Below are 375346 nucleotides of genomic sequence, written 5' to 3' on the forward strand. Positions count from 1 at the left end.
AGCAGATCGCGCGCGCCGTCGGTGACGGGTTGATCGAGCGTGGCTCGGCGATACGCCAGATAGCGGTCGACGACAGCGGCCTCGCTGTGCCCGGCGCTCGACTGGACCGATTCGATGATGCACAGGGCGAGGCTGTGTTGATAGGCAGTTGACGTGATCCAACCGGACGGGTCGCCCAGGCGCTCGCGGCAGGCGGTGACGACGGTCTTGAGGGTATCGGCAGAGACGGTCACACGATCCTCCAAAAATAGGCTCTTGAAGTGCTCTGCCCGATGTATCGACACAAGCTTCCGAATCGTTGCACCGAAAATGAAGTTCGTCCGAAAAGTGATTCGTCAGCCGATGGCCAACAAATCCGTGACCTCGCCGTCAGTGAGTTGGTGGAAGTCGTCGTAGGCGTTACCCACGCCGCCGAGATCCGCCGGCGTGTACGGGCAGATCACCTCGTCGGCGGTCACCCGCGTGCGCCAGACTGCCTCCGGCGCAGCCACCGGAACGGCGACCACGACCTTTGCGGCGCCGAGGGCGCGCACCGACTGACAGGCCACGGCCACCGTCGCACCTGTGGCCATACCGTCGTCGACGATTACGGCCGTGCGGCCCTTCAGCGGTATCCGCTTCCTGTTGCCGCGGAGAAGTAGTGTGCGGCGCTCGAGTTCGCGGCGTTCCTCGGCCTCGACTTGCGCGAGCGCGTCCTTGCTGATTCGGATGAGACGGACGACGTCGTCGTTGATGACCCGGGCGTCTCCCTCGCCGATGGCGCCCATGGCGAGTTCCGGTTGCCAGGGCACTCCGAGCTTGCGGACGAGCACGACGTCGAGTGGGGCAGACAGAGCGGCGGCTATCTCGAATGCGACGGGGACACCTCCACGCGGCAAACCCAGCACGACCGGGTCGGTACCGCGCAGATGTTTCAGCTCACCGGCCAGTCTGCGGCCGGCATCGGCACGACTGGTGTAGTGCATCGAACGCTCCGTAATAGGGGAGGACGCTTCATCTTCGACGCTACCCCTCGAAACTGTCGCGTCTGGAATGTATCGAGCTCGGTCAGCTACCTCTCCGTGACGGTGAACCGGCGCAGTTCGAGCGCGGGGTTCATCTCACGGACCTCGGCGATCCGCTCCGCATCGACGGCCGCGACCGCGGTGCCTACCCGTTCGCCGAGCGACGCGAGGATCACCCCCATCGGATCGACGATCATGCTCGCGCCGGCCCCGGTTCGGGCGCTCTGGTCGGCGGCGGCCACGTAGATCGTGTTCTCGATGGCACGCGACCGGACGAGAGTCGACCAGTGGTCCTCCTTCAGTGGACCGGGAACCCATTGTGCGGGCAGGAGCAGAACGTCGGCGCCTGCATCGACGATGCGGCGGGTAACTTCGGGGAATCGAAGGTCGTAGCAGGTCTGCAGCCCGAATATCAGGCCGTCGACGTCAAAGGTCTCGGGCGCGCAGATGTCGCCTGCACGGATGACGTCGGACTCCTTGTACCCGAAGGCGTCGTACAGGTGGAGTTTTCGGTACGTGGCAACGAGATCGCCGTCCGGTCCGAACGCGACGATGGTGTTGGAAATTCGATCGTCCCCCGGCAGGTGCTCGTTGATTCCCGCTGCCAGGTACACGCCGACCTCGGAGGCGATCGCCCGCAGACCGGAGACGAACTTCCCGTCCAATCCCTCGGCCGATTCGACGAGCCTCTCGTCTGTTCTCGGTGCCGTGAACATCGCGTACTCGGGCGCTACCGCCACCCTTGCTCCGCCAGAGGCGGCCTGGGTGACGAGAGCGCGCAGAGTGCTCAGGTTCTCTCCCTTGTCTTGCCCGGGAGCGAATTGAATGACGGCGACATTGACCATGTCGTCTACGCTAGGCGACGTCGTCGCGATCGGCCCCCGTCCCAGTAGCAGCCCAATTGCGCCGCGCAGAACGGCCGTATGGACTCGTGGACTAAAATCCTGGTCAATGAGTAATACCGAGCGTGACCCCGAACCCCCCAATTTTGCCGACCTCGACATCGATGATCGGGTCTTGAAGGCACTGTCTGATGTGGGCTACGAGTCGCCCTCGCCGATCCAGGCCGCCACGATTCCACCGCTGCTCGAAGGAAACGACGTCGTCGGGCTGGCACAGACCGGTACCGGAAAGACGGCCGCATTCGCGGTGCCGATCCTCTCCAGGATCGACCTCACTCAGAAGTCGCCGCAGGCCCTGGTCCTCGCGCCGACGCGCGAGCTCGCCCTGCAGGTCGCGGAGGCGTTCGGCAAGTACTCGGCGCACATTCCGGGCGTCCACATCCTGCCCATCTACGGCGGCCAGAGCTACGGCGTCCAGCTGTCGGGACTGCGGCGCGGCGCCCACGTCGTGGTCGGCACGCCGGGTCGCGTGATCGATCACCTGGAGAAGGGCACGCTCGATCTGTCAGAGCTGTCGTACCTCGTCCTCGACGAGGCCGACGAGATGCTGAAGATGGGCTTCCAGGAGGACGTCGAGCGCATCCTCTCCGACACTCCCGAGGACAAACAGGTCGCCCTCTTCTCGGCGACAATGCCGGGAGCGATTCACAAGATTTCCAGGCAGTACCTGCACGACCCGGTCGAGATCACGGTGAAGTCCAAGACGTCGACCGCGTCCAACATCTCGCAGCGATACGTTCAGGTGGCGCATCAGCGTAAGCTCGACGCCCTCACTCGGATTCTCGAGGTCGAGGGCTTCGAAGCCATGATCATCTTCGTGCGAACCAAGCAGGCCACGGAGGATCTCGCCGAACGCCTGCGCTCGCGTGGGTTCTCGGCGGCGGCCATCAACGGCGACATCGTGCAGGCCCAACGTGAGCGGACCATCGGCCAGCTCAAGAGCGGCGCGGTCGACATTCTCGTGGCCACCGACGTCGCCGCACGCGGCCTCGACGTCGACCGCATCTCCCACGTCGTCAATTTCGACATCCCGCACGACACCGAGTCGTACGTGCACCGGATCGGTCGCACCGGTCGAGCCGGACGCGCGGGTGAGGCGCTGTTGTTCGTTGCGCCTCGAGAACGCCACCTACTCAAGGCGATCGAGCGGGCCACCCGTCAGCCCCTCGCCGAGATGCAGCTGCCGAGTGTCGACGACGTCAACGCGCAGCGCGTTGCCAAGTTCGGCGATTCGATCACCGAGAGCCTCGCGTCCGACAACCTGGCGCTGTTCCGCAAGATGATCGAGGACTACGAGCAGGAACACGACGTGCCACTCGCCGATATCGCTGCTGCGCTGGCAGTGCAGTCCCGGGACGGTGAGGCGTTCCTCATGGCACCCGAGCCCCCACCAGCGCCGCGGCGAGAGCGTGAACCACGCGAGCGGCCCCCGCGACGCTTCGATGACGGTCCGCCTGGGAGGGGCCGTGGATCGGCGGGACGGTCCCACGGATCAGAAGGGCAGGAACTCGCCACTTACCGAATCGCGGTTGGGAAGCGGCACCGGGTGGTGCCCGGTGCAATCGTCGGCGCCATCGCGAACGAGGGTGGCCTGCGGCGCAGCGACTTCGGTCACATCAGCATCCGACCCGATCACAGTCTTGTGGAGCTACCCGCCGACATGTCTCGCGAGACTCTGGAGGCGCTCCGTCGCACCCGGATCTCCGGTGTTTTGATTCAACTGCAGCCTGATACGGGTCCGCCTCCAGGTCGGCCTGGCCGCGGACGCAAGGCAGGCCGAGACGATCGCGCGGGCGGAAAGTTTCGCGGCGACCGGGATCAGAGACGTCACTCACGCGGATAGCCTCGGCGTACGCCGGGCGAGGCGGAAGGTGCTAACGCGCGACGTCGACGACTACGCGGGTCGGCTCGGACAAGGTCGAGACCGCGAAGGGCAGACCGGGCTCCGTCACCCCGATGAACGACTGGGTGACACCTTCGAACACGAGCGCTCCCCGCACCTCGGTCACCGTGCCGCCGGGCACTCCGGGAACGGGGTCCGGGCCTGAATATGCTTCGACACCGCTGTCGAACGGGTACGCGGAGCCATCGATCAGGACTTGAAGGATACCGTTGCCCGACATCGAGATCGGCGCGCCGCTGCCGCCCTCGGCGGCATCATCGACATATTCGACGCGCCATCCTGGGGTGCCTGTTCCCCCGAGTTCGTAGACCACGCGGTCGAATCCCTCATGCTGTCCCACACTCACGTCGGTGACCGTCAGCCGGGCCGAGTCGGAGGCCGGCGACGACTTGGCCGAGGAGTCCACCGGGATCGTGGTTCTTCCAGGTGCAGGGGCGCTGTCCGCGAGTTTCGTGGCCATCGGTGACGTGGCGGCGACGCCGCTCGTGGAGTTCGAATCCGCGCATCCGGTGAGCACCAGGGCCAGTGCGGAGGCGGCGAACACGGTAAAGGAGCCGATCCGGTGGTTGCTCATGTGTTCGATGCTAAACCGCGGACGCTCAGAGACGGGGGAGCCGAGTACCTGGCGTCGCAAGTGCGTCGACATATAGCCAATCGCCATCGACGCGAACGAATCTGCTGTTCTCTAGATGTGACCCGGGCCGTCCGTTCTCTACGTAGTGCGCGCGGAATTCGACGGTTCCGGTGGTATCGAACAGCCCGCCGCCACTGGCAGCCAGAATTTCGAGGCTGGTCCAGCGGCGTCCGGGATCGAGATGAAGCTCTGCGGGCCGTGTGCTCGGATGCCACGTTCGCGAGAGATAGTCGATGTCGGAGAGGGCGAAGGCGCTGAACCGCGAACGCATCAGACGCTCGGCGGTGGGCGCCTTCGCCTCTCCACGGTGATACCTCCCGCAACAGTCGTCGTATGACTCACCGAGCAGGCATGGGCACCGAACAATCATCGTCCCAGTATGAATGGAGTTCACACCAGGTTGCGGCTGCGGTCCTCCCAGTAAGGTGCGCGCAGCTGGCGCTTGAGGATCTTGCCCGTAGGGTTGCGCGGCAGTAGATCGACGATGTCAATGGTCTTCGGGCACTTGAACTTCGCGAGGTATTGCCGTGTGTATGCGATCAGTTCGTCCGGGTCGACCGTTGCCCCGGATACCGGCACGACGATGGCCTTCACGGCCTCGCCCCATTGGTCGTCGGGTACCCCGATCACGGCCACCTCAGCCACCGCCGGATGCTCGACGAGTACGCGCTCGACCTCAGGGGAGTAGACGTTCTCGCCGCCCGTGATGATCATGTCCTTGAGACGGTCCTCGATGAACACGAAACCTTCGTCGTCGACGCGACCGATGTCACCGCTGCGCAACCACCCGTCGGCAGTGATGGCTTCGGCGGTCGCCTCGGGCTTGCCGAGGTAGCCGGGGGTGCGTTGTTGTGTCCGCCACCACAGTTCCCCTGTCTTGCCTGGTGGAACATCCTGACTGGTTGCAGGGTCGACGATGCGCATCTCGATACCGGGCATCGGGCGTCCTGCCGACCCCATCCTCATCTCCTGCGTTTCGTCGCGGTGCACTTCCGGCAGCAGGGCGGTGACTACGCCCGACAACTCGGTCATTCCATAGACCTGGACGAATTCAGTCTTCGGCCAGGCGGCGAGTGCGCTGCGAAGTAGCGGCAGTGGCATGGGAGCGGCGCCGTAGATGATGCGATCGAGTGCACCGAACGCAGCGATCGCCTGCTCTCCCGCCGCAAGGACGCCTGCGATTACCGGTGGTACGAGGAAGGCCATGTTCGCTCCGGCCGCCAGAGCTGCGAACAGGGACGGCGCGTCCGCTTCCCGAGTGAAGTGGCCTCGGGTTCCGGCGTGGATTCCCATGATTGCGTAGCAGGTCCCACCGACGTGGAACAGTGGCATTGCGACGAGGAGGCAGTCGTCGCGACTCGCGTTCAAGACCTCGAGGTTGGCCTCGCTGTGGGCAATCAGGTTGCGGTGGGTCAGCTGCACCCCCTTGGGTCTTCCCGTGGTTCCGGAGCTGTACAGGATCAGCGCGGTCGCCTCTGCTGTCGCCGCAGGCCCATCCTCCAAGATCGCTGCCGGCCCATCTTGCATCCACGGTTCGAACTCGTCGTGGTCTCCACCGACGACGATGATCCGCTCGACGTAGGTGAGTTGATCGCGTAGCGGCGTGACATCCTGCAGGAATTCATGACCCACGAACAAAATTCGCGCGCGGGAATCGTTGATCACGTATACGAGTTCCTCACCGGCCAGGCGCCAGTTGGGAATCGCGTTGGCGGCACCCAACAGCGAGGCGGCGTAGGTGACCTCGAGGCAGGACAGATGGTTCTTGTCGATGAACGCAACGGTGTCTCCCGAACCGATCCCGAGCTTCGTCAAGGCCCCCGCTATTCGCAGAATCCGGTTGTGCCACTGCGACCAGGTGTACTCGGCGCCTTGGAATTGAACGGCGATGTCGTCCGGCCGGGACTGCGCCCAATGCGCGAGGCGGTCGAAAATGATTTCCGTGCTGGCCTCTGGCATGCGTTCACCTCTCGTCTGTGATTTTGGTCATGCCAGGCTAGCGGCCACCGAAGAGATCAGTGACGTTTTCGTCCACACGTCTCGTCGAATCGGTGCGGCAGCAGCAATGTCGGTGTGGTTTTCGAATCCGATGGCGCGATCCATGGCCGGGATCAGGGTCCGAGAGTCGAAATGTCAGGGTGATCCCCGATGGCGGCCCGGCACCCGTACCGACATCATGGAAGAGTGCGCCACGCGTGCACCAGCCCGGACCGTCACTGCGGAACCGGACCACTCAACAGGAAGGACGTACGGCGATCATGAGCAAGCATTCCCCCGCTGTCGCTGCCCGTGCTGTCGAATTATCGAAGTCCTACGGCACCGGCGACACCCAAGTCCACGCGCTCAGCGGCGTCTCCGTGGACTTCGCGCGGGGTGAATTCACCGCGATCATGGGTCCTTCCGGCTCAGGTAAGTCGACTCTGATGCATTGCCTGGCGGGTCTCGACTCGGCCGGTTCGGGTTCGGTGCTAATAGGTGGTACCGAGCTGACCGCGCTGACGGACAAGCAGATGACGCAACTTCGACGAGACCGTATCGGTTTCGTGTTCCAGGCGTTCAACCTCGTGCCGACACTTACTGCGTTGGAGAACATCACGCTTCCCCTCGATATCGCCGGCCGCAAACCGGACGCGGATTGGCTCGACGGCGTGCTGACCAAACTGGGGCTGAAGGACCGACTCGATCATCGTCCCGGGGAGTTGTCCGGCGGTCAGCAGCAACGTGTAGCTTGTGCCCGCGCCCTCGCTGGGCAGCCGGAGATCATCTTCGGCGACGAGCCCACCGGAAATCTCGATTCGAAGTCCTCAGGTGAGGTGCTCTCCATCCTGCGTGATGCGGTGGACGAGTTCGACCAGACCGTCGTCATCGTCACGCACGATCCTCGCGCGGCGGCCTATGCCGACCGCGTGGTCTTCCTGGCCGACGGCAAGATCGTGGACGAACTGCTAGCGCCAACGGCAGATTCGGTTCTCGACACCATGAAACGACTCGACGAGCATGCCCAGAAACCAGGGTACAACGAGCTCGGGCCGGAACCGGTTGGGGCGCATGCCCTCCCATCGGATTCGGCGGTCTGACCGCATGGCCACAACATCAAGTGCCCCGATGCGTAAAGTGTCGCTGCGGAATCTGGCGGCACACAAAGTCCGGCTGGCGCTGACGGTGCTGTCCGTCGTCCTCGGTACCGCGTTCGTCGCCGGGTCCTTCGTCTTCACCGACACGCTCCAGAAGACGTTCAACTCGATCTTCGAGAACACCGCGCAGGGCGTCGACGTACGGGTGTCGACGGAGGATCACCACTCCAGCGGGGTTCCTCTGACCGACGTCGACACGATCACCGCGCTTCCGGGCGTCCGCACCGTTGCGCCGTCCGTCAGCGGGCAGATCGTCTTGATCGACTCCGACGGCGCTGCGATTCAGACGGCAGGCGCGCCGAGCATCGGCGAGTCCTATCTGCCGCCGGACAAGGCGCTCGGCGAAACCGACGACTACGTCCAGGGGTCCCCACCTGACCAGGTCGGACAGATGGCCGTCAATGTCAATGCCGCCGAACGGGCCAACCTCTCGGTCGGCGACACCACCGAGGTCCTCGTGCCTGCGCGAGGTGTTCTCGACTTCACCGTGTCCGGTATCTACGACACAGGGACCGACACCGGTGGATTCATCGGGGCCACGTTCGTCGATTCGCAGGCGCGCGAACTGTTCACCGACGGCGAGCACGTCGACTACATCGATGTCGCCGGTGCCGGAATGTCGCCGTCGGAACTGCGTGACGAAATTGCCGCCGCGCTTCCCGGCATGAAGGTGCAGACCGGGGACGAGGTGCGTGAGGAAACGCAGGCGCAGGTGACCCAGGCGCTGAGTTTCATCAATTACTTCCTGCTCGCGTTCGGTGCCATCGCCCTGCTCGTCGGCACGTTCATCATCTACAACACCTTCTCGATGATCGTCGCGCAGCGGCTGCGCGAGCTGGCGCTGCTCCGCGCGATCGGTGCCGGCCGCAAACAGGTGGGGCGCTCGGTGATCTTCGAGGCACTCGTCGTCGGTCTGATCGGCAGTGCGATCGGCATCGCCGCGGGAATCGGACTGGCTTACGGCCTGCGGTCACTGCTGAACTCGTTCGACGTCGGCTTACCCGACGGTCCGCTGCAGGTGGGGCCACGCACTGTCCTCATCGCTCTCGTCGTCGGCATGGTGGTGACGACGATAAGCGCATACGTACCCGCCCAGCGCGCATCCAGAGTGCCACCGGTCGCGGCGATGCGACAGGAGTTCGCATCCACGGGAGATTCCCTGCACGTCCGCACGATTGTCGGTGCCGTACTGGGTGCACTGGGTGTAGTCGGGCTCGTCGTAGGTTCCCGTGGTGACGGCGCCGGTGCCGCGGTCGTTGTCGGCGTCGGGGCACTGGGCCTGATCTTGGCTGTTGTGTTGGCCGCCCCTGCGCTGTCCCGGCCAGTGGTCGGGGCGCTCGGTGCCCTGCTGGCCAAGCCGTTCGGTCCGGTGGGGCGCCTCGCTCGGACCAATGCGGTCCGGAACCCCCGTCGGACAGCGGCCACCGCCTTCGCGCTGACGCTGGGACTGATGCTCGTGTCGGTGATCGGCGTCTTCGGTGCTTCCGCGAAAGCGAGCATCAACCAACTCGTGGACTCGGGCGTGACCGCGGACTACATCCTCACCGGGCCCAACCAGATCGGCGTGCCGAGCGGGGCGGCGAGGGCGGTACGCGATCTTCCCGACGTCCAGAGCGCGACCGCCCTGCACCTGGTATCCGTCACTGTCGATGGCCAGGCAGAGGACGGCGCTTCGGTGGACGGCCCCCTCGCCGGCGTCATCGACTACAGGCTCGTTCAAGGCAGTGCTGATCTGAGCGGTAACGATCTCCTCGTGTCCCAGACGATGGCCGCCCAGAACGGATGGACTCTGGGGAAGACGATTCCGATGGAAAGCAGCGACGGCAATGTCGTCGATACCCAGGTCACGGGTATCTTCGAGGACAACCAGCTGATCGGCGACTGGCTGGTGTCGGACGAGGTCTATCGCCAGGTGATGCCGGCCGCCACCCTTCCCGATCTCGCGGTCCTCGTCGACGCGAAGCCGGGCACGAATCTGGCGCAGCTGCGCACCGATCTCGAGTCCGCGACCAAGCAGTTCGTCGTCGTCCAAGTACAGGACAAGGAGGAGTTCAAGGGCACTCAGGGGCAGCAGATCGACACCCTGCTCGGAATCCTCTACGGATTGCTCGCGCTCGCGGTCGTGATCGCCATTCTCGGCATCGTCAACACCCTCGCTTTGTCGGTGGTGGAACGACGGCGCGAGATCGGCATGCTTCGCGCGGTCGGTATGCAGCGATCGCAGATGCGGCGCACGATCTATCTGGAGTCGATGCTCATCGCGGTATTCGGTGCGGCCGTCGGCGTGATCCTCGGAATCGCATTCGGATGGGGCTTCGTCAGCACCCTGAAGGAACAGGGACTCCATCAGGTGTCGGTGCCGTGGGAGCAGGTGATCGCCATGCTTCTCGGATCGGGTGTTGTGGGCGTATTCGCCGCCCTCTGGCCCGCAAACCGCGCGGCGCGCACCAGGCCGCTCGAGGCCATCGCCGATCTGTGAAACCTTCGGATCCGCGACCCTCGGCAATGACCCCGCAGAGCCGGGCTCGGTAGTGTCGCGTTCGGTTTGGTATGACTGTTGGACGAGATGTGATTACCAGGGCGGGTGCGAACAGTGCAGAGAATTGTGATCGTGGGCGCGGGCCTGGCGGGAATGCGCACTGCCGAGGAACTACGCCGGGACGGGTACGAAGGTGAACTGGTTCTCATCGGTGGTGAGCCACATCTGCCGTATGACCGGCCACCTCTGTCGAAGGAGGTGATGCGCGGCGAGAGGAATGAGACCACACTCAAGCCACGTGATTTCTTCGACGAGAGGAACATCGAGCTGCGCCTCGGTGTCGAGGCCGTATCCGTCGATGCAGAACTGCGCATCGTAGTTCTCGCCGACGGCACCGAACTCGGCTACGGCGACTTGGTCGTCGCGACCGGTCTCGCGCCCCGCCGGATCCCGGGCCTACCGGATCTGGCGGGCGTCCATGTCCTGCGTTCCATAGACGAAAGCTTGGCGCTGCGAGCCGATCTCGCTGAGGGCAAGCGTGCGTTGATCGTCGGCGCAGGCTTCATCGGCTGCGAACTGGCGGCGAGCATGCGCGCGGGTGGGCTCGACGTCGTGATGGTCGAACCCCAACTGACGCCACTGGCGTCCGCGCTCGGCGAGAAGGTCGGAGACCTCGTCGCCCGATTGCACATCGCGGAGGGCGTCGACCTTCGCGCCGGTGTGGGACTGGACTCACTGCTGGGCACCGACCGAGTCACCGGGGCCGTGCTCGGCGACGGTAGTGAGGTGGAGGTCGACGTCGTGGCGATCGGTGTCGGTTCGGTGCCCGTTACCGGTTGGCTCGACACCTCGGGCGTCGAACTGGACAACGGCGTGGTGTGCGACGGGGTCGGTCGGACGACGGTTCCGCACATCTGGGCGGTCGGCGACGTGGCGGCGTGGCAGTTACAGGTGGGCGGTCACCGGCGCGTCGAACACTGGAACAATGCCGGTGAACAGGCAAAGGTCCTGGCCGGGGCGCTGACCGGCAACAGTGACGAAAATCGTCCAGCACAGGTGCCGTACTTCTGGAGCGATCAGTACGACATCAAGATTCAGGCACTGGGCACTGTCGCGGCCACTGACGACGTGCACGTGATCAAAGACGATGGCCGCAAATTCCTCGCGTACTACGAGCGCGACGGGATCCTGGTAGGTGTCGTCGGAGGTGGCATGGCGGGCGGGGTGATGAAGATGCGCGGAAAGATCGCCGACCGAACTCCGATCAGCGAAGTTCTCGAAGCCGCGTCGGCATAGAGGAGCTGTCGGCGGCGCGATACATTCGTCGGGTGATTGTGTCGCTCATCGACTCGGGTCTCGGCATGCTGCCGACATCGGCGTGGCTGCGCACGCTGCGGCCCGACCTTGATCTGATTCTCGCCCTGGATCCGGATGGGGCTCCTTGGGGCCCGAAATCGGAACAGTGGGTGATCGAACGCGTACTCGCGACCGTTCAGCTGACACTCGACCGTGGCGCGGAGGTTATCGTGCTGCCGTGCAACACGGCGAGTGTCACCGCGCTAGAACACGTCCGGGAGTTCGTGGGACCGGAGATTCCGGTCATCGGCACGGTTCCCGCGATCAAGCCTGCTGCCGAGGCGTGTGAGTCGGTGGCCATCTGGGCGACTGCGGCGACGACGGCGAGTCGGTATCAGGCAGATCTGATCGAGCGGTTCGGCAACGGTAGTTCCGTGGTAGCTGTCGCGTGCCACGGACTCGCCGATGCGATCGATCTCGGCCGGAGGGACACAGCCACCGCAGCCATCGCTTCGGCCGTGGCGCGCACACCGGAAGACGTGGAGGGGGTAGTGCTGGGGTGCACTCACTACCCGTTGATGGCCGACGAGATCGCGGCCAAGCTCCCAACCGGGGTGCGGTTGTTCGACAGCGCCGAGGCGGTGGCGGCGCAGACGCTGCGCCGCATCGATGCGCTGAACCGGCCCAGTACGGGCAAGGGGACCGTCGAGGTCTTCCTCAGTGGCAGGCCCGGCCGCCTGCCGCCGAGCGCCGAGATCTTCCCGGCAGGCCGCTTGCTGTCGGCGGGACGCATTCAGCCGAGTTGAACCATTCCGGCCGCTACGACGCGCGCCACACTGTCGAGTTCCTCGTCGTGCCTACGCGGCAGGTCGTCGAGGTCGTGCAAGCGATCGATGCCGGCCACGGAGAACATCGCGGCCACCCAAGCGGACGCACACGCTCGGATCGTTCCGGGTCGGACGGGGTACGGCGAGCTGGCCTGGAGGAGGCGCTCGGTGATGTCGCTGAGGTAGTCGCGGAACCGCCTCAGGTGTTCGCGGACATCCGGGTGAGTCTCGGCTTCACGCCAGAGAATCACGCGCATCACCGACGAGTGGTGATCGCGCAGGTTCAGTGCGGTGTCGAGGTTTACCAGGCTGGCGGCTGGGTCACCAGGTGTCACCAGTGGACCCACGTCACCGAGCGGCTCGGTCGGGAGCCTCTCGGACAGCAACGCCAGAAGGATGTCGGTCTTGGTGGGAAAGTAGTAGAACACCAGTCCTTTCGGGACGTGCGCAGCAGAAGCTATCGAGGCCGTTGACGTTGCGTCGAATCCGTGCACGGCAATCAGGGATTCGGCGGCGTCGAGTATCAGGGCCCGGGCATCGCCGTCGATCTTCGCGTTGCGCCGTCGTGGACTCTTCTGTGGGTGGTTGCTTGCGGGCTTTCCGAGGTGGGGTGCGGGCATGGGCTTTTCCGAACCTGAATGGCGGGACGCAGGCTGTAAGCCTGCGCCCCGCCTGGATCGACGTTCTCGGTGCTGAGGGATTCACGGATCAGTGACTGGCAGCCACTCCTCCCTGTCCGTGCGTCCGAGAACTTGCCATCGGCAGCCCTGTGACGGCCACTACGACCGCCAGCGCGCCGGTGACCCATGCAGTCCATGCCGCGCCGCCGAACTCATTGAAGCTCATCACCCACGGGGAGATGAACAGCAGCACGCCGAAGACGCCCATTGCATACTCGGCCATATTCATCGTCGGCCGGACCAAGTGGACGAGGCCGGAGAGCGCGACAAGCACACCGAGTACGACGAGTGACCACACCGCGGCGGTATTGGTGTCGACCCATAGCGGCGAGAGTGCCGCGTAGGCTCCGATCACGATCGCCGCAACATCTTGCATACGACTCCACGATCTCATGTCCAGCCTCCTTGAAACGGATTGCCTCCACTTCAAGTTAACGCCTGATTGACCGCCCGATCAATGCGTGGGCCGTTGCATTCGCATAACGTGAACCCCAGGTCAGGTCATGTTTCGTGACCTTGCGCGGGTTCGATTCAGAGGCCGGTTGTTACGCTAGAACTCAATCTTGAGATGGTCTGTGACCGGCCGGGCCTGGCATCCCAGAATGTAGCCGTTCTCGATGTCCTCAGGATCGAGGATCTCGCTGTTCTCCATCTCGACCTTCCCTTCGAGTATGGTGCACGCGCAGGATCCGCACTCACCCTCCTGGCACGAGTAGGGCACGTCGATTCCCTTGGCCAGCATGATCTCGACGAGCGTCTGTTTGCGTGGCCAGTCCAGGTTGTGAATCTCCCCGTCGAGTTCTACTTCCACGGTGGCGGCGTCGGCGGCCTCGTCTGCTGTGATCTCCACGACCTCGGCGTCTCGGAACGGGTCACCGGCGAGTGAATTGAACACCTCGGCATGTACCTGGGTGCGTGGCATTCCGGCATCGGCGAGGGCCTTGTGGACGGTGTCCATGAACGGCGTCGGCCCACACATGAAGGCCTCGTAGGTGAGGTACGGCGCCACAGCAGTTGCGATCTGGTCGACGCCCGGCAGGCCTTGCACGGTCTCGAGCCAATGGATCACGACGAGTCGGGACGGATGGGCGGCGGCGAGAGTACGCAACTCTTCGCCGAAGATGACCGACTCCTCGTCGCGGTTGGCGTACAAGAGCACGATCTTGCCGGACCCCTCTGTCAGGGCGGCCTTGAGGATCGAGATCACAGGAGTGATTCCACTTCCCGCGGCGAACAGCAGGAAGTCGTGGTCCAGAGACTTGGGGGTGAACACACCCGATGGGGGCAGAACTTCGAGGGTGTCACCGACGGTGATGTTGTCGCACAGCCAGTTGGACCCATAGCCCTCAGCGGTTCGCTTGATCGTGACCTTGGGTGCGGGATCGGTGAACGGCGAGCTGGCCAGCGAGTAGCACCGGGCGACAGAACCGGTGCGGTCACTGGGGATGCGAAGGGTGAGGAACTGTCCGGGCTTGTATGCGAACTTGTCGGCGAGATCTGCCGGGATGTCGAAGATCAGCGACTGGGAGTCGGGGGTCTCCTCGACCACCCCCGACACGGTGAGCACCACCGATCGTGAGCTGTGCGGCACCTCGACAGTCGTCATCGTGGGGTTCGTCCTCTCCTGCTTCGCGGCGTCGGAACGCTCGAACATCTAACTCAAATATAGAACACGTTCTAGTTTTTGCCCAGAGGTGGTCGCCGCGGGGGCGTTCAGCCTATTCGAGTGCCGTGCGATTTCCGGCCGACGGGCCGAGGGTCGCTTCGCGCTTCTCCTTGGTCCCGGCTGGTACTGACGCCGGTGTTGTTCAGCATCTCGATCGATCCACTGCATGAAAGAGATTCGGTGGTAGCGTTGCGCCCGAAATCAGGCCCACAGCTCGATACACCGCTGGAGTGGGATCCCATGAGCTTGCAATTCGATCCGCAAGTACTGCAAGAGCTTGCACCGCAGTTGGCCGCTACGGCCGACCTGGAGCCGCCCGCGGTCGGGGATGTCGCAACGCGCCGTCTCGACACTCGCCGCGTGCTCGACCAATTGCTGGCATTGCGGGGCTCTTCTGTGGAATACGACGACGGGATCGATATCGAGCGGTACTCGCTGACTACCGATGACGGCGCTGAACTTGGGCTCAGCTGGTATCACCGAGTTGGGTCTGCCGCGTCTGGCAGTGCGGCGCTGTACATCCATGGCGGGGGGATGATTCTAGGTCTCGATGAAGTCGGCAAACTCTACGATCTGGCTGTGCGCGGATATGTCGAGGCCTCCGGTGTGCCGATGCTGGTTGTCGACTACCGGATCGCTCCCGAATATCCCCATCCGGTTCCCGTGGAAGACTGTTACGCCGCCCTCGAATGGCTGGCCTCGCGAGCGGGCGAGTTGGGGGCGGACCCTGGCCGACTGGCGGTGATGGGTGACAGTGCCGGCGGCGGTCTTGCTGCGGGGGTGTGCCTGCTGGCCCGGGACCGGAACGGTCCGGCGATTGCTCAGCAGCTCTTGATCTATCCGATGCTCGACGATCGGACCTCGGAACCCGATCCGCAGCTGCTTCCATTCTTGAAGTGGCCCTTGACATGGACCTACGACGACAACGTCACCGGTTGGTCTGCGCTGCTGGGCGACGGGGACGGGAGGCGCGAGATCTCGCAGTACGCCGCACCGTCGAGGGCCGTAGATCTGTCCGGTCTTCCTCCCACCTACATCGAAGTCGGCGAACTCGATATCTTCCGAGGCGAGGACATCACTTATGGGCGCCGTCTGGCGGACGCCGGGATACCGACGGAGCTACACCTGCATCCGGGGTGTCCGCACGCGTTCGAAGGACTGGCACCCGATGCTGACGTGTCCAGGCGGGCCATCGCCGACCGCGTTCGCCGCCTTCGTTCGTTGTAGTCTCCGTGCTGAAGTCGCTATGTGAGTTGTCGAATACCGATGGGGGACAAGCTGACACCGCGACAGAATCGGCTCTTCACATCTGGGTGAGGCAAGTGCTGCAGCGACCGGCTTCGGCGGTACGGCGGCTGTGTCCGGGGCAGGTTGGTCGGGACTGATCTGAAACCGGCGAGACCTGGTGATGATCGGGGTACCGTCCCATCCATGACTGCTGCGATCTCGGTGGAGAAGCTGGTCAAGACTTTCGGGGCCACAAGGGCTCTTGACGGGCTGGACCTCGAAGTGAGCACGGGTGAGGTGCACGGATTTCTCGGGCCCAACGGTTCCGGTAAATCGACGACTATCAGGGTGCTGCTTGGACTGTTGCGAGCTGATTCCGGCTATACCCGGTTGCTCGATGGCGATCCTTGGAAGGACGCGGTATCGCTTCACCGCCGAATCGCTTACGTGCCGGGAGACGTCAATCTCTGGCCCAACCTCACCGGGGGTGAGGCGATCGACCTTCTGGCCGGTTTGCGTGGCGGCCTCGACGAGTCGAGAAGAAGCGACCTGCTCGAGCGATTCGAACTCGATCCGACGAAGAAGGCTCGCACCTACTCGAAAGGCAATCGGCAAAAAGTGGCGCTCGTGGCCGCATTCGCATCGAACGCCGATCTCTATGTCCTCGACGAACCGACGTCTGGGTTGGATCCATTGATGGATTCCGTTTTTCGGGACTGCATCGACGAGGTGTCGGGTGCGGGAAAAACCGTTCTGCTCTCGAGCCACATCCTCGCCGAGGTCGAGGCATTGTGTGATCGTGTGAGCATCATCAGGGAAGGGCGGACCGTCGAGTCGGGCACGTTGGCTGAGCTTCGCCATCTCACCCGGACGTCGGTTACCGCAGAAACCGAGAAGCCGGTGACCGGACTTGATTCGGTTTCCGGCGTATTCGATGCGCGGGTGGACGGACTACGCGCGCGCTGCGAGGTGGAGACCAGCGAACTTGGCGCTGTGATGAGCCACCTGCTGACTTTCGGGATCACTTCACTCACCTCGAAGCCGCCGACCCTGGAGGAACTGTTTCTCCGGCATTACGGCGACGAGCTCGAACGCGAAGACGAGAACCACCGGCGCGCGGAGTCGAGGGAACTGTGATGGCAACGCAATTCACCGGAACTACTCGGCTGGTGCGGTTGGCGCTACGGCGAGACCGGATCCAACTTCCGGTTTGGCTGCTCGCTCTCGTCGTGCTGCAGGCAATCTCGGCCTCGAGCGTGCTGGGTCTCTACCCGACGGAGGCTGACCTCCTCAGCATCGCCATTGCAACAGCGCAGTCGCCAGTTGCGCTGGCCACCAACGGACTCATCTCCGGATACACCGCCGGTGCAGTGGTCGCGAGCCAGATCGTCATGCCGCTCTCGCTGGGGGCCGCGCTGATGAGTAGTTTGCTCGTGGTCCGCCACACAAGGCAGAACGAGGAGACGGGCAGGGCTGAACTGGTCGAGGCTGCGGTCGTGGGCCGGAAGGCAATGCTTACCGCTGCCCTGATCGTTGCGGCTGCGGCGAACGCGGTTCTCGCCGTGTCGAGCGTGGTGGTTCTCATGGCACAGGGGCTTCCTCTGGGCGGGTCGCTGGCTATTGGACTCGGGATCGCGAGCGTGGGTATTTCTTTCGCGGGCATCGCGGCAGTCACTTCGCAGGTCACGGACGGAGCGCGGACTGCCAACGGACTCGCGGGCGCAGCCCTTGCCGCAGCTTTCGTGCTGCGCGCCGTGGGCGACATGTCCGGAACCGTGGTCGAGGGGGGCACGCGTGTAATCAGCGGCTTTGCCACATGGCTGTCGCCTATAGGATGGGCGGAGCAGATTCGCGCCTACGACGACAACGCATGGTGGGTACTCGGCCTACCGGCCGTGTTCACGCTCGCGACAGTGGCGCTCGCATTCTTCTTCACCGAACGACGAGATCTCGGTGCCGGATTGGTCGCCACCAGGCGAGGACCCGCCCGCGCACCGCGATCCCTACCGACACCGCTCGGCTCGGCCTGGCGGATCCAGCGAGGCGTGTTGTTCTGGTGGGCGGTGGGCATCGGATTCATCGCACTCGTCTACGGCGCGGTCGGCGAGCAAATCGACGACTTCCTCGGTGAGGGCGATCAGGTGTCGGAGGTGATGGGAAGACTCGGCGGCACCTCCGACATGGTGGACGCCTACTTCGCGACGATTTTCGGCACGATGGCGATTGCGGTGGGCGCGTACTCGGTTCAGGCACTGCTGCGGATGCGCGCTGAGGAAGCGGCGGGGCGGCTGGAGCCAGTCCTGGCCACAGCTGTGGGGCGCCCCCGCTGGCTGTCAGCACACGTAGCCGTTGTGGTGGTCGGTGTGGTTGCGTTGCAGCTACTCACCGGTGTCGCCACGGGAGTCGCATACGGTCTGGTCACAGCGGATGTCGCGGGCAATGTAGTCGATCTGAGCGCGGCGGCGTTGGTCTTCGTGCCTGCAATTCTGGTTGTGGCCGCCATTGCCGTTCTGCTCTTCGGCGGACTCCCATTGTGGGCTTCCGGGCTTTCCTGGACCGCACTTGCGTTGTTCTTGCTGTTCGGGCTGCTCGGCCCATTGCTCGGATTGCCTGATTTCATTCGCAACTTGTCGCCGTTCAGCCATGTCCCACCCGTTCCCGCCGCTGATGTGACGGGAACGCCGCTGATGTGGATGGTGGCGATCGCCGTCGTGCTGGCGGCGACGGGAGTCGCGTTGTTCCGGTGGCGTGATCTGGCGATCTAGGTGTGTGCGTGTGTCCTATTCACCGAGGGAGCTCAATCCACCGTTGAGCCACCTCATCCCGGTGGCAAGTAACTGCGAGAGCTCGACCGAATCGTCATCGAGCCACTGCTCGTAGGCCGACATCGCAACGCCGAGTAGGAGATAGCCGACCGTCCGCGGAACGTGCCCGGTCGGAGAGATTCCGAGCCTGCCTGCGACATACTCTGCAATGACGGTGCGCCATCCCTCATACATCACTGCCGAGTATGCCTGCAGGGCAGGAACCCGAAGAATGAGGTTCATGCGCTTGCGATGATTGGCTTTCTCGCTGGCGGGAAAGGCGTTGAACCGAAGCAGCGCCGCGGTCAGGGCATCGGCTATCGAGATGTCGGTCGGTTGCGCCGCGAGATGGGTGCGCATCTCGGCGAGATGGGCATCGAAGTCACCCCAGGGGATCGCGTTCTTGGACGGAAAGTAGCGGAACAGCGTGCGTCGTGCGATTCCGCACGCCTCCGCGACCTGGTCGACACTCGTTGCGTCGAATCCCTGTTTCGTGAACAACTCGATTCCGACGGTGCTGATCCGATCCTGCGTCGTCGCCGGGCGCCGCCCTATTCGGTTGGGCGGATTTACACAACCCTTCAACTTTTGGCCCTTTCGGTCTGTCATTCTGCACTCGATGCCATTACATTGGTGAGGCGAATCACAGGCTATGGGTTCGGTGGCTGGGACCACAGGATCGACTCGCTGCCCTGTGTAACTCGAACAGTAGGAGGAATCATGTCGGATCGCGACAACGAAGTGCTGGAAACCGAGTTGGTCGAGGAATCTCTGGTGGAAGAGGTATCGATCGACGGCATGTGCGGCGTGTACTGAACATGGGTGCTTCGGCGACCGCCTCGACGACCTGCAATGTGATCGATCTCGACGTGGGCTGGAAGCTTCATCCGCGAGTGGCGCTGCGTCCCGAACCTTTCGGGGCGTTGCTGTACCACTTCGGAACCCGCAAGCTTTCCTTCCTGAAGAACCGGACGATTGTCGCGGTGGTCGAATCCCTCTCGTTGCACCCCGACGCCCGTTCCGCACTACGTGCCCAGGGCATCGGGGAGGATGCGGCGCCGAAGTATGCCCGAGCGCTCGGCGTCTTGGCCGCGTCGCACATGATCGTCCGCAGTTGACCAGTCCGTTTCCATCCAATGAGAGAGGACGAACCCAATGACGTCGATACTCGGCGAGCCTTCTGTGCCGGCGCCGGTGGGCCGCCTCGTCGACCAGTTCGAACTCGGTCTCGATGCTCCGATCTGCCTCACTTGGGAGCTGACCTATGCATGCAATCTGTCGTGTGTGCACTGCCTGTCGTCATCGGGACGGCGCGACCCGAACGAGTTGAGCACCGAGCAGTGCAAATCGATCATCGACGAACTTCAGCGTATGCAGGTGTTCTATGTGAACATCGGTGGCGGTGAGCCGACAGTCCGCCCGGACTTCTGGGAACTGGTCGATTACGCCACCGCGCATCAGGTCGGCGTCAAGTTCTCCACCAACGGTGTGAAGATCGACAAGAAGGTGGCAGAGCGTCTCGCTGCCAGCGACTACGTCGACGTTCAGATTTCCCTCGACGGTGCGACGGCCGAAGTCAACGATGCGATTCGTGGACCCGGATCCTTCGCGATGGCAGTGCGGGCGCTCGAGAATCTGTCCGAGGCCGGGTTCGAGGACGCGAAGATCTCGGTTGTCGTCACCCGCCACAACCTGTGCCAACTGGACGAATTCAAGGCGCTCGCAGACAGGTACGGGGCCACCCTCCGGATCACCCGGTTGCGCCCCTCAGGGCGTGGGGCGGACGTATGGGACGAACTGCACCCCACCCAGTCTCAGCAGCGAGAGTTGTACGACTGGCTGGTTGCCAACGGCGAAGGTGTGCTCACCGGCGATTCGTTCTTCCACCTGTCCCCGTACGGCGAGGCGCTGCCCGGGTTGAACTTGTGTGGGGCGGGGCGCGTGGTGTGCCTGATCGATCCGGTCGGCGACGTCTATGCCTGCCCATTCGCGATCCATGAGCAGTTCCTTGCCGGAAACATCCTGATGGACGGCGGCTTCCAGCATGTCTGGCAGCACTCGGACCTGTTCCGGGACCTGCGCTCCCCGCAGACAGGAGGTGCGTGCAGCAAGTGCGACCACTACGACTCTTGCCGTGGTGGCTGCATGGCCGCAAAGTTCTTCACCGGGTTGCCGATGGACGGTCCGGATCCCGAATGCGTGATCGGCAGGGGTGAACTGGCGTTGACTGAGGCGGGAGAAATCCCGAAATCAAGCGTCGACCACTCCCGCAAAGGTCAGCGAAGGGCGCCACGGGCGCCCGTTCCCTTGACGCTGATGATGCGTCCGCCGGCGAAGATATGTGACGAGAACCCGCTTGCGGGAATGGAACAGACGTAACGTCGTCCGACAGATCGGGGTGGTGTTCGATGGGTAGAAATCCGTATTTCGAGACGGTGGCCGAGGCTCAACGACGAGCGAAGAAGCGGCTCCCGAAGTCAGTCTATTCAGCGCTGATCGCCGGTTCCGAAAAGGGGCTGACCGTCGATGACAATGTGGCAGCGTTCGGCGAGTTGGGGTTCGCGCCGCATACCGCGGGGCTTTCGGACAAGCGCGAAATGACCACCACGGTTTTGGGACAGCCGATTTCGATGCCAGTCGTGATATCTCCGACGGGCGTGCAGGCGGTGCATCCGGACGGTGAAGTAGCGGTCGCCCGAGCGGCGGCCGCTCGTGGGACCGCCATGGGATTGAGCTCCTTCGCGAGCAAGTCCGTCGAAGAGGTCATAGCGGCGAACCCACAGACGTTCTTCCAGATGTACTGGGTCGGCTCGCGTGACGTACTGCTTCAGTGGATGGAACGAGCTCGTGCGGCCGGTGCAACTGGGCTCATCGTCACCACCGACTGGTCCTTTTCGCACGGGCGGGACTGGGGAAGTCCGGCCATCCCGGAGAAGATGAATCTCGGGGCGATCATCAAGTTCGCTCCAGAGGGAATCACCCGTCCGGAGTGGCTGTACGAGTTCGTGAAGGCGCGCAAGATCCCCGACCTGACCACACCTAACCTGGCCAAACCGGGCCAGAAACCGCCGACGTTCTTCGGCGCGTACGGGGAGTGGATGCAGACGCCGTTGCCAACCTGGGATGACATCGCCTGGCTGCGGGAGCAGTGGGGTGGACCCTTCATGCTCAAGGGTTTGATGAGGGTCGACGACGCCAAACGTGCTGTTGATGCGGGTGTTTCGGCGATCTCGGTGTCCAACCACGGAGGCAACAATCTCGACGGCACTCCGGCGTCGATCCGCGCACTGCCTGCCATCGCGGAAGCAGTCGGGGACCAGATCGAGGTTCTGCTCGACGGTGGAGTACGCCGCGGCAGTGACGTCGTGAAAGCACTGGCGCTGGGCGCGCGGGCCGTCATGATCGGGCGGGCCTACCTGTGGGGACTGTCCGCGAACGGGCAGGCCGGAGTCGAGAACGTCCTCGACATTCTGCGAGGCGGTATCGACTCGGCGCTGCTGGGTCTGGGGCACTCGTCCATCAACGACCTCAGCCCTGCCGACCTGGTGATCCCACCTGGGTTCGCGCGCGCCCTCGGCACCGATTCCTGATCAGCCCACCGCGCAATGTCCGTGGAGTTGACGGACCCGATCACGTTGGTCGGTCGCCGCGCCCAGTCCAGAGTACTTCTGGGGCCGCACCCCACCAATCTATGTGTGGGACGAAGGCTTTCGCAGCGTCACGTCGCGTACTACGAGAGGCGGGCACGCGGCGGTACCGGGATAGTGGTGACCGAGGTCGCGTCGGTGCACGGCTCGGACTGGCCCTATGAACGGGCCCCGCTAGCGTCCGAATGCATTGGAGGCTGGCGAGACGTGGTCGCGGCATGTCGCCCGCACGGCACGCTGGTCCTTGCGGGATTGGGTCACACCGGATTGCAGGGGTCGAGCGCTTTTTCTCAGTCGGTCATGTGGGGTCCGTCGCAAGTGGCTGATGTGATTTCACGGGAATTGCCGATGCAGATGGAGCGATCCGAGATCGCCACCCTCATGGAGGCCTTCCGGTCCGGAGCGGCTGCTGCGGTCTCCGCCGATGTGGATGGCGTCGAACTCGACGCCGGGCCGAGGGGTTTGCTGCGACAATTCCTGTCGGGTCTGACCAACCTACGCGACGACGAGTACGGGACCGACCCGCTGCGACTGATTCGTGAGGTGATCGTCGCCGTCAGACAAGAGTTGGGATCGGATCGGGTGCTGTCGTTGCGGCTCAGTTGCGACGAGATGGCACCATGGGCGGGAATCACTCCCGACGATGCTGCGGCATTCGTCAAGGAACTGGTGGACTTCCTGGATCTGCTGGTCGTTGTGGGGGGTGGGCCGATGTCGACAAACGCGTACCGCCCCGACTTCCACCGCCCGACATCGTTCAACACCGCTCTCTGCCGAGACATCCGGACAGTCGTCGCAGGTGCGGCGTCCGTCGTGCTCCAGGGCAGCGTGGTCGAGGCGTCCGCCGCTCAGTGGGCGCTCGATGACGGGGTGGCCGACCTCGTCGAAATGACCCGCGCTCAGATCGCGGACCCCGATCTCGTCGTAAAGATCCGAAGCGGTCAGAACCCACGCCCATGCGTCCTGTGCAACCAGACGTGCCAGGTGCTCGATCCGCGCAATCCCATCGTCACGTGCATTTCGCATCCGACAGCAGGGTTCGAGACCATCGATCCCGACGAAGAGGAGAGTTCGAACATCGACCCGGGCGCGGTACTCGTCGTGGGCGCGGGTCCGTCGGGACTGGAGGCGGCCCGAGTGCTAGCAGTTCGTGGCCATCGGGTCATCGTCGCCGAGTCGGCTGATCGAACGGGCGGGATGGTGCGGATCGCCGCACCGCACCTCGAGTCGCTGACGGACTGGCTTCATTCCGAATGCCGAAGGCTCGGGGTCGAATTCCGGCTCGGATCCACGATATCTGAGGCGGATCTCGATGCTGCGGAACGCTCAGGTGCAACGGTGATCCTTGCCACTGGCAGTAGACCCCGGCCGCTCCCGTTCCCCATCGAGGGGCGTACTCAGTGCGTGGACGCCGCTGAAGTGTGGGGCGGCGTCTTGCTCCGTGAAGGTCCCGTGGTCGTCTTCGACCCGGTCGGGGGACCCGTCGGTGTGGCAGTCGCCGAAAGGCTCGCGGCATGCGGTCGCGAGGTCAGCATCGTGACGCAGGACTCCGTCGCAGGTTCGAGGCTCGGAATGACCGGTGATCTCGTCGACGCCAACAGTCGGCTGCAGCGGGCCGGGGTCGTGCGGCGCCTCGACAGCCGGATCATGTCGATCGACGAGACCGGAATTCGGATCAGGAACCGATACACCGGTGCGGAAACCGTGGCGTCGTGTGGCGTCCTGGTCGATTGCTCACATCGCCTCCCCGAAGACACGCTCGCGGCGTTGCGTCCGGGTGCGGTACGGGTGGGCGATTGCGTCGCTCCGCGAACGGTGCTCGAAGCGATCAGGGAGGGCCGCTCAGCTGCGCTGAACGTGACCACGGGCAGACCGTCCGATTTCGACAAGAATCCACTCACCCTCGTCAACGAGAGATAGGAAATTGCATGGGACAGTTCGACGGCAAGGTCGCTTTCATCACCGGTGCTGCCCGAGGGCAGGGGCGAGCACACGCGGTGCGGTTGGCGCGCGAGGGCGCGACGATCATCGCAATTGACATCTGCGGGCCGGTCTCGGAGTACAACACCTACGATTCGGCGACCCCGGACGACTTGGCGGAGACGGTGCGCCGCGTCGAATCAGAGGGCGGCAAGATCATGGCCGAGCAAGCAGACATTCGCGACAGCGCGCAACTGAAGGCCATCGTCAATCGAGGCGTCGAGCAGTTCGGCGGGCTCGACATCGTGATTGCGAACGCCGGGATCTGCAACTGGAACAGATTCTGGGAGATGCCCGACGAGCAGTGGGAGACGCTGATCGACGTGAACCTCACGGGCACGTGGAAGACACTCAAGGCAGCGGTTCCATCGATGATCGAGAGCGGCCGGGGCGGTTCGATCATAGTGATCAGCTCCGTGGCAGGTATCAAGCCTATTCCCGGACAAGCGAATTACGCAGCATCCAAGTTCGGTCTCGTCGGTCTGACCCAGGCTGCGGCGAAGGAGTTGGGTGAATACGGGATTCGCGTCAACTCCATTCACCCGTACGGCGTGAAGACGCCGATGGGCAACGACCAGGGCGGCTTGGCACTGCTGGAGAAGCACCCCCACTACATGTCGAGCCTGTCGTCGATTCTCACCGAACACCCGTTGGCCGACACAGACGACATCACCGAAGCGGTGGTGTGGCTGGCCGGCGATGGTTCTCGGATGGTCACCGGTAGCCAGGTTGCAGTGGATATGGGCGCCACCAAGGTGTGAGCGACTCCGGATACCGCCACCTGTTCACCCCGTTGCGCGTGGGGCCACTGACCCTACGCAACCGGGTGGTCTTCTCCGCGCACCTGACGGGCTACGCCGTGGATGGCCTGCCCACCGAACAGCATGCCGCGTACTACGCGGCACGGGCGAAGGGGGGTGTGGGACTGATCATCTCCGAGGAACACACCATCCACCCCGGGGACTGGCCGTACGAGAAGGTGATTGCCGGGTATCGGCCCGAGGTAGTCGCGGGATACCGGCGCATCACCGACGCTGTTCACGAGTACGAGGTTCCGATCCTGGCGCAGATCAACCACAACGGTGGGCAGGGTTCGAGCATGTACTCCCGGCGTCCGTTGTGGGCGCCGAGTGCCGTCCCGGACCCGTTGTTCCGCGAAGTCCCCAAGGCGCTCGACCAGCGGGAGATCCGGACGCTCGTCGAGGGCTACGCGCGGGTGGCCGAACATTGCGTGCAGGGCGGGTTCGACGGAGTCGAACTGCAGTGCTCCCACTCCTCGTTGGTGCGAAGCTTCCTCGCCCCCTCGACGAATCTGCGCACCGACAGGTACGGGGGGTCGCTCGGTAACCGCGCCCGGTTCCTTCTCGAAGTTGTCGCCGCGATGCGTGAAGCGATTGGTCCGGAACACGCACTCGGGGTAAGGCTTGCGGGTGAGGACCTGTTCGACGGCGGAGTATGCCTGGATGAGGCTATGGAGGTAGCCGCGATCATCGAGGAGGCCGGTGGGGTCGACTACATCAACACGTCCATCGGCATGGCCACCGAGACGCTCCACATGATCGAGGCGTCCATGTCGGTGCCCTCCGGATACGCCCTGTTCATTCCGAACGCCATCCGGCAGCGAGTTTCCCTTCCGGTGGTTGGCGTCGGCAGGTTCAAGGAACCGTGGCAGGCCGAGCAGGCTCTTGTGGAGGGGCACTGCGACCTGATCGGGGTCGTGCGCGGCCAGATCGCTGATCCGGACTTTGCCGCGAAAGCACTGGCCGGCGATAAGGCGCAGATCCGAAGATGCCTGGCGTGCAATCAGGAATGCGTCGGGCGCATGGGGCTCGGGCGATGGCTCGGTTGCGTTGCCAACCCTCGCGCGGGCAAGGAGGTCACAGCCGTGCCCGAACCGAAGATTCGCGGCAGACGCGTGGTCGTCGTCGGCGGCGGACCAGCTGGACTGAAGGCCGCCGCAACCGCGGCGCTGCGTGGTCACCGCGTGACCTTGTTCGAACGCGCAGATGCTGTCGGTGGGCAGGTGAGCACCGCGGCGGTCGTACCCGGCAGGCGCGAGATGCTCGACCTTGTGCTGGATCTTGAAGCGGAGTGCATTCGCTCCGGGGTGGATCTGCGGACGGGGTCCGAGGCGACTGCCGCAATCGTTGAGCACCTCAGACCCGACGTCGTCGTGATCGCGACGGGGGCACGCTCGCAGCGTCCACGTTGGGCGGGCGCGCTGGATCGGGTCGTGGACGTGCGAGATGTTCTGGAGGGCCGTGCTCAACCGTCCGGGATCGTGCTGGTGGTAGACGAACTCGGCTTCCACCAAGGCACGTCCGTTGCGGAGTTCGCCGCCGACTCCGGATGTGTGGTCACCATCTGCACACCGGGGATGATCGTCGGGCAAGATCTAGGCATCACCTTGGATTTCGAGGGCTGGAACCAGCGGGCACACCACAAGGGAATAACCCAGTTGACCGATGTGGTGCCGATGGGTTGCGAAGCGGTCGAAGTCGGAAAGCTCGCGGTCACTCTTCTGCATCACCCGACCGGACAGTCGTCGCGGTTCGTCGCAGACTGGGTGGTGTCCTCGGCGCACCAACGGCCGGAGGATGAACTCTGGAAGGAGTTGGCCGACAGCGGTATCGAGGTGCACCGAGTCGGAGACGTCTTGGCGCCACGCCGTGCACACTCCGCCGTCATCGAGGGCGAGCGGGTTGGGCTGTCGTTGTAGGAGCCGGTGGGCGCATGCTTTTGCAGCTCTCCGCGCGTTACCTCCAGGTCTGCGTGCTTCAGCAGGGCTACCGCAGCGCGCTTCTCTTCCACCATCCTGGGGGGCTCACCCTTTCCGACTGCTGTCTCGCGCCCAAGGTAAGTGCCTCACGTGCGAAGTCGGTATGTGGGTTTCGGACCACCAAGTCGGTGCCGTTCTCGGGAACGGTGGCTCGGGAAAGATCCAGACGGGAGCCCAGGCTCTTGGCTGCTGGCACGATCAGGAAAAATCCGAAGAGGTGGAGTGACGAACGGAGGTCTGCTGGCATCCACTCGGTCAGCGGCGAGATCGGACCGGTGATGAGGTAGGCGGTGAGGGAAACCAGAACGAGGCTCAGGGCTCGTCGCTCCCGGCGATATTGCCGGCACGCCGAACAGCCGGGCCACCGTGTCTTCACCCAGATCTTACGAGAGCGTCGGTATTCGGAACGTTTCCGCCTCGCAGACGGTCGGAGGAAATCGTGGAGGATTTTGCGGGGAAGCGAGAGATCGTCATAGGGGACGTACGGGTGTGAGGACAAGTACAGCTTGAAGGTCCAGGTTCCGGGTGCGCCGTGTACAACGCATACCGACGGTAGTTCGGCATCGAGTTCTCGCCAGTGCTTGTGTTGGAGCTCGGTGGGATTGGGAGTGGTGACGTGGCGCAGCGGGAATGAAACGGACGGTTCGGGCACGCGGTTGATGATGCGATGTCGGCTGTCACCTCGGCAAATCCAGTGGTGAGTGAGGCACCAGGCTTGTCGCAGGCCCGGGCTGGTACCTTCATCCGCGCAGATGCTGTCGGTGGGCAGGTGAGCACCGCGGCGGTCGTACCCGGCAGGCGCGAGTTGCTCGACCTTGTGCTGTATCTGGAAGCGGAGTGCATTCGCTACGGGGTGGATCTGCGGACGGGGGCCGAGGCGACTGCCGCAATCGTTGAGCACCTCAGACCCGACGTCGTCGTGATCGCGACGGGGCCCGCCCGCAGCGTCCGCGTTGGGCGGATGCCCTGGATCGGATCGTGGACGTGCGAGATGTTCTCGAGGGCCGTGCTCAACCGTCCGGGATCGTGCTGGTGGTAGACGAACTCGGCTTCCACCAAGGCACGTCCGTTGCGGAGTTCGCCGCCGACTCCGGATGTGTGGTCACCATCTGCACACCGGGGATGATCGTCGGGCAAGATCTAGGCATCACCTTGGATTTCGAGGGCTGGAACCAGCGGGCACACCACAAGGGAATAACCCAGTTGACCGATGTGGTGCCGATGGGTTGCGAAGCGGTCGAAGTCGGAAAGCTCGCGGTCACTCTTCTGCATCACCCGACCGGACAGTCGTCGCGGTTCGTCGCAGACTGGGTGGTGTCCTCGGCGCACCAACGGCCGGAGGATGAACTCTGGAAGGAGTTGGCCGACAGCGGTATCGAGGTACATCGAGTCGGGGACGTCTTGGCGCCACGCCGTGCACACTCTGCCGTCATCGAGGGCGAGCGGGTTGGGCTGTCGTTGTAGAGGTCGGTGAGTGCCCACTTCTGCAGTACGTCATTCGTGCGTTCTGGTGCCGGCTATGCCGGGCCTGAGCTGTCATGAGCATTCATGATCAGTTGTCGGATCGTGGCACTCTGGCTCAGTCCTAACGCCTTGCTGCGTTCAACTAGCGCCTCCTTCTCCTCATCTGTGAGAAAGGCGTGGACGGTGTGCCGCTTTCCTTTGCGCAGATTTCTTCCACCGCTCATTCTCCATCTTCCTTCCCTTTGTTGTGAAACTCTCCGCCCACCGCAGAAAGGTGTGGCCAGGCCGCCTCACGTAGGTCAAGCCTTGCTTGATCGGAATCGAGAAACGTGAGCGCGTGCCGATCAGCGCCCCTGGCGTACGGCCCACCGCAGCCGAAGCCGGTAGCTGATGCGATATCGCCTGTCACCACGGCAAACCCGGTGACTAGGGCCGCGTCATTCTCGCAGCGGTGCCGGACTGGTACCTTCATCTGGACTGTCGAGGTGGGGGAGTAAGACGCTGAGCGCAGATTCTGAAGAACTGGATGGGTTTGCGCGCAGGGCGGAGGACTTGTACGACCAATGCGTTTGAGCCTCCGATCATGTGGAGGAATGGCTGACGCTCGGTGCATCCGATGTGGGAGCGGGAAATGCAACTTCTGATGTTCAAATTTCATCCAGGTTTCGATGATCGTTTAGCCCGTCGAACCAGCGAATGAACTCGACGGTACTTCCCCATCCGATGCGAATCCGGTCATGGATCCCCCGCTGGTCATGGCCAGGTACGAATTCTCGTCCGCCGGTCACCTCGGTGCCGCAGCCGCACTCGCATAGAACCGGCGCACCAGGGTTGTCGTCGATGTAGGTCACTGGATTCCGCCACGCATCGACGGGTCGACCAATCAGCAGCTCGTAACCTGCGTCTCCCGGCTTGAGGACGCGCCCAACAACAGCTTGTTTCGTTCCACCATCTACCATCGCTACCTGTTCTATAGGTTGGCGGTGATCCAATTCAATGACTGTGCGGACGATGCCGTCGAACGAAAACGTCGCGTACTTCTGTTTTGCTGCTCGGAGTCCGAGCTTCCACACCCCACGATTCACGTCGTAGGTCAGCTCGTCGGATTGACCAGGTTCCCAGCCGACCCACGTTCGACCCCATACGCATGAGTCTTCGACACTGCACCGTGATCTGAGCTTGAAGTTGAGCGCCATCTTTCTCCTTCGAAAGGTAAACCCAAGCCTATGGGTTATAGGGATACGGAAGAGAGTCTAGTCTGGCTGGAAACAATAAAACAAGGGCTAACTTTATCGTTACAAACGATCCAATCATTGATCGGGTGAGCGGTGCTCAGACGCACGTCGGAACCCTAGTGTGCGGGTTATGACCAGAACGGAGGCTAGACATCGCTCAGCGGTCATGGCTCGCATGTCCCGCTCGTGATTGGCTTGATCCTTGATCCGGTGGAATGCTCGGTCGCACAACCCAATCTTGCTTGAGCCGAGCACTATTCGGACGATTCGTTCGCGAGCTGGAATCTGCAACAGGCTCGGCGCGGGGACGGGCTCACACCACGGAATGAGGTTGTCCGGGCCTCGGCGGCAATGGACATACGGAATCACCCGGCGCATACCATCGACGAGTGCGCGACTACGAAGAACTCGCTGACACCGTATGGCCCGATATCAACCGGGGCGCTTCGACCGTCGTCGTCCCAGTCGGTTCGGTCGAACAGCACGGTCCGCACCTCCCGCTCGACACCGACACCGTAATCGCGTCGGGGGTAGGGCGCGCCCTCCCAGACGTTCTTGTTGCGCCCGCGATCGCGTACGGAGCGAGCGGCGAGCACGAGGCTTTCCCAGGAACAGTGTCGCTCGGCTCGCATGCCCTGGAGTCGCTTCTCGTCGAGTACGGCAGGTCGGCGTGCAGGTGGGCAGGGCGGATCCTTTTCGTCAACGGCCACGGGGGTAACGGCTCCGCTCTCGTCAAGGCTGTCACCTTGTTGCGGTACGAGGGCCGCGATGTCGCCTGGGTGCCGTGCGCGGTCCCGGACGCCGACGCGCACGCAGGCCGGACGGAAACGTCGATGTTGCTGCACCTTTCACCCGGCCGGGTGAAGATGTCGAGTGCCGAGACCGGGAACGAAGAACCTATCGAAAGCTTGCTCCCCAGACTGCGCGAAGGCGGTATTGTCACCGTGTCCGCCAACGGTGTGCTCGGCGATCCTACTGGAGCCACGGCCGCGGACGGGGAACGGATCTTCAGCGCACTTGTCGAACGCGTCACCAAGGCACTAGCCCGGTGGGAACCGGGTCCAGATGGAAGGCTCCGGTAGCAACCGGGCCCAGACGGGAGGCTCACATTGATTTGTACGGGCGTCTACGAGCTGCCGAGGATGAATTTTCTTCACGCCCTGACCACTAGTTTTCGACACGCGCCGCCAACCAATTTCCAGCATGGGCTGCCAATAATCTTCCATCCGCATACCATCAGCTGATGCGCCAGGCTCGACTCCCCGATGGATTCGGGATTCGTATCGACCCCAAGGTTCGCGCATACTCCGGAGGTCGAGTGCTCATCGGAGGTTCGCCGACTCGGATGCTGAAGCTCGCACCCACCGCAGCGGCCATGATCGGTGACGGCTACCTCGAGGTCATCGACTCTGAGTCCGCAGTGGTCGCGCGTCGGCTCCTCGACTCGGGCGTCGCGAACCCCCGTCCCATGAGCACACCTTCGCCCCGAGACGTCACAGTCGTCATTCCGGTGAAGAACAACGCGCTCGGACTGCGCCGGGTCCTGGGCGCGCTCCGCGGTCTCGACGTGATCGTCGTCGACGACGGGTCCGAGGTTCCGATCGTGGCTCCCGCGGTGGGGAACGGGTGCGGCGGTCGTGTCACCGTCCTACGACACGAGACCGCGAAAGGCCCAGCTGCAGCGCGAAATACTGGTTTGCGTCACGCCGAGACACCGTTCGTGGCCTTCTTGGATTCCGACGTTCTGCCGCGCACGGGCTGGATCGAGGTCATGCTCGGTCACTTCAGTGACCCTGCGGTCGCGCTCGTGGCACCGAGGATAGTGGCTCTGGAACCCGAGGCGAGCACCCTCGCGCGTTATGAGCACGCCCGTTCCTCACTGGACTTGGGACGGCGGGAGTCGGCGGTCCAGTCCGGCGGTGCCGTGTCCTTCGTCCCGAGCGCCGCGATGATCGCTCGGCGTGAGGTTCTCGACGAGTTCGGCGGCTTCGACGAGTCCATGCACGTCGCCGAGGATGTCGACCTGTGCTGGCGGCTGCAGGAATCCGGTTGGCGGTTGCGATATGAACCGGTTGCCAACGTTGCACACGACCACCGGGTTTCGTTCGGAAAATGGTTCGACCGCAAGATGTTCTATGGAACCGGAGCGGCGCCGCTCGCGGCACGGCACGTCGGCAAGGTCCCTCCGCTGGCGATGTCATCGTGGACCTTCTTTGCGTGTGTCGCAGCTGCCACCTGCACGCGGCTGGGACTTCTCGGAGCCGTCGCCACTCTAGCGACGACGTTGTTGCGTCTCCGCCGGATGTTCACGGCGATCGACCAGCCCACTCGTGTCGCCGCCATTCTCACGGCGCAGGGCTTTGTGGGAGGCGCATGGCAGTTGGCGTCCGCAATGTGTCGCCACTACTGGCCGATCACGCTTCTGGCGGTGTTGGCGTCGAGACGGATACGTCGTATCGCTCTGGCCGTGGCTTTCGCGGAAGGCGTTGCCGACTGGGCTACGCATCGTGAGCCCGGGGGACTGGGTCCGCTGCGGCACACGCTGTTCAAGCGGATGGATGACATCGCCTACGGTGCCGGGCTATGGAAAGGTGCGCTGGTCGCCCGTGACCTCGGCGCACTCAAGCCGCGGTTGAAGCAGTAGTGGTCGATCCGATTCGTGCCGCCGACGTAGTGGTCGTCGGCGGAGGTTCGAGCGGATGCGTCGTGGCCGCGCGACTCAGCGAGGACCCAGAGCGGTCGGTTCTCCTGGTCGAGTCCGGACCGGGCTATCGGTCTATGCTCGATCCTGCTGTGCGCGATTATCGTTCTCTGCCAGTGGGTCCGGGCGGCGACTATTCGCAGGTCTACGACGTCGAGCTGACGCCGGGCGTGCATTCGACGATGGTTCGCGGTCGCGTGCTGGGCGGTTCCGGCGCTGTCAACGGTGTCTACTTCATTCGAGGCACGAAATCAGACTTCGAAGCTTGGCCGAAGTCCTGGTCGTACGAGAAAGTGCTGCCGACGTTCCGAGCACTCGAACGCGATATCGATTATGCCGGGCCGTGGCATGGCAGGACAGGGCCGATGCCGGTGCGCAGGCAGTCCGCGGAGCGGATGAGCGAGATCAGCGCAGCATTCCGCGACGCCGCTCTGGAGAGGGGATATCGGGAGGAACTCGACAAGAATGGCACCGGTGACGGTGGTGTCGGTCCGGTGCCGACCAACGTCGACGGTGGTGTTCGGTTCAGTACCGCGGTGGCATATCTGCTGCCTGCCTGGGATAGGCCCAACCTGACGGTCGAGTCGAACACCGATGTCGTTCGGATCCTGTTCTCCGGCAACAGGGTATCGGGCGTCGAGGTCGAGGCCGAAGGAGAGAGGCGAACGATTCACGCCCGGCGAGTCGTGCTCGCGGCCGGGCCTGTCGAAACACCCGTTCTGCTGATGCTCTCAGGGGTAGGTTCGGCTGATCATCTGCGGGACAACGGTATTCCCGTCCTCGTCGATGCGCCCGGGGTGGGTAGCGATTTCAGTGATCATCCCGAGGTGGCTCTGCCGTATCGGTCGAGGGGGTCCTTGCACCGTGACGGGTCGAGCCCGCCGCTCGAGACCGTCCTGAACACTGCCGACATCGAGATCCGTCCGTACACGGCTCCGACAAACCTTCTCGTGCCAGGTTCTGGGCAAAGTGATCAGCTACTGGGGATCGGGTTGATGGTCCCTGAGAGTCGGGGTGACATTCGGCTGACGTCGGCGGACCGCAGCAGCCGTCCTCACATCGAATACCGTTATGCGCAGTCGGAATCCGATCGCCGGGCGCTGCGCCATGGACAGGCGATCGGATTGGATCTTCTCCACTCTCCGGCGCTGAAGCGGCTCATCGTTCCGCTGTACGAGGAGGTGTCCGACCGTTCTGCGGTCGCCAATCTGGGGACGTCTTATCACCTGTGCGGAAGTTGCAGAATGGGCGGAAGTGACGATGCAGCCGCAGTGGTGGACGAGCGCTGTGACGTGCGGGGCGTGGACGGGCTGACGATTGCCGACACCTCGGTGTTCCCGATGGTTCCCAGCCGTGGTCCGCACGCCACATCGGTCATGGTCGCCGAGCGCGTCAGTACCTTCTTGACGGAATGAAGAGGGTGGAGACCGATACCAGCATGATCCGCACTACCGTGTTCGACAGACGCCGTGGAGGAAGTCGATGGAGAGTAAACGGCCCAAGCGTGCCAATCCGTGGGTCGCGTTGCGCCCGGACGACGACATCGCCCAGTGCGCACGCAGGGTGTCCACCGCGCATCAGTTCTTCGTCGACCACCGCAGTCCCGTCGATGTCAACCGGGATGGAAGGTCCGTCCGGTCCGTCGTCCTCGACTCGTGGATCCGCAGCACCCGCAAGGGAGTGAATCCGGATGGATTTGCGAGGCCTGTCGATCTGTCGGGTGTCGATCTCGCCTCGTACCGAGCGGAGCATCCGATGTCGATAGTTCGGCCGGTGGTGCGCAAACTCCTCGTCGAAGACGCCGCGGACACCGGTCTGCTCGTGGCGATCGCGGACGAAAAGGGACACTTGCTCTGGGTCGAGGGCGATTCCTCGGCGAAGGACCGCGCTCAGAAGATGAACTTCGCCGAGGGTTCCGACTGGAGTGAGGACACCGTCGGAACGAATGCGCCGGGTACGGCGCTGGCGGTCGATCAGTGTGTACAGATATTCGGAGCGGAGCATTTCATCCGGTCGGCACATGACTGGAGTTGCTCGGCGGCCCCCGTTCACGACCCGACCACGGGAGGGATCGTCGGTGCCATCGACATCACCGGTGGGCCGAGGGTGGCCGTGCCCGAGGTTCTGTCTCTGATCAGAGCAACTGTTGCGGCCGCCGAGGCGGAGTTGCGGTTGCACTTGCTGCATTCGCCGCGTCCGAGGGCCGACACCGCGCTGCGGTTGGAGGTGCTCGGCTCGGGGCGCCCGAGCCTGATGCGCGGCGGCGAACGCATTCGGCTTTCGCAACGCCACGCAGAGATTCTCCTGCTCTTGGCCGAGTATCCGGAGGGGCTCAGTTCGGACCGCCTCGCAGTCCTCCTCGACGAAAACGAACTCGACACGGTCACCATTCGTGCCGAGATATCCCGCCTGCGTAAGGTTTTCGGGTCCTCGAATCTCGGTTCTCGGCCTTATCGACTGCTCGTCGAGCTGGGGTCGGATGTGCAGCAGGTGCGTCGCGCTTTGGACCGAGGCGACCTGGCTTCGGCGCTCGACGCTTACTCCGGTCCGGTGCTCCCCGGATCTCAGGCGCCGGGGGTGGTGGACCTTCGCGACGAGTTGTGGGCACGGGTGCAGGCGGCTCTGCTTCGTGAGGGTGATCCACGGTTGCTGGCCCGGTGGACCACATCCGCACACGGCAGGCACGACGTTGCAGCGTGGCAGGCGTATCTGGCAGGCCTCGACCCGCGTTTACCGCTTCATGACCAGGTCAAGGCACAAATCGATATGTTCGATCGGCAGTTCGCAACGTAGTTGCAACGGTACGGCCCGTAGTGTTGTGAGTCACACCCATAAAGTTCATGACACCAGGGAGTTATCGATGACCGTGTATGCCCGCCCGGGTTCCTCGGACGCCATCATGTCCTTCCAATCGCGCTACGACAACTGGATCGGCGGCCAGTGGGTCGCCCCCGTCAAGGGCCAGTACTTCGAGAATCCGACCCCGGTCACGGGGCAGACCTTCTGTGAGGTTGCTCGTTCGACCTCGGAGGACATCGAACTGGCGCTCGACGCAGCGCACGCAGCCTCTTCGGCGTGGGGCAAGACGTCGGTTGCCGAGCGCGCCATCATTCTCAACAAGATCGCCGACCGCATCGAGGAGAACCTAGAGACCATTGCGCTTGCCGAGTCCTGGGACAATGGCAAGCCGATTCGTGAGACCTTGAACGCCGACATTCCGTTGGCCATAGACCACTTCCGATACTTCGCGGGCGCGATCCGCGCACAAGAGGGCGCTCTCTCGGAGATCGACTCCGACACCGTCGCGTACCACTTCCACGAGCCGTTGGGCGTCGTCGGCCAGATCATTCCGTGGAATTTCCCAATTCTCATGGCGGTATGGAAGCTCGCTCCGGCTCTCGCGGCGGGTAACGCCGTCGTCCTCAAGCCGGCCGAGCAGACACCGGCGTCGATTTTGTACCTGATCTCGATCATCGGCGACCTGCTGCCCGCCGGCGTGGTGAACATCGTGAACGGATTCGGCGTCGAGGCGGGCAAGCCGCTGGCGTCGAGCCCGCGGATCAAGAAGATCGCATTCACCGGCGAGACCACCACCGGACGCCTGATCATGCAGTATGCGTCGCAGAATCTGATCCCGGTCACCCTCGAGCTCGGTGGCAAGAGCCCGAACATCTTCTTCTCCGACGTGTTGTCCTCCAATGACGACTTTCAGGACAAGGCGCTCGAGGGCTTCACGATGTTCGCGCTCAACCAGGGTGAGGTGTGCACCTGCCCGTCGCGTTCGCTGATCCAGGAAGACATCTTCGACGAGTTCCTGGCGATGGCGGCCATCCGCACCAAGGCTGTGCGCCAGGGTGATCCTCTCGATACCGACACCATGATCGGCGCCCAGGCATCCAACGACCAGCTCGAGAAGATTCTCTCCTACATCGAGATCGGCAAGGGTGAGGGCGCCAAGATCATCACCGGCGGTGAGCGTGCCGAGCTCGGTGGCGACCTGTCCGGTGGTTACTACGTGCAGCCGACGATCTTCACCGGACAGAACAAGATGCGCATTTTCCAGGAAGAGATCTTCGGTCCCGTCGTCTCTGTCACCTCGTTCAAGGACTACGACCAGGCCATCGAGATGGCCAATGACACGCTGTACGGCCTAGGTGCCGGCGTCTGGTCGCGCGATGGCGGCGTCGCCTATCGGGCGGGTCGCGACATCCAGGCGGGTCGGGTGTGGACCAACACGTACCACCAGTACCCCGCCCATGCAGCGTTCGGTGGCTACAAGCAGTCAGGAATCGGTCGCGAGAACCACCTGATGATGCTCGAGCACTACCAGCAGACGAAGAACCTGTTGGTCAGCTACGCGCAGAAGGCCCAGGGATTCTTCTGATGGACGCCACCCGGGCGCCGCAGCGCCTGAAGGCAACTGCCGAGGCGGTGGAACTTCTCCGCCGCCTCGCCGGCATCCACGGGGCATTGATGATGCATCAGTCGGGTGGCTGCTGCGACGGTTCCGCACCGATGTGCTACCCCGACGGCGAGTTCATCGTCGGCGACCGGGACGTGCTGCTCGGTGTTCTGGATCTGCGTCTCGGCGTCGGGGAAACACTGCCTACTCGGCCCGAGGGCACCGATGCGGTGCCGGTGTGGATTTCCGGCTCGCAGTTCGAGGCATGGAAGCACACGCAGTTGGTGCTCGATGTCGTGCCGGGTCGCGGTTCCGGGTTCAGTCTCGAGAGTCCCGAAGGGATGAGGTTCCTCAGCCGCGCACGCGCTTTCACCACTCGGGAGAATGCCGACCTCGCCGCGCAGGAGGTGATCGTCGGGCAACAGTGGGATCAGGGCTGCAGGCCTGTGCCGTCCCCCGAACCGCAGGTGGTCGCCGAAGCTGCCGACGCCTGCCCGGTACCGGGGTCGTGAACAAATCCGTAATACCTTGCAGGGATCCATATCTGGAGGTTTACACCGTCGTCATCATTCCTTGACGCACCGTGTACACAACGCACTTAACGTTCGCTGCGGCGTAACCACGCCGCAGCGAACGGCCGAGATAGGGGAATGAATGTCACGAGTAGAACTATCCACGGACCCCGGGGCGATTCGGCACCACGATGCCGCGGACTTCCATTCGGAAGACAGTAGCTACCTGGAAAAGCGCTCACTGAGAAAGGGCTCGGCGGGGTGGGTGCTGCTCGCCGGTCTCGGTGTCAGCTATGTGATCTCCGGTGACTTCGCCGGATGGAACAACGGCCTGGCTCATGGGGGATTCGGTGGCCTGCTGATTGCCGCTGTCATCGTCGCGGGTATGTACCTGGCGATGGTTCTGGGTATGGCCGAGATGTCTTCGGCCCTACCCGCCGCGGGCGGTGGCTATACCTTCGCCAGGCGAGCCTTGGGGCCATGGGGTGGATTCGCCACCGGTACAGCCATTCTCATCGAATATGCGATCGCACCTGCAGCGATCGCAACCTTCATCGGCAGCTACGTCGAATCGCTGAACTTGTTCGGTATCACCGACGGCTGGTGGGTGTATCTGGCGGTCTACGCCATCTTCATCGGAATCCATCTGACTGGCGCGGGCGAGGCGCTCAAGGCCATGTTCGTCATCACGGCAATCGCTCTGATCGGCCTCGTGATCTTCTCGGTTGCGGCAATCGGGTTGTTCGATCTGGGTAACTTGACGGACATAGCCCCCACCGATGCGGTGGGTGCGTCCACCTTCCTGCCCTACGGGGTGCTCGGGATCTGGGCTGCCGCGCCATTCGCCATCTGGTTCTTCCTCGCGGTCGAAGGCGTCCCGCTCGCCGCAGAAGAGGCTCGAGAGCCCGAGAAGAACGTTCCGCGCGGAATCATCATCAGCATGCTGATCCTGATCGTGACCGGTGCCGCTGTCCTGTTCCTGGCGACAGGAGCGATGGGTGCCGCGGGTCTGGCGGATTCCGGCAACCCTCTGGTCGAGGCGCTCGGCGGCGGAACCGCGGCGAAGGTGGTCAACTACATCGGTCTGGCCGGCCTCGTCGCGAGCTTCTTCTCGATCATGTACGCCTACTCGCGACAGACGTTTGCGCTCTCGCGTGCCGGCTACCTGCCGCGGAACCTGTCGATCACCAACTCCCGCAAGGCGCCTACACTCGCGCTCATAGTTCCCGGCATCATCGGATTCGTGCTCTCGCTCACCGGTGAAGGCGCGATGTTGCTGAACATGGCGGTGTTCGGGGCGGCCGTCAGCTATGTCCTGATGATGGTAAGCCACATCGTTCTTCGTAAGCGCGAGCCGCAGATGAAGCGCCCGTACCGCACGCCGGGCGGCATTGCCACCACTTCATTCGCACTTGTGATCGCGGCTGCCGCTGTGGTCGCGACGTTCCTCGTCGATCCGGTCGCTGCACTGTGGACGCTGATCGCCTTCGCCGCCTTCATGGCGTACTTCGGCTTCTACAGCCGGCACCACCTCGTTGCCAATTCTCCCGACGAGGAGTTTGCTGTACTAGCAAAGGCGGAGGAAGACTTGGAATGACCATCTACAGCCACGGGGTAGCGGGGGTCGGGTACGCATTCGACGGCCTCGTCGATCTGATGGCGAAGGCGACACCGCAACGAAGCGGTGACGAACTCGCGGGGTGCGCAGCGTCCTCGGATGCCGAACGCGCTGCGGCGCAGTGGGCGCTCGCTGACGTCCCACTTGACACCTTCCTGAACGAGCTAGTCGTCCCTTATGAGGATGACGAGGTCACCAGGCTCATCATCGACTCTCACGACCGAGCGTCATTCGGCGAGATCTCGCATCTGACGGTCGGCGGACTCCGCGACTGGTTGCTCGATGTTGCAGCGGGAGAGGACGCGGCTGACAGGCTCAGCCGCGTCGCCGCAGGCCTTACACCGGAGATGGTGGCGGCGGTGAGCAAGATCATGCGCAACCAGGATCTCGTCTCCGTGGCGCGGGCTGTGACGGTGACTTCCGGGTTCCGGACCACGCTCGGAGTACCCGGTTGCCTCGCAACGCGTTTGCAGCCCAATCATCCGACCGACGACCCGCGCGGAATCGCGGCCGCCACGCTTGATGGTCTGCTGCTCGGCTGCGGCGACGCCGTAATCGGAATCAACCCGGCTACGGATTCACCTCACACGACCGCTGAGTTGCTACGCCTGCTCGACGACATTCGTCAACGCTTCGACATTCCCACGCAGTCGTGCGTTCTGTCGCACGTGACCACCACGATGGGCCTGATCGACGAGGGCGTTCCTGTCGACCTCGTCTTCCAGTCGATCGCCGGTACCCAGGGCGCCAATTCCAGTTTCGGCGTGAATATCTCGTTGCTGCGAGAGGCGAACGCGGCCGGGCGTTCGCTGAATCGGGGAACGGTCGGAGACAACGTCATGTATCTGGAAACAGGTCAGGGTTCTGCGCTCAGTGCCGGTGCACACCTCGGTACGGGCGGACGTGCCGTCGACCAGCAGACCTTGGAGGCAAGGGCGTACGCGGTGGCTCGCGACCTCGAGCCGCTGCTGATCAACACGGTGGTGGGCTTCATCGGACCGGAGTACCTCTACGACGGCAAGCAGATCATCCGGGCCGGACTCGAGGATCATTTCTGTGGGAAGCTGCTGGGCCTCCCCATGGGCGTCGACGTCTGCTATACCAATCATGCGGAAGCGGACCAGGACGACATGGACACGCTGCTCACCCTGCTCGGGGTGGCCGGTACTGCCTTCGTCATCACAGTCCCCGGCGCCGACGACGTGATGCTCGGATACCAGAGCCTGTCATACCACGATGCTCTCTACGCGCGCCAGGTCCTCGGACTCCGACCGGCTCCGGAGTTCGAGGCCTGGATGCGTCGTCTCGGAATGGTCGACGACTCGGGCCGAGTGCTGCCGGTCGATGCCGCGACTTCACCGCTACGGGCGCTCGGGATGGCGCCATGAGCGATCCTGCCTTGCAAGACTTCTGGGATGGCCTTCGCAGTACGACGCAGGCGCGCATCGGACTCGGCCGGACGGGAGACGCGCTCCCGACTCAGCGTGTGCTCGAGTTGCGCTCGGCGCACGCGGCGGCTCGTGATGCCGTACACCAACCGCTGGACCCGGAGGCGTTGGTGGACCACGTCGAGGCGGTCGGTCTGGGTCGGCCGGTGGTGGTCACCAGCAGAGCGTCGGATCGGAGCGAGTACCTGCGGCGGCCTGATCTGGGTCGTACACCTGCCGATCTTTCTTCGGTTCCAAGAGCGAACGCCGAGGTGGGTTTCGTTCTCGCAGACGGTCTGTCGCCGAGGGCACTCGATGATCACGGAGTCTCACTCCTCTCCGCCTTGGTCGCTGAATTCGACGGTGCTTACAGGCTGGCCCCGCCGGTGATCGCAACCCAAGCCAGGGTCGCGCTCGGTGACCACATCGGCCAGGCGATGGGGGTGCAGACCCTCGTCCTGCTGGTCGGGGAGCGCCCGGGGCTGTCGGTAGCAGACAGCGTCGGCGTCTATCTCACGCATCTTCCCCGGCCTGGACGCACCGACGCAGACAGGAACTGTGTCTCCAACATTCATCCCCCCGAGGGACTCGGCTACCAGCACGCAGCCTGTGTGGTGGCGGGCCTTGTCGCCGGAGCGCGGAGACTGGGCCGGTCGGGTGTCGACCTGAAGGACACTTCCCGCTCGGATCAGGTGCTCTCCGGTGAGGTGGTGAGCCTCGAATAAGCCGCCCGGCTCTCGCACCCTCGTTCGGTTCAATGCAAGTCAATGCGTTGTGAAGTGGGCAGCGCGTAGAGAGATGAGGTTAGTCATGAAGTCGCTCCGTGCCCGATCCATGTGGATGGGTTCCTTCTCGCTCTCGCTCGCTCTGGTGATCGCCGCATGCACGTCAGGCAGCGAGGAAGCGGGTGAGACGCAGGCCGGAGAGGTCAGTTCCTGCCGATCGCTGGATTCGACCCTCGAATGGTACGGAGACAACCGGCAGGAACTTGACCAATTCATTGCCCGCGCCGGCGAATGTGGGGGTGGTGGCGATGTGGCGGAGGGTGCCCCGCTGGCGTTGTTCGACTGGGACAACACCGTGGTCAAGAATGACATCAGCTACGCGACTGTGTATTGGATGATCAAGAACGACAAGGTCCTCCAACCCCCGGATCGGGACTGGACGGCCACGAGCCGATACATGACGGCCGAGGCGGCTTCCGCGCTCGCCACCGCATGTGGTGGGGAGGTGGAACCGGGGCAACCACTCCCGACCGGCACCGACCTCGATTGTGCGGACGAGATCCTGGCCGTCCTCGAGGGGGAGACAGCCGCCGGTGAGCCCGCATTCGCCAGCTACGACCACCGGCGCAACAACCCCTCATATGCGTGGTTCGTGCAAATCATGGGCGGTCATTCGGTGCAGGACCTCACCGATTTCACTCGAGCGGCGCGGGCCGAGAACCTCGCGGCAACGGAGGGCGCCGAGCAGACGGTCGGCACTCACCAGGTGGACGCTTCCGTGCGCTACTACCCGCAAATGGTGGATCTCATAGACACCCTCCGCGCCAATGGTTTCGATGTCCGGATCATCTCCGCGTCGGCCGAGCCGGTTGTGCGGGTGTGGGCTGAGGAACTCGGATTCGAGCCGGACCGGGTGATGGGGGTGCGCCCTGTGATCGACAACGGGATCATCACCCGGCACCTGGTGGGGTGTGGCGATGTACCCGACGGCGAGGACGCCATGGTTCCCACCGTCGACGGCAAGCGGTGCCAGGTCAACCAGGTGGTGTTCGGTGTGACCGGTGCGGACGCGTTTGCACCGCTTCCCGCTGAGGAGCGCCAGGTGTTCGCCGCCGGCGATACGGGTACCGACGTGACGTTCCTCGGTGACGCGACCGGGCTCCGGCTGGTCATCAACCGGAACAACCCCGAGCTGATGTGCAAGGCATACGACAACAGCGACGGAAAATGGTTGATCAACCCGATGTTTTTGCAGCCGAAGGCACAGATGCCGCAACCGTACCCGTGCTCGTCCACGGCCTTCGTCGAGGCGGACGGAACCAGTGGGCCGGTTCACCGGGCCGACGGTTCGGTGATCGAGGACCAGGTGGACTCCATCTACTGAGCTCTGATCCAGTTTGGAAAGGACTGGCGATGACAACGCCGCTTCGCAGCTACACCTCGGGGGTGTGGGATACCCCTCTGCTCGGTGACACCATCGGAGACAACTTCGACCGGACGGTGGCAGCCCATGCCGATCGCGACGCTCTCGTCGACCGACCCTCGGGTCGCCGCTGGACGTACGGCGAACTAGCTCGTGACGTCGACGCTGTCGCAGTGGGGTTGCTCAGGTGGGGTATCGGAAAGGGTGACCGAGTGGGAATCTGGGCACCGAATTGCCCGGAGTGGACGCTGATCCAGTATGCCACCTCGAAGATCGGTGCAATCCTGGTCAACATCAATCCCGCCTATCGGGCGCACGAGTTGCAATACGTCCTCGAGCAGGCGGGGGTTCGGTTGCTCGTGGCGGCAAGGGAATTCAAGTCTTCCGACCATGTCTCGATGATCGAGGAGGTCCGGCCCAACTGCCCGGATCTCGAGATGGTGTTGCTGCTGGGCAGCAGCGACTGGAACCGATTGTGCGCGGAGGGGGCGTCGGCGCATGCCTCGGATCAGACGGTGCTGATGACCGCGCAACGAGCGTTGTCGTCGGACGATCCGATCAACATCCAGTACACCTCGGGAACAACGGGTTTCCCGAAGGGAGCAACGCTCAGTCATCACAACATTCTCAACAACGGCTACTTCGTCGGGGAACTGTGCCGCTACACGGAGAACGACAGGGTGTGTATTCCGTCGCCGTTCTATCACTGCCTCGCCATGGTGTGCGGCAACCTGGCATGCACTAGTCACGGGTCCACCATGGTCATCCCAAATGTGACGTTCGATCCGAAGGCGACGCTGCAGACAGTCGAAGCCGAGAAATGTACCTCGCTGTACGGCGTACCGACGATGTTCATCGACGAGCTCGCCGATCCGGACTTCGAGCACTTCGACCTCTCGAGTCTGCGTACCGGCATCATGGCGGGGTCACCGTGCCCCGTAGAGGTGATGAAGCAGGTCATCGAGCAGATGGGAATGGCCGAGGTCACCATCGCCTACGGCATGACCGAGACTTCGCCTGTGTCACTGCAAACACGGATCGATGACACGCTCGACCAGCGGGTATCCACGGTCGGACGAGTGGCACCGCACGTAGAAGTGAAGATCATCGAACCGGACACCGGTCTGACGGTGCCCCGCGGCGAACCGGGGGAGCTGTGCACACGCGGCTACTCGGTGATGCTCGGTTATTGGAACGACCCGGAGAAGACCTCCGATGCGATCGATGCGGGACGTTGGATGCACACCGGTGACATCGGCGTGATGGATTCGGATGGCTATGTCGCGATCACCGGTCGGATCAAGGACATGGTCATCCGGGGTGGTGAGAACGTGTATCCCCGAGAGATCGAAGAATTTCTCTACACCCACCCCGACATCCTGGACGCGCAGGTCATCGGGGTCCCCGATGCCAGATACGGCGAAGAACTCATGGTGTGGATCCGGATGAAGGAAGGGACTACGCCGCTGAATGCGGCCACCGTGAAGGAATTCTGCAACGGAGAGCTTGCCGACTACAAGATTCCGCGTTACGTACACGTGGTCGACGAGTTCCCGATGACCGTAACCGGGAAGGTCCGCAAGGTCGAGATGCGTGAGCAGTCGCTCGATTTGATCGGGAGTCCTGCTCGGTCGCGGTAACGAAAGAAACATTCGGCAACGATCTGCCGAAGTCACCGCAAGTGGCCTTTGGGGTGGCTATTTTCGAATGGGGCGGTGACCTCCGCTCGCACCGTGAACTGCGTGTTGAGAGGACTGGTACATGGTCGGCCAAATCATCACCACCATCATTTTCGGTGCCGTCATCGGGGTACTTGCGCGTCTTGTAGTCCCGGGAAGGCAGGCGATGGGCTGGGTCATCACGGTCGCCCTGGGCGTCGCGGGAGCGCTCATCGGGTACTGGGTCTGGGGCGGGCTTCTCGGCCAAGGCGACACACGTGGCGTCGACTGGATTCGGTGGATCATCAGCGTCGCCGCGGCGGCTGTCCTCATCCTCGTGTACACCTCGATGACCCGCAAGAGCCGCACCTAGCCGCTGCCGCTCCAGGACCCGTGGGTGCCATCCTGCCGACCAGGGCAGAGGGCGCTCACGGGAACAGGCATGAAATAACCATGTCGCGCAACACTTTTCGTGTTCGCAGCGGGGTCTTGGGATCGGCGCTGTGAGGCGTCGAGTTGATGAGGCCGAATGCCGCGTGTGCCTTGGTCCGGGCGTCCGTCTCGTCGAGGCTCGGATCTACCTCTAGCAGCACCTTTACCCACACCTCCACGTACCGGCGCTGAGTCTGCCTGACCTCCCGCCGGGCGTCGGCCGGAAGATTCTCGAGGTCGCGGTCCTGGATGCGAATCAGGTCGGGCTCGGTAAGGGCGAAGTCGAGATGGAAGTCCACCAGGCTCTCGAGGGCCTCGGAGGGCGAGAGTGCCTGTGCGGCGACGTGCCAACCACCCTCGAATAGTCGCGTGCTGATCCCGACGAGCAGTTCGACCAGTACGGCGTCTTTGTTGGGGAAGTGCCGGTACACCGCGGGACCGCTGATCCCGACCGCGGATCCGAGATCCTCGAGGCGGACACCGAGAAAGCCGCGTTCGGCCATCAGGCGGGCCGCAGCATCCAGAAGCTGCCGCCGACGATCTGCCTTCATCTGCTCCCGGCGCGTAACCGGAATCGGTGCCACGGCGCCATCTGCTGCCGGGGTCAGGGGTGCGGCGTCGTCAACGTCTGTGGTCATGCCATTTCTCTCTCGGACACAGTCTGGACATCTCAGTTAATCACAGTTATCTTAGTTTCAGTTATTGAGTATTAACTCATTAGGTATGGGCGTCAAGACGAGAAGGCGGCAGGATGGCACCGGGCGGAACGACCGTGCAAGAGGGACGCCGGGCAGAGCACACCAGGCTGGTGGATGAGCTTCGGTCGAAGCTGGCGGTCGCGGCTCTGGGCGGCAGTGAGAAGTCGCGTGAGCGACATGTCAGCCGAGGCAAGCTCCTGCCCCGCGATCGAGTGGACACCCTGCTCGATCCGGGAAGCCCATTTCTAGAGATCGCCCCTCTCGCGGCGGACGGGCTCTACGACGACGAATGCCCCGGCGCCGGCATCATCGCCGGTATCGGCAGGGTGTCGGGTCGCGAATGCGTCATCGTCGCCAATGACGCCACCGTCAAGGGGGGCACCTATTACCCGATGACGGTCAAGAAGCACTTGCGGGCACAGGAAATCGCACTACAGAATCGATTGCCTTGCATCTACCTGGTCGACTCGGGTGGGGCATTCCTGCCGAGACAGGACGAGGTGTTCCCGGACCGCGAGCATTTCGGCCGCATCTTCTACAACCAGGCCACCATGAGCGCGCAGGGCATCGCGCAGATCGCCGCTGTACTCGGTTCCTGCACGGCTGGCGGCGCCTATGTTCCCGCGATGAGCGACGAGGCCGTCATCGTCCGCAACCAGGGCACAATCTTCCTCGGCGGTCCACCGCTCGTGAAGGCAGCCACCGGCGAGGTCGTCACCGCAGAAGAACTCGGCGGAGGAGACCTCCACTCCAAGGTCTCCGGTGTCACCGACCACCTTGCCGAAGACGACCAGGACGCGTTGCGGATCGTGCGTGACATCGTCGCGACGCTCGGGCCGCGTGCGGAAAGGCCGTGGGACATGACCGCGCCCATGCCTGCGCCGTCGCCGCAGACCGATCTCTACGACGTAGTGCCCACCGACCCCCGGACTCCGTACGACGTGCACGAGGTGGTCACCCGGATAATCGATGGCGGACAGTTCCAGGAGTTCAAGGCGGAATACGGAAAGACTCTGGTTACCGGGTTCGCGCACATCGAGGGCCATCCGGTGGGAATCATCGCCAACAACGGTGTGCTCTTCGCCGAGTCGGCGATGAAGGGCGCCCACTTCATCGAGTTGTGCGACAAGCGAAGTGTCCCTCTCGTATTCCTGCAGAACATAGCCGGATTCATGGTCGGCCGCGACTACGAGGCAGGTGGCATCGCCAAGCACGGCGCCAAGATGGTGACGGCCGTGGCATGTGCCCGAGTCCCCAAACTGACTGTCGTGATAGGTGGTTCGTACGGTGCGGGCAACTACTCGATGTGTGGGCGCGCCTACTCGCCGCGATTTTTGTGGATGTGGCCGAACGCCCGCATATCCGTGATGGGTGGCGAGCAGGCGGCGTCGGTGCTGTCGACGGTGCGCAGCGATCAACTCGACAGTGCGGGCAACCCGTGGTCGGCGCAGGACGAAGAGGCGTTCAAGGCTCCGATTCGTGAGCAGTACGAGAAACAGGGCAATCCGTACTACTCGACCGCGCGCCTGTGGGACGACGGCATCATCGACCCGGCTGACACCAGAACTGTTCTCGGGCTGGCTCTTTCGGTGTGCGCGAACGCGCCGATCGAACCTGTCTCCTACGGCGTCTTCCGGATGTGAATGGACATGACTGAAATGACTCGGATAGACACCGTCCTGGTTGCCAACCGCGGCGAGATCGCGGTTCGTGTGATCCGCACTCTCCGGACAATGGGAATTCGCTCCGTCGCAGTGTTCAGCGAGGCGGATCGCGACGCTCGGCACGTGCGAGAGGCCGATACCGCGGTACTGCTCGGTCCGGCCGCAGCGCGGGAGAGTTACCTGGCCATCGAAAAGGTGATCGCGGCGGCGCAGGCCACTGGTGCACAGGCGATTCACCCCGGCTACGGCTTCCTGTCGGAAAACGCCAAGTTCGCCGGGGCCTGCGCTGACGCGGGAATCGCCTTCCTCGGCCCGTCGGCGCATGCCATCGAGGTGATGGGCGACAAGATCACCGCGAAGAACGCCGTGGCAAAGTTCGACGTTCCTGTTGTTCCCGGCATAGCCCGCCCTGGTCTCTCCGACGAAGAATTGATCGCGGCCGCCGAGAACATCGGCTATCCGGTGCTTGTCAAGCCGTCGGCTGGTGGCGGCGGTAAAGGTATGCGACTGGTCGAGGAGCCGTCCGCGCTGGGTGAGGCGGTGGTCAGCGCCCGGCGCGAGGCTGCGTCCGCGTTCGGCGACGACAGCCTCTTCCTCGAGCGATTCGTGCTCAGACCCCGGCACATCGAGGTCCAGGTCCTAGCCGACCGCGACGGAAACGTGGTGCATCTCGGCGAGCGCGAGTGCAGTCTGCAGCGTCGTCACCAGAAGGTCATCGAGGAGGCTCCCTCGCCACTCCTCGACGAGGCGACGAGGGCACGGATCGGGGAGGCAGCCTGCAATACCGCCCGCAGCGTCGATTACTCCGGGGCTGGAACGGTCGAATTCATCGTCTCCGCGGATGCGCCGGACGAGTTCTTCTTCATGGAGATGAACACTCGCCTGCAGGTGGAGCATCCGGTCACCGAGCTCGTGACGGGACTGGACCTCGTCGAGTGGCAGGTGCGGATCGCGACAGGTGAGCGACTCGGCTTCACTCAGGACGACATCACCCTCACCGGCCACGCCATCGAAGCCCGCATCTACGCCGAGGATCCCGGTCGCGGATTCCTCCCCACCGGCGGCCTGGTCGCGGACGTGGTCGAACCGGCCGGACCCGGTGTCCGCATCGACTCCGGGTTGCAGCCCGGAACGGTCGTAGGCAGCGACTACGACCCGATGCTCGCCAAAGTTATCGCTCATTCCGATGATCGCGGTGGAGCGCTGAGAAAACTGGACCGGGCACTTGCCGGCACCGGTGTGCTCGGAGTGGTCACCAATATCGAGTTCGTACGATTCCTCCTGGCTGATCCCGACGTCGTCGCGGGCGACCTCGACACCGGACTTCTGGGTCGACGACTGGAGGACTTCGTCGCCGCAGACACCACCGACGCCGCGCTGATCGCCGCTGCCGCTTTCCGATGGCTGCAACGTTGGCCCGATGGCCCCTCGGCCGACCCCTGGGATGTTCCGAGTGGATGGCGTGTCGGGGTTCCCGCGCCCACCAGCATCAGGTTGGCATCGCCTTCTCGCACGGACCATGTCCGCATCACGGGCACGCCGTCCGAGGCCACCGTGCAGGTCGAGGATGGGGACACCGTGTCGCTGACCGCTGAGCTCGAGGGCGCCACGTTGTCGGTGGTGATCGGCGGACGTCGGGAAACCTATCGGGTAGCCCAGACCGACGGGCATATCTGGCTCGCAGGCGCCGAGGGCACGACGATGCTCCGTGAGGTCATGGAGGTCAGCGTCCGCACCGGCGACGCCCATGCCGGCGAGGCCGAAATCACCAGTCCCATGCCCGGATCCGTAATCGCCGTGGGTGTACAAGGGGGCGCGCACGTAACCGCGGGCCAGCCACTGATCGTCGTCGAAGCGATGAAGATGGAACATTCGCTCACCGCTCCCGTCGATGGTGTCGCCGACATCCTCGTGGCACCCGGAGACCAGGTGATGGTCGATCAACTTCTCGCGAGAGTCACCCCACATTCCGACACGAAAGTAGACGAGTCATGACCGGATACCTTGCAACTGGCCAACTTCCCGACGAGTATCAGCAGTTGGCAAAGACCGTCGCGGACTTCGCCAAGAACGTGGTGGCACCGGTCGCGGCGGAACACGATGCAAACCACACCTTTCCGTACGAGGTCGTGGCAGGCATGGCGGAGATGGGCCTGTTCGGCCTTCCGTTTCCCGAAGAGTACGGCGGAATGGGTGGTGACTACTTCGCCCTCTGCCTGGCGCTCGAAGAACTCGGCAAGGTGGACCAGAGTGTGGCCATCACCCTCGAGGCAGGCGTGTCTCTCGGTGCGATGCCGGTGTACCGCTTCGGCAACGAGGCACAGAAGCAGGAGTGGCTGCCGCAGTTGACCAGCGGCAAGGCGCTCGCGGCCTTCGGCCTCACCGAACCCGGCGCGGGAAGCGACGCAGGCGGGACGAGGACCACCGCGAAGTTGGTCGGGGCGAGCGAAGCGACGGGCGGATCGGACGGGGCGAGCGAAGCGACGGGCGGATCGGACGGGGCGAGCGAAGCGACGGGCGGATCGGGCGGTGAGTGGGTCATCAACGGTAGCAAGCAATTCATCACCAACTCCGGTACCGATATCACCAAGCTCGTCACTGTCACAGCGGTGACGGGAGTGCAGGAGGGCGGTAAGAAGGAGATCTCCACCATCCTGGTTCCGACATCGACTCCCGGCTTCACCGCCGAACCCGCGTACAACAAGGTCGGCTGGAATGCCTCGGACACGCATCCGCTCACGTTTGCCGACGTGCGGGTTCCCGAAGAGAATCTGCTGGGTGAGCGTGGCCGCGGATATGCCAACTTCCTGCGTATCCTCGACGAGGGCCGCATCGCGATCGCAGCCCTCAGTGTCGGTGCCGCGCAGGGATGCGTCGACGAGTCCGTCAAGTATGCGAAGGAACGCGAGGCGTTCGGCCGTCCGATCGGGGACAACCAGGCAATCGCGTTCAAGATCGCTCGGATGGAGGCGCGGGCGCACGCAGCGCGCACCGCTTACTACGATGCCGCCGCACTGATGTTGTCGGGCAAGCCATTCAAGAAACAGGCGGCGATCGCCAAGCTCGTTGCCTCCGAGGCCGCGATGGACAATGCTCGTGATGCCACTCAGATCCACGGCGGCTACGGGTTCATGAACGAGTACACGGTGGCGCGGCACTACCGGGACAGCAAGATCCTCGAGATCGGTGAGGGCACCACCGAGGTGCAGCTGATGTTGATCGCGCGGGAGGCGGGGCTGTGATGTCCACGACGAACCCTGATGCCAAACGGATCGTGCAGCGCGGACTGTGGTTCGAGGAATTCGAGCTGGGCGCGATATACGAGCACCGACCTGGACGCACGATCACCGAGGCAGACAACGTCTTGTTCACGACGCAGACGATGAACACCCAGGCGCTGCACCTCGACGCGGCCTACAGCGCGAACACTCAGTTCGGTGAACGCCTGGTCAATTCGATGTTCACATTGTCGACGCTCGTGGGGTTGTCGGTTGCGCAATTGACGCAGGGGACGATCGTCGCGAACCTCGGATTCTCCGAGATCAGTTTCCCGAAACCGTTGTTCCACGGCGACACGCTCTACGCCGAGACGCTGATCGTGGACAAGCGGGAGTCGAAGAGTCGGCAGGGGGAGGGCATCGTCACGCTCGAACACACCGGCCGTAACCAGAACGGTGAGGTCGTCGCGATCGCGGTGCGTAAGACTCTTGTCCAGATGAGGTCATCATGAGTTGGGTGGTGCCGGGGCCTGCGTGGTTGTTCTGTCCTGCCGACCGCCCGGAGCGCTACGCGAAAGCCGCCGCGACGGCCGACGTCGTGATCCTCGATCTCGAGGACGGGGTCGCGCCCGCAGACAAAGAAGCCGCGCGTATCGCTCTCATCGACACCCCGCTGGACCCTGATCGCACGGTTGTTCGGGTCAACCCGGTCGGCACCGATGACCACGAACTCGACCTCCTGGCCCTCGACGGCACCCGATACACACGGTTGATGTTGGCCAAGTGTGAGTCTGCAGATCAAGTACTTTCGCTCGCGCCGTGGGAGGTGATTGCCCTCGTGGAGTCCCCCCTCGGGGTGCTCGCGGTCGGGGAGATTGCTCTGGCGGCCAACACCATCGGAGTGATGTGGGGTGCGGAAGACTTGGTGGCGGCGATGGGCGGCACCTCGAGCCGCCGCGAAGACGGCAGCTACAGGGACGTCGCGACGGGGACACGGTCGTCGGTATTGCTCGCAGCGAAGGCGTACCAGCGCCTCGCCTTGGACTCCGTCTACCTTGACATCAAGGATCTGGGCGGGCTCCGCGCCGAGGCCGACGATGCCGTCGCGGTCGGTTTCGACGTCAAGGTGGGCATCCATCCCACCCAGGTCGAAGTGATCCGCGACGCGTACATGCCCTCCGAGGAGGACATCGACTGGGCGAACCGGGTCCTCGCCGCGGCCGCAGATCAGCGGGGGGTCTTCGCATTCGAGGGAAAGATGGTGGATGCGCCGGTGCTCCGTCACGCAGAGTCGATCTTGCGACACTCGTCCGGCCCGCATGCCCATCGGGCGGGTCGACGCCGATGATGTGGTCGAGCGGTCGCGCGCCGAACGGGCCTCGAAGTGCGGTTCGGGCCGTCCTCTCCTCGTGTGACCGTTCCGGCGACGACGCCGCGCACCGTGAGGCTCAGGACTCGAGCTTCCCGTAGTCGACGGTGTACCACCGCTCGGGTCGCATCCGGATCAGGACGGCCTCGTCGTTGAACGACTCGCTGATGAACGCCCGCGCCTCGGTTTCGGGCAGATATCTGCGCACGAGTGGCAGGACGTCATCGGGGTTGACGGCGTCCTGGAACGTGGCAGCTCCGATGACGCTGACGTACCGGTACGGCGGAGCCTCCTGCTGTGCACAGAGGCTGAACCTGCCGCTTGCCCGAATGAGTCGCTCCTTGACGGTGCCGCGGTTGGTCCATACGACAACGTCGCCACCAGGGGAGTAGTCGTACCAGATCGGCACCGCGAGGGGTGCCCGGCCATCTTGCTCCGCGGCGATCACCCCCACGTGTACGTCGGCGAGGAACTGCTCGCGTTCGTGCTCGGTCATGGATATCGTCGACATTTGTGGCTCCTCACGCGAGAGTCCGGTCGACTCCCACGGTACGTCTCGTCGCAGGACGGTCGCCCGTTCGAGTCGAGGTCCGATTGCGGTTGGGTGTGCCCTTGCCCGCGATGAACGCCATGCCGCTGCTCGAGGGCAACCCGCCGAAGCTGGGCAGCAAGGCCACGATTCGAACGCAGGCCTGCCGAAAACCGATGCGTAACTTCCACGGGTTCACCCTGCGGGTTGTCGTCGACAGTCTGCATTGGAGAATCGAGCCAAGTGTAGATTCGATCGGGAGAAAACATGTCTGACAAGACGACGTCCGTAATAGTTGCCGGAGCCCGCACCCCGATGGGGCGTTTGCTGGGTTCGTTGAAGGATATGTCCGGGTCGGACCTGGGTGGGGTCGCGATCCGGGGCGCGCTGGAAAAGTCAGGGGTGTCTCCGGATCAGGTCGATTACGTGATCATGGGGCAGGTCCTCACCGCGGGGGCAGGCCAGATTCCGGCGCGGCAGGCGGCCGTGGCGGCGGGGATTCCGATGGGCGTCCCGGCCCTGACGATCAACAAGGTGTGCCTGTCGGGGAGCTCGGCGATCGCGATGGCCGATCAACTGATCCGAGCAGGGGAGTTCGAGGTCGTCGTCGCCGGTGGTCAGGAGTCGATGTCGCAGGCACCGCACATGTTGGAGAGGTCGCGGGAAGGCTTCAAGTACGGGGATGTGACGTTGCGGGACCACATGGCCTACGACGGGTTGCACGACGTCTTCACCGATCAGGCGATGGGGGCTCTGACGGATTCGAAGAATCAGGAACCGGGGCACGGGATCTCGCGGGAGGAACAGGACGAGTTCGCGGCGGCGTCGCATCGGAATGCGGCGCGGGCGTGGAAGGACGGCTTGTTCGATAGCGAGGTCGTGCCGGTGGCGGTGCCGCAGCGTCGAGGAGAGCCGGTGATCGTCTCTTCCGATGAGGGAGTGCGTGCGGATACGTCGGTGGAGTCGTTGGCGAAGTTGCGTCCTGCGTTCTCGAAGGATGGGTCCGTGACGGCAGGAAGTGCCTCACAGATTTCCGATGGCGCCGCGGCGGTGGTGGTGATGAGCCGCGCGAAGGCCGAGGAGCTGGGATTGGAGTGGCTGGCGGAGATCGGTCCACACGGTGTTGTGGCGGGTCCGGATTCGTCGTTGCAATTGCAGCCGGCACGGGCGATCGAGAAGGCATGTGCGCGGGAGGGGATTGATCCGCGGGATTTGGACTTGATCGAGATCAACGAGGCGTTCGCGGCAGTGGGGATCGCGTCGACGCGGGAGTTGGGTGTGGATCCGGCGCGTGTGAATGTCAATGGTGGAGCGATCGCGGTGGGGCATCCGTTGGGGATGTCGGGGGCTCGGATCACCTTGCATGTGGCGATGGAGCTGAAGCGTCGGGGTGGCGGCGTCGGAGTGGCCGCGCTGTGTGGCGGCGGCGGCCAGGGCGACGCCCTGATTGTGCGTGTCCCTAAGAAATAGCGGACACATGAGCGCGGAGTAGTAGGTACTCCCGGGAAGGATGCTTTTCATGGCGACCGATCCGCAATGGATGCCGACCGAGGCCGACGTCCGTGACGCGGTGATCACCGATTTCTCCGCGTTCGTCGCGCAGCGCCACGGCGATACCGGGCCCAAGCCCCCCGGGCCCCGGGATTCCGAGGACCGGCACGCCATGGCCGCTGATTATTGGGCGTTGTGGCGCTGGTCGGTGTCCCATCCGTCCGCCTTTTGGCAGGACGTTTGGGACTACTTCGGGCTCCAGTCGGCGACGGAGCCGGGACCCGCCCTTGCGGACGACTCCATGCCGGGTGCCGTCTGGTTTCCCGGAGCAACCGTCAACTACGTCGACCAGGTTTTCCGCAATGCCCGTGATGACAGGCCCGCAATCGTCTATGCGGGTGAGGGTGTACCCGACAGAATGATCGGGTGGGACGAGCTGCGAAGGCAGGTCTCCGGCCTTGCAGCAACACTGAGCGAGCACGGCGTCGGGGTGGGTGATCGCGTCGTCGGTTACCTTCCCAACATTCCGGAAGCAGTAATCGCATTCCTTGCGACGGCATCGTTGGGGGCGGTGTGGGCAGCGTGTGGACAGGATTACTCCGCGCCCGCCGCACACGCCCGGCTCGGTCAACTCGAACCGAAGGCGTTGATCACAGCGGACGGCTATCGGTTCGGCGGCAAAGTACACGATCGGCTCGACGCGGTGTCCCAATTGCGCGGCGAGCTGCCCAGTCTGGCTCTCACGGTGGTCGTGTCCAATCTCGGGAAGTCGACAGGCGTCGGTGACGCTGTCGACGGCACGGTCACAGCCGAGGGTGTCGTTTCCTGGGAACAGGCGACCGACCGCGACGTAGCCCTCGAGATCACCGCCGTCCCGTTCGACCATCCCTTGTGGGCGGTGTTCTCGTCGGGAACAACAGGCCCGCCCAAGGGCATCGTGCACGGCCACGGCGGCGTGCTTCTCGAACACGTCAAGCAAATGGCGCTGCAGTTCGACATCGGCCGTGAGGACACCTTCTTCTGGTACACCAGTCCCAGTTGGATGATGTGGAACTTCCAAACGGCGGGTCTGCTGGTTGGATCCACCATCGTTTGCTACGACGGAAGCCCCTCGTATCCGCACCCGGATACGTTGTGGTCGTTGGTGTCACGTCTTCGCGTCACGGTTGTCGGGACCAGCCCGGCATACGTGCTCGCATGCGCCAAGGCGGGGGCCGTACCCGTGCAAGAGCACGATCTCAGTTCGCTTCGCGCCGTCGGCATCACCGGGTCGACGCTCCCTGAGGCATCGTCATTGTGGTTGTCCGAGAACGTCGGTCGCACGGTCCAAGTCATGAGCATCACGGGTGGAACCGACGTCGTGTCGGCGTTTATCGGTGGGGCCCGGAACGTTCCGGTCTGGCCGGGCGAGTTGTCCGCACCATGTCTGGGAGCTGCGGTGGACGCGTTCGACGAGTCGGGCAATCCCGTTCGAAATCAGGTCGGCGAGCTCGTCATCACCGCGCCGATGCCATCCATGCCGGTCTCGTTCTGGAACGATTCGGACGGAAAGCGATACCGCGAAGCCTATTTCGACTTCATTCCCGGTGTGTGGCGCCATGGCGACTGGATCACGATCACCGATCGGGGCACCGTTCTGATGCACGGGAGGTCTGATTCCACCCTGAACCGCCACGGAATCCGTATGGGAAGTGCGGACATCTACCACGTTGTGGAGAAAATTCCGGAGATCGCGGAGGCCTTGGTGGTGGGAGTCGACGGACCGGACGGTGGCTACTGGATGCCGCTGTTCGTCACTCTCACGGAGGGGTCCGAACTCGACGAAGATCTGAAAAACAAGATCCGCGAAGCGATTCGCGAGCAGGTATCTCCCCGACACGTGCCCGACGAAATCATTGTTGCGCCCGGCATACCGCATACTCGCACCGGCAAGAAGCTGGAAGTGCCCCTCAAGAGGATCCTTCAGGGTGCCGATGCACATCGCACGGTGGATGCCGGAGCCGTCGACAACCCCGATCTGCTCGATTGGTTCGTCCAGTGTAGGCGCTGAGAGCGTCAGCCAAGCCCATCGGCCTGTTCAGCAAATCAGTAGCTTCCAACGAACTCGACGTGGAAGCTAGCGCTCTCTTTGCTCCCGTCCGCCGCCACGAATGGTTGCAACCTGGCTCACTCGACCAGGCAAGCGCTTCCAGCGAGGTGGGGTGCGAACCAGCTCCGCTGGTAGCAAGACGCGACAGCGCGTCGCGCGTAAACTTCGAGTAAACGGTCGCAAGCTGTGCTGTATGGGTGCCCGATGCGGCCGCATGGGAATCATGGGGGGCAAGCATGGTCATCGACTACAACAAAGGCCTCATCGCTGAGAAGTATGAGGAGACCAAGAACTTTCCTGTCCGATCGCGAGTCGAGGCGTATTCGTTCCTGAAGCACGTCGGCGACGTGAAGGGCAGAAAGGTTCTCGATGTCGCGTGCGGTTGCGGGGATTTCACCCGAATCTTGCGCCGGGCCGGTGCCGCCCCGATGGTGGGGCTGGACATTTCCGAAAAGATGATCGACCTGGCCCGAAAGGAGGAGGAGCGGGAACCGCTGGGCATCGAATATTTCGTTGCCGACGCCCGCTCGGTTGTGCCGCAACAGGATTTCGACATCGCGGTGGCCGCCTACCTGCTGATGTACGCGCGAGACCGCGACGAACTCGGGCGCATGTGTCGTGGCTTGGCGTGCCGCGTCAAGTCGGGAGGCCGGTTCGTCACCATCACTACCAATCCGGACTTGTACTCGTTCGAGAAGGTGCCCAACTACCGCAAGTATGGATTCGAGATAGAGCTGGCCGAGTCCGTGTTCGAGGGGGCACCGATCCAGTTGACGGCACTCCTGGATGATTCCCCGCTCGTCATCATGAACTATTACCTGCCGATCGACGCGTACGAATCAGCCTTCCGTGATGCCGGGTTCCGTGATTTCACGGTGCACATGCCCGAACTGTCACCCGAGCCGGCGGCCGGTGACGAGGGCGACTACTGGGACGACTACCTGAACTATCCACCCGCGGTCGTCATGGAGTGTGTGCGGGAGTGACGCGGTACTCACCCTCCCATACCCTGTCCAACGCGAATCTGATGAACGCAAATCGGCACCTCGATATTGCTCTATTCGTGGAGAACTGGTCTGACGAGTGCCGCACTTGGAGCGATCCGCGAGCAATGCGGGTGTCGTCGACAACTTCGATCTGCTTGATTGGTTCATCCGTTGTAGGCGTTGAGGACTCAGGCTAGATTGAAGCCCTGCGTCGTAGGGTCGCAAGCTTCTGCGGGGCTAATCCCTTTCGTCCCCAACGATTCTCTTTCGTGCCCCGAGAAAGCTGCCGTATCTGCGGCAGCAGTTCCCCTTGTTGTCCAGTCAGGTCGAGATCGAGTGTCGAGATCACGCCTGACACGCCCGGGCGTGTCGTGGTTATTGCTCGGGCTGCGTTGGTTGCGCGATAGTGAGGATATGGGGGACATCGACTTGTGCTATGCCTCGATCTCCGATCTGTCTCGGGACTTCGGCAGCGGAAAGTTGTCGCCTGTGGAGGTGACTCGAGCCCATCTGGAGCGTATCGATCGGCTCAACCCCGGTCTCCAGGCCTACACGACAGTCCTGGAGGAGGACGCTCTCGCGGACGCGAGGCGAGCCGAGGAGGAGTTCTCCCGTGGCGAATGCCGGGGACCCCTTCACGGCGTCCCGATTGCCGTGAAGGACCTGGTCTACACAGAGGGCATCCCGACCACCGCCGGTATGCCGATCCACCGAAACTTCGTACCCACCTATGACGCAACAGTGGTTTCTCGACTGCGTCGTGCCGGAGCGGTGCTGCTGGGGAAGCTGAACCTGACCGAGGCTGCCGGAGGCGACTATCATCCCGACTTCCCGGCGGTTGTGAACCCGTGGAACTCGAGTTACTGGGCCGGAGCGTCGTCGAGCGGCTCAGCCGTCGCGACCGCAACCGGAATGTGTACGGCCAGCCTCGGTAGTGACACAGGCGGTTCGATTCGCACCCCGTGCACTATGAACGCGGTCACCGGCCTGAAGCCGACCTGGGGGCGCGTCAGTGTCCATGGCGTGTTCGGAATGGCGCCGTCGCTGGACGTCGTCGGACCGATGGCGCGAAGCGCCGAGGATGCCTACCACGTGCTGAGAGCCATCGCGGGCCCCGACGAGAACGATCCCACTGCTGTCATGGCCGAGGTGCCCGACAACTCCCTGGGCACGCCTGAGATGGAAGGAACGCGGATCGGGTTCGATCCCAAGGCCGCACTCGATGGGGTCGAGCCCGACGTGGCGCGGGTTGTGTGCGACGCGCTGGCAACGTTCGAGAGCCTGGGCGCGGACATTTGCGAGGTGTCGCTGCCGTCCACGATGGGGCTGGCGTCCGACTGGGGCACCTATACGGGGGCTGAGGCGGCAGTTGTGCACGAAGAGACGTTTCCGTCCCGGTCTGCCGAGTACGGCCGTTTCATGCGGGAGCTCCTCGGTTCCGCGTACGCGGTGTCGGGTATGGACATCGCCCGCATCGAAAACGACAGGCGGGTCTTCTTCGGAATGCTCGCGGGACAATTCGAGTATCTTGACCTGATTCTTCTTCCTGTCTTGCCCGTTGGTGATTTGACGCTCGATCGCTTCACACAGCTGCTGTACGACACGGACGAACTGCCGAACGTTTTCCGGTTCACCGCTCCGTTCAACTTCTCTGGCAACCCGACGATCACCATGCCGGGCGGCTTCGACGGATCCGGCGTGCCGATCGGCTTTCAGCTCGTGGCGCGCCATCTCGACGAGCTACTCCTGGCCAAGGCCGGACGGGCCTTCCAGAGTGCGACCAACTGGCATCTTCGTCGGCCCCCCGTCTGAGCTGGCAGATGCGTTGCGCTGTGAGGGGCTCGCTCGTGAGGCTGAGTTAGGTCCACTCGAACGACATCTTCTCTGCCACTCCGAGTTTCGTGCAGAGCCTGTGGATTCCGCTGAAGTCCTGGACCAGCTTGGAGCGGCGGGTGTCGTGCTCGGCATCGTCGATCATCGCTCGGCCGCCCTCGAGTTCCATGAGGTCGACGATCGTGTGCCATGTGGAGTAGTCGTTGCTGCTGAATGCGTTCATTGCGTCGACAAGTCCGTCCAGGAAGTGGCGACGTTCGTCAGGGCCGAGGGTGTCGTATACGGCCCCGGCGATCTCGTCGGCGATCGAGGAGTGACAGTACTCGTCTCGGTTGTGTAGACGTACCGTTGCGCGGTTGACCGATTGTATGGCGTCGTTCTCCGAGATCAGGTCGAGGTACGAGCTGATGGACACCTCGGCAACGGTCATGAAGGCGAAGATGGAGATCGCGCGCCGCCTGGGATCGGGGGCGTCTGCCGTCACGGTGCGTTGAACTCGCAATGTCTGAACATCGGGTAGGGCTTGGTTCGGCATGGCCCACCCTCGCTGTCTGCGGGTGACCGCACTCGCATTCAAATGCATGAGCGTGTGGTACTGCTCGTCCACCATCGCCTGGTGCACGGCCGTGGCGAACGTGCTGCCTAGCCCGGTGTCCAGTCCGTCGTGGGCAACGAGATCGAATCCTGGATTCACCACGTATTGCTCGACGTCCATGACGTTCTTGTTGAAGGCGATCCACGCCCATGCCCGTAGCTGGTTCTGCTGGTCGTCGGTCAGTGAAAGGAATCGGTCGTGATCGGCAAAGGGCAACAGTTCGTTCGGGTAGTCCAGCTTTTCTCGATCGAACAGCTCGTCTAGGTCGGGTTCCGGCTTCTTGACGGCGGCCCGATGCCCCCAATTCAGGGCGAGCCGGGTGATGATGGCGCTCTCGACTCGATCGGCCGGGTCGTGATCCGGAAGTGAGGGCCAGGCGGTCATTGGCGAGTCTCCTTTCCTGTTCCTACGATCGGGGCGCTCCGCGGCGCAGAAGTTGAGCGTCGAAGAGGTCGGCGCACAGCCGGGCAAGGGGTGCGCCCTGTGCGCCGAGGGTCGACGTCGATTGCGACATGAGCGAGGCGAAGTCGTCCTCCGAGCCGTACTCCACGGTGTCGATGACGGCGGTCAGGGCGGAGACGAGCGCACGGCGGGCTTCGCCGGCGAAGGGGTTGCCTACCTGGATGTCTCTGTACACCTCCGGTACACCCCCACCGACTCGCGCGAGTAGGGCGAGCGAAAGGAGGTGGGGCGGAGTGCCAACCTCGGTGAGTTCGGTTCCGTCGACGCCGAGTTCGGCCAGGGCCAGTCCGAACGCGAGAACACCGGCATGGGTCAACGCCTGCGTGGCAGCCGTGAGCCGGTCGTGGCGTTCGGCGTCCAGACGCACGACCGACGACCCCCAGTCGGACAGCAGGGTCAGGAACCAGTCGACGTCGCCTCGATCCCGGTAGGTCACGGCAGCGACCGGGCGACCCGCAGGGTCGAGTGAGGGAGCGAACATCGGGTTGATTCCCACTGCACTGTTGCGCAGTGCGCTCGCCCGCAATGCCGCATCGAAACGCGACTTCACCGACAACGTGTCGACGAGCAGAGCACCTTCCGCCAGCAGGTCGACGACAGTCGGGATCGCTTCCAAGGCCGCGCCCTCGGGAATCGCCAGGATCACGGCGTCCGCCTCTGCCACGACCGACCGAACCTCCGACGAAGGGTCTGTTACATCACCGTTCACCTGGTCGGCGTCCGACAGCTCGGTGGACCGGATATCGATGGTGCGGACCGTGTGACCGGTGTCGCGCAGACGGGTCGCCAGCATCCGACCGACATCGCCGCCGCCGCCGATCAAGGCGACGGTTTTGGCGGATCCGGCGGGGACGTTCACTGTCCGATCTCGTTCGGTCTGTCCGCCGTCACCGTCAAAGCCCGCAGCATCGTGGCGGCCTTGACCATCGCCTCGTCGAACTCCGCTTCGGGATCGGACAGTGCCGTGATGGCACCACCGATTCCGAACGTCACTTCCGAGTCGGTAGCAACAATCGTGCGAATCACGATCGACAGATCGGCAGTACCCGTCAGCGAGAAGTAGCCGATCGAACCCGAATACACCCCTCGTGATCCCGACTCGAGCCGGTCGATGATCTCCATGGTCCGGATCTTCGGGGCGCCGGTCATCGAACCCCCGGGAAAGGCGGCACGGACACACTCGACGACCGACGCATTGGCACTGAGAGTCCCACGCACGGTCGACACGAGTTGATGAACAGCCGCATACGTTTCGACATCGAAGAGTTTGGGCACATGTACGGACCCGGGAATGCAGACCCGGGCCAGATCGTTGCGCGTCAAGTCGACGATCATCAGGTTCTCGGCGCGATCCTTCTCGCTGTCGAGTAGATCTTGTCGTAGCGCTGCGTCTTTCGCGGGGGTGACGCCTCGTGGCCGCGTCCCTTTGATGGGTTTGGACTCCACCGATCGGTCGGCACCGACCCTGAGGAACCGCTCAGGTGAGGCACTGAGCACCGAGAACCCGGCGAACTGAAGATAGGCGCTGTATGGGGTGGGGCTGATGGTCCGGAGCAATTCGAACGTGTGCAGCGGATCGATCGATTGCTTCACTGTCGCCATATTGGTCAGGCACACCTCGTAGGACTCGCCAGTGGTGATCTCCTCGAGCGAGGTGGCGATGTGTTCGAGGTACCTGTCGTGTTCGTGGCGGAGAGAAATCTCGGCGGATTCGGGCTTCCTGATCGGTGACACCGTGCGCGTCGAATGGTTCGGCTCGGCCAGCCTGCGCAGTGCCGCCTCCATCTCGTCCAGCCACCGGCGCAGTTCGGGGTCGTCCTGCTGATCGCTCAGGCACAGTGCATAGGTGCGCTGTGCGCAATGGTCGATGACGATGGCTCGGTCGGCAAATACCAGGGCCGCGTCTGGGGTGGGGGACTTGTGTGTGGCTTCGCCACCGGTCTCGGCCTTGAGTTCGTACCCGAGATATCCCACATAGCCGAGACCGAACGGCACTCCCGGAATACCGGGTACGGACCGAGCCTGTAACTGCCGCTCCAGATAGTCGAAGAACGGTGCGTGCACTTGTTCTACCGGCAACCCCTCGCGCGCAATCCGGACGATCGATTCGCTGACGTCATAGGTGATGTACTCGGCGCGTGGACCGGAACAGTTGCCGAGGATCGTGAATCGGGACTCCGGTTCGGAGGCCGATGTCCCATCGAGCCAGAAGGCGTTGGGTCCGTCCGCGAAGAGTTCCTCGAAGGTGGTGCGGGGGTCGACCTCATGGTCGACCCTGACTTCATGGATCACGTACGGTGCGCGCGGAATCGGGATCTTGCGCATCGTGCCGCGCATAGGTGTGCCGGAATGCGTCGGTGTCAGGTCGCGGAAGTTCGCAAGCAATTCATGACCGAAAGCGGTACTGATCGATTCTGGGTGGAACTGCACGCCGTACAAGGGCCGGGTGCGATGGCGGACACTCATCAACAACCCGTCGGCGGTCCAGGCCGTGGCCTCGAGATCGTCAGGCAGATCCCTGACGATCAGCGAGTGATAGCGAACCGCTGGAAACGGCGAGGGTATTCCGGCGAAGAGATCGGAGCCGTCATGGTCGACGAGTGACACGCGGCCGTGCATGGGTTCGGGCGCGAGAAGCACGTCGGCCCCGAAGAGCTGGCAGAGACCCTGGTGGCCGAGACACACCCCGAGCACGGGGAGTTCGGTCTCGACGATGATGCGCGCGCTGATGCCGAAATCGCGCTGGCGATCCGGACGTCCCGGTCCGGGCGAAATGACGATGTTGTCGAACTCGGACCATGCGATCGAATCCCACTCCACGTCGTTGTGCACGACTGTGGGTGGTTCACCGTTCACCTCTGCCAGCAGGGTGAACAGGTTGTACGTGAAGGAGTCGTAGTTGTCGACCAGCAGAGTCCGGGTACTCATCACGCCTCGGCATTCGCAGCGGACCCCGCATTGTGACGAGTGGGGCCGCCGCCTCGATGGTCTCGCCTGCCGTTCTTGGCCGATTTCGGTGATTCGGCATTGATTACCAGGTCTTCGAGTCGGCACGTCTCGGCGATGAGGACGTCATACAAAGAATCGAAGAACTCGGGAGACAGGGAGTGTCGGTCGGCGAATTCGCGCGCACGGTCGTGGACGACCTGCATGCGGTCGGGTTGAATCATCGGGATGTGTTCACGGCGCTTCAGCTCACCGATGCGTAGGCACACCTCCAGGCGTTGGCGAACCGCTTCGAGTAGAGCCTCGTCGACGATGTCGAGTTCTTCCCTCAGAGTGTCGAGTGAACGCTGTGCTGAGGATTCCGGACCTTCTCCCGAATCATCGCCGTTCCGCTGTTCCAAGGAGAAGTACATGATCGCCTCGCTCACTCGATTGGCAGTAGCTTTCTCATACCGACCAACGTGTGTTGTTCATTGTTCGTTCCTCGAGTATCCCGGATGGCCGGGTGGGCTGTCTCGGATCGGCGGGATACCAATCGGATAGCGATTACTCGGTGGTTCCGGGTTCGGGACCGATCTGCGAAAGCTATCTGCTGGTAGTGCGGTGTTTTCAGGTTCTTCGGTAGTGCTTTCGGTCAGGTATGAGCCGCAGCTGTCGTTGCGCGGGATCAGTTGCCCAGCATTACCGACATCATCAGCGCGTGGAGTCGCGCACGTGACTCCGCCCTTGTGTCGAAGCGCATCAGACGACCGATGTCCAGGACCAGACCCAGAGCCGCGTGAACGAGGAACCGCGCTTCCGGCGCCGAAAGTTGGGGCCGTACCGCGGTCAGGAGATTGACCCACTCCTCGATATGCCGACGCTGGACGTGACGCAGGTTGGCGCGCTCGTTCTTCGGAAGGTTTCCGATCTCGGCAAAATAGACCGACAGCACCTCCGGGTTACGGAACGACAGTTCGAGATAGGACCCTGCCAGGGTATAGAGAGCATCCGCAGGCTCGGTTGCTGTAAGTGCTGCCGAGGTCGCAACTGCCATTCGGTCGCCGGCGCGATAGAACACTGCCGCCAAAAGGTCTGCCTTGCTGGGAAAATGCCGATACACACTGGAGGCATTGATACCGGCCGCAGCACCGATCTCTTCGATGCTCGAGTCGTGGTATCCGTGCTGGTCGAAGATCTTTTCGGCCGCGTTGATCAGCAACTCTCGTTTGGATGACAGTGCGAACCTGTGCGCGCTGGACGCTCCCACCACACCGTTCTCGGTGACGTTCGAATTCGGGACGGAGAGAGGAAGGGTCGTGCGGAGGACCGATTCGCACGCCGCCTTCAACAGAGTCTCGAGTCGCCGCATCGCGAGGGTCGTGCGATGGGCACTGATGCTGCCCAGCACGCTCAGTGCCGAGGCACTCAATGTCGTCGCATCGACGGTAGGAAGACCCGGTCGGAGCTCACGCAGCGGAGCGGCCAAGGACTGTGTCACGTGGGCGAAAACGCCGCGGATTCGAATGCGATCCTCGGCCTCGAGGTACCGGCTCTCCCACCGGTAGAGCCCGGCCACCTTGCGGTTCTCGATGGAGTTCGTGACGAGTGCGGCGATCAGATGATCGAGCCGATCCTGAGGGTCGCTGTCGGTCACGCCCTCCATCGCGCCGTCGGCGGCAGCCTGCAGCGAATCCGCCGCCGTGTTGGCCGCATGTACCAGTAGCGCGTACTTGCTGGGGTAATGCCTGTACAGCGCAGGACCAGAAATGCCTATGGCCGCTGCGATCTCGTCGACTCCGACGGCGTGATAGCCGCGTTCATTGAAAGCTTCGGCCGCGACCCTCGCAATTTGTGCCTTGCGATTCTTCGGCCTACGGCGGATTGGTCTCTCGGCCGTCGTGCCGGTCCGGGCCATGGTCACCTCCGGTAGTCGGCTGTCGGCTCTCGCCTGCCGATTCTGTTGCCGCCCATCCTAACCGAGCCACCGGATACGAATCGTCCTGAACATGTTATAGGCACGTTTCCAGCCTAGGTGGACTGGTTGCTATGCGGGGGTGCCTGCAGCCCGTCGGTATCCACGAATGGCCGGATAGGCGAAGATCAAGAATCCGGCGACCGACCATGCGATGGCCTTGATCAGGGGGTCGGCGACGGGGCCACCCATCGACAGACCCTTCATCGCGTCGATGGCACACGACATCGGCTGATTTTCCACGATCGACTGCAGCCATGTGGGGTACGCCCCGGTCGGGACGAACCCCGAGTTGAAGAACAACATCAGGGTCGACAGCAGCGAGAGGAGTTCTACCAATGGCGCCTTGGCCGCGTTGACCGCGAGTGCGGTGACCATCGTCGCGAAACTCATCCCATACATCAGCGGCACGAGCATCAGGGCGATGCCGGCAAGGATGCCCTGGTCGAACCGGAATCCGAGCGCGAAGCCGACGGCGATGATCAGCACTGTGGTGATCGTGATCCGCACTGCTTCGGCCATCAGACGACTGAGTAGACCTGAAGCCCGGTGGACGGGCAGAACCCAGAATCGGCTGAGTAGCCCGTCCTTCCATTCCTGCTTCAACGACAACCCGCCCGCGATGGACCCGAACATCGCACCGACGAGGGTGATCATGGGAACGGTACCGAATATGCTGTTGACCCCGGTCGCATTCGTGATGGAGATTCCGAGAACGGCCCAGAACATCACCAACATCAACGCTGGGTACACGATCGCCTGAATTATCGTGAATGGATCCCGGGTCCACCGCAGCAGCAGTCGTTTGGTCTGCAGCAGGCTGTGTGAGTAGAGCGCGGCACGCGAGGTTTCCGGGTGCGGTTCGGCCACCTCGGGAAATGTCACCCGCGTCGATGTGGCGGATCGGAATTCGGTGGTCATCCGCGCCTCACATTCGCCCAGATCGACAACGGAATGAAGATCAGTGCCAGTCCACCGCACCACAACAGGGTGGGTGTCAGTAGGTGGATCGTGATCGTGTCGTCCGTCATTGCGCGCATCGAGGTGGCGAACTGCGATATCGGCTGGTTTCGTACAAAGCCCTGTGCCCAGTCGGGGAATTGCGATGCCGGAACGAATCCGGTGGAGAACATACCGAGAATCAACTGGGGTAGCGTCAGCGCCTGGCTGGTGATCTCTGGACTCCTGGTAAGGGTGCCGAGGGCGTCGGCGCCCGTCGTGAGGGTAAATCCGATCAGCAACGCCAGCCCGCAGAACGCCGCGGTCAGCCCGAATCCTCCGTTGAAGCGGAAGCCGATTACGTATCCGTAGACGATCGCCGCGACGAGTGAGATCGACGAGTGAACCAGGCATGCGGTCATTCGTGCGGTCAGCGGAACCGCGGACCCGACTGGCATCGTCTGGAATCGGGAGTTCATCCCGTTCGATGCCTCGGTGGCCGCGCGGTGGGCCGCCGAGAGCGCGGTAAATGCCATGGCTTGCAGGACGATGATCGGCATGACGAACTGGGCGTAGTCGATGCCCTGAAACTGCATGACCAGGCGTAGTGGCAGATAGAAGCCGATGGTGAAGATCAACGGTGCGAACACCGCGATGAAGAACTGGCCCGTTATCCACATCGTGTGCAGGTTTCGCTTGGACAGAGCGATCCACTGCTGGCTGGGCGTGGGTCTAGGTCGCCGGTGTCTTCCTGCCGGCGCGCCACTGACGACGACCTTGGTGGGTGCCGTCACGAGGGCAGGCCCTCGTCGACGCGTACTTGACCGGTCAGTGACAGGAAGACGTCGTCGAGCGAAGGCCGCCGCAGGGCGATGTCTGCGAGCGTGATCTCGGCGTTGTCGAGGCGGCGCAGTACCTCGGTGAGGGTCTGAGCCCCGAATTCTGCGGGAATCGACATTCTGTCGGCGCCTTCCTCGATGACGTATCCCACCGGGCACAACTCCGTGAGAATCTCCCGGATGCGCGGTAGGTCGTCGAGGCTGACCGGGACGACCTCGCAGTAGCTGCCACCGGTACGGGCCTTCAGTTCGTCGGCTGTGCCATCGGCGATCACGGTGCCCTTGTCGATCACGACGATGTTGTCGCTCAGGAGGTCGGCCTCCTCGAGGTACTGAGTGGTGAGCAGGATCGTGATGCCCTGCTTCTTCAATGCGGACACGAGCGTCCACACACCCTGGCGGCTGCGCGGGTCGAGACCCGTTGTCGGCTCGTCGAGGAATACGACTTGGGGGCGGGTGACGAGGCCGCAAGCGATATCGGCGCGCCGACGCATGCCGCCGGAATACCCGGACACCCTGCGGTCGCCGGCGTCCAGCAGGTCGAACTGCGTCAGCAGTTCCTGGGCTCGCGCTTTCGCGGACCCCTTCGACAGGCCCATCAGCCTGCCGAACAGCACCAGGTTCTCTCGCCCGGTCAACGTCTCGTCCAGCGCTGCGTACTGTCCGGTCATCATGATGTTGCGACGGACGTCCGCCGGATTCTCGACGACGTCGTGGCCTGCAACACGGGCGCGACCTGCATCGGGTCGGAGCAGAGTCGACAGAACATTGACGGTGGTGGTCTTGCCCGCGCCGTTGGGGCCCAGGATGCCCAGGACAGTGCCCCGCGGCGCCTCGAAGCTCACGCCCCTCAGCGCTGCGACGTCACCGAAGGACTTCTCGATTCCCTCGACAAGCACGGCGGCGTCAGACACGGACATGTCCTCGAGTATGTCACGCGAGGACGGTGGTCAAGGTGGACCGAAAGAACTCCTTCGCGCCTGGATGGAGCGGGACGAGCTGCGGTTCCCGCGTCTTGGTCAGAGCCAACTCGCCACGTCGGCGTGACTGTTGTGGCAATTTCGCGGCAAACGGGACCTGGTTTGTAGTCTCCGGATCGGTACGGCATACTGATCGGGTTGCCTTGTCTGGGACGCGGTCATTTGCGCCCCGAAGCAGATGGGGTGAGAAGCCGTGACGTGGATCGAAACGACCTGCTCACGGTCGATGCAAGACGGAAGCAGTACCTAACTGGCACTCGAATTCGAGAGCACCCGGTGCGTATTCCCGGCCAGATGACCTGAATAGTTCTGGGCCGGAAACTAGGCGAGAAGGCGACACGCCCGACCGCGTGTACCGGAGAACCGTGACAGATGAACAGAGGCAGCGGATCGGGTGCGTCCCGGTCGCCTAGCGTTCGGACAGTTGCGGCCAGACAACGGACTGTGCAGACGAGGTAGTTCGGCCCGGCTCGGGTGGGACTACGAAACGCGGCAAGAAAAGGACACTAAGCGTGGCGGGACAGAAGATCCGCATCAGGCTCAAGGCCTACGACCATGAGGCGATCGATGCATCAGCGCGCAAGATCGTCGAGACGGTGACCCGTACCGGGGCCCGTGTCGTTGGACCCGTGCCGTTGCCGACCGAAAAGAACGTGTACTGCGTCATCCGCTCGCCGCACAAGTACAAGGACTCGCGCGAGCACTTCGAGATGCGTACTCACAAGCGGCTTATCGACATCCTCGACCCGACGCCCAAGACGGTCGACGCGCTCATGCGTATCGATCTTCCGGCCAGCGTCGACGTCAACATTCAGTGAGCGCGGCGGAGACAAAAACAATGACTGATAACAAGATCAAGGGAATCCTGGGCACCAAGCTCGGCATGACCCAGGTCTTCGACGAGAACAACCGGGTCGTTCCGGTCACAGTCGTCAAGGCCGGACCGAACGTCGTGACTCAGATCCGTACCGAAGAGCGTGACGGCTACAGCGCCGTGCAGCTCGCGTACGGCGCCATCGACCCGCGCAAGGTGAACAAGCCGACATCAGGCCAGTTCGCCAAGGCCGGTGTCACCCCGCGCCGCCACGTTATGGAGCTCCGCGTTGCCGACACCTCGGAGTACGAGGTCGGCCAGGAACTGACTGCCGAGGTGTTCGAAGACGGCGCATTCGTCGACGTCACCGGAACCAGCAAGGGTAAGGGCTTCGCCGGAACCATGAAGCGCCACGGCTTCGCCGGCCAGGGTGCCTCGCACGGTGCGCAGGCCGTTCACCGTCGTCCCGGTTCCATCGGTGGTTGCGCCACTCCGGGCCGTGTATTCAAGGGCATGCGCATGTCCGGCCGTATGGGTAACGACCGCATCACGACGCAGAACCTGTCCGTCCACAAGGTGGACGCCGAGAACGGACTGCTGCTGATCAAGGGTGCGATTCCCGGCCGCAAGGGTGGAATCGTGATCGTCAAGAGCGCAGTGAAGGGTGGTGCACGAGCATGACCAGCACCGAGACATCGACGACCAAGTTGACATTGGACGTCAAGGAGGCCGGCGGCAAGACCAACGGCACCGTCGATCTTCCCGCGGAGATCTTCGACGCGCCTGCCAACATCGCGCTTCTTCACCAGGTTGTCGTCGCGCAGCTCGCTGCTGCACGTCAGGGAACCCATTCCACCAAGACTCGCGGCGAGGTTCGCGGCGGTGGCAAGAAGCCGTACCGCCAGAAGGGCACCGGACGCGCTCGTCAGGGGTCTACCCGTGCACCGCAGTTCGCAGGCGGTGGCACCGTCCACGGCCCGAAGCCGCGTGACTACAGCCAGCGGACCCCCAAGAAGATGAAGGCAGCCGCGCTGCGCGGGGCCCTTTCCGATCGGGCTCGCAACGAGCGCATCCACGTGATCACCGAACTGGTTGCCGGTCAGACTCCGTCCACAAAGGCTGCACGCACCTTCCTCAATGAGATCTCGGATCGTAAGAAGGTCCTTCTCGTCGTGGGACGCGAGGACATCGCAGCCTGGAAGAGCGTGCAGAACCTGGACGGTGTGCACCCCATCGCACCCGACCAGCTCAACACCTACGACGTGCTCAACAGCGATGACGTCGTGTTCAGCGTCGAGGCGCTGGGCGCGTTCATTCAAGGGCCCGCGGCTCAGGAAGACAAGAAGGAGGAGGGCAAGTGAGCACCATCGCCGACCCCCGCGACATCCTGCTCGCTCCGGTGATCTCCGAGAAGTCCTATGGACTGATCGAGGAAGGCACCTACACCTTCCTGGTGCACCCGGACTCGAACAAGACGCAGATCAAGATTGCCGTCGAGAAGATTTTCGGCGTCAAAGTGACCAGCGTCAACACCGCCAACCGTCAGGGCAAGCGTAAGCGGACCCGATTCGGCTACGGCAAGCGCAAGGACACCAAGCGCGCGCTCGTGACCCTTTCGGCCGACAGCAAGCCCATCGAGATCTTCGGAGGACCGGTCGCGTAAGCGCCGGGACTTGACGAGACGTAGAGGACGAGAAGACTCATGGCAATCCGCAAGTACAAGCCGACTACCCCGGGACGTCGTGGCTCGAGTGTCTCGGACTTCGCCGAGATCACTCGGTCGACCCCCGAGAAGTCGCTGGTTCGCCCGCTCCACGGACGCGGGGGACGCAACGCACACGGTCGTATCACCACCCGGCACAAGGGTGGCGGACACAAGCGTGCCTACCGGCTGATCGATTTCCGCCGGAACGACAAGGACGGCGTGCCGGCGAAGGTCGCTCACATCGAGTACGACCCGAACCGCACCGCCCGCATCGCCCTGCTGCACTACGCAGACGGCGAGAAGCGCTACATCATCGCCCCCAAGGGCCTGGTCCAGGGTGCGCCGGTCGAGTCGGGTGCAGGAGCCGACATCAAGCCCGGCAACAACCTGCCCCTGCGCAACATTCCGACTGGTACCACCGTCCACGCGGTCGAGCTTCGGCCGGGCGGCGGCGCCAAGATGGCGCGCTCGGCTGGATCCAGCATCCAGTTGCTCGGCAAGGAAGGCGCTTACGCCACGCTGCGTATGCCCTCCGGTGAGATTCGTCGGGTCGACGTTCGCTGCCGGGCCTCGATCGGCGAGGTCGGCAACGCCGAGCAGTCGAACATCAACTGGGGCAAGGCCGGACGTATGCGCTGGAAGGGCAAGCGCCCGACCGTCCGTGGTGTCGTGATGAACCCGGTCGACCACCCGCATGGTGGTGGTGAAGGTAAGACCTCTGGTGGTCGCCACCCGGTCAGCCCGTGGGGTAGGCCCGAGGGACGCACCCGCAAGAACAAGGCGAGCGACAAGCTCATTGTCCGCCGCCGCCGTACCGGCAAGAACAAGCGCTAGGAGGGAGTGAAGGATGCCACGCAGCCTCAAGAAGGGCCCGTTCGTCGATGACCACCTCCTCGCGAAGGTGGACGTGCAGAACGAGAAGGGGACCAAGCAGGTAATCAAGACCTGGTCCCGTCGTTCCACGATCATCCCGGACTTCATCGGCCACACGTTTGCGGTTCACGACGGCCGCAAGCACGTCCCCGTGTTCGTTTCCGACTCGATGGTCGGACACAAGCTCGGAGAGTTTGCTCCGACCCGCACATTCAAGGGTCACATCAAGGATGATCGGAAGGCGAAGAGGCGATGAGCAGCACCGAAACCGCCAACCCGACTGCCAAGGCGATTGCGCGCCACGTGCGCGTCACGCCGATGAAGGCGCGTCGTGTTGTGGACTTGGTCCGTGGGCGTTCGGTTGAAGACGCCCTGAACATTCTGAAGTTCGCGCCGCAGGCAGCGAGCGAGCCGGTCGCCAAGGTGATCGCGTCCGCCGCAGCCAACGCCGAGAACAACCTCGACCTCGACCCGAGCACGCTTGTCGTTGCCACGGCGTTCGTGGACGAGGGCGCGACCCTCAAGCGGTTCCAGCCGCGTGCACAGGGACGTGCGTTCCGTATTCGCAAGCGCACCAGCCACATCACCGTGATCGTGGAGAGCCTGCCGAAGACCGGAACATCGACCCGTAACCGCCGGAAGGGTTCGGCCAACTCCAAGGGAGGGGCTCAGTAGTGGGCCAGAAAATCAACCCGCACGGCTTCCGCTTGGGTATCACCACCGACTGGAAGTCTCGCTGGTACGCAGACAAGCAGTACGCGGAGTACGTCAAGGAAGACGTCGCGATCCGAAAGCTCCTCGCCACCGGCATGGAGCGCGCGGGTATCGCGAAGGTCGAGATCGAGCGCACCCGTGACCGTGTGCGTGTGGACATCCACACCGCCCGACCGGGCATCGTCATCGGTCGCCGTGGCACCGAGGCCGACCGTATCCGTTCCGAACTCGAGAAGCTGACCGGCAAGCAGGTCCAGCTGAACATCCTCGAGGTCAAGAACGCCGAGTCCGAGGCGCAGCTCGTCGCACAGGGCGTGGCCGAGCAGCTCTCGAACCGTGTCGCCTTCCGTCGCGCCATGCGCAAGGCCATTCAGTCGGCCATGCGCCAGCCCAACGTCAAGGGAATTCGCGTTCAGTGCTCCGGTCGTCTCGGCGGCGCCGAGATGTCCCGGTCGGAGTTCTACCGCGAGGGCCGTGTGCCGTTGCACACGCTCCGCGCGGACATCGACTACGGCCTCTACGAGGCCAAGACCACCTTTGGCCGCATCGGCGTGAAGGTCTGGATCTACAAGGGCGACATCGTGGGTGGCAGGCGTGAGCTGGCTGCCAACGTGGCTGCTCCCGCGGGGGACCGCCCACGTCGCGAGCGTCCGAGCCGTCCGCGTCGTTCCGGTGCTACCGGGACCACCGCGACCAGCACCGAGGCAGGCCGTGCAGCGACCGCCACCGCCGATGCGCCCGCTACGACTGAACAGAAGGAAGGCTGACGCATGTTGATCCCACGGCGGGTCAAGCACCGCAAACAGCACCATCCGAGCCGTTCGGGTGCCGCCAAAGGTGGAACCCAGGTGGCCTTCGGTGACTACGGCATCCAGGCACTCGAACCCGCCTACATCACCAACCGGCAGATCGAGTCCGCTCGTATCGCCATGACCCGGCACATCAAGCGTGGCGGCAAGATCTGGATCAACATCTTCCCGGATCGTCCCCTCACCAAGAAGCCGGCCGAAACTCGCATGGGTTCCGGTAAGGGTTCGCCCGAGTGGTGGGTCGCGAACGTCAAGCCTGGTCGCGTGATGTTCGAGATGAGCTACCCCAATGAGGAGATCGCTCGCGAGGCCCTGCGCCGCGCGATGCACAAGCTCCCGTGCAAGTGCCGGATCGTGACAAGGGAGGAGCAGTTCTGATGGCTACTGGAACACCAGCCGCAGAGCTCCGCGAGCTCACCGAAGAAGAGTTGGTCACCCGGCTTCGCGAGTCGAAGGAAGAGCTGTTCAACCTTCGTTTCCAGATGGCGACGGGCCAGATGGACAACAACCGTCGACTCCGTACCGTTCGCCATGAGATCGCGCGAATCTACACCGTTCTGCGTGAGCGCGAACTCGGGCTGGCCGTTGGTCCGGACGCAGGTGACGCGGCATGAGTGAGGAAAAGGCAGTGAGTACTGAAGAGCGCGGCAGCCGCAAGGTCCGCACCGGATACGTCGTCTCCGACAAGATGCAGAAGACGATCGTGGTCGAGCTCGAGGACAGGGTCAAGCACCCGCTCTACGGCAAGATCATCCGGCGTACCAGCAAGGTCAAGGCGCATGACGAGAACGGCGTCGCAGGAATCGGTGACCGTGTGCAGCTGATGGAGACCCGTCCGCTGTCCGCGACCAAGCACTGGCGCCTGGTCGAGGTCCTCGAAAAGGCCAAGTAAGAAGCAGAACCGTGTGTCCAGTATGATCGTGGGGTTGCCTTGCGGAAGACGCGAGGCAACCCCACGGTCGTGCCACCGGCAATGGTGGCCCTCGCGGAGGATCGGATACAGACCGCGCACGTCGGGTCGGAAATCTGCCGTGCATGACGCTAGTGATTGCTTGCCGATCGCTCGAGTCGGAAAAACCAGGTCAAGGAGAAGAAAGTGATTCAGCAGGAGTCGCGGCTACGCGTCGCCGACAACACGGGTGCCAAGGAGATTCTCTGCATCCGCGTTCTCGGTGGTTCGTCTCGCCGCTACGCCGGGATCGGTGACATCATCGTCGCCACCGTCAAGGACGCCATCCCGGGTGGAAACATCAAGAAGGGCGAGGTCGTCAAGGCTGTCATCGTCCGTACCACCAAGGAACGCCGCCGTCCGGACGGGTCCTACATCAAGTTCGACGAGAACGCTGCCGTCCTGATCAAGCCGGACAACGATCCCCGTGGCACTCGCATCTTCGGTCCCGTCGGGCGTGAGTTGCGCGACAAGAGGTTCATGAAGATCGTCTCGCTCGCCCCGGAGGTGCTGTGATGAAGGTGCACAAGGGTGACACCGTGCTGGTCATTTCCGGCAAGGACAAGGGCGCGAAGGGCAAGGTCATTCAGGCCTACCCCGCGACGAACAAGGTCCTCGTCGAAGGCGTGAACCGCATCAAGAAGCACACCGCGGTCTCCGCGAACCAACGCGGAGCTTCCTCCGGCGGCATCGTGACGCAGGAAGCCCCGATCCACGTTTCCAACGTCGCGGTCGTCGACTCGGACGGCAACCCCACTCGCGTGGGCTACCGGACCGACGAGGAGTCCGGCAAGCGCGTTCGGATTTCCCGCAAAAACGGGAAGGACATCTGACATGACCTCCACTGAGAACAAGATCCAGCCGCGCCTGAAGACCCGCTACCGCGAAGAGGTCAAGGCTGCGCTGAACGCCGAGTTCGACTACGCCAATGTGATGCAGATCCCCGGCGTCGTCAAGGTTGTCGTCAACATGGGCGTCGGCGACGCCGCTCGCGACGCCAAGCTGATCAACGGTGCCGTCAACGATCTCGCTCTGATTACCGGTCAGAAGCCTGAGATCCGCAAGGCGCGCAAGTCTATCGCGCAGTTCAAGCTGCGTGAGGGAATGCCGATCGGTGCCCGCGTCACGTTGCGCGGCGACCGCATGTGGGAGTTCCTGGACCGGCTCGTGTCCATCGCACTTCCCCGCATCAGGGACTTCCGTGGCCTGTCGGGTAACCAGTTCGACGGCAACGGCAACTACACGTTCGGCCTGAACGAGCAGTCGATGTTCCACGAGATCGACGTGGACAAGATCGACCGTCCGCGTGGTATGGACATCACAGTGGTGACCACCGCGACCAACAACGAAGAAGGCCGTGCTCTGCTCAAGCACCTCGGCTTCCCGTTCAAGGAGAACTGAGCTAATGGCTAAGAAGGCATTGGTCAACAAGGCCAACAAGAAGCCCAAGTTCGCGGTGCGTGCCTACACTCGCTGCCAGCGCTGTGGCCGTCCGCATTCGGTGTTCCGCAAGTTCGGCCTGTGCCGAATCTGCGTTCGCGAGATGGCTCACGCCGGCGAACTGCCCGGCGTCCACAAGAGCTCCTGGTGACGGCGTCGTCACCCCGGTGACGACGTCCCGATCACAGACTTCCGGTTCGTAACCGCGGACCGGGGAACGTAAGACCTACTTCGCGATAGGCCTGCGCCGGAAACGGCAGAGGGAACCGTTGTGAGAAAGGTAGAGGTCAACCTCATGACCATGACTGACCCCATCGCAGACTTCTTGACGCGTCTGCGGAACGCCAACACGGCGTACCACGATGAGGTGAAGTTGCCCCACTCGAAGATCAAGGCAAACATCGCCGAGATCCTCAAGCGTGAGGGCTACATCGCCGACTACCGCACCGAAGACGCCGAGGTGGGCAAGACCCTCATCGTCGATCTGAAGTACGGGCCGAGCCGCGAGCGCAGCCTTGCCGGCGTGCGTCGTGTCTCCAAGCCCGGCCTGCGCGTGTACGCAAAGTCCACCAACCTGCCCAAGGTTCTCGGCGGCCTCGGCGTGGCCATCATTTCCACGTCCACAGGTCTGCTCACCGATCGCCAGGCGGCCAATCAAGGAGTGGGCGGGGAAGTCCTCGCCTACGTCTGGTAAGGGAGGCCACCACAATGTCGCGTATTGGAAAGATCCCCGTCCCAGTCCCCACAGGTGTCGACGTCTCGATCGACGGCCAGGACGTCACGGTCAAGGGACCGAAGGGCACGCTCGGCCTGACGATCGCCGAGCCGATTGCCATTGCGAAGAACGAGGACGGCACGCTCAGTGTGACCCGCCCGGACGACGAACGTCGCAGCCGTGCACTCCACGGGTTGTCTCGTACGCTCGTGCAGAATCTCGTCACCGGTGTCACCGAGGGTTACACCACCAAGATGGAGATCCACGGCGTGGGCTACCGCGTCGCTCTCAAGGGCAAGAACCTCGAGTTCTCACTCGGCTTCAGCCACCCGGTTCCGATCGAAGCCCCGGAGGGCATCACCTTTGCGGTCGAGTCGCCCACCAAATTCTCGGTGTCGGGCATCGACAAGCAGAAGGTCGGCCAGATCTCGGCCAACATCCGGCGTCTCCGCCGCCCTGACCCGTACAAGGGCAAGGGTGTGCGCTACGAGGGTGAGCAGATCCGCCGCAAGGTCGGAAAGACGGGTAAGTGATTATGAGCCAGACTGCAAACCAGAAAGCCAAGCGGATTCCGCTCGGCAAGGATGCGTCCACGAAGCGCCGCCTGGCGAAGGCGCGTCGCCACTTCCGTCTCCGCAAGAAGATTTCCGGTACACCCGAGCGTCCGCGCCTGGTCGTCAACCGGTCTTCGCGCCACATCCACGTCCAGCTGGTGGACGACCTCGCAGGCCACACCCTGGCGGCAGCGTCTACCACGGAAGCCGACGTGCGGGCAGCGGACGGCGACAAGAAGGCGCTCAGCGCGAAGGTCGGTCAAATGATCGCCGAGCGCGCGAAGTCCGCCGGAGTCGATACCGTGGTCTTCGACCACGGTGGACACGGCTACCACGGTCGTATCGCGGCCTTGGCGGACGCGGCTCGCGAAGGCGGGTTGAAGTTCTGATGACCAAGATCGAGTACATGGCAGGCTCGGCCTGCGTGAACGGAAGGACAGCCTGATGCCGGGACGTCAGAGGCGTGACGGCGGAAGCGGACCCGCCGGACAGAACGGCCCCACCACAGGGGACAGCCGCGGCGGTGAGCGTCGTGGCGGCGGTCGCGACGATCGTCGCGGCGGACAGTCGGCCGAGAAGTCGAACCACATCGAACGCGTCGTCACGATCAACCGCGTGTCGAAGGTCGTCAAGGGTGGCCGTCGCTTCAGTTTCACCGCACTGGTGATCGTGGGAGACGGCAACGGAATGGTCGGCGTCGGCTACGGCAAGGCCAAGGAAGTTCCTGCGGCGATCCAGAAGGGCGTCGAGGAGGCTCGCAAGGGCTTCTTCCGTGTCCCGATGATCGGTAGCACCATCACGCACCCGGTTCAGGGTGAGGCGGCGGCAGGCATTGTCATGCTGCGTCCGGCAAGCCCCGGTACCGGTGTCATCGCCGGTGGCGCGGTGCGTGCTGTGCTCGAGTGCGCCGGCATCAACGACATTCTGTCGAAGTCGCTCGGTAGTGACAACGCCATCAACGTCGTGCATGCGACTGTCGCTGCGCTCAAGGGCCTCCAGCGCCCCGAGGAAGTCGCCGCTCGCCGTGGCCTCGCCCTCGAGGACGTTGCCCCTGCAGGCATGCTGCGTGCGCGCGCACAGGCTGGGAGCGTGAAGTAATGGCCGAACTCAAGGTCACTCAGATCAAGAGCACCATCGGTACCAAGCAGAATCAGCGGGATTCGCTTCGCACCCTGGGGTTGAAGGGCATCCGTCAGACGGTTGTCCGCGAGGACAATGCGCAGAACCGCGGTCTGATCAACGTGGTGCGCCACCTCGTCACAGTTGAGGAGGTCTAACCATGACCATCAAATTGCATCACTTGCGCCCCGCGCCAGGAGCCAAGACCGAAAAGACTCGCGTCGGTCGCGGTGAGGGCTCCAAGGGTAAGACCGCGGGCCGCGGTACGAAGGGCACCAAGGCACGCAAGAACGTGCCTGCCGCCTTCGAGGGTGGACAGATGCCGTTGCACATGCGTCTGCCCAAGCTCAAGGGCTTCAACAACCAGTTCCGCACCGAGTACCAGGTTGTCAACGTCGGTGACATCGCCCGTCTGTTCCCCGAGGGTGGGCAGGTCACGGTCGAAGATCTCGTTGCCAAGGGCGCGGTTCGCAAGAACCAGCTCGTCAAGGTTCTCGGCGACGGCGAACTCACCGTTGCCGTTCAGGTGACTGTGAACAAGTTCACTGGTTCCGCCAAGGAGAAGATCGCTGCTGCCGGTGGTACCGCCACTGAGCTGTGAGCAATCACCGCTGTCAGTAGATGGCCGCAGTACAGCTCGCGCTGTATTGCGGCCATTTATGGCTCAGTGGTCAGGGCTACCGTAGGTCTGCCAACTTGTGTGTGTAGTCGCCACTGTTAGAGTTCTAGAGTTCATCCACTGACTAGTCTTCAATGGCTCGTCTCCCCCCAACCGTCGTGCCAGGAGGATCTTTGCTTTCCGCCTTTGTCTCGGCCCTCAGGACCCCGGACCTGAGGCGGAAGATTCTCATTGCGTTAGGTCTCGTAGCGCTCTATCGGGTCGGCGCCATGGTGCCGTCTCCGGGTGTCAACTACGGCAACGTGCGGGCGTGTATCGATCAGCTGTCCGGCGGCGATACGGCGGGTATCTACTCGCTGATCAACCTGTTCTCGGGTGGTGCGCTGCTCCAGCTGTCGGTGTTCGCGATCGGCATCATGCCGTATATCACGGCCAGCATTATCGTCCAGCTGTTGACGGTCGTCATTCCGAAGTTCGAGGAGCTCCGGAAGGAAGGCCAGTCCGGCCAGGCGAAGATGACGCAGTACACGCGTTATCTGGCGATCGCGCTGGCAGTTCTCCAGGCCACCGGGATCGTGGCGCTGGCCTCGCGCGGCCAGCTGCTGCAGGGCTGCCAGGAGCCGATCCTCGCGGACGACAGCGTCTTCGGCCTGGTGATCATCGTGCTCGTGATGACCGCAGGCGCCGCCCTCGTCATGTGGTTCGGTGAACTCATCACCGAACGCGGCGTCGGCAACGGAATGTCACTGCTGATCTTCGCTGGTATCGCGTCCCGCCTGCCGTCCGAGGGGAAGGCCATCCTCGACAGCCGCGGCGGTCTGGTCTTCACGATCGTCTGCGTCGCCGCGCTCGCCGTCATCGCGGGTGTCGTCTTCGTCGAGCAAGGGCAGCGGCGAATCCCGGTGCAGTACGCCAAGCGCATGGTCGGCCGCAAGATGTACGGCGGTTCGTCGACGTACCTGCCGCTCAAGGTGAACCAGGCCGGCATCATCCCGGTCATCTTCGCGTCCTCGCTGCTGTATCTGCCGAACCTCATCGCGCAACTGACCGGAGCCACGTACTCGCTGAATCCCAGTTGGTGGCAACGGATAATCAACGAGTACCTGGTGAATCCGAACAATCCGGTCTACATCGCGATCTATTTCGGGTTGATCGTGTTCTTCGTCTTCTTCTACGTCGCGATCACGTTCAACCCGGAAGAGCGCGCCGAAGAGATGAAGAAGTTCGGCGGGTTCATTCCCGGCATCCGCCCCGGTCGCCCGACCGCGGACTACCTGAACTACGTGCTCAACCGCATCACAGTGCCCGGATCGATCTACCTCGGTTCCATTGCCGTCCTGCCGCACTTCTTCCTGTCCGGAAGTCAGACGGCCACCAGCATCTTCGGTGGCGCGGCCGTGCTGATTCTCGTCAGCGTCGCCCTGGATACCGTCAAGCAGATCGAAAGCCAATTGATGCAACGTAACTACGAAGGGTTCCTCAAGTGAGATTTGTCCTCCTCGGTCCTCCAGGCGCCGGCAAGGGCACACAGGCCGCGATTCTCTCCGAGAAGCTCGGCGTCCCCCACATCTCGACGGGTGATCTGTTCCGCGCGAACATCGACCAGGCAACCCCTCTCGGGCTCGAAGCGAAGAAGTACACGGCCGCCGGGAATCTGGTACCGAGCGAGATCACCAACAACATGGTCAAGGCTCGCGTTGCAGAGCCGGATGCGGTGAACGGTTTTCTCCTCGACGGGTTCCCACGCACGATCAACCAAGCTCAGGCTCTCGACGCGATCCTGGCCGAGCTCAACACCAAGCTCGACGGCGTCTTGTCTTTCGTCGTGGGGAACGACGACATAGTGGTCGAGCGGATGCTGGCCCGTGGCCGTTCCGACGACACGGAAGAGGTCATCCGCCACCGGCTCCGGGTGTATCGAGACGAGACGGCTCCGCTGCTCGACTACTACAAGAACGAAATTCTCACCGTCGACGCTCTGGGCGAGGTGAGCGAGGTCAACGCACGTGCCCTGGCGGCGCTGGGCCAATAATGGGCTTCGGACGAAAGCGCAAGGTCGTTCCCTTCCGCACACCGGGCGAACTCGACGCGATGGCAGCGGCCGGAGCCGTCGTCGGTGCGGCGCTCGTGGCGGTGCGCGCTGAGGCAAAACCAGGTGTGAGCACGCTCGAACTCGACGAGGTGGCCGAGTCGGTCATTCGTGGGGCCGGCGCCGTGCCGTCCTTCAAGGGCTACCACGGGTTCACCGGTTCGATCTGTTCGTCTGTGAACGACCGAGTGGTGCACGGAATACCCTCTGCGGAGGACATTCTTGCCGAGGGAGACCTCCTTTCCATCGACTGCGGCGCCATCCTGGACGGCTGGCACGGCGACTCGGCATGGACCTTCGGTGTGGGCGATCTGATAGAGGCGGATCGACTGTTGAGCGAAGCGACCCGGCTCTCGTTGGACGCGGGTATCGCTGCGATGGTGGCGGGCAACCGCCTCACCGATGTCTCGCACGCGATCGAGGTCGGAACCCGTGCTGCCGAGGACGCGCATGGCCGCAGGTACGGCATCGTCGACGGCTACGGCGGTCACGGTATCGGCAGGCAAATGCACATGGAACCCTTCCTCGCCAACGAGGGAAGTCCGGGTAAGGGTCCTGAACTCGTGGTTGGGTCGGTTCTGGCGATCGAACCGATGCTGACGCTCGGTACCACCGATACCGTTGTTCTCGACGACGATTGGACTGTCGTCACCGCCGACGGTTCTCGTGCAGCGCACTGGGAACATACTGTCGCAGTGACCGAGGAGGGTCCTCGTATTCTCACCCTGCGACCGGAGTAGGACGTCTCTCGAGGCCCTAGACCTCGATCAGCAGGGTCACAGGCCCGTCGTTGACGAGGCTGATCTCCATGTGTTCACCAAAGACACCGGTCTCGACCGTCGCACCCAACTCGCGCAACGCCGCGGTGAACGCCCCGACCAGTGGTTCCGCCACCGGTCCGGGCGCGGCGGCCGACCACGTCGGTCGGCGACCGCGACGTGTATCCGCCATCAGAGTGAACTGGCTGGCTACCAGCAGGGGTGCGTCCTGTTCGGCAGCCGACCGTTCGCCCTCGAGGATCCGCAGTGTCCACACCTTCTTCGCGAGCAGCGCTGCCTTCGCTTCATCGTCGGAGTGGGTGACTCCGACCAGGACCAGCAACCCGTGTCTGCTGTCTCGGGGAGTGATCCGAGCGACCTCCGCGTCGCCGACTCGGATCGATGCGGTGGTTACTCGCTGTACCAGAGCGCGCATATGCACAATCCCTCGAATGTGTGGAGGTCGGACGGGTCGGTTGTTGAGAAGATCGGCGATTCATCAGAAGATGAGTGGGTCCCGGCGTGAGTCGCATTTGGCCTGGTAAGCAAATTCCCGTACCATCGATTGGCGGTGCGCCATGCGTGCCGGTTGTCTGCGTGCCAAGTGCCGGATTCGATCGGGATTTCCAACGTTTCGGTCGGTGAAGATCCTGTCGCGCGCCGACAGTAACGGAAACAGATGCAATAAGCACGTCAAACCACATGGATCGCGGAGGATATGGCTAAGAAAGACGGGGCCATCGAGGTCGAGGGACGAGTAGTCGAGCCGCTGCCCAATGCGATGTTCCGCATTGAGCTCGAGAACGGCCACAAGGTTCTCGCCCACATCAGCGGAAAGATGCGTCAGCACTACATTCGCATCCTCCCGGAAGATCGCGTCGTCGTGGAGCTCTCACCCTACGACTTGTCGCGTGGACGCATCGTTTACCGATACAAATAGAGCTTCCTCGTCCGACCAGGTCGGGGAGAAGTATGTCCGCTACGGAGTTTCGTAGTGGGCTGCCACAAAACAGGAGATCAGAAGACGTGAAGGTTCAGCCGAGCGTCAAGAAGATCTGCGAAAAGTGCAAGGTGATCCGTCGTAACGGTCGGGTCATGGTGATCTGCGAGAACCTGCGCCACAAGCAGCGTCAGGGTTAGATCACCTCTTTTCGAGGATCTGCTTGGCAACAAGCAAAAGATGACCTTCCAGCACCAGCCAGCACTCACGGCTCACGAGCAGGTACTGGTTCACCCTCGGCACGGAGGCCGGGGCCCCACTGAGTTAGTTGAAGCATTGTCGGTCGCAAGACCGTCGGCGTTCGAAGAGGCACAGGGGATGGACTGGGAGCAGACCTCCGCACACCGATAGGAGATGCCACAATGGCACGTCTCGCAGGTGTCGATCTTCCCCGCGAAAAGCGGATGGAGATCGCGCTTACATACATCTACGGCATCGGCCGTACCCGCTCCAAGGAGATCCTGGACGCAACCGGCGTCAGCCCGGATCTGCGTAGCAAGGATCTCTCGGACGAGGATCTGGCCAAGCTCCGCGAGTACATCGAGGAGTCGCTCAAGGTCGAGGGTGACCTTCGCCGCGAGGTCCAGGCCGACATCCGACGCAAGATTGAAATCGGCTGCTACCAGGGCCTGCGCCACCGTCGTGGTCTGCCCGTGCGTGGTCAGCGCACCAAGACCAACGCCCGCACCCGTAAGGGTCCGAAGCGCACCATTGCCGGCAAGAAGAAGGCGAAGTAATGCCACCCAAGTCACGGAGCACCGGTCCCAAGAAGACCCAGAAGGCGCGTCGCAGGGACAAGAAGAACGTCCCGCACGGTGCCGCTCACATCAAGAGCACGTTCAACAACACCATCGTGTCCATCACCGATCCCACCGGAAACGTGATTTCCTGGGCGTCCTCGGGGCATGTCGGGTTCAAGGGGTCGCGTAAGTCCACGCCGTTCGCCGCTCAGCTCGCCGCCGAGAATGCGGCCCGCAAGGCGCAAGAACATGGTGTCAAGAAAGTCGACGTCTTCGTCAAGGGGCCCGGCTCGGGTCGTGAGACAGCGATCCGTTCGCTTCAGGCCGCAGGCCTGGAGGTCGGCACCATCTCCGATGTCACGCCCCAGCCGCACAATGGTTGCCGTCCGCCCAAGCGGCGCAGGGTCTAGCGGGAAGGATTAGGTAGAAGAAAATGGCACGTTATACCGGACCCGTTACCCGCAAGTCGCGTCGTCTGCGCGTCGACCTCGTCGGAGGAGACCAGGCGTTCGAGCGTCGTCCCTACCCGCCGGGCCAGCACGGCCGCGCGCGGATCAAGGAGAGCGAGTACCTGCTCCAGCTGCAGGAAAAGCAGAAGGCCCGCTTCACCTACGGCGTCATGGAGAAGCAGTTCCGTCGGTACTACAAGGAGGCGAACAACCGCCCCGGCAAGACCGGTGAGAACTTGCTCCAAATCCTGGAATCGCGTCTCGACAACGTCGTGTACCGCGCGGGACTGGCTCGTACTCGTCGCCAGGCTCGTCAGCTGGTCACCCACGGACACCTCCTTGTGAACAACAAGAAGGTCGACATCCCCAGCTACCGCGTCTCTCAATACGACATCATCGATGTCAAGGAGAAGTCGCTGTCGACGCTTCCCTTCCAGGTCGCGCGTGAGACCCAGGGCGATCGCCCGATCCCGGGTTGGCTGCAGGTTGTCGGTGGACGTCTCCGGATTCTGGTTCACCAGCTTCCCGAGCGTGCGCAAATCGACGTTCCGCTGCAGGAACAGCTGATCGTCGAGTATTACTCGAAGTAGCACTTCAGTGCTTGTGCGTGGCCGGGGAGTTTCCGAACTCCTCGACCCCGCACAGGTGGTGCGCCTTTCCCATCGTGGGCGTCAAATAGCGGACGCCCGTACAGGAGGAATCCAATGCTCATTTCTCAGCGGCCCACGCTGACCGAAGAGGTCATCGCTGACAACCGCTCGAAGTTCGTCATCGAACCCCTCGAGCCAGGCTTCGGGTACACACTCGGCAACTCACTGCGGCGCACGCTGCTCTCGTCGATTCCCGGCGCTGCTGTCACCAGCATCCGTATCGACGGCGTTCTGCACGAGTTCACCACGGTTCCCGGCGTGAAGGAAGATGTCACCGACATCATCTTGAACCTCAAGGGTCTCGTTGTGAGCTCCGAAGAGGACGAGCCGGTCACCATGTACGTCCGCAAGCAGGGCCCCGGCACTGTGACGGCAGGCGACATCGTGCCCCCTGCAGGCGTCACTTTGAACAATCCGGATCTGCACATCGCCACCCTGAACGACAAGGGAAAGCTGGAGATCGAGCTCGTCGTCGAGCGCGGCCGCGGCTACGTTCCCGCCGTCCAAAACAAGGCGTCCGGTGCTGAGATCGGCCGGATTCCGGTCGATTCGATCTACTCGCCGGTGCTCAAGGTCACCTACAAGGTGGAAGCCACCCGTGTCGAGCAGCGCACCGACTTCGATCGGCTCGTGCTCGATGTGGAGACGAAGAATTCCATTACTGCTCGGGACGCGCTTGCTTCTGCAGGCAAGACCCTGGTTGAGCTCTTCGGCCTTGCCCGTGAGCTGAACGTCGAGGCAGAAGGCATCGAGATCGGACCCTCGCCCGCCGAGGCCGACCACATCGCCTCATTCGGACTGCCCATCGAGGACCTGGACCTGACGGTCCGTTCCTACAACTGCCTCAAGCGAGAAGGTGTTCACACCGTCGGTGAGCTTGTCGGCCGTACCGAGTCCGATTTGCTCGACATCCGCAACTTCGGACAGAAGTCCATCGACGAGGTGAAGGTCAAGCTGCATTCGCTCGGCCTTGCCCTCAAGGACAGCCCCGCGTCCTTCGACCCCAGCACGGTTGCCGGCTACGACGCGGCCACCGGAACGTGGAGCGATACGGACACCGGTTCCTTCGGTGACTCCGAGGGCACCGAGGACTACGCCGAGACCGAACAGCTCTAGCTCACGGTCCTTTACTAGGAGAAATCATGCCCAAGCCCAAGAAGGGTGCCCGCTTCGGCGGGTCGGCTTCGCACCAGAAAGCGATATTCGCGAATCTGGCCACCGCGCTCTTCGAGCACGGTCGTATCACCACCACGGAGTCCAAGGCAAAGGCTCTGCGCCCGTATGCCGAGAAGCTCGTTACGCATGCCAAGGCTGGAACCCTGGCTCACCGTCGCGAGGTTCTCAAGGTCATCCGCAACAAGGATGTCGTGCACACCCTGTTCGCGGAGATCGGTCCGTTCTACGCCGATCGCGATGGTGGCTACACCCGCATCACCAAGACGCTCCCCCGGAAGGGCGACAACGCTCCGATGGCGGTCATCGAACTCGTCAAGGAGAAGACCGTCACCTCCGAGGCTGACCGCGCACGTCGCGTGAAGGCTTCGAAGGAGGCGCCCGCCGCTGCTCCCGCCGAGGAAAGTGCTTCCGAGGAGAACGTCGTCGAGGCTGTCGAGGCCGATGCGACAGACGCCGAAATCGAGAAGGCCGATGCGGTCGTCGAGGACGAGTCCGCCACCGCCGCCGATGCTCCTGCCGAGGAGGCCGAGGCGGACGAGGCCAAGAAGGACTAGTCCACTTGGTTTCGGCAGACGCTGAATCGAGCGAGCCCGTCGTCCCGCCCGGGGACGGCGGGCCCGTTTCGTATGAGAGCAAGCGATTGCGCCTGGACATCTCCTATGACGGAACAAACTTCTCCGGGTGGGCTCGTCAGGCCGGCCTGCGTACGGTGTGCGGGGAGATCGAGGAGAAACTCGGTACGGTCCTGCGCACACCCCTGCAACTCACAGTCGCAGGGCGCACTGATGCCGGGGTTCACGCCACCGGTCAGGTTGCACATGTCGATGTCCCGGTCGATGTGCTGCCGGAAGACCCCTCCATGTTGGTTCGCAGGCTCGCGCGCTTCCTACCGAAAGATGTGCGCGTCAAGCGTGTCTCGTTTGCGCCTGAGCACTTCGATGCGCGATTCTCAGCGACGCGCAGGCATTACGAGTACCGGTTGACCACAGCGGTGTATGGCGCGGATCCCCTCAGGGTCCGAGACATCGTGTCCTACCCAAAGGTCCTCGACCTCGAACGGATGCGCACAGCGTCCGAAAAGTTGTTGGGTCTACATGATTTCGCCGCGTTCTGTAAACGACGTGAGGGCGCGACGACTGTTCGTGACCTGCAGCGCTTCGAATGGGAGCGTGATGGTGACGTATACACCGCGTTCGTCAGCGCGGACGCGTTCTGCTGGTCGATGGTGCGCAGCCTCGTGGGCGCCGTTCTTGCGGTAGGGGAGGGTCGCCGGGATATCGAGTGGATCGAGGACCTGCTACGAGAGAAGTCGCGGTCGAGTTCGATCCTGGTAGCGCCTGCTCACGGTTTGTCCCTTGTGCGGGTCGACTATCCCGCCGACGCGGATCTGGCGGCACGCAATCAGATCACCAGAGATGTTCGGACGGCGCCCGGCGGTTGTTGCGGCGACTGAGGGAAAGTCTTGTGGTGTTGCGGATTCTACGAATCCAGCACCTATGATGACCTGAGCGAGAAGGAGCCTGCACGTGACCGCAATCGAACCCATTCGGGTGGAGATCATTGTCGGATCCACGAGAGTGGGTCGCATCGCCCCCGTCGTTGCCGGTTGGTTCGTCGAACGGGCTCGTGCCCACAAGGGGCTCGACGTGGGGGTGATCGATCTCGCCGAAACTCCGCTCCCGCAGGACTTCGCGGACTCGCCGGTCACTGAGCGCTTCCGGAATCGGGTTGAACGCGCCGACGGATTCGTTGCGGTCACTTCCGAGTACAACCACGGATACCCGGCGGCGCTGAAGACCGCTTTCGACAGCGTCAAGTACGAATGGCGCTCGAAGCCGATTGGATTCGTGTCGTACGGGGGATTATCGGGTGGGCTCCGGGCTACCGAGCAGCTACGCCAGGTGGTTGCCGAACTGCACATGGTGTCGGTACGGCAGACGGTGAGCTTTCACCAGGTGCGTAAGAAATTCGATGCCGAGGGGAAGACCACGGACGGTGCTGCAATCGATTCTGCGGATCGTATGCTGGCCCAACTGATGTGGTGGGCCGAGTCCGTACGCGTTCAACGCGCGAGAGCCCCTTACCCCGGTTAGCGGAACTGGTAGGCCGGTTGGTACTCGTCCATAGCTCTCGGTCGGCCGATGAACGCAGTCTCAGAGGAGATAGTGACCAGCATGAGTTCAATGCTGGTCCCCCCAGTCGAGAGTAGGATCCGGTCACCGATTGCGTCCGGCTGGACAATGGACAGGTCGGGTTCTGCGCCCGGCCACTGGCTGGGATCGCCGTAGAGGTAAATCGCGGTGACACCCGCTCGTGGTTGAAAGGCAGCGACGCCGTCGAATACCACGGTGTTGAATCTGTTGTCCGATTGTGCGTTACGACCAGCGATCCGCAGTCGGTCCGGAGTTGCGATCGAGTCGATCAACGATGACCACGTCTCGGGGCGAGCGGTGTGAATGAGCACTCGGGCCCCCGTGGCGATAGCCCGGAACACCAATTGCTGAGCAAGATACAGCTCGCCGGCGACATAGACCGAGCTGACGCCGGCACCGGCGACACGGGCTGTGATTCCGTAGCCGTTGTGATCGGAACCGATGAGCTGGCCACAGCCGGCGGGTGGCAACCGCAGTGCACGGAGTTCCTCGACGGGGACGTCGGCGAGTGGCATCACGTCGTCGAGATCGGACACGGCGAGTGGAAGATTGGACAGCAAACCGTCCCGGTGGCGGCCCTGCATCGAGATGAGTCCGTCAATCGCGAGCGGTTCGGGGATCGTACGGGTCGTTACCCGGCAGGCTGCGCCGATCTTCACCTGACCGTCGATTTCGCTGGGACGGAGCCGGATCGTCACAGTCGTGCCGAGGCTGGCGGGAATCCAGAGTTGGGCGAGCAAATCTCTCGTCAGGTACAGGGGATCGATTCCGTAGCCCGTGTTGGACACCCCGGGAAGCTGCGCATGCTTCCACTTCTCCGTGAAGGTCTTCGGATCGACGCCTCGGCTGATCTGCGAGGCGGCGGAGTCGACTTCCGGTGCAGTGAGGATTCGCGCACGGCAGCCGGATTCGGCCAGCGCGCGAACGACGCGAGTCGCGGCGATCGTGATAGCGCGGGAGGCGCCTTCTTCGCCCCCGCCTCGCTTGGCTACGGCCTCGGTGCTCTCGGTGGCGTCGAACCGCAGGGCCAGCCACACCATCCGGGTTGCGGTCGCAGGCAGCGGGCCCACCAGTTTCTCGTAGACTTCGGTGGCCGGGGTACCGGGGGCGGTGCGATATCCGTGGCTGACGATGTCTATTCCGCTCAACGAGATGTCGTGTTGCTGAAGGCACTCCGCAAGTGCATCGGTGGGAAGCGCGTGCGTCATCTCGAACTTGTCGCGGGTGATCTGGGTCAGGCTCCCCGCGGGTGGAAGGACTTCGACGACCGCGACCACGCTCCCACCCTCCCAGCGGAGTCCGATGGACAGGCCTGTTGGACCCTGGAAGCTGACCGTTCGGGGAGTCGATTGCTCAGGTTTGGTCAAGTAGCGCCACAAGGTGCGGAGCCAGTCATCGCACGACCGGCCCCCTATCGGGACGAGCGTCACGAGGAAGAGCACGGCGGCAATAGCCAGCGCACCCCACCACACCAGCCCGAAGAATGTGGCCAGTGCGGACCCCGCAATGGCCACCAACTGCGCGATGATCACGGTGCTTGCCGAAAACCGATGCGACAAAGGCCGATGTCTGACAAGCGAACGGTCCACGGTCCCCTCCCCAACTACCTGAACCAGCAGACCGCTACCGTCCGCCGTGAAGACTTTCGAGGGAACTGTACTGTGTCACCTCGAGCGCAGCGCAGTACGGGGGAGGAACAATGGCATCAACACCTACCACCCGGTGGCAGGTCAACGGGTACCGCTTTCTGGTCAGGCGGATGGAACACGCACTGATACGGCGTGACGTACGCATGCTGCACGACCCAATGCGGTCTCAGTCGCGGGCGCTTGCCGTGGGAGTCGTGATCGCCTCACTCGGACTCGCCGCCTGTGCCGCGCTGGCACTGTTCCGTCCCCAGGACAAGATCGGTAACGCATCGATTGTCGTCGCCAAGGATTCGGGCGCCATGTTCGTTGCGATGGGGGACACGCTTCGGCCCGTGCTCAACCTCGCCTCCGCTCGGTTGATCGTCGGCAAGGCCGAGTCCCCCGTAATCGTCAAGGAATCCGAGATCGATACGCGGCCACGCGGAGCACTCGTCGGAATCCCCGGCGCGCCGTCGGCATTGCCGACCAGCGATCCCGGAGCGAAGACCCCTTGGACCGTATGTGATTCGATTGCCGAGGACGGACATCGTTCCGTCACGACATCGGTCATCGTCGGCGAGAGAGAAGATACGGACGGCGGCTCAGTGCTCGCCGGGAATCAGGGGTTACTCGTCTCGACCGCCGACGCGACGTACCTGCTGTACGACGGCAAGCGGGCGAGAATCGATCTCGATGATCCGGCGGTCACCCGTGCGCTGGATCTCGAGGGGACACGGCCACGGCCGGTCAGTGTGGGCTTCGTCAACGCCGTTCCCGAGGTGCCCCCACTCGTGGCCCCGGTCATTCCGGGGGCGGGTGATCAGCCTCGGTTCGCTTTGCAGGACAAGGTCGTGGGCTCGGTCTTCATGTCCAGGCTCTCTTCCGAGACCTCGTACTACGTTGTTCTCCGTGACGGAATCCAGAAGATCAGCTCAGCTGTCGCGAACCTGATCTTCCTTTCGGACTCCCAAGGCGACACGGAGATGTCCAGCGTCTCACCCGATGCCATCAATCGGATTCCGTCGGTGGAGCAGCTCGCGGTGGCCGACTTTCCGAAGTCGGCTCCAAAGGTCGTCGACGCATCTGAAAGCCCTGTGAGTTGTATGAGCTGGAAGCCGCTGCGTGCGCCGGACGACTCCGAGTCGCGTGGTCCCGCAGCCGAGTTGGCCCTCTTTGCCGGACGTACGCTACCGATCCCGAACGACGCTCGCCCGGTCAGACTGGCGCAGGCCGACGACAGCGGTGACAACGCGGACTACGTGTACGTTGAACCCGGTGCGAGTGGCTTCGTCCAATCTACGGGGATCGAGCCGACCAGTACGCGGCGCGACAGCAGCTTCTTCGTTGCGGACACGGGCGTCAGATTCGGTATCCCGGATGAAGAATCCGCGAAGGCATTGGGCATGGTGGGCCCGCAACCTGTCGCTCCCTGGCAGATCCTCGGGCTCTTGGCTCAGGGACCGTCGCTGGGGAAGTCCTCGGCTCTGGTTGCACACGACGGGGTAGCCCCCGACCTTCGCCCCGCGCCCGTCGCGTCCAACTGAGACGGGGAAGACGTTCGGGCCGGCACCGATATCGGTGCCGGCCCGAAAAATGTCCGGGGTTTGTGGCGTTCAGTTCCGCGCGGACTTGGACTGGAGTCGCCGACGGATCGGGAACGATGCCAGTACGCCGACTACGAGCAGAGCGCTGAGGGTTCCAGCGGTCGCCAACGCGACGTCGCGGGGTCGATTGTCAGGGGGAATGGTTGGCGGAAGGGCGTCGATCTCGACCGAGCGAGGCTCCTGGAGCGCAACTCCTTCGAGTGGAACATTGGCGGTAACCGCCGCGAGTGGGTTGATGATGCCGTGGCCGACCAACGGATTCCACCCTTCTGCAGGGGCGTGGGCCGTGGCTTCGATCCGGGCCATGACCTGCTGCGCGGACAGATGTGGGAATCGCGATCGGACGAGCGCGGCCGTCGCCGAGACATAGGGGGCTGCGAAGCTGGTCCCGTCCACCGCCTGCGCAGTGCCCTGCGCGGAGTATGTGGTGTTCGTCAGGGCGTCGGTGGTCGGATGCAGCGACGTGATGCCAGTCCCCGGGGCGGCAACGTCGACCCACGGACCAGCCAGGCTGAAGCTGCTCGGCGATCCATTCGGGTCGACGGATCCGACGGTGAGGACGTAGTCGTCGTACCATGCGGGAGTCGCGATCGTGCTGACCGAGTCCCACAGGTCGGCGTCCGGCCGAAGTGGGTCGACCGGGGGATTCTGGATCTTGCATCCGCTGGGATCGAGGTTGCCCGCCGCAGCAACGACAACCGCGTCTTTCACCGTGACGGCGTATTTGACGGCGGAACCCAAATACCGGTCCCCGCTGCCGATTCCTTCGGCGGCCGTCTTGCAGGCAACTTCGGAGATGTTGATTACGGTGGCTCCCCTGTCTGCCGCTCGCCGGATCGCCGCGGCCATCGTCACCACATTCCCGTACCCGCCGACCGAGTTTCCCGCATTGTCGACCTCGTCGATCCGGCCCTTGGGACTGTATGCGCTGCTCGTTTGCCGGATGGTGAGGATCTGGGAATCCGGCGCGCCACCCGAGAAGCCTGAACCGGGAACCTGCTTGGCGCCGATAAGGCCGGCGACGAGCGTCCCGTGCGCGTCGCAATCGGTCGTCCCGGTCTCGTTTGCCACCAAGTCGCCGCCGTCAATGAGATCGGGAAGACGAGGGTGCGGTGCGACGCCGGTATCGATGACCGCGACGATCTGGCCTGCTCCCCGAGTGATGGGCCACACGGACTCGAAGTCGAGGTCGCGTTGAGAGACTTGGACGTCCGGGCCGTCCGGTACGTTCACTGCGCCCGCGCACGGGCGACGTTGCTCGACGGGCGTGGTGTCCGGTGGCGGCACGAGGTCGACGTCGATGGGGGCGGGAACTACCGCGGAAGCCCCGCCTTGGCCGATGATTGCGGCGACCGACAGTATCGCCGTGGCCAGGACGAGGTGGGTGCGCCGGCGCCTCACAGTCCACGCATCAGCGAGTAGAGACCGGTCACCCAGCACACCAGGGGAACGATCGATGCGATCAATGCGAGGTCGATCAACTCGGCGACTCGCCGCATCACGGGCGAGAATTCGCGACGCGGAGCGAGGATTCCCAATACCAGCGCACCCACAGCAAATGCGATTGCGGCGCCGAACAACGCGATAGCCGCGCCGGGCACGGCAACTGCTGCGGCGGTGAGCAACAGAGTCAGGAGCAGTACCCCCCCGGCGATCAGCGGGACAGCCTGTTCGGCGCTGCTGTAGGTACGTCCTCGGAACATCAAGGTGGCAGCCGTCGCGGCGGCAAGTGATACACCCGCCCACGAGATCCCGGATTGCGTCCCGGGGTGGACGGCCATCAACGCGCCTACCACGGCGAGAGCTGTCATCGAACCGACCAGACCCGTGAGGTACTGGCGGCCACGCGCCGCGCGTTGCGCGATGGATTCGAACGAGGGCATCGTCACGTCGTCGTCCGGAGAGGCCTCGGAGGGATCGACCGGAGTGCCCGGCGCGGGGACCGGCGGAAGGGGAAGCTTCGCGAGCAGGATCGACACTCGCGCGGAGAAAGCCAGGCCGATCAATGCGGCCGCAACGACGCCAGCTCCGACCGCGGCCACCGAGCTTTCCGTCAGTGTGGCCACGAGCGCGGCGGCAGAACCGAACAGGGAGAAAACCGACAACCCGGTGAACAACCTCAGTCCGACGCCGCCCAGCCTCAGCGCAAGGACTGCGGTGCTGCCCGCCAGAACGAGTCCGAGTAGGGCGTGTGGGGCGTCGAGGTCGCCGGGCACGAAGAGCATGCCCGCGGCGAACGCGAGTGGAACAGCGCACCCGCTGAGGACGACAGAGCTTGCTGCGTCACCATAAACGCGACCTGTGACGGCTCCGGCGATCAGGAACAGGATTGCCATAAGCAGAGCGCAACCCGCTCCGAGGAACCCTTTCGTCCCGGCCTCGGACCACAGGAGTGCGAAAGAACCGACGACTGTGGCGAGCACTGCAGCGATGGAGCCGACGGCCCGGGCGGCGCCTCGGGTCCACTCGCGGTCCCCCTCGGCGTCGGCGATTGCGACGTTGTACATGATGTCGTCGAAGAGAGGAGCTGGCGCGCTGGCCTGCACACTCTCCAGAATCAACAGGTCGCCGTCACGAATTCCGTGCTCATGCAAAGTCAGGGTGGTCGACAACGGTGACTGCCCGATCTTCGCGAGCACCCACTCGCTGGGTTCGTACTCCTCGAGTGAGTCATCGAAGTCGTTGGTGCTGCGATGGCTGCGGATGGTGTCGACGATCCCAGGAATGAGGATGGCGAGCGGCACGCCGGACGGCACGGCCATGTCGACCTGCGAATGTGTCGACAGCACCGTGATCCGGCACAAGTCGGTGGCGGCGCTCGGGCGGACGGAAGACGGAGCCCCCCGCGATTGGTCATGGGTGATGGACAACTGAAATTCCCCCAACTCTTCCGACGCGACAACCCGTTGCACCGATGCGACACGATCGACGATCGTTCACTGATCGTCGCCCGATTTGATCACGGGAACCCTACTCGACGGCGATCGTGGCCACCAGTAAGTACTGCTGCAGGGCCCCGCACACTACCGAAGGACCTCCGGTGTGCGGAGCGTCTGCCATGGACTAACCTCTGACATCGCGGCTCGGCAACAGGGAGCGTCTGCGGTTACCGGGTTCGGATCCGTTGCCAGGTCGTGGTCGGTTGACTATGGGGGGACTGGGCAAGTGAGCACAATTCGGTTCGTGCGCAAGGCGCGCCGCGAGATCCCGCGCATTCCAGGTGGCGAAGTAAGCCTGCAGGCTCCCCCGGAGATTCCACGCCTCGTCCCCGGCAACCTCGTCACCAAACTCCTGCCCGTCGTGATGGTTGTGGCCATGGTCGGGATGGTCGCACTGATGTTCACATCGGGGATCGCCCGAAACCCGATGTCGATGCTGTTTCCCATCATGATGATGGTGTCGATGCTCGGCATGCTGGCCAGTGGTGGCCGCAGCGGGCCCAAAGCCTCCGAGGCGAACGAAGATCGCAAGGACTATCTTCGCTACCTCGACCAACTGCGACAAGATGTCAACGCGACTGGCGAGCAACAGCGCAAGGCGCTCGACTGGAGCCATCCCGAACCCGGTCTGTTGTGGACGATTGCGGGCACGGCGCGCATGTGGGAGCGCCGTACCACCGATCCCGACTACTGCCACGTGCGGGTGGGCCGGGGCAGTCAGAGGCTCGCGACCCGTCTGATCGCCCCGGAGACCGGACCGGTCGAGGACCTCGAACCGGTATCGGCGGTGTCGTTGCGTCGGTTCGTCCGCGCGCATTCGGTGGTTCAGGATCTACCCACGGCAGTCTCGCTACGTGGATTCGCCGCGATCTCGGTGGAAGGTGAGCGAGCCACCGCACGATCCCTGGTCCGGTCGATGCTGATGCAGTTGTGTGCATTTCACGGGCCGGACAACCTCTTGGTCGCAGTCGTGTGTGGGCCCGACACGGAACGCGAGTGGGACTGGGCCAAATGGCTACCCCACGCGCAGCATCCGGAGTCTTCCGACGGTGTCGGCTCCTCTCGCATGATCTACGGATCGATCCTCGAACTCGAATCGGCGCTCGGCCCCCAGTTGTCGATACGAAGTCGTTTTTCGCGCAATGCGCCTGCTGCGCCAGGTGTCCCTCAGGTTGTGATCGTCGTGGACGGCGGCATTCTCGAGGGGGAGTCCGGACTGATCACCGACGGTGGAGTGGAGTCCACGACCGTCCTCGACATCAGCGGTTTCTGTCCACGGCTGACCGCTACGCGAGGACTGCAGTTGGTGGCCGAGGACGGCTCCATCGGTGCCCGAAGTGGGACGGGTGTGGAGATGTTCGCCTCAGCGGACCTGGTGAGTGCGCATCAGGCGGAGACCTTGGCCCGGCGTCTTGCGCCATACCGCACGCCATCGCAGACGACAGTCGATGCCGGAGACGACGATCAGCCCGTTCAGACTTGGAGCCAGATGCTCGGTGTAGGCGATGTCGGTCGCCTCAACCCAGACCACGCGTGGCTTCCCAGGCAGGGACGGGATCGGCTCCGGGTTCCGATCGGTTTGGGCGTCGACGGTCAACCTGTCGAGATCGACCTGAAGGAGTCCGCAGAAAACGGGATGGGTCCGCACGGCCTGTGTATCGGTGCCACCGGATCGGGTAAGTCCGAATTCCTGCGAACATTGGTGCTCGGGCTCATCGCGACGCATTCTCCTGATGCTCTCAACCTCATCCTCGTCGACTTCAAGGGCGGCGCGACCTTCCTCGGTCTCGAGGACGCACCACACGTCGCCGCGGTCATCACCAACCTGGCCGAGGAACTGGCCATGGTGGACAGGATGCGGGACGCACTCGCCGGGGAGATGAACCGGCGCCAGGAACTTCTCCGTTCGTCGGGCAACTTCGCCAACGTCACCGAGTACGAGAAGGCACGGCAGGCCGGCGCCGACCTCGATCCGCTGCCCGCCCTGTTCATCGTGGTGGACGAGTTCTCCGAGTTGCTCAGCCAGCAGCCTGACTTTGCGGACCTGTTCGTCGCCATCGGGCGACTCGGCCGATCGCTTCACATCCACCTGCTCCTGGCGAGTCAGCGCCTCGAAGAGGGGAAATTGCGCGGACTCGACAGCCACCTGTCCTACCGCGTAGGGCTCAAGACCTTCTCGGCCAACGAATCACGCACGGTGCTTGGCGTTCCCGACGCCTATCATCTGCCCGCGGCACCAGGTGCCGGGTACCTCAAGTGCGACTCGGCGGAGATCGTTCGCTTCCAAGCGTCCTACGTGTCCGGAACATACGAGGGTGAACGAATTGTAGGCACACAACACTCGGGTGGCGCGACGGTCGAAATGCGCCCCAAGATCTTCACCGCCTCGCCTGTCGCTGTCGATGTCGTCGACATCCCCGCCGAACCGCAGGTCTTCGACCAGACCGAGATGCCGGCTGAGACGAGAACAACCATCGACGTTGTGGTCGAGCGGGTCAGGAATCACGGGACGAAGGCGCACGAAGTGTGGCTCCCGCCGCTTGACGAGGCACCGACACTCGACCAGCTGCTTCCGAGGTCCGTACTCACCGAACCGGTTCCTGCACTCAGCTCGCTGCGTACGCCGATAGGCATCATCGACCGCCCCTACGACCAGCGGCGCGACCCGCTCATCGTGGATCTGTCCGGGTCGGCAGGCAACATGGCGGTGGTCGGTGGGCCGCAGTCGGGCAAGTCGACCGCGATCCGCACCTTGATCATGTCGCTGTCAGGTACGCACTCCGCAGAGCAGGTCCAGTTCTACTGCCTCGACTTCGGTGGCGGAACGCTGGCCGGTTTGGCGGACCTCGCGCACGTCGGTTCGGTTGCCAACAGACTCGATGTCGACCGGGTTCGTCGCACCGTCGCGGAGATGGGCACTATCGTGCGGCAGCGCGAGGAGCGCTTCCGCGACCTGGGCGTCGAGTCGATGGCCGAGTTCCGGCGACTGCGGGCGGCTGAGCCCGACAGTGCTGCCGTGGCAGGGGTCGCTCAGGATCCGTTCGGAGACGTTTTCCTCGTCATCGACGGCTTCGGCAGTATCCGGCAGGAATTCGAGGCACTCGAACAGCAAATCACCAACCTGGCGACCCAAGGTTTGTCGTACGGTGTGCACGTTGTGCTCACCGCTTCGCGATGGGGTGAGATCCGGCCCGCACTCAAGGATCAACTCGGAACTCGGATCGAGTTGCGACTCGGTGATCCGTCCGACTCCGATCTCGGTCGCAAGGCGGCGGCACTCGTTCCCGAGGGCAGGCCCGGCCGCGGCATGACACGAGACGGTCTGCACCTGATGATCGGCCTGCCGAGATTCGACGGAAGCTCAGACCCGAACGACCTGGCATCGGGTGTTGCACAAGCGGTGTCGTCTCTCAGCGCAGCAACGGAAGGTAGGCACGCGCCTGCAGTACGCATGCTGCCGGAGCAGATCGCACGCCAGGACGTGCTCCGCGCGGCGGGGTCGTGGCCGTCGTACGTCGACCGTGAGCGCAAGAATCTGCAGATCCCCATCGGCCTCGACGAGGCAGAGCTTGCGCCGACGTTCCTGAACTTCGCCGAGCAACCGCACTTCCTGGTGTTCGGCGACAGCGAATGCGGAAAGACCACGCTGCTGCGCAACATCTGCGAAGGCATCATGGCCTCGAACACCGGCAAGCAGGCGAAGATCATTGTCGGCGACTACCGACGCACGATGCTCGGGGTCGTCGAATCCGAGCACTTGGCTGCGTACGCTCCGTCGTCAGACCTGTTGACGACGAACATGAACGATCTCGCACGTGTGTTGCAGTCACGCATGCCGAGCGCGGATGTCAGCCAGCAACAACTGCGGGACCGATCTTGGTGGACGGGTCCGGAGATATTCGTTGTCGTCGACGATTACGACCTCGTTGTGACATCCAGCGGGAATCCTGTCGCGGCGATCGTCGAATATTTGCCGCATGCAAGGGATATCGGGTTCCACCTGATCATCGCGCGACGCTCCGGCGGCGCGGCGCGTGCACTGTACGAGCCTGTGATCGCGCGGATGCGTGATCTGGTGTCCGCGGGTCTGGTGATGAGTGGCAGCCGTGACGAAGGCAACCTCCTCGGAACGGTGCGCGCGAGTGCCATGCCTCCGGGCCGTGGCACCCTGGTGACCCGGGGCGGCACCGGTCTCGTCCAGATCGCGTGGATGCCCCCGACATGACGTCGACGGTTGCGATTCACCTGACCGAATGCGGAATGTGGTCTTGCAGCCGGAATACATCGGCAGCGACATTTCCCACGGTTCGCGCCGGGAGCGACGGATCGGTATCGGCGTTCGCGGCCGCCGAGTCCGACCATGAGATGACGCCCTTGTGCTTCGTCGATGACGAGTATGTCGATGTCGACGGAGGCGTCGCTCAGGTGTCGGATGCGCTCACCGCGGTCTTGCGTTTCGGAATCGACGCCGTCGGGCAGCCGCCGCCGATCGAGACCGTAGTGCTTTCTTGTCCGTCCGAGTGGGGTTCCGCGAAACGGAGTGCTTTCTCGGATGTGGGGGCAAGGGTCGCGGCCGGCACTGCCGTGGTGCCCGTGGCGGTCGCGGCCGCCGAGAGCGCTTCGGCCCTCGGAGGTCGGTGGGTGGTGATCGAATGCCGGGCGGTGGGCGTAACTGCCAGTTACGTGGTTGGCGAGCCCGGTGGATACCGGATCGTCAAGTGTGAGCACGATCCGACACTCTGCGCCGCAGAGGCGTTGGACGGGCAGGCTGAGCCGATCGTGGAGCTCGGCAAGCGGACTTGCGGTGATCGCCTGGTCGACGGAATCCTCGTCACGGGCATTTTCGACCCGACCAGTTGGGAGACGATTCGCGACGCCGCGCGCGCCGAGTTCACCTCGAGTGTCCAGGTCGAATGCATCCCCGGTGACGCGATAGCCCGCGCACTCGAATCAGGCATCCGAGACGGAATGGCCGGTTCGCCGATGATGACTGTGCCGCAATCCAACTGGCTCGGGCCGGCATTGCAACGATCCGAACGAAGTCGTCGGACTCGTCCGTGGCCGATCTTTGCGGCTGTAGCCGCCGTGTCGGCCGTCGTTCTCGGGGCGGTAGTCGCGGTCGCTCAGTCCGACCGGGCGATTGAGTCGGTACTCGCCTTGGATGCAAATGCGGTACCCGAAACGTCTACCGCGAACTCGAGCGCCGACGCCGGCGGTGCTCCGGTTGCCGGGGCTACGGATCTCGACCTGGACGGCATTCGCGTGACGCTGCCGTACGGATGGTCACAGCGAGAACCGTCTCTGCCGACGGAGGCGGGAATGCGGGTGGAGCTGATACCGAGCACCGGACCGGACAGGCGAATCATTCTGATGCAGAACGCGGTTCGGGATGGTGCCGGCTACGATGAAGTCGCCGCGACGTTGTCGGAAAAGATTGCGCAACACGACCGTTCCGATCTGTTCGGGGCAGTGGAACGCGATGTCGTCTTCGGAGGCCGTCCCGGCGTCTCGTACAGTGAGTTTCCCGACGAGAGTTCATCGGTGACATGGCACGTTCTCGTCGAACGCGGTCGGCAGGTGAGCGTCGGATGTCAGTTCTCGAGCGGGGACTGGGAGTCGATCTTACGCGAATGCGAGGAGGTCGTGCGGTCGCTGGCCATCGCTGAGTGATCGACGATGTTTCTCTTGGCGAGGGAATCTTCCACAGTGGTGGAACCGATTGGGCGGCTGATGCGTCCAATCTTGTGTAGCGGTGGATCGGGCAGTCCAGTGGGGGCCGCCGCACCGAGAGACAGAAGGAGACACAATGGGGAATCTCGAGACCGACGTCCAACAGATGGAGGCCGCGGTCAATCATGTCGAGACGGTGAATAGTCAACTGCAGGGCGCGATCAGCCGTCTCAAGACTCGCTGCGATGAATCCGCTGCGTCCTGGCAGGGTGGAGCGCAGAAGGCTTTCATGGATCTGATGGTTCGATATGGAGATGCTTCGAGCCGTATGCACGCCTCCCTAGATGAGATCGCGATGAAGATCCGCGAGAACAAGAAGGGCTACGACGCAACCGAGCAGGCCAACCAGGATGCAATCCATGCGGCCGGGGCTTCGGGATCTCTCAATCTCTAGACTGCCCGCTCTGCGAACAACTACAAGGCTCAAGAGGAGTGCCGAATGAAGTATGGATTTGCCGAGTTGCAGTCGCTCGCTAGCGATATCAGGTCGAACGAAAGCGCGCTGCGAGAAACCCACGACGAGCTCCAGAGCTACGTGCAGGGTCTCGTGTCGCAGTGGAACGGCGAGGCGCAGATCTCCTATCAAGAGGTTCAGTCGAGGTGGGACCGCTCTCACGACGATCTGCTCCAAACGCTGCAGCAGATTGCGAAGGTCGTAGAACAGGGTGCCAACGACATGCTGGCTGCGGAACAAAGAAACGCCGCTACCTGGCAGCAGTGATTCTCTCACTTGATCGGAAGTGCCCCGGCGGAGCAACCCGCCGGGGCACTCGTGTCTTACAGGAAGTGACGATCGATCAGCCTGCAGGCGATATCAGTCGGCTCAGGGCGACACTGCTCTTGGTCTGGAGCACCGCTGGCTCGGACCGCAGATTCTCGAGTGTCCTTTCCAGATGAGCGGTGTCGGTGGTGCGTATTCGGAGCAGGGCGTTGGCGTCGCCTGTGACGGTGTACGCCTCGAGGACCTCGGGGTGCCGGGAAACGATCCGCGCGATCTCCGCGGCGGAGGTACGTCCGCTGCAGTGCAACTCCACGAATGCCTCGACATCGTGGCCGAGTGCGCGGGCGTCGAGCGCCGCATGGAATCCGGTGATCACGCCGGAGGCGACCAAGCGATCCACGCGGCGCTTCACTGCGGGGGCGGATAGCCCTACCTCGGCACCGATTGCTACGAAGCTGGACCGTGCGTTGCGTTCCAACAGCGCAACGATCAACCGATCTTGGTTGTCCAAACGCAACGAATCACTCATATGAGACAATATTAGCGCATTGTTCAGGCTTTTCGATGCGCAGATACTGGTCTCAACGACATCGATCGAGGGGAGTGGAGATGGCGCCCTCTGCTATCGAGTCAGAACACGCGCACGAGGGGCGTGCTCAGGAGCGAGACGTTGGCACCCGCGAGGTCCGGCACGCTCGTACGCGGAGCTACCTGATGTGCCCGCCCACGTACTTCGATGTCGTCTACGCCATCAACGACTGGATGCGCCCCGGGGAGCCGGTGGATCGTGATCGTGCGATGTCGCAATGGATGGCCCTCGTAGACACCTACCGGCGACTCGGACACGAAGTCCTGACCATCGAGGCGGTTCAGGGACTGCCGGACATGGTGTTCGTGACAGACAGCGGGCTCGTCGTCGACGGCGTGGCTCTCGGCGCGCGCTACCGATCCCTTGAGCGGCGCGCCGAGGCGGACCACGTGTTCCGGTGGTTTCGGCGCAACGGGCTGATCAGGCCGACGCTGCCGCGATACGTGAACGAGGGCGAGGGCGATTTTCTCGTCGTCGGTGATGTGATCCTCGGCGGAACAGGGTTCCGGTCAGACGCGCGGTCACATGCCGAGGCGGCGGCGCACCTGAACCGAGAGGTGATCACGTTGAACTTGGTGAACCCGCGCTACTACCACCTCAATACCGCTCTGGGCGTGCTCGACGACTCCACCATTGCCTATCTGCCCGCAGCTTTCTCCCCTGAGAGCCGCGCACGGCTCGCGTCCATGTTTCCGGATGCGGTGATAGCCGCCGAGTCGGATACCGAATGGCTGGGGCTCAACTTGGTGAGCGACGGAATCAATGTGGTCTTACCCCAGCAGGCCGTGCATCTCGCGGAACAGTTGTCCGATCGCGGATACGAACCCGTGCCGCTGGACTATTCGGAGTTTCTCAAGTCGGGGGGCGGAATCAAATGCTGCACTCTGGAATTACGCGGCTTCCGCGAACTCTGTGCCGACGCGAATCAGGGGTGAGAAGCTATGCAGGACGGTACCTCTCCCGTGGCGGATTCCACGAGGGTGCAGCTGAAAAGGGCAGATGAGCACAGCGCGCACAATTACGCCCCACTGCCGGTCGTGATCGAGTCGGGCCTCGGCTCGTGGGTCAAGGGAATCGACGGTGTCGATTATCTGGACGTGCTGGCTGGGTACTCGGCACTTAATTTCGGTCATGCGCACCCCACCCTGGTGCGGGTGGCGCGTGAACAACTCGGCCGACTCACCCTGACGAGCCGCGCGTTTCAGCACGACCGTTTCGCCTCCTTCTGCGAGGACCTGAGCAGGATGTGCGACAAGGAAGCCGTCCTTCCGATGAATACCGGCGCGGAGGCCGTCGAGACGGCGCTGAAGCTGGCACGGAAATGGGGCTACGACGTCAAGGGTGTGCCGCCCGGGCAAGCCAAGGTGATCACGTGTGCCGGCAACTTCCACGGTCGTACCATCACGATCGTGGGGTTTTCGTCCGATCCGGACGCATACACGGGATTCGGGCCGTACCCGCCAGGATTCGTTTCCGTGCCATTCGGTGACGCAGCCGCGATCGAGTCCGCGATCACCAGCGACACCGTGGCGGTACTCCTCGAACCGATCCAAGGTGAGGCGGGTGTTCTGGTGCCGCCGCCGGGCTACCTGGCGGCCGTCCGCGACATTTGCACGCGACGTGGCATCCTGTTGATCGCTGACGAGATCCAAAGTGGTCTGGGGCGAACTGGCGACACGTTCGCGTGTGATCACGAGAACGTGAAGCCTGATCTCTACGTTCTGGGCAAGGCGCTCGGAGGTGGTTTGATGCCGGTCTCGGCGGTAGTCGCAGACTGGTCGGTGATGTCGGTTCTGGGTCCGGGCCAGCACGGGAGCACGTTCGGCGGCAACCCGCTCGCGTGCGCGGTGGGTAGCGCAGTGGTGGAGTTGCTGGAGACCGGTGAGTATCAGCAACGAAGCCGCGAGCTGGGTACCTACCTGCACAGCATGTTGTCGCAACTGCCGCCCGCCCAGGTATCTCAGGTGCGGGGACGCGGGTTGTGGGCGGGTGTACAACTGGCTGACGGCATGCCGCCCGCGCGGGTGGTCTGTGAACGACTTCTCACGCGAAGGGTTCTCGCGAAGGACGCTCACGAAGGAACGATCCGCATAGCACCGCCGTTGGTGATCGAACGTGACGAGCTGACGTGGGCGGTCGAACAGTTGGCCGCCGCCCTCGCTGAGTGATTTTGACCCCGTGGTGGCGCTACCGGTATCGTTCACGATTGGCGTGTCGTGCGTCTCTGCGTCCTGGCGTCGCAGTGGCCGACGTTCTCGGGTCTCAACTGGCCGCCGGGAATCGCTTCGACGATACGCAATGGCCAGCAGCGGATTGAACAAGACGAGGAAGTTCTGTGTCTACGTACACCCCAAAGGCCGGAGACGTGACCCGCAAGTGGCACGTCATCGACGCCACTGACGTGGTGCTCGGCCGCCTTGCCGCCCAGGCAGCCAACTTGCTGCGCGGCAAGCACAAGCCCACCTATGCACCGCACATCGACTCCGGCGACTTCGTCGTCATCATCAACGCAGAGAAGGTTGCCATCAGCGGCAACAAGCGTGAGGGCAAGTTGCTGTACCACCACTCCGGACACCCCGGTGGTCTGAAGTCTCGCTCGGTCGGCGAGGTTCTCGAGAAGAACCCCGACCGTCTGGTGGAGAAGGCCGTCGTCGGCATGCTCCCCAAGAACAAGTTGGGCCGCGCCATGAGCAGCAAGCTGAAGGTCTACGCGGGCCCGAACCACCCCCACGCCGCGCAGCAGCCGGTGCCATTCGAGATCAAGCAGGTGGCCCAGTGACGGCGCCGGAGGAGCAGAACGTGTCCAACCCCGAAGAGATCACCGAGACCGTCGAGGTCGCGGTCGACGAGTACGTGTCCGCGGAGGACATCGAGGTCGCGGCCGCTCCGCAGGCCCCGATCGTGATCGATCGCCCGATCCAGACCGTCGGTCGTCGCAAGGAAGCGGTCGTCCGTGTCCGTTTGATCCCCGGTTCGGGCGATTTCAAGCTGAACGGCCGCACCCTCGAGGACTACTTCCCGAACAAGGTGCACCAGCAGCTGATCAAGGCTCCGCTGGTCACGGTCGATCGCACAGAGTCCTTCGACATAGTCGCACTGCTGAACGGCGGTGGACCGTCCGGACAGGCCGGCGCACTGCGCCTCGCCATCGCCCGCGCGCTCATCGAGGTCACTCCGGAGGATCGCCCCGCCCTCAAGTCCGCTGGGTTCCTTACACGTGACGCCCGCGCCGTCGAACGCAAGAAGTACGGTCTGAAGAAGGCCCGCAAGGCATCTCAGTACTCGAAGCGCTGATGTGCCGCCGAGCCTGGCCCCCCCGGGGGTCGGGCTCGGAACCTGTTTTCCCGAGAGCAGGCGTCCATCGTTACCGGACGCCTGCTCTTGTGCTTTATCGAGACGTAGTGGGTTACAAGATGCGAGGGGTCGGGTCCATGGGGCGATTGTTCGGGACGGATGGGGTTCGCGGTCTGGCGAATGCCGAATTGACTGCCGAGTTGGCGTTGCAGGTGGCCTCTGCCGCCGCGACAGCGCTGGCACCCGAGTCGGGACGCCGAACGGCGGTCGTGGGACGTGATCCCCGAGCCAGCGGCGAAATGCTGGAGGCAGCGATCGTGGCAGGGTTGACATCAGCTGGAGTGGACGTCCTGAGGGTCGGCGTCCTGCCGACCCCCGCCGTGGCCTTCCTGACAGGCGACCTGGACGCATCTCTCGGTGTCATGATCTCCGCCTCACACAATCCGATGCCGGACAACGGAATCAAGATATTCGCCGAGGGTGGACACAAACTCGACGACGAGGTGGAAGACCGGATCGAGGCGCTCGTCGCCGGAAGTGGGGAGCGACGGGCACCGACGGGCGCCGGAATCGGACGGGTTCACACCGTGCACGACGCCGAAGACAGGTATCTGCGGCACCTGGCCAGTGCGCTGGAGACCAGTCTCGCGGGCCTGACCGTGGTGGTGGACTGTGCGCACGGCGCCGCATCCGTCGTGGCCCCGGACGCCTACCGTGCCGCAGGAGCCACGGTGATCGCGATCAACGCCGAACCCGACGGACTGAATATCAATGATCACTGTGGGTCCACCCACATCGAGGGCCTGCGCAAGGCGGTAATCGATCACGGCGCCGATCTCGGTCTCGCACACGACGGTGACGCCGATCGATGCCTCGCGATCGATGCGAGCGGCTCTTTGATCGACGGCGACGCGATCATGACCGTGCTCGCGCTGGGCATGCGCGATGCGGGCGAACTGGTCGGCAACACCCTCGTAGCGACCGTGATGAGCAATCTCGGCCTACACATCGCGATGCGTGAAGCGGGGATCTCACTGGTCACGACTGCCGTAGGGGACCGCTACGTTCTCGAAAGCCTGCGGTCCGGAGGCTTCAGCCTGGGTGGGGAGCAGTCGGGCCACGTCGTGTTACCCGCGTTCGGCACCACCGGCGACGGAGTGCTCACGGGGCTTCTTCTGATGGGGAGGATGGCTCAAACCGGACGGCCGATCGCGGAACTCGCGTCTGCAATGAAGACGCTTCCGCAGGTTCTGGTGAACGTGAAGGTTGCCGACAAACGGGCAGTCGCCGGATCGCCGGTCGTAATCGAGGCGGTAGCGGCCGCTGAACGAAGCCTCGGTGAGAACGGCCGGGTGTTGCTGCGCCCATCGGGCACCGAGCAACTTGTTCGTGTGATGGTCGAGGCCTCGGACCTCGACGTGGCCCGAAAACTGGCCGACGAATTGGCGGGCACCGTCGCGTCCGTCTAGCCGGCCACGGCGCACCGATCGAAGGGGAACCGATCGGGGCGCCGACGCGTCCAACGCAGTAGGTCGCTGAGGGAGGGTGGGGCAATGAGTGATCGACTCGAGGTCGATGTCGCGGCGGTGACGGACGCCGGAGCGAGGATGGTGCGGTCCGCAGAGGTCCTGAGGCAGCAAGCGAGCAATCTTGATCAGCTCGAATTCGGCGGGGCGCAAGCAGGTCGCGATTACGTCGCGAAGGGTGACGCTCTACGTAGCGCACTCGGTGCCGTGAGAGGTCTCTACGAGGAGTGGGCTGCGGGCACGGAGTCGGTCGGTCTCATGCTCGAAGATTCAGCGGCACGGTACGAAGGAACAGATGCGAGTTTCACTGAGAACGTCGACGGGGTGCAGTGGTGACCGTGGATCCCGGGGCGCTGATCGACGATCCAAGTCTCAGCCGCGAGTTCAAGGTGCAACTTCTGCAGGCGTGGGTGGCTGCAGTTCAGGAAGATGAAGCTTCGTGGCAGCCCTACCTGGACGATTACGGTCTCGATCAGCGTGACTGGACGCCGTCAGATGATCAGCGCTATACCGCGCTCCTCGAGGACGGAAGAAACGCTCAGAAAGCGAACGCTTCGCGCATCGAGTTGGGGGAGCGACTTTGGCAGGATTGCCTGAACGTGCCCGACGAAATGCTCGACTTGGGGGCGTGGGGGCTCGGGTTCTTCGAGCTGTTCCTGCCGGCTGCACGAAGGCTAGGTTACGAGAGCAGGGAACTCGCCGACTATTACTCACGTTTCGACGCCGAGCGGGGGATGCGATTGCAGTCACTGGCTCAGGACGTCGAGACCCTCGGGAATGGTCTCGAGGCAGGGCGGACCGAACATGCCGAGCATGAGAAATGCCTGTCTGCGCTGCGGGCAGGATGGAGCGGGATCACCGCCACCGCGGCAACCGAGACCGTGCAGGGACACTGCACTGCGGCCGAAGCGGATCTGGACCGGTTGGCAAGCCTCGTCGAGGTCCTGTCGGAGGCGAATCTCACGTTGAGTGCCGCAGTGACGACCAAGGCATACAAGGTGGTGTCACTACATCAGCCCACTGTCGGTGGGTACAGTGCCGCACAAATCGATGGCCTTGCCGACATCTACGTAGGTGTCCGTGACGGCGACTACTACCTTGCAGAAGACCGTATGATGCGTGCGTCTTACTGGTTCCCGGAACTCGCGGGCGGCGACTTCCGCTACCCCGGCGGCCTCTGCGTGGACGGCGGCGGCGGCTCTCTGACCCGACTCGACCGCGACGATATCGTGGGGCAGGCGGCCGGAATCGTCAAGCGCTGGTTCGACACAAACTTCCAGCAGGTGTACGAGGAGAAGCGGCAGGAATTCACGACAGCGTGCGATGAATGCGCCGAAGCGGTCGATGCGGCGTATGACGCCGCGATCGCCGAGGCGCGAACCATTGAGACGCAGGCGTGTATCCCGTCGAACGGGATCACCGATCCAGAGTCGATCATTAACCGCAACGGTGGTTCGCACGCTGGGAGAATTCCTTCGACACCACCAGAACCGATTCCGGCGCAGCCGAATCCGGGGCCCGCGAGCACTGTTCCTACCGCCGCCCCTGCCGATCGGTCTGGCGGCGGGGGCGCTACCGCCACCGCACCTGCAGCGCACCAGTCCGACACGCCGGTACTGGTTGTACCACCCGCTCCAGGCGTCGTGCCCGCACCAGCTGGCTTCCCCGGTGGCGTCTCGGGGTTCGGCGACGTACCCGGTATAGGAGCTGCGTCCGGTCCGGGCGAACTCGGTTCGATGATCCGCACACTGATCGAGGATGCGGTGTCGGAGCTCACCGGCGGGAATGACGCGGACCTTGGCGATGAATTCGGTGATTCGCGCGAAGAGGAAGTCCACGCCGGCCAAGCAGGGGTACCACCCGAGAAGAGCCTCGAGTTGCTCCTCGGCGGAAAGTCGTGGACGCTCTCGATCGACGAGAATAGTGAGGGCATTCACCTCGAGATGACTGACGAGCAGGGCGGAACGGCCAGGTTCAGCATCGAGGTCGGCCCGAACGGACTGCCTCGGATCGTGGAGGAAACCGACACGGGTGAAGCGCCTTTCGAGGCGGCACCGAACGTGAAGGAGGAAGCGCGGAATCCCGATACTGCAGGTGACCCGGGCCTGGCGGTAGATGAGGATGCGGTCCTCGGAGGGAACCCCGCGGACTATGCGCCGCAACATGAGGAGACCACAACCCCTGTGCCACCCGAAGTGCCAGAGGGTGTGCCACATCCGTCGGACGTCACACCGCACGAACCGTCCCTCGATGCACCTGCCGAGCCCGGGCCGCTATGGGATCCGTTGCCGGACCGCGAACCTGCGCACGATTCGGAAGCGGGCGACAGCGGCGCCGAATTGGCCGAGGCAGGCCCCTTGTGAACGCCCGTGCCGCACAGCTGCGCTCGCACCGCGCGCAGATGAGAGCCGATCTGGAAGCGTTTCGGGAGCGGATCGCTGACCGTCGAGCGAAGGACGACGCGGCGGCCAACCTCCGTCGTTCTGGTTGCAGCGTAACGGAACCCGCGACGGAGTTGACGACACCGCCTGCGGCGTTGAGGCCTTCGATTTCAAGTCCTTCTGTACCGCGACGCGAACCAGTCGAAGACGATGATGAGTTCTACCATCCGCGTAGTTGGCTGGTGTGACTGGAAGTACCTTCTGGGAGAGTGGATTCTCCAGTGAGGCAGCGGTTCTGGATGATCTCGAATCGGGATCGGCCAGGTCGCTGCGTCCCGGCTCGATCCGGGCCTCCCCGCGGTGCGACCACCGCGGGGGGAGAACAAGCACTTAGGCTAACTGACGTAGAAGGTCGCGGCGGTGGACCCGACTTCAGATCTGGGGACTGAGGCCGTGCGAGTCGGCGTCGGCGTGCTCCTCGTAGGGGTCGATGAGTGTGGTGTGGGGGAGTTCGGCATCTGGCTCCGCGAACATCTCGTACTTCTTCTCACCCAGAAGGTGGTAGAGCAGAAAGCCGGTCAGCAGGGCCCGTGTGGTCTGCTGGGTCCACCGCTCGGAGCGGCCGACCCCGAGTGCGTATAGGAGTCGGCGACCTTCGATGAGGCCGGAATTCGATGCGTCATCGACAGAGCGGAGGATCCGCTCGCCACCCCACGCCGCAGCGAGCGACTTGGCGTTGCAGTTCATGGAGTCGATGTCGGTGCCGGCGACTATGAGCGCCGGAACTGTGATTTCGGACGCATAGTTCTCGGCCTTCGGTGCCGTAGGCGCAGGAAAGAGGGCGGCGACAGCCGACACGTCCCGCCGCGCGGCGGCGAGGACAGCGGCTCCCGCGCCCATCCCGTGACCCGCGAGCGCCACCCGACCGGGGTGCACGCTTATCCGGCCGGGCCCGAGACGCACACCAACGCAGATGTCGAGGGTGGCTCTCAAGTCTGTGGCCAGACCGAGGTGGGAAGGCAGTGGGCCGCGCTCGCTGTCCGGTGCAGCCGCGACGATCCCCCATGAAGCGAGGTGCTCGAGCGTCTTTCGATAATGTCCGGCGCCGGTCATCCAGCCGTGCGCGAATGCGACGGCGGGCAGGTCGAAGCCTGATTCCGGCGTGTATACGACTCCCGGTTGTCCGGCAAGGGCGAGATCGCCACGCAGCACGCGGTGCGGTCCCCGCTTGGACAGTTCACGGGCGAGGGTCTTGGATTTCGGCGCCACGAGGAGAACGTTATCCGATCCGCAGGTCGCCGAGAGAGTCGATGGGGGTCCACTGGACGATCCGATGCGGCCCGTGCTTCAGCATCCGGTGCGACCCGCACGTCGACTTCGCGACGGCCTCCGGTCCCAGTACGCTGATCAACCATGTGCGGAATCGTGGGATACGTCGGCCACCGGCAGGCTCGGACTGTTGTGGTGGAAGCTCTGCGACGGATGGAATACCGCGGATACGACTCGGCTGGAATCGCGATTCTCGATGGAAACGGCGGGATGAAGGTCGAGCGAAAGGCTGGCCGACTGTCGAATCTCGAGGCCGAACTCGACGATATCGGGATCGCGACCTTCACCGGCAGCACGGGGATCGGACACACGCGGTGGGCGACGCATGGGCGCCCCACCGACCGGAATGCGCACCCGCACCGTGATGCGACTGACGCCGTCGCCGTGGTACACAACGGCATCATCGAGAATTTCGCCCCCTTGCGAGCCGAACTCGAGCGCGACGGAGTCGAGTTCGGCAGCGACACCGACACCGAGGTCGCGGTACATCTCGTCGCCCGCGCCTACGCGGAGGGTGAGACTGCAGGAGACTTCGCCGCCAGTGCGTTGCGTGTGCTTCGCAGGCTCGAGGGTGCGTTCACTCTCGTGTTCGCGCACGCCGACCACCCGGACACCATCGTTGCGGCACGCCGCTCGACGCCGTTGGTCATCGGTGTCGGTGAGGGAGAAACCTTCCTCGGTTCCGATGTTGCGGCGTTCATCGAGCACACTCGTGACGCGGTGGAACTGGGTCAAGACCAGGTCGTGGTGATCACTGCCGACGGGTACACGATTCTCGACTTCGATGGTTCCGAGGCACAGGGACGACCGTTCCGCATCGACTGGGACCTCGCGGCCGCGGAGAAGGGCGGTCACGACTACTTCATGCTCAAGGAGATCGAGGAGCAACCTGCCGCGGTGGCTGACACCCTGCTCGGTCACTTCGCAGACGGGAAGATCGTTCTCGACGAGCAGCGGTTGTCGGACCAGGAGCTGCGCGACGTCGACAAGGTTTTCGTCGTCGCCTGCGGCAGCGCATACCACTCGGGTCTACTCGCGAAGTATGCGATCGAGCACTGGACGCGCCTTCCCGTCGAGGTCGAACTGGCGAGCGAGTTCCGTTACCGCGACCCTGTACTGGATCGGTCCACGCTGGTCGTCGCCATCTCTCAATCAGGTGAGACGGCGGACACCCTAGAGGCCGTGCGCCACGCCAAGGACCAGAAGGCCCGTGTCCTGGCGGTATGCAACACCAACGGTGCCCAGATTCCTCGCGAAGCCGATGCCGTCCTCTACACCCGCGCAGGTCCGGAGATCGGTGTCGCGTCGACCAAGGCATTCCTTGCGCAGGTCACGGCGAACTACCTGGTCGGACTTGCGCTGGCCCAGGCCCGCGGTACGAAGTATCCGGACGAAGTCGCACGCGAGTATGCGGATCTCGAGGCGATGCCTGATCAGGTCAGTCGTGTCCTCGAGATGGTCGAACCGGTACGTGCTCTGGCGCGAGAGCTGGCGTCGTCGTCGACGGTGCTGTTCCTGGGACGCCACGTCGGCTACCCGGTGGCGCTCGAGGGTGCGCTCAAGCTCAAGGAGCTTGCGTACATGCACGCCGAAGGTTTCGCTGCGGGGGAACTCAAGCATGGGCCGATCGCATTGATCGAAGACGGTCTGCCGGTGATCATCGTCATGCCGTCGCCGAAGGGCCGGGCGATGCTGCACTCGAAGCTCCTCAGCAACATTCGGGAGATTCAGGCCCGAGGTGCGCTGACCGTCGTGATCGCCGAGGAAGGGGACGAAGCCGTTCGGCCGTTCGCCGACCACTTGTTCGAGATCCCGCCGGCGCCGACTCTGCTGCAACCCTTGTTGTCGACGGTGCCGCTGCAGGTCTTCGCGGCCGAGGTTGCGCAGACCCGAGGCTACGACGTCGACAAGCCGCGAAACCTCGCGAAGTCTGTCACGGTCGAATAGGCGACTGCGAGGGCAAGAGCCCAACAGTGCTTCCCAGGAGGGGCGGGGTACCGTCGTGACCCTCCTGGGTGGTGCTTACGGGGTCACGACGATCGTGCCCGTCATTTCCGGGTGCAGTGAGCAGGTGTATTCGTAGGTTCCCGGCTCGGTGAACGTGTGGGTGTAGCTGCCTGTCTGCATCAACCGGCTTCGGAGTTCACCCTCTGCGGTGCCGATTCCCACCACGTCGTGGAGGACACCCCGATCGTCGAAGTTCCAGGTAACGGTTTCTCCTACCTTGACCGTGAGTGTTGCGGGTGTATAGGCCATGTCGGCGACCTCGACGACCGGACCGCTCGGCGCCTGGGCAACCTCATGATTGCCCGAGCCACAGGCGGAGATGAGCGTCGCTGTTGAAATACCGGCGGCGACAACTATTCCGGCGACACGCGACTTTCCACTTCCAAGCATGCTGTCGAGCGTAGTCTGACCTCCGTACCGACCCATCTCCGATGAGGAGTTCCCATGCGGAGCTACTACACCGCTGACGAGGTTCGATCCGCAGAGGCACCGCTGTTGGCCTCTCTTCCCGAGGGTGCACTGATGCATCGCGCGGCGTACGGACTTGCTGCGGTTGTGGCATCCGAACTGCGGGCGCGCACGGGTGGGGTCGCAGGTCGCGCCCTGACCTTGTTGGTGGGGTCCGGCGACAACGGTGGCGATGCGTTGTGGGCCGGAACGATGCTGCGCGGGCGCGGGGTCGCGGCCACCGCGGTGTTACTGAAACCGGAGAAGGCCCACAAGGCCGGGTTGGCTGCGTTTACGGCCGCCGGCGGGCGGATTGCGACTCCCGCCGGCCGCCTGGAGTCATCCGACCTCGTGATCGACGGGATCGTGGGTCTGTCGGGAAAGGGCCCGTTGCGTCCGGAGGCGGCCGCGCTGGTCGCCCAGATCGAGGCTCCGATCGTTTCGGCGGACCTGCCCAGCGGAGTAGACCCGGACACCGGGGCTGTAGAAGGTCCAGCCGTGCGTGCCGCAGTCACCGTGGCTTTCGGTGCGCTCAAGCCAGTACATGTGCTCGGGGCGGCCCACTGCGGCCGAGTTGAGCTCGTGCCTATCGGGTTGTCTCTCGGTTCGGCCGGGACTCGCGAACTCGAACCCAGCGACGTGGGCATGGCCTGGCCGGCTCCGGGGGCCCAGGACGACAAGTACACGCAGGGTGTGGTCGGGATTGTTGCGGGGAGCGAAGGATATCCCGGCGCAGGCGTCTTGTGTACTGGCGCGGCGGTGACCGCTACGTCCGGGCTGGTCCGATACGCCGGCCCATGTACGAGTGAGGTGCTTGCCCATTCGCCGGAGGTGATCGCGACCCCCGATCTCGCGAGAGCGGGGCGCGTCCAGGCCTGGGCGGTGGGGCCGGGAATGGGTACCGATGATGCGGGTCGTCGCAGGCTGAGGACGGTGCTCGAGTCGGACGTCCCGGTGCTGGTCGACGCGGACGGTCTTACCCTGCTCGCGGATGACCCCGACCTCGTGCGCCTCAGGGCAGCACCGACGTTGCTGACCCCTCACGCCGGTGAGTTCGCCCGGCTGACAGGGAAGGACCCGGGGCCTGATCGTGCGGCGGCGATACGTGCCCTCGCGGCGGACTGGCAGGCTTACGTGCTCCTCAAGGGCAGGGCCACAATCATCGCCGAACCCGGTGGTCGCATCTTGGTCAACGAGGCCGGTGGTTCGTGGTCGGCTACCGCGGGTGCGGGAGATGTTCTATCCGGGATCGTGGGATCGTTGATGGCGTCGGGTATCGCCCCGGACCATGCCGCGGCTATGGGTGCGCGTACTCATTCACTGGCTGCCAACCTGGCCGCCAGAGGGGACCCCTGGGGTCCCTCCGCAGGGCGTGGAGCCGCCCCGATCTCGGCGGGGGCGCTGTTGGCGCAGCTCAGAGAGTCGATCAGAATCCTGCGTGCCTGTGCTTCACCCGAGGAAATGTCGGATCCATCGTGAATGAGAAGATCGAGCGCATGAGGTTCGCTGAAACAGTGGCGTCGGGCGAGCACGCCCACGCCGGGCGCGCAGCCCGTATCCGGGCAAAGTCGGCGCCAGAGGCTGAAGCCGTGGTGGATTTGAATGCGATCGCTCACAACGTCCGAATCCTGCGCGAGAGTGCGCGTGATGCTGCCGTGATGGCGGTTGTGAAGGCGGACGGCTACAACCATGGAGCCGTGCCAGTCGCGAAGACGGCGCTGGCCGCGGGAGCCACGGAGCTCGGGGTGACGACGATATCGGAGGCGCTCCAGCTTCGACGAGCGGGAATCGACGCGCCCATCCTTGCCTGGATGCACACCGTCGATGCTGATTTCGCTCCTGCGATTCTGGCCGGGATCGAACTGGGGGTGTCCTCGCCGCGCCATGTCGCCGGAGTGGTTGCCGGCGCCCACAGGGTCGGGGCAACCGCGATGGTCACTATCAAGGTGGACACCGGACTGAACCGCAATGGAGTTGCACCGGACGAATTGGATCAGGTGCTCGTGGACCTGGCTCGTGCCCAGGCCGAGGGTTCAGTGCGGCTACGCGGGATCTTCTCGCATCTAGCTCATGCCGACCAGCTGCACCATGCCAGTATCGACTCTCAGCGGGAACGGCTGGTGAGTGCGGTCGGGGACGCCAAGCGGCATGGCCTGATCCCCGAAGTGGTACATCTGTCCAATTCTGCCGCGACTCTGACCCGACCCGATCTTCGATTCGACATGGTCCGCCCGGGCATCGCGATGTACGGGCTGTCTCCCGTTCCTGAACACGGTCAGTTCGGCTTGCGCCCGGCAATGTCCCTGCGTTCGAGGGTTGCCCTCGTGAAGAAGGTCGCGGCAGGGGAAGGCGTGTCCTACGGGCACGAGTGGGTGGCACCTCGCGACACGACGGTGGCGCTGCTGCCGCTCGGATACGCTGACGGGCTCCCTCGGGCACTCGGCGGCCGATTCGAGGTTCTACTCGGTTCGGCGCTACGCCCCGGCATCGGACGTGTCTGCATGGACCAGGTGGTTGTGGACCTCGGGCCTGACGGCGGCGGAGTCAGCGAAGGGGATACCGCGGTGTTCTTCGGTGCCGGAGATCATGGCGAACCTACCGCGCAGGCGTGGGCCGACGAGCTCGACACCATTCACTACGAAGTGGTGACCGGAGTGCGCGGGCGCACCGTGCGCACCTACGTCGGCGGGGCGTAGACGTTGAGTAGTCCGATGCCTCCTGAGGATCGCCGGCTCGCCATGAGCGGGACCGTGGTGTTGCCCACGGCGGAGGCCACGGAGCAGTTCGGGCGAGACCTCGCGAGAGGACTCGTCGCAGGCGATCTCGTGATACTCGACGGACCGCTCGGTGCGGGAAAAACCGCTCTGACGAAGGGCATCGGGTCGGGGTTGGGGGTACAGGGACGAGTGACGTCCCCCACCTTCGTCATTGCGCGCGAACACCGGGCGGGGACCCGGCCGGATGGAGGCCCGCCGGTGGGCATGGTGCACGTGGACGCCTACCGCTTGGGTGGAAGCGGACCCCACGCACTGGACGAACTCGACGCTCTCGACCTCGATACCGACCTGGCCTCAGCGGTGGTGGTCGTCGAATGGGGAGAGGGAATCGTCGAACAGTTGGCCGATCGGCACCTGCGTGTGAGGTTGCGCCGAGAACCCGAGACGGATGTCCGGACGGCCCACTGGGAGTGGATTTCTTGAGAGGTCTCGTGTCGGGATCGATTCCGGCATGCGGGTACGCTCGAATACCGTGCTTGTTCTCGCCATCGATACGTCCACGCCGGCTGTGACCGCCGGAGTAGTCCACGTCTCGGGCGATTCCGCGTCCGCAGGAACGGTGGACACTCTCGCGGTACGGGTGACAGTCAACCCGCGCGCTCACGCCGAAGTGTTGACGCCGAACATCCTGGAGTGCTTCACGGAGTCGGGCCACGTGGCACCGGACCTCGATGCAGTATTGGTCGGAGCAGGTCCGGGGCCATTTACCGGTCTGAGGGTGGGAATGGCCACTGCTGCTGCATTCGCGGACGCACTGGGCATTCCGGTCTACGGAGTGTGCAGCCTCGATGCCATCGCGGCGCAGGTGGAAAGCGATCGAAACCTACTCGTCGTCACCGATGCCCGTCGGCGCGAGGTGTATTGGGCGCGGTATACGGCAGGGCGCCGGGTGGAAGGCCCCTCAGTCGTCAAACCACGCGAACTCGAGTCCTGGCCGTCCGAGGCAGTGGCAGGTTCTGCGTCACATGTCGACTTGTTCGACCTTCCGGTGGAACCCATCGAAACGCCTTCGCCCGCAGGCCTTGTCTCGGTAGCAGCGGACGCCCTGCTCGGTGGCGCGACGCCCGATCCGCTCGTGCCCCTGTACCTCCGACGCCCGGATGCTGTCGAGTTGGCGGACCGGCAGAAATGATCTTTCGAATCGAACCGATGGAGGTCGCGGACGCCGACCGGTGTGCGGAGTTGGAGTCGCTTCTATTCGCCGGCGACGGACCGTGGAGTGCGGACGCCTTTCGGGCAGAACTCGCCGCCCCGCACGCGTACTACACGGTGGCACGCGAGAACACAGGCAAACTCATCGGATACGCCGGAATCGCGTTGTTGGGCAACAGCTTGAACCCTGAGGCCGAGATTCACACGATCGGAACCGATCCGGCGTGCCGACGCCGCGGTGTCGGCCGTGCGCTACTCGACGAACTGCTTCGAAAGGCCGATAAGCGTGGCGGTCCGGTATATCTCGAGGTGAGAACGGACAACGATGCCGCGATCGCGCTGTACCAACGTGCTGGATTCGAGATCGTGGGAACCCGTGTGAAGTACTACCAACCGAGTGGCGCCGATGCGTTTACGATGCGGCGGTCCGTATCGGGTGAGGAGACGGGGCAATGATCGTCATGGGGATCGAAAGCTCCTGTGATGAAACAGGAGTTGGCATAGTCCGATGGAACGGCGACGGCACGTGTGAACTCCTCGCCGACGAGGTGGCGTCCAGCGTCGACCAACATGCTCGCTATGGCGGGGTCGTACCGGAAGTCGCGTCCCGAGCCCATCTCGAGGCAATCGTTCCGACGATGCGGCGTGCTCTCGGAGCTGCGGGGATCTCCAAGCCCGACGCCCTCGCCGTCACGATCGGTCCGGGCCTCGCCGGCGCCTTGCTGGTGGGTGTCGCGGCGGCCAAAGCGTATGCGGCGGCGTGGGATGTGCCGTTCTACGCGGTGAACCATCTTGGCGGCCACGTTGCGGTCGACACCCTCGAACACGGGCCGATGCCGCCGTGCGTCGCGTTGCTCGTATCGGGTGGACACACTCATCTGCTGCATGTCGAGGATCTCGCCAAGCCGATCGCAGAGCTCGGCACGACCGTCGATGACGCCGCCGGGGAGGCATTCGACAAAGTGGCCCGACTCCTCGGACTAGGATTTCCCGGCGGTCCTGCTCTCGATTCCGCGGCGCAATCGGGCGACCGCAACGCAATCGCCTTCCCGCGGGGCATGACTGGACCGAGAGATGCGCGCCACGATTTCTCGTTCTCCGGACTGAAGACCGCTGTCGCGCGCTACGTCGAGTCCAGGCAACGCGCGGGCAAATCCTGGTCTGTGCCGGACATTGCGGCGAGTTTTCAGGAAGCTGTTGCTGATGTTCTGACAATGAAAGCGGTTCGTGCCGCTCATGATGTCGGCGTCGACACGCTGGTACTCGGCGGCGGTGCGACCGCGAACTCGCGCATTCGCACACTCGCACAAGAACGGTGTGCGGCAGCCGGTCTGACGCTACGCATCCCGAAACCGAGGCTGTGCACCGACAATGGAGTGATGATCGCGTCGCTAGGCGCGCACATTATTGCTGGTGGCGCCCCGCCCTCGCAGCTCACCACCGCGAGCGATCCCGGTCTGTCCGTCGCGACCAGTCAGGTGTTCAGCTGACCGATGTCGGCGCGGTGACCACTGCGGCCGTGGGTTGGAGAGTCACCAGCGCACCGAACTGGGTGCTACCAATACCTGCGTCGACGCTGTTGCCGGATCCGCCGACAATCGGGAGTGAACCACTCGGCGCATGGGGAGACGTGTTGGGTGCCAACACTTCCGGATCGAGAGTCACAAGATTGCGCTGTGTGGATTCTCTTGGATCCAGCGGCCACCGGGGCGGAGTCGCGGGCCACACGATGTGCGGCCACATGCGTGGTGCCGGGATGGCTTCAGTCGGTGTCGGAAGCGCCGCTTTGGTCACCCCCGCTTGTGTGGCGCTCGAAGGGGTCGTCGAATCGGGCGTCGGCGTGCGAGTATCGCCAACCTGTGGCTCGAATGTGTGACGGGCGAACTCGTCCCCAGAGTGTTCCGAGATCAGCGCGGGATCGTGGGATGGAACCGGGGAAGTGGTCGGCGTAACCGGCGAAGTCGTGAGATGTTCGGTGGCATGGAACATGTCGGTCCCGGTGGGAAACACATCGGGTGCAGAAGGGGGTGTGAGTTTGTACACACCGAAACCGAGAAGGAATGCTCCGGCTACCAGGGCGCAGGCCAATGCCCCATATGTTTTCGACACCGACATCATGCGATTCGATCCGATGGCGGGAAACTCGTCGATGGTCGGGGAGACGGCCATCAGCGCCGCACCCTTTGCCGTTACGGTGTCGGGTTCGGCTACGGGAACTACCCCGATCGTGAAGGCATCGGTGACGGCAGCTTTGATCGCGGGAATGTTCGCCATACCGCCGAGCAAGGCCAGTGCGTCTGGGGGGCGCGGCGAAGAGGCAACTGTCGCATGGATGAAGTCGACCGCTATGCGGATGGCCGGAGCGGCGATCTCGTCGAAAGTGGTGCGGCTGATCTCGACCGGCCGATTGCCCTGTAGATCGACGTCGACGTAGGCGTTCGGCTCCGAAGACAGTTGTTCCTTCGCGACGCGGCAACGAGCCGAGAGTAGGGCCCGGTCCAAGTAGCGAAGTGGGTGCGACGTGGGGAGACTGCCGACGACGTGACCGTAGAGCAGGTCATCGATTCCGCGGCCACTGAAATCGTTTGTCCGGTCGGCGTGTATCACTTCTCCGGTCATCTGATCGGCCACGACGACGGACAGCCCGGAATCGCCGAAGTCAGCTATGGCAACGGTGGCGTACTGGGCGATCTCCCCGGTGTGCCGCAGGTATGACAGTGCCGCGACGGCCTCGGGCACCAGATGCACGCGGTGGCGTTGCCGACTGACGGCGTTGCGAATTGCGTGGGCTTGTTTGGGGGTTCGGTAGGTTACGGCGAGGGCATCCGGGGCGGCGGGGGCGGCGGGAACCTGCGTGGTCATCAGTGAGATCGATGATCGGACCAGATCGCCGAGATCGGAATGTGACTGGTCGGCAGAGAGGAAGCGGAACTGGGCGTGTTGCGCCCCGTTCGGAGAAATCTTGACGAGAGCGGAGCTGACACCTGCCGCACCGGTCGACATCCCCAAAGACGTACCCATCACACCACCTTGCATGTTCGACGCGTGACCTGAGTTTCTGCCGGAGCGTCCACCTCAGCCGGAGTTTCCTGTCGGCTGTATCGGCGGGTGTTACCTGAACGTTACAGAAAAATTGAGAACTTCGCTCCGCAATATCAGCGAAGGGGCGGAGGATTGCGCTCGACAGACCGGACCACCTGCGTAGTTGTCCAAAGGAATCGTATGGGATCTGCGAGTGATTCTCGTCACTTCACCTATCGCGAGCGCCGTCGGCTGTTGTGGCGCGCTGTCATGCGCCCGCTGGTTCTCGTGGCAGTCTGCCTAGGGGCCTACTTCTTCCTGCCCTGGACGGCCATTGACGAACTGTCTGTGCCAGGACTCTTGGTAGGAGGCCTGATTGTCATTCTCGTCGTCGCGGCTTGGCAGCTCCAGCGCATCGTTGTTTCGGAGGCGCCGGTGCTCCAGGGAGTTGAAGCGCTTGCCGTGATCCTGCCCATGTATCTCCTCGGATTCTCGGCTACCTACATGCTGATTTCCGAGCGCTATCCCGAGTTCTTCTCCGAGTCCCTCACACGTATGGGGGCTCTGTACTTCTCGCTCTCAGTCTTCTCGACTGTTGGTTTCGGCGACATCGCCGCGGTATCCGACCCGGCGAGAGCAATTGTGAGCGTGCAGATGGTCGGCAACATGATTCTGATCGGAGCGGGAGTCCGACTGGTCGTGGCCGTCGTCGGCTGGTCGAGCCGACGACGGCGCTAGCTATCGAGACGTGGAAGCTCCGGCGCTGCTGCAGCGGAACTACTCGTCGTGTTGCGAATCCCTAGCTCAGCTACGGTCCGACACAAGCAACAGTTCGGCGTTCTGGTCCCGGGACTTGCCCCCCTTGGTTGGATTGCCATGGGGGTCGTTGAAGGCGAACTCCCGGTACAGCGACGCAAGCCCAACCGGCGAGAGATCGGTGTAATCGACGGAATAGGGGCTGTCGGCTTCGAACAGGGTGGTGAAGAGCGAGATGGTGCCGTCTTCGTTGTCGGCCACCTCGATGATCCGTCCGAGTTGGGGGAAGTCGATGTGCGATGCCGTGTTGATCTCCCAGAACGACTGCCCCGGGGTCTTCCCTTCCTTGGGCCTGATCTTGTTCCGATGGCTGTGGCCGTTGACCCACGCGAGCACGTTCGGGAATCGGTGCAGCAGATCTACCACCTCTGAACCGGGTACTCGGCGCTCGGACGGGTTCGTCGGATCCGGGCGCAGGTTGTCCATGCTGCTGGTGTGGTGGCTGAACAGCACGAACCAGGTGTCGGTGGCCTGTCGTGACACAGGTGAGCCGTCGGTATCGAAGTAGCGACTGCTCCCCTTGATCAGAGTTTCCTCGAGCCACTTGAACTGTGCCTCGCCGAGCGAACCTTCGGCGAAGCCGGCGTGGTTGGTGGAGTCCATGCCGATTCCGACGACGCCCGGGGCCATCTCGAAGGTGTAGTAGCCGATCCCGGTCTCGCCGGCGTCCGGCGCGAACCCGTGACCGATCGGTCCCGGGCCTCTGTTCTCCAGTTTCAGGTGTTCGGCAATGAACTCGCGTGGCGTGAACGGCTTGCGGGCGCGATCGGATGTGACCCTTTCTGCCCCCTTGGTGAACGAGGACAGGGTGGCGAGCACAAGCTCGGCGTCGCCGGAGGTGGCGGCGGAGCCAAGGACGTCCAGTTGCTCCGCTGATCCCGGTTCCATGAACTTCCACGGACCGGTGTACATGTTCTCCAGCAACGGGACTCCGGTCGGGATGCTGCCTACCACCGTGTCGTCGTGATTGCCGAACACGCAGTACCACGGGGTGTTCAGGCCCGGGCTGCTGAACGGCGCGATCGCGGCGTCGAGCAGCCCCGGAATCTCTGGATATCCGGCCTGCTTGTAGTTGTCCTGAGCCGACGATCCAGGGTTCCAATACAGCTCCACACCCGAGTCCTGCACACCCTCGTAGGTGTCGGGGTCGCCGGTGTTGGGGGTGATGGTGCCGCCGTTCATGGCGGTGAGGAACCAGTCCAGTTCGGCGAATTCCTTGTTGTCGGTGTTGTCGCCGGTGGTCACGACCGCGTCGAATGGGCGCTGGGTGTGCGGTCCGGATCCGATCGAATTGATCTGCCTGACCAGGGCGGTAAGGCCCTGGACGGTCAGAGTCTCCTGGGGGCGGAAGGCCGCGCCGTTGTAGGAGTCGAGGAACTCGAAACGTAGAGGTGACTGAGAATCAATGATGTGAACGTCGGTGATCTGCACGAAGGAGGCGAGGTCGGTGCGCCGATCCTCACGGCCTGCCTTGGCCTCTGCGAGCTCGGTGCGGACGACTGTTTGCCAGCCCGGACCCGGGCCGAGTTTGCGATAGCCGGTGTTGCCGAGCGGTACGGCAACCGCTTCGAGAGTGGTGCCGGAGATCGAGGAGGTGGGCAATGGTGCAGCACCTGCATATTGCAAACCCCAAGGGCGCGTTCCGAATCCAACTGCTCCTACCGCACCGAGCCCCGCGAAAGTCAAGAATGAACGTCGAGTGATGTCAGCCACGCGGGCACCATACGCGATGAATCATCGAACAGCGGAAGGATTCCGCACAGTCACCGCATTTGTGATGCGTACCACAACATTTGATGACTGTGAGCGCGGCCGCTTCTGGGGCACACGGTCATTCGCCGCTGTTCAGGTGGCGGGGCCCGGAGCATCCACAACCGTTGAAACGTGGTCGTCCGTCCTGTACGCACGGCCTATGGCCGGTCCCGGGTGTCGGGGTGGATCAACCTGTTCGACAGCGTGTTCCACCCCGACACCCGGCCGGGCAATTACAGTGAATCCGGGCTCAGCGATCTGACGTCAGCAACAATTCGACGTTCCTGTCGCCGGCTGTGCCGGTGCGGAAGTCCGGCATGGCGTGGATGTCGTTGAAGGAGAACTCCCGGTACAGCGACGCCAACCCCAAGGGGGAGAGGTCGGTGTATTCGACGGCATAGGGACTGTCGGCCTCGAACAGGGTGGTCAGCAGTGAGACGGTGCCGTCTTCGTTGTCGGCCACCTCGATGATCCGCCCGAGTTGGGGGAAGTCGATGTGCGATGCCGTGTTGATCTCCCAGAACGATTGCCCGGGGGTATCTCCTTTCCAGGGTTTGATCCTGTTGTCATGGGTGTGGCCGTTGACCCATGCGAGCACGTTCGGGAACCGGTGCAGCAGATCGATCAACTCGGCACCGGGTATACGGCGTTCGGAAGGGTCAGCTGGATCCGGTTCCAGATTGTCCATGGTGTCGCTCGTGTGATGGCTGAACAGTATGAACCAGGTGTCGTCGCCCGAACGCGAGACCGGAGAGCCGCCGGTGTCGAAGTAGCGATTGCTCCCTTCGATCAGGGTTTGCTCGATCCACTTGAACTGTGCCTCGCCGAGCGAGCCATCGACGTAGCCTGCGCGGTTGGTGGAGTCCATGCTGATACCGACGACGCCCGGGGCCATCTCGAAGGAGTAGTAGCCGATCCCGGTCTCGCCGGCATCCGGTGCGAAACCGTGCCCGACCGGGCCCGGGCCGGTGTTGTCTGGTTTCAGGTGTTCGGCAATGAATTGGGCTGGGGTGAACGGCTGCCGCCGGGGATCGGCAGTGACCGTCCGGGGTGGCGTGGTGAATGCGGACAGTGCGGTGAGAAAGTCTCCTGCGCTGCCGGAACCGGCGGCCGACCCTGCCGACATCGCCTCCTTCTCCGATGGCACCTCGAATTTCTCCGTGCCTGTGTACATCCGTTCGAGGAGGCCGATGTCGTTCGGGAGGACGCCCTGCACAGAATCGTCGTGGTTGCCGAACACGCAGTACCACGGTGTGTTCAGGCCGGGGCTTTCAAATGACGTGATCGCGGCGTTGAGCAGCTCCGGAAGTTCGGGGAAACCTTCCCGCTTGTACATGTCGGTGATCGACGATCCGGGGTTCCAGTACAGGTCGGCACCCGAGTTCTGCACACCCTCGTAGGTAGTGAGATCACCGGTGTTTGGGGTGATGGTGCCGCCGTTCATGGAGGTGAGGAACCAGTCCAGTTCGATGAATTCCTTGTTGTCGGTGTTGTCACCGGTGGTCACGACGGCGTCGAACGCACGCCCGGTGTGGGGGCCGGAGGCGAGTGAGTTGACCCGCCTGACCAGGGCGGCCAGCCCCTGAGTGGTGAGTGTCTCCTGGGGGCGGAAGGCGGAGCCTTCCATGGGATGCATGTATTCGACACGAACAGGGGACTGGGCATCGACCATATGGACGTCGGTCAATTGCACTAAGGAGGCGAGTGCTCGGCGCCGGTCTTCACGGCCGGACTTGGCCTCGGCGAGTTCGGTGCGGACGACTGACCCCCAGCCAGGTCCCGGGCCGAGCTTTCTGTATCCGGCGCTGCCGACAGGTATGGCCGCTGCTTCGAGAGTGGTGCCGGCGATGGAGGCGATCGAGGAAGTGGGCAACGGTACTGCGCCTGCATATTGCAAACCCCAAGGGCGCGTTCCGAATCCAACCGCCCCTACCGCGCCGAGCCCGGCGAAGGTCAGGAATGAACGTCTGTTGATATCAGCCACGCGGGCACAATACGTGATAAATCAACCATCAGTGATGGTTTTTGTGATTACTACCACAGCACCCCCGCTCCTTGAGGGTTGGCACTCTCACGTATAGAGTGCCAAGTGGCGCCGATCGAGCTCCGGCACCCGCGACGACGGGGCATGTGAAGTGCCGTATACGGAACACTCAAACATAGAGTCCGAGGAAGTCCTCGGACCGAGATACCCCAAAGTGGAGGGCTCATCGTGGCGAGCGTGAACATCAAGCCGCTCGAGGACAAGATCCTCGTCCAGGCCAATGAGGCAGAGACGACGACCGCCTCGGGCCTGGTCATCCCCGACACGGCCAAGGAGAAGCCGCAAGAGGGCACCGTCGTCGCAGTCGGCGAAGGCCGCGTCAACGAGCAGGGCAATCGCATCCCGGTCGATGTCAAGGAGGGTGACACGGTCATCTACTCCAAGTACGGCGGAACCGAGATCAAGTACGCCGGTGAGGAGTACCTGATCCTGTCGGCACGCGATGTGCTGGCTGTCGTCTCCAAGTAAGACATACGTGATCCGCCCCGGAGTCCCCTACAGGAACCCGGGGCGGAGTGCGTTCACGCGCGAAAATCCCTGAGATCCAGGAGAAGACAGAACATATGTCCAAGCAGATTGAGTTCAACGAAACCGCGCGTCGGTCGCTCGAGCGCGGGGTCGACAAGCTTGCCGACGCGGTCAAGGTGACCTTGGGTCCGCGTGGCCGCCACGTTGTACTGGCCAAGGCGTTCGGTGGCCCCACGGTCACCAACGACGGTGTCAGCATTGCCCGGGAGATCGAGCTCGAGGATCCGTTCGAAAACCTCGGTGCACAGCTCGTCAAGAGCGTCGCCACGAAGACCAACGATGTCGCGGGGGACGGCACGACGACGGCTACCGTGCTCGCACAGGCTATCGTGCGAGGCGGTCTGAAGAACATCGCGGCAGGTGCCAACCCGATGGCACTCGGTGTGGGCATCAACGCCGCAGCCGAGAAGGTCACCGAGACGTTGCTCGCCGCAGCCACCCCAGTCTCTGGCGAGAAGTCCATCGCCCAGGTCGCGACCGTCTCCTCACGTGACGAGGAGATCGGCGGACTCGTCGGAGAGGCGCTCACCCGTGTCGGCGCCGACGGAGTCGTCACGGTGGAGGAAGCATCCACACTCGCAACCGAGCTCGTGATCACCGAGGGCGTCCAGTTCGACAAGGGCTTCCTGTCGCCGTACTTCGTCACCGACCTCGACGCACAGAAGGCTGTATACGAGGACACGCTCGTGCTGCTGTACCGCGAGAAGATCAGCTCCCTGCCCGACTTCCTGCCGCTGCTCGAGAAGGTCGCCGAGAGCGGCAAGCCGCTCCTTATCATCGCGGAGGACGTCGAGGGAGAGGTGCTCTCGACGTTGGTGGTCAACTCCATCCGCAAGACCGTCAAAGCGGTCGCGGTCAAGGCGCCGTTCTTCGGTGACCGCCGGAAGGCATTCCTCGAAGACCTCGCGGTCGTCACCGGTGGCACTGTCATCAACTCGGATGTCGGCCTCACGTTGAAGGATGCCGGTCTGGACTTGCTCGGCAGCGCCCGCCGCATCGTCGTCAGCAAGGACGAAACCACGATTGTCGACGGTGCCGGAACCGACGCCGACATCGAGGCCCGCATCGCTCAGCTGCGCCGCGAGATCGAGAACACCGACTCCGACTGGGACCGTGAGAAGCTCGAAGAGCGGCTTGCGAAGCTTGCCGGTGGCGTGGCGGTCATCCGCGTCGGTGCTGCGACCGAGACCGACCTCAAGGAGCGAAAGTTCCGTGTCGAAGATGCCGTGAACGCGGCGAAGGCCGCTGTTGCCGAGGGCATCGTCCCTGGTGGTGGTTCCGCTTTGATTCAGGCCGGCGCGGAGCTGGCCGATGACTTGGGTCTGACCGGTGATGAGGCCACTGGTGTCAGGGTGGTTCGCGAGGCCTTGCAAGCCCCCCTGTTCTGGATTGCCGGTAATGCAGGCCTTGACGGCTCCGTGGTGACCAGCGAGGTTGCCGAGCTGCCCAAGGGGCACGGATTCAATGCCGCGACCCTGACCTACGGTGACCTGCTCGCCGACGGAGTGGTCGACCCGGTCAAGGTCACCCGTTCCGCGGTCGTCAATGCGGCCTCGGTCGCAAGGATGGTCCTCACCACAGAGAGCGCAGTGGTCGAAAAGCCTGAGGAAGTAGAAGAGCCTGCGGGTCACGGTCACAGCCACTAGTCGCGGCCCCGGACGCTGATCGAGCGTACTTCGTTCGACCTGGAGAACCCCCGCACGTCGACCCGTGCGGGGGTTCTCGTGCACGGGTGCACTGATCTCAGCACGCCGGAATGTGTCGGTAGGGTCGCTGCCGGTCAGTGGCGGTGGGCCCGCGTGGCGACCTGGCAGTTCGGTTGGTAGGGCTGGACGGTCAGGTGGCGCCGGCGAGTACGCCCCTCACGTTCGGTCTCGGACATACCGCCCCAGATCCCGTACGGCTCGGACACCCGCAGGGCGTGATTGCGGCAGTCGTCGAGGACAGGGCAGCGATTGCACAGTTCCTTGGCGCGCTTCTCCCGTTGCTTGCGTGCTCGTCCACGTTCGCCGTCTGGGTGGAAGAACATCGAGGAGTCGGCCCCGCGGCACAGTCCGTGCATTTGCCAATCCCAGATGTCTGAATTCGTGCCGGGAAGGTCATTGGGCGCAGGCATGTGGACTCCTTACTTGCAAACTCGCCTCTAGTGACGAGCGGAAAGCGGACTCGAAGAAAAATTCGAGCCACCGAATCGTTTACATAGCTAACCGTAGGGCCGTGCGCGAAATCACGTCAACCGTGCCGGGAGTGGGAAATTACATATCCCTAATACCGAAAATCAACCTGAAGAATCTTTACTTCCAGGTGATTTTGTGATCATGTTCCGCATTCCGAAGGTGCCGGCTGCGGGAACCGAGGTGGGTCGCGATAGGCCGCACGTCTGAACGGCGCAGGCTCCGGCGCAGCCGTGGATGAAGCTACTTTCCCGGAATCGTCCCAGTTCAAGCTACTCGGCCTGACTCCTGTTGGATCGGGTCACGCGTGAGGTACCAGGCCTTCCCGGAACCCTTTGGGAGTCGTCCTGCCCCCTTCCGGGGATGCATCCGCCAGGCACTTGATCGTCTTTGAGGCCGCCGGTATACGACCGGGCACTCTGTATGCGGAAACGGCAGCAGGCATCCTGAAATCAAAATTTCTAACGCCCGAAAAAAGGCGGATGGTATCCCGATTAGAAGATCAGAAACAGACTTGTTGAATCTTTTGTCACTCCATTATTGCCACGCGCCCGAACTTAAGTGAACGAATATTCGCGTCGGTCTCCTATGCGCTCGATGAGGATGACCACGGCCGGTGACACACGGTCCTGCAAGGATGCGATGATTTCGGCGTGCATGACCCGACTGATCTCCGAGAAGAAGTGGCAAGGTGCTTGGCTGGAGCGGCCTTCGGTTCCGATCCGGGCAGGGTCATGCTTCCGGGGTCGGATGTTCCCGTCGAGCGCTGGATGCACGCGGTCGCAGAGGGCGGGCAGGGCCATTACAGCCGGGCCCGGGCCGAATTGGCGACGCTGACCCGAAGCTCGGCGGCCGATGCCGTGGTCTCTTTGGCCTGGAGTACACAGGCATCGTTCCTGAGGCAGCTCGGCTGGCACAGCGTTGCCGCTGGATTCGACGGCAAGGCGCTTGCTCTGGTCGGGATGGAATACGAGAGCGGCGGGGAAGACCTTCTCGTACGTGAAGCGCAGTGTGACGCACTAACCGGACTCGCGGCGGACGCGTTGGGATGTGGGCGGCTCGCGCTCGGCTGGCGGTTGCTCGATCGTTGTGGTGTCCATCTGTCGCGTGGTGCCGAGGGAGAGATGTGGCGACAGCGTGTGCGCTGTCACTGGGTGAGCGCGGAACTGTCCCTCGCCGGCGCGGACTTCGCGGCCGCGCAGCGCCACGCCGATATCGCGGCAGAAATTTCGGATGCTGCCGGATCAGTTCGTCACCGCATCAAGTCCGATCTGTTGCGGAGTGCCTCGATGACGGGGAAGGCTGATTCGGATTCCGCGGCGCGGCTTGCCACGGATGTGCTCGACCGATGTGATCAATATGGCTTGATACCCCTGAAGTGGGCGGCTGCGATGCTGCTCAGTGGTGTGTCGGGCGATTCGGGTGCGGAGACGGTTCGTCTGGAGTGTGAAGCCCTCATCCGGGCGAGGGGTGGACGCTTCCGGAATTGACGACTACAAGATGCTTGCCCAGGGGCGGGAGTTGTCCGAATCCGGTCCGATACTGCTCGGTAGGCACCGTTACCCTTGGAGTGTTCCGCTGAGCGCGGGAGCCCACCCGTCACGTCGGGCGGTGCCACTGTAACGCCAGGACGTCCAGCCACGATGACTGATATGAGCGAGGAGTTGAACTCTGCCGTCCCTGCTGCAAAGCGGGGTGACAGGGCTGCTCTAGCTCTGATCCTGGAAACAATTAGGCCCGTGGTTGTGCGTTACTGCAGAGCCAGGGTCGGCGCTGCGGAGAGGGGGCAATTGTCGGCAGATGACGTGGCACAAGAAGTGTGCCTAGCCGTGATGACGGCCTTGCCTCGTTACGAAGATCAAGGTCGGCCGTTCATGGCATTTGTCTATGGGATCGCCGCCCACAAGGTCGCGGATGCGCACCGGAACTCGGCGCGTAACAAGTCGGAGCCCGTCGCCGAAGTACCAGATGTCGTAGCCAACGACGACGGACCCGAACAGAGGGCGCTGGACTCGGAAGCGAGCAGGCAGATGAACGAACTGCTGAGCAAACTGCCGGAGAAGCACCGGGAGATCTTGATTCTCCGCCTCGTGGTCGGTATGTCGGCAGAAGAGACGGCCGCGGCGGTGGGTAGTACCGCAGGAGCTGTTCGCGTGGCTCAACACCGAGCTCTCGCGAAATTGAAAAAAGAAGTGACGAAGGCAGGTGAGAGGTTTGGCTAGGGGTAACGAGCGTAACGGCAATCCCAATGCCGATCTCCCTGAAGACGACGAGCCGGTCGATGTAGCGGCGGTGCGGCGCGACGATTCGTTGATCGACGCTATCGCTTCCGATGGCCCTGTCGCAACGGATTCTCCAGAGCAGTACGAGCTCGCGCTCCTGCTGACCAATTGGCGTTCGGACATCGAGGCGAAGCCGATACCGGCCGAACCGGCGCTCGACGATGTGATCGCTGCCATGGGCACAGCGAAAACACGCTCGGCCGGCAGTGTTGTCCGCGGAAAGCTCTTCCTGCTGCGGCCGATCGCCGGAGCAGCCGCCGCGATTGCGGTCATCATGGGCGGTGCCACCATATTCTCCTACAACGCCGAACCGGGCGATCCACTGTGGGGCGTCAAGTCGGTGGTTTTCAGCCAGCAGGCAGAATCGACGGTCGCGAGGATCGACACCACGTCACAGCTAGAGGAAGCCGAGCGGATGATTGCCGCAGGCGACGCCCCCCGCGCGAGGGACATGCTGGCGAACGCCGCAGACCGTGCCGGAGGTGTGCGTGAACCCGAGGTGCGCAGCGAACTCGATGGGTGGCGTTCGCAGCTGGCCGCGGAGGTGGACAGAATTGCTCCTACCACGCCGCCGGAAGAGACGACACCCCCCGTTCCTACCACCACGGATGAGTCTCCTGAGGCAACCGAGCCGTCGTCAACCGCCCCTGAGACGTCGGATTCCACGGTGCCCAGTAGCAGTCCGTCGCCTAGTAGTGCTGCGGCAACGGGAGGCCCAGGGGAGCCGACCACTTCGCTACCAGAAACAACGACCATGACGTCGCCGTCGACGCCCCCGGAATCCAGCATCGCGACGGTCCCGTCTTCACCGACCGAACATCTGAACTCCGGACAGCCCGCTGAGCAGCCCTCGGACGAAACCTCGCCAGTGCTGCCAACCACCACGCCGACGACTCCCACTCCTGGCACCGGGTAGTCGGCACCGAAGAGGGTCCGGGCAGACACCGGTGTGGCCCGACGCTGAATGCGCCGGGCCACACTGGAATATCTGTCGATCGATCAGGTCAGGTGTCGAGACCATCCCCATGAAGCGCGTCGTTCATCGAGGCGTCCGCGTAACCGCGGCAGTAGTCCCAAGTGACATACGCCTCAGGTGTCGGGTCGTAGGCGGGCTCGTGCGGACGGACGGTGCCATCGACCAACAGTTGGAGAAGGTTGGCGCGAAGCATGTCCCAATCGTGGTAGTGATCCTGCTGGCAGTCTTCGCAACACACGACGAGGCCGCGGATCCCGCGATGCGCCAACAATGATTCGTACACGGTGAGGTCGGCCAGGTCTTCCTCCACCGCGAGGCGCTCGTGAGGATCGAGTGGCTGACCTGGTTCGATCGCGTCGAGAGCGGCGGACGGGTCGACTGGGTCTCCGGCGAAGGGGTCCGGGGGCAGACCTGGAGGCAATTGATCTCGCACAGCACCACGGTACGTGGGTTATCCCCTTCTGCGCCAGCCATTGAGCGTACGCCCAGCGTGGGGGGCTCTGTGACGATCACGTCGAGCCGATATCATGATGTGTGGAGCCGGGGAATCTCGATCGTCGATCTACCGTTTCCCAGTATCCGCGTTACGAAATATCGCGCCAGATCGAAGATCCGACCGCAGACGGCGTCACCGGCGCTGCATCTATCTCTCCATGGAGGGCCGCAACCGCATGACAAGTTCAGCAGGGCATGTACACACCGGCGGTGATGACCCGAACAAGGTCGCGATGCTCGGTCTGACGTATGACGACGTACTGCTCCTGCCTGCGGCGTCGAATGTCATCCCGGGCCAAGTTGATACGTCCAGTCAGTTGACCCGCGACATCCGACTGCGAGTTCCTCTCGTCAGTTCCGCGATGGATACCGTCACCGAGGCCCGTATGGCCATCGCGATGGCCCGCGTCGGTGGAATGGGCGTCCTGCACCGCAACCTTTCGATCGATGCCCAAGCCGGGCAGGTGGAGACGGTCAAGCGGTCCGAGGCGGGCATGGTCACCGACCCGATCACATGTAAGCCGTCCGACACCCTTGCCGATGTCGACGCCAAGTGCGCTCGCTTCCGGATATCAGGACTGCCGGTTACTGACGACTCCGGGCAACTCGTCGGCATCATCACCAACCGCGACATGCGATTCGAGGTCGACCAGAACCGCCCGGTATCTGAGGTCATGACGAAGTCGCCTCTGATCACCACCCAGGAGGGCGTCACGGCAGAAGTGGCGTTGGGTCTGCTCCGCCGCCACAAGATCGAGAAGCTGCCGATCGTGGACGGGCAGGGCAAATTGACCGGGCTCATAACGGTCAAGGACTTCGTGAAGACCGAGCAGCACCCGAACGCCACAAAGGATCGTGACGGGCGGTTGCTCGTCGGTGCGGCAGTGGGTGTGGGTGACGAAGCGTGGAATCGGGCGATGGCACTGACCGACGCCGGTGTCGATGTTCTGGTGGTCGACAGCGCACACGGTCACTCGGCCGGGGTGCTCGACATGATCTCCAAGCTCAAGGCGGAAGTCGACGAGAGGGTACAGATCATCGGTGGCAACATCGCGACACGCGCTGGTGCCGCAGCGCTCATCGAGGCAGGTGTCGATGCGGTCAAGGTCGGTGTCGGCCCTGGCTCCATCTGCACAACCCGTGTCATCGCCGGAGTCGGCGCACCTCAGATCACCGCGATCCTGGAGGCGGTTGCGGCCGCCAAGCCCCACGGTGTGCCTGTCATCGCGGACGGTGGACTCCAATTCTCGGGCGACATCGCCAAGGCAATTGCAGCGGGGGCCTCGACAGCGATGCTCGGTTCGCTCCTCGCAGGTACCGCCGAGTCGCCAGGTGAGCTGATCCTGGTGAACGGCAAGCAGTACAAGAGCTACCGCGGAATGGGTTCGCTCGGTGCGATGCAGAGCCGCGGTGTGGGGAAATCGTATTCCAAGGACCGCTACTTTCAGGATGACGTGCTTTCCGAAGACAAGCTGGTCCCGGAGGGCATCGAGGGCAGGGTGGAGTTCCGTGGCCCACTGTCCCAGGTGACCCATCAGCTCATAGGTGGTCTGCGCGCGGCGATGGGTTACGCGGGTGCATCCTCGATCGAGGAGCTTCAGACGGCGCAGTTCGTGCAGATCACGGCCGCGGGCCTGAAGGAAAGCCACCCGCACGACATCACGATGACAGTCGAGGCTCCCAACTACACCGCCCGGTAGAAAACCGGTCACGATTCACGAGAAAGGGGCGCGTGTGCGCGACCTCGTTGAGATCGGCATGGGCCGAACAGCCCGACGAACCTATGAGCTGGACGACATCGACATAGTCCCGTCGCGGAGGACTCGCTCCTCGCAAGAGGTGTCGACGGCCTGGCAGCTGGACGCATACCGGTTCGAAATCCCTGTGCTGGCGCATCCCACGGACGCGCTCGTGTCGCCGTCGTTCGCGATCGAACTCGGCAAGCGAGGTGGCCTGGGCGTCATAAACGGTGAGGGCCTGTGGGGCCGGCACGCCGACGTCGAAGCGAAGCTTGCCGAACTGGTCGCGCTGGCGGAGTCAGGCGAGGTCGATGCACCGATCAGGAAGCTGCAGGAGTTGCACGCGGCGCCGTTGCAACCGGGCCTTCTCGCGGCTGCGGTGGCTCAGGTTCGTGAGGCGGGTGTCACCGCCGCGGTGCGCGTCAGTCCGCAGAACGCGCGGGTGCTCACCCCGCTGCTACTCGATGCAGGCATAGATCTTCTGGTCGTGCACGGCACGATCATCTCCGCCGAGCATGTTGCGCAGGGCGACAGCGAGCCGTTGAACCTCAAGACGTTCATCTCCGAACTCGACGTCCCCGTTGTCGCGGGCGGAGTGAGCGATCATCGAACCGCGCTGCACCTGATGCGCACCGGCGCGGCGGGTGTAATCGTCGGGTACGGCTCCACCGAGGATGCTACAGCGACCCGTGAGGTCCTCGGTATCGGAGTTCCGATGGCGACGGCCATCGCGGACGCCGCTGCGGCCCGCCGAGACTACTTGGACGAGACGGGGGGTCGCTACGTCCACGTCATTGCCGATGGCGATATCACGTCTTCAGGCGACCTGGCCAAGGCCATCGCTTGCGGTGCGGATGCTGCCGTCCTCGGTGCACCGCTGGCCGTCGCAGCGGAGGCGCCCGGCGGTGGTTGGTACTGGCCATCAGTTGCTGCGCATCCCTCGGTTCCTCGTGGCGCGTTGCTACCCGTTTCGTTCGGAGACCGGCCCTCGCTCGACAAGGTCCTCACCGGACCGTCCGACGACCCATTCGGTTCCCTGAACTTCGTTGGTGGCCTGCGCCGCTCGATGGCCAAGTCGGGGTACTCGGACCTCAAGGAGTTCCAGAAGGTGGGACTGACCGTCCGCGCCTGAGGCTTCTGGGTCGATCGGCCGCCGATTGCGTCTCGATCCTGCTTGAATCAGGTATGCAACCAGGCACTGGGTCGCGTACTGGGGCGGGGGCCACGCTCGTCCTGGTGACACTGTCGGCCGGACAGTTCCTGATGACGCTCGACAGTTAGTCGCGCGACCGTCTGGAGTGCGTTGAGTTCGAGTACCACCGACAGGAACAGGGGCACCGTGAAGAAGACCCCGGCCTCGATCATGAACTGCGCGAAGAACATCGAGAGTCCTGTCACCGTCGGTCGCGCTGCGGATCGCTGCCGTCGGCATTCCCAAGGTGTGGCCGCGGGCCAACCCTCGACGCGTCATCAGGCTGGGGCTGGCGTCGATGTCGGTCGGCATCGCCCTCCTCGCGCCGGAATGGATCCCGGCGCAAACGCCGGTGTCGTCGCGATCCCGATGCTGCTGATGGGGATCGGACTCGGGGCCCTCGGTTCGCAACTCGGTGCGGTCACGGTGTCGGCGGTGCCTGATTCGCGCAGCGCCGAGGTGGGCGGGTTGCAGAACACCGCGACGAATCTCGGCGCCTCCCTCGGCACTGCACTCATCGGTTCGGTGCTGATCGCGACGCTGGGTGCATCCGTCATCGCCGGTATCCAGAACGATCCCCGCGTCCCCGAATCCGTCCAGGAGCAGGCCACCGTCGAGCTCGCCAGCGGTGTTCCGTTCCTCAGCGACACCCAGCTACGCACGGCCCTGGGCGGTGCCTCCGTGGACCCAGCGATCGCCGACGCAGTCGTCGAGGCGAACTCGGGCGCTCGCCTGGTAGCCCTGCAGAGTACCTTCTCAGTGGTGGCGCTGCTTGCCGGCGGTGCCCTGTTCGTCACAGGCCGAATTCCGCGCACACCAGTCGGCGGTTCGCGCGACGACTGAATCTTCCGCCTCGTCGCGCCCAGCCACGGTGCCCGTCGATAGCAGCCTGTTCCGGCCGCGTACCATTTCCGGAGCGACCATGGGAATCACGTCATGACGGAGGGGGATTGATGGCGCTGCGTCTCGAACCTGGAGCGATCGAACAGTGCGTGCGCATCTGCGATCAGATGCTCGATTCGATCGATGACGCACTCAAGGAAGCGGACGGACTTCAGAACGTGGGCGGTTTCGGTGACTTCCAGATCGGGCATCAACTCGCCGCCGGGTACACCAGTAAGGGCGAGACGGTCGTCGAGCGGCTCAAGGACTACCAAGCCGTCATCGCGGCCATGCGAGAAGCGTTCGCGGCCGGGGGCGAGGCGTTCGCCGACACCGACGGGCAGTTCGCCCAGGCACTGAACAGTCTCGACCCGCGCGTGGACCAGTGAAGCTTCGCCGCCCGTCTGCCGCTGCGCTCTTGGTGCTTGCGTCGATCCTGACCGCTTGTGGGTCTCCTTCCGCTGCACCGGAGGCTGCTTCGGAATCGGAGACTGTTTCTCCGTCCCCGACTGTTCGGGTGCCGCGTCAGGTGGATCAGTCGGATCGGCCGTGGGTGGTGTTCGATCCGTGTCTCGACATCCCGGATGAGGCGCTGGTGGAGGCGGGATACGACCCGAAGTCCAAGGACGAAGATGCTGTCGCCGCCGACTATTACACGTTCCTGATCTGTGGGTTCGACACCCCGCAACGCAAGTACGGTATGAACGTCTTCTCCTCGAACATCACCTTCGCCGAGGAGCAGGAGAAGGTAATGGACTACTCCACGCCGATCATGCTCGACGGGCGCCGCGCACTGCGCAAAGTACCATCCACACTAAGTTGCGCAGTGAGCATGGAAACCAGCTACGGGATCCTGATCGTCTCTCGCATCATCCAACTTACGCGGGCGGACCAGAACACCGAGGAGGAGCGGTGCATCGGGATCGAGGAAACCGCAAGCATTATCGCCCGCTACTTGCCTGAGAGGGAGCGAGAGTTGCAGGACTCCGGCCGGTGATACTGCACCGCTCGTCCGCCGCCGCATCCTTGGTGCTCGCGTCGATCCTCACTGCCTGCGGGTCTCCGGCCGCTGAACCCGAGGCAGCGTCGGATTCCGGCTCGCCGTCCCCGTCTGTTCGGGTTCCGCGTCAGGTGGATCAGTCGGATCGGCCGTGGGTGGTGTTCGATCCGTGTCTCGACATTCCAGATGAGGCCCTGGTGGAGGCGGGCTACGATCCGCAGTCCAAGGACGAAGATGTTGTCGCCGCCGACTATTACACATTCCTGATGTGCGATTTTGACACCCCGCAACGCCAGTACGGGCTAGGCGTGTACTCGGCGAACATCACCTTCGCCGAGGAGGAGGAGAAGGTCAAGGATTACTCCACGCCGATCATGCTCGACGGGCGCCGCGCACTACGCAAAGTGCAGTCCTCGCTCGGTTGCGCCATCAGCATGGAAACCGGCTACGGCATCTTGATCGTCTCCCGTACTCTCCAACTCACTCGGTCGGACCAGAACCCAGAGGAAGAGCGGTGTGTCGGGATCGAGGAGACCGCGAGCATCATCGCTCGTTATCTGCCCGACGAATAGGTGCGGGTTAGTGAGGATCGCTAGGGCAGCCGGCGTCTAGTCCAGCCGCCCGAACCCGACGACTGCGTGATCCGTGTGCCAGTCGAGGTGGTGCACTCGGATCTTCCCGCGTTCGTTGCCACCGACGGTGGTGGCGGTGTCGCCATTGACGGCGACGACGAAATTGGTGTGCTGGCCGAGCCGGAACTCGTTGTCGTACAGCACCGCATCGCCGGTCTTGGGGCGGTAGCCGTTGCCGATCGGCTCGAACCGGCCCTGGGAGTCGTAGTACTCCTGAAGTGTATAGACACCGGGGATTCGCCACGAACCGGAGTGCGGATTCGACAGCGGCTCACCGGCTTCGCGCATGATCCAGCTGACGAAGTTGGCGCACCACGGCTCCTGCATGCCGTCCGAGTAGAAGGTGCCCGGCCGTTGTTCGGCGTGCTCGGCCTCGAGCAGGTCGACGATCCGCGCCTGCGTCGCAGTCAGTGCAGTGCGATCCACGTCGGGGAACGGCGCTGTGTCCCAAGGCAGATATCGCGACGGCATCCACAACAGTGCCGCGCCCGCAGCCAACGCCAGCACTGCGATCACCGCAGTGATCCAGACAGTGTGACGGCGACCGCGGGCAACCGATTGCGCGCTCATATCTTCGAATGTAGCCGGAGCCGACAGTCGGCGATCTCTTCGCCATGCGCAGCCGGGCTGTCACACAGTCGCGGAGGCATCGAGGAATTCGAGCCGTCAGCCTACGACGAGACTCTCGATCCTGGCGACTCCGTCCCAACCACCCTGGGGTGCACCAAGACCGAACATGCTCGCAACGGTCGGTGCAACGTCGATCGTGCGGGCCTGGACGCCGTCGATGCGCTGGCCGCGACCCACCATCTGATGGCCACCCGTGACAAAGAAGGGAATCGGCGTCGTGACGGCGTGGCCGTGGTTGCCAGGGATCGGGTTGGACAGTGGGGTCGGATCGCTGAACCGCCAACCCGGTGCACAGAACGCCACGACGTCGCCGACGCTGTCACCGAGACCGAACTCGTCCGGGGTGTGTACCGACTCGACGCCGGGAACACCGGCCGCGATGTGCTTGATCCGCTCGACTGCCTCGCTACGCAGAGCGTCGTCGCCCACGAAGTAGATCAGGTCCGCTCCACCGTTGTCCGCGATCCGGATCTGTCCGGCGAGAAGGGGATCCGCATTCAGCGGGCGATCGAGTCCGATGAGGTTGGTCGGCACCGACCAGTCCATCGAGTGGTCCGCGAGCACGATCAGCACGCTGCGCTCCCAGCGGCCCGAAGCGTGAAGGAAGTCGACGAACCGTCGCACCTGGCCGTCTGTGTTGCGCAGGGCCGCGGTACGCGCGATCCGGGTCGAGGGCCCCGACAGGTCTAGATGGCCCACCCGGTCGATGTCGCCGAGATTGGTGAACGTCAGCCGCGGCGAATGGTCGCGGACGATCTGGATGAGTGCCTCGGTCGTGAAGTTGTCGGGCGCATGCCCGGTATACGGCAGCAGCGGGAACGGATCCCACACCACCGACGCTCGGTCGCCGAACAATCCGTGCAAGTAGTCCTTGGAGAGCACGCTCGCGGTGGTCAGCCCCAACTCGGTGCGGACCCGGTCGAGCACCGTCGCGGCCTTCAGATCGCTCGCGAGGCCGAGGGTCCTCTTGTCACCGGTCTGCGGGTCGTAGATCCCATTGGCGGGAACGCCGTTCCGGTAGGGCAGCACGCCCGTCATCATCGCCGCGTGGTTGGGCAGCGTCTCCGCGATCATGATCGAGGATGCGTTGGGGTACAGAGTGCCGTCAGCCGCGAGAGCGGTGAGCGTCGGGGTGAGCGACGGGTCGAGTTCGTCCGGGCGCATTCCGTCGACGACGAGCACATGCACATCGAGGTCGGGACGAACCGCCACGTCGGCCGTGGCCGTTCCCGTACCGGCCAAGCCGGCAACTGCGAGGCCACCGGCGAGCGCCGTACCGCCGACAAGCACATCCCGGCGGGTCAGGGCGCCGCTCACGCGTTCGCTCCCGGGCGGTAGGCGGCAGGATCGAGCGGGGCCGCAACCGGGTGGGCCTGCTGGGTGCCGTCGGCGACGCGGTAGCTCGCCGCGTGCCCAACCGTGGCGTGCGGATCGGTCACATCGCTGAGGTAGAACCAGTCCATCTGTGCTCCTTGTCTGTTCACCTCGAACACGCCGTAGCCATTGGAGTCGAGCTCGACGTGCCGTATATGACGGTTGAGTCCCTTGAACGCCTCCTCGACGGCGACGCTCCCGGTGCGCGGGGGAACGCCGAGCATTTCGTCGACATTGGAGGACGTCACCGCCGGGACGATGAACTCTGTGCCGACCGTGCCTGCACCCGGGTAGTTCGCCGCGTCCACCGGAAGGTCACATGCCCACGTGGTGTGGATGTCGCCGGTGAGGAAGACGGTGTTGCGAACCCCGTTCGCGGAGATCGCGTCGAAGAGTCTGCGACGGTCGGCGGTGTAGCCGTCCCACTGATCGGTGCTGTAGGGGATGCCGACGTCGGGCAATCCGACCAAGTCGGTGATCGCACCCATGGTGCGGTCGTCGAGAGGCGGGAACACCAAGGGGGAGATCATCACCGGGTTGCCGACGAGCTTCCACTGCGCCGACGAAGTGACGATGCCACTGGTCAGCCAGTCCATCTGCTCACGACCGGCGATCGTCCGGTCCGGGGAGTCGATCTTGCGCCACCCAGCGCCCGTGGAGGCCTGCTCGTCACGGTAGGTGCGCAGGTCGAGCATGGACAGCTCGGCGAGATTGCCGAACTGGAAACGCCGGTAGAGCGTGGCGTCGCCACCGGTGCCGTCGACCCGCACCGGCATCCACTCGAAGTAGGCCTGCATCGACGCAACCTTGCGCGCACCCCACTCACCGTCTCTGGCCGGATCGTGGTCCACGGAGCCGCCGTCGTACGAGTTGTCGGCGGACTCGTGGTCGTCCCATGTGGCGATGAACGGCACCTTGGCGTGCAACGCCATCAGGTCGGGGTCGGTCTTGTACTGCGCGTGCCGGATCCGGTAGTCGGCGAGCGAGATGATGTCGTGTGCCGGATCATGCAGTCGGACAGAGCCGTTCCGGGCGCCGAACACGCCGTGGCCGTACTCGTAGATGTAGTCGCCGAGGTGGATGATCGCGTCGAGGTCGTCACGCTCGGCAAGGTGACGGTATGCCGCGAAGTAGCCGCCCTCCCAGTTGGAGCACGAAGCGACACCGAACCGTAGGCGCTCGAGATCGGCGTCGGTCGCGGGAGCAGTGCGGGTGCGTCCTACCGGAGAGGTCTGGCCGAGAGCGGTGAACCGGTAGAAGTATTCGCTGCCCGGGCGCAGGCCGGAGACGTCGACCTTCACGGTGTGGTCGGTGTCGGGACCGGTGTTCGCGGTGCCGCTGCGCACGATGTTCGCGAAGTCCGGGTCGGCCGCGACCTGCCAGGACAGCTGAACGTTCTGCCCCACGCCGGAACCCGGTAGTGCGTCTGCGGAGGGGGTGATCCGGGTCCAGATGATCACCCGGTCGGGGAGGGGATCGCCCGACGCGACACCGTGGACGAATCCAGGTGTCGCAGCCTGGGCTGAGGCCCGTCCCGTGGCGGCGGCGGCGAGTCCGGCTGCTGCAACCGCCATCGAGCCGCGCAACACGCCGCGTCGGCTGACTCCAGTGATCTCGTTGTTCTGGAACACCCGGGGATCACAGCACAACTCGTTCGCCATTCAAAATTTGATATGACATGCGCGACAGGTGTTCAACTGAAATTAAGTTAGTGAGAATTCGCAATTCGCCTTCGCGTCCGCACCGTTCCGCCTTCGACGCATGTGAACCAGCACTCACACCGCTTGCGGGTCGAGAGGCATCCGATCGGCCAACGCGTGACCATTTTCGAAACCGGAGGCGTAGCCGCCGAGGCGATCGACCGCCCAGTGAACTGCGATTTCAACCACCCCGGCCGACAAGGTCATCGGCATCGGAGCACCCTTCGACGAACGATGCTATGCACCAGGTTCGGGACGGCTCATGTCTCCGTACAACTTCTTCTTCGTGACGAAAGTCTCGAATCTGTAAACATATCTGATACTTTGCGTTACGGTTAGTTAGATAGCCCTTGTGGTAACTGTCACATTCGTTCGGTGCATACTGACCAGTAATAGTTCAGGTCTCTTGGAGGTCCAGTGATGAGCAAGCAGCGCGCAACGGACTACGACGTCCTTGTCGTGGGTTCCGGCTTCGGTGGCAGTGTCACCGCGCTCCGATTGGTGGAGAAGGGCTACAGAGTCGGCATTCTCGAGGCGGGCCGCCGCTTCGAAGACAGTGACTTCGCGAAGACGAGTTGGGACCTCAAGAAGTTCCTATGGGCACCTGCCTTGGGCTTCTTCGGTATTCAGCGGGTCCACGTTCTGCGTGACTGCCTGATCCTCGCCGGTGCCGGCGTCGGCGGCGGTTCGCTCAACTACGCCAACACGCTCTACAAGCCGCCCGCTCCCTTCTTCGAAGACAAGCAGTGGTCGGACATCACCGACTGGCATGACGAACTCACGCCGTACTACGACCAGGCCCGCAAGATGCTCGGCGTCGTGCAGAACCCACACATGACCTCGGCGGACGAGATCATCAAGTCGGTCGCCGAAGACATGGGGGTTGGTGACACGTTCATCCAGACACCCGTGGGCGTGTTCTTCGGAGAGCCCGGCAAGACCGTATCCGACCCCTACTTCGGTGGTGTCGGCCCCGACCGGACCGGATGCATCGAGTGCGGTGAGTGCATGACCGGATGCCGGCATGGTGCGAAGAACACTCTGCTCAAGAACTACCTCGGCCTTGCCGAAAAGGCCGGTGCCGAGATCATCCCGATGACAACGGTTACAGGGCTGCGCGAGGCCCACGACGGGACGTGGCACGTCAGCACCCGGCGCACGGGACCGCGCAAGCGCAGAGGTCGCAAGACTTATACCGCCGCGAATGTCGTTCTCGCCGCGGGTACGTGGGGCACGCAGCATCTGCTGTTCGACCAGAAGGATTCTGGATCGTTGCCCAAGATCTCCGACCAACTCGGTGTGCTTACCCGCACCAACTCCGAGTCGATCCTCGGCGCGGCCAAGAAGAAGGTGGATCCCACTCTGGATCTGACGAAGGGCGTGGCAATCACATCGTCGTTCCACCCGACGTCCGACACTCACGTCGAGCCGGTGCGTTACGGCAAGGGGTCGAACTCCATGGCCCTGTTGCAGACTCTGCTGACCGACGGTGGCGGACGACGGTGGATGACGTTCCTCAAGGAGCTTGCGAAGAACCCGACCGCAGTAAGAGCGCTCACGCCCTACAAGTGGAGCGAGCGCACCATCATCGCGCTCGTCATGCAGAACCTCGACAACTCCATCACGACCTACACCAAGAAGGGTCTGTTCGGCCGGCGCAAGGTCACGAGCAAGCAGGGCCACGGGGAGCCGAACCCGAGCTGGATTCCGGTCGGTAACGACGCCACCCGGCGGATCGCGAAGAAGATCGGCGGCGAGGCGGGCGGAACTTGGGGGGACGTGTTCAACATTCCGCTCACCGCACATTTCCTCGGTGGCTGCGCGATATCTTCGGAGCCGTCGAAGGGCGTCATCGATCCGTACCACCGCGTGTGGGGATATCCGACGCTGAGCGTCGTCGATGGTGCCGCTGTGTCTGCGAATCTGGGCGTCAACCCGTCGCTGACGATCGCGGCGCAGGCCGAGCGAGCGGCCTCGCTGTGGCCGAACAAGGGTGAGCAGGATCAGCGTCCCGAACAGGGTCAGGGATACCAACGCATCAACCCCGTCGCGCCGGTAAAGCCCGTAGTCCCCGAGGATGCCCCTGCGGCTCTGGTACTGCCGATCGTCGAGGTCCGCAGTGGCTCCTCAAAGGCGAGAGCGAGCAAGCACGGCGCTGCGTAGTGGTTGGATCGGGCCCGGTCATGGGGTCGGGTGGGCCGTGGTGCCGCGCAGCCTAGACTGACCCGGTGGCAGATATCGAGCAACAGAGACCGGTCCTCGTCGTCGACTTCGGCGCGCAGTACGCGCAGCTGATCGCACGCCGGGTGCGCGAGGCCAAGGTCTACTCCGAGGTGATTCCGCACACCGCGACCGTCGAGGAGATCGCGGCCAGGAACCCCCTCGCTGTGGTGCTCTCGGGTGGGCCGTCGAGCGTCTACGCCGAAGGCGCGCCCCAGCTGGATCCGGCACTGTTCGACATGGAAGTGCCAGTGTTCGGTATCTGCTACGGATTTCAGGCCATGGCCGGCGCCCTCGGCGGAACGGTGGCTCACACCGGCACCCGCGAATACGGCCGGACCGACTTGGCGGTCCGGGGCGGAATATTGCACGACGGTCTGCCGTCGAGTCAGCCCGTTTGGATGAGTCACGGCGACGCGGTAACGGAGGCGCCGGAAGGCTTCGAGGTGACCGCGACGAGTGCGGGCGCACCCGTCGCGGCATTCGAGGACCGCGCCCGCAAGTTCGCGGGGGTGCAGTATCACCCCGAGGTCCTTCACTCGCCGCACGGACAGCAGGTGCTGAGCCGGTTCTTGCATGAGATCGCGGGAATTCCTGCAGCGTGGACGCCCGCGAACATCGCTGACGCGCTCGTGGAGCAGGTCCGCGCACAGGTCGGCGACGGTAAGGCCATCTGTGGACTCTCCGGCGGTGTCGACTCCGCTGTCGCGGCGGCGATTGTGCAACGAGCTATAGGCGACAACCTCACCTGCGTTTTCGTCGACCATGGTCTGATGCGTTCGGGCGAACGGATTCAGGTGGAAAGGGATTTCGTCGCCGCCACTGGCGCCCGGCTCATCACCGTCGATGCTGCCGAAACCTTCATCGGCGAACTGGCCGGGGTGTCCGACCCCGAGACCAAGCGCAAGATCATCGGCCGAGAATTCATCCGCAGCTTCGAGGGCGCGGTCAGTGATGTGCTGGGTGAGAACGCCGCGCACGGCGACGCGGTGGACTTCCTCGTGCAGGGCACGCTCTACCCGGATGTCGTCGAGTCCGGTGGAGGCACGGGCACGGCCAACATCAAGAGCCACCACAATGTGGGTGGACTCCCGGAGGACTTGCAGTTCACGCTCGTCGAACCGCTCCGACTACTGTTCAAGGACGAGGTTCGTGCTGTGGGGCGCGAACTGGGTCTCCCTGATGAAATCGTGGGGCGTCAGCCGTTCCCCGGCCCCGGACTCGGTATCCGCATCATCGGAGAGGTTACTCAGGAGCGGCTCGAGATCCTGCGCCACGCGGATTCCATCGCGCGTGAAGAACTGACGGCCGCAGGGCTCGACGGTCAGATCTGGCAGTGCCCGGTGGTACTGCTGGCCGACGTCCGCAGCGTCGGCGTGCAGGGTGACGGACGCACCTACGGTCATCCGATCGTGCTTCGCCCGGTGTCGAGCGAGGACGCGATGACCGCGGACTGGACGCGACTGCCCTACGACGTGCTCGAGCGGATCTCCACCCGGATCACCAATGAGGTGCATGAGGTCAACCGCGTCGTTCTGGACATCACGAGCAAACCGCCGGGCACCATCGAGTGGGAGTAAGACCAGAAGTTGGTGATCGAGCTCAGCTATAAGGTGTTTCTCAGCTTCGATCGGTTCAATGATTATCATGTCTACTGCGAACCCAACAGTGAACACCGAGCAATTCGCCGAACGAATGATGCGCGAGATGGACAGCGCCAGCAGCGCGATCCTGGTCAGCATCGGGCACCAGACCGGGCTGTTCGACACAATGGCCGGTCTCGAACCGGCCACCAGCGCGGAAATCGCCCGCGCTGCCGGTCTGAACGAACGCTATGTTCGGGAGTGGCTGGGCGGCATGGTCACCGCGCGCGTCATCGAGTACGACAGCGCCACCAAGCACTACCTCCTGCCGCCCGAACACGCGGCTGCACTGACCCGGGCTGCGGGGCCGGACAACCTGGCGCGACTCGCTCAGTACGTCTCGATTTTCGCGGAGATCGAGCAGAAGATCATCGGCTGTTTCCGCGACGGCGGCGGCCTGCCCTACAGCGACTATCCGCGCTTCCACACGATAATGGCCGAGCAAAGCGGCGAGGTGTTCGACGCCTCATTGATCGACGGGATTCTGCCGTTGGCTGCTGGCGTGCCTGAACGGCTGCGCGCCGGAGCCGACGTAGCGGACTTCGGCTGCGGCAGCGGCCACGCGATAAACGTGATGGCCCAGGCCTATCCCGATAGCCGGTTCGTCGGGATCGACTTCTCTCCGGAGGGAATCTCGAAGGGGACAGCCGAAGCGACTCGGCTTGGGTTGGCCAACGCGACGTTCCAGCAGGCTGACGTTGCCGAACTGGACGCCGCCGATGCCTACGATTTCATCACCGCGTTCGACAGCATCCACGACCAGGCGCGACCGGATCGTGTGCTAGCCAATATCTACCGCGCGCTGCGACCCGGTGGTGTGTTCTTGATGGTCGACATCAAGGCGTCGAGCCGACTCGAAGAAAACGTCGGTGTCCCGCTCAGAACCTACTTCTACACGGCGTCGGTGATGCATTGCATGAGCGTTTCGCTCGCCCTCGACGGGGCCGGGCTCGGGACCGCATGGGGTCGGCAACTTGCCGAATCGATGCTTGAAGAAGCCGGATTCAGGGAAGTGCAGGTCGAGGAGGTCGAAACCGACCCGGTGAACGATTACTACATCGCCAGAAAGTAAGCCGTGTGCTGAGCCCCGCCGGGTCGCGTCGGTCGGATTCGCGAGGCTTTGCGGATCACATCACCTGCGCCGACTGGGTGCGAACACGAGCACCAGGCCGACCAGGGCCGCCAGCAGCACGAAGACCCAACGGAACTCGACGTTCTCGTCCAGTGTGAAAGAGAAGGACCGACCAGCGAGCGCCCAGCCGCTCACCAACAGCGCGGCAAGACCTGATAAGAGCAGGATCACGGACGGCCTTCTCCGGGTCGAGGTCTGGTTGTTTTCCTGAGTTTCGTTTGTGTCAGCCACGACGCACCTCCACGCCTCCGAATTTGACATCTGCATTCAGGTTCAGGACATGACCGCCGGTGCCGTCGGTACCGCCGTCGATGCCGGCACCGAGGCACTGAGAAGCGCCGAATGCGACCGTGCAACGATTCTTGACGTCCATGTCTGCTGGGAGAATCACCTCGACCTCACCGAACTTCCCGCTGACGTCGACCGTCCTGTCCTCGGTGAGAGTGACGTTCCTGAGATCGAGCGTGAGTTTGCCGAATTTTCCGGAGTAGGCGGGCGCGATCTCGGCTGCCGTCATGGGAGTCCAAGTCTGGTCACCCGTGTTTTCTCGGTCGAAGCTCAGCGGTGAGACGATCGAGGCGAGAATGACGTACCCGATCAACGGTCCCGTGACGACCAGGAGACCGTAGCCCCTGCGTAGGAAGCTGCCGATCAGAAGTCCCACTCCGATGACGGCTAGCGCGATCGCGCCGATACGGCTGGGGTTCAACCACTCCGATTCGGTGGCCGCAGATACCGCGGTGGCTGCAGCTGCGGCGAGAATCGCGAGTCCGATCACTACGGTGGTCAGTCGTGAGCGCCTGCGCTCGACTGGAGTTGCGGCAATGGTGTCCTTCTCCGGCTCCGGGAGATCCCAGGCGAACGGAGCCACGCCGAGTGGATCCCACTCCGGCGGTTTCGATCCAGGTGGGGTGGAGGGCGCCGAAGATGTCTCGCTGCTTGGGCTGGAGGTCGGGCTCTTCTCGAACGACACCGGATTCGATTCGGCGGCAGCAGATTCCGCGTCGGCAGTACTGTCGCCGGCAGGTTCGGCCGTGTTCTGTTCCGGGACGGGAGGGGTGTTCGTGTACGAGTCCGGCGTAGCCGTGTTCGGACCGTAGGCATTCGGAGAGGGAGCATTCGAGCTGTAAGCAGTGGCGCCGAACTGGTTGGCGGCGTAAGGGTAGCTTCCGTATCCGGTTGTGCCGTACGGGTAGCCACCGAATTGGCCGGGCGCGAAGCCGGTCCCGGCATAGCCGGTGCCTCGGGCTGGAGCCGAGACTTCGACGGGGTACGGCGGTGGTGACGGCTGTCGCTGGTAGAGCAACCACAACCCGCCGAGCATCAATGCCATGCTGATCACGCCGGAGCCGCCCAGACCGACTCCGATGGGTCCGACGGTGGTCAACGCGATTGCCAGCGCGACGAGCAGAACGATGGTCTTGGTGCTCGAGTCGGAGCTGTGGCCGCGGCCCATCAAGGACTCTGCGGGTGAGGCGGTGTCACCGGACTTCGTAAGTGTGATCCAGGCGGCCAGGTACAGGAGTACACCGGCACCGCCGAAGATGGTGGACAGGACGAAGGCGACTCGAATCAGTACGGGATCGACGCCGTAGCGGTATCCGATGCCGGCACAGACACCGGCGAGGTAACCGCGGCCCGGCAACCGTACCGGGCGGGTCCGCCACAGATCGTGCATCTGCTCTTGGAAGCTCCCATTGGTCATAGGAATATGTTTGCGGTCGCCGGGCCGCGCGTACATCGGGAACTACCCTGATCTTTGCCGCCCGTACGGGCGGTGACACGTGCAGAAGTCAGGGTTGGACCCTGATGCTCGTGGCCGGGGGATCATGCAAGTATCGAGGAGTGCAACCTGTGTCGAACGCAGCCGGGAGCGACGCCCCCGTGACCGTTCCGGTGCCGCCGAGTGCCCCCTTGCCGCGGCTTGAACGCCGGTCCGCCGGCCGGATCGTCGGCGGTGTCGCCGGTGGTGTCGCAGATCATCTGGGTATCGACGTGACGAAGGTGCGCATCGTGTTCGCCTGCCTCGCCGCGCTCGCGGGTGCAGGCATCGTCGGCTACGGATTGCTGTGGATCTTCACCACCGCAGGATCGGACACACAAAAGCCCAGCCCTGCCGACCGGCGGAGAGCATACGGTCTGGTCGCAATCGGGTTGGCTCTGGCATCCGGGTTGTCGTGGTTGTTCAGCGGCCGGGTGGGTTCGGTGGTTGGTCCGATCATCGTGGTCGCGGTCGGTGCTGCGCTGGTGTGGCGCGAGTTCGACTCGGAGGGTCCGCGCACGGTCATAGGGTTGCCCGAGCGACCTACCGTCCTCACGTGGGCAAGGGTCGTGGGCGGCGTGACATTGATCGTTTCGGGTCTGGCCGTGGTGATTCTCGCGCAAGTCGACTTCGAAGCACTGCGGTCGTCGCTGCTGGCCATGTTGGTCACTTTGGTCGGTGCCGGGTTGTTGACCGTGCCGTTGTGGCTGCGGCTGTGGCGAGCACTCGGAGCTGAGCGTGCAGCCCGGATCCGCAACGACGAACGCGAGGAAATTGCCTCGCACTTACACGACTCGGTTCTGCAGACCCTTGCACTGATCCAGAAACGGGCCGACTATCCGCACGAGGTCGCCCGACTTGCGCGTGGTCAGGAGCGGGAACTGCGGAAGTGGCTGTTCGGTGGGGGAGGCACCGATCATTCGAGTCTCGCCGAGGCGCTGCGCATCATCTCCGGCGAGGTGGAGGATCAGCACAGTGTGACGGTTCGCCCCGTGACCGTGGGAGACGTGACTCTCGACATCGAGGGGACGGGTGAAGGCCTGGCGAAGGAGAGCTTCACGGCAATCCTGGGGGCGACCAGGGAGGCTTTGGTCAATGCGGCCAAGCATTCCGGGGAGACGGACATAAATCTGTTCGCGGAGTCCGAGAGCCACCAGGTGAGCGTTTTCGTCCGGGATCGCGGTGTCGGATTCGACGTGAACGAGGTGTCCTCGGATCGTCAGGGACTGTCTAAGTCGATCCGCGCGCGTATAGAGCGTCGTGGTGGGCAAGTCGACGTGCGCTCGACTCCTGGGAAGGGCACGGAGGTGCGGATTCGAATGCCGAGGGGTGGGCGCGCGCGGGCTGGAGCCAAAGCCTCGGAGGAGTCGGATGTCGCCGGCTGAGGGTGAGCGCGGTTCCGCAAGTGTGCTCGGCCGGAGCGGGAGCATGAGGGAGCGGTGGCCATCCGGGCATGTTTGCTCCCCCGAATGTCTCGGATCGGTGTTTCCGTCGCCTAGAGTGGATTGACCATTTCCGCCCACATCTAGGAACAGCGCAGTGACTTTGCCCGAAACACCTCCCTACCGTGTCTTTCTTGTCGATGATCACGCCGTTTTCCGGTCGGGTGTTCGCGCTGAACTCGGAAGGGAAGCCGACATGGAGGTGGTGGGCGAGGCCAACGGTGTCGCGGAGGCGGTATCTGGGATCAACGCCACCGCACCGCATGTGGTGCTGCTCGACGTGCACATGCCCGATGGCGGTGGTGTCGCGGTGCTGCGCGGCATCGAGTCGGGTCCGGTGTGCCTGGCGCTGAGCGTGTCCGACGCCGCCGAAGACGTGATCGCGGTGATTCGGGCGGGGGCTCGCGGGTACGTGACCAAATCCATCTCCGGTGCCGAACTCGCCGATGGCGTGCGCCGGGTTGCCGGTGGGGACGCCGTGTTCAGTCCGCGGCTCGCGGGTTTCGTGCTGGACTCGTTCACCGGACGTTCGAATGTTCCTGAACCACAACTGGATCCGGAACTTGATTCATTGACACCGAGGGAATTGGAGGTTCTTCGTCTGCTCGCTCGGGGCTATACGTACCGGGAGATCGCCGAAGAACTGGTGATTTCGGTGAAGACGGTAGAAACCCACGCGTCCAATGTGCTGCGGAAGACACAGCAGTCCAACCGGAATGCGCTCACGAGGTGGGCGCATCGCCGCCGCATCGACTGATCCGCCGTGAAGCGCCGACCCGCGAAGCCGGGCTCGCTGGATGTGACAATTCTGGGACAACCTTCGCAACTGCTCTTAGGATGTCCAAGTGAAGACACTGAGCAACCGAACCCGAACTCTGTTGGCTGCCTTTGCGATTGCAGCAGGAACCACTGGTGTAGCGACGTCAGCGCAGGCTACACCGTCCCTGTCCCCGACGGCATGCGGTAACTGGCAGGTCGAGACCGTAGCGCACGGGTTGGAGCAGCTGGAGAACCTCGAACCCGACGGCGTGGGCGGGTTCTATCTGTCCGGGGACTCGAAGGTCTATCACGTCGACTCCGCAGGGCAGGTGCGCACGGTGCTCGACGATATGCGCGCCCCGGGTGGCTTGCAGCTGGACGGTTCGAGCCTGTTCTTCCTCACCCGGCAGGACGGAAAGTTGTGGCACCTCGACACCGCAACGGGTCAGTTGACATCACCGACTTCTTTCGAGGGCAATGGATTACTGCGTTTGCCCGACGGTGATCTGCTCACGACGTGGGTGGGAACGGAGGGTGGCCCGTCGCGGGGACTGTCGCGCTACTTCCACGAATCCGGAGAAGTCACGAAGAACTGGTCGATGGTGCCGCGTTCGGAAGGGTTGGCGCTGAGCCCGGATCACCTTGCCGTGTACACAGACGATCTGTTCACCGGCCAGATCCTGCGTGTCCCCCTGGACAGTCCGAACGAATGGACGGTGGTCGGGAGACTGCCCGGCTTGCTCCCGGGACCGGACGACCTGACCGTTTCGCAGGACGGAATGCTCTACGTCACCGCTCACATCGAGGGTGCGGTCTACCGCGTCGACCCGAAAACAGGGGCGACGTGCGTCGTCGCTTCAGGTCTGTCGGGCGGGTGGACCGGGCCGAGTTCGGTGCGCATCGGCCCCAACGGCGATGACTGGGCCCTCTACGTCACTGCCTTCGACGGCACCCTGCGTCGCCTGGTACCTCCTGTCGGCGTCGACCTTTCTCCTGTAGGGGGCTGACGTCTCTCCTGTAGCGGCGAATGTCGAAGGACCGTCATCGCGGAAGACGCTGTAGCCCAGCTGGATCGATGGATGCGGCCATCTGGCGTCAGGGCTGGGTCAACAGGGCGATCACAGCTACCAGTGCCGCCAAGATCAGGATCACGACCATGACCCCCATGGCGAACGGCGCCCATGCCACCACCTGGTCGCGGACGCTGGGGGCGGGAGAACCCGGAGCCGGTTTGGTCGGCCGTGGCGGCCACTGCAGTCGGCCCAGTGGGCTGGGCACGTTCGTCAGCGGGGTGGTTTGCTGCACCGCAGGTAGCCCAGCCTGGGTGGAGCCCACCAGTTTGGTGCGCTTGCGTGAATCGGGCAACGGTGTCGATCGACGGGCCCAGGTCGGAATCGTGCCGTCTGCGGAATAGACGGGCGAGCCGATCAGGTGGGCGATATTTCCGTCCCCGGCCATCGCCACACGAGCCAGATCATCCCGGGCCTCGGCCATCGTGGGACGGCGATTCGGGTCGGGTTCGAGCAGGTGCAGCAGGGTATCGGTCAGTGGCCCGGCCTTGCTCGGACGGTAGATCTCGGCCTTCGCGACCCGGTGTAAGAGGGCGACGGAATCGGTGTCGATACCGAACGGTGGTTGCCCCTCCACAACGGTGTAGAGCGTGGAACCGAGGGAGAAGACGTCGCTGGCTTCTGTGGGATCCTGACCGCGGGCGACTTCGGGGGAGAAGTATGCGGGAGTGCCGGTGATGACTCCGGTGGTTTCGTCGGCCGAATCGCCCTTGGCGCGGGCGATGCCGAAGTCGCTGATCTTGACTGTGCCGAGTTCTCTTCCGCGATCAGCGACGAGGACGTTGCCCGGCTTGATGTCGCGGTGCACGATTCCAGCGGCATGCGCGGCCGTGAGCGCATCGGCAACTTGTGCGCCGATCTGTGCAACCTCGAGTGGGGGTAGCGTCTCGGCGATGTTCATTGCCTGAGCCAGGCTGCGGGACGGCAGGTACTCCATGACGAGCCAAGGTTCCCCGGCTTCGAGTGCCACGTCGTACATTGCGATGGAATGACTGTGGGCAAGCTTGGCGGCGTTGCGCCCTTCTCGCATGGTGCGCTCGCGTAACCGTTGCGCTTCGGCGGGGGCGAGACCGGCCGTCGTGATGACTTGTTTGACGGCGACATCGCGGTGCAGCAGGGTGTCCCGCGCGAGCCAGACCGCACCCATTCCGCCGCCACCGAGTTTGGATTGCAAACGGTACCTTCCGGCCACCAGGTAGTCGGGTCCTATGCCCCTTTCGCTCTGCTGACTCATCACGCGTTTCAGGTTAGTAGATGGTGGGGACGCCGGATTCGTGATGGTCGTGGCATGAAGATTCGGGGTTCACTTGACGGGTCTTCATCGACCGGCTTTACTGAGAGTAGTTCGAAAGAATGTTCGAACCAGTGCCTGTTCGAGCCACGCCTTCCCCGTGGTAGCCAACCGTTGTTGATGCCGAGTGTCAGGGGTGTCGAATTGGCTGAAGAAATGGCCGGCGAGCCAGAGTTTCCCGAACGGTCAGAACTCTCCGGTTTGTCCCGGCAGGAGCGTCTGGATTACCTCAGACGTCGGATGGCGGCCGTTCCCGCCCGTGGTGAGTCGGTGGCCACCCGCCTTCGTGCAGAGCACTCGTCTCCCACGACGGGCACTTCTGCGGCCTCCGGCTCCGACGTTGCAGGGGTGCTTCCGGTTCCGGCGGCACTGGCCGAACTTCTTCCCCGACGTGGGCTGGCGCGCGGGTCAGTGGTGTCGGTTTCAGGTGCTGCTTCACTCCTGCTGGGGTTGGTCGCGTCCGTGACCGCGGGCGGCGGCCATGTCGGGGTGATCGGTCACCCGAGGCTTGGGGTACTGGCAGCTGTCGAGATGGGGGCTCGGCTCGAACGGTTGGCGTTGATCCCCGATCCCGGCGCCGACCCGGTGGAGATCGCCGCGGTGCTGCTCGACGGAATGGACCTGGTGGTGCTCGGACTGGGAGGGACATCGGTGGCGCCGTCCAGGGCGCGCGCGGTGGTGGCTCGGGCACGGAGCAAGGGGTCGACTCTGGTCGTCACCGACGGACACTGGGACGGTGCGGAGATGCGACTGAATGCTCGGGTCCACGGATATACAGGATTGGGCAACGGATTCCAGGACCGCGAATGTGGGCGGTTGCGTTCCCTCAGTCTGGTGGTGTGTGCAAGAGGGCGGTCGTTCCAGCCGCGCACCACGAGACTGGACGTGCGATCTGCGCAGGGTCGGGTGGAGTGGGTGAGCGCTCAGGAACAGGTGGCCGCGCTCGAGGCCGGTCCTGTCGCGGAGCCGACAGCGGTGGTGGGTCTGTGAGCCGGGTGTTGGCGCTGTGGTGTCCCGACTGGCCGGCGGTTGCGGCGGCGGCCGTCTCCGGCCTCCCACCGACGCACCCGGTGGCGGTCACGTCGGGCAATCGGGTGATCGCCTGTTCAGCACCTGCCAGGGCGGAAGGAGTGCGCCGCGGCCTGCGCCGGCGAGAGTCCCAGGCTCGGTGTCCCCGGTTGCATGTGGTGACGGCCGATCCCGACCGCGATGCGCGGTTGTTCGAACCGGTGGCCTCCGCAGTCGACGCGGTGACGCCCGGTGTCGAAGTGCTGCGTTCCGGTCTCGTGGTGCTCCCGGCCCGCGGTGTCGTCCGGTATTTCGGTTCGGAGGAAGCTGCAGCGCAGCGGTTGGTGGACCAGGTATCGACGGTGGGGGTGGAATGCCAGGTCGGTATTGCGGATCAGCTGTCTACGGCCGTGATCGCCGCGCGCAGAGCGGCACTCGTACCTCCTGGAGGGGGAGCGGACTTCCTGGCGCCGCTTCCGATGCGGGAACTGGCAGCCGAACCGAGCCTCGTAGCACCTCACCGTGGAGAGTTGGTAGACCTGCTGCATCGGCTCGGTCTGCGTACCGTCGGTGCCTTCGCCGCGCTGTCGGCGAGCGATGTGGCTTCGCGGTTCGGAACCGATGCGGTGCTGGCGCACAGGGTTGCGCGCGGTGAGCCGGAGCGTCCACCGTCGGTGAGGTCGTTGCCTCCCGATCTGGAAGTGGAGGAGCACTGCGATCCGGTGATCGAACGGGTCGATGCCGCGGCCTTCGCGGGGCGTGCGTTGGCGGAGAAACTTCACCGTGCGCTGTCGGACGCCGCGGTGGCCTGCACTCGGCTGTCGATATCAGCGATCACATGCAATGGCGAGCAACTGTCTCGTACCTGGAGGTGCGCGGAACCGTTGACTCAGGAGGCGACCGCAGACCGGATACGGTGGCAGCTCGATGGGTGGCTGACCGGGCGCAGCGAGAAGCGGCCCACCGCTGGGATCGCCGTCTTGAGGCTCGAACCGGTGGAAGTGATTGCAGCAGGAGCCCTGCAGTTGGGGCTGTGGGGTGGAGTTGGAGATCAGGACGAGAGGGCTCGTCGGTCTCTGGTGCGAGTACAGGGGCTGCTCGGTGGGGAAGCCGTGCAGGTAGGCGTTCTCAGCGGTGGGCGAGGGCCCGCGGAGCGCATCACACTACTGCCGCTGGGAGACGAGTTGATTCCTCACAACGATCCGTCGGAGCCATGGCCTGGCATGCTGCCGGAACCGGCGCCTGCCGCAGTACCGACGGCGAACCCGCAGGTGTGGATGGCGGACGAGCGGGGTATCGCTGTGACAGTTACGGAACGTGGCGTGTTCAGCGCTTCTCCCGCGCGATTACGGTGGGGAAGCCGAGAGTGGGCGGTGCGTGGATGGGCCGGGCCGTGGCCGGTGGACGAGCGGTGGTGGGATCCTTCGGCCGCTCGGTCCGCAGCCAGGGCGCAGGTGCTGTTGGAGGAGTCGAGGGCGCTGCTGCTGATCTGCACGGAAGGGCGCTGGGGCGTGGAGGGAATCTACGAGTGAGGACGACAGATTCCCAACACCTACGAGGCCAGACCGTGCCATACCTGGAAGGGGCCGCGGAAGATGATTTCTTTCAACCACACCATCGTCGCCGCCAAGGACAAACAGGAGTCGGCGAGCTTCTTCACCTCCTTGTTCGGGTTGCCGGACGCTGTGAACGTCGGTCACTTCCTGGTCGTCGCGCTGTACAACGGGGTATCTCTGGACTTCGCGGAATCGTCTGATGATTTTCCGTCGCAGCACTACGCCTTCCTCGTCGGTGAGGACGATTTCGATCGGATCTACGGGCGGATCGTCGAGCGGGGTCTCGACCACTGGGCCGACCCGCAACGGACGATGCCGGGTGCCATAAACACCAGAGATGGTGGACGCGGCGTCTACTTTCACGACCCGTCCGGTCATTTTCTGGAGATCATCACCCGCCCGTACGGGTGGGCCGATGGTTCGTAGTCGGGGTTGTCGTCGCCACTACTCTGGGTTCTCGTGCACACGCGCAGGACCACATCGACGCATGCCGGCATCGACATCTCCTACTGGGACAGCATCGACCTTCCTTCATCGAATTCTGGTGACGCCCATCCCGTTCCCGTCGTCCTAGTGCACGGGATGGGTGGTGACGGCGCAACCTGGGATCGATTCGCCCGAGCCCTCATCGACTGCGGGCGACGTGTCGTCGTCCTCGACTTGAGAGGGCACGGTCGCAGCGCACGGGCTGGGTCGTATCTGTTCGAGGATTTCGCTGCCGACCTGGTCGAGATGTGCGACAACCTCGGGATGGCCCAGGTCGATCTCGTCGGGCATTCGCTCGGTGGTCATGCTGCGTCGCTCGTCGCGCAGACCCGTCCCGCACTGGTTCGGCGGATGGCGATCGAGGAGGCTCCCGTTCCTCTACGTCCCGGAGATCCGGAGCAGATCTTCGCTCACAGGCTGCCGTCAGTCACGGAACTGTGGCACGCGACGACGAGCCTGATTCGTCACCCGCGTGCCGTGTTGGCCTTCGATCGCTCGATGACCGCCTCCGCGCTGGAACAGTTCCGCCGTCCGGATCCGCTGTGGTGGGATAGGTTGTCGCAGATCGAGGCCGAGACACTGATCTTGCGAGGTGGTTCGGGTGGGATGGTCGATCCCCACCGGCTCGAGTCGGCAGTAGCGGCGATACCCAAGTGCCGGGTCGTGGTATTCCCCGGCGGCCACAGCATTCACCGCGACCGCTACACCGACTTCGCGGCAGTGACACTGCCGTTCCTGATGAACTCACAGCCGCGCTGACAAAAAGTGCCCAAATGTAAACCTCTCACGGTCGGACTGGACTAGCGTTGGTGGAGAGGCGGGCGCGGTGCATCAGGTTCGCCGAGGGATGAGCACACCAAAGAAACAGGCGTTCGATGACGTGTCTGCACGTTGGAAAGAAGGCTCACTATGTCGACGATCATGCCCGGACGGCGCTACGCGTCCGGTCGGGAGGGATTCAATTCGCTGCGGTCCGGCGGGCTCAATTGGGACGCCTTCCCTTTGCGACTGTTCACCAAGGGCAATGCCAAGTTCTGGAATCCGTCCGATCTGGACTTCAGTCGTGAAGCCGAGGACTGGGAGGGGCTGAACAGTGAGCAACAGCGCAGCTCGACGTTCCTGTGCGCGCAGTTCATAGCAGGAGAGGAAGCGGTCACCGAGGATATTCAGCCGTTCATGAAGGCGATGGCGGCAGAGGGCCGGTTCGGCGACGAAATGTATCTGACCCAGTTCTGTTTCGAGGAGGCCAAACACACCCAGGTGTTCCGGCTATGGATGGATTCGGTCGGTCTCACGCAGGACCTACACCCATTCGTCGCCGACAATCCGTACTACCGGCAGCTGTTCTACGAGGAGTTGCCGGGATCGCTGAATCTGCTGGAGACCGATCCCAGCCCGGCCAATCAGGTTCGAGCCAGCGTGACCTACAACCACGTCATCGAGGGAAGCCTCGCGCTCACCGGTTACTACGCGTGGCAGAAGGTGTGCACGACCCGGGGAATCCTGCCCGGAATGCAGGAATTGGTTCGCAAAATCGGCGACGACGAACGACGTCACATGGCTTGGGGCACGTTCACCTGCCGCCGGCACGTCGCAGCCGACGACAGCAACTGGGGAGTGGTCCAGGAGCGGATGGCGGAGTTGATGCCGCTCGCGCTGGGCATGATCGACTGGGTCAACCAACAGTTCGAGATTCAGCCGTACGGACTCGATGAGCAGGAGTTCCTCGACTACGCCGCAGACCGGGCGCAGCGGCGACTCTCGGCGATCGAATCCGCGCGTGGCCGCCCGGTTCAGGAGATCGACCTGGATTACTCGCCCGAGGTGCTCGAAGAGCGATTCGGCGAGGAGGATGCCAAGGCACTGTCGGACGCCGTTGCTGCGAGCGAGGAAGAGGCAGAGGCTGAGGGCTGACACGGGTTGAGGGCGTTTCACTCTGCGGTGGCGCCCACGTTCTTCTTCGCAAGCCACGACAAGGTGTAATCGGCGATCTCTCGCCACCCGTGATCGATGATCAGCGAGTGGCCTCGGTCGTCGAACACCTTGTACTCGTTGATCGTCGATGCTTTCCGGTATCGGCCGAACGAACTGCGCGTGCTCGACTCGGGCACAGCATTGTCTCGATCGCCGCCGACGATGAGCAACGGGCCACGATCTGCGGCGACGTCGACTGCGGTGGGACTGTGCGGGAGGAAGTTGGCGACGGCGGCCTCGAAGAGAGGCCTGCCGGGTGCCGGGATCACGTAGCGGTCGTAGAGCGCGTCGGATTCCTCGACGGGAATGGCGTTTCCGAACATACTGTGGAACGAATTCTTCGAATGAATGTGGGTGCCGCGGTAGTTCGAGGGTTTCGACACGATGGGAAGAACGCCCAGCAGTTGCGCCAGCGGCAGGCGGATCACTCCCTTCATCTGGGCCGGACCGATCGCGATCGCGGCAGCAGCCAGCTTGCGGCCCAGTAGTTTCTGCGCGACGAGACCTCCGAACGAGTGGCCGATCACCACCGGTGCGGTCGCCAGTTCCGCGATCAACGCGGCGAAATGTTCAGTGATCTCTTCAATTCCACGACCACCGATCGGGCCGGAATCGGCACGGGATTCGGCGACACTGGGGCTGTCTCCGGGCCACCCGGGATTCTGCGGCTCGTAGCCATTCTCACGGAAGAGCTCCACCCACGGATCCCAACTGCTGCTGTGCAGCCACAGCCCGTGGATGAAAATGACTGGAATGTCGGACATGTTCAGTTCTCCGCTCGTCCGCAGGAGGTTCGGTCTCAGCCATCCATGGTTGTCTGTCAAGGAGAGATCAGTCCAGGAAAGACCGCAAGAATTTCGGCCGCGCGATGGCAGGATCAGCTCATGGCGCTCACCTCACTCGACCGTAAACTCATCGCGTGGTCCGCAGCATTCGTGATCTCGCAGGCGAACATCGCTCGATTGCTGGGTCCCGTGGCGCCCCGGGTCGCCGAGATCCAGACGGCACGGTCCGCCCGGTCCTACAGGGCGATCCTGGCGGGGATGTCCGATTCCGACATCGCTCGTTACCGCAGCCACTACTACCCGGACTTCGTCCACCCCTTCATCTACGCGGTGGCGTTGCGTACGGGTGCGCGGCGCCTGGCCGAGCTGACCCCGCTATCGCCCGCCACGCAGGCGGTGCTGGCCGCAGCACCGGTGATTTCCGCGGCGGGAGACTACGCCGAGAACGTCGTGGGTCTTCATCTGCTGTCGCATAGAGACCACATCACCGACGTGACGGTTCGCGCGACGACGGTGGTCAGTGTCACCAAATGGGTGCTCGGGCTCGGAGCGCTCGGCTACCTGTCCCAGGGGTATGTCCGTTTCTGGGCGGGGAAACTGCGCAGCTGACGGATTCAGCCGACTGAGACAATGGGTTGGTGACTGATCCGATCACCGCCACCTGCTCTGCCTTGTCTGCGAAGGACGAACCACTGGCGGGTACCGCCGTGCACGTCAGGGGCTGGGTGTGCTTGGAGTTCCCGGGTGCGTGGGGGCGCGATGTGCTCGACGGCACAGCGCTCGGGCCGGACCTCGCTCGTGAACTCGACGCCCGTGCCGACGCCGCAGGGGTGCGGATCATGTTCATTCGCAGACCGGGCCGCGGCACGGCAGCCCCGCAGCGGCGACAGGTGCTGCTGGCGCAGTCGCATCCGGCGCAGTCCTGGTGCGAGCGACTCGAGATCGGCACTCCGGCGGACCTCCTCGACCTGGACTTCGGTCTTGTTGCCGGGCCTGCGCCGGGTCTGGGCACGCCGGAGACGGACCCCGTCGTCCTGGTGTGCGCGCATGGGAAGAGGGATCAGTGCTGCGCGGTGGTCGGGCGCCCGGTAGCTGCGGAACTGGCTGCGGAGTTCGGCGACGCGGTGTGGGAGTGTTCGCACACGGGAGGGCATCGCTTCGCGCCCTCGATGATCCTGTTGCCAACGGGCTATACCTACGGCCGCCTGTCGGCGCAGCAGAGCCTCGACGTGGTCCGAGCCGCGACCCACGGCGAGGTCCATATGGCTGGCCTTCGCGGCCGTAGTTCTTGGGACTCGAGGGGGCAGGTCGCCGAACTCGCCGTCCGGGAGCTGGTAGACGCGGGGCCGAACGAGCTGACAATCGAGCCGAATTCTGTTGTCGCCCACAGGGACGGACGTCGTTGGTCGGTCGGCCTGGAAGAGCGGGAACTCTCGCCCCGCCCCGCGAGTTGCGGGGCTGCGCCGAAACCGGTGCGCTCCGTCGCCGCCACGGGGGTTCGCGTACTCACGTCCTGAACCGGCGATCACCAGTGGGCGCCGGGCAGCAGCCTGCCGATCTGGCGTGTAGCACGACCCAACACAGAAGGCTTGTCGTCGCGGTTTTTCCTGGCCGACTCGCCGTCGTGCTCCTCGGTGCGCGGCTGGGCCGGTGCCGCATCCGTCGTGGCCTCTCCTCTCGCCGCCTGCGAATCCGGGAACATGTGATACATCCGATGCATCAGGCGGTCCTTGGCGCCGGGCGTGAAGATTTGGCCGAGTTCACCGATGGTGCCGATCGGTACGTCGATGCGTTTCGGACGTTCGACGAGCGCTCGGACGACCATCGCTGCCGCACTCTCAGGAGACATGCTGGGCCCGTCGTTGTAGTGGGTGGTAGGGACGATCATCGGCGTCTTGACCAGCGGCATGTGGATGGTGGTGAATGTGATTCCATCCGAGAGGGTTTCGGAGGCGGCGACATCGGTGAAGCCGTCGAGAGCCGACTTGCTGGCGATGTAGGCGGCGAAGCGGGGTGTCGCGAACTGCACCCCGGCACTGCTGATGTTGACTATGTGACCGAATCGGCGCTCGCGCATCTGCGGGAGGAAGGCGAGGACGAGTCGCACCGCGCCGAAGTAGTTGACGGCCATCGTTCGCTCGAAGTCGTGCAGACGGTCCGTCGAGTGGTACAGGCTGCGCCGGATCGACCGTCCGGCATTGTTGACCAGCATGTCGACGTGATCGTGCTCGGAGAGAATGGTATCGACGGTGCGCCCGACCGCGGCATCGTCGGTGATATCGCAGGGGTAGCCGAAGGCTTCACCACCCGCCTCGCGGATCTCCGTCACCACCGCGTCGAGTTCCTCGGCGCGACGAGCGAGGAGGATCACCTTCGCGCCTTCACGAGCTGTCGCGATCGCGGCGCTCCGGCCGATTCCGGATGACGCGCCTGTGATGACGACATGCCGGTGCATCAGAGGGCCGCCGGGGTGTGGACGACGCGCGCGATCCGGATCCAGGTGCTCGGTCCAGTAGGCCCACAGCTTGTCTGCGTAAGACGCGAAATCCGGAATCTCGATACCTTTACCGCGCAGTGCCTCCCGGGTGTCTTCGCTAGCGAAGACCGTCGGCTGGGTCATGTTCTCGACGAGCACCGACGGAATCTTGAGCCAGCGGAGAGCCAGCTTTCGCCCGGTATCGAGAGCCGGGTACGGATTGTGGCTGAGGAACGGGCGCACGAGGCCGCCGGGAAGACTGGCGGCCGGGTGCGGGGCGCCGGCGGCCTTCGCGAGCGCCGCGTAGATCTCCCGCACCGGTTGGGGACGGGGATTCACCAGATGGAAGGTCTGGCCGTCCTGTCCCGGCGCCGACATCAGTTCGACGATTGCTTTCGATACGTAGTCGACCGGAACCACGTTGATCGACCCGATTCTGGGGACGGCCACGGGAAGAGCCTCGGGGAGTTTGGCGAGTGCGGCGATCGCGGGAAACAGGTAGTACAGCCCGTCGATCTTGTCCATCTCGCCAGTAGCCGAGTCCCCGACCACGATGGACGGGCGGTAGATGCGCCGACGCACGTCTCGTGCTTCGCGGACGAGTTTTTCTGCCTCGAACTTCGTACGGTGATACGCGGTGGGAAAGCCCTGGCCCAGATCGAAATCTCGTTCGGTGAATCGGCCCGCGTGGTCTCCCGCAACGGCGACGGACGAAACGTGATGAAGGGTGGCATCAAGTTGCCGGGTCAGAGCAATCACCGAACGGGTGCCGTCGACATTCGTGGTGGCCTGCTCGTCACCGACCGTGAGGTCGTAGATCGCGCCCAGGTGCAGAACGTGGTCGGCGGCGGGCGCCGTCGTGATCCCGAGTCCCGGTTCGGTGAGGTCGCCGATCAGGGGGTGAACCCGTTCGCCGCCGGACATGCCGTCGACGAGTGTCTGTAGTCGTTCGGTGGATGAGGGGCGGACGAGGACGTGGATCTCGGCGGAGGCATCGCGGTCGAGGATCTGGGGTAGCACGTGGCGACCCAGGAATCCGGTTCCGCCGGTGACGAGATAGGTGGCCATCCTCCCATCCTTACTCGAAAGTCCTCACTCCGAAGTCTCCACCGGGAAGTTGGACCGTTCGCTAATGACCCAGACCTACCTTGTCGTGGGCCTTCTTCATCCAGGCCGGAGCCCACCAGTTGACTTCGCCCATCAGTTTCACCAGGGACGGGACGAGCAGCATGCGGATCACGGTCGCATCGACGACGAGTGCCACGATCATGCCCACGCCGAGGAATCTCATGATCGACAGGCCGGAGATCGTGAACGCTCCGGTCACGACGACGAGCAGCAGAGCGGCCGCCGTCACGATCCGCCCTGTGCGCTGGGCGGCGAAACGCACCGCTTCCTCGGTGGTCGCGCCCGCAGTGTGCGCCTCGACCATCCTTGACATGAGGAACACCTCGTAGTCGGTCGACAGCCCGAAGACGACGGCGATGATGAGGACCACGAACGTCGCTTCCAATGGAGCCGTGCTGACGCCGAGAAAACCTGCGCCGTGGCCGAGTTCGAAGACCCAGGTGAGCACACCGAACGTGGCGGCGAGGCTCAGACCTGCCATCGCCACGGCCTTGATCGGCAAGACGATCGAACCGAAGGCGAGGAACAGTAGAACGAGGGTGGCGCACACCATGATCGCCACCATGACGGGCAGCCAGTGCACAATCGCCGCGTTGCCGTCGTCGACGGTGGCCGTACCACCGCCGACCAATACTTCGGTGTGGTCCGGCGCGGGAATGGCACGCAGGTCACGGACCGCTGCGCTCTGCTCGTCCGTGGTGACCCCCTCGGAGTACACCGCTTGCACCGCGACTAGTTGGTCGTTCGACGCGACGACGACGGCCGATCCGATTCCGTTGACCTCGCGGGCGGCTTGGGCGACTGCCGCCCCGTCGGATGCCGTCGGTGTCGCGCCATCGATGCCGCGCACGATGAGGGTGGCGCCGTTGCCGGTAGTGGGGAATTCGGTCGTGAGCGTTTCGGTGGCTATTCGGGCGGGATCGTTCTTCGGCAGAGCCGTGTAGCTGACGCTACCGAGTGAGGCGCTGAGCAGGGGGGAGGCGAGGATTGACAACCCCGCGATTATTCCCACTGCGATCAGGACCGGCCGCCGCATCACCGATGTCACCACCGCACCCCAGAACTTGCGCGCCCGCGCTTCTCCTCGCTGGGCAGCTCCTTCGCGCCAACTCAGCGCGTTGATGCGGTGACCGAGCATTGCGAGCAGCGCTGGGACTGCGGAAAGTGTCAGTAACACCGCACTCACGACCGCCGCGATTGCACCGAAACCGAGGGACTTGATCACGTCCTGCGGAAACACGAGCATGCCGGAGAAGGCACACACGAGGAGAAGTCCCGAGAACAAGATGGTGCGGCCGGCCGTGTTGACCGTCCGTCGGGTCGCCTCGGCAGGAGCGGCACCGGATTCGAGTTCTTCACGAAAGCGCCCGACGACGAACAGTCCGTAGTCGATGGCGAGGCCGAGGCCGAGAAGGGAGGCCACGTTGATGGCGAACGAACTGACTTCGGTGAACTCGGACAGCAGTCGCAGGGTGGCCAGGGCGCTGAAGATCGCGAGGAGCCCGACGAATACCGGAACCGCCGCCGCGACCAGTCCGCCGAAGATGAAGATCAACAGAACGAGAGTGATCGGCAGCGCGATCGCCTCCGCCAGCACGAGGTCGTGCTGTAGGCGGTTGTTGAACGCCACCCCCACGACCGAATTGCCTGCGAATTCCGTGTCGATGCCGTCTATTTCGAGTTTGGGCAGCAGATCGTTGAAGTTTGCCGCGGTGATTCCGGCATTGGGATCGACGGTGATGGTTGCGATGGCCTTGGTGCCGTCGTTCGACAACATCAGGTGTTTCGTCAGCGCGGGGGCGGTCCAGTAGGAGGTGATCGAAAACGTCGGGACCTCGGCGGAGAACCGGTCGAGACTGGCGGTGACCTGTGGTCCGATGTCTTCGAGTGTCTTGCCGTCAGGTGCGGAGTAGATGACGATGATGTCCGGTGTCTGCGGGCCGAGGTTGTCCTCGACGATCCGGTCCACTTCGGCCGATTCGCTGCCGGGATCGATGAATCCGCCGGAGCTGAGTTTCGCGAAGACGCCGGTTCCCCACGCGCCACTCACCAGAACGACGACCACGGCGAGTGTCAGGACCCACCATTTTCTTGCAACAACGATCGAAGCCCAGCGTGTCATGCGTCATCTCTCCGGATCGGGTTCTAGCGGCAGCTGCAGACTGCCGACTGTAGCGCCGGTCTCCGAATCGCCGGTGGGCGCGTGATGCGGTTACCGGCGAATCGTGCTGTCGCGGGGTGACCGGATTCAGCTCGGTCATTGCCGACTGATCATCGGAGCGGTGGCTTTCGATGGTCATCGTTGGTCCCCAGCACGCGATCGAGCAGGTGGTCGACCAGGTCGACCGCCGACTGCGCCGTGGCGAAACCGGCGAGCATTCCTTGGGCGAGTCCGCCGACGGCCACCGTGACGAGTTCTGCGTCGAGGTCGGGGTCCGCTGACGCTTCGGGGTACTGGGCTCGCCGGAGTTGGTCGGCCAGGATGGAAACCAACGCGCGGGGTGCCGCCAACGTTTCTTCCGAGGTAATGCCTTGACCTGTGATCGCTGCCATGTTGAAGACTCCGAGAACGATGGCTTCCTCGCGCCGCGGATCATCGAGTGGAAGCAGTTCATTCAGAAGGGCACTGATGGCCTCGCGAGGCGTGGCGTCATCGCCGAGCGCGGCCCACCTCTTCATGAATCGAGCACCCGCGTCCTCCATCACCGATCGGTGAGTTGCCAGAAGGAATTCCCTCTTGGTGCCGAAGTAGTACTGGATCAGCCTCACCGAGATCCCGGCTTCGGCAGCGACGGACTGGAAGGTAACGGCTTCGAGGCCGCCTTCGACGATGACGCGACGTACGGCGCTGGTGATCTGCCGCCGCCTCACTTGATGGTCAACCAATCGTGGCACGAGACCTTGTACCTCTCTCGAGCGCCGAACATTTCCGACCTTGATGGTACATCCATATCGTAATAGTGATACGTTCATGCCATAAAACAAGTGAAGGGGTGGCTCATGCCGAAGATCGGGCGATTCAAGAACGACGCATCACGCGAAGCCCACGATCGCGCGTACCAGGCAATGGAAGCGCTGTGGCCGATTCCGTCGACACAGATGGACGTCCCGACATCGTTCGGGTCCACGCACGTCCGGCGGTCCGGTTCGGGCAAGGAAACGCCGATCGTCCTGCTGCACTCGGTTGGGGCCAACAGCCTGCAATGGCACTTTGCCGTCGAGGACCTCAGCCGAGACCGGGTTGTCTATGCGTTGGACACGATCGGGACCGCGGGCCGGAGCGTGCAGACCGCGCCGCTTGCCGACGAGTCCGACTTCGGTGTCTGGGTTGGTGAAGTGCTGACCGAACTCGGTCTCGACCGAGTCCATCTGGTCGGCTACTCACACGGCGCTTGGCACGCAGCTCTCGTGGCACTCCACGCCCCCGAGCGGTTGGCGAGCGTGACCCTCATCGAGCCCGGCGGGGTGTTCGTCAAGAATTCATGGAGAGTGCTGTTCAAGATGATCCGCTTCGGCATGCGTCGGACCGACGAGAACATCCGGAAGATGGGCGAGTGGCTTTCGCCGGGATACGACCTCCCCGAATCGCAGTTCGCCTGTGCGAAGGAGGCGTTGAACTACCGGATGGGGATCGGCTGGGCGAGGCTTCTCGAGGATGCCGAGGTGCAGTCCATCTCGGTCCCGACACTGGTGATCTACGGTGCTGAGACGGTGGTCGCCAACCCGACCCTGGCAGCGGCGCGTATCACCGATCTCCTCCCGGGGGCGGAAGTGGAGGTCTACCCGGGCACCGGCCACGGCATTCTCGGGCACATTCCTGACCTCTTGCTCCCGAGGATCTCGGCCTTTGCCGAGCAGCATGACCGCCCGAGTGATTCGAGTGATTCGGTCGCCATTGACCGATCCCCGAGTGAGATGGCAGACTGACACTATCGAACTCATGTTCGAATGATGCGCCTTCCCCAGTGGCATCTCCAGTGGTCCCTGCACGAAATGTGCTCGCATGAAGAGGTGCAGTCAGATGGGGTGGGGAAACGGTCCGCCGACGTGGTCCGAGATGGAGCGGGTCCTCTCGGGTAGACCGGGGCGCGTCAGTCCGGAGTCGCTGTATCCGGGCGACGGCGGCGACAGCCCTGCGTGGTCACGCAAGCGCGGGGAGTATTGGGCGGGCAATCAGGAGCGTGGCAGGTCCGCGGTGCCGTACGCCGAACTGCACGCACATTCGGCGTTCAGTTTCCTCGACGGAGCCTCGCCACCGGAGGAGTTGGTGGAGGAGGCTGTCCGGCTCGGCCTCGAGGCCGTTGCGCTCACCGATCACGACGGGTTCTACGGTGTGGTCCGGTTCGCGGAAGCGGCGAAGGAACTGGGTATGCGCACCGTATTCGGTTCCGAACTGACCTTGGAGGACGGGCACCTGTTGGTGTTGGCCCGGGGCCAGGAAGGGTATCGACGGCTTTCCCGGGAGATCGCGGCGGCGCATCTCGCGGGTGGGGAGAAGGGCAAGCTTCGCTATGACGTCGACCAGCTCGCCGAGGCTGCGGGAGGGCACTGGCAGATCCTGACCGGCTGCAGGAAAGGCCATGTGCGTCAGGCGCTCGCCGAGGGTGGCCCGGAAGCTGCGGCCGTCCGGTTGCGTGAGCTGATCGACAGATTCGGGGCCGATCGGGTCGCGGTGGAACTTACCAATCACGGCGTCCCGGAGGACGCCGAGCGCAACGCTTGCCTCGCCGAACTCGCGTACCGGCACGGACTTCGGACCGTAGCCTCCACTGCGGCACATTTCGCCGGACCTCCGCGCCGTAGGCTGGCCATGGCGATGGCCGCCGTCCGCGCGCGAGAGAGTCTGGACGACGCGACCGGACACTTGCCGCCGGCCGGTGGAGAGCACCTGCGGTCCGGCGAGGAGATGGCGCATCTTTTCGCGGCATATCCGGAAGTTGTCAGTGGTGCGGCGGAGATCGGGCTGGAATGCGCGTTCGACCTGCGGCTCATCGCGCCGCAGCTACCACCGTTCGACGTCCCCGACGGGCACACCGAGGCCAGTTGGCTACGTCAGCTCACGATGGACGGGGCTCGCCACAGGTACGGTGCACCGGCCGGCAGGCCGGAAGCGTACCGGCAGCTCGAGCACGAATTGAACATCATCACCGAGCTCGATTTCCCGGGCTACTTCCTGGTGGTCCATGACATCGTTTCGTTCTGCAAGAACAACGACATACTTTGTCAGGGAAGAGGTTCGGCCGCCAACTCCGCCGTCTGCTATGCCATCGGCATCACCAATGTGGATCCCGTGCGCAACAAACTGCTGTTCGAACGCTTCCTCTCGCCCGAACGTGACGGTCCACCGGACATCGATGTCGACATCGAATCGGATCGTCGAGAAGAGGCCATCCAGCACGTCTACGCCAAGTACGGACGTGGATACGCGGCGCAGGTGGCGAACGTCATCACCTACCGAGGAAGGTCGGCGGTGCGGGACATGGCGCGGGCGCTGGGGTTTTCCCAGGGCCAACAGGATGCGTGGAGTAAACGGATCAGCCGTTGGGGCAACAGCCTGGCGAGCGAAGCGACGGGGGGTGTCAACACTGCGGGCGAAGCGGCGGTCGACTCCGATGTTCCGCCCGCGGTCCTCGAACTGGCGTCCCAGATCGAAGGGTATCCGCGGCACCTCGGCATCCATTCCGGGGGAATGGTGATCTGCGACCGGCCGATCGCCGACGTCTGCCCGGTGGAGTGGGCACGCATGGAGAATCGGAGCGTCCTGCAGTGGGACAAGGACGATTGCGCGGCAGTGGGTTTGGTGAAGTTCGACATGCTGGGACTCGGCATGCTTTCGGCCCTGCACTACATGATCGACCTGGTGGCCGAGCACAAAGGGATCACGGTGGATCTGGCGCAGTTGGACTTGTCGGAGGAGGCCGTCTACGAGATGCTGCAGCGGGCGGATTCGGTCGGGGTGTTCCAGGTGGAGTCGCGGGCGCAGATGGCCACCCTACCGAGGTTGAAGCCGCGGAACTTCTACGATCTGGTGGTGGAGGTGGCGCTCATCCGACCCGGCCCGATCCAGGGTGGTTCGGTGCACCCGTACATCCGCCGTCGCAACAAGCTCGAGCCGGTGGCCTACGATCATCCGTCACTGGAGAAGGCGTTGAAGCGGACCCTTGGTGTGCCGCTGTTCCAGGAGCAATTGATGCAGATGGCCGTCGATGTCGCGGGTTTCAGTCCCGCCGAGGCCGACCGACTCCGCCGCGCCATGGGGTCCAAGCGTTCACCGGAGAAGATGGAGCAGTTGAAGGGACGGCTCTATCAGGGCATGCGTGACCTGCACGGGATCGATGGGGAAGTGGCCGACCGGATCTACGAGAAGCTGTATGCGTTTGCGAATTTCGGTTTCCCCGAGAGTCATTCGCAGAGTTTCGCGGCATTGGTGTTCTATTCCGCTTGGTTCAAGTTGCACCATCCTGCAGCGTTCTGTGCTGGACTGCTGCGGGCACAACCGATGGGGTTCTATTCGCCGCAGTCGCTGGTGGCCGATGCCCGCAGGCACGGGGTGCGGGTCCACGGCGTCGACGTCAATGCCAGCCTCGCGTACGCCACCATCGAAGCCGGGGGCACGGAAGTGCGTCTCGGGCTGGGGGAAGTGCGACATATTGGTACCTCGCTGGCCGAGCGGATCGTCGAATCCCGCGGCGAAGGGGGGCCGTTCACATCGTTCCTCGATCTCACCGGCAGGGTGGAACTGTCTACGGCACAGGCAGAATCGTTGGCTACCGCGGGGGCTCTCGACTGTTTCGGTATCTCGCGGAGGGAGGCGCTGTGGGCGGCGGGGGCCGCTGCGGGGGAGCGCCGCGACCGGTTGCCGGGTATCGGCGCGTCCACCCACGCGCCGACCCTGCCGGGCATGAGTGATCTCGAACTGGCTGCAGCAGACGTGTGGGCCACCGGAGTTTCCCCGGACACCTATCCCACCGAATTTCTGCGCCCGCAACTCGATGCACTCGGAGTGGTTACGGCTGCGGGATTGTTGCAGGTGCCCGATGGCGACCGGGTGTTGGTGGGTGGGGCGGTGACGCACCGGCAGCGTCCTGCAACGGCGGCGGGTGTCACATTCATCAATCTCGAGGACGAGACCGGGATGGTCAACGTGGTGTGCTCGGTGGGGCTTTGGGCCCGGTACCGCAAACTCGCCGGAACAGCGCCCGCACTGCTTGTCCGTGGCGTGGTGCAGAACGCGGAGGGTGCGGTGACGGTGGTGGCGGATCGACTGCAGCTGATGGATTTGAGGGTGTCCGCCAAATCCCGGGACTTCCGGTGAGCCCGCACCCTAGCATTCGGGCATGAAAAGACACTTCCTGTCGGTGATCGTGATTGCCGCGCTGTTTCTTGCCGGGTGCGGCGGTTCCGGCAGCGACTCTGTCCAAGAGACTCCCGCACATGCTCCGGGGGACACCAGTTCGTTGCAGATCGAAGGGGCGCAGCAGCCGTCGGCGAGAGATCAGGCGCCAGCCGAACGTAGGGAGACGGTAACCGGCCAGGTGGCGATCACCGCGGACGACCCCTTGGACGTCGGTCGGCAGATCGTCGACAAGGTAGATTCACTCGGCGGACGAGTTGATCAGATCACCGAACAACCGGGCTCCGACGATCAGGACCCGAGCAGTTCCATGACCGTTCGTGTGCCCGCCGATGATCTCGATACGGTGCTCGATGACCTGCGAGAGCTGGGCACGGTCACCAGCATCAGTGTCACCAGGAGTGACGTCACGATGCAGTCGCAGGATCTCGACGCCAGGATCGCGGCTCTCACCGAATCGGTCTCACGGCTACAGGAGCTCATCACGTCGGCGACGAGCACGGCGGACCTGATCGAGGCAGAGAAGGCGCTGTCGGACCGTCAGGGTGAACTCGACAGCCTCACCGCTCAGCAGCGGTTACTGAACGAACAGGTTGAACTGGCCACGATCTGGATCGACGTCACCACGGAGGACGCCGACCGGCCAGGACCCGGCCCCGACAACTTCTGGGAAGGTGTCGTCGCGGGATGGCACGCTCTGCTGTCCGCGATAGCAGGTGGCATCGTCATCGTCGGCATACTCGTTCCGTGGTTCGGCGTGGTGTTGGTCATCGCGTTGCTGGTCTACGGCGCGTACCGTCTGCGCCGGAAGTTCAAGAGGGCGCCCGGCCCGGTGTCGGGCGAGGTACCGGAACCGGAACGAGATGAGGCGGACACTCAATGACCGAAGTCGACCTGTTGACTCTGGAAGATGCACTGGCTGAAGGGGCCCCAGTCATCGATGTCCGTGAGGCAGACGAGTACGCGCAGGTAAGGGTGCCCGGTGTCACACTCATTCCACTCAGCGAATTCGTCGAGCGCGTCGGAGAGGTTCCGGATGCAGAGATCGTCTATGTGATCTGCGCGGTCGGCGGGCGCAGCCTGCAGGCCGCCAAATACCTGAGTGCGCGCGGGATCAACGCTGTGTCGGTCGCTGGGGGGACGTCTGCGTGGTCACAGTCCGGACGTCCGGTCGAGATGGGCGCCTAATACGTCGGGGTCTCACGTACCGTCAGCCAATCGTGCTGTGCGCGTGGGCCGCAGGGTCTCCCTGGAGAATGCGCTCACCATCAGTCGAGCGCCGTGCCGTAACGTGTGAAACGTCACCGTGCCCCAAATCAGGAGTAGCGCGCACCACAGGATCACGCCTGCCCGCACGATCATGGCCGAATCCAGTGAATCTCCGAGGGAGTTCGCGCCCAACGCACATGTGCCGACGGGAAACGTGAAGCTCCACCAACTGGGGGTGAAGCTCAATCCACGGCAAAATGCCTTGGCGGTCACTGTGAAGACGATCCCGAGACCGATCACGCCGAGCGCCCCTGTTGCGGTCCCGTAGACCACCCCCACAGTGTGTAGCCAGGTCAGTCCGGAGGCCGCACCGAGCAGGTTGATCGCCGCTATCGATTGTCCGATCACGCCGAGCGGGATCCAAACGGTGGGCAGGAGCGGGGCAGCGGGAAGCCCGTTGTCTACCAGGTGTCGGCCGACAACGACGGCGACGAACACGGCAGCGGTCAAGGCAAGCGCGAATAGTGTGTAGCAGGTCACCAGCATCGCGATTTGTGGTGCGCCTTCAGAAAGCTGCCTGACGAGTGAGGCGCCGCCGGCGGCTGAGACCATTGGAGGTACGACGGGCAGCAGCCAGGATGGCACGGGCGTCACCCGATGTCGGCGCGTCAGCCGGTGCACCATCACGAAATAGGTGACGAGTCCGATGATCGTGCCGATGGTCCAGAGAATCGCCGAAGTGGTAACGGCGACGTTGCCGAGAAGTGTGTGACCCGCCGAGCCTGCGCCTGTGCCGACCGTCAACACCGCCATCGACACCGCGCCGTAGAACGGAAACATCGTGTGGCTGCGGACATCCTCGAGTGCATCTTCTCGACGGCGCGCCCAATGACGCGCCAGCGCCAGCGTCAGCCCGATCAGCAGTGCCACGGCGAGAAGCCAGAAAATCTCCGACGCGATCCTGGCCAAGAAGACTTCGGCGGGCAACGCAGCGGCGACTACAGCGACAACGCCCGTACCCATCACTGTCGCGTACCAATTGGGGGTCATAGCGAGAGCCTGCCGAGCGATCGTCACGCCCGGTAGAAGCCTTGTGCTTGGATGCCCACACATCCGGTTTGTGGGACTAGCCTAGCGGTGTGCCGCTCTCTCCTCGAGTACCCGAACTCAGCGCCCTCGACATCCTGCTGTCCGTCGAGCGGCTGGGAAGCATGGGTGCTGCCGGCCGCGAACACGGTCTCAGTCAGCAAGCGGTGAGCGCGCGAGTGCGTTCTGCTGAGCGTCAGTTCGGAATCAAGGTTTTCAACCGGAGCACCGGCGGGGTGCGGCCCACAGCGGAGGGCGCCCTCATCCTCGAATGGGCGAGTCATGTCCTTGCGACCGCGCAGGAGTTGGCGTCTGGAGTTGCGGCAATACGCGGCGAGCGGAGGGCCGGACTGACCGTGGCCGCGAGCATGACGATCGCCGAGTACCTTGTCCCCGGTTGGACTGTCGCCATGCGGCACAAGTACCCGAACGTGGTGACGAATGTGCGCCTGCTCAATTCGTCCGATGTGATCGCCCGCGTGTTGTCAGGTGAGTCGGATCTCGGTTTCATCGAGGGCCCGGACATTCCGATGGGACTGCAATCACTCGAGATCGGCCGCGACCATCTGGTCGTGGTCGTTCCACCGGAGCACGAATGGGCCCGCAGGTCACCGATTTCCCAGACAGAACTGGCTGCAACGCCGATGATCCAGCGAGAATCCGGTTCTGGGACACGCACAACGCTCGAGAATGCGGTGCCGCACTGCGTCCCGCCGTTGCTGGAGTTGACGTCCTGTACGGCGGTGAAGGCGGCAGTGGTGGCTGGCAACGCTCCCGCAGTGCTGTCTTCACTGGCGGTGGCTGCTGATCTGACTGATGGTCGGCTTGCCTCGGTTCAGGTGGAGGGGCTGACGCTTCCGCGCCGCCTGTCGGCTGTTTGGGATCCGGTGCGCGGGGTGCGCGGAGCGGCTCGTGACTTCCTCGATATCGCCCTCGGTGCGGCGGCGCACAAGTCCCCGGAGTCGGTCCCCAGCTGAGCGCTACCTTGCGGCACCCTGGAACCCGTGTTGGCGCCACGCCTCGTAGGTCACCAGTGCTGCAGCGTTCGACAGGTTCAGTGAGCGCCGACCGGGCAGCATGGGTATGCGAAGTCGCTGCGTCACACGGGGGTCGGCCAATACATTTTCGGACAGACCGGTTGGTTCCGGCCCGAAGAGCAGCACGTCCCCGGGTTCGTAGGCGATGTCGGCATATGACACGGTGGCGTGCGCCGTGAAGGCATATACGCGGGCGGGTTCGAGTGCTGCCCACGCGTCCGCGAGGTTCTCGTGCACCGTTACAGAGGCCAGGTCGTGGTAGTCCAGCCCGGCGCGTCTGAGTCTCGGCTCGGACAGGTCGAAGCCGAGCGGTCCCACCAGGTGCAACTCGCAGCCGGTGCCTGCCACCATGCGGATCGCGTTTCCGGTGTTTGCCGGGATGCGGGGTTCGTGGAACATCACCTTGAACACAACGAACTGTAACAAACCGGGCAGGACAGGACTGCTGGAGAACCGCCGTTTTCTTGCACGTCCACCTATCGATTCCCTTTGCCGGCACAACCGCGGCTCGAAACGCCGGGGACAGATCAAAGGCTCATGAGTCTTGCGGCCCACGCTATGGGCAGGAAGGCTTGATGGGAGGAGGCGAAGTAGATGAAGGCACTGGTCTGCGGAGCCGGCCTCGCGGGACTGACCCTGGCGCACCGGCTTTCGGTGCTGGGCGTCGAGGTGGTGCTGCTGGAGCGCTCGCCAAAGCCGCGGAAACAGGGTTACATGATCGATTTCTTGGGGCCTGGCTACGACACTGCCGAGGCGATGGGCCTACTACCGGCCGTTCGGGAAGTGGCGTACTACCTCGAAGAAGCCACCATGGTTGATGAATGTGGGCGTCGCCGGGCGAGCCTGCCAATGGTTCTGCTGGCTCCGGACCCGAGGCTTGACGTGATGCGGCCCGACCTCGAGCATGTGCTGCGCGAATCGTTGCCGCCCTCGGTGGAACTGCGATTTGGCGCCGGCCCGATCGCGGTCGACGACCGGGGTGGTTCGGTTCGGGTCAACCTGGACGACAGCTCGGAGTTCGATGTCGACCTTCTCGTCGGTGCCGACGGCCTGCACTCGACTGTGCGGCGGCTGATCTTCGGTGATGAGCCTGACTTCCTGCGCTACTTGGGTTTTCACACAGCGGCGTACACATTTCATGATGACGAGCTCAATGAGGCCCTCGCCGGCCGCTTCTGGATGACCGACACCGCGGACCGGCTGCTGGGTCTGTACGCATTGCGCGACAATCGTGTTGCCGTCTTCGCCATTCATCGCGGCCCGGATCCCACCGTGCCCGCCGATCCCCGTGCGGCGCTACACGAAACTTACAGCGGAATGGGCTGGCTGGTGCCCAAGATACTGAGCAAGCTTCCACCTCCGTCGGAGATCTACTACGACCAGGTTGCCCAAGTCCTGATGCCGAACTGGCGCAAAGGTCGGGTCGTGCTCGTGGGCGACGCCTGCTTTGCGGTGTCGGTGCTCGCCGGCCAGGGCGCGTCGATGGCAATGGGCGGCGCCTACGTGCTGGCCGATCAATTGACTCGAACGCCATCCATCGACCAGGCACTGTCCGGCTACGAGAAGCTGTGGCGGCCAGTGGTCGAACGAACTCAGCGGGAGGGCCGCTGGTCGGGTGGCTTCTTCGTGCCCGGATCACGGCGAGTGCTGCTGGCGCGGCGTGCGATGCTGCGGGCGGTGCAGCTACCCGTCATCGACCGAGTGGCAAGCGCCGCAGCAGCTCTGGCCGGAAAACCCAGTGACCTGATCCAGACGCTGCACCGGAGTCAGTCGACCGCGGCGGGACCCTGATGTCCAAAGGATTTCGAGACGTGCAGCGGCCAGGAGGGCCGGCATCATCCATTTGGCCTTCGCGTCTTGTCTGACGCTGGTGTGTGCTGTCCAACGCGGCGGGCCTGTCTCGATCAGGGACTCTTGAGTGTCATCAAGATCGAGGCGTATAGCTTTCCATCAATGGATACGATCGAGTGAGAGATCGAGACAACAGTCTGACCGTCCGTCTGGTTCGCCAGAGTCACTGCGGTCTCAGCATGGTTGGTCAGATCCCGGTGGAGATCAGCCAGACGATCGTAGGGGCCGAGTTCGATGGTCGAGAGTTCGTAGTTTCGATTGTGCTCCACAGTTCGACGCTATCGGGGTGACATCGAGGCCACTGGACGAGGCTGCACCCCGCAGTGAGTGTGGTCTTTCTACCGAACGATGAAGGCCCCGCCGATCGGCGGGGCCTTCATCGCAACTGGTTGAGATACTCAGCTCTACTCGTCTGAGTCGTCCGCCTCCGCGTCGTCCGCGTCCGCGTCGTCCGCCTCTGCGTCGTCCGCCTCTGCGTCGTCCGCGTCCGCGTCAGCCGTCTCCGCGTCTTCCGCCTCTGCGTTGCCCGAGGCCGATTCAACTGAGGCCAATTCAGCCGAGGCCGTGTCGTCCGAGTCCGTGCCGTCCGAGTCCGAACCATCCGAGGCCGACTCCAGGTCGTCGGAGCCGGTGCCCAGGCTGCCGAAGTCTATGCCGGTCTCGACGACCTCACCTAGCAGATCGCCGAACTCCAGGCTGCCATCAACCACCTCTTCGATAGGGACCGCTTTCGTCTCTGCTGCGCCGGCCGGAGCCGCGAACGCGACAGTGAGGAGCGGAGCCGCGAACATGGTCATTGCGGCAATGCGAACGGGCTTCTTCATGGGCCTACTTTCGTCTCAGTTGATCGCACGTACCGACGTGCGGGCGGTGCCTAGCCGGAGAGTGCGGCTAGCGGGGGACTATAACATAACGGCAAGTCATTACCATTTGATCACCAAAACGACCAAAATCGGTGTTACGGTCATGTTTTCCCATTGTTAAAGTAAGGCTCTCGGGAAGCATGGACATCGCTTGCGCTGATCGGCGCGCTCGAGATCCGACCAGCTCATGGCCGAGCCCAGCCGCCGCGCAATCGTCGCACTGCCCGTCTTTGCATCCGTTGAGAGGTGTGGGCGCTCGCGTCTCCCATATAGGGGCCGGCCAGGGAATGTTCGGACCGGTCGGTCACGGGATTCGTCGAGCATCACTCGGTCAACTTGCCTAGCTCAGGCGCACCTTTCGTGGGGCATGATTGATGTATGGACCCGATGGAAAGGGTGGTCGGTGAGGACTACGGTGACGCGCGCCTGCCCTCGCAGACCTGGCAGCGGCGGCACTACGCGAAATGCGACTTCCGCGACGCCGACCTCAGTGAGCTCCGTACCGAGTCGGTAGTTTTTGCCGAGTGTGATTTCACGGGCGCTGACCTCGGCGGGTCGCGTCACGCGGGTACTGCGTTCCGATCGTGCAACTTCACCCGGACATCGCTGTGGCACAGCATGTTCCGCCACTGCAGCTTCCTCGGTTCAGAGTTCGACAACTGTCGGCTGCGCCCGGCGACTTTCGACGAGTGCGATTTCACCCTCGCTTCGCTGGGAGGTGCGGACCTGCGCGGACTCGACTTCACCGACTGTAGGTTTCGCGAGGTCAATCTCGTCCGCACCGACCTGAGCGGGGCGGTGCTGCGCTCTGTTGATCTGTTCGGTGCCCGCACGGGCGGCGCCAAGTTCGACGGTGCGGATCTGCGCGGAGCTCACGTCGACGCGGACCTCTGGACTGCTACATCGCTGGACAAGACTCGGATCGAATTGGCCCAGGCCATCGCGTATGCGGCGGCCCACGGACTCGTCGTGGAACCAACCTGACGCATGCACGGCGAACCTGAGAGAATGGGGCACGTGACTGCAACGATCCTGGATGGCAAGACGACCCGCGACGAGATTTTCGAAGACCTGAAGGTGCGGGTGAGCGCGCTGAGGGCCAAGGGAATCACTCCGGGGCTCGGTACCGTGCTGGTGGGAGATGACCCGGGGTCGGCCGCCTACGTGCGCGGCAAGCACAATGACTGCGCCAAGGTCGGGATCACTTCACTCCGCCGCGACCTGCCTGGCGACATCACGCAGGAGAAGCTCGACGCCACCATAGACGAGCTCAACGCCAACCCCGAGTGCACCGGCTACATCGTGCAGTTGCCCCTCCCGAAGCAACTCGACGAGAACGCCGCCCTCGAGCGGATCGATCCCGACAAGGACGCGGACGGTCTGCATCCGGTCAACCTCGGCAGGTTGGTACTCGGTAAGAAGGCTCCGCTGCCGTGTACGCCCCGCGGAATCCTGCATTTGCTCCGCCGCTACGAGGTGCCGATCGCCGGTGCGCACGTGGTAGTCATCGGCCGCGGTGTCACAGTGGGTCGGCCGATCGGCCTGCTGTTCACCAGACGCAGTGAAAATGCCACAGTTACGCTCTGTCACACCGGAACTCGGGATCTCGCCGCAGAGGTTCGACGAGCGGACATCGTGATCGCGGCCGCCGGAGTGCCCGGATTGGTTACAGCCGAGATGGTCAAGCCAGGATCGGCGGTACTCGATGTCGGTGTCAGTCGCACCGAGGACGGACTGCGCGGCGACATCGCGCCGGACGTCGCCGAGGTGGCGGGTTTCCTGTCACCGAACCCGGGCGGTGTCGGGCCTCTCACCCGCGCCTTCCTGCTGACCAATGTCGTGGAACGGGCCGAGCGTGTCGCAGCGTCTCTCGGCTGAGATGGCCGCATGGCGGAGGTTCGCCAAGAGAAACCTCCCGATGATCGCCGTGATCGTCGTGATCGCGGTGGCGGTGGCGTTCGTGCTGGCCGATCGGTGGCGAAGAGGAGCGTTCGTGTTCGGCGCTGCGACACTGCTGGCGGCGGCCATTCGTCTCGTGATGCCATCCGATCGCGTAGGACTGCTAGAGGTGCGCAGCAAGGCCTTCGACGTGGGTGCGCTCCTGGCGGTCGGTGGCGCAATTGTCTGGCTGGCGGTGTCGATCGACCCACTCGGAACCGGCTAGCGATCCGAGCGGGCCTCGCGACTTCTCGGGTGTCAGCGTCCGGTGCGAGCGAGATCCATCGTTTCGCTGAGCAGTTTCGCCACCGCCTCGGCCTCGGTCAGGAATCCGTCGTGACCGTCCTTGGATTCGAGCACCCGGAGCCCGTCACAGGTTGGAAGGTAGTTGGCCAGAGTCTCCATCAAGCGGATCGGGTAGAGCCGGTCGGAGTCGATGCCTCCCACGACGACCGGTGCGGTCACCGTGGCGAGAGCCGCCTTTATCCCGCCGCGTCCACGGCCCACATCGTGCCGGTTCATTGCCTCGGTGAGAAGCACATACGTGCCCGGGTCGAATCTACCGACCAGCTTGGCAGCCTGGTGCTGGAGGTAGCTCTCGACCGAATACCGCCCGCCGAGGCGTGGATCCTCGCCCTCCTGAGGCGAATTCCCGAATCGGGAATCGAGTTCGCCTTCGGTGCGGTACGTGAGGTGCGCGATGCGGCGGGCTATCCCGAGCCCGGTCTGGGGGATCCGGCCCGTGCCGTAGTAGTCGCCGCCCTGCCAGTCGGGGTCACTGATGATGGCCTCGATTTGTGTGCTCTGCGTCCCGATCTGATCAGCGGTCGAGAGTGCGCCCACGGCAAGGACGAGAGCTGAGGCGATCTGGTCGGGGTAGCTGACTGCCCACTCGAGGGCGCGCATTCCGCCCATCGAGCCGCCCATGACCGACGCCAACTTCTCGATGCCGAGAAGGTCGATGAGCTTCTTCTCCGCTGCGATCTGGTCGCGGATGGAGATCTCGGGGAACCTGCTGCCCCACGGCCGACCGTCTTCGGCGAGGGTTCCCGGTCCGGTCGTGCCGCGGCAGCCACCGAGAACATTGGTGGCGACGACACACCATTCGTTCGTGTCGATCGGCGCTCCCGGCCCCACCATCCCGTCCCACCAGCCGGGGGACGGGTGCTCGTCCGAGGCTGGACCGGTCACGTGAGAATCGCCGGTGAGGGCGTGTTCGACCAGAACTACGTTGTCTCGGGTCGGCGACAGCTCGCCCCACCGCTGCACGGCCAGGGTGACGGACGGGATGACTGCGCCGCTTTCGAGCTCGAGGGAGCCGATGTCGACGTAGCCGAGACGGCCTTCGACGGCGGGCAGGTTCTGCAGTTCACTGACGGTCAAGATGTCACCGCCGTCAGTCCGTTTTCGAGGTCGGCGATGATGTCGTCGATCCCTTCGATGCCGACCGCCAGGCGGACCATGCCGGGAGTGACGCCGCTGGCGATCTGCTCTTGCGGGGTCAATTGGGCATGTGTGGTGGACGCCGGGTGGATCACCAGCGAGCGTACGTCGCCGATGTTCGCGACATGACTGTGCAGGGTGAGGGCGTCGACGAACTTCTTGCCTGCGTCGATGCCGCCGGCGAGTTCGAAGGTGACGATGGCGCCTGCACCTCGTGGTGCGAGTTTCCGGGCCCGCTCGTACCAGGGGGAGGAAGCGAGTCCGGCGTACCCGACGGACTCGACCGCCGGCTGCGCCTCGAGGTACTTGGCGACGGCGGTTGCATTCGTAACGTGACGTTCCATGCGCAGGCTCAGCGTCTCGAGGCCCTGCGAGATGAGAAACGCGTTGAACGGGGAGATTGCCGAGCCGAGGTCGCGCAGCAACTGCACCCGCGCCTTGAGCGCGTAGGCCGGTGCACCGAGTTCGGCGAAGACGACGCCGTGATAGCTCGGGTCCGGGGTGGTGAAGCCGGGGTGACGGCCCTGGGTCCAGTCGAAGGTGCCGCCGTCGACGATGACGCCGGCGATGGCCGTGCCGTGCCCACCGAGGTACTTGGTGGCCGAGTGAACCACGATGTCCGCGCCGTGTTCGAGGGGACGGATCAGGTAGGGGGTGGCCACGGTGTTGTCGACGATCAGCGGCAGTCCGTGCTGGTGTGCGACCTGCGATATGGCAGCGATGTCGAGGACGTCGTTGCGGGGGTTGGAGATGGTCTCACCGTAGAGGGCTTTGGTGTTCGGGCGGATGGCCTCGGCCCACTGTTCGGGATCGTCGGGGTCTTCGACGAAAGAGACCTCGATGCCGAGTTTGGGCAGTGTGTAGTGGAAGAGGTTGTATGTGCCGCCGTAGAGGTAGTGGCTGGAGACGATGTGGTCGCCGGCCTCCGCGAGGTTGAGGATCGCGAGGGTTTCCGCGGCCTGCCCCGAGGACAGCATCAGGGCGGCGACCCCGCCTTCGAGGGCGGCGATGCGCTGCTCGACGGCGTCCTGGGTGGGGTTCATGATGCGGGTGTAGATGTTGCCTGGTTCGGCCAGGCCGAACAGCGCGGCGGCGTGGTCGGTGCTGTCGAAGGTGTACGAGGTGGTCTGGTAAATCGGGAGCGCTCGAGCCTTGGTGGTGGCGTCGGAGGTTTGTCCGGCGTGGATCTGTTTGGTCTCGAACGACCAGTTCGACCAGTTCTCGGTCATGTGATGTTCACTCCAGTGTCTTGGCGGCGCGATGAAGGTTTGGTTCGTTGCGCACAGGGCATGGTCGATTCATCTACGACAACAACACATCTTGAACCCCCGATGTCGGACCTGCGCTTGTCACCCGAATATCTATATGAATCAGGAAACCCGGTCATCACCCGGGGCACCCCACCGCGGTGGAGGGTTGCCGGCCAGCTAGCCGGGGCTTGTCGCTGGCGCTCATGACCTTGCGGCCAGTTTAGCGTGTCGAGGCGCGATTATAGGAAGCGGCATTGGTCACACGGTTGAAAACGGCACATCAAGCAGGGTCTTTGCTCGAGAAAGTGTGTTACGCGGCAGTAGAGCGTGGCCCTAGGGTCGCTCGTCGTGGCCCTCGCACACAGCAGTACGCTCGTCTTGTTTGGGTGCGATCTCCCCGTGATCGCTCCAAACGTCTACGTTTGATAAGCGAACCGTTCGCGGACCCACTCACGAAGTGCGCCCGCAACCGTGTGACCAGGAAAACTTCCTAGGAGGACGCGAAGCACCCATGTCCAAAATCAAGGTTGAGGGTACCGTCGTCGAACTCGACGGCGACGAGATGACGCGCATCATCTGGCAGTTCATCAAGGACAAGTTGATTCACCCGTACCTGGACGTGAATCTCGAGTACTACGATCTCGGTGTCGAACACCGCGATCAGACCGACGACCAAGTGACCGTCGACGCTGCCAACGCCATCAAGAAACATGGCGTCGGTGTCAAGTGCGCGACCATCACTCCAGACGAGGCTCGCGTCGAGGAATTCGGCCTGAAGAAGATGTGGCGGTCTCCCAACGGCACCATCCGCAACATCCTCGGCGGCACGATCTTCCGCGCCCCGATCATCATCTCCAATGTTCCGCGACTGGTTCCAGGGTGGACCAAGCCGATCATCATCGGCCGTCACGCCTTCGGCGACCAGTACCGCGCCACCGATTTCAAGGTTCCCGGCCCCGGCAAGGTGATGATCACCTATACGCCCGAGGACGGCAGTGAGCCGATCGAGCACGAACTGGTGAACTTCCCCGAGAAGGGCGGCATCGTTCAGGGTATGTACAACTTCACGAAGTCCATCGAGGACTTCGCGCGTGCGTCCCTCAACTACGGCCTTCAGCAGAACTACCCCGTGTACCTGTCGACGAAGAACACCATCCTCAAGGCGTACGACGGTGCCTTCAAGGACATTTTCCAGCGCATCTACGAGACGGAGTTCAAGCCGGAGTTCGATGCGGCGGGCCTCACCTACGAGCACCGCCTCATCGATGACATGGTCGCAGCGGCGCTCAAGTGGGAGGGCGGCTACGTCTGGGCCTGCAAGAACTATGACGGCGACGTACAGTCCGACACCGTGGCGCAGGGATTCGGCTCGCTGGGCTTGATGACCTCCGTGCTGCTGACGCCGGACGGAAAGACCTGTGAAGCAGAGGCCGCGCACGGAACGGTGACCCGCCACTTCCGTCAGCATCAGCAGGGCAAGCCGACGTCCACGAACCCGATCGCCTCGATCTTCGCGTGGACCCGTGGGCTCGAGCACCGCGGCAAGCTGGACAACACGCCTGAGGTCATCGGCTTCGCTCAGGAACTCGAAGATGTGGTCATCAAGACCGTCGAGGGTGGTCAGATGACCAAGGACCTCGCGATGCTCGTCGGGGGAGATCAGGGCTACCTGACCACCGAGGAGTTCCTCGGCGCGCTGGACGTCAACCTGCAGAAGGCCATCGCCGAGCGGTAGGCGATATCGCGCCGACGCCGCAACAGTGAACACGAAACGGGACGTTCCCTCGGGGGAACGTCCCGTTTCGAATTTCGCGCACCGTTTCGCAAGACACTGTGACCAGCGGGGAACGGCCTGGGAGGGTCGGGAAGAGAGGATCTACGACGAGGCGCTTTCTGTAGGGTGGTCGTAATTTGCCTAGCGTCGAAAGTTCTTCCATGAGGACCTCCGGCTCCGTCCTTACCGCGACCGTTATCGCACGACGTCCATCCAAATTTACGGTCGCGATGCTCGTGCTCGCGCTTGGTGGTTTCGCGATCGGGACTACCGAGTTCGTGGCTATGGGATTGCTTCCCGAGATAGCGTCGGGTCTCGACATCACCGAGCCGATCGCCGGGCATGCCATTTCAGCGTATGCATTGGGGGTGGTCGTCGGCGCCCCGCTGATCGGGTCCCTGGCCGCGCGAGTGCCTCGCAAGACTCTGCTCATCGCGCTGATGGCGACTTTCACGATCGGCAACGCAGCCACCGTCCTCGCACCGGGCTACGGGGTGGTGATGGTCTCACGGTTCGTCGCGGGCTTTCCGCACGGCGCCTACTTCGGTCTCGCCGCGCTCGTGGCTGCGCACCTCGCCGGCCATGGTCAGCGAGGCAAGGCGGTGGGACTCGTCTGGATGGGGCTTCCGGTGGCCAACGTCGTCGGGGTGCCCGTGGCCTCTTGGCTGGGTCAGAACGTCGGCTGGCGAAGCGCCTTCGCTCTCGTCGCGGTGCTCGGTCTGGTCACGATCGGTGCAATCTGGTCGGGCGTGCCCTCTCTCACCCGTATGCCCGTGACGAATCCGCTCACCGAACTCGGAGCACTGCGGCGGACCCAGGTGTGGATGACGTTGATCACAGGAATGGTCAGCTTCGGTGGGTTGTTTGCCGTCTACACGTACATTTCGACGACTCTCACCGATGTCTCCGGACTGCCGTTGTCGCTCGTGCCGCTCGCGCTGATGGTTTTCGGGTTCGGAATGATCACGGGGAACCTTATCGGCGGCCTGCTTGCCGACAGGGCGTTGATGCCTGGCCTGTTCGCCACGATAACCGCGTTCGCGGTGGCACTCGGGGTCTTCGTGGTCGCCTCCCACAATTCCTACACAGCTCTCGTGTTGCTGTTCTGTGTGAGCGCGGCGGGAACCTCGATAGTTCCGGGTCTGCAGACGCGGCTGATGGACGTCGCCGCCGACGCCCAGACTCTCGCGGCGTCCCTGAATCACTCAGCGCTCAACATCGCGAACGCGTTCGGCGCCTGGATCGGTGGTGTGGTGATCGCTGCCGGCTATGGCTACACGTCGCCTGCCGCAGTGGGTGCGATGCTCGCAATGGCTGGTCTCGTTGTCCTCGCCGCCGCGGTCGCCATGGAACGACGCAGTGTCCGTTCGGCTCGGTAGACGCGCGGCCACACCCACCGCTACCGTGCTTGCCGTGCCCCGCATCATCACCACCGTCAATGTCAACGGCGTCCGTGCAGCTGCCCGCAAGGGGCTGACCGAGTGGATCGAGCAGACCGAGGCAGACATCATCTGTCTACAGGAGACGAGGGCTTCTGACGAACAATTGGCCGAGACCCTCTCACCTGCGCTGGAGGCTGGATGGCACCTGGAGTCGGCCGAACCCGAGGCGAAGGGACGAAACGGGGTCGCAGTTCTGTCACGCACACCTGCTGATGCCGTCCGAGTTGGCCACGGTGACCAGGAGTTTCTATCCGCGGGTCGCTATATCGAGGCAGATTTCGGCGATCTGACGGTCGCCAGCCTGTATCTGCCGTCGGGTGAGGCGCTGACTCCCAAACAGGATGAGAAAGAACGGTTCATGAAATCGTTTGCCATCCACCTCTCCACCACCGCGGCGGCAGCCGAGGTTGCCGACAGGCACGTTGTGGTCTGCGGCGACTGGAACATCGCGCACACCGAGCTGGACCTGAAGAACTGGAAGGCCAACAAGAAGTCGTCGGGGTTCCTCCCGAACGAGCGCGAATGGATGGAGGTCTTGTTCGCCGAAGGTTCGGCATGGGTCGATGTGGTTCGGGCGCAGCATCCCGATGTTGCGGGACCGTATTCATGGTGGTCATACAGGGGCAAGGCGTTCGACAACGATTCCGGCTGGCGTATCGACTACCAGGTGGCGACCCGTGCTTTCGCCGAGCGGGCCGAGGCGGCGGTCGTCGAGCGTGCACAGTCGTACGATGCGCGCTGGTCCGATCACGCGCCGGTCACCGTCTCGTACCGGTAGCGAGGAGACGAGCACACCGCACCGATCGACTGAAGTTCGACTCGTGACAAGATCGGACCATGTCGACCCCAGCAGAACAGACGCCTACAACGAAGCCTCGCGTGCTTTCCGGAATCCAGCCGACGTCGGATTCCTTCCACCTGGGAAACTACCTGGGCGCACTCCAGCAGTGGGTTCTCTTGCAGGACGAGTTCGACGCCTTCTATTTCATTCCCGACTTGCACGCCATCACCGTGCCGCAGGATCCGAAGAAGCTTCGCCGCCACACCAAGCGGGCGGTGGCGCAACTTCTCGCGGTCGGTGTGGACCCCGACCGTGCCACGCTGTTCGTGCAGAGTCAGGTTCCCGAACATGCGCAGCTGGCGTGGGTTCTGAACTGCATCACCGGTTTCGGTGAAGCGAGCCGGATGACGCAGTTCAAGGACAAGTCGGCGAGACAGGGTAGCGAGAACGCAAGTGTCGGACTCTTCACGTATCCGGTTCTGATGGCCGCGGACATCCTCCTGTACCGGCCGCAGCGGGTGCCTGTCGGTGAGGACCAACGTCAGCATCTCGAACTTGCCCGCGATCTGGCCACCCGGTTCAACTCCCGCTTCGGCAGGTCGTTCGTCGTCCCCGAGGCCCAGATCATCAAGGGAACGTCCAAGATCTACGACCTGCAGGATCCCAAGTCGAAGATGAGCAAGTCGGCGACCAGTCCTGCCGGTCTGATCAATCTGCTCGATGATCCGAAGATATCGGCCAAGAAGATCAAGTCCGCCGTCACCGACAACGAGCGAGAAATCCGCTACGACCCGGAGGCCAAGCCGGGCGTGAGCAACCTGCTAACCATCCAATCCGCACTGTCAGGCGTCTCGATCGACACCTTGGTTGCCGGGTATGCGGGCAAGGGATATGGCGACCTCAAGTCCGATACCGCCGAGGTCTTGACCGAGTTCGTCACCCCGCTCAAGGCCGAGGTCGACGGCTATCTTGCCGACGAGGCGGAACTGGACCGCATCATCGCGGCAGGCGCGCACCGTGCCCGTGAAGTCGCCTCCCGCACACTCGCCACTGTGTATGAGAAGGTCGGATTCCTGACCCCGAAAGGGTGACCTACTGAGGTTCGGGGGTCAGGCTGGCAATGGCCTGAATCACGAAAGGGGACGTCGGTGGCCGGGATCGAGGTGCAGAGAACGGAAGTTGCCGAGAAGCCGAACTTTCTGGAGAAGCAACGCGCCGAACGTCCCTGGCTCGATCATCTGATGCTCGCCGGCGAGCGATATCAGGCTCAGCAGGGTGACTCCCACGCAGGGGGGATCACGTACTTCAGCATCCTGTCGTTGATTCCCATACTCATGGTTGCTTTTGCGGTCGCCGGGTTCGTCTTGGCGGGCCATCCCGAGTACCTCGACTCGATCCAGGAAGAGATCACCAACAGCATTCCCGGCAGCCTGGGTGACACCATCAACAGCTTGATCCAGTCGGCCATCGACTCGCGGGCCAGCGTCGGAATAATCGGTCTGCTCATCGCTTCGTATGCCGGGCTGAGGTGGATAACGAATGTCCGCGACGCACTCACCGCGATGTGGGAGAACCAGCGGGAATCCAAGGGATACATTCGGACCAAGCTCGGTGACACCCGGGCACTGCTGGGCCTGGGCCTGGCACTGACCCTCTCACTCGGTATGTCCGCAGTGAGCAGTGGATCGGTCGCGCCGCGGGTGGTTACCTGGCTCGGCCTCGAGGACGACATGCTTGTCGGTGTCGTCCTGCGGATTCTCTCCACCCTTCTGGCGCTGGTGTTGACGTGGGCGGTATTCCTTTGGGTGATAGCTCGTTTGCCCCGAGAGCCGGTCGCATTGCGTAGCGCCGCAAAGGCCGCAGCGATGGCTGCGATCCTATTCGAGATTTTCAAACAAGTTGGTGCGGTTTATCTTTCGATAGTCAGCGGCGGTCCCGCGGGCGTGGCATTCGGCCCGATCATCGGCTTGCTGGTGTTCGTGTTCACCACATCGCGCATGCTGTTGTTCTGCACGGCTTGGGCTGCCACGTCCAAAAGGAGCCTCGAGCTTGCACATGTGCCTCCACCTGATCCCGCGATCATTTCGCCGAGGGTCGTGGTCGGCAACGAGTCGCCCTCGCGTGCGGCAGCGTTGATCGCGACGGGTGCACTCGCGGGATTGGGGTTCTCCGGGTTGTTGCGCCGCTTTCGTCGGCGCTAGCGCCGCTGTCGCCCGTATCGGCGCCGTCGCTGGTTCAGGGCGACCGCGCCGAGCACCAGTGCCAGTACAGTTGCGCTACCCAGCACCCCGACAGCGACGCGTCTCATGGCACTGGAGTCGTTCCCGGGACTCGCGTCGCCCGCCGACACCGGCCCCAACTCGGCTGCCGACGGCGTTTTCGTCACGCTGGGTGTCACGTCCTCCGTCGCGTGCAACGATCCGATCGACGCCGACACGGGGAGGGCGAAGCCGTAGTCGAGGAGGCGTGCAGCTTGGTTCCAGGGGCGAAGCGGCTGTGCTTCACCACCCATCAGCGTGACCACCAGTGTTCGTCCCCCGCGTTCGGCGGCACCGACGTACGTGTGCCGAGCGTCGTCTGTGAAACCGGTTTTGCCGCCGAGGGCGCCGTCGTAGTTGTAGAGCAACCGATTGTCGTTGGCCAACACGAATCCTGGTCGATCCTCGTCGCCGGGAATTGCCGGATCTTTCGGGAAGCCCGGAAAGTCAACAGATTCCGTGCGAATCAGGCTCGCGAACGTAGGATTCTGCAGTGCTGCAGCGAAAATCACGGCCTGATCGTAGGGAGAACTACTCATGCCGGGCCCGTCCAGACCGGACGGCGTAGCTGCGCGCGTATCGAGCGCCCCGAGATCCGCGGCGAGTGCGTTCATCTTCGACACAGCAACTTCGACACCGCCGAGTTGGCGTGCCAGGGTGTGGGCGGCGTCGTTACCCGATGCCATCAACAGGCCCTGCAACAGTTGATGGTTGGTGTACACGCCACCCTTGCCGATTCCGGCGGAGCTGCCCTCGATGTTGGCATCTTCGGCGGTCGCGGTGACGGCTGTGTCGAGGTCGAGCTCTTCGAGTGCGACGAGGGCCAGAAGGACCTTGATGGTGCTGGCAGGGCGATATCGGCCGTGTGGATCTTTTGCCGCAAGCACGTCTCCCGACTCCGCATCCGCGATCACCCAGCCTGATGCGACGATGTCTGCGGGCAGGGGCGGGGCAGCATCCGGAAGGATGATCCCGCACCCGCCGAGCTTGTCTCCGCCCACTGGGCTCGCCGGGACGGGAACAGGAGGCGGGACGGTAGCGCCTGGTGCGGGGACTTCCGACAGGTCAATTGCCGGTGCGGGACTTACAGCGAAGGGGCAGCTGTCGGTGTTCGGAGTGGCGAAAGGTGGTGGTGTAGTCGGCGGCGGCGTTACCGGCTGGGCGCCGGAAATTCCCGAGCCCCCCGCTGCAACGGAGAGCGCTACGCCCGCAACGATCAATGCACACCCTCGACGCCACGTCATTGGTAGGAGGTTAGGCGAATGTCGTCGAGGGTCCGAATAGGCACGCTGGGGTCTCACTGGAAACGTGTGTGTACACGTCCCGCATCGAACCGTGACCTACGGGTTTGCGTTCGCCCCCATGGTGGCGGCTATCACGCGGAAAGTCGGCATAGGGTTTCGGTCTGCTGACACCGGCTGAATCGTGAGGTGATCGGCCCCGACGGTGAAGTGTTCTTCGAGGCGCGCGACGATGGAGTTTGTACTGCCGTGGACGACGAGAGCATCGATCACTCGGTCGCTGCCGCCATGATCGAGTTCCTCCGCAGTGAAGCCGAGGCGCATCAGATTGGTTCGGTAATTGCGAAGGTGCAGGTACATCTTGCATGCCTGGCGCCCGAGTTGTCGGGCGGTCCTTACGTCAGTGTCGAGCAGGACTTTATGTTCAGGGGCCAAGATCGAATCCGGGCCGATGAGCCTGCGGGCCTCTCTGGTGTGCTGGGCCGTGATGAATGCCGGGTGGGCACCGCAGGACCGTTGTGCGGAAAGCTCGAGCATTCGCGGTCCCAGTGCTGCGAGCATGCGGCGTGACGCGGGCACACCGGCCGCGTCGAGTTCGTCGAGATACAACGTCATCGAGTCGAAGGGACGAGAATACTTCCGACCGAAGTCCTCGGGGTGACCGACGCCGAGGCCGAGAAGAAACCTTCCCGGGAACCGGGCCTCGAGCCGGTGAAATGACTCTGCGACTTCAGCCGCAGGTGCGTTGCAGATGTTTGTGATTCCGGTCGCCACCGTTATCCGTTCGGTGGCGTCGAGGAGGGCTTCAGATGTTTTCAGATCCGCCGGCGGCGAGCCACTGAGCCAGAGTGTGCCGTAGCCGAGTTCTTCACATTCGCGGGCCATCTCTGGTGAAAAGGCGTCGTCGAGCTCGAACGCTCCGAGCCTTCCCAGATCGGGAGTCTGATCGCTGATCGTCATGCCGGTCCCATCTTCGGTGATTTCTCCAGTGTGCAGATCACTCGGGATGGTGGCCAACACCATCCGCATGCACCTCGAGGGACGCGGGCAGCGTACGCCGACAACTTCGCGATTATGCCTCGACTTCTTTCGACTCGGCGGCTGCCGGTGCTTCGCCGTCCGGGCGCACCGGGCGTAGGAAGCGCAACACCGCGACGAACCCGACCATCGCGACCACCGCAGGCAGCATCATGCTCTGTGCCATCGCCACAGCGAACCCGTCTCTGAGTTCCGACGGTAGTGTGCCCAATTCTGCGACGGTACGTTCTGGGACACCGTTCGCCGTCAGCCGCAGCGTCATCAAAGCGCCGATGGCCGCGACACCTATCACCCCGCCGACCTGGCGAGTGGTGTTGTAGACCCCTGACCCGGCGCCCGCTTGGTGGGGCGGCAAGTTCCTCGTCGCGCTGCTTGCGATTGCAGGCCAGGCCAAGCCGTTGCCCATCCCGACTACCAGCATCGGTAAGGTCAGCGCCCAAACGGACGAATCCGGCTTCATCGTGAGGGCGAGCCAACCCAACCCGATCGCGACCAACAACAAACCAGGTCCGGCAAGGGTCCGCGGTTGCAGACGGTCGAGATGCCGGCCGATGATCAGCGCGAGAACTGCGGTCAGAATCCCCAGCGGAAGCAGCGGCAGAGCGGACCTCGTAGGCGACAGCCCTCCGACGAGCTGGGCGTAGAACATCAACGGCACCATCATCGAGGTGATCGTCGATCCCAGCGCCGCGATGGCGATGTTGGACCCTGTGAAGTATCTGTCCCTGAACAGACCGAGCGGTACCACCGGATCGCTGCTGGTAGAAGCCTGGTGCCGGACGAAGAGTCCCATTGTGAGCAGACCGGCGGCCATCGTCAGCCACACTCCGACGGACCAGTCGTAGGTGTGTCCCTCCTGCAGGCCGAAGATCAAGAGAAACATGCCTACGCCACTTAGCAAGACTCCGAAGAGGTCGAACCGGCGCATCCGCGTCTCGAATGTAGGGATGAACAAGATCGAGAGAACAATGATGGCGATGCCGATAGGGACGTTGACGAAAAAGATCCACTGCCATCCGAGGCTGTCTTCGAGCACACCCCCGGCAACCGGACCGATCGCCATCGCGATGCCCGCAACCGCACCCCACCAACCCATTGCCGTGCCCCGCTTGTCAGGCGGAAAGATCCGGGTGATCACAGCCATGGTTTGCGGAGCCATCATCGAGGCGCCGAGACCCTGAAACACCCGCGCCAGGATCAGCACTTCGATGCTGCCGGAAAGACCGGCCCACAATGAGGCGAGGGTGAAGACCACGAGACCGACAATGTAGATGGCCTTCGGCCCGAAACGGTCACCCAGGCGTCCCGTGACGAGCAACGGTACGGCAAACGCCAACAGATACGCGCTGGTCACCCACACCACGCTTCCGACGTCAGTGTTGAAGCTCGTCATGATCGAGGGGTTGACCACTGCGACGATTGTCGAGTCCAACAAGATCACGAAGAAGCCCAGACACACCGCGAGCAACGCCAGTCGCTGATTCTTCATACGCCAATCCGCCCTTCCGTGGGCATACGCGCCGCCGACGATCCGGAAGAACCGGGATGGAACCCGTAGGGTGATGTAAATCGTTGTGCGCGTAGAGCTGTTGGATATTGTGCCCGAGCCGGGTGGTGTGGTCCAGTGCTACCGGTTGGCAGTCTGAATCCGAAGGCGGGCAGGACCTGATGCTCAGTCGGTGGGTCGCAGGTAGGGCCGCTGGATCTTCTTCCAGGCCTCGTAGGTGGTGCGCGCGTTCTTGGTCGAATGGAGCTCCGAGGTGGCCGATACGGGCACGTCCCACCACGATTTGCTGTCCGGCCCGCCGATCAGGGGATCGGTCTCGACGTGGATGACGGTGGTTGCATCGCTGGCCTTGGCCACCTTGACGGCGCTGGTGAACTCCGATTCGGTATTCGCTCGGATGACATTGACGCCGAGGCTAGCGGCGTTGGCAGCGAGATCGACAGGGAGAACGTCGCCATCGAGGCGGCCGCTGGCCGAGCGGTATCGGTACTGGGTGCCGAAACGCTGGCAACCGACCGACTCGGACAACGAACCGATAGAGGCGAAACCATGGTTTTGCACCAGGACGACGATGATCTTCAGGCGTTCCTGAACGGCAGTCGTGAGTTCGCTCGCCATCATCAGATACGATCCGTCACCGACCAACACGAACACGTCACGGTCGGGGCACGCCATCCGGACGCCGAGCCCGCCTGCGATTTCGTATCCCATGCAGGAGTAGCCGTACTCGACGTGGTAGCCCTTTGAGTCACGTGCTCGCCAGAGCTTGTGTAGATCACCGGGCATCGAGCCGGCGGCGCACACTACTACGTCACGCGGATCGGAGAGCGTGTTGACCAGACCGATCACTCGGCTCTGATCGAGGGTTCCGTCGACTGCGGAATCTGCTGACCTGTATAAGGACTCGACGGTTGATTCCCAATCCCGAACGAGTCCGCTGATCCTGGTTGCGTACTCTTCGTCGACCCGATAGTCCTTCAGTTGGAGAGCCAGCGCATCGAGAGCCTCACGCGCATCGGAGACTACGCTCATGCCACCCTGTTTCACCGAGTCGAGCGACGCGACGTTGATGTTGACGAAACGAACATCGGGATTGCCGAATGCAGTATGGGATGCTGTGGTGAAATCGCTGTACCGCGTGCCGATTCCGATGACGACGTCAGCATCGGCAGCGAGAGCATTGGCGGCCGTCGTTCCGGTGGACCCGATGGCTCCCACGGACTGCGGGTGGTCGTGGGCCAGCGAGCCCTTTCCGGCCTGGCTGTGTCCCGCGGGGATGCCGGTCCGCGCGCAGAAGGCTGCGAGAGAGTCGGTGGCCTGGCTGTAGATCACACCGCCACCTGCGACGATCAGGGGTTTTCTCGAGGAGCGAATGATCGCGGCGGCGCGCTCGATCACCGAACGCTCAGGGAGCGGCCGCCCGACGTGCCAGATCCGCTCGGAGAACAAGGACGCAGGCCAGTCGAAGGCCTCGGCCTGCACGTCCTGCGGAATGGCAATGGTGACCGCGCCGGTCTCGACAGGATCGGTCAGAACACGCATCCCGCCCAGTAGGGCCCCTGGCAACTGTTCCGGTCGCCAGACTCGGTCGAAGTACCGCGACACCGGTTTGAATGCGTCGTTGACGGTGATGTCGCCGCTCGACGGCAGCTCGAGTTCCTGAAGCACCGGAGTACTGACGCGGGTGGCGAAGGTGTCTCCGGGTAGCAGTAGCACAGGCAAGCGGTTGATCGTGGCGAGTGCCGCGCCGGTGACCATGTTGGTAGCGCCGGGCCCGACGCTGGAGGTCACGGCCCAGGTCTGCAGGCGGTCCTTCATCCGGGCGTGCGCGACCGCGGAGTGCACCATGGCCTGCTCGTTGCGGCCGAAGACGTAGGGGAGCGTCGGTTGGCGACCGGCGTCGATGTCCTGGATTTCCGCTTGAAGGAGGGCTTGCCCCAGGCCCGCGACGTTGCCGTGGCCGAAGATTCCGAAACAACCGGCAAAAAGCTTGGTGCGCCGACCGTCGCGTTCTGTGTATTGATTCGCGAGAAATCGGACGAGTGCCTGAGTGACGGTCAGGTACACGGTCGGTTCGTCGTTGGGTGTGCGTCCGCCGGTTGCGTTGTCGGTGGGGGCCACGTCTTCCTCCGTTGGTCGTGGGGCCGCAGCTAGTTGTGGGACCGCAGAGGCAGCCGAGGATCGATGTCCTGGTGATCCCAGGTTCCTCGGAGCCAGGTGTGTGCCGGGTCGTCGCAGATGTTCCAAGCGCGGATCTCGCCTGGACCCGCCATGATGTTCAGGTAGTACATGTTGTGACCGGGGGCCGCGATGGACGGACCGTGATAGCCGTGCGGCACGAGGACCACGTCGCCGGACCGGACTTCTTCCAGTACTTCGATAGGACGATCCCGGGTTCCGTACACCCGGTGGTAGCCGAACCCTTCCGTCCCCGTGGGGCTTCGGTCGATCTCGAAGTAGTAGATCTCTTCGAGCGCCGATTCGATTTCGCTGTTCTCGTCGTGTTTGTGGCTCGGGTACGACGACCAGTTTCCGCTCGGAGTGATGACCTCGCACGCAATGATCGAATCGGCGGCGAAGGTTTCCGCGGTGGCGAAGTTGTGCACCTGACGACTGCAGTTGCCGGCCCCCCGGAGTTCGACCGGAACATCTTCTGCCGAAACATATCTGTTGGGTAGCTTTGCTCTGGCACGAGCGCCACAGAGCGCGAACCTGCCACCGTGGTCGCTGGTGATCGCGTAGCGTGAGTCGCGTCCGATGTAGGCGAAGTCGCTCGGTCCATCGAATACCGATAGGCGTCCCGTCATCGAGAAGTCGGCGCCGTCCGAAGATACGAGCGCCGATCCGGACAGCGGAAGCACGATGATCTCGTTCTCGCCGGACTGCAACTCCGCGTCCGCACCCGGGGGAAGTTCGAGAGTCCACAGGCTTGCCTCGCTCCAGCCGGCAGACTCGGGCGTGACCGCGGTCGTGAATTGTCCGTCAGCGGACGATCCGGCGGGGACGTAGTACTTGCTGAACATCGCGCTCCTGACTCGGCTGGTGGTCGTATGTGGTGGCTAGAGGCGGATGCGGAACTTGTCAGACATCGGCGACCTCTGTTTCGGTGGCCTCGACGAGGTCGTGAACTTCTCGAGCGGTTGGCATCGCTGTGGAGCACTCGAGACGTGACGCGACGATCGCACCAGCGGCATTGGCGTACCGCAGCACCTTTTCCAGTGGCCAGCCGGCCAGCAGCCCATGACATAGAGACCCGCCGAAACTGTCGCCTGCGCCCAAGCCATTGACCACGGTGACAGCATTGGGAGGAACGGTGATCGACTGCTTCCTCGTCCTGCCGAGCACTCCACGTGGGCCCTGTTTGACGATGGCGAGTTCGATACCGAGGTCGAGAAGTGCGTCGGCCGCCTTGTTCGGATCGGTTTCACCGACTGCGACCTCACACTCTTCGCGGTTTCCTACAGCAACCGTCGCGTGTGCGAGGGCGCGCCGGACCTGTGTGGTCGCCTCCTGCGGAGTGGGCCAGAACATCGGTCGGTAGTCCAGATCGAGCACGGTCAATGGCCGGCGTTCACGGGCCTCCCACGCTGCGAAGTGTGCACTGCGGCTGGGTTCTTCCGAAAGACCCGTCACCGTCGACCAGTAGAGGGAAGCCGTCCGCACCGCGTCGAGGTCGATGGTCTGGGCAGTGATCTGCATGTCCGGCGCGTGCGGATTGCGATAGAAGTACAGCGGAAAGCGGTCCGGGGGAAAGATCTCGCAGAACGTCACCGGCGTGGGGTACTCGTAACTGGTAACTACGAATCGATCCTCGACGCCCAGGTCGGTGAGTGCGCGCTTGACGAACTTTCCGAAGGGATCGTTGCCGACACCGGTGATGAGCGCACTCGACAGGCCCAGGCGTGCAGCGGCAACAGCGACGTTGGCAGCGCTGCCGCCGAGGAACTTACCGAACGTTTCGACATCCGCGAGTCCGACACCGCTCTGAAGCGGGTAGATGTCCACCCCGGACCGGCCTATCGCAAGCACGTCGAGCCCTTGCCCGCTCCCGCAAGAAGTGGCTCCTGTCAATTCGGCCTCCCGGGAGTTCGTAGTGGGTGGACACGCTGGGCCTCGAGGTGCAAGTGAGCTTCTGGTCGTGCGCCGGCACTGAGTATCGCGGTATCACAAGAACTGTGCGCCGCACCACACAGAATGTCAATTATTTGTACAGACAATAGGACATTAGGTCATGTGATTGTCAGTCTTCGCCTACACTGCTCCGGTAGCAGCGTTAGTCGGACCCTTTTCGGGTCGGAGATCGGAGTTGACTGTGGTAACGGCGCTCGCTGTCGAATTGGACCGGTCGAGCCCTGTGCCGCTGTATTTCCAGTTGGCCCAGGCGATCGAGAGCGCGATTCTCGGTGGCGAGCTCGCTCCTGGTGATCGATTCGAGAACGAACTTGCGCTGGCCAAACGTCTGAGCCTCTCGCGTCCGACCACCCGCCGTGCCATTCAGGAATTGGTCGACAAGGGTCTGCTCGTCCGCAAGCGTGGCGTCGGTACACAGGTCGTTCAGAGTCCGGTACATCGGTCGGTCGAACTCACCAGTCTGTTCGACGAACTCGCTCGCGCAGGCCAAAGGCCCACCACCACGCTTCTCGACTACACCGTGGGCGTTCCCGGTACCGAGGTCGCTACCGAGCTCAACCTCGACGTTGGTGCCGAAGTGGCGACCATCAGACGTCTGCGCTGCACCAACGACGAACCGCTCGCCGTCATGATCAACAACGTTCCGGTGAGCATTGCTCCCGAGCCGGAAGAGCTCGAGACCCTGGGCTTGTACCAGACGTTGCGAGCCCGCGGCGTCCACGTCCGAGTGGCGCGGCAGAAAATTGGCGCCCGCGCCGCCACACGCGAAGAAGCTGGATTACTCGACGAGAAGCCGGGTACTGCTGTTTTGACGATGACCCGCACGGCATTTGATGATTCGGGTCGCTCAGTCGAGTTCGGTAGCCACTGCTACCGAGCGTCGCGCTACTGCTTCGAAACCACGGTGGTCGATCGTTGAATCAGTGCATACGCCACCCTGTCGTATATCGACATGCGTGAACCTGGTCTTCTCGCCAGGTGTCTATTGCACATGTAAGGTTCCGGATGTGCGTCCCGTAATCGAACGCGCAGACTTCGATGATCCGCGCCTTGTCACCTTCCTGCAGGCACACTTGGACGATCTTGCTCCCGACATCGAGTCGGGGAGTTGTCACGCACTGGACGTGACAAAGCTGATGGATCCGTCGGTCCGGCTATGGGTCGTCCGAGATCGCGGCGAGGTCGTCGCGACTGGCGCGCTCGCCATGCTCGATCCAGGTCATGAGGAGCTCAAGAGTATGCGCACCGCGCCCGAGCAGCGGGGGCGCGGCATCGCACGTGCGCTTCTCGAGCACCTGATCCAAGACGCCAGAAGGCGCCGGATCGAGCGGATCTCATTGGAGACGGGAAGTGCGGACTTCTTCGAACCGGCACGCCGCCTCTACGCCACTGCAGATTTCGAAGAGTGCCCCCCGTTCGGCCACTACTCCGACGATCCGAACAGCACCTTCATGACACTGAAGTTGTCGTGATTCACACGGCAGGTCTCGCGTCACCGTCCCACTGAAGCCGCCGGTCGGATGCCCAGACCCGCATGCATGTAGGCCTCGTCGATCATCCTCATGTTGGCGATGGCGTCCGCCGGACCGATCGGAAGTGTTGTGGCACCGGATAGATGATCGGCCAAAGCCTCCAACTGGAAGGTGTAGGACGATTTGGTTCCCAGATGCTCGACCGTCGTGGCGTCACCGATCGTGATGGAAACCCGATCGTCGTCGTGGGGTCGGAGGAAGTTGTGAACCAATACCTCACCTTCGGTCCCGGCCACCCGGAACGTGAAGTGGAGGTGGTCTGCGAGCATGGTCGTGACAATTGTTGCCCGAACACCGGAGGGGTATTCCAGGTCTGCGTCGAACCGTGAATCGACGCCGGGTGCGTATTCCTCGACTCGTGTCCCGACGACACGGGGGGTGCCGCCGCACACATCGGCGAGCATCCGCGCGGCGTGTATTCCGTAGCAGCCGCAGTCCATCATCGATCCGCCTGCCAATGCCAACTCCCATCGCGGATCGCCCGCCGAAGGGACAGGGGTACGGAATTCGGTTTCTACCGCGGTCACTGTTCCGATCTCACCATTGCGTACCAGACCGAAGAGGCGACGGTTGACTGGGTGGAACACATAGTGGATACCCTCGAGCACAGTGACATCGGCGGCGGCCGCTTCTGCCGCAACTACTCGAGCTTCTTCGGCGTTGCTCGAGAACGGCTTCTCCGTCAGAACATTCTTCCCAGCTCGTATCGCCTCGATATTCCAGGGTCCGTGGAGTCCGTTCGGCAGCGCGTTGTAGACGAGGTCGACCTCGGGATCTGAAATCAGATCCGAGTACGTTGCGACTGCCCGCTCGATTCCATGCCGCGTCGCATAGGCCTGCGCCCTGTCGGGGTCGCGCGCTGCGACGGCTACCAGGCGATGTCCGGTGGCCTTCGCGGGCTTGACTATCGCCTCCTCGCCGATTCTGGAGGCCCCGAGGATCCCGATCCGCAGCGGAGCGCCCATCACAGCACCGACCGCAGGTACTCGACACTTGTGCGCACGTCACGTACGGGCCCCTCGCCCGAGGGCGCCTCGGTGAGAATGGTGTCTTGTTCGAGTACGTACCAACCGTCGAATCCCTTTTCTCGCAGGGTTTGAACGGCACCCGCGATGTCGACGTCACCCGTGCCGAGCGGCCGGTACATGCCCGACTTGACGCCTTCGGTGTAGGTGAGTTCGCCGACGCGGACGCGATTCGCCAGCGCGACGTCGACATCTTTGAGGTGCACGTGCGCGATTCGATTCGGTGCCTGGCGCGTCAGTTCCACCGGGTCGGTGCCACCGATCAGCAGGTGGCCGGTGTCGAGACACAGCGGGATGTTCGACCCGTCGAGAACTCGAAAAACTTCGTCTCGCTGTTCGATCATCGTGCCGACATGGGGGTGGATCACCGCTCTGATTCCCCGCTGTCGCGCAGCATCCGCCAAACGATCGAGATTGTGCAGCAACGTTTTCCATTCCCGATCACTGAGCTCCGGGCGGGAGTCGTACCCCACCGATCCGGTAACCGCAGCGAGCACCAGCACCTCAGCGCCCGTGGCCACCCAGGCATCGAAGATGGGCGAAATTCCGGGCAACGGATCGTGCGCGTCGTCGTGCAGCAGGACGGGAGCGAAACCGCCAACGGCGCCGAGATCATGGTCGGCGAGGATCTCGCTCAACTCGGCGGGAACGGCAGGTAGGAAGCCCTCTGGGCCGATCTCGGTGGCAGAGAGCCCTACTTCTCGCATCTCACGCAATACCTGTGATGGGTCCAATTGATATCCCCATCCGGGAACCTCACAGATTCCCCAGGAGATGGGCGCACCGGCGATGCGGGGACTACTCATGATCGAGCCTCATTTCCGGTGTGGAGAAACTGTTCCTTGACCTCGGTAATGGTGACCTGGCGACCCTCATGTAGCGACAGCGTCGCCGCCTCGGCGATCCAAGCGGACTCCGCCGCGTCAGCGGGAGTGCACGGCGAGGTCCGACGTCCGGCTGCCACTTCGACGAATGCTTCGAGTTCGGCGCGATACGCGGCGTTGAAGCGGTCTATGAAGAACGAACGCGCAACACCGTTCGGAGACTGTTCACCTGGATCCACCGACAGTGGTGGCTGCTTTTCGTCCAGGCCAGCAACCACGGAATCATTGGACCCGAAAACTTCTAGCCTGCAGTCGTATCCGCGGGCGTTGTAGCGGGTGTTCGACACGACGGCGAGGGCCCCACCCTCGAGGGTCAACACTGTGGCGACGGTATCGACGTCGCCTGCCTTCGCGATTGCCGCGTCACCTTGGTTGGAACCGGCGGCGAAGACGGCGATGACTTCACGGCCACTGATCCAGCGGACGATATCGAAGTCGTGAATCGAGCAGTCACGAAGGATGCCACCGGATTGGGCGATGTACGACACCGGCGGTGGAGAAGGATCGAGCGTGGTCGACCGGAGTGTGTGCAGCCATCCCAGTCGACCGGTTCGAACCGCGTCGTATGCGCTGACGAACGATGGATCGAATCGTCGTTGAAACCCGATTTGGACGGGTACCGCAGCCTGCTCCACCGCCCGCAGAACGCGCAACGACGATCCGATGGAATCGGCTACCGGTTTCTCGCAGAACGTCGGGATGCCCCGTCGTACCGCAGCTTCGATCAATTCGGCATGTGAACTCGAGGATGCCGCGATCAGTACGGCGTCCACGCCGGACTCGAGGAGCGCATCAGGGTTCGGGGCGGCGGCAACGCCGAATTCGGTTGCCACGTAGCTTGTTCGGTCCGGATCGACGTCGGAGACGATCAAATCGTCGACTCCGTCCATGCCGATCAAGTTTCGGGCGTGGTAGCTGCCGATGCGGCCGAGTCCGATCACACCGATGCGAGCGCCCATCAGTCAAAACCCCCGGATACGTTCTGGTCGCAGTCGTAATGTGCACGTTCGCGTGCGTTGTTTCGAGCATCATGAAAGGTTCGCTGGGTGGAGTCGTCGAAGTCAGCCGGGGCTCCTACGAGCGCAGCGGAGTGAACTCCATCGGTGCGCACGCCTCGGTAACCACCGCTGACCGAGACGACTGTGTCGGAAAGAGTCGGCGGCCTTACTACGTCCGGCAGAAAAGGCATGAGATCAGTTTGGCTGTCACGAAGACCTCGGGCAACAGTCGAAGACCGAATGTCAGACATCAATGGAACGCTGATAAGCCCTCTTACCGACGAAGAATTTCATGCGAGGTCAAAGATCCCTGATCATCGGTGTCACGCAACAGGCAACAAGAAGGAGGGACGGATTGAACCGACAGCGGATGAACCAGCGCGATCGGGACCATTTCAAGCAACTCCACGAGATGGCGGCTCCGGGTTATGCGCCCTGGCCGCTGGCCGAACCAAGCTGCCCCACGGGCAAGCTCAGATGGGCCACCGAACACGCCGCCGCCAGTGCACTCCTCGACGCACGGCAGTCACGGCTCCGTCGTGCCAAGGGTGAACACCTCGGCAAACTCGAGACCCGCATGTACACCTGTACTGAGTGCAACGGATTCCATCTCACGGCCATGAGCGCTGAAGAGTATGTGAGCCGCCGTCGATAGAGTTGGCGCGCAGCCCATGTGCCGGCGGTAGCCAGAGATGCCGTTCTTCGGTCGGCCTGACCTTCCTATGTACGACGAAAGCCCGCACGATCATCGTGCGGGCTTTCGTTGGGGCGCGCAGAGGAGTTCGGTGGTGCTTACCAATGCATCCCTACCGCGCGAACAGCAGTGCGCGCTTGACTTCCTGGATGGCCTTCGTCACCTGGATGCCGCGAGGACATGCCTCGGTGCAGTTGAACGTGGTGCGGCAGCGCCACACACCCTCTTTGTCATTGAGGATGTCGAGACGCTCAGCCGCTCCCTCGTCGCGGCTGTCGAAGATGAACCGGTGCGCGTTCACGATCGCGGCGGGACCGAAGTAGCTGCCGTCGCTCCAGTACACCGGACACGATGTGGTGCAGCACGCGCACAGAATGCACTTGGTGGTGTCATCGAACCGCGCTCGGTCTTGCTGCGACTGGATGCGTTCACGAGTTGGCTCGTTGCCGGTGGTGATGAGGAACGGCTTCACTGCGCGGAACGCGTCAAAAAAGGGCTCCATGTCGACGATGAGGTCCTTCTCCACCGGAAGGCCCTTGATCGGCTCGATAGTGATCGTGATCGGCTTCCCGTCCTTCGGCAGCATGTCCTTCATCAGGATCTTGCAGGCCAGGCGGTTGACACCGTTGATACGCATGGCGTCGGACCCGCAAACGCCGTGGGCACAGCTACGGCGGAACGTCAGAGTGCCGTCGAGATAACCCTTCACGTATAGGAGCAGGTTCAGCATGCGGTCCGTCGGCAGTGCCGGGACCTGGAAGCTGTCCCAGTACTGGCCTTCGCCCGACTCCGGATTGAACCGTGCGATCTTGAGGGTGACCATGACGGCGCCCTCGGGCACCGGCGGAAGTGTCGCCTTGTCTTCGCTCTTGTCGACTACAGGTGCGCTCATCAGTACTTACGCTCCATCGGCTCGTAACGAGTCTGGACTACCGGCTTGTAGTCCAGACGGATGTCGGAGAGCAGGCCGTCGCCCTCCTTGTAGGCCATCGTGTGCTTCATGTACTCGGCGTCGTTGCGCTCCGGAAAGTCTTCACGGGCGTGGCCGCCCCGCGACTCCTTGCGGTTGAGCGCGCCGACGACCGTGACTTCTGCCATCTCGAGCAAGAAGCCGAGCTCGACGGCCTCGAGCAGGTCGCTGTTGTAGCGCTTGCCCTTGTCTTGGACGGTGATGTGGTTGTAGCGCTCCTTGAGGGCGCGCACGTCTTTCAGAGCCTGGGTGAGGCGCTCTTCGGTGCGGAACACCGATGCGTTGTTGTCCATGGACTGCTGCAGTTCGGTGCGGATGTCCGCGACGCGCTCGTGGCCGTGTTCGGACAGGATGCCGGCCATCCACTCCTCTGCCATCTTGGCAGGCGACTCGGGCAGATCCACGAACTCGCTGTTCGCGGCGTGCTCCGCGGCGGCGATGCCGGCGCGACGACCGAACACGTTGATGTCGAGTAGCGAGTTGGTGCCGAGGCGGTTCGCTCCGTGCACCGAGACGCAGGCACACTCGCCGGCGGCGTACAGGCCGGGAATGATCTCGTCGTTGTTGCGCAGGACCTCGCCGTTGATCCGGGTGGGGATACCGCCCATGACGTAGTGGCATGTGGGGTAGACGGGTACGGGCTCCTTGACGGGGTCCACGCCGAGGTAGGTCCGCGAGAACTCCATGATGTCGGGGAGCTTCTCGTCGAGGACTTCCTCGGGGATGTGGGTCACGTCGATCAAGACGTAGTCCTTGTTCGGCCCTGCGCCGCGGCCCTCGAGCACCTCGAGCACCATCGACCGCGCGACGATGTCGCGGGGCGCGAGGTCCTTGATGGTGGGGGCGTATCGCTCCATGAAGCGCTCGCCGTCGACGTTGCGCAGGATGCCGCCCTCACCACGGACCGCCTCGGAGATGAGGATGCCGAGTCCGGCGAGTCCCGTCGGGTGGAACTGGTGAAATTCCATGTCCTCGAGGGGCAGGCCCTTGCGGAAGATGATGCCCATTCCGTCGCCGGTGAGGGTGTGCGCGTTGGAGGTGGTCTTGTACATCCGTCCCGAGCCGCCGGTGGCGAACACGATGGACTTGGCGTGGAAGACATGGATCTCGCCGGTAGCCAGCTCGTACGCGATGACGCCGGTGGCGACCGGACCGTCCGGTGTCTCGGTGAGAGCGATGTCGAGGGCGTAGAACTCGTTGAAGAAGTCGACGTCGTGCTTGACGCAGTTCTGGTACAGGGTCTGCAGGATCATGTGACCGGTGCGGTCCGCGGCGTAGCATGCGCGGCGCACGGGAGCCTTACCGTGGTCGCGGGTGTGACCACCGAAACGACGCTGGTCGATCTTGCCCTCGGGCGTCCGGTTGAACGGCAGGCCCATCTTCTCGAGGTCGAGAACCGCGTCGATGGCTTCCTTGGCCATGATCTCCACAGCGTCCTGGTCGGCGAGATAGTCGCCGCCCTTGACTGTGTCGAAGGTGTGCCACTCCCAGTTGTCTTCCTCCACGTTCGCCAGTGCGGCGCACATGCCGCCCTGGGCTGCGCCAGTGTGGCTACGGGTGGGGTAGAGCTTTGTCAGTACCGCGGTGCGCGCGCGGGGACCGGCCTCGATCGCTGCGCGCATGCCGGCGCCGCCGGCACCGACGATGACCACGTCATAACGGTGTTCCTGCATGAAGTCTGTGCTCCCCTAGCTCGCGGAGATATTGGGGTCGAAAGTGAAGATGACGTACGTGCCGAGGCCCATGATCAAGATCATCGACAGAGCGAGGATCGTGTTCAGCCAGAAGCGCGTGGAGTCCTTGCGGGCGTAGTCCGCAATAACTGTGCGCAGTCCGTTTCCGCCGTGCAGCTGGGCGAGCCAGAGCATGGTCAGATCCCAGAACTGCCAGAACGGGCTGGACCAGCGGCCCGCGACGAAAGCGAAATTGATGCGGTGCACACCGTCGTCGAGCATCAACATGATGAAGAGGTGGCCGAGCACCAGGAAGATCAGTGCGAGCCCGGAGAACCGCATGAACAGCCACGCATACAGTTCGAAGTTGTTCTTCGAGGTTCGGCGCGGTGAACGCGGGTTGTCCAGGCTGGCCGGCCGGTCGAAAGCCTTGCCGAGAGTCTTGGCTTCGGGGCCGTGAGTAGATGCAGTCATGTCAGTGCCCCGCAAACATGTTGTAGAAGATGCGGCCTGCTCCCGGGATCATCACCAGGAACCAGATCGCGAGGATTACCCAGAGCATCAGGCGCTGGTATTGCGGCCCCTTGGCCCAGAAGTCCACCAGCATCACCCGGACGCCGTTCAGTGCGTGATACAGCACCGCGGCGACGAGCGCGATTTCCATGAGGCCGACGATCGGGTTCTTGTAGGTCTCGATGACGCTGTCGTACGTGTCGGGGTTCACGCGTACCAGTGCGGTATCGAGTACGTGCACAAATAGGAAGAAGAACGTCAATACGCCTGTGATCCGGTGCAGTACCCAGGACCACATTCCGGGGTCGCCCCGGTAAAGCGACCGCGTGCGCTCCTTTGCCGGAGCGGCTTCAGTCGTAGTACTCATCGAGTGCTGTGCCTCCAAGGTCATTGGTGGACGTGCCGGGTCTGCGCAGCGTTGCGGACGTACTTACAACTTTGGGACCCGACGTGATCCTGAACCGACTTCTCTGAACTCTAAACCCAACCGAAAGTTGGGAACCAACTCGACTCCTCGTTCGTACCGCCCGGTGCGAACGAAGTTAGGTTTGCCTCTCCATTGCAAGTTCGGCTGTCCGGCGAGAATCTCTGCATCCATTCAGTACACGTGATTGGATGAAGAATTATGGTCGAGATTGATTGGAAATTGTTGCGCGACAACGCGCGTGACGCGGTACGCCGGGCCTACGCCCCCTACTCCGGATTCACGGTGGGTTCGGCGGCGTTGGTGGACGATGGGCGAATCGTCGTCGGTTGCAATGTGGAAAATGTCTCACACGGGCTGGGCCTGTGCTCAGAATGTGTACTAGTCGGTAACTTCATGGTGGGTGGCGGAGGCCGGTTGGTCGCCATCACCTGCTGTGGTGCGAGTGGCGAGATTCTCACACCGTGTGGCCGCTGCCGCCAGATCCTCTTCGAGCACGGCGGCCCCGGATTGCTCGTCGACCACAAAGCAGGCGCGCGTCGAATGGAGCAACTGCTGCCGGATGCGTTCGGTCCGGAGGAGGAGGACCGGCTCCGCCATGCATGATGCAGCGTCGATCATCGCCGCGAAACGTGACGGCAGGGAACTGTCCGGTGCAGAGATCGACTGGGTAGTCGATTCATTCACCCGTGGTGACGTGGCCGATGAACAAATGTCGGCGCTCGCGATGGCGATCTATTTCCGAGGTCTGACCCGCGAAGAGGTGAGCCGCTGGACCACGGCAATGATCTCTTCGGGTCGGCGCCTCGATTTCAGCCACCTCGGCAGACCCACCGTGGACAAGCACTCGACAGGCGGCGTGGGCGACAAGATCACTCTCCCGCTCACGCCGCTGGTCGCGGCGTGCGGCGCGGCGGTGCCCCAGCTGTCGGGCCGAGGTCTCGGGCATACCGGCGGGACTCTGGACAAACTCGAATCGGTTCCGGGCTGGCGCGCCGACCTCGCCCCCTCCGAAATGGAGGAGGTGCTGTCCGACCCTGCAATCGGTGCTGTCGTGTGCGCGGCGGGGCCAGATCTCGCGCCTGCGGATCGGAGGTTGTATGCGCTCCGCGACGTAACGGGAACGGTCGAGTCGATACCCCTGATAGCCAGTTCGATCATGAGCAAGAAGATTGCAGAGGGCACCGGTGCGCTCGTGCTGGACGTCAAGGTCGGATCGGGCGCGTTCATGAAGAAGGTCGACGACGCGCGGGAACTCGCACGGACGATGGTCGATCTAGGGAACGACGCCGGCGTGACGACGACGGCATTGCTCACCGCGATGGACGCACCCCTCGGTCTTACCGCAGGAAACGCGCTCGAGGTGCGGGAAGCGCTCGAGGTGCTAGCCGGAGGTGGTCCGTCCGATGTTGTGGAATTGACCTTGACCTTGGCGCGAGAAATGTTGAACGCGGCTGGAATCGACGGAATCGACCCAGCCGACAAACTCAGGGACGGGTCCGCGATGGACCGGTGGCGGAAGATGATCGGTGCGCAGGGAGGCGATCCCGAGGCCCAGTTGCCGCGAGCCCGGCATACGGAGGTTCTTCTGTCCGAGGCGGACGGTGTGGTGAGCGGGCTCGACGCAATGGCGGTGGGTGTTGCAGCGTGGCGACTCGGGGCCGGTCGTGCCCGTCAGGGCGACTCGGTGCAGTCGGGGGCAGGCGTCGAGTGGCACGCGAAGCCGGGGCAGACCGTGTCGGTAGGAACCCCCCTCGTCACACTGCATACCGACACACCCGAACGATTCGCATCGGCGAAAGAAGCACTTTCGCGTGCGTGGACCGTCTCTGCGGATGCGTCCTCGGAAATTGCACCGCTCGTCATCGAGCGGATCGACGTTCTGTCGGGATAACGTCGACGCATGACTGCACTGGATCTGTCGGCCCTGCGCCGAGCACCGAAGGTGTTGCTGCATGATCATCTCGACGGAGGCCTGAGGCCCACGACAGTTCTCGAACTCGCCCACGACTGCGGCTACGACGCGCTGCCCGCAGACAATTCCCAGGCACTCGCGTCATGGTTTCGGGAGGCCGCGGGCAGTGGCTCACTCGAGCGATACCTCGAGACATTCCGCCACACCGTAGCCGTCATGCAGACAGGCGCAGGGCTCGAACGAGTAGCCCGTGAATGCGCCGCGGACCTTGCTGCAGACGGTGTCGTATACGCGGAGGTGCGCTTTGCGCCCGAACAACATCTCGAAGACGGGCTGACCCTGGACGAAGTCGTCGAACGGGTCCTGCTCGGGTTTCGGGCGGGCGAGTCTGCAGCCGAATCCGCCGGCCGGCGAATTCGGATCGGCGTTCTCCTCACCGCAATGCGTCATGCTGCACGCTCACGGGAAATCGCGGAACTGGCTGTTCGATTCCGTGATCGCGGTGTCGTCGGATTCGACATTGCCGGGGCCGAGGCCGGAAATCCGCCGAGCCGTCATCTCGATGCTTTCGAGTACATGCGGGGCAGCAATTCGCACTTCACCATCCACGCGGGGGAGGCATTCGGTCTGCCGTCGATCCAAGAGGCCATCGCGTTCTGCGGGACCGACCGCCTCGGCCACGGGGTACGCATCACCGACGACATCGAGATCGGCGACGACGGAGTTCCCGTGCTGGGGAGATTGGCGAATTATGTTCGGGACAAGAGGATTCCCCTGGAGTTGTGCCCTAGCTCCAACGTTCAGACCGGAGCGGTGGACGCACTCGAGAATCATCCGTTCGACCTGCTCGCCCGGTTGAGGTTCCGCGTTACCGTGAACACGGACAACCGCCTCATGAGCGATACCAGCATGAGCGAGGAGATGCTGCGTCTGGTCGAGACGTTCGGATACGGCTGGACGGATCTCGAGCGTTACACCATCAACGCCATGAAGTCGGCGTTCATACCTTTCGACCAGCGACTGGAGCTGATCGATGACGTCATCAAGCCGGGATTCGCAGTCCTCGTGGGCTGATGCTCACGTGTTCCGGAGGCGGGCCTCGAACTCGCGCTCGAGCACTCGCCATGCCTCCGCCTCGGCATTGAATGGTGCGCTCGGCGCCAAGCGTGTCGGGTCGGGGTCGAGGATGAACGACACGTACCAGCCGAGTGGAGTGGATGTGGCAAGGTCGGCTTCCACGGACTTGTCACCGGCAAAATCGGCTGCGTCGGTGATCAATTCGACGGCAAGGTCGAGTTGATCGGCGTCTACCGATTTCGGCCCTGCAGCCAGGTCGTCGGCAAGACCCGGTAGGACGTAGACGTTCCCATCGGTGACCTCGACCTCGAGCGACCCATCGACCGCCGCTACCTGAATCTGTTCGTACGTGCTTAGGCCGGCGAGCGCGTGCTCGTGATTGTCGGCGAGGAACCGGGCCAGGGCACGTTCGGACGTGAAGACGAAAATCATCCCATCGCGACCGAGGAAGATCGCCTCTTCGTCCAGATAGCAGCGGAGAGTGAAGTACGTTTCCCCAGCGGTGATGATCTTGATGGGGTCGACGCCCACTTCGCCCCAGAACGACTCCTCGACTTCCTCGCTCTCCTCGTCCTCGCCCTCGTCAGCATCGAGGGACACGAATTCCGCATCCTCCTCGGCTTCTTCGACCACGTCGTCGACATCGACTGTGTTCTCGTCGGCTGCCACTAGTTCGGCTTCGGCGATGGCTACCGCCTCGGCGTCCACCTCGGGGGTTGCCACGACGGCGTCGACGGCGTCGAGCACGTCGTCCCAGCCTTTCGCTATTGCGGTGCCGATCTCGCTCCACAGGTCCTCGCCGTCGCGTCCCTCGAATGCGTCGACGCCTGCTGAGAGAGCGTCGAGAACTTGGTTCGCGTTGAAGAACTTGTTGACCACGTCCAGGTCGCAAGCCTCACCGAGGTTGCGCGCCATGTTGAGGGCATCTTCGAGTTTGCTGACGACCAGATCCTCGGGGTCGTTCGCCGCTAGTTCCGGCACGCCGACCAGGTCGAAGGAGAAGTTCTCTTCGGGTTCGAGTTCGGCGGCGGAAAGCCCCGACAAGACGCCCCATGCGGGATGTTCGACCAAATCGTTGTCGGTGTCGGTGCGGATGAATGCAGCCAAATCCGCGACCGATGTGAACCCGTAGAGATCATCTTCCTGACCCAGGAAAGCTTGCCACTCGTCATCGCCTTCATGCCACCGTGGTACCCACAGTGTCACGAGGTCGCCTTGGGTGAGACCTAGTTCGATAGGGACGATGTCTCCAGCCATGGCGGGAAGCCTATCTACCCGGCGACCAAAGTAATAGACCGGCCGGACCTACACTCGCCCGAAGGCGTCTTGCAGCCTCCTCATGACCAACGCTCGCTGTTCGTCAGCGAGGCGGGCGGCTTCGTGGGATGTGCTCGTGATCAGTGCCGCGAGTACGCGAACGTCGAGGGTTGAGATGGAATCGTCCATCCACAGACCCGTCAGGTTGCCGTTCCCGTCCACCTCCACGGTGACCTGGTCGGACTCACTGGACGCGCGTACCGTGATCGACGCGAGCCCGGCGAGAGCTTCCTCGAGAAGGTTCACCTGTTCGGTCGCCCGACCGACGATCGCATCCATATCGTGCTCGCTCACAGTTGCCTCATCCAGCTGGTCGGAGTGGGTTCTTCCTGGTCATCGATTGCTTGCGCGGCGGCTACGTCGGCCCGCGTGGGCAGGCCGAGTTCATCCAGCACGTGGGCGGGCATGCCGCCCTCGGCGAGTTCGTCGCGACGCCGAGCCCCGGCCTCCGCCGCCGAGCGGCGGCACAGCTTCAGGACTTCGTCCGCCAGCCGCTGACCGCCGTAGCGGAGTTCACGCGGATCGATGCGTAGTTCGAGCGGAAGGCCGTTCTCAGTGGTCCTGACCGAGATGGTCCCGGAGCGGTTACTCACTGCGGCCGTGGCACCGGCCGAGGGTGGAGTGGGGGGTAACATGATTCCTCTCATTGGGTCGGTCGACGAAAGCCCTGGAACCGCAGAAACTACCTTCTGGTGTCAGAGTCTCTCCCAGAAGGTAGAGCACCGGAGCGCCCGAGGATGCGGGTCGTCTCGATCGATTGGCGTACCAGGTTCGACGCGCGCCGTGGGTGTTCGGTTCCATCGGTCAGCATGGGTGGTTCACAGTCGAGGAGAAGGCTGAAACCTGAGAACCGCGCACGATGTTCGATGTGATTCGCGTCGTGTCGCGACGTTTCCGCTCGTGCTCGTGCTCGCTGGATGCGGAGGTAATGCCGAGCCCAACACGCTCTGGCTGAAGTATGGAGAGCGTTTCACGGCACCTCAGGATGCGACATGCGAGAGGGGGACATGACTGATACACAACAACGCTTTTCGGCGACACAGTCACGTACGAGGCGGTCGCCTCAGAGGAATCAGGCGGTGCGATTCCCATCCTTTCGAATGCGGAACTGTGATTAACTTCCTTCTGGTTCAGGAGGGACCAGTCGTGCCTGTTGGGGGGGTTCGATCAACCAACATGACCGACGCCGCCAGGTGTCGTGATGCCCGCACGCGTTCGTGTGCGGTGAGTCGAATGAAAGAGGATCGATGAAGAAGACAGTTCGCACAGCAGCAATAGCAATGCTCGCCACACCTCTCGTCGCCGCCGTCTTCGCGGCGCCGGCCAGCGCCACCGAACACGACGGCAGCCTGTCCGGGATCCTTGGCTCCATCGATACAGCGAGCCTGGAGACCCTGGGAGGCAGCATCGAAGGGGCCCTGGGCAGCGCCGATTTGGCCCTGGGCAGCGCCGAGTTGGTCCTGGGCAGCGTCGAGGACATCTTCGGCAGCCCCGACTCCGACGACTAAGTCGTCACTCGGTGACGCACGAGTAGTTTGGGACTCGGGTAGCTGACCCTGACACGAAGGCCCCGCCGAGTAGGCGGGGCCTTCGCCGTTCAGCCACTTCCCACCGCCCTAGGTCCGATCGAGGACGGCACCGCGCACAACAAACGTGTTTCGGCGACACAGTCATGCACAAGACGATCGCTTTCGAGGAATCAGTCGGTGCGATTTTCCCTTTTCGAATGCGGAAACGTGATTAACTTCCTTCTGGTTCAGGAGGGAACAGCGATACCTGCCGGGAGGATTCGATCAACCAATATGACCGGTACCTCCAGGTGTTGTGATGCCCGCACGCGTTCGTGTGCGGTGAGTCCAATGAAAGGGGATCGATGAAGAAGACAGTTCGCACAGCAGCAATAGCAATGCTCGCCGCACCTCTGGTCGCTGTGGTCTTCGCGGGGCCGGCCAGCGCCGACGAACACGGCGACGACACGCCGGGTTCGGTGGACACGGCCCTCGGCAGCGTGGACAGCCTCAACGACAGCCTGTCCGAAATCCTTGGCTCCGTCGAGACAGTGAGCGACGTCCTGGACATCGTCGAGGGTGCCCTCGGCAGCGTCGAGGGTGCCCTCGGCAGCGTCGGGGACGTCCTCGGCAGTCTCGGCTCCGCCGACTGAGTCGTCACTCAGTGACGCACGAGTAGTTTGGGATTCGGTTAGCTGACCCTGACACGAAGGCCTCGCCGAGTAGGCGGGGCCTTCGCCGTTCAGCCGCTTCCCACCGCCACAGGGCCGATCGTGTGGGGGCAGGCGTGATGGATGAGTCGGTCCCGCTCCGACGGAACCGCCCGGGATGGTCCAGCGCCGAAGCCTCGTACTCACCGTATCGGAAGTCCTCCGGTGCAATGTGTTTCGTTCCTGAGCATCAGCTAGTGCGTTCTGACGGTCGATAGAAGCCGTAGAACCCCATACCACTGTTGCTGGTGCGGACAGGGCCGATCTGCACGGGGTCGCCGGCCTCTATGAGTTGGCCGTTGCCGATCACCATCGCAACGTGGCCGTCCCAGACGGCGAGATCACCGGGCATGAGGCTACTAGGGTCGACTGCCATCCCGATGTTCTGCTCCTGCGCCAATCGCGGAATATCCACGCCCACTTCACCGTACGCCCATTGCGTCAGTCCGCTGCAGTCGAGTCCCTCGCCGGGTGATGTTCCGCCCCAGACGTAGGGGACCCCTTGTTGCGACAGCGCGTTGCGGACGGCCTCGGCGGCCTCCGTATTGGGGGCGAGCACAGTGCTGCCATCAGGAAGGACCACTTCGACGCCTTCACCGTTGTATCCGGAATCCGGCATCGAGGGTCCGCGAGTGGCACCTCCGGGTGTGCCGAGAAGCGAATCTTCCCGCGCCCCGACTCCGGGCGGGGAAGAGATGTTCGATACCAGGCGCATCAGGCCGGTTAACGGTGGCGCAGAGGGCGGACTGGCGAATCCCGAGACCGAGCGGCCGACCGCATTGGAACATTCAGGTGAGACGGCTGCTGTGGAGGCAAACGCAGACCCCGCGTTTGCCGACACGGTCGCCGCGGGTGCGGTGGGAACCTCCTCGGCCGGAACGAGAGTGTTCATCTTGCGGGTCTTGTCATCGAGTTCGGCTTGCACCCTCGTCACGACCGCGGTGGCTTCGTCGAGATGGTCCAGAGCCGCCGCGATGATCATCGTCTGGCCGGTTGGGGTGGCCAGGGTCGGGCCTGCAGCGACAGCGAGCGAGGTGAACGATTGCAGAATCTCCTCCAGTCGCAGTACCCCGGTCCGGATGATTTCGGAGGCTTCGGTAACGACGAGGGCTATGTCATTGCCCCGGTCGGAGATGGCGATGATGGACCGTTGCACCTCTTCAGCCTTCACGATCGCACGGGCGGCACTGAGGCCTAGCCAGTCACCCTCGATGGAACTGATGGCGATTCGTCCGGTGTCGTGCACAGCGTCGAGGGTTGCCGATGATGCGCGCAGAGCGGCGGTAGGTCCACCGGCTGGGAGTATGCCGCTACCGAACGCCCCGAGTAGCTCGGTCATCGGGCGGGAGAGTAGATCGGTGGGGATCATCGTCAGCCGCCGTTCCCGACAGCATTCGCGGCGGCGAGTGCGACCGTATTGGCGATCTCGGTGTGCTCATAGGCGGCAGAGTTGGTCCTGGCCGTAACACCTATTCCGCTGAGCGCGGCAGCGAAGTCGGCGATACTTGCAGCATCAACGGTCAAATCGTTCATCGTGATCCCCCCGGTCGCGTTTGATGGCGTCACACAATTGGACGCCACCGAGACCGATCCGGTTCCATCTCCGATCCGCCGGGAACCGCCTCTGTGAGAGGTCTGCGCCGACGACCCAATATTCTCTTGGCATGAATACGCTCGTCGTCGACCACCCACTCGCAGCGGCTCTCCTGACAACGATGCGCGATGAGCGCAGCGACAATGCCACCTTTCGCGCAGCGCTGCGAAGGCTCACACACATGTTGGTGTACGAGGCGATGCGTGAGGCGCCACTAGAAGTGTTCGACGTGGTTACGCCTATAGCCACTACCGACGGGGTCAGGCTCGCCCATCCGCCGCTTCTCGTCCCCGTTCTGCGCGCGGGCCTGGGCATGGTGGAACCGGCCAGCGCACTGATTCCCAACGCGCGTGTCGGTTTCGTCGGATTGGCCCGAGACGAGCAAACCCATTTGCCCGTGCCGTACCTGGAGTCGTTACCGGAAGACCTGTCGGAAATCCCGGTCTACGTCCTCGACCCGATGTTGGCGACGGGCGGTTCTATGATCCACACGATCGACTTGCTCGCGGCCCGCGGAGCCACCGATATCACCGCCGTGTGCGTGGTTTCTGCACCCGAAGGTGTTGCTGCGCTTTCTAAATCAGGCAAGCCCGTACGACTCGTCACCGCTGCGGTCGATGAGAGACTCAACGGGGACGCCTTCATCGTGCCAGGCCTCGGTGATGCGGGAGATCGCCAGTTCGGCCCGCGCTGACGGCGGCTAGTTGACTCTCAGAGGTGTTGAAGGACGCTGAATCGGGCGAAAGCCCCGCCGAACGGCGGGGCCTTCGTCTGACACCGGATCAGCTACCGAAGTCAAAAACTTCCCAAGCTCCCGGAACTGCCCAAGCTCCCGAAACTGCCCAAGATGCCGGAATTGTCCCCGTTGTCGGAACTGCCCAGGCTGCCCGATTCGCCGTGTTGTTGCCCGACAGTGAAATGTTCGACGTCGGCCGTCGGAGGATCTGCAAACCCGTCTGTGCCCCAATGTTCGTCGCCAAACATTTGGTCGCACACCCAATTGACGGTGTAGCTACCATCTTCGACTGTCTGCGCATTGAAGACCCTGCCCTCGGTACCGACGAGTCCAAAGTCTGTGTACTCGTTCTGGGGTGACGTGTCGCTGACTGCGGTCCAGGCACATGTCAACTGGTTTTGGGTGTGGTTGACGATGCTGACGGTGAGACTATTGCCCTCAACCGAAGTCGAGAGTGCGACATCCCCGGGTGCTGCGTTCGCCGGCGCGGCAAACACTGCAGCGACGAGAGGGGCGGCGAGAACTGCCGTCACACCGGTGCGAACCGACTTCTTCATGAATCTTCCTTCAATTCGTGTGATCGCACGCGGCAGCCTACGGGAGAAGAGTTACCCGAAAGCACATTCGTGCCTTCGGAATAGCCCCGCCTATGAAGCCTGTTGATCAGAAACCGAAGTCCAAGCTGCCCATGCCGCCGGGGCCGCCGGGGTTTCCAGGGTTACCGGGAAGCTCACCGACAGTGAACGTTTCTGGCGATGCCGTCGGTGGATTGGACAGCCCGTCCGTTCCCCACTGGTTGCCAGATGTGTCCGTGCAAAACCAGGTGACCTGGTAATCGCCGTCGGCGACGCCGCCCAAGGTGTACTCGGACTGGCTTTCGGCCCTGACGACTCCCGAAAATGTGCGCTGGGTCGTGGCGCTGTCTACGAACCAATCACACTCCACCTGATTCGGGCTGTCATTGAAGAAAGTAAAGGTGAAGTTGTTGCCCTGGAGTCCTGTCGAGAGCCTGACGTCCCCGGGTGCTGCGTTCGCCGGCGCCGCGAACACCGCTGCGACGAGGGGAGCGGCGAGTACTGCGGTTGCTGCGGTACGGACAGAGTTCTTCATAAGTCTTCTTTCACTCGGATGACCGCCCGCCTCCACGAGCGGGTGGTTACACATTCATACATGGCGACTATTGCCAGCCGCCACGTTCGTTTGATTCCACAGTCTCGGACTGTTGGTGCTGTCGTGCGTGCCAAATCTAGCAGTTTGTGACAAGACCGCACTTCTAGAGCGTATGCATGGCCGCAGATGTGAACCACGAATCCGCAGTAGGGGTGCCCCAACTTGTGATTCGCCATCACTTGGTGCGCCCGGACTCGAGTGGGCAGGGTTACGGCAGCAATCACGGCACTCGAAAACGTCCCCATCTCAGCGGATTGGGTTTACCGATGCGGCTAGATCAAGGCACTGGCACACCATGGGCTGGGCGAGGACGGCCACTCATGTCCGGTCTTGGTTCAACCGAATCGGAGTCGGTCTGGATCATCTAACGGAGCCGAGGCTACCAAGGCTTCCAAACAAGCGACCCAAGCTGCCTGAACGGAGGTTGGGGCCCCCGTCGTCTCCGTCTCCGATGGTGAAACTGTACGGCTCGGCCGTCTGGGGATCGGACAGCCCGTCCGTTCCCCACTGGTTGTCAACTATGTCTTCGCGCAGCCAGGTGACCTGGTATCTGGCGTCGTCAACGTTTCTCTTGGCATGATTGGCTTCGTCACCAGCCCTGACGACCCCGCCGCTCGTGAGTCGATCCGAGTCGGCGCTCTTTGCATACCAATCACCTTCCAGCTGTTTCGAGGTGTCGTTGACGATGGTGATGGTGAAGTCGTTGTCGTCCACCGCAGCTGCAAGACTGACGTCGTGCTGTGCTGCGCTGGCCAGCGATGCAAACACGGCCGCGAGTAGGGGAGTGGAAAGAGTTGCGGTCAGCGCGGTGAGAACTGGCTTGTTCAAAGGACTTCTCTCTCGTTCAGATGACCGCCCACCTCCGCACGCGGGTGGAGGCACAGCCATGGCGTTCATTGCCAACCCCAGCGTCCACTCGGATTCCCCGACTTGGACTGTCCGGGGCTGATTTTCGGGCCAAATGTAGCACTATTTGACAGTGTAGTATCTCTCGAGAGCAGGCGACGCCACTGATGTGAACCACTCTTCCGGAGTGGGGTCACCTCAAAAAGCCGGAGCCCATGCAGAACATGCAAACTGTGACGCGCATCACATTCTGGATTGGTGAGAAATGATGGGAATACGTCTTCGTAGTTGGCATCGCCGATGCTCGAGACTTCGAGTTCAAACCCGTGCCAATGGATTCTGAGCGGAGGATTCGGCATACCCATGCGAGAGGGTCAACCGGAATACGACCCGGGCCGAATATGGGCGGGCCCGTCAATTGGTCGGGCCTGGTTTATTCTGGATGAGTTACCGAAGTCCCACTCGTCTGGGCTGCCCGAAATCCCTGAATTGCCCGAACTGCCCAAACTGCCTGAACTGCCTGGACTTCCCCGCGTCGGGTCGACAGCGAGATCGATCGCCTCAACAGCGGCGCGAACGGACTTCCTTATCGATTCCGCTTCACTCGAGTGACCGTACGCGGGTGCTACTCCAGGGGTCGATGGGTTCGAACATCGAGCCCGATTGAATCCCCCATGCGCTAGCCAGATGCCGCAGTACTCGCGACACCAATACTGCTCGGAAGGTGTTGCTGCCCTTCAGCGATCATGTCCGAGTGGCAAATGTCAAGACTTGGGTCGAGGACGGACTCGGCGACAAATGTCGTTATCGCCCTGCTAGATCCGGCCATCGCGAATGGCGCTGGGGTTTCGGCTTGGTGCGAGTTCTCGAGTATGGCGTAGATGATGTCACCTGACGTCGGCCAAGGCAGACACGAGCGACGTTGTGCTTCTTACCTTTCAACTGTGGGTGTGCTCGGTGGTCATTCTTCGGGTCGCCCCTCAGCGACGTGTGGTCGAGGGGAGTTCCGAGATGAGCCTGCGGACAACGCCTCTGAGTGAGTGAACCACGAATTCAGGTCTGCGTGAACGAGGGAGGGCCCCGCCCGCCGGCGGGACCCTGGCTCGTCTCTGGATCAGCGATCGAAGTTCGTGCTACTTGTGCTCTTCTAATCGCCGGAGTTGTCGTCTGAGTCGCCGCCCAGGCTACCGAAGTCCAGACTGCCGAACAGATTACCCAGGCTTCCTAGGCTGCCGGTTCCGGTGCCGCCACCGTCTCCGACGGTGAACTCAACTGGCTCGGCTGTTGCGGGATCGGACCATCCGTCGGTTCCCCACCGCAGTTCACCCTGGTGGCATTCCCAAGTTACGACGTAGCTACCATCGGCGACGCCCTGCTCTACGAACTCTTCGCTCTTGTTCTTCTTGACCTTCTTGTTCGGCTCCCCGGTGAACGAGTTGTCCGGTTCTGCCTCGTTCGTCGCGGTCCAGTCACACCTTACGTCCCTGTTGTGGTTGTTTTCGATGGTGACGGTGACGTCGCTGCCCTCGGCTACAGCTGAGAGCGTGACGTTATCGTCGTGCTCACCTGCGCTGGCCGGAGCAGCGAATACTGCAGCGAACAGCGGGGCAGCAAGCACTGCCGTCACACCGGTGCGAGCGGACCTCTTCATGAATCCTCTTTCGTTCAGATGACCGCACGCGGTCACGTGCGGATTGTTGCCACAGCCAGGCGCGAGCGGGACCGAATAGTTCGATTAGATTCCCCGCCAAGGACTTCCCAGTCCTGCTGTGTGCGGAGAAGCTAGCACCACCGAGCAGCAGCGCGCCTGTCGAAACTGTTGCAAGGCGGCAGATGTGAACGACGAGTCCGCTACCGCAGCTCCCGAACGCGCTGTTGCCCGGAAGAGCGGAGCACCTCTGTGAGCCTCATCACAATGGTGGTTTGTGGGAGGTTGGGCGAGAACGCTTTCCGCGTGACCCAATGGGGTGGCGAGAGTTGCACGTTCGGGCCGTGCGGGGAATTTCTGTCACGGTTGACGGCAACTCGTGTAGTCGGTCCCGACCGAACCGAGTCCTCCTCGTGGTGAACGGTTTGTCATGTCTCGACGACGCCGGCGTCGACGCCCTGACGTTCCGGCGCGAACGGAGGTTTCCCAGAATGAGGCGAGGGCCCCGCCAACAGGCGGGGCCCTCGCCTACTACTCACCTAGCGAAGCTAGACCTGGCTGTGCTCTACTTCTAGTCGCCTTCACCGTCACCGGGTTCGCCATCCAGGCTGCCAGGGTCCAGATTGTCGAGCAGGTCCCCGAGAAGGTCGTCCAGGCTGCCTGTGCCCGGATCGTCGCCGCCACCGTCGCCGGGTTCGCCATCCAGGCTGCCGAGGTCCAGGCCGTCAAGCAGGTCGTCGATCAGGTCTTCGACAAGGTCTTCCACGCTGCCCGTGCCCGCACCGTCGCCGGGTTCGCCACCCAGGCTGCCGAGGATAGTCTCCACCGAACCTGTGGGATCGGTGTCTTCGCCGTGGTCTTCGGCGCTGGCCGGCGCTGCGAACGCGACGGCGATGAGAGGTGCGGCGAGTAGTGCTGTTGCTGTAGTGCGAACTGACTTCTTCATCGGTCCTCTTTCACTCGACTCCTCGCACGCGAATGCGTGCGGGTATCACAACACCTGGCGGTATTGGGCGTAGTGCGTGATCGAATCCCTCCGGCAGGTATCACTGGCTCCTGTAATGCCGGAGAGAAATTAACATGGATTCGCGTTCGAAGGGCGAAAACGACAAACCGTTCGACCCAGGGATACAACGTTGGCCGATGCGCGTTGGCTCCGGAAGGTGCGGCAGCGTTTGCAGGACGGAATACGGTGATGCCCTTGACCTTGCGGTTGGTACGGTCGGCGGGGTACGAGTGCACGGTCAAAGGCGATCTGGGGTGTCAGGCTCAACCGAATCTCTCGCCTATCTCATTGGTACCGGTCATGCCGCGCGAACCCGAACCGGGACGACGACCTCCAGATGGAGTTCATGATCGGCTTCTTGACTGGTACTCAGACCAGGTCGGATGCGGTTGCGCGAGAAAAGGTCACGCCTTCGTCGACCACCCTCTTACGGGCCTCGAGACTGTCGCCAGCTTCGCGTAGAAGCTCGCAGAACGAGGCGAAGGCCCCGCCATTGGCGGGGCCTTCGTCGTATTGGGTCAGCTATCGGAGCCTGAGATAGGTGCCCTACTCCTCGCCGCTGCCGCTGCCGGTGCTGCCGACGAAGTCGACGCTGCCGTTCATGCTGCCCAGGTCCACGGTGTCCAGCGCGTCGATGATGTCACCGAGGCTGCCGAAGTTCACCGAGCCGCTGAGGTCGAGGCTGCCATCGGGGTTGGGCTCGGGGTCCGGGTTGGGCTCGGGGTCCGGGTCCGGGTCCGGTGCGGGCTCACCAACGGTCAACGATTCGGTGCCCGACCAGGACTTGTCACCGGCGCCGGTGCAACTCCAGTCCACGTCGTAGGTGCCGTCAACGACATCCGCGTGAGTGAACTCACCCTCCTTGCCCTTGTTGATCTTCTTGTTCTCGGCACCGAAGGCTTCGGCGGTGTCGGCGTCAGACGCGTTCCAGGCGCAGGTGATGCGCTTGTTGAAGTCGTTGACGATCTTCACGGTGGCCACATCCTCTTCGGCGGTGATGCCGAAGGTGACCAGACCCTCGTGCTCGTCGGCATTGGCCGGCGCAGCGAACACAGCGGCGGCGAGCGGGGCGGCGAGCATTGCTGTTGCTGCAGTACGAACTGACTTCTTCATCGATCCTCTTTCATTCGATTCACCGCACACGAACGCGTGCGGGCATCACAACACCTGGCGGTACCGGTCGTATTGCTTGATCGAATCCCCCCGGCAGGTATTACTGGTCCCTCCTGAACCAGAAGAAAGTTAATCACAGTTACGACTTCGAGAGTGTGAATAACACACCGATTGGTCTCATGCCTGTGGCCGTCTTGTGTATGAGCGCAGTGCCGAAAAGTGTTTTGTGCTGGAAGAATACAAGCGACTGTGACGCTCATCACTATTGATTAACGGGGTCAAAAAAAGAACTGGTTTCTGGGCGTGTCCGGCTTCGTCAGTAGCGGCCGTGGTCGGTTCTGTTCGTGTTGAAGGTTTCGAACGGAACGCTTCGGCGAACTCGCGCGGCAGGTTCAACCGAATCGAGGTCGTCAGGGGGCGATGGGCGATGGGCGAAGACGAACGATCCACGACCGGGATGACGGCCTCGCGATAGCACTCGTGCTTGGAGTCGGTTCCTGAGGGACGCAAGACAACGCGAGCGGTTTCCCTGCGAGGACCGCGGCGACGGCGTGTGACTGGCCTTGTCAGTCCGACAGGTCAGTGGCCACCACAGGTTCCTCGGCCAACACTGCCGGCAGATACGAGTGCAGTCGCTGCATCGTCGCGGTGATGCCGGTAAGGTAGTCGACCCGGCGTGGCATCTGATCGTCAAGGTGGGGACTGGATGACGGGCATTGGCAGGCTGCGGCCCTCCTGACGACGATGTGCGATGGTGCACAGCGGGCGATGTCGGGCATCGTCAATCGTGTTCACCTCGAGGGTGCTTCGATCAGAGGGATTCGGCGAACCACTCGCGCAGCAGGTTCAATCGTGCTGCCGCCGTCTCGCGGGCGATGGGCAAGGCCAAACGATCCGAGACCGGGACGACGACCTCGAGGTAGCACTTGATCTTGGGCTCGGTTCCCGAGGGGCGTACGACCGTCCGAGTAGTTGCTCCGGTGAGAACGATGGCGTCGGTGCGTGACTGGTCGCGTCGTTCTGCCAGATCGGTTGCCGACACTGGTTCTCCGGCCAATTCCGTCGGCAGACCTGCCCGTAGCCGCTGCATCATCGTGGTGATGTCCGCAATGTCGGCTACACGCCGCGAGACCTGATCGCCGACGTGCAAACCGAATTCGACTGCGTAGTCATCAAGCCTGTCGAGAAGGGTTGTCCCCTCGGTTTTCAAGCTTGCCGCGAGGTCGGCTGCCATCACGGCAGCGGAGATTCCATCCTTGTCCCGCACCGATTCCGGGTCGACGCAGTGACCGATTGCCTCCTCGTACGCGTAGACAAGTCCTTCGCCGGCGCGGACGAGCCACTTGAATCCGGTGAGCGTGCAGGCGAAGCGGGTGCCGCGGGCGGCGGCCAACTTCTCGAGCAGGGTGGAGGATACGACGGTCGTCGCCACCAGAGAGTCCGGGGGTGCAGACGCCAGGACATGGTCACCGAGCAGAACCCCGGTCTCGTCGCCGCGGAGCATACGCCAGCCACCCGGTCCGCGGACGCCGACCGCGCAACGATCGGCGTCGGGATCTAAAGCCAGCGCGAGGTCGGCGTCGACCTCCTCCGCGAGCGCGAGAAGGGCGTCGCAGGCCCCAGGCTCCTCGGGATTCGGGAACATGACGGTCGAGAAGTCCGGGTCCGGATCGAATTGTGCTGCCACGGTATGGATGTCGGTGAATCCTGCGGACTCGAGCGCGGCCAGCGCGGTGTCGCCGCCGACGCCGTGCAGCGCTGTGAGAGCGATACGCAACGTCCGCGAGTGCCCCCTGGGCAGGGAGGCGACACGCTCGACATAGAGTTCGACAAGCTCGGATGACGCCGGGGTCACCGGCACTCGAGGCACCAGGTCTGCGGGTCCGACCCGGTCGATGGACTCTTCGATCTCCCGGTCGGACGGCGAAATCAACTGGGCGCCACCGCCGAGGTAGACCTTGTACCCGTTGTCGGCGGCAGGGTTGTGCGACGCCGTGATCTGGACCCCCGCAACGGCTCCGAGCCTGCGCACTGCGAACGCGACGATCGGGGTAGGAAGAGGACGGGGGAGAAGTATCACGGAGAACCCGGCTCCCGCGAGAACTTCCGCCGCGCTGCGCGCGAACTCCTCTGAGCCATGCCGGGCATCGCGACCAACCACGACGGTGGATCCGCCCGGGCAGCGATCCTGCAGCCACGCGCTGAGCCCGGCTGTCGTCCGAATCACCACGGCGAGGTTCATGCCGTTCGGTCCCGCCCGCACCGGCCCACGGAGGCCCGAAGTGCCGAAAGTCAGTGGTGCGGCGAACCGGTCGGCGAGTTCGTCGGCGGACAGGGCTGCCAGTTCGGCCCGTGACGCGGGGTCGGGGTCGGCGGCGATCCACTCCTCGACCGGGTCGTTCACAATCGTTCCACGAGTTCTCGCAGGAGCCCGCCCATCCGGTTCGCCGAGGCTCTGCCTGTGGCGAGAACATCCTGGTGGTCCAGGTGCTCGCCAGTGATTCCGGCAGCGAGGTTGGTCACCATCGAGATCCCCAGGACGCGGGCGCCAAGCGCTCGGGCGGCAATCGTCTCGTGGACGGTGGACATACCGACGAGATCTGCGCCCAATGCGCGCAGCATTCGAATCTCTGCGGGGGTCTCGTATTGGGGACCTGGCAGACCGGCATAGACGCCATCAGCCAGTGAGTCGTCGATATCCCGGGCGAGCGCCCTCAACTCGGGGTCGTAGGCGTCGACGAGGTCTACGAACTCCGCCCCGGTGAGTGGTGAACGGGCCGTGAGGTTGAGGTGATCACTGATGAGGACCGGCTGTCCGACGACGAAGTCCTCGCGGATTCCGCCTGCCGCGTTCGTCAGGATGACGGTGCGCGCGCCCGCGGCGATGGCGGTGCGAATCGGGTGGACGACGGTCGAAAGTGGATGGCCCTCGTACGCGTGGGTGCGCCCTAGTAGGACGAGAACCCGCCGTCCATTCACGTCCACCGATCGAATCGTTCCGGCGTGTCCCGTCGCAGACGGAGGCGTGAATCCGGGCAGATCGCCCATCGACACGGTGGAAAGTGGTTCCCCGAACCGGTCCGCAGCGGCATTCCAACCCGATCCGAGGACGACGGCAATGGAGTGTTCGGCGCATTTGGTGTGCGCGGCGAGGACGGCAGCCGCGGCGTCTGGCGTTCCCATGAAACGATAGTCTGCCATTCATGCCATATCTCGATCGCGAAGGCGATGTATTCATCCTCTACCTCGGCAACGAGGGCGAGACGGACAACGAGAACCGCTTTCATCCGGACTGGATCGACGCCGCCAATGCCCTGCTGGACGAGGTTGAAGCGAGCGAGGGACCTGCCGCGCTTGTCACAACTGCTACGGGCAAGTTCTTCACCAACGGCCTGGACACCAATTGGATCTTCTCCAACGTGGACAAGCTTCCGGGATACCTCGACCGGGTAATGGAGGTCTACAGCCGCCTCCTGACCTTCCCGATGGCCACTGTCGCCGCGGTGCAGGGGCACAGTTTCGGCGCGGGCGCGATTCTGGCGACGGCACACGACTTCCGGGTGATGCGAGCCGACCGTGGGTTCTACTGCCTGCCTGAAGTAACTCTCAACATGCCATTTCCGATCGGAATGTCGACACTCTTGAACAGCAGGCTGCCCAAGCAGACCGCACTCGAGGCGATGACCACCGGCCGGCGGTACAGCGGTTCCGACGCGCTCGCAGCCGGGATCGTCGACGAGATTGCGGACGGTGACGGGGTTCTTGCGGCGGCTGTGGCCCGGGCGTCCGCACTTACCGCGACACGCGGTGACAACCTCGCCGGGATCAAGCGCGGAATCCATCATGAAGCCCTCGCTGCGCTGGCCACTGCGACTGACGAGAGCAACTTCAGCTTCGGGTGAGAGAATGAGCGAGTGAATGCGGATAGCGAAGCGGCGGTCAGGTCCATGGCGTACCTGACCGCGCTCTCGCATCCGATCCCCAGCCGGCCGGAACTTGCGTTCGAGAAGTTCCGCAGTGCCGCAAAGAGTTGTCGCCCGCATATTGCGCTGGCTCGCAGAACTGCTCGAGCTGTAACGGGCGGGGCGCAGCGGGTGCGGCCGCTGGAAGGAGTTGATCGCCGGTGAACGCGGCTGTCGACAAATGGATTCTCGCTCACGCCGACGACCTCTCACAGTGGCGTCGGCACATCCATGCCAATCCAGAGTTGGCGCGCTACGAGTACGCAACAACGGAGTTCGTGGCGACACGTCTGGCCGCAGCCGGCCTCTCACCCGACTTGCTTCCCGGCGGCACAGGGCTCACGTGTGACCTCGGCCCTTCGGACGGTCCCCGCGTCGCATTGCGCGCCGATATGGACGCGCTCCCGCTCCAGGAACTCACCGGCGCCACGTACTCGTCGACGGTGCCCGGCGTGTCCCACGCCTGCGGTCACGATGCCCATACCGCCATCTTGCTGGGAACCGGTCTGGCTCTCAGTGAGATTCCCGATCTGCCGGTGGGCGTGCGGCTGATCTTCCAACCCGCCGAGGAGGTCATGCCCGGTGGTGCCCTGGAGGTTGTCGCGGCCGGTCGCCTCGAGGGAGTGTCCCGGATCTTCGCTCTCCACTGCGATCCGCGTCTCGAGGCAGGAAGGGTCGGCATCCGAGTCGGCGCGATCACGTCTGCGGCCGACACGATCGAGGTCGTATTGGACTCACCGGGCGGCCACACGTCGCGTCCGCACCTGACCACCGATCTGGTGTACGCGTTGGGAACCGTCGTGACGGGATTGCCCGGCATGCTCAGTAGACGGATCGACCCGCGCACCGGCACGGTGATGGTGTGGGGCGCCGTCAACGCCGGTCGGGCCCCTAACGCCATCCCACAGACAGGTATGTTGACCGGCACGGTGCGGACGGGTGACCACGAGACGTGGGAGATGCTCGAGCCGCTGGTCCGAGAGATCGTTCACGGACTGCTGGCGCCTACCGGGGTCAGTTATCAGCTCAACTACAGTCGCGGCGTCCCACCTGTTGTCAACGACGAAGTGTCGACCCGCATGTTCGAGGATGCAATCCGCGCGGTCGGTTCAGATGCCTTGGCAGACACGCCACAGTCGGGTGGCGGCGAGGACTTCTCTTGGTTCCTCGAAGAGGTCCCCGGTGCCATGGCTCGTCTCGGTGTCTGGTCGGGTGAAGGCGAACAGCTCGACATTCACCAGCCCACGTTCGATGTGGACGAGCGGGCGCTGAGTGTGGGCGTACGGGTTCTGTCGAACCTGGTGTTGGACTGAGTGCCGTTCTGGCCTAGTCCTTGCCGGGTCCGACGTTGCGGCTGTTGCGGGTGCGCAGGTCACGTACATAATCGGCAGGCGCCCCGGCGATCTCTGCGGCGTCCGCCATCACCCCGAGGTAACGTGCCGACGGCAGGCCACCCTCGTAGGCGTCGAGAACGTACAGCCAGGCCAGCACCGATTCGCCCGCAGCATCCACTCTTACGCGAATCTTCCTGTGGATGCCGAGTTCCGAGCCTTCCCATTGGTCCAGCCTCGCCTCGTCCACATCGGATACGTCGTAGAGAACGACGAACACCTTGGAATCGGAGTCTTCGGCGACGGTGGCGAGCGCGCCCTCCCAGCCTATGTCCTCGCCACTGAACGTCAGGCGCCAGCCATGTAACCATCCCGTTCCCGCCATCGGCGAGTGCGGGCAGCGTTGCAACATCTGCTCCGGATCCATGTTCGACCCGTAGGCGGCATAAATTGGCACGACGACAAGCCTAAACGGTGGCTAGTAATCTGTTGCATGCGGTGCACGACAAAAAGCGCCGCAACTGCCTGTACAGCCGACCGGAGACCCTGGTCAGCGTCGAATTGGAGGACAGATGACCCGAATTGTGATCATTGGTGGCGGACCTGCCGGATATGAGGCAGCGCTGGTGGCCGCACAGCACGGTGCATCCGTCTCTTTGATCGATTCGGACGGAGTGGGCGGCGCCTGCGTTCTATTCGACTGCGTGCCCTCCAAGACGTTCATTGCATCCACCGGTGTGCGCACCGACATGCGCCGCGCGACCGACCTGGGCATCGCGCTCGATCCGGAGCAGGCCACGGTCGCGTTGCCGAAGATCAACGCACGTGTGAAGACCCTCGCTCAGGCGCAATCGGCCGACATCCGTACGCGCCTCCAGACGGTGGGCGTGGAACTGCTCTCCGGCACTGCCGAGATCACCGACCCGCTGCCCGGAATGGCGTCTCACCAAGTATGTGCCACCTTGGGCAACGGCGAGAAGAAGACACTCGACGCCGACGTCGTTCTCATCGCGACCGGCGCTAGTCCACGCATCATCGCGGGTGCGGAGCCGGACGGTGAGCGCATCCTCACCTGGCGCGACCTCTACGACCTCGAGGAGCTCCCTTCCCACCTCGTCGTCATCGGCTCCGGTGTGACGGGTGCCGAGTTCGTGTCTGCCTACACCGAGATGGGCGTGAAGGTGACGCTCGTGTCCAGCCGGGACCGCGTATTGCCGCATGAGGACGCGGACGCCGCCCTCGTGCTGGAGGACGTCCTGGCCGAACGGGGCGTCACCTTGGTCAAACATGCCCGAGCCGAATTCGTGAAGCGCACCGAAGACGGCGTCGACGTCGTGCTCACTGACGGCCGGACCGTTGAGGGCAGCCACGCCCTGATGACGGTGGGCTCGATCCCGAATACTCGGGGCCTCGGGCTCGAGAAGGTCGGCATCGAATTGGACAAGAGTGGGTATCTGCGCGTGGATCGCGTGTCGCGAACGGCGGTGTCCGGGATCTATGCGGCGGGCGATTGCACGGGTCTCCTTCCATTGGCCTCCGTCGCTGCGATGCAGGGCCGGATCGCCATGTACCACGCTCTTGGTGAGGGCGTCAGCCCGATCAAGCTCAAGACGGTGTCATCGGCGGTGTTCACGAGGCCCGAGATCGCCACAGTGGGCGTCAGCCAGGCCTCGATCGATGAGGGAGAGGTGCTGGCCCGTACCGTGATGCTCCCGCTGAACACCAACCCGCGCGCGAAGATGTCCGGGTTGCGCCGAGGTTTTGTCAAGATCTTCTGCCGTCCCGCCACCGGCGTGGTGATCGGCGGTGTGGTGGTAGCGCCAAACGGGTCGGAGTTGATTCTCCCCATTGCGATCGCAGTTCAGAACAACCTCACTGTGAACGACCTGGCCGCAACCTTCTCGGTGTACCCGTCATTGACGGGGTCGATCACCGAGGCTGCCCGGCAGTTGATGCGGCACGACGACCTGAGTTGATCGCGATTCCTGAATTGCGGGAAATGCGCAGTTCGCTCGACTCCGAGCGGTTATGAGGGGATCCCAAGAGGCTGTGGCATGGACGTATTGGCGATGCCACAGCCTCTGTCATGCATGCGCGAAGAGATGAAGTGGCAGTCGACGAAGAAACCAGCGCAGTCGGTTTCGTCGGCTATCGAGAACGCTGACTGCGATACCCAGGTGGCCATACTCCCGCATCTACGTCTCGGCGGTTGGGCACGATTGGCTCCGAGGAAGTCCGTTCAGGGCAATTGAGAAAGATGTCCATCCGCCATCGAATGCGAGGCGAGAGGCAGAGGGCTCGAGATCCTTTGTCGAGAAAAGGAATCCGCAGGTCTCGGACGGCAAAGTCCGTGCCGAACCCGGTGCGCTTGGGCGGTCGTGCGGTCAGTTCATAACGCTACCCAGTGAGCCGAAGGGTCCGGGACTCGTCCAAGCCGCGCAGCGAAGGGTTTGGAAGAAGGAGTCGGTAGGCATGATCGTCACAGTCTGCGTGACTTGCTCCGAGTCGGTCTGGCCTTGGTCTCGAATGGCGACTTCGGCGTCGGTGACTCGCCAGCGGCAGAACGTTCCTTCATTGGCTGCCCCGGTGGTGGTGTAGGTGCCCGGCATGATGTCACGGCCTACTTCTAGGGTCTCGTCTGCATTAGGGGGGACCACCTCGGTGCCAAGGGATCCCATTGGGGAGGCCGCATGGGCCGCGGGGCCGAACATCGTGGTTGCAGCGAACGTGGCAGCAATGAGCATTAGGGCTTTCGGAACTGGCATGGCGCCAACAGTAATCGCGGCGCTCGACCTGTCAAAGGGTCCGATCTTGATCCTTTCGCGTAGTGAAAGTACCGGATGTTGACTCGCTCCGCGTGGACGCCGAGGGGGCGATCCTCCGCTCGATTGCTACCTTGCGGTAGGCGTAACCTCGACCGGTGGAGTACGCCGAGTCTGCTTGAAATGGCCAAAATGTCCGGTGGCATGGGGCAGTTCGCGGGTGTTCAATCAGGCTGCGCGACTACCGAACCCATCGTCTGTGATGGGTATCAGCGGATCGTGTCGATGGGGACCGGGGCTTCTGTCGCGGATCATGGATCAGGTTCGAACACAATATGATTCGGCGTCGAGTTTCAGCGCTGTAGAGGGATCTGGCTACACGCCTATTCAATGAGACAACACATGTTTTCGCTCGGTCGAAGGTTGTCCATTGGACGACGCACCTTTTGCCAGTGGTGATCAGGCGATAGACCACAAGCCGAGAGAATCCTCCCCTCAGGCCCAGTCGTAGGTGCGTTCGACGGCCTTGTTCCACTCGGCGTAGAGCCGGGAGGACTCGGCCTCGTTCATTCTGGGTTCCCAGGTCTTTTCGACGGCCCAGTTCTTGCGGATATCAGCCCCGCTCTCCCAGAATTCAACCGCGAGCCCGGCCGCGTATGCAGCTCCGAGGGCTGTCGTCTCCTTGACGGTGGGCCTGATGACCGGAACCCCGAGGATGTCGGATTGGAATTGCATGAGAAGTTCGTTGACGACCATGCCGCCGTCCACTTTGAGTGAGGCGAGTTCGACTCCGGAATCGGCACGCATCGCTTCGATTACCTCGCGCGTCTGGTACGCGGTGGCCTCGAGGGCAGCGCGGGCCAGGTGGCTCTTGTTCGCGAACCGGGTCAGCCCGACGATGGCACCGCGCGCATCGGGTCGCCAGCGGGGTGCGAAGAGACCAGAAAACGCGGGTACGAAGTAGACTCCGCCGTTGTCGTCGACTGCCTTCGCCATCTCTTCGATCTCCTTGGCGGACTGGATTATTCCCAGATTGTCGCGCAACCACTGGACTAGCGACCCGGTGACGGCGACGGATCCTTCAAGTGCGTAGACGGCAGGTGCGTCACCGATCTTGTAGCAGACGGTGGTAAGGAGCCCGTGCTTGCTGGGTACTGGCGTGGTCCCAGTATTGAGAAGAAGGAAGTTGCCTGTTCCGTACGTATTCTTGGCCTCGCCCGCCGACAGGCAGGCCTGCCCGAACGTAGCTGCCTGCTGATCGCCGAGGATTCCCGCCACAGGGATGCCGGGCAGCGGCCCCTGGGGGTGTCCGACTCCGTAGACTTCTGAGGAACTGCGGATTTCGGGCAGCATCGACATCGGAATACCGAAATCGGCACAGATCTGCGGATCCCATTCGAGCGTCTCGAGATTCATCAACAGGGTGCGGGACGCATTGGTGACGTCCGTCAGGTGGGCGCCTCCGGTGAGATGCCACAGAATCCAGCTGTCGATCGTGCCGAAGCACAGATTCCCGGCGTCGGCCTTCTCGCGTGCGCCGTCGACGTTGTCGAGAATCCATCGGACCTTGGGCCCGGAGAAGTACGTCGAAAGCGGAAGCCCGGTGCGCTCGCGATAGCGGCTGGGACCCTGATCGCCACCAAGCTTTGCGCACAGTTCGTCGGTCCGCGTGTCCTGCCAGACTATGGCGTTATATACGGGTTCCCCGGTGTTGCGGTCCCACACGACAGTGGTCTCGCGCTGATTCGTGATACCAACCGCACCGATGTCGCGCTCGGTGAGATCCGCCTTCGCGAGGGCGGACGGCACTACCTTGCGGGTGTTGGTCCACAGTTCCCGAGGGTCGTGCTCGACCCATCCCGCTCGTGGAAAGAACTGCTGGTGCTCCATTTGGGCGACGCTGACCACGGCGCCGGCATGATCGACGATCATGCACCGACTCGAGGTGGTGCCCTGGTCTATTGCGGCGATGTACTGAATCACACGCATGAAGCTACTAGCCTGGAGATGAATCCGTAGCGATCTCACAGGAGCCCGCGTTGAGTAATCAGCCAGGTGTGCAGTTCCTCGGTCCTCGAGAGCGTGATGCTGCATGGGACCAGTTGCAAGATGAGCAATTCGATCTTGTCGTGATCGGTGGTGGTGTGGTCGGCGCAGGTGCCGCACTCGATGCGGCCACTCGTGGGCTCAAGGTGGCGTTGGTGGAGGCGCGGGACTACGCGTCCGGAACCTCGAGTCGCTCGTCGAAAATGTTCCACGGAGGACTGCGCTACCTCGAACAACTCGAATTCGGTTTGGTGCGGGAAGCGTTGCGGGAGCGTGAACTGTCGCTGACGACTCTTGCGCCACATTTGGTGAAGCCGTTGAAGTTCCTGTTCCCGATCACTCATCGGCTATGGGAGCGGCCCTATCTGGCAGCGGGAATCTTCCTCTACGACCGGATGGGCGGAGCCAAATCTGTTCCAGCGCAGAAACATCTGACTCGGGCGGGCGCATTGCGCATGGCGCCGGGGCTCAAGCGCAGTTCGCTGGTCGGTGGCATCGAATACTTCGACACGGTAGTCGATGACGCTCGGCACACCATGATGGTTGCCCGCACCGCGGCGCACTTCGGGGCAGTTGTGCGGACGTCGACGCAGGTGGTCGGATTCCTTCGGGAGTCCGATCGGGTGTCGGGTGTGCGCGTGCGGGACTGCGAGGACGGCCGCTCCGCAGAAGTGAAGGCGCACGCCGTCATCAACGCGACCGGGGTGTGGACGGACGAGATCCAGTCGCTGTCCCGTCAGCGCGGTCGATTCCGGGTTCGCGCGTCCAAGGGTGTGCACATCGTGGTTCCGCGGGATCGAATCGTGAGCGATGCCGCGATCATCCTCCGCACGGAGAAGTCGGTGCTGTTCGTGATTCCGTGGGGGAATCACTGGATCATCGGGACCACCGATACCGACTGGAATCTCGATCTCGGACATCCAGCGGCGACGAAGGTCGACATCGATTACATCCTGGGTCACGTCAACCAGGTACTGGTGACCTCGCTGACTCATGAGGACATCGACGGGGTCTATGCGGGCCTTCGTCCGCTGTTAGAGGGGGAGAGCGCCGAGACGTCGAAGCTCTCGCGCGAACACGCTGTCGCGCGCGTCGCCCCAGGCTTGGTCGCCATCGCAGGCGGCAAGTACACCACCTACCGCGTCATGGCGAAGGACGCGGTGGACATTGCGGCGGAAGACATCCCGGCTCGGGTGGCACCGTCGATCACGCAGAAGGTGCGATTGGTGGGTGCGGACGGCTACTTCGCCTTGATGAACCAGACCGTCCATCTCGGTGAGACCTATGGACTGCATCCGTACCGAGTCAAACATCTGCTCAACCGGTACGGCTCGCTGATCCGCCAGGTCCTCGACCAGGCCCAAGGTAGACCTGAACTACTACAACCTCTCACCGATGCTCCCGCCTATCTGCAGGTCGAGGCCGTATACGCGGCGGCTGCGGAAGGAGCTCTGCATCTCGATGACATTCTCGCCAGGCGGACGCGGATCTCGATCGAGTACTCACATCGAGGTGTGAACTGCGCCGAACAAGTCGCGCGACTGGTGGCCCCGATACTCGGCTGGGACGCCGACACCATCGACCACGAGGTGAACACCTACAAGGCCCGCGTCGAGGCTGAAGTGAAGTCGCAGGCACAGCCGGACGACCTGTCTGCCGATGCGCTGAGGGCTGCAGCTCCCGAGTCGCGGGTAGAACTGCTCGAGCCGCCGGTCAGTGGGTCAGAAAAACCTTGACCACGACGATGGCGGCCGCGATGACTGCCAGAGTGAACGCCGCCAAATGGGTACCCAGAGTCACCTTCTCTTGGCGTAGGCGGCTGACGACGTAGCTGGTCGAGCTGATACGGGCGATTATCACGATTTCGGCGGTCAACTGCGCAGTTGCCGGTTCGAGCCAGTCCAGGAGCGCGGTTGCGAGGATAAGGCTGGGCACCGCCGCTGACGTCAGGATAGGCAGGCCGTCCCGGAGTTCTCGTCTGCGTTCGGTACTCGTCAGTGATCTGTTCAGCCGGAGTGTCTGGCCGACGGACTCGGCGAACGTGTGGGCGAGGAACGTGGACAGGGCGGTACCGACCACGATGGCGATACCCAGTGTTTCCTGCGACTGCGTGACGGGAATGAGAGCCGCCAACACCAGGATGTTGCCGTAGATGTACGCGCTGATGCGGCTTGACGCGTGCTCGGGCGTTAACGCATTTTTGCTATCCAGAGTCGGACGATTGAAGAGACTCGCAGGATCCCACGCCATGCCTCAGAGCATTACACGGCGGGGGAGTCAGTGGGTCCGGACCAGAGAATTGGGGGCGTGGGCAGCGATTACTCTCGAGACTGCCATGACGATGAGGGTTGACACAGCGATGAGTTCCATGTGACCGAGTATTCTCCTGAAACCCGTGAATTCCGTTGAGGCTTTCTGTGAGTTTCCTGGCAATTGACCAAGTATTCATCGGCGCCATCCCGACCCTTTAAGGATGGGATGGCCGACCCCTCGATCGGGCGCGCAACTTCGAAGACCTGTGCCGGATCATTCTGGAACTCGCCGAGCGGTGTTCGGGACGAGATTGTCAAGAGGCCCTCAAAATGTGGAGCATGCACTATCGGAGTAGTGAACCTCTAGCCGACCACGGCTTTGCCTGCGACAAGGGACTTTGCGATGACAGTGCGTAGCACGTCGTTGGTGCCTTCCCCGATAGCCATCAGTGGGGCGTCGCGGTAGAGGCGTTCGACTTCGAATTCCTGGGAATAGCCATAGCCTCCGTGTATCCGCATCGCTTCCAGAGAGCAGTACAGTGCTGTCTCGGAGGCCATCACTTTGGCCATGCCGGTTTCGACGTCGGCCCGATGGCCGGCGTCCAGGCGCGACGCCGCCCAATAGGTCAACAGCCGAGCGCTCTGCACGCGGGTCGCCATTTCTGCCAATTGCAATTGGATGGCTTGGAATTCGGCGATCGGGTGGCCGAACGCGGTGCGGTCTCGGGAGTACTGTAGTGCTTCCTCATACGCGCGTTGCGCTACCCCGACAGCCCGCGCCGCCACATTGATTCGCCCTCTCTCCAGCGCAGACAGCGCTTGCTGCATGCCCTTGCCCTCGACTCCCCCGAGGAGTTGGTAGCGATCTACCCGGGCATCGGTGAGCACCACCTCGCAAGACTCTGTTCCCTTGTACCCGAGCTTGGGGATGTCCCTGGTGACCCGGAAGCCGTTGGTGTCGGCATCCACGAGAAGGATGCTCATGCCGCGATGGGAGGGTGATGCCGTGGGATCGGTCTTGACCAAGACTGGCAGGGGGTCGGCGTGGCGTGCGTTAGTGATCCACATCTTGGTGCCATTGACAACGTAGTGGTCGTCTGTGAGGCGTGCAGTGGTGGCAATACTCTGCAGATCGGTTCCCGCGTCGGGCTCGGTCAGAGCGATGCCGGTGCGGTGAGCGCCGCTTGCCAACTCCGGCAGGTACTTTCGCCGCTGCTCGTCGGTGCCGTAGTGGGCGATCATCCAGCAGGACAGCGAGTGGCTACCAAGAATGCCGGCGATGCCCATCCATCCGCGAGCGATCTCCTCGAAGGTGACCGCGAAGGACACCGCGTCTACGCCCATGCCACCGTACTGCTCGGGGACCAGAAGACCGAACAGTCCCAACTTCTTCATGCTCTCCACAATCTCTGTGGGATACCGGCCGGCATGCTCCCAGGCGCGAGCGACGGGAACGATCTCCTTGTTCACGAAGGATCGGATCGTGTCGCGGTAGAGGCGCTGCTCAGGACTGAACTCGAAATCCATTGTTTTTCCTAGGGGTTTGGCCGGGAACCGAACGCGCCGTCACGGGTGAGGCGAGCCAAGTCGGCGTCGTCGTAATCGAGCAGGGTCCGCAATACCTCGCTGTTGTGTTCACCCAGCTGTGGTGCTCGACGGTGGGTGCGGGGAACCGGACCGACGCGCACTGGCGAACTCACTTGTTTAACCGTGCCGAACCGAGGATGGTCAGTGGTAATGAGCATGTCGCGGGCAATGGTGCGCTCGTCGGTCAGCGCCGCGGCGATGTCGTTGACCGGTGCACACGGCACACCGGCTTCGCGTAGTGCCAGGATCCAATCCTCCACGGAGCGGGTGGCCAGCACCGAGTCCATGATGGCTTCCAGTTCGGTGCGATGGGCGGCTCGACCGGTGAACGTCGCGAACCGAGGATCTTTCAGGGACGTCTGGTTGAGGACGTCGACAAGGCGGTGCCAGAACTTCTCCTTCGGGCAGGCTATGACCAGCCAGCCGTCCTGGGCGGGAAAGGCTTGGAAAGGCACCAACGAGGGGTGCGCCGATCGAGGCAAGCGCTGCGGCGTGTAGCCCTCGGTCATGTGCCAGGTGCCCAGATAGGTAAGTAGGCCGATAGCAGTGTCGTACAGACTGACGTCGCAGTCCATGCCGATGCCGTCGCGGCGCGCAGCGTGCACACCGGCCAGCAGTGACAGTGCCGCGACGAAACCGCCGCTGTAGTCGACGAGGGAGATGCCGGTCTTCTCGGGGGGTCCTTCCGGGTCTCCGGTGAGCGACATCCAACCTGCGTAGCCCTGCAGTACGTAGTCATATCCAGGCTCGGAGGCGCGGGGTCCGGTCATGCCGAACCCCGACAAGGAACAACAGACAATCTTGGGGTTGATGTGTTTGAGGTCGTCGTAGAGGATGCGCAGTTTGGCCGGTACATCGCCGCGCAAGTTGGAGTAGACCGCGTCAGCTTGTCGAACCAGGTCCTCGAAAACTGCCCGGCCGCTGGGATTTCGCAGATCCAGACAGATGCTTCGCTTGTCTCGGTTGAAGGTTTCGAAGAAGAGCGAGTCTTCACCCTCGGCGTATGGCGGCACGTAGCGGCTGATGTCCCCACCAGTTGAGGTGTCTTCGACTTTGATCACGTCAGCGCCCAAGTGGGCAAGCTGCAGCGACCCGAACGGGCCCGCACCATACTGTTCCACCGCGATGATTCGGATGTCCTCTAGAGGCAGCATGCTCAGGGCTCCAGCGGCTCTTTGGCTCGAGGGAAGACGCTGCGGGCGCGATCGGCCCCCCGCTTGTGCACGTAAAAGGTGCGTTCGAAGCGAAGGACTTCGTCGCCGTCCTGGTTGAGGGTTCGCGTCTTGATTGTGACGATCCCGGCCTGTGGTCGGCTCGCCGACTCTCGCTTGGCCAGCACCAGCGACTCGGAAAACAGGGTGTCGCCTACGAAAACCGGGTGGGTGAGCACCAGTTTGTCCAGACCGAGATTGGCGAACGCGTTCTGGGTGGTGTCGGTAACCGATTGGCCGATGGCGATGGCGATTGTCAGGGTCGAGACCACCAAGGGTTTTCCGAATTCCGAGGCCTTTCCGACCTCGGAATTGAAGTGGGCCTGATTGGTGTTCATCGTCAGCAAAGTGAACCAGGTGTTATCAGCTTCGCTGATCGTCCGCCCTAATGGATGTTGATAGCCGTCGCCGACTTCGAAATCCTCGTAGAAACGGCCCTGCCACCCTTGTTTGATGTTCGCTGGCGCTTCGGAACGCTCATCCACAACCGCGAGTGTATGTATCGGATATTTGGTGTTCAAGCACTTTTCGAGAAAATATACGATGTAAAGATACCCTTGGCCCGAAATGTACGATAATAGAAATATCCTGGACCTGGTGGGAAGTACATTCGGCCGTGGCTCCGTGGCTCCGTGGCCTGTCTGGGCCGGTGCACGATTCAAGAAGCGCGGGCAGGACTACGTTGGCAGTGAGTGCAGAAATAGATGAGCTGTAGGCCGAGTTCGCGCCCTTCGATTACCGTCCCGCAACGGCGGCAGCCTCTTCCAGCGCGTCCGTATACCCACGGGCGGTGCCTGTGGGGACTGTTCTTGTCGGCGTGGATCATGCGATGGGCGAGGATAACCATCGCCGGCAGGTCGATTACCTCGCTTGTCGGAGTGAACGGGTGGACACCGCGTAGGAAGCACACCTCGCTTCGGTAGAGGTTGCCGAGGCCTGCGAGGTTGCGCTGATCGACCAGGGCGAGGCCGATCGGCTGCTCGCCGGCCTCCAGCAGATTCCTGACCGCAGTGCTCGTATCCCAGTCGGGGCCAAGAAGGTCCGGGCCGAGGGGCCCGATTGCGGAGGCCTCCGCGTCGCGGGCGATAACCTCCGTAATTCCGAGTGAGAACCCGACGGCCACCCGATGCTCGGTGGCGAGGACGATCCGCGCCTGATGCCCGGGCCTTCGCCAGGCGGAGTCGGGCGCATAGATGTGCCATGCGCCCTCCATCTTCAGGTGGGTGTGTATGGAGTGGTCGCCCACGCGGATCAGCAGATGTTTACCCCGGCTGACCACCTCGTCGATCTCCTGCCCGGACAGATCGATCACGGCGTACCGCGGGACCCGGATGTCGCACCGGGTGAGAACGTGCCCGGCAAGGGCTTCGTGCAGTGCGTTGGCGGTGCGCCAGACGGTGTCACCCTCGGGCATGTCAGGCTCGCAGCCGGAATCCGCGCGGGGTGGGGGAGAAGCCGGCCTCGGTGAGTACGGGTGCGAAGTCGCTACCGTGAATGGTGCGGCCGTCGACCTTCTCGACCACGATCTTGTCGATCCCGCCTCGCTTGACAATGCCAGCGAGAGCCGCTGCTGCCGTCCGCAACACGCCGGGATCGTCGTTGAACGTCAGTACCGTCCGTCCACCGCGCTCCACGAACAGAACCAGCTCTCCCTCCACGAGAACCACCAATCCGCCTGCCTTGCGGCCTGGGCGGTGCCCGGGAGAATCGTCGCCCCGCCTCGGCCACGGCAATGCTGCACCATACGGGTTGGCGGGATCGCTCGCGGCCAGGGTGACGGCGGGGAGGCGGGTGTGTTTGCCTTCGAGGGACTCGGCGTAGCTGCGCAGGCGGTCCACCACTGGCGGTGTGGAGAACTGGGCGCCGCCCAGAGTCTCGACGAAATGTCCACGGCGGCTGCGCCCGTTGTCCTCGAAGGTGCCGAGCACCTTGTACATCAGCGCAAATCCCCCCGGCACGTTCTCTGCCATCACAGATCCACGCGTCACCACCCCATACCGTTCGAGCAGCAGTTCCGCGGTTGCGCTCGCGCGCAGCGTCGGATCCTGTTCGGGATCGGGCAGAATCGACCAGCGACCGCCGACGGTGGGCGGCGCCGTCCGTACCGGTAGCGCAAGGTGCCGATACGCACGGGCGCGGGGAGGCCGACGCGGCGAACGGTGGCTGGTGGTGGTACGGGAGGTGTCGGACAGGAGCGCACGCACCGGGGCGAGGGTGTCGTTCCCTATTCGCCCGAGCCACACCAGTTCCCACAGAGCAGTGGCCAGTGTGCTGTCGTCGACATCGTCGAGCGCTTCGGACAGCTGCCGGAAGAAGTAGGCACCACCACCGGCCAGGGTGTCGAGAACGCGCTGCTGGACGTCCGACAGTTCCGCTTCGCCGGGCGCCGCGAGCGTGTGTGGTGCCGAGTCGGCGGGATGCAGACACACCCATCCGTCCTTGCCCGAGATATTGCCTGCTCCGGACCACAACACCTCGCCTGTGGACGTGAGTTCATCGAGCATGGCGGGGGAGTAGTCGGCCACACGGGACGGCAAAACCAGTGATTCGAGTGCCGACGCCGGTACCGGGAAGCCCGCGAGCTGGTCGACGACGGCGGCGACCCCGTCGATTCCACGGAGTGTGCCGCCGACGTGCTGCCAGCTCGGCAGGAACCGTCCGAACGCCGCTGTGCTGACCGGCTCGACCTCCTGCCTGGCAGCGGCAAGCGAACGCCTGCGGAGGCGTCGTAGCACCTGTGCGTCGCACCATTCGCTACCCGTCGCGGAGGGTCGGAATTCGCCTTCCACCACCCGATTATCGAGAGCCAGGCGCTGGAGGACGTCCCGCGCGACCGCGGTTCCCAGACCGAACCGAGCGGCGGCATCCGCGAGAGTGAATGGTCCGTGGGTGCGGGCGTAGCGACTGATCATGTCGCCGAGAGGGTCGTCGACCGGCTCGATGAACGCTGCCGGGGTGCCGATCGGTAGGGGCACACCGAGGCCGTCCCGGAGGCGCGCCGCATCCTCGATCGCTGTCCACCAGTCGGTTCCGGCGAACGACACCGGCAGCACTCGTTTGGCGCGGGTCAGTTCCTCGAGCCACGGGGCCGGATCTTCTGCTGAGCGCTCGGCGATCTCGGCGGTTGTGAGTGGACCGAGCATCCGAAGCAGATCTGCGACCCCCTCGAGGTCACGGGCCCTACGTTCGGGGAGTAGTCGCTGCAGTTCGTTCTCGGCCTGCGTGATGACGTCGGCGTCGAGCAACTCTCTCAGTTCGACCCGGCCGAGAAGTTCAGCGAGGAGCGTCGAGTCCAGCGACAACGCTGCAGCGCGCCGTTCAGCGAGAGGACTGTCGCCCTCGTACATGAACTCGCCGACGTAGTTGAACAGCAGGGCGCCGGCGAACGGTGAGGGCGACTGCGTCTCCACCTCGACGATGCGGATCCGGCGCCGTTCGAGACGGCCGAACAGATCCTTCAGAGCCGGGAGGTCGTACACGTCCTGCAAGCACTCGCGAACCGTCTCGAGCAGGATGGGAAAGGTCGGATATTTTCGGGCCACGTCGAGCAGTTGGGCCGAACGCTGCCGCTGTTGCCACAGCGGTGCGCGTTTTCCGGGAGTCCTGCGGGGTAGGAGCAGCGCTCGCGCCGCGCATTCCCGGAATCGTGACGCGAACAGCGCCGATCCTCCCACCTGTTCGGTGACGAGATCCTCGATCTCATTCCCGTCGAAGACGAACAGGTCGGCGCCCGGCGGTTGGTCTTCGGTGTCGGGAAGGCGGACGATGATGCCGTCGTCGGACGCGGTGGCGTTGGCGTCGAGCCCGTGACGTTCGGCGAGTCGGGCACCTACCGCGAGAGCCCACGGCGCGTGGACGCGTTGACCGTAGGGTGAGTGCAGAATCAGGCGCCAGTCGCCGAGCTCGTCGCGGAACCGTTCGACCACCAGTGTGCGGTCGGTAGGCACTTGCCCGGTTGCCGCCTTCTGTTCGGCAACGAGTTGAACGAGGTTGACGGTGGCGTTCTGATCGAGTCCACCGGTGCGGCAGCGTTCTTGGACCTCGTTCTCGTGCCCGAGTGAGACCTCCCGAAGGAATTGACCCAACGCCTCGCCCAGTTCAGCCGGTCTGCCGAGGCCGTCCCCGTGCCAGAAGGGCAGACGTCCTGGGAGCCCGTAGGCGGGGCTGACCAGCACCCGGTCGAAGGTGATCTCCTCGATTCGCCAGCTGGTGGCACCGAGCGCGAAGACATCGCCCACTCGCGACTCGTAGACCATCTCCTCGTCCAGTTCACCTACGCGCGAGGCCTTCTCGCCGACCATGTACACCGCGAACAATCCGCGGTCGGGGATCGCGCCGCCTGACGTAACGGCAAGGCGCTGGGCGCCGGGGCGCCCTGTGAGGGTGTTCGCCTCCCGGTTCCACACGAGACGTGGACGGAGTTCGGCGAACTCGTCGGACGGATAGCGGCCGGCGAGGAGGTCGAGGGTCGACTCGAACGCAGACCGGGGAAGGGTTGCGAAGGGCCCACTGCGCCGGACTGTTTCGAACCAGTCGTCTACGTCGACCTGCTCGACCGCAGTGGCGGCCACGGTGTGCTGCGCGAGGATGTCGAGCGGGTTGGCGGGCACGTCGAGGGCCTCGATCTTGCCGGTCACCATGCGCTCGACGGCGACTGCGCAGTGCACCAGATCGGTACGGTGTTTGGGAAATACGACGCCACGGGAGATCTCCCCGACCTGGTGTCCGGCGCGACCGATACGCTGCAGACCGTTGGCCACGGATGGTGGTGACTCCACCTGAACTACGAGATCAACTGCCCCCATGTCGATTCCGAGTTCCAGGCTACTTGTCGCTACAACGCAACGCAGTCGGCCCGATTTGAGATCGTCCTCTATCAGAGCCCGCTGGTTCTTGCTGACCGACCCGTGGTGCGCGCGGGCGAGCAGGGTATCGGCGCCGAAATTGACCTCGGACGGGGAGCCGATCTGAGAGGCCGGTTTCGGGTTCTTGTCGACGGCGTTCCCGTCACGTTCGGCGTAGATCTCGTTGAGTCGTGCGGTCAGTCGCTCGGCGAGACGCCGCGAATTGGCGAACACGATGGACGAGCGATGGGCAAGGACCAGGTCGACGATCTGCTCCTCGACGTGCGGCCAAATGGATCCCGACTGTGGGGTCTTCGAAGCGGAGTCGTCTGCGGGTTCGGCGAGGCCGAGTTCGGTCATGTCCTCGACCGGCACTCGGACTGTGAGGTCGAACGTCTTCGGTGACGGTGGTGCCACGATACGGACGGGTGCCGAGCCGGACAGGAACCGGGCCACCTCCTCGTGGGGCCTCACCGTTGCCGACAGACCGATGCGCTGGGCGGGCCTGTCCAGAAGCCGGTCCAGGCGCTCCAACGACAGTGCCAGATGCGCACCGCGCTTGGTGCCTGCCACGGCATGCACCTCGTCGACGATGACGGTGTCCACACGGGTCAATGTCTCGCGCGCCGCGGACGTGAGCATCAGAAACAGTGATTCGGGCGTGGTGATGAGGATGTCCGGCGGGTTCTTGATCAGAGTGCGCCGCGCGCCGGGCGGCGTGTCACCTGATCGCACGCCAACCGAGATCTCAGGCGGCGTGAGGCCGAGTCGCTTTGCGGTCTGTGTGATGCCGACGAGAGGTGCCCGCAGGTTGCGCTCGACGTCGACACCGAGGGCCTTCAGCGGCGAGATGTACAGGACACTCGTCGACCGCTTCTTCTCGCTGGAGCCGGCGAGTTGATCGAGAGACCACAGGAACGCCGACAGTGTCTTGCCGGACCCGGTGGGTGCGACGACCAATGTGTGGGCTCGACTGGCGATCGACTCCCACGCCCCCAGTTGCGCGTTCGTCGGCGCGGGAAACGCACCGTCGAACCACTCGCGTGTGGCGGCGGAGAACCTGCTCAGGACGTCGGTCACCCCTCCATACTGCCCTGGGGGTACGACAGATCCCTGCACGATTGGCGCTGATCATCGATCTGCGATGAGAGTCGGTGGGCGTCGATTTCCTATTGTCCGACACGCGGAGTGTCTCGAGCGTCACCGACGGATTTGGACTGTATGGTTTTGCCGTTGAAACGGTTTTCTGCTGACGTCCAAGAAGTCTCATCCACTCTTTTGGCTAGGAGAAGACGACGTGCGTAACGGAACCAGGAGCATTATCGCAGCTATCTCAGCCCTCACGCTGGCTACCGCCGCGGGTGGGGTCGCATCCGCTCAAGGATTGTTCGGAAGTGCCGGTGAGGCGGGAAGTTCAGGAGTTCTCGGAAGCTTCGGTGACTTCGGGTCGTTGGGCAGCCTCGGAAAGCCCACCATCCCGGGGGACGGTTTGTTCGACGTGGGTAACGGGTTGGACGGCACCGTCAAGCCGGGCATCTACCAGAACCCTGGCATCCCTGACGAGCCCTGCTTTCGGTACCGCGAGAACCCACTCATCGCCTCAAGCGGTGAAACGTTCAATGGAAACCTCCCGTTTCAGGCCGCAACGGCGGTGATCATCGAACCCACCGACATCGAATTCTTCCCGAACAGTTGTGCGACGTGGGAGTGGGTTGCCCCCGTGCCGCATTCGACAGGGTCGGCTGGGTCGACGGGCAATCTCGAGAAGCCCACCATTGAAGGAAACGGCACCTTCGATGTGAGTGCCGGTGAGGTCGAGCCGGGCATCTATCAGAATCCCGGGGTAGTCGACCAGGCCTGTTTCTGGCAGCGCGTGGCGCCGGACTTCGATACAAGTTGGAAACTCGAGCCAGTTCTCGGGGAGAAGGTGGCGTCGGCGGTGATCATCGAACCGACCGATGCGACGTTCACCACGACCGGCTGCGCGACGTGGGAGTGGGTTGCCCCCGTCCCGGGCTCGACAGGGTAGGTCCGACCAGCCGTCACGGCGGGCATCGCCATTACCGACATGCGGGCCGTCTCGAGCGCTATCGACGGACAGGAACTGCACGGCCTTTTCCGTTGACGTCCAGGAAGTCTCATCTACTAGGTAGGGGAAGACGACGTGCGTAACAGAACCAGGAGCATCATCGCAGCTATCTCAGCCCTCGCACTGGCTACCGCCGCGGGTGGCGTCGCGTCCGCTCAAGGATTGTTCGGAAGTGCCGGTGATGGAAGTTCTGGAATTCTCGGAAGCCTCGGCGACTTGGGGTCGTTGGGCAGCCCCGCGAAGCCCACCATTCCAGGGGACGGCCTCTTCGACGTGAGTGCCGGTGAGGTCGAGCCGGGCATCTACCGGAACCCTGGCATTGCGGATACGAGCTGCTTCTGGGCGCGTACCGGTCCACTGATCGATGGATTTTCCCCCTTCGACAACGCCGTGGACCCGTTCCAGTACGCAACGGCGGTGATTATCGAGCCCACCGACACCGAATTCTTCACGGACAATTGCGCGACGTGGGAGTGGGTTGCCCCGGTCCCGGACACGACAGGCTCGGATGGGTCGTTGGGCAGCCTCGGGAAGCCCTCCATTCCCGGGGAAGGCACCTTCGACGTGGGTAACGGGTTGTTCGGCACCGTCAAGCCGGGCATCTACCAGAATCCCGGGCTCATCGACCAGGACTGTGACTGGGAACGAGTAGGGCCGAATTTCGAGACAGGTTACGAGATCGATCCATTTTTCGGCGACCAGGTGGCGTCGGCGGTGATCATCGAACCCACCGACACGACTTTCACCACAACCGATTGCGCGACGTGGGAGTGGGTTGCCCCGGTTCCGGACTCGACAGGCTAGCTGGGTTCGTCCTAGGAAAGGCCTGCTCGGCCGAGATGGAGTACACCCCGCTCGGGTATTTCCATCTCGGCTCCCGTGCCGCTGCCTATAGTCGGGTGCCGAACTCGACGCCGGCAGCTTCGAGGGGCTCCCGCAGATCGTCGAGTTTGATCCAGTCGTGTATCCAGGTCGGTGACTCGACCGGATTGTCCAATAGCCGCTTCACTACCTCCGCCGCAAGGACCGCCGTTGCCCGGTACAGGCCGTAACTTGCAGCCCAATGGCATTGCCCAGCGCCGCCATGTGCCGCGATCACCCAGACGGCGCCGCCGGGCATATCCGGCAGTATCGCCGCGAGTCGTGGCATCAAAGTGAGTGCGGCCAGCTTGACGGTGGCGAGCCGGGAATCGAGCCGTAGGTAGCTGCGTACCGGGACGCCGAGATCTACGGTGAGCTGGTTCTGGTCGCCGAAGTCTGTACGCAGTGACGGAAAGAGCGGGTATCCCGCTTGCGCGGGAAGCTTGAAAAGCTTGGGCCGGGTGTAGTTCCGCACCTGCGACCCGTCCGGGTCCGTGAAGCGCTTGCGGCTCAGCCCGTTGAAGAACTCCGCGGATGCCGGCCCACCTAGCTCGCCCGCCCCGAACCCGATCACCACGTCCACTGGCCCACCGCCCTGGGCTGCCTCGGCAGCGAGCAGGGTGGTCAGCCCGGGTGCGATCCCAGCGCAGAGCAGGATAGGGCCCTCCACTTGCTCGAGTTGCTGGAAGTAGTCGTAGTCGGAGGCGATGTCCGTGAACGCGATCCCGCGTGTTGCGGCCGCCGCCGCCACGGCGGGATCCTCGATGCCGGAGCAGTTCACCACTACGGACACCCCATCCAAACCGGTGGACAAGGATGAGGGATCGGATAGGTCGATCACCCGGTCCGCGCGCGCCGGGTTGCGGCCCGCCGCCAGCGCTTCGACGCCCGCTGCTCGCAGTATCTTGACGAGGTGCTTTCCTGCTTCCCCAGACCCGCCGAGGACCAACACCGATTCCGCCATTCCGACCGCCTCCAAGCGCATCAGAGAATAACTCCGATGCGAAATTCTAGACCTCGACTTCGGGACGTGACAACGGCGAGTTCGGACCAACGAGTGAGAACGACAAGACGCCGACGCGGCAGAAGATCCTGAGCGCCACCCGCACCCTGTTCACCACGACCGGCTATGCGTGGACCGCGACGAAAGCGGCGATCACGGATCGGGACCCACTGTCCCAGTTGGGTACTCAGACCGATGTACGCGGCTGATACTCGACCGCGCCGCGCCGCGCCTGCTGTGCTGGCGGTGCGGGCCGCGGCCGAAGCAGATCCCGAAGTCGCGCGACTATTGGCGACCACCTGCAGCACGGATGTGCGACCTGGGAGCGGGTTGCCCCAGTCCCGGCCTGGACGGGCTCGACTACCCGGACGTTGCTGCTATTCCGGTGCCGAACTCGACGCCGGCCGCTTCGAGGGGCTCCCGCAGATCGTCGAGTTTGATCCAGTCGTGTATCCAGATCGGTGATTCGATCGGATCGCGCAGCAGGCGCTGCACAATCTCCGCGACGATGGCCGCCGTCGCTCGGCACTGGCCGTGTCCGGTGGCCCAGTGGCTTTGCCCGGAGCCGCCATGCGCCGCGACTACCCAGCCGTCGCCGCCGGGCATGTCACCGTCCGGCAGCAGTGCGGCGAGCCGCGGCACCCACGTAAGCGCGGCCAGCCCGACCGTGGCGAGCCGGGAGTCGAGCCGCAGGTAGCTGCGGACCGGCACCCCGAGGTCGGCGGTGAGCCGGTGCTGATCGCCGAAGTCCGCTCGCAGTGACGGGAAGCGCGGGTATCCCGCTTGCGCGGGAAGCTCGAAACTCTTGGGACGGGTGTAGTTCCGCACCTGCGACCCGTCCGGGTCCGCGAAGCGCTTTCCGAACAGACCGTACGTGAACTCCGTGGATGCAGGCCCGCCACCCTCGCCCGCCCCGAACCCGATCGCCACGTCCACCGGCCCGCCTCCTTGTGCCGCCTCGACAGCGAGCAGGGTGGTCAGCCCGGGCGCGATTCCGACACCGAGCAGGACCGGACCATCTATCTGCTCGAGTTGCTGCAGGTACTCGTAGGTGGAGGTGATGTCCATGAACGGGATCCCCCGCGCGGCAGCCGCCGCGGCCACGGCGGGGTCCTCGATGCCGGAGCAGTTCACGACCACGGATACTCCGTCCAACCCGGTGGCCAAGGAGGTGGGGTCTGCCAGGTCTATCACCCGATCCGCGCGCGCCGGGTCGCGGCCCGCTGCCAGCGCCTCGACCCCCGCCGCCCGCAGCTTCTCGACCAGGTGCTTTCCGACCGCGCCATATCCGCCGAGGACCAACACCGATTCCGTCATTCCGCCCGCCTTTCAGAAACTAGAGTAACGCTCTAGTGCGTCACTCTAGAGTTAGACTTCAGGATGTGGCAACACCCAGTGAGGACGACAAGACGCCGGCACGTCAGAAGATCCTGACCGCCGCCCGCACCCTGTTCACCACGACCGGCTATGCGTCTACCACGATGAAAGCCATCGCCGCCGAGGCGAGCGTCGCCGTACAGACGGTGTACTTCGTGTTCGGAAACAAGCGCAGTGTGCTCGAAGCTCTGCTCGACGTCTCCATTGCCGGCGACGACGAGCCGACTTCGACGCTGGCGCAGCAGTGGGTAGCCGAGGCGGTTGCGGAGCCGAATCCTCTGTCTCAGTTACGTATTCAGACTCATGGTGCACGGTTGATACTCGATCGCGCCGCGCCCGTGTTGCTTGCTGTGCGGGCCGCGGCCGGAGCGGATCCCGAAGTCGCGCAACTGTGGGCGAGCACCTGTGAGCACCACGAGATGGTGCTCCGGCACCTGACGACCGCTCTCGCGGACAAGGTCGACCACCTCGACATCGACCGCATCGTCGACGTCGGGCTGGCGTTGCTGACCCCCGAGACCCACATCCTGCTTGTCGATGAGCGGGGTTGGAGCCCCGAGGAATACGAGCGCTGGGTGGTCGACGTACTAGCCCGCGCGGCGGGTCTAGGGGGGTGAGCGGCACGGCTATCGCGCCGGCATGATGTTCCCTCTACAAGACGACGATATCTACCAGGAGTGGTTCCCCTGGCGAAATCGACTCGGCACGATAGTTACCGGACTGCCCTGTGCGACAGTTGTATTCATCGCCGCACGATGCGGGGGAACTGGCACCCAGCCCCTCGATTCCGGGTATATCCGGGAGCGTCGTGACCGAAGTCCGGGAAGGGGTCAGCTGGTCTGAGGGAGATATGCAGTCGTTCATCGGTATGACTGGCTGACAGCAACCGTGCACCGTCTTCACTCTCAGCGGTCCTACCCGTGTAGTTGCCGACATCGCGACGTGAAACCAGTGCCACCTGGTGATCGGTTCGCCTTGCTTCGGCAGGGTCTGTGCTTCCCAGGCGCATGTCCCGCACCATGGACGAGTGCGCATGTGCGACGGCCGGATCGGCTACAGTCTTGCCATGACTGCCGCAGGAGACAGCCGCGAAATCGACCGACTCCGTGAATCCGCACAGACCCGCCTCGAGAAGGCGGTGGGCGAAGGACAGCTGACACTCGAGGAGTACTCGGAGCAGGCTGCGATCGTGTGGTCGCGCGACGTCAGTGTCGAGCGTCTGAGGGGGTTGGCCTCCGTTGATGTGGCAATGTCGCCCGTATCGCGACCTCAGTCGACCATCATCGGAATCTTCGGTGACATCAAGCGTTCCGGTCGCTGGTCGCTCGCTGTTCAGACACTGGTGATGCTTGTGTTCGGGGATGTGAAGCTCAACCTGAGGTCGGCAGTGATCGGTGCCCGGATCTCGACGATAACCCTCGCCTCGGTGTTCGGAGACAGCACCATCACCGTTCCGGAAGGCGTGCATGTCGAATTGGGTGGATTCACTGTCTTCGGCGACCGCGAACTAGGTTCCGGTGCAAAGGATCCCGGCCCCGGTGCCCCGACGATCCGGGTCGTGTCGTACTCGCTGTTCGGTGATCTGAAGGTGCGCACGCGCTAGTCGTGGCTCAGACGCTCGAGTAACGCGGACTTGATGGCGGGCCGACCTGATGCGACCAGCGTGAATGTCGCTTCGCGCATGAGACGTTCCGCAGTGTTCCCGGCGATGAGCGAGGAACTACCCTTCGCGGTGACGAACGTCGTCGCGGTCCGGACCGCTAGCTCCGACGCGTGCGCGCGTGCTTCGGCGATGTCCGCCCGACCTTCCAGTGCCGCATCGAGATCGACGCGCACCCGGGCCGCTTGCTTCTCGAACGGATCGGTATTGCTGCCCAGCGCCGCCAGTTCGGTGATGGCACGGCGTGTGATGCCCAAGGCCATACACCCGTTGAGCCACATCGCGAACAGCTGGCTCTTCGTGAACTCTTCCGGGGTGACGACAGTGTTTACCCGGTCAACTGGCACGGTCAACCCGTCGAACTGCAAGCGAACGGTGTTGGAACCTCGCGCAGCGATGAGAGGCAACATCTCGGCGGCAAGCTCGCGCTGCGGTTGAGCGGGAATGATCACGTTCACGATGGAGTCCTCCACCTTGTTGCGCGCCGACACTTGGAGCAGGTCGATGATTCCCCACCCGGTGACGAACGGTGCGATCCCGTCGAGTACGTATCGATCGCCAACACGCTTGGCCCACAGCAGCGGCGGCTCCGGGATAGCGCCCGCCATCGACACACCTGCGCGGATGGTTCCCTCGATCAGACCGTCGAGGTATCGATTGCGCAGGCCGGAGTTGGGTGAGCGGGAAAGCCCTGCGACCACTCCGTAATGCTGCATCCACGTGAAGGTGGTGGCGAGGCACCCGCCCACGAACGTTTCGAACACTTCGACGAGGACGGGCAGCGTCACGTCCGCCCTATCGGCCGCCGCGAGTCCGTAGAAGCCGTCGTCGGCGAGGGCCTCGAAATGGCTGTCGGGGATCCGTCCGTCGGCGTCGACTCTGTCGGCGACCGGGAACAGAATGTTCTCGGCGATCTCATGCGCCTTCTCGGTCCAGTTCGTCACCTCCTCGAGGGTAGCCGGTGACCGGATCGGTCAGGTGAACTCGACTCCCTGGGCGAGCGGCAGCTCGTCGGAGTAGTTGACGGTGTTCGTTGCGCGGCGCATGTAAGCCTTCCAGGCGTCGGAGCCGGACTCTCGTCCACCGCCGGTCTCCTTCTCGCCGCCGAACGCCCCGCCGATCTCAGCACCGGAGGTGCCGATGTTGACGTTCGCGATGCCGCAGTCCGAGCCGTCAGTGGAGAGGAACCGCTCGGCCTCGCGCTGATCCGTGGTGAAGATCGCGGACGAAAGTCCCTGCGGCACCGCGTTGTGTAGCGCGACCGCTTCGTCGAACTCGTCATAGGTGAGGACGTAGAGGATTGGAGCGAACGTCTCCTCCTTGACTACCGGCGTCTGTGCGGGCATTCGCACCAATGCCGGCGAGACGTAGTAGCGGCCATCGCCGAATTCGCTGCGGCGTTCACCACCGCACACCACGGTTCCACCGTCGATTCGCGCCTTGTCCAGGGCAGTTTGCATTGCCTCGAACGCCAGGTGGTTCACCAATGGGCCGACCAGGACACCATTGTCGAACGGATTCCCGATCTTCAGTTGGCCGTATGCAGCAGCTACGCGCTCCACCACTTCGTCGGCGACGGAATTGTGCACGATCAACCGTCGCAGTGATGTGCAGCGCTGGCCTGCCGTGCCTGCCGCCGAGAAGACGATGCCGCGTACGGCCAGATCGAGGTCGGCGGACGGAGTCACGATCGCAGCGTTGTTGCCACCGAGTTCGAGCAGGCACCTGCCGAATCTGGCGGCAACCCGAGGCCCTACGGTGCGGCCCATTCGTACCGATCCGGTCGCACTGACCAGAGCAACACGACTGTCGTCTACGAGGCGCTCACCCACGTCCGCCGCCCCCTGGACCAGCATGTGGATCCCGGCGGGCGCGCCGACGTCGCGAGCGGCCCTCGCAAGCAGGGCGTCGCACGCTGTCGCGGTCAGTGGAGTCCGGTCGGACGGCTTCCAAACCACGGTGTCGCCGCACACCAGAGCCAGGGCGGTATTCCACGACCACACCGCCACAGGGAAGTTGAATGCGGAGATGACCCCGACAACCCCGAGAGGGTGCCACGTCTCCATCAGACGGTGGCCGGGCCGTTCCGACGCCATCGTCTTGCCATACAGCTGACGTGACAGACCGACCGCGAACTCGCAGATGTCGATCATCTCCTGCACTTCGCCGAGCGCCTCGGAGGGGATCTTGCCCGCCTCGAGTGTGACGAGTTCGGCAAGGTCCGCTTTGTGCTCAGTCAGCAGCTGCCCGAGACGGCGAACCACAGCTCCGCGCTGGGGAGCAGGCACCGAACGCCACTGCACGAAGGTCTCGTGTGCTGCCGCAATCGCCCGATCCACGTCTTCCGCGTCGCTGACTGCGACGGTACGTAAGGCGGTGCCGGTGATCGGTGTGCGTGCCACGAGTGCGCCTTCGGCATCGTCAAGCTTGGCTCCACACTTGACCAGTGCTTCCTCGGCGCGTCGGGACAGTTGTTCGGGGGCGGGAAGGTTCACGGTGTCGTCCTCTCTCATTCGCGTCTCATTCGCGTCTCATTCGCGGATGGACTACGCGGTGACGCGGGGGTGGTGCTCCGTCGTTTCAAACATGATGAACCCTGGCTGCGTTAACCTTCGCTGGTGGTGGAATCTTCTCGCGGCGACACGAACCCTCCTCCTCTCGACGAGATCGATCGGGTATTGATGCAGGAACTAGTGGCCGACGGTAGGGCGACTCTCTCGACGCTCGCCGAGAAGTCGGGGTTGTCGATCTCAGCGGTGCAGTCCAGGGTACGCAGACTCGAGGCCAGGAAGGTGATTCGCGGGTACACCGCGAAAATCGATCCGGATGCGCTCGGACAGGGGCTTTCCGCGTTCGTTGCCATCACCCCTCTCGATCCGTCGCAGCCCGACGATGCGCCCGCCAGGTTGCGGAACATTTCCGCGATCGAGGCGTGTCACTCCGTGGCGGGTGACGAGAGCTACGTGCTCTTCGTGCGTGTCTCCTCGCCGCTCGAGTTGGAACACCTGTTGCAAGAGATTCGTGCCACGGCCAACGTACACACACGTAGCACGATCATCTTGCAAACATTTTTCGATACGTGAACTGTTCGACGGATATCTTGCTGACTAGACACCAAAATGCAGGAAGTTTGCCGTAATCTTTGGGTATGAGTACGGCAATTCGATCCTCCGGAGGTGTAGGTGACCTCCCCGCGAGCCGAGTGCGAGACGTCTTGGGCCGGCACATCCTGATCGACGGGTTCGATCTGGTGCTCGACCTCGAGCGTTCACGTGGTGTGCATCTGGTGGATCAAAGGAACGGCACGACCTACCTGGACATGTTCGGATTCTTCGCCTCGTCGGCACTGGGGATGAACCATCCGGAACTGGCGAACGACGACGCCTTCCGTCGCGAATTGGCGTCGGCGGCGATCAACAAGCCGAGTAATTCGGACGTCTACACCATCCCGATGGCGCGTTTCGTCGATACGTTCGCTCGCGTCCTCGGGGACCCCGCGCTGCCCCACCTCTTCTTCGTCGACGGCGGTGCGCTTGCCGTCGAGAACGCACTCAAGGTCGCTTTCGACTTCAAGAGCAGGCTCAATGAAAGCCGCGGCCTCGATCCGGTACTCGGAACGAAAGTGCTCCACCTGACCGAGGCGTTCCATGGCCGTAGTGGATACACCATGTCGCTCACCAACACCGAACCCGGCAAGGTGGCGCGTTTCCCCAAGTTCGTCTGGCCCCGCATCGACGCCCCCTATCTTGCTGACGGTCGAGATGTCGAAGAGGCCGAGCGGCGGGCGCTAGATCAGGCGCGGCGTGCGCTCGCCGAGAACCCTGCGGACATTGCATGTTTCATCGCAGAGCCGATTCAGGGAGAGGGTGGGGATCACCACTTCCGCCCAGAGTTCTTCCAGGCAATGGAAGCTCTGTGTCATGAGAACGACGCCTTGTTGGTGTTCGACGAGGTGCAGACCGGATGCGGTCTCACCGGGACCGCGTGGGCCTATCAGCAGTTGGGTGTACACCCGGATGTGGTGGCTTTCGGTAAGAAGACACAGGTCTGCGGAATCATGGCCGGTGGGCGCGTGGACGATGTCCCCGACAACGTTTTCGCCGTCAGTTCCCGAATCAATTCCACCTGGGGCGGCAACCTCACGGACATGGTGCGGTCGAGGCGGATCCTCGAGGTGATCGAGCAAGATCGGCTCATCGACCGAGCAAAGATGACCGGAGCGCATCTCCTGCAGCGACTTCGCGAACTTGCGCTGTCCCATCCCGACGTCACCGAACCGAGGGGACGGGGGCTGATGTGCGCGATCACACTTCCGACGCCGGAGCGACGGGACCGTGTGGTTGCGGAGCTGAAAGATCGTGAACACGTACTGATCCTGGCGACCGGTAAGCGAGGGATCAGGTTTCGGCCACCGCTGACGGTGACAGCGGCGGAACTCGACGCCGCCGTGGATGCACTGGCTCGGGTGCTGGACGGTACCGTCTACGCATGACACCGATCCCGATTACGTCCGTGCCCAATCTGCGAGACGTCGGTGGTGTGCGAACGACGGACGGTGCAAAGGTTCGCTCGGGCGTGTATTACCGATCAACCGACTTGAGCCGGGTCGTGGATTCAGACGTAGCGATTCTCGCCAACCTCGGAATTCGCACCGTATATGACCTACGGACCGCCAGCGAACGCGAGGCTGCGCCCGACAAACTCCCGGACGGTGCCCGTGTCGTTGCGCTGGACGTGCTTGCCGACAAGGGAATGCGGTCTGTTCCCGCGCAGATGCTCCGAGTGATCGCTGACCCGACGATTGCTGAACGCGAACTAGGCGGCGGACGCGCCATCGAGTACTTCGAGGGCAGCTACCGAGACTTCGTCCTGATGCCGAGCGCGGTCTCGTCGTATCGGGAGTTGTTCGCGGGGATCGCATCGAACAGTGACACACCGGCTCTCGTGCACTGCACTACGGGCAAGGACCGGACGGGATGGGCCACCGCGTCGCTGCTGTTGCTTCTCGGTGTCAGCGAAGAAGACGTCTTCCATGACTACTTGCTGACCAACGAATTCTTGCTCCCGGCCTTGGAGGGGGTGTTCGAGAATTTCGTCAAGGCCGGTGGGGATCGAGCTCTGCTCGAACCGGTGCTCGGAGTCCGTAAGCAGTACCTGGAAGTCTCCCTGGCCACCATGCGCGAACGGTACGGAACCATCGAGAACTACTTCAGCGACGGCCTCGGTCTCGACTCGAGAGTTCAGGCTCTACTGCGTGAGCGCATGGTCGCAGACTGAGCGGTCAATCCGATCGCCACACCCACGAGGTCGGCGCAGAGGTCCCACAGTGAACCCTGCCGTCCGATGGGCAGCACACCCTGGAGTATTTCGGTGATCGCAGCGAACGCGGCGAGCCAAAGTACGGTGGTCCGCGGCGACATGAGCGCATACCGGGACGCGACCGCGAGGGCAGCGAACAACAGCGCATGCACGACCTTGTCGGCATGTTCGGGGCCCGCCGGTGTCGCCGAAGCAGGGGAGAGCAACATGATCAGCGCCAGAACGGTCAGCGCCGTCACCGGAATGAGTCGCGTATTCACCGGTGGACCGTCAACCCCAGTGCGCTCTCCGCGAAGCGTTGCACGGCATCGGATCCGCCCTCCAGCGCGTCGCGGTGGCCGCTGCGAGCCCAGCCAGTGAGCGTCGCCGACGTGCCGGACGGCGTGAGTCCCACCTCAGCCAGTAGCTCACCGGTGTTGGGCTGACAGATCGCCCACGAATAGTGCTCGTCGCTCAGCCACTGTGCAGTGCGGCGCGGTATGTAGTCGGCGTCATCGATTCCACCGTCCGCGAGTGCCGGCCGATCGTCCACCCGATCGTCGGCGCGCAATGCGCGCAGATACCAGCCGCCGGCATTGACTTCGACAGGCTCCATGTCAGCGGCCCGAGTCGTGACGGTCGCGGGTGCCGAAGAGGATGGCTCCTGCAGCCGGAACCATCAGGAAGAACAACCAGCTGTTGTCCACCGGGACGACGAAGAACAACACGAGGGCGAGGAGTGGGATCACCGACATCACGACGTGGCGCCAGTTCCGGTCGGTGTCGGGTTCGAGTGGTGTCTTCTCGGCTGGCACGTTGACCATGATCTCGGGGAGGTCGGTGAAGACACGGTCGAGTCCACCGCGAGTTGTTGCGTTCGTGACTGCAAGACTTCGTTGATCGAACTCCGCGACCGTCAATCGGCCTGCCGCGAAATGCTCGCTCAACAGGTTCAGTGCCTGCTCACGTTCGGCAGTGCCGATACGGACCTCTGGAACATCAGACATATCGGACAGACTACTGGGGCGCTTGTCGGCTCTGTCGATGACAAGCGCCCCAGATCCGACGAATGCGTTACTTCAGTTCGGCAAGGACGGTGCCCTGGGTGATGGCGGCGCCGGGTTCGACCGCAAGACCGGTAACGGTACCGGCTTTGTGCGCATTGACCGGGTTTTCCATCTTCATTGCTTCGAGGACGGCGATGAGGTCGCCTTCTGCGACTTCCTGCCCTTCCTCGACGGCCACCTTGACGACGGTGCCCTGCATGGGTGCGGTGACGGCGTCACCGGATGCGGCGCCACCGGACGCACCGCCGCGGGTACGCGGTGCGGGCTTCTTACGTACCGCACCGTTCGTGCTACCGCCGCCGCCGGTGCCGAGTGTGAACTGCCCGGGTAGGGACACCTCCACCCGTCGGCCACCGACCTCGACGACCACGTTCTGGCGGGGAAGAGTCTCGTCCTCGTCGGCGGATCGACCACCGGTGAAGGGCTCGATCTGGTTGTCCCATTCGGTTTCGATCCACTTGGTGTAGACGTCGAAACCTTTCCCGTCGCCGATGAACGCGGGGTCTTCCACGATGGCTCGGTGGAACGGGATCACCGTTGCCAAGCCCTCGACGTGGAACTCGGCCAGGGCGCGGCGGGCGCGGGCGAGAGCTTGGTCGCGGGTGGCGCCCGTAACGATGAGTTTGGCCAGCATGGAGTCGAACTGACCGCCGATCACGCTGCCGGATTCGACGCCGGAGTCCATCCGCACCCCGGGCCCGGTGGGCGGAGTGAAGGTGGTTACTGGGCCGGGGGCGGGCAGGAACCCACGTCCGGCGTCCTCACCGTTGATGCGGAACTCGAACGAGTGCCCCCGCGGGGTGGGATCCTCTGTGATGTCGAGGTGCTCGCCGTTGGCGATCTTGAACTGTTGCAGCACCAGGTCGAGGCCGGAAGTCTCCTCGGTGACCGGGTGCTCGACCTGCAGGCGGGTGTTGACCTCGAGGAACGAGATGGTGTCGCCTTGCACCAGGTATTCGACCGTGCCTGCGCCGTAGTAGCCGGACTCGCGGCAGATGGCCTTCGCGCTCGAGTGGATGCGGTCGCGCTGCTCGTCAGTCAAGAAGGGTGCGGGGGCTTCCTCGACCAGCTTCTGGAATCGGCGTTGCAGGGAGCAGTCGCGGGTGCCTGCAACGACCACGTTGCCGTGCTGATCGGCGATGACCTGAGCTTCGACGTGGCGAGCCTTGTCGAGATACTGCTCCACGAAACACTCGCCGCGTCCGAATGCCGCGACGGCTTCGCGGGTAGCGGACTCGAACAATTCGGGGATTTCCTCGATCGTGTGGGCGACTTTCATCCCGCGACCACCGCCGCCGAACGCGGCCTTGATGGCTACCGGAACACCGTATTCCTTTGCGAACGCAACGACTTCGTCGGCGTTGCCGACAGGCTCCTTCGTGCCTGCGGCCATGGGAGCCTTCGCCCTTTCGGCGATGTGGCGGGCCGTGACCTTGTCACCGAGATCGCGGATGGACTGGGGGGAGGGGCCGATCCAGATAAGGCCGGCGTCGATCACGGCCTGGGCGAAGTCCGCGTTCTCGGAGAGGAAGCCGTAGCCGGGGTGGATGGCGTCGGCACCGGACTTGTGCGCGGCATCGAGTATCTTGTCGAACACCAGATACGATTCGGCGGAGGTGTGACCGCCCAGGGCGAACGCTTCGTCGGCCAGGCGTACGAATGGGGCGTTGGCGTCGGGTTCGGCGTACACAGCGACGCTGGCCAGTCCGGCATCGGCTGCGGCCCGTATCACCCGCACTGCAATCTCACCGCGGTTCGCGACGAGCACCTTTGTGATATGCGTGCTGGTATGACTGGGCACTGAGCCTCCTGTGGTTCGCGTGGCCGTTTCCACGGTGCCTACCGGGATGTCGCCAGCGGTCGGTTTGGGGATCACAGGGGATTGTAAGCACTCGACGGATCCGGTCGGCCACCGGATCGCGATTTCAGTTCAGGACCGACTGCCGGCCCCAAACCCTACTGGCAGGTAGGAAGATGAAACGTGTTCCAGTCGCCTGCTCAGGCTCGCGACCCAGGTCTGCACATTGGCGGATGCGATGTCGTTTCCGGGATAGCGGACCGCCAGATTCACCCCCCGGGGGGTTCGGTTGATCCACGCATAGACGTCATGGGTGTACTGCCTACTTCGCAGCGCCCGAGCATTGCGTTCGGGCCAACTCGGTGCCTCGGGTACGAACCTGACGTCCATGTAGGACACGAAGAAGCGGGGCAGGATGGGGATGCCGAGTTCGGTCTCTATGCGGTCGAACGGGACCAAGGAGATCGGTTTCGTACGGGCAACGCTCGCGGCGGCCGCGTGTGCGACGACACCGAAGTCGTCTGACTGGACTTCGAAGTCGATCGGACTCAGGCCGACGAACCAGCCGAGGGCGGCCGCCCACTCGGGGGCGTGCCGAGTGTGGACCGGGGTGATTGTCCTGAAGCGTTGCTGTCCTGCTACTTCCGCACCAGTCAGGGCGAGGCCCGCGAGCAGACCGGGAAAGAAGCCCACGTCCGTCTCTCGGCACACCGAGTCGAACGCCGAGGCCTGGTCGGCGTCGAGGATCCAGGTCGAGAGGTTCTGCTGGGCTGTTGGGGTGCGCTGCCCGATCTCGAGCGGGAACTCGGGTAGCCCGGGTCCGTCCAGCGCAGAACGCCACAGGTCGAGTGCCGCGTACTCGGTATCGGGATCGACGGAAGCCTCCCGTTCTTCGCGACCGAAGTCGATATAGCTGCCGACAGGGAACAGATCGACTGTCCGGCCCGACAGCGACTCCTCGTAGAGGGCGGACAACTCGTGCGCGACCAGCACGATCGAGAATCCGTCGATGATCGAATGATCTGCCGCGAAGAAGACGACGAATCGATCGCGTTCGACGATTTCGAGTGTCGCGAAGACGTACGAGGGCCAACTGTCCGGTGAGGCGTGCTCGTCGAACAACTGCTGCAGGTGTGCGAAGTTGTCGCCCCCCACGACGTCGTAGCCGTGGCTGACGGTCTCGACATGCAGGCCGCCGCGTGGCACGGTGCATCGGTGGACACGCCCGGTCTCGTCGTCCAATGTCGTGTGAGAACGCAGGACCTCATGGCGGTCGGTCCACTTCTCGAGTGCTGACCGGAATGCGCCGATGCTCAGCGGGCCTTCGATCTCAAAGGCTGTGCCCAGCCATGATTCTCGGTCGCCGGACTCAGCGCATCGGCGAAGGCGTGCTTCGTGGGCATACGACGGCGGCCGGGGGTCGTCCACCCAGTCTGCGTGGGCGCACAGCAACCACTCGGTAAGCGCACCCACCGGGACGGGATAATCGGCGAGTTCGGTGAATTCCATCAGAGTGAGGGCGAATCCGGCCTATCTGTGAAGATTTTGCTTTATCCGGGCGAGCATCGCGGACATGCCACGCAGTCGCAAGGGGCTGACGGCGTCGGCGAGCCCCAGCGCTGAGTAGAAATCGTCTGGCACGCCGAGAATCGTTGCAGCACTGTGCCCGTCCAGGCCCTGGTGCAGGATCGATGCGAAACCCCGCGTTGTAGGTGCCTCGGCGGGCGCGCTGAAGTGCAGTCGCACGTGCGCGGGATCGGAAGCATCCACAGACAAGAACAGAGGAGACTGGCACTCGGGCACCGGTTCCATGGCGTCCTTCTCGAGTTCCGCAGGGAGCGGGGCCAATTCGCGACTGAACTCGAGAAGCAGCTGTAGCTTGTCCGAGCCGTCGACGGCAGCGAAGTCGTCGACGATCTCGGCAAGCGACTCGGGTAATCCGGTCATGACGGTGTTCCGGGAACTTCTCCCGGCTCCTCACCCTTGACGATCGGAACGCGCACCATGTTGCCCCACTCCGTCCACGAACCGTCGTAGTTTCGGACGTTCGGGTAACCGAGCAGGTGGGTGAGAACGAACCAGGTGTGGCTCGAACGCTCACCGATGCGGCAGTAGGCGACGATGTCGTCGTCGGCGGACATATCGCGGTAGATCTCGTCCAGTTCACCCCGCGAGCGGAACCGGCTGTCGGGGGCGGCCGCCTTGGCCCACGGGATGCTCAACGCGCTCGGGATGTGGCCGCCGCGAAGAGCGCCTTCCTCAGGGTAATCGGGCATGTGTGTGCGCTCGCCGGTGTACTCCTGGGGTGAGCGCACGTCGATCAGCGGACCTCTGCCGAGGTGAGAGAGGACGTCGTCCTTGAAGGCGCGGATGGGAGCGTCGTTCCGTTCGACCACCGGGTAGGTGGTGCGGGTGGTCTCGGGAACGTCGAGCGTGGTGGCCCGGTCCTCGGCTATCCACGCATCACGGCCACCGTCGAGGAGTCGGACGTCCTCGTGCCCGAACAGCGTGAACACCCAGAGTGCGTATGCCGCCCACCAGTTGCTCTTGTCACCGTAGATGACGACGGTGTCGTCGCGGCTGATTCCCTTGCGGCTCATCAGGTCGGCGAACTGCTCGCCGGAGATGTAGTCGCGGGTGACGGGATCGTTCAGATCGAGGTGCCAGTCGACCTTCACGGCACCTGGAATGTGCCCGACATCGTAGAGGAGCACGTCCTCATCCGACTCCACGACCTTCAGGCCCGGTGCGCCCAGATTCGCGGAGAGCCATTCCGTCGACACGAGCCGATTGGGGTTGGCGTAGTCGGCGAAGGACTTGGTGGGATCTGGCGCTACGGGCACGGGTGGGCTCCTGGGACAGGTGTGGTGTGGACGGCATCGATTCTATGCGCTCGCCGTTCCCTCGCTCGACTCGCGTACACACTCACACCTACGGGCCGCCTGGCCACTCGAATCGGTACTCGAGGCCCGTCGGCGGTCAGCTGATGCCGCGCACAACACACTCGCCTACAGCCGCGGAGAACCGCTAAACGACCGGAGTGCCTTCCAGGTTCAGTTGGGTCGTGAGTTCTGCGATGGGAGTCACACCTTGCTCGCAGATGTCCCGCAGGATCTCCTCCAACCGCGCGAGGAACTCCGTGACCGCTCTTCGTGCCGTCGGGGTCTCGGGGAACCGCGAGCGCAGGGCCAGACCCCGGTGAGTCCTCGAGATCCAGAACTGGGCGTCGTCCGCGACGGTTACGTTGCTGATGTGGTGCGCGTTCAACTCGACATGATCTTCGGTGCCGCGGAGCTTGCGGTAATCGATGTACGAAACCATGAACACATCTGTACGGGTGCGGCGGTAGCCGTCGCCGAGCGCTTCGCGCACCTGGGCCATCGACACGCCCTTGAGCGTCAGGGCCGTGCGGAACGAAGCGTGGGTGTGGGCGAGTGACGACTGGAAGTCGGCGTCCGGCGTCAACTCGACGGTCAGGGGCGCGCTGGTTGTGAGCCACCCGATCGCGTTTTCCCACTGCGGATCCTGGCGAATATGCAATGGGAACTGCAGTGGCATCCGGGTGACGCCATTGATCGCATGCACGGCCATGCCCATCGCGGTGAGCGCGCCTGTGAACAGACTGCCGCCCGATTCGAGGCATATCTGCTCGAAGCGTTCGGTGTCGGCGGCGTCGAGAAGGGGGCGAACGTCGGCGCCCTGCGGCGCCGGATCGCCTGCCTCGACGCCCAGGTCGATCGGGAAGCTGGGTGCGGTACCGCCGCAGCGCTCGTAGAACCTCGCCCACTCGCGCACACGGGGGTCACCGAGCTCGGTGACAGGTGCGTCGGCTTCGAGTTCGCAGTATCGCAGGAAGCTGCCCGGATCACCGAGCTCGGTGAGTAGATCGTCCTCGGTGACTTCTGCCGACCCGCCGGGATGGGCCAGTTTCTGATAGATCTGGCGAAGTTCCCCGAGTGCAATGACGAGCGAATAGCCGTCGACGAGCGTGTGATCGAATGCGCTGATCACGGTGTAGTGCGAATCGCGTTCGACGGTGGCGAACATATAGGCGGGAAACGTCAAGGGATCGCACGCCAAGGTAAAGCGTGTGCGCAGATGGTCGCGAAGTTCGTCGGAAGACGATGTTGCCACGGACTCCGACGAAACGACGGTGATGTCCTCGGGATCGAGATCGACGCGCAGCATCGAGTCGGCGTTCACGTCGAAACCGGACTGCAGCGTGTCGTGGCGTCGGATGAAGTGCATGAGCGCCTGCTCGAGCGCTGTTCGATCGAGGTGACCGGGAAGATCGAAAGCGGCTGCCATCCAGACACTTCGGCCCACCCCGTGTGTGCGCGCAGTGTCGAGATGGAACTTTTGGTTGTAAGACGGCGGAATCTCGGATCGAGAAACCTTGCCGGGCGCAACGGACCACTCCGTCACCAGGCCGGGTTCGAGCATGTACCGGTCGATGGATGTGACGTGCACTACTTCACCCCTGTGACGATTGCGGATTCCGGACTTGCCGAAATGGACGGTGACAGGGTGAAGTCACCCTCGTTGGCAACGGTTTGCATGATCGTCCTCAGACGTCCGGCGTACTCCGCGACCGATCTGTATGCCACCTCGGTGTCCGGGTGGGAGATCGCAATCCACGCGCCGTCGAGCATGCGGTTGATCCACATCGACGCGATCTGCGTCTCTTTCCCGCCCACGATCATGGTCGCTCGGGTCGACGCATAATGTTCGGTTTCCGGAAGCCTACGCGCGTCGATGTACGACACGATCGGGGGAGGCGTCAGGGTGGTGGGCTGTGCTGCCGAATCGGGCCCGCCGTGCGCGAGGACGACATCGATCACCTGCTGCACCGATACGTCGCGGAGTTCCTTGCCGGAGTGGTAGGCCTCTTGGGCGCGCTGGGCGAGCGCGCTGAACGTCGTGGCGTCGCCGAGTTCGAACCCGACCGGAACGAGATTGATGAACCACCCCTGCGACCAGTCGAACTGTGGGTCGTGGCGGGTGTTGACCGGCGACAGCGCAACGTAACGATCACGTCCGACGAGCTCGTGTTCGGTGATGGCGAGCGCCGCGAACATTCCGCCGATGAAGTTGGAGCCGTTCGCCTTGCACACAGCGCCGAACCGCTCGCACTCATCGGCGTCGGCCAGGTCGAAACGTGTGCCGATAGCCGGTTTGGGCGCGTCGGAGACACCTAGGTCGAGAGGGAAACGCGGAAAGCTACCACCGTTGCGGGTGAGATGCCCTATCCAACCCTGGACCTCGGGGGAGGCGAGGGTCAGCGCCGCCGCCCTCTCTCGCTCCTTTCGGCTGTACTCGACGTAGCTGCCTGGGTCGTGTAGTTCGGGTTCGGTGCCGGCGAGTTCGGCCGCGTAGATGATTCGCGTTTCGGCAAACATCAGAATCAGCGACTTCAGGTCGCTGTGCGCGTGGTCGACCGCGTGATAAAGGGTGAAGCTGTCGTCCGGTCCGGCAGGTTGCGACGCGTCGTAGTGTTCGACCACACCGAATACGAACGAGGGCCAGCCCAGCGCGCTCGTGTCGTTCGCGAACCGTGCCGCGACATGGTCCCGGACCTGCTCGGGCGTGCCGAGGACGTCACCCTTGTGCGCGACGAGTTCGACGGAATCCCTTGGCACGATGTGCCGCCGAACGAGATTGGCGGTGTCGGACGGGTCCCCCTCGGGGTCTTCGAACGAGAACCAGGTCTGGAGCGTGTCGTGACGCAGGATGTAGCGCTCGAGTGTCCTCGTCATGGCGTCGATGTCGAGTCTGCCCTGGAAGTCGAAGGCGGCGCCGATCCACGGCGACTGGTGCTCGCCCTTGTTCGCTGTCACCTGTGCCCGACGAATGTGGCGTTCTTGCAAGGTAGCAGGCAGTTCCGGGTCCACGGGGGCAGCCGCAGCCGCTTGTGCACTCGCGTCCGTAGCCTCCCACTCGATGACCCTCCCAGGCTCTGGGTTCCAGTGGGTAATCAAGTTCAAGTCCATCGATCGGCTCCCGGTGTGTGAATGCGAACAATTGCGGGTTCGGTCAGGTGTGGCTTGGACTTCTCGCAACGCATGGTGCGTCAAGCACCTCGCCACGAGGAGTAAAGAGATGTTAAGAGGTCAGAACTATTACTGGTTAGCTTCGGCACAGTCAAGTATTTGACACGGAAGTCACACGCTCCGAACGAGTGCTGTACGATGCGGCGGGCTCGAACCCGCCCCCTTGCCTTCGCATCCGCCGGTTGCCGCTAGCCTGTCCCGATGCCTGTAATCGTGCGTGACGCGCCCAGTGCCGGAGAACTCGGAAAGTGGGCTCCCTGGCTGGGTTTGGCGGCGAGTCTTGTCGCGGTGTTCATGCAGTTGCTCGATGCCACCATCGTCAACGTCGCATTACCGAGCATCGCGGTCGATCTGGGTGCATCAGTTTCTGCTCAGCTACTGATGGTGAGTGTCTACACGCTGTCCTTTGCGTGTTCTTTAATTACGGCAGCCCGACTCGGGGACTTGCTCGGCCGGCGAAGGGTGTTCCTGATCGCGCTGGCCGTGTTCGTGTTTGCGTCCCTGCTGTGTGGCCTGGCTCAGTCGCCCATTGCTCTCGTCGTGTCCAGGGCATTGCAGGGCCTTGCCGCGGGCTCGATGTCGGCTCAGACGTTCGCGATCATCTCGAGTCTCTTCCCTAAACGCGCCCATCCCCGAGTCTTGGGCATCTACGGGGCAACCATCGGGCTCGCCACGATCTGTGGCCCTTTGGTCGGTGGCCTTCTCATACAGTGGAATCTGTTCGACTGGGGTTGGCGGTTGATCTTCTTCGTCAACCTCCCGGTCGGCATTGCTGCCCTCGTGCTCGGGTACCTTTACCTCGCCGACGCGAAACCAGACGGAAACCGGCAACTGGACGTGGGTGGCGCAGTGCTGTCCGCGGTGGGGCTGTTCCTGCTCATCTTCCCGCTCGTCGAGGGACGCGAGCGCGGATGGCCGATCCCGATCGTGGTGATGCTCGCGTGTTCGGTGCCTGTGCTGATCGCGTTCGTCGTCTACGAATATCGACTCGGGCGCCGCGGCGGCGACCCGGTCCTACGTCTGGAGTTGTTCACCGACCGCGCTTTCTCGTTGGGTGCGGCCATCGCGTTCGTGTTCTTCGGAACGCTCACGTCTTTGATCCTCACCGTTTCCCTGACCCTGCAGTTCGGATTCGGCTTCTCGGCGCTGAGGGCAGGCGTGATGACGCTGCCATGGGCGCTGGGGACCGGACTCGCCGCGTTGGCGTCCTCGTTCGTGTATCGGCGAATAGGCAACCTCGTCCTGCCGCTTGGGATGTTTCTGTTCGCCGGGTCCCTGATCGTGTTGGCGGCTCAACTGCAAAGCGAAGGCATCGATCCTCGATGGTCGGCGCTTGCCGGCCCCCTGTTCATCGGTGGCGCGGGTCTCGGATTGTTCGTCTCACCGCTTCAGACCGCGATTCTCGCGACCGTTCAGCCACGGAACGCCGGGTCGGTATCAGGCCTGCTTCCGACGGTTCAGCAGGTAGGCAGTTCGATCGGACTCGCTGTGATCGGTGTCGTGTTCTTCAATCTCGTCGCGTCGCAGTCGGTGGATGCGGTTCAGGCGGAGCGGCCTGCGCTGACCGCTCAACTCGCGGAGGTCGGTGTGCCACCGGCGCTGATTCCGAGCGCAGAGGAGGCGTTCGTGCGGTGCGCCACGGAGCAACTCGGATCCACCTCTCCGATGAAAGTGCCCGAGAATTGCCAGTTCATGGGATCCGGCGACGAGGATTTCGGCACGTCGGGACAAACTATCGCGGACTCCGCGATAGTTACTGCCACGGAATCGACAAGAAATGCGGCCGGTGAGGCGTTTCTACAGGCCGAGCGGCGGATCCTGTGGACCATATCGGCGGTCGCGGCCGTAATCGGGGTCGCGTCGCTGACGCTGCCTCGCCGGAACCAGCTGGCCGAGGAAGAATCAGTCGCCGCGGGCTGACGAACTCCACAGATCAGCGACGCCGACTCCGACCTGCGCGAGCAGGGTCCGCAGGAGAGGTAGACCGATCCCGATCACACTCGAGGGATCGCCCTCGATCCTGTCGACGAACCACCCGCCGAGGCTGTCGAGGGTAAACGCGCCGGCGACCTGTAGGGGCTCGCCACTGGCTAGATACGCCTCCAGGTCCGTTTCGGTGGGGTTCGCGAAATGGACGACGGTCCTGCCCTGATCATGCGCATCGGCCACTACCGAGTCGTTCACGACCCGGAGAACGCTGTGCCCAGTGAGCAAGGTTGCGCTACGTCCCGCCATCGAAGACCAGCGATCACGCGCCACTTCGACGGTGTGGGGCTTGCCCTGAAGCGATCCGTCGATCAGCAACATGGAGTCGCACCCGACGACCACGGCGTCCGAGATCTTCTCCCGAGCCAGAACTGGGAGGACGTCCTCGGCCTTGGCGCGGGCCAACTCGGTGACGACATGCTCGGGGGTGGCATCGGACCCGAGGGCCGCGATGACCGCGTCCTCGTCGACTCCGGAGACGCGCACGATCGGTTCGACCCCGGCGCTGCGTAGCACAGCTAGTCGCGCCGGGGAAGCCGAGGCGAGAACGAAAGAAATCACCTGGTACTGATCAACGTCTGAACATCGAGACGCTGGTGAACGAGTACGGGGAGAACGGCATACTGGTCCGGTGCATTGCAGTCGGGGCACCCCAGGTTTCGGGAGGGAGTTGCGGACCCTGCTCGACGCCTCCAGCGGCGGCCATCGCGGAGAGCACCGCGACCAGTGCTGCGACCTCGTCGGGGGTCGGGGAGCCCTTGACTACCTTCAGGAACGGCTCGGCGACGTCCGCCGAGTCATCCTCGGTGCCATCCGGCAGGCTGGTGGGCGCACTACCGGACAGGGCGGCGTCGGCTGCGGAACCATCGATTGACTGCGCCATCGCGGCTACCGCGTCCGATTCGGTCTCAGGCACTACTTCCTCGGTAATTGCGGTCATAGTGGGATGTTCCCATGCTTCTTGGGTGGAAGGGTGACCATTTTACGTTCGAGCAGGCGCAAGGCCGCCACAATCTGTCCGCGGGTGTGCGATGGCGGAATGACCGCGTCGACGTAGCCACGCTCGGCGGCAACGTACGGGTTGACCAGAGTGTCCTCGTATTCCTGCTGTAGTTGCAGTCGGAGAGCGTCGACGTCCTCGCCCTTCTCGGCGGCTTCGAGGAGGCGTTTGCGGTACACGAACCCGACGGCACCGGATGCGCCCATGACGGCGATCTGAGCGGTAGGCCAGGCCAGGTTGACGTCGGCGCCCATGTGCTTGGAGCCCATCACGTCGTAGGCGCCGCCGTAAGCCTTGCGTGTGATGACGGTGATCTTGCCGACCGTGGCCTCACCGTAGGCGTAGAGAAGTTTTGCGCCACGGCGGATGATGCCGTCGTATTCCTGGTCGGTGCCAGGGAGGAAGCCCGGGACGTCGACGAGGGTGATGATGGGCACGTTGAATGCATCGCAGGTACGCACGAAGCGTGCAGCCTTTTCGGAAGCGTCGATGTCCAGACACCCGGCGAAGACGGTGGGTTGGTTGGCGACGATGCCAACGGAGCGGCCGTCGACCCGGCCGAAGCCGACGATGACGTTCCCTGCTCGCTGAGCCTGGACTTCGAGAAATTCGTCGTCATCGAGGATGCGGCGAATCACCTCGTGCATGTCGTAGGGCTGGTTCGCCGAGTCCGGTATCAGAGAGTCGAGTTCGAGGTCTTCATCGGTCAGGGAATCCTCGATGCCCCCTGTAATCGGGTCCGACGGTGGCATGAGGGGAGCGGCGGCCTGATTGTTCGAGGGAAGGTAGGACAGAAGGTCCTTGACGTAGTCGAGGGCGTCCTGTTCATCGGATGCGACGTAGTGGGCCACCCCGGACTTCACCATGTGGGTGTGCGCGCCGCCGAGGTCCTCCATGGTGACGTCTTCGCCCGTGACCGTCTTGATGACATCGGGGCCGGTGACGAACATCTGGGAGGCCTTGTCGACCATGACGACGAAATCGGTGAGGGCGGGCGAGTAGACGTGGCCACCGGCGGCGGGTCCCATGATCAGGGAGATCTGGGGGATGACTCCGGAGGCTCGGACGTTGCGGTGGAAGATTTCGCCGTACAGACCGAGGGAGACGACGCCTTCCTGGATGCGCGCGCCGGCACCCTCGTTGATGCCGATCAGCGGTCGGCCGGATTTCAGCGCGAGGTCCATGACCTTGACGATCTTTTCCCCGTAGATTTCGCCGAGGGATCCACCGAAGACGGTCGCGTCCTGCGAGAAGACGCAGACATTGCGGCCGTCGATAGTGCCGTAGCCGGTCACGACGCCGTCGCCCACGGGACGGTTGTCGGCGAGGCCGAAGTTGGTGCTGCGGTGGCGGGCGAGGGCGTCGAGTTCGACGAACGAGCCTTCGTCGAGCAGGGCGGTGATGCGCTCGCGGGCGGTCAATTTGCCCTTCGCATGGACCTTGTCGGCCGCGGCTTTTCCACTCGGATGCAGTGCCTCGGCCTGACGATTACGCAGGTCGGCGAGCTTCCCCGCCGTCGTGTGAATATCTGGCCTGGTCGCCGAATCCGGCGCGTTCGGCTCCTGAACAGTGGTCATGGCAGGTCAGCTTATCGAGAGGGGCCGGGACTCTGACAAGGGAGGTAGAGGCGGCGCGTCGCCCGCGCGAGGTTACTGATCAGTATCTGTTCTGGACCGTCCTAGGCTGTGACGATGTGGACTGATCTGAACCGACCTCCTCTCTCTGCGGACAATCTCCGCGCGGCACTCGTACGCGGCGACGCGGACACCGATCCGCGGAAGTTCTGGACGCGGCTGGACGTGGTGGAGGAGACCGGTTCCACGAATGCGGACCTTCTCGCCCGAGCGGAACGGTCGGACTGTGATCGCCACGTGTTGCTCGCGGAGTTTCAAGGCAGTGGTCGTGGCCGCCATTCGAGGGTGTGGGTGAGTCCGCCACAGGCGCAAATCGCGGCCTCGGTAGTGCTGACGATGCCTGGGATGAGCGTGGCCGCCATGGGGTGGCTGCCACTGCTCACCGGCGTCGCCGTGGTCGACGCGCTTCGTGCCGTCGCGAAGGTGCCTGCAGAACTGAAGTGGCCCAACGACGTGCTGATCGACGGCCGAAAGGTCGCCGGGATTCTCGCCGAGGTGGCCGCCACGACGCCGGATCCCAAGGTGGTGGTCGGGATCGGGCTCAACGTCAGTCTCACGCGGGACGAACTTCCCGTCGAAAACGCCACGTCCCTCGTGCTCGAACGTGCCGAGATCAGCGACCGGGACACCCTTGTGCGTGCCCTGTTACGCGCGCTCGCCGACCGGTGGCAGCAGTGGCACGATTCGGACTGGGCCGTAACCGATTTGGCGAAGGCGTACCGCGCCCGTTGTGGAACACTCGGCCGGCCGGTACGCGCCGTGTTGCCCGGTGGCCGCGAACTGAATGGAATCGCCACGGATGTCGACCGCGAGGGTCGCGTGGTGATCGCGCCCGACGGTGGGGCGGAGCCGATCTCCGTCTCCGCAGGTGAAATCACACATTTGCGTCCGGAGTGAGTCGAGTGATGCGACACTGAGGTGTATGAGTACATCAACTCCCGAGTCAGTTGACATAGCTGCCCGGCGAACGTTGACCGGCCTCACCATGGTGCTCGGCCTACTCACTCTCGGCCTCGGCATCGTGGTTCTCGTCTGGCCTCAAGTCACTCTCACCGTGCTGGCCATACTGATCGCCATCCAATTCTTCGGGTTCGGCATCGTCCAGATCATTCGGGCATTCGCAAACGTCGACGCAGGCGGCACGACGCGCACGCTCGTGGGCGTATCCGGTGCCCTGGCCATATTGCTGGCGTTCGTCATGCTGCGGAGCCCACTCCAGACCGTGGTGATCATCGCTCTCGTCGTCGGAGCGTGGTGGGTGTTCCGAGGGGTTCTCGACATCGTCGAGGGTGCCTCGGGTTCGGCGGCGGATCGCGGTCTGAGCATCGTGCTCGGCCTGATCAGTGTGGTCGCGGGCGCGATCGTGCTCCTTCAGCCGGAACTGTCGCTCACGGTGTTCGTGATCGTCGTCGGCGTGTGGATGATTTTGTACGGCCTCATCGTCACCATCGCGCCGCTCGTGCTCAGCCGTATGCGATAAGCTCGCCACTCGATGGGATATCCGGAGGACACTCTCGCTTCAGACGAGGAACTCTTACTTCACAGCCATCCTCACTGGAAGATGCTGATATCCCCGGTCGCAGTCTTGTTGGTAACGACGGCTGTGGCAGGCTTCCTCGTCGGATTTGCGGAAAACGAACTGGACGCGTCCTCGCTCGACGCCGTGCGTGTCGTCATCCTCGCGCTTTGGCTGGCCCTTGTCGGATGGCGCTGTTTGGGGCCATTTCTCAGGTGGAAATCCACGCACTTCGTCGTCACAGACCGTCGGGTACTGGTTCGCGAGGGTGTGATGACCCACGTCGGGATCGATATTCCGATGGGTCGTATCAGCAATGTCCAGTTCCGCCACGGACTCCTGGACAGGATGCTCCGCACCGGAACGCTGGTTATCGTCTCTTCCTCAGACGACCCGTTGGAATTCGAGGACGTACCCGATGTACGACGGGTTCACTCTCTCCTATATCACCAGGTCTTCGACGCAATGGATCTCCACGAAGATCACGACGGCGAGCACTTGCGCGGGGCCGCCGACACCGGCAAAGACCAATAATCGCTCACAGTTGGCTGCACATCTCCGTAGGCTGTGGACGTGACCGCAGTATTGCTTGCCGAAGATGACGAGGCTATTGCCGCGCCGCTGTCGCGTGCATTGGGCAGGGAAGGGTACGACGTCACCGTCGAGCAGACCGGCCCGGAAGCACTCGAACGAGCGCTCGAGGAGGACTACGACCTCCTGATTCTGGACCTCGGGCTCCCGGGGATGGACGGACTCGAAGTGTGTAGGCAAGTGCGTGCACACAGTTCCGAACTCGCCGTGCTCATGCTCACCGCTCGTACCGACGAGGTGGACTTCGTCGTCGGACTCGATGCAGGGGCTGACGACTACGTCGGCAAGCCCTTTCGGTTGGCAGAGTTGATGGCTCGTGTGCGCGCCCTGTTGCGGCGGCGCGGCGGGCCTGAGGGTTCTGTCGTGGAGGTTGCGGGTATCCGACTCGAGCCCGCGGCGCGTCGTGTCCTCGTGAACGGCACCGAAGTGGCTCTCGCCAACAAGGAGTACGAGCTGCTCCGGGTGCTACTCGAACATGCGGGAGAGGTGGTCTCCCGGGATGCCATCCTCTCGGAGGTATGGGGTGGCATGGATCTGCGAGGTTCGAAGACCCTCGACATGCACATGTCGTGGCTGCGCCGGAAAATCGGTGACGAGGGCCCGGTCGCCAAGCGGCGCATCACGACCGTTCGTGGCGTCGGGTTCCGAATCAATACCGACTAGGCGGGCCAGTGCGCCGCCGGCTTCTCCAGTCGATCCTCGCAGTCGTAATACTGACGGCGCTCCTGCTCGGTGTGCCACTGATCTACACCGCATGGATATGGGTCGAGGACTTCACCCGCACCGACCTCCAAACCCGACTCAACCGGATGGTCATGGAGATCGCCGCTCAGTCGGACGCCAACGGCATAGTCCAGGGAAGTCTCGACACGAACGACCTGGAGCTGCTGACCCCCTCCGGGGGGCGCTTGTTGGTGATGTACCCGACCGAAAGCGGCAGGAGCGCGAGGGTGGAGATAGGCGAACCGTCGGTGCGAGCGCCTTTGGTGGAAGGTCGTACGATCGGCGCGTCCGGCTCGTTGATCCTCGAAGCGCCGTCGAGCGCAATGCGCGCTCGGCAACGCAGGGCGGTCGGTGCCGTCGGAGGTCTGGTACTTGTTTCGATTGCGGCAGGAGCGGTGGTCGCTGTCGCTACCGCCAGGCGGCTTTCCGATCCGTTGCAGGATGTGGCGAATCGGGCGGCTCGCCTCGCGGAGGGTGACTTCCGGCCGGTTCCGCGGCGCCACGGCATACCCGAACTCGACCGCGTCTCCGACGTCTTGGACGCGGCAACCGTTGAGATGGCAGGCCGTCTGCAGCGTGAACGAGCACTCGTCGGGGATGTCTCCCACCAGCTTCGTAGCAGGCTCACGGCCGTTCGCCTTCGGCTCGACGAGCTGTCGGCACATCCGGATCCCGCGGTGACGGCCGAGGCGGGTGAGGCGATGCAGCAGGTGGACCGGCTAACACAGGCGATCGACGAGCTGGTCCGCTCGTCTCGCAGCAAGATCACCGAGGATTCGATATCGGTGATCAATGAACTCGGTACGGTCACCGCAGAGTGGAAGCGTCCGTTCGAGGACGCCGACAGGCAGTTGCTGCTGATTGGCGACGAGAGCGTGATGGCCTCGAGTACAGGGTCTCGACTACGCGAGGCCGTCTCGGTTCTCGTCGACAACTCACTGAAGCACGGCGCCGGCACCTGCACGATTGCGGTACGGCTGATCCAGGGCCAGTCGCATCGGGGTGCGGACGAAGCCGAATCGCCTTCGCCGCACGAGGCGATGGTGTGTATCGAGGTGTTCGACGAGGGTGCCGGCGTCAGCAACGACATGGCACCGCACATCTTCGATCGTGGCTTCTCGGGCGCCGGCTCGACCGGTGTCGGCCTTGCTTTGGCGCGTGCTCTCATCGAAGCGGATGGTGGCAGGCTCGAACTGCAGCGTCGACGCCCGGCCTTGTTTGCGATATTCGTCCCTCAGGTTCGTGAAAGTGTGCCGACCCGAGTCGCGGGGATTCGGGAGCCTCGCTGAACCTCAGGGGTGGCCGAGCTCTTTTTCCGCAGCCCTGATTTCGAGGTCGGAGGAATCGAGGTTGGGGGCGTCGAGGTCGGGGGCTACGAGATCGGGGTCTATGACGCGCACATTCTCGTGGGGGAACGCGAACCGTCGCAGTGCCCAGAAGCGGAACATCATCTGCATCAGGTTTCCGATGATGTAGTTCAATACGAAGTCGACGAAGACCAGCGTGGTCAGATTCTCTTGGGAAGCTCTGATGTCGAATACGTTGTTGGCGATCCACAACGGAGCGGCGGCGATCAGAACGCCTATCCCGCTGATCGTGAAGAACAGCAGCGCCTCGTGGTGGCGCTCGCGACCGCCCCGGTGCTTGAACGACCATTCGCGGTTGAGGATGTAGCTCAGCACTGTGGCGAGAACGCCCGATATGACCTTGGCTACGACGGGCTTCTGTTCGAGGATCGTCAGGCTCAGCGAGTAGAAGATCGCGAGGTCGAAAATCAGCGTCGTGCCGCCTACGATCCCGAACTTGATCAGCTCGTGATGCTGCAACGCCAAGGCCCGGAAGGGCTGAGGAACGCGTGCGAGCACGCCGTCGACAAATGACACAACCAACAAGCTTACGAAGTCCATGCCGGATAACACCAATTGACACCGAGATAACCAGGAAAACTTGCAAATCTGCCGACCTGCCACCTCGGTGGTGGTGCATTGTCGCGGACGTGACAAACTGGTAACCCGTGACCGGTATATCTGACTCGGTTCCGCGTCCCACGCCACCGCGGGATCTGCCCTCCGGGCCGCCTGTCGTAACGATGATCGGTGGTGGGCAACTCGCGAGGATGACGCATCAGGCGGCCATCGCACTCGGACAGAGTTTGCGAGTCCTCTCGGGCTCTCCAGACGAACCTGCAGCCCAGGTAAGTCGTGACGTCGTACTCGGGAGTCACACGGACCTTGCTGCACTCCGCCAGGCCGCCCTCGGTTCGCACGTGGTGACCTTCGACCATGAGCACGTGCCGACCGAACACCTCGACGTGCTCGTAGGCGAGGGAGCAAACGTCCAACCGAAGCCGCAAGCGCTGATCTACGCGCAGGACAAGCTCGCAATGCGCCGCAAGCTGGGCGACCTCGGTGCTCCGATTCCGGCGTTCGCCGAGGTGACCTGGGCGGAGGATGTCGTGAAGTTCGGCGCCGTGCACGGGTGGCCGCTGGTGATCAAGGCTGCACGCGGCGGATACGACGGTCGCGGCGTGTGGATCACAGACGATTCCGACGAGGCCGAGCGCATCGTCACCGAGCAACTCGACAAGGGCGTCCCTCTCATCGTGGAGGAGAAGGTCGACATGCGGCGGGAGCTGTCTGCGATGGTGGCCCGCTCACCGTTCGGTCAAGGCGCCACGTGGCCGGTCGTGGAGACCGTGCAGCGTCACGGACAGTGCGCTGTAGTCCTCGCCCCGGCGCCACAGTTGCCCGACGCGCTCGCCGAGGCCGCAGAGGAGCTGGCACTGCGGATTGCATCAGAACTCGGTGTGGTCGGCGCCATGGCTGTGGAATTGTTCGAGACCACAGACGGCGCGCTCATCGTCAACGAACTCGCGATGCGCCCGCACAACTCTGGTCACTGGACGATGGACGGCGCCCGGACGTCGCAATTCGAGCAACATCTGCGTGCGGTCCTCGACTACCCGCTCGGTGAGACCACGCCGATCGCACCGATCACGGTGATGGCGAATGTTCTCGGAGCTCCCACGCCCCCTGCTATGAGCATGGACGAGCGCATCCACCACCTATTCGCCCGTATGCCCGACGCGAAAGTCCACCTGTACGGCAAGGCTGAGCGCAAGGATCGCAAGGTCGGGCACGTGAATATCGTGGGCGGACCCGGTTCGCTCGACGACCCTGAGTATGTCGCACGGGTTCGCGAGCGCGCTGAGCGCGCCGCACGGTGGCTCTCGCACGCAGAATGGACCGACGGATGGGATGTGCACGGTGAGTGAATCGGCAACGCAGATGCGCCCGCAGGTCGGGCTCATCATGGGCAGCGACTCCGACTGGCCCACCATGGAGGCTGCGGCCGAGGCACTGGCCGAATTCGGGGTGCGATTCGAGGTCGGTGTGGTCTCGGCGCACCGCACACCTCAGCGGATGCTCGATTACGCCAAGGAGGCGGCCGGTCGCGGCATCCGAGTGATCATCGCCGGTGCCGGCGGCGCCGCCCATCTACCGGGGATGGTTGCATCAGCCACGCCCTTGCCTGTCATCGGTGTGCCGGTCCCGTTGAAGTATCTCGACGGCATGGACTCGCTGCTCTCGATCGTGCAGATGCCCGCCGGGATCCCCGTCGCCACGGTGTCCATCGGTGGTGCCCGCAACGCGGGTCTGCTCGCCGCCCGGATCTTGGGCTCGTCGGACCCAGCCTTGCAGCAGCGACTGGTCGAGTTCCAGGACGGTCTCGAGAAAATGGTTCACGACAAGGATCAGGCTCTCCGCGACAAGCTTCTGGGCTGACTCGCGCCCGCGGAGATGAAACGCAGCTGGGGGATTCGGTTGATCCGCGCGTCGCGGGGCAATGTGTCGTCGGCGGTGATCACGCGTCTGGCGCTGGTCTATGCACGGTTGTGGGGGGCTCGCATCACATTCGATGACGAGTTCGGCATCTTCTTGTGCTGCGAAATGCGCGGAGGATACGCACGCGGCGGGACGACGATCGGCGGGGCGTTTCTCACCGGCTGGGTGCCGCAGCGGTCACTGGTGCGGCACGAAGCGGTCCACGCCGACCAGTGGGCCGAATACGGTTGGACCTTTGCGGTTCGGTACCTGATCGAGGAGTTTCGACACCGCGGTCCGCGCAACAGATTCGAGATCGCCGCCGGACTGGCTGATGGCGGCTACAGCGACAGTTGACGTGTGATCTTCTCGCTGTCGATGCGTCTGGACTGGGCCGCAGCGTCAGCATTGGCCACCTGAACCAGCGACGCCCCCGCGGCGAAGATGGCAACCAATCCGTCGATGAGCTTGTCAGGGGAACCCCATGCCGCCTCCGACAGCACCCGGTCGGTCCTGGTGATTCCGTTGGCAGCGGCGGATGCGTTGGCAGAGGCAAGGACGTCCTCGACGCTGCGCCCGGCAAGCGCAGGCCCGGCGAGTGTGGGCCGGAACTGATCGCCGTGGACGCGCACGGAGGTGGCGTAGTCGATGATGCCGACGGGGAGGTCGGGGACCGGACGGCCGAATGCGTCGAGCGAGAGTGCCGCGACGTCGGGAACGTCCTCGACGTCGCCGAGGCGTGAAGCCGAGACGAGTGCGACTTCCGCCTCCACATCAGGGTCGAGTACGACTTCGGCGCCTGCCCACCACGCGCCCAGGAGCACCGCGGCTGTCTGCCAGTGTGCTGGAAGGAGCACCACGACCCGGGTGCCCGGTTCCAGGGCGAACTCATCGCGCAGAAGATTCGCGGTCTTCGCAGCCCAGTTGGCGAGCGTGACGGCTGACAGTTCGACCCGTTCTCCGGTCGCGTCGTCGTAGAACGTGATGCGCGGACCTGCTGGGTCGTTCTTCAGAATCGGGTCGAGTAGCAAATCGGTGAGGGTGCTCGAGGCATGGTTCATGGACATAGTTTCGTTCCTCGTTCTTCGGTTCATGCAGCGCGGGGGGCGCCTCTAGTTCACACTGCGCTGGGCGCTCTAGTTCACACAGCGGGGGCCGGAGGCACCGGCATCGATGGGTGGACCGGGCGGGGCCGGCGTGGGCTCGGTTCCGGCCGAGAATACGGACTCGGGGCCGCTCTGGTTCCCGCTGGAGTGGTCGCGGATCGATGCCGGGGAGGATGGCCCCCGATAGTCGCCCGTCAGTACCACCCGCACCGAACCCTTCGGCAGTGTCGAATCGGTCTCGGTGGGGAGGCCGCCAAGTGCCGAGGAGACAGCTTTGGCCGCGTCACTGTCGGCGGAGCGGGCGAACACGGTAGTGGTGCTCACCCGCTCGCCGGTGTAATTTCCGACCGATCCCCGTCGGTAGCCGGTCGACTCGAGGGCGTCGGCCACACCGTTCGCGAGGCCACTCACGTTGCCTGCGTTGGCAACGTCGACGGTGACGGTGGACGTGTCGATGTCGGGTGCCGCGGAGGTGGTCGTGGAGTCTTCCGAGTCGTCGACTTCCAACCCCACGAGGCCGGCCACGTACTTCCGAACCTCCTTCGGTTCGACGCGGACGATCGACTCGCCGTAGGAAGTCATGCCGCTGAGATCCGCGACCGGAATAGTCCCGAACCGCACCTCGCCGCCAGCGAGATCCTTTAGTTGCGTGGCGAATTCGATGATGTCCCAGTCCTCGTCCAGCACTACTGAGCGTTGCACCGCCGAGGTGAGGCCTTCGAGCTTGCGGGGGTCGCTGAGGGTCTTGCCGGACAGCACTTTACCGACCAGAGAAGCCATGAAGACCTGTTGTCGCACGATGCGGTCGAGGTCGCCGCGCGGGAGTTCGTGACGCTGTCTGACGAAGCTCAACGCATCCTCGCCCGTGAGTGTCTGTGTGCCTGCTGGGAAGTGGGCGCCCGACAAGACCTCGTAGACCGGTTCCTCCAGACAGACTTCGACGCCTCCGACCGCGTCGGTCAGAAGGACGAATCCGAGCATCCCGATTTCGGCGTAGCGGTCGACGGTGACTCCGGTGAGATCTGCTACCGACTTGATCAGCGCCTCTCGACCCGCCTTCGTGGACTCCTTCTCGGCTTCGTCCAAGGTGGCGCCATTCTCGACGAGTTTCAGTCGCTCGGTCTCCTTGGTGGCGCCATAGGCGGCGTTGATCTTGGACATGCCGATGCCCGGGACTTTTACGTAGGAGTCGCGGGGGATCGAAATCGCGGTTGCGGAACTGCCGTCGACGGGTACTCGGATCAGAATGATGGTGTCGGTGTTGGACGCAACCTCGTTACCGGCTCGCAGCGAGTCGAGTTCGGCCTGGGAGAGCGGGTTGCCGTGGGCATCGGTGCGACTGTCGGTACCCACGATGAGGATGTCCACGGCACCATCGGCAACGCCGCCGAGTCCGAGCCCGCTCGCCATTGCCAGGCTGTTTCGTAGCGAGTCGATGCCCCACCATGCAAATCCTGTGACGATGAGGGCCAGCACTGACAGCGTCGTGACAGCGATGTGGACGGGCCGTCGAGCTACCCACGGGGGTCCGTGTGGTGCATGTGGCTGCTGTGACACATAACCCAGGCTACTGGTCGAAGGGCTCGGGGAGGGAAGTATCGATCGGCGTGCCAAACTGATTCCCGTGACGAACATCCTGGTGACTGGAGCGCGTGGACAGTTGGGTCGCCAGCTCCTCCGCCGGGCCGCGGAAGTGGGAATCGCAGTCCGGGGTGTGGGCTCTGACGAACTCGACGTAACCGACCGCGATGCAGTGGATGCACAGGTCGAACGTGGATCTGTGGTAATCAACTGCGCTGCTTACACATCGGTGGATGCAGCAGAATCCGACGAGTGGTCCGCGCGAGGGGTGAACGAGTTCGGACCAGCAAATCTGGCGACTGCCTGTGCCCGGATGGACGCCAGATTGATTCACGTCTCTACTGACTATGTATTCGACGGGCACAGTGGCTCCTCGTACGACGTAGATGCTCCCACCGGTCCCGCGACGGCTTACGGGCGTACCAAGCTGGCCGGTGAACGAGCCGTTCACGCTGCGCTTCCGTCAGCCCACATCGTGCGCACCGCGTGGGTCTACACAGGGGTCGGCACCGACTTCGTCGCCACGATGCTGCGCCTTGAGCGTGAACGTGACACGGTCGACGTCGTGAATGATCAGGTGGGATCACCCACATATGCCGGCGATCTGGCCGGTGCACTTCTCGAACTGGCCACCCGGAGCGATGTCACGGCTCCGATGCTTCATGCCACCAATTCCGGCAGGGCCAGCTGGTTCGATCTGGCGCGCGCAGTGTTCGAGGAGGTCGGTGCCGATCCGAGGCGAGTGCGTCCGTGCACCAGCGCCCAGTTCGTACGGCCTGCACCTCGACCGGGGTTCTCGGTTCTTTCCGGCCGGGCGTGGGCGTCGGCTGGTCTGACGCCGCTCAGGCCGTGGCGCGAGGCATTGCGCACGGCACTGGATGTGGTGGTGTGAGGATGGCCCTGACGCAGCGGCTACGCTGTCTCGCGTGAGTTCGAAGCTGGCCGTGGTGACGGTGACCTATTCGCCAGGCGAGCATCTGGAGCAATTCCTGGCCACTCTCGCTGAGGCGACCAAAGAAGATCCGCAGGTCGTCATGGCCGACAATGGGTCGACGGACGGCGCCCCCGAGGCCGCGGACGAGGCGCATGAGCACGTGCGTCTCCTGCGGACCGGCGGGAACATCGGCTACGGCGGCGCCATCAACAGGGCAGTGGCGGAGATCGACGAGAAGATCGAGTTCGTTGTCGTTGCCAATCCGGATGTTCGTTGGGCCCCCGGATCGATCGATGTTCTCCTCGAGGCGGCTGAGCGTTGGCCGCGGGCAGGCGCACTGGGGCCGCTCGTTCTCGAGCCCGACGGAAGTGTCTACCCGTCGGCTCGCCAGGTGCCCAACCTCGTGTCGGGCGCCGGTCACGCCGTTCTCGGAACAGTGTGGCCGTCGAACCCGTGGACCGCCGCCTACCGTCAGGAGAACGAAGCTCTCAGCGAGCGCTCGGTCGGATGGTTGTCGGGATCGTGTTTGCTGATGCGACGTGCAGCCTTCGATTCGATCAACGGATTCGACTCGCGCTACTTCATGTATATGGAGGACGTCGACCTCGGGGACCGTCTGGGTCGTGCCGGGTGGCTCAACGTCTACGTGCCTTCCGCGGAGGTCACTCATGCCAAGGGGCATGCTGCGGGGCGGCACCCGGAACTGATGTTGCCCGCTCATCATCAGAGCGCATACCGCTTCCAGGCGGACCGACACCCCCACCGGTGGCAGGCGCCGTTGAGGTGGGCTCTTCGGGGAGGGCTGGCCGTGCGGTCGAAGATCGCGGTGGCAGCTGCGGTTCGGGAACGTCGGAAGAATGACAGCGAGGGGGGAACCAATCATGGCAATTGAGAAGTCGGTTGATGCAGTGGTGTTGGTCGGCGGCAAGGGCACGAGGCTTCGTCCCCTTACCTTGTCGGCACCGAAGCCGATGCTGCCGACAGCAGGCCTGCCCTTCCTCCAGCATCTGCTCGCGCGGATCGAGTCGGCCGGGATCAAGCACGTCGTACTCGGAACCTCCTTCAAGGCGGAGGTCTTCGAGGACTACTTCGGCGATGGAGCCGGACTCGGCCTCGAGATCGACTACGTCACTGAATCCGAACCGCTCGGCACGGGGGGCGGCATTCGGAATGTGCTACCGAAGTTGCGCGGCGATCACGCCATGGTCTTCAACGGCGACGTACTCGGGGGCACCGATCTCGAAGCTGTCTTCGACACGCACAAGTCCTGCAATGCCGATGTCACGCTGCACCTCGTGCGGGTCGGAGATCCTCGGGCCTTCGGCTGCGTTCCCACCGATTCGGATGGGCGAGTCACCGCATTCCTCGAGAAGACGCAGGATCCGCCTACCGATCAAATCAACGCCGGGTGCTACGTGTTCAAGCGCGAAATCATCGAGCAGATTCCCGAAGGGCGCGCGGTATCCGTGGAACGGGAAGTGTTCCCGTCGCTGCTTGCCAGAGACGCCCGCGTATACGGCTATGTCGACTCGGCGTACTGGCGCGACATCGGCACCCCAGAGGACTTCGTGCGTGGTTCGGCGGATTTGGTACGCGGCATCGCCCCGTCCCCGGCGTTGGATGGACCTTGCGGTGAGTCTCTTGTTCATCCGGGAGCGGGTGTCGCTCCGGGTGCCCTGGTAATCGGGGGCACCGTTGTCGGGCGTGGCGCCGAAGTGGGTGCAGGCGCGCGTCTCGACGGTGCCGTGCTGTTCGACGGCGCGGTGGTCGAAGCCGGAGCGACGGTGGAAAGGTCCATCATCGGTTTCGGTGCGCGAATCGGGCCTCGGGCGCTTGTGCGCGATGCGGTGATCGGCGATGGAGCCGACATCGGCGCCAGGTGTGAACTTCTCCGCGGGGCGCGGGTGTGGCCAGGGGTGACACTGCCGGACGGCGGTGTCAGGTTCAGCACCGACGTGTGACATCGTGTGCGTCGCCAGGGGTTCGATCCCCAACGGGCACTGCCTCGAGCGCACGCTACGGATCTAGCGCATTCCTGCGAGGTACACGAGGCGGTCGATCGTGGACTTCTCTGCCGTCGGGGGTAGTGCGCCCACCGGCCACCAGCGCAAGTCCGTTGATTCGGAACTGCGCACGACGTCTGAGTTCGCGCGTGCGCGGACCAGGAACCGCAGATCCAGATGCCGGGTGGGCTGTCCGAGCGAGCACGTGATCGGGTGCGTGTGCGCGGACAGCAGATCGGGATCGATCCGTAGATCTTGGATCCCGGATTCCTCGCGAGCCTCCCGCAGCGCGGCATCCACGACGGTGTCGTCGGAGGGCTCACAGTGCCCGCCCAGTTGGATCCACCGCCCGACCTTCGGATGCAGTGTGAGAAGAACATGGGCTCCTTCGTCGTCCAGGACGAGGGAGGAGGCCGTGATGTGTCCCGGGGCGTGCTCGCGCAGGCATCCGAGAGGCGCCGATTCGAGAAACGCGAGCATGGTGTGCCGCAGCGATTCGTCGTTGTCCTCGTTGGTCTTCCAGCCCGTCAGCGCGGCAATTGCGGAACGGTGTAGTGATTCGGCGCTCATTGTTCAGTGGTCATCTCTCGATCAGGGCATCACCGGGATCGACGGCAGCTCGGGGTGAGAGTGAGTCGACGGGGTGGCCGACTGCGATGGCGCCGAGGGGTTGCCAGTCGGCAGGCAAGTCGAGCGCGTCGCGCACGACATCGGGGGCGAAGATCGTCGACCCGATCCAGCAACTACCAATTCCTTTGGTGGCCAACGAAACCAGCAGTCCCTGTACGGCCGCGCCCACTGCCACCGTGAACATCGTCGATTCCGCGGCTTGCCTGCGCGTGTCGGGGTATGTGTGGGCGCCGTCGGGAACACAGAACGGAATTATCACCTCTGGCGCGTCGACGAGGATGTTCCCGCGGGCCACTCGCGCCTCGATCGCACTGGAGCTCAGGCCGTCGGACGCGAGGTCCGCCCGCCACTGTTCGCGCATCCGGGCCAGCAGGTCGTTACGGACGTCGCGGGTTCGGACCCACACGAAGCGGACGGGACGGGTGTGGTGCGGCGCCGGGGCGGTGAGTGCCTGCGAGATGGATGCGCGAATCGCGTCGGGATCCACCTGCTCGTCGGAGAACTGGCGGATCGAGCGCCGCAGCAGGAGTGCTTCGGACCGGCCACGTTCGAGGGATTCGGCGGTGCCGAGCCAGAACAGGTCTTCGGACCCGCGGCGGATGAGATCCTGTGCGCTCGAACGGTCGTCAACGAATTCGAGGCCGCGTACCACCGCGACCGGCACTCCACCGAGTTTGCCCTTCGCAAGGTCGCCTGCGGCGGCGACCTCATCGGCGACCGCAACCTCGGTTACGAATAGTTCATTGCCTTGGCCGTCGCGTGCACCCGCGTAGGCGTGCAGGACTGGAAGGCCGGCTGCGCCGATGGCGGCGTCGATCTGGCCATTGCGCCAAGCGCGACCCATGGTGTCGGTGATCACGACGGCCACACTCACGCCGAGCACCGCTGAGATCTCGTCACGGAGCGTGCGTGCGCTCGAATCCGGGTCCTCGGGTAGCAGTGCCAATTCGGAACCGTCGACGTTCGACCCGTCGATGCCTGACGCTGCCTGCACGATCCCGAGGCGGTTCTCGGTGATGAGTGTCCTGCCCTTCTGCGCCAGGACACGGACGGCTTCCTGCTCGACGAGACGGCGGCGGGTGGCGTCGCGCTCGTCAGGATCAGTGGGGGAGGACACGATCCTGCCTTCGACCTTCGAGACCACTTTGCTGGTGACCACGAGGATGTCGCCGTCCCGGAGCCACGGCGCAGCCTCGACGATCGCGGCGCTCAGATCGTCGCCAGGCCGGAACTCGGGCAGACCCGCGACGGGCAGGATCTCGATCGAGCGGCCTGGTGCGTGGTCGATCGGCCGTGGTCGGGTTGGTTCGGTCACAACGCAACCCCCGCCACATCGAAAGCGGCACGGACCATCTCGGCCGTTACGTCGGGGTCGGACATGACGATTGGCACGCTTCGGACGTTCACACCGGGAACCTCGGCGGTATCGGTGTCGTGTATGAGCCAGCCATCGAGGATTCCGGTCGCACTGCGCGCCCCGTAATGGAGCCCGATCGCCTCGGCGGACGTCTCGACGCCAATGACGTCCAGGCACTCGTCGGCCATGCCGCGCAACGGCCTTCCGCCGATTATGGGCGATATGCCGACGACCTTCGCTGCTGTTGTGCGCAGTGCGCCACGGATGCCGGGAACGGCCAAGATTGCACCGATGCTGACGACGGGATTCGACGGGGCGAGTAGGACGATGTCTGCGGACTCGACAGCCTCGAGCACCCCTGGTGCCGGCGCGGCCTGATCGGCACCGATGTTCGCGAAACTGTGTGTCGGCACCTGGGCACGGTGCCGTACCCACCATTCCTGAAAGTGGATCGCGCGCTGCTCGCCGTCTTCAGGATCGGTGATCACGACGTGAGTTTCACTGCGGTCGTCGGTAACCGGCAGCAGGGTGACACCTGGTTGCCATCGGTTGCACAGTGCCTCGGTGACCGCCGACAGCGGAAAGCCCGCGCGCAGCATCTGCGTCCGGATCAGATGTGTGGCGATATCGCGATCGCCCAGCCCGAACCAGTCGGGCTTCGCGCCGTAGGCGGCGAGTTCCTCTTTGGCACTCCACGTTTCGCCCTTGTGGCCCCAGCCACGCTCGGTGTCGATACCCCCGCCGAGTGTGTACATGCAGGTATCGAGGTCAGGGCAGATGCGGAGTCCGTGCATCCACACGTCGTCACCGACATTGACGACCGCCGTGATGCGATGCCCCGCATCGGTGTCGACTTGATGCACCGCATCGGTGTCGACTTGATGCACCGCATCGGTACCGAGAAGCCTGAGAACACCTTGCAGGAATCGGGCTCCGCCGACGCCGCCAACCAATACAGTCACATTCACGGTACAAAGCCTAGGCGGTGGCCGAAGGCTCGCTGTGGGCTGCTTCCTTGACTCTGAATTCGGGGCGCGAAATACTAATCGACTTTCTCCATTCCGCTTGACCGCGACACGCTGGACGTGTCTAATCACAAATATGTCATTCTGACGTTGTGGGGGTGGGATCACTTGCAGCGGACTCACTTCGAATCTTTGTTCGAAGGAATGGCAGGAATGTTCGGTTCGGGGTACGTGATCAATCGAAATTTTCTGCGCTATCACAGGTGAGGGGAGGCGGAGCGATGCCCAATGAGCAGTTCGGGTCAGAGACTCGCTGGAGCACAGTAAGCAAACAGCCGCAGACCATTTCCGAAGCAGGTGCAGCAAGTGGCGTCTGCGCTCGAGAAGTCTGGGCGCCACAGGGTAGTGGTCAGGAAGGCAGTGTGACCCAACTTCCTGTGCGGGAACCTATCGCTCAGAAAGCGGATACCCAGAAGGTAGAGACAAAAGACGCCCGCCCGATGCTGAGTCTGGTGAGCGGCTTGGACGAACTGTTCGACAGCATCGAGGACCAGTGGCAGGAACGTGCACTTTGTGCGCAGACCGACCCCGAGGCGTTCTTTCCGGAAAAGGGCGGCTCCACAAGGGAAGCCAAGCGAATCTGCTTGGGCTGCGAAGTGCGGGATGAATGCCTCGAGTACGCGCTGGCCAACGACGAACGGTTCGGCATCTGGGGCGGCATGTCGGAGCGTGAGCGCCGGCGGCTCAAGCGGGGGATCGTCTAGTCATTCTTCATCCGACGGCATGTCCGGGTCGATGACCTCGGGTTCGACCTCGAGGTAGGTGCTCACCTGCTGTACCAGGACGTCGTGCACCAAGTCGGTTAGTTTGTCAGCGCCCTTGGCGCGCTGTTCCAACGGTCGACGGAACAGTACGATCCGGGCCCGCGTCGTGGCACCGTGTCGGTCGACGCCGGCCGGTATCAGCCGCGACAGCGGCACGGGACCGTCTGCGACGACTTCGACCGGCCAGTTCACAGAATCAGGATCCAAAGCGTGAATTTTCGGCACATCGTCCACGGCGATGTCGAGCTTCGTCAGGCGTTCGCGCCACAGTGCATCGATCGGCGCGAAGGCGTCGAGGACCACGAGGTCGAACTTTTCGGCTCGGCTTCGACGTGCCGGCGCGTCCGGTGGGAACACGGAACCGCGGATTCCACGCCCCCGACGATCGACGGATCGGGTGGTCACGGGACGCCTGCGTCGTGCTCTCGCCATGAAGGCGACATTACGACAGCTGAGCGCTTTCGGTGTGTCCGAGTAGGTGCCAGAGCGTCGTGGGGTTAGGCTCCCTAGCTGTGAGATCTCTGCGTAGGTGCTGCAGGCCCGGGTGTAAGAACCCCGCTGTCGCCACGCTTACGTACGTTTACTCGGATTCCACAGCTGTCGTCGGCCCCCTCGCCACCGTCGAGGAACCGCATTCGTGGGATCTTTGTGAAAGGCATGCATCGCGGATCACCGCACCCAAAGGGTGGGAACTGGTTCGATACGAGGGCGGGTTTTCGTCGAGCACTCCGGACGAGGACGACTTGACCGCCTTGGCGGAAGCCGTACGGGAAGCGGGTCTCGGCGATCGTGGGCGCTGCGATGGCGCCTCGCCCAGCGAGGATCGTGGTGCGACCGGCACTCGGCCCGGGCCGATGCGGACTGGCCGCCGTGGTCATCTGCGCGTACTTCCGGACCCTTCGAACTGAGACTCTCGACCGTCGGCGGGGCTCTGTTGTGGCATTCCGTGATTGCGGAGCCCAGGTATTAGGCTTGCGCCAGCACTGGTGCTCGTAAAGGAGAATGCAGAAGTGGCGCGATCAGCCGAGTCCGTCCATGCCGCAATCAAGGCCTACGACGTGCGGGGCGTCGTCGGTGAACTCATCGATGTTGCGTTCGTGCAGGACGTCGGCGGGGCATTCGCGCGGCTCGTCCGGGAGGAGAAGGCCGAGAGGGTGGTTATCGGTCACGACATGCGTGCCTCGTCCCCCGGGCTGGCACGAGCCTTCGCAGAGGGTGTGACCGCGCAGGGCCTCGATGTCGTTTTCATCGGGCTGGCATCTACCGATCAGCTGTACTTCGCGTCGGGATTGTTCGATTGTCCGGGCGCCATGTTCACCGCGAGCCACAACCCCGCGGAATACAACGGCATCAAGTTGTGTCGGGCCGGCGCCAAGCCGGTGGGTCAGGAAACGGGCCTGAAGGCGGTGGCTGCCGAAGTTATCGACGGGGTGCCCGTGTACGGCGGTGCTCCCGGCACGGTACACGAGGAGGACGTTCTCGAGCAGTATGCAGCCTTCGTCCGGGGTCTGGTGAATTTGTCCGGCCGACGTCGGCTGAAGGTCGCCGTCGACGCAGGCAACGGAATGGGCGGTCACACCGTGCCTGCGGTGTTCGGTCCGATGCCGGTCGACCTCGAACCGCTGTATTTCGAACTCGATGGCACGTTTCCCAACCATGAGGCCAATCCACTCGATCCGGCAAATCTCGTTGATCTGCAACGCTTCGTGCGCGAGACGAAGGCCGACATCGGTCTAGCCTTCGACGGAGACGCTGACCGTTGCTTCGTGGTCGACGAGCTCGGCAACCCGGTTTCGCCGTCTGCTGTGACGGCCCTCGTCGCTTCACGAGAGCTGGCGAAGGAGCCGGGCGCGGCCGTCATCTACAACCTCATAACCTCTCGCTCGGTTCCGGAGCTGGTGACCGAGCTGGGTGGACGCCCGGTGCGTACGCGGGTGGGACATTCGTTCATCAAGCAGCAGATGGCAGAAACCGGGGCAATCTTCGGAGGCGAGCACTCCGCGCACTACTACTTCCGCGACTTCTGGGGCGCAGACTCGGGCATGCTCGCTGCTCTACACGTTCTCGCGGCGCTGGGTGAGCAGGATCAGCCGCTGTCTGTGATGATGGCGAAATACCAGCGGTACGCGGCGTCGGGGGAGATCAATTCGACGGTCGCGGACGCTACTGAACGAACAGCAGCCGTCGTGTCGGCCTTCGCCGACCGCGCCACCGATGTGGATCGACTCGACGGCGTCACGGTGGAGATGAAGGACGCAGCCTGGTTCAACCTGCGGGCCTCTAACACCGAACCTCTGCTACGACTGAACGTGGAGGCGCGTACGGCGGCAGACGTAGACGCACTCGTTACCGAGATATTGGGTATCGTCCGGGCCTGACTGCCATAGTTGGTAGCAAGAGATTCCGGCGCACACCGTGAGTGTGGCCGGCACTGTATGTGGCTGGCACTGTATGTGGCCGGCATGGAAGAAGAAAGAGGGTGCGGTGGCATGACAGCACCGACGCCCCTGTTCGACCTCGACGATGGAGACGCACTCGTCGCAGCCGATACCGAGGGGGTTCTGCGTTCCGCAGCGATGGGGGGCGCCCAGATCCGGGCCACCAGGTCGGCGATGGAGGACGGGGTCCTCGACCGCCTGCAGGGATTACGGCCTCGCAGTGTGGTGGTAGTGACAGGTGCCGGCCGTGCCGGCCGTGGAGCTGCCATCCTCACGGCCGTAATCGCGGAACGAATTGGGTTCCCGCTGCTGCGCGCGCCCGGCACCCCTTTGTGGGTTGGCCCGCTCGACATAGTCGTGGTGGCGGGAGACGACCCGGGTGACCCTCAGTTGGTGGAGGCGGTCGACACGGCCGTCAGGCGCGGCGCCGAAGTGGTGGTGGCCGCACCGGACGAGGGGCCGCTCCGGTCGGCGGCGGCTGGACGCGTGGCGATGTTCGCGCCGCGGGTTCAGGTACTCAGACGGCACGGCCTGCTGAGGTACTTCGCGGTCCTACTCGCAGTTCTGCGGGCAGTCGGTTCCGAACAATGGCGAGACGAAGTGCCAGACCTCGAACAACTGGCCGATGCCGCCGACGCCGAGGCGCTACGCGACAGGCCGGGTGGTGAGGTGTTCCACAATCCGGCGAAGTCCCTCGCTTCGCGAATGCTGGGTCGACGGATCGTACTCACGGGCGACACGGCGAGCGGGGTGGAGATTGCCCGCCATGGTGCGGAGGCGCTACTTCACGCAGGCCGCGTGACGACAGCTTCGGAATTGTCTGACGTGCTGAGCTCGGCGGGAGTATTTCGCGCCCAGTCGCACATGCAGCACGATTCGATCTTCCACGATCCCGAATTGGACGGCCCGTCTGCCGTCAGCCCGGTGCGCACGTTCGTCATGACCGCGGAGGTGGACCGATTGGCCACCGAACGCAAGACCGTCGTCCTGGGAGACGTCGATCTCGTACTCGCATCGTCCGACGAGGAATCGATCACAGCAGTGCGTCCCGAACTCGAGCAGGCGGTGGTTCTCGTGGGCCGGCTGGACATGACGGCTGCGTATCTCCAGCTGATCGGAGGTATCTAGTGCACCGTCTCGAGGGTGCACTCCGGTCCTACGCGTGGGGGTCGCGTACGGCAATCGCACAGCTGCGCGGACTCCCGGCCCCGACGGCACATCCGGAGGCGGAGCTCTGGTTGGGCGCCCACCCGGGCGACCCTGCCCGGGTCCTCACAGACAAGGGGCCCATGTCGCTTCTCGAGTTGGTCGACTCGGAGCCCGAACGCCAACTCGGCACGCGGAGTGTGGAGACTTTCGGTAAACGCCTACCGTTTCTGCTGAAGTTGCTCGCCTCGGAGGAGCCACTGTCGTTGCAGGCGCACCCGAGTGCAGAGCAGGCACGCGAGGGATTCTGCCGGGAGAACGATGCGGGGATTCCGGTCGAGTCCCCGATTCGCAACTACAAGGATGCCAGTCACAAACCCGAGCTCGTCGTGGCGCTCAGCAGGTTCCAGGCACTTGCCGGGTTCCGGGACCCGCAGCGCACCGTCAAGTTGCTCGAAGCTCTTGCTGTGCCGGAGCTACAGCCGTACGCAGGGCTGATTGCCGGGCAGCCGGACTCCGACGGACTGCGGGCGCTGTTCACCACGTGGATCACGCTGCCGCAGCCCGTGCTCGGCGCGTTGATGCCGCGGGTGCTCGAGGGGTGTATCAACTATCTGTCGAACACAAAGGACGGGGAGTTCGCGGCCGAGGTCCGAACTGCGCTCGAGCTGAGCGAGGTGTATCCCGGTGACGCCGGAGTGCTGGCCGCGCTGCTGCTACACAGGGTCACGCTCGAACCCGGGCAGGGACTGTATCTGAACGCGGGCAATCTGCACGCATATCTGCACGGTATGGCCGTCGAGGTGATGGCGAACTCCGACAATGTGCTACGCGGGGGGCTTACACCGAAGCATGTGGACGTTCCGGAGTTGCTGCGGGTCCTCGACTTCGACACCGTCGACATCCCCGTCGTCGAGGCGGAACAGATCGGTCCTCGCGGGGAATTCGTGTACTCCACTCCCGCGCAGGAATTCGCGCTCATGCGAATCGACCTGTCGTCGGAGGGTCTATCAGAGCACCATCTCGATTCGGAAGGACCGCACATCCTCTTGTGCACCTCGGGATCGGTGAAGCTCCACTGTGGGTCCGATTCCCTCGAGCTTTCCCAGGGGAACGCCGCATGGGTCGCGGCAGAGGACCCGGCGGTTGAGGTGACGGCCATAACCGACCGCGCACAATTGTTCAGCGCGGGAGTGGGCGTACAGATCGCGTAGCCTGTGAGTGCCCTGCGACGGGAACCTTCGTCGCTTCAGGGTTCTGCCCGATCGTTGATCGAGAGGGAGTCACGTTGGCGGCTCATAGCGGAAAGAAGTCGATTCTCGCCGCACTCGGTGCCAACGCGGGTATCGCGGTCGCCAAATTCGGCGGATTCTTGATCACAGGCTCGTCATCGATGTTGGCGGAATCGGTGCACTCGGTGGCCGACACCTCGAACCAGGGCTTGCTCCTGCTCGGCCACAAGAAGTCCGAACGTGCCGCGGACGACTTGCATCAGTTCGGTTACGGGCGAAGCCGCTACTTCTATTCGTTCGTCGTCGCGCTCGTGTTGTTCAGTCTCGGTTCGTTGTTCGCGGTCTACGAGGGCTTCCGCAAGGTCCAACACCCCGAGCAACTCACGGTGCCCTGGTCGGTCTCGTTCTCGCCCTCGGTGGTGTCGGATTGACGATGCTTACCGGCGATCCCGTATGGGACGGCATCGGCACACTCTGCAGTGGTGCCCTGCTCGGAATCATCGCGATCATTCTGATAGTCGAAATGCAGAGTTTGCTGATCGGCGAAGGAGCCACCGCAGACGAGGAGGTGCGCATCCTCGCCGCCCTCGTCGACGGCGAGAAGATCGAATGTGTCATTCACTGCAAGACCCAGTACCTCGGGCCGGACGAGATTCTCGTAGCTGCGAAAGTTGCGGTGGCGCCCGGATCGGACATCGGCGCCGTGGCGGCCGCGATCGACGATGCCGAGGCGCGGGTCCGTGGAGCAGTCCCTGCAGCTAGCCGCATCTACCTCGAGCCCGATCTCTTCCGGTCGAGACAGGCATAGGCTGGACGCGACTGGTGAGGAGGCTGATGTGGTCACCCAGAACACAGGTGGCGAGGTCGGTGGCAGGTCGACCGGATTGTTCCGCACCAAGTCGATCGAGCAGTTGATTCGAGATACTGAGAAACCGGATACCAAGCTCCGCAAGGAACTGACGGCATGGGATCTCACCGTACTCGGCGTCGCCCTCATCGTCGGAGTCGGAATCTTCACGCTCACTGCGACCACGGCAGGAAACGTAGCGGGTCCAGCGGTGTCGCTGGCGTTCGTCCTCGCCGCCATCACGTGTTTGCTGGCCGCGTTATGCTACGCCGAGTTCGCCTCGACGGTTCCAGTGGCCGGGAGTGCCTACACGTTCTCGTACGCGACGTTCGGTGAGCTTGTTGCTTGGATCATCGGCTGGGACCTCATGCTCGAGCTCGCACTGGGGGCGTCGGTCGTGGCAAAGGCCTGGTCTCTCTATCTCGGCGAGGTGATCGGACTCGATGCGCGGATCACGATCGACTCGTTCCAGATCGATTGGGGTGCGATCTTGATTGCTGCGATCATCGCGGTGCTACTCATCAGGGGTACCAAACTTTCTTCACGGGTCGCGCTGGTCATCACCACGATCAAGATATCCGTCGTGGTGGTTGTAGTTGTGGTCGGCGCGTTCTACATCATCCCGGCCAACTACTCCCCGTTCATTCCGCCGCCTGTAGAAGACAGCTCTTCGGCGGGCGTCAGCGAGTCCTTGTTTTCCTTCCTTACCGGAGCGGGCAACAGCCAGTTCGGCTGGTACGGACTGCTCGCGGCCGCCGGCCTGGTGTTCTTTGCGTTTCTCGGTTTCGACGTCGTGGCCACTACCGCCGAAGAAGCGAAGAATCCGCAGAAATCACTGCCTAGAGGGATTCTCGGCTCGCTGGCCATCGTCACGGTTCTGTACGTAGCGGTGACGCTGGTGGTCACGGGCATGGTCAGTTATCGCGAATTGGCCGGAGACACCTCCACTTTGGCTACTGCGTTCGACATCCGCGGAATCACCTGGATGAAGTACCTGATTTCGTACGGTGCGCTGGCCGGCTTGACCACTGGACTGATCGTTATCTTTTTCGGCGGTAGCCGCATCATCTTTGCCATGTCTCGGGACGGTCTGTTGCCGCAGTGGTTGGCAGCCACCGGCAAGCGCGGCACACCCGTTCGGACCACGGTGCTCGTCGGCGTCGTGATGGCCGTGCTTGCGGGTGTCTTCCCTATCGGCACCCTCGAGGAAATGGTGAACATAGGAACGCTGTTCGCGTTCACGCTTGTGTCGATCGGCGTGGTGGTTCTGCGCCGTACCCGCCCCGATCTGCCTCGCGGATTCCGTGTGCCGTTGGTGCCGTTGGTGCCGGTTCTCGCGGTCGTTGCGTGCCTCTGGTTGATGCTCAACCTGTCCGTCGAGACCTGGATCAGATTCGTGGTGTGGTTGGCACTCGGAATGGTCATCTACTTCACCTACAGTCGCAGGCACTCGGTGATGGAGCGACGTAGCAGCGTCAAGCTCTGATTTTCCCTCCTGTCGTTCCCGTCCACTCCACGAACCATCTACGTTCTCGCCAGCGCAGCCGTTCCAACCTCCACTGGTTTACAAGAGATGCAATGTTGTCTATCCAAAGAACGAAACTAGGGGTAGTGTCCAATCCGATGGTGAGGTTACTCACATGATCTGATGTGATGGAGGGGCGAATGTCGATGCACCTGCAACCGGAGTCGCCGGCACCGGTCGAACAGTGGCGGGACAAGAAGCGGTACCTGTGGCCACTGGGCCTGAATCCGCCCACGGCGGTGTTTGTCGCGATCGGCATGGTGTGGGTGTTCGAGCGCATCGGACTCGGTGCCGTTGCCCCGGTGTGGTGGTGGATCGGCCCGATCTTGATCTACGTGCTGCTCCCGCTTGTGGACGTCTTCTTCGGCCCTGACGGAGACAATCCACCCGACGAGGTGATGGAGAGGCTCGAGAACGACAAGTATTACCGGTATTGGGTCTACACGTACATCCCGCTCCAGATCCTCAGTCTGGTGATGGCCTGCTATCTCTGGTCCGCAACGGATCTGGGCTGGTTGGGCATCGACGGCGGCCTCGGTGCTGCCTCCGAGATCGGGCTTGCCATCACTGTCGGATGTGTTGCGGGAATCGGGATCAACGCCGCGCACGAGCTTGGGCACAAGAAGGATGAACTGGAGCGATGGCTCTCTAAAATCGCTCTGGCGCAGTCGTTTTACGGTCACTTCTACATCGAACACAACCGGGGCCACCACGTCAGGGTCGCGACGCCCGAGGATCCCGCGAGTGCCCGTTTCGGGGAAACGCTGTGGGCGTTCCTGCCACGGAGTGTGTGGGGCAGCTTCGCTTCGTCCTGGCGTCTCGAGAAGGCACGGCTGGAACGGCTCGGCAAGCGTCCGTGGACGATTCACAACGACGTCCTGAACGCCTGGCTGATGTCAGTCGTTCTGTTCGGCGCACTCGTTGCAGTCTTCGGGATCGGGGTCGTGCCGTATCTGGCGATTCAGGCGGTGTTCGGGTTTTGCTTGCTCGAGGCCGTCAATTACCTCGAGCACTATGGATTGCTGAGGCAGAAGACGGCGAGTGGCCGCTACGAGCGGTGCACCCCGGAACACAGCTGGAACAGCGACCATGTCGTAAGCAACGTGGCCCTGTTTCACCTGCAACGGCACAGCGATCACCATGCCAACCCGACTAGGCGCTACCAGACGTTGCGGAGCATGGACGGTGCCCCCAACCTGCCGAGTGGCTACGGCAGCATGATCGCGCTCGCCTATTTTCCGCCCTTGTGGCGAAGGGTGATGGACCGTCGTGTGCTCGCGCACTACGACGGCGACATCAGGCGGGTCAACATTCAGCCTTCCAAGCGTGGGAAAGTGCTCGCGAAGTACGGGGTGCCGCAGTGAGCGCGTACCGCTGTCCGGTGTGCGACTACGTCTACGACGAGGCGGTGGGTGCGCCTCGGGAAGGGTTTCCGGCTGGCACGCAGTGGGGTTCGGTACCCGAGGACTGGTGTTGTCCGGACTGCGGGGTGCGGGAGAAGCTCGACTTCGAGCCGGTGGTCACGATACGAGGAGAAGTTCCATGACTGAGTACAAGCTCTATCAATGCGTTCAGTGCGGATTCGAGTACGACGAGAAACTGGGATGGCCGGAGGAGGGCATCGAACCCGGAACGCGTTGGGAAGACATCCCCGACGACTGGAGCTGCCCGGATTGCGGCGCCGCGAAAGCGGACTTCTTCATGGTCGAAGTAGAGCGGAACTGACATTCGGACGACGCCGCACGCCGCGACCGTGCCGGTCGAGCACGGCCGCGGCGATGGACGCTAGTGTCTTCGCCATGACTTCTCCGCGTGTCAGGGTGTCCTACCAGGAGGCCACGCGGCTGCTGCTGCGTCGGTCGGTACTTGACTCGATGCGGGACCTCTTGGTCGAGAACGACTGGTCGGATATCACGATGTCCGACGTCGCGGCGGGTGCGGGAGTGAGTAGGCAGACTCTCTACAACGAGTTCAAGTCGCGGCAGGGTCTCGCGGAGGCGTATTCCCTCCGGTTGGCTGACGAACTCGTCGATTCCGTCAGTGAGGCTATGGTCGCGAACGTCGGAGATGGTCGTGCTGCGCTGACCGCAGCGTTCACGACGTTCTTCGCTGCAAGTCTTTCCGACCCTCTGGTTCAGTCGCTACTGCGGGGTGACGCGAAACCTGAACTCCTGCGGCTCATCACGACCGAGAGCGGGCCGATCATCGAGCGGGCGTCAGTGAGACTCGCCGAGGTGTTCGAGCGTGCATGGGTACAGGCGACCCCGTCGGATGCGGGCGCACTGAGTCGGGCCATCGTGCGTCTTGCCATGAGTTACATCTCGATGCCACCGGAGTCCGAGGTCGACGTCGCAGCCGACATCGGTGCCATTCTGGGGCCTTTCGTGGACGAGGCGGTCGGCGGGGCCGACCGCAGTGGCTAGCCGGGTGGAGTGCCCTGGGCGTTTCACCCCCTGATCGCGATACGGATAGCCTTGATCGAAACAGCAGTCGACCAGGAGAGCTTCATGACGACCTCAGGTTCAAACACGCCCGTGGCCGAGAGCCGCAACGGGATCGATTTCAAGGTGGCGGACCTTTCACTCGCCGAGTTCGGCCGCAAGGAAATCCGCCTCGCCGAGCATGAGATGCCTGGCCTGATGGCACTACGCCGTGAGTACTCGGAGGTGAGGCCTCTTGCGGGGGCTCGCATTTCCGGCTCGCTTCACATGACGATCCAGACTGCTGTGCTCATCGAGACCCTCACGGCGCTGGGCGCGGAGGTCCGCTGGGCCTCCTGCAACATCTTCTCCACACAGGATCACGCGGCCGCGGCAGTCGTGGTCGGGCCGCACGGCACGCCCGATGAGCCCCGCGGCGTCCCGGTTTTCGCGTGGAAGGGAGAAACCCTGGAGGAATACTGGTGGGCTGCCGAACAGATGCTCACTTGGCTGGACGCCGACAAGCCTGCGAACATGATTCTCGATGACGGCGGCGACGCCACGATGCTCGTCCTCAAGGGGACCCAGTTCGAGAAGGCCGGCGTCGTGCCTTCCACCGACGACGAGCAGGATTCCGAAGAGTACAAGGTGTTCTTGGCCCTGCTGCGCCAGTCCCTCGAGGCCGACAAGAACAAGTGGACCAAGATCGCGAAGTCGGTTCAGGGTGTCACGGAGGAGACGACCACCGGGGTCCTGCGTCTGTACCAGGTCGCTGCAGCCGGTGATCTCGCATTCCCGGCAATCAACGTCAACGATTCGGTGACCAAGAGCAAGTTCGACAACAAGTACGGCACCCGTCACTCGCTCCTCGACGGCATCAACCGGGGCACCGACGTGCTGATCGGTGGCAAGGCGGCGCTGGTCTGCGGTTACGGAGATGTCGGCAAGGGCTGCGCCGAGGCGCTCAGGGGTCAGGGTGCCCGCGTGACGGTCACCGAGATCGATCCCATCAACGCCCTGCAGGCAATGATGGACGGTTTCGAGGTGAAGACGGTCGAGCAGGCCATCGGATGGGCCGACATCGTCGTCACAGCCACTGGGAACCGGGACATCATCACCCTCGAGCACATGAGGCAGATGAAGCACCAGGCCATCTTGGGCAACATCGGTCACTTCGACGACGAGATCGACATGGCCCGGCTCGAGCACTCGGGCGATGTCACCCGCGTAAATATCAAGCCTCAGGTCGACGAGTTCCGGTTCGGGAACGGTCGCTCGATCATCGTGCTGTCCGAGGGGCGCTTGCTGAATCTGGGCAACGCCACCGGCCACCCCTCGTTCGTCATGAGCAACAGCTTCTCCAACCAGGTCATCGCGCAGATCGAGCTGTGGACCAAACCCGAACAGTACGACAACGAGGTGTACCGCCTCCCGAAGCATCTGGATGAGAAGGTCGCGAAGATCCACGTCGAAGCGCTCGGGGGCTCGCTCACCAAGCTGACCAAGGAACAGGCGGAATACATCGGCGTCGACGTCGAGGGCCCGTTCAAGCCAGAGCACTACCGGTACTAGAGACCGATCCCCTCAGGAATCCGGCACGAGCGGTGGCCCGGCTAGGGCTGAGTCAGCGCTCGTGCCCGGTGGGTCGGGACATCGGGTGGTGAGCGGATACAGTGCTACCTCGTGGGGACACTGATTGCGCTCGAAGGACTGGACGGCGCGGGAAAGCGGACACTCGTCGACGCGGTGGTGAAGCACCTTGCCGAAAAGGGATTGAGAGTCGGAACCCTGGACTTTCCACGTTACGGCCGATCCGTGCATGCGGATGTGGCCTCTGAGGCGCTCAAGGGCGCGCACGGGGATCTGGCCGGCTCGGTATTCGCGATGGCGATGTTGTTCGCGTTGGACCGGTACGGTGCGGTCGACGAGTTGTCCGATTTGCTCGACGGGCACGACATCGTCTTGCTCGATCGGTATGTGGCGTCCAACGCCGCCTACGGTGCAGCACGGCTGCATCAGCACGGCGACGACGAGTTCGTAGAATGGGTGACGGACCTCGAATTCTCGCGGTTCGGTCTGCCCCGGCCCGATCTGCAGCTGTATCTGGATGTTCCGGTGGAACTCGCGCAGGAACGCGCCAGGGTGCGCGAATCAGCAGATTCGAGCAGGGCGATAGATACGTACGAACGGGACCGTGAACTGCAGGAACGGACTGGCGAGGTCTACCGGGACCTGGCATCGGCGGGTTGGATTTCACCCTGGTGGGTGCTCACCCCGGATACCGATCCGGACATGCTCGCGAAAAAACTGACATTCTTGAAGAAATAATTGGCACGCCGTGAGGCGAACGGGCTGTTACGGGCTCCGAAGATGCAACGATAGGGACATGAAACCAAGGATTCTGGTTGTCGACGACGACACCGCACTAGCGGAGATGCTGACGATCGTGCTCCGCGGCGAAGGTTTCGATCCGTATGTGGTTGGAGATGGGACTCAGGCGCTTACCGCGGTCCGGGAGACACGTCCGGACTTGGTGTTGCTGGACCTGATGCTGCCCGGCATGAACGGCATCGACGTCTGCCGCGTTCTCCGGGCCGATTCCGGCGTACCCATCGTGATGCTGACGGCGAAGACCGACACTGTCGATGTGGTCCTCGGATTGGAATCCGGCGCGGACGACTACATCATGAAGCCGTTCAAGCCCAAGGAGTTGGTTGCCAGGGTGCGGGCGCGGCTGCGCCGGACCGACGACGAACCCGCCGAGATGCTCAGCATCGCCGACCTCGTGATCGACGTACCCGCGCACAAGGTGAGCCGAGGCGATGAACTGATTTCGCTCACTCCTCTCGAGTTCGACCTCCTGGTTGCCCTGGCGCGCAAGCCGCGGCAGGTGTTCACCCGTGAGGTGCTGCTCGAGCAGGTGTGGGGTTACCGACACGCAGCCGACACCCGACTTGTCAACGTGCACGTGCAGCGCCTGCGTGCCAAAGTCGAGACCGATCCCGAGAACCCCGAAGTGGTTTTGACGGTCAGGGGGGTCGGCTACAAGGCCGGACCGCCGTGACAGGTGTTTCCCGATGGCGGCGGCGCGTCAATCGGCGCGTTTCACCGGTCTTGCGTTGGGGTCACTCACTGAGTAATGCTCTTGCGCACGCTTGGCGTCGTTCGCTGCAACTGAGGGTCGTCGTTTCGACGTTGACCTTGTCGCTCATCGTCATCGTCGTTCTCGGCGTCGTGCTGACGAGTCAGATCACCGACCGGCTGCTCGAAACGAAGATCAATGCGGCCATCGAGGAGATGGATCGGGCCCGCAGCATCGTCGAGGGGCAGCTGGCCGGCGCAGACGGTAGTAGTTCTCTGACCACTCAACTCGACGCCGCCAACGCCGCTCTGACCAACAGGGGACCGGACTCGGGGCAAGCCTCTGATTCGGCAGGCACCTTCGACCCCGCGCTGATCGTGCCCGCAGCCGGGACTCGCCCGCTCTCGTCGAGCGGTCCGGCGGATCAGATTCCGCAATCGCTGCGCGACTTCGTGGCGGCAGGCCAAGTGAGCTATCAGTTCGCTACAGTGAACGATCCCGATGGCTATTCGGGGCCTGCACTGATCGTCGGCAGCCCCACGGCGTCCGCTATCCCGACGCTGGAACTGTATCTCGTGTTTCCCCTGGCGAGTGAGGGCCGAAGCCTCTCGCTTGTTCGCGGTACCCTGATGGTCGGCGGGGCGGTGCTAGCCGTACTGCTCGCAGCTATCGCGCTACTCGTCGCACGGCAGGTGGTTCTGCCGATCCGATCGGCCTCCCGGATCGCAGTGCGCTTCGCCGATGGCCGGTTGAAGGAACGGATGCCGGTACGGGGCGAGGACGACATGGCCCGCTTGGCGATGTCGTTCAACGAGATGGCCGAAAGTTTGTCCAAACAGATCACCCAACTCGAGGAGTTCGGCAATCTTCAGAAGCGGTTCACTTCCGACGTGAGTCACGAATTACGCACACCGCTCACCACGGTAAGGATGGCGGCAGACCTGATTCACGACGCCAGTCACGACCTCGACCCGGTGCTGAGGAGGTCGTCGGAGCTACTGGTCACTGAACTCGACCGTTTCGAGAACCTACTGGCCGACCTCCTCGAGATCAGCAGGCACGACGCAGGTGTTGCCGAACTGGCCGCAGAGCAACTCGACGTGCGGATGTGTGTGCGCGCGGCGATCTCGACCGTACGCCACCTCGCGAGGGAGAGCGGCACCGAATTGATCGTCGACCTACCGGATGAAGTGGTGTCGGCCGAGGTCGACCCGAGACGGGTGGAACGGATATTGAGAAATCTGCTGGCCAACGCCATCGATCACGGAGAGGGCAAACCGGTGTTGCTGCGCCTACGCGCTGACGACAGCGCGGTCGCGTTCACCGTGCGTGATCAGGGTGTGGGTTTGCGGCCAGGTGAGGAAAAGCTGGTGTTCAACAGGTTCTGGCGATCCGATCCGTCGCGTGTGCGACGCTCGGGCGGCACCGGCTTGGGGCTCGCGATCAGCGTGGAGGATGCCAACCTCCACGACGGTCGGCTCGAGGCTTGGGGCGAGCCCGGTCGGGGAGCTTGCTTCCGCTTGACTCTGCCGCTGGTTCGTGGCCGAAAGGTCGTCTCCAGCCCGTTGCCCCTGAAACCGGAAACCGTCGAGGATCTCAAACTGGCATCCGTGGAGGATCTCGAACCGGAAACAGCCGAGGGCGTCGAACCGGAAACCGCAGAGGGCGTCGTAGAGCCACCGGTTCCGGGGGAGTCTTCTTCGCCCGTGGACGACGTCGATCCGGACATCGAGTTGGACGATTCTCGGCCGGACCCCGAGGGACGTGAGCGGGCGCATGTCGGCGACCGAGACGGCTCGAAGTTACCGGAGCAGGACACATGATGCCTGGTCGGAAATGGGTTCCCTCCGGGCGGTCGGCGTTGGTCGCAGTTGTCATCGCCGTGCTCGTCGGGGTCAGTGGATGCGCCAGCCTGCCGGACTCCTCGACACCGCAGGCGATCGGGACGGTCAACACAGATCCGCCTGGATCGAGTGTCGCGGTACCGACGCCCGGGCGTGAACCCGATCTCCTGCTGCGCGATTTCTTCAAGGCAAGCACCGATCCATCCGGAGAGCACCTTGCGGCCCGCCAGTTCCTCACCCCGACGGCATCCGGGAGATGGGACGACGGTGCGAGCGTCACGATCGTCGACAAGATCGACGTACTACCGGAGTCGCGGTCTGCGAACAAGGCGACGTATACCATCCGTGCCAACAAGGTGGGACAGCTCGAGCCCGGCGGTCTGTATGTCGCGGTGGACGGCAGCTTTGAAGAGGAGATCAGCTTCTCGCGGCATGACGGTGAGTGGAGGATCTCCGATCTGCCGGAGGGTGTGATACTCGACCGAGCGCAGTTCCTGAACTCCTACCAGCGCAAATCGCTGTATTTCATCGATCCGGGCGGGACGATGGTCGTCCCGGATCCACGCTGGGTGTGGGGACCACAGGACCAGATGGCATCCCAGCTCGTCGGCTTGCTGATGGAAGGACCCAAGGGTGCATTGGCACCAGCGGTGCGCAACGAACTCGGCGGGGAAGTCTCAGTCCTCGGTCCGATCACGAAGGCAGATGGACGTACCGCGCACGTTGGCTTGAATCTCGGTGGAATTCGAATCGACTTCGGCGGATTGGGCGTCATCGACGAACAGACGAAGCAGTTGTTCGCGGCCCAGGTGATCTGGACGCTCGCCAATGCCGGGATTTCCGGACCGTACGTCCTGCTCGCGGACGGTCAACCCTTGGACGGCCGATACCCCAACGGCTGGACCACCGCAGACGTATCGTCCATGAACCCGTTCGCGACCTCGAGTGCGGCTGTGGGACTGCACGCCTTGCGTGAGGGTTCGATGGTGAGCGTTACCGAGGCCGGCGTCATCCCGGTGCCCGGATACTTCGGCTCAGCGGGCAACATTCAATCTCTGGCCCTGTCTCAGAACGGTCAGATGGTCGCTGCGGTTGCGGATACGGACCTGGAGGCGCCAGAACCGACGAGCGCGCTGATGGTCGGCAGGTACGGGGAGGATGCGGCCGTGGTGTTGGAGGGCGACGCCATCACACGACCGACGTGGGCGCCCGGTAGTTCGGCGATCTGGGCCGTAGTCAACGGCGACAAGGTCATTCGAGTGCTGCGCGATCCCAACACAGGGCTGACTTCGGTGGCAGATGTCGACGCGGGCGCCGTCACCGCCCTGGGTACGACGATCACGGAGATGCGGCTCTCCCGCGACGGTGTGCGCGCTGCGCTGATCGTCGACGGCAAGGTCTACCTCGCCATCGTGACGCAGATGCCGGATGGCGAGTACGCTCTCACCAATCCGCATGCGGTGGCCAACGGGCTCGGCAGCCCGGCCATCGCGCTCGACTGGAGTACGAGCGACACGATCGTGGTAGCACGGTCGGCATCCGAGATCCCGGTGGTGCAGGTGGCCGTCGACGGTTCGCGCCTGGACGCGCTGCCCAGTCGCAACCTCACGACACCGGTCCTGGCAGTCGACGCATCGACGACCACCGAGTTCGTCGCTGACTCGCGGGCGGTCTTCCAATTGAACAACAACGATCCGGCGGGTGATCGGTACTGGAGAGAGGTGCCTGGACTAACGGGTGTGAAGGCCATCCCGATCCAGCCGGGCTGATCTTGTCGGTGTAGAAGCCGATACTTCGCGCATGCGCTTCTTGCCGATTTCACGGGTCTTGCTGGATCTGGCTGAGCTGATCCTGCCGGTCGAATGCGGCGGCTGCGCGGCGCCGAACACCCGGTGGTGTGCCCATTGCGACGCAGAGGTGGTGGACGACCCTGTGCTGCTGTCCCCGCGGATGGATCCGGGCGTTCCGGTGTGGGCCCTCGGCAACTATTCGGGGCCGCGTCGGCGGGCGGTGATCGCAGCGAAGGAAAGGGGGCGCCGCGATCTTGCCGCACCCCTCGGATCCGCGGTCGCCCACGCTCTCGTTCGCCTCCAGCGATGGGGTGAACTCGATGCGCCCGAACGGGCCCCGGTCGTCCTGGTTCCGGCGCCGACCCGGGCGAGGGCCGCCCGTGTACGCGGCGGTGATCCCGTCACGCGAATAGCCGTCGAGGCCGTCGGGGCGAGACGGGTATGTCCCGCGCTCGCGATGAGGCGCGGGGTGCGCGATTCGGTCGGACTTTCGGCCGATCAGCGCCGAGTGAACCTGGCCGGAAGCATCCGGCTCACTCGCAGTGGAGCCGACTTCGCGCGATATGTATCGTCGGATTCTCCAGTATCGCAACATGTCTCGGTTGTGCTACTCGATGACGTGTCAACTACGGGGGCGACGGCGACCGAGTCGGTCAGGGTGCTGTCTCAGTCGGGCATTCGTGTGAGTGCGGCGCTTGTCATAGCGGGCGTGGGATGAATTGATGTTGAATAGTGGCACAAGCGCAAGTTACGGACTAGCGTCGCGAGCACACCCGAGAACACAGGTAGGAGGTGATACTTCGAACCTGGTGCCGGGCGGGTCCCCACCTGGCATTGCTCAACTTCGCCACCGCCCAATGAAGGGCGGGGCCGTAATCGGGAGGTACGAGTGACGACCCCTTCGCAAGCCTCGGTTTTCATCGACGACAGCATCACGGATTCACCGAAAAAGACGGGCCCCCACTCTGAGATTGTTGTCAAAGGACGCAACGTCGAGGTACCCGACCACTTCCGCGTATACGTCTCAGAAAAGCTGTCGCGCCTCGAGCGCTTCGACCCTTCCATCTACCACTTCGATGTGGAGCTTCAACACGAACGTAATCGACGCCAGATGAAGAGCTGTCAGCGCGTCGAAATCACTGCCCGCGGCAAGGGACCGGTGGCCCGAGCCGAGGCATCCGCCGATAGTTTCTACGCAGCATTCGAGTCCGTTTCCGCCAAGCTGGAGAGCAGGCTCCGCCGTGCCAAGGATCGGAAGAAGATCCACTACGGGGAGAAGACTCCGGTGTCGGTGGCCAAAGCCACCGCTTCATTGGCAGAGGACAACAGTCTTGGAATCAACCCGGACCTCTCGCTGGACGGCCACGAGCCGGACGAACACAGGCCAGGGCAGATCGTCCGTACCAAGGAGCACAAGGCCACACCGATGACTGTCGACGACGCACTGTATGAGATGGAGTTGGTGGGGCACGATTTCTTCCTGTTCCACGACAAGGAGTCGGACAGGCCGTCGGTGGTCTATCGGCGGCACGCGTTCGACTATGGAATCATCCGTCTGGCGTGACTTTCCTGACTATCGTGTGACCGATCTGGACGGTCGGTCTACTCGCTAGATAGCGAGAGCGCCTACCATGGATCCGGCCGGGGTTGTTAACCTCCGGCCGGATTTGCGTGTCAACCAAACATCTACTGCCGAAGATTGAGGACGAACAAGACTGTGCCGTCGCTATCGCTATCGAAGCTGCTCCGTGTAGGTGAGGGTCGCATGGTCAAGCGACTCAAGCACATCGCCGACCACGTTTCCGCGATGTCGTCCGAGTTCGAGGATCTGTCGGACGAGCAGCTCCGCGCAAAGACCGAGGAATTCCGTGCTCGATACCGCGAGGGTGAATCGCTCGACGAGCTGCTGCCCGAGGCCTTCGCGGTCGCGCGGGAGGCCTCCTGGCGGGTCATCGACCAGCGGCACTTCCACGTGCAGATCATGGGAGGAGCTGCCCTTCACTTCGGCAACATAGCCGAAATGAAGACGGGTGAGGGAAAGACCCTGACCTGTGTGTTGCCCGCCTACCTCAACGCTATCTCCGGTGACGGGGTGCACGTGGTCACGGTCAACGACTACCTCGCCAGGCGCGACTCCGAGTGGATGGGACGAGTTCACCGCTTCCTCGGACTCGAGACCAGCGTGATCCTGTCGGGCATGACGCCGGCCGAACGCCGGAAGGCGTATGCCGCTGACATCACGTATGGCACCAACAACGAGTTCGGATTCGACTACCTGCGCGACAACATGACGCACTCGCTCGACGATCTCGTGCAGCGTGGCCACAACTTCGCGATCGTGGACGAGGTCGACTCCATCCTCATCGACGAGGCGCGCACACCCCTCATCATCTCGGGGCCCGCCGATGCATCCAGCAAGTGGTACTCGGAGTTCGCCCGAATCGCGCCGCTCCTGAAGCGGGACGTGCACTATGAGGTCGACATTCGCAAGCGCACCGTCGGTGTGCACGAGGCAGGCGTCGAATTGGTCGAGGACCAGCTCGGAATCGACAACCTGTACGAGGCGACGAACTCCCCGCTCGTGAGCTACCTGAACAACGCCATCAAGGCCAAGGAGCTCTACACCAGGGACAAGGACTACATCGTCCGCGACGGCGAAGTGATCATCGTTGACGAGTTCACCGGTCGTATCCTCGTCGGCCGTCGCTACAACGAGGGCATGCACCAGGCGATCGAAGCCAAGGAAAAGGTTGAGATCAAGGCCGAGAACCAGACCCTCGCGACGATCACGTTGCAGAACTACTTCCGCCTCTACGACAAACTGTCGGGCATGACGGGTACGGCCGAGACCGAGGCAGCCGAACTGCACCAGATCTACAAACTCGGGGTCATCCCGATCCCGACGAACCGCCCGATGGTGCGTGTCGACAACGGCGACCTGATCTACAAGACCGAGGAAGCCAAGTTCGACGCCGTGGTCGACGACGTAGTGGAACGGCACGGGAACGGCCAGCCGGTCCTGATCGGTACCACGAGCGTCGAGCGGTCGGAGTACCTGTCGAAGCAGTTCACCAAGCGTGGTGTGGCGCACAACGTGCTGAACGCGAAGTTCCACGAGCAGGAAGCCACGATCATCGCCGAAGCAGGCAGGTCTGGCGCGGTCACCGTTGCGACCAACATGGCAGGCCGCGGAACCGACGTGGTGCTCGGCGGCAACCCCGACATCATGGCCGATATCGCTCTGCGCAAGCGCGGCCTCGACCCGGTCAGCACCCCCGACGAGTACGAGGCCGCATGGGACGAGGTCCTGGACCAGGTCAAGACCGAGGTGAAAGCCGACGCGGACAAGGTTCGCGAGGCAGGTGGGCTGTATGTCCTCGGCACCGAGCGACACGAGTCACGACGTATCGACAATCAGTTGCGTGGTCGTTCCGGTCGTCAGGGGGACCCCGGTGAGTCGCGGTTCTATCTCTCGCTCGGTGACGAATTGATGCGACGGTTCAACGGTGCGGCCCTCGAGTCGATCATGACGCGACTGAACCTGCCCGACAACGTTCCCATCGAGGCGAAGATGGTCTCGAAGGCCATCAAGAGCGCTCAGACGCAGGTCGAGCAACAGAACTTCGAGATCCGCAAGAACGTGCTCAAGTACGACGAGGTGATGAACCAGCAGCGAACAGTCATCTACGACGAGCGTCGTCAGATCCTCGAAGGCAAGAACATGGAGGGTCAAGTCGAGAAGATGGTCACCGATGTGGTCACCGCTTACGTCGACGGGGCGACCGCAGAGGGTTATGTCGAGGACTGGGATCTCGAGCAGTTGTGGACCGCGCTGAAGACGCTGTACCCGATCGGACTGGACTACAAGGAGGTTGTCGGCGAGAACGCTGAAGGCGAGAGGGAGGACATTTCGAGCACCGATATGCGAGAAATCCTTCTGAAGGATGCGCACGAGGCGTACGCGCGCAGGGAAGCCGAGATCGACAGTGTCGCCGGGGAGGACGCGATGCGCGAACTCGAGCGCCGGGTGTTGCTGAGCGTTCTCGACCGCAAGTGGCGCGAGCACCTCTACGAGATGGACTATCTCAAGGAGGGCATCGGCCTGAGGGCGATGGCGCAGCGTGATCCGCTGGTGGAATACCAGCGTGAGGGTTACGACATGTTCGGTGCAATGCTGGAGGGGTTGAAGGAGGAGTCGGTCGGATTCCTGTTCAACCTTCAGGTAGAGGCGGCTGCTCCTCAGGAATCGGCTGCTCCGGGCATCAGCGTTACGGCTTCATCCGCTGCGGCGACCGCGGCATCTGCTCCAGTCGCACCGCGTCCGCTGCCGACCCAGGAGGCTGCTCAGCAGGCTCAGGGCACAGCGGCACCGTCAGCCCTCCGCGCGAAGGGACTTGCTCCTGACGCCGACACGCGGGGACTGACGTACTCGGGCCCTGCCGAGGACGGCAATGTCCAACTCAGTCGCCGTGGTGCGGACGCTACCGCCGAAACCGGCACCCGCCGCGAGCGCCGTGAGGCGGCGAGGGCGCAATCGAAGGGCAAGAAACCCCCGCGATCCAAGCGCAAGCGCTGAGCCCCGGCGAAGCGACAACCCGAGTACCGGTGAAGCGATTACCCGAGTACCAGTGAGGTGATGGTCCAGCCCGTGTCGGATGCTCGTTCGACACGGGCTGCGATCACGAAGATCCGTTGACCCCTGCTGTAGCTGCCGAACGCCTCGACGGCGTGGGGTTCGATCGCGCGCAGATGGACTCGGACGAGCGTCGCGGCCCCGAGTCGCCTGGCGGGTGAGTCGGCTGACGCGTACGCACGTATGACGTCGACGAGCGATGGCGTCAAGAGTGGTCGCAGTTGCTCTACGTTCCGGCGCCTGTCCACCACTTCGAGAACGAGCCGGAATGAGCGCTCCGTGAAGCGACGGGCATCGGGAGCGGGCCGGCACGCCGTCGGCGTCGACCGGGGCGATGCTCCCGAGTGGGACGAGGAGCGGTGGCGGTGCCGCCCGGTCGAGTGCCGCACACCGGAAGGCGCGGCGCAAGGCGCAGGAACAGGTGGTGCGGAAGCCGCCTGGGCCACCGGCTCGAACCGAGGCACTCGTGACAGGAACGTATGTGGCTCTTTCATTTTCTTCCCCCCGATTTCGGCATGAAATGGCCGTCAGTGCGGTCATATTCGCATGGATTCCGCTGTCGTGTAGCAGAACTGGATAGCGGAACCTAGTGTGGGTGCCGTGCTGGATTGGTATCGGAGTTCGGCGGGTACCGGCAGCGTCAGGTGCGGACAAGGCAGCGATCCCACTCGAAGTGGATCGAGACGGGATGCAAAGGGGGTTGGGCCGGCATGGTGACCAGGCTGTCAACGCAGGACGCGTCGTTCTATCTTCTCGAGGCGAGCAGTACCCCGATGCACGTGGGATCTCTCGCGATCTTTCGGAAGTCTTCGAACGATTTGTCGTACGAGGAGTTGCTGTGTCTGGTCGAGGAACGGCTCAGGCTCGTGCCGCGGTACCGCCAGAAGGTGAGAGAGGTCGCGCTGGGTCTGTCACGTCCGGTGTGGGTGGACGACCGCGACTTCGATATCAAGTACCACGTTCGGAGGGCGGCTCTGCCGAAGCCGGGTTCGGATGCGCAGTTGAATGAATTCATTGCACGACTTTCATCGCAGCCGTTCGACGAAACTCGCCCACTGTGGGAGATGTACCTCGTGGAGGGTCTTTCGCACGATCGCTTCGCCGTCTTCACCAAGTCTCATGTTTCTCTGATCGACGGTGAGACGGCGCTCGCGATGAGTCAGGTGATTCTGGACCCGGCGCCGACCCGCTCTCCGGTGGCAGAGGAACTGTGGGTGCCCGCTTCCACGCCAAGCGAATCGACGTTGATCGCCGGCGCACTGGCGGAGATGGTGTGGCGTCCGGGCGAAGGGCTTACTGCCCTGCGGACGAGCTTGGGTGACATGGTCTCAGCGCTCGGGGGGCCCGTGGGAGCGGTCGGTAGGGTTGCTGCCGTGGTGCGTGCCGCCGCTCAGATTGCGCCCGAGACCCCGCTCAACGCAACCATTTCCCGTAGCCGCCGTTTCGCGGTCGCGAAGACCGAGTTGAGTGAGTACCGAAAGATTCGCGCCCGCTACGGGTGCGAGGTCAACGACGTCATCCTCGCGGTGATCTCAGGGGCGATGCGGAACTGGTTGCTGTCTCGGGGCGAGCCGGTTACCGAGTCGACCTCCGTACGTGCCTCGGTGCCGATTTCGATCTATGCGATGGGTTCCGACGGCGAGGATCTCGACGCGCCGGCGCCTGGGAAACTCGCGGCGCCCGCGCCTGGGAGAGGGGAGGATTCGCGAAGCACGGTGTCCTCGATCCTCGTGGACCTGCCCGTCGGCGAACCGAACGCGGTGATACGACTCTCGCACATCGCCCATGCCACGGCGGCGCAGGCGATGCCAGGACGCCGGGTCGGCGCGGAGACCCTGACGTGTCTGCCTGGGTTCGCACCCGCCACTCTTCATGCCATGGGTGTCCGTGCGACAGGTAGCTTGTCGCAGCGGACATTCAACCTGTCGATCACCAACGCGCCAGGTCCTCAGATGCCGCTCTACATCAACGGAGCGAGGATGCTGGAGATGTATCCGGTGTCGCCTCTGTTGAAGAACCAAACTTTGAGCATTGCGCTGACTTCCTATGACGGCGCCGTCTACTACGGTTTGAATGCAGACCGTGATGCCATGGCAGATGTTGATGTGGTGGCCGCACTGATGTACGAATCTCTCGAGGAGTTGTTGGATGCCAGTCGGTGAGCGACTCGTGGCGCAAATGACGAGTGACGTATGACGCGTGTATATGTTCCGGCGACGATCGAGATCCTCCAACAGTTGGTGGCTGATCAGGAGTTCGATCCGATGAACAGGACCGCGTTCGCGGTCACCGCCACACTTCGTGAGTCGTATTCGTTCGGCGACGACGAGGAACTGGCCGAGGTCGCGATGGCCGAGGCGGCGCGAGCTTCGTTGCGACTGATTGCCGGCCGTGTGGCCGAGGGCGGAACGGACGGTGTCCGCTTTCGACGTGCAGTTGTCGCAGCCGACGTGGACGGTGTGACCCCAAGGCCGGATCTCGACGACGCCGTGGTGCGGTTGCCAGGACCTGTCACGATCGCTCAGGTCGCATCGGTGCATGTCGACCTAGAGGAGGCTGAACGGAATATCGAACGCGCCGCATCGGTGATCGACGAAGCGGACCTTGGTGATCAGGACGCCGAGTTCGTTCTCGGAGACGCTGAGGACCACGTCTTGGCGTGGTACGCGACGCAGGAGCTTCCGTTCCTGCTCGAACTGCTGTAACCGACTCCACATCGTACCGGAGGGTAACTTACGCTACCGTAAGTAGCTTACCGACGGTAGCGTTAGGTCGTCATGAGACAGGTGGAGGTCGGATGGGTTTGAAGAACTGGATCGAGGCGCCGGCAGCTGCGGTAGTGCCCGCCACGAGGTCCAGGCTCAATTGGTTACGCGGTGCCGCTGCGCGGCTCACCACGCCGTTGCTTCCAGACGACTACCTGCACCTGGCCAACCCGTTGTGGTCGGCTCGAGAACTGCGAGGCCAGATCGTCGAAGTCCGCGCGGAGACTGCGGATTCGGCCACGATCGTGATCAAGCCCGGATGGGGATTCGACTTCGGTTACGAGCCGGGCCAGTACATCGGAATCGGATTGCACGTCGATGGGCGCTGGCATTGGCGCTCATACTCCCTCACATCACCGCCGAACTGGGACGACAAGCGCATCTCCATCGCCGTCAAGGCGATGCCGGAGGGACTTCTGTCGAGTCATCTCGTCAACGGAGTGCCCTCCGGAACGATCGTGCGGCTCGCGACACCGACCGGCAATTTCGCGCTGCCCGATCCGCCGCCGGAGCGAATCCTGTTCCTCACCGCGGGCAGTGGCATCACACCCGTGATGTCGATGCTGCGCACGATGAACCGGCGTGGTCAGCTGCCCGATGTCTTCCACGTGCACTCGGCGCCCACCGACGCGGACGTGATGTTCGCCGACGAACTCGCTGGGCTGCACGACGAGCACGACGACTTCCGATGCAAGATCCAGCTCACCCGAACCCAGGGCAAGTTTGCCTTGACCTCGCTCGACGAGGTCTGCCCGGACTGGCGTGAACGGCAGACATGGGCCTGCGGTCCGCTACCGATGCTCGACGAGATCGAGACGTTGTGGCGCGACGAGAACGTCGAGGGCAACCTCCACCTAGAGCGGTTCGCCGTCTCCAGAGCCGACACTTCCGGCGAGGGGGGAACGGTGACGTTCGCCAAGGCAGGCAAGGCCGTCGATATCGATGGCGCCACCACACTTCTCGAGGCAGGTGAGAGTGTCGGCGCACTCATGCCCTTCGGTTGCCGGATGGGTATCTGCCAGACGTGTGTGGTCCCGATTCTGTCCGGTCACGCCATCGATCTGAGGTCCGGCAAGCAGCACGCCGAAGGTGACCGGGTCCAGACATGCATTTCTGCGGCGGCAGGGGACTGCACGCTCGATGCATGAGCGTGGGCGTTCACCTCTCTCCGCTATTCTCGGACCCTCATCAGACGGAGGAACACGGTGGCCATCACCGACATAAAAGAGTTCGCGCATCTCACCCCTGCGGATATCGGGTCACTCGGGCGTGAACTCGATTTCATCAGGCTCGAGGTGGAGGAATCGCGAGGAGTCCGCGACGCTCGCTACATCCGCCGCACCATCAGGGCTCAGCGACTCCTGGAACTCGGTGGCAGGCTCGCGTTGTTCGGAAGCAGATACCGGCCTGCGTGGCTGATAGGTACTGCGATGCTCTCGGTCTCGAAGATCGTCGAGAACATGGAGCTCGGTCACAATGTGATGCACGGCCAATGGGATTGGATGAACGACCCCGAGATCCACTCGATGTCGTGGGAGTGGGATCAGACAGGGCCGTCCGAGCACTGGAAGCGAGCCCACAACTACTCGCACCATACGTTCACGAATATCGTCGGTATGGACGAGGACGTCGGATTCGGCATTCTCAGAATGACCCGTGACGAGCCGTGGCGGCCGATCAACCTGTTGCAGCCCGTCGCGAACGTAATATTGGCCGCCACCTTCGAGTGGGGTATCGCTCTTCACGACCTCGCTGCTGCCAGGGAACTCGAAGGTGCGGAACGCCGTCAGCTCAATTCCCAGTCCAACAAGGATTTCGCCCGCAAGATCTTTCGGCAGGTCGGCAAGGACTTCGTTCTGTTCCCGGCGCTGACCGGTTCGGCGTGGAAGTCGACGCTCTCGGCGAATGCGACCGCGAACCTCGTGCGAAATTTATGGGCGTACGTGGTGATCTTCTGTGGGCACTTCCCCGACGGCGCTGAGAAGTTCACTGTCGAGGAATACGAGAACGAGACCCGCCACGAGTGGTATCTGCGGCAGATGCTCGGTAGCGCCAATTTCAATTCCGGCAAGGTGCTGGGTTTGATGTCCGGAAACCTGAGCTACCAGATCGAGCATCACCTGTTCCCCGATCTGCCGAGTAATCGATACCCGGAGATTGCGGTGAAGGTTCGGGCTCTGTGTGAGAAGTACGACCTTCCGTACACAACGGGATCGCTGGCCAAACAGTATTTGCTGGCGCTGCGCACGATCCACAAACTGGCTCTGCCGGACAGGTTCCTGTGGGCAACGTCCGACGACGCCCCCGAGACGTCGTCGGAGCGAAAGTTCCGTGACACAGGTGCGGCGGTCGTCGAGACGCTGCGCACGGACCCGGTCACCGGAGAACGTCGAGGGCTGCTGTCGGCGTTGCGGGCCCGTGCGGAGGCGAAGATCTCCCGGCGCCGACGGTGATGGCCCTCATGTCGGCCTTCAGGTAGCCTACGGTACCGTAACTTACGATTTGGTAGGTGACTCCGAGAGCCGGTTTCGTGGACTTGTCGAGTCAGCAATGAGGAGGTCCCATGGCGATTGCCGATGTCAAGGAGTACGCGCATCTCACCGATGCGGATGTCGAAGCGCTCGGACGCGAGCTGGATGCGATCCGCCACGACATCGAGGAGGCGCGCGGGGAGCGCGACGCACGCTACATACGCAACACGATCCGGCTTCAGCGCGGGCTCGAATTCAGTGGGCGGGCCGTATTGTTCGCCAGCCGCAAGCGCCCGGCGTGGTTGCTCGGAGCAGGATTGCTCGGTCTCTCGAAGATCATCGAGAACATGGAGCTCGGCCACAACGTGATGCACGGCCAATGGGACTGGATGAACGATCCGGAGATCCACTCCACGACGTGGGAGTGGGACAACAATGATCCGTCCGCTCACTGGAAGCAGACACACAACTACCTGCATCACAAGTACACCAACGTGCTCGGCATGGACGACGACGTGGGATACGGCTTGCTTCGCGTCACCCGGGACCAGAAGTGGAGGCCGTTCAACTCGGGCAACCTGGTGTACAACACGTTGCTCGCGCTGTTCTTCCAATGGGGAGTGGCAGTGCAACACCTCGAACTCGGCAAGGTAGCCAAGGGGCGCGTGCCGAAGGAAGTGACGAAGCGCAAGCTGCGTGAGGTTGGAGAGAAGCTCGGCAAGCAGTTGGCCAAGGACTACGTGATCTACCCTGCGCTCACCGGTCCTGCATGGAAGAGCACCTTCACGGCCAACCTCACCGCGAACACCATCCGCAACGTGTGGACCAACGCGATCATCTTCTGTGGGCACTTCCCAGACGGTGCGGAGAAGTTCACCAAGGCCGACGTCGACAACGAGACGCAGCCCGAGTGGTACCTGCGCCAGATGTTGGGCAGCGCCAACATCGAGGGCACGCGGTTGATGGACTTCATGTCCGGCAACCTCAGCTACCAGATCGAACACCACCTGTTCCCGGATCTGCCGAGCAACCGGTACGCCGAGATCGCCGTTCGCGTCCGTGAGTTGTGCGACAAGTACGACCTGCCCTACACCACCGGTCCGTTCCTCGTGCAGTACGCGAAGTCGTGGCGCACCATTGCGAAGCTGTCACTGCCGAACAAGTACCTCAAGGCAACGACCGACGACGCCCCGGAGACCGCGTCGGAGCGAAAGTTCGGCGGCAATACGACCTCGACGGTCGACCCGGTGACGGGCCGGCGCCATGGCTTGCTGTCGGCGATCAAGGCGTCGAAGAAGCGCCGCGGCTTGCGGGCGCTGCTGTCGCGTTAGCGTCCCCGCTCCGGGCTGCGCGCGGTTCGAGTGTCGCGAGCGCACCCGGTCGGACTACCGGCCGGGTGCGTTCGCTTGTCGGGGTTTTGAGCCCGAACCGGGCCATGGTCGCGCGGGGGCTGTCGTATCCGCTCGCGGCTCTTCTCGATACTCGCCTTCGCGTCTCTCGCCGATACTCGGCCTAGGCCCAGGATTCGTTCGACATCAGTGCGACGAGCAGTCGGCGTACCGCCTCGACGCGACCGGCGGACTGGCCTGTGAGCTCGTCGAGCGCGCACTCGGGGTCTGCCGGTGGCCCGAGATGCGTGCATCCTCTCGGGCAGTCCTCGATCGTCGCGGCGAGGTCGGAGAACGCGGACACCACGTTCTCCGGCGAAATGTGTGCGAGCCCGAAAGACCGGATTCCAGGTGTGTCGATCACCCAGCCGCCGGCTGGAAGCGGCAATGCGACGGACTGGGTGGAGGTGTGGCGTCCCTTGCCGACATTGGACACCACCCCGACTGCCCGATCGGCGTCGGGCACCAGCCGGTTGACCAGGGTCGACTTGCCTACACCCGAATGGCCGATCAGCGCGGTGACTCGGCCCGACAGCATGGACACCACTTCGTCGACAGGATCGTCGCGACCCGCGACGACGACGGGGACGTCGAGGTCGGCGAACGTGCGCGCGAACTCTTCCGGGGACTCGAGGTCACTCTTGGTCAGGCAGACTATGGGACTCAACCCGCCCACATATGCGGCCACGAGGGCGCGCTCGACGAAACCGGTTCGCGGTGGTGGGTCTGCGAGTGCGACGACGATCAGCAACTGCTGCGCGTTGGCCACCACGATCCGCTCGTACGGATCGGTATCGTCCGCGGTGCGTCGCAGAACCGTCGTGCGTTCGGCCACTCGCACGATGCGGGCGAGGGTGTCGGGCCTGCCGGACAGATCACCGACGACGCTGACTTCGTCGCCGACCACAATGGGGGTGCGGCCCAACTCGCGCGCCCGCATCGTCACGATCAACCGGTCCGGGTCGCCACCGAGCACGCAGCCCCACCGCCCGCGGTCGACCGACACGACCATCGCAGATTCGGCGGTGAGATGTTCAGGTCTCGTTTTGGTGCGTGGGCGGCTTCCTCGGCCCGGACGCACTCGGACGTCGGACTCGTCGTACTGCCGGCGGTTCAGGAGGTTACCTTCCGCTGGGTGTCCGCTGAATCGGAAAGCATTGCAGCCCACATGTTTTCGAAACTAGGTAGTGTCTTCGCGGTGGTCCCGATGTCCTCGATCTCGACGCCGTCGACATTCAGGCCGATGATGGCGCCTGCTGTGGCCATTCGGTGATCGGCGTAGGAGCGCCACGTCCCTCCGTGTAGCTTTGCCGGGACGATCGACAGCCCGTCCTCGGTTTCGGTGGCATTCCCCCCGAGCGAGTTGATCTCGGCCGCGAGTGCGGCGAGCCGGTCGGTCTCGTGCCCGCGCAGATGTGCGATGCCACGTAGATTCGACGGGCCGTCCGCGAGTGCGGCGAGTGCGGCAACGGTGGGAGTGAGCTCACCCACGTCATGGAGGTCGATATCGAGTCCGGTCAGCTTCCGCGGCCCCCGCACGGTCAGGTTCGCCCCCTCGAGGCGGATGTCGGCGCCCATCATGGCCAGGATTTCACGGATTGCGTCACCGGGTTGGGTGGTCTTGGTCGGCCACAGCGGTACGGTCACCTCACCGCCGGTCACCGCGGCGGCCGCGAGGAATGCGGTCGCGTTGGAAAGGTCGGGCTCGATCACCCAGTCGACGGCACGTATGGTGCCCGGACGGACATGCCAGGTATCGGCGTCGTCGCCCATTGCGGGCGTAGACACCTCGACACCAGCCCGCCGCAGCATTTCCACGGTCATGTCGATGTGAGGCATGGACGGAATGGCCAGGCCATCGTGATGGACGGTGACGCCGTCGTCGAACGCGGCCGCCGACAGCAGCAAGCCGGAGACGAACTGGGAGGAAGCGGATGCGTCGATCGTGATGCTCCCTCCGCGCAACGACCCGGTTCCCCGGACGGTGAAGGGGAGCGCGTCGCCGTCGATCTCCGCTCCGAGTCCGCGCAGGGCACTCAGGATCGTCCCGAGCGGACGAGTTCGCGCCTGCTCGTCACCGTCGAATCGGACGGTGCCGTCGGCGAGCGTGGCAACGGGGGGCAGAAAGCGCATGACGGTTCCGGCCAGACCGCAGTCGACGGCGGCGCCTCGGAGCGAACCCGGGGTAACTCGCAGCGTGGTGCTGTCCGCGGCCTCGTCAACGACAGTGCCGAGCGCGCGCAGCGCGTCGATCATCAGGTCCGTGTCGCGGCTTCGGAGCGCCCCGGTGACGGTTGACGGACCGTCTGCGAGTGCGGCGAGGATCAGCGCACGGTTGGTGATGGACTTGGATCCGGGGAGGGCCACAGTCGCAACGACGGGCGCTTCGGCGCGGGGGGCGTTCCACAGGCTCGGTCTCACGGCTTCCATCTTCGCTCATGGAGCGGGCGAGGTGCACCGGTGGGCAGCGTGTCGGGTCAACTGTCGGTGGTTCCTGCCACCCTGGTGGTATGTGCGGCAGGTATGCGACCACAGCGGACCCGGCGATCCTGGCAGCCGACCTCGATGCGATCAACGAGGTGGGCGAGGAGTCGAGTCGACCCGATTACAACGTTGCGCCCACAACAGCAGTGCTGACGGTCGTCGATCGACATGGTGCCCGGCGTATCAGGCGGATGCGGTGGGGTCTCGTTCCGCCGTGGGCCGTCGAAGTCGGAAAAGGTCCGGTGTTGTTCAATGCGCGGGCGGACACGGTAGACACCAAACCAGCGTTCCGGAATGCGTTTCGGCACAAGCGCTGCCTCGTCCCGATGGACGGTTGGTACGAGTGGCAGACCGAGATCGAGCCCGCCACTGCGGGCGCGGCGACGAAGAAGCCGAGCAGGGCGAGAAAGATCCCGTACTACATGTCGCCCGAAGACGGCTCTCGGCTGTACATGGCCGGTCTGTGGTCGGTTTGGCACGACCGTACCGTTGAGGAGTCGGCTCCAGTTCTGAGCTGCAGCATTATCACGGTCGACTCCGCAGCCCATTTGGAAGACGTTCACGACCGAATGCCGCTCGTGATGCCCCGAGACCGGTGGGCTGCGTGGCTCGACCCCGACCACGCGGCGTCGACGGACCTGCTCGCCGTCTCACCCGACGCCGTTTCGGGCATCACAGTGCGGCGGGTGTCGACGCTCGTGAATTCCGTGAAGAACAATGGGCCTCAGCTGATCGGCCCGGCTGAAGGCCGTGGTGGATCGCAGGTGGGAGATCAGATCAGCCTGTTGTGATCGTGGCTGTGACAGCGGCGCAGAGCCGCACGAGGTCAACCGGGTCGAGTTCGATTTCCAGTCCGCGCCGCCCCGCACTGCACAGCACCCTCTCCCAGTTCAGTGCCGAGGCGTCGACCACCGTCGGAAGAACTTTGCGCTGTCCGAGAGGGGAGATGCCCCCGAAGACGTACCCGGTGGAGCGTTCCGCCTCCCTCTGAACGGCCATCGCCGCGCCTTTCGCGCCCAGGGCTGCGGCGGCCGACTTCAACGACAACTTCGACGGTACCGGCAGGACAGCAACCGCGAGCGCGCCCGAGTCGAGCCTTATCACCAGCGTCTTCAGCACCTGATGAGCGGTGACGCCGACCGCCTTGCCCAGTGCGTCGACGGCCTCGGAACCGAACGATGCGGCGCGCGGGTCGTGCACATAGCTGTGCACGCGGTGGTTGACGTTGTGCGTATTCAGCATCTTCGTCGCCGGGGTGGCGTTTGCGGCCATGGGAGGACACTCTGCCACTCGATCGGGAACACAGGAGACGCGTGTCGTGTTGTAGGTGCACAGGAACAACTTCAAGTGAGGGGAGTGGCCGGTATCGTGCTGTCTTGTGTAGCAGAGCCCACGGCGCGTCTTCAGTTGGCGGTAACCTTGACGCCCACGGAGACTGAAGGGATCAGCGTGCAGGAACATGACCTTCCGACGGAAGATCGAGTCGAGCCGCAGGACGAGTTGATCGAGCGCTTCGAAAGGGATGCGTTGCCGCTCGTGGATCAACTGTATGGTGCTGCGCTGCGGATGACCAGAAATCCGGCAGACGCCGAGGATCTCGTCCAGGAAACGTACGTGAAGGCCTACACGGCGTTTCGTTCCTTCCGCGAGGGCACGAACCTCAAGGCATGGCTGTACCGAATTCTCACGAACACGTACATCAACTCGTACCGCAAGAAGCAACGTCAACCCGCGCAGTACCCCACGGACGAGATCACCGACTGGCAATTGGCGGCGACAGCGGAACATTCGTCCCGTGGTCTACGGTCTGCCGAGGTCGAAGCCCTGGATGCACTACCCGACGATGACATCAAACAGGCTCTGCAGGCGTTGCCTGAGGAGTTCAGGATGGCGGTCTATTACGCCGATGTCGAGGGATTCCCGTACAAGGAGATCGCCGACATCATGGGGACCCCGATCGGGACCGTGATGTCGCGGTTGCACCGTGGACGCAAGCAGTTGCGGGGACTTCTCGCCGATGTCGCCCGTGAACGCGGATTTAATCGCGATGGGGCGGATGTGGCGGCAATACAGAGCTCGGAGCAGGAGGTTTCCCAGTGAGCGCGCAGGACGATTCACAGCAACTCGACTGTTCCGCCGTCATCGCGGACGTGTGGCTGATGCTCGACGGCGAATGCGACGAGGCTACGAGGGCGCGACTACAGTGGCATCTCGACGAGTGCGGGGCGTGTCTCGAAGCCTATGGGATCGAGGAGAAGGTCAAGAGTCTGGTGAACCGCAAGTGCGGTGGTGAGACCGCGCCGGAAAGCCTGCGCCAGAGGCTCAGTGTCGAGTTGCGGCGGACGATCGTGGCCACTGATACCGACAGCGAATCGTAGGACGTCGAGAACGCGAGCCAGGGGCAGGAAGCTTTCATGCTATCCCGCCCCTGGCCCGCGTTTTGCTGTGTCAGGCGTTGGGACGCTTGCCGTGGTTTGCGGCGTTTCCTTTGCGACTGCGCTTCTTACGACCACGCTTACCCATGAGTAGATCTCCCTTCGTATTCACCCCAGTGTTCCACGTGTGGTTGGGTGTCTATGCAACAGGGTTTTGTCGACATCCGGGGTCGACGAGGGAGTGAAGGATCGCGATGGCAGAAGACGTGCGCGCCGAAATGGTTTCGACGGTGTTCCAAGTTGTGGTGAGTGAGGGCGACGAGGTGAAGCAAGGCGACACCCTCATCATTCTGGAGTCCATGAAAATGGAGATTCCGGTAATCGCGGAGGAACCGGGCAGGGTCGCGTCCGTCGATGTCAAGGTCGGCGATGTGCTCCAGCAAGGCGATCTCATCGCGGTCATCTCCTGAGCTGAGACAATCGATTCGCGATGTCCACTCTGAGCGATATGCTCGCCGAACACACAGACTTGCCAGGCGAAGCGGTCGACCACCTCCAGCGAGTCGTTGGTGAGTGGCAGTTGCTTGCGGATTTGTCGTTCGCCGACGTTTTGCTCTGGGTCGGAACGGATTTCGCCGTCGCCGACCGAGCAGGAACCGTCGTCTGCGTCGCGCATTGCAGGCCAACCACCGCGTCGACCGCATTCCCCGAGGACGTTGTCGGGACTGTGGTGTCGGAGTCGGAACACCCACAGGTGCGGCAGGCACTGCTCGAGGGACGCCGCGTCTGTCCCTCGGAAGACGGTGACGGTCATCCCCAACCCCCGGCAAGTAGTGACGCAGTTCCGGTCAGGTGGGGTGGGGAGGTCATCGCGATCCTGAGCAGGGACACGAATCTTTCCTACCAGCGGGCGCGGAGCCCGCTCGAGGTCGCCTATCTCGACTGTGCAGCCGACCTCTGCCAGATGATCAGTGATGGCACCTTCCCAACCCCTGAAACGCGATCGAACACGAACTCGAGTCCGCGCGCTGGAGACGGTTTCATACGCCTCGATACCGACGGCCGCGTGGTGTACGCGAGTCCCAACGCGCTGTCGGCCTATCACCGGATGGGTCTCAATTCCGATCTGATCGGTCGCGATCTCGCGGCGACCACCAGATCCCTGGTCACAGATCCGTTCGAGTCACAGGAAGTGGCCGGATACATCCGCGACACGATCGCGGACAAACCCGGCCGCCCGATGGAGATCGAGGCCAAGGGTGCGACGGTCCTGCTCCGTGCGCTGCTTCTCGAGCCTGGTGGGCAGCGGGTGGGTGCCGCAGTGGTGGTGCGGGACGTTACCGAGGTCAAGAGACGCGATCGCGCTCTGCTCAGCAAGGATGCAACGATCCGTGAGATCCACCATCGGGTGAAGAACAATCTGCACACCGTGGCCGCGCTCCTACGATTGCAGGCTCGGCGCACCGACAATGAAGAAGCGCGTCGGGCGCTGAGCGAATCGGTCCGTCGCGTGAGGTCGATCGCGCTCGTGCACGACACGCTGTCGATGTCGGTCGACGAGCAGGTGAATCTCGACGAGGTGGTCGATCGGCTGGTGCCCATCCTGTCCGACGTGGCGACGGTTGACACACCGATCAAGGTCCTGCGTGAAGGCAGTCTTGGAGTGTTCTCGGCCGAACGTGCCACTCCGCTGGTGATGGTGTTGACCGAACTCGTGCAGAACGCGATCGAGCATGCTTTCGATCCCGGGGTTCCTGGCACGGTCACGATGCGGGTCGAACGGTCCGCGCGATGGCTGGATGTCATCATTCACGACGATGGCAGGGGCCTGCCCCCAGGCTTCAGTCTCGAGCGGTCCCATCGCCTCGGCCTGCAGATAGTCCGGACATTGGTGGCCGCTGAGTTGAACGGTTCCCTCGGGTTGCACCCCGGGGCCGATGGTGGAACCGATGCGATATTGCGGGTTCCGCTCGGACGCCGCTCTGCGGTACCAAGCCGGTGACATCTGTGACCGGTTCCGTGGTTCAGGGCTGTGCGGGCGAGAAAACGGCCCGGCACCATGTGGTGCCGGGCCCGTGCTCCTGCTGCCGTCAGACGGTGGTGCGGGCTCGCGTACGAGCGTTCCGGCGCTTGAGTGCGCGCCGTTCGTCCTCGCTCATGCCTCCCCAAACGCCGGCGTCCTGTCCCGACTCGAGTGCCCACGCGAGGCAATCGGCGGTCACAGGGCAGCGATTGCAGACAACCTTGGCATCAGCAATCTGCGCGAGAGCCGGCCCGCTGTTTCCCACAGGGAAAAACAACTCGGGGTCTTCGTCACGACAGATAGCCTCGTGGCGCCAGTCCATCCTTCTGCTCCTTAACTGGGTGCGTCCTGCACCGTCTTGTCCGGTGAAATCATTGTCTTGGTGAGTTCATCTGCGCGTGGCCTTGCCGACGCGCGTTGTTCGTGAATGCTTTCACGAACCGGCGGGATGTCAACCAAAATCCGCCGTACCGTGGGCAGGCTCACTCAGCGTCGCTGCACTGTGAGGTGCGCCATCTGTTCTACCCCAGTGAATGCACTCCTCGCTAGTGTGATATGGGGATTCTCACGCATTACTCAGGGTTGTGAGGGAGCGACGACATCGAGCGCATCGGGCACGGAAACGAACTCGACGGTCTCGCGGAGACCGATGTAGTCGCCATCCATCTGCAGACCTATCGGTTCGGACGCCGTGATCCGTACTGACGGAACGTCGTCGATGCGGACCAGTTGCTTCGAATTCGCTCGGGTGCCCGGGGTCAGCAGTTGGCGGGCCACCCGAAGTGTGGTGAGGAGTGCGGTTGATTTCATCGCGAAAACGCCGAGGCCGGTGTCGTAGGTGATGTCGGGATTCGTGTGGATCTCTCGCGTGTTCAAATAGGTCCACGGACTCGAGTTCGATACGAACGCGTAGTGAACGCCCTCGACCGGTTCGTGACCGGGAACCTCGACGGTCAGCGTCGGATCGGCGTTCTTCGATCGGAAGAAGATCCTCACTGCCGCGCGCACGTATTGCGCGGGCGTGGCGGGGCGTCCGTTCTTGCGATGCGCGTCGACCGCCTCACACACCTGCGCATCCCAGCCGACACCGGCGTTGAATGTGAACCAGCGCCCGTCACAGTGCGCGAGACCGATCCTTCGTCGCTCCCGGCGCGTCAGAAGATCGATGAGCTGGTTGGTGGCATCCACCGGGTCGTGCGCGATGCCGAGTGAGCGCGCGAAGACATTTGCCGACCCTCCGGGTACAACAGCGATCGGGGGTACGGATCTTGCCGCCCCCGCTCGAATCGATTGGGGCGCAGGGGTGCCGAGGAGACCGTTGACCGCTTCGTTCACCGTGCCGTCGCCGCCGTGAACAATGATCAATCCCATTCCGTCCGAGTGGGCGCGCTGAGCGAGTTCTGCCGCGTGCCCCCGGTGAGTGGTGTGCGCCACAGTCAATCGCACTCTGCTCGATACCGCGTGCGCAAGGAGATCACGCCCCGCTGGGGTCGTCGAGGTGGCATTCGGGTTGACGATCAGCAGTGCGCGCACGGAACGCAAGCCTAGCGGTGCTCTGGTGACACCGTCCCTGGGCTGGGTTCGACGGCGTGTTCTAGGCTGTCCGCGTGTCGAATCCGCCTCTCAGCAAGTCAACGCCTACCACGGTCCGCGTCGCGGGCGCACTGGTGTCGCTCGAGGGCGCAGTCGCTGTCGTTCTGGCCATCGTGTTGGTGGTGCGCGGACTTCTCGGGCATGACCAGAGCATCACCAGTGGGTACGGAACCGCTGCCTGGTTCGGGATCCTTGGTGGTGGGGTGCTCGCCGCCGGCCTCGCTCTGATCTTCGGCCGGCGCTGGGGTCGGGCGATCGCGATCGTCGCTCAGCTACTCCTGCTCCCGGTCGCATGGTCACTGCTCACCGATTCCCATCAAACGTTCTTCGGCATCCTTCTCGGAGTTGTGGTGGTCGCGGCACTCGGCTGCCTGCTCAGCAGTCCCACTTCGAAGTGGTTGGCCGCCGAGTACGGCCAGGACCCGGACGCCGACGAACCCTCAGACTGTTAGTTTTGCCTGGCTGACGAACAGGTCTTCGAGGTAGATGCCATGGGTTCAGTCCCAAGTCGAGAAGTTCCTGAACCAGACTGCAATTCCCACAACCCGGCCGCTGTCGCTCACCGCGACTTGCGAGAAAGTTGACGGCTGCGAGCCGAACAGGGCATCTCACATCTGGTCGGCTGTGACGGTGCACTCGTCACGGGCGTTCTGATATTCGGCGAGTTGTCAGATCATGTCGGTGATCGCGGAAACATCTTCGGGCACAGCGCGTCTGATCAACTGGCGCCTTCATCGGCCGATATGTTGTGAGTTATCACCTGCTGCGTGCCGTGTTCGAAACCGAGGACGGAATATGCTGCGGGCGACATCGCGAATCGTCGGCCCTCGGTGACGGGAAGGTCCGCCCATCGTGCGATGAGGGCGCGGGAGAAGTGCCCGTGCCCGACGAGGATGACGTCCCGATCTGCGAGCTGCGAATGCGCGACGGATAGAACCAGGTCGCATCGATTGTGGATCTGCTCTGCCTGTTCACCCCGTGGGCAGGGGTGAGTCCATACGGTCCAATCAGGCACCTGTTGCCTGATCTCGGGCGTCGTCATGCCTTCGTAGATGCCGTAGTCCCATTCTTCCAGCCCATCCCACGACCGGTGGACCGGCAATCCTGCCAGCTGCGCTGTTCGCTTGGCACGTTGCCGGGGGCTGACGATCACGAGTGGGTCTCGCAGTTCGAGGGCTTCCAGAGTCGGGCCGATTCTTCGCGCCTGGGATTCGCCCACTTCGGTGAGTGGGACGTCGGTTCGGCCCGTGTGTTTACCCCAACGCGCCCATTCCGTTTCACCGTGCCGGAGGAGGACGATTCGTCGGCCGCGCGGCGAATCACTGGGTGGCATTCTTCCATCATGTCAGTGAAATTGTGGAAGCGAAATTGCGGATTGGGTCGCTTGGCGGGGCGAAGTAGGCAAGGATCAAGGCCGTGACGACGGTTCTGGCAGTGGCAAATCAGAAAGGTGGGGTCGCGAAGACCACCACGGTCGCTTCTCTCGGTGCAGCGCTGGCTGCGCTGGGACAGAGGATCTTGGTCGTGGATCTCGACCCGCAGGGGTGCCTGACGTTCTCTCTCGGGCACAACCCTGACCGGTTGAACGAGTCGGTTCACGAGGTGCTGACCGGCGATCTGGCGGCGCGGAACGTAGTGATCGACACCGAGGACGGGGTGTCCCTCCTGCCCGCGACAATCGACCTGGCGGGTGCGGAGGCATTGTTGCTCATGCGTCCCGGGCGTGAGTTCGCGCTCAAACGTGCTCTCGAGCCGTTGTTGGGCGACTACGACACCGTGATCATCGACTGCCCTCCATCGCTTGGTGTACTCACGCTGAACGGGCTCACAGCGGCGCATGCCGTGCTGGTACCGCTACAGTGCGAGACCCTCGCTCACAGGGGCGTCGGACAATTGCTGCGCACAGTGAGCGAGGTAAGGCAGATCACCAATCCTGATCTGGTCCTGCTCGGGGCGCTCCCGACGCTCTACGACGCCCGCACGACGCACAGCAGGGACGTCCTGGCCGATGTGTCCGACCGCTACGACCTTCCCCTGCTCTCGCCGCCGATTCCCCGCACGGTGCGGTTCGCAGAGGCCACAGCGTCTGGCGCCACCGTTCTGATGGGGCGTAGAAACAAGGGTGCTCAGGCGTATCAGGACCTGGCCGAGAACTTGGCCAAGCACTGGGCGGGATCGGATCTGGTCACGTTTTCGCCTGGAAGTGACGCGTAAGTTCGTCAGCTGTGGGAGTCCATTCCGCAGGCCAATCTTGTTGGCGTAGTTGGGCGTCCGTCCCGCCGTCTGCGAAGACCACGCTTCCGCAGAAAAGTGTCGAGCCCGGTCCGAGCAGGAACTCGACCACTGCTGCGATCTCGTCCGGGCGACCACGGCGGCCCAACGGAATCGGGTAGAAGTCCAGGGACTTTGCCAGTTCGGGGTCGAGGTCGCCACCATTGGTCATCGGCGTGTCGATCATGCCCGGTGCGATCGCGTTGAGACGTATGCCTTTTCCGATCCATTCGGTGCGCACCGCTTCGCGGCGAATCCACCAGGCGAGCGCGAGTTTCGACGCTGGGTATGCGGGGATCGGGGTCACCTCGTCGCCGATGCGGACAGCTTCGGACTCGTCATGATCGAGGCAAGCGGTCACCAGCTTTTCCGGGATGCCGGGCTGTGTCGTGGTGCTGCTCGACGAAATCACCACTACCGAAGCGCTGCGGGCACGTTCGAGCGCGGGCTTCAGTGCCGTGACGAGATCGACCGTCCCGAAGAAGTTGACTGCGACGAGTTTGCCGCCAGTTACCCGGGAGAGTGATCCGAGCCCCGCGCAGCACACGAGGCCGTCGACGACACCTCCGCTCGCCTCGTCGATCGCGGCCGCTGCGGCGCTTCTGCCCCCTGCGGTCGACAGGTCTGCCACGATGTCGGTTTGTCCGAGGTCCACGCCAATGACAGTGTGACCAGCTGACTCGAGCTTGCTGCGACTGGCAGCCCCGATGCCTGAGGCCGCGCCAGTGATTACGTAAGTTGCCATGACGTGAATTAGAACACGTTGCAGCACGTTAGGCTGCCGAGTTCGCTGAGCCTCAGCTCAGTGCAACGACCCGCCCGCCGCGCTGTTCGAGGATGATGTCGCCTGCCACTGTCGTGGTGATCGGTTCCGTCCTCGATTCGCGCTCTACCGGAATCGTTCTTATCTGCGAACCAGTCGACAGATCGAGCACGGCGATGCCGGAATCCACTGGAACCAGCAAGTTCCCGGCCATCACGGCACCGGGGCCGAGGGCGTCGGGGAAGGTCCAACGCGGCGCGAGGTCCGAGGCGCCGAGCACAACCACGGCCGTACCCGTCCACCAGGTGACCACCGAACCGTTCGTCGTCGTGGCCTGATCCGCGCTCACCGGGACGGAGAGGGCGTACTCGGAAACGGGGTTGCCTGCACCATCGAACAATCCGATTCGGGGTCCGCTGGTTCTGCCGGGAGGGAGGTATACGGCGGTGGTCTCGCCGGACACGCCGAGGATGCGGGCACCCTCGACGCCGGCGTCGAGTGCAGCGAGGACGCTGGAGCCGTACTCCTCAGGTTCCCGATTGTCCTTGGGGGAGGGATTCATGATCGTCAGCCTGTCGGCGACCTCGCCGGGGCAGCGCTCGAGTACGGCCAGTCGACTGCTGCTCGAGTCGGCGTCGATGAGTTCGCATCCACTTCGCGGTTGGTCGCCAGGGTTCACGGGCGCATCGACCCGGCCGTACTCGACGGTGCGCACGAGATCCGAACGCCACAGCTCCAGCCTGCTGTCACCGAGGGAGGACACGTACGTCCCATCCGATTGCACAGTCACTTCGGAATCTGCGTCGCTGGTCCGCTGTGCCAGGCGCCGGCCGGTACCCCCGTCGAGTTCAGTGACCTGAGAGCACCCGCGGTGGTCACGGTAGACGGCCACGATCTTCTCCCACTCGGCTGTCACACCGCACAGTGCGAGACTGCGCTGATAGCGCCAAAGCTCGGTGCCGGACAAAGCGTCACGTCCCACGACCTCTCCGCCCTCCGCGGTGACGACGGCACCACCCGCGACAAGAGGTGTGGTGGTGGCGGAACTAGGCGACTCCCAGGTCGGGTTCAGCGTCGGCGGCACCGACTGAGCGGTGACCAGCGCGGGCGGCGGCTCCGCGGCGGTGACCGATGTGGTCTTGCGGGCATCGCTGCGCAACCACACCACCGTGAAAGCCACCAGGACTGCCAGTGCGATACCGGCAGCGATGATGAGGTCGGCACGTGAGCGCCGCTCAGGTGCAAGCACGACCGTTGATTATTCCGTGTTCGTCGTGACGCCGACCTTCGAGGTCCGACGCCGACGCCGACGTCGGGGCTTGGGTGCACCTTCACCTTCGGTATCCGCGGTCGAAGTCGTGGAGTCGGGCGCGGTCGGTTCAGGCGCCACGGACGTCGCACCGGCAGTGTCCACCGGTCGGCCCCCACGAGTGCGGCGCCGGGTGCGTTTGCGCGCCGGGCGGTCGCTGCGGGCCGCGCCTTCGTCTTCCTCGGCCGGCGCTCCCCTCTTCCCGGACGTCGACTTGATGGTGCCTGTCGACTCTGCAGGGATCGACAATTCCTCGTACAGGTGGGGGGAACTGGAGTAGGTCTCGAGGGGTTCGGGCAGGCCGAGGCCCAGAGCTTGGTCGATAAGTCGCCAGCGCGGGATGTCATCCCAATCGACGAGTGTCACCGCGACACCAGCGCGCCCAGCGCGGCCCGTGCGGCCGATCCTGTGGACGTAGGTCTTCTCGTCCTCGGGGCACTGGTAGTTGATGACGTGGGTGACATCGTCGATGTCGATACCTCGCGCTGCGACGTCGGTCGCCACGAGGACGTCGATCTTGCCTGACCGGAACGATTTCAGTGCCTTTTCACGGGCAATCTGGCCGAGGTCGCCATGCACGGCTCCGACCGCGAATCCACGCTCGGCAAGTTCGTCGGCCACCTTCTGGGCCGTGCGCTTGGTCCGTGTGAAGATCATCGTCGCGCCGCGCCCGTCTGCCTGCAACACGCGTGCGACCATCTCCGCCTTGTCGAGTGCGTGGGCGCGATAGATGTGCTGGCTGGTTCGTTCGTGGACCGCCGAGGTCTCGGCTTGTTCTGCCCGGATGTGCGTCGGCTGATTCAGGAACGTCCGGGCGAGCGTAATGATCGGGCCCGGCATGGTGGCGGAGAACAACATGGTCTGACGCCTGTCCGGAACCATCCCGAGGATTCGCTCGATGTCGGGGAGGAATCCGAGATCGAGCATCTCATCTGCCTCGTCGAGCACCAGTACCTCGACTTTGCCGAGGATCAGGTGTCCCTGGTTGGCCAGGTCCAATAGACGGCCCGGCGTACCCACTACCACATCGGCGCCTTCTTGCAGGGTTGCGATCTGGGTCTCGTAGGGACGGCCGCCGTAGATGGCCAGTACTTCGAGTTCGTCCTTCTGGCCCCGGAGATACTTGGCGGCGTTCTCGAGGTCCTTGCTGACCTGGATGCACAGCTCCCGGGTCGGGACGATGACTAGCGCGCGAGGCGTTCCGTCGAGCGCGGCGGTTCCAGTGGTACCGGTGGAAATGCGGTGGAGCAGCGGCACGCCGAAGCCGAACGTCTTGCCCATGCCCGTGCGGGCTTGGCCGATCAGGTCCTCACCGGCAAGGGCGAGCGGAAGCGTCAACTCCTGGATTGCGAACGTGCGCTGGATATCGATCTCATCGAGGGCGCGGACGATGTCGTTGTCGACTCCGAGTTCGGCGAACGTCGGAGCGATATGTGTGGAGTCGAGTTGCGCAGACAGTGTCGTCTCGGATGCGTCATCTTCGTGGTCGACGGTGATCTTGCTCAGGGGACTGGCCTTCCTCGTAGCCGCACGCACGCATGAGGTAAGGGCGAGGCCGCTGGTCGGCCCAATTTCCCAGTCGACGCTTGTCGATGTCCTCTACCGAGTAGCTCCAGCCTGTGCCTCAGCGCAGAAATCCCAGATTCCGGCGAGGCACGGCGGGGACCTTCGATCAGGTGCGCGCTCATTATCGGTGGGAACCGTGGATCGGATCGTGATCGTCACTAACCGACGCTCCCCGTGACGGAGAACGGTTGAACAGTGGTTGCCCACGATCATTGTAGCCGGAGAACGTCTCATACATGGTTACGCATGGCAAACGTCACCGCCTGGCAAGCTAGGCTTTGGCGGCATGGAGTCCAACACGCCGGCATCCTCCGGCCCCGTCATTCCCGCTGATCACCCGGGGGTCAGCGAGCTCTTTGCCGTTCTCGCATACGGCGAAATCTCTGCCTTCTACCGCTTGTCCGAGGACGCTCAGATGGCCCGGACCTTACGTGGGAAAGTGGCGCTCGCGAGTATGGCAGCCGCGGAGATGGGTCACTTCGAGATGCTGGAGGAGGCTCTGACCGCGCGGGGTTTCGACATCTACGAGGCGATGGATCCATTCGTCCGCGCCCTCGACGACTACCACGCATCCACCACCCCGTCGACGTGGCTCGAAGCGTTGGTGAAGGCGTACGTCGGCGACGGAATAGCGGCGGACTTCTATCGCGAGATCGGGCACTCGCTGCCTACGGAAGCTGCGCGGACAGTAGAAGAGGTGCTCTCGCAGACCGGACACTCGGAATTCGTCGTGCAAGAAGTGCAGGAGGCGATAAAGGCCAGCAAACGGGACAAGGATCGTCTCATGTTGTGGGGCCGGCGACTGCTCGGTGAGGCCGTCACCCAGGCGCAGTACGTTCTGGCCCAGCGCGAAGCACTCACCGACCTCGTCATCTCCGCGTCCGGAGATCTCAACGGTGTCGTGGCACTGTTCGACCGTATGCAGGAAATGCACGCCGAACGCATGGAAGTACTCGGCCTCGTGTGATGGCACCGCCGTCGTGCCTCGTGTGACGGCACCGCCGTCGTGTTCGCTCAGGGCACAGCGTGCGGACGCGCAACCACGGGCGCCACTGCACTAGCCTGGCCAGGACAGCTGATGTTTATCGGAGAGTTCGGAGGTTGACCGTGGAGGTCAAGATCGGTGTAATCGACAGCCCGCGTGAGCTCATCGTCAGCAGCGAGCAGAGTTCGGAAGAGGTCGAGGCGTTGGTCTCGGGTGCCCTCGATGGCGGCGGGATCTTGTCCTTGCAGGATGACAAAGGCCGTAAGTACCTGGTTCAGTCCGGCAAGATCGCCTACGTGGAGATCGGCCCGTCCGATGCTCGCCGGGTCGGATTCGCTCCCACCGAGTGAGCAGCTGAAAAGGGGCCCGCAGTCATCTCGACTGCGGGCCATTTTCGATACCGGTGCTCAGCGTTGATCGGTATGAAGAGGAACGCGTGAGAGGCCGCCCCAGGCGAGGGTGACGGTGATGTCGACCGCCTCTTCCTTGGGGATCGGCCGAGAGGCTTCGAGCCAGTACCGTGCAGTGAACTGGCTGGCGCCGACGAGACCCACAGCGAGAATGCGAGCGCGGTAGGGATCGAGTCCAGAGTCTTGGCTGACGAGGTCGAACACGGCGTCCACGCAGGCTTCGGTGGCGTGCTCGACACGACTCTGCACCTGCGACTCGCCCATGAGGTCCGACTCGAACACGAGACGAAAACCTTGCGAGTCGTTGTCGACGAAGTCGAAGAATGCCTGTACGGCAGCACGGACGCGCTGCTTGTTGTCGGTGGTCGAGCGCAGTGCTTGCCGGACACCTGAGATCAGGCTGTCGACGTGACTCTGCAGTACCGCGATGTACAGTTCGAGCTTGCCTGGAAAGTGCTGATACAAGACCGGCTTGCTTACTCCGGCGCATTCCGCAATCTCGTCCATTCCGGCGGCGTGATACCCGCGTGTGACGAAAACCTCGCTGGCAGCGGCCAGTAGCTGAAGCCGACGAGCGTCGCGGGGAAGCCGCGCGCTGCGACGCGCCCCGGCACCCTTTCCGGTGGTGGCGTCGCGATCGGAGTTGGTCCGATCCGCGAGTTCAGTCATAACACTTCCATTCTGCACAAGTAGACCTCGTCACATTCTGTACTAACTGTGTGAACGATACCCGCGCGTAGGTGTCCTATCACGGCGGACATGTTGTGTTCACAACGTCCAGGATATTGCCTGACCGGTAACTACATCGCAGCATCCATTGTTCGTACTGGTGAGTCAGTTAGCCGAATCATTGCACGACGATCTGGGGTGACACGCCGGAGAATCTGCGGGGCGAACGCTGGGTCGAGGTGGTGTCGAATTGTGACATTCTGATCGGGTGACTGACCGAGGAGGACCGCGAACCCGCGGCCGAGCTCCCGACGGATTCGAGGATGGAAAGCGCTCACGAGGTGCTCACCAGCGAAGACGATCACGCGGCGCTGATCAGCGAGAACGATCGCGCGTCAGCGACCAGCATGATGTTCGCCCGCACTCTTTACGGGTTCCGCAGACGTGGGCATATCCATCACAGTCACAACAACCGCCGTCGCACCAACCACTTCGCGCACAGTGGGACCCGACCAGACCAGATTCCACTAGGCCTCGGAACCCGCGGCCGGTACGAAGAGCTCGAAAGCAGAGCCGGATCGGCCGGTTCGTCTCTCGGTACGGCTGGCGCGCATATGCGATTCCGGTACTGATGGTCGTCACCGTTCTCGTCGTGTTCGATGCAGCCCGGAGCACCGGACGGGAAGAGGTGATGGGCCGGACCGATACACCGGGATACGGCACTGCCTCGCATGACGCCGACAGCTCCGGCGTCACCGACAACCCACCTGCGGCCGACGGCAGTTTCGCTGCCGACCTCCCGTCCGGTGCGCTACCCGCCGGCGGTCCGTTTGCGGTCGAGGGTGCCGGTACGTGGCACGTCGTCCCAGGAAGCGGACCGAAGGTCGGTGAAGGTACCGAACGAGAGTTCACGTACACGGTGGAGGTGGAGAACGGAATCGACACCACCGGGTTCGGCGGTGACGAGTCCTTCGGCCGGATGGTCGACCAGACACTGGCGAACCCGAAGAGTTGGACGAACGATCCGCGCTTCGCGTTCCGTCGTGTCGATGAAGGCGACCCAGACTTTCGAATTTCGCTCACCTCGCAGATGACGACACGTGAAGCCTGCGGATACGACATCGAACTCGAGGGTTCTTGTTACAACCCCGGCATGGGCAGGGTGGTGCTCAATGAGCCTCGCTGGGTGCGGGGCGCCATTGACTTCCAGGGCGACATCGGCTCGTACCGCCAATATCAGATCAACCACGAGGTCGGTCATGCCATCGGCTACGAAGCTCACCAGCCGTGCGAAACGCAGAACGGTCTGGCGCCCGTGATGATGCAGCAGACCTTCGGGACTGCGAACGACGACATCGCGAAACTGGACCCCGAAGGCGTCGTGCCGATGAACGGCCTCACCTGCCGTTTCAACCCTTGGCCGTACCCTCGCGCGTAGACGGCGTCGCGAACTCGGACCGGGGTGACATCGTTGGCGGTGCTCCCCGAACTAGATGTCGCGCGGGTCCTGCAGTATTGCGCGAGCAGAGTTCCCGAACGATATCGTCACGAGATCCGAGTCGAACGCGACATTGCGCCACGGCACCTGACGATTTGAGAATCCCGGCCACCACGGCGGGAGTACCTCGGTCCGCGGTGGACACGATTCCCGATCGCTCGGTTGCACTACACAAGAAGACCGGGTTGTGGACGTTGTATTGACGGGACCGGAACCTTGCCTTGCTCCGCTACCGGTTCCTGGAACCGAGCCCGCACGTTCAGGACTTGCTCGATCACATCGAACCTCGATCACATCGAACACGGTGGCGACCCGATCTTCTGGAGCTGACCCGCCATCGTCGGTGATGCGCTGACCCACTGAAAGCAACCCGGTTCACGGAACAGTCTCTCCGCAGCCCCGCCCCAGCGAATCGTATCGATTTGGGCGGTTTGTCCCAATATTCCGTATAGTCCGCTCGGTGCACGGGGGACTATACGGTTTCAGTCTTTCGCCCTGCGGATGCAGCCGCAGCGATGCCGTGCGATCCGTCTCTCCCCATTGGCCGAAGGAGTCAGATCACGATGTCGTACAACACCATTGACCCGCCCTGCCTTGGAGGTCGGATCCGCACACGGCGATGATGCGCGCCGGGGTTCGTCGCCACTCTGGCGGCGGGTCTGATGCTCACGGCCGGCCCGGTGGCGCAAGCCGATACCGTCGAGACCGCGATCCCGGTCGGCGTGGGTCCGTCCGAGGTGGCGATCACCCCGGACGGTGCCCGCGCCTACATCACCAACCCCAGCGACGACACCGTGTCGGTGATCGACACCGCCACCAACACCGTCATCAACACCCTCGCCGCCGGCGACTACCCGATCAAGGTGGCGATCACCCCCGACGGCACCCACGCCTACGTCACCAACTGGAACGACGACACGGTATCGGTGATCGACACCGCCACCAACACCGTCACCACCATCGGCGTCGGCGACTCCCCGTCCGGGGTGGCGATCACCCCCGACGGCGCCCGCGCCTACGTCACCAACTACCTGGACTTCACCGTGTCGGTGATCGACACCGGCACCAACGCCGTCATCGGCAACCCCATCACGGTCGGGAACTTTCCGTCTGCGGTGGCGATCACCCCCGACGGCGCCCGCGTCTACGTCACCAGCCGTGATGACGACAGGGTGTCGGTGATCGACACCACCACCCTCGACGTCACCGAAACCATCAACGTCGGCGATGAGCCGTCCGGGGTAGCGATCACCCCCGACGGCGCCCGCGCCTACGTCACCAACCGGAGCAGTGACACCGTGTCGGTGATCGCCATCGAGCGGGCGCCGACGCTGACCGGCACTCCCCCGGCCGGTGTCGTCGGACAGGCCTACGCATACGCCTTCACCATGGATGGGCTACCGGCCCCCACCACCAGGGTCACCGCCGGCGCACTGCCGGACGGGCTGACCCTTCTCTCCGAAGGTGTCCTTACCGGAACCCCCACCACCGCAGGACAATTCGAGTTCACCGTCACCGCCGACAACGGCATCGGCGACAACGCCAACCTCCCCGTCGTCCTCGACATCACCGACGCAGCGCCGACCGGGTCTCTGGGATCGTTCGGATCCTTGGGATTGCTCGGGAACTGAGGATCGTAGGTCCTGAGACAACGAGAACGCCCCACCCTCTCCAGGTGGGGTCGTTCTCGTGTCGGGGCGCGTGATTCCGGTGGAGCCCCCACGTCACTGGTTCCCAGCTCACCCCCGGTCCGTAGCCTTCGGCGCGAATCGTGGCAAATTGCACAATTCGTCCCGGTTTGTCCCGTAGAGTCCTCACCCGCGCAGGGCGACTGTCCAGTTTCACCCTGTCCTCCATGCACCCGTGGAGACGCCCGCATCAACCGGGCCCTCTCCCAAGAAAGGACTTCCGACCACGATGAGGCACGCCACTAGCGTTGTTCCGCCAAGATGCGGGGCCGATCTGGGCTCGAGGGCCACGACCCGAGGACGGACAGCCGGGTTGGTCGCGGCCCTGGCGACGGGACTGATGCTCACGGCCGGCCCGGTGGCGCAAGCCGATACCGTCGAGACCGCGATCCCGGTCGGTGCGTCTCCGTTCGGGGTGGCGATCACCCCGGACGGCGCCCGCGCCTACGTCACCAACCTCAGCGACCACACCGTGTCGGTGATCGACACCGGCACCAACACGGTCATCGGCAACCCCATCAGGGTCGGAAACACCCCGTCCGGCGTGGCGATCACCCCGGACGGCGCCCGCGCCTACGTCGCCAACCTGCGGGACGACAACGTGTCGGTGATCGACATCGGCACCAACGCCGTCATCGGCAACCCCATCACAGTCGGCGACCTTCCGCTCGTGGTGGCGATCACCCCGGACGGCGCCCACGCCTACGTCACGAACAGGGAAGACGACACGGTGTCGGTGATCGACACCGCCACCGACACCGTCACCACCACTATCGACGTCGGCGACCGTCCGATAGGGGTGGCGATCACCCCGGACGGCACACGCGCCTACGTCACCAACTACAACGACCGCACCGTGTCGGTGATCGACACCGCCACCAACACCGTCACCGGCACCATCGACAGCGGCCGCAATGCGGAAGGGGTGGCGATCACCCCGGACGGCGCCCGCGCCTACGTCGCCAACTACTTTGACGGCTCCGTGTCGGTGATCGACACCGGCACCAACGCCGTCATCGGCAACCCCATCACGGTCGGAAGCTATCCGTCCCGGGTGGCGATCACCCCGGACGGCGCCCGCGCCTACGTCACCAGCCGTGATGACGACAGGGTATCGGTGATCGACACCACCACCCTCGACGTCACCGAAACCATCGACGTCGGCGACCTTCCGATCGGGGTGGCGATCACCCCGGACGGCGCCCGCGCCTACGTCACCAACGCTGGCAGCGACACCAACGCTGGCGGCGGCACGGTGTCGGTCATCGCGATCGAGTGGGAACCGACGGTGACCATGACATTGCCGGCCGGCGTCGTCGGTCAGCCCTACGAGTACACCTTCACCGTCGCCGGACAACCCACCCCCACCAGCGTCACCGCCGGCACCCTGCCCGACGGCCTGACTCTCAATGAGAATGTGCTGTCCGGAACCCCTACCACCGCAGGACAATTCGAGTTCACCTTCACCGCCACCAACGGCATCGGCGACGACGCTACCGTGCCCGTCGTCCTCGAAATCACCGACACACCGTCGGGCACACCGTCGACCGGTTCCCTGGGATCGCTCGGGTTCTCGGGATCGTAGGACCTGCGACGACGAAACGCCCCCACCCACCCCCCAAGTTCCACGGGTCCTCGCAACAGGGGTGGGTTCAGAGGGGGCCAGTAGACCGCGCAAGACGCTCGGCTGGGGTATCCCAGCCGAGCGTTTTACGTAGGTGGCCTCGATTCTCATCGACCTCGCTGAGCGACTCAGACCTCAGGCGAGGTGGCATGCCGGCCCGAAATGTCAGGTTTGACTCTGAGAGCACACCCAACGGGTGTCGGAAAACCGTTGCGGCGACTTCAACATGACGAGTTTCCCTGCCACTGGCGGCTGTGGTGTCGGGGTACACCCCAACACCACAGCCGCTGTCGTCGGTGATGCGCTGGCCCATTGAAAGCAAGCACGTTTCCTGAACGGGAAGAATCGGCCCGGCGCGGGCGTTGGAACAAGGGCACTATCGTTGGAGCCCGTCGTACAACCGATCAGGAGTGGCCCGTGTCGCTTGACCGTTCCGTGAACACTTCCGAGACGCTGCCGCCGTTGGTGGAACCGGCCGCCGAACTTTCCCGCGACGAGGTCGCCAGGTACAGCAGGCATCTGATCATTCCGGACATCGGCATGACGGGGCAGAAGCGCCTCAAGAATGCGAAGGTTCTCGTTATCGGCGCAGGAGGTCTCGGCTCACCGGCGCTTCTCTATCTCGCGGCCGCAGGTGTCGGCACGATTGGCATCGTCGAGTTCGACGAGGTGGACATGTCGAACCTGCAGCGGCAGGTCATCCACGGCCGTTCGGACCTAGGCCGTAGCAAGGCCGAAAGTGCTCGCGACTCGATCCGCGAGATCAACGACAGCATCGATGTCCGGTTGCACCAATTCCGCCTCGAACCCGACAATGCCGTCGAGTTGTTCGGAGAGTACGACCTGATCCTCGACGGAACCGACAACTTTGCCACCAGGTATCTCGTCAACGATGCCGCAGTGCTCGCGCGCAAGCCGTACGTCTGGGGTTCGATCTATCGCTTCGAAGGTCAGGCGTCCGTCTTCTGGGAGGACGCGCCGAACGGACGCGGACTGAACTACCGTGACCTGTACCCGGAGGCGCCACCGCCTGGAATGGTGCCTTCGTGCGCCGAGGGCGGCGTGCTCGGCGTGCTGTGCGCTTCGATCGGCTCGATCATGGCAACCGAGGCGGTCAAGTTGATCACCGGCGTCGGGGAATCTCTGCTCGGACGGTTGATGGTCTACGACGCACTCGATATGACGTACCGCACGATCAAGTTGCGACGGGACCCCGCGCGGACTCCGATCACGGAGTTGATCGACTACGACGAATTCTGCGGCGTGGTGTCCGAGGAGGGGCAGGCGGCCGCAGCCGGATCGACCATCACCGCTACGGAGCTCGCGGAGCTTCTCGACTCCGGCAAGGACATCGAACTGATCGACGTGCGCGAGCCGGTCGAGTGGGACATCGTCCACCTACCGGGTGCGGTGCTGATACCCAAGGACCGCATCCTTTCAGGTGAAGCGCTGTCCGAGCTTCCGCAAGACAAGCAGATCGTCCTGCACTGCAAGACGGGCGTCAGGTCCGCGGAGGCACTGGCGGCGCTGAAGGAAGCGGGTTTCTCGACCGCAACGCACCTTCAGGGTGGCGTCATGGCGTGGGCGAAGCAGGTGGATTCGAGCCTTCCCGTGTACTGACTGGCCAGGCCCGGCTAGTTAGACCCCATGCGTAGTCCAGTCAGCGGGCATTGTATGATCGTTCGTTTCTGTTCCGTGTGTCTTCCACGGTGGCCGGGTAGGTCGGCGGTAGCGTTGACACGGTGAGCACAGGTCAACCACCTCATCACGTGTGCTCCACGTTTGGCCTCCGCGACGTCGAGCCCGTTGCGCTCGGCGCGGACTGGGATGGCGGGTGGCTCTGTGGAGACATAGTTCTCTCGTCCGTCACCGACCATGCGCGCGCAGCGTGGTCGGCCAAGGTTCGCGAGACCCTGCAAGTGGACGGGCTGCGGCTCGCTCGCCCTGTTCGTTCGACGGATGGACGGTACGTGGTATCGGGCTGGCGTGCCGATACCTTCATAGAAGGCGCCCCGGAACCACGACACGATGAGGTCGTGTCGCTGTCCTGCCGACTGCACGAAGCCACCGCGAAGCTTGACCGCCCCCGATTCCTTGCGCAACCAGCGATGGCGCCGTGGGAGGAGGTCGACGTATTCGTTGCTGCGGATCGTGCCGCGTGGGACAAGGCTCCCCTTCGCGGCGTCAAAGGTGTCGAACAGCTCGAGACGCCGTCTCCCGATGGCCGTAGGAGCCTCGAGTTGATCACCGGGCTCGCGACTCTACGTAAGTCTGTCTCCAGCACAGATCAGTTGGTGCACGGTGACCTCTTCGGCACCGTCCTCTTCTCCGGTGCACTCGCACCCGGGATCACCGACATCACTGCATACTGGCGCCCCGCCTCGTGGGCCGCGGCGGTGACCGTAGTCGACGCCATCTCGTGGGGTGGAGCCGACGAGGCGCTCATCGGGCGCTGGGACGACCTCCCCGAATGGCCGCAGATGCTCTTGCGCGCCGTACTGTTCCGGCTAGCTGTCCACGCGCTACATCCGAGGTCTACGGCGGAGGCATTTCCCGGAATCGCCCGCACGGCCGACGTAGTGCGTCTGCTTCTCTAGCTCGACAACTCTTCTAACCCAACAACTCGGTGAACAGATCGCGCGCGGCCTGTTCGGCACCGAGTTCGTCTCCGTCGATCACGGCGGCGACCAGGCGTGAGTGCTCGTCGTGGAATCCCTGACCGTTGGCATGCACGTGGCGGTTCACGGTTTGTGTGATCGAGGGCAGCAGGGAATCGTAGAACTCGAGGTACACCGCGTTGTGGCTTGCCTCGACGACCGCGCGGTGCAGTGCGATGTCGGCGGCGATCGCAGCTTCGGTGTCGGATTCGGTCCATCGGCGATGACGCTCGTCGGACAGGGCTTCGAGTCGGATGATGTCGTCCGGCGTGCGACGCCGGGCAGCTAGGGCAGCGGCGGTCACATCGAGGGCTTGACGCAGTTCCGTGACATCGCGCTCGTGCGCGTCCGAGAAGTACTTGCCGAGGGTGCTCCCGACCTCGGACGTGGCGACGACGTAGGTACCCGACCCCTGCCTCCGCTCGAGCATTCCGGCGTGGACGAGGGCCTGGACGGCCTCACGGACGGTGTTGCGCCCAGTCCCGGTGAGTTCGGAGAGGGCGGTCTCGGTGGGAATCTTGTCTCCGACGGCCCAGCGTCCATTGCGAATGTCGTCACGCAACTGATCGGTGACCTGCGAGATGAGACTCGCGCGGTGAACGGTTTTTCCGAAAGTCATCCGGTCATCCTATGATTTCTGGGTGAAAAAACTGTACGGTCGCCTTCTGGTCTTCTGCGCGATCTTGATGTCCGCGCTTGTCCTTCGACTGGCGGTCACCTCGTTCACCCCGTTGGCCGCTCAGATCCGAGAGGACATCGGATTCTCGTCGACGATCGTCGGGGTGTTCGGGATGGTCCCGACAGCCATGTTTGCACTCTTCGGGCTGGGGACGCCACTCATCGTCAGGTGGTTGGGGCTCGAGCAGACCGCGCTTCTCGCCATGTTGATGGCCGGAGTGGGGATGCTCGTCCGGGCTCTGGTGGGTGACACGTTGTCGTTGCTGGCGCTGTCGGCTCTGGCGCTCGCCGGCATGGGAATCGGCAATGTGGTCATTCCGCCACTGGTGAAGCGCTACTTTTCGGGCCGTCTCGCACTGATGAGTTCGATGTACATCGTCGCTGTTCAGATAGGCACTATCGCCCCTGCCTTCGTGGCGGTCCCACTCGCGGACGCCTTCGGCTGGCGCGTTTCGATCGCTGTCTGGGCACTGGTCGGGTTCGCTGCTGCGGTGCCGTGGATTTTCGTCCTCGCCGGAAACCGCAGTCGGGGTGCGACCCCCACTGTCGCCGCGCCGCCCTTGGCTGCACCGGCGGGGCAGTCACGGGGCGTCGCTTGGCGGTCGCCACTGGGCTGGGGAATGGTCGGCATGTTCGGGATGACCTCGATGATCACGTACTCGATGTTCACCTGGATTCCCAAGATCCTCGGCGCCGCAGGCGCCAGTCCCGCGTTCGGCGGTTCCATGGTGGGACTGTTCGCGTTCACGGGGCTCGTCGGGGCCATCGCTGCCCCCACTTTGTGTGCACGAATGAAGAACCCGTTTCCGATCGTGGTCGGGTGTGCCGTCTGCTTCCTGGTGGCATTCGGTGGGCTGTTGTTCGCACCGATGGACGCACCGATCCTGTGGATCGTGCTTCTCGGGCTCGGACCCAGCACGTTCCCGATGTCGCTGGCTCTGATCAATCTCCGCACGCGCAGCCACGTCGGATCGTCGACGTTGTCCGGCTTCACGCAGGGTGCGGGCTACACCGCCGCCTGCCTCGGTCCGGTGCTGTTCGGGGTGTTGTACGAATTGTCCGAGGGTTGGGTGATGTCGTTCGGGTTCTTGACGCTCGGCGTCGTGGTGCTTCTCGTAGCGGCCTACCAGGCCTGCAAGCCGCGGATGCTGGAGGACAGCTGGCCTGCGGCCGCCGAACCGGAGGCGGCTCTCCGATACGCCTAGGAAACATGCCGGAAACCTCACATCGCCCGTAACGCGAAGTGAGCATCAGTTGACGCTGCGGTCACGCCACGCAGCACCGTCGCAACAGCCCTTTTCTACCTTTGAGTTTCCCAATCGATCCGGTCGGCCATTGCGCTGTGACGGCGACCGAGATCTGCGGCATCGACCCGACGGGTACGAAGGAGCGACATGAGCATCAGGTCAGCGGTAGTCATCGGACACGGCATGGTCGGACACCGGTTCGTGGAGGCGCTGCGCGAACGCGACGCCTCGAATGATTGGTCGGTGACTGTGCTTTGCGAGGAACCGGTTCCGGCGTACGACCGTGTCGGTCTCTCGTCTTACGTAGGGGCCTGGGACCACAAGGAACTTGCTCTCGCAGGAAACGACTACGCCGGCGATGCGCTCGTCGACCTCCGGACAGGCACCCGAGCGGTCTCGATCGATCGTGAGCTCCGCAAGGTCACTACGGATTCGGGAGAGGTCTTCGGCTACGACGCTCTTGTCATGGCCACCGGTTCGTATCCCTTCGTGCCGCCGATTCCCGGCCACGACCGCCCGGAGTGTTTCGTCTACCGGACACTCGAAGACCTCGATGGGATCAGGGCGCGCGCCGAGGCCGCGGCCCCCGGCTCCGCCGCGGTCGTGGTCGGTGGGGGACTGCTCGGGTTAGAGGCCGCCAACGCTCTGAAGCTGATGGGCATGACGCCGCACGTGGTGGAATTCGCTCCACGGCTCATGCCGTTGCAGGTGGACGAGGGCGGGGGAGCCTTGCTTTCGGATCTCGTCACCGACCTGGGGGTCACCGTCCACACAGGGGTCGGCACCTCCTCGATCACAGAGGGCCCCGAAGGCGTCAGCGTCGAACTCTCGGACGGCTCGGTGATCGAGGCCGCGCTGCTGGTGTTCTCCGCGGGCGTGCGACCTAGAGATCAACTGGCCCGCGAGATCGGACTCGACGTCGGCGAGCGCGGCGGGATCGTCACCGACCTCGGTTGCCGGACTTCGGACGAGAACATCTATGCGGTCGGTGAGTGCGCCGCAGTGGAAGGCCAGTGCTACGGACTCGTTGCCCCCGGTTACAGCACCGCGGAGGTCGTCGCGGACAGGATGCTGGGCGGCGAGGCGGAGTTCCCGGGTGCCGACCTGTCTACCAAGCTCAAGCTGATGGGTGTGGATGTGGCCAGCTTCGGCGACGCTCACGCGCAGGCTCCAGGTGCGCTCGAGGTCGTGCTCAGCGACGCTGCGAAGGGTACCTACGCCAAGCTCGTCGTCTCCGACGACGCGAAGACGCTGCTCGGGGGGATCTTGGTCGGTGACGCGTCCGCGTATGCGTCGCTGCGACCCCTGGTGGGCCGTGAACTTCCGGGTGACCCCGCTGCGCTGATCTCACCGGCGGGGGAGAAGCCGGGTGCCGGATCGCTGCCCGACGATGCCGAGGTGTGCTCGTGCAATGGCGTCACCAAGGGCACGATCTGCGGGGCGATCGCCGACGGTGCTTGCGACATCGCGCAGGTCAAGAGCTGCACCAATGCCGGAACGACGTGTGGTGGCTGCCTCCCCACGATCAAGCAATTGCTGGCGTCGTCCGGTGTGGTGATGTCGAAAGCGTTGTGCGAGCACTTCGAACAGTCCCGCGCGGAACTATTCGAGATCGTCCAAGCCACCGACACCCGCACGTTCTCCGCCTTGATCTCCAAGTACGGCAAGGGGACTGGCTGCGACATCTGCAAGCCGGTCGTCGCGTCGATCCTGGCGTCCACCGACTCGGATCACATCTTGCATCGCAACCAGGCTGGACTGCAGGACACGAACGACCACTTCCTGGCGAACATCCAGAAGAACGGGACCTACTCGGTGGTGCCTCGGATGCCCGGCGGCGAGTGCACCCCAGAGCAGCTCATAGTCATCGGTGAGGTGGCCAGGGACTTCGGTTTGTACACGAAGGTGACCGGCGGTCAGCGCATCGATCTGTTCGGCGCCCGCGTCGAACAGCTGCCTGCCATCTGGAAGCGACTCGTCGACGCAGGCATGGAGTCCGGTCAGGCTTACGGCAAGTCGTTGCGCACCGTGAAGAGCTGCGTTGGATCGACTTGGTGCCGGTACGGCGTGCAGGATTCGGTGGGCATGGCCGTCGACCTGGAGAACCGGTACCGCGGTCTGCGCTCTCCGCACAAGCTCAAGTTCGGGGTGTCGGGCTGCGCCCGCGAATGCGCAGAGGCCCGAGGTAAGGATGTCGGCGTCATCGCTACCGAGAACGGCTGGAACCTGTACGTCGGGGGCAACGGCGGTCAATCGCCGAAGCACGCACAGCTACTCGCCGGCGGTCTGGACGATGAAACACTGGTCCGATACATCGACCGGTATCTCATGTTCTACATCCGCACCGCAGATCGGTTGCAGCGGACCGCACCGTGGGTGGAGTCTCTCGAAGGGGGCCTGGATCACCTCAAGGATGTGGTCTGCAACGACAGTTTGGGTATCGCCGCGGAGCTCGAAGCAGCGATGGCCAAGCACGTCGACGGGTACAAGGACGAATGGGCGGGTGTTCTCGACGACCCGGAAAAGCTGTCGCGATTCGTTTCGTTCGTCAATGCGCCCGACGCGGCCGATCCGACCGTCGAGTTCGACGACACCGGTGCGCGAAAGGTCCCCGTTCTGATGGGAATGCCTCAGTTCGCAGGTTCTACGTCGGATTAATCCGCACTTAACGGTGCGGAAACACCGATCCCGAACCATGTAGAGCGAGAACGGAAACGCGACACAATGTGAAGGAGGACTCGGATGACCGTCGTCGATATGAACGTGCACAGTGCCAGTGGAACCAGGCGTGACAGCGTTGCGTCAGATCGTCTCGAGTGGACGTCGGCGTGCCCGCTCAGCCAGCTGATTCCAGGTCTCGGGGTAACCGTGCTGCTACGGGGCGGGGAGCAGGTGGCGCTCTTCAAGCTCGAAGACGGATCTCTCCACGCCGTCAGCAACATAGACCCGTTCGGCCGCGCGGCCGTGATGTCCAGGGGCATCGTGGGTGACCGGGCGGGGGAGCCGACGGTGGCTTCACCGCTGCTCAAGCAGGTGTTTTCGCTGGTCGATGGTCGCTGCCTCGACGATGAGGGGGTCCGACTCCCCGTGTACGACGTGCGGGTATGGGCCGGCGTCGTCCAGGTCCACAGCGCCCAGGTTCACAGTACGAACGAGTGAACGACGTGACGGCCCTGCGCGGGTTCACGGTCGGCATCACCGCGTCTCGGCGAGCGGACGAGTTTGCATCTCTGCTGACGCGACGCGGTGCGTCGGTGGTGCATGCTCCTGCGATCCGCATCGTTCCTGCAGATGACGGGGATCTCGAGCGTGCAACGCGCGAGATCATCGACAATCCGCCCGATACCGTCGTCGTGACGACGGGAATCGGCTTCCGTGGCTGGATGACGGATGCGGACGGCTGGGGGCAGGCGGGGGGATTGGCCGGGGCACTGGAGTCGAGCAGGCTGCTGGCCCGAGGCCCCAAGGCCAAGGGAGCGATCAGGGCCGCCGGGCTCGAGGAGGAATGGTCACCGGAGTCGGAGTCCTTCGCAGAGGTTCTCAACCACCTTCTCCGTGAGGGTGTCGAGGGGCGACGCATTGCGGTCCAGCTGCACGGCACCGGCTCGGAGCGTGAACCGGTCGAGGATTCTTGCGAGATATTGCGACGAGCGGGCGCACAAGTAGTGCCCGTGCCCGTCTACCGGTTGACTCCGCATGAGGACCGGGCTCCGATGGACCGAATGATCGAACTCGTCGCGAAGGGTGGGCTCGACGCCGTCAGCTTCACCAGCGCGCCCGCGGCAGCAACGTTGCTGGCGAGAGCAGAGGAGACCGGGATGCTCGAGATGGTGCTCCACTCGTTGCGGCACCGTGTCCTCGCGGCGTGCGTCGGACACGCGGCCGCCGGACCACTGCGCGAGCTCGGCTTACCGACCAGCGTTCCATCGAACCCAAGGCTCGGCGCTCTGGCCCGGCATATCGAAGAAGAACTGCCCTTGCGGGCGAAAAAGATCCATGCAGCAGATCACGAACTGAGCATCCGTGGGGGATGCGTCGTCGTCGACGGTGAGGTGCGGCAACTGCCCCCCGCCGGGATGTCGCTGATGCGCGTGCTCTGCGCCCAGCCCGGAAGGGTCGTCCCGCGGGACGAACTGCTCGCGGCGCTGCCCGGCGGCGGGGGAGACACCCATGCGGTCGAGATGGCGGTGGCGAGGTTACGCGCATCCTTGGGAGCACCGAAAGCCGTGCAGACGGTGGTCAAGCGGGGGTATCGGCTCGCACTCGCCCCTACTCACTAACTGATGCGCGCGCGGAGGGATTGAAATGAACGAGACAGCACTGGTACTGGTGGCACACGGTACGCGCAGCACACGGGGGGTGGAGATGATCGCCAGGCTCGCTGACGCCGTCTCCGAGCAAGTGGGCTTTACACGTGTGTCCTTCGTAGACGTACTCGGACCGTCGCCGGCCGAGGTCCTGCGCGACATCACCGCTCCCGCCGTGGTGATGCCGGCGTTCTTGGCCTCGGGCTATCACGTTCACACCGACGTCCCGCAACAGGTTGCCGACAGTGGACACCGCTCGGTGTCCGTGACGCGGGCGCTCGGACCCGATCCGGTCCTTGCGGACGTGCTTCTGCGCCGACTCGTCGAAGCAGGGTGGCAACCCGGCGATGCGATCGTGCTCGCCGCAGCCGGTTCGTCCGACCCGCGCGCACTCCGCGACGTGGGTCGTGCCGCGCAGATGCTGTCCGAACTAGCGGGCTCGCGAGTCCGGGTCGGCTATGTAGCCACAGCCGAACCACGCGTTCGGGATGTCGTGGCCGAACTACGCGCGCAAGGGGAGAGGCGGGTGTTCGTCTCGGCCTACCTGTTGGCGCACGGACTGTTCCATTCGCGTCTCGCCGATGCAGGCGCCGACGGAGTCGCGGAACCGCTCGGTGTGGACCCGGCAATCGTTTCCCTGGTAGCCGACCGCTACCGCAACTGCGTGCAGTCCCCTCTGCCGCTTCGGTGCTGATTCGGACCCAGGTTCACTGATCAGCGTGGTAGCCAAATCAGTTCGGCGAGTTCACCGTCGGCTGCATCGGCAGGAACCAATGCCAGTGCCTCTCGGCCGATGAGGCCCGAGAGATGAGCGGTCCGGATCGAGGGGTCGGCTCGCCAGGTGCCGTCCGACTCAGCGGCGACAGGCAGGATCCGTGTGATGTCGCCGCTGACCTCTGAGGCGTTTGCGATCCGGCCCAGCGTGATCGGGGCCGCACGACGCGCGGTCAAGGCGGTCACGATCGCCGGAATCGTGGTCAGTAGCGTCGCAATGGCCGCGTACGGGTTTCCGGGCAAACCCAACACCACACGACCATCCGGCAACAGTGCAGTCAACTGGGAACCACCGGGCCTGCACCGAACCCTGCTCACTACCATCCGTGCCCCCGCACGGTCGAGTGCCCCCCGCAATTCGTCGGCGGCGCCGCCTCCTGTAGCGCCCGCGATCACTATGAGATCGGGTCGGCGCACTTGCCTGAGCAATTCGTCGAAGCCGTCGGATGTGTCCCGCAGGTGGGTATCGGCGATCGTGCGGACCCCGCACCACGAGAGGAACTGAGGGAGAACAGGACCCAGCGCATCCCGGGTCTGCCCCCGGCGCAGCGGGCCGTCCCGGCGAATCTCGTCCCCGGTTACTGCCACGTGCGCACACACCGGTCCGCGAACCGCCGCAATGGAGGTCTCCGCGCTCGCGGCTACCGAGGCGAGTGCGGGAGTGACCGCAGTTCCCGCCTCCGCCAGGCGATGCCCCTGAGCCCAGTCTTCGCCGGGCCGCCTCACGTCGTCTCGCACCGGAGTGCCCTCTCGGCGGTGTAGTCGCGGGCCGTCGGAAGTACCTGTCGCGACAGCGAACTCATCTCTTACGACGGTGGTGGCTCCGCTGGGCAGGTGCGCACCCGTCGCGATCCGGACAGCATCCCCCTCCACGAGTTCGAGTTCCTCCGAGCCGCCCGCATAGCGAATGTCGCCGCGCAGCGACCACGGTCCATCGCCGGCGACCGCATATCCATCCATCGCTGACACCGCAATGCGGGGCAGCGACTCGGAGGCGAGCAACGGTTCGGCGAGCGTGGCGCCGAGTGCATCGTCGAGCGGCATCCTTCGCGGTGAGAGCGAGGGAATCGCATCGAGAATTGCACGCCGGGCCTCGCTGACCGTGACCGGTACACCTGTAGCCGCACTGCGAGCACGTTCGACGTCTTCCGGAGTGTCGCAATCGGTGACGCTTCGCATGGTGACAGTGCTGAACCGTTCCGGCACCAGCGCCTTCATCGGCTGATTGACCGTGGACCCGAGGGCGCGGACCCGATCGTTCAACGAGGCCACTCGCCACGCCGAGAGCAGGAACTGCAGACGGCCGGACCGGTCCACCGCGAACACGGTCTCTGCGTCATCCAGAGCGGCCGTGAGAATCTCGACCGTCTCGGGTTCCACGAACGGCAGATCGGCGGCGAGGAGAACCACGCGATCCGACGGCTGCGCGTCAAGTGCTGCGAGCCCAGCGGCGACGCCGGCTACCGGACCTGCACCAGGTGGCGTCTCCTGGGCCTGCAGGACAGGCGGACCGACATCACCGCGCGGAGGCCCGACGACGACGGTGCGGGTGCAACCGCTGACGGCGGCCAGTGCGGTATCGAGCATCCGGCGGCCGCCCACAACCAGGGCCGGTTTGTCGACGCCGCCCATCCGAGTCGCTCGTCCACCGGCAAGAACGATTGCGTGAATGGGTATGGCGGAGTTCATTCCCTCATGTTGCCGCATACCCCCGTCGCTGCGCAGGTGCCAGTACGGAGACACGAGCGCACGAATCGGCAAGAGTCAGTAGCGCAGTACGGCTGCGCAATCGGGAGTGCTCACATCGGAGGTATGACCGTCCAGCACTTCGGCAATGTGTCCGCGATCGAGTATGTGTACGGCTCCGCCTTGTTCGAGCGTTCGCACCGCCGCGGACTCGATCAGATCGGTATCCGCATCGGCACGGGTCGAGTGAGTTTCTACTGAACCGGTCTCCTCGTCGTAGCGACCCCACACGGGATCACTGTCAGTCAGGAAGAGCGTGTCGATCTGTCCGCGGTACGCGGCTCGGACAATGTCGCCGAGCGAGATTATTGCCCGACGGTCGTTTGTCCCCAGCAAGGATGAAAGGCGCTCGACCGCTTCACGACGATCGGAATCGAAGCGCGGCCGCACCATGTTGTACGCGGCTTCGTGCTGCTGCGTCGCATTGAGCGCCTCAGGGTTGAGGAGAAGGGATCCGACGAGCCAGGAACCCAGTGATGTCTGCTTCTTGAAGTGCCCGGCGATCTCTGGGTCGGCAGCCAAGACCACAGGGATCGGATGGCCGGCGACATGGCGATCGAATGCTGCGGCGACCTCTCCGACGAACTCCACGAGTTGTCCTTTCCGCCACTCGGCGGGGCTGTCGCCGTACACCTGCGCATTGCTGATGTCGACGGAACCGGTGTTGGGTCGCGCTACCGGGCTGGCCTGTAGCGGGTTCTCGTAGTCGGATTCTCTCCGGCTCTCGCTGATGTCGCGCGGCAGGTCCGCGTCGAGATCTTCGGTCATCGAGAATCGGGACGCATCGAACAACCGCACCTTGTTGGCGGTGATCGTCAGGAGGTGGAATGCGCCATCGGCGGCAAGGAGAGGGAACAGGGGTTTCACATAGAATCCCGGCCCGACGAAGACCTGCTCGGCGAAAGGAGTCGGTACCCGATAGCGGTGTGCCTGTCCGTCACCGAGGAAGAGTGCGAGGCCTTGGTCCTGGTGTTGCCAGAATTTGTGATTCTCGATGAGCGCGGTCGCCGGAGCCAGCAGCTCGCCGGCATCGGACTCGTCGACGCCGGCCGAAGTCAGCTGGTTGCGAGCCTCGGCGACCAAATTGCGCAAACGAATCGGATCCTGCTTCGTTTCCTCCCCGCGGATGTGGGTTGGCATATATATCGAGATACCGCGATCAGGTGCGGTAGCAATCAACCGCGACAGGTCGGATTGTGTGAACATGAGCCGTTCTTTTTCGGTCGGTGACGCGCGGGCGGAGGTGTCGACGTGGCAGTGAGCTGCCTCAGATCGTGTGTCTGCCCCGGATCGACGTGCCACCTTTATTCTCGTTCAACCGACCGAACCGACTGTTGAGGCGGCTCGCGAGTTTGTGAGCAGCGCCGACGTAGGCTTCCTCGATCGTCGTGGCGTGGTTGGTGACGGCGACCGGTGGCTGACCGGCTGGGCGCGCCTCCAACAAGCAACGCTTGTAGTCCGGCCCCCCTTTACCTGCGTTCTCGTCACTGAGGTGTACCTCGACGCGGGTGATCTGTTCGCTGAAGCGTTCGAGGACGGAGGCAATCTCTGCTTCTGTCCGGTGGACCAGTTCATCATTTTCGTCCACGTTGCCATCGGTATTGATCTGAATGTGCACAAGCCCCTCGCTTCCGACGGGTGGCGAAACTGCGCAATAGGTCGGGAGCCGTAGACGACCCATGATCGCCCCGTCACCGTTGCAACGTCGAGCATCCGGCGGCCGCCTACGACCATTGCCGTACACCCCTAGTCTGCCGTACGTCCCTGGTCACTGTGTAGACGGCGGCCCGGCGGGCCCGAGAGCGCGGACCGCCCACCTTCTGCAGTACTGACTGCCGGGCCGCCGCACCCACAGAGGTCGCTCGACCAGCTGGCCGCGCTGCACCTGTTCGCGCGGCACGACCGGCTGGTCGCGCAGCGTCGGCGGGAATTCCGGATCCAGCGGGACGACTTGGGACGGCCGTCGCCGAGCAGCTGCCTGGGTGGAGCCGCCACCTTCCAGACGTATGTCGGCGATCTGTACGGTTCCGCGAAATCCACGGATCTTCACCGGCGCTCTGGCATAGTCGAGTCCGTCGACCTGATCGCCAAATTGTGGGGGATGCAATGGTCTTGATGATTCGCAGATCTTTACGCACTGCAGCACTCACCTCGTTATTCACGTTGACTGCCGCATTCGTGAGCGGCGGCACCTCCGTGGCACAGCCAGACTTGCCCCCACCGCCCACACCCGATGCGGTATTTCCGATCCCTGGCCCGGACCCCTTCTACGAACCGCCACCGAATTTGGGCGACTACGCGCCAGGCGACGTCCTCGAGGTTCGCCGGCTACCGGTATCGCCCTACTTCCCCGCGAGCACGGTGTGGGAAGTGTCGTTCCGCAGCACGGACTCGCTGGGAAGGCCGATCGCGGCGAACACCACGTATGTGCTCCCCCCGAATCACGTGCCGGACGGCCCAGTGCTGTCCTATCAGCACATCATCAATTCGCTCGGCAGCAAGTGCAAGATCGCCAACGCGCTGTACACCGATGATCCGACATACAAGCTTCGCGAAGCGGTAGGCCTGAACCTTGCGCTCGCGCGTGGGTGGGCCGTGGCGGTGCCCGACCATCTGGGCCCGCGAATGGCGTACGGCGCCGCCAAGCTCGGTGGCCAGATCACGCTCGACGGTATCCGTGCCGTGCAGCGGGTCCCCGAGTTGCAGGCGACGAACAGCAAGATCGGCTTGGCCGGATACTCCGGCGGTGGTATGGCGACTGCGTGGGCGGCCGCGCTGGCGCCGACGTACGCGCCCGAACTCGACATCGTCGGCGTTGCAGAGGGTGGAACCCCGATGAACCTGGTGAAGATGGCGGACGGCCTTGGCACCGAGCCGCATCCTGTATTCGGCTTGGCGATGGCTGCTGTGCTGGGGCTGGAGCGCGAGTACCCGGGCCGCATCGACGTCACGAGCCAACTGAACGAAGAGGGACTCCGGATGAAGCAGGCGATCAGCGACGGCTGCGCGTACGAGATCATGGCACTCGGAGTCGGTCGTAGTGCAGCCCAGATGACCGACAACACGAACTTCATGGAAGATGTGGAAATGAGGAGGGTGATGGAGGAGAACAGCCTGGAACTGTATCCGGGAGTCCCCACCGCCCCCATCTTCGATTGGCACAGTCCCACCGATGCGCTGGTCCCCGTCGACTCGATCAACGCGACGTTGCGCCGCTACTGCGACGCCGGACTTCCGGTGCAGACGCTGCTCACCCCAGCGCCGGATCACCTGACACCGGCGGCGCTCGGTCTGCCGCACGCCATGGCCTGGCTGGATGCCCGGTTCCGTGGTGAACCCGCGCCAAGCACCTGCTGAGCGACTCGATTTTCAGTCGGCGCAATCGAATCGGTGTCGCGCCGCGTCGATATCTACGCGGCCGTCCCTGATCGGGACACCCTCGAGTTCGAGCCTGGCGATCTGGCGATGCGCAAGATGCGGAGCCGGGCGGCCCGATGCGCTCAGTACGCGGTGCCAAGGGAGGTCGGCGGAGTCCGTCCGCATGATCCAGCCGACGGTTCGGGGACTCGACAGCCCCGCAGTCGCCGCGATGTCACCGTACGTGGACACCCGGCCGGTCGGGATCGACGCGACGAGTGCGCGCACGCGTTCAACCTGTTCCTCGGTTGTCGCGGCCATCAGAGAAGTTTGCGAATGAGTTCGGCCACCTCGTCCGGTCTGGCTTGCGCAACCATGTGATCGCATTCGATATCGACGGCAGTGAGGTTGGCGCCGAGATGCTCGGTGAGGGCATAACGGAACGCGGGCGTGAGATACGGTGGCTGCACTTTCGATGCCTGAACCAAGACGGTCGGTAGATGCGCTGGTGGGAGCACGGCATCGCGCGCGAGTTCGCCCCATGCGGTTACGACAGCGGGGGTGGACAGCCTCCAGTTGACCCGACCGTTCTCGAGTGACACGAGGTGCTCGGCGATCTCTGTCTCGAGTACGTGGCGAGCCACCTCCCCCCATGCCCCGTTGATCTTCTCCGAACGGGCCTCCTCGGCGTCTGTGTAGTCGGGGGAGGCGATCGTGAGATCCGCCGCGCTACGCATCAGCACCGGATCGAGTCCGATCGCCGGATCGAGCAGGACGAGACCGCTGATCCGGTCCGGTACGGCACGTGCCAGGTGCAGCGCCAGTGCCCCACCGAACGAATGTCCGACCACCAGAACTGTTCCGCGCGCATGAGTGTCGAGCGTGTCGATCAAGCTCGAGACGTGGGCCTCCAGGTTCCACGGCGGCTCCCAGGTGGAGTAGCCGTGACCGCGCAGATCGGGTGCGATCCACCGCGCGTCGGGCAGCTGATCGGTGGCCATCGCTTCCCATCGTCTGCCGTGACCGGTGACGCCGTGCAGGGCGAGGATCTCCGGGCCGTCCTCGGCGCCGAACAGATACGTATGCAGTGCTGACACTTGACCCATGATGCCGGATGTCGGGGGCTTCTGGTGAAATGCCATCCATGACGGAATCGGCGGCGCGCACCTCGGCGGCGCACAGCCGAACGCAGACTCCCCGTGCCCGGCTCGTGCATCGCCGGGTTCCCGACTCGGCGAGAAGAATCTGGGATGACTCCACCCAGCGGATTTTCTCGGCGCCACCGCTGGGTCTCGGCTGGAATCCCTGGCAGGTTCTCGGCGGCCCGGGAACTGGCAAGACGTCGTTGCTGATCGACCTCGCCGTCGATCGGATCACCGGCGGGGCAGACCCGGAGTCGGTGCTGGTACTCACGCAGTCGCGGAGGGCGGCGGGACGAGTCCGCGAGCAAATGACGTCCGCGCTCATCGGGCACGACGAGCAGCATGGACCACGGGCGACACGAGAACCACTCGTGCGTACCGTCCACTCCTATGCCTTCGCGGTCCTGCGACTACAGGCAGCGGCTCACGGTAACCCGCCTCCACGTCTGATCACGGGCGCCGAGCAGGATGCTGTGTTGCGCGAGATGTTGCTCGGCGACATCACAGACGGTGGCCAGATGTGGCCGGAACGACTGCGTCCGGCTCTGGCGCTGAGTGGTTTCGCCAATGAATTGCGAGATCTGATGCTGCGTTCCAGTGAGCGGGGACTCGGTCCGGAGGATCTGATCAAGCTCGGCCGTCGGCACCAGAGGCCGGAGTGGGTCGCGGCGGGGAATTTCGCGGCCCGGTACGAGCACGGCATGCTGCTGCGGGGGGCGGTCGGTGTGGAGGCGCCTGAGGCCACCGCACCGGCTCTCGACGCCGCCGAACTGGTCGGCGCCGCTCTGACCGCGTTCGCCACCGATCCCGACTTGCTGCACAAGGAACGTGCCCGTGTCCGGCACCTGCTGGTCGACGATGCTCAACACTTGGATCCGCAGGCTGCCGAACTGGTCCGACTGATCGGAACCGGTACCCGCACCACAGTCGTGGCCGGTGATCCGGACGAGTCGATCTTCGGATTTCGTGGCGCCGACCCGTCCTTTCTCATCGGTTTGGCAGACAAGGCGGATCCACATCATGTGACGTTGCCGGAGAACTTCCGCAGTACGACGGAGGTGGCGGCGACCCAGGCACGGATCACCTCTCGGCTCCCGGGTCATCTACCGCATCGAACGTGGGTTGCCTCGCGCGCAGGCGGAAGAACGTCAGTTCGGGTGTTGAGCACCGTCGCGCAAGAAGCCGCGTTGATTGCCGACACCCTGCGCCGCGCTCACCTTCTCGACGGGGTGCCGTGGTCGCAGATGGCAGTGATCGTTCGTTCGGTGCCGCGCGCACTTGCTCCTCTGCGACGCGCACTTCTCGGTGCGGGCGTTCCCGTCACCACAGGAGCGTCCGAACTTCCGTTGGCCCGGCAGCATGGAGTGTCGGGGCTGATGCTCGTGCTCCGTGCTCTGTCGGGGCAGGAATTCACCGGCGACGATGCTCTCGCGTTGCTCTCCGGGCCGATCGGTGGCGCAGAACCGGTGGCACTCAGGCGGCTTCGCCGTGGTCTTCGGCGGGCAGAACTGGCTGTCGGTGGAGACCGCGATTCTGCCGAGCTACTTCGACTCGCGGTGGTCGGCGAGACAGACAGCACCAACCACGTCATAGCCAAGCTGACCGAAGTCGAGGCGGCGCCTTTGAAGCGTGTGCTGTCCGTTCTGCGAAAGGCAAAGGTGCCGTTGGACCGCGGACGCGGTATCGAGGAGGTGCTGTGGGCGGCCTGGCAGGCCACTGGGCTCGAACGTCGCTGGTCTGCGGCCTCGGCCGGCGGTGGCCCCATCGCCGCGCAAGCGGACCGCGACCTCGATGCGGTAGTGGCCCTGTTCGACGCAGCGGCAGGCTACGTCGATCGACTCCCGCGTGCTCAACTCTCGGGGTTCGTCGACTATCTCACCGGACAGGCGATTCCGAGCAGTGCGCGCAATGACTCCGTCGCCACGACCGAGTCAGTGTCGGTGCTGAGCGCCCACTCGGCCGCCGGTCGTGAGTGGGAAGTCGTCGCTGTGGCAGGTGTGCAAGAAGGACTTTGGCCGAGCCTGCGCGCACGTGCAAGCCTGCTCGGCACCGAGGCCTTGATCGACCTCGCCAACGGGGTGTCGGATGGCAGTGAGGCCGCCGCCGACCGGATGTCACGCACCGCGCCACTTCTGGCCGAGGAGCGCAGGCTGTTTCTGGTTGCCTGCAGTCGGGCCAGGAGTTCCCTGCTCGTCACGGCTGTCGAATCGGCAAGTGGAGAAACCGATCTCGTACGTTCCCGTTTCGTCGACGAGTTGGTCACCCGAGCCGAAAGTTCGGACGTGGAGGAGTCGGCAGTACAGGCGGAGAGGTCGGCAGGCAGGGTCCTCGCCTTACCCGCACTGGTCGCGGAATTGCGAAGCGTGATATGCGATCCCGATCTCGCGGAATCCGACCCACAGCGGCAGCGACGTGCAGCTCGTCAACTTGCACGACTCGCTGAGGCCGGAGTTCGTGGTGCACATCCAGACCAGTGGTATGGCATGACAGTCCCTAGCACCAGTGCCGAACTATGGAACGTGGAAGACGGTCCCGTCTCCCTCTCGCCGTCAACTGTCGACTTGCTCAACACCTGCCCACTGCGGTGGCTGCTCGAACGCCACGGCGGCGTCGACGGAGACAACACCCAGGCCGTCGCCGGAACGCTGGTGCACACGCTGGTGCAGGCCCTCGCTGGGCGCATCCCGGCAGACAAAGTGGAGCAGGAACTCGAGAATGCTTGGGGATCAATCAATTTGGGTTCTCAGTGGTACTCGAGGCGTGAACTCGACCGGACTCGGGAAATGCTCGAGACCTTCACGGCGTGGCTCAGGAACACTCGATCCGAACTTACCGAGATCGGTGTCGAGGTAACGGTCGACGGTGTTTTGGAACCTCGAGAAGAGGGAGCCCCGAGCATTCGGCTTCGTGGTCGAATCGATCGGCTCGAACGAGACGTCGAAGGCAGGCCTGTGATCGTCGATGTCAAAACAGCTCGCTCACCCGTCACCAAAGAAGCTGCTCAGCAACATGCCCAGTTGGCGGCCTACCAGGTTGCGGCGGCGGCCGGTGCGATCGAGGGGCAGCCGGCCTCCGAACCGGGCGGTGCGCGATTGGTCTTCGTGGCCAAGCCGAACAGGAAAGACGGCGCCACCCAGCGGGTGCAGACACCTCTGTCAGATGAGGACCTCGAGGGGTGGATGGCCGTCATCGAAGCGGCTGCGGCCGCAACCAAGGGTCCACAGTTTCTTGCTCACGTCAACGATGGCTGTCGGCACTGCCCTGTGCGGGCAAGCTGCCCGGCGCACGACGAGGGGCGGCAGGTGACGTCGGGATGAACGTCCGCATAGATCCGGTGGAGCTGGCGAACGGATTGGGTCTGGAGTATCCGCCGACCGCCGAACAGGCAGCGGTCATCGGCGCCGAACTTGGGCCGACCCTCGTCGTCGCGGGTGCGGGCGCGGGAAAGACGGAGACGATGGCGGCCCGAGTCGTGTGGCTGGTTGCCAACGGTCTGGTCGACCCGGATGCCGTGTTGGGCCTGACCTTCACCCGTAAGGCCGCACAGCAGCTGACCAAGCGGATCAGGAAACACCTTGCCCGGCTGGCGGGTTCGCACTTGCTGCGCAGACTCGACCCCACCGGTGCTCTCAGGTCCAAGATTCTCACCGGCGAGCCGGAGGTCAGCACCTACCACTCGTACGCCGGACGGCTCTTGTCGGAGCATGGGCTTCTACTGCCCATCGAACCGTCGGCCACGCTGCTGTCGGAGACAGAATTATGGCAGCTCGCATACCAGGTGGTCTGCTCGTGGGACGGCGACCTCGACACCGATCGGAATCCGGCGTCGGTGACCGAAGCCGTTCTGGCACTGTCGGGTCAGTTGGCTGAGCACCTTGTCGAACCGGACGATCTGCGAGAGGCCCACACCGAACTCGACAAGCTGATCGAAACCCTCCCTGCCGGACCACGCCAACGCGGCGGCCCTACCAAGGAAATGCGCGACGTCGTCGATGCCCAGCATCGACGGGTGGAGCTGCTGCCTCTGGTCAAGCGGTTGGCCGATGCTCTGCGCAAGGAGGGCGCACTTGACTTCGGGAGTCAGATGTCCCTGGCAGCGCGGGTGGCATCGGATCATCCCGAGGTCGGACTCGCCGAACGTCAACGCTTCCGGGCAGTACTGCTCGACGAGTACCAGGACACTGGGCACTCACAGCGGGTGTTGCTGTCGTCGTTGTTCGGCGGTGGACACGACGGCGACCTCGTCCTTACAGCGGTGGGCGACCCGATGCAATCGATCTACGGTTGGCGCGGGGCGTCGGCCGCCAATCTTCCCCGGTTCGAGACCGACTTCCCACTGACGAACGGTGAGCCGGCACCGACCCTGGAACTGCTCACCAGTTGGCGCAATCCCCCGGAAGCCCTGGCCCTCGCGAATATGGCGTCGGCGCCCCTGCGCACCAGGGGAGTGCCGGTCAGCATGTTGCGAGCGAAACCGGAGGCGGCGCAGGGCGATGTCCGACTGGCGCTGACCGGTGACGTCGTACAGGAACGCGAGTGGGTGGCCGACCGGATCGCCGAGAAGTTCGCGGACGCAGCAGGCAGGGGGGAAGACCCGCCGACTGCGGCGGTTCTGGTCCGCCGCAATGCGGATGCTGCACCGATCGCAGAGGTGCTTCGCTCCCGCGGGTTGCCCGTCGAAGTGGTCGGTCTCGGTGGGCTGCTCCACACTCCCGAGGTAGCCGACGTGATCGCGATGCTGAGGATGGTTGCAGACCCGATGGCGGGCAGTGCTGCCGTGCGCGTGCTGACAGGGGCGCGATGGCAGATCGGGGCTGCTGACCTGAGGGCGCTGTCGAGTCGGGCGAAAGAGTTGGCGATCGGAACCGGCTACGGCACCACCGGTGCCGTGACCGATCCACTCGCTTTAGCGGATGCCATCGGTGAGGCCCTGCCCGGCGAGCAGGCTGATCAGGCCGGGCTTGTGGATGCACTGGCGGATCCCGGTCCAGTCGATCGTTATTCATCGAACGGTTACGCCCGGATCACAGCGGTTGCGGGTGAATTGGCTTCACTGAGGCAACGAATCGGACAGCCGCTCACCGAGTTGGTAGCCGAGGTCGAGCGTGTGCTGGGTGTAGGCATCGAGGCGCAGGCCCGGACGTGGCACTCGGGGTATGGAAGTGCGGGACGCGAGCATCTCGACGCATTCGCCGACGTCGTTTCTGGTTACGCCAGTCGCTCATCCGCCACACTGACCGGGCTGCTTGCGTTCCTTTCGGCTGCCGAAGTGGTCGAGAAGGGCTTGGCGCCAGGGGAAGTCGAAGTGGATCGGCACCGGGTCCAGGTGCTCACGGTGCATTCCGCGAAGGGCCTGGAGTGGAATGTCGTGGCCGTACCGCACCTCACGGACGGAGTGTTCCCGTCGGGGACGGCATCCGGAACCTGGCTCGGTTCGATCGGTGAACTACCGACTTCTCTGCGCGGCGATCGCGAGCGGCCGGAGGAGGCGGCCGACGGAGTGCCGGTCCTCGAATTGGAGGATCTGTACCACCGCAAGGATCTCGACGATGCATTGAAGGCGCACAAGGCCGCACTGGCGCAGCGAAGACTCGACGAGGATCGGCGATTGTTCTACGTCGCACTCACCCGTACCGAGCGGGTGTTGTTCGCTTCGGGCCATCACTGGGCGGAATCGGGAACCGAGCCGAAAGGTCCGTCTGATTTCCTCACGGAGTTGCACGACATGATGACCGATGAGGCACACGAGGGGATAGGGGTCGTCGACATCTGGGCCCCGGCCCCGGGACCTGAGGAACAGAACCCACTCGCTAGCTCGCCCAAGTCGGCGCAGTGGCCGCAGGATCCGCTCGGACAGCGACGCGAAGCGGTCGAGCGCGGTGCGTCGCTGGTGCTCGAGGCGTTGAAGGCCATCGGAGAACCCGTCTCGGAAAGTGAGGTCGAGGATCCGGAGAACTGGGCCGCCGACGTCGATGCCCTGCTCGCGGAGCGAGAGGAGCGAATGAACGCCCGCAACGAGGTGGTACTGCCCAGCCAGTTGTCGGTGAGTCAGTTGGTCGAACTCGAGGCCGACCCCGATGCCTTGGCCGCGCGGTTGCGGCGCCCGTTGCCCTACCCCCCCAATCCGCTCGCGAGGCGGGGCACCGCCTTCCACGCGTGGGTGGAGCGCCGATTCGGGGTGAGCCGACTGCTGGAATTCGATGAGTTGCCCGGCGCTGCGGACACCGGAGCGGCACCCGAATCGGATCTCGAGACGCTGCAGGAGGCATTTCTGCGATCGTCCTGGGCGCACCGGATACCCGAGGACGTCGAGGTTCCGTTCGAGACATCGTTGGCGGGAACGGTGTTGCGTGGACGGATCGATGCGGTGTTCAAAGACCCCGACGGCGGCTGGGCGGTGATCGACTGGAAGACCGGCGCGGAGCCGAACAAGGCGAACGAGAAAGCCGTCGTGATGCAGCTGGCCGCCTACCGGTTGGCCTGGGCTGAACTGAAGGGTGTTCCCGTCGAGCGGGTACGCGCCGCGTTCCATTACGTGCGGACGGGGCGGACGATTGCTCCGGACCACCTGCCCGACGCCGACGCGCTCGCGCGGCTCATCCGCACCGCTGGCGCGGACGATGCCGAACAGACGTCGGATTGAATGAGTATCTGGCTCAGTGGTCGAAGTGCCGCGCTCAGGCGCGGCGGCGAACCTTCAGTGCCTCGGTGATCAGCGGAATCTGCAAGGGAAGGCGCAGAAGTGCAAGGGCTTTCTGCGCGTTCGTGGTCTTGGGGCTCTTCAGCCAGTCCACAGCCATGTTGATGTTGGCGGGAAATACCGCGACGAACAGAAGCGCGGCGAGGCCACCGCCGAGCCTGCGTGTACGCGGCATGAGCAGCGCGGTACCGATGGCGAGCTCGGCCGCACCCGACACATTGGTGTACGTGCGGGCATCGCCCGGCAGTTGTTTCGGCACAAGGTTGTCGTAGAACTCGGGCTTGACGAAATGCGTGGTGCCGGCACCGAGCAATAGTGCGGCGAGACGCAGCGCCGGCTTCTGGTCTTGTCGTGGTGTCTTGCTTTCTCGTTGCATGACGACAGCTTGCATGAATTTTGCAGGTGGCGACAACCTCGGCCATGGGTTCGGACACGGGGATTGGCGACACCCGGGCGCCGACGTGTCACTGGTGGGCGAATCGGAGATAGGCTGCCAGCCGATGACACAGTTCCGTACAACGTGGGGACGAATAAATGGCCGGTAGGCTGCGTGAGAGATTGAGCAGGTCGGATACCTTGACCGACCGGCCGGACTTCGCGCTGGTGGGTGTTCTCCGGATTCCGGAATTACAGACCAGCCCTGCAAGGGCGATCTATCGCCGGGTGGGTTACGCCCTGGTGGCATTGGGGCTGGCTGTCCTGATCGTGTACCTCGACCGGGACGGCTATGAGGACTCGCAGGGCGGCGAATTATCGCTACTCGATTGCATTTACTACGCGACGGTGTCGTTGTCGACAACGGGGTACGGCGACATCACGCCTGTCACGCAGTCTGCGAGACTTCTCAACGTCCTGTTGATCACACCCCTCCGAATCTTCTTCCTCATCGTCCTCGTCGGTACGACCCTCTCCGCACTCACGGAGAGCTCACGTCAGACATTCAAGATCCAGCGTTGGAGGCAACACGTGCGCAATCACACCGTGGTTATCGGTTACGGAACCAAGGGGCGCACCGCGATCGACGCGATGCTCGGGGACGACGTCCCACCGTCGGAGATCGTCGTGGTGGATACGGATCAGTCCGTGCTCGATTCGGCTGCGGGGAAGGGACTGGTCACTGTCCACGGGTCCGCGACAAAGTCGGATGTGCTGCGGTTGGCGGGCGCCCAGAACGCGGCGGCCATCATCGTTGCGACCAACCGAGACGACACAGCCGTGCTCGTGACTCTGACCGCGCGCGAGATCTCACCGAAGGCGAAGATCGTCGCGGCCATCCGAGAGTCGGAGAACACGCATCTGTTGCGGCAGTCCGGTGCCGACTCGGTCGTTGTGTCCTCCGAGACCGCGGGTCGACTTCTCGGCATCGCCACGACCACCCCGAGCGTGGTCGAGATGATGGAGGACCTCCTGACGCCCGAGGCCGGCTTCGCCATCGCCGAACGCGCCGTGGAACGGGACGAAATCGGCGGCTCTCCGCGTCATTTGTCCGACATCGTGCTCGGTGTCGTCCGGGACGGACGACTGGTGCGGGTCGGCTCGGCGGAGGTCGATTCGGTGGAGGAGGACGACCGCCTGCTGTATATCCGTAGGGTTGCTAACTGATCGGAAGTAATGTCGTGTCGTGATCGCATTCCGCTTGAACCAGACCCCGCTCCTGTCGCGTTCGGCTGTCGGCCGAGCCGAGGAACTGCGTTCAGACACGCAGGCGTTGCGTGGAGGATGGGCGGAATCGCTTCTCCTGCAAGTCAATCACCGGGGACAGGTAGCGATACGCGATAACGGTCTGGTTTTCGTGGACGCCACTGAACTCGGGCCCGAACCGCAGCCCGGAGCAGTATTCCTCGGCGTCCGCGACGACCGGCACGTGTGGGCGGTGCGGGTGGCGGCACTTACCGGCGAACTCGCGGATCTCCGGGTGTTGGGGGGAAGGCTCGACGATGCGGATGCCGGCCTTCTCACCAGCGCCCTTGCAATGCTGAATTGGCACGACAGCGCTGGTTTCAGTGCGATCGATGGCGCGGCTTCGGAACCGACGATGTCGGGGTGGTCGCGGATCTCGACGAGTACCGGCCACGAGGAGTTCCCTCGCACGGACCCCGCGATCATCTGCCTCGTCCACGATGGCGGAGACCGAGTCCTCCTGGCACGTCAGCCGACTTGGCCGCCGAGGCGATACTCACTCCTTGCGGGGTTCGTCGAGGCTGGTGAGTCCCTCGAGGCGTGTGTGGTTCGAGAGATCAAGGAGGAAGTGGGGATCGTCGTCCGCGACGTGAGCTACTTGGGCAGCCAGCCGTGGCCGTTCCCGCGGTCGGTAATGATCGGCTTCGCCGCAGTCGGCGATCCCGCCCTCCCGTTCACATTCACGGACGGTGAGATCGCCGAGGCCCGGTGGTTCACCCGAGACGAGGTGCGCGCGGCACTCGAAGTAGGTGACTGGGCGTCCGTTGGCGACGCCCAACTACTGCTCCCGGGGTCGATCTCCATCGCGCGGGGCATCATCGAGTCCTGGGCGGGAACGGCATAGGCGTCTCACACGCCGAGAAGCCTCTTGACCTGCGCGAGCGAAGGGTTCGTTGCGGTGCTTCCATCGGCAAACTTGACGGTGGGCACGACATGGTTTCCGCCGTTGACACTGCCGACGAATTCGGCCGACGCCGGATCATCCTCTATGTCGATCTCCACGTAGCCGATGCCGGACTCGTCCAGTTGGGTCTTCAGACGCCGGCAGTAGCCACACCAAGTGGTGGAGTAGATGGTCAGGGCGGGAGTGTCGGTTGCGGTCACGGCGCTAATAACACCATGGAACCGTAATGTGTTCCCATTGCGTGGCATTCCTCACAGCGGTCGAGTTCGCCGAGGTTTGTCGTGCGCTGCACCCGCTGTCGGTTGTCCCTGCCATGATGGACGCCATGTCGGCCAAATCCCCAGCAGAGGTGACGACTCCCGGTCTCGACCCTGAGCAATCAGCAGCCGTGCTCGCACCGCGCGGACCGGTCTGTGTGTTGGCAGGTGCGGGAACAGGGAAGACTCGGACGATCACCCATCGCATCGCTCATCTGGTGGACAGTGGGCACGTAGCTGCGGGACAGGTGCTGGCAGTAACGTTCACAGCGCGGGCGGCCGGTGAGATGAGAGGCAGGCTGCGCAGTCTGGGGATCGGTGACGGAGGATCTCAGGTTCAGGCGAGGACTTTTCACGCCGCCGCACTGCGGCAACTGAGGTACTTCTGGCCGCAGGTGATCGGCGAGACGCAGTGGCACCTGCTGGACCGCAAGTTTGCAGCCGTGTCCGCGGCCGCCGGGCGGGTCGGTTTGCCCACGAGTCCGGAGTCCGTCCGTGACTTGGCGAGTGAGATCGAATGGGCCAAGGCATCGATGATCGCCGCCGAGGACTATCCGCACGCGGTTGCGCGAATGCGCCGGGAAATACCGGCAGAGGCAGAAAAGGTCGCCGCCGTGTACCAGGGCTACGAAGAACTCAAGAAGAGTAATCCGGACGGGATGCTCCTCGACTTCGACGACCTACTCTTGCACACCGCGGCCGCGCTCGAAGAGAGTTCGGCCGTCGCCGAGGAGTTCCGTGACCGCTACCGATGTTTCGTCGTGGACGAGTACCAGGACGTGACGCCACTTCAGCAGCGTCTTCTCGACGCCTGGCTCGGCGACCGAGACGACCTGACGGTGGTTGGCGACGCCAACCAGACCATCTATTCGTTCACCGGCGCCACTCCGAGGTACCTGCTGGATTTCTCGCGCCGATTCCCTGAGGCGACCGTGGTGCGTCTCGAACGTGACTATCGATCCACGCCCGAGGTCGTATCGATGGCGAATCGGGTAATCGGTGCGGCACGGGGAAGGATCGCGGGCACCCGACTTCAACTGATCGGGCAACGTGATTCGGGGCCGGAACCGAGTTTCGCCGAGTTCGGCGACGAGCCGGCGGAGGCTGCCGGGGTTGCCGGCGAGATCAAACGGCTGATCGCCGCGGGTACCCCTGCGGCGGAGATTGCGGTCCTCTACCGGATCAACGCCCAGTCCGAGGTGCACGAGCAGGCTCTGACTCGACTCGGCATTCCGTACCAAGTTCGCGGAGGTGAGGGATTCTTCACCCGGACCGAGGTGCGGCAGGCGCTGTCGAAGCTGAGCGAGGCTGCGGGTCGGGACGACCTGCCGGATGCGGTGGGGGCCGACGTCGTGACGCTCGTCCGCGCCGTTCTCGTGCCGCTCGGGCTGACCGATGCCGAACCCGCGGGTGCGCAGGCCCGGGAGCGCTGGTCCTCGTTGTCCGCGCTGGTCGCTCTCTCGGAGGAACAGCTCGCTCAGGATCCGGCTCTCACACTCGAGGGGCTGTTGCGCGAGCTGCGCCTGCGGGCAGAGGCGCGTCACCCACCCGTCGTGCAGGGCGTGACGCTCGCCTCACTACACGCAGCGAAGGGGTTGGAGTGGGATGCGGTGTTCCTCGTCGGCCTCACCGACGGCACACTGCCCATCCAGCACGTGCTCGGCGATGCCAACTCGGGGAACGACGATGCCGCCGTCGAGGAAGAACGCCGGCTGCTGTATGTCGGCGTCACCCGAGCGCGTGAATACCTCCAGATGTCCTGGGCGCTTTCGCGCACCGAGGGTGGGCGCAAGTCACGGCGTCGCTCACGGTTCCTGCACGGCCTCATCCCCGACGACTCACCCGCGTCGAAGATTGCGGCGCCCGCCAAGAACAACAAGAAGCGTCCGCGATGCAGGTTGTGCGGAAAGCCGTTGATCGGATCCACCTCGACCGTGCTGGGACGATGTGAGGGGTGTCCATCCGATGTGGACGTCGATCTTCTCGAATCGCTCAGGTCATGGCGACTCGAGAAGTCGCGGGAGCTGAAGATGCCGGCCTACGTGGTTTTCACCGACAACACACTGACGGCTCTCGCTGAGCAGCGACCCCGAGACGATCGAGCGCTCATCGCGATCCCTGGGATCGGCGCGAAGAAGCTCGAACAATACGGCGAAGAGGTTCTCGCTGTCATCAAGGAACGGGAGCGCATCTGAACTGGTCGGCGACTTCCATCGGATTTTTTGGCTGAGGACCGAGAATATGCAGGTCAAAAATAGGTTGTGCAGTTCCGGTGAGTTGCCTACTGTGGTCCCAGCGCGAGGAACACTCGTGCAGTTCGTGTCGGATCGAGAAGAAATGGAGGTGGCAGCGAGATGATCAAGTATCAGAAACATCAGATGACAGTCGTTGCTGCCTCCAAGCTGTGCGGGAAGAACGGGGCCGGAAAGGTCCCGTCGATCGCCTGGTCAGCGGCCAGCCGTCATCGTGTAGCAGCACTCGAGTCCGTGCATTGGAGTCGTCGAGCGATACCTCGATAGACCTCCCTTTCGTCTTTCCAAGGCCACGGACCCGTATCGCGGACCGTGGCCTTCCTAGTTCGAGCGCCTTCTTGCTCGCAGCCTCGGGTCTGGTTCGCAATCACTTCATCGAACCGAAGAGATTTGCCGTCTCGACAACATCAGAGGAGAAGACGTGTCCACCGTGACATGCCGAGGGGTGTCCGAAACCTCTACCGCTGCAGAACATTTTGTTCAGATTGCCTCAGCACGTGGTGACCTGCCCTGCCGGTCCGGCGACCCGGATCTGTGGTTCGCGGACTCACCCGACCGCTTGGAGCAGGCCAAGGCGCTGTGCGCGCCATGCCCGATCCGGTCCCGTTGCCTCGACGCGGCGCTCGATCGGGGTGAGCCGTGGGGTGTGTGGGGCGGAGAGATCTTCGATCAGGGCTCCGTGATAGCTCGTAAGCGTAAGCGCGGGCGCCCACCCAAGGCGCAGACACTGGTCTGCGCCTAGAATCCAATACAGGACAGGATAATTGGGGCGCCGCCCTCCGACTCGCACGATTGGTCCGGGCGGCGCCCACTTCTGTTCATCGTGATCAGCAGGTGTCTTGGTTCTCGTCGGTATCGGCGAACCCGGGGAGCCAGCGCGAGAGAATAGCCATGTACGGCGCACAGGCGTCGAGTTGAGCGCAGATTCCGACCGAACCCACGAGTACCCGGAAGATCATCAGATACTCGGCAGGCAGATTCAGCGCTCGCGCCGTGCGGAACTGGGGACTGTTGAAGTAGGTGGCGGTTCCAGCGGCTTTCTGCAACCAGGCGCGGGTGAAGTGGAATGACTCGGATCGGATCGGATCGGTCAAGGGGCGTAGGTACTGTGCGATCTCCTGGTCCGTGACCGTCCTGCCGGGCATGACGAATCCGTTGGCATGCATCAGCTCGGTCAGCTCGTCGAATTGCTCGTGAAGGGACAACCGAACCATCGTGCCGAGAATCGGCGGCAGACCATGTGGAAACGGTGCAGCGGCGCCGAAATCGATGACGCCGAGTCGGCCGTCGTTGTGCAACATGAAATTTCCTGGGTGCGGGTCGCAGTGAAGTAGGCCGACCCGGGCCGGCGAGCAGAAGTGGAACTCAGCGAGGAGCGCGCCCGCGGAGTTGCGCTCCTCGGTTGTGCCGTTCGCGATTATTGCGGACAACGGTTTCGCCGTCATCCACTCGCTGACGACCACCTTGGGTGCGCTCGCAACGATGTGCGGGATTGCGAACTGCGGATCTCCTTCGAAGACCTTGGCGAACCGCCGCTGATTGTTCGCCTCGATCCGGTAGTCGAGCTCCTCCTCGGTTCGGGCGGTGAATTCGTCGATAACGGGGCGAACGTCGACTCCCGGCATCGCCGATGTGAACAGGCCGGCGAAGCGGCCGAGTGTCTTGAGGTCGGCTCGCAGGGCTTCGTCCGCGCCAGGGTACTGAACCTTTACTGCGACCTCGCGGCCGTCGGACCAGACTGCACGGTGCACCTGCCCGATACTCGCCGATGCGGTCGGGATGTCGTCGAACGATTGGAACCGATCACGCCACTTCGTGCCCAGCTGCTGGTCCAGCATTTTGTGTACGGCCCGTGCAGGCAGGGGAGGAGCCTGTGACTGCAACTTGTTCAACGACTCTCGATAGGGTTCGGCGAACTCTTCTGGGATCGCGGCCTCCATCACACTCAGGGCCTGACCCAGCTTCATGGCGCCGCCCTTCAGCTCGCCGAGGACGGCGAACAGCTGTTCGGCGGCCTTGGCGCTCAACTGGGCGTCGATGGCATCCTTGTCGCCCCCGGTGAGTTTTCTGCCGAGGCCCATCGCCGCACGCCCCGCGATTCCCAAGGGGATGCTCGCGAGTTTGGCGGTGCGGGCAGTACTCCTGCGAGGGATATCGGACACCACACCATCATGACGGAAGAAGGCTGGGGTCGCCTGCGATGGGGGCCAGATACGTGCAGCTGCAACTGACCTGCCGGGGCCAGCGCCGGGTCACCAATCGGTGGGCCACCAGGTCTATTTCGAGTGTTGCGCCGAGACTGCTGGGCGGCGCGCTTCGGGGTGCGGACAGAACAGCCTCGAGCTGACCGAGCGCGAGTGCGGCCGTGGCCATGACGACGGCAGGGCTCGCATGCCCAACGGTTCCCAAGAGCTGGGCGGACAAGTGCGGCCAGTCCTCGTCGTAGCCGGTACGGAGAAGATCGGCGCAGCGGAGACAGCTGGTGTGGCCGGGAAGCACGAGCGGGCCCACCACCCCGCGGCCGTCCCGGAGCCGAATCTGGAGATGAGGTATTCCGTTGCGAACCAGATCCGCAGCGAGACGCGGTTCTACAACCAGGTCGTCAGAAAGTACGACACACACAGCGTTCCACCTCGTGACGTCGCCGTCGGCCGAATACCGGGAGGAACGCGTGACCCGATTCCCACTGTCGGTCAGGGCCCTCGACACCGCATCCGACAGGGGTCCGCGTCCGTGGATCCGGATTGCTGGGGTTTCCGCCTTGCGCGCACCTGCCATCTCGAGCAGTCCAGCTCGATCGAGCTCTTCGAGCAGTCCGGTCGCGTCGGTGGGAGTCATGCCCAGCTCTGCTGCCGTCCGGAGGACGTGCGGCCGTGTGTTGTTTCCGTCGAGCAATCGGAGGATGGCCAGGAGTTGTTCCGTGTGAACACCGGTCGGCGGCGAGAGAACCAGTGCGTGCTCGGGATCCCAGCCGAGCTGGACCCTGCCGTCGCGACGGACGAGCAGAGGAATTCGCGGATCGAGAGTGGTGCCGAGTGTTGGTGGGTTCTGGAAGCTCACTCGCAGAGGATGGCAGGCTTCGGTCGAGCGAGAGGTCGCTGCGTGCAGGTTATCCACAGGCCGAAAAGCACTTCGACCTGTGGATACTCCGCTACACGGAGAATGTTCCGATCACTGGGTCAGGGATTGGATTCGTCGTCTCGATCCTCGCCGCGTTCGGCCTCTTCAGCCCGTTCACGAGCTTCGGTGGCCTCGAGTTGCGCCATCGGATCGTCGAAGTTCCCTCCGTCCCCGGTGCCTCCCAGGACACGATCGACGAACGCATCGGGGTTGTCGAGGTCGGACGAGTCGGGCAGTAGATCGGGGTGAGCCCACACGTTGTCGCGAGTATCGATAGTGGACTCGGAGGTGAGTCGGTTCCACAACTGTGCCGCCTCACGGACCTTGCGGGGCCGCAATTCGAGTCCGACAAGCGTTCCGAATGTCTGCTCTGCGGGGCCGCCGGTCGCCCGTCGACGGCGCAGCGTCTCGCTCAGAGCCGCGACGCCGGGGAGCCGGTCGTTCAGTGCGGAAGCCACGACGACCTCGACCCAACCCTCGATGAGTGCGAGCAGCGCCTCGAGACGCTCGAGGGCCTGCTTCTGTTCCGGCGTGGTCTGAGGTTCGAACGCCCCCTGCTGCAGGATTTTCTCCAGCTGGGCTGGATCGCCCAGTACCGACGGATCGAGTCCCTTGGCCATGTCCTCGATGGCGGAGAAGTCCATGGTGATCCCACGCGCGAATTCCTCGACCGTGGCGAGGAGACGTTGGCGGAGCCACGGAACGTGGGTGTAAAGGCGCTGGTAGGCGGCCTCACGGGCAGCGAGGAATACGAGGATCTCCCGGTCGGGCTGCTCGAGGCCCTTGCTGAACTTGCCGACTGCGGCCGGAAGCAGCGCACCCGTGCCTGCCGGACCGAGGGGGAGTCCGATGTCGGTGGAGGTGAGGACTTCCTTGGACAGCTGGCCGAGAGCCTGGCCGAGCTGGGAGCCGAACGCGAGACCACCCATCTGGCTCATCATCCCGAGCATGGGCCCGGCCATCTGTCGTGCTTCTTCGGGCAAACCCTGCACCCACATGCCGGACACCTTCTCCGCAACGGGATCGCACAGTCGCTTCCAGGTGTCGAGAGTGTTGTCGAGCCAGTCATTGGGCGTCCACGCAACCGTTTTCGATGCGCCCGCGGGCAACGTAGTTGCGGCGTCGAGCCATAATTCGGCGAGTCTTGACGCATCGGCGATCGCCTCGGAGCTTCCCTTTGTGACCGGCGCGACCGAACCCAGCTGCTGGCGGGCAAGTTTCTTGGCAAGTTCGTAGTTGACCGGACCACTCTGTTCGCCCGACCCCATCGACGCACCCATCCCACTCAGCATCTGTCCGAACTGAGTGAGCATCTGGCCGAGGGCGGCCGGATCGAAGCCACCTCCAGCTGGTCCTCCCGCTCCGAAACCGAAGTCTCCCGAACCGCCCGCGTTCTTGTCACGGTCGGCCCCGCCCCGATCTCCCGTGTCGTTTTCTCTGTCAGGATCGTCGGAGTTGGAGAAGCCGAACGGCGGATTGCTCATACCCCAACGTTACAAGGCGCGGGCATCCGTAGGCGCCCACCCTGTCACGCTGATGGCGAACATGCCGACAGCCGACAGGCGCGGCCCTCGGTTCGCGCTCTACCCTGGTCCAGGTGAATCGACGGATCGTGACCCTCCTGGCTGCGCTGGCTCCGATCGTGGTGCTCGGAATCCTCGGCACGATGGTCACGGTGCCATTCGTGGCGCTGGGGCCGGGCCCAACGTTCAACACTCTCGGGGAAGTGGACGGTGAGGAGGTCGTCGCCATCTCCGGTACGGACGTGGACGAGACGTCTGGTCACCTCAACATGACGACCGTCGCGGTGCGCGACGACCTCAACGTATTCGAGGCGTTCGGGCTGTGGGCCAGCGGCCGTCAGGGCATCGTGCCCCGTGAGGAGGTGTATCCGCCTGACAGATCCAAGGACCAGGTCCAGCAGGAGAACGAAGCAGACTTCGAGCGCTCGGAGGACAGTGCGGAACTCGCCGCACTTCATTTCTTGGGTGAGCCGGTGATCCTGAGCATCGGTCAGGTCGTCGACGATGGTCCCTCCAGGGACATCCTGCGCGCAGGCGACCAGTTGGTCAGTGTGAACGGCGAGCCGGTCTCGACAATCGGTAGCGTTCAGCGAGCTGTGGCGGCTGAGGCACCGGGTACGGAGGTGTCGGTCGTGGTCATTCGCGACGGTGCCGAGATGACCGTGCCCGTGGTTCTCGGGGCCCGCCCGGGGGACGAGTCCAAAGGATATCTGGGAATAATCCCCGAAGAGGTGCCGGACGTCCCGTTTACCGTCGACTTCAATCTCGCTGACATCGGGGGACCGTCGGCAGGCCTGATGTTCGCACTTGCTGTGATCGACAAGCTCAGCCCGGGCGACCTCAACGGAGGCAAGTTCGTTGCCGGAACGGGCACCATCGACTCCGACGGGGACGTCGGTCCGATCGGGGGCATCAAGTACAAGTTGATCGCTGCTAGTGAGGCCGGCGCCGAGACATTCCTCGTTCCCGCGAACAACTGCGACGAGGCTCGCCAGGGCGCACCAGACGGACTCCGGCTGGTCAAGGTCGAGAACCTCGATGGTGCTGTCGATGCTCTAGAAGCGGTCAACGCTGGTGCCGCCGCACCGATGTGCTGATCCAGTCGATGCGGCGAGGGTCTAGTCGCCGTCGGTTGCGTCGAACGTGGCGTAGAGCGCGTTGACGAGATTCGGCGCCAAGTCCTCGTAGGCGAGCAGTTCGATTCCGGCGAAGGGGTCGGCGTCGTCGTCGGGCCGCAATTGCAGTAGGCACAGCGACGGACCGTCGCGCAGAACGGCTGCGATCAACCGTGCGGACTTTCGGTCCGGATGCGCTTCGGCGGCCGCGCGCGCTGCATTGTCTGCGGCGTCGCGGTCGTACAGCAGTGGGACCAGCGCGGCGTCGAGATCGGACTCCGCCTCGGGTGGGAGGACGACGATCTCCTGAACGAGTGCGCAGCCGACGACGGACTCCGGCCAACTGGTAGTGGCGAGGAACTCGTCGAGCGCACGTGAGCCGCCGTCGATGTCGTCAGGGAACGGGGCCTGCTCGACAGGGGTCAATTCCGAACCGTCGAGGAGTTGGTCGAGCAGGCTCGGTTCGGCCGCGGCAAGCAGTTCGGTTGGGACGAGTGCAAACATTTGGGGCGGTTGATCCCACCCTCCGGCGTCGACGAATTCGACGACCTCACGCACACAGCGGGCGAGGGTGTCCGCCTCACGGTTCACATTCTGTTCGCTCACGGCCTAATCTTTGCACTCTCGAAAAGGAACAGATGGCCGCATCTCGCGGATGTTACGTAAGGTGGGACGAAACGGTCACGCACTTCGCTGTCGGGGTGTGAAAGACTGATTCGCGCCCGTCGATCGCGACGTACCAGCGTCGCCGAGTTCTTGGAGTGTGGCTAGTGGGCATGCGGCCCCCCGCAGGATTACCCTCGTTGTCCAAACGTAGTCGTGCGCTGCTGGTAGCGGCGCTCGTTGCTGCCGTGCTGCTGATGGTGGGTCCTCGCCTGATCAGTACCTATACGGACTGGTTGTGGTTCGGGGAAGTTGGATATCGCGGCGTCTTCACCAAGGTCCTCCTCACACGTGTGATCGTCTTCTTGGTGGTCGGAGTCGTCGTCGGCGTCATTGTCTGGCTGGCGCTGTTGCTCGCCTACCGGTCACGGCCCGTCTTCGTCCCGGTGTCCGGGCCAAACGATCCGGTCGCGCGTTACCGGACGACCGTGATGGCGCGCCTGCGCCTGTTCGGACTGGCAATTCCGCTCGCGATCGGACTGTTCGCCGGGCTGATCGCCCAGGGCAGCTGGGAGACGGTGCAGCTGTTCTTCAACGGCGGCACATTCGGCATCACCGATCCGGAATTCGGCCACGACATCGGCTTCTACACCTTCGATCTGCCGTTCTATAGGTTCGTCCTCAACTGGCTGTTCGTGGCGGTTCTGCTGGCATTCTTCGCCAGCCTGGTGACGCACTACATCTTCGGTGGCCTGAAATTGGCCGGTCGAGGAGGCACACTCACCAACGCGGCACGTGTTCAGCTGGCCATCCTCGCGGGAACCTTCATCCTCCTCAAGGCTGTCGCCTACTGGTTCGACAGGTTCTCCCTGCTTTCGAGCAGCAGGAAGGAGCCGACGTTCAGCGGCGGAAGCTTCACCGACATGAATGCGGTGCTGCAGGCCAAGATGATCCTGCTCGCCATCGCGGTTATCTGCGCGCTTGCGTTCTTCGCCGCGATCTTCTTGCGTGATCTGCGGATCCCGGCACTGGCTACGGCGCTGCTCGTCCTCTCGTCGGTACTGGTCGGTGCGGTCTGGCCCCTGGTGGTCGAACAGTTCTCGGTCAAGCCGAACGCTGCCCAGAAGGAAAGCCCGTACATCGAGCGGAACATCCAGGCGACCCGCCAGGCGTACGGGATCACCTCCGACAACATCGAGTACACCGGCTACCCAGGTGTCGGCTCCGCGCAGCCTCAGGACGTTCCCGCGGACGTGACGTCGATCGCCAATGCGCGTTTGCTCGACCCGAACATCCTGTCGCCGACGTTCACGGCCCAGCAGCAGTTGAAGAACTTCTACGGGTTCCCGGCGACCCTCAATGTCGACCGGTACGAGACCGACGGTCAACTGCGTGACTACGTCGTCGCGGCGCGTGAACTCGCGCCGGCCAACCTGACCGGAAACCAGACGGACTGGATCAACCGCCATACCGTGTACACCCACGGCAACGGGTTCATCGCCGCGCAGGCCAATCAGGTGACTGCGGCAGAGGACGATGCCGACAACAACACCGGCGGATACCCGCTCTACAACGTGAGCGACCTCAACACACAGCCCAACGACCCGGCCCTCCAAGTGGAGAACCCACGGATCTACTACGGCGAGTTGATTGCCCAGTCCGATCCCGACTACGCCATTGTCGGGGGTGCACCCGGAGCCGCTCCGCGCGAGTACGACACCGACGAGTCCAACTACACCTACACCGGTGCCGGTGGAGTGCCGATCGGCAACTGGTTCAACCGACTGGCTTTCGCTGCCAAGTTCACCGAGCGAAACATTCTGTTCTCCGGAGCCATCGGGTCGGAGTCGAAGATCATCTTCAACCGCGACCCGCGCGACCGGGTGAGGCAGGTAGCGCCGTGGCTCACCACCGACGGATCGGTGTACCCGGCCGTGGTCGACGGAAAGGTCCAATGGATCGTCGACGGCTACACGACCCTCGAGGATTACCCCTACGCGCAACGCAGTTCACTCGAGGGGTTGGTCGAGGACAGCATCGATCAGAACACCGGCCGATTGATTCCGCGCAAGGAGGTGTCTTACATCCGTAACTCGGTGAAGGCCACAGTCGATGCGTACGACGGCACGGTAACGCTCTACCAGGTCGACGAGAACGACCCGGTGCTGAAGGCGTGGATGGGAGTGTTCCCCGACACCGTCAAGCCGAAGAGTGACGTCAGCGCGGACCTGCAAGCGCACTTCCGCTACCCGGAAGATCTGTTCAAGGTTCAGCGGGAGATGCTGGCCAAGTACCATGTGGACAATCCGAACGAGTTCTTCACGAACAACGCATTCTGGTCTGTACCAAGCGATCCCACGATCGACACGACCGCGAATCAGCCTCCCTACTACGTGCTGGTCGGAAATCAGGAGACGGGGGCACCCGAGTTCCGTCTGACGAGCGCCATGGTGGGTTACAACCGTGAGTTGTTGTCGGCTTACATCTCGGTCGGCGCCGACCCTGAGAACTACGGAAAGTTCACCGTGCTCCAGTTGCCGACGGATACCCAGACACAGGGGCCGCAGCAGGCGCAGAGTGCGATGACCTCCAATTCGACGGTTGCCAGTGAGCTGTCGCTGCTCAGGCAGTCGAACAGGATTCAATTCGGAAACCTGCTCACGCTGCCGATCGCCGATGGCGGCATTCTCTATGTCGAGCCGTTGTACACCCAGAGGAACTCCCCGAATGCGTTCCCGCAACTCGCGCGTGTCCTGGTGAGCTTCAGCGACACCAATGGGATCCGGGTCGGCTACGCGCCGACCTTGGCGGAGGCGCTCAGCCAGGTGTTCGGCGCCGGTGCCGGCTCCGTGGCCACAGAGCCCAGCGAAGAGGCAGAATTGGCCGGAAGCCAGACTGGTGAGGTGCCCGCCCCCGCGGAGACTGCGGAACAGCCCGCCGTCCCGCTGCCGGCGGGGAACACTGACGCCGCCATCACCGAACTCAATGCGTCGCTGGAAGCATTGACCGCCGCGCAGCGAAGTGGCGACTTCGCGGCCTACGGTGAGGCTCTCGCTCGACTCCAGAGTGCGGTCGCCGCCTACGAGGCGATCCCGAAGTAAGCGCCACGCTTCGCACACAGATGGGTCAGGCCCCGCCATCCGAGCCCGGATGGCGGGGCCTGACCCACTCGTCGCTCTGGGTGCACGAGAGGACCGTGTCAGTTTGCGGTGGCGGATCCGCTTTCGAGGTCTTGGTAATGCCGCAGTTCAGGGGGGCTTCGGAACCGTTTCGAGATCTGTCCGTTGCCTTGCGGTTATGCAGCCGGATCGGTTCCGGGCACCTGAGATACACGACAGGGTGCAAGGAGTGTCGTCGTAGTTTCGAGTAGGGGGAAACTCAGAGGTGCCCTGCGCACGGGAGTGCTGTACGCAGGGCACCTCGAGCACTGTCGGTGTGGATCAGAGGTACTTTCCACACACCGGCCAGGCGCCAGGTCCTTGACCCGCAAGGACGTTCTCCGCGACGCGGATCTGCTCTTCGCGCGAGGCGTTGGCCGGGGACCCGGTCCCACCGTATTCGGCCCAGGTGCTGTCTTTGAACTGCAGACCGCCCCTGTAGCCGTTGCCCGTGTCAGCGGCCCAGTTGCCGCTGCTCTCACACTGTGCGACTGCGTCCCAGTTGTGAGAAGCGGCAGCGGCAGTGCCGGCGCTCAGGCCGAGCGGCGCGGCCAAGATAGCTCCGGCCAGTGTGATTGTGCCGATGGTCCGCTTGACGGTGCTCGTGATGGTCATGGGTGCTTCCTCTCCGCGTTGGCCGACGAGGCGTGCCTGCGGGAATCGGCTGGTGCGCCGACCCGGGCAATCGATCCGATCTCGTCCTTGCCCCTCGAGGTGGGGGATACCGGGTCCCGCGGGGCAAGGTAAGGCGGTAGCGGGTCGGCGTTGCCCGGTGGTTTCGGGCTGGTCACGAACGTACGTGTTGATCACAGAATGGTCACGGACCGATTTTCTGTGACGAACGTGCAAATACCTAGTGACCCAATTCACGTCCGTGCAGGTCGTCGGCCGCGTTTCGAACTCTCGAAGCGGTAGAGGTCCCGTAAGAGTGTGACGAGCGTCACACCTTTTTGTGATGGATGTGGTTGGTGTGGGTTGCGAAATGGCATACAGAGCTATCGGACAGCCACTTTTGAGTCGGATTTGCAATCCGATTCTTTGTTCGTGTAACTTCATTGCCGCAGCGCGGGGTGGAGCAGTTCGGTAGCTCGCTGGGCTCATAACCCAGAGGTCGCAGGTTCAAATCCTGTCCCCGCTACCACCGAAGAACCGGTGCCCCGGAAATCCAGGGCGCCGGTTCTTTTCATTCACACGCCTCATTCCCATGCCGTGCCGAAGCGCGCAACGTTCCTCTACGTCCACATCGGTGGGGGAACCGCGCTCCTCGATCAGAAGCCACCGTCTCTGCGAGTTCGTGGGAGAGCTGGACTTCGAGAAAGGGTGCGACGAGCCGGTTTCGTGCCTTTCGACCCAGTCGGTATGCTTCATCGCATGGCACGGATCTGGTCTGTTTTCACGCAGGGGCTGAGCATTGTTCAGCTCACATGGGTGGCCGTGCTGACCCTGGTGATCGCGACGACATTCGCGAGCAATGGTACGACTGCAGTCGTTGGTGCAGCGGTTGCGATCCTGCTTCTTCTCGCGGTCACCGGACAGGAATCACGCTTCCCGCTGAACCTCCTGGCGGAGCCCGTCTCCGGCCCGCCAGCCGAGGAACGTCGACTCCGCGGCGCATTCCGCAGGCAAAGCGCCCCAAACACTCCCGGTCGCCCGCGCCGACCCCGAGCACCTGGGCAGGTCTCAACCGCCGCGTAGCGTTCGTTTCGCTGCGTCGGTTCTTGAACCGACCTGTCCATTCACGCGCCGCGTCCCAAGAGGCCGGCGTGAATTCCGCACGATGCCGCGTGATCGCGCCGTGCAGTAACGAGGTGCTCAATGCTCGATTTCATCTATTACCCTGTGTCTGCGATTCTGTGGTTCTGGCACAAAGTCTTCGGCTCGGTACTGGGACCTGACAACGGTTTCGCGTGGGCCCTTGCCGTGGTGTTCTTGGTCTTCACCCTGCGAATCCTGTTGCTCAGACCAGCGATCCGGCAGGTTCGCACGACCCTCCAGATGCAGCAGCTACAACCGCAAATCAAGGCTCTGCAAAAGAAATACGCGGGTGACCGCCAACGTCAAGCCGCCGAGATGCAAAAACTCCAGAAGGAGCACGGCTTCAACCCCCTGATGGGATGCCTACCCGCCCTGGTTCAGGCTCCGGTGTTCCTCGGTCTCTACCATGTCCTGCGATCGTTCAACCGAACCGGAACCGGGTTGGGACAACTCGGAATGTCGCCTGAAGCCAACGCGAACACTCCGAACTACATCTTCAGCGCTATGGACGTGCAGTCGTTCCTGAGCGCCCGTCTCTTCGGGGCACCGATCTCGGTTGCGATTACCAGCCCGGAAAGTACCCTGGCATCGTTCGCATCGTATGGCGGAATCCCGACCGTGGCCACGATTGCTGCCGTAGCGGTCCCACTGATGGTGATTGCCAGCGTCGCTACACATTTCAACGCCCGGGCATCGGTTGCGCGGCAGAGCCCCGAGGCTGCGAATCCACAGTCGGCGATGGTGAACAAGTTGATGCTCTGGGTGTTTCCACTCGGCGTCCTTGTCGGCGGGCCCTTCCTCATGATCGCGATCCTGCTGTATTGGGTCAGCAACAACATCTGGACCTACGGCCAGCAGCATCTGATATTCGCCCGAATCGATCGGGAGGAATCGTTGAAGGCGCACGCCGCGGAGAGCGAGCGGCGTGCGCCTTCAGTGCCCAAGCCAGGAGTCCGGCCCACTCGGAAGAAGAAGCGTAGGAGGTAGGTTCGCCGGGGACGAGTCCGGGAATGAAAACTGTTCGATTCGCCGAAAGCCTTCGAGGCTTGGGCTGCTGGGAAATCGGGTTGGCTCGACCACTGGTGGTGCGTACTTTCTGTACACATGGATCAGAACCACCTCATTCGTACTGCGGTCGAGACCGATGTGGATGCAGCTTCTGTCACGTTGGCGAGAGCGTTTGCGGACTACCCGTTCATTCGCCACACCGTCGATGCTCGCAACCACCAGGAGCGGGTCGGACAACTACAGCGCTTGTTCCTCCAGAACGTTGGACTGCGGTGTGGCCGTGTGTGGGTGTCTGCAGCGGCCTCAGCAGTCGCAGTGTGGACGACACCGGATTCACCGGGGCTGGGTGAGGCGTTCGAAAGTATCTCGCAACGCGTGAACGAACTATGCGGCGATCGGGCCGAGGCCGCGGCGCGCGCAGAGGAGTTGATTGCGCCACTGCGGCCGTCGGAACCGGTCTGGTTCCTGGCGACGGTTGGTGTAGATCCGGCGTCTCAGGGGCGTGGATTGGGTCGGGCAGTGCTCGGCCCCGGCATGAGGGCGGCCCATGCCCAAGGGTTCCCGATGTACCTGGAGACTTCGCTGGAATCCAACGTGGGGTTCTATCACCGTCTCGGATTCGACGTTGTCGGCAGCGTCGATCTCCCGGACGGCGGACCCCGCACCTGGGCGATGCTCTGTCGCTGAGCAGGCACCGGAGTGCGCCAGCAGACGCCACCGCTCCCGCCGAACCGAATTCGGCGGGAGCGGATTGACCGTCTGAAAGGTGTTGGAGCTGAAGACTACTTCAGCTCAGACGACGACTTTCCGAGCAGGCGACGGGCCACGATCAGCTGTTGAATCTGCTGCGTTCCCTCGAAGATGTCGAGGATCTTCGAGTCGCGCGCCCACTTCTCGAGCAGGGGGCGCTCGGAGTATCCCAAGGTCCCGGCGAGTTCGACTGCCTTCAGCGAGACGGCCGTGCCCGTACGGCCGGCTTTGGCCTTCGACATGGAGGCTTCGAGCGAATTCGGCTTCTTGTTGTCCGCCATCCAGGTTGCGCGCAGGGCTAGCAGGTAGCTGGCTTCCCAGTCGGCTTCCAGCTGCAGAAACTCGGCTGCCGCAGCGTGCTGGTTGTACGCGGGGGTGTCGTATGAGATCTCGACACCGGCGTCGGTGAGGATGGTTCGCAGTTCCTCGAGGGCCGCGCGGCCGAGACCGATGGCCATCCCCGCGACGATGGGGCGGGTGTTGTCGAACGTCTGCATGACGCCGCCAAAGCCCTTCTCGACGTTCACCTCAGGTGTGCCGAGCAGGTTGTCCCTCGGAATCCGGCAGTCCTGCAACAACAGCACCGCTGTGTCGGACGACTTGATGCCCAGCTTGTGCTCGAGGCGGGCGACGCTCAGCCCGGGGGCATCTCGCGGCACGACGAAGGACTTGATCGCGGCACGACCCTTGGTCTTGTCCACTGTGGCCCACACCACGACGTGAGTGGAACGTTCGCCTGCGGTGACGAAGATCTTTTCGCCGTTGAGGACGTATTCGTCGCCGTCGAGCACAGCGGTTGTGGTGACGGCCGCGGAGTCGGAACCGAAGCCGGGTTCGGTGATGGCCATCGATGCCCACACCTTGCCGAATCTCTCGAGTTGCTCGTCGGTGGCGACCGCCGCGATCGCGGAGTTGCCGAGACCCTGGTAGGGAATGGAGAGGGTGAGGCCCACATCGCCCCAGCAGGTCTCGATGACGTTCATCAACGAAGACATGTTGCCGCCGTTGACATTTCCGATAACCTTCGGTTCGTCACCGCGTCCGAGGGCGGCCCCGGCAGCGCCCTTGCCCGAATCGTTGAGCCCCTCCACCATGGCCGCCATGGTGTCGAGTTCCTTCGGGTAGGCATGCTCCGCGAGGTCGTACTTTCGGGAGATCGGCCGGAAGATTTGTGCCGCAACCTGATGGGCTTGGTTCGCGGAGGCTTTGAGTTTCTTGGGAAGTTCGAGGTTGATCATCACAAGTTTCCTTAGTTCGAGTCCGGCCGCTCAGATCAGGACGATGCCCTCGGCGACGCCGATGGCGCGAAGGTCGCGGTACCAGCGCTCGACAGGGTGTTCCTTGGTGTAGCCGTGACCACCGAGCAGTTGGACGCCGTCCAGTCCGATCTGCATGCCCTTCTCAGATGCCAGCTTCCGGGCCAGAGCCGATTCGCGGGCAAAGGAGAGCCCCTGTTCGGCGCGTGAGGCCCCGCGCAACGTCACCAGGCGCAGTCCGTCGAGTTCGATGCCGATGTTCGCGACCATGAAGGCGACCGCCTGGCGGTTGCTGATCGGCTCACCGAACGCGACGCGCTCGTTGACGTATGGAATGACGTAATCCAGAACGGCTTGACCGGTTCCGACCGCAAGCGAAGCCCAGCCGAGCCGGGCAAGCCGGACGGCGTCGGCGTATTCGCCCTTTCGGGTATCGGCGTCGGCGTCACCGAGCAGAGCCGACTCGGGCACCGCTACGTCGGTGAGCTCTAGGCGGCCGAGTCCGGCAGCGCGCAGGCCCATGCTCGGGTCCGCCTCGACGACGAGTCCCTTGGAGTCGGACTCGACGATGAAGAAAGAGGGCTTGCCCTCCAGTTCGGCCGCAACGATGAACAACTCGGAGGAGGCGGCCGCGGGAACGAGGCTCTTCACGCCGTTGAGTTTGTAGCCGCTGGGTGAGCGAACGGCCTTGGTTTCCAACGCGAACGGGTCGAACAGCGCGCGGGGCTCGTTGACTACCACGGCCGCGTTCGGCACGTGCTCGCCGGCAAAGGCGGGTAGATACGTCTTCTGCTGAGAGTCTGTGCCCCACTGGGTGAGTGCAACCGCGACGCCGCTGGGCGCAAGGATCGGCAGCGCGAGTCCCATGTCGCCGTGTGCGAGGGCTTCAGCCACGAGAGAGTTGGTGACGGCGCCGCGCTCACTTGCGATTCCGTCGAGTTCCTCGGGGACATTGACGGCGGTGATGCCGAGTTCGGCGGCGCGCTCGACGAGGTCGGCGGGTGCTGCGGCGGCAGCGTCTGCGTCATGGCCGGCGGGCCGCAGAATCTCGGCGGAGAACTCGCGCACCGTCTCGACGATCATCTGCTGGTCGTCGGTTGGCGTGAGGTCGAAGTAGCCTGCATTGATTGCAGGGCTGTCAGGGAGGCGCTTCGGTGCTCCGCTACCGGCGACCATCTGGAAGCCGCGGGTTGCCGCGCCGAGGGTCTTGAATCCGGTCTTGGTTCCCTCGTACGTCATCCGGTCGATCGTCTGACGCAGGTTGTATTTCTCGGCCAGGTCGGAACCGGTGATCTTGGTCAGCACACGCATCGCGGCACCCATCGCGTCCCGCCTGACGGGATTCAGGCCGACGGCGGACGTGTCACGGGGCTTGCGTTTCACGCTGTCGTTGGAGGCAACAGTGTCTTGTTTGCTCATGATCACCAGTGGTTTCTCCGTGTTCGGGCATGGACTACACCCACCTTACTTAGGAGTAAGGTGGGTGTCTACCGCTGAGTACGTTCCTGACAGCCGTGGGCGCGGCAGAAGTTTCCGCCTGCCGAAAAGGGTTGCTTTTCGTTTCGACCGGCTGCTGGACCGTACCGGGCTTTGTGGGCGCTGTCAGTTCGGCCGCAGCCGAGTCAACACTTCGTCGTGGAGTAGCCCGTTGGTTGCCAGCGCGCTGCCGCCGTGTGGTCCGTCCGCGCCCGTGAGACTCGTGAACCGCCCGCCGGCCTCGCGGACCAGCAGGTCTAGAGGTGCGAGATCCCACAATGACACTTCGGGTTCGGAAGCGATGTCGACGGCACCCTCGGCGAGCAGACAGTACGAGAAGAAGTCGCCGAATCCCCTTACCCGCCAGACGTTGTCGGTGAGGGAGATGAACTGCTCGCGGATTCCGCGCTCTCTCCATCCCGAAAGGCTCGAGAACGACAGGCTGGCCGAATCCAGCCGGTCCACGGCAGAGACCGTGATGCGACGGGGATCGGATCCGGCAAACCTACTCCAGGCACCGGTACCAGAGGCAGCCCACCAGCGCCGGGAAAGCGCAGGGGCGCTGACGACGCCGACTGTGGGAACGCCGTCCTCGAGTAACGCGACCAGGGTGGCCCAAATCGGCACACCGCGGACGAAGTTCTTGGTGCCGTCGATCGGGTCGATCACCCACTGGCGCCCTGAGATGAGCGTTTCGCCGCCGAACTCTTCGCCCAGAACCGCATCAGCGACTCGCTCGGACCCGAGAATCGCCCGGGCCGCTCGTTCCACGGCGAGGTCGGCATCGGTCACCGGCGAGAGATCGGGTTTGTCGTCGACCGACAGATCGAGCGCACCGAATCGGGCCAGGGTGATCGTGTCCGCCTCATCCGCGATTCGGAGGGCGAGTTGCAGGTCGGCGTGGAGGTCGGTCACGTTCGCACAGGTTACTCGGGTGCGACCTCGCGGCGAACTCAGTCGGTCTCGACCTCTCCGAGCTTGCCGGTGGCGACGTCGAAGATGAACCCGCGCAGAGAGGTCGTCGCTGTGATGAAAGGACTGGCCTTGATGCGGCGAATCGATTGCCGGACGTCCTCGGTGAGATCGGAGAATGCTTCCGCCGACCAGGCAGGCTTGATTCCGACATCGTCCTGGATGGAACGCTTGAAGTCGTCGTCGGTGAACGTGAGCATCCCGCAGTCAGTGTGGTGAATCAGAATGATCTCGTTGGTACCGAGTAGTCGCTGGCTGATCGCGAGCGAGCGGATCTCGTCATGGGTCACCACGCCGCCTGCGTTCCGTATGACGTGAGCCTCGCCCAATTCGATGCCGAGCATCCGATACACGTCGAGCCGTGCGTCCATACAGGCCACGACGGCGACGTGCTTGCTCGGCGCAAGTGGGAGTGGTCCGTCGAAGTCTGCGGCGTAGGTCTCGTTGTTCTTCAGATACTGATCGGTCGCGGTCATCGTCGACTCCGTCCGTGGGTGGCGGCACGAACATGCGCGTCTAGGTCCTGCAACAAGCGTCTAGGTCCTGCAACAAGTCGTGCTCGGTCACTTGCCATGGTGGCACGACCCGCGGCCGGATGCTTGACCTGGACGGGAGCAGTGGTTACGAGACTGATACGGGTACCCGGTAACCTTGGGAACCGTGCATCCCGACGTATCCGCAGACTTGGACGAGCTCGACACGACCCTTCGGACCGTCGAATCGGTGGTGGACGTGGAGGAGTTGCGGCGCCGGATCAACGAACTCGAACACCAGGCCGCCGACCCTGAGCTGTGGAACGACCAGGAACACGCACAGCAGGTCACAAGCCAGCTTTCGCATTCGCAGACCGAGTTGCGCCGCGTGGAGGAACTGCGCTCACGACTCGACGACATGCCGGTGCTGTATGAACTCGCGGAGGATGAGGGCCCTGACGCCATCGCGGATGCCGACGCGGAGCGCCGCAGCCTTCGGGAAGACATCGCCGCGATGGAAGTCAAGACGATGCTCTCGGGTGAGTACGACGAGCGTGACGCGCTGGTGAACATCCGCTCGGGTGCAGGGGGTGTGGATGCCGCGGACTGGGCCGAGATGCTCATGCGTATGTACATCCGATGGGCGGAAAAGCACGGCTACGGCGTCGAGGTCTACGACACTTCCTATGCGGAAGAAGCCGGCATCAAGAGTGCGACGTTCGCAGTCAAGGCCCCGTACAGCTACGGGACACTGTCGGTCGAAATGGGCACGCACCGACTGGTCCGCATCAGCCCGTTCGACAACCAGGGCCGCCGTCAGACGTCGTTCGCCGAGGTCGAGGTGCTGCCCGTGGTCGAGACAACGGACCACATCGACGTCAACGAGAACGACGTCCGCGTCGACGTGTACCGGTCGTCCGGCCCTGGCGGTCAGTCCGTGAACACCACCGACTCCGCGGTCCGTCTGACGCACATCCCGACCGGCATCGTTGTGACCTGTCAGAACGAGAAGTCTCAGCTGCAGAACAAGGTGGCGGCGATGCGTGTTCTGCAGGCCAAGCTGCTCGAGGTCAAACGCAAGGAAGAACGCGCCGAGATGGATGCGCTCAAGGGTGAGGGCGGCAGCTCCTGGGGTAACCAGATGCGGTCATACGTGCTGCACCCGTACCAGATGGTGAAGGATCTGCGTACCGAGTACGAGGTCAACAACCCTTCGGCCATCCTCGACGGTGATATCGACGGGTTCCTCGAATCGGGGATCCGGTGGCGGATGCGCGAGAGTCAGGCGTCCTAGTACGCGAGAAGACCACGACGTTAACGTGATCTTCCACACGGTTCGCCACTCGACGGGCGTCTAGACTTGCTCCTCGTGATCCGCGTCGAGAATGTGTCGAAGTCTTACAAGACCTCCACGAGGCCTGCCTTGGACAACGCGAGCGTCGAGGTGGACAAGGGCGAATTCGTCTTCCTCATCGGGCCGTCGGGTTCAGGCAAGTCGACCTTCATGCGGCTGCTCCTCAAGGAGGAATCGCCGACGTCCGGTGACATTCACATCGCGAATTTCCACGTCAACAAGCTTTCCTCTCGGCGAGTGCCCAAGCTGCGGCAGAGCGTCGGATGTGTGTTCCAAGACTTCCGGCTCCTTCAGAAGAAGACGGTGTCAGAGAACGTGGCCTTCGCGCTCGAAGTGATCGGCAAGCCACGAAGCACGATCAAGCGCACGGTTCCAGAGGTCCTCGACATGGTCGGTTTGTCGGGTAAGGCGGACCGTATGCCTAGTGAACTCTCGGGAGGGGAGCAGCAGCGAGTGGCCATCGCGCGTGCATTCGTGAACCGGCCTCTGGTGTTGCTGTGCGACGAACCCACCGGCAACCTCGACCCGGAGACCAGCCAGGACATCATGCTGCTTCTCGAACGGATCAACCGGATCGGAACCACGGTGGTGATGGCGACACACGATCACCACATCGTCGACTCGATGCGCCGCCGCGTGGTGGAATTGGACCTCGGCAGAGTAGTACGCGACGAGGCTCGGGGCGTGTATGGCGTAGGACGATAGCTGCCCGCTTGCTTTCCGAATCTTCAGCACTGTCCGCAAGCCGCCTACGAAGGACTCCGATTCCCCGATGCGTGCCAGTTTCATAGTCAGCGAAGTCATCACTGGACTCCGCCGCAATGTCACCATGACCATCGCGATGATCCTCACCACCGCGATATCTCTCGCCCTGTTCGGTAGTGGGTTGCTGGTGGTGCAGATGGCTGGAAAGACCCAGCAGATCTTCCTGGACAGGTTGGAGGTACAGATCTTCCTCACCGACGACATCTCGACATCCGATCCCGGGTGCGAGGGGGAGATCTGTAGCTCGCTGCGAAGGGATCTGGAACAGACGCCGTCGGTGGTCTCGGTGGACTATCTCAACCGGGATGATGCGGTGAAGGACGCAACCGAGCGTGTGTTCAAGGATCAGCCTGAACTTGCGGCATTGGTCAGCGCCGACAGTTTCCCGGCCTCGTTCAAGATCAAGCTCAGTGATCCCGAGCGGTTCGGGGTGATCAACGATCAGTTCGGCTCGCGACCGGGAGTTGAGAGTGTTCTCAACCAGCGTGAATTGGTTGAGCGACTCTTCAGCGTCTTGAGCGGTGTGCGCAACGGCGCATTCGCGATCGCGCTCGTCCAGGCAGTGGCGGCAATCCTCTTGATTGCGAACATGGTTCAGATCGCCGCATACACCCGTCGGACCGAGGTCGGTGTCATGAGGTTGGTGGGTGCCACGCGGTGGTACACACAGTTGCCGTTCCTGCTCGAAGCAGTGGCCGCTGCGCTGGTGGGTGCCGGACTCGCGATTGCCGGACTGTTCGCTGCGAAGAACGTGTTCATCGACGACGTGCTTTCGGACGTGTACTCGGCGAACATACTCGCCAGGATCTCCAACAGTGACGTGCTGTTCGTCTCGCCAATTCTGTTGTTGGCAGGCGTCGGGATGGCGGCGGTGACCGCATACGTGACACTGCGCCTGTACGTGCGCGAGTAATTTCGTTTGCCCGCTCTCTTATGCTGGAAGATACGAACTGCTCATTCGAGCTGTTCATTCGAAACTCGCGAACTGAAAGTCCCGACACGTGAAGGAAAAGGGCCGCAAGGTCATTGCAACCAATCGCAAGGCGCGTCACAACTACACCATTCTCGCCACATACGAGGCGGGAATAGCTCTCGTGGGCACCGAAGTGAAGAGTCTGCGCGAGGGTAAGGCATCGCTGGTCGACGCGTTCGCTACCGTCGACGACGGCGAGGTCTGGCTGCGCTCTCTTCACATTCCCGAATACACACAGGGCACCTGGACCAACCACTCGCCGCGCCGTACGCGGAAGTTGCTGTTGCACAAGCGTGAGATCGAGCATCTTGTCGGCAAGACAAGGGAGGGCAACCAGACTCTCGTGCCCTTGTCGATGTACTTCTCGGACGGCAAGGTCAAGGTGGAACTCGCCCTTGCCAAGGGCAAGCAGGACTATGACAAGCGACAAGCTCTGGCTCGGCGAACCGCTGAGCGTGAGGTGACCCGCGAACTGGGGCGTCGGGTCAAAGGAATGCGCTGATCTCCGTCCTGCTCGCGCTGGTGGCCGCGATCGGCTACGGGGTGAGCGATTTCGTCGGCGGTGTCGCATCGCGCCGAGTTTCGGCTCTGCGGGTCGTCATCGTGTCGTATCCGCTGTCGCTGCTGATCGTTCTCGCGATTGCTCCATTCGTGGGAGGCACTTTCACTGCTAGCTCCCTTCTCTGGGGTGCTGCATCGGGAATCGCGGGGGGCGTGGCGATCTGGTGGTTCTACCTTGCGTTGGCATCCGGTCCGATGTCGGTCGTCTCGCCCTTCACGGCTGTACTCGTGGCGGGGATTCCTGTACTCATCGGGTTTGCGCTCGGCGAACGGCCCGGGTTGATCGCGTTCGCCGGGATCATCGTGGCACTTGTCGCCGTTACCCTCGTGAGCCGTGAATCACCCGACGAGACTGCCGGTGAGGTCGCCGGCGGTCGGGTACTGAGGTTCTCCCGAACGGTCGCCTTGCTGACTGTCGGATCCGGAGTTGCATTCGGGCTCGCATTCGTCGCGCTGTATGAGATCGGTGACGACGGTGGGTTGTGGCCTCTCGCGGTATCGCGTGCCTCGGCGACCGCGGTCGTGTGGGTTGTCGCGTTCTCTTCGGGGCATTTCGTCCTGCCGCACGGCGAACCATTGAAGCTTGCCGTCTACGTCAGTTTCCTCGACGTACTCGCCAACGCCAGCATGCTGTATGCGTTTCAGGGCGGACTGCTGTCGTTGGTAAGCGTGATCGGGGCGCTATATCCCGCCGCGACAGTGATGCTGGCAATGGTGATGCTCGGCGAGCGGGTGGGCAGGGTGCAGCAGGTGGGAATGCTCCTTGCCCTCGCCTCGGTGGGAATGATTGCCGTGGCGAACTGAACCCCACCTCAGGCGACACGTAGAAAATCGGGATGAATTTTGTCCGGGTCCGCGTTACACTGAGTGACCCCGCGAGATTCGTGGGGCGTACGGGGCTGAACGGTTTCGACTACGTACGTTGAGGTAGGGGAAGCGTGTCGGTGCAGGCAAGAGACCACCGTAAGCGTCGCTGCAAACTAATAAGCGCCGATACTAATCAGCGCGGCTACGCACTCGCTGCCTAATCAGCGACTGCGTGCCTGTCAGTCCGGGTTTGCCTTCGGCCCGGGTACTGGCATCAGCTAGAGGGCTTCACCGTTCGATTCGGTCGCGGAACCGAACGGGACAACCAACAGCGACTGGGATCGTCATCCTGGCTTGTTTGCGAGACCGGGAGATCCAAGTAGAGGCATAGCAAACTGCGCACGGAGAAGCCCTAGCTCTGCTGCGGAGGACCCGGGTTCAATTCCCGGCAGCTCCACAAGAGCCCGGCCGGAGAGTCAACGAGACTCTCCGGCCGGGCTATTTTCATGCCCATGTTTGGCAGCGCTCTTCGTCGAGTATCACGGCCATCGGAACATCCCCACCCTATTCGGGTGGGGCGTTCCGTCGTGTCAGGATCTACGATCCTGAGGACTCCAGCGATCCCGAGGACATAGTCGACGGTGTCTCGGCGATGTCGACGACGACGGGCAGGACGGCGTCGTCACCGAATCCGTTGGATACGGTCACCGTGAAGTTGTACGTTGCGGCAATTGGCGGGGTACCGGACAGGACACCTTGCTCGCTCAGCGTGAGCCCGTAGGGTACGGCTCCGTCGGTCACCGTCACGGTCGGTGCCGGTGTTCCGGTCACCGTGAACGTGTGTTCGTAGGGCTGGCCGACGACGCCGTCCGGCGGCGTTCCGGTGATGGCGGGGGGCTGCCCGACTTCGAGGGTGGCCTCGCGGACTGCGTTTTCACCGAATCCGTTGGATGCGGTCACCGTGAACGCATGCGGCCCAGTGGTGGTCGGGGTACCGGACAGGACACCTTGCTCGCTCAGCCTGAGTCCATCGGGCAGCGCGCCGTCGGTCACCGTCACGGTCGGTGCCGGTGTTCCGGTCACCGTGAACGTGTGTTCGTAGGGCTGGCCGACGACGCCGTCCGGCGGCGTTCCGGTGA

General features: G+C 63.5%; 360 protein-coding genes, 1 tRNA gene, 1 other RNA gene, 3 pseudogenes and 1 riboswitch (1 of these 366 cut by a window edge). Of the genes and pseudogenes, 223 read left to right on the top strand and 142 right to left on the bottom strand.

The features are described 5' to 3' along the window. The 3 genes from AB0I57_RS03880 to AB0I57_RS03890 form a co-directional block, all read right to left on the bottom strand. Nucleotides 1-233, bottom strand: the start of a protein-coding gene (locus AB0I57_RS03880; RefSeq protein WP_358330079.1) for a heme peroxidase. It extends 472 nt beyond the left edge of the window; 233 of the gene's 705 nt are visible here — the first part of the coding sequence; the start codon lies at nt 231-233; its stop codon lies off the left edge, out of view. A 102-nt stretch (nt 234-335) separates the two neighbouring features. Further along, nucleotides 336-965, bottom strand: coding sequence for a phosphoribosyltransferase family protein (locus AB0I57_RS03885; protein ID WP_358330082.1), 630 nt, complete (start codon nt 963-965; stop codon nt 336-338). Between the two features lie 86 nt (nt 966-1051). After that, entirely contained in the window at nt 1052-1849 is a 798-nt protein-coding gene (locus AB0I57_RS03890) for a carbon-nitrogen hydrolase family protein (RefSeq protein WP_358330085.1), read from the bottom strand. Between the two features lie 106 nt (nt 1850-1955). On the opposite strand from AB0I57_RS03890, the gene AB0I57_RS03895 reads away from it, so the two are divergent. Continuing rightward, on the top strand, nt 1956-3749 hold the full coding sequence (locus AB0I57_RS03895; protein WP_358330088.1) for a DEAD/DEAH box helicase: 1794 nt from the start codon (nt 1956-1958) through the stop codon (nt 3747-3749). A 31-nt stretch (nt 3750-3780) separates the two neighbouring features. Here AB0I57_RS03895 and AB0I57_RS03900 read toward each other — a convergent pair whose 3' ends face one another. Genes AB0I57_RS03900 through AB0I57_RS03910 form a run of 3 tightly spaced genes read right to left on the bottom strand, consistent with a single transcriptional unit; the run spans nt 3781 to nt 6402 of the window. Beyond that, nucleotides 3781-4383, bottom strand: coding sequence for a hypothetical protein (locus tag AB0I57_RS03900; RefSeq protein ID WP_358330091.1), 603 nt, complete (start codon nt 4381-4383; stop codon nt 3781-3783). A 25-nt stretch (nt 4384-4408) separates the two neighbouring features. Further along, on the bottom strand, nt 4409-4813 hold the full coding sequence (locus AB0I57_RS03905) for a YchJ family protein (RefSeq protein ID WP_358330094.1): 405 nt from the start codon (nt 4811-4813) through the stop codon (nt 4409-4411). 20 nt (nt 4814-4833) lie between these two features. Next, nucleotides 4834-6402, bottom strand: coding sequence for a long-chain-fatty-acid--CoA ligase (locus tag AB0I57_RS03910; protein WP_358330097.1), 1569 nt, complete (start codon nt 6400-6402; stop codon nt 4834-4836). Between the two features lie 299 nt (nt 6403-6701). On the opposite strand from AB0I57_RS03910, the gene AB0I57_RS03915 reads away from it, so the two are divergent. The 4 genes from AB0I57_RS03915 (at nt 6702) to AB0I57_RS03930 (ending at nt 12158) form a co-directional block, all read left to right on the top strand. Continuing rightward, a complete protein-coding gene (locus AB0I57_RS03915) occupies nt 6702-7520 on the top strand; it encodes an ABC transporter ATP-binding protein (protein WP_358330100.1) in 819 nt (272 codons plus the stop codon). Nucleotides 7521-7524: 4 nt separating this feature from the next. Next, nucleotides 7525-10056 carry an FtsX-like permease family protein gene (locus AB0I57_RS03920; RefSeq protein WP_358330103.1) on the top strand — a complete coding sequence of 844 codons (2532 nt, stop codon included), beginning with the start codon at nt 7525-7527 and terminating at the stop codon, nt 10054-10056. A gap of 114 nt (nt 10057-10170) precedes the next feature. Next, nucleotides 10171-11352 carry an FAD-dependent oxidoreductase gene (locus AB0I57_RS03925; protein ID WP_358330106.1) on the top strand — a complete coding sequence of 394 codons (1182 nt, stop codon included), beginning with the start codon at nt 10171-10173 and terminating at the stop codon, nt 11350-11352. A 32-nt stretch (nt 11353-11384) separates the two neighbouring features. Continuing rightward, nucleotides 11385-12158, top strand: a complete 774-nt coding sequence (locus AB0I57_RS03930) for an aspartate/glutamate racemase family protein (RefSeq protein WP_358330109.1) — start codon at nt 11385-11387, stop codon at nt 12156-12158. On the opposite strand, the gene AB0I57_RS03935 is transcribed toward AB0I57_RS03930, so the two are convergent. The 3 genes from AB0I57_RS03935 to AB0I57_RS03945 form a co-directional block, all read right to left on the bottom strand. After that, nucleotides 12146-12799, bottom strand: a complete 654-nt coding sequence (locus AB0I57_RS03935) for a helix-turn-helix domain-containing protein (protein WP_358330111.1) — start codon at nt 12797-12799, stop codon at nt 12146-12148. The two genes, AB0I57_RS03930 and AB0I57_RS03935, sit on opposite strands and share 13 nt — an antisense overlap. Before the next feature lie 88 nt (nt 12800-12887). After that, the gene (locus AB0I57_RS03940) at nt 12888-13253 is read right to left on the bottom strand and encodes an SPW repeat protein (protein WP_358330114.1); all 366 of its coding nucleotides are present in this window, start codon (nt 13251-13253) and stop codon (nt 12888-12890) included. A 156-nt stretch (nt 13254-13409) separates the two neighbouring features. Continuing rightward, nucleotides 13410-14465 carry a ferredoxin--NADP reductase gene (locus tag AB0I57_RS03945; RefSeq protein ID WP_358333122.1) on the bottom strand — a complete coding sequence of 352 codons (1056 nt, stop codon included), beginning with the start codon at nt 14463-14465 and terminating at the stop codon, nt 13410-13412. 300 nt (nt 14466-14765) lie between these two features. Here AB0I57_RS03945 and AB0I57_RS03950 point away from each other — a divergent pair, with 300 nt between their 5' ends. From AB0I57_RS03950 to AB0I57_RS03960, 3 genes are all read left to right on the top strand, one after another. After that, complete coding sequence (locus AB0I57_RS03950; protein ID WP_358330116.1) at nt 14766-15752, top strand: alpha/beta hydrolase; 987 nt, start codon at nt 14766-14768, stop codon at nt 15750-15752. A 204-nt stretch (nt 15753-15956) separates the two neighbouring features. Continuing rightward, nucleotides 15957-16889, top strand: coding sequence for an ABC transporter ATP-binding protein (locus AB0I57_RS03955; RefSeq protein ID WP_358330119.1), 933 nt, complete (start codon nt 15957-15959; stop codon nt 16887-16889). Continuing rightward, nucleotides 16889-18517, top strand: a complete 1629-nt coding sequence (locus tag AB0I57_RS03960; protein WP_358330122.1) for an anibiotic ABC transporter — start codon at nt 16889-16891, stop codon at nt 18515-18517. Before AB0I57_RS03955 ends, AB0I57_RS03960 begins: the two co-directional genes overlap by 1 nt. A gap of 15 nt (nt 18518-18532) precedes the next feature. Here the strand turns inward: AB0I57_RS03960 and mftR are convergent, their stop codons facing one another. Next, complete coding sequence (gene mftR, locus AB0I57_RS03965; RefSeq protein WP_358330124.1) at nt 18533-19165, bottom strand: mycofactocin system transcriptional regulator; 633 nt, start codon at nt 19163-19165, stop codon at nt 18533-18535. Nucleotides 19166-19276: 111 nt separating this feature from the next. Here mftR and mftA point away from each other — a divergent pair, with 111 nt between their 5' ends. From mftA to AB0I57_RS04000, 7 genes are read left to right on the top strand one after another with little or no spacing between them, the layout of a single operon-like run. Next, entirely contained in the window at nt 19277-19372 is a 96-nt protein-coding gene (mftA, locus tag AB0I57_RS03970) for a mycofactocin precursor MftA (protein WP_358330127.1), read from the top strand. Between the two features lie 2 nt (nt 19373-19374). Beyond that, entirely contained in the window at nt 19375-19674 is a 300-nt protein-coding gene (gene mftB, locus AB0I57_RS03975; RefSeq protein ID WP_358330130.1) for a mycofactocin biosynthesis chaperone MftB, read from the top strand. Between the two features lie 37 nt (nt 19675-19711). Then, complete coding sequence (mftC, locus tag AB0I57_RS03980) at nt 19712-20935, top strand: mycofactocin radical SAM maturase (RefSeq protein ID WP_358330133.1); 1224 nt, start codon at nt 19712-19714, stop codon at nt 20933-20935. Between the two features lie 29 nt (nt 20936-20964). Beyond that, on the top strand, nt 20965-22146 hold the full coding sequence (gene mftD, locus AB0I57_RS03985) for a pre-mycofactocin synthase MftD (RefSeq protein ID WP_358330135.1): 1182 nt from the start codon (nt 20965-20967) through the stop codon (nt 22144-22146). A 15-nt stretch (nt 22147-22161) separates the two neighbouring features. Then, nucleotides 22162-24123, top strand: coding sequence for a mycofactocin system FadH/OYE family oxidoreductase 1 (locus AB0I57_RS03990; RefSeq protein WP_358330138.1), 1962 nt, complete (start codon nt 22162-22164; stop codon nt 24121-24123). Between the two features lie 8 nt (nt 24124-24131). Beyond that, entirely contained in the window at nt 24132-24944 is an 813-nt protein-coding gene (locus tag AB0I57_RS03995) for a mycofactocin-coupled SDR family oxidoreductase (protein ID WP_358330141.1), read from the top strand. Further along, entirely contained in the window at nt 24941-26902 is a 1962-nt protein-coding gene (locus tag AB0I57_RS04000) for a mycofactocin system FadH/OYE family oxidoreductase 2 (RefSeq protein WP_358330144.1), read from the top strand. The genes AB0I57_RS03995 and AB0I57_RS04000 overlap by 4 nt, the downstream gene beginning before the upstream one ends. 67 nt (nt 26903-26969) lie before the next feature. On the opposite strand, the gene AB0I57_RS04005 is transcribed toward AB0I57_RS04000, so the two are convergent. Then, nucleotides 26970-27614 (bottom strand): hypothetical protein, encoded by a 645-nt coding sequence (locus AB0I57_RS04005; RefSeq protein ID WP_358330147.1) that lies wholly within the window; start codon nt 27612-27614, stop codon nt 26970-26972. A 45-nt stretch (nt 27615-27659) separates the two neighbouring features. On the opposite strand from AB0I57_RS04005, the gene AB0I57_RS04010 reads away from it, so the two are divergent. Together AB0I57_RS04010 and AB0I57_RS04015 are read left to right on the top strand one after the other, a co-directional pair. Next, the gene (locus AB0I57_RS04010; RefSeq protein ID WP_358330150.1) at nt 27660-28001 is read left to right on the top strand and encodes a hypothetical protein; all 342 of its coding nucleotides are present in this window, start codon (nt 27660-27662) and stop codon (nt 27999-28001) included. After that, complete coding sequence (locus AB0I57_RS04015; RefSeq protein WP_358330152.1) at nt 27947-28426, top strand: hypothetical protein; 480 nt, start codon at nt 27947-27949, stop codon at nt 28424-28426. Before AB0I57_RS04010 ends, AB0I57_RS04015 begins: the two co-directional genes overlap by 55 nt. Before the next feature lie 53 nt (nt 28427-28479). On the opposite strand, the gene AB0I57_RS04020 is transcribed toward AB0I57_RS04015, so the two are convergent. Both AB0I57_RS04020 and AB0I57_RS04025 read right to left on the bottom strand, forming a co-directional pair. Continuing rightward, nucleotides 28480-28650 carry a ribbon-helix-helix protein, CopG family gene (locus tag AB0I57_RS04020; protein WP_358330155.1) on the bottom strand — a complete coding sequence of 57 codons (171 nt, stop codon included), beginning with the start codon at nt 28648-28650 and terminating at the stop codon, nt 28480-28482. A 423-nt stretch (nt 28651-29073) separates the two neighbouring features. Continuing rightward, a complete protein-coding gene (locus AB0I57_RS04025; RefSeq protein WP_358330158.1) occupies nt 29074-29622 on the bottom strand; it encodes a hypothetical protein in 549 nt (182 codons plus the stop codon). Nucleotides 29623-30050: 428 nt separating this feature from the next. Between AB0I57_RS04025 and mftE the strand changes: the two genes are divergently transcribed. From mftE to AB0I57_RS04085, 12 genes are all read left to right on the top strand, one after another. After that, nucleotides 30051-30743, top strand: coding sequence for a mycofactocin biosynthesis peptidyl-dipeptidase MftE (mftE, locus tag AB0I57_RS04030; protein ID WP_358330161.1), 693 nt, complete (start codon nt 30051-30053; stop codon nt 30741-30743). Nucleotides 30744-30904: 161 nt separating this feature from the next. Then, nucleotides 30905-32305 carry a mycofactocin biosynthesis glycosyltransferase MftF gene (gene mftF, locus AB0I57_RS04035; protein WP_358330164.1) on the top strand — a complete coding sequence of 467 codons (1401 nt, stop codon included), beginning with the start codon at nt 30905-30907 and terminating at the stop codon, nt 32303-32305. Next, on the top strand, nt 32305-33777 hold the full coding sequence (gene mftG / locus AB0I57_RS04040; protein ID WP_358330167.1) for a mycofactocin system GMC family oxidoreductase MftG: 1473 nt from the start codon (nt 32305-32307) through the stop codon (nt 33775-33777). The genes mftF and mftG overlap by 1 nt, the downstream gene beginning before the upstream one ends. A gap of 67 nt (nt 33778-33844) precedes the next feature. Continuing rightward, a complete protein-coding gene (locus tag AB0I57_RS04045; protein WP_358330170.1) occupies nt 33845-35155 on the top strand; it encodes a transcriptional regulator in 1311 nt (436 codons plus the stop codon). Nucleotides 35156-35222: 67 nt separating this feature from the next. Next, entirely contained in the window at nt 35223-36746 is a 1524-nt protein-coding gene (gene adh / locus AB0I57_RS04050; RefSeq protein WP_358330173.1) for an aldehyde dehydrogenase, read from the top strand. Further along, nucleotides 36746-37276: a DUF779 domain-containing protein gene (locus tag AB0I57_RS04055; RefSeq protein ID WP_358330176.1), complete on the top strand. Its 531-nt coding sequence runs from the start codon at nt 36746-36748 to the stop codon at nt 37274-37276. The genes adh and AB0I57_RS04055 overlap by 1 nt, the downstream gene beginning before the upstream one ends. A gap of 142 nt (nt 37277-37418) precedes the next feature. Further along, the gene (eat, locus tag AB0I57_RS04060) at nt 37419-38873 is read left to right on the top strand and encodes an ethanolamine permease (RefSeq protein WP_358330179.1); all 1455 of its coding nucleotides are present in this window, start codon (nt 37419-37421) and stop codon (nt 38871-38873) included. Further along, nucleotides 38870-40282, top strand: coding sequence for an ethanolamine ammonia-lyase subunit EutB (locus AB0I57_RS04065; protein ID WP_358330181.1), 1413 nt, complete (start codon nt 38870-38872; stop codon nt 40280-40282). The genes eat and AB0I57_RS04065 overlap by 4 nt, the downstream gene beginning before the upstream one ends. After that, nucleotides 40279-41046 (top strand): ethanolamine ammonia-lyase subunit EutC, encoded by a 768-nt coding sequence (gene eutC / locus AB0I57_RS04070; RefSeq protein ID WP_358330184.1) that lies wholly within the window; start codon nt 40279-40281, stop codon nt 41044-41046. Before AB0I57_RS04065 ends, eutC begins: the two co-directional genes overlap by 4 nt. Nucleotides 41047-41131: 85 nt before the next feature. Further along, on the top strand, nt 41132-42430 hold the full coding sequence (locus AB0I57_RS04075; protein ID WP_358330187.1) for a haloacid dehalogenase-like hydrolase: 1299 nt from the start codon (nt 41132-41134) through the stop codon (nt 42428-42430). A 29-nt stretch (nt 42431-42459) separates the two neighbouring features. Further along, nucleotides 42460-44109, top strand: a complete 1650-nt coding sequence (locus tag AB0I57_RS04080; protein ID WP_358330190.1) for an AMP-binding protein — start codon at nt 42460-42462, stop codon at nt 44107-44109. A 121-nt stretch (nt 44110-44230) separates the two neighbouring features. Beyond that, on the top strand, nt 44231-44500 hold the full coding sequence (locus AB0I57_RS04085; RefSeq protein WP_358330193.1) for a GlsB/YeaQ/YmgE family stress response membrane protein: 270 nt from the start codon (nt 44231-44233) through the stop codon (nt 44498-44500). A 55-nt stretch (nt 44501-44555) separates the two neighbouring features. On the opposite strand, the gene AB0I57_RS04090 is transcribed toward AB0I57_RS04085, so the two are convergent. Beyond that, complete coding sequence (locus AB0I57_RS04090) at nt 44556-45110, bottom strand: TetR/AcrR family transcriptional regulator (RefSeq protein WP_358333125.1); 555 nt, start codon at nt 45108-45110, stop codon at nt 44556-44558. Nucleotides 45111-45310: 200 nt separating this feature from the next. Here AB0I57_RS04090 and AB0I57_RS04095 point away from each other — a divergent pair, with 200 nt between their 5' ends. Genes AB0I57_RS04095 through AB0I57_RS04115 form a run of 5 tightly spaced genes read left to right on the top strand, consistent with a single transcriptional unit; the run spans nt 45311 to nt 51487 of the window. Next, nucleotides 45311-46900, top strand: coding sequence for a carboxyl transferase domain-containing protein (locus tag AB0I57_RS04095; RefSeq protein ID WP_358330196.1), 1590 nt, complete (start codon nt 45311-45313; stop codon nt 46898-46900). 15 nt (nt 46901-46915) lie between these two features. Further along, entirely contained in the window at nt 46916-48916 is a 2001-nt protein-coding gene (locus tag AB0I57_RS04100) for an acetyl/propionyl/methylcrotonyl-CoA carboxylase subunit alpha (protein WP_358333128.1), read from the top strand. Then, nucleotides 48913-50163, top strand: coding sequence for an acyl-CoA dehydrogenase family protein (locus AB0I57_RS04105; RefSeq protein ID WP_358330199.1), 1251 nt, complete (start codon nt 48913-48915; stop codon nt 50161-50163). The genes AB0I57_RS04100 and AB0I57_RS04105 overlap by 4 nt, the downstream gene beginning before the upstream one ends. Then, nucleotides 50163-50651 (top strand): MaoC family dehydratase, encoded by a 489-nt coding sequence (locus AB0I57_RS04110; protein ID WP_358330202.1) that lies wholly within the window; start codon nt 50163-50165, stop codon nt 50649-50651. Before AB0I57_RS04105 ends, AB0I57_RS04110 begins: the two co-directional genes overlap by 1 nt. Then, a complete protein-coding gene (locus AB0I57_RS04115) occupies nt 50648-51487 on the top strand; it encodes a CoA ester lyase (RefSeq protein ID WP_358330205.1) in 840 nt (279 codons plus the stop codon). Before AB0I57_RS04110 ends, AB0I57_RS04115 begins: the two co-directional genes overlap by 4 nt. A gap of 100 nt (nt 51488-51587) precedes the next feature. On the opposite strand, the gene AB0I57_RS04120 is transcribed toward AB0I57_RS04115, so the two are convergent. After that, nucleotides 51588-52019, bottom strand: a complete 432-nt coding sequence (locus AB0I57_RS04120) for a pyridoxamine 5'-phosphate oxidase family protein (RefSeq protein ID WP_358330208.1) — start codon at nt 52017-52019, stop codon at nt 51588-51590. A gap of 285 nt (nt 52020-52304) precedes the next feature. On the opposite strand from AB0I57_RS04120, the gene AB0I57_RS04125 reads away from it, so the two are divergent. From AB0I57_RS04125 to AB0I57_RS04140, 4 genes are all read left to right on the top strand, one after another. Beyond that, on the top strand, nt 52305-53507 hold the full coding sequence (locus tag AB0I57_RS04125; RefSeq protein ID WP_358330211.1) for an acetyl-CoA C-acetyltransferase: 1203 nt from the start codon (nt 52305-52307) through the stop codon (nt 53505-53507). 49 nt (nt 53508-53556) lie between these two features. Continuing rightward, on the top strand, nt 53557-55578 hold the full coding sequence (locus AB0I57_RS04130; protein ID WP_358330214.1) for an acetoacetate--CoA ligase: 2022 nt from the start codon (nt 53557-53559) through the stop codon (nt 55576-55578). A 236-nt stretch (nt 55579-55814) separates the two neighbouring features. Then, entirely contained in the window at nt 55815-56603 is a 789-nt protein-coding gene (locus AB0I57_RS04135) for a class I SAM-dependent methyltransferase (RefSeq protein ID WP_358330217.1), read from the top strand. A gap of 414 nt (nt 56604-57017) precedes the next feature. After that, the gene (locus AB0I57_RS04140) at nt 57018-58415 is read left to right on the top strand and encodes an amidase (protein WP_358330220.1); all 1398 of its coding nucleotides are present in this window, start codon (nt 57018-57020) and stop codon (nt 58413-58415) included. Nucleotides 58416-58461: 46 nt separating this feature from the next. Here AB0I57_RS04140 and AB0I57_RS04145 read toward each other — a convergent pair whose 3' ends face one another. The 8 genes from AB0I57_RS04145 to AB0I57_RS04180 all read right to left on the bottom strand — a co-directional run bounded on the left by AB0I57_RS04145 (nt 58462) and on the right by AB0I57_RS04180 (nt 67091). Then, on the bottom strand, nt 58462-59415 hold the full coding sequence (locus AB0I57_RS04145) for a diiron oxygenase (RefSeq protein WP_358330222.1): 954 nt from the start codon (nt 59413-59415) through the stop codon (nt 58462-58464). A 22-nt stretch (nt 59416-59437) separates the two neighbouring features. Further along, complete coding sequence (locus AB0I57_RS04150; RefSeq protein ID WP_358330225.1) at nt 59438-60352, bottom strand: prephenate dehydrogenase; 915 nt, start codon at nt 60350-60352, stop codon at nt 59438-59440. After that, complete coding sequence (pabB, locus tag AB0I57_RS04155) at nt 60349-62421, bottom strand: aminodeoxychorismate synthase component I (RefSeq protein WP_358330228.1); 2073 nt, start codon at nt 62419-62421, stop codon at nt 60349-60351. The genes AB0I57_RS04150 and pabB overlap by 4 nt, the downstream gene beginning before the upstream one ends. Beyond that, nucleotides 62421-62867 carry a chorismate mutase family protein gene (locus AB0I57_RS04160; RefSeq protein ID WP_358330230.1) on the bottom strand — a complete coding sequence of 149 codons (447 nt, stop codon included), beginning with the start codon at nt 62865-62867 and terminating at the stop codon, nt 62421-62423. The genes pabB and AB0I57_RS04160 overlap by 1 nt, the downstream gene beginning before the upstream one ends. A gap of 239 nt (nt 62868-63106) precedes the next feature. Further along, on the bottom strand, nt 63107-64336 hold the full coding sequence (locus tag AB0I57_RS04165) for a TetR/AcrR family transcriptional regulator (protein WP_358330233.1): 1230 nt from the start codon (nt 64334-64336) through the stop codon (nt 63107-63109). Between the two features lie 129 nt (nt 64337-64465). Next, entirely contained in the window at nt 64466-65314 is an 849-nt protein-coding gene (locus AB0I57_RS04170) for an ABC transporter permease (protein WP_358330236.1), read from the bottom strand. Then, nucleotides 65311-66126 carry an ABC transporter permease gene (locus AB0I57_RS04175; RefSeq protein ID WP_358330239.1) on the bottom strand — a complete coding sequence of 272 codons (816 nt, stop codon included), beginning with the start codon at nt 66124-66126 and terminating at the stop codon, nt 65311-65313. Before AB0I57_RS04175 ends, AB0I57_RS04170 begins: the two co-directional genes overlap by 4 nt. Beyond that, nucleotides 66123-67091 carry an ATP-binding cassette domain-containing protein gene (locus AB0I57_RS04180; protein WP_358330242.1) on the bottom strand — a complete coding sequence of 323 codons (969 nt, stop codon included), beginning with the start codon at nt 67089-67091 and terminating at the stop codon, nt 66123-66125. Before AB0I57_RS04180 ends, AB0I57_RS04175 begins: the two co-directional genes overlap by 4 nt. 572 nt (nt 67092-67663) lie before the next feature. Here AB0I57_RS04180 and rpsJ point away from each other — a divergent pair. The 24 genes from rpsJ (at nt 67664) to map (ending at nt 80291) form a co-directional block, all read left to right on the top strand. Then, complete coding sequence (gene rpsJ, locus AB0I57_RS04185) at nt 67664-67969, top strand: 30S ribosomal protein S10 (RefSeq protein ID WP_003938093.1); 306 nt, start codon at nt 67664-67666, stop codon at nt 67967-67969. 20 nt (nt 67970-67989) lie between these two features. Continuing rightward, nucleotides 67990-68646: a 50S ribosomal protein L3 gene (gene rplC, locus AB0I57_RS04190; protein ID WP_358330245.1), complete on the top strand. Its 657-nt coding sequence runs from the start codon at nt 67990-67992 to the stop codon at nt 68644-68646. Continuing rightward, nucleotides 68643-69326 carry a 50S ribosomal protein L4 gene (rplD, locus tag AB0I57_RS04195; protein WP_358330248.1) on the top strand — a complete coding sequence of 228 codons (684 nt, stop codon included), beginning with the start codon at nt 68643-68645 and terminating at the stop codon, nt 69324-69326. The genes rplC and rplD overlap by 4 nt, the downstream gene beginning before the upstream one ends. Continuing rightward, complete coding sequence (gene rplW / locus AB0I57_RS04200) at nt 69323-69628, top strand: 50S ribosomal protein L23 (RefSeq protein ID WP_127946084.1); 306 nt, start codon at nt 69323-69325, stop codon at nt 69626-69628. Before rplD ends, rplW begins: the two co-directional genes overlap by 4 nt. Nucleotides 69629-69667: 39 nt before the next feature. Then, on the top strand, nt 69668-70504 hold the full coding sequence (gene rplB, locus AB0I57_RS04205) for a 50S ribosomal protein L2 (RefSeq protein WP_358330251.1): 837 nt from the start codon (nt 69668-69670) through the stop codon (nt 70502-70504). 13 nt (nt 70505-70517) lie between these two features. Beyond that, nucleotides 70518-70799, top strand: a complete 282-nt coding sequence (gene rpsS, locus AB0I57_RS04210) for a 30S ribosomal protein S19 (RefSeq protein ID WP_003940820.1) — start codon at nt 70518-70520, stop codon at nt 70797-70799. Then, complete coding sequence (gene rplV, locus AB0I57_RS04215) at nt 70796-71218, top strand: 50S ribosomal protein L22 (protein WP_358330254.1); 423 nt, start codon at nt 70796-70798, stop codon at nt 71216-71218. Before rpsS ends, rplV begins: the two co-directional genes overlap by 4 nt. After that, nucleotides 71218-72024 (top strand): 30S ribosomal protein S3, encoded by an 807-nt coding sequence (gene rpsC, locus AB0I57_RS04220; protein WP_358330257.1) that lies wholly within the window; start codon nt 71218-71220, stop codon nt 72022-72024. The genes rplV and rpsC overlap by 1 nt, the downstream gene beginning before the upstream one ends. Before the next feature lie 3 nt (nt 72025-72027). Beyond that, nucleotides 72028-72444, top strand: a complete 417-nt coding sequence (gene rplP, locus AB0I57_RS04225) for a 50S ribosomal protein L16 (protein ID WP_070377840.1) — start codon at nt 72028-72030, stop codon at nt 72442-72444. Then, nucleotides 72444-72680, top strand: coding sequence for a 50S ribosomal protein L29 (gene rpmC, locus AB0I57_RS04230; protein ID WP_005239637.1), 237 nt, complete (start codon nt 72444-72446; stop codon nt 72678-72680). Before rplP ends, rpmC begins: the two co-directional genes overlap by 1 nt. Further along, on the top strand, nt 72677-72958 hold the full coding sequence (rpsQ, locus tag AB0I57_RS04235) for a 30S ribosomal protein S17 (protein ID WP_358330261.1): 282 nt from the start codon (nt 72677-72679) through the stop codon (nt 72956-72958). Before rpmC ends, rpsQ begins: the two co-directional genes overlap by 4 nt. Before the next feature lie 204 nt (nt 72959-73162). Beyond that, nucleotides 73163-73531 carry a 50S ribosomal protein L14 gene (gene rplN / locus AB0I57_RS04240; RefSeq protein WP_072687358.1) on the top strand — a complete coding sequence of 123 codons (369 nt, stop codon included), beginning with the start codon at nt 73163-73165 and terminating at the stop codon, nt 73529-73531. Beyond that, nucleotides 73531-73848: a 50S ribosomal protein L24 gene (gene rplX, locus AB0I57_RS04245; protein ID WP_358330265.1), complete on the top strand. Its 318-nt coding sequence runs from the start codon at nt 73531-73533 to the stop codon at nt 73846-73848. The genes rplN and rplX overlap by 1 nt, the downstream gene beginning before the upstream one ends. Before the next feature lies 1 nt (nt 73849). After that, a complete protein-coding gene (gene rplE / locus AB0I57_RS04250) occupies nt 73850-74416 on the top strand; it encodes a 50S ribosomal protein L5 (RefSeq protein ID WP_358330268.1) in 567 nt (188 codons plus the stop codon). 4 nt (nt 74417-74420) lie between these two features. Then, a complete protein-coding gene (locus tag AB0I57_RS04255) occupies nt 74421-74606 on the top strand; it encodes a type Z 30S ribosomal protein S14 (RefSeq protein WP_005239644.1) in 186 nt (61 codons plus the stop codon). Between the two features lie 144 nt (nt 74607-74750). Next, nucleotides 74751-75149: a 30S ribosomal protein S8 gene (rpsH, locus tag AB0I57_RS04260; protein ID WP_005239657.1), complete on the top strand. Its 399-nt coding sequence runs from the start codon at nt 74751-74753 to the stop codon at nt 75147-75149. A gap of 14 nt (nt 75150-75163) precedes the next feature. Continuing rightward, nucleotides 75164-75703: a 50S ribosomal protein L6 gene (gene rplF, locus AB0I57_RS04265; RefSeq protein ID WP_358330271.1), complete on the top strand. Its 540-nt coding sequence runs from the start codon at nt 75164-75166 to the stop codon at nt 75701-75703. A 2-nt stretch (nt 75704-75705) separates the two neighbouring features. Continuing rightward, nucleotides 75706-76113 (top strand): 50S ribosomal protein L18, encoded by a 408-nt coding sequence (gene rplR, locus AB0I57_RS04270; protein WP_358330274.1) that lies wholly within the window; start codon nt 75706-75708, stop codon nt 76111-76113. A 55-nt stretch (nt 76114-76168) separates the two neighbouring features. Beyond that, on the top strand, nt 76169-76822 hold the full coding sequence (gene rpsE, locus AB0I57_RS04275) for a 30S ribosomal protein S5 (protein ID WP_358330277.1): 654 nt from the start codon (nt 76169-76171) through the stop codon (nt 76820-76822). Next, a complete protein-coding gene (gene rpmD / locus AB0I57_RS04280) occupies nt 76822-77001 on the top strand; it encodes a 50S ribosomal protein L30 (protein WP_358330280.1) in 180 nt (59 codons plus the stop codon). The genes rpsE and rpmD overlap by 1 nt, the downstream gene beginning before the upstream one ends. Nucleotides 77002-77003: 2 nt before the next feature. Continuing rightward, nucleotides 77004-77444, top strand: a complete 441-nt coding sequence (gene rplO, locus AB0I57_RS04285) for a 50S ribosomal protein L15 (protein WP_358330283.1) — start codon at nt 77004-77006, stop codon at nt 77442-77444. 191 nt (nt 77445-77635) lie between these two features. Next, nucleotides 77636-78949: a preprotein translocase subunit SecY gene (secY, locus tag AB0I57_RS04290; RefSeq protein ID WP_358330286.1), complete on the top strand. Its 1314-nt coding sequence runs from the start codon at nt 77636-77638 to the stop codon at nt 78947-78949. Then, nucleotides 78946-79494: an adenylate kinase gene (locus tag AB0I57_RS04295; RefSeq protein WP_358330289.1), complete on the top strand. Its 549-nt coding sequence runs from the start codon at nt 78946-78948 to the stop codon at nt 79492-79494. The genes secY and AB0I57_RS04295 overlap by 4 nt, the downstream gene beginning before the upstream one ends. Then, nucleotides 79494-80291: a type I methionyl aminopeptidase gene (gene map / locus AB0I57_RS04300; RefSeq protein WP_358330292.1), complete on the top strand. Its 798-nt coding sequence runs from the start codon at nt 79494-79496 to the stop codon at nt 80289-80291. Before AB0I57_RS04295 ends, map begins: the two co-directional genes overlap by 1 nt. Before the next feature lie 16 nt (nt 80292-80307). Here the strand turns inward: map and dtd are convergent, their stop codons facing one another. Beyond that, nucleotides 80308-80745, bottom strand: coding sequence for a D-aminoacyl-tRNA deacylase (gene dtd, locus AB0I57_RS04305; protein ID WP_358330294.1), 438 nt, complete (start codon nt 80743-80745; stop codon nt 80308-80310). 282 nt (nt 80746-81027) lie between these two features. On the opposite strand from dtd, the gene infA reads away from it, so the two are divergent. From infA to AB0I57_RS04350, 9 genes are all read left to right on the top strand, one after another. Beyond that, nucleotides 81028-81249, top strand: a complete 222-nt coding sequence (gene infA, locus AB0I57_RS04310; RefSeq protein ID WP_003418601.1) for a translation initiation factor IF-1 — start codon at nt 81028-81030, stop codon at nt 81247-81249. 86 nt (nt 81250-81335) lie between these two features. Beyond that, nucleotides 81336-81449: a 50S ribosomal protein L36 gene (gene rpmJ, locus AB0I57_RS04315; RefSeq protein ID WP_003938068.1), complete on the top strand. Its 114-nt coding sequence runs from the start codon at nt 81336-81338 to the stop codon at nt 81447-81449. Between the two features lie 222 nt (nt 81450-81671). Next, complete coding sequence (gene rpsM, locus AB0I57_RS04320) at nt 81672-82046, top strand: 30S ribosomal protein S13 (protein ID WP_005239677.1); 375 nt, start codon at nt 81672-81674, stop codon at nt 82044-82046. Continuing rightward, nucleotides 82046-82459, top strand: a complete 414-nt coding sequence (gene rpsK, locus AB0I57_RS04325) for a 30S ribosomal protein S11 (RefSeq protein WP_169647060.1) — start codon at nt 82046-82048, stop codon at nt 82457-82459. The genes rpsM and rpsK overlap by 1 nt, the downstream gene beginning before the upstream one ends. A gap of 23 nt (nt 82460-82482) precedes the next feature. After that, nucleotides 82483-83088: a 30S ribosomal protein S4 gene (rpsD, locus tag AB0I57_RS04330; RefSeq protein WP_358330298.1), complete on the top strand. Its 606-nt coding sequence runs from the start codon at nt 82483-82485 to the stop codon at nt 83086-83088. Nucleotides 83089-83202: 114 nt separating this feature from the next. Then, nucleotides 83203-84264: a DNA-directed RNA polymerase subunit alpha gene (locus tag AB0I57_RS04335; RefSeq protein ID WP_070377856.1), complete on the top strand. Its 1062-nt coding sequence runs from the start codon at nt 83203-83205 to the stop codon at nt 84262-84264. Between the two features lie 26 nt (nt 84265-84290). Further along, nucleotides 84291-84878: a 50S ribosomal protein L17 gene (rplQ, locus tag AB0I57_RS04340; RefSeq protein ID WP_358330302.1), complete on the top strand. Its 588-nt coding sequence runs from the start codon at nt 84291-84293 to the stop codon at nt 84876-84878. An 86-nt stretch (nt 84879-84964) separates the two neighbouring features. Then, a complete protein-coding gene (gene truA / locus AB0I57_RS04345) occupies nt 84965-85777 on the top strand; it encodes a tRNA pseudouridine(38-40) synthase TruA (protein WP_358333131.1) in 813 nt (270 codons plus the stop codon). A gap of 73 nt (nt 85778-85850) precedes the next feature. Next, the gene (locus tag AB0I57_RS04350; RefSeq protein WP_358330305.1) at nt 85851-86417 is read left to right on the top strand and encodes an NAD(P)H-dependent oxidoreductase; all 567 of its coding nucleotides are present in this window, start codon (nt 85851-85853) and stop codon (nt 86415-86417) included. Here AB0I57_RS04350 and eccE read toward each other — a convergent pair. Then, nucleotides 86414-88066 (bottom strand): type VII secretion protein EccE, encoded by a 1653-nt coding sequence (gene eccE / locus AB0I57_RS04355; RefSeq protein WP_358330308.1) that lies wholly within the window; start codon nt 88064-88066, stop codon nt 86414-86416. The two genes, AB0I57_RS04350 and eccE, sit on opposite strands and share 4 nt — an antisense overlap. Before the next feature lie 110 nt (nt 88067-88176). Here eccE and eccB point away from each other — a divergent pair, with 110 nt between their 5' ends. Continuing rightward, nucleotides 88177-89649, top strand: a complete 1473-nt coding sequence (eccB, locus tag AB0I57_RS04360) for a type VII secretion protein EccB (RefSeq protein WP_358330311.1) — start codon at nt 88177-88179, stop codon at nt 89647-89649. 69 nt (nt 89650-89718) lie between these two features. On the opposite strand, the gene mycP is transcribed toward eccB, so the two are convergent. Together mycP and eccD are read right to left on the bottom strand one after the other, a co-directional pair. Next, nucleotides 89719-91110: a type VII secretion-associated serine protease mycosin gene (mycP, locus tag AB0I57_RS04365; protein ID WP_358330314.1), complete on the bottom strand. Its 1392-nt coding sequence runs from the start codon at nt 91108-91110 to the stop codon at nt 89719-89721. Next, the gene (gene eccD, locus AB0I57_RS04370) at nt 91107-92621 is read right to left on the bottom strand and encodes a type VII secretion integral membrane protein EccD (RefSeq protein ID WP_358330317.1); all 1515 of its coding nucleotides are present in this window, start codon (nt 92619-92621) and stop codon (nt 91107-91109) included. Before eccD ends, mycP begins: the two co-directional genes overlap by 4 nt. A 253-nt stretch (nt 92622-92874) precedes the next feature. On the opposite strand from eccD, the gene eccCa reads away from it, so the two are divergent. The 4 genes from eccCa (at nt 92875) to AB0I57_RS04390 (ending at nt 99099) form a co-directional block, all read left to right on the top strand. After that, on the top strand, nt 92875-96873 hold the full coding sequence (gene eccCa / locus AB0I57_RS04375) for a type VII secretion protein EccCa (RefSeq protein ID WP_358330320.1): 3999 nt from the start codon (nt 92875-92877) through the stop codon (nt 96871-96873). Further along, complete coding sequence (locus tag AB0I57_RS04380; RefSeq protein ID WP_358330323.1) at nt 96870-98318, top strand: type VII secretion-associated protein; 1449 nt, start codon at nt 96870-96872, stop codon at nt 98316-98318. Before eccCa ends, AB0I57_RS04380 begins: the two co-directional genes overlap by 4 nt. A gap of 136 nt (nt 98319-98454) precedes the next feature. Further along, nucleotides 98455-98772 carry a WXG100 family type VII secretion target gene (locus tag AB0I57_RS04385; protein WP_358330326.1) on the top strand — a complete coding sequence of 106 codons (318 nt, stop codon included), beginning with the start codon at nt 98455-98457 and terminating at the stop codon, nt 98770-98772. A gap of 45 nt (nt 98773-98817) precedes the next feature. Further along, nucleotides 98818-99099 (top strand): WXG100 family type VII secretion target, encoded by a 282-nt coding sequence (locus AB0I57_RS04390; RefSeq protein WP_358330329.1) that lies wholly within the window; start codon nt 98818-98820, stop codon nt 99097-99099. 76 nt (nt 99100-99175) lie between these two features. Here the strand turns inward: AB0I57_RS04390 and AB0I57_RS04395 are convergent, their stop codons facing one another. Further along, complete coding sequence (locus AB0I57_RS04395; protein ID WP_358330331.1) at nt 99176-99628, bottom strand: Lrp/AsnC family transcriptional regulator; 453 nt, start codon at nt 99626-99628, stop codon at nt 99176-99178. 80 nt (nt 99629-99708) lie between these two features. On the opposite strand from AB0I57_RS04395, the gene ddaH reads away from it, so the two are divergent. The 7 genes from ddaH to AB0I57_RS04430 all read left to right on the top strand — a co-directional run bounded on the left by ddaH (nt 99709) and on the right by AB0I57_RS04430 (nt 106871). After that, nucleotides 99709-100623, top strand: coding sequence for a dimethylargininase (gene ddaH / locus AB0I57_RS04400; protein WP_358330333.1), 915 nt, complete (start codon nt 99709-99711; stop codon nt 100621-100623). 6 nt (nt 100624-100629) lie between these two features. After that, nucleotides 100630-101856: an ornithine--oxo-acid transaminase gene (rocD, locus tag AB0I57_RS04405; RefSeq protein WP_358330335.1), complete on the top strand. Its 1227-nt coding sequence runs from the start codon at nt 100630-100632 to the stop codon at nt 101854-101856. A gap of 167 nt (nt 101857-102023) precedes the next feature. Next, a complete protein-coding gene (gene rplM, locus AB0I57_RS04410; protein WP_358330339.1) occupies nt 102024-102467 on the top strand; it encodes a 50S ribosomal protein L13 in 444 nt (147 codons plus the stop codon). Then, on the top strand, nt 102464-102982 hold the full coding sequence (rpsI, locus tag AB0I57_RS04415; protein ID WP_358330342.1) for a 30S ribosomal protein S9: 519 nt from the start codon (nt 102464-102466) through the stop codon (nt 102980-102982). The genes rplM and rpsI overlap by 4 nt, the downstream gene beginning before the upstream one ends. A 137-nt stretch (nt 102983-103119) precedes the next feature. Further along, nucleotides 103120-104451, top strand: coding sequence for a phosphoglucosamine mutase (gene glmM / locus AB0I57_RS04420; RefSeq protein WP_358330345.1), 1332 nt, complete (start codon nt 103120-103122; stop codon nt 104449-104451). Between the two features lie 84 nt (nt 104452-104535). Beyond that, nucleotides 104536-104844 carry a type VII secretion target gene (locus AB0I57_RS04425; RefSeq protein ID WP_358330348.1) on the top strand — a complete coding sequence of 103 codons (309 nt, stop codon included), beginning with the start codon at nt 104536-104538 and terminating at the stop codon, nt 104842-104844. Beyond that, nucleotides 104841-106871, top strand: coding sequence for a hypothetical protein (locus tag AB0I57_RS04430; protein ID WP_358330351.1), 2031 nt, complete (start codon nt 104841-104843; stop codon nt 106869-106871). The genes AB0I57_RS04425 and AB0I57_RS04430 overlap by 4 nt, the downstream gene beginning before the upstream one ends. Before the next feature lie 450 nt (nt 106872-107321). Here AB0I57_RS04430 and AB0I57_RS04435 read toward each other — a convergent pair whose 3' ends face one another. Continuing rightward, the gene (locus AB0I57_RS04435) at nt 107322-108158 is read right to left on the bottom strand and encodes a hypothetical protein (protein WP_358330354.1); all 837 of its coding nucleotides are present in this window, start codon (nt 108156-108158) and stop codon (nt 107322-107324) included. Between the two features lie 144 nt (nt 108159-108302). On the opposite strand from AB0I57_RS04435, the gene glmS reads away from it, so the two are divergent. Then, nucleotides 108303-110165 carry a glutamine--fructose-6-phosphate transaminase (isomerizing) gene (gene glmS / locus AB0I57_RS04440; protein ID WP_358330357.1) on the top strand — a complete coding sequence of 621 codons (1863 nt, stop codon included), beginning with the start codon at nt 108303-108305 and terminating at the stop codon, nt 110163-110165. A 75-nt stretch (nt 110166-110240) separates the two neighbouring features. Here the strand turns inward: glmS and AB0I57_RS04445 are convergent, their stop codons facing one another. Beyond that, nucleotides 110241-110615, bottom strand: a complete 375-nt coding sequence (locus tag AB0I57_RS04445; protein WP_358330359.1) for a cupredoxin domain-containing protein — start codon at nt 110613-110615, stop codon at nt 110241-110243. Between the two features lie 54 nt (nt 110616-110669). Between AB0I57_RS04445 and AB0I57_RS04450 the strand changes: the two genes are divergently transcribed. Genes AB0I57_RS04450 through tsaD form a run of 6 tightly spaced genes read left to right on the top strand, consistent with a single transcriptional unit; the run spans nt 110670 to nt 116091 of the window. Next, complete coding sequence (locus tag AB0I57_RS04450) at nt 110670-112151, top strand: NAD(P)H-hydrate dehydratase (protein WP_358330362.1); 1482 nt, start codon at nt 110670-110672, stop codon at nt 112149-112151. A 17-nt stretch (nt 112152-112168) separates the two neighbouring features. Next, on the top strand, nt 112169-113368 hold the full coding sequence (alr, locus tag AB0I57_RS04455; protein ID WP_358333134.1) for an alanine racemase: 1200 nt from the start codon (nt 112169-112171) through the stop codon (nt 113366-113368). 42 nt (nt 113369-113410) lie between these two features. Then, on the top strand, nt 113411-113872 hold the full coding sequence (gene tsaE, locus AB0I57_RS04460) for a tRNA (adenosine(37)-N6)-threonylcarbamoyltransferase complex ATPase subunit type 1 TsaE (protein ID WP_358330365.1): 462 nt from the start codon (nt 113411-113413) through the stop codon (nt 113870-113872). Nucleotides 113873-113921: 49 nt separating this feature from the next. Beyond that, on the top strand, nt 113922-114581 hold the full coding sequence (gene tsaB, locus AB0I57_RS04465) for a tRNA (adenosine(37)-N6)-threonylcarbamoyltransferase complex dimerization subunit type 1 TsaB (protein ID WP_358330368.1): 660 nt from the start codon (nt 113922-113924) through the stop codon (nt 114579-114581). After that, nucleotides 114578-115057 carry a ribosomal protein S18-alanine N-acetyltransferase gene (rimI, locus tag AB0I57_RS04470; RefSeq protein WP_358330371.1) on the top strand — a complete coding sequence of 160 codons (480 nt, stop codon included), beginning with the start codon at nt 114578-114580 and terminating at the stop codon, nt 115055-115057. The genes tsaB and rimI overlap by 4 nt, the downstream gene beginning before the upstream one ends. Beyond that, entirely contained in the window at nt 115054-116091 is a 1038-nt protein-coding gene (tsaD, locus tag AB0I57_RS04475) for a tRNA (adenosine(37)-N6)-threonylcarbamoyltransferase complex transferase subunit TsaD (RefSeq protein ID WP_358330374.1), read from the top strand. The genes rimI and tsaD overlap by 4 nt, the downstream gene beginning before the upstream one ends. On the opposite strand, the gene AB0I57_RS04480 is transcribed toward tsaD, so the two are convergent. Then, nucleotides 116084-117622: an Hsp70 family protein gene (locus tag AB0I57_RS04480; protein WP_358330377.1), complete on the bottom strand. Its 1539-nt coding sequence runs from the start codon at nt 117620-117622 to the stop codon at nt 116084-116086. The genes tsaD and AB0I57_RS04480 overlap by 8 nt on opposite strands. A 201-nt stretch (nt 117623-117823) precedes the next feature. Between AB0I57_RS04480 and AB0I57_RS04485 the strand changes: the two genes are divergently transcribed. Beyond that, the gene (locus AB0I57_RS04485) at nt 117824-118360 is read left to right on the top strand and encodes a potassium channel family protein (RefSeq protein ID WP_358330379.1); all 537 of its coding nucleotides are present in this window, start codon (nt 117824-117826) and stop codon (nt 118358-118360) included. 66 nt (nt 118361-118426) lie between these two features. On the opposite strand, the gene AB0I57_RS04490 is transcribed toward AB0I57_RS04485, so the two are convergent. Together AB0I57_RS04490 and AB0I57_RS04495 are read right to left on the bottom strand one after the other, a co-directional pair. Continuing rightward, on the bottom strand, nt 118427-120151 hold the full coding sequence (locus tag AB0I57_RS04490) for a TIGR03767 family metallophosphoesterase (protein WP_358330382.1): 1725 nt from the start codon (nt 120149-120151) through the stop codon (nt 118427-118429). Between the two features lie 289 nt (nt 120152-120440). Continuing rightward, entirely contained in the window at nt 120441-122174 is a 1734-nt protein-coding gene (locus AB0I57_RS04495) for a TIGR03767 family metallophosphoesterase (protein ID WP_358330385.1), read from the bottom strand. Nucleotides 122175-122402: 228 nt separating this feature from the next. Here AB0I57_RS04495 and groES point away from each other — a divergent pair, with 228 nt between their 5' ends. Together groES and groL are read left to right on the top strand one after the other, a co-directional pair. Beyond that, complete coding sequence (gene groES / locus AB0I57_RS04500; protein WP_070377884.1) at nt 122403-122702, top strand: co-chaperone GroES; 300 nt, start codon at nt 122403-122405, stop codon at nt 122700-122702. A 95-nt stretch (nt 122703-122797) separates the two neighbouring features. Continuing rightward, nucleotides 122798-124408 carry a chaperonin GroEL gene (gene groL / locus AB0I57_RS04505; protein WP_358330388.1) on the top strand — a complete coding sequence of 537 codons (1611 nt, stop codon included), beginning with the start codon at nt 122798-122800 and terminating at the stop codon, nt 124406-124408. A 134-nt stretch (nt 124409-124542) separates the two neighbouring features. On the opposite strand, the gene AB0I57_RS04510 is transcribed toward groL, so the two are convergent. Further along, complete coding sequence (locus AB0I57_RS04510) at nt 124543-124878, bottom strand: WhiB family transcriptional regulator (RefSeq protein WP_358330391.1); 336 nt, start codon at nt 124876-124878, stop codon at nt 124543-124545. 792 nt (nt 124879-125670) lie between these two features. Between AB0I57_RS04510 and AB0I57_RS04515 the strand changes: the two genes are divergently transcribed. The 3 genes from AB0I57_RS04515 (at nt 125671) to AB0I57_RS04525 (ending at nt 128134) form a co-directional block, all read left to right on the top strand. Continuing rightward, the gene (locus tag AB0I57_RS04515) at nt 125671-126426 is read left to right on the top strand and encodes a hypothetical protein (RefSeq protein ID WP_358333137.1); all 756 of its coding nucleotides are present in this window, start codon (nt 125671-125673) and stop codon (nt 126424-126426) included. Between the two features lie 153 nt (nt 126427-126579). Beyond that, nucleotides 126580-127158, top strand: a complete 579-nt coding sequence (locus tag AB0I57_RS04520) for a sigma-70 family RNA polymerase sigma factor (RefSeq protein ID WP_358330394.1) — start codon at nt 126580-126582, stop codon at nt 127156-127158. Then, the gene (locus tag AB0I57_RS04525; protein ID WP_358330397.1) at nt 127142-128134 is read left to right on the top strand and encodes an anti-sigma-D factor RsdA; all 993 of its coding nucleotides are present in this window, start codon (nt 127142-127144) and stop codon (nt 128132-128134) included. The genes AB0I57_RS04520 and AB0I57_RS04525 overlap by 17 nt, the downstream gene beginning before the upstream one ends. 88 nt (nt 128135-128222) lie before the next feature. On the opposite strand, the gene AB0I57_RS04530 is transcribed toward AB0I57_RS04525, so the two are convergent. Next, the gene (locus AB0I57_RS04530) at nt 128223-128627 is read right to left on the bottom strand and encodes a DUF5319 domain-containing protein (protein ID WP_358330400.1); all 405 of its coding nucleotides are present in this window, start codon (nt 128625-128627) and stop codon (nt 128223-128225) included. 238 nt (nt 128628-128865) lie between these two features. Between AB0I57_RS04530 and guaB the strand changes: the two genes are divergently transcribed. The 6 genes and pseudogenes from guaB (at nt 128866) to AB0I57_RS04560 (ending at nt 134074) form a co-directional block, all read left to right on the top strand. Continuing rightward, the gene (gene guaB, locus AB0I57_RS04535; RefSeq protein ID WP_358330403.1) at nt 128866-130389 is read left to right on the top strand and encodes an IMP dehydrogenase; all 1524 of its coding nucleotides are present in this window, start codon (nt 128866-128868) and stop codon (nt 130387-130389) included. Between the two features lie 34 nt (nt 130390-130423). Beyond that, a complete protein-coding gene (locus AB0I57_RS04540) occupies nt 130424-131560 on the top strand; it encodes a GuaB3 family IMP dehydrogenase-related protein (RefSeq protein WP_358330406.1) in 1137 nt (378 codons plus the stop codon). 253 nt (nt 131561-131813) lie between these two features. Further along, nucleotides 131814-132463, top strand: a pseudogene (locus AB0I57_RS04545) (MFS transporter); the annotation flags it as partial. Nucleotides 132464-132573: 110 nt separating this feature from the next. Next, a complete protein-coding gene (locus AB0I57_RS04550; RefSeq protein WP_358330409.1) occupies nt 132574-132891 on the top strand; it encodes a hypothetical protein in 318 nt (105 codons plus the stop codon). Between the two features lie 32 nt (nt 132892-132923). Further along, nucleotides 132924-133499, top strand: a complete 576-nt coding sequence (locus AB0I57_RS04555; protein WP_358333140.1) for a DUF3558 domain-containing protein — start codon at nt 132924-132926, stop codon at nt 133497-133499. After that, nucleotides 133496-134074, top strand: a complete 579-nt coding sequence (locus tag AB0I57_RS04560; protein WP_358330412.1) for a DUF3558 domain-containing protein — start codon at nt 133496-133498, stop codon at nt 134072-134074. Before AB0I57_RS04555 ends, AB0I57_RS04560 begins: the two co-directional genes overlap by 4 nt. Before the next feature lie 36 nt (nt 134075-134110). On the opposite strand, the gene AB0I57_RS04565 is transcribed toward AB0I57_RS04560, so the two are convergent. The 4 genes from AB0I57_RS04565 to AB0I57_RS04580 form a co-directional block, all read right to left on the bottom strand. Continuing rightward, nucleotides 134111-134704 (bottom strand): CHAP domain-containing protein, encoded by a 594-nt coding sequence (locus AB0I57_RS04565; protein WP_358330415.1) that lies wholly within the window; start codon nt 134702-134704, stop codon nt 134111-134113. 96 nt (nt 134705-134800) lie between these two features. Further along, complete coding sequence (locus AB0I57_RS04570; RefSeq protein WP_358330418.1) at nt 134801-136081, bottom strand: alkaline phosphatase family protein; 1281 nt, start codon at nt 136079-136081, stop codon at nt 134801-134803. Further along, the gene (locus AB0I57_RS04575) at nt 136078-137799 is read right to left on the bottom strand and encodes an alkaline phosphatase D family protein (RefSeq protein WP_358330421.1); all 1722 of its coding nucleotides are present in this window, start codon (nt 137797-137799) and stop codon (nt 136078-136080) included. The genes AB0I57_RS04570 and AB0I57_RS04575 overlap by 4 nt, the downstream gene beginning before the upstream one ends. Nucleotides 137800-137913: 114 nt before the next feature. Beyond that, a complete protein-coding gene (locus AB0I57_RS04580; protein WP_358330424.1) occupies nt 137914-138051 on the bottom strand; it encodes a hypothetical protein in 138 nt (45 codons plus the stop codon). Between the two features lie 207 nt (nt 138052-138258). On the opposite strand from AB0I57_RS04580, the gene AB0I57_RS04585 reads away from it, so the two are divergent. The 3 genes from AB0I57_RS04585 to AB0I57_RS04595 all read left to right on the top strand — a co-directional run bounded on the left by AB0I57_RS04585 (nt 138259) and on the right by AB0I57_RS04595 (nt 142773). Beyond that, complete coding sequence (locus AB0I57_RS04585) at nt 138259-140001, top strand: GMC family oxidoreductase (protein ID WP_358330427.1); 1743 nt, start codon at nt 138259-138261, stop codon at nt 139999-140001. Nucleotides 140002-140066: 65 nt separating this feature from the next. Continuing rightward, a complete protein-coding gene (guaA, locus tag AB0I57_RS04590; RefSeq protein ID WP_358330430.1) occupies nt 140067-141638 on the top strand; it encodes a glutamine-hydrolyzing GMP synthase in 1572 nt (523 codons plus the stop codon). Nucleotides 141639-141705: 67 nt separating this feature from the next. Beyond that, the gene (locus AB0I57_RS04595) at nt 141706-142773 is read left to right on the top strand and encodes a class I SAM-dependent methyltransferase (RefSeq protein ID WP_358330434.1); all 1068 of its coding nucleotides are present in this window, start codon (nt 141706-141708) and stop codon (nt 142771-142773) included. A 60-nt stretch (nt 142774-142833) separates the two neighbouring features. Here AB0I57_RS04595 and AB0I57_RS04600 read toward each other — a convergent pair whose 3' ends face one another. Next, nucleotides 142834-143064: a hypothetical protein gene (locus AB0I57_RS04600; RefSeq protein ID WP_358330437.1), complete on the bottom strand. Its 231-nt coding sequence runs from the start codon at nt 143062-143064 to the stop codon at nt 142834-142836. Continuing rightward, nucleotides 143057-144538, bottom strand: coding sequence for a PspC domain-containing protein (locus tag AB0I57_RS04605; RefSeq protein WP_358330440.1), 1482 nt, complete (start codon nt 144536-144538; stop codon nt 143057-143059). Before AB0I57_RS04605 ends, AB0I57_RS04600 begins: the two co-directional genes overlap by 8 nt. A 149-nt stretch (nt 144539-144687) precedes the next feature. Between AB0I57_RS04605 and AB0I57_RS04610 the strand changes: the two genes are divergently transcribed. The 3 genes from AB0I57_RS04610 to AB0I57_RS04620 all read left to right on the top strand — a co-directional run bounded on the left by AB0I57_RS04610 (nt 144688) and on the right by AB0I57_RS04620 (nt 147803). Continuing rightward, nucleotides 144688-145980 (top strand): PspC domain-containing protein, encoded by a 1293-nt coding sequence (locus AB0I57_RS04610; protein WP_358330443.1) that lies wholly within the window; start codon nt 144688-144690, stop codon nt 145978-145980. Nucleotides 145981-146134: 154 nt separating this feature from the next. Continuing rightward, entirely contained in the window at nt 146135-146794 is a 660-nt protein-coding gene (locus AB0I57_RS04615; protein WP_358330446.1) for a response regulator transcription factor, read from the top strand. 88 nt (nt 146795-146882) lie between these two features. After that, entirely contained in the window at nt 146883-147803 is a 921-nt protein-coding gene (locus AB0I57_RS04620) for an SMP-30/gluconolactonase/LRE family protein (protein ID WP_358330449.1), read from the top strand. 88 nt (nt 147804-147891) lie between these two features. Here AB0I57_RS04620 and AB0I57_RS04625 read toward each other — a convergent pair whose 3' ends face one another. Beyond that, nucleotides 147892-149103: a serine/threonine-protein kinase gene (locus AB0I57_RS04625; RefSeq protein WP_358330452.1), complete on the bottom strand. Its 1212-nt coding sequence runs from the start codon at nt 149101-149103 to the stop codon at nt 147892-147894. Nucleotides 149104-149313: 210 nt separating this feature from the next. Here AB0I57_RS04625 and AB0I57_RS04630 point away from each other — a divergent pair, with 210 nt between their 5' ends. The 5 genes from AB0I57_RS04630 (at nt 149314) to AB0I57_RS04650 (ending at nt 154121) form a co-directional block, all read left to right on the top strand. Next, nucleotides 149314-150147 (top strand): hypothetical protein, encoded by an 834-nt coding sequence (locus tag AB0I57_RS04630; protein WP_358330454.1) that lies wholly within the window; start codon nt 149314-149316, stop codon nt 150145-150147. Then, nucleotides 150144-151697, top strand: coding sequence for a DNA polymerase Y family protein (locus AB0I57_RS04635; RefSeq protein WP_358330457.1), 1554 nt, complete (start codon nt 150144-150146; stop codon nt 151695-151697). The genes AB0I57_RS04630 and AB0I57_RS04635 overlap by 4 nt, the downstream gene beginning before the upstream one ends. 63 nt (nt 151698-151760) lie before the next feature. Further along, complete coding sequence (locus AB0I57_RS04640; RefSeq protein WP_358330460.1) at nt 151761-152147, top strand: VOC family protein; 387 nt, start codon at nt 151761-151763, stop codon at nt 152145-152147. Nucleotides 152148-152180: 33 nt separating this feature from the next. Next, nucleotides 152181-152966 (top strand): alpha/beta hydrolase, encoded by a 786-nt coding sequence (locus tag AB0I57_RS04645; protein WP_358330463.1) that lies wholly within the window; start codon nt 152181-152183, stop codon nt 152964-152966. A gap of 150 nt (nt 152967-153116) precedes the next feature. Next, nucleotides 153117-154121: a R2-like ligand-binding oxidase gene (locus AB0I57_RS04650; protein WP_358330466.1), complete on the top strand. Its 1005-nt coding sequence runs from the start codon at nt 153117-153119 to the stop codon at nt 154119-154121. 17 nt (nt 154122-154138) lie between these two features. Here AB0I57_RS04650 and AB0I57_RS04655 read toward each other — a convergent pair whose 3' ends face one another. Continuing rightward, the gene (locus tag AB0I57_RS04655; protein WP_358330469.1) at nt 154139-154945 is read right to left on the bottom strand and encodes an alpha/beta hydrolase; all 807 of its coding nucleotides are present in this window, start codon (nt 154943-154945) and stop codon (nt 154139-154141) included. A gap of 120 nt (nt 154946-155065) precedes the next feature. Here AB0I57_RS04655 and AB0I57_RS04660 point away from each other — a divergent pair, with 120 nt between their 5' ends. After that, a complete protein-coding gene (locus AB0I57_RS04660; protein ID WP_358330471.1) occupies nt 155066-155575 on the top strand; it encodes a hypothetical protein in 510 nt (169 codons plus the stop codon). Between the two features lie 29 nt (nt 155576-155604). Continuing rightward, a complete protein-coding gene (locus AB0I57_RS04665; RefSeq protein WP_358330474.1) occupies nt 155605-156483 on the top strand; it encodes a sucrase ferredoxin in 879 nt (292 codons plus the stop codon). Between the two features lie 8 nt (nt 156484-156491). On the opposite strand, the gene AB0I57_RS04670 is transcribed toward AB0I57_RS04665, so the two are convergent. The 3 genes from AB0I57_RS04670 to AB0I57_RS04680 form a co-directional block, all read right to left on the bottom strand. Further along, a complete protein-coding gene (locus tag AB0I57_RS04670; RefSeq protein WP_358330477.1) occupies nt 156492-158510 on the bottom strand; it encodes an SDR family oxidoreductase in 2019 nt (672 codons plus the stop codon). Between the two features lie 61 nt (nt 158511-158571). After that, on the bottom strand, nt 158572-160692 hold the full coding sequence (locus tag AB0I57_RS04675) for an MMPL family transporter (protein WP_358330480.1): 2121 nt from the start codon (nt 160690-160692) through the stop codon (nt 158572-158574). A 149-nt stretch (nt 160693-160841) separates the two neighbouring features. Next, nucleotides 160842-161465, bottom strand: coding sequence for a TetR/AcrR family transcriptional regulator (locus tag AB0I57_RS04680; RefSeq protein WP_358330483.1), 624 nt, complete (start codon nt 161463-161465; stop codon nt 160842-160844). A 105-nt stretch (nt 161466-161570) separates the two neighbouring features. Here AB0I57_RS04680 and AB0I57_RS04685 point away from each other — a divergent pair, with 105 nt between their 5' ends. From AB0I57_RS04685 to AB0I57_RS04700, 4 genes are all read left to right on the top strand, one after another. Next, nucleotides 161571-162497 (top strand): alpha/beta fold hydrolase, encoded by a 927-nt coding sequence (locus AB0I57_RS04685; RefSeq protein WP_358330486.1) that lies wholly within the window; start codon nt 161571-161573, stop codon nt 162495-162497. 94 nt (nt 162498-162591) lie between these two features. Next, entirely contained in the window at nt 162592-165885 is a 3294-nt protein-coding gene (locus AB0I57_RS04690; protein WP_358330489.1) for an error-prone DNA polymerase, read from the top strand. 22 nt (nt 165886-165907) lie between these two features. Then, a complete protein-coding gene (locus AB0I57_RS04695) occupies nt 165908-166807 on the top strand; it encodes a DUF4349 domain-containing protein (RefSeq protein ID WP_358330492.1) in 900 nt (299 codons plus the stop codon). Further along, nucleotides 166804-167112 (top strand): rhodanese-like domain-containing protein, encoded by a 309-nt coding sequence (locus AB0I57_RS04700; RefSeq protein WP_358330495.1) that lies wholly within the window; start codon nt 166804-166806, stop codon nt 167110-167112. Before AB0I57_RS04695 ends, AB0I57_RS04700 begins: the two co-directional genes overlap by 4 nt. Before the next feature lie 12 nt (nt 167113-167124). On the opposite strand, the gene AB0I57_RS04705 is transcribed toward AB0I57_RS04700, so the two are convergent. Further along, the gene (locus AB0I57_RS04705; protein ID WP_358330498.1) at nt 167125-168183 is read right to left on the bottom strand and encodes a TDT family transporter; all 1059 of its coding nucleotides are present in this window, start codon (nt 168181-168183) and stop codon (nt 167125-167127) included. Nucleotides 168184-168272: 89 nt separating this feature from the next. On the opposite strand from AB0I57_RS04705, the gene AB0I57_RS04710 reads away from it, so the two are divergent. Continuing rightward, nucleotides 168273-169196: a LysR family transcriptional regulator gene (locus AB0I57_RS04710; protein ID WP_358330501.1), complete on the top strand. Its 924-nt coding sequence runs from the start codon at nt 168273-168275 to the stop codon at nt 169194-169196. A gap of 3 nt (nt 169197-169199) precedes the next feature. Here the strand turns inward: AB0I57_RS04710 and AB0I57_RS04715 are convergent, their stop codons facing one another. After that, the gene (locus AB0I57_RS04715; RefSeq protein WP_358333143.1) at nt 169200-169667 is read right to left on the bottom strand and encodes a tRNA (cytidine(34)-2'-O)-methyltransferase; all 468 of its coding nucleotides are present in this window, start codon (nt 169665-169667) and stop codon (nt 169200-169202) included. Between the two features lie 183 nt (nt 169668-169850). Between AB0I57_RS04715 and AB0I57_RS04720 the strand changes: the two genes are divergently transcribed. Next, nucleotides 169851-171047, top strand: a complete 1197-nt coding sequence (locus AB0I57_RS04720; RefSeq protein ID WP_358330504.1) for an FAD-dependent monooxygenase — start codon at nt 169851-169853, stop codon at nt 171045-171047. A 113-nt stretch (nt 171048-171160) separates the two neighbouring features. On the opposite strand, the gene AB0I57_RS04725 is transcribed toward AB0I57_RS04720, so the two are convergent. Further along, the gene (locus AB0I57_RS04725) at nt 171161-171376 is read right to left on the bottom strand and encodes a hypothetical protein (protein ID WP_358330507.1); all 216 of its coding nucleotides are present in this window, start codon (nt 171374-171376) and stop codon (nt 171161-171163) included. A gap of 135 nt (nt 171377-171511) precedes the next feature. Continuing rightward, entirely contained in the window at nt 171512-171931 is a 420-nt protein-coding gene (locus tag AB0I57_RS04730; protein WP_358330510.1) for a hypothetical protein, read from the bottom strand. Nucleotides 171932-172348: 417 nt separating this feature from the next. Here AB0I57_RS04730 and AB0I57_RS04735 point away from each other — a divergent pair, with 417 nt between their 5' ends. From AB0I57_RS04735 to AB0I57_RS04745, 3 genes are read left to right on the top strand one after another with little or no spacing between them, the layout of a single operon-like run. Further along, nucleotides 172349-172954, top strand: a complete 606-nt coding sequence (locus AB0I57_RS04735) for a pentapeptide repeat-containing protein (protein ID WP_358330512.1) — start codon at nt 172349-172351, stop codon at nt 172952-172954. 33 nt (nt 172955-172987) lie between these two features. Further along, a complete protein-coding gene (locus AB0I57_RS04740; RefSeq protein WP_358330514.1) occupies nt 172988-173848 on the top strand; it encodes a bifunctional methylenetetrahydrofolate dehydrogenase/methenyltetrahydrofolate cyclohydrolase in 861 nt (286 codons plus the stop codon). 1 nt (nt 173849) lies between these two features. Next, nucleotides 173850-174134, top strand: coding sequence for a DUF3017 domain-containing protein (locus tag AB0I57_RS04745; RefSeq protein ID WP_358333145.1), 285 nt, complete (start codon nt 173850-173852; stop codon nt 174132-174134). A gap of 32 nt (nt 174135-174166) precedes the next feature. Here the strand turns inward: AB0I57_RS04745 and AB0I57_RS04750 are convergent, their stop codons facing one another. Both AB0I57_RS04750 and AB0I57_RS04755 read right to left on the bottom strand, forming a co-directional pair. Then, entirely contained in the window at nt 174167-175291 is a 1125-nt protein-coding gene (locus AB0I57_RS04750) for a homoserine O-acetyltransferase (RefSeq protein ID WP_358330516.1), read from the bottom strand. Continuing rightward, nucleotides 175288-176580: a bifunctional o-acetylhomoserine/o-acetylserine sulfhydrylase gene (locus AB0I57_RS04755; protein ID WP_358330519.1), complete on the bottom strand. Its 1293-nt coding sequence runs from the start codon at nt 176578-176580 to the stop codon at nt 175288-175290. Before AB0I57_RS04755 ends, AB0I57_RS04750 begins: the two co-directional genes overlap by 4 nt. Nucleotides 176581-176688: 108 nt before the next feature. After that, nucleotides 176689-176810, bottom strand: a riboswitch (SAM riboswitch). Nucleotides 176811-177112: 302 nt separating this feature from the next. On the opposite strand from AB0I57_RS04755, the gene AB0I57_RS04760 reads away from it, so the two are divergent. The 5 genes from AB0I57_RS04760 to yhjD all read left to right on the top strand — a co-directional run bounded on the left by AB0I57_RS04760 (nt 177113) and on the right by yhjD (nt 182799). After that, nucleotides 177113-178336, top strand: coding sequence for an NADP-dependent isocitrate dehydrogenase (locus tag AB0I57_RS04760; RefSeq protein WP_358330522.1), 1224 nt, complete (start codon nt 177113-177115; stop codon nt 178334-178336). Nucleotides 178337-178605: 269 nt separating this feature from the next. Further along, a complete protein-coding gene (locus tag AB0I57_RS04765) occupies nt 178606-179754 on the top strand; it encodes an MFS transporter (RefSeq protein ID WP_358333148.1) in 1149 nt (382 codons plus the stop codon). Between the two features lie 34 nt (nt 179755-179788). Then, nucleotides 179789-180595, top strand: a complete 807-nt coding sequence (locus AB0I57_RS04770; RefSeq protein ID WP_358333151.1) for an exodeoxyribonuclease III — start codon at nt 179789-179791, stop codon at nt 180593-180595. Between the two features lie 59 nt (nt 180596-180654). Further along, nucleotides 180655-181689: a tryptophan--tRNA ligase gene (gene trpS / locus AB0I57_RS04775; RefSeq protein WP_358330525.1), complete on the top strand. Its 1035-nt coding sequence runs from the start codon at nt 180655-180657 to the stop codon at nt 181687-181689. A 150-nt stretch (nt 181690-181839) separates the two neighbouring features. Continuing rightward, nucleotides 181840-182799: an inner membrane protein YhjD gene (gene yhjD, locus AB0I57_RS04780; protein ID WP_358333154.1), complete on the top strand. Its 960-nt coding sequence runs from the start codon at nt 181840-181842 to the stop codon at nt 182797-182799. Here the strand turns inward: yhjD and AB0I57_RS04785 are convergent. The 6 genes from AB0I57_RS04785 to iolC form a co-directional block, all read right to left on the bottom strand. After that, nucleotides 182796-184100 (bottom strand): serine hydrolase, encoded by a 1305-nt coding sequence (locus AB0I57_RS04785; RefSeq protein ID WP_358330528.1) that lies wholly within the window; start codon nt 184098-184100, stop codon nt 182796-182798. The genes yhjD and AB0I57_RS04785 overlap by 4 nt on opposite strands. A gap of 96 nt (nt 184101-184196) precedes the next feature. Then, the gene (locus tag AB0I57_RS04790) at nt 184197-185057 is read right to left on the bottom strand and encodes an LLM class F420-dependent oxidoreductase (RefSeq protein ID WP_358333157.1); all 861 of its coding nucleotides are present in this window, start codon (nt 185055-185057) and stop codon (nt 184197-184199) included. Nucleotides 185058-185169: 112 nt separating this feature from the next. Then, nucleotides 185170-186624 (bottom strand): MFS transporter, encoded by a 1455-nt coding sequence (locus AB0I57_RS04795; protein ID WP_358330531.1) that lies wholly within the window; start codon nt 186622-186624, stop codon nt 185170-185172. Nucleotides 186625-186807: 183 nt separating this feature from the next. Then, entirely contained in the window at nt 186808-188763 is a 1956-nt protein-coding gene (gene iolD / locus AB0I57_RS04800; RefSeq protein WP_358330534.1) for a 3D-(3,5/4)-trihydroxycyclohexane-1,2-dione acylhydrolase (decyclizing), read from the bottom strand. 29 nt (nt 188764-188792) lie between these two features. Next, complete coding sequence (iolB, locus tag AB0I57_RS04805; RefSeq protein ID WP_358330537.1) at nt 188793-189665, bottom strand: 5-deoxy-glucuronate isomerase; 873 nt, start codon at nt 189663-189665, stop codon at nt 188793-188795. A gap of 58 nt (nt 189666-189723) precedes the next feature. After that, nucleotides 189724-190713, bottom strand: coding sequence for a 5-dehydro-2-deoxygluconokinase (gene iolC / locus AB0I57_RS04810; protein WP_358330540.1), 990 nt, complete (start codon nt 190711-190713; stop codon nt 189724-189726). A gap of 241 nt (nt 190714-190954) precedes the next feature. On the opposite strand from iolC, the gene AB0I57_RS04815 reads away from it, so the two are divergent. After that, complete coding sequence (locus tag AB0I57_RS04815; protein WP_358333160.1) at nt 190955-191692, top strand: GntR family transcriptional regulator; 738 nt, start codon at nt 190955-190957, stop codon at nt 191690-191692. 88 nt (nt 191693-191780) lie between these two features. Beyond that, nucleotides 191781-192245 (top strand): GNAT family N-acetyltransferase, encoded by a 465-nt coding sequence (locus AB0I57_RS04820; RefSeq protein ID WP_358330542.1) that lies wholly within the window; start codon nt 191781-191783, stop codon nt 192243-192245. A 20-nt stretch (nt 192246-192265) separates the two neighbouring features. On the opposite strand, the gene AB0I57_RS04825 is transcribed toward AB0I57_RS04820, so the two are convergent. Genes AB0I57_RS04825 through AB0I57_RS04835 form a run of 3 tightly spaced genes read right to left on the bottom strand, consistent with a single transcriptional unit; the run spans nt 192266 to nt 195173 of the window. Beyond that, nucleotides 192266-193270, bottom strand: a complete 1005-nt coding sequence (locus AB0I57_RS04825; RefSeq protein WP_358330545.1) for a Gfo/Idh/MocA family oxidoreductase — start codon at nt 193268-193270, stop codon at nt 192266-192268. Further along, nucleotides 193270-194136, bottom strand: coding sequence for a TIM barrel protein (locus AB0I57_RS04830; protein ID WP_358330548.1), 867 nt, complete (start codon nt 194134-194136; stop codon nt 193270-193272). Before AB0I57_RS04830 ends, AB0I57_RS04825 begins: the two co-directional genes overlap by 1 nt. Next, nucleotides 194133-195173: a Gfo/Idh/MocA family oxidoreductase gene (locus tag AB0I57_RS04835; protein WP_358330551.1), complete on the bottom strand. Its 1041-nt coding sequence runs from the start codon at nt 195171-195173 to the stop codon at nt 194133-194135. Before AB0I57_RS04835 ends, AB0I57_RS04830 begins: the two co-directional genes overlap by 4 nt. 394 nt (nt 195174-195567) lie before the next feature. Between AB0I57_RS04835 and AB0I57_RS04840 the strand changes: the two genes are divergently transcribed. Further along, on the top strand, nt 195568-195867 hold the full coding sequence (locus AB0I57_RS04840; protein ID WP_358330554.1) for a hypothetical protein: 300 nt from the start codon (nt 195568-195570) through the stop codon (nt 195865-195867). Between the two features lie 151 nt (nt 195868-196018). Here AB0I57_RS04840 and AB0I57_RS04845 read toward each other — a convergent pair whose 3' ends face one another. Genes AB0I57_RS04845 through sdhC form a run of 4 tightly spaced genes read right to left on the bottom strand, consistent with a single transcriptional unit; the run spans nt 196019 to nt 199429 of the window. Next, nucleotides 196019-196798, bottom strand: a complete 780-nt coding sequence (locus AB0I57_RS04845; protein ID WP_358330557.1) for a succinate dehydrogenase iron-sulfur subunit — start codon at nt 196796-196798, stop codon at nt 196019-196021. Continuing rightward, a complete protein-coding gene (gene sdhA / locus AB0I57_RS04850) occupies nt 196798-198549 on the bottom strand; it encodes a succinate dehydrogenase flavoprotein subunit (RefSeq protein ID WP_358330561.1) in 1752 nt (583 codons plus the stop codon). Before sdhA ends, AB0I57_RS04845 begins: the two co-directional genes overlap by 1 nt. 15 nt (nt 198550-198564) lie before the next feature. After that, the gene (locus tag AB0I57_RS04855; RefSeq protein WP_358330563.1) at nt 198565-199023 is read right to left on the bottom strand and encodes a succinate dehydrogenase hydrophobic membrane anchor subunit; all 459 of its coding nucleotides are present in this window, start codon (nt 199021-199023) and stop codon (nt 198565-198567) included. A 1-nt stretch (nt 199024) separates the two neighbouring features. Further along, complete coding sequence (sdhC, locus tag AB0I57_RS04860) at nt 199025-199429, bottom strand: succinate dehydrogenase, cytochrome b556 subunit (RefSeq protein WP_358330566.1); 405 nt, start codon at nt 199427-199429, stop codon at nt 199025-199027. Nucleotides 199430-199687: 258 nt separating this feature from the next. Between sdhC and AB0I57_RS04865 the strand changes: the two genes are divergently transcribed. The 3 genes from AB0I57_RS04865 to AB0I57_RS04875 are packed head-to-tail and all read left to right on the top strand — an operon-like array spanning nt 199688 to nt 202475. Continuing rightward, the gene (locus tag AB0I57_RS04865) at nt 199688-200092 is read left to right on the top strand and encodes a cytidine deaminase (protein WP_358330569.1); all 405 of its coding nucleotides are present in this window, start codon (nt 199688-199690) and stop codon (nt 200090-200092) included. Beyond that, nucleotides 200085-201380: a thymidine phosphorylase gene (locus AB0I57_RS04870; protein WP_358330573.1), complete on the top strand. Its 1296-nt coding sequence runs from the start codon at nt 200085-200087 to the stop codon at nt 201378-201380. Before AB0I57_RS04865 ends, AB0I57_RS04870 begins: the two co-directional genes overlap by 8 nt. 9 nt (nt 201381-201389) lie before the next feature. Beyond that, nucleotides 201390-202475: an adenosine deaminase gene (locus AB0I57_RS04875; protein ID WP_358330576.1), complete on the top strand. Its 1086-nt coding sequence runs from the start codon at nt 201390-201392 to the stop codon at nt 202473-202475. 3 nt (nt 202476-202478) lie between these two features. Here AB0I57_RS04875 and AB0I57_RS04880 read toward each other — a convergent pair whose 3' ends face one another. From AB0I57_RS04880 to AB0I57_RS04890, 3 genes are read right to left on the bottom strand one after another with little or no spacing between them, the layout of a single operon-like run. Further along, on the bottom strand, nt 202479-203735 hold the full coding sequence (locus AB0I57_RS04880) for a primosomal protein (RefSeq protein ID WP_358330579.1): 1257 nt from the start codon (nt 203733-203735) through the stop codon (nt 202479-202481). 48 nt (nt 203736-203783) lie between these two features. Continuing rightward, a complete protein-coding gene (locus AB0I57_RS04885; RefSeq protein ID WP_358330582.1) occupies nt 203784-204089 on the bottom strand; it encodes a YbaB/EbfC family nucleoid-associated protein in 306 nt (101 codons plus the stop codon). After that, nucleotides 204086-204430: a hypothetical protein gene (locus AB0I57_RS04890; protein ID WP_358330585.1), complete on the bottom strand. Its 345-nt coding sequence runs from the start codon at nt 204428-204430 to the stop codon at nt 204086-204088. The genes AB0I57_RS04885 and AB0I57_RS04890 overlap by 4 nt, the downstream gene beginning before the upstream one ends. A gap of 612 nt (nt 204431-205042) precedes the next feature. Here AB0I57_RS04890 and AB0I57_RS04895 point away from each other — a divergent pair. Together AB0I57_RS04895 and AB0I57_RS04900 are read left to right on the top strand one after the other, a co-directional pair. After that, complete coding sequence (locus AB0I57_RS04895) at nt 205043-205303, top strand: hypothetical protein (RefSeq protein ID WP_358330588.1); 261 nt, start codon at nt 205043-205045, stop codon at nt 205301-205303. Between the two features lie 365 nt (nt 205304-205668). Continuing rightward, nucleotides 205669-205956 (top strand): hypothetical protein, encoded by a 288-nt coding sequence (locus AB0I57_RS04900; RefSeq protein ID WP_358330591.1) that lies wholly within the window; start codon nt 205669-205671, stop codon nt 205954-205956. Nucleotides 205957-206203: 247 nt separating this feature from the next. Here the strand turns inward: AB0I57_RS04900 and AB0I57_RS04905 are convergent, their stop codons facing one another. Both AB0I57_RS04905 and AB0I57_RS04910 read right to left on the bottom strand, forming a co-directional pair. After that, nucleotides 206204-207382 carry an NlpC/P60 family protein gene (locus AB0I57_RS04905; protein WP_358330594.1) on the bottom strand — a complete coding sequence of 393 codons (1179 nt, stop codon included), beginning with the start codon at nt 207380-207382 and terminating at the stop codon, nt 206204-206206. A 2-nt stretch (nt 207383-207384) separates the two neighbouring features. Continuing rightward, complete coding sequence (locus tag AB0I57_RS04910) at nt 207385-207546, bottom strand: hypothetical protein (RefSeq protein WP_358330597.1); 162 nt, start codon at nt 207544-207546, stop codon at nt 207385-207387. A gap of 131 nt (nt 207547-207677) precedes the next feature. Here AB0I57_RS04910 and upp point away from each other — a divergent pair, with 131 nt between their 5' ends. Then, nucleotides 207678-208301: a uracil phosphoribosyltransferase gene (upp, locus tag AB0I57_RS04915; RefSeq protein WP_358330600.1), complete on the top strand. Its 624-nt coding sequence runs from the start codon at nt 207678-207680 to the stop codon at nt 208299-208301. 101 nt (nt 208302-208402) lie between these two features. Here upp and AB0I57_RS04920 read toward each other — a convergent pair whose 3' ends face one another. The 9 genes from AB0I57_RS04920 to AB0I57_RS04960 form a co-directional block, all read right to left on the bottom strand. Continuing rightward, nucleotides 208403-208900: a hypothetical protein gene (locus AB0I57_RS04920; RefSeq protein WP_358330603.1), complete on the bottom strand. Its 498-nt coding sequence runs from the start codon at nt 208898-208900 to the stop codon at nt 208403-208405. A gap of 106 nt (nt 208901-209006) precedes the next feature. After that, a complete protein-coding gene (locus AB0I57_RS04925) occupies nt 209007-209453 on the bottom strand; it encodes a hypothetical protein (RefSeq protein WP_358330606.1) in 447 nt (148 codons plus the stop codon). A 420-nt stretch (nt 209454-209873) separates the two neighbouring features. Further along, a complete protein-coding gene (locus tag AB0I57_RS04930) occupies nt 209874-210341 on the bottom strand; it encodes a hypothetical protein (RefSeq protein WP_358330609.1) in 468 nt (155 codons plus the stop codon). 1165 nt (nt 210342-211506) lie between these two features. Next, on the bottom strand, nt 211507-212010 hold the full coding sequence (locus AB0I57_RS04935) for a hypothetical protein (RefSeq protein WP_358330611.1): 504 nt from the start codon (nt 212008-212010) through the stop codon (nt 211507-211509). A gap of 568 nt (nt 212011-212578) precedes the next feature. Next, nucleotides 212579-212953 (bottom strand): hypothetical protein, encoded by a 375-nt coding sequence (locus tag AB0I57_RS04940; RefSeq protein WP_358330614.1) that lies wholly within the window; start codon nt 212951-212953, stop codon nt 212579-212581. A 606-nt stretch (nt 212954-213559) separates the two neighbouring features. Then, nucleotides 213560-214126: a hypothetical protein gene (locus tag AB0I57_RS04945; RefSeq protein ID WP_358330617.1), complete on the bottom strand. Its 567-nt coding sequence runs from the start codon at nt 214124-214126 to the stop codon at nt 213560-213562. Between the two features lie 566 nt (nt 214127-214692). Then, on the bottom strand, nt 214693-214911 hold the full coding sequence (locus AB0I57_RS04950; protein WP_358330620.1) for a hypothetical protein: 219 nt from the start codon (nt 214909-214911) through the stop codon (nt 214693-214695). 26 nt (nt 214912-214937) lie between these two features. Continuing rightward, a complete protein-coding gene (locus AB0I57_RS04955; protein WP_358330623.1) occupies nt 214938-216530 on the bottom strand; it encodes a phospho-sugar mutase in 1593 nt (530 codons plus the stop codon). After that, a complete protein-coding gene (locus AB0I57_RS04960; protein WP_358330626.1) occupies nt 216527-217309 on the bottom strand; it encodes a purine-nucleoside phosphorylase in 783 nt (260 codons plus the stop codon). Before AB0I57_RS04960 ends, AB0I57_RS04955 begins: the two co-directional genes overlap by 4 nt. 20 nt (nt 217310-217329) lie before the next feature. Here AB0I57_RS04960 and AB0I57_RS04965 point away from each other — a divergent pair, with 20 nt between their 5' ends. Both AB0I57_RS04965 and AB0I57_RS04970 read left to right on the top strand, forming a co-directional pair. After that, on the top strand, nt 217330-218028 hold the full coding sequence (locus AB0I57_RS04965) for an enoyl-CoA hydratase/isomerase family protein (protein ID WP_358330629.1): 699 nt from the start codon (nt 217330-217332) through the stop codon (nt 218026-218028). A gap of 221 nt (nt 218029-218249) precedes the next feature. Beyond that, on the top strand, nt 218250-219401 hold the full coding sequence (locus tag AB0I57_RS04970) for a M20 family metallopeptidase (RefSeq protein ID WP_358330631.1): 1152 nt from the start codon (nt 218250-218252) through the stop codon (nt 219399-219401). 13 nt (nt 219402-219414) lie between these two features. Here AB0I57_RS04970 and AB0I57_RS04975 read toward each other — a convergent pair whose 3' ends face one another. Continuing rightward, nucleotides 219415-219876 (bottom strand): gamma-glutamylcyclotransferase, encoded by a 462-nt coding sequence (locus tag AB0I57_RS04975; protein WP_358330634.1) that lies wholly within the window; start codon nt 219874-219876, stop codon nt 219415-219417. Nucleotides 219877-219991: 115 nt separating this feature from the next. On the opposite strand from AB0I57_RS04975, the gene AB0I57_RS04980 reads away from it, so the two are divergent. After that, nucleotides 219992-221395 carry an NAD(P)H-quinone dehydrogenase gene (locus AB0I57_RS04980; RefSeq protein ID WP_358330636.1) on the top strand — a complete coding sequence of 468 codons (1404 nt, stop codon included), beginning with the start codon at nt 219992-219994 and terminating at the stop codon, nt 221393-221395. Nucleotides 221396-221803: 408 nt separating this feature from the next. On the opposite strand, the gene AB0I57_RS04985 is transcribed toward AB0I57_RS04980, so the two are convergent. Then, complete coding sequence (locus tag AB0I57_RS04985; protein WP_358330638.1) at nt 221804-222184, bottom strand: hypothetical protein; 381 nt, start codon at nt 222182-222184, stop codon at nt 221804-221806. A 492-nt stretch (nt 222185-222676) separates the two neighbouring features. Beyond that, nucleotides 222677-224170, bottom strand: a complete 1494-nt coding sequence (gene glpK, locus AB0I57_RS04990) for a glycerol kinase GlpK (RefSeq protein ID WP_358330641.1) — start codon at nt 224168-224170, stop codon at nt 222677-222679. 50 nt (nt 224171-224220) lie between these two features. On the opposite strand from glpK, the gene glpD reads away from it, so the two are divergent. Continuing rightward, entirely contained in the window at nt 224221-225963 is a 1743-nt protein-coding gene (gene glpD / locus AB0I57_RS04995; protein ID WP_358330644.1) for a glycerol-3-phosphate dehydrogenase, read from the top strand. Here glpD and AB0I57_RS05000 read toward each other — a convergent pair. From AB0I57_RS05000 to AB0I57_RS05025, 6 genes are all read right to left on the bottom strand, one after another. Further along, nucleotides 225941-226477: a hypothetical protein gene (locus tag AB0I57_RS05000; RefSeq protein WP_358330646.1), complete on the bottom strand. Its 537-nt coding sequence runs from the start codon at nt 226475-226477 to the stop codon at nt 225941-225943. The genes glpD and AB0I57_RS05000 overlap by 23 nt on opposite strands. Nucleotides 226478-226842: 365 nt before the next feature. Further along, nucleotides 226843-228006 (bottom strand): acyl-CoA dehydrogenase family protein, encoded by a 1164-nt coding sequence (locus tag AB0I57_RS05005; RefSeq protein WP_358330649.1) that lies wholly within the window; start codon nt 228004-228006, stop codon nt 226843-226845. Nucleotides 228007-228014: 8 nt separating this feature from the next. Then, a complete protein-coding gene (locus tag AB0I57_RS05010; RefSeq protein ID WP_358330651.1) occupies nt 228015-229220 on the bottom strand; it encodes a CoA transferase in 1206 nt (401 codons plus the stop codon). Nucleotides 229221-229222: 2 nt separating this feature from the next. Further along, nucleotides 229223-229762 (bottom strand): MaoC family dehydratase, encoded by a 540-nt coding sequence (locus AB0I57_RS05015; protein ID WP_358330654.1) that lies wholly within the window; start codon nt 229760-229762, stop codon nt 229223-229225. A gap of 173 nt (nt 229763-229935) precedes the next feature. After that, nucleotides 229936-230691, bottom strand: coding sequence for a DNA-formamidopyrimidine glycosylase family protein (locus tag AB0I57_RS05020; RefSeq protein ID WP_358330656.1), 756 nt, complete (start codon nt 230689-230691; stop codon nt 229936-229938). A gap of 1 nt (nt 230692) precedes the next feature. Then, complete coding sequence (locus tag AB0I57_RS05025) at nt 230693-235201, bottom strand: ATP-dependent helicase (protein WP_358330658.1); 4509 nt, start codon at nt 235199-235201, stop codon at nt 230693-230695. A 217-nt stretch (nt 235202-235418) separates the two neighbouring features. On the opposite strand from AB0I57_RS05025, the gene AB0I57_RS05030 reads away from it, so the two are divergent. Next, nucleotides 235419-236150, top strand: a complete 732-nt coding sequence (locus AB0I57_RS05030; RefSeq protein WP_358330661.1) for a hypothetical protein — start codon at nt 235419-235421, stop codon at nt 236148-236150. Between the two features lie 135 nt (nt 236151-236285). Next, a complete protein-coding gene (locus AB0I57_RS05035) occupies nt 236286-237014 on the top strand; it encodes a hypothetical protein (protein WP_358330664.1) in 729 nt (242 codons plus the stop codon). An 85-nt stretch (nt 237015-237099) separates the two neighbouring features. On the opposite strand, the gene AB0I57_RS05040 is transcribed toward AB0I57_RS05035, so the two are convergent. Next, nucleotides 237100-238035: a hypothetical protein gene (locus tag AB0I57_RS05040; RefSeq protein WP_358330666.1), complete on the bottom strand. Its 936-nt coding sequence runs from the start codon at nt 238033-238035 to the stop codon at nt 237100-237102. Between the two features lie 399 nt (nt 238036-238434). After that, a complete protein-coding gene (locus tag AB0I57_RS05045) occupies nt 238435-239391 on the bottom strand; it encodes an NAD-dependent epimerase/dehydratase family protein (RefSeq protein WP_358330669.1) in 957 nt (318 codons plus the stop codon). Nucleotides 239392-239456: 65 nt separating this feature from the next. Between AB0I57_RS05045 and AB0I57_RS05050 the strand changes: the two genes are divergently transcribed. Then, entirely contained in the window at nt 239457-240068 is a 612-nt protein-coding gene (locus AB0I57_RS05050; protein ID WP_358330672.1) for a helix-turn-helix domain-containing protein, read from the top strand. A 449-nt stretch (nt 240069-240517) separates the two neighbouring features. Next, a complete protein-coding gene (locus tag AB0I57_RS05055) occupies nt 240518-241054 on the top strand; it encodes a LiaF domain-containing protein (protein ID WP_358330675.1) in 537 nt (178 codons plus the stop codon). On the opposite strand, the gene AB0I57_RS05060 is transcribed toward AB0I57_RS05055, so the two are convergent. Both AB0I57_RS05060 and AB0I57_RS05065 read right to left on the bottom strand, forming a co-directional pair. After that, the gene (locus AB0I57_RS05060; protein WP_358330677.1) at nt 241051-242055 is read right to left on the bottom strand and encodes an acyl-CoA dehydrogenase family protein; all 1005 of its coding nucleotides are present in this window, start codon (nt 242053-242055) and stop codon (nt 241051-241053) included. The genes AB0I57_RS05055 and AB0I57_RS05060 overlap by 4 nt on opposite strands. 30 nt (nt 242056-242085) lie before the next feature. Beyond that, nucleotides 242086-243624: an aldehyde dehydrogenase family protein gene (locus tag AB0I57_RS05065; RefSeq protein WP_358330679.1), complete on the bottom strand. Its 1539-nt coding sequence runs from the start codon at nt 243622-243624 to the stop codon at nt 242086-242088. A gap of 105 nt (nt 243625-243729) precedes the next feature. On the opposite strand from AB0I57_RS05065, the gene AB0I57_RS05070 reads away from it, so the two are divergent. The 3 genes from AB0I57_RS05070 (at nt 243730) to AB0I57_RS05080 (ending at nt 246388) form a co-directional block, all read left to right on the top strand. Then, a complete protein-coding gene (locus AB0I57_RS05070; RefSeq protein ID WP_358330682.1) occupies nt 243730-244194 on the top strand; it encodes an Lrp/AsnC family transcriptional regulator in 465 nt (154 codons plus the stop codon). A gap of 65 nt (nt 244195-244259) precedes the next feature. Continuing rightward, nucleotides 244260-245603 carry an L-lysine 6-transaminase gene (lat, locus tag AB0I57_RS05075; RefSeq protein ID WP_358330685.1) on the top strand — a complete coding sequence of 448 codons (1344 nt, stop codon included), beginning with the start codon at nt 244260-244262 and terminating at the stop codon, nt 245601-245603. Then, the gene (locus AB0I57_RS05080; RefSeq protein WP_358330688.1) at nt 245600-246388 is read left to right on the top strand and encodes a tyrosine-protein phosphatase; all 789 of its coding nucleotides are present in this window, start codon (nt 245600-245602) and stop codon (nt 246386-246388) included. Before lat ends, AB0I57_RS05080 begins: the two co-directional genes overlap by 4 nt. Here AB0I57_RS05080 and AB0I57_RS05085 read toward each other — a convergent pair. The 9 genes from AB0I57_RS05085 to AB0I57_RS05125 all read right to left on the bottom strand — a co-directional run bounded on the left by AB0I57_RS05085 (nt 246352) and on the right by AB0I57_RS05125 (nt 255264). Then, entirely contained in the window at nt 246352-246639 is a 288-nt protein-coding gene (locus AB0I57_RS05085; protein ID WP_358333163.1) for a VanZ family protein, read from the bottom strand. The genes AB0I57_RS05080 and AB0I57_RS05085 overlap by 37 nt on opposite strands. 47 nt (nt 246640-246686) lie before the next feature. Next, a complete protein-coding gene (locus AB0I57_RS05090; RefSeq protein WP_358330691.1) occupies nt 246687-247025 on the bottom strand; it encodes a hypothetical protein in 339 nt (112 codons plus the stop codon). Nucleotide 247026: 1 nt separating this feature from the next. Next, entirely contained in the window at nt 247027-247416 is a 390-nt protein-coding gene (locus AB0I57_RS05095; RefSeq protein ID WP_358330694.1) for a DUF1707 domain-containing protein, read from the bottom strand. A gap of 67 nt (nt 247417-247483) precedes the next feature. Continuing rightward, nucleotides 247484-249277: an acetyl/propionyl/methylcrotonyl-CoA carboxylase subunit alpha gene (locus tag AB0I57_RS05100; RefSeq protein ID WP_358330711.1), complete on the bottom strand. Its 1794-nt coding sequence runs from the start codon at nt 249275-249277 to the stop codon at nt 247484-247486. A gap of 129 nt (nt 249278-249406) precedes the next feature. Then, entirely contained in the window at nt 249407-250783 is a 1377-nt protein-coding gene (locus AB0I57_RS05105) for a condensation domain-containing protein (protein WP_358330714.1), read from the bottom strand. Nucleotides 250784-250804: 21 nt separating this feature from the next. Further along, nucleotides 250805-251221 carry a SufE family protein gene (locus AB0I57_RS05110; RefSeq protein ID WP_358330717.1) on the bottom strand — a complete coding sequence of 139 codons (417 nt, stop codon included), beginning with the start codon at nt 251219-251221 and terminating at the stop codon, nt 250805-250807. Next, nucleotides 251218-252117: a sulfurtransferase gene (locus AB0I57_RS05115; protein ID WP_358330720.1), complete on the bottom strand. Its 900-nt coding sequence runs from the start codon at nt 252115-252117 to the stop codon at nt 251218-251220. Before AB0I57_RS05115 ends, AB0I57_RS05110 begins: the two co-directional genes overlap by 4 nt. Before the next feature lie 184 nt (nt 252118-252301). Further along, on the bottom strand, nt 252302-253744 hold the full coding sequence (locus AB0I57_RS05120) for a condensation domain-containing protein (RefSeq protein ID WP_358330723.1): 1443 nt from the start codon (nt 253742-253744) through the stop codon (nt 252302-252304). After that, the gene (locus AB0I57_RS05125) at nt 253744-255264 is read right to left on the bottom strand and encodes a condensation domain-containing protein (RefSeq protein WP_358330726.1); all 1521 of its coding nucleotides are present in this window, start codon (nt 255262-255264) and stop codon (nt 253744-253746) included. Before AB0I57_RS05125 ends, AB0I57_RS05120 begins: the two co-directional genes overlap by 1 nt. A 261-nt stretch (nt 255265-255525) precedes the next feature. Between AB0I57_RS05125 and AB0I57_RS05130 the strand changes: the two genes are divergently transcribed. Continuing rightward, nucleotides 255526-257244, top strand: a complete 1719-nt coding sequence (locus tag AB0I57_RS05130) for a DHA2 family efflux MFS transporter permease subunit (RefSeq protein ID WP_358330729.1) — start codon at nt 255526-255528, stop codon at nt 257242-257244. Here the strand turns inward: AB0I57_RS05130 and AB0I57_RS05135 are convergent. From AB0I57_RS05135 to AB0I57_RS05145, 3 genes are read right to left on the bottom strand one after another with little or no spacing between them, the layout of a single operon-like run. Continuing rightward, entirely contained in the window at nt 257227-257871 is a 645-nt protein-coding gene (locus AB0I57_RS05135) for a nucleoside triphosphate pyrophosphatase (protein WP_358330732.1), read from the bottom strand. The genes AB0I57_RS05130 and AB0I57_RS05135 overlap by 18 nt on opposite strands. Before the next feature lie 10 nt (nt 257872-257881). Next, a complete protein-coding gene (locus tag AB0I57_RS05140) occupies nt 257882-258250 on the bottom strand; it encodes an acyl-CoA carboxylase subunit epsilon (protein WP_358330735.1) in 369 nt (122 codons plus the stop codon). Then, nucleotides 258247-259887, bottom strand: coding sequence for an acyl-CoA carboxylase subunit beta (locus tag AB0I57_RS05145; protein ID WP_358330738.1), 1641 nt, complete (start codon nt 259885-259887; stop codon nt 258247-258249). Before AB0I57_RS05145 ends, AB0I57_RS05140 begins: the two co-directional genes overlap by 4 nt. Before the next feature lie 114 nt (nt 259888-260001). Between AB0I57_RS05145 and AB0I57_RS05150 the strand changes: the two genes are divergently transcribed. From AB0I57_RS05150 to AB0I57_RS05170, 5 genes are read left to right on the top strand one after another with little or no spacing between them, the layout of a single operon-like run. Further along, nucleotides 260002-260841 carry a biotin--[acetyl-CoA-carboxylase] ligase gene (locus AB0I57_RS05150; RefSeq protein WP_358330741.1) on the top strand — a complete coding sequence of 280 codons (840 nt, stop codon included), beginning with the start codon at nt 260002-260004 and terminating at the stop codon, nt 260839-260841. Between the two features lie 25 nt (nt 260842-260866). After that, entirely contained in the window at nt 260867-261424 is a 558-nt protein-coding gene (locus tag AB0I57_RS05155) for a DUF308 domain-containing protein (protein WP_358330744.1), read from the top strand. A gap of 12 nt (nt 261425-261436) precedes the next feature. Continuing rightward, nucleotides 261437-261994 carry a PH domain-containing protein gene (locus tag AB0I57_RS05160; RefSeq protein ID WP_358330747.1) on the top strand — a complete coding sequence of 186 codons (558 nt, stop codon included), beginning with the start codon at nt 261437-261439 and terminating at the stop codon, nt 261992-261994. A 39-nt stretch (nt 261995-262033) separates the two neighbouring features. Continuing rightward, nucleotides 262034-262714: a response regulator transcription factor gene (locus AB0I57_RS05165; protein ID WP_358330750.1), complete on the top strand. Its 681-nt coding sequence runs from the start codon at nt 262034-262036 to the stop codon at nt 262712-262714. 8 nt (nt 262715-262722) lie between these two features. Further along, a complete protein-coding gene (locus AB0I57_RS05170; RefSeq protein WP_358330753.1) occupies nt 262723-264063 on the top strand; it encodes a HAMP domain-containing sensor histidine kinase in 1341 nt (446 codons plus the stop codon). Nucleotides 264064-264066: 3 nt separating this feature from the next. Here AB0I57_RS05170 and AB0I57_RS05175 read toward each other — a convergent pair whose 3' ends face one another. Then, nucleotides 264067-264657, bottom strand: coding sequence for a GtrA family protein (locus tag AB0I57_RS05175; protein ID WP_358330757.1), 591 nt, complete (start codon nt 264655-264657; stop codon nt 264067-264069). Nucleotides 264658-264788: 131 nt separating this feature from the next. Between AB0I57_RS05175 and AB0I57_RS05180 the strand changes: the two genes are divergently transcribed. From AB0I57_RS05180 to AB0I57_RS05190, 3 genes are read left to right on the top strand one after another with little or no spacing between them, the layout of a single operon-like run. Then, nucleotides 264789-266048, top strand: coding sequence for a 5-(carboxyamino)imidazole ribonucleotide synthase (locus AB0I57_RS05180; RefSeq protein WP_358330760.1), 1260 nt, complete (start codon nt 264789-264791; stop codon nt 266046-266048). Continuing rightward, nucleotides 266032-266559: a 5-(carboxyamino)imidazole ribonucleotide mutase gene (gene purE / locus AB0I57_RS05185; protein ID WP_358330763.1), complete on the top strand. Its 528-nt coding sequence runs from the start codon at nt 266032-266034 to the stop codon at nt 266557-266559. The genes AB0I57_RS05180 and purE overlap by 17 nt, the downstream gene beginning before the upstream one ends. 15 nt (nt 266560-266574) lie before the next feature. Next, entirely contained in the window at nt 266575-266955 is a 381-nt protein-coding gene (locus AB0I57_RS05190) for a hypothetical protein (protein ID WP_358330766.1), read from the top strand. Here the strand turns inward: AB0I57_RS05190 and AB0I57_RS05195 are convergent. Both AB0I57_RS05195 and AB0I57_RS05200 read right to left on the bottom strand, forming a co-directional pair. Then, on the bottom strand, nt 266940-267659 hold the full coding sequence (locus AB0I57_RS05195) for a TIGR03089 family protein (RefSeq protein ID WP_358333165.1): 720 nt from the start codon (nt 267657-267659) through the stop codon (nt 266940-266942). The genes AB0I57_RS05190 and AB0I57_RS05195 overlap by 16 nt on opposite strands. A 75-nt stretch (nt 267660-267734) precedes the next feature. Next, entirely contained in the window at nt 267735-269201 is a 1467-nt protein-coding gene (locus tag AB0I57_RS05200; protein ID WP_358333168.1) for an LCP family protein, read from the bottom strand. A 127-nt stretch (nt 269202-269328) separates the two neighbouring features. Here AB0I57_RS05200 and rfbD point away from each other — a divergent pair, with 127 nt between their 5' ends. Genes rfbD through AB0I57_RS05215 form a run of 3 tightly spaced genes read left to right on the top strand, consistent with a single transcriptional unit; the run spans nt 269329 to nt 272180 of the window. Continuing rightward, a complete protein-coding gene (rfbD, locus tag AB0I57_RS05205; protein ID WP_358330769.1) occupies nt 269329-270177 on the top strand; it encodes a dTDP-4-dehydrorhamnose reductase in 849 nt (282 codons plus the stop codon). 34 nt (nt 270178-270211) lie between these two features. Then, the gene (locus AB0I57_RS05210; RefSeq protein WP_358330772.1) at nt 270212-271111 is read left to right on the top strand and encodes a glycosyltransferase family 2 protein; all 900 of its coding nucleotides are present in this window, start codon (nt 270212-270214) and stop codon (nt 271109-271111) included. Next, a complete protein-coding gene (locus AB0I57_RS05215; RefSeq protein WP_358330775.1) occupies nt 271101-272180 on the top strand; it encodes an NDP-sugar synthase in 1080 nt (359 codons plus the stop codon). Before AB0I57_RS05210 ends, AB0I57_RS05215 begins: the two co-directional genes overlap by 11 nt. A gap of 63 nt (nt 272181-272243) precedes the next feature. Here AB0I57_RS05215 and AB0I57_RS05220 read toward each other — a convergent pair whose 3' ends face one another. The 3 genes from AB0I57_RS05220 to cofD are packed head-to-tail and all read right to left on the bottom strand — an operon-like array spanning nt 272244 to nt 275177. Further along, a complete protein-coding gene (locus AB0I57_RS05220; protein WP_358330778.1) occupies nt 272244-272792 on the bottom strand; it encodes an NUDIX domain-containing protein in 549 nt (182 codons plus the stop codon). A 10-nt stretch (nt 272793-272802) separates the two neighbouring features. Next, nucleotides 272803-274167, bottom strand: a complete 1365-nt coding sequence (locus tag AB0I57_RS05225) for a coenzyme F420-0:L-glutamate ligase (RefSeq protein WP_358330780.1) — start codon at nt 274165-274167, stop codon at nt 272803-272805. Further along, nucleotides 274164-275177 carry a 2-phospho-L-lactate transferase gene (gene cofD, locus AB0I57_RS05230; protein WP_358330783.1) on the bottom strand — a complete coding sequence of 338 codons (1014 nt, stop codon included), beginning with the start codon at nt 275175-275177 and terminating at the stop codon, nt 274164-274166. The genes AB0I57_RS05225 and cofD overlap by 4 nt, the downstream gene beginning before the upstream one ends. A 497-nt stretch (nt 275178-275674) precedes the next feature. On the opposite strand from cofD, the gene AB0I57_RS05235 reads away from it, so the two are divergent. After that, a complete protein-coding gene (locus tag AB0I57_RS05235) occupies nt 275675-275938 on the top strand; it encodes a WhiB family transcriptional regulator (RefSeq protein WP_358333171.1) in 264 nt (87 codons plus the stop codon). On the opposite strand, the gene AB0I57_RS05240 is transcribed toward AB0I57_RS05235, so the two are convergent. After that, nucleotides 275939-276430 (bottom strand): metallopeptidase family protein, encoded by a 492-nt coding sequence (locus tag AB0I57_RS05240; RefSeq protein WP_358330785.1) that lies wholly within the window; start codon nt 276428-276430, stop codon nt 275939-275941. 80 nt (nt 276431-276510) lie between these two features. Here AB0I57_RS05240 and AB0I57_RS05245 point away from each other — a divergent pair, with 80 nt between their 5' ends. From AB0I57_RS05245 to secA, 18 genes and pseudogenes are all read left to right on the top strand, one after another. Then, nucleotides 276511-276906, top strand: coding sequence for a DUF3499 domain-containing protein (locus AB0I57_RS05245; protein WP_358330788.1), 396 nt, complete (start codon nt 276511-276513; stop codon nt 276904-276906). A 102-nt stretch (nt 276907-277008) separates the two neighbouring features. Further along, the gene (locus tag AB0I57_RS05250) at nt 277009-278376 is read left to right on the top strand and encodes a phosphomannomutase/phosphoglucomutase (protein WP_358330791.1); all 1368 of its coding nucleotides are present in this window, start codon (nt 277009-277011) and stop codon (nt 278374-278376) included. 111 nt (nt 278377-278487) lie between these two features. Then, entirely contained in the window at nt 278488-279564 is a 1077-nt protein-coding gene (locus AB0I57_RS05255; RefSeq protein ID WP_358330794.1) for a tobH protein, read from the top strand. Beyond that, complete coding sequence (gene manA / locus AB0I57_RS05260; protein ID WP_358330797.1) at nt 279564-280796, top strand: mannose-6-phosphate isomerase, class I; 1233 nt, start codon at nt 279564-279566, stop codon at nt 280794-280796. The genes AB0I57_RS05255 and manA overlap by 1 nt, the downstream gene beginning before the upstream one ends. Before the next feature lie 74 nt (nt 280797-280870). Then, a pseudogene (locus AB0I57_RS05265) lies at nt 280871-281622 on the top strand (cation transporter). A gap of 28 nt (nt 281623-281650) precedes the next feature. Next, entirely contained in the window at nt 281651-283147 is a 1497-nt protein-coding gene (locus AB0I57_RS05270) for an amino acid permease (protein WP_358330800.1), read from the top strand. Nucleotides 283148-283326: 179 nt separating this feature from the next. After that, complete coding sequence (locus tag AB0I57_RS05275) at nt 283327-284550, top strand: alkane 1-monooxygenase (protein WP_358330803.1); 1224 nt, start codon at nt 283327-283329, stop codon at nt 284548-284550. Continuing rightward, nucleotides 284547-284732 (top strand): rubredoxin, encoded by a 186-nt coding sequence (locus AB0I57_RS05280; protein WP_358330806.1) that lies wholly within the window; start codon nt 284547-284549, stop codon nt 284730-284732. The genes AB0I57_RS05275 and AB0I57_RS05280 overlap by 4 nt, the downstream gene beginning before the upstream one ends. Beyond that, nucleotides 284729-284911 carry a rubredoxin gene (locus AB0I57_RS05285; RefSeq protein ID WP_358330809.1) on the top strand — a complete coding sequence of 61 codons (183 nt, stop codon included), beginning with the start codon at nt 284729-284731 and terminating at the stop codon, nt 284909-284911. Before AB0I57_RS05280 ends, AB0I57_RS05285 begins: the two co-directional genes overlap by 4 nt. A gap of 74 nt (nt 284912-284985) precedes the next feature. After that, the gene (locus tag AB0I57_RS05290) at nt 284986-285609 is read left to right on the top strand and encodes a TetR family transcriptional regulator (protein WP_358330811.1); all 624 of its coding nucleotides are present in this window, start codon (nt 284986-284988) and stop codon (nt 285607-285609) included. An 84-nt stretch (nt 285610-285693) separates the two neighbouring features. Next, nucleotides 285694-287178 carry an adenosylhomocysteinase gene (gene ahcY / locus AB0I57_RS05295; protein WP_358330814.1) on the top strand — a complete coding sequence of 495 codons (1485 nt, stop codon included), beginning with the start codon at nt 285694-285696 and terminating at the stop codon, nt 287176-287178. Between the two features lie 111 nt (nt 287179-287289). Further along, nucleotides 287290-287934: a dTMP kinase gene (locus AB0I57_RS05300; RefSeq protein ID WP_358330817.1), complete on the top strand. Its 645-nt coding sequence runs from the start codon at nt 287290-287292 to the stop codon at nt 287932-287934. 58 nt (nt 287935-287992) lie between these two features. Further along, entirely contained in the window at nt 287993-288670 is a 678-nt protein-coding gene (mtrA, locus tag AB0I57_RS05305) for an MtrAB system response regulator MtrA (protein ID WP_358330830.1), read from the top strand. Beyond that, a complete protein-coding gene (mtrB, locus tag AB0I57_RS05310; protein WP_358330833.1) occupies nt 288667-290511 on the top strand; it encodes an MtrAB system histidine kinase MtrB in 1845 nt (614 codons plus the stop codon). Before mtrA ends, mtrB begins: the two co-directional genes overlap by 4 nt. Beyond that, the gene (lpqB, locus tag AB0I57_RS05315) at nt 290511-292301 is read left to right on the top strand and encodes an MtrAB system accessory lipoprotein LpqB (protein ID WP_358330836.1); all 1791 of its coding nucleotides are present in this window, start codon (nt 290511-290513) and stop codon (nt 292299-292301) included. The genes mtrB and lpqB overlap by 1 nt, the downstream gene beginning before the upstream one ends. Before the next feature lie 31 nt (nt 292302-292332). Continuing rightward, complete coding sequence (locus AB0I57_RS05320; RefSeq protein WP_358330839.1) at nt 292333-293040, top strand: ComF family protein; 708 nt, start codon at nt 292333-292335, stop codon at nt 293038-293040. Between the two features lie 171 nt (nt 293041-293211). After that, a complete protein-coding gene (gene raiA, locus AB0I57_RS05325) occupies nt 293212-293886 on the top strand; it encodes a ribosome-associated translation inhibitor RaiA (RefSeq protein WP_358330842.1) in 675 nt (224 codons plus the stop codon). Nucleotides 293887-294039: 153 nt separating this feature from the next. Continuing rightward, nucleotides 294040-296898, top strand: a complete 2859-nt coding sequence (gene secA / locus AB0I57_RS05330) for a preprotein translocase subunit SecA (RefSeq protein ID WP_358330845.1) — start codon at nt 294040-294042, stop codon at nt 296896-296898. A gap of 38 nt (nt 296899-296936) precedes the next feature. On the opposite strand, the gene AB0I57_RS05335 is transcribed toward secA, so the two are convergent. Beyond that, on the bottom strand, nt 296937-297449 hold the full coding sequence (locus AB0I57_RS05335) for an Rv3235 family protein (RefSeq protein ID WP_358330848.1): 513 nt from the start codon (nt 297447-297449) through the stop codon (nt 296937-296939). Nucleotides 297450-297665: 216 nt separating this feature from the next. Between AB0I57_RS05335 and AB0I57_RS05340 the strand changes: the two genes are divergently transcribed. The 5 genes from AB0I57_RS05340 (at nt 297666) to AB0I57_RS05360 (ending at nt 303522) form a co-directional block, all read left to right on the top strand. After that, nucleotides 297666-299117, top strand: a complete 1452-nt coding sequence (locus AB0I57_RS05340) for a wax ester/triacylglycerol synthase family O-acyltransferase (protein WP_358330851.1) — start codon at nt 297666-297668, stop codon at nt 299115-299117. 30 nt (nt 299118-299147) lie between these two features. Continuing rightward, on the top strand, nt 299148-299660 hold the full coding sequence (locus tag AB0I57_RS05345; protein ID WP_358330854.1) for a hypothetical protein: 513 nt from the start codon (nt 299148-299150) through the stop codon (nt 299658-299660). A 92-nt stretch (nt 299661-299752) separates the two neighbouring features. Continuing rightward, nucleotides 299753-300868, top strand: coding sequence for a ferredoxin reductase (locus tag AB0I57_RS05350; RefSeq protein ID WP_358330857.1), 1116 nt, complete (start codon nt 299753-299755; stop codon nt 300866-300868). Nucleotides 300869-300925: 57 nt separating this feature from the next. Then, nucleotides 300926-302173, top strand: coding sequence for an acyl-CoA desaturase (locus AB0I57_RS05355; protein ID WP_358330860.1), 1248 nt, complete (start codon nt 300926-300928; stop codon nt 302171-302173). 110 nt (nt 302174-302283) lie between these two features. Then, the gene (locus tag AB0I57_RS05360) at nt 302284-303522 is read left to right on the top strand and encodes an acyl-CoA desaturase (RefSeq protein ID WP_358330863.1); all 1239 of its coding nucleotides are present in this window, start codon (nt 302284-302286) and stop codon (nt 303520-303522) included. Nucleotides 303523-303703: 181 nt separating this feature from the next. Here AB0I57_RS05360 and rsgA read toward each other — a convergent pair whose 3' ends face one another. Both rsgA and aroA read right to left on the bottom strand, forming a co-directional pair. After that, nucleotides 303704-304696: a ribosome small subunit-dependent GTPase A gene (gene rsgA / locus AB0I57_RS05365; protein ID WP_358333174.1), complete on the bottom strand. Its 993-nt coding sequence runs from the start codon at nt 304694-304696 to the stop codon at nt 303704-303706. Next, nucleotides 304693-306009, bottom strand: coding sequence for a 3-phosphoshikimate 1-carboxyvinyltransferase (gene aroA, locus AB0I57_RS05370; protein WP_358330866.1), 1317 nt, complete (start codon nt 306007-306009; stop codon nt 304693-304695). Before aroA ends, rsgA begins: the two co-directional genes overlap by 4 nt. Before the next feature lie 80 nt (nt 306010-306089). On the opposite strand from aroA, the gene AB0I57_RS05375 reads away from it, so the two are divergent. Beyond that, the gene (locus tag AB0I57_RS05375; RefSeq protein WP_358330869.1) at nt 306090-306854 is read left to right on the top strand and encodes an SOS response-associated peptidase; all 765 of its coding nucleotides are present in this window, start codon (nt 306090-306092) and stop codon (nt 306852-306854) included. Here the strand turns inward: AB0I57_RS05375 and ybaK are convergent. Next, nucleotides 306841-307335 (bottom strand): Cys-tRNA(Pro) deacylase, encoded by a 495-nt coding sequence (ybaK, locus tag AB0I57_RS05380; protein ID WP_358330871.1) that lies wholly within the window; start codon nt 307333-307335, stop codon nt 306841-306843. The genes AB0I57_RS05375 and ybaK overlap by 14 nt on opposite strands. A gap of 177 nt (nt 307336-307512) precedes the next feature. Here ybaK and AB0I57_RS05385 point away from each other — a divergent pair, with 177 nt between their 5' ends. From AB0I57_RS05385 to AB0I57_RS05400, 4 genes are all read left to right on the top strand, one after another. After that, a complete protein-coding gene (locus AB0I57_RS05385) occupies nt 307513-308163 on the top strand; it encodes a sigma-70 family RNA polymerase sigma factor (protein ID WP_358330874.1) in 651 nt (216 codons plus the stop codon). Continuing rightward, nucleotides 308160-308441, top strand: a complete 282-nt coding sequence (gene rsrA, locus AB0I57_RS05390) for a mycothiol system anti-sigma-R factor (protein ID WP_358330877.1) — start codon at nt 308160-308162, stop codon at nt 308439-308441. Before AB0I57_RS05385 ends, rsrA begins: the two co-directional genes overlap by 4 nt. 251 nt (nt 308442-308692) lie before the next feature. Further along, on the top strand, nt 308693-308908 hold the full coding sequence (locus tag AB0I57_RS05395) for a biotin/lipoyl-binding carrier protein (RefSeq protein ID WP_358330880.1): 216 nt from the start codon (nt 308693-308695) through the stop codon (nt 308906-308908). 20 nt (nt 308909-308928) lie between these two features. Further along, nucleotides 308929-310440 (top strand): histidine kinase N-terminal domain-containing protein, encoded by a 1512-nt coding sequence (locus AB0I57_RS05400; protein ID WP_358330882.1) that lies wholly within the window; start codon nt 308929-308931, stop codon nt 310438-310440. Nucleotides 310441-310528: 88 nt separating this feature from the next. Here the strand turns inward: AB0I57_RS05400 and AB0I57_RS05405 are convergent, their stop codons facing one another. Next, nucleotides 310529-310783, bottom strand: a complete 255-nt coding sequence (locus tag AB0I57_RS05405; RefSeq protein ID WP_070378030.1) for a WhiB family transcriptional regulator — start codon at nt 310781-310783, stop codon at nt 310529-310531. A 254-nt stretch (nt 310784-311037) separates the two neighbouring features. Continuing rightward, entirely contained in the window at nt 311038-311994 is a 957-nt protein-coding gene (locus tag AB0I57_RS05410; protein ID WP_358330886.1) for a diacylglycerol kinase family protein, read from the bottom strand. A 74-nt stretch (nt 311995-312068) separates the two neighbouring features. On the opposite strand from AB0I57_RS05410, the gene AB0I57_RS05415 reads away from it, so the two are divergent. Continuing rightward, nucleotides 312069-312506, top strand: coding sequence for a hypothetical protein (locus tag AB0I57_RS05415; RefSeq protein ID WP_358330889.1), 438 nt, complete (start codon nt 312069-312071; stop codon nt 312504-312506). A gap of 48 nt (nt 312507-312554) precedes the next feature. Here AB0I57_RS05415 and AB0I57_RS05420 read toward each other — a convergent pair. Continuing rightward, a pseudogene (locus AB0I57_RS05420) lies at nt 312555-312776 on the bottom strand (GNAT family N-acetyltransferase); the annotation flags it as partial. Then, on the bottom strand, nt 312773-313387 hold the full coding sequence (locus tag AB0I57_RS05425; protein WP_358330892.1) for an acid phosphatase: 615 nt from the start codon (nt 313385-313387) through the stop codon (nt 312773-312775). The gene AB0I57_RS05425 and the pseudogene AB0I57_RS05420, both read right to left, overlap by 4 nt. Before the next feature lie 83 nt (nt 313388-313470). Between AB0I57_RS05425 and AB0I57_RS05430 the strand changes: the two genes are divergently transcribed. Further along, nucleotides 313471-314268, top strand: a complete 798-nt coding sequence (locus AB0I57_RS05430) for a ParA family protein (protein WP_358330895.1) — start codon at nt 313471-313473, stop codon at nt 314266-314268. Here AB0I57_RS05430 and AB0I57_RS05435 read toward each other — a convergent pair. From AB0I57_RS05435 to AB0I57_RS05445, 3 genes are read right to left on the bottom strand one after another with little or no spacing between them, the layout of a single operon-like run. Continuing rightward, nucleotides 314240-315070, bottom strand: a complete 831-nt coding sequence (locus AB0I57_RS05435) for an SDR family oxidoreductase (protein WP_358330898.1) — start codon at nt 315068-315070, stop codon at nt 314240-314242. The genes AB0I57_RS05430 and AB0I57_RS05435 overlap by 29 nt on opposite strands. A 52-nt stretch (nt 315071-315122) precedes the next feature. Then, nucleotides 315123-316337: a hypothetical protein gene (locus AB0I57_RS05440; protein ID WP_358330901.1), complete on the bottom strand. Its 1215-nt coding sequence runs from the start codon at nt 316335-316337 to the stop codon at nt 315123-315125. A 9-nt stretch (nt 316338-316346) separates the two neighbouring features. After that, nucleotides 316347-317933: a DEAD/DEAH box helicase gene (locus tag AB0I57_RS05445; RefSeq protein WP_358330904.1), complete on the bottom strand. Its 1587-nt coding sequence runs from the start codon at nt 317931-317933 to the stop codon at nt 316347-316349. A gap of 316 nt (nt 317934-318249) precedes the next feature. On the opposite strand from AB0I57_RS05445, the gene AB0I57_RS05450 reads away from it, so the two are divergent. Together AB0I57_RS05450 and AB0I57_RS05455 are read left to right on the top strand one after the other, a co-directional pair. Next, nucleotides 318250-318930 carry a ferritin-like fold-containing protein gene (locus AB0I57_RS05450; RefSeq protein WP_358330907.1) on the top strand — a complete coding sequence of 227 codons (681 nt, stop codon included), beginning with the start codon at nt 318250-318252 and terminating at the stop codon, nt 318928-318930. Between the two features lie 140 nt (nt 318931-319070). Next, nucleotides 319071-319298: a DUF3107 domain-containing protein gene (locus AB0I57_RS05455; RefSeq protein WP_358333177.1), complete on the top strand. Its 228-nt coding sequence runs from the start codon at nt 319071-319073 to the stop codon at nt 319296-319298. 57 nt (nt 319299-319355) lie between these two features. Here AB0I57_RS05455 and AB0I57_RS05460 read toward each other — a convergent pair whose 3' ends face one another. Next, nucleotides 319356-320027, bottom strand: a complete 672-nt coding sequence (locus AB0I57_RS05460; protein WP_358330910.1) for a TetR/AcrR family transcriptional regulator — start codon at nt 320025-320027, stop codon at nt 319356-319358. Between the two features lie 268 nt (nt 320028-320295). On the opposite strand from AB0I57_RS05460, the gene AB0I57_RS05465 reads away from it, so the two are divergent. The 5 genes from AB0I57_RS05465 to AB0I57_RS05485 all read left to right on the top strand — a co-directional run bounded on the left by AB0I57_RS05465 (nt 320296) and on the right by AB0I57_RS05485 (nt 327434). Beyond that, nucleotides 320296-321465: a DUF3152 domain-containing protein gene (locus AB0I57_RS05465; RefSeq protein WP_358330912.1), complete on the top strand. Its 1170-nt coding sequence runs from the start codon at nt 320296-320298 to the stop codon at nt 321463-321465. A 722-nt stretch (nt 321466-322187) separates the two neighbouring features. Beyond that, nucleotides 322188-323156, top strand: a complete 969-nt coding sequence (locus tag AB0I57_RS05470; protein ID WP_358330915.1) for a beta-propeller fold lactonase family protein — start codon at nt 322188-322190, stop codon at nt 323154-323156. A gap of 370 nt (nt 323157-323526) precedes the next feature. Then, nucleotides 323527-324798, top strand: coding sequence for a YncE family protein (locus AB0I57_RS05475; protein ID WP_358330918.1), 1272 nt, complete (start codon nt 323527-323529; stop codon nt 324796-324798). 474 nt (nt 324799-325272) lie between these two features. Beyond that, nucleotides 325273-326457, top strand: coding sequence for an adenylyltransferase/sulfurtransferase MoeZ (moeZ, locus tag AB0I57_RS05480; RefSeq protein ID WP_358333180.1), 1185 nt, complete (start codon nt 325273-325275; stop codon nt 326455-326457). 122 nt (nt 326458-326579) lie between these two features. After that, nucleotides 326580-327434, top strand: a complete 855-nt coding sequence (locus AB0I57_RS05485) for a TIGR02569 family protein (protein ID WP_358330921.1) — start codon at nt 326580-326582, stop codon at nt 327432-327434. Between the two features lie 13 nt (nt 327435-327447). Here AB0I57_RS05485 and AB0I57_RS05490 read toward each other — a convergent pair whose 3' ends face one another. Next, nucleotides 327448-328113, bottom strand: coding sequence for an FCD domain-containing protein (locus tag AB0I57_RS05490; protein ID WP_358330924.1), 666 nt, complete (start codon nt 328111-328113; stop codon nt 327448-327450). 67 nt (nt 328114-328180) lie between these two features. On the opposite strand from AB0I57_RS05490, the gene AB0I57_RS05495 reads away from it, so the two are divergent. The 5 genes from AB0I57_RS05495 to AB0I57_RS05515 all read left to right on the top strand — a co-directional run bounded on the left by AB0I57_RS05495 (nt 328181) and on the right by AB0I57_RS05515 (nt 334420). Continuing rightward, nucleotides 328181-329377 (top strand): MFS transporter, encoded by a 1197-nt coding sequence (locus AB0I57_RS05495; protein ID WP_358333183.1) that lies wholly within the window; start codon nt 328181-328183, stop codon nt 329375-329377. A gap of 189 nt (nt 329378-329566) precedes the next feature. After that, on the top strand, nt 329567-332077 hold the full coding sequence (gene nirB, locus AB0I57_RS05500) for a nitrite reductase large subunit NirB (protein ID WP_358330927.1): 2511 nt from the start codon (nt 329567-329569) through the stop codon (nt 332075-332077). An 84-nt stretch (nt 332078-332161) separates the two neighbouring features. Continuing rightward, on the top strand, nt 332162-332578 hold the full coding sequence (gene nirD / locus AB0I57_RS05505; RefSeq protein ID WP_358330930.1) for a nitrite reductase small subunit NirD: 417 nt from the start codon (nt 332162-332164) through the stop codon (nt 332576-332578). Further along, nucleotides 332575-333699: a uroporphyrinogen-III synthase gene (locus tag AB0I57_RS05510; RefSeq protein ID WP_358330932.1), complete on the top strand. Its 1125-nt coding sequence runs from the start codon at nt 332575-332577 to the stop codon at nt 333697-333699. The genes nirD and AB0I57_RS05510 overlap by 4 nt, the downstream gene beginning before the upstream one ends. 25 nt (nt 333700-333724) lie before the next feature. Further along, complete coding sequence (locus AB0I57_RS05515; RefSeq protein ID WP_358330935.1) at nt 333725-334420, top strand: sirohydrochlorin chelatase; 696 nt, start codon at nt 333725-333727, stop codon at nt 334418-334420. Nucleotides 334421-334440: 20 nt separating this feature from the next. Here AB0I57_RS05515 and AB0I57_RS05520 read toward each other — a convergent pair whose 3' ends face one another. The 4 genes from AB0I57_RS05520 to AB0I57_RS05535 form a co-directional block, all read right to left on the bottom strand. Continuing rightward, entirely contained in the window at nt 334441-336189 is a 1749-nt protein-coding gene (locus AB0I57_RS05520; RefSeq protein WP_358330938.1) for an NTP transferase domain-containing protein, read from the bottom strand. A 75-nt stretch (nt 336190-336264) separates the two neighbouring features. Further along, nucleotides 336265-337452: a hypothetical protein gene (locus AB0I57_RS05525; RefSeq protein WP_358330941.1), complete on the bottom strand. Its 1188-nt coding sequence runs from the start codon at nt 337450-337452 to the stop codon at nt 336265-336267. Between the two features lie 61 nt (nt 337453-337513). Next, nucleotides 337514-337834 carry an HPF/RaiA family ribosome-associated protein gene (locus tag AB0I57_RS05530; protein WP_358330943.1) on the bottom strand — a complete coding sequence of 107 codons (321 nt, stop codon included), beginning with the start codon at nt 337832-337834 and terminating at the stop codon, nt 337514-337516. A 180-nt stretch (nt 337835-338014) separates the two neighbouring features. Then, on the bottom strand, nt 338015-338353 hold the full coding sequence (locus tag AB0I57_RS05535; RefSeq protein ID WP_358330946.1) for a hypothetical protein: 339 nt from the start codon (nt 338351-338353) through the stop codon (nt 338015-338017). Here AB0I57_RS05535 and AB0I57_RS05540 point away from each other — a divergent pair. After that, the gene (locus AB0I57_RS05540) at nt 338353-339603 is read left to right on the top strand and encodes a lipase family protein (protein WP_358330949.1); all 1251 of its coding nucleotides are present in this window, start codon (nt 338353-338355) and stop codon (nt 339601-339603) included. The genes AB0I57_RS05535 and AB0I57_RS05540 overlap by 1 nt on opposite strands. 12 nt (nt 339604-339615) lie before the next feature. Here the strand turns inward: AB0I57_RS05540 and AB0I57_RS05545 are convergent, their stop codons facing one another. Continuing rightward, nucleotides 339616-339924 (bottom strand): MGMT family protein, encoded by a 309-nt coding sequence (locus AB0I57_RS05545; protein ID WP_358330952.1) that lies wholly within the window; start codon nt 339922-339924, stop codon nt 339616-339618. Then, entirely contained in the window at nt 339924-340709 is a 786-nt protein-coding gene (locus tag AB0I57_RS05550) for an alpha/beta hydrolase (RefSeq protein ID WP_358333186.1), read from the bottom strand. The genes AB0I57_RS05545 and AB0I57_RS05550 overlap by 1 nt, the downstream gene beginning before the upstream one ends. Before the next feature lie 38 nt (nt 340710-340747). Between AB0I57_RS05550 and AB0I57_RS05555 the strand changes: the two genes are divergently transcribed. Together AB0I57_RS05555 and AB0I57_RS05560 are read left to right on the top strand one after the other, a co-directional pair. Continuing rightward, a complete protein-coding gene (locus tag AB0I57_RS05555) occupies nt 340748-344062 on the top strand; it encodes an ATP-dependent DNA helicase (protein WP_358330955.1) in 3315 nt (1104 codons plus the stop codon). Continuing rightward, entirely contained in the window at nt 344059-347388 is a 3330-nt protein-coding gene (locus AB0I57_RS05560; protein ID WP_358330958.1) for a UvrD-helicase domain-containing protein, read from the top strand. Before AB0I57_RS05555 ends, AB0I57_RS05560 begins: the two co-directional genes overlap by 4 nt. Before the next feature lie 34 nt (nt 347389-347422). Here AB0I57_RS05560 and AB0I57_RS05565 read toward each other — a convergent pair whose 3' ends face one another. After that, the gene (locus AB0I57_RS05565; protein WP_358330961.1) at nt 347423-347821 is read right to left on the bottom strand and encodes a hypothetical protein; all 399 of its coding nucleotides are present in this window, start codon (nt 347819-347821) and stop codon (nt 347423-347425) included. Nucleotides 347822-347979: 158 nt separating this feature from the next. Here AB0I57_RS05565 and AB0I57_RS05570 point away from each other — a divergent pair, with 158 nt between their 5' ends. Both AB0I57_RS05570 and nudC read left to right on the top strand, forming a co-directional pair. After that, nucleotides 347980-349047 carry a potassium channel family protein gene (locus AB0I57_RS05570; protein WP_358330964.1) on the top strand — a complete coding sequence of 356 codons (1068 nt, stop codon included), beginning with the start codon at nt 347980-347982 and terminating at the stop codon, nt 349045-349047. A gap of 19 nt (nt 349048-349066) precedes the next feature. Next, on the top strand, nt 349067-349969 hold the full coding sequence (nudC, locus tag AB0I57_RS05575; protein ID WP_358330967.1) for an NAD(+) diphosphatase: 903 nt from the start codon (nt 349067-349069) through the stop codon (nt 349967-349969). Nucleotides 349970-349974: 5 nt separating this feature from the next. On the opposite strand, the gene AB0I57_RS05580 is transcribed toward nudC, so the two are convergent. After that, complete coding sequence (locus AB0I57_RS05580; RefSeq protein ID WP_358330970.1) at nt 349975-350229, bottom strand: mycoredoxin; 255 nt, start codon at nt 350227-350229, stop codon at nt 349975-349977. A 113-nt stretch (nt 350230-350342) separates the two neighbouring features. Here AB0I57_RS05580 and AB0I57_RS05585 point away from each other — a divergent pair, with 113 nt between their 5' ends. Together AB0I57_RS05585 and AB0I57_RS05590 are read left to right on the top strand one after the other, a co-directional pair. Beyond that, nucleotides 350343-352481, top strand: a complete 2139-nt coding sequence (locus tag AB0I57_RS05585; RefSeq protein ID WP_358333189.1) for an ATP-dependent DNA helicase UvrD2 — start codon at nt 350343-350345, stop codon at nt 352479-352481. Nucleotides 352482-352959: 478 nt separating this feature from the next. Further along, the gene (locus AB0I57_RS05590; protein ID WP_358330973.1) at nt 352960-353280 is read left to right on the top strand and encodes a WhiB family transcriptional regulator; all 321 of its coding nucleotides are present in this window, start codon (nt 352960-352962) and stop codon (nt 353278-353280) included. 85 nt (nt 353281-353365) lie between these two features. On the opposite strand, the gene AB0I57_RS05595 is transcribed toward AB0I57_RS05590, so the two are convergent. The 3 genes from AB0I57_RS05595 to AB0I57_RS05605 all read right to left on the bottom strand — a co-directional run bounded on the left by AB0I57_RS05595 (nt 353366) and on the right by AB0I57_RS05605 (nt 357142). Then, nucleotides 353366-354700 carry an AarF/UbiB family protein gene (locus tag AB0I57_RS05595; protein WP_358330975.1) on the bottom strand — a complete coding sequence of 445 codons (1335 nt, stop codon included), beginning with the start codon at nt 354698-354700 and terminating at the stop codon, nt 353366-353368. Between the two features lie 7 nt (nt 354701-354707). Beyond that, a complete protein-coding gene (locus AB0I57_RS05600) occupies nt 354708-355598 on the bottom strand; it encodes a hypothetical protein (RefSeq protein ID WP_358330978.1) in 891 nt (296 codons plus the stop codon). Between the two features lie 119 nt (nt 355599-355717). Continuing rightward, nucleotides 355718-357142 carry a zinc-dependent metalloprotease gene (locus AB0I57_RS05605; RefSeq protein WP_358330981.1) on the bottom strand — a complete coding sequence of 475 codons (1425 nt, stop codon included), beginning with the start codon at nt 357140-357142 and terminating at the stop codon, nt 355718-355720. 113 nt (nt 357143-357255) lie between these two features. Between AB0I57_RS05605 and AB0I57_RS05610 the strand changes: the two genes are divergently transcribed. Beyond that, nucleotides 357256-358278, top strand: coding sequence for a PDZ domain-containing protein (locus AB0I57_RS05610; protein WP_358330984.1), 1023 nt, complete (start codon nt 357256-357258; stop codon nt 358276-358278). A gap of 21 nt (nt 358279-358299) precedes the next feature. Here AB0I57_RS05610 and AB0I57_RS05615 read toward each other — a convergent pair whose 3' ends face one another. Further along, nucleotides 358300-358902 (bottom strand): PPA1309 family protein, encoded by a 603-nt coding sequence (locus tag AB0I57_RS05615; protein ID WP_358330987.1) that lies wholly within the window; start codon nt 358900-358902, stop codon nt 358300-358302. Nucleotides 358903-359066: 164 nt separating this feature from the next. On the opposite strand from AB0I57_RS05615, the gene AB0I57_RS05620 reads away from it, so the two are divergent. Further along, nucleotides 359067-362000: a UPF0182 family protein gene (locus AB0I57_RS05620; RefSeq protein ID WP_358330990.1), complete on the top strand. Its 2934-nt coding sequence runs from the start codon at nt 359067-359069 to the stop codon at nt 361998-362000. Between the two features lie 339 nt (nt 362001-362339). On the opposite strand, the gene AB0I57_RS05625 is transcribed toward AB0I57_RS05620, so the two are convergent. Then, nucleotides 362340-362672: a transglycosylase family protein gene (locus AB0I57_RS05625; protein ID WP_358330993.1), complete on the bottom strand. Its 333-nt coding sequence runs from the start codon at nt 362670-362672 to the stop codon at nt 362340-362342. Between the two features lie 449 nt (nt 362673-363121). On the opposite strand from AB0I57_RS05625, the gene AB0I57_RS05630 reads away from it, so the two are divergent. From AB0I57_RS05630 to AB0I57_RS05645, 4 genes are all read left to right on the top strand, one after another. Further along, nucleotides 363122-363198, top strand: a tRNA-Met gene (locus AB0I57_RS05630). Nucleotides 363199-363428: 230 nt separating this feature from the next. After that, the gene (locus AB0I57_RS05635; RefSeq protein WP_358330996.1) at nt 363429-363752 is read left to right on the top strand and encodes a DUF6412 domain-containing protein; all 324 of its coding nucleotides are present in this window, start codon (nt 363429-363431) and stop codon (nt 363750-363752) included. A gap of 120 nt (nt 363753-363872) precedes the next feature. Continuing rightward, a complete protein-coding gene (gene yidC / locus AB0I57_RS05640; RefSeq protein WP_358330999.1) occupies nt 363873-364799 on the top strand; it encodes a membrane protein insertase YidC in 927 nt (308 codons plus the stop codon). A 117-nt stretch (nt 364800-364916) separates the two neighbouring features. After that, on the top strand, nt 364917-365507 hold the full coding sequence (locus tag AB0I57_RS05645; RefSeq protein WP_358331002.1) for a GNAT family N-acetyltransferase: 591 nt from the start codon (nt 364917-364919) through the stop codon (nt 365505-365507). A 95-nt stretch (nt 365508-365602) separates the two neighbouring features. On the opposite strand, the gene AB0I57_RS05650 is transcribed toward AB0I57_RS05645, so the two are convergent. The 4 genes from AB0I57_RS05650 to AB0I57_RS05665 all read right to left on the bottom strand — a co-directional run bounded on the left by AB0I57_RS05650 (nt 365603) and on the right by AB0I57_RS05665 (nt 369750). After that, nucleotides 365603-366808, bottom strand: coding sequence for an acyl-CoA dehydrogenase family protein (locus AB0I57_RS05650; protein ID WP_358331005.1), 1206 nt, complete (start codon nt 366806-366808; stop codon nt 365603-365605). Nucleotides 366809-366838: 30 nt separating this feature from the next. Further along, nucleotides 366839-368251: an acyl-CoA dehydrogenase family protein gene (locus tag AB0I57_RS05655; RefSeq protein ID WP_358331008.1), complete on the bottom strand. Its 1413-nt coding sequence runs from the start codon at nt 368249-368251 to the stop codon at nt 366839-366841. 177 nt (nt 368252-368428) lie between these two features. Continuing rightward, the gene (gene hisN, locus AB0I57_RS05660; protein WP_358331011.1) at nt 368429-369217 is read right to left on the bottom strand and encodes a histidinol-phosphatase; all 789 of its coding nucleotides are present in this window, start codon (nt 369215-369217) and stop codon (nt 368429-368431) included. 38 nt (nt 369218-369255) lie between these two features. Next, complete coding sequence (locus AB0I57_RS05665) at nt 369256-369750, bottom strand: carbonic anhydrase (protein WP_358331014.1); 495 nt, start codon at nt 369748-369750, stop codon at nt 369256-369258. A 184-nt stretch (nt 369751-369934) separates the two neighbouring features. Here AB0I57_RS05665 and prfB point away from each other — a divergent pair, with 184 nt between their 5' ends. The 6 genes from prfB to ssrA all read left to right on the top strand — a co-directional run bounded on the left by prfB (nt 369935) and on the right by ssrA (nt 374667). Next, on the top strand, nt 369935-371041 hold the full coding sequence (prfB, locus tag AB0I57_RS05670) for a peptide chain release factor 2 (protein ID WP_358331017.1): 1107 nt from the start codon (nt 369935-369937) through the stop codon (nt 371039-371041). A 75-nt stretch (nt 371042-371116) separates the two neighbouring features. After that, entirely contained in the window at nt 371117-371806 is a 690-nt protein-coding gene (ftsE, locus tag AB0I57_RS05675) for a cell division ATP-binding protein FtsE (RefSeq protein ID WP_358331020.1), read from the top strand. A gap of 67 nt (nt 371807-371873) precedes the next feature. After that, complete coding sequence (ftsX, locus tag AB0I57_RS05680; protein ID WP_358331023.1) at nt 371874-372779, top strand: permease-like cell division protein FtsX; 906 nt, start codon at nt 371874-371876, stop codon at nt 372777-372779. An 88-nt stretch (nt 372780-372867) separates the two neighbouring features. Continuing rightward, entirely contained in the window at nt 372868-373341 is a 474-nt protein-coding gene (gene smpB, locus AB0I57_RS05685; RefSeq protein ID WP_358331026.1) for an SsrA-binding protein SmpB, read from the top strand. A gap of 8 nt (nt 373342-373349) precedes the next feature. Beyond that, nucleotides 373350-374204 carry a DMT family transporter gene (locus AB0I57_RS05690; RefSeq protein WP_358333192.1) on the top strand — a complete coding sequence of 285 codons (855 nt, stop codon included), beginning with the start codon at nt 373350-373352 and terminating at the stop codon, nt 374202-374204. A 91-nt stretch (nt 374205-374295) separates the two neighbouring features. Next, nucleotides 374296-374667, top strand: a transfer-messenger RNA (tmRNA) gene (ssrA, locus tag AB0I57_RS05695). A gap of 137 nt (nt 374668-374804) precedes the next feature. Here ssrA and AB0I57_RS05700 read toward each other — a convergent pair. Then, a partial coding sequence (locus AB0I57_RS05700; protein WP_358331029.1) for a putative Ig domain-containing protein occupies nt 374805-375346 on the bottom strand: 542 nt, incomplete at its 5' end.

The sequence above is a fragment of the Rhodococcus sp. NPDC049939 genome (genome assembly GCF_040656415.1).
GTDB lineage: Bacteria > Actinomycetota > Actinomycetes > Mycobacteriales > Mycobacteriaceae > Rhodococcus_F.

Coding starts and splice junctions, on each gene's coding strand:
- AB0I57_RS05275 (WP_358330803.1), top strand. CDS start 283,327: ATGTCGATGCACCTGCAACCGGAGTCGCCGGCACCGGTCGAACAGTGG.
- AB0I57_RS04025 (WP_358330158.1), bottom strand. CDS start 29,622: ATGGCGCTCAACTTCAAGCTCAGATCACGGTGCAGTGTCGAAGACTCA.
- yidC (WP_358330999.1), top strand. CDS start 363,873: ATGCTCGATTTCATCTATTACCCTGTGTCTGCGATTCTGTGGTTCTGG.
- AB0I57_RS04575 (WP_358330421.1), bottom strand. CDS start 137,799: ATGGCGAACGAGTTGTGCTGTGATCCCCGGGTGTTCCAGAACAACGAG.
- AB0I57_RS04895 (WP_358330588.1), top strand. CDS start 205,043: ATGAAGAAGACAGTTCGCACAGCAGCAATAGCAATGCTCGCCACACCT.
- AB0I57_RS04705 (WP_358330498.1), bottom strand. CDS start 168,183: ATGACCCCCAATTGGTACGCGACAGTGATGGGTACGGGCGTTGTCGCT.
- AB0I57_RS03885 (WP_358330082.1), bottom strand. CDS start 965: ATGCACTACACCAGTCGTGCCGATGCCGGCCGCAGACTGGCCGGTGAG.
- AB0I57_RS05350 (WP_358330857.1), top strand. CDS start 299,753: ATGGGTTTGAAGAACTGGATCGAGGCGCCGGCAGCTGCGGTAGTGCCC.
- mftD (WP_358330135.1), top strand. CDS start 20,965: ATGGGTAGAAATCCGTATTTCGAGACGGTGGCCGAGGCTCAACGACGA.
- AB0I57_RS04065 (WP_358330181.1), top strand. CDS start 38,870: ATGACCATCTACAGCCACGGGGTAGCGGGGGTCGGGTACGCATTCGAC.
- AB0I57_RS05395 (WP_358330880.1), top strand. CDS start 308,693: ATGGCAGAAGACGTGCGCGCCGAAATGGTTTCGACGGTGTTCCAAGTT.
- purE (WP_358330763.1), top strand. CDS start 266,032: ATGTGCACGGTGAGTGAATCGGCAACGCAGATGCGCCCGCAGGTCGGG.
- AB0I57_RS05290 (WP_358330811.1), top strand. CDS start 284,986: ATGACTTCTCCGCGTGTCAGGGTGTCCTACCAGGAGGCCACGCGGCTG.
- AB0I57_RS04020 (WP_358330155.1), bottom strand. CDS start 28,650: ATGAGCGGTGGAAGAAATCTGCGCAAAGGAAAGCGGCACACCGTCCAC.
- AB0I57_RS04445 (WP_358330359.1), bottom strand. CDS start 110,615: ATGCTTGGAAGTGGAAAGTCGCGTGTCGCCGGAATAGTTGTCGCCGCC.
- AB0I57_RS04985 (WP_358330638.1), bottom strand. CDS start 222,184: ATGCCAGTTCCGAAAGCCCTAATGCTCATTGCTGCCACGTTCGCTGCA.
- AB0I57_RS04845 (WP_358330557.1), bottom strand. CDS start 196,798: ATGAGCGCACCTGTAGTCGACAAGAGCGAAGACAAGGCGACACTTCCG.
- AB0I57_RS05080 (WP_358330688.1), top strand. CDS start 245,600: ATGACACCGATCCCGATTACGTCCGTGCCCAATCTGCGAGACGTCGGT.
- rplE (WP_358330268.1), top strand. CDS start 73,850: ATGACCTCCACTGAGAACAAGATCCAGCCGCGCCTGAAGACCCGCTAC.
- AB0I57_RS04485 (WP_358330379.1), top strand. CDS start 117,824: ATGGGATCTGCGAGTGATTCTCGTCACTTCACCTATCGCGAGCGCCGT.
- AB0I57_RS05215 (WP_358330775.1), top strand. CDS start 271,101: ATGGCAATTGAGAAGTCGGTTGATGCAGTGGTGTTGGTCGGCGGCAAG.
- AB0I57_RS04120 (WP_358330208.1), bottom strand. CDS start 52,019: ATGTCGACGATATCCATGACCGAGCACGAACGCGAGCAGTTCCTCGCC.
- AB0I57_RS04695 (WP_358330492.1), top strand. CDS start 165,908: ATGAAAAGACACTTCCTGTCGGTGATCGTGATTGCCGCGCTGTTTCTT.
- AB0I57_RS03940 (WP_358330114.1), bottom strand. CDS start 13,253: ATGAGATCGTGGAGTCGTATGCAAGATGTTGCGGCGATCGTGATCGGA.
- AB0I57_RS05570 (WP_358330964.1), top strand. CDS start 347,980: ATGGCCGGTAGGCTGCGTGAGAGATTGAGCAGGTCGGATACCTTGACC.
- AB0I57_RS05665 (WP_358331014.1), bottom strand. CDS start 369,750: ATGACCGCGACCGATCAGTATCTGAAGAACAACGAGACCTACGCCGCA.
- lat (WP_358330685.1), top strand. CDS start 244,260: ATGAGTACGGCAATTCGATCCTCCGGAGGTGTAGGTGACCTCCCCGCG.
- AB0I57_RS04765 (WP_358333148.1), top strand. CDS start 178,606: ATGCTCGTGCTCGCGCTTGGTGGTTTCGCGATCGGGACTACCGAGTTC.
- AB0I57_RS04905 (WP_358330594.1), bottom strand. CDS start 207,382: ATGATCCCCACCGATCTACTCTCCCGCCCGATGACCGAGCTACTCGGG.
- AB0I57_RS04180 (WP_358330242.1), bottom strand. CDS start 67,091: ATGTCCGTGTCTGACGCCGCCGTGCTTGTCGAGGGAATCGAGAAGTCC.
- AB0I57_RS05000 (WP_358330646.1), bottom strand. CDS start 226,477: ATGGCGTGGGATCCTGCGAGTCTCTTCAATCGTCCGACTCTGGATAGC.
- AB0I57_RS05550 (WP_358333186.1), bottom strand. CDS start 340,709: ATGGGTCAAGTGTCAGCACTGCATACGTATCTGTTCGGCGCCGAGGAC.
- AB0I57_RS04085 (WP_358330193.1), top strand. CDS start 44,231: ATGGTCGGCCAAATCATCACCACCATCATTTTCGGTGCCGTCATCGGG.
- ahcY (WP_358330814.1), top strand. CDS start 285,694: ATGACGACCTCAGGTTCAAACACGCCCGTGGCCGAGAGCCGCAACGGG.
- AB0I57_RS05130 (WP_358330729.1), top strand. CDS start 255,526: ATGCCTGTAATCGTGCGTGACGCGCCCAGTGCCGGAGAACTCGGAAAG.
- ybaK (WP_358330871.1), bottom strand. CDS start 307,335: ATGGCCGCAAACGCCACCCCGGCGACGAAGATGCTGAATACGCACAAC.
- AB0I57_RS04790 (WP_358333157.1), bottom strand. CDS start 185,057: ATGACGATCAGCGATCAGACTCCCGATCTGGGAAGGCTCGGAGCGTTC.
- AB0I57_RS03920 (WP_358330103.1), top strand. CDS start 7,525: ATGGCCACAACATCAAGTGCCCCGATGCGTAAAGTGTCGCTGCGGAAT.
- AB0I57_RS04115 (WP_358330205.1), top strand. CDS start 50,648: ATGAGTTGGGTGGTGCCGGGGCCTGCGTGGTTGTTCTGTCCTGCCGAC.
- mtrA (WP_358330830.1), top strand. CDS start 287,993: ATGAAACCAAGGATTCTGGTTGTCGACGACGACACCGCACTAGCGGAG.
- sdhA (WP_358330561.1), bottom strand. CDS start 198,549: ATGCAGGAACACCGTTATGACGTGGTCATCGTCGGTGCCGGCGGCGCC.
- AB0I57_RS04640 (WP_358330460.1), top strand. CDS start 151,761: ATGATTTCTTTCAACCACACCATCGTCGCCGCCAAGGACAAACAGGAG.
- AB0I57_RS05240 (WP_358330785.1), bottom strand. CDS start 276,430: ATGGCGAGAGCACGACGCAGGCGTCCCGTGACCACCCGATCCGTCGAT.
- AB0I57_RS04745 (WP_358333145.1), top strand. CDS start 173,850: ATGGCCGCATGGCGGAGGTTCGCCAAGAGAAACCTCCCGATGATCGCC.
- AB0I57_RS04110 (WP_358330202.1), top strand. CDS start 50,163: ATGTCCACGACGAACCCTGATGCCAAACGGATCGTGCAGCGCGGACTG.
- AB0I57_RS04565 (WP_358330415.1), bottom strand. CDS start 134,704: ATGAGCGCGCAATCGGTTGCCCGCGGTCGCCGTCACACTGTCTGGATC.
- AB0I57_RS04585 (WP_358330427.1), top strand. CDS start 138,259: ATGAGCAAGCAGCGCGCAACGGACTACGACGTCCTTGTCGTGGGTTCC.
- rpsE (WP_358330277.1), top strand. CDS start 76,169: ATGCCGGGACGTCAGAGGCGTGACGGCGGAAGCGGACCCGCCGGACAG.
- AB0I57_RS04960 (WP_358330626.1), bottom strand. CDS start 217,309: ATGGGAACGCCAGACGCCGCGGCTGCCGTCCTCGCCGCGCACACCAAA.
- rocD (WP_358330335.1), top strand. CDS start 100,630: ATGCAGGACGGTACCTCTCCCGTGGCGGATTCCACGAGGGTGCAGCTG.
- mftC (WP_358330133.1), top strand. CDS start 19,712: ATGACGTCGATACTCGGCGAGCCTTCTGTGCCGGCGCCGGTGGGCCGC.
- AB0I57_RS05585 (WP_358333189.1), top strand. CDS start 350,343: ATGATGGACGCCATGTCGGCCAAATCCCCAGCAGAGGTGACGACTCCC.
- AB0I57_RS03935 (WP_358330111.1), bottom strand. CDS start 12,799: ATGCCCGCACCCCACCTCGGAAAGCCCGCAAGCAACCACCCACAGAAG.
- rplV (WP_358330254.1), top strand. CDS start 70,796: ATGAGCAGCACCGAAACCGCCAACCCGACTGCCAAGGCGATTGCGCGC.
- AB0I57_RS05155 (WP_358330744.1), top strand. CDS start 260,867: ATGAGTACATCAACTCCCGAGTCAGTTGACATAGCTGCCCGGCGAACG.
- AB0I57_RS05220 (WP_358330778.1), bottom strand. CDS start 272,792: ATGAGCGCCGAATCACTACACCGTTCCGCAATTGCCGCGCTGACGGGC.
- AB0I57_RS05375 (WP_358330869.1), top strand. CDS start 306,090: ATGTGCGGCAGGTATGCGACCACAGCGGACCCGGCGATCCTGGCAGCC.
- AB0I57_RS03900 (WP_358330091.1), bottom strand. CDS start 4,383: ATGAGCAACCACCGGATCGGCTCCTTTACCGTGTTCGCCGCCTCCGCA.
- glmM (WP_358330345.1), top strand. CDS start 103,120: ATGGGGCGATTGTTCGGGACGGATGGGGTTCGCGGTCTGGCGAATGCC.
- AB0I57_RS04945 (WP_358330617.1), bottom strand. CDS start 214,126: ATGAAGAAGTCAGTTCGTACTGCAGCAACAGCAATGCTCGCCGCCCCG.
- dtd (WP_358330294.1), bottom strand. CDS start 80,745: ATGCGCGCTCTGGTACAGCGAGTAACCACCGCATCGATCCGAGTCGGC.
- AB0I57_RS05435 (WP_358330898.1), bottom strand. CDS start 315,070: ATGGCAACTTACGTAATCACTGGCGCGGCCTCAGGCATCGGGGCTGCC.
- AB0I57_RS05010 (WP_358330651.1), bottom strand. CDS start 229,220: ATGCTGCCTCTAGAGGACATCCGAATCATCGCGGTGGAACAGTATGGT.
- AB0I57_RS04670 (WP_358330477.1), bottom strand. CDS start 158,510: ATGGCCACCTATCTCGTCACCGGCGGAACCGGATTCCTGGGTCGCCAC.
- AB0I57_RS04675 (WP_358330480.1), bottom strand. CDS start 160,692: ATGACACGCTGGGCTTCGATCGTTGTTGCAAGAAAATGGTGGGTCCTG.
- aroA (WP_358330866.1), bottom strand. CDS start 306,009: ATGGAAGCCGTGAGACCGAGCCTGTGGAACGCCCCCCGCGCCGAAGCG.
- AB0I57_RS04940 (WP_358330614.1), bottom strand. CDS start 212,953: ATGAAGAAGTCAGTTCGCACTACAGCAACAGCACTACTCGCCGCACCT.
- AB0I57_RS04140 (WP_358330220.1), top strand. CDS start 57,018: ATGGGGGACATCGACTTGTGCTATGCCTCGATCTCCGATCTGTCTCGG.
- AB0I57_RS05645 (WP_358331002.1), top strand. CDS start 364,917: ATGGATCAGAACCACCTCATTCGTACTGCGGTCGAGACCGATGTGGAT.
- glpK (WP_358330641.1), bottom strand. CDS start 224,170: ATGCGTGTGATTCAGTACATCGCCGCAATAGACCAGGGCACCACCTCG.
- AB0I57_RS04510 (WP_358330391.1), bottom strand. CDS start 124,878: ATGCCTGCGCCCAATGACCTTCCCGGCACGAATTCAGACATCTGGGAT.
- AB0I57_RS04630 (WP_358330454.1), top strand. CDS start 149,314: ATGGCCGGCGAGCCAGAGTTTCCCGAACGGTCAGAACTCTCCGGTTTG.
- iolB (WP_358330537.1), bottom strand. CDS start 189,665: ATGTTCAGCAAGTACTACGTCCCCGCCGGATCGTCCGCTGACGGACAA.
- AB0I57_RS04605 (WP_358330440.1), bottom strand. CDS start 144,538: ATGACCAATGGGAGCTTCCAAGAGCAGATGCACGATCTGTGGCGGACC.
- AB0I57_RS04105 (WP_358330199.1), top strand. CDS start 48,913: ATGACCGGATACCTTGCAACTGGCCAACTTCCCGACGAGTATCAGCAG.
- AB0I57_RS04395 (WP_358330331.1), bottom strand. CDS start 99,628: ATGAGTGATTCGTTGCGTTTGGACAACCAAGATCGGTTGATCGTTGCG.
- AB0I57_RS03995 (WP_358330141.1), top strand. CDS start 24,132: ATGGGACAGTTCGACGGCAAGGTCGCTTTCATCACCGGTGCTGCCCGA.
- AB0I57_RS05425 (WP_358330892.1), bottom strand. CDS start 313,387: ATGCCACCCAGTGATTCGCCGCGCGGCCGACGAATCGTCCTCCTCCGG.
- guaB (WP_358330403.1), top strand. CDS start 128,866: ATGACAAGTTCAGCAGGGCATGTACACACCGGCGGTGATGACCCGAAC.
- mftB (WP_358330130.1), top strand. CDS start 19,375: ATGGGTGCTTCGGCGACCGCCTCGACGACCTGCAATGTGATCGATCTC.
- ftsX (WP_358331023.1), top strand. CDS start 371,874: ATGCGTGCCAGTTTCATAGTCAGCGAAGTCATCACTGGACTCCGCCGC.
- AB0I57_RS04515 (WP_358333137.1), top strand. CDS start 125,671: ATGCTTCCGGGGTCGGATGTTCCCGTCGAGCGCTGGATGCACGCGGTC.
- rplC (WP_358330245.1), top strand. CDS start 67,990: ATGACTGATAACAAGATCAAGGGAATCCTGGGCACCAAGCTCGGCATG.
- AB0I57_RS04825 (WP_358330545.1), bottom strand. CDS start 193,270: ATGGGCGCTCCGCTGCGGATCGGGATCCTCGGGGCCTCCAGAATCGGC.
- AB0I57_RS05400 (WP_358330882.1), top strand. CDS start 308,929: ATGTCCACTCTGAGCGATATGCTCGCCGAACACACAGACTTGCCAGGC.
- rpsM (WP_005239677.1), top strand. CDS start 81,672: ATGGCACGTCTCGCAGGTGTCGATCTTCCCCGCGAAAAGCGGATGGAG.
- AB0I57_RS03945 (WP_358333122.1), bottom strand. CDS start 14,465: ATGACGACTGTCGAGGTGCCGCACAGCTCACGATCGGTGGTGCTCACC.
- AB0I57_RS04425 (WP_358330348.1), top strand. CDS start 104,536: ATGAGTGATCGACTCGAGGTCGATGTCGCGGCGGTGACGGACGCCGGA.
- eutC (WP_358330184.1), top strand. CDS start 40,279: ATGAGCGATCCTGCCTTGCAAGACTTCTGGGATGGCCTTCGCAGTACG.
- AB0I57_RS05540 (WP_358330949.1), top strand. CDS start 338,353: ATGGTCTTGATGATTCGCAGATCTTTACGCACTGCAGCACTCACCTCG.
- map (WP_358330292.1), top strand. CDS start 79,494: ATGGGCTTCGGACGAAAGCGCAAGGTCGTTCCCTTCCGCACACCGGGC.
- AB0I57_RS04980 (WP_358330636.1), top strand. CDS start 219,992: ATGACCCGAATTGTGATCATTGGTGGCGGACCTGCCGGATATGAGGCA.
- AB0I57_RS05360 (WP_358330863.1), top strand. CDS start 302,284: ATGGCGATTGCCGATGTCAAGGAGTACGCGCATCTCACCGATGCGGAT.
- AB0I57_RS04080 (WP_358330190.1), top strand. CDS start 42,460: ATGACAACGCCGCTTCGCAGCTACACCTCGGGGGTGTGGGATACCCCT.
- AB0I57_RS05555 (WP_358330955.1), top strand. CDS start 340,748: ATGACGGAATCGGCGGCGCGCACCTCGGCGGCGCACAGCCGAACGCAG.
- AB0I57_RS04835 (WP_358330551.1), bottom strand. CDS start 195,173: ATGGGCGCTCGCATCGGTGTGATCGGACTCGGCCGCATCGGCAGCTAC.
- rpsS (WP_003940820.1), top strand. CDS start 70,518: ATGCCACGCAGCCTCAAGAAGGGCCCGTTCGTCGATGACCACCTCCTC.
- rplF (WP_358330271.1), top strand. CDS start 75,164: ATGTCGCGTATTGGAAAGATCCCCGTCCCAGTCCCCACAGGTGTCGAC.
- rplX (WP_358330265.1), top strand. CDS start 73,531: ATGAAGGTGCACAAGGGTGACACCGTGCTGGTCATTTCCGGCAAGGAC.
- tsaE (WP_358330365.1), top strand. CDS start 113,411: ATGAGCGGGACCGTGGTGTTGCCCACGGCGGAGGCCACGGAGCAGTTC.
- AB0I57_RS05125 (WP_358330726.1), bottom strand. CDS start 255,264: ATGGACTTGAACTTGATTACCCACTGGAACCCAGAGCCTGGGAGGGTC.
- AB0I57_RS05525 (WP_358330941.1), bottom strand. CDS start 337,452: ATGTTCACACAATCCGACCTGTCGCGGTTGATTGCTACCGCACCTGAT.
- AB0I57_RS04130 (WP_358330214.1), top strand. CDS start 53,557: ATGGCGACCGATCCGCAATGGATGCCGACCGAGGCCGACGTCCGTGAC.
- AB0I57_RS04910 (WP_358330597.1), bottom strand. CDS start 207,546: ATGAACGATTTGACCGTTGATGCTGCAAGTATCGCCGACTTCGCTGCC.
- AB0I57_RS04690 (WP_358330489.1), top strand. CDS start 162,592: ATGGGGTGGGGAAACGGTCCGCCGACGTGGTCCGAGATGGAGCGGGTC.
- alr (WP_358333134.1), top strand. CDS start 112,169: ATGAGGTTCGCTGAAACAGTGGCGTCGGGCGAGCACGCCCACGCCGGG.
- AB0I57_RS03910 (WP_358330097.1), bottom strand. CDS start 6,402: ATGCCAGAGGCCAGCACGGAAATCATTTTCGACCGCCTCGCGCATTGG.
- AB0I57_RS04125 (WP_358330211.1), top strand. CDS start 52,305: ATGTCTGACAAGACGACGTCCGTAATAGTTGCCGGAGCCCGCACCCCG.
- AB0I57_RS05095 (WP_358330694.1), bottom strand. CDS start 247,416: ATGTCTGATGTTCCAGAGGTCCGTATCGGCACTGCCGAACGTGAGCAG.
- AB0I57_RS05545 (WP_358330952.1), bottom strand. CDS start 339,924: ATGGCCGCGACAACCGAGGAACAGGTTGAACGCGTGCGCGCACTCGTC.
- mftF (WP_358330164.1), top strand. CDS start 30,905: ATGCGCCAGGCTCGACTCCCCGATGGATTCGGGATTCGTATCGACCCC.
- lpqB (WP_358330836.1), top strand. CDS start 290,511: ATGCCTGGTCGGAAATGGGTTCCCTCCGGGCGGTCGGCGTTGGTCGCA.
- rplQ (WP_358330302.1), top strand. CDS start 84,291: ATGCCCAAGCCCAAGAAGGGTGCCCGCTTCGGCGGGTCGGCTTCGCAC.
- AB0I57_RS05460 (WP_358330910.1), bottom strand. CDS start 320,027: ATGACTGAACTCGCGGATCGGACCAACTCCGATCGCGACGCCACCACC.
- AB0I57_RS04720 (WP_358330504.1), top strand. CDS start 169,851: ATGAAGGCACTGGTCTGCGGAGCCGGCCTCGCGGGACTGACCCTGGCG.
- AB0I57_RS05005 (WP_358330649.1), bottom strand. CDS start 228,006: ATGGATTTCGAGTTCAGTCCTGAGCAGCGCCTCTACCGCGACACGATC.
- glmS (WP_358330357.1), top strand. CDS start 108,303: ATGTGCGGAATCGTGGGATACGTCGGCCACCGGCAGGCTCGGACTGTT.
- AB0I57_RS05085 (WP_358333163.1), bottom strand. CDS start 246,639: ATGTTGCTCTCCCCTGCTTCGGCGACACCGGCGGGCCCCGAACATGCC.
- rimI (WP_358330371.1), top strand. CDS start 114,578: ATGATCTTTCGAATCGAACCGATGGAGGTCGCGGACGCCGACCGGTGT.
- AB0I57_RS04660 (WP_358330471.1), top strand. CDS start 155,066: ATGGCGCTCACCTCACTCGACCGTAAACTCATCGCGTGGTCCGCAGCA.
- AB0I57_RS04075 (WP_358330187.1), top strand. CDS start 41,132: ATGAAGTCGCTCCGTGCCCGATCCATGTGGATGGGTTCCTTCTCGCTC.
- AB0I57_RS05090 (WP_358330691.1), bottom strand. CDS start 247,025: ATGGAGCCTGTCGAAGTCAATGCCGGCGGCTGGTATCTGCGCGCATTG.
- AB0I57_RS05405 (WP_070378030.1), bottom strand. CDS start 310,783: ATGGACTGGCGCCACGAGGCTATCTGTCGTGACGAAGACCCCGAGTTG.
- mftA (WP_358330127.1), top strand. CDS start 19,277: ATGTCGGATCGCGACAACGAAGTGCTGGAAACCGAGTTGGTCGAGGAA.
- rplR (WP_358330274.1), top strand. CDS start 75,706: ATGAGCCAGACTGCAAACCAGAAAGCCAAGCGGATTCCGCTCGGCAAG.
- AB0I57_RS05150 (WP_358330741.1), top strand. CDS start 260,002: ATGTGGACTGATCTGAACCGACCTCCTCTCTCTGCGGACAATCTCCGC.
- AB0I57_RS05335 (WP_358330848.1), bottom strand. CDS start 297,449: ATGAAAGAGCCACATACGTTCCTGTCACGAGTGCCTCGGTTCGAGCCG.
- rplO (WP_358330283.1), top strand. CDS start 77,004: ATGACCATCAAATTGCATCACTTGCGCCCCGCGCCAGGAGCCAAGACC.
- AB0I57_RS04045 (WP_358330170.1), top strand. CDS start 33,845: ATGGAGAGTAAACGGCCCAAGCGTGCCAATCCGTGGGTCGCGTTGCGC.
- AB0I57_RS04255 (WP_005239644.1), top strand. CDS start 74,421: ATGGCTAAGAAGGCATTGGTCAACAAGGCCAACAAGAAGCCCAAGTTC.
- AB0I57_RS04685 (WP_358330486.1), top strand. CDS start 161,571: ATGCCGAAGATCGGGCGATTCAAGAACGACGCATCACGCGAAGCCCAC.
- AB0I57_RS04795 (WP_358330531.1), bottom strand. CDS start 186,624: ATGAAGAATCAGCGACTGGCGTTGCTCGCGGTGTGTCTGGGCTTCTTC.
- AB0I57_RS04755 (WP_358330519.1), bottom strand. CDS start 176,580: ATGACCGAGAACTGGTCGAACTGGTCGTTCGAGACCAAACAGATCCAC.
- AB0I57_RS05235 (WP_358333171.1), top strand. CDS start 275,675: ATGCTGAGTCTGGTGAGCGGCTTGGACGAACTGTTCGACAGCATCGAG.
- AB0I57_RS03905 (WP_358330094.1), bottom strand. CDS start 4,813: ATGATTGTTCGGTGCCCATGCCTGCTCGGTGAGTCATACGACGACTGT.
- AB0I57_RS04380 (WP_358330323.1), top strand. CDS start 96,870: ATGACGTCGACGGTTGCGATTCACCTGACCGAATGCGGAATGTGGTCT.
- AB0I57_RS04865 (WP_358330569.1), top strand. CDS start 199,688: ATGGTCGAGATTGATTGGAAATTGTTGCGCGACAACGCGCGTGACGCG.
- AB0I57_RS05565 (WP_358330961.1), bottom strand. CDS start 347,821: ATGCAACGAGAAAGCAAGACACCACGACAAGACCAGAAGCCGGCGCTG.
- AB0I57_RS04855 (WP_358330563.1), bottom strand. CDS start 199,023: ATGACTGCATCTACTCACGGCCCCGAAGCCAAGACTCTCGGCAAGGCT.
- AB0I57_RS04385 (WP_358330326.1), top strand. CDS start 98,455: ATGGGGAATCTCGAGACCGACGTCCAACAGATGGAGGCCGCGGTCAAT.
- AB0I57_RS04520 (WP_358330394.1), top strand. CDS start 126,580: ATGACTGATATGAGCGAGGAGTTGAACTCTGCCGTCCCTGCTGCAAAG.
- rplD (WP_358330248.1), top strand. CDS start 68,643: ATGACCAGCACCGAGACATCGACGACCAAGTTGACATTGGACGTCAAG.
- AB0I57_RS03950 (WP_358330116.1), top strand. CDS start 14,766: ATGAGCTTGCAATTCGATCCGCAAGTACTGCAAGAGCTTGCACCGCAG.
- nirD (WP_358330930.1), top strand. CDS start 332,162: ATGACCGTCGTCGATATGAACGTGCACAGTGCCAGTGGAACCAGGCGT.
- AB0I57_RS04550 (WP_358330409.1), top strand. CDS start 132,574: ATGGCGCTGCGTCTCGAACCTGGAGCGATCGAACAGTGCGTGCGCATC.
- AB0I57_RS05040 (WP_358330666.1), bottom strand. CDS start 238,035: ATGGCGGAATCGGTGTTGGTCCTCGGCGGGTCTGGGGAAGCAGGAAAG.
- AB0I57_RS04170 (WP_358330236.1), bottom strand. CDS start 65,314: ATGACCACCGAATTCCGATCCGCCACATCGACGCGGGTGACATTTCCC.
- AB0I57_RS05190 (WP_358330766.1), top strand. CDS start 266,575: ATGAAACGCAGCTGGGGGATTCGGTTGATCCGCGCGTCGCGGGGCAAT.
- rplP (WP_070377840.1), top strand. CDS start 72,028: ATGTTGATCCCACGGCGGGTCAAGCACCGCAAACAGCACCATCCGAGC.
- AB0I57_RS03955 (WP_358330119.1), top strand. CDS start 15,957: ATGACTGCTGCGATCTCGGTGGAGAAGCTGGTCAAGACTTTCGGGGCC.
- AB0I57_RS03915 (WP_358330100.1), top strand. CDS start 6,702: ATGAGCAAGCATTCCCCCGCTGTCGCTGCCCGTGCTGTCGAATTATCG.
- AB0I57_RS05520 (WP_358330938.1), bottom strand. CDS start 336,189: ATGAACTCCGCCATACCCATTCACGCAATCGTTCTTGCCGGTGGACGA.
- adh (WP_358330173.1), top strand. CDS start 35,223: ATGACCGTGTATGCCCGCCCGGGTTCCTCGGACGCCATCATGTCCTTC.
- AB0I57_RS05285 (WP_358330809.1), top strand. CDS start 284,729: ATGACTGAGTACAAGCTCTATCAATGCGTTCAGTGCGGATTCGAGTAC.
- AB0I57_RS04870 (WP_358330573.1), top strand. CDS start 200,085: ATGCATGATGCAGCGTCGATCATCGCCGCGAAACGTGACGGCAGGGAA.
- infA (WP_003418601.1), top strand. CDS start 81,028: ATGGCTAAGAAAGACGGGGCCATCGAGGTCGAGGGACGAGTAGTCGAG.
- AB0I57_RS04055 (WP_358330176.1), top strand. CDS start 36,746: ATGGACGCCACCCGGGCGCCGCAGCGCCTGAAGGCAACTGCCGAGGCG.
- AB0I57_RS04760 (WP_358330522.1), top strand. CDS start 177,113: ATGTCCAAAATCAAGGTTGAGGGTACCGTCGTCGAACTCGACGGCGAC.
- tsaD (WP_358330374.1), top strand. CDS start 115,054: ATGATCGTCATGGGGATCGAAAGCTCCTGTGATGAAACAGGAGTTGGC.
- AB0I57_RS04875 (WP_358330576.1), top strand. CDS start 201,390: ATGACTGCACTGGATCTGTCGGCCCTGCGCCGAGCACCGAAGGTGTTG.
- AB0I57_RS05020 (WP_358330656.1), bottom strand. CDS start 230,691: ATGCCCGAGGGTGACACCGTCTGGCGCACCGCCAACGCACTGCACGAA.
- upp (WP_358330600.1), top strand. CDS start 207,678: ATGAATACGCTCGTCGTCGACCACCCACTCGCAGCGGCTCTCCTGACA.
- AB0I57_RS04785 (WP_358330528.1), bottom strand. CDS start 184,100: ATGACGTGGCGTCGAGGGTGTGCATTGATCGTTGCGGGCGTAGCGCTC.
- AB0I57_RS04735 (WP_358330512.1), top strand. CDS start 172,349: ATGGACCCGATGGAAAGGGTGGTCGGTGAGGACTACGGTGACGCGCGC.
- AB0I57_RS04095 (WP_358330196.1), top strand. CDS start 45,311: ATGGCACCGGGCGGAACGACCGTGCAAGAGGGACGCCGGGCAGAGCAC.
- AB0I57_RS05055 (WP_358330675.1), top strand. CDS start 240,518: ATGACTGCCGCAGGAGACAGCCGCGAAATCGACCGACTCCGTGAATCC.
- AB0I57_RS04650 (WP_358330466.1), top strand. CDS start 153,117: ATGTCGACGATCATGCCCGGACGGCGCTACGCGTCCGGTCGGGAGGGA.
- nirB (WP_358330927.1), top strand. CDS start 329,567: ATGAGCATCAGGTCAGCGGTAGTCATCGGACACGGCATGGTCGGACAC.
- AB0I57_RS04925 (WP_358330606.1), bottom strand. CDS start 209,453: ATGAAGAACTCTGTCCGTACCGCAGCAACCGCAGTACTCGCCGCTCCC.
- AB0I57_RS05045 (WP_358330669.1), bottom strand. CDS start 239,391: ATGACGGAATCGGTGTTGGTCCTCGGCGGATATGGCGCGGTCGGAAAG.
- trpS (WP_358330525.1), top strand. CDS start 180,655: ATGTCGACCCCAGCAGAACAGACGCCTACAACGAAGCCTCGCGTGCTT.
- AB0I57_RS05255 (WP_358330794.1), top strand. CDS start 278,488: ATGACAGCACCGACGCCCCTGTTCGACCTCGACGATGGAGACGCACTC.
- rpmC (WP_005239637.1), top strand. CDS start 72,444: ATGGCTACTGGAACACCAGCCGCAGAGCTCCGCGAGCTCACCGAAGAA.
- AB0I57_RS04335 (WP_070377856.1), top strand. CDS start 83,203: ATGCTCATTTCTCAGCGGCCCACGCTGACCGAAGAGGTCATCGCTGAC.
- AB0I57_RS05110 (WP_358330717.1), bottom strand. CDS start 251,221: ATGACCGGATTACCCGAGTCGCTTGCCGAGATCGTCGACGACTTCGCT.
- AB0I57_RS04965 (WP_358330629.1), top strand. CDS start 217,330: ATGCCATATCTCGATCGCGAAGGCGATGTATTCATCCTCTACCTCGGC.
- AB0I57_RS04450 (WP_358330362.1), top strand. CDS start 110,670: ATGCGGAGCTACTACACCGCTGACGAGGTTCGATCCGCAGAGGCACCG.
- AB0I57_RS04090 (WP_358333125.1), bottom strand. CDS start 45,110: ATGAAGGCAGATCGTCGGCGGCAGCTTCTGGATGCTGCGGCCCGCCTG.
- rpsK (WP_169647060.1), top strand. CDS start 82,046: ATGCCACCCAAGTCACGGAGCACCGGTCCCAAGAAGACCCAGAAGGCG.
- AB0I57_RS03960 (WP_358330122.1), top strand. CDS start 16,889: ATGGCAACGCAATTCACCGGAACTACTCGGCTGGTGCGGTTGGCGCTA.
- AB0I57_RS05160 (WP_358330747.1), top strand. CDS start 261,437: ATGGGATATCCGGAGGACACTCTCGCTTCAGACGAGGAACTCTTACTT.
- groL (WP_358330388.1), top strand. CDS start 122,798: ATGTCCAAGCAGATTGAGTTCAACGAAACCGCGCGTCGGTCGCTCGAG.
- AB0I57_RS05140 (WP_358330735.1), bottom strand. CDS start 258,250: ATGACCGCAATTACCGAGGAAGTAGTGCCTGAGACCGAATCGGACGCG.
- AB0I57_RS05635 (WP_358330996.1), top strand. CDS start 363,429: ATGGCACGGATCTGGTCTGTTTTCACGCAGGGGCTGAGCATTGTTCAG.
- AB0I57_RS04145 (WP_358330222.1), bottom strand. CDS start 59,415: ATGACCGCCTGGCCCTCACTTCCGGATCACGACCCGGCCGATCGAGTC.
- AB0I57_RS04700 (WP_358330495.1), top strand. CDS start 166,804: ATGACCGAAGTCGACCTGTTGACTCTGGAAGATGCACTGGCTGAAGGG.
- AB0I57_RS05105 (WP_358330714.1), bottom strand. CDS start 250,783: ATGGAATTCACCGAACTCGCCGATTATCCCGTCCCGGTGGGTGCGCTT.
- rpsD (WP_358330298.1), top strand. CDS start 82,483: ATGGCACGTTATACCGGACCCGTTACCCGCAAGTCGCGTCGTCTGCGC.
- AB0I57_RS04900 (WP_358330591.1), top strand. CDS start 205,669: ATGAAGAAGACAGTTCGCACAGCAGCAATAGCAATGCTCGCCGCACCT.
- AB0I57_RS05470 (WP_358330915.1), top strand. CDS start 322,188: ATGCTCACGGCCGGCCCGGTGGCGCAAGCCGATACCGTCGAGACCGCG.
- AB0I57_RS03890 (WP_358330085.1), bottom strand. CDS start 1,849: ATGGTCAATGTCGCCGTCATTCAATTCGCTCCCGGGCAAGACAAGGGA.
- AB0I57_RS03990 (WP_358330138.1), top strand. CDS start 22,162: ATGTCCGTGGAGTTGACGGACCCGATCACGTTGGTCGGTCGCCGCGCC.
- mftR (WP_358330124.1), bottom strand. CDS start 19,165: ATGACAGACCGAAAGGGCCAAAAGTTGAAGGGTTGTGTAAATCCGCCC.
- AB0I57_RS04390 (WP_358330329.1), top strand. CDS start 98,818: ATGAAGTATGGATTTGCCGAGTTGCAGTCGCTCGCTAGCGATATCAGG.
- AB0I57_RS05605 (WP_358330981.1), bottom strand. CDS start 357,142: ATGAGCAATCCGCCGTTCGGCTTCTCCAACTCCGACGATCCTGACAGA.
- AB0I57_RS05340 (WP_358330851.1), top strand. CDS start 297,666: ATGGTGACCAGGCTGTCAACGCAGGACGCGTCGTTCTATCTTCTCGAG.
- AB0I57_RS04890 (WP_358330585.1), bottom strand. CDS start 204,430: ATGTTACCCCCCACTCCACCCTCGGCCGGTGCCACGGCCGCAGTGAGT.
- AB0I57_RS03895 (WP_358330088.1), top strand. CDS start 1,956: ATGAGTAATACCGAGCGTGACCCCGAACCCCCCAATTTTGCCGACCTC.
- AB0I57_RS04165 (WP_358330233.1), bottom strand. CDS start 64,336: ATGGCCCGGACCGGCACGACGGCCGAGAGACCAATCCGCCGTAGGCCG.
- rpsH (WP_005239657.1), top strand. CDS start 74,751: ATGACCATGACTGACCCCATCGCAGACTTCTTGACGCGTCTGCGGAAC.
- AB0I57_RS04935 (WP_358330611.1), bottom strand. CDS start 212,010: ATGAAGAGGTCCGCTCGCACCGGTGTGACGGCAGTGCTTGCTGCCCCG.
- rpsQ (WP_358330261.1), top strand. CDS start 72,677: ATGAGTGAGGAAAAGGCAGTGAGTACTGAAGAGCGCGGCAGCCGCAAG.
- pabB (WP_358330228.1), bottom strand. CDS start 62,421: ATGAGTACCCGGACTCTGCTGGTCGACAACTACGACTCCTTCACGTAC.
- rpmD (WP_358330280.1), top strand. CDS start 76,822: ATGGCCGAACTCAAGGTCACTCAGATCAAGAGCACCATCGGTACCAAG.
- AB0I57_RS05495 (WP_358333183.1), top strand. CDS start 328,181: ATGTCCGCGCTTGTCCTTCGACTGGCGGTCACCTCGTTCACCCCGTTG.
- AB0I57_RS05490 (WP_358330924.1), bottom strand. CDS start 328,113: ATGACTTTCGGAAAAACCGTTCACCGCGCGAGTCTCATCTCGCAGGTC.
- AB0I57_RS04595 (WP_358330434.1), top strand. CDS start 141,706: ATGTCTACTGCGAACCCAACAGTGAACACCGAGCAATTCGCCGAACGA.
- AB0I57_RS04920 (WP_358330603.1), bottom strand. CDS start 208,900: ATGAAGAAGTCGGTTCGCACCGGTGTGACGGCAGTTCTCGCCGCCCCT.
- AB0I57_RS05065 (WP_358330679.1), bottom strand. CDS start 243,624: ATGAGAGAGGACGACACCGTGAACCTTCCCGCCCCCGAACAACTGTCC.
- AB0I57_RS05450 (WP_358330907.1), top strand. CDS start 318,250: ATGGAGTCCAACACGCCGGCATCCTCCGGCCCCGTCATTCCCGCTGAT.
- AB0I57_RS05560 (WP_358330958.1), top strand. CDS start 344,059: ATGAACGTCCGCATAGATCCGGTGGAGCTGGCGAACGGATTGGGTCTG.
- rplB (WP_358330251.1), top strand. CDS start 69,668: ATGGCAATCCGCAAGTACAAGCCGACTACCCCGGGACGTCGTGGCTCG.
- AB0I57_RS04730 (WP_358330510.1), bottom strand. CDS start 171,931: ATGAAGAAGCCCGTTCGCATTGCCGCAATGACCATGTTCGCGGCTCCG.
- yhjD (WP_358333154.1), top strand. CDS start 181,840: ATGCTCGCCGGCGAGCGATATCAGGCTCAGCAGGGTGACTCCCACGCA.
- AB0I57_RS05195 (WP_358333165.1), bottom strand. CDS start 267,659: ATGAACCATGCCTCGAGCACCCTCACCGATTTGCTACTCGACCCGATT.
- ddaH (WP_358330333.1), top strand. CDS start 99,709: ATGGCGCCCTCTGCTATCGAGTCAGAACACGCGCACGAGGGGCGTGCT.
- AB0I57_RS05650 (WP_358331005.1), bottom strand. CDS start 366,808: ATGATCAACCTCGAACTTCCCAAGAAACTCAAAGCCTCCGCGAACCAA.
- AB0I57_RS05625 (WP_358330993.1), bottom strand. CDS start 362,672: ATGACCATCACGAGCACCGTCAAGCGGACCATCGGCACAATCACACTG.
- AB0I57_RS04655 (WP_358330469.1), bottom strand. CDS start 154,945: ATGTCCGACATTCCAGTCATTTTCATCCACGGGCTGTGGCTGCACAGC.
- AB0I57_RS04480 (WP_358330377.1), bottom strand. CDS start 117,622: ATGGGTACGTCTTTGGGGATGTCGACCGGTGCGGCAGGTGTCAGCTCC.
- AB0I57_RS05145 (WP_358330738.1), bottom strand. CDS start 259,887: ATGACCACTGTTCAGGAGCCGAACGCGCCGGATTCGGCGACCAGGCCA.
- sdhC (WP_358330566.1), bottom strand. CDS start 199,429: ATGAGTACTACGACTGAAGCCGCTCCGGCAAAGGAGCGCACGCGGTCG.
- AB0I57_RS04580 (WP_358330424.1), bottom strand. CDS start 138,051: ATGCCGATGACCTTGTCGGCCGGGGTGGTTGAAATCGCAGTTCACTGG.
- AB0I57_RS04100 (WP_358333128.1), top strand. CDS start 46,916: ATGACTCGGATAGACACCGTCCTGGTTGCCAACCGCGGCGAGATCGCG.
- AB0I57_RS05515 (WP_358330935.1), top strand. CDS start 333,725: ATGAACGAGACAGCACTGGTACTGGTGGCACACGGTACGCGCAGCACA.
- AB0I57_RS05345 (WP_358330854.1), top strand. CDS start 299,148: ATGACGCGTGTATATGTTCCGGCGACGATCGAGATCCTCCAACAGTTG.
- AB0I57_RS05320 (WP_358330839.1), top strand. CDS start 292,333: ATGCGCTTCTTGCCGATTTCACGGGTCTTGCTGGATCTGGCTGAGCTG.
- AB0I57_RS04880 (WP_358330579.1), bottom strand. CDS start 203,735: ATGGCTGGAGACATCGTCCCTATCGAACTAGGTCTCACCCAAGGCGAC.
- AB0I57_RS04830 (WP_358330548.1), bottom strand. CDS start 194,136: ATGAGTAGTCCCCGCATCGCCGGTGCGCCCATCTCCTGGGGAATCTGT.
- eccB (WP_358330311.1), top strand. CDS start 88,177: ATGGCATCAACACCTACCACCCGGTGGCAGGTCAACGGGTACCGCTTT.
- eat (WP_358330179.1), top strand. CDS start 37,419: ATGTCACGAGTAGAACTATCCACGGACCCCGGGGCGATTCGGCACCAC.